Here is a 443,018-nt window from a genome sequence, read left to right on the forward strand (position 1 = left end):
GGTGTCATGCAGCATTGCACCTCGGACAGCACGCTGACCTGGTCGATGCCGCTGGACACCGCCTCGCCTGTGATGCTGCGCGTCGAGCAGATGCTGACATCCGCGCAGACCTTTACTTTCGCCGAAGTGGCGCAGGAATTGCAGGGGTTGGGCGCGCGCGCCCGGATCGCGCGTTCTGGACCCGGGCGCTGTGCCTGTGCGTTTTACGGCCGCTGATCAGCCGACGACGTTGAACCCCGGTCCATAGGGGTAATGGGTGATGTTCTCGTTGCCGTTTTCGTGGATCACCAGAATGTCGTGCTCGCGGTAGCCACCGCCCCCCGGTTGCCCCTCGGGGATGGTCAGCATTGGTTCCATCGAGATCACCATGCCGGGTTCCAGCACCGTGTCGATGTCTTCGCGCAGTTCCAGCCCGGCTTCGCGGCCATAGAAATGGCTGAGCACACCGAAGGAGTGGCCATAGCCGAAGGTGCGGTATTGCAGCAGGTCACGTTCTTCGAAGAACGCGTTGATCTTGGCGGTGATCTGCGCGCAGGTCGCGCCCGGTTGCAACAAGCTGATGCCGTATTCATGGGCGGCGACGTTGGCTTCCCAGATTTTCAGCGAGACGGGATCGACCTCGCGCACAAAAAGCGTGCGCTCCAGAGCCGTGTAATAGGCCGAGATCATCGGGAAGGTGTTGAGCGAGAGGATGTCGCCGACGGCAAGTTTTCGCGAAGTGACGGGGTTATGCGCGCCGTCGGTGTTGATGCCGGATTGGAACCAGACCCAGGTGTCGCGATATTCGGCATCCGGGAATCGGCGGGCGATCTCGCGCTCCATTGCGTCGCGCCCGGCCATGGCGATGTCGATTTCGCGGGCGCCGACGGCGATGGCCTCGCGGATCGCGTAGCCGCCAACGTCGGCGGTGTTGGCGCCAGCCCGGATCAGGGCGATTTCGGCGGGGGATTTGTGCATCCGTTGCAGCATCGTCGCATTGGACATATCGACGCGGCTCGATGGGTTCAGGAAGGCATCAAGCTTGCCCGATTGCAGCAGCGAGATGTGATCGCCCTCGAAGCCGATGACTTTGCCCTCGCCGGTTACCGAGTGGATTGCGCGCCAGTAATTGTCGCGCGCCCAGTCGGTATAGGTGATGTTGTCGCCATGCGAACGGCGCCACGGCTGGCCGGCGTCGATCCCGGCGCTGATGGTCACGCTTTCGGTGGCGGTGACGACCAGACCATAGGGGCGGCCAAAGCTGCAATACAGAAAGCCCGAATAATAGGCGATGTTGTGCATGGACGTGAAAACACAGGCGTCAACGCCGAGATCGGCCATTGTGGCGCGCAGCGTCGAAAGGCGCGCGTCATATTCGGATACGGCGAACGGCAGAACACGCTCGCCTTGGTGGAGACGGTAAAAGCTGGGACGTTGTGTCATCGTGAGACCTCTGAAACGGGGTCACACTGGCCGGACCCCAAAAAAGATCCTGGCGTTCCGGAGAACGGCGGCTTTGGGCCGCGAGCGTCGGGGTTTCCGAGTGGCGACGCCATCGCCACGGGCTCTGCAACGGCTGATAAGGCTTGCGTTGATTCGCTGCAAGAGGTCCGTGGTGAAATCTGACAAGCGCCTTGATCCCGCTTGGGCAGTCAGGCATCAACACCCCTGAACGAGTGAAGGCCTTCCGTCATGAATCGCATCTGTCATATCGAAATCGACGACACCGGGTTGCCGTCGCCGTCACCCGAAATGGAGCAGGAGCGCCGCGTCGCCGTGTTCGATCTGCTCGAGGAGAACAGCTTTGCGCTGCCGGAACGGGACGGCAAGGCGATTCCGCCCGGGCCGTATCGCTTGATGATGACGATTCGCGAACGTCGGCTGGTGGTGGATATCAGTCAGGAGAACGGCGAAAAGGTTGCCGAGTTTCACCTGTCGCTGGGTCCGTTCCGGCAGGTTACCAAGGATTACGACCAGATTTGCACCAGCTATTTCGACGCCGTGAAACGACTGCCGCCCAGCCAGATCGAAGCCATCGACATGGCGCGGCGCGGCATTCACAACGAGGGTGCCAGCATCTTGCAGGAACGGCTGGAGGGGAAGGCCGAGATTGATGTGGATACTGCACGGCGGTTGTTCACGCTGATCAGCGTCCTCAATCGCGGGGAGTAAGCTTGAGCAAGGCGTTACCTCAGTCTGTGCTGTTTTGCTGCGACCATAACTCGGTGCGGTCCCCGATGGCTGAAGGGTTGATGAAAAAGCTGTACGGTCAACACTGCTATGTGCAATCCGCCGGAGTACACAGCGACCTTGATATTGACGGGTTCGCGATTTCGGTCAGTGCCGAAATGGGGGTTGAGCTGTCGCGGCACCGGGCGCGCAGTTTTGGTGAAATGATCGAATGGGGTGATGATCTTGCGAGCTTTGATCTGATCGTCGCGTTGACTCCTGCCAGCCAGCGCGCGGCGCAGGAATTGACGCGCTTTGCCCATATCGACGTGGAATACTGGCCGATCATGGACCCCTCGGGATTGGGTGAAACGCGGGAGACCAAAATGCAGGCCTACCGCCAGACCCGCGATCAGATCGTCAAGCGCATGATCGACCGGTTCGGCCCCCCGCGAACCGAGCCCGACGACTGAGAGCGTTGCTCTTGTCGCGGCGTTTCCTGCATCCAACGAGTTGGAGAAAACCATGAGCAGACACACAGCCCAAGCCGCAATCCGGGCCTATTACGAGGCGTTCAACGCCGGAGATCTGGCGGCGATGCAGGCCACGTTGCACGATGACTTCGCGCATCATGTGAACGAGGGGGCACTGCGGCTGGGCAAGCAGGCCTTTGCCGACTTCTGTCAACACATGAGCGAAACCTATCGCGAGACGCTGACGGATCTGGTGGTGTTTGGCAGTGACGATGGCACGCGCGGCGCGGCGGAGTTCACCGTCAATGGCACCTATCTGAAAACCGATCCCGGGCTGCCCGAGGCGCACGGGCAGAGCTATGTCCTGCCAGCGGGTGGATTTTTCACGTTGAAAGACGGGAAAATCACGCGGGTGACGACCTATTACAACCTGCAAGAATGGATCAGACAGGTTTCCGCATGAGGGTTGAGGCGCTGACCGGGGCGCAACTGGAGGCGGCGCTGGACGACGTGGCGTCGCTGCGGATCGCGGTGTTTCGCGATTGGCCGTATCTCTATGACGGCGATCTGGACTATGAGCGCGCCTATTTGCAGCCCTACCGCAACAACCCGCGCGCCATTGTCGTCGGCGCTTTTGACGGCGCGCGATTGATCGGCGCCGCCACCGGCACCCCGCTGGAGGATCACGCCGAGGAATTCGCGCACGCCTTTGCGCCCACCGGGATGGACCTGTCCGAAATTTTCTACTGCGCCGAGTCGGTGCTGCTGCCCGAGGGGCGCGGGCAGGGCATCGGGCACCGGTTCTTTGACCTGCGCGAGGCGCACGCCAAGGCTTTGGGGTGCCGCTCGGTGGCGTTTTGCGCGGTTCAGCGGCCCGATGATCACCCGGCACGGCCCGCAGCCTATCGCCCGCTCGATGCGTTCTGGCGCGGGCGTGGGTATCAACCCTTGCCGGGCGTGACGGCCCTGCTATCGTGGCGCGATCTGGGCGAGGATCAGGACACGCCCAAACCTTTGCAATTCTGGATGCGAACCCTATGACCGATACCGTGATCATCGCTGCCGCCGCCTATCCGCTGGACTGGTTCGACAGTTTCGAGGCCTATGCCGCCAAGATCACCCGCTGGGTTTGCGATGCGGCAGGGCAGGGGGCCACTCTGCTGGTGTTCCCCGAATACGGCGCGATGGAACTGGCCAGCCTGGGCGGCGCGGCGGTGGCGGCCGATCTGGAGGGGGCCTTGTCCGAGGTCGCGCGTCACCAGCCACGGGTGGATGCGCTGCTATCAGCTCTGGCCGCCGAACATGGCGTTTATATCCTCGGTGCCTCGGGCCCGGTGTTTGTCGGCAATCGCCCGGTGAATCGTGCGATGTTTTATGGCCCTGAGGGCATGATCGGGTTTCAAGATAAAATGATCATGACCCGGTTCGAGCGCGAAGAATGGTTCGTGGTGCCCGGTGCCGAGGGCCTGTGCGTGTTTGACACGCCAATCGGCCGCCTTGGCGTGGTGATCTGCTATGACAGCGAATTTCCGTTGCTGTCGCGCGCCTTGGTCGAGGCCGGGGTCGAAATCCTGCTGGTGCCCAGCACCACCGAAACCGAGGCCGGGTTCACCCGAGTCCGGGTGGGTTCGATGGCGCGGGCGCTGGAAAATCAATGTGTTGTGGTTCATGCACCCTTGGTCGGCGAGGCGAAATGGTGCGTCGGCGTCGAGGAAAACAACGGGCGCGCCTCGATTTACGGGCCGCCGGATCGCGGTTGGCCGGCGAATGGCATTCTCGCGGAGGGGGGCTTCAATCAGCCCGGATGGGTGTTTGCCAGCGTGTCCCGCGCGCAGATTGCCCAGACCCGCGCCGATGGTGTCGTCCTGAACATGACGCATTGGGCCGAGCAGGCGGATCGGCTGTCAACACCTGTGAAGGTCATAGCACAAGTTAAACCTTGATATTTCCCAAGCGAAGGCGCATTTAGTGCTCGCCCGCAGTTTGGCGGGTGAATAACTATTGGAGTGACCATGGCCAAGGAAGAACTGCTCGAATTTCCAGGCGTCGTACGGGAACTCCTGCCGAATGCGACGTTCCGGGTCGAGTTGGAAAATGGCCATGAGATCATCGCCCATACGGCAGGAAAAATGCGCAAGAACCGGATCCGCGTTCTGGCGGGCGACAAAGTGCAAGTTGAAATGACGCCTTACGATCTGACCAAGGGCCGGATCAATTATCGCTTCAAGTGATGCGGTTGATCTTGGGCTCGGCCAGTCCGCGCCGGCTGGAATTGCTGGCGCAGATTGGCATTGTGCCCGATGCGGTGCGCCCCGCTGACATAGACGAAACCCCCTTCAAGGCCGAGTTGCCGCGCCCCTATTGCGCGCGCATGGCGCTGGAAAAGGCGCAGGCGGTCGTGGCCGAGGCGCATGAGCTGGTGCTCTGCGCCGATACCACCGTGGCGCTTGGGCGTCGTATTCTGGGCAAACCCGCGGATGCGACCGAGGCGGCGCAGTTCCTGACCCTGCTGGGCGGTCGCCGTCATTCGGTGATCACCGCCATTGCGCTGAAGCTCGGCGACCGGGTCTGGACGCGCGACGTCGTCACCGCCGTCAAGATGAAGCGTCTGTCGGATGATGAGTTGAACGGCTACCTGCACAGCGATGAGTGGCGGGGCAAGGCGGGCGGCTATGGCATTCAGGGCCGCGCCGGGGCGTTCATTCCGTGGATCTCGGGCTCGTTCAGCGCGGTTGTCGGCCTGCCGTTGGCGGAAACGGCGAATGTGTTGAACGCGGCGGGGTATCGCGCATGAAGGGCAGTGTGATTGCGCTGGGCCATATCAAGGGCCGCGAGGTTGCCGCGTTGCTGCGCGACGGCGTTCTGCAAGATCTGGCGCTGGAGGCCGAGGGGCTGGCACCCGGCTGCCTTTTGCGCGGCACGGTGGGTCGCCCGGTCAAGGGCATGGGCGGCGTGTTCGTCGACCTGCCGGACGGGGAACGTGGTTTCCTGAAGCAACCCAAGGGCCTTGCGCCCGGGCAGAGCATTCTGGTGCAGGTCGCCGGAACCGCCGAGCCGGGCAAGGCGACGCCGCTGACCCTGCGCCTGTTGTTCAAGAGCCGCTATGCGATTGTCACGCCGGGTTCACCGGGCTTGAATGTCTCGCGCGCGATCCGCGACACCGAGACCCGCGCCGAGCTTGAGGCATTGGCCGCGACGGGCATGGCAGGGGCGGGCGATGACATCGGCCTGATCCTGCGCTCGGCCTGCGACGCGGCGGACATCGACGAGATCACCGACGATATCGTCGAGATGCGCGCCCTGGCCGAGGCCGTGCTGGCCGATGTGAGCGGCGCGCCGGAACTGCTGGTCGATGCCCCCGGCCCGCATGAATTGGCGTGGCGCGACTGGGGCGATGTCGATGAGGTGGACACCAGCGACGAGGCTCTGGATCACTCGGGCGCGCTGGACCAGATCGAGGCCCTGGCGCAGCCTCTGGTGTTGCTTGAGGGCGGCGCGTCCATGGTCATCGAGGCCACGCGCGCGTTGATCGCCGTCGATGTGAACACCGGCAACGACACGTCACCGGCGGCGGGCCTCAAGGCCAGTCTGGCCGCCGCCCGCGACCTGCCGCGCCAATTGCGGCTGCGCGGCTTGGGTGGCATCGTGGTGGTCGATCTGGCCCCCTGCCCAAAGCGCGACCGTCATGTGGTCGAGCAGGCCCTTGGTAAAGCGTTCCGCGCCGATCCGGGCGAGGTCAATCTGGCGGGCTGGACGCCCTTGGGCAATTTTGAACTGACGCGCAAACGGGATCGCGTGCCGCTGGCCGCGTGGTTGAGCGCATGAGTGCGGCGAAATGCCCACAATGCGGCAAACCCATGGTGCCCGACTACCGCCCGTTTTGCTCGAAACGCTGTGCGGATGTGGATCTGGCGCGCTGGTTGCGCGGTGATTATGTCATTCCGGGGCCAGACGGCGAGATTGATGATCAAGCACCGCCAAACCCGGATGATGGCCTGAACGGGCACTGACATCCCTTGCGCTGCGGCGCTGGGTCTGATGAGTTGCGGCAACCTCTGACTCTTCGTCCCGACGACGCTGACCCTGCGCCCCGATGGGGTCACGGCGCGGCGCGGCCATGCTCGGAAAGCACGCCATGATACGCCTCGCCGAATTTCTGCGGTTCAACGCGCGCTGGTTGGGAACCGGGACGCTGTTGGTGTTTCTGTCCAGCTTTGGGCAAACCTTTTTCATCTCGATCTTCGCGGGCGCGATCCGCGAGGATTTTGCCCTGTCGCATGGCGAATGGGGCGGGCTTTATGCCTTGGCGACCACCGCCTCGGCCGCCGTCATGGTGTTCGCCGGAGGGTTGACCGACCAGTTGCGGGTGCGCGTGTTGGGGCCTTTGGTGATCCTGGGGTTGGCGGTTGCTGCGTTGATGATGTCGCAGGTCACCGTGGTCTGGGCGCTGGGCGTGACGGTGTTCTTGCTGCGGCTGTTCGGGCAGGGCCTGATGAGCCACACCGCGATGGTGGCCATTGCGCGCTGGTTTACCGCGACGCGTGGCAAGGCGGTTGGCATCACCGGACTGGGGTTTGCCTTGGGCGAGGCCCTTCTGCCGATCACCTTCGTGGCGCTCTTGGGCGTCACGGCATGGCGCAACCTGTGGATCGGCGCGGCTGTCGTGCTGCTCATCCTGGCGCCGGTGGTCTTTGTCCTGATGCGACAGGAGCGCACGCCACAGAGCTTTGCCGCCAGCGAGGGCAACACCGGCATGGGGGGGCGGAACTGGACGCGCGCCAACGTTCTGCGCTCGCCGGTTTTCTGGCTGATGATCCCCGCCGTGATGGGGCCAGCCGCTTGGAATACCTCGTTCTTTTTTCATCAGGTCCACCTGGCTGAGGTCAAGGGCTGGAGTCACGCGGCTCTGGTTGGTATGTTCCCGCTGTTCACCGTCACCGGGGTCGTTTTCCTGCAAATTGCCGGCTGGATGGTCGATAAATTCGGCAGTGCCCGGTTGATGCCATTTTACCTGCTGCCCTCGGCGGCGGGCTTCGTGGTATTCGCCCTGGCCGCGACGCCGCTGCAAGGGGCGCTGGGAATGCTGCTGATGGGGGCCTCGGTGGGGATGAACGCGACCATGAGCTCGACCCTGTGGGCCGAGGCGTTCGGCACGCGCCACATCGGGTCGATCCGTGCGATGATGGCCGCCGTCATGGTGCTGGGCTCGGCGATTGGTCCCGGCCTGACGGGAGCGTTGATTGATGCGGGTCTCGATTATGCCCAACAAGGCTGGGGCGTCGCGGCGTATTTTCTGGGCGCGTCGGTGTTGGCCGGGGTCGCAGCACGGGCGCTGACGCGGGAATAACCCTGCGTCGGCCTTTTTATCCGGTTCAATGATCCCTATTCTCTGAGTGACAGTGATGAAGGATCCCCTCATGCGTATTCTCGTTTTCAATGCAGGCAGTTCCAGCCTGAAATTCGGTGTTTTCGACACGAATGACGACACAACGCGGGTGTTCAAAGGGGGATTCGAGCGGTTTCGGGACGGGGGCTGCGCCTTCAACCTGGAAGCCGGCGCGCGCCACGAGCAGGGCACGGCCCCCTATGCGGACCTCGCCGCTGCGACCGCCGCCGTGCCCGAGGTCCTGGCCGCATGGGGTATCACCGGGCTGGAGGCCATTGGGCACCGGATCGTGCATGGTGGCCCCGAATTTGCCGACCCGACGGTGCTGGATGATGTGACCCTGGCCAAGATCGAGGCGCTGACGCCACTGGCCCCGCTGCACAACCCCGCCAACCTGGAGGCGGTGCGTGTGGCGCGCCAAGTCTGGCCCGATTTGCCACAAATCGGCGTCTTTGACACCGCCTTTCACCTGACCAACCCGACCCGCGTGACCACCTATGCCGTGCCGCAAACCTGGCGCGATGCGGGTCTGCGGCGCTATGGCTTCCACGGCACCTCGCATAAATATGTCGCGGAACGCGGCGCACAAGCCTTGCAGCAACCCTTGGAGGACCTGCGGCTGATCTCGGTTCATCTTGGCAACGGCGCCAGCGTCTGCGCGATCAACCTGGGCCAGAGCCTCGAGTCGTCGATGGGTCTGACGCCGCTGGAGGGGCTGGTGATGGGCACCCGCTCGGGCGATGTGGACCCCGGCGCCTTCGGGTATTTGCAGCGGCAACTGGGCCTGAGCATCGACCAGATCGAACACAGCCTGTACCATGACAGCGGCCTGAAGGGGCTGACCGGCAGTTCCGACATGCGTGATGTCGAAGACCGCGCGGCGGCCGGTGACGCGGCGGCGCAACTGGCGATCAACCTCTATGCCTACCGGGTGCGCAAATATATCGGCGCGTATGCGGCGGCGATGGGGGGGCTGGATGGTGTGATCTTCACGGGCGGCATTGGCGAGAATTCCGCCAGTATGCGACGCCGGATTTGCGATGGCTTGCAGTTCATGGGGCTGCGGCTGGACAATGATCGCAACATGGCGGTGCAGCTGGACAACCACGCGGCACCGCAAATTCAGGCCTATGGGTCGCGCATCGCGGTGATCGTCACGGAAACAGCCGAGCAATTGCAGATCGCGCGCGAGGTTGCGCGGCATCTGGCAAAACCGGCCCCGGCCTTGCGTCCGATCCCGATTGCGGTGTCGGGCCGCCATGTGCATCTGAGCGCCGACAGTCTGGCGGCCCTGTTCGGCCCCGGCTACACGCTTACCGAAGGGCGCGCATTGCGACAGCCGGGCAATTGGGCTGCCAAGGAACGGCTGACGTTGATCGGCCCCAAGGGGTCGATCGAGAATGTTGCAATCCTCGGCCCGCTGCGCTCGCAAACCCAGATCGAGGTTTCGCGCACCGACAGTTTTGAACTGGGCATCGACGTGCCGGTGCGGGACTCTGGCAAGCTGGATGGCACGCCGACGATCAGGCTGGTCGGGCCTGCCGGGCAAATCGACACCGACGGGCTGATCGTCGCCGCCCGGCACATCCATATCAACCCGACCGACGCCGATGCGATGGGGTTGCAGGACCATCAGGTTGTGAGTGTCCGTGTGGGCGAGGGGGAGCGCGCGCTGACCTTTGCGCGGGTTCTGGTCCGGGTGCAGCCGACGGCCTTCACCGAAATGCACATCGACACCGACGAGGCCAATGCCGCCGGAATCGGCCCCGGTTTCGAAGGGCGGATCAGTCATGGTGTCACGGCGCTGGTTGGCACCTGACGGCACGAGGCGCGAACGTCATCCCCCAAGGCGGCGCGCGAACCGCCCGTTGCTCTTGGCGGGTGGGGCTTGTATGGTGCACGGCCTGGAAACAAGATTGGACAGCAGTTATGTCGCTTCGCGCGCGCATTTTGGCAGATATCAAAACGGCGATGAAGGCCAAGGATCAGCTGACGCTGTCCACGTTGCGGCTGATCAATGCCGCGATCAAGGATCGCGATATCGCGATTCGGGGTGATGGCGGCGACCGCGAGATCACGGATGCTGAAATCACGGCGATCCTCTCGAAAATGGTAAAGCAGCGTCAGGAAAGCGCGCGCGCCTACGAGGAGGGCGGGCGGCTGGAACTGGTCGAGCGCGAGATGGCGGAAATCGGCGTTATCGAAGGGTATCTGCCGCGACAGTTGAGCGACGCCGAGGCCGAGGCCGCGATTGCGGCGGTGATCACCGAGCTTGAGGCCGCCTCGATTCGCGATATGGGGCGTGTGATGAACGCTCTGAAGGCGCGCTATACCGGCCAGATGGATTTCGGCGCGGTCGGCCCGATGGTCAAAGCCCGTCTCAGCTGACCGGCGTTAGCCAAACGACTTGATTCGAATCAGCAGCTGGCGGAGATCATCCGCCAGTTTGACGCGCTCGTCCGGCATCAGGAATGCGCCCAGTTCCACCTCGCGCCCCCCACCGGTGAGTGTCAGATACTGTTCGACGGGGCCGCCCTTGGCGGTGATGTTGAGCGCAATCCAATGTGGGTCTGCGTGCCATGTCTGGACAGGCCCGCGAGGGTTGAACCGTTTCAGCGTCACCTGCGCGCGGCTGAGGTCCATTTCCTCCAGGATCCGGCGGTCGCGATAGTTGCGATCCAGCGCGAACCAGAGCCCCCAAAGCGCCAATGCCGCAAAGGGCAGCAAGCCCCAGAGCACCGGCGAGCCCAGCACCGCGATCAAGGGCATGGCCAGCGTCGCGGCGGTCATGCTGATCACCACGACAAAGCCGCGCGGGGCCAGGGCATTATGCGGCCATATGCGCAGTTGCGCGCTGGCCGGGCCGTCTTGGGTCAGGACATACGGCATCAGGTGCGCAAGGTGTCAGAGACGATGACCTGCGCGCGATCCGCGAGGCATCGCGTCAACCGGTCGTCAAAGGCGCTTGATGGGGGCAATGCCGGTCGCTCTGTTGTGAAGTCATAACTGCGATATAGCATATGTCCAAATTCGAATGAGGCAAGGGTTGGCGATTCCCGCGTCAAGAAATCGTGCGCGCCTCGGAAATGCAGGTCTGCACCAGTCTCCTTTGACGGTGGCTATCATTGCGGCGCAGCACCGGGATTCTCTGGTTGGGTTCATCGCGCGGCAGTCCGTGGTGCCAAAAGCATGTTGCCTTCCGTTCGCCGAGTCCGGACACATGACTGCATTCGCTGTGAAGGCGCGGCGGCACCCGGGCACCGGAACACTCCGACCAAAGTGGACGCGACATGCCTGCACAGCAAAAGGCCCCGGAAACCCGGGGCCTTTTGGTTGTCTCAAGCCTTAGTGCGCGTGGCCGTGATCCCAGTCTTCACGCTTGGGAAGCTGCTCGAACGTGTGCTCGGGCGGTGGGCAGGGCAGGGTCCACTCCAGCGTATCGGCATGCTCGTTCCAGTAGTTGTTGACCGTGATCCGCTTGCCGTGACGCAAGGTGTAATAGATCACGCCCAGGAAGAACACGAAGGACGCGAAGGAGATGAAGGCACCGATGGAGCTGAAGTAGTTCCAATAGGCGAAGGCTTCCGGATAGTCGATGTAGCGCCGTGGCATCCCCTGACGACCCAGGAAGTGCTGGGGGAAGAAGGTCAGGTTGGTGCCGATGAACATCATCCAGAAGTGCGTCTTGCCCGCCCATTCCGGGTATTGCCGCCCGGACATCTTGCCCAGCCAGAAATAGATCCCGGCGAACAGCGCAAAAGCAGCCCCCAGCGACATCACATAGTGGAAGTGCGCGATCACATAATAGGTGTCGTGATAGCTGCGATCCAGCGGTGCCTGTGCCAGCACGATCCCGGTGACACCGCCGACGGTGAACAGGAACAGGAAGCCAAGTGCCCAGAGCATCGGCGCCTCGAAGGTGAGCGACCCGCGCCACATGGTCGCGATCCAGCTGAAGATCTTCACCCCGGTCGGCACCGCAATCGTCATCGTCGCCAGCATGAAGTAGGACTGCTGTGTCACCGACATGCCCACCGTATACATGTGGTGCGCCCAGACCAGGAAGCCCAGCACGCCGATCGCGATCATCGCGTAGACCATCGGCAGATAGCCAAAGATCGGCTTGCGCGCGAAGGTGGCGATGACGTGGCTGATGATGCCGAAGCCCGGAACGATGATGATATACACCTCTGGGTGGCCGAAGAACCACAAGATGTGCTGATACAGGATCGGGTCACCACCACCGGCAGGATCAAAGAAGGTCGTGCCAAAGTTGCGGTCGGTCAGCAGCATGGTGATGGCACCCGCCAGAACCGGCAGCGCCAGCAGGATCATCCAGGCCGTGACGAAGATCGACCAGGCGAACAGCGGCACTTTGTGCAGCGTCATGCCGGGGGCGCGCATGTTCAGGAAGGTGGTGATGATGTTGATCGACCCGAGGATTGACGAGGCACCCGACAGGTGAACCGCGAAAATCGCGAAATCCATTGCAAAACCAGCCTCGTAGGTGGTCGAGAGAGGCGGATACAGAACCCAGCCAACACCCGCACCCGTGCCCAGGTCGCCACCGCCGCCGGGGGCGAAGAGCGAGCAGACAGCCAGCGACGAGCCAGCCACATAGAGCCAGTACGACAGGTTGTTCAGGCGCGGAAACGCCATGTCCGGCGCGCCGATATGCAACGGCATGAAGTAGTTGCCAAAACCGCCAAACAGGGCCGGGATGACGACGAAGAACATCATCAACACGCCGTGCGCGGTAACCAGAACGTTCCACAGGTGGCCGTTTGGCGTTTCACAGTTCCCGTCGGCAAGGAAGCGGGCCCCCTCGGCGCACATGTATTGCACACCCGGTTGCATCAGCTCCATGCGCATGTAGACCGTGAAGGCCACCGCGACGAAGCCGACAAGGCCTGACGTGACGAGGTATAGAATACCGATATCTTTGTGGTTTGTGGACATGAACCAGCGGGTGAAGAACCCGCGGTTGTCCTCGTGTCCGTGAGCGGCTGCGTTGGCCATTCGATGCTCCCGTTCTTTTGGCGATCGTTTATTGCGCGTATTACCCTGCAAGAATCTTGGGGATTCAAACAGAAATCTGCCTCTGTTCTAGATCGCTCGGAACGTGGCGGCAATGTCAGAGTTGTCGCAGGGGGCAAATAATTGATGTAGGTCAATGACAGCGCGACTTTTTTGACTCTTGCGATGCGCCCTGACGCAAGCCCGGTGTCAGGGTGCCTGAACCGCGCCCCAGACCCGCAACACGTTGCCACCGAGCACTTTGCGCAACGTCGCGTCACCGACCCCGCGCCGCATCAGCGCGCCAACCAGCAGCGGCATCTTGCGGTAGGTTTCCAGCACCGGGCGGTAATTGGCATCCATATCGGACCCCAGCGCGACATGATCCTCGCCAAGCTGTTCGATCAGCCACAGGACGCGGTCGGCGAATCCATCGAGCGAATCAATGCCGATCCCGGCGGGCCAGGCGCCGATATAACCGCCGGTGTCGGCCACCGCCTGCGCCAACTCTGGCGAAATGAAACGCGGGTGGCTCAGCGCCGGGGCGTTGATATGCGTGTGACTCAGGATGACCGGCTTTTGCGAGATCCCGATCACGTCAAAGGCCGTGGCCTCGGCGGCGTGGGCCAGGTCGATCATCATGCCCCACTCGTTCATTGCCGCGACGATCTCGCGCCCCGCGTCCGGCAGGCCGCCGCCGCCGTCGCCGGTCATGATATGGCCGATTTCATTGTCGCGGTAATGCACCAGCGTCAGCATGCGCACGCCGTCGGCATACATTTGCGCCACGCGTCTGGCGTCGCCGTTCAGCGCATCCGCCCCTTCCATCGCCAGAATGATGCCCAGCCGCCCCTGTGCATGGGCGGCCAGCACGTCGTCGGGGGTCAGGCAGGGACTCACGCCGTTGGACCCGGCGAGCGCCTGAAGATTGGTGATCTGGCGGCGATACGACTCCCAGGCCTCATCGGGCTCGAACCCGCGATAGGAGGTCAGACCCCCGTCGCCCAGCGTGATGACCTGAATATCGCCAACGCCGTTGACCACGGCCGCCGCCATCCCGCCCGCGGCCATATCGGCAAGGCTGTCCTCTTCATAGGTGCCGCCGATAAACCGGTAGAGACGCAGCAGAAAGCTCAGTCCTTCGGCGTCGCGCAAAAAGGTTCGGCCGGGGGTGCGCGTGGGCATCGATCACCGGAAACTGGCGCATCAAGGCGCGTGCGGCGGCGTCTTCTTCGGCCGACAGCGTGAACCCCACCTCGGCGGGTTGTGTCACCGCCAAGGGGCGCAGCCCGAACCAGTAGCCAGCCGCCCCGACAGCCCCCAGCGCAAGGGCACTGCCGCCCAAAAAGCTCCGTCTGCGCATCGCGTATCCCTTTCCCAAATGCCGCCCCAAGAGGCTGGTGTTCACGTCTTCAATCTTGTCCGAAAACCGCCTCGAAACTGCGTTTCAGCGCGACGTCCAGATCATCCATGCTGACCGGCAGACCCAGATCCACCAACGACGTGACGCCATGCTCGCGAATGCCGCAGGGCACGATCCCGTCGAAATGGCTCAGATCCGGCTCCAGATTGATCGAAATCCCATGAAAACTGACCCAGCGCCGCAGTTTCACGCCAATCGCCGCGATCTTGTCCTCGCGCAGGGCGCCATCGGGGTTGCCCGGCTTGTCCGGCCGTGTGACCCAGACGCCGACCCGCCCCGCGCGGCGCTCACCCTTGATGTTGAACTCGGCCAGGGTTTGAATGACCCAGGCCTCCAGCCTGTTGACGAAGCACCGGACATCGCGTCCGCGCGTGTTCAGGTCCAGCAGGACATAGGCCACACGCTGCCCCGGTCCATGATAGGTGTATTGCCCGCCACGCCCCGCCGTGAACACGGGAAAGCGGTCCGGATCGGTCAGATCCTCGGGCTTGGCCGATGTCCCGGCGGTATAGAGGGCAGGGTGCTCCAGCAGCCAAACGGCCTCATCGGCGCGCCCGGCTGCGATCTCGGCCACGCGCTGCTCCATCAAGGCCAGCGTTTCGGCATAGGGCTGAAGCCCCGGCATGACCGTCCATTCCATAGCAGTTTACTTTTCTTTGAACCCTTGGGCGCACCCTAACGACAGTATGCTGTCAGTCAATCACGCGCGCCAATGAGGTGCATCGTGCCTTTCAGGCTTGGACCGAATCACGCAGCAGGTTACGCTGATTCGCAATAGGGTTGTATTTTTTCCTCGGGAGTCTCTCATGAGCCGCAAGATTTTCACCACCACCGCCTTGGCAGCCACGCTGTTGTCGACGTCTGTTGAACGCGCGCAGGCTGATTTTGGCGATGCCTTGGTCGGCGGGATTGTCGGCGGTGTGATCGTTGGCGCTATCCATGATCGCAATCATCGACCCAGCCGCAGCGCGCCGCGCGGTGTCTCGTCCGCATCCCGGCAACTGGCGCGCGACGTGCAGACCGCGCTCAACCACTTCTATTTCAACGTCGGCGCACCGGATGGCGTATTGGGGCGGCAATCGCGCGCCGGAATTTCACAGTATCAGGCTTATCTGGGCTTCCCCAGCACCGGGGATCTGAGCGAATTCGAACGTCAGGTTCTGATCACGGCGTATCAACGGGCGCAGTTCGGCGGCCCTCAGGTGACGCAGGTTGTGGCCAACCATCCGCAGGGGATGCGTGGGCTCCTGACCGTTGTGCGCGACGAAATGCTGGGGGTTTCGCGTCCGCCGGTGGTCGAAGCGGCCGCACCCGTGGCGCCTCAGCCGCAGGCCCCGGCGCCAGCCCCGGTGCAAACAGCAGCACCCGCCGCGCCACCGGCTGCACCCGCCGTGCCGAATTTCTTTAACGGTCAGGCCACGGGCGGCGCGTCCGGCGTTTCGCTGGCCTCGCATTGCAACCGGGTTGCCTTGGTCACGTCATCGAACGGCGGCTACACCGAATTGGGCACCATGACCGACCCGATCTTTGCCCTGAACGAGCAGTTCTGCCTTGCGCGCAGCTATGCCATCGCCGAGGGCGAATCACTGGTCGCGCAGGTCCCCGGTGCCACGCCGCAGAGCATCGCGCAGCAATGTCAGGGGCTTGAGCCGCTGTTGCAGACCCATGTGGCCTCGCTGTCCTTGCAGCCGCGCAATCTTGTTTTGCAAGGCGTGATGCAATTCGTTCTGAATTCCGGGATGACCTCGACCGATCTTGCGGGCACGGCGCGGATCTGTCTGTCGAGCGGCTATCTGACCGACAACATGACCATCGCGATCGGTTCGGCGCTGATTCTGGTGACGCTGGGCGAGGCAAGTTATGGGGAATTGCCGGGGCACCACCTGATGCAGGGGATCGGTACGGCGCAACAACGTGACTTCGCGGCCGAGTGGCTGCGTGCCAGTTTGCCAAGCGCCGGCGCCACAACGACCGAGGTGTCGTTCACGCCGGGTCCCGAGTCGCGCAACGCGCTGATTCTCGCGGCTGTAGATGGCGCAACCGGCGGTGCCGTCAGTGTGACCGCGCCTGCCCCTGCGCCCGCGCCAGTGACCGCCCCGGTGACCAAGTAGTCGCGATCAGAGCCTGGTTTGGCAGCAGACGTTGATCCCCGTTCGCATTGCGGACGGGGATTTCCTTTTCCCCCTTCACATCCCATGTTGAACCCGCTAAGAGCAGCGCACCAATCCCAGTGCGGTCGTGGCGGAATTGGTAGACGCGCAGCGTTGAGGTCGCTGTGGGCTAACCCCCGTGGAAGTTCGAGTCTTCTCGACCGCACCAATTTTCCCTGAAAATCAAGACAACCCCTCTTGGGGCCACGTCCTGTTTCGGCGGCTTCCCAAAAGACAAATCGCCACTATCGAGGCCCGTTGCGGGAAATTGTCCTGAAATATGGCGAAAACGCACGGCATTTGTCGTCTTTCGGTGTCGGACCCGGGCAGAGCTGTGATAGGGTCTTGAAAACGACAAGGCGTCTGGATTTACTTGACGTCAGAAAAACAAAAAAATGCTGATCAGCAGGGGAGTGACTGGTGTCAACAGACCGGACCGACGAGTTCGTCGTTTTTGACCGCGTGCAGAAAAGCTATGACGGCGTGAATCTCGTCGTCAAAGATTTGAATCTCAGTATGCCAAAAGGTGAGTTCCTGACCATGTTGGGGCCATCGGGATCGGGCAAGACAACTTGCCTGATGATGCTGGCAGGTTTTGAAACCGCCACGCATGGAGACATTCGGCTGAACGGAAGGCCGATCAACAACATTCCACCGCACAAGCGCGGCATTGGCATGGTGTTCCAGAATTACGCCTTGTTCCCGCATATGACCATTGGCGAGAACCTCGGGTTCCCGCTGGAAGTGCGTGGCATGGGCAAGTCCGAGCGCGAGGCGAAAATCAAGCGCGCCTTGGGCATGGTGCAGATGGAAGAGTTCGTCAACCGCCGCCCCGCGCAATTGTCTGGGGGCCAGCAACAGCGGGTCGCCTTGGCCCGCGCCCTGGTGTTCGAGCCCGAGTTGGTCTTGATGGACGAACCGCTGGGCGCGCTGGACAAGCAGTTGCGCGAGCATATGCAATTCGAGATCACCCGCCTGGCCCGCGAATTGGGGATCACCACGGTCTACGTCACCCACGACCAGACCGAGGCCTTGACCATGTCGGACCGGGTCGCGGTGTTCAACGATGGCCGCATTCAGCAATTGGCACCGCCCGAGGATCTGTATGAACGCCCCAACAACAGCTTTGTGGCGCAGTTCATCGGCGAGAACAACAAGTTGGACGGGGTCATCCAGACCATAAATGGCGACCGGTGCACCGTGCGTCTGGATGACGGCACGGTGGTTGATGCGGAGCCTGTGAACGTGACCAAGGTCGGTGAACGCACCCGCGTGTCGATCCGGCCCGAGCGCGTCGAATCCAACCCGGATCGCCTGCACAAAGATTTGCATATGATCGACGCCGAAGTGCTGGAGTTCATCTATATGGGTGACACCTTCCGCACGCGGCTTCGTGTTGCCGGGCATGATGATTTTGTGATGAAATATCGCAATGCGCAGGATCAATCCCGTTACAAAAAGGGCGACAAGATCCGCATTGGATGGCGCCCCGAAGATTGTCGCGCGCTCGACGCCTGATAGCGCAGCGCCGCGATGCAGGGCTGCTTGCGTCCGCAAGGCATCCCAAAAAATCAAGACGCGGACAGTTACGACTAGGGAGTATAAAATGAAAATGAAAACCGTTCTGAAAGGTGCCGCCGGCATCGTGGCACTGACCGTTGGCAGTGCAACAGCCGAAAGCCACATGTCCAATGAAATGACCATCGTGTCCTGGGGCGGTGCCTACCAGCAGTCGCAGGTCGATGCCTATCACAACCCCTATATGGCGTTGCATCCTGAAGTGACGATCATCACCGACGAAAGCTCGGGCGATGCGGTCGCGCGGCTGCGTGCCATGCACGAAGCAGGCAACATGACCTGGGATCTGGTCGACGTTGTCGCGTCCGACGCGATGCGTCTGTGCGATGAGGGTCTGGCCGAGGAGATCGACCACGACACCGCATTGGCCGCTGCCCCCGATGGCACCACGGCCAGCGAAGACTTTGGCGAAATGATCGTGTCCGAGTGCTTCATCCCGCAGATCGTCTACTCGACAACCTTCGGCTATCGCACCGACATGGTCCCCGAGGGCGTTGCCCCGCCGACCGATGCCTGCGCCGTGTTCGATCTGGAGACCTATCCTGGCCGCCGCGCGCTGGAGCGTCGTCCGATCGGCAACATGGAGTGGGCGCTGCTGTGTGACGGCGTGCCGATCGACGAAGTCTATGACCTGCTGGAAACCGACGAAGGCATCGAGCGCGCCTTCGCGATGCTCGACACCATCAAGGACGACACCATCTGGTGGACCGCGGGCGCTGAAACGCCGCAGCTGTTGGCCGATGGCGAAGTCTTCATGGGCTCGACCTATAACGGCCGTCTGTTTGCCGCGATCGCCGAGCAAAATCAGCCGATCGGCATGGCCTGGGGCTATCAGATGTTCGACCTTGACGGGTGGATCGTTCCGGTTGGCCTGTCCCCCGAGGCACATGCCCGCGTGATGGACTTCTTGAACTTTGCCACCGACACGCAGCGTCTGGCGGATCAGGCGGCCTATATCTCGTATGGTCCGGCACGCACGTCGTCGGCACCGCTGGTTGGCAATCACGCCACGCTGGGGATTCCGATGGGGCCGCATATGCCGACCGCACCTGAGAACCTGGAAGGCGCGTTCCTGTTCAACTACATCTGGTGGGCAGATTACCGCGATGAGCTGGATGCCCGCTTCCAGGCGTGGCTGGCCCAGTAAGCGACCAAAAGGACCGACCCGGGCATTCCGGGTCGGTCCCCTTCGAATACGATGGTTGCTTGAAACGGCTGCCAACAGTCTCAGGGATAATGCTCCATGACTTCTCAGGCGACTGACCTCGACAGTTTGGATTCGCGCGGCGGAATCCCACTGAAACGAAGCCTCGCAATTGCGCTTCGGCGTCAAAAACTGCGCGCGTTTCTGCTGATCGCGCCGCTGCTTGCCTTCATCATCATCGGTTTCCTGATGCCCATCGGGTCGATGTTGTTCCGCTCGGTCGAGAACTCGGTGGTGAGCGATACCCTGCCGCGCACGGTGCAGGCGATTCAGGCGTGGGATTCCTCGACCAACGACCTGCCCCCCGAGGCGGTCTTTACCGCCCTTGTCGCGGATCTGCAGATTGCGGACGAAAACCGCACCGCGCTGACCGTCGCGCGGCGCATGAATTTTGAAATCGCCGGTTATACCACCATGGTGCGCCGCGCGCTGCGGGCAATCGACGACTGGAATGTGGAAACCGATGGCCCGTTCCGCGAGCGCATGATCGACGTGCACCGCGGATGGGGCGATATCGAGACATGGCGCGCGTTCAAGGCCTATTCGTCCAATCTGACGATTGGCTACTACCTTGCGGCTGTTGACGCGACGATGGTGTCCGGCCAAATCGAGGCGGTCCCCGAAAACCGATCGATCCATTTGATGCTGTTCTGGCGCACGGCCTGGATGAGCGCGTTGATCTGCTTCATGACGCTGTTGCTGGGGTATCCAGTGGCCTTCCTGCTGGCCAACGTCAAAGAACGCTATGCGAACCTGCTGTTGATCATGGTGCTGCTGCCGTTCTGGACATCGCTGCTCGTACGAACCTCATCCTGGAAAGTTTTGCTGCAGGATCAGGGTGTTATAAACCAGTTCCTCGTCTGGATCGGGCTGATCGCCGATGACAACCGGCTGACGATGATCAACAACAAATTCGGCGTGATCGTCGCCATGACGCATATCCTGCTGCCGTTCATGATCCTGCCGCTCTATTCGGTGATGAAAACCATTCCGATCAGCTATGTCCGCGCGGCAAAATCGCTGGGCGCGAACGACTGGACGGCGTTCTGGCGGGTCTATTTCCCGCAATCCGTGCCGGGCATCGGCGCCGGGGCGATCCTCGTGTTCATCATGGCGGTCGGGTACTACATCACGCCGGAACTGGTGGGCGGCCCGTCGGGCATGTTCATCTCGAACCGGATAGCGCATCAGTGGACTGTTTCGGGCAACTGGGGCTTGGTGGGTGCCTTGGGCACAATCCTGCTGGTCGCCGTGCTGACGCTGTATTGGGTCTATGACAAGGTTGTCGGTATCGACAACGTAAAGCTGGGGTAACGGACAATGGCGCTTCCAAGTTATGCTTCGCCGCTGCAACGGACCTGGCACTACGGGTTCCGGGTCCTTTGCGGTTTGATTTTCTTCTTCCTGATGTTCCCGATCATGGTGATTGTACCACTATCGTTCAACGCGCAGGATTACTTTACGTTCACACCAGAGATGCTTTCGCTTGATCCCGACGGATTCTCGCTCAAGCACTATGTGGACTTCTTCACCAACCCGGATTGGCAGCAAGCGATGTGGAACTCGCTGTCGATTGCACCAATGGCAACCCTGGTCTCGGTCGGCTTGGGGACGCTGGCGGCCGTCGGCCTGAGTCAGAGCCATGTGCCGTTCAAACGGGTGATCATGGCGGTGCTGATCTCGCCGATGATCGTGCCGCTGATCATCTCGGCGGCGGGGATGTATTTCTTCTTCTCGGCGATCGGCTTGCAAGGCACCTATTGGGGCGTTGTTCTGGCGCATGCGATCCTGGGCATTCCCTTCGTGATCATCACGGTGACCGCGACGATGGTGGGGTTTGACCGTTCGCTGACCCGCGCTGCGGCATCCATGGGTGCCGGACCGATGCGCACCTTCTTCAAGATTCAGTTGCCGCTGATCCTGCCCGGCGTGATCTCGGGCGCGCTGTTTGCCTTCATCACCTCATTCGACGAGGTTGTGGTGGTGATCTTCGTCGGCTCGGCGGGGCAGAAAACCCTGCCGTGGCAGATGTTCATCGGCCTGCGTGAACAGATCAGCCCGACGATCCTGGCCGTCGCAACCTTGATGGTGGCGCTGTCGATCATGCTGCTGGCAACGCTGGAAATGCTGCGTCGCCGGAACGAGCGGCTGCGCGGTATGTCCCCGGCCTGATGTGATGCACGGAAAACGGAAAACGCGGGGCCCATCAGCCCCGCGTTTTTCTATTTGGTCAATGCCAGTTTCTCGGCCACGAATTGCTCCAGCGCGGCCGCCGGGCGTGCCCCCGCCAACCGCGCCACTTCGCGCCCGCGGTGGAACAGGATGAACGCCGGAATGCCGCGGATGTTGTAGCGCACCGTCGCGTCGGGGTTGGATTGCGTGTCGATCTTGGCCAGCCGCACCTTGGGGGACAGGCTGCGTGCGGCGCGCTCGAACTCGGGCGCCATCGCGCGGCACGGCCCACACCACGGCGCCCAGAAGTCGACCAGCAAGGGCAGGTCGTCGGACTTCGCGGCTTTCTCAAGCGTCTTGAGGTCCAGCTTTGCGACTTTTCCGTCATTCAGCTTGTGGCCACAGATGCCGCACACCGGCGAGGCTTCGGCTTTGTCGGCGGGGAATTGATTGACTTGCCCGCAATCCATGCAGGTCAGGCGGATCTTGGCACTCATCGGCGGCCTCACAGGGTTAAACATTCCGGTATCAGAATGTGATTTGGGCATGACAAGAGCCGCTGTCAAGGTCAGGCGCGGGGCGGGCGTGATTTATACACCGGCAACCGCCAGCCGAACGCCAAGGACCCGCCCCTGAGCAGGAAGGTTACCACCGCGCATGCCAGCAGTCCGAGCGACTGGCTCTCGCAGAAATATAATACGATCAAGGCCGAGGACGCGCCCGCAAACGCCGCACTCAGGTATAACTCGCCTTGCCGCAGCACCAAGGGCACCTCGTTGCACACAACATCGCGCATCAAGCCGCCCATCGCGCCGGTGATCATGCCCATGATCAACACGACCGCCGGACCATGCCCCAGGGACCAGGCCACGGCCACGCCCGCCGGCACGGCAACCGACAGCGCGCCGGCATCCAGCCAATCCAGCGCCGCGCGCCGGGATTCCAGCCTGTGCGCGTTGAAAAACACCAGGATTGCCGCCAGACACGCGGTTGCGATGTACCACGGGTCCACGACCCAGAACACCAGATCGCGGTTCAGCATCATGTCGCGCAGCGTGCCGCCGCCGACCGCTGTCAGGCTGGCGATGAACAGGAACCCCACCAGATCAAGCTGTGCGCGGCTGGCCGCCAAGGCCCCGGTCAGTGCAAACACGAACACCGACAGGTAATCCAACGCCGCGATGAGGCTCATTTGGACACCGCTTTGCTCGCCGGTTTGAACGGAGCCATACCCGCGCGCGCCAATTCATCGGCACGCTCATTCTCGGGGTGCCCCGCGTGGCCCTTGATCCATTTCCACGTCACATCATGGTTGGTCTGCGCTTGATCGAGTCGCACCCAAAGATCGGCGTTCTTGACCGGCTTGCGGTCCGCGGTTTTCCAGCCATTCCGCTTCCAGCCGTGGATCCAGGTGGTGACGCCGTTCTTCACATAGGCCGAGTCGGTGGTGATGGTCAGCTTGGTGTTGCGCGTCAACGCCTCCAGTGCCGAGATCGCGGCCATCAATTCCATGCGGTTGTTGGTGGTATCCGCCTCGCCGCCGCTGAGTTCGCGTTCCTTGAGGACCGTCTCCCCATCCATCGCCCGCATCAGCACGCCCCAGCCGCCGGGGCCGGGGTTGCCCGAGCATGCGCCGTCGGTCCAAGCGTAGAGATCAGGCATGAGGTGGCGTCCTTGTCAGCAGGGAGATTTCGGGCGCCGCGACGCCGCTGACCCACGCCCGCCGGATCGCGGCACGATACCTCGGCTTGGCGGCGCGGGTCTGAAAGATCGGCAGGGGTTCGGGATCGACGCTCATGCGCGCCCGATCGCCAGCCGCGCGCCCAGAGCGGCAAAGGACGCGGCAAACACCCGTCGCAGCCACGCCATCGCGCGCGCCGAACCCAGAACGCGGGTGCGCAGCCATCCGGCGGCAATCGCATACAACAGGAAAACACCCGCCGTCATCGCCACAAACCCCAGGCCCAATTGCACCAGCAGCGCCGTTGCATGTGGATCGCCGACCGGGATGAACTGCGGCAGGAAGGCCACGAAAAACATTGGCAATTTCGGGTTCAGGATGTTTAGCAAGATGCCGCGTCTTACCAAGATCAACGGGGAATGCGGCGTCGCATCAGGCGTGACCTGCAACGCGCCGGTGCCCTGCAACGTGCCCCAAGCCATCCATAGAAGATAGGCCACGCCCAGATATTTGATCGTGGTGAACAACACGGCCGAGGTCTGCAACACGGCGGCCAACCCCGCCAGCGCAAAGCCCAGATGCAAGGCCGTCGCCAGCGTGCAGCCCAGAACCGCCCACAGCGCCGGCGCAATCCGCGCCCCAATGCCGTGGAAAGCGTGTAAATCACGCCGACACCGGGTGCGAGACAGACAATGAACGCTGTCAGCAGGAATTCTGGGCTCATGGTACGCCTCGTCAGGCTTGGGTCCGCAAGACGCGCGGCACTTTGAATTCGACGTTCTCGATGGCTGTTTCGACGATTTCGCGGGTCAGATCATAGCGATCCTCGAAGGCCTCGATAACCTCGTTGATCAGGATTTCGGGCGCACTGGCCCCCGCCGTCAACCCGATCGCGGTTGCCCCCTCCAGCGCACGCCAGTCGATATCCGCGGCGCGCTGGATCAGTTGCGCATATTGGCACCCCTGCGCGCGCCCAACCTCGACCAACCGCTTGGAATTCGACGAATTCGGCGCGCCGATCACCAGCAGCGCCTCGATCCGCCCGGCAATTTCCTTGACGGCGGCCTGTCGGTTGGTGGTCGCGTAGCAGATATCCTCTTTGTGCGGGCCGATGATCGCCGGGAATCGCGCGTGCAGAGCCGCCACGATATCCGCCGTGTCATCGACGCTCAGTGTGGTCTGCGTGATGAAGGCCAGCCGCGTGGGGTCTCGTGGCTCGATTTTGGCCACATCCGCCACGGTCTCGACCAGCAACACCTCGCCATCCGGCAGTTGCCCCATCGTGCCCACGGTTTCGGGGTGGCCCGTGTGGCCGATCATCACCATCTGCAACCCGTTTTCCGAATGCCGCTCGGCCTCGATATGCACCTTGCTGACCAAGGGACAGGTCGCATCGACAAACGTCATCTTGCGGGCTTGCGCGGCCCGGGGCACCGATTTGGGCACGCCATGCGCCGAGAAGATCACCGGCCGGTCATCGGGGCATTCATCGAGTTCCTCGACGAACACGGCGCCTTGCGCGCGCAATGTGTCGACGACGTATTTGTTGTGCACGATCTCATGGCGCACATAAACCGGCGCGCCCCATTTGGCGATGGCGAGTTCAACGATCTTGATCGCGCGGTCCACGCCGGCGCAAAACCCGCGCGGCGCGGCAAGATACAAGGTCAGGGGCTGTTTGGTCATGGCTGTCTCCGTCTGGATCAACAGGTAAGGCCATCTGCGCCGCAGGTCCAGACGCGATCCGGGCTCAGAAGGTCAGGCAGAGGCACGGCGATGTTTGGAATTGCCCGCTAGCCGAAAACCCCGGCCGTAATCGCCGCAAGTCCGACGTAACGCAGGGTTTTGGCGAGGCCAACGATCAGCGCGAAGGGTAAAAGCGGCATCCGCATCGCACCCGCGATAACGGTGGTCAGGTCCAGAACGGGGAGCCAACTGAGCAGCAGGCTCCAAAACCCCCAGCGATCCCACCACCCTTGCGCGCGCGCAAACTGGTCCTCGGAGAGCCGCATCCAGCGATGCGCACCGGCCCCCTCAAGCCTCAGACCCATCCAGTAATTTACGAACGTTCCCAAGGTGTTACCGACAGAGGCCACGGCCACCAACACCCAGATCGGGGCCATGTCCGTGACCTGAAGGCCGACGAACAACACTTCGGAGTTGAACGGAAACAGGGTTGCCGCGATAAACGCCGCGCCAAACAGGCTTGCAAGTGACAGAGCCACGCTCAGTCGTCTTGGTCCGCCGTTTCTGGCGCGGTTTCATCCGTCACGATGCGCGGTTCACGCGGGGGGCGTCCGATCACGTCGCGCAATTCATCAAGCTCGATGAAATTATCCGCCTGACGCCGCAATTCGTCTGCAATCATAGGCGGTTGGCTGCGAATCGTCGAGACGACCGAAACCCGCACACCCTGCCGTTGCAGCGATTCCACCAGTGGACGAAAGTCACCGTCACCCGAAAACAACACCGCGTGATCAATGCGATCGGCCAGCTCCATCGCGTTGACCGCCAGTTCGATGTCCATGTTGCCTTTGACCTTCCGGCGGCCCATCGAATCGGTGTATTCCTTGGCCGCTTTGGTCACCATTGTGTAACCGTTGTAATTGAGCCAATCAATCAGCGGGCGAATGGGGGAATACTCATCATTTTCAAGCAAAGCGGTGTAATAGAACGCCCGCAGCATTTTGCCGCGGCGCATGAATTCTTGCCGCAAGAGCTTGTAATCAATGTCAAATCCAAGGGCTTTTCCGCCAGCAAAAAGATTGGCACCGTCAATGAACAGGGCCAAACGCTCGTCTTTATAAAACATTGCTTATCCTTTCAAAACCGTGCCATAATTCAATATACAGTGCATGATCGGCCAGATTTCGCACCGGAATTCCGGTCGCGACGTGGTCGCTCATGCCTGAAGTATTCCGGTCGCGACGTGGTCGCTCATGCCTGAAGAAAATCCCGCGCACGGTCCGCACGAGACAATAATTGTGAAGCATCTCAGCCACAACAGGTTCTTACTCGCCTTTGGCAGCAATGCAACGGCAGAAGTGCTCTCGAACTGCGCATTACTTAAGGACGCGATTGCGCAGATCAACCTGACCTCGCTGAAAATTGTGGCGGTCAGCCGGTTCTGGCGCACGCCGGCCTTTCCAGCCGGGGCGGGCCCGGAGTTTGCCAACGCGTGCGCCATTGCCGAGGGGTCGGTTTCCGCGCCAGAGGCTCTGGCGATCCTGCATCGGATCGAGGCCGATCTTGGCCGGGTGCGCACGGTGCGGTGGGGGCAACGTGTCATTGATATTGATCTGTTGGCGATGGGCGATACCGTGGCCCCGGATCTGGAAACCTGGCGCCATTGGCATGACCTGCCTGCGGCCGAACAGTTGCGTTTGGCCCCCGATCAGTTGATCCTGCCGCATCCCCGCTTGCAGGATCGCGGTTTTGTGCTGGTTCCGCTGGCCGAGATTGCCGGCGACTGGACGCATCCCGTGCTGCAAAAAACGGTGTCACAGATGCTGGCGGCGCTTGACCTTGCGGAAATCAACGCGATGGCGACAATTTGACGGTGGACTTTGGCCGTTTCGCTTGTCATTCCTGAGGAATACCGTTAGAGGACGTCCCTTGATCCTCCCCTTCGTCTTAAATGGAGTGCTCCATGGCCCGCGTAACGGTCGAAGACTGCGTCGATAAAGTCCCGAATCGCTTTGAGCTGGTAATCTTGGCGGCGCATCGTGCTCGTGAGATTGCCGCTGGTGGCGCGCTGACGATTGATCGCGACAATGACAAGAATCCCGTCGTTGCGCTGCGTGAAATCGCCGAGGAAACGCAAGACGCGGGTGAACTGCGCGAGCGTCTCATCGAAAGCATGCGCACGCAGAACGAAGTCGACATGCCGGAAGAAGACGACATGGCGCTGCGGATGGGGGCGGCTCCGGATCGTCCGGCGCTGGACGACATGAGCGAAGAGCAGATGCTCCGTCAGCTTGTTGCCGCGCAAAGCGACCAGAATTGATGATGACTCGGGCAGGATCGCAAAGTGATCACGCCCGATGACCTCGTTGCGCTCGTTCGCAACTATAACCCGAATTGCGATGAAGCCCTCATCCGCCGCGCCTGGGACTATGGCGAGGCGATGCACAAGGGGCAATTTCGTCATTCCGGCGAGCCCTATTTCACCCACCCGGTCGCGGTCGCCTCGCTGCTGACCGAGATGCGGCTGGATGACGCGACGCTCGTCACCGCGCTGCTGCATGACACGATCGAAGACACCAAATCGACCTATGCCGAGGTCGAAACGCTGTTTGGCCACGAGATCGCCGAACTGGTGGATGGCGTCACGAAGCTGACCAATCTGCAATTGTCCTCGACCGAAGCCAAACAGGCCGAGAATTTCCGCAAACTGCTGATTGCCATGTCGCGCGACTTGCGGGTGATCCTGGTCAAGCTGGCCGACCGTCTGCACAACATGCGCACCATCAAATCCATGCGCGCCGACAAGCAGATGCAAAAGGCCCGCGAAACGATGGATATCTACGCACCGCTGGCCGGGCGCATGGGTATGCAATGGATGCGCGAGGAACTGGAGGATCTGGCCTTTCGGGTGATCAACCCCGAGGCGCGCAATTCGATCCTGCGCCGGTTCATCACGCTGCAACGCGAAGCAGGCGATGTCATCGCCCGCATCACCGCCGACATTCGGCTGGAGATGGACAAGGCCGGCCTGGATGGCACGGTCTATGGTCGCGCGAAAAAGCCCTATTCGATCTGGCGCAAGATGCAGGAAAAGAACCTCGCCTTCTCGCGCCTCTCGGACATCTACGGATTCCGCATCATCGTTGATGATGTGTCGCAATGTTATCAGGTTCTTGGGCTGATACATCAACGCTGGCGCGCGGTGCCGGGGCGGTTCAAGGATTACATCAGCCAACCCAAGAACAACGGCTACCGCTCGATTCACACCACCGTTTCGGGGCGTGACGGCAAGCGGGTCGAGGTGCAGATCCGCACGCGTCAGATGCACGAGGTCGCCGAGGCTGGCGTCGCGGCGCATTGGGCCTATCGCGACGGGACATTGTCGGAAAACCCCTTTGCCGTGGACCCGGCCAAATGGGTTGCGACCTTGACCGAGCGTCTCGACAGCGCCGAAGATCACGACGAATTCCTCGAAAACGTCAAGCTCGAGATGTATTCGGATCAGGTGTTCTGCTTTACGCCCAAGGGCGACGTGATCCAGCTTCCGCGCGGGGCGACGCCGCTGGATTTCGCCTTTGCGATCCACACGCGGATCGGCAACTCGACGGTTTCGGCCAAGATCGACGGTCTGCGCGTGCCGCTGTGGACGCGGCTGCGCAATGGTCAATCGGTCGAGATCATCACCGCGCAGGGCCAGCGTCCGCAAAACAGCTGGATCGAATTGGTCCATACCGGGCGCGCCAAGGCCGCCATCCGGCGCAGTCTGCGCGAGGATGATCGGGACCGCTATATCCGTCTTGGCCGGGAACTGGCCCGCGTCGCCTTCGAGAAAGTCGGCCGCAAGGTGACCGACAAGGCGCTGGCGGCAGCGGCGCAGTCCATGGCGCTCAAGGGTGTGGACAACCTGTTGGCACGGATTGGCGCGGCGGAAATCAGCGCCCGGGCCGTTGTCGAGCAATTGTATCCCGACCTTGCGACCCTGCACGCCGAGGAAATCAGCAGCACGCGCCCGGTGATCGGTCTGGCCCCGGGGCAAGAGTTCCGCCGTGCCAATTGCTGCCAGCCCGTGCCCGGCGAACGTATGGTCGGGATCTCGTATCGCGGCAAAGGGATTGTCGCGCATGCCATTGATTGCGATGTTTTGGCGTCTCTCGAATCGCAACCCGAACGGTGGATCGACTTGCAGTGGCAAGAGGGCAAACACCCGCCGATTCACACGGTTTCGCTCGAGTTGACCATCAGCAACAGTTCCGGCGTCCTCGGCCGCGTCTGCACATTGATCGGCGATCACAAGGCCAATATCTCTGATCTTCGGTTTTTGGACCGAAAGCCTGATTATTTCCGCATTCTTGTCGAGATTGACGTGTCAGATGTGCGTCACCTGCATCAAATTCTGACGATCCTGTCTGCAGAAAGTGATATCGCTCAAGTCATCCGAGTTCGTGACCCGAACCGCCAACCCTGAAAGCGGACCAAGCGCGTGATATTCAAGCGCAGAAACCCAAAGCCTCTGCTTCGTACCGTTGGCGAATTTTTCTGGCCACGCGGCGGCTGGCGTCGTGCCACGACCTATGTGTTGCATCGCATGCGCCGGTTGCCCGACACGCCGGAACGAATCGCCCTCGGGATCGCGGTGGGCAGTTTTGTGTCGTTTCTGCCGCTCTATGGCCTGCATTTTGCGTCAGCCGCGCTGCTGGCCTGGATCTTTCGCGGGAATATCCTGGCCGCTCTTCTGGGCACGTTTTACGGCAATCCCATCACGTTTCCGTTCATGGCCGTTTCCGCGCTGGAGTTGGGCCATTGGCTGCTGGGGTCGGGGCAGCGGATCTCTTTTTCCGCAGCCATGCTGGCCATCGGCCATGCCAGCGGTGAAATCACGCATAACCTGATGGCCATCGTCACCACCGACACGGCGCATTGGTACTTGCTGGCGGATTTCTTCTGGCAGATTTTCCTGCCTTATATGATCGGCGGGACAATCATCGGCTTGCCTTCTGCTTTGGCGATCTATTTCCTACACTTACCCTTGGTGCGGGCCTATCAACGTGGTCGCACGAAACGGTTGAAACAACGCTTTGAGGCGGCGCGTCGGCGTCAACTCAGTCAGGAAGCCGGAGACGAGACATGACCATTCGACCGATCCGATTGGGCGTTAACATCGATCACGTTGCAACGCTGCGAAATGCGCGCGGCTCTGCCTATCCAGATCCGGTGCGCGCCGCCTTGGTCGCGCAAGACTCCGGCGCCGACGGCATCACGGCGCATCTGCGCGAGGATCGCCGCCATATCATCGACTCGGACATTGACAGACTCATGGCCGCCATTGCCGTGCCGCTGAATTTTGAAATGGCGGCGACAACCGAAATGCAGGCGATCGCCCTGCGTCATCGCCCGCATGCGGTGTGTCTGGTGCCCGAAAAGCGCGAGGAACGCACCACCGAGGGCGGTCTGGATGTGGCGTCAGACTGCAATCGGCTGGCAGACTTTGTCGCCTCGCTCTCCGCGGCGGGCAGCCGTGTGTCGTTGTTTATCGGCCATGATCCGCGCCAGATCGACGCCGCCGTGCGTGTCGGCGCCCCGGTGGTCGAATTGCATACCGGGCAGTATTGCGACCTCGTCGCCGAGGGAAAAGCCGAAAAGGCCGCGCTGGAACTGGCAGCCCTGATGCAGGGCGCACGTTTGGCGCATTCCGCGGGGCTCGAAGTTCACGCGGGTCATGGTCTGAGTTTTTCCACGGTCAGTCCCTTTGCGGCGATGCAAGAGATCGCCGAACTCAACATCGGGCATTTTCTGGTCTCCGAGGCGGTGTTCATGGGGCTTGGCCCGGCGATTGCCGAAATGCGCCGCCTGATGGACGCGGCGCGCATTTAGGCCGCCACCGCAAGGCCGCGACCCGGTAGGCGCGCGGATCACAGCCGCGTGCAGCCCATTGCCCGAAAGGCGCAACTGCGGGATGATACCCGGGATCATTGGTGCAGATATCGAGGGCAAAGATGCGTATTTCCACACTGACCCAAGCCTGCGTTCTGGCCGCAGGGTTTCCCGGGCTCGCGATCGCGCAAGCCATCACCGACTGCGAATGGATCGGCAACCCCGCCAATATCGTGGAGCCATGGGATGTCAACTCCCGAACCTTTGCGAATGGCAATATCCGCGTGGCCTGGTTGGATACAGGCGGCGAACCCGTGTGCTGCTCATCGCATCTGCTGATCCTGTCGCCTTCGGGCAATGGCGCTGACGAGCCGATCTACCGCCAGTGCCGCGTGGCCTCGGCGCAGCCGGGGCAGGGATTTTATGCGGTGGATGTACCGGGCATCAGCGCCAGCTACGACCCCAACAAGGGGTTGCTCTTGTCGGTGCCGATCTCGCACTGGCATCAGGGAATGGAGAATGGCGCAGGGCCGATCCCGGACCGGATGGAGATACGCATCAATCAGGCCAATGGTGCGGTGGTGTTCGAATAAATGATCTTGGGTATCGGCACCGACCTCGCCAACATCGAGCGGATCGCGGGCACGCTGGAGCGGTTCGGTGATCGGTTTCGCAACCGCGTCTTCACCGAGACCGAACTGCGCAAGGCCGCACGACGCAAGGATGAAGCCGGAACCCTGGCCAAACGCTGGGCGGCCAAAGAGGCGTGCTCCAAAGCGTTGGGGACCGGATTGGCGATGGGCATTTCGTGGAAAGACATGGGTGTCCTCAATCGTCGCGGCGGGCAGCCGACAATGGTCCTGACGGGCTGGGCCGCCGATCGTCTGGCGGCAATGACCCCCGCCGGACACGAGGCTGTGGTCCATGTCAGCCTGACCGATGATCACCCCTGGGCGCAGGCGTTCGTTGTCATTGAGGCCCGGAGAAACGCGTCGTAGGGTGTGTGCTTGCACGCACCTTCCCTTGATATCGGAACCAAGGTGCGTGCAAGCACACACCCTACCCATCCTCTTCAAACAACGTCGCCTGGGTCGGGGCGCGCGGTGGGTTCAGCCCCAGATGGTGCCATGCCTGCGCGGTCAACATGCGGCCGCGGGGGGTGCGGGCGACGAGGCCTTGTTGCAGCAAGAACGGCTCTATCACCTCTTCGATCGCGTCGCGGCTTTCCGAGAGGGCTGCGGCGATGGTTTCGACGCCCACCGGGCCGCCGCCATAATGATCGGCCAGCAGTTTCAGATAGCGGCGGTCGGCGCTGTCGAGGCCGAGGTGATCGACGCCCAGCCGAGTCAGCGCGCTGTCGGCGAGCTGTTGTGAAACCGTGCCGTTTCCCTCGACCAGCGCGAAATCGACCACCCGGCGCAGGAGGCGGCCGGCAATGCGGGGGGTTCCGCGTGCGCGTCTTGCGATTTCGTGCACGCCGTCTTCGTGTGCTTCGATTCCCAGCAGGCGGGCGCCCCGGGCGACGATCTGGCACAGTTCGGCTTCGGTGTAGAATTGCAGCCGGGTGGGGATGCCGAAGCGATCACGCAGGGGGGTGGTCAGCAGGCCGAGCCGGGTGGTGGCGCCGACCAGGGTGAAGGGTTGCAGCTCGATCCGGACGGTGCGGGCGGCGGGGCCTTCGCCGATCACGAGGTCGAGCTGGAAGTCTTCGAGGGCCGGGTAGAGCACCTCTTCGACGACCGGGTTCAGGCGGTGGATCTCGTCGATGAACAGCACATCGCGGGCTTCGAGGTTGGTGAGGATCGCCGCGAGATCGCCGGCCTTGGCGAGGACCGGGCCGGAGGTCATGCGGAATCCGACCCCGAGTTCGCGGGCCATGATCTGCGCGAGCGTGGTCTTTCCCAGCCCGGGCGGGCCGTAAAACAGGGTGTGGTCCATCGCTTCGCCGCGCATTTTCGCGGACTGGATGAAAACCTTGAGATTGCCGCGGGCTTCCTGCTGGCCGATGAATTCATCGAGCATTTGCGGCCGCAGGGCGCGGTCGGTGTCTTCGGGCTGCGGATCGGGGCGAAGGGTTGGGTCTGGCGTGATCATGGGGTCAGAGTGATCCGGTGTGCGAGGCTTGGCAAGGGGAGATGTCCTGCGAAGTGTCCCCCCGTGGGACAGGGTGCGGGACAAGGAAAATCAAGGGCTTGGCTTGCAGGTTTAACCGCATGTTAACAAATCCCGCACCCGGTGATCAGCCCATCGGCTTGGGCGCGAGCCGCTTGAGCGCCGCGCGGATCAGGCCCGCTGTCTCGGTCTCGGTCTCGGTCTCGGCGGCCTGGGCGATGGCTTGCGCCGCATCCGAAGGGCTGTAGCCAAGGTTGGTCAAGGCCGACAACGCATCGGCCTGCGCCTGCTGGGCCTGGCGGCGGGCGGTGGTGCGGGGCGCTGGCTTGGCGGCTGACTTTGGCGCGGAGGCCGGCGCATCGGCCTCGATCACCGGATCATCGGACAAACGGTCATCCGGGTCGCCCAGATCCGGGGCCGAACCGCCCATTGCCATCACCGTGGGGGCTTTGTCCTTGAGCTCCAAGGTGACGCGCTGCGCCAGTTTCGGGCCGACGCCCGGCGCCTTGCGGATCGCGGCGGCGTCGCCAAGGGTCAGCGCGCGGGCCACGCCGTCTGGCCCCAAAGTGCCCAGAATCGCCATCGCCGCCTTGGCGCCGACCCCCTGAACCGAGGTCAGCAAGCGGTGCCATTCCTTCTCGGCGAGGGTCAGGAAGCCGAAAAGCTGCAACAGATCCTCGCGCACGACCAATTCGGTATAAAGCGCGCAGGCCTCACCGACACCGGGGAGCGCCCGCAAGGTGCGATCCGAGGCATAGACGATATAGCCCACGCCCCGCACATCAATCAGAACATGATCTGACGCGCGATAATCCACGCGCCCGGAAATCTTGCCAATCATCCCGCTGCCTTCACTGCTGCTTGCAACCGCCCCGAGGTTTGCATGTGAAACGCATGACAGATCGCGACGGCCAGAGCATCCGCCGAATCCGGGCTGTCGATGGGAACACCGGGGAGTTGCATCCGCACCATGTGATCGACCTGCACCTTGGCCGCCTTGCCGACCCCGACAACCGCCTTTTTCACCGCATTGGGCGCGTATTCCCCAACCGTCAGCCCGGCTTGTGCCGGGACCAACAGCGCCATCGCCCGCGCATGGCCCAGTTTCAGCGTGGCGACCGCGTCTTTGTTGACAAAGGTCTGTTCGACCGCCGCGCATTCCGGGCGATACTCACGCAGAACGGTGGCCAATTGCGTGTGAAGGCTCAACAGGCGGCTTGCCAGATCCTGCGTCGCGTCCGAGCGCAGCGTGCCGTTGGCGACATGGCGCAACCTGACGCCAAAGACATCAATGATGCCCCAACCCATGTTCCGCAACCCAGGGTCGATGCCCAATACCCGCATGTTGTCGCCCTGCCTGTGGTGTGCGCGTTGTTTTCGCTGTCACGGTTAACCCGGAATTGGTGTTTTTGGTAGCACGAAAAGTGAACATGCGCCAGTGGAAAGCAAAAAACGACGATTCGGCACAAGAAAGGGGTTTGCAGTGGGCGAGAATGACTTTAAAAGCGTCGTATTCGGTCTTCCCCCTGCCATAAGGGGTGATTTCGTGGAGCTATGTGTTCGACACATGGGTGCCATGCGCCGATTGTGGCTACTCGTCCCTGCTGGTTCGGCCTATGTGAGGCTCACAAGCACAAGGCTTGCGCAGTTTGGAACACAGAGGAGCCAGAGATGGCCTTTTTCGCTTATTCACGTCCAGTCGCCGATGGCGTGTTTGGCCGTACGTCGGTCTTTTCGTTTGGCGGCGTTTTCGCACGGATCGCAACCTGGAATGACCAGCGCGTAACCCGGAATGCTCTGATGAAGCTGTCGGACCGCGAATTGAATGACATCGGCTTGTGCCGCGGTGACATTTCGGCACTGGTCGAAACGCTGCGTTGAACCGCAGATGACCCCGCCCTGACGACGCCGCCCGGTTTGACCGAGGCGGCGTTTTGCATTCGGCCGGTTGCTGGCTCAGAGCGCGGCTCTGGCGGGGGGCAGATCCCGGCGTATGGCGGCGGCCAAAGTGGTGGTGATCGGGTCCGCGCCGGCAAACCAGTGATAGATCTGCGCGCTCAGGCCCGCCTCGGCGGCAAGCGGCGCGCCGAGCGGCTGGCCAGAATGGCTGAGGGCGGCGGCTTTGAGCACAAAGAAGAACGCCACCGCCCCGGCCACCGCCCCGAGGATCTGAAGCGGCCGTCGATGGCGCTTGGTTTCCTTGAGTTCGAGTTCCTCAACCTTGGCGTTGAGGAGAGTTTCCAATCGTCGCATATAGTCAGCGCTGGGCATCGGTTTGCCTCCTGCGATCACGGTTGAGGGTGATGCTGCGCGATAACTGGGGCAAAACTTAGGCGCGTTTGAGGACCAAGGTTGTCCAATCGCCGATCTCGTCGCGGGCGACCACGCTGAACCCCTGCGCGGTATAGGCCGCAAGCACATCGTCGGCCTGGGTGTTCAAAAGGCCCGACAGGATCGCCAGACCGCCGGGGGCGGCGAATTTGCCCATATCGGGGGCCAGCGAGATCAGCGGGCCTTTGAGGATATTGGCGAAGATCAGGTCGAAGGGCGCTTTGGCGCGAATCTCGGGGTGTTCAAAGCCCACCGCCTCGAGGCAGTCGATGCGGCCTTTGAGGTTGTTGGCGATGACATTGGCCTCGGCCACGTCAACCGCGACCTGGTCGATGTCGCTGGCCAGCATGGTTTCCGGCCAGAGTTTGGCAGCGGCCATGGCCAGCACGGCGGTGCCGCAGCCCACGTCAATCACGTTCCGGGCGCGAAAACCCTGGGTGGCGAGGGTGTCGAGCGCCCGCAGACAGCCCAGCGTGGTGCCGTGGTGGCCGGTGCCAAAGGCCATCGCGGCCTCGATCAGCAGGCCGATGCGGCCCTGGGGCACGGTGTCGGCGTCATGGCTGCCGTAGACGTAGAAGCGGCCCGCCTCGACGGGTTTCAGCTCACGCCGGACATGGGCGACCCAATCAATTTCCGGCAGTTCCGAGACGGCGAATTCGGCGGCACCAAAGGCGGCGGCCATCAGCGTCAGGCCGATGTCGTCGGGGGTTTCGGTGAAATAGGCGCCGACTTCCCACAGGCCCGAGCCATCCTCGAGTTCAAAGACGCCGACGCCGACCGGGGCGGGGTCGAGGTCTTCGAGCGCTTCGCCCAGGGCCTGGGCGCGGGTCTCGTCGGGCAGGGTGGTCAGGGCGGTGTAGGTGGGCATGGCGGCCTCCGAATGGGTTGAAACCGCCTAACGCGCGGCGGCTGCAAGGGCAAGGGTTTGCGCGTGTCAGCCGTTCAGGCCGGGGTCATCGAGCAGGGTGCCGGCCCGGCGCGATCCTCGACCTCGATCACCCACAGATCGGGGTCGCGGTTGCGCTCGCGGGTGATGCGGGCGTCGATGTCGGATTCGGGGCCCTCGGCCACTTGCACCCAGTCGCGGCGGTCGGCCATCGGGTCGAACAGGCGCTGGTGCAGGGTGGCGGTGCCGTTGAGGGGGGATTGTTTGACCAGCACCGCGCCGGCGGTGGCATCGCCGCGGGAGACGACAAAGGCCGGAATGTCATGCAGGCGCAGGCGGGTCAGATAGGCGTGGACCCAGAAATCGGCGGTGAGGCGTGGGGTCATGGTGAGGCCAAGGATTGAGGGGGAGAAGGGGGCGTTGCCCCCTCGGGCCTGCGGCCCTCACCCCCAGAGTATTTTGGGCAAGATGAAATCGCTCAGGTGTTGCCGTCTTTGAAGTTCAGGCCCATTTCATCGTAGCGTTCGCGGTCTTCGAGCCAGTTTTCGCGCACTTTGACCTGCAGGAACAGGTGCACCGGGCGGTCGAGGAAGGCGGCGATTTCGGCGCGGGCGGCCTGGCTGATGCTTTTGATCGTCTCGCCCTTGTTGCCCAGCACGATGCCTTTGTGGCCGTCGCGCATCACATAGATCATCTGGTCGATGCGCACCGAGCCGTCGGGGCGGTCGTCCCAATGCTCGGTCTCGACGGTGAGCTGATAGGGCAATTCCTGATGCAGGCGCAGGGTGAGTTTCTCGCGGGTCATCTCGGCGGCGATCATGCGCAGCGGCAGGTCGGCGATCTGATCCTCGGGGTAGAGCCAGGGGCCTTGCGGCAGGACCTCGCCCAGCCAGGATTTCAGCCGGTCGGTGCCGTGGCCGCGCTCGGCGGAAATGAGGAAGGTTTCGACGAAGGGATAGGCCTCGTTCATCTGCCGGGTGAGTTCCAGCAACACCTCGGCTTTGACACGGTCGATCTTGTTGATCGCCAGCGCGACCTTTTGCTTTGGCATCACGCGTTCGCGCAGCGTATCGAGGATCGTGCGCACGCCATCGGTGATGCCGCGATGCGCCTCGATCAAGAGGACGATCACCTCGGCATCGGCGGCTCCGCCCCAGGCGGCGGCGACCATCGCCCGATCCAGACGCCGGCGCGGGCGGAACAGGCCGGGGGTGTCGACAAAGACGATCTGCGCGTCGCCCTCGATGGCGATGCCGCGAATGCGGGTGCGCGTGGTCTGCACCTTATGCGTCACAATCGACACTTTGGCCCCGACCATGCGGTTCAAAAGGGTCGATTTGCCCGCGTTGGGCTCTCCGATGAGGGCGACGAAGCCCGCGCGTGTGGTCATGGATGGGTCCTTTGTGTTCGCTTGCGCCTTACACCATCTGCGGCGCCGGGGCCAGCGTGCTATGCGGGCGGGGCGCGGCGTTTGGAGCGGGTGAGCGCGAAAATGCCGCTGGCGACGATCAGCGCTGCCCCGGCCAGCATCATCGGGTCTGGCGTTTCGCCAAACACGACCACGGCAAGGATCAGCGCGAACACAAGGCGGGTGTAGCGAAACGGCGTGACGACCGACACGTCGCCGGTTCGCATCGCTGCGGTGAGGGCGGAATAGGCGGTGACGCCAAACAGCGATGCGGCCACGAGTTTGAGGGCCGCGCCGGGATCGGGCATGGCGAGGGGCGCGTCGGTGGCGAGTTGCACCAGAACCCCGGCCACGATCAGAACGCCGAAACCGAGCACACCAAGCTGCGCATTGGTGACGGCGGGAGGCGCGGCGCGGGTTGCCAGATCGCGCCCGGCAAACCCCACCATGCCGAGCACGGCAAAGATCGCGGTGGGCTGCAATCCTTCCGCGTCGGGGCGCAGCACCAGCAAGACCCCGACGAGACCAAGCGCGATGGCGCTCCAGCGTCGCCAGCCGACCTTTTCGCCGAACACCACCACCGCCCCCGCGACCACCACCAAGGGCGTCGCCTGGAGGATCGCCGACGTGCTGGAGAGGTCGGCAAAGGCCAGCGCAAGGCCAAAAAACAACCGCCCCAAGAGTTCAAAACCCGAGCGGATCATCAGGCCGCGGGTCATGCCGCCGACCGGCAGCGGGCTTTGGCCGCGCGACAGGGCGAGCCCCGCGAAGATCAGCGCGCCGCAGCCGCCAAAGATCAGCAGGCTGAGGCCAACCGGGATGCGCAGCGTGGCGGCCTTGAACAGCGCGTCTTCGCAGGCGAAGGCCGCCATTGCGCCGACCATGAAGGCGGCGCCGCGTTGATTGTCGGTGAGGGTCACGACGAGGGGGCGACGCGGCGGAGCAAAGCGCGGGCGGCGGCCTGTTCGGCAATGCGTTTGGAGCCCGCCTGCGCCGAGGCGTTTTGCCCATCGGCAAGGCTGACCTGGATGGTGAACATCGGCGCGTGGGGCGGACCCTCGCGCGCGATTTCGGTGTAGCTGGGGGGCGGATCGCCGCGGGCCTGCGACCATTCCTGCAGGGCGGTCTTGGGGTCGCGGGCGTCGTGGTCGACGTCGTCGATCAGCGCTTGCCAATGGTGCAGGATCACCGCGCGGGCGGCGTCGATCCCGCCGTCGAGGTATACGGCGGCGATCACCGCTTCCATGGCGTCGCCCAGCAGCGCCTCTTTGCGGCGGCCACCAGACAGCATTTCCGAGCGGCCAAGGCGCAAGACGACCCCGAGCTCGATCCGCCGAGCGACCTCGGCGCAGGTTTCCTTGCGGACCAAGGCATTGAACCGCGGGGCCAATTGACCTTCGGTCGCCTGGCGGTCGGCGGTGAACAGCGCGTCGGCGATCACCAGGCCCAGCACCCGGTCGCCCAGAAACTCCAGCCGTTGATTGTGGGGCCGCGAGGTGGAGCCGGCCGAGGCGTGGGTCAGGGCGCGGATCAGCAGGTCGGGGCGCGCGAAGTCATGGCCGAGGCGGGTGGCAAAACCCGCCATCTCGGTTGACAGGCGCAGGCTCTCCGACCGCCGCGCCATCAGTTGTGCAGCGAGTGGAAGAAACGGTCAGGGCGCCACGTCCAGAAGGCCAGCATCGAGCGGCCCGCCGAGGAAAAGATCACCCGGTCGGCGCGGCCGATCAGGTTCTCGAACGGCACGAAGCCGACGCCGCCCGCATTCTGGCCAAAGCGCGAATCGACCGAGTTGTCGCGGTTGTCGCCCATGAAGAAGTAATGCCCGGCGGGGACGGTGAACACCGGTGTGTTGTCGGCAAAACCGCCGTCCTCGATGTTGAGAACCGGGTAGCTGATACCATTGGGCAGCGTCTCGATGGCGCGGGATTTCAGGCAATCGCCGCCCTGGCCAACGGGTGCGTTTTCGCACCGTGGATACTGGCCGGCGCCGCCCTGACGGTCGTAGAGTTCCGAGAAGTCGGTGGTCGCCTGCTGTGGCACTTCGACGTCATTGATAAACAACACGCCGTCACGCACCTGAATGCGGTCGCCCGGCAAGCCGATCAAACGTTTGATATAATCCGAGCCGGACACGGGGTGACGGAAGACGACGATGTCGCCGCGCTCGGGTTCCGAGGCAAAAATGCGGCCCGAGAAGGGGCAAATGGCGAAGGGGCAGGAGTAGCGCGAATAGCCGTAGGCCATCTTGTTGACGAACAGGAAATCGCCGATCAGCAGCGTCTCTTTCATCGAGCCCGAGGGGATCCAGAACGGTTGGAAGAACAGGGTGCGGAACAGGCCCGCAATCACCAGCGCCCAGAACACGGTTTTCACCGTTTCCCACCAGCCATCCGACGTGCCCGTTGCGTTGCTCATGTCTGCTCCTAGATCTTGTCCGGCGACCCAGGGACAGGGTGCGTTGCGGCGTTTCATGCGGCGCGGGGCGGCGCGTGTCAAGGCGCAGCCCACCGGATTGCGGACCGATCAGACGCGATTGCCGCGCGGTTCAGGTCGAAAAAACGTCGGCCCATTCGGGGTGGCGGCGGCGCATGGCGTTGACGAAGGGGCAAAGGGGCATGATCTTGACACCCTCGGCGCGCGCGTCTTCCACCAGCCGTTTCACCAGCGCCAAGCCCGCGCCGGTGCCGCGAAAGGCATCCGGCACGCCGGTATGATCGGCGATGATCAGCGTCGGCGAGGTGATCGAATAGGTGAGTTCAGCCGCCACGCCATCGCGTTCCATGACGTAGCGGCCCTTGGTGGCCCCGTGTTCGCGGGTGATCACAAGATCAGTCAACGATGGTGGCCTCGGTGGCGGCGCGCAATTCGGCCTCGGTCACGCCATCGGCGCATTCGACGATGCGCAAGCCGCCCTCGACGACATCGAGCACGCCGAAGTTGGTGATGATGCGGTCCACCACGGCCTTGCCGGTCAGCGGCAGGGTGCATTCCTTGAGCACCTTGCTTTCGCCGTGCTTGTTGGCGTGGTCCATGACCACCACAACACGCTTGACACCGGCGACCAGATCCATCGCGCCGCCCATGCCCTTGACCAGCTTTTTCGGGATCATCCAGTTCGCCAGATCGCCGTTTTCAGCCACTTCCATCGCACCCAGAATCGCCATCGCGATCTTGCCGCCGCGGATCATCGCGAACGAGGTCGCTGAGTCGAAAAACGCCGATTCCGGCAGCGCGGTGACGGTCTGCTTGCCGGCGTTGATCAGATCGGCGTCCACCGCGTCGTCAGTCGGGAAGGGGCCGATGCCCAGCATCCCGTTTTCCGATTGCAGCGTGACCTGCACGCCCTCGGGGATGTAATTCGCCACCAGCGTCGGAATACCGATGCCGAGGTTCACATACATGCCGTCTTTCAGTTCCTGCGCCGCACGGGCGGCCATTTGGTTGCGGTCCCAAGCCATAATCTAAGCCCTCCCTTATGCGTTACGCGTCGTGCGCTGTTCGATGCGCTTTTCGTGGTCGCCCTGAATCAAACGGTGCACATAGATGCCCGGCAGGTGGATGTGATCGGGGTCCAGCGAGCCGACCGGCACGATTTCCTCGACCTCCATGATGCAGATCTTGCCGCAGGTCGCGGCGGGCGGGTTGAAGTTGCGCGCCGTCTTGCGGAAGATCGCGTTGCCCGTCTCATCCGCTTTCCACGCCTTGACGATGGCCAGATCCATCACCAGACCGGTTTCCAGGATATAGGTCTCGCCGTTGAAATCCTTGTGATCCTTGCCCTCGGCAATGACCGTGCCGACGCCGGTCTTGGTGTAGAAACCGGGGATGCCGGCCCCCCCGGCGCGCATCCGCTCGGCCAAAGTGCCCTGCGGGTTGAATTCCAGTTCCAGTTCGCCGGACAGATACTGACGCATGAATTCGGCGTTCTCGCCAACATAGGACGAGATCATCTTCTTGATCTGCCGCGATTGCAGCAACACACCCAGACCGAAGTCATCAACGCCCGCGTTATTCGAGGCAACCGTCAGATCCTTGGTGCCGGCTTCGCGAATCGCCGCGATCAACAGCTCGGGAATGCCGCAAAGGCCGAATCCACCGGCGGCGATGGTCATACCGTCGAACAGGACGCCCTCGAGGGCGTCGGCTGCAGAGCTGTAAATTTTCTTCATGGTATCCCCCGAAATTGGCTTGCAGGGTTTGTGGCGTGGCATTCCGGTGAAGTCAATCGCTGCATGGCAACTCGCGTTTCAGGACCTCTTGCGCAGGCGATGCCTCGGACTATTGTGTCGCCCCATGACGTTCACCCGCAAAACCCTGTTTGGCCTCGTTGTAGCGCTGCTCTCTGCCTGCGCGCCACTCCACGGCGAACGGCCTCCCGCATTGCCAAGCGCCACGCCGCACCCGGTCGCGGGGACGCGCCATGCGATGAACACAATGGTGCTGACGCGGACGGGGCCGGCGAGGGGCAGGGGCTGTATTATTTTTCCGGTCGCGAGGCCGGGCGGATCTCGATCCGGTTCATGTCGCATGAACGCGCCTGGATCCGGTTGCGCGCGATTTGCGACGGGCGCGCGCGGTCACGGCCCTTCGCCGATCAGGTGACGACACCGGCGTGGGTTCCGGCAGGGCAGCCAGTGCGGTTTGAACTGGCACCGGGCGAACGCTATGAGACGTTGCTCGACCTCGATCCAAGCGTCACCGAATGCGAAATGACGGTGACACCGGGCCGGCCGCCCGCCCTATGTCATCCGCTTGGGCCGCGAGGAACTGCTGCGGCCCCGGATCGCGCAACTCGACGCGCCGCACGAAGGATGCACCGGCGCAGGGCTGGGCAGCGACCCTTTGGCGCGCGCGTTCTTGCAGGGCGGCGACTTGTCGATGAGCTGCGCGGTGCCGCTGGGGGCAACCCGATTGCTGCCGGACGGGCTGGACGCGCTGAACGCCAAGGTCGAGGCCCTGACCGGCAGCGCGGTGAGCCGCAGCGCGCTGCTGGCCGGCGACCCGATGATGCCGCTGGATTGGTCGAATGCGCCTGACCTGGATCTCATCTATCTCAACTATCTGAATATGAACGCGGATTTTTCCGGGTATCTGGTCGCGCGCATGTTGGCCTGGCATGCGGCGCGCGGGACGATTGTGCGGATACTGGTGTCGGATGTGATGCTGACCGATACCGACCGCAACCTGTTCGAGGGGCTGGCCGCGCAATATCCGACGGTGCAGATCCAGCCGTACCGGTTTCCCGCCTCGGCGGCCGAGGGCCTGGAGGGGCAATTGGGGCGGCTGCATCGGGTGACGCATGTCAAGCTTTTTGCCACGATTTCCCGTCAGGCCGGGCGCTCGCGGGTGATGATCGGGGGGCGCAATATCCACGAAGGGTATTTCTTTGAGGAGCCGCGCGATCTGTCGGCCTATGCCTTCTTGCATCACTATGACCCGTCGCAGACCCGGTTGACGGGCGGTTTCTCGACCTATGAAGATTTCGAGATCGAGCTGCGCAGTGACCCGGCGACGCACGCGATCGCCCGGCATATGGCGGCCCTGTGGCACCGGGATTTCGACACCCAAAGCCTGCGCCCCGCGGTGGAACCCCACGCAGGTTCGGCGCGCACCGAAGGCATGGTCCGGCACTTCATCTCGGTGCCGTTTGCCGATGGCCGGACACAGATTTCGTATTACGCGCAACTGATCGACGCCGCGCAACACAGCATTGAAATCGCGATTCCGTATCTGAACCTGCCGCCCGCCCTGGATGCGGCGCTGCATCGGGCGCGCTTGCGGGGCGTGCGCGTGGATGTGGTCACAACCGTGCGGGTGCGCGAGGCCACGGATTTCATGGTCTCGAACCTGAACCGCACCTTTGCGAATGATTTTGGCGATTGGGTCAGTTTCATCGATTATGACCCCGAACCCCGTCTGCTACATGCCAAACTGATCGTGATTGACGACCGGCTGACGATCATCGCCTCGACCAACCTGAACATGCGCAGTTTCGTGCATGATATGGAAAACGGGTTGCTGATCATGGATCGCGCCATCGCGCGGCAGGTGTCCGCGATCATTCAAGGATACATTGGCGCGGGAGATCGGATGTATCCCGGGCAGGAAATTCCTGGATACATCCGGTTTTTGCAACGGTTGGCGTTGATCATGCGGGCGTTCTGACCCGACCCGCGTGAGGAGGCTCAGGACTCTGGGCCTGAAGCCGGATTTGTCGCCGTATCTGTCGCCGGATCTTTGGCGGGCTTTTTGGCGGCGGGCTTTTTCGGTGCGGCTTTGGTGGCCTTTTTCGCCGCAGGCTTCTTGGCCGTTTTGGTCGCCGTTTTGGCCGCAGGTTTCGCCGCAGGTTTAGCCGCCGCCTTCGCCGCAGGCTTCTTGGCCGCCGCTTTCTTGCCCTTGGTCGCCGCCTTCGCCGCGATCAACTCCAACGCCTGCTCAAGCGTCACCGCCTCAGGCTCGATCTCCTTGGGCAGGGTCGCGTTGACCTTGGCCCATTTCACATAGGGACCATAGCGCCCCGGCATCACCTGAACCGGTCCGCCATCGGGGTGTTCGCCCAACTCCTTGAGCGGTGCCGCCGCCGCACCACGCCCGCCGCGTGCCGCCTTGGCCGCCAGCAATTCCACCGCATGATTCATGCCAATGGTGAAGACTTCGTCAACATCGGGCAGGTTGGCATAGGTTTTGTTGTGCCGCACATAGGGACCAAAGCGGCCAATCGCGGCCTCGATGGGTTCACCGTCTTCCGGATGCGTGCCGATCGGGCGCGGCAGCGACAACAGGCTGAGGGCGCGCTCCAGATCCAGCGTCTCGGTGGGCCAGGTCTTTGGCAGACTGGCGCGCGGCGGTTTCTTGTTGTCCTCAGTCACCGCGCCGCGCTGCACATAGGGGCCGAAGCGGCCGTTGCGCAGATAGATCGGATCGCCGTCGTCATGGCCCAGAAGCTTGCCATCGCCCGACAGTTCCGCGTCGCCCTCATCGCCCGACAAGGGGCGGGTATAGCGGCATTCGGGATAGTTGTTGCAGCCGATGAACGCGCCGCCCGAGCGCGCGGTCTTCAGGTTCAACCGACCGATGCCGCAGGTCGGGCAGGTCTTGGGGTCGCTGCCATCCTCACGCGGTGGATAGAGATGCGGCGAGAGAACTTCGTCAATCTTTTCAAGCACGTCGGTGATGCGAAGCTCGGATGTTTCGGCAATGGCCGCCGAGAAGTCGCGCCAGAAACGATGCAGCACATCCTTGTAATCGCGCTCTCCGGCCGAGATATCGTCAAGCTGCGATTCCAGGTCGGCGGTGAAATCATATTCCAGATATTTGCCGAAATAATTGACCAGGAAGATCGTGACCAAACGGCCCTTGTCCTCGGGGATCAGACGGTTCTTGTCCTTGATGACATAGCCGCGATCCTGAATCGTGGTGACAATCGACGCATAGGTCGAGGGGCGGCCGATGCCCAATTCTTCCATGCGCTTGACCATCGTCGCCTCGGTATAGCGGGGCGGCGGCTGAGTGAAATGTTGCTGACCCAGCACGGCACCATCGGCAGAGAGCAACGCCCCGGCGGCGCGGCGCAGGGTTGCGCTCGGGTCCTCGATCACGTCATCGACAGGTGCGGCCTTGGCGAAACTGGCCACCATGCCGTCTCTGGTCTTCTTCAGCGCGTCGCCCGGCGCCAATTGCGGCAGACGACCGTCATCCTCGCCATCCTCGTCGCGGCCTTCCTCATAGACCTTGAGGAAACCGTCAAACAGCAGCACTTGCCCGTTGGCGCGCAGGCCGACCTGGCCGTCCTTGCTGCCAATCTCGGCCACCGTACGCTCCAGACGTGCGGCTTCCATCTGGCACGCGATGGTGCGCTTCCAGATCAGATCATAGAGGCGGCGCTGGTCGGTATCGGTCAGGCGCAGCTTTTCGGTGTCGGCCGACATATCGGTCGGCCGGATGCATTCATGGGCTTCCTGTGCGTTCTTGGCCTTGTTTTTATAGATCCGCGGCGAGGATGGCACATAAGCCTTACCAAACCGTGACTCAATCTCGGCGCGGGCGGCCTGCACGGCTTCGGGGGCCATGTCGATGCCGTCGGTCCGCATATAGGTGATGTGCCCGGCCTCATAGAGGCGCTGGGCGGCGGACATGGCCTGCTTGGCCCCCATGCCGAATTTGCGGCTGGCTTCCTGTTGCAGCGTCGAGGTCATGAAGGGCGCGGTGGGGTTGCGGCTGGCGGGTTTGGCCTCGACGGATTGCACGAAAAGCTCGCGCGAGGTCAGCGCCTGCACGGCCATTTCCGCAGATTCGGCGGTCGGCAGGTCGAATTTGTCCAACCGCTTGCCCGCGAGGCTGGTCATGCGGGCGGTGAAAGTGGCACCGCGTGGCGTGGTGAGATCGGCGACCACCGACCAGTATTCCTGGGCGCGGAAAGCCTCGATTTCCATTTCGCGCTCGACGATCAGGCGCAGACACACCGATTGCACACGGCCCGCCGATTTCGCACCGGGCAATTTGCGCCACAACACCGGCGACAGGTTGAAACCGACAAGATAATCCAGCGCCCGGCGGGCAAGATAGGCGCGCACGAGGGGCATATCGACCTCACGCGGGTTTTTCATCGCCTCGGTGACGGCCTGTTTGGTGATCGCGTTGAACACCACGCGCTTGACCGGCATGTCCTTCTTGATCGCCTTGGATTTCAGCAAAGCCTCGGTCAGGTGCCAGGAAATCGCCTCACCCTCGCGGTCGGGGTCGGTGGCGAGGATCAGGTCGTTGTCGGTTTTCAAGGCGTCGGTGATGGCGCGCAGATGCTTTTTGCTATCCGTCGCGACCTCCCATTTCATTGCGAAATCATTGTCGGTATCGACCGACCCATCCTTGGGCGGCAGGTCGCGCACATGCCCGAACGAGGCCAGAACCGTATAGTCGGAGCCCAGGTATTTGTTGATCGTTTTGGCTTTCGCGGGGGACTCGACGACGACAACTGCCATGCAAACCTCTGATTGTTAACGCCCTTTTTCACAAATGACGGCTGCGACGGGCGGTGCCGCGCGGCCTAGATGGGGGTGAATGGGGGGTATTGTCAATCTGGCGTGCGGATTCGAGGCAGGGTGACGCGCCTCAGGCGAGGGCCAACATGCCGCCGGGTTGGCGCTGCACGCGGCCGTCCAGTTCGAGGAACAGCAGGGCGGGTGCGACGGCGGCGGGGGGCAGGCGCAGGTCGCGCAGAAGCTGATCCTCGGCGACCGGGGCAGGGCCGAGGGCGGCGAGGATCTTGCGGTGCAGGGTCAGGGTGTCGATCGGTTTCGCGGGGGGCGGCGTGTCGGATTGGGGTGTCGTCGCGGCGGTGGGGGTGGTCGACGGGGTCGCGATGGCGAAACTGCCCTCGAGCGCGTCAATCACGTCGGCCACGTCGCGCACCAGGGTTGCGCCGCCGCGGATCAGGGTGTTGCACCCGGCGGCGCGGGCGTCGAACGGGTGACCGGGCACGGCGAGGACCTCACGGCCCTGATCGAGCGCATCGCGGGCGGTGATCAGACTGCCGGAACCCTCGGCGGCCTCGACCACGATCACGGCGTGGGACAGGCCCGAGATCAGGCGGTTGCGGCGCGGGAAATGGCGGGCCTGGGGTTGCAGGCCGAAGGGTTGTTCGGACAGGCGCAGGCCCTGATCGGCGATGGCGGCGGCCAGAACCGCGTTTTCGGGCGGGTAAATGACGTCAACGCCGCCCGCCATCACGGCTATGGTGCCGGATTTCAGCGCCGCCCCGTGTGCTGCCGTGTCGATGCCGCGCGCGAGGCCCGAGACCACGGTGAACCCGTGATAGCCCAACCCCTCGGCCAGTTTGCGCGCGGTCCGCAGGCCAAGGCTGGAGGCATTGCGCGCGCCGACAATGGCCACGGCGGGTTGGTTGAGGGTGCGCAATTTGCCCATCGCCCAGAGGACGGGTGGCGGGTCGGTGAGGGCCGCGAGGGTGGCCGGATAATCGGGGTCGCCCAGGCACAAGAGATGGCCGCCGCGGGACCGCCCGTGGGAGAGTTCGCGCAGGGCATCGTCGCGGGAGTAGGGGGTGTAGTCGGTGACGCCCGAGGCCCGCGCGATGTCAGGCAGCGCATCGAGAGCGGCGTCGGCGGAGCCGTGTTCGTCCATGAGCCGCAAGAAGGTGGCCGGGCCGACGCGGCGTGAGCGAATGAGACGAAGCCAGGACAGCCGGTCTTCTTCCGTGGTGGGTGGGGTGAAGGGTGTGGGAGAAGAAAATGTGTTCCCGTCCATGCTGACCTCGCCTCATTCAAGTTTGAATTTGCGCGATGAAGGTTAACGGAAGGTGAAGGAATCAGGGGCAAACCAAGATAAACTTGTTTCATCGCCGAATTCTTGCGGCCGGGATGCGATGGCAGGTGCGTGCAAGCACGCACCCTACACCCCGATCAGGCGACACCGCCGATGGTCAGTCCGCCGATCAACAGGCTGGGTTGCCCGACGCCGACCGGCACCCATTGACCCGCCTTGCCGCAATTGCCGATGCCCGGGTCCATCGCCATGTCATTGCCGATGCCGCGCACGTTGCGCAGCGCGGTCGGGCCGTCGCCGATCAGCGTGGCCCCGGTCACCGGCTCGCCGACCTTGCCATCGCGGACGCGGTAGGCCTCGGTGCACGAAAACACGAATTTGCCCGAGGTGATATCGACCTGACCGCCGCCAAACCCGACGGCCCAGATGCCGTCCTTCATGCTGGCGACCAGATCGCCCGGATCATCGGTGCCGCCCAGCATATAGGTGTTGGTCATGCGCGGCATGGGCGCATGGGCGTAGCTTTCGCGCCGCCCGTTGCCGGTGGCCTTGACGCCCATCAGCCGCGCGTTCTGGCGATCCTGCATGTAGCCGACCAGAATCCCGTCCTCGATCAAGGTGTTCTTGCCCGAAGGCGTGCCCTCGTCATCAATGGTGATCGAGCCGCGCCGGTCCGGGATCGTGCCGTCATCGAGCACGGTCACGCCGCGCGAGGCGACTTGCTGACCCATCAGCCCGGCAAAAGCCGAGGTTTTCTTGCGGTTGAAGTCGCCCTCGAGCCCGTGGCCGATGGCTTCGTGCAGCAAGATGCCGGGCCAGCCGGGGCCGAGCACGACATCGAGGCTGCCCGCTGGCGCCGGGCGCGCATCAAGGTTGACCAGGGCGACGCGCAACGCCTCGCGGGCCACGGGTTGCCAGTGGTCGGCCGCCATCAGCCCGGTCAGGCCGATTCGCCCGCCGCCGCCATAATGGCCGGACTCGCGGCGGCCGTCTTTCTCGACGATCACGGCGATGGAAATGCGGGCCATGGGGCGGGTGTCGGTGGCGATGCCGCCCTCGGGGCGCAGGATCACGATCTCCTGCACCGAGGCGGCGAGGCTGGCGGTGACTTGCACCACACGGGCATCAAGCGCGCGCACAAAAGCGTCGATGTCGCGCAGCGTGTCGATCTTGGCGGCAAAGCTGGCCTCGGTGATCGGGTTGAAGGCGCCGTAGAGGTGGCGATTGGTGCCGACAGGCGGTTCTGCCAACGTACCGCCGCCCGCGCCGACCGCCAATCGCGCGGTTTGCGCGGCGCGTTGCAGGGCGGATTCGGTGATTTGCGTCGAATGGGCATAGCCTGCGACATCATCACGCACCGCGCGCAACCCGAATCCCTCACCGGCGTCATAGGCCGCCGAGCGGATACGGGCATCATCGAGGACCAGCGATTCGGAGCGACGGCGTTCCAGGAAAAGCTCGCCATCATCCGCGCCCGACACAGCTTCGCGTAATATGGACAGGGCGCGATCTTGATCGATCATCGTCTCGAACGGGTTGAAAACGTCGTCGGCGACCTGTGTCTGGACTGCTGCTGACATGAAACTCCTTTCGCAATCTGCACCCACGTCTTTGATTCAGGTCAAAAGGTGGCGAACTGACGCATTGGTTTGGCTTGTTCTGGCGCAGCTAATATGAAATTAGAAGAGAGGGAAACCTTCGATTACGATTTGCACCCGGCTTGCGCCGGGAGCACCGGGTTGTGATCGGCGGGATGAATGACGGTTGAAGCGCCGCGTAAAAACGGGAACACACGATGCATCTTTTCAAAGACCTCACGCGTCTGGCTGCCGGATTGGGCGGTATAGCACTGTCGATGGCGGTGGCCGGTCAGGCCCTGGCACAAGAACTGCCCTTCCTGGGCGAACCGCATGATGGCGGCATGAACTTTCAGACTCCGGCCACGTCGATCGCAGAGGAAACACTGTGGATCGACACCGCGGTTCTGTATTTGATCACGGGCATCACGTTGCTCGTCTGTGTGCTGGTGGCATGGGTCATCATTTTCCACAACCGCCGCGCCAACCCGACGCCCGCGCGGTTCACGCACAATTCACCGCTGGAAGTGGTGTGGACGATTGTCCCGATTTTCATCCTGATCGCGATTGGCTCGTTCACCGTTCCGGCGCTGTTCCGCTCGCAGATCATGCCGGAAGCCGATGTGACGATCAAAGTGACCGGCTACCAGTGGTATTGGGGCTATGAATATGTCGATCACGGGGTCGAATTCTCCAGCTACCTGTTGCAGCGCGACGAATTGGCCGAATTTGGCTATGAGCCGCGTCACTATCTGCTGGCGACCGACACGCAAGTTGTTGTGCCTGTTGGGCAAAACGTGGTGATGCAGGTCACGGGCTCTGACGTGATCCACTCCTGGGCGTTGCCTGCGTTTGGTGTCAAGCAAGACGCCGTGCCGGGACGCCTGGCGCAGCTCTGGTTCAACGTCGACCCGCCGGGGATCTATTTCGGCCAGTGTTCCGAGCTTTGCGGCAATGGTCACGCCTATATGCCGATTGTGGTCCGCGCCGTGCCCGAGGCCGATTATATCGCCTGGCTGCAAGAACAAGGGGCGACCAATCTTGCCGCGGCACCGGGGTACGACGCCACGGTACAACTGGCCGCCGCCAGCGAGTGATCTAAGTTACAGGTGCCGCGCCGCCGAAAAAAGGGCAGCGCGGCACAGACAAGTTCCGAGGACCAGATGAGCGACATCCAAGCCGACATCACAGCACAGGGCCGCACGGGCGACGCCGGATTCGGCGATTACGTCCAGCTGCTCAAGCCGCGGGTCATGTCCTTGGTGGTGTTCACGGCGCTGGTCGGTCTGTTGGTCGCGCCCGTACCGTTGCATCCCATCGAGGCGATTGCGGCGATCATTTTCATCGCGCTGGGCGGCGGGGCGTCGGGCGCGCTGAACATGTGGTGGGATGCCGATATCGACCGGGTGATGAAGCGCACCGCCAAGCGCCCGATCCCGGCGGGCACCATCGAACCCGGTGAGGCCTTGGGCCTTGGCCTGACGCTGTCGGTGATCTCGGTCCTGATGCTGGGGCTGGCGACCAATTTTCTGGCGGCGGGCCTGTTGGCCTTCACGATCTTCTTTTACGCCGTGGTCTATACGATCTGGCTGAAACGCTCGACGCCGCAGAACATCGTCATTGGCGGCGCTGCGGGCGCGTTCCCGCCGATGATCGGCTGGGCGGCGGCAACCGGCAGCGTCGGGATCGAATCGGTGCTGATGTTCATGCTGATCTTCATGTGGACGCCGCCGCATTTCTGGGCGCTGGCGCTGTTCATGAACAGCGATTATTCCAAGGCCAAAGTGCCGATGCTGACCGTGACCCATGGTCGCAAGGTGACGCGCGCGCATATTCTGGTCTATACGATTGCGCTGATCCCGTTTGCCCTTGCGGCCGGGTTCACCTCGATCGGGGGGCCGATCTATCTGGCGGTTGCGGTGGTGCTGAACGCGCTGTTCCTGTTCGGCGCCTGGCGTCTCTGGCGTCGCCCCGAGGCCGCGGCCGAGGCGGATAAATACGCGGTCGAGCGGCGCTTTTTCTATTTCTCGCTGATCTATCTGTTCGGCCACTTCCTCGCGCTCCTTGTCGAGGCAACACCAATCGCCGGCGGATTTCGGCCGCGCTGGGCTGGGGGTTCTGAGATGAGCATGCACCGCGACCACGAACTTCACACCCGCCGCTGGGGCCGCAATCTGGGCGTGGCGCTGACGCTGGCGGTGTTCATCGCGCTGGTCTTCGGGCTGACGATTGCCAAGGTGCAGCGTGGAGACTCCATGCAGGCCTCGGATCACACCTATCGCAGCGAACTGGACCCGGCGAACCGCATCCCGCTGCCGGAGGCGTCAGAATGATTCGCTGGTGGCGCTCGCTTGATGGTGTCGGACGCACGGCCACCTCGATGGTCGCCGTGGTGGTGTTCATGGCCAGCATGGCCTGGGCTGCCGTGCCACTGTATGACTTGTTCTGCCGCGTCACCGGCTTTGGCGGCACGACGCAGGTCAGCGACGCGGGCTCGGATCTGATTCTGGATCAAACCATAAAGATCCGCTTTGATGCCTCCATCGAGCGCGGCTTCCCGTGGGAATTCCGCCCGGTTGAGCGCACGATGGATTTGCAGATCGGCCAGACCGGAATCGCGTTTTACGAGGCCTACAACCCCACCGACCATGTCGTTGCGGGCACGGCGAGCTATAATGTGACGCCCTATGCGGCGGGTAGCCATTTCATCAAGATCGCCTGTTTCTGCTTTACCTATCAGGTGTTGCAACCGGGGGAGCGGGTGCAGATGCCGGTAACCTTCTATGTTGATCCGTCGATTGTGGATGACCCGGAAGCACGCGATATTCATACAATTACGCTGTCGTATACCTTCCACAATACGGAAGTGCCCGCCGAGTCCGGGGCGCAGATCGAGACCAACTAATCCGGTTTCCGCATGACGTCGGAGGCCATACGAAAAAGGACCGTAAAAACGGTTTGAAACGGGAAAGTCTGAGGGAACACACCATGGCGCACGAAAAGAACCATGATTACCACATCCTGCCACCGTCGATCTGGCCGTTTATCGGTGCAGTATCGGCCTTTACCATGCTGTTCGGGGCAATCTTGTGGATGCACGACAGCGGGCCGTGGATTTTTGCAATCGGCCTGCTTGGCGTGTTCTACGTCATGTATGCCTGGTGGTCCGATGTCGTTGTCGAAAGCCACAGCGGCGACCACACCCCCGTGGTGTCGATCGGCCTTCGCTACGGTTTCATCTTGTTCATCATCTCCGAGGTGATGTTCTTCGCAGCGTGGTTCTGGAGCTTCTTCAAGCACGCCATGTACCCGATGGGGCCGGACAGCCCGGCCATTGACGGACCATTCCCGCCCGCCGGAATCGAGACCTTCAACCCCTGGCACCTGCCGCTGATGAACACGCTGATTCTGCTGCTGTCGGGCTGTGCGGCGACCTGGGCGCATCATGCGCTGGTGCATGAGAACAACCGCAAGGACATCAAGAATGGCCTGCTGTTGGCGGTCATTCTGGGCATCTTGTTCACGGCATTGCAGGCCTATGAATACAGCCACGCGGCCTTTGGCTTTGCCGGCAACATCTATGGCGCCAACTTCTTCATGGCGACCGGCTTCCATGGTTTCCACGTCATCATCGGCACGATCTTCCTGTTCGTGTGCTACCTGCGCACCCGCGCCGGGCATTTCACGCCCGAGCGTCATGTCGGCTTCGAGGCAGCGGCCTGGTACTGGCACTTCGTGGACGTGGTCTGGCTGTTCCTGTTCGCCGCGATCTATGTCTGGGGTCAGGGCTGACCCTGAATTCCGGCCCCTTCTTCGGGCTTGGCGAGAGTGGTGCGGGGGGCTTTGGCCCCCCGTCGCCGTTGACGGGCAACGCGCAGTTACGCAAAGGCACTTCCTATGCTGAAACGCATGATCGGACCGCTCATTTTCGGGGTCGGCGGCTTGGCCATTTTGCTGTCGCTGGGCTTTTGGCAGCTTGCGCGGTTGGACTGGAAGCTGGGCGTGATCGCCAATATCGAAGCGCGCATTCACGCCGCCCCGGTCCCGGTGCCCGCCGCGCCCGAGGCCGGGTCGGACCGTTACCTGCCGGTCACCGCGACGGGCGAGTATAACGGCGAGGTGGTGCATGTCCTGTCGAGCCAGCGCGAGCAGGGCACCGGCAGCCATGTGATCGCGGTGCTGGAAATGCCCGATGGCCGCCGGATTCTGGTGGACCGCGGGTTCATGTCGGATGCGACGCGGCGTGACGCGGTTCTGACCGCGCGCGGGGTCGAGGTGACGGGAAACCTTCTGTGGCCCCTCGATTCCGATTCCTACACCCCGGCCCCCGACCTGAACCGCAATCTGTGGTTCTCACGCGATATCGAGCCGATCGCCGAATATCTGGGCACCGAGGAGGTGATGATCATCGCCCGCACGGACACGCCGCCAGTGCCGGGTCTGGTGCCGGTGCCGATCAACACCGCCGATATCAAGAACGATCATCTGGGCTATGCGCTGACGTGGTTTTCCCTTGCATTTGTCTGGGCGGTAATGACAGCGATCCTTCTATGGCGTATCAGGCGCAACACGGCCTGAGGAAAGCAGTATGACCTATATTTCAACGCGCGGCGCCTCGCCCGCTCTGAGTTTTGAACAAGCGATGTTGACGGGCCTTGCGCGCGATGGTGGCCTGTATGTGCCGCAGTCGGTGCCGACCCTGTCCGCGGATCAGATCGCGGCGATGGCCGGGCAGAGCTATGAAGACATTGCGTTTCAGGTGATGAAACCGTTTATCGGCGATGCCTTTACCGACGCCGAGTTCCATGGCTTGATCGCCACCGCCTATGCCGGGTTCGGCCACGCGGCACGCGCGCCGCTGAAGCAACTGGCCCCGAATCATTTCCTGCTGGAACTGTTCCACGGCCCGACTCTGGCGTTCAAGGATTTCGCCATGCAGTTGATCGGCCAGATGTTTCAGGCCTCGCTGTCGCGGTCGGGCGAGCGGGTGACGATTGTCGGCGCGACCTCGGGCGATACCGGCTCGGCGGCGATCGAGGCGTTTCGCGGGCTGTCGAATGTCGATGTGTTCATCCTGTTCCCGCATGGCCGGGTGTCTGAGGTGCAGCGCCGCCAGATGACCACCGCACCGGATTCAAACGTGCACGCGCTGGCGGTGGATGGCGATTTCGACACCTGTCAGGGCTTGCTCAAGGACATGTTCAACGACTTCGCGTTCCGCGACCGGGTGCGGTTGGCGGGCGTGAACAGCATCAACTGGGCGCGGGTTCTGGCGCAGGTGGTCTATTATTTCAGCGCCGCCGTGAGCCTTGGTGCACCGCATCGCGCGGTCAATTTCACCGTGCCGACCGGCAATTTCGGCGATGTGTTCGCGGGCTACATCGCCCGCAAGATGGGGCTGCCGATCGAGCGGCTGGTGATTGCCACGAACCAGAACGATATCCTGCATCGCTGCCTGACGACGGGCGTTTACCAGACAGACACCGTACAGCCGTCGATCAGCCCGTCGATGGATATTCAGGTGTCCTCGAATTTCGAGCGCGTGCTGTTCGACGCCTATGGGCAAGACGGGCAGGCCGTAGCACAGGTGATGGATGAGTTGAAAACAACGGGTAAATTCACCGTCAGCCAAGGCGCGTTGCAGGCGTTGCGCGAGGTTTTCGACTCGGGCCGGGTGAGCGAGGAGGAAACCTCGGCCTGTATCACGCGCACACTGGCCGCGTCCGGCGAATTGCTCTGCCCGCATTCGGCGGTGGGCGTCGCTGTGGCGCAAACCCATCTGGGCACGGTGCCGATGATCACGCTGGCCACGGCGCATCCGGCGAAATTCCCCGATGCCGTCGAGGCCGCGAGCGGCATTCGCCCCGATTTGCCGCCGCGCATGGCCGACCTGTTTGACCGGCCAGAGCGCGTGACCCGCATGACCGGCGACCGCGCCGCGTTGCAGGCCTTGATCCTGGATCGGACGGGCGCCTGATGCATCAAATCACCACGCTGGCCAATGGCTTTCGTATCGTGTCCGAACCCATGCCGGGGCTTGCCTCGGCGGCGGTGGGCATCTGGGTAACGGCTGGCGCGCGCCATGAACAGGCCGAGCAGAACGGCATTGCGCATTTCCTGGAGCATATGGCGTTCAAGGGCACGGCCAAGCGCACCTCGTTGCAGATTGCCGAGGAAATCGAGGATGTTGGCGGCTATATCAACGCCTATACCAGCCGCGAGATGACCGCCTATTACGCCCGTGTGCTGGAGGCCGACGTGCCGCTGGCGCTGGATGTGATCGCCGATATCGTGCTGAACCCGGCCTTTGATGCGCGCGAGATCGAGGTCGAGCGGCATGTGATCTTGCAGGAAATCGGTCAGGCGCTGGATACGCCCGATGATGTGATCTTTGACTGGCTGCAAGAGGCGACCTATCCCGATCAACCCTTGGGCCGTCCGATCCTTGGCCCGGCGGACCGCATCGCACATTATGGCGCGGCGGATTTGCGCGGGTTTGTGGCGGGGCATTACGGGCCGGGACAGATGATCCTGGCGGCCTCGGGGGCGGTGCATCACGACCGGTTGGTGCGACTGGCCGAGGCGTTGTTCGGGCACCTGTCGCCGCTGATCATGACCGATGCCGAGCCGGCCGTATATGCCTGCAACGAGCGGCGTGAGGTCAAGGAGCTGGAGCAGGCGCATTTCGCATTATCGCTGGAAGCGCCGGGTTTCCGGGACCCGGACCTGTTCACCTCGCAGGTTTATGCAGGGGTCATGGGCGGGGGCATGTCGTCGCGCCTGTTCCAGAAACTGCGCGAGGAGCGCGGCCTGTGTTACACGATCTTTGCGCAGGCGGGCGCGCATGATGACACGGGTGCGATCACCCTTTACGCTGGCACCGGTGCCGAGGATCTGGCCGATCTGTCACGCCTGACGATTGATGAATTGCGCCGCGCCGCCGAGGACATGACCGAAGCCGAGGTCGCGCGCGCCCGCACGCAGATGAAGGCCGGGCTGTTGATGGGCCTGGAAAGCCCGTCGAGCCGCGCGGAACGTCTGGCCCGATTGATCGCCATTTGGGGCCGGGTGCCCAGTCTGTCGGAAACCATCGAGCGCATCGACGCGGTGGATCTGGCGGCGCTGAAAGCCTTTGCCGAAAAGCTGGTGATTGACGCGCGGGTCAGCATGGCCCTGTATGGGCCGGTGGACAGCGCGCCGTCGCTGGAGGCGCTGCGCGAAAGGTTGGTGGCATAGTGCTGGGGCTCTCGCTGAAATCCAGGCGGCGGTTTCGATTGGAGACCGAGCGCATGGTGCTGCGATTGCCGGAACACGCGGATTATCGCTATTGGGCCTCGTTGCGCGAAGCGAGCGCCAGTTTCCTGACCGCGTGGGAGCCGACCTGGTCCGCCGAGCACCTGACGCGCCGCAGCTTTACCTGCCGCGTGCAATGGGCCGCCCGGATACAGGCGCAGGGCAGCGGGCTGCCCCTGTTTCTGATACGCCGAAGCGATCAGCAACTGTTGGGCGCGATCACCCTGGACAATATCCGCCGTGGTCCGGCACAGGCGGGGACCATCGGCTATTGGATCGGGCAACCCTTTGCGCGGCAAGGGTATATGCGCGAGGCGATCCGCAATCTGGTGCATCATGCCTTCACCGACATGGACCTGAGCCGGATCGAGGCGGCCTGTCTGCCCGAAAACGCCGCCTCGCGCGCGGTGTTGGAGAAATCCGGCTTCAAATACGAAGGTGTCGCGCAAAGTTATTTGCAGATCAACGGGCGCTGGCGCAACCATGTGCTGTACTCCAATCTACGCGGTGACCGGCGAGGGCGCACGGATGCGGGCTGACGGACAGGTCTTGTTTCTGCGGGGCATCCATGAGGGCTGGCCTTGGGTGCCCGTGGTGCCCATGGTGCCCGTGATGAAGGTGACGTGAGCATGGTGAACCCGGCGGATGGGCCGTTTCTGGCGCAGCTTGACGGGCAACTGCCCAAGGGCACGCTGCGCCCCGTCGCGCAACGCTATCTCGAAGAGCCGCGCGGGCGCTATCACGGTCAGGCCGGGGCGGTGGCCTGCCCGGCGACCGTCGATGAGGTCTCGGTGATCCTGCGCGCCGCGAATGCCACCCGCGTCGGGGTAATCCCCTATGGCGGCGGCACCGGATTGGTGGCGGGGCAGGTGTGCCCGGACGGGGCCTTGCCGCTGTTGCTGTCGCTGGAGCGCATGAGCGCGATCCGCGCGGTGGAACCTGCGGGCAACGTGATGGAGGTCGAGGCCGGCTGCATTCTGGCGGAGGTGCAAGCGGCCGCCGACGCGGTGGACCGGCTGTTCCCGCTGTCGCTGGGTTCCGAGGGGACGGCGCGGATCGGTGGATTGCTGGGCACGAACGCGGGTGGCACGGGTGTGCTGCGCTGGGGCAATATGCGCGATCAATGTCTGGGGCTGGAGGTGGTGCTGGCCGATGGGCGGGTGATGCACGGCCTCAAGCGGTTGCGCAAAGACAATATGGGCTATGATGTGCGGCATCTGCTGATCGGCTCCGAGGGCACGTTGGGGGTGATCACGGCGGCCAGTCTGCGGCTGGTGGCGCGCCCGGCGCGGAGCGGCGCGGCGGTGATGGTGGTGCGCGACCCGGCGGCGGCGCTGGCCTTGCTGGGACTGGCGCAGGCGCGGTTGGGCGAGGGGGTCTCGGGGTTCGAGTTGATCAGTGGCGTCGGGCTGAGGTTTCTCGACGAGGTCATGCCGCAGATCCGTCAGCCCTTTGCAGCGCGCCCGGACTGGATGGTTCTGGTGGATCTGGGTCTGGCCGAAGGGTTGGACCCGGCGCAGGAATTGGAGCGGTTGTTCGAGCTCGCGCTGGAACAGGGCTTGGTCGCGGATGGGGTGATCGCCCAGAACGCCGCGCAACGCGCGCAATTCTGGGCTGTGCGTGAAGCAATCCCCGAGGCGAATCGGTTGATCGGCTCCATATCGAGCCATGATGTTTCGGTGCCGCTGGAGTCGGTGCCGGGGTTCATCGAGGCGGCGACGGCGGCGTTGGCGCGGCTGGGCGCGTTTCGGATCAACTGTTTTGGCCATGTCGGCGACGGCAACCTGCATTTCAACGTGTTTCCGCCGCAAGGCCGGGCGCGTTCGGGGTATGAGGCGCTGCACCGGCCGGTGATGGATCTGGTGCATGATATCGTCGCCTCGCTGGGCGGTTCGGTCAGCGCCGAGCACGGGGTCGGGCGTCTGAAAGTCACGGATCTGGAGCGCTATGGGGATCCGGTTGCGGTGGCAATGATGCGGGCGATCAAGGCGGTGCTGGATCCGCACGGCATTCTGAACCCCGGCGCGGTTTTACGCGGCTAGGAGGCGCGCGCGCGGCGCTCCCACCCGCCCCCCCGCTTGCGCGCGCGCCAGCACATCGTCTTGTGACGCATGCGCCTGTGGTGACGGGGGCGTGAGTATTTTTGGCAAGATGAAAGCGGGGCGTTGTGGTGTTTGGGGTGGGCTGGTTGTGGGCCTTGGGCGTTTTGGCGTTTTGGTGCCGGGACAGCCGGCGGTTTTGGCGGATTGCGCAGGGTGGGCGGCGGTTTTCATCTGTGTTCCGGGCAGGTTGCGGCGGAAACGCGGCACGGGGTTTTGTGGCGACACGATTGTGGAATCCGGCCTCTCGTTCGGTTTGAAATTGGTTTTCGCCCATGTTAGGGCCGTGTTCAGCAAGTTCCCGGTCGGAGGCAGGGGTGGATCTGATCCAAGAGAAAGCCGAAGATTGGTGGGAGGTCGAAGCGCTGTATGATTTGTGCTTCGCGCCGGGTCGTTCTGCGTTGTCATCGTACCGGTTGCGCGAAGGCGTGCCGCCCGTGGCGGAGTTGTGTCTGTGTTTGCGCGACAGGACAGGGGCGATGGTGGCGGCCATCCGCCAGTGGCCGGTGCGGGTGGGCGGGGCACCCTGTTTGCTGTTGGGGCCGGTTGCGGTTCACCCGACGCGACAGGGCGAAGGGATGGCGCGTGATCTGATCGCGCGCAGCGTTGCCATTGCGCGGGATCTGGGGTGGGAGCGCGAGTTGCTGGTGGGGGATGAGCCCTATTATCGGCGCTTTGGCTTTCGCAAGGTGCCCGGTGTGATCATGCCGCCGCCAACCAACCCGGACCGGGTGCTGGGGTTGGAACTGGTCGAGGGTGCATGGCAGGGCGTGTCGGGGGCGGTGACCCGGTACACGGATTAAGAGCTTGGCAGGCTTCGGATATATTTGACGACCTCGGGTCGGATATCATCGACGCCGCGGCGCATCGCGTCGCTAATCAAGGCCGCGACGTCGGAAAGATCGGCACGCAGGATCAGGTCCTTGACCGGGCCGATGGAGGCCGGACGCATCGACAAGGACCGAATGCCGGCCCCGGCCAGCGTCAGGGCCTCGACCGGGCGGCCGGCGTCTTCGCCGCAAAAGGACACCATGGTTCCGGCACGGTCGCAACGCGCGACGATTTTCTGGATGAAGGTCAGGAAGCTGATCGACAAGGTGTCGTAACGCCGCCGCACCAGTTCGTTCTCGCGGTCGGCGGCAAAGAAGAATTGCTTGAGATCATTGCCGCCGATCGAGATGAAATCGGCCAGTTCAAAGAACGCATCGGGCGCGAAGGCGAGGCTGGGGGTTTCCAGCATCGCGCCAATCTCCAAGGCGCTGGGGAGGGCGTGGCCCAGATGCGCCTCGCGGTCGATTTCGCGCAGCAAGAGATCGCGCGCGGCGGTGAATTCGGACATTTCCGCCACCAGCGGAAACATCACCGTCAAGGGGCCGCCGGCGGCGGCGCGGATCAGGGCTTGCAACTGCATGCGCATGACCCCCGGTTTGTCGAGGCCCACGCGGATCGCGCGCCAGCCCATCGCGGGATTGGGCTCTTCGGGGCGGTTCATGTAGGGCATGACCTTGTCCGAGCCGATATCCAGCGTGCGGAACGCCACGCGGCGGCCGTCGGCGGCCTTGAGAACGCGGGCGTAAAGCGCCGCCAATTCCGAGCGGCGGGGCATGGAATTGCGCAGCAAGAACTGCAATTCGGTGCGGAACAGGCCAACGCCTTCGGCACCCGATCCTTCGAGCGAGGGCAGGTCGGCCATGATGCCCGCGTTCATGTGCAGCGCGATCTTGCTGCCGCAGCGGGCAACCGCCGGGATTTCGCGCAGGGCGGCAAACCGTGCGGCGGCCTGGGTCTGCATGATGATCTTGTCGCGATAGGCCGAGGCCACGCTGTCATCGGGGCGCAGATGCACCACGCCGTCATCGCCGTCGACAATGATGTGATCGCCGGTCAGTGCCTCGGTGGTGATGCCGGTGCAATGCACGATCAGCGGGATCGCCAGCGCGCGGGCGACGATGGCGGCATGTGAACCGACCGAGCCTTCTTCGAGGACCACGCCCTTGAGCTTTTTGCCGTATTCCAGCAATTCGCCAGGGCCGATATTGCGCGCCACCAGAATGGGGCGGTCGGGCATCACGGCGCCGGTATCCGTGCCCTGACCGGTCAGGATGCGCAGCAGCCGGTTCGAGAGGTCGTCGAGATCGTGCAGGCGGTCGCGCAGATAGGGGTCGGGCACCAGTTGCAGGCGGGCGCGGGCCTGGGATTGCTCTTTTTCGACGGCGGCTTCGCAGGACAGGCCGTTTTCGATGGATTGTTCCATGCGCCGCAGCCAGCCGCGCGAATTGGCGAACATGCGGTAGGCTTCGAGGATTTCGCGGTGTTCGGTATCGGCGTCGATGGTCAGTTTGAGCAAGTCATCGACCGATCCGCGCAGTTCCGACACGGCGGCGCGAATGCGCGCGACCTCGGCGACGGGGTCGTCGTTGACGAAGTTGGTGACCACGACACGCGGCTCATGCAGCCAGACCTGGCCCTCGGCGGTGCCCTCTTGCGCGGCGCCACCGCGCAACATTGCCGCGTGGGTGTGCCGGGACGCGATGGAGCTGTCGTCATTGGTGAATGCGCCGAGTTCGGTCATCTCGGCCAGAACCATCGCCACCACGTCGAGCGCATAGATCTCTTCGTCGGAATACGCGCGGCCATGTTTCGACTGGATGACAAGCACGCCCAGTTTTTCGCCCAGACGCTGAATCGGCAAGCCGAGAAAGCTGGGGAAGGTTTCTTCGCCCGTCTCGGGCATGAAGCGAAAACCGCGTTCGGAGGGGGCGTCGGCGGTGTTGACCACAGAGGCGGTGCGCGCGACGCGGCCGACCAGACCCTCGCCCAGCTTCAGCCGTGTCTTGTGGACGGCGGAGGGGTTCAGGCCGGTGGTGGCGCAGAGTTCCAGTGTCTCGCGGTCGCGAAACAGATAGATCGAGCACACATCGGTAAACATCGACTCGGCGATCAGACCCGTGATGCGATTCAACCGTTCCTGACCCTGGCCAGGCTCGGCCAAGGTGTCGCGCAATCGCCGCAGCAACTTGCGGCTTTCGCTTTCGCTACGATCCTGCATCCGGGCGCGTGTCCTTGCGGTTGTACGGGGGTGAGCCATCTGACAGTAAATCAACTGACGGCAGAAGGGAAACAGCTTTGATGCCGTTGTCCCTCAGGGCCGCCAATCGGCCGGCCTGTTTCGCGACGTCGGGGTCAGGCGCTGCCGATGCCCTCAGACGGCTTCGCCGGCCGTGCCCAGATCGAAGGCGTCATGCAGGGTCTGCACGGCCAGTTCCACATATTTGCGGTCGATCAGCACCGAGATCTTGATCTCGGAGGTTGCGATCACCTTGATGTTCACGCCCTCATTGGCCAGCGATTTGAACATCTTGGCGGCAACCCCCGCGTGGCTGCGCATCCCGATGCCGACCACCGAAACCTTGGACACCTCGGTATCGACGACCAGATCGGTGTAATCGATGGACCCCGAGGCCTTGGCCTGTTCCATCGCCTTGCGGGCTTTGCCGATCTGATCGACGGGGCAGGAAAAGGTCATGTCGGTGACCGCTCCGGGGTGCGCCTCGTCATGGGCTTTTTCGCTGATATTCTGGACGATCATGTCCACATTCACGCCCGCTTCGGCCAGCGGGCCAAAGATCGCGGCGGCAATGCCGGGGCGGTCCTCGACGGTGACAAGCGTGATCTTGGCTTCATCGCGCGAAAAGGCGATGCCTGAAACAACTTTGGATTCCATGATTTCCTCCTCGGCGCAGACCAATGTGCCGGATGTTTCGTCAGTGTCTTCAAAGGATGACAACACGCGCAGCCGAACCTTGTAGCGCATCGCCAGTTCGACGGACCGCGTTTGCAAGACCTTGGCCCCGAGGCTGGAGAGTTCCAGCATCTCCTCGTAGCTGATCTTGTCGAGCTTGCGGGCTTTGGATGTGACGCGCGGATCGGTGGTGTAGACCCCGTCAACGTCGGTGTAGGTGTCACAGCGTTCCGCGCCAAAGGCGGCGGCAAAGGCCACGGCCGTGGTGTCGGACCCGCCGCGGCCCAGCGTGGTGATGCGGCCTTCGGGGCTAAGGCCCTGAAAGCCCGCGACCACGGCAACCTTGAAGCCTTCGGCAAACTTGGCGTCGATGTTGGCGCGCGGAATCGAGACGAAGCGTGCGGCGCTATGGGCCGAGGTGGTGTTGATCGGCACCTGCCAGCCCTGCCAGCTGCGCGCCGAGACGCCCATATCCTGCAAGCGCAGCGCCAACAAGCCGGCGGTGATATTCTCGCCGCTGGAAACCACCGCGTCATATTCACGCGCGTCAAAGAAGTCAGAGGTCTTGTTGACCCAGCCGACCAGTTCGTTGGTCTTGCCGGCCATCGCCGACACGATGACGATCACGTTGTAGCCGCGCTCGACTTCGCGTTGGACCTTGGCGGCCACATTCGCGATCCGATCCAGATCGGCCACCGACGTCCCGCCGAATTTCATCACCAGAATAGGCATTCACGCCCCCGCAGAGTTTCCGTCCCGCATCCCGTGTGCGGCGCGGGTTCTCTTACGCGGGGGCGACGTTGCGTGCAAGGGCTGCGAGGGTCGGGCGCGCAGGCGACAGGTCTTGGCGCGGGCGGCTTGCAGGGCACCCGAGGTCGGGGCCAGGCGGCCTAATTGGTCTTGGTCTTTGGCAGAAACGGCAGCGGCATCACCGACACGCCGTCATCCAGCAGGGCCTTGGCCTCGTCCAGCCGGGCCTCGCCCCAGATCGGGCGGTCCGGGGCATCGCCAAGGTGCATCGCGCGGGCTTCGGCGACAAACCTGTTGCCGACGTAATCCGCGTTCTCTTCGATTTCGCGGCGCAGGGCTGCCAGTTTTTGATTGGTATTGTGCGGGCCGGGGGCCGCGGGCTTGGTGGTTGTCAACGCAACCGCCGGGGCCATCAGAGCCTTTTCGATCCGCACGCTGCCGCATTCCACGCATGCGACATGGCCCCCCTTGAGCAGGCTGTCAAAGGCCGTTGCCGAGGCAAACCAGCTTTCAAAATCATGGCCTTGATCGCATTTGAGCGTGTAGCGGATCATGGGGGTGCCCGTCGTTGATATCCGCTCCAAGATAGGCGGTGACGCCCCCGATGCAAGGGACATTGCCGCCCGCGGCGCCGATCAGCGGCCGCTTTCCTTGACCGATTCCATTGCCACATGCGTCGAGGTCGAGGAAACATGCGGCAAGCTGGAAATGCGTTCGGCCAGAATTTGGCGGTAATTGTGAATGTCGGAGCTGCGCACCTTGAGCAAATAGTCAAAGGCCCCGGCGATCAGGTGGCACTCTTCGATTTCGACGGTCGCGTTCACCGCATCCTTGAAGGCACGCAGCGCGGCTTCGCGGGTGTCGTTGAGCCGGACCTCGACAAAGACCACATGCCCGAGCCCCAGGCGTTGATGATCCAGCAGGGCTTGATATCCGGTGATGAACCCCTCACGCTCGAGGCGCTTCAACCGCGCCTGAGTCGGCGATTTCGACAGGCTGATCCGGCTGGCCAATTCGGTGACGCTGATACGCCCGTCCCGGCGCAGGATGCTTAGAATCGCAAGGTCAAAGCTGTCCAGATCGTTGCGGGTCATTGTGCTGCCTTGGGTCGAAAATATGGTCGTTTGGACCGCAGATCATCTGTAATCGGGAAGCAGATCGGTTTCAATGCGGATATCATCGGGAAAATCGCACAAGGTGTTGATATGCGCGCTGACCCACTGAACCACCCGATCCCGCAATCCGAGGCCGCCGTTGTCGCGGATCTGATAGCCAAAGCGGCGCTGGACGGCCCGGCGCGCGCGCACATCGCGGCGCGCGGTGCCGATCTGGTGCGTGCAATCCGCAGCAGCACGAAACCCGGCCTGATGGAGGTGTTCCTGGCCGAATATGGCCTGTCGACGGATGAGGGCGTCGCGCTGATGTGTCTGGCCGAGGCGCTGTTGCGGGTGCCCGACGCGGGCACGATGGATGCGCTGATCGAGGACAAGATCTCGCCGTCAAATTGGGGGCTGCACCTGGGGCATTCCTCGTCCTCGCTGGTCAATGCCTCGACCTGGGCGCTGATGCTGACGGGTCGTGTGTTGGACGAGGGCGAGCCGGGCGTTGCCGGGCATCTGCGCGCCGCGGTCAAACGTCTGGGCGAGCCGGTGATCCGTGCCGCCGTGGGCCGCGCCATGAAGGAAATGGGCCGCCAGTTCGTGCTGGGCGAGACGATTCAATCGGCGATGAGACGCGGCGCGGGCATGGAGGCGCGCGGCTATACCTATTCCTATGACATGCTGGGCGAAGCGGCGCGCACCGAGCAGGACGCGCTGCGCTATCAGGCGGCCTATGCGACGGCGATCGAGGCCATCGGGCTGGGTTGCAAGGGCGATGATATCCGCGCCAATCCGGGGATTTCGGTGAAACTGAGCGCATTGCATCCGCGCTATGAGGAAGGACAGCGCGAACAGGTGTTGCGCGATCTGGTGCCGCGGGTCAGCAAGCTGGCGCGGCTGGCGGCGCGGCGTGGCATGGGGTTCAACATCGACGCCGAAGAGCAGGACCGTCTGGTGCTGTCGCGCGACGTGATCGAAGCGGTGCTGGCCGACCCGGCGCTGGAGGGATGGGACGGGTTCGGCGTGGTGGTGCAGGCCTACGGGCCGCGCGCGGGCGCGATGATCGACTGGCTGCATGGGGTGGCCACGCGGCTGGATCGCAAGTTGATGGTGCGACTGGTCAAGGGTGCGTATTGGGACACGGAAATCAAGCGCGCGCAGGTTCTGGGGCTGCCGGGCTTTCCGGTGTTCACCGCCAAGACCGCGACCGACATCAGCTATATCGCCAATGCGCGCAAGCTGTTGGGCATGACCGACCGGATCTATCCGCAATTCGCCACGCATAACGCGCATACGGTGGCGGCGGTGCTGGAGATGGCAGAGGGGCTGGATGCGGAGCTTTATGAATTCCAGCGTCTGCATGGCATGGGCGAGCAATTGCACGATCTGGTGCATACGCGCGAGGCCACGCGCTGCCGGATTTATGCGCCGGTGGGGGCGCATCGCGACCTGTTGGCCTATCTGGTGCGGCGACTGTTGGAGAACGGCGCGAACAGCTCGTTCGTCAACCAGATCGTCGATGAAACGGTCCCCGCCGAGGTGGTCGCGGCCTGTCCGATCGCGGCGCATAAACCGCGTGCGATCACCAAGGGGCCGGACCTGTTTGCGCCGGAACGGGTGAACTCGGTTGGCCGTGACCTGACCGCCGCGCCAGACCGCGAGGCGATTTATGCCGCGCGGGCCGGGTTCGAGGAGCGGGTGTTCAAGGGTGGTCCGTTGCTGGCGGTGGCGGCTGCGGGGGGGGGCGGTGCAGGCGGTGTTCAACCCGGCCAGATCCACGGAATTGGTCGGGCAGGTGCAACTGGCAAGCCGCGATGATGTCGAGGCTGCGTTGGCGGCGGCGCGGGTCTGGGAGGCGTCTGCGGATGAGCGCGCGGCGATCCTCAACCGGGCCGCCGATCTCTATGAGGCCAATGTGGGGCAGTTCTTTGCGCTGCTGGCGCGGGAAGCGGGCAAGGGCTTGCCCGATTGCGAGGGCGAGTTGCGCGAGGCGGTGGATTTCCTGCGCTATTATGCCGCGCGGATCGACCCCGGGATGACTCCGCGCGGGCGGCTGGTCTGTATCTCGCCGTGGAATTTCCCGCTGGCGATTTTCACCGGGCAGATCGCCGGGGCCTTGGCGGCGGGCAATGCGGTGCTGGCGAAACCCGCCGAGCAAACGCCGCTGATCGCGCATCTCGCCACCCACCTGATGCTGCAGGCGGGGGTTCCCGCGACCGCGTTGCAACTGTTGCCCGGCGAGGGGGCGACAGTGGGGGCGGCGCTGACCAGCGATGCGCGCGTCGATGGCGTGGTGTTCACCGGCTCGACGGACACCGCGCAGATCATCCGGCGGTCGATGGCCGAACATCTGGACCCCGGCGCGCCGCTGATCGCGGAAACCGGCGGGTTGAACGCGATGATCGTCGATTCGACCGCGCTGCCGGAGCAAGCCGTGCGCGACATCATCGCCAGTGCGTTCCAATCGGCGGGCCAACGGTGCTCGGCGCTGCGGTGTTTGTATCTGCAAGAGGATGTCGCCGATCACATCCTGCAAATGCTGTTCGGGGCGATGGACGCGCTGCACATCGGCGATCCGTGGCATTTGTCGACCGACGTCGGCCCGGTGATCGACGCCGAGGCGGCGCGTGATATCCGGGCCTATGTGTCGCAGGCGCGGCGTGAGCGGCGCGTGATGCATGAGTTGCGCGCGCCCGACGGCGGGCATTTTGTGGCCCCCGTGGCGATCGAGGTCCGTGGCATCGAGGATCTGGAGCGCGAGGTGTTTGGCCCGGTGCTGCATGTCGCGCGGTTCAAGGCCAGCGACCTGCCCAAGGTCATGGCGGCGATCAACGCGCGCGGCTATGGGCTGACCTTTGGACTGCACACCCGGATTGACAACCGGGTGCAAGAGGTGGTCGAGGCGATGCGCTGCGGCAACCTGTACGTCAACCGCAACCAGATTGGCGCGGTGGTGGGCAGCCAGCCGTTCGGCGGCGAGGGGCTGTCGGGGACCGGGCCGAAGGCGGGCGGGCCGGCGTATGTGGCGCGCCTTGCCGCGCCCAAACCAGCGCCCGATGTGAGCGGCGCGGCGACACCCGCCAATCTGAGCGCTTTGTCCGGGGCGGTTGCGGCAGCGCTTGCCGCTGGCGCGGCAAGCGATCCCCTTGCGATTCGGGACATGCCCGGGCCAACCGGCGAGTCGAACCGGTTGAGCGAGCATTCCCGCGCGCCTGTCATGTGCCTCGGCCCCGGCGCGGCTGCCGAAGAGGCCCAGGCCCGGGTGATTCGCGGATTCGGTGGCGTTGCGGTCTGTTCCGGTGGCGCGGTTCCGGCAGCGTGGCTGGCGCAGGCGGACGGCCTGTCCGGTGTGGTGTGGTGGGGCGATGCGGAGACGGCGCGCACCTATGCCAAGGCCTTGGCCTCGCGCTCCGGTCCGATCCTGCCGGTGATCACCGCCATGCCCGATATCGCCCATGCTTTGACCGAGCGGCATCTGTGCGTGGACACAACTGCGTCAGGTGGCAACGCGCAACTGTTGGTTGAAGCGGCGGGTGCTTGACGCAGCGCGCAAGATCGCGGAAATGTCGCGCCATGTTACCAATCCGCGACCGCAACCCCTCCGGGCACACGCCTTTTGTCACCTGGGCCTTGATCGCCCTGAACTTTGTCGTGTTCCTGTCCTACTGGCCGGCGGGCACCGAGGAGAGTGTGAGCGCCGTGTTCCACGCCTGGGGCATGGTGCCTGCACAAATTTCGGCGGGTGAGCGGCTGATCACGCCGCTGACGTCGATTTTCATTCACGGTGGATGGTTTCACATCGGCCTCAACATGCTGTTTTTGCGCATCTTTGGCGACAATCTGGAATTCGAGATGGGGGCCTTGCCGTTTCTGGGCTTTTATCTGGCCTGCGGGTTGATCGCGGCGATGATGCAATATGTCGCAGCGATTGACAGCCCGGTGCCTGTGGCGGGCGCGTCGGGGGCCGTGGCGGGGGTCATGGGGGGCTATTTGCTGATGTTCCCGCGCGCCCGCGTCGAGCTGATGCTCTATCTGGTGGTGACGATGCGGGTGGTCGCGGTGCCGGCGTGGTTTCTGTTGAGCCTGTGGTTCACGCTTCAGGTTTGGGGCGGGTTATCGACGCCGCCGTCCTCGACCTCGGTTGCGTTCTGGGCGCATATCGGTGGATTTCTGGCCGGGGTCGGCATGGCCGCGCGGCTGTGGCGGATGCGTGGCGGCACGATGTTCTGGCGTCGGTTCCACGGGCTTCCGCCGCATCCGTTGGCGCAATTGTCGATGCCTGTCGTGCGCCGTCGCGGGGCCGTTTTGCCGCCGCCCGTGGCGCGCGGTCTGTTTCGGCGCGATGAATAACCCGTGAAAGCCTCGGCTACCACCGCAACCAGCGCGGCCCGATCACGGCGCCGATCGCGACCATGATCAGGATGTTCAGCCCGTAGGCGGGGCCAAAGAACAGCAGCGAATCCTCAGGGCAATGCAGCGAATACACCGCCGTGCCCGCCGCCCCTGCCAGCAACCCGGCGGCCGCCCCTGCCTGACGCAGGTTTGCCGGCGCGCCCGATTTCATGGCCCAGATCACCGCCGCAAGGGGCAGGCTGGACAGGAGCGGGATCGAGACAAAACATGTGATCAGGTTCGGCGTCTGCAGGGCGCTTTTCAACCCGGACCACCCCCCCGAAAGCAGCCCCTGCGCCAGTGCCACGGCAAAGCCGATGGCCACGACGCCGATGGTCGCCCATTGCGCGCGCGCCCGCGCCTCGGGGTGCGAGAGGCCGTGCGCCAGCCACAGCGCGATCAGTGCCAGACCGGCGGGCAGGACGGTCTTGATCAACGCAGGCGAGGCGATGGCGGCCGAGAGATCCGGGCGCACGCTCCACAAGGCAATCAGCGCCAGCAGCGAGACCAGCACCGCCAGCGGCAACGCCTGAAACAACCGTGTGCCGGTGGATTTCTGCGGCGTTGTGTCAGCCACCAGGGCGGCGATCAGGTCTTCGGTTTTCATTCAATCATCCTTTCCCGCAACCGCGCGAGAGATTTCAGCGCCCGATGCAACGCGACACGCACCGCCCCTTCGGTCATGCCCAGACGCGCGCCGGTATCGGCGGCACTCTCGCCGTCGATGCCAATCGCCCGCACGATTTGCGCGGCGCGTGGCTCCAGCCGGTCGATCACGCGGTCCATGTCCTGCGCCTCGAACGGATCGGGGTCGGCGGGGGCGGGCAGCACGTCGATGAAATCCTCGACCGGCAGGTCGATCCGTTTCCCCCCGCGCGCGGAACGCATCCACCACCTTGTGCCGCGTCACGGCATAGAGCCAGGGCCGCAGCGGCGCGTCCTCGCGCCATGTCTGGCGCTTCATATGGATCGTCAGCAAGACCTCCTGCACGACATCCTCGCAACCTTCAGGGCCCAACGCCCCACCGCGTGCGCGCACAATGCCCCGCACAACGGGCGTGATCTCGACCAGGAGCCGCGCATAGGGCTGCTGCTCGCCCCGGTTCGCGGCGCGCATCAGGTCTTCCCAACTGGCATCAGCAGGCAGAGTCACACAGTCTCCATACGGGTGGAACGGACCACTTGTTACACCGCCAGACGGCAAGTCCACGCGAAAGTTTTTCAAGTCACGGGTGCGTGATCCGCGTAACGTTGCTGTCTTTTTCTACGTCTTGTCGAGCAGGTCCGCAACGGATGCGGCCACCAACAGGAGAGAAACCATGAACAAATCGACCCCGATCCTTGCCGCTTCGATCGCCGCCGCCCTGAGCATGGCGGCGGGTGCCGCCAGCGCCGAAAGCCACGCCGCCGCGCAGGAAAAATGCTATGGCGTCTCGCTTGCCGGTGCCAATGATTGCGCGGCCGGTCCGGGCACGACCTGCGCCGGGTCGTCGACGATGGATTATCAGGGCAACGCCTGGGAGATGGTTCCGGCGGGCACCTGCGAGACGATGGAAATCCCGGCTGACGGCATGGGCCACGCGCGTTTGGGCGTGACCGAAGCGACGCTGGCCGAGGGGTCGTATGGCCCCGGCGTGAATCGCGATCTGCCGGCCGGTTTGGATGCGGCGATTGCGGCGACCTACATGCCTGTCACGATGTGATCCGCCCTTTGGCCGCCCCGGCGAGGGCCGGGGTGGCCAATTTCGACCATTCCCGAATCAAGGATCGCGCGATGACCCTGCCAGCGACCCCCGGCCTCGGCTTCAAGCCCGAGCATTTCGATCAGATCATGGCCCGGCCCGGCGCAGTCGGGTTCTATGAGGTTCATGCCGAGAATTACATGGGCGCGGGCGGTGCCCCGCATCACATGCTGGAACGTCTGCATGACGCGCACGCGCTTTCGATCCACGGGGTTGGCCTGTCGATTGGCGGGGCGGGGCCGCTGGACCGCGCGCATCTGGCGCGGCTGCGGGGCCTGATGGATCGCCACAAACCCGAGAGTTTTTCCGAGCATCTGGCGTGGTCCTCGCATGGGGCGGCGTGGCTCAATGACCTGCTGCCGCTGCCCTATACCGACCAGACGCTCACCACGATCTGCGACCATATCGACGAGACCCAAGAGGCGCTGGGCTGCCGGTTGTTGCTGGAGAACCCGGCGACCTATGTGACCTTTGCCGACAGCACCTGGCCCGAGACCGCGTTTCTGGCGCAGATCGCGCGGCGCACCGGCTGCGGGTTGCTTCTGGACGTCAACAACGTCTTTGTCAGCGCCACCAATCACCGCACCGACCCGCGCGCCTATCTGGCGGAGTTCCCGCTGGATCTGGTGGGCGAGATCCACCTGGCGGGTCACGAGGCCGAGGCGCTGCCCGACGGCCCCTTGTTGATCGACAGCCATTCGCGCCCCGTCGCCGACCCGGTCTGGACCCTGTTTTCCGAGGTTCTGGCCCGCACGGGCCCGCTGCCCAGCCTGATCGAATGGGACAACGAGGTGCCCGGTTTCGACGTGCTGCTGGCCGAGGCGGCGCGGGCCGAAACCCGCCTGAAAGGCGCGCGCCATGTCCGGGCCGCGTGACGCCCATGCCATGATGCAGGCGCGGTTTCAGGCCGCGCTCTGGTCGCCCGAGACCCCCGAGGGGTTGGGCGCGGCCTGCGCGAATGACCGCCGCTTTCTGGTCTATCGCAACAACGTGCAGCATGGGCTGTGCAGCGCTCTGCGGCAACGATTCCCGGTGGTTGACCGGCTGGTCGGCACTGAGTTCTTCACCGCCATGGCCCGTGTTTTCGCCGCGCGGCATCCGCCCGAAACCCCGGTTCTGATCGACTGGGGCGGTGAGTTTCCGGCATTTCTGCAAGGGTTTCCGCCGGTCGCCAAGCTGCCCTATCTGCCCGATGTCGCACGGCTGGAACTGGCGCGGGGCCGCGCCTATCACGCCGCCGATGCGCCCACCGCTGACCCCGCCGCCTTGCTTGCGGGCGATCCCTCGGGGTTGCGCCTGACCCTCGCGCCATCGGTCAGCGCCTTTGCCAGCCGATTCCCCGCGGTGACGATCTGGGCCAACAACCAGCCCGGCACCAGCCAGCAGCCGGTTCCCAAAGGCCCCGAATACGCGCTGATCGGGCGCACGCCGCACTTTGACGTGCCGGTCCTTGCGCTGGACGCGGCGCAACACGCGATCCTTGTCGCCCTCCTCGACGGCGCGCCCTTGGGCGAGGCCGCTGCCGACCACGACCCCACCGTTTTACTGGCCTTGTTGCTGCAACACGGGCTGATCACCGCCATCACGGGAGAGACCTCATGACCGACCTCAGCCACACCGTCACCGACCCGCGCAGCAGGGTGCTGCACCTGAACTCCTGGATCGGAGGGTTGGTGCCGCGCGATCTGGTGGCTCTGGCGGCGCGGGTGTTCGTGGCCTGGGTGTTCTGGCTGTCGGGGCAAACCAAGGTCGATGGTTTCGCGATTGCCGACTCGACGTGGTTCCTGTTCGAGCATGAATACGCGCTGCCCCTGATCCCCTTCACCTGGGCGGCGGTCATGGCGACCCTCGCCGAGCATCTCTTTTCCGTGCTGCTGGTCGCGGGTCTGTTCACCCGGTTCGCCGCCGCCGCGCTCCTGGTCATGACCGCCGTGATCCAGATTTTCGTCTATCCGCAGGCCTGGGTGACGCATGGGCTTTGGGCTGCCAGCTTCCTTGCCGTGATGGCGTACGGGCCGGGGCGGATTTCCTTGGACCGCCTGCTGGGGCTGGATCGCTGACCTGCGGCTGAAATCAGCCATTGCCTGACTGTGCCGCAGCACTCTAACCTGCGGCACAAGGTCAATTGGGGGTTTTTCATGACTGACGTGCCGTTGTGGCAGCTTTCTGCCAGCGAACTTTCCGCGCGGATCCACGCCAGAGAGGTCAGCGCCACCGAGGCGGTCAGCGCCTCGATCGACCGGATGCAGGCGGTGAACCCGGACCTGAACGCGGTGGTGGTCGATCTGTCCGAGGCGGCGCTGATCCGCGCGCGGGCGCTGGATGCCCACTCCGGCGACAAAGGCCCGCTGCACGGCGTGCCGATCACCATCAAGATCAACGTCGATCAGGTGGGGCAGGCGACATCGAACGGCTTGCCCGCGCTCAAGGACTGGATCGCGGCCGAGGATGCGCCGCTGGTCAAGAACCTGCTGGATGCGGGCGCGGTGGTGATTGGCCGCACCAACACGCCCGAGTTTTCCTTTCGCATCGACACCGACAACCCGCTGCACGGCCGCACGCATAACCCCTGGGGCAAGCATATCAGCGCGGGGGGCTCATCGGGCGGCGCGGGCTCGGCGGTGATGGCCGGGTGCGGGGCGCTGGCACATGGCAATGACATCGCCGGGTCGCTGCGCTTTCCGGCGGCGGCCAATGGCGCGGTGACGGTCAAGCCGGGGCTGGGGCGCGTGCCGGCGTGGAACCCCTCGCAAGCGGCCGAACGCGGGATGCTGTCGCAATCCATGTCGGTGCAGGGGCTGATCACCCGCAGCGCGCGTGACCTGCATCTGGCGATGCCGGCGATGATCCGCGCCGATCCGCGCGACCCGTTCCATGTGCCGCTGCCGTGGCGCGGCGCGGCGCTGGAGGGGCCGATCAAGGTCGGCTTTACCACCGAGATGCTGGGCAACGCATTGCACCCCGAGGTTGCCGCCTCGCTGAACGATGCGCGCGCAGCACTGGTTGACGCAGGCTACGCGCTGACCGAGATCACCCCGCCGTCCCTCGCCGACCTTGCCGAAATGGGCATTCGCGCCCTGATGACCGAGACGCAGGCCATGTCCGGCCCGGATATCGCGCGCATCGGCTCGGACACGGTGCGGGCGATCTTTGACGAATATTTCCGCCAGTTCCCGCCCTATGCCACCGACGACTACCTGCGCGTGCTGGCTGCGCGCACCGGCTTGGCGCGGCAATGGTCACTGTTGCTGGCCGAATACCCGCTGGTGCTGACCCCCTTCATGCCGCAGCCGTTCTTTGGCCCGGGCCGCGACACGCAAGGGGCCGAGGGTGTGCACGAGGCGCTGGCCTCGGCATTCTGGTGCACGGGGTTCAACTTTCTCGGCCTGCCCGCCGGGAATGTGCCCGCGCGCCTCGCGGCGCTCGACACCGGGCCGCAACCGATCGGCGTGCAGATCGTCGGGCAGCGCTGGCGCGAGGATCTGGTCGTCGATGCGATGATCGCCATCGAGGACCGGATCGGCCCGATGGCCCCGCACCTGTGGTCCCGGATGGGCTGACCCCACGCAGCGCTCTTGCGGCTTCATCTTGCCAAAAATACTCAAACCTGGCTGGCCCGGTGGCGCTGCGGGGTCAGGCCTCGCCGCGCACCTCGACCATGCGCGCCAAGAGCGCGACGCCCAAAGGCAGTGCTGCGTCATCAAAGACATAGCCGGGGTTGTGCAGCGGCACCGCGCCCGCGTGGCCGACCATGCAATAGGCACCCGGCACGACTTGCAGCATATCGGCGAAATCTTCTGACCCCATGACCTGCCGGGTGGAGATCTGCGCCTTCGTGCCAACGAGCCCCTGTGCGACGTCAATCATTGCCTCTGACAAGGTCGGGTCGTTTTCGAGAACGTCGAACACATTGCGCATGTCGAGCGCAATCTGCACGCCGTAAGACTTGGCCATTCCGGCGCAGAGATCCTGCATCCGGGTGCGCACCATGGCCGCCGTGTCGCGGTTGAAATAGCGCATGGTTCCGGCCAGGGTCGCGACTTCGGGCAGAACATTATAGGCGGCTCCGGCGTGGAATTGGGTCACCGAGAGCACGATCTGATCCGAGGGTTCCACATTGCGCGACACGATGGATTGCAATTGCTGCACCAGCGACGAGGCAATGACGATGCTGTCAATGCCGGCATCGGGTGCGGCGGCGTGGCAGCCCTTGGCGGTCAGGGTGATGTCAAAGAAATCCGCCCCGGCCAGCGCCTTGCCGGGGGTGATGTTGATGACGCCGGGGTTGCCCGACGGCCAGTTGTGCAAGCCGTAAATCTCGTCACACGGGAATTTCTTGAACAACCCGTCGGCGATCATGCGCCGCGCGCCGCCCAACCCCTCTTCGGCGGGCTGAAAGATGAACACGACGGTGCCGGCAAAGTCGCGGGTTTCTGACAGATAGCGCGCCGCGCCCAGCAAGATCGTGGTGTGCGCGTCATGGCCGCAGGCGTGCATCACACCGGGGGTTTTCGAGGCATAGGGCAGGTTGGTCAATTCGTGGATCGGCAGCGCATCCATATCGGCGCGCAGGCCGATCGTGCGCCCGGGGCGGTTGCCTTTCAGGACACCAACGACGCCGGTCTTGCCCAGACCCGTGGTGATCTCGATCCCCAGGGATTTGAGGTGCTCCGCGACAATGCCAGAGGTACGGATTTCTTCAAAGCCAAGTTCCGGGTGTTCGTGCAGGTCATGGCGGATGGCGGTGAGCTCTGCGGCAAAATCTTGGATGCGTTGGGGAATGGACATGGGGGCTCCGGCTTGGGGTCCGGGCAGTTTGCGCTTTGGGGGTTGCCGAATGCAACCGGTTTGTTGGCGGTGAGCTGCCGGGTCCGGGGCCACAAGGACCCCGGACCCGGCAGCCCGGAGAGGCGGCCCGGCCCGGCGGGCCGCGCCTGTCGGGGGCTCTGCCCCCGGGGCGCCAATGGTTGCCGGGTCGCTTGGGGTCAAGTTGGCGCGCGACGGGGCCAAGATGCCGTTTTTGCGATGGATGTCCCGTTTCATCGAATTGTTGAAAATCGTCGCGATTTTGTGGCTATTGTTTACGAAACGAGAGGGTCGTCGTGTCATATCTGGAAAGCATCAAGGTGTTCGTGCGGGTGGTTGAGCTGGGGTCGATCACCTCGGGCGGACGCGACTTGCGGTTGACGCCCGCTGTGGCCTCGAAACGGATCAAGCAGTTGGAGGCACGGCTGGGCACCCGTTTGCTGAACCGAACCACCCGCAAGCTGGTTCCGACCGAGGCGGGGCGGGTTTTTTATGAACAGGCGCGGCTGGTGGTTGCGACCCTGGAAGATGCCGAAGCCTCGCTTGCCGGGTTCGCGGGCCGACCGCGCGGCACCATCCGGGTGACCGCGCCTCTGGGGCTGGGGCGGCGGCTGATCGCGCCTTTGGTGCCCCGGTTTTGCGACGCGTTTCCAGAGGTTGATGTCCGTCTGCGGCTTTCGGATCGGCGGGTTGATCTGTTTGAAGAAGAACTGGACGTGGCGTTTTTCCTCGGCGCGCCGATGGATTCCAACCTGAAACTGCGCAAAATCATGGATTGCCCGCGTGTGCTGTGCGCCTCACCGGCGTATCTGGCGCAGCGCGGCACGCCTTTGGTGCCGTTAGACCTGCTGGACCAGAAGCACAATTGCCTGCTGCTGCAATTCCCGCGCTCGCCCGAATATTTCTGGGTCCTGCAAACTCCCGGCGGGCCGCTCAAACTGGACGTCGGCGGACGGTTCGACGCCGATGAGGGCGATGTCTTGTTGCATTGGGCGTTGGATGATCGGGGGATCGTGAACAAGCCACGGATCGAAGTGTCGCGGTTTCTGGAAAGCGGCGCGTTGGTCGAGCTCCTGCCACAGACGCCGCCGGTGCCGTCGGTGTTCGGCTGTCTGTACCCGCACCGCAAGCTGCAAGACCCCAAGGTGCACAGGTTCATTGATTACATGATCCGCCATTGCCGGGCCGGTTTGGATGTCGGCCTCAATCAGGGTTAACAGAAACACGTTGTTTCCAATTGCCCCATAATTGCCCTTATTCGGTCCGAGAAACCCCACAAACCCTGTCTATTCCTGATCCTCGATACCAAAGATCAAGCCCGGTGTCGGCGTGCGGTCCCTGTTGAGGCCGACCCGGTTGCATTCGGGACGTAGACTGGAACAGCCCTATTTGGGTGGCTTATCGAGGACGAGACCATGAGTGACCTATCACCAAATACGATTGTACTGAGTGACGGCGCGGCAACCACCGCCGGCACAACCCTGAATTACAACGGCGCGGGGCGCTTCGGCGGCGGTATCGACGGCGATGGAGGGTCGTACCAGTCGACCACGGCGACGCCGAATGTCCTGACCACCGGCGACACCATCAACGTCGACGGGACAAACTTGCAAGTCACGGATATTGCGGAATATTCGGTCACCGTCACGCATGAGGACGGGGCAAGGTCGGACTCTGGCGTGCCCTTTGCAATCGTCACGCTGTCCGATGGTTCGAAGTTTGGCTTGTTCCTTGACGGAAGCAATACCTATGTCGACGTGCGATCCATCACGCTTGATTCCGCGACGGGTGGGACGGGCCCGATCGACGAGACGGCACTTGCTGCGGTGGATACCGGCGAAGGCCCTGCCGATGGGATCGTGGACGGCACCGACGCCGGCAAATCGATGGGCTCGGGCTATGTCGATGCGCAAGGGGATGGCCTCGACAACAGCGGCTCGAACGTCAAGGCTCATGGTGGTGATGACACCGTTTTCGGCGGTTGGGGCGACGATACCATTGATGGTGGCACCGGCAATGACATGCTGTTCGGCGGGGATGGCAATGACCTGATGTTCGGTGGCGCGGGCCACGACAGCCTCTGGGGCGATGAAGGAAACGATACGCTGTACGGCAAGGACGGCGACGACAAGCTTATTGGTGGCGCGGGCGATGATCTGATCATCGGTGGCGCGGGCGATGACACGTTGATTGGCGACAACAACCCGGGCGACCATGGCGGGATAAATCCGTCCGACCCAGCCGAGCCGGGTTTTGGCAATGATACGCTGGTGCTGGATGGTGGCAATGACAAAGCCTATGGCGGTTCGGGCGATGATGAATTCCGGATCTTTGACGGTTTCGGAAACCATACGATTGTCGGCGGTGAAACCGGCGAAACGGAGGGCGATACGCTCAATGCCGGCGCGCTGAGTGATGATGTTTCGGTGATCTATACCGGTGACGAATCCGGGACGATCACCGACGGCAGCGGGACCGCGAACTTTACCGAGATCGAGCGTTTGGACCTCGGGTCTGGCGATGACCGGGTCGAGATCCTGACCTCGACGTCCGGCACGGTGAATGGCTCGGACGGTTTTGACACGCTGGTTCTGCCCGATCCGCTGCCCGGTGAGACGCCACCGAATGTGACGATCACCAACACGATCGACAATGGTGACGGAACCTTTACCTATTCGGGCTACGTTGATTTCGACGACGGCTCGCGGATGGATTTCGAGAATTTCGAGGAAATCATCTGCTTCACGCCGGGGACCCTGATCGACACGTTGCGCGGCAAGGTGGCGGTGGAAACGCTGGTGCCGGGTGACAAGGTGCTGACCCGCGACCACGGCTATCAGTCGCTGGCCTGGGTCGGGCGGCGTGACCTGACGGCGGCCGAACTGGCGACCTGCCCGGCGGCCAGCACCGGTGCGGATTGCGGCGGGATCGCTGGGGGTGAACCTGCCCGAGCGTGATCTGATCGTCTCGCCCCGCCACCGGATGCTGGTGACGGGTGCCCGCGCGGAACTGATGTTCGGCGAGCGCGAAGTGCTGGTCACGGCGGCCGATCTGCTGGGTCTGCCGGGGGTCTCGCAAGAGGCGGTCGGCGATGTGAGCTATGTCCATGTGATGTGCGACGCGCATCAGATCATCCGCGCCGAAGGGTCCTGGACGGAGAGTTTCCAACCTGCGGCGGCGGTGCTGAATGCGCTGGATGCGGCAACCCGCGCGGAGTTGCTGGGGCTGTTCCCGGACCTGGGCAAGGACGGGTTTGCCCCGGCGCGGCCGGTGCTGAACGGGGCCGAGGCGAAGGTTCTGTTCGCGGCCTGACGGGTCACGCGTTGCAAGGCAAAGGGCCGCCCGGGTTGGGCGGCCCTTTGGCGTTTTGGGTGGCGTTTTGGGTGGCGTTTTGGGTGGCGTTTTGGGTGGCGTTTTGGGTGGCGTTTTGGGTGGCGTTTTGGGTGGCGTTTTGGGTGGCGTTTTGGGGGTGGCGTTGCTGGGGGTGGCGGCGCTTGGGGGGCATCGAGCCCCCCACGCGCCGGCGGTTTTCGGACCGCGGCCGACCGGGAGGGGGTTCACCCCCTCCCGGACCCTCCCGAGGATATTTGGCGGAACAAAGACCGGGTCAGGGCTGGAGGGCGGCAAGCCGTCACTCCGAGATCGTCGGCAACAGGTGGTCCGCAAATTGTTCGCGCAATTTGTTCTTTTGCATTTTGCCGGTTGCGCCCAAGGGGATTGCATCGACGAACACCACATCATCCGGCAGCCACCATTTGGCGATTTTGCCGTCGAAATAGGCAAGAAGGGCGTCTTTGCCGATGGTCGATCCCGGTTTTCGCACGACCACAAGCAGCGGGCGTTCGTCCCATTTCGGGTGATGCACCGCGATGCAGGCGGCCATCGCCACGTCGCGATGGCCCATTGCGATATTCTCGATGTCGATGGAGCTGATCCATTCCCCGCCTGATTTGATCACATCCTTGGTGCGATCGGTGATATGCATGAAGCCGTCGGCATCGATGGTGGCGACATCGCCGGTCGGAAACCAGCCCAGCCCGGCGGAATCGAACCGAAGGGGATCATTGCCCTCGCGGTTGAAATAGCTGCCAAGCACCCAAGGGCCGCGGACCAGCAGTTCACCGGAACTCGTGCCGTCCCAAGGCAGTTCTTTCCCGTCCGGATCGACGATTTTCATATCGACGCCAAAGATGGCGCGGCCCTGTTTGGCCTGGATCGCCAGACGATCCTCAAGGGGCAGGGTTTCGGCGCGGGTTTTCAAGGTGCAGACGGTGCCCAACGGGCTCATCTCGGTCATGCCCCAGGCGTGGAGCACCTGCACGCCATAGTCGATTTCGAAGGCGCGCAGCATCGCGGGGGGGCAGGCCGAGCCGCCGATGACGGTGCGTTTCATCGTCGAGAACTTTACCCCCTGCGAGTCGGTATGTGCCAGAAGCCCTTGCCAGACGGTTGGGACGCCTGCCGAGACGGTGACGCCTTCGGCCTCGAACAACTCGTAGAGCGATTTGCCATCCAGCGCGGGGCCGGGGAACACGACCTTGGCGCCGACCAGGCAGGCAGAATAGGGCAGACCCCAGGCGTTCACATGGAACATCGGCACAACGGGCAAGACCGCATCGCTGGAGCTGAGGTTCAGCGCGTCGGGTGTTACCGCGCCGAAGGAATGCAGCACGGTGGAGCGGTGAGAATACAGCACGCCCTTTGGATTGCCTGTCGTGCCCGATGTATAGCACAGCGAGGAGGCCGCGTTTTCATCCATCTGCGGCCAGTCATAAGCCTCCGAGGCGGCGTCGATCAGCTCCTCGTAGCACAGCAGATTCGGGATTTTCGAATCGCTCGGCATATGCGCGCGGTCCGTCATCAGCACGAAATGCTTGACCGTCGCATAGCGCGCGGCGGTGGCCTCGACCAAGGGCAGGAAGGTGAGGTCGAAACACAGGACCTGATCGCCGGCGTTATCGGCAATCCAGACCAGTTGATCGGGGTGCAAGCGCGGGTTGAGGGTGTGCAGGATCATGCCGGACCCTGACGCCCCGTAATAAAGCTCCATGTGGCGATGGGTGTTCCACGCCAAGGTGCCGACACGTTGCGTCGGGTTGACGCCCAGCGCCGCCAAGGCGTTGGCCAGCTGCCGGGCTCGGCGCGCCAGATCGCGATAGGTATAGCGGTGCAGGTCGCCCTCGACGCGCCGCGTGACGATTTCTCGATCGCCGTGATGGCGCTCTGCGTGTTTCAACAAACCGGAAATCAATAACGGTTGGTTCATCATCTGACCAAGCATTCGGTGTCCTCCCTCAAGGTGCACCATGGGTAACGGAACCAAAGGAGCGGTCAAGACGCTGCCCGCAACCTGCACGACTTGTGACTCGGCGTTACGCGCCCGGTCAAAACCACGCGCGGGGGCTTGAGTGCGCTGTCGTGGCTGATATGACGGGGTGGGGCCGCTTGCTGGAATGGTAGACAGACCGGACTTAAAATCCGTTGCTCGTATGGGCGTGTGGGTTCGAGTCCCACAGCGGCTACCACCCCGACCGCTGCGCGTCTTGTGGCTCAGCCTCTTGGGGCGGTGTGGGCCACGTCGCCGGGCAGGTCCTGACGCCGGGCGTGGCGCAGCAGCCACAGGGCATAGAGCGCATTGGGAAGAACCAGGGCGAACAAGAGCACGACGGTCAAGGGATTGTGCGTGACCACCTCGCGCACGGTTTCCGCAGTGTACTCGGCGTCGGTTTGCACGGCGATCCCGATGCCGAAGACACCCACGTTCCAGGCCATGTGATAGAGGATCGCAGGCCACAATGAGCCGCGCCGCAGTCGGAGCGCAAGCAGCAGGAAGCCGGTCATCGTGGCGGCGATGGTCTGAATGATCGCGCCGACAAGGTCGCCGTCGCCCAGTGCGTTCAACAAATGCACCGCCCCAAAGAGCGCTGACGTCAGGCCGATCGCGGGCCAGAGCGGCATTTGCCGCCGCAACGCGGGGAACAGGAGGCCGCGGAACATGATCTCCTCGGAGATCGAAATCCAGATCATCGAGTAGGTCAGGCTGAGGAGAACATCGAAGGACGGCGCGCCGAAGGCCAGCATGATCCCGGCGAAGGCCAGCAGATAGAGGCTGGGAAACCACATCACCGAGGCCGTGCCGGGTTTGGCCGCGCCGAGGCCCGTGTCGCGCCAGCCGAAAAAGAGGATCGCAACGGTGAGGCCGGCGACGGCGAGGGTTTGCGGGATCGACGATTGTTCGAGAAAGGCCAGGGCGGCTGGCATCTCGAGGAAGCGGGCCGCAAAGCCGGAACCGGAGACGAGAACCCACAGTGCCAGCATCACCAAAGCGCCTTTGATGCTCAGAACCGCGTTGCGACGGCCACGGCTGCCCGCCCAGGCCGAGGGGGGTGCGTCGGCGGCCTTGTCGGAGAGGGGATCACGCGTCATCGGCCACCTTTTGCGCCGCCTTGGTCCGGCGGTAAGATCATCGCGATGGCTTGATCAATCAAGGCCTCGAGCGGCATGGCGGCGGGGGGTGTGTGATCGGGGCGATACCAAAAGCTGGTCCAGGCCAGCGCGCCGTGCAGGAATTGACGCAAGATCGCCGGATCGACCGCGGTGAGGCCGTGGTCGCGCGCCTCGGTCAGCACCTGTTGCCACAGTTGGAAATAGGCATTGCGGCCTTCCAGCAGGATGGCCCGTCGATCCACGGGCAGCGCCCGCCAGTCGTGGAACAAGACCGCGGTCGCGTCGCGGTTCGGCCCGTGGAGATAGGACAGTTCCACCGAGATCAACGCGCGGACCTGGCTGATCAGGTCTGGGGCCGAGTGCAGAGCCGCCGCGAGATCCCGGGTCATGGCATTGATCACCCGGTCCATCACGGCAAACAGGATATCGTCTTTGCTGCGCACATGGTGGAACAGACTGCCCGACAGGATCCCGACCTCGGCACCGATTTCGCGCACGGTGGTCGCGGCAAAACCCTTGCGATGAAACAGCTTTGCCGCCGCCGCCAAGAGGCGGTCGCGGGCGTTTTCCGGGTCGAACAAAGGCTCTGTCATGCGGGGACGGTATGATGTGACGCAAGGAAAAACAACCAAGCGCTTGCTTGGTTTGGGGGGCGTTGCTACGCTGGGACAAATCGGAGGATTTCAATGTCGGACAAAGCCATCCTGACCTGCGCGCTGACCGGTGTCTTGACGGACCCCCGCAGCCATCCGGTGCCGGTCACGCCCGCGGAATTGGCCGCGTCGGCGCGCGACGCCTGGGAGGCGGGGGCGGTGTGCATGCATGTCCATTTTCGCCAACAGGGCGAGGGTCGCGGGCATTTGCCAAGCTGGGATCCCGCGCTGGCGCTGGAAATCGCGGAGGCGATTCGCGCGGAATGCCCCGGGGTTATCCTGAATTTCACCACCGGGGTCGTCGGACCGGATCAAAGCGGGCCAATGGCCTGTTTGCGCGCCGCCAAGCCGGAAATCGCGGCCTGTAACGCCGGGTCGCTGAATTATCTCAAGACCCGGGCGGATGGGCGCTGGGCCTGGCCGCCGATGTTGTTCGACAACCCGGTGGAGAAAATCGAGGCGCTGTTGGCGGTGATGCGCGAGACCGGAACGCGCCCCGAGTTCGAGTGTTTTGATCTGGGGATCGTGCGCTCGGTCGAGATGTTCGCGCAGGTTGGCATGATCGAGCGCCCGCAGATCAATCTGGTGATGGGCGTGGCCTCGGGAATGCCGGCGGATATCGATTTGCTGCCTTTGCTGCTGAAATACCGGCCCAGGGACTGCGCGTGGCAGACGACGGTGATCGGCCGGGCCGAGGTGTGGGATGTTCACCGGCGGGCGGCGGAGTTGGGCGGGCATTTGCGCACGGGCGTCGAGGATACGTTCTATTTGCCGGATGGGGCGCGCACACCGGGGAATGGCGCGCTGATCGAGGCGCTGGCGCGGATCGCGCGGGACGTTGGGCGCGAACCCGCAACGGCGGCGCAGGCGCGCCAGATCTGGGGATTGGCGTGAGCGGTGCTGGTGGGGCGGCGCGCCTCGGGGGCGGGTGCCCCCTCGGCGCACCGGTGGGGCCAGCCCCACACCCCGCCAAAGGGGTTTTCCACCCCTTTGGGAGCCCCGACGCGCCCAGTATGCCAAAACTGAAGGAGCAAGCATGAGCCCATGGACCTCGGACCTTGACACATCTGGCGCGACCTTCGCCCGCAATCGCGCGTTGATGGAGGCGGCGTTGGCCCCGGTAGAGACCGTTCGTGTGACGGTGGAGGCCGCGGCAGAGGCCGGTCGGGCGCGCCATGAAAAGCGCGGCATGATGTTGCCGCGTGACCGGCTTGCCCTGCTGTTGGACCCCGGTGCGCCGTTTCTGGAGCTGTGCCCCTTTGCCGGGTTCATGCGATACGGTGACACGGACGGCACCGGCGCAGGTGCCGGGGCGATCACCGGGATCGGCCAGATCGACGGGCGATCCTGCGTCATCGTGGTGGACAACTACGCGGTCAAGGGTGGCACGGTCACGCCGGATGGTTTGGCCAAGAAGCTGAGGCTTCAGGACATCGCGCGCGAGAACCGTTTGCCCGTGGTGTCGCTCAGCCAGTCGGGCGGGGCGAACCTGTCCTATGCGCATGAGGTGTTCATCCCCGGCGGGCGCGGCTTTGCCAATCAGGCGCGGCTTTCGGCGCTGGGCATTCCGCAGATCACCGTTGTGCATGGTTCGGCGACGGCGGGCGGGGCGTATCAGCCGGGATTGTCGGATTATGTGATCATGGTGCGCGGCCAGGCGACGATGTATCTGGCGGGGCCGCCGCTGCTGAAGGCGGCAACCGGCGAGATCGCGACGGATGAGGAGCTTGGCGGCGCGCAGATGCACACCCAGGTCTCGGGCGTGGGGGATTATCTGGCGGAAAACGACGCCGATGGAATTCGGTTGGCGCGCGAGGTCGTGGCGGCCTTGCCTTGGCCCAAGGACGCGCCGAATACCGGATTCGCGCCGCCTCTCTATCCGGCCGAGGATCTGATGGGGCTTGTCCCCGCCGACCCGAAACAGCCCTATGATTGCCGCGAGATCGTGGCGCGTCTGGCGGATGGGTCGGAATTTCTGGAGTTCAAACCGGAATACGACACGGCGACGGTCTGCGGCCAGATCCGCATCGAGGGTCATGCCTGCGGCGTGATTGGCAACAACGGGCCGATCACCGCCAATGGCGCGGCCAAGGCCGGGCAGTTCATCCAGCTTTGCGATCAGGCACAGATGCCTTTGGTTTTTCTGCACAATACCACGGGGTTCCTTGTGGGCACCGAGCCAGAGCGCGCGGGCATCATCAAGCATGGCTCGAAGATGATTTCAGGCGGTCGCCAATGCGCGGGTGCCCAAGTTTGCCGTGGTTGTCGGCGGATCTTATGGTGCCGGGAATTATGCGATGTGCGGGCGCGGGTTCGATCCGCGGTTCCTCTTTGCCTGGCCCAATGCGCGCACCTCGGTGATGGGGCCGGCGCAGGCCGGGCAGGTGTTGCGCATGGTGACCGAAGCCAAGATGCAGGCGGGCGGCGTGGTGGATACGGCAAAGCTGGATGCGTTGGAGCAGGGCACGGCGGCGATGATGGCCGAGAAAACCACGGCGCTGGCCTCGTCGGCGCGGTTGGAGGATGACGGCATCATTGACCCACGCCACACACGCGACATTCTGGCGATCGTGCTGGGGCTGACGGCAACCGAAGCGCAGCGCGGCGGCAATGCCAGCACTTACGGGGTGGCGCGGTTATGAGATTTGACACCATCTTGATCGCCAACCGGGGTGAGATCGCCCTGCGCGTGATCCGAACCGCGCGCGACATGGGCTATCGCTGCGTCGTCGTCTACACGCAGGCCGACGCCGGGTCGTTGCCCGTGCAGCAGGCTGATCTGGCGGTCCTGGTGCCGTCGTATCTGGACGGCGCGGCGATCCTGAGCGCTGCCCATCACACCGGGGCCGGGGCGATCCATCCGGGCTATGGTTTTCTGTCGGAAAATGCGGAATTCGCGAGCGCCTGTGCCGAGGCTGGCGTGGTGTTCATTGGCCCCTCACCGTCAGCCATGGCGCTGGTCGGTGAAAAGGGCTCGGCGAAACGGGCGGCGGCGGCGGCGGGGGTTCCGTGTTTGCCGGGCTATGCGGGCACGGATCAAACGGATGCGACGCTTTGCGCCGAGGGTTCGCAGATCGGCGTGCCGGTGATGGTCAAGGCGGCGCATGGCGGCGGCGGCAAGGGGATGCGCCTGGTGCGCGATCTGGCCGACTTGCCGGACGCCTTGAGTTCGCGCACGATCCGAGGCCGAGACGTCATTCGGCAACGGCGCGTTGATTCTGGAGCGCGCCTTGCTGGCGCCGCGGCATATCGAAGTGCAGGTGTTCGGCGACACAAAGGGCAATGTGGTGCATCTGGGCGAGCGCGATTGCTCGGTGCAGCGCCGCCATCAGAAGGTCGTCGAGGAGGCTCCGTCGCCGGTGGTGACGCCGCAGATGCGCGCCGAACTTGGGGCGGCAGCGGTCGCCTTGACCAAGGCGGCGGGTTACGTCGGCGCGGGCACGGTCGAATTCCTGTGGGAGGATGGCGCGTTCTGGTTTCTGGAAATGAACGCCCGCTTGCAGGTCGAACACCCGGTGACCGAGGCGGTGACGGGGCTTGATCTGGTGGAATGGCAAATCCGGATTGCGCGCGGCGAGCCGTTGCCGCTGGCGCAAGACCAGATCACCCTGACCGGACACGCCATCGAAGTGCGGCTCTATGCCGAGGACCCGACGCAGGGCTTTTTGCCGCAAACCGGCAGCGTGCTGCGCTGGCGGCCTGCGCCGGGCCTTCGCGTGGATCATGCGCTGGCCGAGGGGCAGGACATCAGCGGCAGTTACGACCCGATGTTGGCCAAGCTGATCGCCCACGGGCCCGACCGCGACACCGCGCGCCGAAAGCTGATTGCCGGGCTCAGTCAGACCCGGTTTCAGGGCTTGAGGAACAACAAGGCGTTTTTGATCAACGTGTTGCGGCATCCGGGGTTTGCCGATGGATTGGCCGATACCGGGTTTCTTGGCGGCGAGTTCAAGGACGACCGCAGCCGGACCACAACACCACCCGATGCGGCGATGCTGGCGCTTGCGGTGCTGATCAACGCCAAGGCGACGGGACACAGATTCGGCTTTTCCACCGCTCCGGCGCTGGCGCTTACCCGGCGGTTCGAGGTCGGCGACCAGAGCCACGCGGTCACGCTGACGCTTGGACCGGGTGCCACGGCACAGGTTCGCGATGGACCGACGGTGGTTCTGGAGGCTCTCGCGACGGGTGTCGCGCGGGCGGTGATAGATGGCGTGGCGGTGTCAATGCCCGTCTCGCAACAGGCAGAAATGCTTTACCTGGACGATCTGATCCTGCGCGACGTGACCCTGGCACCCAGCACCGCCGCGGCGACCGGCAGCGACGGGCAGGTGCGCGCGCCGATGGCGGGCGGCGTGGTCGATGTGCTGGTGACCGAGGGTGATACCGTGGCCGCCGGGCAGGTTCTGGCGGTACTGGAGGCCATGAAAATGGAACACCCGGTGCGCAGCCCGATTGCGGGCCGTGTCATCGACGTCGCGGTAACGGCAAAATCGCAAGTACGCGCCCGACAGCGACTTTTTCAAATAAACTCGGAGGTCACATGATCGAACTTTGGCATTGCAAGGACTCGCGGTCCTTGAGGGCGCTCTGGGCGTTGCAGGAATTGGGGCTGGAGTGCCGCGTGCATCACCTGGGGTTTCCGCCACGCGCAACCGACCCGGGCTTTCTGGAGATCAATCCTCTGGGAACGGTGCCTTACCTCAAGGATGGCGCCACGACGATGACGGAGTTGTCGGCGATCACGCATTATCTGGCGCAGAAATACGGGGCTGGAACGCTGGCGGTCAATCCCGATGAGCCCGCGTACGCGGATTTCCTGAACTGGATGTATCACTCGGATGCGACGCTGACTTTTCCGCAGACCTTGATCCTGCGCTACGGCCGCTTTGAGCCAAAAGAACGCCGCCAGCCGCAGGTCGTGGCGGATTATACGCAATGGTATCTGGCGCGCCTGAAATTGGTCAACGCCCGGTTGGAGCAGGCTGAATACCTGTGCGCGGATCGGTTCACCGCGGCCGATATTGCCGTGGGATATGCCCTGTATCTGGGCGAAGTCCTGGGGCTGGCCGGGCATTACAAGCCGCAGACCCAAGCCTATCTGGCGCGGCTCAAGGCGCGTGAGGCGTTTCAAAAAGCGAATGCCGGAACAGGGGGCGTTGATGCAGTTTGATCTGACGGACGCGCAGCGCGCGATTTATGACGCGGCTTTCAAATACGCCCGGACCGAGTTGCACCCTTTGCTGGCGCGCATGGATGACGAGGATTGGTATCCGGATCATCTGGTGGCGAAGCTGGGCGCGGATGGCTATTGCGGGCTGACCGCGCCGGAGGCGCTGGGTGGGGCCGAGATGGACCTGATGAGCGCCGGACTGGTGGGCGAGGCATTCGGCTATTGGAACACCAACGCGGCGTTCATCTGGGGGCCGCATGAGAACCTGTGCCTCAACAATATCCTGCGCAACGGCACCGAGGCGCAGATCGCGCGGTTTGTCCCGGACCTGTGCGCGGGCAAGACGGTGGGCGCGCTGGGGCTGACGGAACCGGGCGCGGGGTCCGATGCGCTGGGGTCGATGGCGCTGAAGGCGGTGCGCGACGGCGACGATTATGTGCTGACCGGGCGCAAGATGTTCATCTCGAACGGGCCGGTGGCCGATGTGGTGCTGACCTATGCCAAGACCGCGCCCGAGCGCGGGGCGAAGGGGATTTCGGCGTTCATTGTGGAGACGGACACGCCGGGCTTCTCGGTGGCGCAGACCTTGACCAAGATGGGCTGGCGCGGCTGCCCGACCGGCGAGTTGGTGTTCGAGGGGGTGCGGGTGCCCGCGGCGAACCTGCTGGGGGCGGAAAACGCGGGCGTCGCGGTGGTGATGTCGGGGCTGGATATCGAGCGCGCCTTTCTGGGCCTGCCCTATATCGGTGCCGCGCAGCGCTGCCTGGATTTGTCGCTGGAGTATGCCGCGACGCGCAAGCAATTCGGCAAGCCGATCGGTTCGTTCCAGATGATCCAGTCGATGCTGGCCGAGATGTATACGGTGATCGAGGCCGCGCGTACCATGTCCTATCGCGCCTTGGCGGCCTGTGACGCCATGCAGCACGGCGACGGTGGGCGCGGCAGCATCCACAAGCTGTGCGCGGCGACGGTGTTGAACGGGGCCGAGATGATCGCCAAAGTCACGGATATGGCGGTGCAAATTCATGGCGGCTCGGGGTTTGTGTGGGAAACCGAGGTGAACCGACATTATCGCAACGCGCGGATCGCGTCGCTTGGCGGTGGCACGACCGAGGTGCGCAAGTTGATCATTGCCGAGGAGTTGTTTCGCGAGCGCGGTTTGCGGCTGTCGTGAAGGGCGCAGGTCGTGTGGGGCGGCTGTCGTGTGGGGTGGCTGTCGTGTGGGGTGGGGCGGTCCTCGGGGGGCATCGAGCCCCCGCTCGGACCGGCGGTTTTCGGACCGCAGCCGACCGGGCGGGGTTTCCCCCCCTCCCGGACCCACCCGAGGATATTTGAAGAACAAAGAGCGCGGGAGGGGATCAGGTGACGCGCAGGGCGGGGCCTTCGCGCTTTGGCTGAATGGTGCCGATCTGGGCGGCTGTGTAGCCCGCGCTGATGAGGGCGTGCAGCAAGTGATCCGCGAGATCGGGTGGGACGGCGGCGAGCAGGCCGCCGCTGGTTTGAGGGTCGAAGAGCAGGGCGGCTTTGGTTGAGGCTGGGGCGGCGATCCGGCCGATCAAGGCGGCGCGGTTGGCCGGGGCGAGGGTTGAGGCGGTGCCTTGATCGGCGAGTGTTTGGGCGCCGTCGAAGGTTGGGATGGCGTGCAGATGGATCTCTGCGGCGAGAGCGCTCGCGTGCAGGATTTCGTCGAGATGGCCCGCCAGGCCAAAACCGGTGATGTCGGTCATGGCATGGGCGTGAGGCGCCAGCAAGCGCGCGGCCTCGGCCTGGGATTGGGTGAGATAGGGCCAGAGGGCGGCGATGGCGCGGCCCGGGGCCTGCTTTGCCATTTCTGCCGCCAAAAGCGTGCCTGAGCCGATCGGTTTGGTGAGGAGCAAGGCATCGCCCGGTTGCGCGCCCACCTTGGTCAGCAGGCGATCCTGCGCGATGCCGGTGACGGTCAGCCCGATGGTGAGTTCGCTGCCGATGGTGGTATGGCCCCCCACGAGGGCCGACCCGGCCGCCGCCAATTCCTGTGTCACGCCGGCCATGATTTCGGCCAGCGTGCGGGTTTGCAAGGCATCCGACAGGCGCGGCAGGATCAGACTAAGCAGGGCGGCCTGGGGTGTCGCGCCCATTGCCCAGATATCACCCAGGGCATGCACGGTGGCAATGCGCGCCATCAGCCAAGGATCGTCGGTGACCGCGCGCAAGTGGTCGGTTGCGATGACCTGCCGCGTCTGCCCCAACGTGAGAACGGCGGCGTCGTCGCCCGCACCCAGTTCGACGCCGACGGCCGTTCCGAGATCCGCCAGCGCTGACCGCAGCACCTGGGGTCCGACCTTGGCGCCGCAGCCGCCGCACATCGGTTTGTCGCCCAGAACCTCGGCCATGCCCAGGCTATGCGGTGACGGAAGTGATGGCGTGGGCATTGTGGGTAACGCATGGAACATGCGCATGAATTTCCGGTCGATGCGGTTCTTGATCTGCCACAGCCAGCGGCCCGACAGCGGAAGCCCCCATTTGTCGGCAAGCGCCGATTTGCCGCCCAGCGAAACCAGCTTGAGATAATCCGATTGCGGGCGGTAGGGGCGCATGGTCCCGCCTGACAGGGCGGCGCGCAGATTGTGTGTCAGAAACGGTGCTTGACGGACCGCGAACACCCCGGCCTTGGGGCGGGGGCTTTGGGCCATATGCGCGCAATCGCCGACCGCGAAAACGTCGGGATGCGAGAGTGAGCGCAGCATCGGATCAACCGCGATAAACCCGTCGTGGAGGCGCAGTCCTGACTGTTGCAGCCAGTCCTGAGGGCGGCTTCCGGCGGCCCCGAGCACGAAGGTCGCCTCGATCCGCGTGCCGTTGTCCAGATGGACGGCGGTGTCGGTGATCGACGTGGCGCGGGTGTTGATCAAAAGGGTTATGCCCCTGTTTTCGAGCTGGGCCAGCAAGGATTTTCGCGCCGCATGTCCCAGATGGGGCAGGGCGGCTTTATGCTCGATCAGGGTGATCCGACGGTTGGGGATATGGTGCAGGCGGTGGTCCATTGCCATCGCCAGCTCGACGCCTGCGACTCCGGCGCCGAGGATCACGATCTGCGCGGACAGCCGCGAGGCTTCGACCTGCGACACAAAACGCGCCCAGCGTTCCGAGTACCCGCCAAGGGGCTTGGCAGCGATCGCGTGTTCGGAAAAGCCGGGTAGCCGGGGCAGGTCCGAGGTGATGCCGATATCGAACGAGGCGATATCATATCCAAGCGGCGGGCGCCCCGCGACCTGCACCGTGCGCGCCTCGGTGTCGATGCCCTCGGCGCGGCCCGCAATCAGCCGCGCGCCGGCGTGGCGGGCCAAGGCGACCAGGTTCATCTCGAGGTCGGCGCGCGTGTAATGCCCGGCGATATGCCCCGGCAGCATGCCCGTATAGGGGGCGGTTGGGTTGGGGTCGATCACGGTCAGCCGCGCGCCGGGAAGCGGGTTCATGGCCCAGTTCAACAGCAGCAAGGCATGCGCGTGGCCGCCGCCGACAAGAACGAGATCGCGGGTTTGGGGAAGGGTCAACATGGGGCCTCCGATCCCGGCTACTCCTAGCGTGAAGGCAGGGGCAACGCGAGAGGGCAATCCGCCGCGTTTCGGGTCGATTTCCCTCTTGACGAGGCGTGGGTGGTGGCCTAGGTAGCCGCCAGCCTATGGCGGAGTAGCTCAGTTGGTTAGAGCAGCGGAATCATAATCCGCGTGTCGGGGGTTCAAATCCCTCCTCCGCTACCATCACACCCCGGCGTTGTTGCACAACTCTGACTGTCGAGGATTCACAACGTGAATCCATGCGGTTAGACGGGCTGCATGAGCAAGCCATCACCCGCCCGCTACCGCACGACAAACTGGTCCAGCTTCACTGCCTCGCTTTGCAGGCGGGGTTCGCTGTTGATCTGGCTAGACAAGGACATGACCTGGCTCGCGCCGCCTGACGGCAGCCCTGGTCGGCCTGCGGTGTTCTCTGATGCGGCAATCCAGTTCTGCCTGACCATCAAGGTGCTGTTCAAGCTGCCACTCAGGCAAACGACCGGGATGGTGGCCAGCTTGCTGCAGTTGGCGAACCTGAACTGGGCCGTGCCGGATTACACGACCTTGTGTCGGCGGCAGAAAACATTGGCGGTCCAGATCCCCCACCGGCGCGCGGATGGGCCTTTGAACCTCTTGATCGACAGCACCGGGATCAAGTTCCTGGGCGATGGCGAATGGCAGGCGCGTAAGCATGGTGTTCAGGGCCGGCGCCAATGGCGCAAGGTGCATCTGGCCATGGACACCGCCACTTCGGACATCCGCGCCGTGGAATTCACGCCCAGCAGCGATGGCCCCTCTCATGGTTTGCAAGCAAACCACTGCCGGGCAGTGGACAGCCCGGTGCTGCCAGACCTGCTCGACCAGATCCCCGAAGGCGAACAGATCGGCACCGTTACCGCCGACGGCGCCTATGACACGCACCGTTGCCACACCGCCATCATCGACCGCCAGGCCGCCGCGATCATCCCGATCCGCAAGAATGGGTGGTCGTGGAAAGAGGACTGCCCTGGCCGCGATCGCCAGAAATGAAACCCTGCGCGCCACCCGGCACTACGGCAGGGCGTTCTGGAAGCGCTGGACAGGATACCATGCAAGAAGCCGGATCGAGGCCAAGATGCGCTGCCTCAAAGCCTTCGGTGAGCGTATCGCCGCAAGGGACCCCGATCGCCAAACCGCCGAAATCCAGATCCGCGTCGCACTGATGAACCGCTTCAACGCACTCGGCACCGCCGATATCGTTCGCGTGGCCTGACGCTAGCGGGGAAAGGGGCCCTCATACCTCAGGTGCGAGTTGCGCAACAGCGCCGTGCAGGATCCGCGCCCTCCTTCGCAGACGGTGCAGCCACGTGAGCGACGCAAGCCTGATCCGCTGGAGCATATCTTTGCGATCGAGGTCGTGCCGCTACTGAAGGAAGCGCCGGGGCTGCGGCCGGTGGCGATCTTTGACGAGATGCTGCGGTGCCACCCAAGGCTGTCGCCGGGCGTCCGGCGCACTTTGGAGCGCCGGATCCGGTCTTGGCGCGCGTTGCATGGCGCGGAACAGGACGGGCAACATACTATTCTGTACCCAGCCGAAATCCACCCCTGAAATGCAATTAATCTGCGTTAAAGCAGGACCGGCAAGGAAATGCGAGCCTAGTCGAAAGAAGGTCTTGCGCAGGCCGATCGTCACAGGAGGCCATGTTGCAAGGCGAATCAATGTCATACCTACGAACAGTCGGCCCCGCCGTAGCCTTGCTATCGGCCGTATCGCTTGGCGTGACAGCGCCGCAAGCCGCGGCGCAGGATCATTCTCAACCGGGTGCCGCCGTGTCCGAAGCCGCTGGGCAGGTTGAATTGGTGTTTTGGCAAAGCATCATGCACAGCACCAATCCCGCTGAGTTTCAAGCCTATCTTGAGCGATGGCCCGATGGCACATTTGCCCAGCTTGCACGTCTGAATCTGTCTGCGCTGCACGGCGCGGCGGCAAGCGATGAACCCCAAACTGCGAGGCGCGACGCGTTTGTGCTGTATGAAAACGCACGGTTCGGCACCAGAATACGATACCCCGAGGGGCATTTCGTGGCACAGCCACCGCCGGAAAATGGTGACGGACTTCGTTTTCTGACGCCTGATGGCGCAACCGGGTTTGCCGTGTTCGGCCAGCATGATATCCATGAGTTTTCGCCCGAAGAATCCCTCTACGAGGCGTTGGTTGCCGGGCGCTATGACCAGATTCCCATGCAGCGCATATTGCCGTCTGGCTATGAGTTCACCGCCGAGCGTGGTGAGCAGGTGGTCCACCGGCGGCACTTGATCGACGCTCACAATGGAGTGATCCATGTGTTCGAAGGGTTCTATCCGATCAGTCGCGCGGATGGCATTGGCCCGTTGATGGCGCAGATCGCGGGCAGTCTTGAGGGGCCGCAATCCGCAGCAGTTGCGCCGCCGCAGGCCGCGCTTCCCGCGACGCCACCCGCCCAACCCGGAGCCTATACCACGCCGCCGCGCGGGGCGCCGCTGCGGCAAGCGTTGCTCGATACGGCGCGTGTGCCGGTCGAGGCCGCGCTGGGACGGCCGATTTTGTTCATGGTCAGCACGCTGCGCACCGCCGGTGACTGGGCCTTTTTGATGGGCACTCCGCTGGAGGTGGATGGAACCGGTTTCGACTGGCTGACGACGCCTTTGGCGCGTGATTGGCAAGCCGATGCGATGAGCGACGTGGTCATGGTCTTGATGGCACGTCAGGACGGGCAATGGCGGGTGGTTGACCATGTGATCGGCCCGACGGATGTGCATTGGATCGGCTGGATGCAGATTTATGCCCTGCCTGAGGCGTTGTTCTACGCGCCCTGAGCGCTCAATATGGGGGAGATACCATGTTTTTGGGGCGCGCGTTTTTGACCACCATCGCCGCGATCTCGCTGGGCATCGGCGCGGCGGTGGCACAGGGCCTGCGGACGGAGGGCGCGAGCGGCGCGATGTTCGACGATGATGGGCGCTTTCGACCGATCCTCGTGGAGACCATCGGCACTGGTCCCGCCGCAAGGATCACCGCCTTCACGATGAATCCCGATATTCACCAACCAAGCGTGATGCGGGGGCGGTTTGCCTCGGACCGCGTCATGCAGGCGTTCCGCGAAGGGTCTGCGGTGCATCACGATGCCCAGGCCGATGCGCTGTTTCGGGATGCCGCTTGGGGCGAGTTTTCATTCGCCCTTGATGTATCAGGAGAGTTTCTGGGGCAGGCCGAAAACCTGGGTGGCCTGAGTTTGTCCAACATCAACAACGGCCTGACCGAACTGGGGTTGTTCATAACGGTCTGGCGACTGGCCTTGGACCTGAGCGCGGGCGATGCCGAGGCTGCCGGCTTGACGGCATTTCAGGGGCTTTTGAACTATGCACGCGGCAAGCTGGGCTGGCCGGAGCTCAATCTGTTCAACCCGTCGATATTCGTCCTGAATTACGCCGTGACCAGCTTTGGCCAAGAGGCCTGGCTGGTGCGCACCGATGCGTGGCGCATTGCCTATGTTGCCTATTACAACGAGATGAACCGCGCCGCCGAGGCCGCCCAATGGGGCCCGCAGTCCAGCCATTTGCCGCCCACCGACCGCGAGCGGCTGCAAGCCATGCGCGACCGCGTCGAAGGCGGGCGCAGCCGCAACGAATGGGCGCTGTTCCTGTACCACGCGCAACGCCACGCCCGCACGCCCGAGCAGTTCATGGCGATGGTCGAAACCGAGATGCGCAATTACGTGGGCCGCTTCTGGGACAGCCCTCAATTCGAGCTTTACAGCCGGGACGTCGAACACGGCTCGGGCACGTGGGGCTTTGCGCGGGGCGCCAGTCTGACCCAGGAGATTCGCGAAAAACTGGAGCAGGAGCACACAGCCGCCCTGATGCGCATGTTCATTCGCGAGATTTTTCCCCGGATCACCCATCGCAACTGGGTCGAGGCGACGCAGGACGAGGTGGTGCGCCTGAACGCCGTGTTGCGCCCGGCGCTGAACGCGGTGCTGGAAATCGGCATCTCGGCCCTGGATATCGACGCGCCCACCCGATTCGAGATTGTGCTGCCCGATGGTGGCGCGTGGCAGGGTATCCTGCAGCCGGGTCAGGACCGTGTGCTGCGGGTCACGAAATATGCCTGGTTGGCGCATGGTCTGCCCAACCGAATCGTCCTGATGCGCCCCGAAGGGCCCGAAGAACAGCCGATCTTCTTTGCGCAAACCGACCGCGCCGAGGTTCAGTTCGGTCGCCCTCAGGCACGGGTGATCTCGCAATTCCGCATCCGCGAAGGGCTGGGGCGCTGTGATATTGTGCAGGAGGGGCCAATGGCCCTTGCGCCCTACAGCCTGGATCAGCCAGCCCGCGACGATTGGGTGTTGAATTTTGCCGTCACGGACGCGCGCTCGGTGTTGCTGGGCCGTTTCACGCCGGAGGGAGGCTGGCAGCAGGTCTCAACTGGTCGTCTGGACGGTGAGCGGTTGGCGATGGCCGAGCCCCGGTTCGATGACATTCTCAGCCTGTCGGCCTGTAGTGGCGGCTTTCTGAGCGGTCAGCATTTGGCGCAATCCGATTGCACGCTGTCGCGTCAACGCACCGACATTGAAAACGGTCTGGTCAGCCGCACCACCTGTCACGGCCCGGCGCAACTGACCCTGACCGGCGTGCATATGCTGACCGGCGATGAGGCGCAATTTTACGATTTCACCGGCCCAGCTGGCCGTCAGATGCGCGATGCGCTGCTGCAATCGCTCAACCAGATCCAACGCATGGACCAATCCACGGGCATTTCCGGAGGCGGAGTACGATGAAACCATTTCCACTGACCAAACTGGTCGCTTTGTCGCTGACCTTGACGCTGATGGTGCCGCCTGCGGGCATGGCACAAGAGCGCGATGATTTCCTTGATGATTTCCTGCCCGAAGCCCCGTTGCAACCGCTGGATCAGATCGTGAACGACCCCGCTCCCGATGGTTGGATCAACGAGGTGCTGGGCGATCCCGGTGAGGTGCCGTCGGCCCCTCCGGTAGCGGATGCCGCGCAAGCAGATGCCACGCCAGATGCCGCGTCGGGCTTCGCCTTGCCCGAAGGTTGGACATGGCACGAGATCACCATCTCGGAGTCTGTGGAAGAGGTCTCGTATCCCGTGCGGATCGGGTTTCCGGATGAGTTCTTCATGATCGACCCCGAGGTCATGCCCGAGTTTGGGACAGAAGAGGGCGCTGTTTCCTTCACAAACGTCGACCTTACGCAAATGACAGATGCAGTTATGGCGGGCGAGAGTGCCCCTTACGGCGGCTTGGTCGTTGTGGGCTTGTCGCGCCGGTCCGAAATACGCGGTATCGAGCATGATCGCGGTTTCACCGAGACATCTCGCGGCACCGTGATCTTGGAAAATGGCATTGTCATGTCCCGGCTTTCTGGAGCGGTCAACGAGGACGGCGTGGTCATGGTCTTGGATATGCTTGAAAGCCAGGTGCCGATTGACGGAAAAGTTTATCTGTCAGCGCTGTTTGTTTCGTATTTTGCCCCCGGCGAGGAGCGCGAGACTGTCGCTTTTGCCGAAGGCATCGTGCAAAGCCTGTCCATCACGCCGTCGGCCGACACGCCAGAACCCAGTGAACCGGCCGGTCCACTGGGTTTTCTGGATGGCGCGCTGATCATCTCCGAACTGCCCGAAGACTGGAACCTGCTCCGTGAGCGTGACGATGAGGTGACCCTCCGCTCTATCGGCGGCTATCAGGGCTTCATCACCATTGAAACCGGCCCTGACGCGGTGACCGCTGCTGACCTGTCGGTCACCTTCACCGGCGCGGTGACCGAAAGCCGCAGCGACATCATGGGTGTGCCCGCACGCTTGTTTGAGGGGCGCAAGGACCACGACGGCTTCTTGCAGGGTTACTCGATGGTCGGCGGGCCGCGTTTTCTTGCGCTGGCCGATGCGTGCATGCCTGACGGTGCGCCAGTGGCGATCACCTGGGCGGGGTCGCCGCTCTGGTTCGAGCAAGGCGCATTCGACCGGTTCTTTGAGGTCGCGCGTTTTGACGGGCTGGTGCCCTGCGACGCGCAATCCGTAGCCCCAGCCGCCAACTCGCCGCCGCCTGCCAACGTCCCTGCAACCGCGCCCACCGAGCCCGTCGCGACGCAGCCTGATGTGCAATCTAAGCCAGACGCCGCACAGGCTGACGCTGATGTCTCAACCGCCATCGGCAGCGACGTCGCGACACCGCAGCCGGACATGACGTCAACCGTTGCGCCGCCGCCGGTCGCGCAGCGTGATACAGGCGATGCGGATCAACAGGCGGAAATTCTGTTTTGGGAAACTGTGCGCGATATGGATACGCCCGCCGCGTTCGAGGCCTATCTGAACCGTTGGCCCGACGGCCAGTTCGCGCCGCTCGCCCGACTTCGACTTGGCGGCGCAAGCCAGCCGCCGCCCGCCGAGGCAACGCCGTTGGCACCGCCCCCAGACATCAAAGGCGCCGCGCAGAACTGCGAACAACTGACCGGTGACACCATCACCGATGCCTTTGCTGCAATCACAGCATGCCGCGAGGCCCTGACCCATCACCCCTATGCCGCCGATCTACACCTCCGCCTTGCGCGTGCGCTGCAGGCCAGCGGCGCGGATGCCGAGGCGGTGACCCATCTGCAACAAGCCGCCGATAGTGGCCTGCCAGCCGCCATGTCCGCGCTGGGCGTGGCCTATCGCCAGGGGCAGGGTGTTGCGCCCGATGATCGGATGGCAATCCGCTGGTATCGCGCAGCAGCCGACGCAGGCGATGCGCAGGCGATGAACAATCTGGGGTTCATGCTTGGTCAGGGGCTGGGTGGGGCTGATCCCAACCCGGTCGAGGCGGCGCATTGGTATCTGCGCGCAGCCGAGGCCGGGTCGGTTTTCGGGATGAACAACATCGGGCGCTATTATCTGGATGGGCACGGTGTTGCGCAGGACTATGCGCAGGCGCGTTATTGGCTGCAGCAGGGGGCCGAGGCCGGGCATTACCCCGCCATGAACAATCTGGGCACCCTTTATGGACGGGGGTTGGGCGGCCCGGTCGATCACCAACAGGCCATGATGTGGTATCAGCGCGCTGCCGACGCGGGCGAAGCGTCAGCCATGGCCAATGTCGCGCTGGCCTATAGCCATGGCTGGGGCGTCGCCGCCAATCCGGCAGACGCCGCTTATTGGTTCGAGCAATCCATCCGCGGTGGCGCAGGCGTTTCCGTGCTGGGCGTGCTGGATGGCTTGCCGCGTCCAGTGATCCGTGCCTTGCAACTGCGCCTGAGTGGCGCCGGCGTCTATGCTGGTACGGCGGATGGCGTGGCCGGTCCACAGACCCGCAACGCCGTGCAGGCACTCGATGGCCGTGGTCGATAGACGCGATGGACCGGCGCGACGTGCAGCGGTAGCGCACGGGTGCCAAGGCCGGTGTTTGAGCCACGGACAGAAAGCAGGAGTACGGAACACCCCTGAACTGATTCCAAAGATGGCCTGTTGGGCCAGTTGAGCAAGGGTTTTCCACCCTTAAACCAATCGCCGATGCGCGTAACCCTGCAATGCTGCAATGAACGCCAGTCAGGGACACGCAATAAAAAGGAGATCTTCCATGGCCGACTTTCTCTATGAGTATTACATCATAATTCTGTTTGTTGCCCTCGCAACAGTGCTTGTGGCCCCGATTGGCGGGCTGATGCTGAGGCTGACCACATCGTGGGTTACCGGGTTCCGTCCGACCTACTCGCGCTCCGTGCTGGTTGCTCTGGGCATCTACGTCGCGGCGCTGGTTCTCGGCGGGGTGTTCGTCACCGGGGCCTATTATGTCGGCTTCCTGCTTTATGAATGGCTCGACTGGCCGCGCGATGGCATCATGATCGGCGTGAACGTCGCAATCCTCGCCGTTATTGTCGCTCTGGTGGTGTTGTGGGCTCGGATTATCGAGCAATTCATCCCCTTGGCGGATGGGGCTACCATGGGCATGCGCCGGGCGCTGCGGGTCAATCTGATTCATCTGGTGGCAACGAGCGTGGCGGCCGCGGCGATCGTCTTTGCGTCGGTTGCGGTGATGATACTTCTGGGTATCGAGCCATAAACGTCAAGCAGCTTCAGGAGTTGCGCAAAGCGAAGCAGATGACCCGGCAAGAACTGTCGCGACGCCTCAATAAAAAGCAGTCCACCATCGCCCGGATGGAAAAGCGTCGCGACATCATGATCCCAACTCTGCGTGGCGACTTCGAGGGCCTCAGTGACCTGCCCCCCGGAAGTTCCCTCAGTCTGATGTAGAGTCTGCCCAATCTGAAGGAGCAGACGAGATGAGGAAAAGCCGTTTCACCGAAACGCAGATTATCGGGATGATCAAAGAGCAGGGTTCATGCGTAAGCAAATGATCCAGTGGATCATTTGTCGCGCCGAACGGTTTGCCGACGGCGGAGCTGTGCCTGACACAGGGGGCTTCCGAGATCCTCCCAGGGAATGCATCTTCCACAGCGATCGCGGCAGCCAATACTGTTCGCACGACTATCAGAAGGTCCTGCGCCAGAATGGCTTCGAAGTCTCAATGAGCGGCAAAGGTAATTGTTATGACAATGCAGCCGTCGAGACGTTCTTCAAAACCATCAAGGCCGAGTTGATCTGGCGGCGGTCATGGGCAACCAGGCGGCAAGCCGAGATGGCCATCTTCGAATACATCAACGGCTTCTACAATCCGCGCCGCCGACAGCCAGCGTCGGGAGGAAAAAGCCCCTTGGCCTTCGAGCGTAATATGGCTTAAACGAGCACTTGGGGCGGCATGAAAGCGTGACAAGACCAGAAGCGAAGAGGCACATCCCACAGCGTTGCATTGTAGATATCGGGGTGATGAGAATGGTAAAGTTTGAACTTACGAGAGATTTGGCTGAGAAGTTGTGGTCCGATCGCGTGTTCCTCACCTGGGCTACCGAGAGACCAAGCGACACGCACTATGGTCTCTTAAAGATAGGCACAACATTCGCGATCAAAGATTCGGTCAAGATTGAGCAGAATTCCGGAACGTACCGATTCCCTTACGTTCCATCGCTCGGGGGAGAAGGGTTTTCTGGTTTATGCTCTATCGGTATGATGAGCTACACGCACTCGCCGCTTCCTGAACCCATCTCGGTCGGTCGGTATACATCTATTTCCAACGGCCTCATATTCCTGGACTCCCAGCACCCGATAAATACCGTGACTACATCGGTGTTCGCGTTCCGCGCGCAGCACATCCTTTTCGGAGCGCATCCCAATCCTGATACCCTCCGCAAGACTGGTTGGAGCCTGCGAGGAGGGAAGTCATGGCCGTCAATCGGAAACGATGTTTGGATTGGGCGGGACGTTACTGTTAGTATGGGGGTCACGATTGGGGACGGGGCGATCGTTGCAGCAGGAGCAATGGTCACAAAGGATGTGCCACCCTTTGCAATAGTCGGCGGCAACCCATCTCGTTTGATCCGCTATAGGTTCGGGTCGGACGAGCTACAACAACGCCTCTTGGCGCTTAAATGGTGGGAATTTTCACCGAACGATATTGCCAGAATTGGCATTCACGATCCATCTGCGTTTTGTGACCAAATGGAGCGCGAGATCTCGTCAGGAGAGATAAAGCCGTTTGCAGCCGCACGTTACAGCATCGACCAGGGGGGCATTTGGCGCTCCGCCGGAGATGTGCGCGAGAAGGTTGGCGACGTGTAACTGTTCACAATCACATGTCTCACCGTTGGTTTGGGAGTGCCTTTGCGCTTCTCGACATTAAACATGTTGCCGCTTGCCGCTCGATGACAACTTTCGAGCTGTATGTCAGAACGATGAACCTCAGGAACCATCCGATAGGGCACCTGACGCTGGACCACGCGACGAAACGCAAACACCATGCGCCTATGTGGAGTCGCGCGAATTGGCGCTGAGTTCGGTATCAGCCTCTTGGTTAGGTATAGGATTTTGGAATAACCATATCGCTTCGATATGCTAGGTTTCTTCGGCAAAATCATGGACACTCGTGGAAAGCACCGTCGCAAGAGCGGGCGCATTCTTGGCACGACGACGAGAAACAGGCGAAAAGTCGAGACCGCGACGCAGCTGCATCTGTGCTGCCTGCGCGACCATAAAGCGATGTATTTACGAGCCCGATGCCGACAACAATAAAAGAGGCTCAAGGGCCCGGAACAGGTTCTGACAATCCGGACGGAGGAAACACTTATGACATTGACCACACTTATGAAAGCGGCTGTCACGGCGGCGGCATTTGCCATGCCGGGCGCGGCGCTTGCCGATTGGACGCCTGCAGGCCCGATCACCCTGCAAATCGGGTTCGGCGCCGGCGGGTCCACGGATACGCTGGGGCGCGCGATCGCAGCGGCGGTCGAAGAAAATACCGGCTGGGACGTGATCGTCGAAAACCGGCCCGGTGGCGGCGGCATTGCCATGCTGTCAACCTTGATGAACGAAGACCCCGATGGCTTGACGATTGGCATGGGCGTGACGGTCGCGACGGTGATGAACCTGGCAATGCGCGGCGACCAATTGCCGTTCACCATCGAGAGTTTCGACTACCTCGGCACCGTTGTTCTGGCCCCGGTCTCGGTTGTTGCCGTTTCGTCGGCGCCCTATGACACATTTGCGGAATTCATTGACTACAGCATCGAAAACGGTGGTTCGTTGGTCGGATTCGATGGCGGTCCGCAGCGGTTGATCATGCAATCCATCAACAACACGACCGGCAGTCAGGTCGAGCTGGTTTCCCACCAAAGCGGTGCTGAAATCATCACCGGACTGTTGGGCGGGCAACTGGATGCCGGCTTCAGCGCCGGCGAGCATATCCAATATCTGGAATCGGGGGATCTGAAGATGCTTGCGGTCGCCACTCAAGCCCGTCATCCGTATTCGCCCGACACGCAGACGCTGGTCGAGCAGGGCTATCCGTATTCCGTGGAGCCGTATTTCTACCTTGCCGCCCCCGCCGGTCTGGAGCCCGAGGTTCAAGCCGCTTTGGCAGGCGCGATTGCCGATGCGATCCAGTCCGAAGAGCTGGTCGAGCTGATCGAGAATGTCATGCAAACCGAAGCGACCAATCTTGGTCCGGACGGCACCGAGGCCAAATTGACCAGCGGCTTGGGTGATGCGCAGGCCTTGATCGCGGCAGCGGCGGAATAAAACCAGATGCCAGGCCTCAGGGTCTGGCATTTGCCATGGTTGGGAAGAAAATGAGCGCAGAACGTCTCTTTACGGCAATCCTTGTTTTTCTTGGGGCAGGTTTCCTGTTCCTTGTTCTGCCACATCAAGTGGAAACCGTCAGCTATGGGCGGGTGGTTCCGGCGACCGTTCCGACGGTTGCCTTGTGGGTCATCTTTGTCGCGGGCGTCGTGCAGTTTGTCACCAGCCAGGAATTTATCGGACTGCATCTTCTGAACAGCCTGCGCGCCATCGCCGTTGTCGCCATCTTTGTCGCCGCGGTCTGGTTGATGGAGAGGTTCGGCTTCGAGTATTTCGCCCCCGTTTTTGCCCTGGCCATCATGCTCTTCATGGGAGAGCGGCGTTGGTACTGGCTGCTCTTTGCCGGCGTGGCGATGCCTTTGGGGGTCTGGGTTCTCGTCGAAAATGTTCTTAACCGCGTCTTGCCGTAGAGAGACTATCCATGGATTTTGCAACGATCATTGCCGGATTGTCGGACGCGCTGACGCCGCTCAATCTGATGTTCGTTTTCGCGGGCGTGTTCGTCGGTCAATTCGTCGGCGCGATGCCGGGGATCGGGCCGGTCATGGCCATGGCCATCGCAATCCCGTTCACCTTCGCGCTGAACCCGCTGCCCGCCATCGGATTTCTGGTCGGTGTCAACAAAGGCGGCCTGATCGGGGGCGCAATTCCCGCCATTTTGCTCAACACGCCCGGAACCCCGGATGCGGCGGCTACGGCGCTTGACGGCTATCCACTGACCCAAAAGGGCAAGCCCCTCAAAGCCCTGAAAATGGCGCTCTATTCGTCGGTCACGGGCGACACGTTCAGCGATATTGTGCTGATCACCATTGCCGCGCCCTTGGCAATCCTGGCGTTGACACTGGGCCCGGTCGAGATCTTTGCCTTGATGGTCTTTGCGTTTTCGCTGATTTCTGGGTTGATCGGGCGCTCGTTCACCAAAGGGATCATCGCAACGGCGTTTGGCTTGCTGGTCGCCACGGTGGGCCTTGACCCCGAACATTCAACGCCGCGATTCCTGTTCGGCATGTATGAACTTTATGACGGATTTCCTGTCGCCTCTGTCGCCATCGGATCGCTGGCGGTTTCGGAAATCGTGCTGCGCATCGCGCGGATGCGTGGCGACATGCGGCCCGCCGTCAATATCCCGAAGAACCAGACCAAAGACCAAAAATCGGTCAGCTTTGCCGAATATTGGGCCTGTCGCTATGTTCTGTTGCGCGGCTCGCTGATTGGCACCTTTATCGGTGCGGTCCCGGGGATGGGCTCTACCGCCGCCGCCTTCATGAGCTACGCGTCCACCAAACAAGCCGCAAAAGATCCGTCGACCTTTGGCAAGGGCGACTTGCGCGGGGTTGCGGCAACGGAATCATCCAACAGTGCCGTGGCCGGCGCGGATTTCATCCCGCTGCTGACCTTGGGCCTGCCGGGCAGTGCGTCAGCCGCCATCATGATCAGCGCTTTCCTCATTCAGGGCCTCCAGCCGGGGCCCTTGCTGTTCGAGCAGCAGGGGCAATTGGTTTATGGCATTTTCGGCGCGATGATGATGGCGAATGTCTGCAATCTGCTGTGCGGCCTGTTCGGCCTTCGGCTTTGGGCAAAGCTGATCACCGCGCCCGAGTCGGTGATCTTCTCGATCGCCCTCATGCTCTGCGTCACCGGGGTTTATCTGGCGACCGGCGGGGCGTTTGGTGTCTATGTGATGATCCTGTTTGCGGTCATCGGGATCATCATGACGGTGCTGCGCTATCCGCTGGTGGTCTTTATCATCGCGTTCTTCCTTGGGCCGAGGTTCGAGCTGTCACTCGGACAAACCGCGACGATTTTGCGCGGCGACCTGTGGCGCTTGTGGGATCATCCGGTTGCCGTCATTCTGCTGCTGATGTCCGTGTTCTCGGTGTACTGGCTGGGGATCAGAAACCGGGATGCCATGACATGAGACCAGCCGCTGACGTCTAACCCTTCAGGACCAGACATGCCCAAGAAAATTCTGTTCATCATGTGCGATCAACTGCGGTTTGATTACCTGGGGTGTACCGGACATCCCAGCATCAAGACGCCCAACATTGATGCCTTGGCGGCGCGCGGTGTGCGGTTTGACAAGACCTATGTGCAATCGCCGATTTGCGGCCCCAGCCGGATGAGCTTTTACACCGGCCGCTATGTGCACAGCCACGGGTCCTCATGGAACGGCTACCCGTTGCGGGTGGGCGAAATGACGCTGGGCGATCACCTCAGGCCGCTGGGGGTGCGCACGGTTCTGTGCGGCAAGACGCATATGATCGCCGACCTTGCGGGAATGGCGCGGATGGGCATCGACCCCACGTCAGAGACCGGGGCGCTGCTTGCCGAGGGCGGGTTCGAGGTTTGGGACCGCAATGACGGTGTGGTGCCCGATGGCGCGAGGAAACAGCCCAGCCATTATAACCGGTATCTGAATGATCATGGATACGAGGGGCCGAACCCTTGGCACCATGCCGCGAATTCGGGGAAAAGCGACGCGGGCGAGGTGTTGTCAGGGTGGCTGTTGAAACATGCCTCGGAACCGGCGGCGGTCGCCGAGGAGGATTCCGAGACGCCCTATACCACAACCCGCGCCATCGAATTCATGGAGCAGGCCCGCGACGAAAGCTGGTGCCTGCATCTGAGCTATATCAAGCCGCATTGGCCCTATATCGTGCCCGCGCCCTATCACGACATGTACAGCGCGGATGACATCATCCCTGTCAAACGGTCCGACATGGAACGCGACGACCCGCATCCCTTGATGGCGGGGTATTACGGATATCGGTATTCACAGGCCTTCAGCCGCGAGGATGTGCGCCGTGCGGTCATTCCGGCCTATATGGGGCTGATCACGCAGATCGACGACCAGATCGGGCGGCTGATGACCTATTTGTCGGACAGCGGGCAACTGGACGACACGCTGATCGTGTTCACCTCGGATCACGGGGATTATCTGGGCGATCACTGGATGGGCGAAAAGGAGCTGTTCCACGATCAATCGGCGCGCATTCCGTTGATCATCGTCGACCCCAGCGCCAGTGCGGATGCCACGCGCGGGACGGTTGTCACCGACCTGACCGAGGCGATTGACCTTGTGCCGACCTTTGTCGAGTATTTCGGCGGTACGGTGCCGGATCACATTCTGGAGGGGCGCTCATTGCTGCCCGCGGTTCGCGGCGATGCCACCTCGCCGCGCGCCTATGTCATTTCCGAGTATGACTATTCGACGCGCCCGTTCCTGCGCCATCTCAGCCCGAATGCCAAATCCTGCCTGTTGACGATGGTGTTTGACGGGCGCTGGAAAATGATCTGGGTCGAGGGGCACCGCCCGATGCTCTATGATCTGGAGACCGATCCGGACGAGTTTGTTGACCTTGGCACAGATCAGGCATACGCGGCGGAAATCACGCGGCTGTCGGCGGCGATGTTCGCCTGGGCGCGCCGGCAGCACAACCGCGTCACCTTGTCAGACGATAAAATCGACAATGACATGTGCCACGATGACGCCGTTGAGGGTGTGTATCTGGGATTCTGGGACGCGACGGAACTTGACGCTTGGAAGGCGGACAACAAACCTGCAACCGAATGAATGACCACCCTCCAACGCGAATCACACGCGTCGGAGGGTTGCTTTGCGGTATCAGGTGACGGCGCGGCGTTCGTTGAACTCGGGCCGCTTCCATTCAGTGGTTTCCATCACGTCGCGGATATGCGCAACAGCGTCCCAAATATCGACATAGCGGACATAAGGCGCGGCAAAGCCAAAGCGCAGGATGTCCGGCGCGCGGAAATCGCCAACCACACCGCGCGCGATCACCGCCTGCATGATCGCATAGCCGTTTTCATGGGTCAGTGACACCTGACTGCCGCGCGCTTTTGGGTCTTTCGGGCTGGCAAGATTGAACCCCATGCCGCCCAGCTCCTGCTCGGCAAGGGCGATGAACAGATCCCCCAGCGCCATGTTCTTTTGCCGCAAAACGTTCATGTCGACGTCTTCGAACACCTTCAGCGCGGTTTCCAGTGCCAGCGTGGCCAGTTGCGACGCGGTGCCGGTCAGCATCCGGTCGATGCCGGGATGCGGTTTGTAGGTTTGCGTGAAGGCAAAGGGCTCGGCGTGGCCATGCCAACCGGGCAGGGGCTGGTTCATTGCCTCAATGTGACGCTTGGCGACAAACACAAAGGCTGGCGCGCCCGGCCCGCCGTTCAGGTATTTATACCCACAGCCAATCGCGAAATCGGCATTGCAGGCGTTCAGATCGACCGGCAGGGCGCCAGCCGAATGCGCCAGATCCCAGATCGCCAAGCCGCCAAGCTCTTGCACGCGCTTGGTGATGCCCGCCATGTCATAGACGCGGCCGGTCTTGTAATGCACATGCGTCAACTGCACGGCGGCGAGGTTCTCGCCGGCATCCTCAATCGCTTGCTCGACCTCCTCGGGCATGACGCAGCGCAATTCGCAGCCCATGATCTTGGCGGCTTCGGCGTTGATATAGACGTCGGTCGGGAAATTGCCGATTTCCGAGACGATGATCTTGCGATCCTTGCGCATCCGCAGCGCTCCGATCAACACCTTGAACAGGTTCACCGAGGTGGAATCGCACACGATCACCTCATCGGCCCCGGCCCCGATCAAACGGGCAATCGCAGCCGCCGCGCGTTGCGGCGCAGGGTACCAATCGGCATCGTTCCAGCTGCGGATCAGCCCCTGGCCCCATTCCTTGAGAACGGCGCGCTCCAACCGCTCCATCACGCCCAGCGGCAAGGCGCCCAGCGAATTGCCGTCCAGATAAATGTCGCCTTCCGGCAGGGTGAACCGGTCGCGCAGGTGGGCGATGGGATCGGCGCCGTCCATTTTTTCGGTATCGGCGCGGGTGACTTTTTTGAGACTAGCGTTCAATGTTCTGTTCCTGATGCTCAGTGGTTTTGCAAATATTGTCTCGCGCATGTTGCCGTGCCGCTCAAGGCACACAGTCGAAGATTACACGATCTTCGCGGAATGCCACACATGTTTGATGGTCATGTAATTGTCCAAACCCTCGGAGCCACCTTCACGACCATAGCCGCTGGACTTGACGCCGCCAAACGGTGTTTCGGGCATCGAGGCCTCCAGCGTGTTGATCGACAGGTTGCCGACCTCGACCTCGTCAATCATGCGGTCGATATAGTCGGCGCGATTGGTAAAGGCATAACCCGCAAGACCGTAGGGCACGGAATTTGCCGCGGCGATGGCGTCGTCAAGCGTGGCCACGCGGTTGATGACCGCAATCGGGCCAAAGGGCTCTTCTTGCATGATGCGGGCGTCGTCGGGGACGTTCACCAGCACGGTTGGCTGAAAGAAATAACCCTTGTTCCCATGCCGAGCGCCGCCCGTCGCAAGCGTCGCCCCTTTGGCGACTGCGTCCTCGACCAGCGCGGTCAGGGCAGGCACGCGGCGATCATTGGCCAGCGGCCCCATCTCGACACCGGCATCCATGCCATTGCCAACCACGGTTTTCGCCGCCTTCGCGACGAAGGTTTCGGTGAATTCGTCAAAGATCGCGTCATGCACGAAGAACCGCGTCGGCGAGGTGCAAACCTGACCGGCATTGCGCATTTTGCGAATGGCGCCCGAGGTTGCCGCTGCCTGCACGTCGGTATCTTCGCACACGATGACCGGCGCATGGCCGCCCAACTCCATCAGAACCGACGTCATGTTCTCGGAGGCCAGCGTTGTCAGGTGGCGGCCAACAGGCGTCGAGCCGGTAAAGGCCACCAGCCGCACGGCCGGGTGCGGGATCAGGTGAGACGAGATTTCGGCAGGATTGCCAAACACGAGGTTCAGCACACCGGCGGGCAGCCCTGCATCGACAAAGGCGCGCGCGATATGGACGGCCCCGGCAGGCGTTTCTTCGGCAGCCTTCAGGATGATCGAACAACCCGAGGCCAACGCCCCACCGATTTTGCGCGCGGGTTGGCTGACCGGGAAATTCCACGGCGAAAAGGCCGCGACGACGCCGATGGGCAGATGATGGACGGAAAACTTTTGCCCACGCGCGGCAGGAATGACCCGGCCATAGGTGCGCATCGCCTCGCCCGCGTCCCATTCAAAGAACTCGGCACCGCGAATGACCTCCAGACGGGCTTGCTCAAGCGGCTTTCCGTGCTCCAGCGTGATGGATTGGGCGATCTCTTCCTGACGCTCGCGCAACAGGGCCGCAGCCCTCAGGATCGTATCACAGCGCTCTCGCGGCGAGGTCGCACTCCAGACGCGCAGCCCCTGTTCGGCAGCCGCCAACGCATCATCAAGATCGCTGATATCGGCGCATGGCAAGCGGCCAAGTTCTTGTTCTGTCGCTGGGTTGATGACGGCCATGTCACGGCGTGTCGTGCGCCATTCGCCTGCAATAAACAGCTTTAGCTCAGGATACATTGATCTTGCACTCCATAGTTTGTCCGGTCCAGATCATGCAATCTTGGACGTCACTTCAAGTGAATTGAGCGGATACAGATATCATTTTCAAGAATACCAACTGTCAGCGGTCTAGGGCGGCACGGTGCAGCGCGTCCTTGAACGCTTGTCCCGCCGGAGAGAGCGAGTTGTCGCGGCGATACGTCAGGCCAATCGGGCTTTGGCCCAGCGGAACCTCCCAATCCAGCGCCGTGAGATAGCCGTTCTCGACATCTTGCTGCACCACTTCGGCCGGCATCAACCCGATCCAGTCGCTGGTTTGCAACATCGCCCGGTTGGCCAGATACGAGACGGACTCGATCGCGAAAGGGGGCGAATATTGGTCCTGGCTGATAAAGAACTGGTCGATCTGGCGGCGCATGGTGGTTTCAGGCGGCGGCAAGATCCAGCCAAACGGCTTGATCTGATCGAACGGAACCGCCTTGTGTTGTGCCAGGGGGTGTTTGTTGCCAACCACCGCCGTCACGCAGTCGTCAAACAGCTTTTCCTGTTTCAGCTTGTCGCGATGGCGATGTGATGGAAGTCGCCCGACAACCAGGTCGATTTCCCCGGACAGCAGCGCCGGCATCAGGATTTCATTGGTCCCTTCGACGATCTTGATGGCCAGCTTGGGACGCTCGCGCAGCACCATCGCGATTGCCGCGGGCAGGAGTTTTGTCGACGCCGCAAGCAAGGTGCCAACAACCACCCGGCCGCTGTTGCCGTCGTTCAGATCATCCAGCTCTTGCGCGGCGTTCGAGACCTGCGCAAAGATCAATTTGCCATGCCGGATCAGCGTGTCGCCAAAGACCGTGGGAATAACGCCGCGATTGGTGCGGGTGAACAAGGTCACCTCGAAATCAATTTCGAGGTCCTGGATCATCTTGGTCGCGGCGGGTTGCGATATGCCCAATTCACGCGCGGCATTCTGGATGCTGCCATGATTGCCGACCGCAACCAGCAATCGCAGTTGACGCAGTTTCAGCCGCGTCAAGGCACGGTCCACAATCCGTGAGTGTTTGGCGATGATCATGTTTCCCCCTGCTCAGAGCGCACGGCCCCTCGGTTTTTCCCGTTTTCAGGTCTCTATCTTTGGCATGATTCCGATGATACTGAAATTGATAACTTGTTGGTATAAATATTATTGATACCCATTTTGCCCGTTTCAAGTTGGCAAGATCGCCCGAATACGGCCTTCTGAACCGTGAACACACAGGTTTGCCAACACAGGTCCGACCCATGAAATATACCAAACATGACGCCAAAGCCTATGCTCGTGAGAAGTTGACCGGTATTTGGGCTGCGGCCTTGAACCCGTTCAATGATGACTTCTCGCTGAATGAAGCCGGATTGCGGTCGAATATCCGCCACTGGATTGATGATCTGAAGATCAAGGGTCTGTTTGTAGCGGGCAAGCAGGGCGAGTTTTTCTCGATGAGCGTCGAGGAGCGCAAGCGCAGCATTGAAATCTCGGTGGACGAATGCGCGGGCAAGGCGGGGGTCATCGTTTCGGTGTCCGATCAGAACATGGACACGGCGCTGGAGCTGGCCCATTTTGCGCAAGAGGCGGGCGCGGATTTCATCGTGCTTCATGCGCCGGTGTTGAGCTTCGTCCAGAACCGCGGCGAGGTCTTGTATCAATATTACAAGACCTTCTGCGACCAGTTGGATATAGGCATCGCGATGTGGAGCCACCCTGACAGCGGCTATCTGATGGAGCCCGAGGAATGCGCCCGGATCGCCGAATTGCCCAACATCGTCGCGATCAAATACTCGGTCCCGCGTGAGATGTATGTGCGGTTGCACCACATGGTGGGCGACACCATTCAGGTCTCGACCTCCAGCGAAGATGAGTGGCTCGACAACATCGAGGAGCTTGGCTGGCGGCTGTATCTGTGCTCGTCGCCGCCCTACCATCTGCAAACCGCCAAGGATTTGCGGATGCACGAATACACCGAGCTTGCCTTTGCCGGAAAGTTCAAAGAGGCCCGCGAGGTGCGCGATAGCCTCAACCCCGTGCGTGAGGCGATGCGCCTGTCGAAACCGGCTGACAAGCCGACCGCCTTCGGGAAATACTGGCAAGAATTGCTGGGCCAGACGGGGGGGCGCGTGCGCCGTCCGATGCTGGAACTCAGTGACGCGGAAAAAGCGACCATCCGCCACGCGTTCGAAGGATGCGGACTGAAGCTCTGAGCGACAGTGTACGGAATAGCGAAATCGGCTCTGTGATGCCCCGTTTGGTTTTTGCGATGGTGGGTGATGTCACAGAGGGTATCCAAAACAGGAGAGACCCATGTCCAAACTGAAAGCGTTTAACTTCAAAGCCTGGATTGATGAGCATCGTCACCTCTTGAAGCCACCGGTTGGAAACCAGCAGATCTGGGAAGACGCGGATCTGATGGTGACGGTCGTTGGCGGCCCCAACAAGCGTACCGATTACCATGACGATCCGGTCGAGGAATTTTTCTATCAGTTCGAAGGGAACATGGTTCTCAAGATCTACGATGGCGAAGAATTCTACGATGTGCCGATCCGCGAAGGCGAGATTTTCCTGCTGCCGGCCCATGTGCGCCACTCACCGCAGCGCCCCGAAGTGGGGTCGATTGGTCTGGTTGTCGAACCCAAACGCCAAACCGGGGAACTGGACGCAATCGAGTGGTACTGCTTTGAATGCGGGACACGGGTTCACCGCGCCGAAATGCAGCTGACTTCAATCGTGGATGATTTGCCGCCGGTCTATGAGAGGTTCTATAACTCGATTGAGGATAGAACCTGCCCGAACTGCAAGGCGGTTCATCCGGGCAAAGAGCCTCCCGCAGGTTGGGTGAAGATCTAAGACACGCGCGCATGTGATATAAGCCCCAGGTGCCCCGCGCGCCTTGGGGCTGTTCGCCACAGTGGCAGACACGTTCGTGAGGCGGATCACGAGGGCACGCCGGTGGACCAATCGCGCGAGGGCTGAGAGAGCCGACCGGCGGCATTCCTGCGGCGCGGCGATATTTCAGGTGGCGATGCGGGTCGGGGCGGTGCGGGTCGGGGCGGTGCCGGTGGCCCGGCCCCATGCTGTTGAGCGGAGGCGTGGCAAGGGGCTGCCACTTGCGAAAATCGCCGATATCCATCCAAACAACCCCATCCGGCGCGGGTGCGGTTGCGAGAAATGGCAAAATCGACAAGCTGCGGGCTGGCCAGCTTGCGGAGCTACAGGGGATATCTGCGACAGATCTGGCCCAACTTCCGTGCTCTCATTCGGCAAACTGGAGAAGGCCACGTCATGCGACGGGGCCTTCTCCCTCTGCTGTCACGGGAGAGCGTCTTCGCCCCCCCCCTTTTTGCGGTTTCCCAACCCGGCAAAACTTAGAAGCCGATCGGCCAATGGACGATTTCTGACCCGTCGATGAACCGGCTGTGGCGGAACGGTGTGGGGTCGACATGCGGCGTCTCGCCGGTGATCAATTCGGCCATCAACTGCCCCGCCGAGGGCGCGATCCCGAAACCATGCCCCGAAAAGCCCGTGGAGATATAAAAGCCGGGCGTGGCCTCGATCGGCGAGATCGCCGGTATCGCATCGGGGGTGACGTCGATCCACGCGCTCATGCGTTCATTGACCACCATGTCGCGGAACTGCGGAAACAGTTTCTTGATGTTGATCGTCGCCTGATCGAGGATCTTGTGACCCGGCACCGGCCGCATGATGCGATAGGTCTCGAACGGGGTGCGCTGGTCCAGTTTCCAGCCGCCCAGCATCGACGTCTCTTGCCATGTCCGCTTGCCAACCCGGAATTTCATCGCCCGCCATTCGTTTTTCATCGCCGGAAGGTAGTCGCGGAAATAGCGGAAGCTGTCGGGCACGATATCGACCGCGTGCGCCGAGCGCATACCGACGTTATACCCGCCGTCATTGCGCTTGCGATAGCCGAACCCTGCGCCCGAACCACAGCCCTCGGGGCCACCCACGATCGGGCGGGTGCGCATGGTCTGGCTGAGCATTTTCAACTGCGGGATCCTGGCATTCTGGTTGCGTGCAAACAGGCTGGACCAGATGCCGCCCGCCAAAACCACCGACTTGCACTTGATGCGGCCCTTTTCGGTGACCGCCTCGCTGACCCGCCCGCCCTCGGTTTCAAAGCCACGCACGGCGCAGCCCTCGACGATGATCGCGCCCAGTTTGCGCGCGCCTTCGGCGATCTGGCGGGTGGCGAGATGGGGCTCTGCATAGCCGTCTGACGGCGTGTGCAAACCGCCCGCGAAATTGCGCGTATTGCCGGGTGCCAGTTCATTGGCCCGCTGGCGTCCGACAAAATGCGTATCCAGACCAAAGGGTTCCATCGCTTTCAGCCAGGCCTCATACTTGGCCATATCCTGCTCTTTGTCGCAGTAATAGGTGATGCCCCGACGCCGGAAACCCGGATCGGCGCCGATCACGCCCGGCAAGTCATCCCACAATTTCATCGCATGGATCATCATCGGCATTTCGCGCACGTCTCGACCCATCTTGCGCACCCAGCCCCAGTTGCGGCTTGATTGCTCCTCGCCGAGCGAGCCCTTTTCGAACAGGACCACCGGGATGCCGCGCTTGGCCAATTCCAGCGCGGTGCACGCGCCGATGATCCCGCCGCCGACGATGACGACCTCGGTTTCGGTGGGGATGACGTCGAAAAGGGATGCAGTCTGACGGGGGCTGTTCATGGTCTATCCTGATGTTGTCATAGGGGGACGGTCTTGCCGTCGTGTTTGGCGGTGTGACCCTTGGGTCGCGCGTCGAGGCGTTCGACCTCATCAAGGACGAACTGATGAAAAGCGCGGGCAGCGACCGACAGGCAGGCTTCGTCGGCAATCATGCCGATGGTGATCGGGATCGCCGGAAGGAAGGGCCGAAACACCAAGGCCGGATCGCGGCGCAGATGCGGGGAAAACGCGCTGACGATGGACACGCCCAACCCTGCGGCCACCAGATTGCACACCGCTTCGTGTGTCGTGGCCTCGGTCAGTAACTGGCGCTCGATGCCGGCCCGGTCAAACAGTGAGTCGATCTCGAAGCGGAACGGCGTGCCGCGTGGAAAGCTGACAAACGGCTGATCCGCCAGATCCGCCGCCTTGATCAACTCGCGCCCGGCAAACGGATGATCCACCGGGAAAACACAAAGGGCGGGGCGGGTGATCAACGGGCGCACATCGACCGACGCCAGCGCAATCGGCAGGGTCACGACGCCGATATCTGCCCGGCCAGACCCCACCCATTCGGCGATGCGGTCTTGCGAGCGGCCATCAAGGCTGATCGCGATATCCGGATACCGTTGACGAAAGCGCGCGATGACATCGGGCAGCATGCCATTCGCATAGAGGCCCATTGCGGCGATCGAGATCGAACCGCTGGTAACACTGCGAATTGCCTGAACTTCCTGGTTCAGTTCCTCAAGCCCCGTGAACAGTTTTTCGACCTGCTGAAACAGGCGGCGCGCGTCCTCGGTCGGTTCCGCGCCGCCCCGTTGACGGCGAAACAGCTTGAATCCGACGGCATCCTGGAAATCGGCCATGAGTCGGCTGACGGCGGGTTGCGAAACGCCCAGAAGCTCGGCGGCCTTGGTCATGCTGCCCAGCGTGATGACCGCCCGAAATGCCTCTATCTGTCTGATATTAAAGCGTTTCATCACTGTTTTCCTTTGCCGGAATACACTTGGCAGCCTCGATACAGCAAAGCCTGTGTCCCGTCATGAATCGATCTTGATGGGTCAAACCGGTTTGCTCTCATAACTTCAGACATAATATTGGGCGCGTCAATAACTATCTTGACGCGTTAAATGTTATGTTTTAGCGTTCCTGCTATTCGGGTCCAGCAGGTGGGATGATTTCAGATGAAACGACCGCTCAATGCCTCGCACTGGGGTGCATTCCGGGCCGAAGTCGTGGGCGGCGCGGTGCAACGGATTGTTCCGTTCGAGCATGATCCAAGGCCCAGCCCCCTGAATGACGTTTGGCCGGAAATGCTGACAACGGATCTGCGCGTGGCGCGTCCATCAGTCCGCAAAGGGTGGCTGGAGGGCGACAGGGGTGCGGGTCGCGGTCAGGACAGTTACGTTGAAATTGACTGGCCCGAGGCGCTCGATCTGGTCGCCCGCGAGATTGGCCGCATTCGCGCCGCGCATGGCAATCAGGCGTTGTTTGCCGGGTCCTATGGCTGGTCCAGCGCCGGGCGGTTGCATCATGCGCGCACGTTGATCCGCCGGTTCTTCGGGTCGATCGGGGGCTTTGTCGATCAGGAAACCAACTACAGCTACGGCGCGGCAATGGCATTCCTGCCCCGCATTCTGGGCGTGCAGGACGCAATTGGCGCAACGGTGACAAGCCTCGAGACGGTGCGCGAGCACTGCGACGTGTTCCTGGCGTTCGGCGGCATCCCGGCCAAGAATTGGGAAATACAGGCGGGCGGCGTCGGTGAGCACCGGTTCGAGACCTTCATGTCGGGCGTCACCGACAGGGTTCGCACGCTCAATATCTCGCCGTGGCGCAAGGATGTCGAAGACAGCTACGGCGTCGAATGGCTGCCGATCCGGCCGAATACCGACGCGGCGCTGATCATGGCGCTGACGCAACAGATCGTCGCCGAGGGGCAGGCCGATCAGGCGTTTCTGGACCGTTATGTGCATGGCGCGGATCGCTATTTCGACTATCTGATGGGGCGCAGCGACGGCGTGGTGAAGTCGCCCGACTGGGCGGAAAACATCACCGGCATCCCGGCGCAGGCGATCCGCGATCTGGCGGCGGACTTGCCCGGCAAGCGGGTCATGGTCAGCCTGACCTGGAGTCTGCAACGCGCCCGCCATGGCGAGCAGCCCTATTGGGCCGCGATTGCCTTGGCGGCGGCGCTGGGGCAGATCGGCCTGCCGGGTGGCGGGTTTGCCTTTGGCTATGGCTCATCGAATGGCATGGGCAACCCCGATTTCCGCACGCCGTTGTTCGGCCTGCCAATCAGCGAGAATGCGACGGGGCAGGCGATTCCCGTGGCCCGCATCGCCGATATGCTGCTGAACCCCGGCGCGCCCTATCGCTATGACGGTGCGGACCGCACCTATCCGGACATCAAGCTGGTGTATTGGGCGGGCGGCAATCCGTTCCATCATCACCAAGACCTGAACCGGCTGCGCGCGGCGTTCCGCCGCCCTGAGACTGTCATCGTCAACGAATGCTATTGGACCGCCACTGCGCGCCACGCTGATATCGTGTTGCCGGCGACCGTGACCTTGGAGCGGGACGACATCGGCGGGGCCTCGCGCGATCGCTACCTGCTGGCGATGCATAAGCTGGTTGAACCCGCGGGCGAGGCGCGCAACGATTATGCGATTTTTGCCGATCTCGCCGAACGCCTCGGCGACCGTGACGCCTTTACCGAGGGCCGGACCGAGGCAGACTGGCTGCAAGTGGCCTGGCAGGAGATCAGCGCAAGACTGGCGAAACGCGGCATCAATCCGCCCGAATTCAACGAGTTCTGGGATGACGGTTATTTCGAGATGCCGACACCGCAGGATGAATACACGATGTTCGCCGACTACCGCGCCGACCCGCTGGCGCATCGGTTGGGCACGCCATCCGGCAAGATCGAGATTTTCAGCAACGGTGTGGCGGGTGAATTGGGCCAACTCGGCCACCCGGTCTGGCTGGACCCCGAAGAATGGCTGGGTGCCGCACAGACCAAAGTCTGGCCGCTGCACCTGCTGACGCCGCAACCGGACCGCAAGCTGCATGGCCAGATGGACAGTTCCACGTTTGTGCAAGCGGGAAAGATACACGGCCGCGAACGGCTGACCCTGCACCCTGACGACGCCGCCGAACGCGGCATCACCGACGGCCAACCCGTACGCGTTTTCAACAGCCGAGGCGCGTGTTTCGCGGTTGCAAAGCTGGATGACGCCGTGGTGCCGGGCGTGGCATTGCTGCCGACCGGCTCGACCTACGATCCCGATGGCCAGACGGATCGCGGCAGCAATCCCAACGTGTTGACCCGCGATATCGGCACCTCGGATCTGGGCCAGGGGTGTGCCGCGCAATCCTGTCTGGTGCAGGTCGAACGTTTTGACGGGCGTCTGCCCGACCTGCGCGTCAACCAGCCGCCCGTTTTCACCGCAAACCCACTTTGAAGGATTCACCCGTGAGCATTGCCTTTGACCATTTCGTTCTGCTGGTAAACGACCTTGACGCCGCCGCGCGAGACTTTGAGGCGCTGGGCTTCACCGTGCTGGAGCGCGCGGATACCAGCCACGGCACGACGATCTTCAAATTCGTGTCGTTCGCGGATGGGTCGTATATCTTGCTGACCGCGTTCACCAGCGATGAGGGGCGCAAGGGGCACCGTCTGGGCACCGTGCTGGACGCGGGCGAAGGATGGGCGGATTATTCCTTTGTCGTGCCTGACGCCACGGCTGCCGGAACCGCGCTGGTTTCCGCCGGTTTTGCGGCACGGGGGCCGGTTTCGGTGTCGAACGTCTTGGCGGGCGGCGAGAAATGGGGACTCGATCTGTTGATGACCGGGCGCGGCGCAGGGGGAGACGCGGCGCTGCCGTTCCTGATCTCGGATGTCGAGGGGCGCGGCCACCGTATCCCCGGCCCGTCCACACACGCCAACGGCGCCACTGGCATCGCCAGCGTCACGGTGTCCAGCGCCAACCCGCGCCGCGTCGCGGATACGCTGGTGGCGATCGGCGGCAAGGACGTCGCAACCCCGCATGCCATTCGCGTGCATTTCGGTGCCGAATTCGTTGAAATCCTGACACTGGAGGCGGCACCGAATGGCCGCCCCGGCGGTGGGATCGTCAGCGTCACGCTCAAGGGCGGCGCGGCGGGGCAGGCGCTGGATCTGACCCTCGCGCATAACGCGCCAATGGTATTCAGCGAGGGGCAGGCATGATCACCACAGACAAGACCGCCCGGCAGATCTATCACGAATGGCAAGCCGCGCCCCGCGTGCCGCCGCGCGGCATGGGTGATCGCGTGGCCTTGCTCAACGTTGATGTGCAGCGCCGTTACACCGATACGGAGAGCTTCCCCTCGGCCTATGCCGGCCACCCGCGCCAGTTCGAGGCGATCAACGCGCTGGCCACGGCGGTGCGCGCCAACGGGATGCCGGTGATCTGGACCTATGTCGCCTATCTGCCCTCGGGCGTCGATGCGGGCTGGTGGAGCAAGCTGTCCGACAATCCGATGTCGATCCACAAGGTCGGCCACGACTCGCCGCAGGCCGAAATCGACCCGCGTGTGGTGGTCAAAGACAGCGATCTGAAATTGCACAAGCGCATGGCCTCGGCCTTTTTCGAGACGCATCTGCTATCCTATCTCATCTGGCACCACATCGACACGCTGATCGTGACCGGGGGCGCGACCTCGGGCTGCGTACGCGGCACGGTTGTGGACGCGATGTCCCACGGCTACCGGGTGATCGTGCCCGAGGAAACCGTCACCGACCGCGAGGAATCGGCGCATTACGCCAGCCTCTATGACATTGCCTTCAAATACGGCGACGTGAAGCCCGTTGATGACGTGCTGGCCGAACTGTCCAAAAGGGGAACCGCATGACCCGTCTGTCCGATCCGAAAAGCTATGACTACGCGCCGTATCAGAACCGGCCCAAGATCACCTGGCCCGGTGGCGCGCGCGTCGCGTTCTGGGTCGCGCCGAACATCGAGTTTTACGAACTCGCACCGCCGCCCAGCCCGACCCGCACCGTCTGGTATCGGCCCGAGCCCGACGTGATCAACTATTCCATGCGCGATTATGGCAACCGCGTCGGCTTTCACCGCATGGCCGATGTGATGGCGAAATACGGCGTGCGCGGCTCTGTTTCGCTGAACGTCGCGGTCTGCGACCATTTCCCCGAGATCATCGAACGCTGCTGCGAACTGGAATGGGAGCTGTTCAGCCACGGCGTCTACAATACCCGCTATCTCTACAACATGACCGAGGACCAGCAGCGCGAGATCATCCGCGACTGCCGCGAAACGATCCTGCGCGCGTCGGGGCAATCGCTGGACGGCTGGCTCTCGCCGGCCATTTCCAACGGCGAGACCACGCAGGATTTGCTGGCCGAGGAAGGCATCAAATACACGCTGGACCTGTTCCATGACGACCAGCCGATGCCGGTGCGGACTCGGTCCAGCAACCGGCTGGTCAGTGTGCCCTACATGATGGAATGCAACGACGTGCCGGTGCTGAACTTCAAGAACATCTCGCCGCGCAACTATCTGCAGATCATCAAGGATCATTTCGATCAGCTTTACGAGGAAGGCGCCGACAGCGGCACCGTGATGTGCATTCCGCTGCACCCCTATCTGATCGGCCAACCGCACCGGCTGTCGATCCTGGACGAGGCGCTGGCCTATGTCACCAAACATGACGATGTGTGGCTGGCGACGGGCCGCGAGATTGCGGCGCATTTCGAGGCCAATCATTATGACCAGTTCACCGACTGGATGAAGCCCTTCAACGCTGAGGTGGTGGCATGAGCGTGATTACCAAGGACTATTTCGACTATCCACAGCGCGGCAAGGGCTTGGATCACGACCGGTTCGACCGCCGTTATCTGCGGGATCTGCCAAAGGCGAATTGGCCCGATGGTCAGCGCCTGAAGATCTGGGTGACCGTGCATTTCGAGCACTTCCCGATGGACATGCCCGCCAAACCCTTTGTCGCGCCCGGCGGCATGGACCGGCCCTATCCCAGCGTCTGGGACTATTCGACCCGCGATTACGGCAACCGGGTCGGCGCGTTCCGGCTGTTCAAGGTGCTCGACAAACACAGCATTCGCGCCACGGCGGCGATGAATTCCGCAGTTGCGGCGCGCTATCCCTATCTGGTGCAGGAAATCCTGCGCCGGAAGTGGGAGATCGCGGCGGCGGGTGTCGATATGGGCAAGCTGCATCATGGCGATCTGGATCGCGCGACCGAGGAAGCCTTGGTGGCCGAGTCCTTTGGCACCCTGCGCAAACTGACAGGGCAGGACGTGACCGGCTGGCATTCGCCCGCGCATTCGCAATCGGCGGATACGCCTGATTTGGTGGCGGCGCAGGGTGGCAAGTATCTGGCCGACTGGATCAACGACGACATGCCCTATGCCTTCCGTACCGCGGCGGGCGAGGTCACGCAGATGCCGCTGTCCTGGGACCTGTCGGATCACAAGATCCTGTTCACCCAGAACATGCCGATCACCGATTACGAATGGCAGATCAACGCGGCCTTTGATGCGCTTTTGGCCGAAAGCCAGGAGCGCGGCGCGCGGGTGCTGTCGCTGTCGCTGTCGCCGTGGATCATCGCGCAACCCAGCCGGATCAGGGCGTTGGATCGCCTGCTGACCCGGTTCACCAAGACCGAGGGCGTCGGGGCGGCAACCGGTGACGACCTGCGCCGGGCATGGTTGGAGATGCAAGGCTGATGGCGGTTCCGGGGTCAGGGCAGGGGCTGAACTGGCTGTCCGCGTCCGAGGCCGCGCGGCAGATCGCACGCGGCCAGATCACCGCGCGCGATCTGGTTCAGGCGGTTATCGACCGGATCGCGGCGCGTGATGACGTGGTGCGGGCGTGGTCTTGGTTTGACCCCGACCGCGCGCTTGCGCTCGCTGATGCGGCCGACGCCGTACCCATGAACCAGCGCGGCCCGCTGCACGGGGTGCCGGTGGGGATCAAGGATATCCTGTTCACCAAGGACATGCCGACGCAGTTCAACTCGCCGCATTTTCAGGGCCATTTCCCGAACATTGACGCGGCCTGCGTGGCGCTGCTGCGGGATGCCGGGGCGCTGATCCTGGGCAAGAACGACACGGTGGAGTTTGCCGTGAACGGAAAGCGCGCGGCCACCCGAAATCCGCATGATCCCAGCCGCACACCGGGGGGCTCGTCCAGCGGCTCCGCGGCGGCGGTGGCGGATGGTCAGGTGCCGCTGTCAATTGGCACGCAGACCGGTGGCTCGGTCATTCGCCCGGCGTCTTATTGCGGGGTCTGGGCGATCAAGCCAACGTGGAACGCGGTTTCGCATGAGGGCTTCAAGGTTTGCGCCGCCAGTTTTGACACGCTGGGTTGGTACGGACGTACGGCCGACGATCTCGATCTGTTGGCCGATGTTTTTGGTCTTCACGATGATGCCGCACCGATGATCGAGAGCCTCGCGGGGCTGCGCATCGCGGTGTGCCGCACGCCTGCCTGGCCGCAGGCCGAAAACGCGACCCTTGAGGCGATGACCACCACCATCGCCGAACTCAGGGCTGCCGGGGCGCAGGTGAGTGACCTTGAAATGCCCGCTGCCTTTGACGGGCTGCCCGATGCGCACAAGATGATCATGCAAAGCGAGATGCGCAGCGCTTTCCTGCCCGAGCAGCGCCGCTTTGGCGATGCGCTCTATCCTGAACTGGTCGGCATCTTGCGCAATGATGCCGCACAGACGCGCAAGGATCTGGTGGCGGCGCAGAATTTGGCGGCGCAGTGCCGCGCTGTGTTTGATGAATTGGCCGCACCCTTCGATGCGGTCCTGACGCCAAGCACGGCGGGCACCGCCCCACTTGGCCCGGATAACACCGGCGCGGCGACCTTCAATCGCATCTGGACCTTGTTGCATATGCCTTGCGTCAACATCCCCGGACTGGTCGCGAAAGATGGCTTGCCGATCGGCGTCACGCTGACCGGCCCACGGTTCACGGATCGACGTCTGATTGCTGTCGCCGGGCGAATCGGTGCGGCGCTGGAAGGCGCTCGGATGGGCTGACACTTATGGCCCGCAGAACGCTATAAGTGTCCGACATATGCCAGTATGCCTCTAGGGCGAGTTCCGAGGCGCTTTTGTGGAAATGGCAACAAAAATAGGCATAATTGGTCAGTATCTGTCGAAATATCATTGACTGAAGAAGGTTTTCCATGCCTACTATGTCGGACATTAATTCGAGATCAGGTGACGGGTTCTTCCTGTGTCGACGTTCCGAAGCGATAGCTGGAGGCGTTGGGTCTGGTCTCTCGGTACTGGCGTGCGGCGCAAAACCCGTGGCGCGTCAACGTTAAGGCACTGTCAATGCTCACTCGCGCAAGGCGCGCGATCCAACCGGAGGTCGGTTATGATCCAGAAATTCTTCAACGTCGGACGACGCTCATTCCTCGCTGGTCTGGCCGCCAGCACGGCGCTGCCGCTTGTTGCCATGCCGGGCCGCGCATTGGCGCAAGAGCCACGCGCCGGCGGCACGCTGCGCACGCCGGCATGGCCCGCGCCCAGCATCCTGAACTCGGCGATCTCGACCGCCGGCCCCGAAACCTTCATTGGTCCGAAATTCTTCGACGGGTTGCTGGGCTATGACTTTGGCATGGTTCCAAAGCCATCGCTGGCAACCTCCTGGGAGATGTCCGAGGACGGCAAGCGCGTGACCTTCAATCTGCGCGAAGGCGTGAAATGGCATGACGGCGCTGACTTCACCTCGCATGACGTGGCGTTTACCTTCCTGCAGGTGCTCAAGGTGATGCACGGTCGCGGACGCACAACCTTTGGCGGCTTGCTGGATGTCGAAACCCCCGATCCGCTGACCGCAATTTTCGTGCTGGAGCGGGCAGAACCCGGCGATGATGCGCGCCCTCGACAGCCGCGAAAGCCCGATCCTGCCCGCCCATATCTATGAGGGCACCGATATTCAGGCGAACCCGGCCAATACCAACCCGGTTGGCACCGGGCCGTTCAAGCTGGCCGAGTATGAAGTCGGCTCGTATATCGTGATGGAAAAGAACCCCGATTACTGGGACACGGGCTTCCCGCTGCTTGACCAGATCGTGATCCAGTTCGTCCCCGATGCCGCAACCCGCGCCGCGATGCTCGAGTCCGGTCAGGCCGATGCCGTATTCCTGAACATGATTCCGGCGCAGGAAATCGTCCGGCTGAATGCACTGCCCGATTTCGAGATGGATACCCGCGGTTTCGAGGCGATGCCAAGCGCCCAGCAGATGGATTTCAACCTCGACAACCCGATCCTGGCCAATGTGACAGTGCGCCACGCGATTGCGCATGCGATCGACCCCGAGTGGATCACGCAGAACGTCTGGTACGGTCTGGGCACGGCGGGCAAAACGCCACTGCATGTCGATCAGCGCGAATACTACACCACCGAGGGCGTGCCTGAATATCCGTATGATCTGGACCGCGCGAATGCGCTGCTGGACGAAGCCGGGCACCCGCGCGGCGCGGATGGGATGCGTTTCTCGCTGATGCTGGACCCCTCGCCTTGGGGCACGGAATCGATCACCGCGGCCGCCTATGTGCGCGAGCAACTGCGTCAGGTCGGGATTGATGTCACGGTCCGTACGCAGGACTTCGGCGTGTTTGTGACCACCGTCTGGACCGACCGCGCGCATGACCTGGTGCTGTATACCGTGAACCTTGGCGTTGACCCGACCATCGGCACGCAGCGCTTCTATTGGTCGCAAAGCTATCTGCCGGGATCTGCCTTTACCAACGGGGCGCATTACATGAACCCCGAAGTGGACGCCCTGCTGGAAGCCGCGCAAATCGAGACCAATGCCGAGGCACGGCGTGAGCAATACGCCGAATTCCAGCGGATCGTGATGCGCGACTTGCCGGTGATGCCGATCACCAATATCGCCGGTGCGAATATCGCCAATGTGAAGGTGCATGATCACACCGTCGATGCCCTGGGTGTTCTGAGCGGCTTCTCTCGCTTGTGGATTGATGCATGACCAACCCGGCGTCCCCTTTGCCGGAGCGAAAACAGCGGACGGGGCCTCGTTTGGTCCCGTCCCGCGCCGCATTGCGCTATGTTTTGCGGCGGTTGAGCCAAGCGGTCCTGGTGATGCTGCTGGTCGTGATTGGCAGCTTTTTCCTGATCAAGATGGCGCCGGGCGACTTTGTCGATACCCTGGCGGGCACCTCTGATCTGACCGCCGAGCAAATGGCCAGTCTGCGCACACGCTATGGCCTGGACCAGCCGGTGCCCGTGCAACTGTTCTACTACATCACGCGGCTGGCCACGTTGGATCTGGGCTTTTCGCCCTTCAACAATGCGCCGGTGCTGGATGTTCTGATCAAACGCTGGCCGGTGACCGCGATACTGGTGGTGACATCGGTGTCGATTTCAATGGTGCTGGGCACGCTGCTGGGGGTTTTGGCGGCGCGATTTGCGGGCAAACCCGTCGATCTTGGGATTTCGGTCCTGATGCTGGTGTTTTACGCCACGCCCTCTTTCATCATCGCGATGATCCTGATCCTGATTTTCTCGGTCAAGATGAATGTCTTTCCAATCGCAGGCTTTGCGACCATTGCGTCAGGCTATAGCGGTTGGGACTATGTGCGCGATGTCGCCTGGCATCTGGCGATGCCGGTCACCGCGCTCTGCACCTTCTTTATCGCGATTTATGGCCGGATTGGCCGGGCCGCGATGCTCGAGGTGCTGACCCTTGACTACATTCGCACGGCGCGCGGCAAGGGCCTGACCGAGCGGCGGGTGATCTATGTCCACGCCCTGCGCAACGCCTTGTTGCCACTGGTTACGATGGCCGGGCTTCAGGTCAGTGCGCTGGTCGGTGGCGCGGTGCTGATCGAGACGATCTTTGGCCTGAACGGCATGGGGCGGACCGCGTTCGATGCGGTTTTCCAGCGCGACACCAATCTGTTGCTGGGGGTGCTGTTTGTCAGCTCGCTCAGCGTGGTTGTCGTCAATTTCATCATTGACCTGCTGTATATGGTCCTTGACCCGAGAGTGGAAATCAAGTGACGACGTCTGAACTCTCTGTTTTCTCGCGATTGGTGCGGCACCCCAGCGGCATGGTCGGGTTGCTGATCATCGGGCTGGTTGTCGTGATGTCGGCCAGCGCCGGGCTGATTTTTCCGGACGGGCCTTGGGTCCTTGGCGGCGCACCGCGGATGTGGCCGGGGGTCGACCCGGATTTTCCGCTGGGCACGGATGCGCTGGGCCGCGACATGGTGGCGGCGCTGTTCTATGGCGCGCGCGTGTCGCTGGCGGTTGGTGCCTCGGCGGCCTTGGTGTCGCTGATCATCGGCACGCTGGTGGGCGCTATCGCGGGCTATTACGGCGGCTGGGTCGACGACGTTTTGATGCGCCTGACCGACGCCATGCAAACCATCCCGTCGTTTCTGGCGGCAATCGCAATCGTCGGGGTGATCGGCGCGTCGCTGTCGACCATCATCATCGCCATCGCGGTTGTCTCGTGGCCGATGATCGCGCGTCTGGTGCGCGCCGATTTCCTGCGACTGCGCACCTATGATTTCGTGCAGAGCTGCAAGATCATCGGCATGTCGGATCTGCGGATCATCTTTGCCCAGATCCTGCCCAATTGCCTTGCGCCGATCATTGTCTCGTCGTCGGTTCTGGTGGCCACGGCGATCATCACCGAGGCCAGCCTTGCCTTTCTGGGCCTTGGTGACCCCAACGTGATGAGCTGGGGCACGATCCTGAGCGTCGGTCGTCCAGAGTTGCGTTCTGGTTGGTACATGACCGTCTTTCCTGCCGTCGCTCTGGTGCTGACCGTTCTGGCGCTGAACCTGATCGGCGACGCGCTGAACGATGTGCTCAATCCCCGGCTCAAGGAGCGTAGCTCATGACGGCGCCCGCGTTGCTGCAAGTCCAGGGCCTGCAGGTCTCTGTCGGGCGGTCCATGCCCATCGTCGAAGACCTGAGCTTTTCCATCGCGGCGGGCGAAACCGTTGGTCTGGTCGGCGAATCCGGCTGTGGCAAGTCGCTGACGGCCTTGGCGATCATGCGCCTGTTGTCCGGAAACCTGCGCGTCACGGGCGGCACCATTGAACTGGAGGGCGAGGATCTGACCTCGATGTCCGCCGAACGTTTGCGCACATTGCGCGGTGACCGGATGGCGATGATCTATCAAGAGCCCCTGACCGCCTTGAACCCGGTGATGACGGTCGGCGCGCAGCTGGTCGAAGTGTTGCGCACGCATCGCGATATGTCGCGCCGTGACGCCGCCGCGCGCGCCGTTGAATTGCTCGCCCTCGTGCGGATCCCGGACCCGGCCGCCCGGTTCCATGAATATCCGCACCGCATGTCCGGCGGGATGCGTCAACGGGTGGTGATTGCGATGGCGCTGGCCTGCGATCCGGCGCTGCTGATCGCCGACGAGCCGACGACCGCGCTGGATGTCACGGTCCAGGCGCAGGTCTTGCGCCTGATCAAACAGTTGCAACGCAAGGCCAATCTGGGCCTGCTGTTGATCACCCATGACCTTGGCGTGGTGCGCCAGGTCGCGGATCGGATCGTGGTGATGTACGCCGGGTCTGTCGTCGAAACAGGCACCGTCGCCGAAGTCCTCGGCGCGCCGCGTCACCCCTATACGGTTGGTCTGATCGCCGCACGCCCGTCCGGCAGCTACTCTGTCGATCAGCAAAAACTGGCCGAGATTTCCGGGTCGGTTCCAGCGCATGATGCACGGCCAAAGGGCTGCGTGTTCGCGCCGCGGTGTCGCAATGTTCAGGATGATTGCCTCGCCGCGCGGCCCCCACTGGTGGCGGGCGAGGGTAGCCATGCCCTGAGATGCCTTCACCCCATGCCCGCCCCCATGCCCGAAAGCTCACTGTCATGACCCATGTTTTGCGCACGACGGATCTGAAGCTTTATCACAACACGGCGCGCGGACAATTACGGGCCGTCGACGGAATTTCCCTGACGATCAACAAGGGCGAGACCTTGGGGCTGGTCGGTGAATCGGGATGCGGCAAGTCTACCTTGGCGATGTGTGTCGTTGGCATCAACGCGCCGACGGGTGGCCAGCTTGAGGTCGCGGGCGTGACCCCGGGCAAGGGGCGCGCCAACCGGATCGCGCGGGCGCAAGCCGTGCAAATGGTGTTCCAGGATCCCAGTGGCGCGCTCAATCCGCGCCTGTTGGTCGGGCGCATCATCGAGGAGCCGCTGCGCGTTCACGGTCTGGGAACCGCCGCCGAGCGCAAGGCCAAGGTGCAGGAACTGGCGCAGAAAGTGGGCCTCTCGGACTATCACCTCCCCCGGTTTCCCCATGAATTGTCGGGTGGACAGCGCCAGCGGGTCAGCATTGCCCGGGCGCTGGCGCTCAACCCGGCGCTGTTGGTCTGTGACGAGGCAGTGTCCGCGCTGGACGTTTCGGTACAGGCACAGGTTCTCAATCTGTTCATCGACCTGCAAAAAGAACTGGACCTGACCTATTTGTTCATCAGCCATGACCTGTCGGTGGTGCGCTATGTCTCGCATCGCATTGCGGTCATGTATCTGGGGCGCATCGTCGAGATCGGCCCCGCCGAGGAGGTCTGGCATCGGCGCGTTCATCCGTACACGCGTGCGCTTGTGGCGGCGATCCCCGGCGACGAGGCCCTGCAAGACGAGGCGGTTCTGCTGGAAGGCGACGTGCCAAGCCCGGTCAACCCGCCCTCGGGCTGTGCGTTCCGAACTCGCTGCCCCGCGGCCCGTGATCGCTGCGCCGCCGAAGTCCCGGCGCTGCGCGATATGGGGGGCGGGCTGGAGGTTGCGTGTCATTTCGCCGAAGAATTTGCCGCGACGAAGATTTGAACCGACACGCGGCGGCGCCACGGATCTTACAGATAGACCGTCGGCGTCACCACCTGCGATAGCCCGGCATCGCGGAGCCGCGCGGCTGTGGCCTCGATCCCGTCCCGAGTCATTTTCGGCCAGTCGCGCGCTTTGCCTTTGACGCCGTGATGCTGGAACGCATTCAGTTTGACCCGCAGGTCCGCGCCCAATTCCTGCACCAGTCCGATCAACGCCTCGATCTCGTCGTCCTGATCATTCATGCCCGGCACCATCAGAAACCGCAACTCGTAGAGCTTGCCCGCGGCCTGCGCCATGCGGATCGAGGCCAGAACCTTGTCGTTGCCGCGCCCTGTCAGTGCCCGATGCCGCGTGTCGGCGAACGCCTTGATATCCATCATGATGCCGTCGGTGACGGGCAACAGGCGCGCCAGGGCGTAGGTTCCAAGATAGCCGTTTGTATCGACAAAACAGGTCAGTTTTGCCAGATCCGGGCTGGATTTGATCGCGCGGAACAGCGTGATCACGAATTTCAGCTGCAATGTCGCCTCACCACCCGAAACGGTGATCCCGGACAAGAACGCGAGGTTGCTGCGGATCAATGCCAGCACGTCCTCGACCGTCAGATGTTGCACCATGGGGTTGGCGCTGATCGGGCAGACCCGCAAACATTCATCGCAATGGTCGCAGAATGTCGGGTCAAAAACGATGCGCCCGTCCACCAGCGACAAGGCGTCTTGCGGGCAGGCCGGAACGCAGTCGCCGCAATCGTTGCAGACGCCGATAGTGTGCGGGTTGTGGCATCCCGGGCATTCAAAGTTGCACCCTTGCACGAACAGCACCAGGCGATTGCCGGGGCCGTCCACACAAGAAAACGTCAGGACCTTACTGATCCGCGCCAGCGGCAAGCTCATTGGCCATCACCCTCGGTTTGCGCGCCAATATCGCGGTCAGATCCGCCGCTTCGGCCCCCAGCGCCGTGGTGTTGGTGCGCGCGCCCTTGTCAGCGTTGAACCGCGCCACATCCGACAGCCGGATCATGTAGCCCGTCACCCGCACCAGATCATTGCCACCGACATTGGCGGTGAATTCACGCAGGCCACAGGCGAAGGCCCCCTTGCACAGATCGAGCACCGCCGCCGGATTGGCCTTGACGGTTTCGTCCAGCGTCAGGATCTCGGAAATCCCCGAGGCATAATATTGATGATGCGGCGCCAGGGCTTGCACATGGCTGACCGGGTCGGGTTCAGAGCCGTAGGCAATCCGCACCCCCGGCGTCAGCCCGGTATCCGACGACAGCCCGGCCTGAGAATGCAGCATCGCCCGGCCACGCCAGACATTGTGCATCGGCTGCGCCGCGACCAACTGCGCCAGTTTGGCCGAGATCGCATAGCCCAGCTTGTTGGCCTCGGCATCATGCCCATAGCGCGCCGAGCTTCCGGCTTTGACCATCAAATGCTCGACCGCCTCGGCCATGGCGAAAATGCCGAACATGGCGGTGAAACGGTCACGCTCAAGCCAGCCTTCGCTGACCAGAAAGCTCTCGAAGAAGCCGGATTGATCAAACAGATAGTCAACCCGCGCCTGCGTGAGCCGGAAATTCAACGCTACATAGCGCGGCAGGACCGTGTTCAGAAAATCATCCGCATCCCGCGACCGCTTGGCGACTTCCAGCAGATTGACCCGCGTCAAGGTCGAGGCCCCGCCCGCCATCGGCAGTGCATTGTAACAACTGACAATGCCATAGCCGCGCGCGTCAAACACCTCGGCATGCAGCGGATGGTTGGCGATATGCGGCTTGGAGCATTTGGTGATATTGCTGACCGCCTGCGCCAGGATCGCGTCGCTGCTGATCGCCGGATCATAGCGGAACGTCAGGTTCGGCGCGATCTGGCCCAGCTCGGCATCGACGCGCAGAATGGTGCGCGCCACGCGGTTGTCAGAGGGGCCGATATTGGCATGGAGGAACGCATCGGGCAGCACCCGGTCGATATAGCGCCAGAACAGTTTGATCTGCCGATAGAGCGAATCATCGGACACGCCCTCGCAAAACGGCAGCAGCAAGTCATCGAGTTGGCCGATGAACACCGGCATTCCGGTAACCGACGGCACATGATGATAGGCGATCATCAGGGTGTTGATCGCCTCATCCAGTGTTTTCGGCGCCGGCAATTCCAGCCAGTCACTGCCGCGCGTCAGTACGACGGCATAATCCGGCAACACATAGCGCGGTTTGTAGGGCGCGTGGCCTTCATACATGTCGCAGATCACGCGGTCATCCAAGGCCGCCTGCGTGTCTGCGTCCAGCGACGGATAGGGCAGCGAGTTTTCCGCCTCCAGCGACAGAGCCCGGGCCTTTTGTGCCGCGCTCAGCGTTGGATTGTTGACGATACGGCGCAGGATTTCCGGATCACAAGGCATGGCGAGACCTTTCAAAAGCGGGTGAGGGCGGGCGTGACCTCTGTGCTCAACTGCCGCTAGACAAAGGCGCACATCTGATCCTCGCACCGCGGCGTTGCCGACAAGGTACGATAAAATGAGAGCCGCGGACTTGATTCACATCAAGTCACTTCTGGGTGTGGACTGTTATTTTGCTCCGAACTTGCGTCGGCATCGCGGGATCTGGCCGTTTCGGGGTGATGCCTGGTCTTGCAGGCCTCGCGACGGTGCCTGACGCCTTGGTCTTTATACTTCTGAATGCCAAAGGGCGGACCTGTTTTTGGAGCCGGAACACGGGGTGTCGCGGGTCCGGCGGGTCAGGTTATGTTGATCGGCGTGCGTGAGGAATTACGGGTGGCGATGCGCAGGGACGGAGTCAGGTGATGACCACGAAAACAACCACGCCGCCCCTCGTTTCGCGGCTGCTCCACCCGGACGTAGACGGCTTGTCGCCGGCATATTTCGGCATGGTCATGGCGACGGGGATTGTGTCGCTTGCTGCGAACCAGATTGGTCTGCCGATTGTGGCATGGGCCTTGTTCGGGGTTGCCGGGCTTGCCTATCTGGTCCTGTGGTGGCTGACGCTGTTGCGACTGCTGCGTCACCCGCGCCGGATGCTGGCGGATGTGTCCGACCACCTGCGCGGGCCGGGGTTTTTCACCATGGTCGCGGCCTCCAGCATTCTGGGCAGCCAATGCCTGATCCTGCTGGAATTGACCGCGGTTGGCTTTGCCTTTTGGTGCGCAGCCGTGGTTTTGTGGCTTGGCCTGACCTATACGATTTTCACGATTTTCACCGTCAAGGCCGAGAAACCGACACTGGACAAGGGGATCAACGGCGCGTGGTTGCTGGCCGTTGTCGCCACCCAGTCGATCGCCGTCCTTGCGACGCTGCTGGCGGCGCGGCTTGAGCAACCCTACCGGCTCGACCTGAATTTTCTTGCCCTGTCGATGTGGCTCTGGGGCGGGATGCTCTACATCTGGATGATGTCGCTGATCTTTTATCGCTACACGTTCTTTGCCTTCTCGCCGGGCGACCTGTCACCTCCCTATTGGATCAACATGGGGGCGATGGCCATTTCAACGCTGGCGGGCTCATTTCTGATCCAGAACGCTCAGGATGCATGGTTCCTGCATTCGATTCAGCCGTTCATCAAAGGCTTCACCATCTTCTACTGGGCGACCGGAACCTGGTGGATTCCGATGCTGGTCATTCTGGGGATCTGGCGTCACATCTACAAACGCTTTCCCTTGCGCTACGACCCGCTCTATTGGGGAGCGGTGTTCCCGCTGGGCATGTACGCCGTTGCCACGCATCAAATGGATCAGGCGATGGGATTTCACTTTCTGGGCACGGTATCGACCGCGTTTTCCTGGGTTGCGCTGGGCGCCTGGGGGCTGGCCTTTGTTGGCTACCTGCTGACGCTGATCCGACGTCGACCTCAATGACAGTGCCCCGATTGTCGGTCGTTGCCCCGCCGCATCCCTTGTAAACGCCGTGCCGCCGGGTCACTCTGCCCGATCAGGTTTGAACTGGAAAGCGATCATGCAAAGCCTCAGTGGCACACGGATTGCGGTCTTGGGCGCAGGGTTGATCGGCGTTTCATGGGCCGCGCTGTTCACGCATTACGGCGCGGATGTGTGCGTCTATGACCCCGAGGACGCCGCGCGCGCCGCCCTTGAGGCGCGCAGTGAGGCACCCTATGCGCATCTCGCGGAACTTGCCCCAGATCCCGCCCCGCGCGGGCGTTTGCGGGTGACGGATGATCTGTCTCACGCCCTTGATGGGGCCATGTTGATCCAAGAGAACGCACCCGAAAACATTCCGCAGAAACACGCGCTTTTTGCGCAGGTGGAAGCCCTCGCGCCCCCGGATGCGATCGTCGCCTCCTCCACCTCGGCGCTGACCTGGTCCGAGCTTGCCCCCGGTTTCAAGAACCCCCGGCGGCTGATCACCGCGCACCCGTTCAACCCGCCCCATCTGGTGCCTCTGGTTGAGCTTTATGGCCCCGATCCTGCGCGGCTCGACCGTGCCGAGACGTTTTATCGGGCCGCCGGTCGCGTGCCGGTGCGGCTGAACACCGACGCCACCGGGCATATCGCCAACCGCCTCGCCTCGGCCCTGTGGCGCGAGGCGGTGCATATCGTTGCCGAGGGGATCGCCGATGTCGATGCGGTTGACGCGGCGTTGGTCAATGGCCCCGGCCTGCGCTGGTCGGTGATGGGCGCGCATATGGCCTATCATCTGGGCGGTGGCGCCGGGGGCATGGCGGGCTACCTGACCCACCTCGGCCCCAGCCAGCAACGCCGCTGGGCCAGCTTGGGAACCCCGACATTGACGCCTGAGGTCTGTCAGGCCCTGATCGACGGCATCACGCAAGAGGCGGCGGCCGCGATATTCCCTCTTTGGCGGCCGCCCGCGACGCCGCCCTCATCGCCGCCTTGAAAGCCCGCCAGAACGCCGGCCCAGTGTAAACATAAGGCACAAAGGTCTGAAAACCCGGACGGTGTGTCGCAGCCGGGCTGTTCCGCAGGCACGAACGGGTTAGATAGAGCAAAACCAACCGCAAGAGGGTGCCATGTTCCTGTCTGTGTTCGATATGTTCAAGATCGGGATCGGCCCGTCCTCCAGCCACACGATGGGGCCGATGGTCGCCGCCGCGCGCTTTCTTGACCTGCTGCGCGGCCTGCCGTTCAAGGCGCACGGGCTGCGCGCCTCGCTGCATGGCTCGCTGGCCTTTACCGGCGTCGGCCACGCCACCGACCGCGCGGTGATCCTCGGACTGGCGGGGTTCGTGCCCGAAAGCTACGACGCCGCCCGCGCTGAAACTGTGCTGGCCGCGATCCATGCCACCGGCACTGTCACCCCGCCCGATCTGCCGACCCTGCACTTTGCCCCCGCCAAGGACCTGATCTTCGACTACGGCCCCGCCTTGCCCGGCCATGCCAACGGCATGATCCTGATGGCCACCGATGCGCAGGGCGACATCATCGCGCAGGAAACCTATTACTCCATCGGCGGCGGCTTCGTCGTCACCGACGCCGAGCACAAAGCCGGCGAGGCCGGCGTCAACGCCCCCAAAATCCCCTATCCGTTCCAATCAGCGGCGCAAATGCTCGCCATGGCCCGCGACTCTGGTCTGAGCATCGCCGCCATGAAACGCGCCAATGAACTGGTGGTGCGCGACGGCGTGGCGCTGAAATCAGGCACCCAGCGGATCTGGTCGGTGATGAACGCCTGCATCGAGCGCGGCTTGACCACCGACGGCACGCTACCCGGCGGGCTCAAGGTCAAACGCCGCGCCAAGGCCATCCACGAGGCGCTGCTGGCCGAACGCGGCCTGAACCTGACCGCGCCGCATGTGATCAACGACTGGATGATCACCTACGCCATGGCCGCCAACGAGGAAAACGCGGCTGGCGGGCAGGTGGTGACGGCTCCCACCAATGGCGCGGCGGGCGTGATCCCGGCCGTGATCCGCTACTACCTTGACCATGTGCCCGGCTCCAGCATCGACAAGGTCGAGGATTTCCTGCTGACCGCCGCCGCCATCGGCGGGTTGATCAAACACAACGCCAGCATCTCCGGCGCGGAATCCGGTTGTCAGGCCGAGGTCGGCAGCGCCGCCGCCATGGCCGCCGCGGGCCTCTGCGCGGTGCTGGGCGGAAGCCCTGAGCACATCGAGAACGCCGCCGAAATCGCGCTGGAGCACCACCTTGGCATGACCTGCGATCCGGTCAAAGGTCTGGTGCAAGTCCCCTGCATCGAGCGCAACGGCCTCGGCGCGATCAAGGCCGTCTCCGCCGCGTCGCTGGCGCTGCGCGGCGATGGTGAGCATTTCATGCCGCTCGACAATTGCATCGAAGCCATGCGCCAGACCGGCATGGATATGAGCGAAAAATACAAGGAAACCGCGCTCGGCGGGCTGGCCGTCAACATCCCCAATTGTTGACTCCCGACATCATCTTGCCGAAAATACTCTGGGGGGTGAATTCGGCGTAGCCGAAGAGGGGGGCAAAGCCCCCCCAGAATTCGAACATCAGACCGTCAGGATCGTCGATCCCGTCGTCTTGCGGGCTTCCAGCGCGCGATGCGCGTCTTGCACCTGCTCCAGTGGAAAAGTCTGGCCAATGCGGATGGTCACATCGCCCGCCAGCACCTTGTCGAACAGGTGTTTTGCCATCGCCTGACAGGTCGCATGATCGGCGATATGGGTGAACAAGGTGGGCCTTGTGATCTGCAACGAACCCTTTGGTCCCAGAATACCCAGATTGAACGGCGGCACGGGGCCCGAAGCGTTGCCAAAGGACATCAGCATGCCCAAGGGGCGCAGGGAATTCAGCGAGCCCTCGAATGTCGAGGCCCCGACCGAATCCATCACCGCATCGACACCGCGCCCGCCGGTGATCTCGCGCACGCGGGCGGCGAAATCTTCGGTGGTGTAGTTGATCGCATGGGCCGCGCCGTGCTCCAGCGCCATCCGGCATTTGTCCTCCGATCCGGCGGTGGCGATCAGGCTGATCCCCTCGGAGCGCGCCCATTGGCAGGCGATCAACCCGACCCCTCCGGCGGCGGCGTGAAACAGCACCGTGTCGCCGGATGTCAGCGGAAAGGTGCGGTGGAACAGGTATTCCACGGTCATGCCCTTGAGCATCATCGCCGCGCCTTCCTCAAAGGAGATGCCGTCCGGCAGCGGGCAGACCTGGGCTGCGGGCATCACGCGGGCCTCGCAATAGGCACCCGGGGGTTGGGCGGCATAGGCGGCGCGGTCGCCGGGTTTCAGATGGGTCACGCCCGCGCCGACCGCCTCGATGACGCCCGAGGCCTCCATGCCCAAGGCCGCAGGCAGTTGCATGGGGTACAGGCCAGAGCGTTGATAGCAATCAATAAAGTTCAGGCCGACCGCCGCATGACGGATGCGGATCTCGCCGGGGCCGGGCTCGCCGACCGCGCGATCGGTGAGGGTCAGTACCTCGGCACCGCCGTGTTCGTTGATGATGATGGTTTTTGCCATGTGTCGGACTCCCTGTTTGCGGTCAGGATGACGGGTTGGGGCGCGCGTGCCAAGGTCGATTATGCAGACCGCGCCAGCAGATCGCGCACCATCGGCACGACTTGTTCGCCATAAAGCTGCAACCCGTCCATGAGTTGCGCGTGGGGCATCGGGCCGGTGGCGTATTTCAGATCAAAGCGCTGAATGCCGAGGCCGCGAATGGTGCGGGTGATCTTGTGGGCGACGGTTTCGGGCGATCCGACATAGAGCGAGCCTTGCGCCACTTCGGCCAGAAAGCGGTCTTTGGTCGGCGCTGGCCAGCCGCGTTCCGCGCCGATCCGGGCAAACATGGTTTGGTAATGGGGCCAGACCGCCTCGAGCGCCTGCTGGTCGGTGGCGGCCACGAAGCCTGCGGAATGCACGCCGATGGGCCGGGTTTGCTGGCCCAGTTGCGCAACCGTGCGGTGATAGAGATCGACATAGGGCCGAAAGCGCATCGGATCGCCGCCGATGATCGCCAGCATCAGTTGCAGATCATGGCGCGCCACGCGAACCACCGATTCGGGGCTGCCGCCGACGCCGACCCAGGTGGTCATCGGGCGGCCCAACTGTGGGTGAATGATCTCCTCTTGCAACGGCGCGCGGGTCTGGCCCTGCCACGTCACCGGGCCACCGCGCAGCAATTGTGCGAACAGGTCCAGCTTTTCCTCGAACAATTGGTCGTAGTCGCGCAGATCATAGCCAAACAGGCCATAACTCTCGGTAAATGACCCGCGGCCCAGGATCGGCTCGGCGCGGCCGCGCGACAGGGCGTTCAGCGTTGAGAATTGCTGAAAGACGCGCACCGGGTCGTTGGTGGACAGGATCGTCACCGCCGTGCCCAGTTTGATGCGGCTGGTGCGCCCGGCGATGGTGGCCAGCACCATTTCCGGCGCGGCTAGGGCGAAATCGTCGCGGTGATGTTCGCCCAGGCCGATGAAATCGAGGCCCAGTTGATCGGCCAGAACCGCCTGCTCGACCACGTCGCGCAAGACGTGATCCATCGGTTTGAGGTGGCCGTCAGAGCCGAGGGTGACGTCGCCGAATGAGTCGATGCCAAGCGAAATATCGGGCATGGGGGGCCTCCTGTTGTTCCTGTCTGAGCTAGGCGCAGGGCGCGCGCAGGTAAAGGGCTGACGTGCAGGAGCAATGTGCGCCAAAGCACAGTGGATCAAATCGGTCCGGGGCGGCGTTCTTCGCTGAGCAGGACGTTGGCGTCCACCTGGCCGACGCCGGGCAGGGTCATGATGCGGCGGCGCAGGACGCGCTCGAAATCCGACAGGTCGCGGGCGACGACGCGCAGGCGGTAATCATAGAGGCCCAGCACATGCTGCACGGTCTGCACCTCGGGGATGGCGCAGACGGCGCGCTCGAAATCTTCGAGTGACACGCGGCCCTTGATGCCCAGCGTGACACCGAGAAACACCGTGACGCCAAACCCCAGCGCGGCGCGGTCCAGCACCAGCCGTCGCCTGGCCAGCGCACCCGAGTCGGTGAGGCGCTTCAGGCGTCGCCAGGTGGCGGGCTGGCTGAGGCCGAGTTGGCGACCCAGGGCCCCGGCGCTGAGGGTGGCGTCGGTGGTCAGGGCGCGCAGGATCATGCGGTCGGTGTCATCGAGGTCGATCATGCGGGGTGCCTTGCGGTCAGTGTTTTTTGAGTATTTTTGGCAAGATGAAATCGCAAGCGGGTCAGAGGGGCAAAGCCTCGCCGCGTTTGATGTCGGCGATATGCATCAGGGCTTCGATATCGGCGATATGGGGCAGGGTCAGGATGCGGCTGCGGTAGATTTGCTGATAATGGGCCATGTCGCGGGCGATGACCTGCAGGCGCATGTCGACGCGGCCCAGAAAGGACTGGATTTCGATGACTTCAGGGACAAGGCGCGCGGCGGCGGTGAATTCATCGAAGGCGTGGGGGTTGGTTTTGTCCAGCGTGACGCGCAAGGAGACCTCGACCTCCCAGCCCAGCTTGCGCCAGTCGATCACCGCTTGTTGGCCGCGCAGGATGCCGCGGGCGCGCAGGCGTTCCAGGCGGCGCGAGGCGGTGGCCTCGGTCACGGTGGCGCGGCGGGCGAGGGCGGCCATGGATTGCGCAGGGTCGGCCTGCAGGTGGCGCAGGATGCGGCGGTCGGTGTCATCAACGGACATGAAAGCCCCGGTTTTTTGCTATTTCACGCATGAATACCCTGTAGAATGGCGGAATCCCATAGGGTTTTGCAATGGTTTTTGAGGGGATATGCCTATGATGCGCTCATCATCATTCTGAAAGGACCGCCACATGCGCGTTTATTATGATCGCGATTGCGATATCAACCTGATCAAAGACAAGAAAGTCGCCATTCTGGGTTACGGCAGCCAAGGCCACGCACACGCGCTGAACCTGCGCGACTCGGGCGCGAAGAATGTCGTCGTGGCGCTGCGTGAAGGCTCGGCCACCGCGGCGAAATGCGAAAAAGAGGGTCTGAAGGTCATGGGCATCGCCGAAGCGGCGGCCTGGTGCGACCTGATCATGCTGACCATGCCGGATGAGTTGCAGGCGGAAACCTACAAGAAATACGTGCATGACAACCTGCGTGAAGGTGCGGCGATTGCCTTTGCCCACGGGTTGAACGTGCATTTCGGCCTGATCGAGCCAAAGCCCGGCGTCGATGTCATCATGATGGCCCCCAAGGGCCCGGGTCACACGGTGCGCGGCGAATACACCAAGGGCGGCGGCGTGCCCTGTCTGGTGGCGGTGCATCAGGACGCGACCGGCAAGGCGATGGAGCTGGGTCTGTCCTATTGCTCGGCCATTGGTGGCGGGCGTTCGGGCATCATCGAGACCAATTTCCGGCAGGAATGCGAGACTGACCTGTTCGGTGAGCAGGCGGTGCTGTGTGGCGGCTTGGTTGAGCTGATCCGCATGGGATTCGAGACGCTGGTCGAGGCAGGCTACGAGCCGGAAATGGCCTATTTCGAGTGTCTGCACGAGGTGAAGCTGATCGTCGACCTGATCTATGAGGGCGGCATTGCCAACATGAACTACTCGATCTCGAACACCGCCGAGTATGGGGAATATGTGTCCGGCCCGCGGATTCTGCCCTATGCCGAAACCAAGGCGCGCATGAAAGAGGTTCTGACCGATATTCAGACCGGCAAATTCGTGCGTGATTTCATGCAGGAGAACGCGGTCGGTCAGCCGTTCTTCAAGGCGACGCGTCGCATCAACGACGAGCACCAGATCGAGCAGGTCGGCGAGAAGCTGCGCGCGATGATGCCGTGGATCTCGGCCGGCAAGATGGTGAATAAAGCGCGCAACTAAGGCGCTTGTCCTCGCTTGGGTGGCATCCGTGCCACTGAACAATCAGGCGCGTGGCTTTGCAAGGCTGCGCGCCTTTTTGCGTGCTGTTTGGCGGGGCGTTGCCCAGCGCTTGTCAGGTCCGCGGTCATGTCAACAAAGGTTAACAAAAGTTAACGATGCCATATTTGCGCCGAAATGCATCCTATGTTTCGCCGCATATCGGGAGCACACCAGAGGGATGAAAACACCTTTGATCCTTTTCTCGCTCTCGCTTGCTGTGGTTGTCGCGGTGTTTATCCTCGGCAGCCCGCTGGGCGAAATTGCGCTGTACGGCGGCCTTTTGTCGGCGACGGCGGCGTTCCTGCTGCTGCTCTTGGCGGCACTGCGCGAGGAGCCATCGGAATCGGTTCGGCCCGAGCGCCCTGGCCGCTCGGCGCGGCCGGTGTTGGTTGATGGGTCGAATGTCATGCATTGGGCAGGCGGCAAGCCAGATCTGGCAACGGTGAAACTGGTCGTGCAGGATCTCAAGCGGCAGGGGTTTGCGCCGACGGTCTGGTTTGATGCGAATGCCGGGTATCTCACGCATGGGCGCTATCTGGGGCCCAGGGATCTGGCGCGCCCGATTGGCCTGCAATCCGATCGAATCAATCTTGCGCCGCGCGGCACCCCGGCCGACCCGCTGATCTTGCAAAGCGCCCAGAAAATGCGGGCGCGCGTGGTCACCAATGATCGGTTCCGCGATTGGTCAGACACTTATCCCTATCTGACGTCGCCCGGCGTTCTGGTGCAGGGGCAAGTTGCCCGTGGCTTGGTGAGTTTGACGCTCAACTGACCCGTGCGGCTTGGTCGCAGGGTCATCACGCAACCCTGATGCGGGTGTCGTCGCCAAGCGTGTCCAGACCTGCTAGAATCGCCGAAACGTGCAGGGTCGCGGCGCGTGACGCGTTTTCAGGGGGCCAACAATGGATCGCAGAGCATTCACCGCAGGGTTTGGTGCCGTTATGGCAGGTGTCGGGATAGGCCGGGTCGCGCAGGCGGACGCCAAGTTCGCGCAAGGCGATGCGATGCCGCAAGGCACGCCACAGGCGCTCAGGGTGCGGCTGGCCAATGGGCGATTTCAGACCCTGACCGGGTTCCAGATCGCGTCAGGTGCGCAAGCGCTTGGCCTGCAATGGACCCAGATGATTCCGACATTTCAAGAAGATCGGCTGGATTTTTCGGCGGCAAGCCCCGTCATCGGCTCGGTGTTTCGCACGCCGTTCCGGGTCCGCTGGAGCCGCGCCGTGCCGCTTGGGCAGGTCGAGATGATCGGCGGCGTTCTGGTTGGCCGGGTTGCCGATGCGTCGCCCTATGCCGGGGTGCGCGTGACGGTCGGGGCGCAGGATTACAGCTGGGATTTGCCGTCCGCTTTGCGGGCCGTGAGCCCGCTGCGAGGGCAGGGGCCGGCGATTGGGGCGATCCGGCTCGGCGATGACGGGCGTATGCTGGTCCTGTTGAGCGCGCAGCCTGCGTTTTGAAGCGCTGGACAGCGGCACTGCGCTTGGGCTAGGTCGGGCGCATGACACCAGATCAAGATCTCGATGCGCGTGATTTGCTCTGCCCGTTGCCGGTGCTGAAGGCGCGCAAACGCCTGCTGACCATGCAGCCGGGCGAGGTGTTGCGCGTATGGTCCACCGACCCGGCGGCGGTGATCGACATGCCGCATTTTTGCGCGCAGACCGGGCATGAGTATCTGGGGGCGACGCGCGGGGACGGGGCGACCGCGCATCTGATCCGCTGCGTGGCGGCCAATCATTGCTTCATGAAGGACTGAACCGGGCCTCGGCGAGGGTCAGGTCGTCGGGCGTGTTGACGTTGAAAAACGGGTCCGGCTGCGCGGTGAAAACAACGCTTTGCGCGCCGTGCTCTGCGGCCCAGCGACCGACCTTTCGTTCCCCTCGTAAAAGCGCCGCGCGCAGGCTTTCGCGCAGGGTCACGGGCCACAATCCGACCGTTGGATGCTGACGCAGGCGGCCGGTGTCATCGGGGCTGGCGGCAAGGGTGAATTCTGCTTTCGCAAGGCGCGCCACCAGATCCTCGGGCAAGAACGGCGTATCGCCCGCCACGGTAAGCAGATGCGTGTACCCCTGCGCCGCCGCCCACTCCATCCCCGCCAGAACACCCGCCAGCGGGCCGGGCTGGTCGGGCAGGGGGTCAGGCAAGACCGGCAGGCCAAAATCGGCAAACCGCGCCGGGTCGCCATTCGCATTCAAGGCCAGCGCCGTGACCTGAGGGGCCAGCCGCGCGATCACATGCGCCAGCATCGGGCGGCCTGCCACGGGTAGCAACGCCTTGTCGCCGCCGCCCATGCGTGTTGCCCGACCGCCCGCCAGGATCACGCCCGCGATGGTTTTTGTCATGGTTTGCCCTTTTCTGCCCTGTCGGTCCTGAATAGCAGGCCCGAAACGAGCGGCAAGAGGGCCATTTCGCCGGGTCGGGGCGGGTCCGACGCTGGCGTTTGTCCTGATTCCTGCCGGGGTCGCAGGTCTTTGATGCAACGCCCTTGACCTTCCGGTAACTGGAAGGTCCATATCAGAATGGATCGCCGCAACCGGAGCCGCCAAATGTCACATGAAACCCATACCCTGCGTGTCGAAGGCATGACCTGTGCGTCCTGTACGGCGCGGATTGAGCGGACGCTGTCGCGCGAACCCGGCGTGACCGGCGCGCGCGCCAATCTGATGACCGCCAGTGTGACGGTTGACGGCGCGGCGAACCCGGTGGCTCTGGCGCAACGGATCGAGGCGGCGGGGTTCACGGCGGCGACGGAGACCACGCAACTGTCGATCTCGGGCATGACCTGTGCGACCTGCGTGGGGCGTGTCGAGCGGGTTCTGGCCAAGGTTCCCGGCGTGATCGAGGCCACAGTGAACCTTGCCGCCGAAAGTGCCACGATCAAGCATTACGCGGTGGCCGGGTTGGGGCAGACGTTTGTCACGGCGGTCAAAAGCGCGGGCTATGAGGCGCGGATCGTCACCGAGACCAGCCGCGATGATCTGGCGGAACGGCGCGAGGCCGAGCAGGACAAGCTGGCGCGCGCCGTGCTGTTGGCGGCGGTGCTGACCACGCCGGTGTTCATTCTGGAAATGGGCGGCCATGCCGTGCCCGCGTTTCACCATTGGCTGAACCATACTTTTGGGCAATTCCCGATCTGGGTCGTGCAATTCGTGCTGACCACGGCGGTTCTGTTCGGGCCGGGGCTGCGGTTTTTCCGTGCCGGGGTGCCCGCCTTGCTGCATGGCGCGCCGGATATGAACAGCCTTGTGGTGCTGGGATCGTCGGCGGCCTGGGGCTTTTCGACGGTGGCGACCTTTGCGCCCGGGCTGCTGCCCGAAGGCACGCAGGCCGTGTATTTCGAGGCCGCGGCGATCATCGTCACGCTGATCCTGCTGGGCCGCTGGCTGGAATCGCGCGCCAAGGGGCGCACCGGCGCGGCAATTGCGCGGCTGGTGGGTTTGCAGGCGAAATCGGCCTTTGTCACCCGCGATGGTGTGACCTCGGAGGTGCCGATCGCGGAGCTGGTGGTCGGTGATCTGTTGACGCTGAAACCCGGCGAGCGGGTGGCGGTGGATGGCGTGGTGGAAACCGGCACCTCGTGGCTGGATGAAAGCATGATCTCGGGCGAGCCGATCCCGGTCGAGAAATCCCCCGGCGACGAGCTGACCGGCGGCACCGTCAACGGCACCTCGGCGCTGACCTACCGCGCAACGCGGGTGGGGGCCGATACGGTATTGGCGCAGATCATCCGCCTGGTTGAGCAGGCGCAGGGCGCGAAACTGCCAATTCAGGCGCTGGTCGATCAGGTGACGCGGGTGTTTGTGCCGGTGGTGATGGGTGTCGCGCTTCTGACCTTTCTGGTGTGGTTCTTCATCGGCCCCGCGCCGCAACTCTCGCATGCCTTGATCGCCGCCGTGGCGGTGCTGATCATCGCCTGCCCCTGCGCGATGGGTCTGGCGACGCCGACCTCAATCATGGTCGGCACCGGGCGCGCGGCGGAGATGGGCGTTCTGTTCCGCCGCGGCGATGCGTTGCAGGCGTTGCAGGGCGTCTCGGTGGTGGCCTTTGACAAGACCGGCACCCTGACCGAGGGGCGGCCTGACTTGGTCGCGGTTCATCCTGCCGGGGGTTTTGACGCCGACACCGCCCTGGCGCTGGCTGCCGCCGCTGAAACCCAGTCCGAGCATCCGATTGGCGGCGCGATAGTGCGCGCGGCGACCGAGCAGGGCCTGACGATTGCCACGCCCAGCGACGTCAACTCGATCACCGGTTTCGGCTTGCAGGCGATGGTCGAGGGGCAGCGCGTCTTGATCGGCGCGGCACGGCTGATGGACCGCGAGGGGATCGCTTTGGGCGACTTGCCCGAATTGGCCGACAGCCACGCCGCCAAGGGCGAAACACCGTTGTATGTGGCGGTCGACGGCAAGGCGGCGGCGCTGCTGATCGTGGCGGATCGCATCAAGCCGACCACCCCGCCCGCCATCAAGGCGCTGCATGAATTGGGCGTGCAGGTGGCGATGATCACCGGCGACGCACGGGCCACGGCACAGGCCATTGCCGCCGAACTGGGTATCGACCATGTGGTCGCCGAGGTGCTGCCCGACGGCAAGGTCGCGGCGATTGAAAGTCTGCGCGAAGGTGGGCGCAAGGTGGCGTTTGTCGGCGACGGGATCAACGACGCGCCCGCCTTGGCGGCGGCCGATGTCGGCTTGGCGATCGGCACCGGCACCGATGTGGCCGTCGAGGCCGCCGAGGTGGTGCTGATGTCCGGCGATCTGCGCGGCGTGGTCAACGCGCTGCACCTCAGCCGCCGGGTGCTGCGCAATATCAGGCAAAACCTGTTCTGGGCCTTTGCCTATAACGCGGCGTTGATTCCGGTGGCGGCGGGGGTCTTGTACCCGGCGTTCGGCATCACCTTGTCGCCGATTCTGGGGGCGGGGGCGATGGCGCTCAGCAGTATTTTCGTGCTGACCAACGCGCTGCGCTTGAAGGCGCTGCGCCCGGTGATGGAGGGAAGCGCATGAACATCGGCGAGGCGGCAAAAGCCAGCGGCTTGCCCGCGAAAACCATCCGCTATTACGAGGAAATCGGCCTGATCCAACCACAGCGCGACGCCAACAGGTACCGGGCGTTCGATGCCGATGATGTGCACCGCTTGGCGTTTCTGAACCGCGCGCGGGGGCTGGGGTTTACCATCGAGGATTGTCGCGCCCTGCTGGGGCTTTATGCCGATACCGGGCGCGCCAGCGAGGATGTGAAACGCCTGGCCGCCGAGCATCTGGACCGCATCGACGCCCGCATCGCAGAGCTGCAATCGCTGCGTGCCACGGTGGCGGGGCTGGTCTCGGCCTGTGCGGGGGGTAACCGCCCGGATTGCCCGATTCTGAACGATCTGGCCTCAGGCGGTGCCTGTGCGGGCGGGCATCAGCGGGTGACGGAATAACTGCTTGCCGCAAGTGACGCGCCCCGGCATGGTCGCGTCATGTCCCGCTCTGAACGCCTTCTGGATATCCTGCAAATCCTGCGTCGCCACCGCCGCCCGCTGCCAGCGCAGCGCATCGCCGAGGAGGTCGCGGTGTCCTTGCGCACGGTCTACCGCGACATTGAAACACTGCGGGGTCAAGGCGCGGTGATCGAGGGGGAGGCAGGCGTAGGCTTTATTCTGCGCCCCGGTTTCCTGTTGCCGCCCTTGATGTTCAGCGCCGACGAGATCGAGGCTTTGGTGCTGGGCGCGCGCATGGTCTCGGTACGCGCCGACCCCATCGCCATCGCCGCCTTCACCGTCAGCGACCCCGACGGGCACCGCATCCGGCTGTTTGTGCCGCAATGACCCGGTATTGGATCGCCGTGGCCTCGGCGGATCATGTGCGCATTGGGCGGCAGCAGGGGTTCATGCAGGTTTGCCACGGCAAACCCGCGCCCCTGCGGCGTATCAGTCCGGGCGATTGGGTGGCCTATTATTCGCCGCGCGAGATGATGCGTGGCGGGGCGCTGTGTCAGGCGTTTACCGCTCTGGGCCGGGTGAAAGTCGGCGCGCCCTATCAGGTTGAGATGACGCCAGGTTTTGACCCGTTCCGGCGCGATGTGGAGTGGGTTTCCGCCGCCGAAACCCCGATCCGGCCCTTGTTGGAGCACCTGACCTGGGGCGGGCAGAATTGGGGGTATCAACTCAGGTTCGGTTTGTTCGAGACCACGCTGGCCGATATGACCCTGATCGCGCGGGCGATGCATGCTGATTTTCAAGCGGCTGGTTAACGCTTGGGAACCCCTATCAAGCCTCTTGCCACCGAGGCCGCCAGACCTGATGATCCGCCCGAGGAGGACCCGATCCATGAAAACCATTCTGACAACCTTGGCCGCCTTGGCTCTGACCACGACCGCCGCTTTTGCCGATCCCGCCGAAGGTCGCTGGCGCACGCAGCCCGATGACAACGGCAACACCGGCATCATCACGATCACAATGTGCGGCAATATGCTGTGCGGCACCCTGACTGAGTCGCGGCGCGGCAACGGCGAGGTGTTCACCTCGGAAAACGTCGGTCGCCAGATCGTCTGGGATATGGAACCGCGCGGCAATGGGCAGTATCGCTCGGGCCAGATCTGGTCGCCGGACCGCGATCAGACCTATCGCGCCAGCATGGATCTGGCGGGCAACCAGCTGACCGTGTCGGGTTGTTTCCTGGTCATTTGCCGTGATCAGGTCTGGACGCGCGCCAACTGAGTGCTTGCGACCCGGCCATGGATGGCGCAGGGACCCGAAAGCGCAGGAACCGGGTCGCGGGTTCGGTAAAGACCGGGCAGGGTGAACCCTCGGTGGATTGAGGGGAACTCTATGTCTGGTGGTGATTGGCTGCGGCTCATTGTGCTGTCTGTGCTCTGGGGCGGCTCGTTCTTTTTTGTCAGCGTGGCGGTGCCGGTGTTGCCGCCCTTCACCATCGTTCTGGCCCGCGTCGGCTTGGGTGCGATGGTGCTGGCGCTGATGCTCTTGGCCCTGCGCATCCCGTTTCCCAAGGGGCGCGAGGTCTGGATCGCGCTGGCCGTCATGGGGCTGCTGAACAACGTGGTGCCGTTTACACTGTTTGCGCTGGCGCAGGGGCAGATCAGCAGCGGTCTGGCCTCGATCCTGAACGCGACGACGCCCTTGTGGAGCGTCGTCGTCGCGCATCTGGCGACCCGCGATGAGCGTATGACCCCGGCCAAGGCACTGGGCGTTATGATTGGATTTGGCGGCGTTGCGGTGATGATGGGTGCGGGGCTGGGCGATGGCACGGTCTGGGCGCAAATGGCCTGTGTCGCGGCGGCGATCAGCTACGCGCTGTCCAGCGTCTGGGCGCGGCGCTTTCGCATGATGGGGCTGCGGCCCTTGTCCACTGCCTTGGGGCAGGTCACCATGTCCAGCGCGATGCTGTTGCCGCTGGTGATTTTCATCGACCAGCCCTGGACGCTGCCGATGCCCAGTGCCACGGTGCTGGGGGCGCTGGTGGGTTTGGCGGTGCTGTCAACGGCGCTGGCGTATGGCTTGTATTTCGGCCTCTTGTCCAGCGCCGGGGCGGTCAACGCGTCGCTGGTCACGTTTCTGATCCCGGTGTCGGCGATTGCGCTGGGGGTGCTGGTGCTGGGCGAGGTTTTGCTGCCGCGTCACATTGCGGGAATGGTGCTGATTGCCGTTGGATTGGCGGTGCTGGATGGGCGGCTTTGGCGCAAGATGCGTGCAGCGCGATCAGGCGTCGATGTGTAGATACACGCGCCGGTTCTGCTTGCCTTTCTTCTCGATCTTGCCAAGCCGCACCGGTCCGATTTCCGCCGTGGAGCGCACATGCGTGCCGCCGCAGGGTTGCAGATCGACCTGATCCGCGCCCTGCCCGATGCGCACCAGACGCACGCGGCCCTGACCCGTCGGCGGACGCACGGACATGGTTTTCACCAGGCCGGGATTGGCGTCGAGTTCGGCGTCGGTGATCCAGTCCTCGGAGATCGGCAGGTCGCGGGCGATCAGCGCGTTCAGCGCATCCTCGATTGCCAGCTTGTCCTCGGGTGCCTCACTCATATCGAAATCGAGCCGCCCTTTGCCCTCGCCAATCGCGCCACCGCTGACCGGTAGCGGAATCACGACGGATAACAGATGCAGTGCCGTGTGAACCCGCATCAATCCATAACGGCGCGTCCAATCCAGCGTCAGGGTGACAGGGCTGCCAACCGGGGGCAGGGGGCAACCGTCGGCGGAGATCAACGCAATGTCGTTGCCGTCCTTGATGGTGTCGATGATGGCCACCTCGCCGCCGTCCCACGCCAGAGCGCCACTGTCACCCGGTTGCCCGCCACCCGTGGCATAGAACACCGATGCCGCAACAACGATCCCGCCCGTCTCGCTGTGCCGCGTCACGGTGGTCGTGCAGGATTGCGCATAGGCGTCATCACGGAACAGGGGCTGTGTCATCGGGTTGACTCGCGGAAGTCGTCGTCGTTCTGATCGGGGCTTTCCGACGCCGTGTCGGTGTCGCGATCCGGGCGCGGCGTCGGCAACTTGGGCGGTTCCTCTTTCGGCGCGGCCGGTTTCGCGACACCGGCCAGTGCCTCGGGGTTGCGCAGCCAGATGTCGCGCTGACCAAAGGGAATCTCGATTTTTTCCTCGGCGAAACGCTGCGCGATCTTGTGGTTCATCTCGGACTTGACGCTCATGATGAAATTCACGTCGCGCAGGATCGCACGGATCTGGAAGTCCATCGAATCCGCGCCGAAGCCAATGAAGATCACCGAGGGTTTCGGGTCGATAACGACCAAAGGTTCGCTTTCGGCGATCTCTTGCAAGATCTCGGCGATCCGCCGGGTATCGCTGCCGTATGCCACGCCCACCGGCACGATCACCCGGCCGGTTTTTGACGACTTGGTGTAGTTTGTCACCGCGCCCGAGATCAGGTCGGCGTTGGGGACGATCACCTTGGAGCGGTCAAAAGTCTGGATCACCGTCGACCGTACCGAGATGCGTTCGATCGTGCCCGACGTTGTTCCGACTTCGATCCAGTCGCCCTCGGAGACCGGGCGCTCGATCAGCAGGATGATGCCTGAAACAAAGTTCGAGACGATGTTTTGCAAGCCGAAACCGATACCGACCGACAGGGCACCCGCGACGATGGCGAGGCCCGACAAGTCGATGCCCGCCCAGGAAAAGGCCGCCAGGGCAGCGGCCGTCAGGCCGACATACCCAACGCCCGAGATGACGGCCTTTTGCGCGCCCTTTTCCATCGAGGTTTTCGGCAAGACCGATGTTCCCAAGGCACCCTGCAAGGCGCGGGTCATCAGGTAGCCGGTCGCGAAAACGACAAAGAACAAGATGATATTGGTCGGCGAAATCCGTGTCTCGCCAAGGCTGACGCCCTCGCTGAATTGGGCCCAGATCTCCCACAGGTCGGTTTGCCGCGCGCCCCAGATCAGCGCCAGCGGCACCAACGAGATCGTCGCCAGGGCCAAGCCCATGAGCGCGGGAAACAGCCCATCGGCCGCGGCTTCCTCGTCACCAAAGAACGCCGAGTAGATCGAGGTGATCAGCCGGTGCAGGACAATCAGGAACCCGAACAACGCCAGCGAGTCGATTGCCGGAAAGACGATGTGACGCGCGGCGGCCATATAGCCCGCAGCCCCCAACAGGGGTGCCAAGACGGCCATCGCCATGAGGACCTGACCGCCCAGCCGCAGGGCGCGGTCAAAGAATGCCGAGGTGTCGGTCGTGACGCCATCGACGGTGATCTGGCGCGGCTGGTGTCGGCGCAGAACGCGTGCGAAGCGAAACAACGCCAACGAGGTCAGGACGATGACGGGGAACATCAACACCGATTGCGCCGTCGGCGGCAGGGATTCGGGATCAATAAACGGCTCGTAGAGCACGATGAACCCGGACAGAACCCCCAAAACCAAGGCCTGTGTTCGCGCGCGGCGTCGGTCGTCTCTGGTCAGGTTCAGCGCCACGCGCTGCGTGTCGATCAGCGGGAACAACTGCAACGATAGCCACCGAGCAATGAAGATCGACATGCCCGCCGGGACCAATGCCGCCGTCAACGCCTCGATGGTGGGGCCGCTGATCCGGGTGAGCGAAATTGCCGTGGACAAAAGAAACAGTCCGGCAAGTGGCACCAGAAGCTGCGATAGTGACAGGAAAAACGCAACAATCGAGCGCCCGCGCAAGATCTTTGTGCTTTGCAGCAAACGCAGGGTCAGTTGCTCCATCCAGCGTCGACCGCGCAGCAACAACAAAAGCGCCAACAGCAGCGTGCCCAGGGTCAACGGCAGATCCGAAACCATTTCCGAGTAACGCGCCGGATCCAGCCAGGCGTTATAGGCCTCGCCATTGATGGTGAGCGCCGAAGAGACCAGCGCATCAACACCATCGAGCCAGTTCGCGGGATTGATGGGTATTGGCCCCAGTTGCAGCAGCGCATCGGCCTGCCGGCTGCGCAATTCGCGGTCGATGCCGCGGACGATACCCTCGGCCCGGGTAAAGGCCTCGTCTGCGGCCAACAACGGCGCTTCGCGGGCGGTGAGGAGCCCGGTCAACTCGGCACGGCGCTCGGTGATCTCCGCGGCCTCGGCGACGCCCTCTTCGGGCACCGGACCCAGCGCCGCGATCTGTTCGCGCAACGCGGTGATCCGGCCCAGTTGTGCCTCTTTGGCGACAAGAAATTCCGCCCTCATTGCGACAACCTGAGCGCGGATCGTGTTCAGCACCTCGTCTGTTGTATCAGGGTCGTCCAACGTATCCTCGGCCAGCGCGGCCAGCGCGCTCCAGACGGTGTAATTCGGCCCCGTCGCTTCGGTGGTCTGGGTCTGCGCCAAGGTCTGCGCCGGCAGGACGACGGTCATCACGCCAGCCAGCGTCAGCGCGATCAATGTCGCGGTCAGGAAACGCCACAGTTCGTTGGTTATTCTGAGCATCTGACGTCTTTATTCCTCGCGCGGGTCGGGCAAATCGCGCGCCGCACGGACCATCCACCCGGGAACCGGCAGGTTCTTTTCGGTCAGGAAGGTCGGGTTGAACAGTTTGGATTGATACCGCGTGCCGTAATCGCACAGGACGGTGACAATGGTATGCCCCGGCCCCATCGCGCGGGCCATGTGAATGGCCCCGGCGACGTTGACGCCGGACGATCCGCCAAGGCACAGGCCCTCGAATTCCAGCAAGTCAAAGGTGATGGGCAGGGCCTCAGCATCGGCGATACGGAATGCCATGTCGGGGGTGAACCCTTCAAGGTTGGCGGTGATGCGCCCCTGGCCGATACCCTCGGTGATCGAGTTGCCGGGGTTTTCATTGCCGGTGTAGATCTTGAACAGGCCCGCGCCCTCGGGGTCCGCAAGGCCGATTTTTACGCCCTTCGACTGCAACGCCATGCCGACGCCCGCCAATGTGCCGCCCGAGCCAACCGCACAGATGAAGCCATCCACCTTGCCGCCGGTCTGCGACCAGATCTCGGGACCGGTGGTTTCGACATGCGCCTGACGGTTCGCCACATTGTCGAACTGATTGGCCCAGATCGCGCCGTTAGGTTCGGTTTTTGCAAGTTCTGCCGCCAGACGCCCGGAATACCGCACATAATTGTTGGGATTTGAATAGGGCGCGGCGGGCACCTCGACCAGTTCCGCCCCGGCAAGCCGCAGCATGTCCTTCTTTTCCTGGCTCTGCGTCTCGGGGATCACGATCACGGTCTTGAACCCCATCGACGCGCCGACCAGCGCCAGCCCGATGCCGGTATTGCCCGCCGTCCCCTCGACAATCGTGCCGCCGGGTTTCAATTCGCCGCGCGCAATCGCGTCGCGGATGATGAACAGCGCGGCGCGGTCCTTGACCGATTGGCCCGGGTTGAGAAACTCGGCCTTGCCAAGAATCTCGCAGCCGGTTTCTTCGCTGGCTTTGCGCAAGCGGATCAGAGGGGTGTTGCCGATCGCTTCGGCCAAGTTGCGGCGGATCATGCGGGCATTCCTTTTGACAGCAAGCCGCGCGAGGTGTGAGCGCGGCAATTGGTGGGCTTAGTGCAAAGCACCATTGCGATTGAGGGCGCGGGCATAGATCCAGGCCAAGCCGGGAACGATGATCATCGCGCCCAACAAGCCGGGCAGCGGCACGATCAGGCCGGGTGCGGGCGTGGCATACAGCGCCGCCGCCAGGGCGATCCCGCAGACGGTGGTGGCAAAGAACAACAGCACCGACGCATTGTCGCGGATCAGCAAGAAAAACGCCGCCGCAACGCCCAACCAAACGGCCATCGCCCAGACCACCTTGAGCCAGAGTGCCTCAAGCGGCAGAAAGCGCATCACGCTCGGCCAATGCTCGGCCCCCAGCTGGAAGCGCGTAATGACATAATCCGCCCCCAAGAGCGCGTGGAGCACAAACAGGATCAGCGCGATGGGCACAAGTCCGGAGGGGGTCGGGGGCGGGGCTAGGTTACGGGCCATGATCTCTGCCTTCGTGATTTGGGTTCAAACTGACCTGTGGGGCGTCCAGTGTCCAGCCCCGCAGGGTGCGCCTATTGGGTGGCGGCGGTAAACTCTTCGCTGGTAGCCAACGTGGTGGCGAGGGCGGGGGGGACGCCTCGGGTGATCATCCGGCGAAATACGGTGTCGGCGCGGGTCCCAGGGGTGATGCCGACGGGCAGGGGTGCCGCGTTGGCGGCACGCAGCGAGGCGGTTTGCTGGGAAAGGGGGCGCGTGTCGCGGGCGGCGACGCCGGGGCAACCCTCGAGCAGCCCGTCATGGGCGGCGGCGCCCATTGCCGCTGTCGCGCGGCTCAGCAGCGCGCATTCTGCGGCGATCCGGTCAACAGGGGGTGTTTCGCGCTGCATCGTGGGCAGCGCGCAGGCGGCAAGCAGGATCATCGGGGCGAGGCGCAAAACTGTCATGTCCCAGACTTACCCCCGCTGGACCCGGCAATCAATCGCCGCCTCACGGGCATGTGCGTTTGCCTGAGCGGACGATCCGCCGACACTGTGTTGATTCGGTTGTGGGAAAGGAAGCAAATGCGCTGGGCTTGGATCTTGGCATTCGTGCTGATGGCGGTTGGGCTGGCCCCGGTCGCAAGCATGGCGCTGGCCAAAGCGCTTGCGGCGCTGAGTGGGTGCACCATCAGCGAGACTTTCCCGCAGCCCTGCGTGATCTGGGGGGGCGATTGGGGCGGCCTGTTGAACCGGCTGTTCACGACCGGCTGGCTGATGTTTCTGACGGCCCCCGCAGCGCTGACCGGCTTTGCGCTGGCGATCGGGTTGGCGGCGGCCAGTTTGATCCGGCGCACGCGGGAGTGATGGAGCGGCGCATAGGTCAGGCCGCGAGGCCCCTTTTCGCCGCCAGCGACACAGGTTAGGAAAGGAGCAAGGAGCCTGCCCATGCTGAAAACGCGCATCATCCCCTGTCTCGACGTGGCCGATGGCCGTGTGGTCAAAGGTGTCAATTTCGTCGATCTGATCGACGCGGGCGATCCGGTCGAAGCCGCCAAGGCTTATGACGCGGCGGGGGCGGATGAACTGTGCTTCCTCGATATTCACGCCACGCATGAAAATCGCGGCACGATGTTCGATCTGGTGACCCGCACGGCGGAACATTGCTTCATGCCGCTGACGGTGGGCGGAGGGGTGCGCACGCATCACGATGTGCGCGCGTTGTTGCTGGCAGGGGCGGACAAGGTTTCGTTCAATTCGGCGGCGGTGGCCAATCCCGATGTCGTGGCCGAAGCCGCCGATCGGTTCGGCTCGCAATGCATCGTCGTGGCGATTGACGCGAAAACCGTGGCACCCGGCAAATGGGAGATTTTCACCCACGGCGGGCGCAAATCGACCGGCATCGACGCGGTAGAATTCGCAAGAACCGTGGCCGCAAAGGGCGCTGGCGAGATCCTGCTGACCTCGATGGACCGGGACGGCACGAAAGCCGGGTTCAACCTGCCGCTGACCCGGGCTGTTGCGGATGCGGTGGGCATTCCGGTGATTGCCTCAGGTGGGGTGGGGACGCTGGATCATCTGGTCGAGGGGGTGAACGAAGGCCATGCCTCGGCGGTTCTGGCCGCGTCGATCTTCCATTTCGGCACCTTCACCATTGGGGAGGCCAAGGCGCATATGGCGGCGGCTGGCATCCCGGTGCGGTTGACATGAGCGCGCTGGATCGGCTGGCCGCCACCATCGAGGCACGCAAGGGGGCTGACCCCGACACCTCCTGGACCGCCAGACTGCTGGCCAAAGGCCCGGAGAAATGCGCCGAGAAATTCGGCGAAGAGTCGATCGAGGCGGTGATCGAAGCGGTCAAGGGGGATCGGGCGCGGCTGACGTCCGAGGCGGCCGATGTGCTGTTTCATCTGCTGGTCATGTGCGCCGCGCGGGATGTGTCGCTGGCGGATATCGAGCAGGAGTTGGTGCGTCGCGAGGGTCAATCAGGGATCGCGGAGAAGGCAAGTCGGGGGTAGGGTGTGTGCTTGCACGCACCTTCCTTGAGGTTTGGTGCGTGCAAGCACACACCCTACGGTGCCGCACCCGTCAGAGATCAATATCGTAGGTTTTCCATGTCGTCGCCGTCGCCAGCTTGTCATAGAGTGCCCGCGCCCGCGCGTTATCCTCGGCGGTGATCCAGCGGACCTTGGTCCAGCCCAACCGGCGCCCTTCCTCGGCAACGGCCTCGATCAACGCCCGTGCGGCACCAGAGCCGCGTGCCGCTGGATCCACGAACAAATCGTCCAGAAATCCGCCAACCGCTGCGGCCAACGGTCGAAAATACGGCCGAAAATGCGTGAGCCCCACCAGGGCACCCCCGGTATCCTCAGCGACGAATGCACTCACCTCATGCGCCGGGTCCTGGATCCATCCCCACACCCGGTCGCGCATCAGAGGCGTTTGTTCGACCTCGTAGAACGCAGCATAGTCGGCATAGAGCCGCTCCCATGCGGCGCGGTCTTGTTCAACGGGGCGTCTGATCTGCATCCTTGGGGCTCCTCGGTTATTTCTCATCCTAGACTTGGGAAAAATTTCCGGCAATGGCGTGTTCTCTGATCCTTGCCCTTTCCTTTCGCGGCCCTTTCCCGTATGGCCGCATCTGTTCAAAATGGAGCCGCAGAAATGCAAGGTAGCGCCAATCTCAACCTGATGATCAAGGCCGCGCGCAAAGCGGGGCGCTCGCTGGTCAAGGACTTCCGCGAGGTCGAGAACCTTCAGGTGTCCTCGAAGGGTCCGGGCGATTTTGTCACCCGCGCCGACCGCGAAGCCGAGCGGATCCTGAAAGACGACCTGTTGGCAGCGCGTCCGAACTATGGCTGGCTGGGCGAAGAAACCGGCGAGACCGAGGGCACCGACCCGACCCGGCGCTGGATCGTCGATCCCTTGGACGGCACCACCAATTTCCTGCACGGTCTGCCGCATTGGGCGGTGTCGATCGCGTTGGAGCACAAGGGCGAGATCATCGCCGGCGTGGTCTTTGACGCGGCAAAAAGCGAGCTGTTCTACGCCGAAAAAGGCCTTGGTGCCTATATGAACGACACACGATTGCGGGTGTCGGGTCGGTCGCGGATGATTGATTGTATTTTTGCCACCGGCGTCCCGTTTGCCGGGCGTCCCGCCTTGCCCGCGACGTTGCAAGACCTTGCGCGGCTGATGCCGGTTTGCGCCGGGGTGCGCCGTTGGGGTGCCGCCGCGCTGGATCTCGCCTATGTTGCCGCCGGCCGCTATGATGGCTTCTGGGAACGCGGGTTGCAGCCCTGGGATACGGCCGCCGGGTCCTTGCTGGTGCGGGAGGCCGGTGGATTTATTGCGCCGATCCGCGACGGGCAAAATGCCATCGAATCTGGCGACATGATTGCCGCGAATGGCGAGATTTTTGAAGGTTTCACGCGCATCATCCGCAATCAGGATTGATCTGCCGTCGTCAGACTATGGAACGCCCGCCATTTCTGGCGGGCGTTTTGCGTCTTTAGCCCAGCACCTCGGTGATCGCCTCGGCGGTGACACGGGCGATCTGATCGGCTTCCGGCTTGGTCAGGCACAAAGGCGGGGCGAAACCCAGCAGATCCGCCTGCGGCATCGCGCGGGCAATCACGCCACGCTTGAGCATCGCCGCCACGACCTTTGGTCCGACGCTGCCCATCGGCGCAAAGGAGGCCCGGGTCGCCCGGTCGCTGGTCAGCTCAACGCCGCACAGCATGCCCTCGCCGCGAATATCGCCGACATTGGCGTGGCCGCCGATAGCATCCACCATCGCGCCGCGCAGATAAGCGCCCACAGTCGCGGCATTCTCGACCAGGCCCAAGTCGTCGATCAGCTTGAGGTTGGCAACACCCGCCGCCGCGCCAATCGGGTGCGCCGAATAGGTCCAGCCGTGCCCGAACACGCCGTTTGCGTCGGTTCCCTGACACAGGACATCCCACATGCGCTGGCTGACAATAGACCCGGAGAGCGGCGCATAGGCCGAGGTCAGACCCTTGGCGATGGTGATCAGATCAGGCCGCATCCCGTAGTGATCCGAGCCGAACATGCTGCCGAGGCGACCAAAGGCGGTGATCACCTCGTCGGCAATCAGCAAGATATCGTGACGGTCCAGAACCTTTTGCACGGCCTGCCAATACCCGGCCGGAGGCGGCACGATGCCGCCAGTGCCCAACACGGGTTCGCCGATAAAGGCGGCGATGGTGTCGGCGCCCTCGCGCTCGATGATCGCCTCAAGGTCGGCGATCAGATAGGCGGTGAAATCGGCCTCGGTCATGTCGGCTTCAGGGCGGTGGTAGTAGTGTGGCGCTTTGGCGTGAACGACGCCTGCGAGTGGCAGATCAAACGTCTTGTGGAACAGTTCCAACCCGGTCAGCGAGCCGCTCATCAAGCCAGAGCCGTGATAGCCACGCCACCGGCTGATGATCTTCTTCTTTTTTGGCAGGCCGCGGGTGTTGTTGTAATTCCAGACCAATTTGATGTTTGTCTCATTGGCATCCGAGCCGCCGAGGCCGAAAAACACGCGGGCCATATGATCGGGCGCGCGGTCCATGACCATCTTGGCCAAGGTGATCGACACCTCGGACCCGTGGCCGGCATAGGAATGATAATAGGCCAGTTCATGTGCCTGTTTGGCGATGGCATCGGCGATTTGCGTGCGCCCGTATCCGACATTGACGCAGTACAATCCGGCAAACCCGTCCAGCAGACAATTCCCGTCGCGGTCGATGATATGACTGCCCTCACCGCCGGTGATGATGCGCTGCGGGGCCTCGCCGCGCGCGAATTGCGACAGATGGGTCGACGGATGAAAGAAATTCTCGCGGTCCCATTGGGCGAGCTCGTCATTGGTCAGCATATCGGGCGTCCTTATGATTTTGACGCGAGACTGGGCGAAACCGCGCGAGGGAGCAACCAAATCCGCGAGAGAAGCCAGAGACTTTGACTGCCATTCGACGTTTTTGCAGGTGAAATCACTGCCCGAGCAGCGCCTCGAAAGGTGGGGCGGAGGGGCCTTTGACGGATTTCGTCACGATATAGCTGAAATACCGGGTCAACCCCAGGCGCGCCTCTAGCATCGTGTCGATAAGCTCTTGATACGCCTCGATATCCTTGGTCACCACTTGCAGCAGATAGTCATATCCGCCGCCCAAGGCCCAACAGGCCTGCACCTCGTCGAAATGCTGCATCGCGGCCTCGAAAGCGCGGAAACTGGCGGCGGTATGGTCGGCCAATTCCACGACGACGAAAACCGTCATGCTGGGGCCGAGTTTGCGCAGGTTGAACCGCGCGCCATAGCCGTCGATCAGGCCCGCCTTTTCCAGTTTCGCCAAGCGTTCCCAACACGGCGTGGGCGTCAAGCCGACACGCGCCGCGAGGGCGGTTTTGGTGATCCGCCCGTCCTGAGCCAGCACCCGAAGGATGGCGATATCGCGGGCATCGAGTTTCAGCATGGTCTTTCTGATCAATCGCGCGTCGTTTTCCTTCTATCGTGGCCGGTGCCGGTCTGCCATCCTCGATCTGAGGCAACCGGATCTGCGACATGACGACACTCCTGCAAACCCAGTCCATTTTACAGGACTTGATTTCATACCCGACGATTTCGGCCGACAGCAACCTGGCCTGCATCGGCTATCTGGCCGACCGGTTGGAACGGGCAGGCGCGCGGGTCGAGGTGATTGCCGATGATACCGGCGCGAAAGCAAATCTGTGGGCAACAATCGGGCCGGAGGGGGATGGTGGGATTGTCTTGTCCGGCCATTCCGATGTCGTGCCGGTGGCCGATCAGGATTGGTCCAGCGATCCCTTTGCCCTGACCGAGCGTGACGGCGCGCTGTTCGGGCGTGGCGCGTGCGACATGAAGGGGTTTATCGCGGCCGCGGTGGCGATGGCGCCGGAGTTTGCGGCGCGCAAGCTGTCGCGCCCGGTACATTTTGCCTTTACCTATGACGAAGAAACCGGGTGTCTGGGAGGGCAGGCGCTGGTCGCCTTGCTGCGTGCGCGCGGGCTTCGTCCGGCCATGGCGCTGATCGGCGAGCCGACCGAGATGCGCATTATCGAGGGTCACAAGGGGTGTTGCGAGTATTCGACCCATTTCACCGGGCTGGAGGGGCATGGCTCCACGCCTGACAACGGCGTGAATGCCGTTGAATTTGCGGTGCGCTATGTCGCGCGGTTGCTGATGCTCAAGGATGAATTGCGCCGCCGATGCCCACCGGAAAGCCGGTTCGAGCCGCCCTGGTCCACCATCAACACCGGCGCTCTGATCGGCGGCGTCGCGCATAACGTCATCCCGGGCAAGGCGCGGATTGACTGGGAAATGCGCCCGGTGCAGGCGTCGGATGCGGCATTCGTCCAAGCGGATCTGGAGCGATACTGCGCCGAAACGCTTCTACCGGCGATGCGCGGGATCTACCCGCAAGCCAGTATCCGGACCGAGGTGATCGGCGATGTGGTCGGTCTGGAGCCCATGGCGCAGAACGCGATTCGCGATCTGGTGGCGGAATTGACCGGCGCGAATGAGAGCGACCTCGTACCCTTTGGTACCGAGGCAGGTCTGTTCCAGCAGCTTGGCATGGATGTGATCGTCTGCGGGCCGGGGTCGATTGCGCAAGCGCACAAACCCGATGAATTCGTTACCCTGCGCCAGTTGGATCAATGCCTGAACCTGCTGCGACAACTCGGCGCGCGCGTGGCAGCGACTGGCTAGACGCCAACCCCAGGCCCAAGGCAGGCCATCGGCGCGTTGTTCTGCTCGACTTCGTACAACTCCGTCGACGGCCCATCGAGGCCCTGGAAAATGGCGCGAAGCCCGGTTTCGGTGCGATAGAACTCCCAGCATTGTTCGTTCGCCGGCTCATTCTCGTACAGGAAGCAGATGTTTCCGTTGCGCTCATACCAGACACCATCTTGGCACTGGTCGCCAATGAAGGTCCAACGCACGCGACGATTGGGCAGGTATTGCTCTACACCATACGGGGTTCCGTCAACGTTGTAACTGAGGGTTCTACCCTGCGTGTATTCATCAAAGGATTGCGCATTCATCGGCGTTTCGCTGGCCTCTTGCGCCAAGGCGGGCAGGGCGGTTGCCAGAAGGAACACGGCAAGCGACAGGGACGGCATGGAAACAAGGGCGCGCATGAGAACCTCCGGCAATTTCTGGTGACACCTTGCCAGAGTGCCCGGCGAAGGGCCAGTGCCTAGCCGTCACGATGCCGCGAGACGGCTTCTACCTGCGCCAGACGCGGGTCCATCACACGACGCCAAAGCGGTGGGAACAGCGCCAGAATCGCCATCGCCGGCAGCGGCAATGGCAGCAAAGGGGCTTGCGGCGGCAGGATCAGCTGGGGGTAGGGGCGTGACGGGTGCGCGTGGTGGTCGGAATGCCGGGGTGCGTTCAACATCATTGCCGAGGAATACCACCCGGTTGCATTCCAGCTATGTTGCGGGCCAACCGGCTCGAGGCGGCCATCCGCCAAAACCCTGCGTCTGAGCCCATAGTGTTGGACATAATCCGACACCAGCAATTGCGACTGCGTGTGCGCGGCGAGGATGAGGTAAACCAAGAGCCCGGCCGCGCCAAAGACCAAACCAACCGCAACCAGACAAAGCGCCTCGCCAGCCAGATACCAGCGATAGGGGTTGGTGTAGGTGCCCTTTGAGCGCGCCGACATCGCGCGCTCGGCGGCATAGCCCGCGCGAAAGCTGCCGATCCACGCCCGCGACAAGAAGCGCCAGAACCCTTGGCCGCGCCGCGCGGAATTGGGGTCATCAGGCGTCGCAACATGGATATGGTGCACCAAGCGATGCGCAGAGGTGTGATGCCCAAAAAGAAAGGCAACATACAGGACCTGACCCAGCCGCATGAGGCGTCGGTCGGCACGATGGATCAATTCATGCGCGGCCGGATTGCCGATCTGACCGAAAAACAGGCCAAAGGCGACCAACCCGGCGACCCATTCCACGCCGTGCAACCGCCCTGTCAGCGCCCACAACGCCAGCAATAGATGGCTGATCTGCAAGACCCCCAGAAGCGCCAACAATCCGTCGCCTGCCGGAAACTCACCCTCGGACGGGGCCAGGGCCGCAAGCGCGTCCATGAACAGCCAGAGAAAGGCGATGGAAGCCAGCGCCGCCCATATCCAGACCCCACCCCAAAGCGCCCCGCAAATCAGCAATCCGGCGGGTGTCAACGTGGCAAGGGCGAAGGCAGCAAGGCGCATAGACTCAATCATACAACAGGGAATATCGGACAGAAATGGGCGGTTTGCCGCGCCCCTCTTCCATAAGGCGCCCTCATAGGCTAGCTGCAAGACGTAACTATTCACCTAACTGGCGCAGGAGGTCGGCGTGTCCTTCTTCAACAAACTCAAGGAACGCATGTTCCGCTCGTCCGCGAAACTGGATGAGGGTCTGGATGCCCTGGTAACATCCGCGCCCGTCGCGCCCGAAGACGCGCCCTCCCCCGTACCCGCGCCGACGGTCAAAGAGGCCACGACACCCGCCGCGCCACAGCCCGCGAAATCTGGAATTCTGGCGCGCTTGACCGGGCGCACCGAGGCTCCGCGGCGCGTATTGGACGACGCCATGATCGAGGACCTCGAGGATTTGCTGGTGCAAGCCGACCTTGGGGTTGAAACGGCGCTGAAAGTCACCGCCAATATTGCCGCCTCGCGGTTCGGTCGCAAAGTGACCACCGCCGAGATCAAATCCGCGTTGAACGGCGAAATCACCCGGATCATGACGCCTGTTGCCCGCCCGATGCCGATTTACCCCAAACGCCCGCAGGTTGTTCTGGTGGTCGGGGTCAATGGTGCCGGGAAAACCACGACGATCGGCAAGCTTGCGTCGCAATTTCGTCAGGCGGGGAAAACCGTGATCATCGCGGCGGGCGACACCTTCCGCGCGGCGGCCGTTGAGCAATTGCAGGTCTGGGGTGACCGCGCCGGGGTGCCGGTCATGACTGCCCCCGAAGGCTCGGACCCGGCGTCTCTGGCCTTTGACGCGTTGACCCGTGCGCAAGCCGAAGGCGCGGATTTGTTGCTGATCGACACCGCAGGACGTCTGCAAAACCGCACCGATCTGATGGAGGAACTGGCCAAGATCGTGCGTGTGATCCGCAAGAAAGATCCGACCGCGCCACACAATACCCTGCTGGTCCTCGACGCGACGACGGGTCAAAACGCGCTGACACAGGTCGAGGTCTTCCGGCAGATCGCCGATGTGAGCGGCCTGATCATGACCAAGCTCGATGGAACCGCGCGCGGCGGGGTTCTGGTCGCCTTGGCCGACAAGTTCGGCTTGCCAATTCATGCAATCGGCGTGGGCGAGCAAATCGATGATCTCGCCCCATTTGATCCAGCCGAATTCGCCGCGGCCCTAACCGGAAGCGATATCGCCTAGCCCCGCCGATCACGGCGCCCCATCAGTCCGGGGATGAGGAATACTCAGGCACATCCGGATCAAGCGGTTCCGAGGACCCAAAGGCCAAGTTAATACGATCTGACCGTCGGTAGATCGCCGCAAGACGCACTCGGAGATCGACTTCAGAGTTTTCAGGCCTGAAACCTTGTCAGAACACGCGCCCGTCCTGTCACCCACCGCTTGCCATGTCCTTGGTCTCCGCTCCGAGTTTTCCGGCTCTCAAGAATTGAGAAACGCCGACCGGACCACCGACATGGACAATCAAAGTGTCGGTCTTTGTTCCGAAAAATATCCTGGGGAGTGAATTGGCGAAGCCAAGAGAGGGGCAACGCCCCTTTCCTCTTTTTTCTTAGCGCATGCCAATGCCCAATTGCATGAGCCCCCGCCGAACCGGGGCCAGCGAGTAGAGGGCATGCAGGGTTCCCGCGCGTGCATCGCGCAGGGCGCGGTTTTCGATCATCGACGCTCGATTGAGCGCGCCGACCCCAGCCAGTCGCAGCTTGGCTTCGGGCCAGCGGCGACGATGATACGTATCGAGCATTGGCCGCGTGCCAATCGTGTCGGGTGTTGACAGGTCGAGCAGCGCGGTCAGGTCGCCAAGGCTCATGTTCAGCCCCTGCGCGCCGATTGGCGGCACGACATGCGCGGCCTCGGCCATCAATGCGGTGCGTTGTGCTGTGTAGCGGTCCGCCAGTTGGGTAATGATCGGCCAGACGGTGAGGGGGGTTGCCTGTTTCAGCGCGCCATAGAGGCCGCACGACCGGGTGTTCATCGCGCTTTCAAACTCGGCGTGCGAGAGGGCACGCAGGCGCTCGATCTCTGGCCCCTTGTCCATCCACACCACCGCCGAGCAGGGCTGGCCTTGATGATCTGGCAAGGGCACCAGGGTAAATGGCCCGCCGGTGCGGTGTACCTCGGTCGAGACGTTGTCATGTGGGTCAGGATGCGTGACCGCAAAGGCCAAGGCCTTTTGTCCGTAGCGGGTGGTTTTCACGCCGATTCCCACAGACTTGCGCACGGCGGAATTACGGCCGTCTGCGGCAATCAGGAGTTTTGCGGAAATCTGTGCACCGTCTGAGAGGGTGATCAACGCCTCGGAGTCGCGGGTGAAAACTGCGTGTGTGGCGATGCCCGGCCGGAAATCGACGTTCGGCAACTCGGCGATCCGGGCCACAAATTCACGGCGCAGCAGCCAGTTGGGCAGGTTCCAGCCAAAGGGCTGGCTCGAGACATCGGCGGCGTTGAAATCGTGGCGGATGCGCGCAACGGGTTCTGCGCCGCCCGCGTCAACGATTCGCATGACTTGCAGCGGCATCGCGAAGGGTTCGAGCCTTTGCCACAAGCCAGCGTCGGTCAGGATCGGGATCGAGGGTTGCAAGAACGCCGTGGTGCGAAGATCAGCGCCCGGGGCGGTGCCGTCTGTCACCGGAGGAGCTGGATCAACAATGATCACCGAATACCCGGCCGTCCCGAAGGCGGCGGCGGCGGCGAGCCCGGCCACGCCGCCGCCGGAGATCAGGATATCAACAGATTCGCGCATCAGTCACTCCGATTTTGGTCAACGCTGTTTAGCCCAGCCTTGCGCAAAGTGCGAGACGACAGCGCGCCGCGGTCAGCCCCTTGTGATGGCAACCAGCAATCCCAGAAACAGGATCGAGAAAACCGCGGCCGGGAGGTAAAGCGCGGGCAGGCCCCAAACAACCACGGCGCCCGCCCAAACCAAAAGCAGCACCAGAATGACATAAAGCGGACGATCCGCCCGAGCCCGTTCATTGTCATGGGCTATTGCCGCAAAAAGGCGCGCGCGAATGGTGCGGGTGTTGACGGGGGCAATGATGTCGGCGCTGGCCATGTCGATCTCCGGATTTGAAGTTGTCTCGGAGATATAGATTTTATAGGCGCGCCTCGCCATCGGGCAGAATGCCGCGCCCTGGCATCGTGGCACTTGCGCCCGGGTTCCGAGAGGTCACAAACTGTTCAGGAAACCCGCGAGATCCGTGGTGTGATGATCCACATGCGCAAAGGCGGCGTGTTCCGGGGTGACAAGCACGGTTCGCATCCCCAACGAATGCGGGATTTTCAGATTGCGCATGTCGTCTTCGAACATGGCGGCTCTCTTCGGCGTCAGCCCGTCGCGGGCAAAGACTTTGGCAAAGGCCTCGGCTTGCGGTTTGGGGTGAAAGTCGGCGTCTTCAACACCGTAAACCGCGTCAAACAATCCGTCGAGACCGCGCGCCGAGATAACCCGACGCGCATAGGGGGCCGAACCATTGGTATACACGATGCGCCGTCCCGGCAGACGCTGTAGCGCCTCACGCAATGTGACATCAGGTGACAACACTGAAAAATCAATGTCATGCACCTCGACAAGATAGGGAACCGGATCGACGTCATGATGCTTCATGAGCCCGGCAAGCGTGGTGCCATAGTCGAGCCAGTAGGTCTTGCGCAGGTGATCAGCCTGGCCACTGTCGGCCCCGGTCACACGCATGACAAAATCCGTCATTTTGCGATCAATTTGATCGAAAAGACGCATCTGTGGTGGATACAGCGTATTGTCGAGGTCAAAGACCCACGTCTCGACATGCAGGAAATCGGTGTTTGGCATGTGGATCAGCTATCGCGCCGGCCGATTCGGCGCAAGCGTCGTGATGCTGGACTTTTCGGGGGTGTGTTGTGTTAAGACGGTCCGACGTTCCAGAACAGGCGATAAATCCCTATGAATGAGCCCCGCCAGACCTCGGCCGATGCGTATTCGCTGATTCTTCAGGCGATAGATGATGGCATCTATAGGCCAGGGGATCGTTTGGTGGAATCCGAACTGGCCGAGCGATTCGGGGTATCGCGCACGCCCATTCGAGAGGCGTTGCAGCGACTTGAGACGCAATCTTTGTTGACGCGCGACGGACGGTCGCTGATCGTCGCATCGCTGGATCACAACCAACTGGCCGAACTGTACACCGTGCGCGCCGAGTTGGAGGGGTTGGCTGCCCGGTTGGCGGCCAAACATGCCACCATCGAAGAAGTGCGAGTCTTGCGCGATATGGTCGCGGATGACCTGGCGTTGGTCAACAATCCCAAGGCGTTGAGCCGCGCCAACAAACGATTCCACAAGCAGATTCATCTGGCATCGCACAACCGGTTCCTGGTGCAACAATTGGACCTGGTGCATCGGTCCATGGCGCTGCTGGCGACCACATCTCTGGAGGCGGAAGGTCGTGGGCAAGAGGCGTTGGACGAACACGCGGCGATGGTTGATGCGATTGCGCGCGGCGACGGTGAAGCGGCGGACAACGCCTTGCGCAACCATATCTCGCATGCGTTCGAGACTCGGCTGAAATTGGAATCCGGCGACCGTACGCGCAAGTGAGCACGCGTTTTTACGGGTCGGCGACCGTGTCATGGATCCCGTGGGTCGTCTTGTCCCAGTAAAACGGGCTTGAGATCATTTCCCAGCACCCTTTGTAGGCGGCGACCGCGGCGAGCGGGAAGTAGGCGTGCAGGGTGATTGCCCAGCCCCGCAGGAACCGGTGCTCGGGTGCGCTGAGGGCGATGATGTTGATTGCGAGGCCCGAGACCTCGGCAAGCAGGAAAACACTGGCGATGGCGGGCAGAAACCAGGTGGGCAGGGCCTCGATCAGCGGATGACCAAAGCCAAACAACATGATCCAGAAGCTCCACAAGATCGGCGCCAGGAGAAACTGAATCAAAGTGCCGAGAAATAGCACTTGAATGCCCAGGAAACGCCATGCCCCAAGCTGCATCCACAGCGCTTTTGGGTCCCGCATATGCACCGCGTAGGTCATCGCGTAGCCCTTGAGCCAGCGTGAGCGTTGCTTGATCCAAGGCCAGACCCGACAATTGGCCTCTTCCATGGTCACGGTGTGCAAGAGCTCGGTGCGATAGCCGTGACGCGCCAGCCGGATGCCCAGATCGGCGTCTTCGGTGACGTTATGCGCGTCCCAGCCGCCCAGTTTTTCCAGTAATTCCGTACGGAAAAACAGCGTGGTGCCGCCGAGAGGGACAACCAACCCCAGCTTTTCCAGACCCGGCAGCATGAGCCTGAACCACGCGGCATATTCGATGGTAAAGCAGCGGCTGAGCCAGTTGGTGCGCGGGTTGTAGTAGTCGAGAACGCCCTGAATGCAGGCGAGGTCAGGGCCGGCCTGCGCGAAATGATCCACCACGCGATGAATTTGATCCGCCGCGGGCGCGTCTTCGGCATCGTAGACGCCAACAATCGAACCGCGTGCGAAATTGAGTGCGTAGTTCAAGGCGCGTGGCTTGGTGCGCAGGTCCGAATCAGGCACCGGTATGACGCGCATCCAGTGCGGCAGGGCGCTTCGGGCCAAGGCGTCGCGGGTGAGATAATCGTCCTCTTCGACGACCAGCATCACATCGAGCAACTCGCGTGGGTAATCCAGCGCGCCCAACCGTTTCACCAACCGGGGGGCAATGTTGGGTTCCCGAAACATGGGTACCATGATCGACACCACCGGTTTGCGAACCGGAAAGCGCAGCGTCGTGTCGGGCGGCTGGCGTTCGGCACGAGACTTGGACCGCAATTGCGTTACCGCAGAGGCGATCTTCATGGCGGAGCCGAGGAGCAGGGCCACCACGACAACCCCGAACAACGCCAGAAACGAGGCCAGCGGGGCGATCAGAATTGCGGTGACGAGCATGACAAAAAGCCCCGCCATGATGCGGCTGAACCGTGGGCCATCCCAATCCCGGCAGCTTTCCGAGGCTTTGACACAGGTTTCAGCCATCAACCGCAAGGTGCTTTGGCGCGAATTGATCAAGGCTTGGTGAAGGTTTGTTTCGCTGATAATTCCATAGGTTACCGGCCCAAGAACCGCCTCGAGTTCGGCCCGGTGATCTGCGAATCGATCTGGCGCGGAACAGGCGACCAAGGTGCACGACCCGGCGCGCGCCCACGGTAGGCAACCCATTTGCAAGCATCGCCGGGGGCCGACAAGATCAATCAGGCGCGGGTCCGGGCGGGTATCGTGGGTGTCGATCACGGTGGTGCCGAATTGTTCGGCCAGTGCCGCGATGACCGCACCCTCGGATGCAAGACCATGCGCACGCAGGATATCCCCAAGCCGCGCCTGTTGATGGGTCTGGATTTCAAGGGCGCGCATCAGATCGGGCGCGGTCATCTCCCCATGCCGGAGCAAGATTGCCCCCAGTGGCGCGCGTTTCATCTTTGGCGTCGACGGCATGGCCTGCAGGGGGATAGGCGCCGCATGCCCCTCGCGGAGCGCATCATTGACGCGAAACTGCCTGAGGCTCATGTCCATCCCAATCCATGCCCGTATTATCCGGGCTTGGGATCACTTTGGCGCAAGAATCGTTAACCGATGGTTAACAGGGCCCAGTCACGCGGCTTTTCGTGCCGCCATCGCCGCCGTGAACCGCTCGAACAAATAATAGCTGTCCTGCGGGCCGGGGCTGGCCTCGGGGTGATATTGCACGCTGAACACCGGGCGGTCGGTCATGCGGATCCCGCAATTCGAGCCGTCAAAGAGCGAGACATGGGTTTCCAGAACGCCTTGGGGCAATGTCTGGCTATCCACCGTAAAGCCATGATTCATGGACGTGATTTCGACTTTACCGGTCTCGAGGTCTTTCACCGGGTGGTTCGCACCGTGGTGGCCGTGGTTCATCTTGACGGTCTTGGCCCCCAAAGCCAAAGCCAACATCTGATGTCCCAGACAGATACCGAACACCGGAACTTCGGCGGCCAGCACGCCTTGAATCATCGGCACGGCATAATCACCGGTGGCCGCCGGGTCTCCGGGGCCGTTTGACAGGAACACGCCGTCTGGATTGAGCGCCAGGACATCCTCGGCGGTGGCTGACGCGGGCAGCACGGTCACGTCGCACCCGGCCGAGGCCAGGCAGCGCAGGATGTTGCGTTTCGCGCCGAAATCAATGGCAACGACCTTGTGGACCGGCGCGGTTTGCGGCGCGTAGCCATCGGGCCAGGCCCAACGCATCTGATCCCACCGGTAGCTTTGCGCGCAGGTCACCTCCTTGGCCAGATCGAGCCCCTCAAGGCCGCTCCAGGCGCGGGCGCTGGCAAGCAGAGCGTCGATGTCAAAATTGCCGTCGGGGTCGTGGGCAAGGGCGGCATGTGGTGCGCCCTGCTGGCGAATCGCACGCGTCAGGCGGCGGGTGTCGATGCCGCCGATTCCGATCCGGCCTTGGCGCGACAGCCAGACATGCAGGTCTTCGGTTGCGCGCCAGTTCGAGGGCTCGGTCGGGTCCCATTTCACCACCATCCCCGAGGAGACCGCCTGATCGGCCTCATCATCCTCGGTGTTTACGCCGGTGTTGCCGATATGCGGAAAGGTGAAGGTGACGATCTGCCCGGCATAGGAGGGATCGGTCATGATCTCCTGATAGCCGGTCATGGCGGTGTTAAAGCACAATTCGGCGACGGTCTGGCCAGTCGCCCCAAAGCCGAACCCATAAAAGATGGTCCCATCGGCAAGAACGAGGCAAGCGGTCGGGCGCGGCGACTGTTGGGCTGCGGGCATCGGACGGCTCCTGTCTGAATTTTTCTGTCTCTACGAGGGAAGGCGCGGGGAATCAAGGGTAGGCGTTTGCTTTGGCTATGGTGACGCGTGCAGAAAAAGGCAGCGCAAAAAGCTCAACACGCGTGCGCGAACATGCGATACGGAGGGTGACGCTGTCAGTTGCGGCTGGCATAGACAATATAATAGCAGCGAAAAGCGAGACCAGACCCATGACTCAAACATTCCTTGATTGCCTGTTGATCGGCGCGCCCGTTGATAGTGGCCAAAAAGTACCCGGGTGCTTGATGGGTCCCGCCGCCTATCGCACGGCTGGCATCGCGCGGGTGTTGGAGTCGCTCGGGCATCGGGTCGAGGATCTGGGCGACGTGACACTGCGGATCGGCGCCGAGCCCGCGTGCGACAACCCGGCGATTCACCATCTGGCCGAGACACTGGGTTGGACCGAGGCCTTGGCCAAGGCGGGCCAAGAGGCATCCGCGCGCGGCTTGCCGATCTTCATGGGCGGCGATCACAGTCTGTCTTTGGGGTCGGTGGCCGGGATTGCGGCGTATGCGAAATCGGTCGATCGCCCGCTGTTTGTGTTGTGGCTGGACGCGCATAGCGATTTCCACACGCCGGACACGACGGGTTCAGGCAGCCTGCACGGAACGCCGGTCGCCTATCTGGCCGGGCGGCCTTTTGCGCCGTTTCCGCCCTTCCCGGCGCCGGTGCCGCCACAGAATATCTGCCTGTTCGGCATCCGGTCCGTGGACCCCGCCGAGCACGCGGCGTTGCAGGCCCATGACATTGCCATCAACGATATGCGCGTGTTGGATGAGCAGGGCATCGTCGCCCCGCTACAAGCCTTCCTTGATCGGGTCGAAGAGGCCAATGGCTTGCTGCATGTCTCACTGGATGTGGATTTCATGGACCCGATGGTGGCCCCGGCGGTCGGCACGACGGTGCCCGGTGGCGCGACCTTCCGCGAGGCGCATCTGGTGATGGAGTTGCTGCACGAATCCGGGCTGGTGACCTCGATTGACCTTGTAGAGCTGAACCCGTTTCTCGACGAACGCGGGCGCACGGCGCATCTGATGGTGGACCTGTTGGCCTCGTTGATGGGGCGCAAGGTGTTTGACCGCCCGACGCGCAGTTATCGCGCGCGGTCTTGACGCGTTTTGAGTTCGGCTCAGGCTGAAAAGGACTGGTGATGCGCGCGACGCTTTTGGCAGGTTTGGTGTGTCTGGTGGGCAGCGCCGGGTGGGCGCAAGCGCCCCCGGAAACCGACTGCGACCGGCGGGCCGGGTTGTGGATGATGCCGCGCCTCGACGGAGGCGCGCAGGTCTATGACATTCCGGTGTCTCAGGCTCCGGCAGCGATCGCGGCGTGCGAAGCCGCCGTGGCCGCGTATCCCGAGACCGCCTATTTCGCGGTGCTTTTGGCGCGCGCGCTGATCGTCGCGAACCCTGGCGATCCACGGGCCCTCCGCTTGCTTCGGGCGGCGTCCGAGAGTTTGCCTGCGGTGAGCGCGGCGCAAATTGGTGCGTTGTATGAGCTTGGCCAAGGCGGTCTTGGGGTCTCGGATCGGTCGGCTCGCAGCTTCTATGAACAGGCCTGCCAGCTATGGCCGGACCCCAGCGCACGGCCAGGATGCGCGGCGCATGCGTTGATGGTCATCGAGGGGCGCGGCGGCCCGGCGGATGAGGCGGCCGGCTTTGCGACGCTGTCAGAGTTGTGCCGGTCTGGCTGGCCCATGGCCTGCACCGACATGGCACAGCAGCAGGAATTGCGTGGCTCGGAATCCGAGACGGAAATCGCGGCAACCTTGGGATTTGCGTGTGAGGGTGGCGATTTGCTGGGATGCAGCCTTTTGGGCTTTCGCTATGAAATCGAATTGGGTGTGCCCCGCGACATGGCGCGCGCGCGCTCGCTCTATGCGCTGGCCTGTGACGGCGGCGAGGTTCACGGCTGCGCCAATCTTGGCGAGGTGTATCGCGCAGGCCTTGGTGTGGTGCAGGATATTCCCGAGGCGGCCCGGCTGTTCGGGCTGGCTTGCGACGGCAATGACCCCTTCGCCTGTGTGACCTTGGGTGGAATGCTGGCGGATGGACGGGGCGTTTCGGTGGATATCCCGCGCGCCATCGAGTTGCTCGATCGGGCTTGCTGGCAGGGCGACCCCGAGGCCTGCGACATGGCGGACGGGTTGCGCTGAACGGGTGTGCAGGGGTTGCGGTGCGCCGTGGCAAGGGCTAGGCCCCGCGCCGGATTGATCAAAGGACAGGACATGGCGCGCAAGAAAAAGGGACGTCCGATCTCGGGTTGGCTGGTGGTCGACAAGCCTGCGGGTATCAAATCGACGTCGGTGGTCGGCAAGGTGCGCTGGGCGCTGGACGCGCAAAAGGCGGGCCATGCGGGCACGCTGGACCCGGCGGCGACCGGGGTTCTGGCAATTGCGTTGGGTGAGGCGACCAAGACCGTGCCTTTTGTCACCGACGCCATGAAAGGCTACCGGTTTCTCGTGACATTCGGCGCGGCCACAGACACTGACGACGCCGAGGGCACAGTGATAGAGACTTCGGATATGCGGCCTGGCGACGCGGAAATCGAGGCGGCTCTGGGCGCGTTTCGCGGTCATATCGAACAAGTGCCGCCGCAGTATTCCGCCGTGAAGATCGAGGGCGAGCGCGCCTATGACATCGCGCGCGGTGGCGAGGCGATGGATCTTGCCGCGCGCCCCCTGTTCGTCGAGTCGCTGGAGATGATCGCACGGCCCGATGCCGATCACGCCGAGTTCGAGATGGTTTGCGGCAAGGGCGGTTATGTGCGCTCGATTGCGCGTGACCTGGGGCTGGCGCTGGGCTGTCTAGGCCATGTGGCGTGGTTGCGCCGGGAATGGTCCGGGCCGTTTGTCGCCGCCGAAGGCCTGACGTTGGAACAGATCGAGGCAATGGCCCGCACGCCCGAATTGGAGGCGCATCTGCTGCCGTTGCAGGTGGCACTGGCGGACCTGCCCGAGATGATCCTGGCCCCGGACGGTGCAGTGCGGCTGAAAAACGGCAATCCGGGCCGGGTTTTGGCAGGGGATGCCGCACCCGGCGATCAGGCCTGGGGCAGCTATGAGGGGCAACCCGTGGCGGTGGGCACCTACATTGGCGGCGAATTGCACCCCAACCGGGTGTTCAACCTGTGACGTGACATGCGGTCGCTCTGGACGCTGGGCGCGGGCGGTGATTAACTCGCGCAACAGTTTACGGAGGGGCTCATGGCAATCGCAACAAACATCCGCACATGGTTCAATGGCCAGTGGCACAACGGCGACGTGCCGGTGATGCGCGCCGCCGATCATGGCGCATGGCTGGGCACGACGGTGTTTGACGGCGCACGCCTGTTCAACGGCAAAACGCCCGATCTGGACAAGCATTGCGCCCGAATCAACAATTCGGCGCGCGCGTTGATGATCAATCCCACGGTCGAGGCCGCCAAGATGGTCGAGATCGTGCGCGAGGGGTTGGAGGGCTTCGCCGACGAAGTTTACATTCGCCCGATGTATTGGGGGATTGACGCGGGGCCTCTGGGCGTCGTGCCAACCCAGGACGCGACCGGATTCTGCATTTGCCTCGAAGAAATCCCGATGGCCCCGGCCGATGCCAGCACAACCCTGACCACCACGCGTTTTCGCCGCCCGACGTTGGAAGTGGCGGTGGTCAATGCCAAAGCCGGGTGCCTGTATCCGAACAACGCGCGGATGTTGGCCGAGGCCAATGCCAAGGGCTTTGGCAACGCGCTGGTCTGTGACAGTCAGGGCAACGTGGCGGAAACCGCCAGTGCCAACGTGTTCATGGTCAAGGATGGCGAGGTGTTCACCCCGATCGCCAACGGCACCTTTCTGGCGGGGATCACCCGCGCGCGGCATATGGAGAATATGTCCGGCGACGGGATGAAGGTCCATGAAACGGTGCTGACGCTGGATGATTTCCGCGATGCCGATGAGGTGTTCCTGTCGGGCAATATGTCCAAGGTGACGCCGGTGACGGCGTTCGATGATCGCCAATATCAGGTCGGCCCGGTCACCCGCCGCGTGCGCGAGATGTATTGGGATTGGGCGGCGAGTACCGTGTGATCGCCGAGTCTGACCCTGATCCGAAACCGGAATCGGCGCTGCGACGCGAGATTCGGTTGCTCTATGAGGGCCGGAGCAAACGCGCGAAACGGTTTCGCTATGCGTTGATCGCGTTCGATGCACTCAGCATCGGATTTTTCGTGATCGCCGCAGCCTTGCCGGAAACAAGCCGGTTGACGATTGTCAGTTCGGTGCTGGGGATCCTGATCCTGTGCGATTTTCTGGCACGGCTCTGGATCGCGACAAATCGCATGGCGATGCTGCGCCGGGTGCACACCCTGGCCGACATCGTCGTGCTTGTGGCGCTGCTGATTGGCCCGCTGGTCACACAAGATATCGCATTCTTAAGAATTCTCAGGGGCTTACGCCTTCTCCATTCGTATCACCTGATCCGCGATCTGCGCCGGGACAGCAAATTCTTCCGCAAATACGAAGACATGGTTTTGGCAGCCGTCAACCTGTTTGTGTTCATTTTCGTGACCACGTCGCTGGCCTTTGCGCTGTTCTTTGATCCGCATACCGGCCCGGCGGCCTATGTCGATGCGCTTTATTTCACCGTCGCGACCCTGACCACCACGGGTTATGGCGACATCACTTTGGTCAGTCCGGGGGGCAAGATATTCTCGGTGCTGGTGATGGTGATCGGCGTCGCCCTGTTCGTGCAACTGGCGCGGGCGATGTTTCAGCCCAGCAAGGTGAAATATGACTGCCCGGAATGCGGGTTGAGCCGCCATGACCCCGATGCCGTGCATTGCAAGCATTGCGGCGGGCCGGTGAAGATTCCGACGGATGGGTTTGGCGACTGAACGGCCGCGTGTTTGCTAGACAGGCTGGCGACCTTGCGCCATTATGCCGACCGAATTGGAGAGAATAATGCGCAAATTTCTAGTGGTTCTGGATGACAGCCGCGAATGTCTCAATGCGATTCGCTTTGCCGCGCTGCGGGCGTCGGCGACGGGAGGGGGCGTTCAAATCCTGTCGATCATCCCGCCCGAGGAGTTTCAGCACTGGATGGGCGTCGCGGATCTGATGCGCGAAGAGGCGCGCGAGCGGATCGAGGCGCATTTCGAGGTGTTTGCCAAATGGATGCGCGACAAGCACGCGATCGAGCCCGAGCTGGTGATCCGTGAGGGGCAGCCGGTCGATGAAATCCTTGGCCAGATCGAGGATGATCCGGATATCGGCATTCTGGTGTTGGGCGCGGGGGATGATCGGACCGGGCCGGGGCCGTTGGTCAGTCAGTTGACGAAATCCTCAGGCGCGCTGTCGGTGCCGATTACCATCGTGCCCGGTGCCTTGTCGAAAGAACGCATGGAGTCGATTGCCTGACGGGCAATCCACTCTGATCCAGCGGTCATTCGCTGGCGCGGTGGCTTTCAAACCGCAGGCCAACGGCGGTGCCCTGCTGGAACCCGGCCCATGCGGTGTGATCGGCGGTTTGTTGGCCGTTCTCAACGGCCCATTGCCCCTCATTGGCGTTTTCGATCACGTCAAGAAAGCGCGCGCGATCCGTCATGCCACGCAGTCGCAGATCGAGGAAGGCCAGGACAAAATGCTGCGCGATCTCGTTCATGCGCAGGGTGTCCCAGACCGGATCGGCGTAATGGGCAAAGGGCGCCCAGCCCAGGGTTTCAGATATGGCGTAACTCTCTGCCGGGGCCGGAATCGGGGCGGCGGCGTTGTGGCCCGCGTTCTCATAGGTCAACAGATGGCGGTCGGTGTTCACCGCGCCGTCAAAGATCGTGCGGATCGCATCGTAACCAGAGATCGTATCCATGCTGCCGGCGATCAACAGGGTGGGCACGCGCAGCCCCGCCAGTCCGGCCGCATCCCACAAACCACTGTTCATACCCCAGGGGCCAATCGCGACAGTGGCGCGGACGCGGGGATCGGGCAAGGCTTCGTGGGTGTCGGAGCCAGCAACATGGGCGGCCAGCAGGCCTTGTGGCGGCGCAAAGGGAGAATCGACCATGCTTGCGACCAAGCCAGCACCTGAGAAAACCAACGCGCCATAGCCACCCATCGAATAGCCGATCACGCCGACGGCCTCGGTACTGACCAGATCGGCAAGGCTGGCATCCGCTTCCATCGCGTTGAGTGCGAAGGCCTGATCCAGCGGGCGGTTGTACAAGGTCGAACCGAATGCCGCCTGATCCGCATAGGTACTGTCGGTGTGGTCCAGTGCCAGAACGGCATAGCCATGCGTGGCCAGATGTTCGGCGAGATGCGCCATCAACACGCGGTTGCCGGGATAGCCATGGCTGATCACGACCAAGGGAAACGGGCCCGAGTCCGACGGGGTAGCGTTGCGCGCGGCCTGTCCGTGCAGGGCGGTTGGTGTCACACCATCGCGCAACACCGTCTCATAGGTGCCACCGGGCGTGGTATCTGCCGCCGCCGGATACCAGAATTCGGCCAACATGGTCCGTGGGCCCCTGACAAGCGCGTCGGTCGAGGCCAGAACATCCGGGCGATCCGGGTCGGTCAGGGTCAGGGTGCGCACACCGATGACATGCGCACCATTGGCCGCAAGCTCTGGGGCATCTGGACGCGAGGCATCCACGCGGTTCTCGGCCATAAGGGGTCCTGTTGTCAGCGTCAAAGCCAAAGCCCATGCCATCATGGATCGAGTGTGCATGTTTGGTCCTCCTGATTGTCAGCGGCAAGCGTATTGTGCTTTTACGCCGAAACAACCCTGCCTGATGGTTGCCGTGGCGGTGAACGCTGGGTAAACGCTGTTGCGACCCCATCCGAGGACGCCATGACCCAAACATCCCACAACCGACCCGCCGATGATCGCCTGATTGTTGCCCTCGATGTGCCGGACGTGTTGCAAGCGCTCGCCATCGCGCAGCAACTCGGCGACAGCGTGAGTTTCTACAAGATCGGCCTGGGCATGTTGACCGGTGGCGGCTTGGCACTGGCCAATGAACTCAAGGGCGAATTGGGCAAGCGCATTTTTCTGGACATGAAGTTCTTTGATATCCCGGCCACCGTCGAGGCGGCGGTGCGCGGTGTGTCGCGGTTCGATCTGGACTTCCTGACGGTGCATGGCGATCCGCATGTGGTGCGCGCCGCGCGTGAGGGGGCGGCGGGCTCTGACCTGAAAATTCTGGCGGTGACGATTTTGACCGCGCTGGACCGGGCCGATCTGGATACCGCGATGATTGTGCCGGGCGATATGGCTGATATCGTCGTTGAACGTGCAGCACGGGCGTTCGAAGCCGGAGCCGACGGGGTGATCGCCAGCCCGCATGAGGCTGCCCGCATCCGTGCATTGCCGCAAGCCAAGGGCAAGTTGATCGTGACGCCGGGCGTGCCGCCGCTTGGCAGCGCGTCGAACGATCAAAAGCGTATCGCGACGCCGGGGGATGCCGTGCGACATGGCGCGGATCACATCGTGGTCGGGCGACCGATCTGGGCGGCAACGGACCCTTTTGCGGCGGTTCAGGCGGTTTTGGCGGAACTGGCACGGGTATGAGACGCATGACGGACGCGTGCAAGGCCTCCGACTGAACGAGGGGCAGCGCCGCGTGGCAGAGCGATGCGCCGGAAATGACTATCGGAACTACGGATCGGCAAACACAGTGTGACGATGGGCAGCGGACGCCAATTTCTTCCGCGACCGCAAGACTGTCGTACGACTGCCTGAGGACAGGGTGTCCATGGGCGGCAGGGAAAACGCCTTGGCGACGCCGTGGTCGTAATCTTCTCCTAAACCATCGCGGCCGAGATGGTCTGGCGCCGACCATGGGAAACCCGCCGCAGGTTGAGGTGGCGATTCTTGAAGACATCAATGATCCTTGCAATCGAGGCAGCCGCCATCCAAATCGGATTGCAAAAGCCCGGTCGCTTTTGAACGCCGAGTCGCATAGTCGGGACTCCGAGGCGGTACGAAGTCGCGATAGGTCCGGTTTGATTGGCGGGGGTCAGGCTTGGGATTTGCGAATCAGATCGGCGGCACGCTCGGCGATCATGATGGTGGGGGCGTTGGTGTTGCCGCTGATCAGCGTGGGCATGACGCTGGCATCGACCACGCGCAATCCCTTGAGACCTTGCACACAGAGCGCCGGATCGGTCACGGCGTCGTCATCCTGCCCCATGCGACAGGTGCCAACCGGGTGATAGATCGTATCGGCGCGGGCGCGAATATCAGCCTCGAGCGCGCGGTCGCTGCCGTCGGTCGGATAGAGTTTCCGGGCGCGCCAGGGTTGGAGTTCCGGGCTGTTGAGGATGCTGTCCATCAGCCGCGCGCCCTTCATCAGGATCGGCAGATCGCGCGGGTCCGCAAGGAACGCCGGATCAATGCGCGGCGGCTGTGCGGGATGGGCCGAATTCAGGCCCACGCAGCCGCGCGACTGCGGCCGCAAGACGCAGACGTGGCACGAGAACCCGTCGGAAACATGCAGTTTGCGCATATGGTTGTCGACAATGCCAATCACGAAATGCAGTTGCAGATCAGGACGTTCCACCGCCGGGCTGGACTTGAGAAACGCGCCACCCTCGGCCATCGGCGAGGCAAAAAGCCCCTCTCCGGTCTTGCGCCACTCAAGCCCGGCTTTGAGCAAGCGCAGCAACCCAGAGGGCCCCAGCCCCACCACGTCGTTGCGTTTCGAGGTCCAACTGACCACATAGTCCAGATGATCCTGCAGGTTTTGACCGACACCGGGGAGTTCATGCACAATCTTGATGCCCTGAGCGCGCAACTCATCCGCCGGGCCGATCCCTGACAGCATCAGAATCTGCGCGGAACCAAATGTGCCCGCCGAAAGAATCACTTCTCGCCGGGCCTTGATCGTCTGGCGCACGCCACCCTTGCGAATCGTCAGCCCGGTGGCGCGGCCGTCGTTGATCTCGACGCGCTCGGCCAGACGTTTGGTCAAAACCGTCAGGTTGGGGCGATCCATCACAGGATGCAAATAGGCGGCGGCGGCGGAACAGCGTTCACCGTTGTGGGGGCCGTCAAAGAACTGCGTTGTTTGATAGAGGCCCGCACCCTCTTGCGCATGGCCGTTGAAATCGGGGTTGGGCGGGATCTGATGCGCCTCGCAAGCGTCGAGAAAGGCCTGCGTGATGGCGCGCGGCTGGCGTTGATCGGCGACATTGAGCGGCCCGCCCGTCGCGTGCAGCCCCGAGGCCCCGCGCACGTTGTTTTCGGCGCGCAAGAAATAGGGCAGGCAGGAGGCCCAATCCCAACCCTCGGCCCCCTGATCTGCCCAATGGTCGTAATCAGCACGTTGGCCGCGCACATAAAGCATGGCGTTGATCGCAGAAGAGCCGCCCAGCGCCTTGCCGCGCGGCTGGTATCCGCGGCGTCCGTTCAGGCCCGGCTGCGGCACGGTGTGAAACGCCCAGTTGTGGATCTTGGGACGGCCCGAGACCATCGCGGCGACCATCGCCGGGGCGCGGATCAGGACATCGCGCCCCCCGCCACCAGCCTCGACTACGCAGACCGAGACGGTTGGATCCTCTGACAGGCGCGCGGCCAACACGCAGCCCGCAGAGCCGCCGCCCGCGATGACATAGTCGAATTCCATCCGCATTCCTCACCAGACCAGGATCAAGGCGCAGACTGCGCGCGACATCGTGGCATGGCAAGGTTTCGGTCGCGTAAATGTTGCTCTGGTTTACGCGAAGCCTGCTGACAGGCGCATTTCACCCCAGACGCGTCCCCCGCAGTTCTTTTGTGGCGCGCCAAGGCGCTTTTGCGCGTCGGGATGGGCCGGATCCAAGACGCCAGCGCGCGCCAGCAGCGCGACAATCGCGGCTTCCGAGGCGCGCGTGCCGCCATCCAGGATTTTCAACGCGATCCCCAGTTTTTGCGCGGGCAAGATGGCGACGAACACGGCCTCGGCCCCGGTTTTGATCATGGCCCTGCCGCCCATCGCGCGCATCAACTCGGTACAGGCACGGGTTTCACCCGCCACAAGGTCAGGGTGCCTGGCCATGGCGTTGCGCAATTTGACCATCGCGGTGCTGCGGGTGTCAGAGCCATCCGCGGCCGCAAATTTCGACATGGCGCGCGCAAGGCCGGTAAGCGAGGTCGCGAAATTCGGGGCCGAGCAACCGTCGATGCCATAGCCGGGGCTGTCCTCGCCGGTGACGTCCTCGAACGCCTGGCGCACGCTGCGCTGCACGATGTGGTCGGGTTCAATATAGTCCGGCCCGCCGCCAAGGTGCTTGTTGAGGGTCAGGAAACCGGCGTGTTTGCCCGAACAGTTGTTGTGCAACTGGCACGCCGAATCACCAGAGCAAATCAAGCGGTTGCGTTCGGGAATGTCATAGGGCTCATGCGCGCCGCAGCGAAGGTCGGACTCGGACAGGTCCAGATCGGCAAGCCAGGACGACACCGCGTTGGTGTGAAGGGATGCCCCTTGATGCGAGGCACAGGCCAGTGCCAGGTGCCGATCCGACAGCCCGTTCCCTGCCCCTGATTCGAGCAATGGCAGGGCTTGGACCATCTTGCAGCTCGAGCGCGGATAGATCATCGCCTCAGGGTTTCCCCATGCGTCAACGATTTGCCCGGCGGCGTCGCAGATCACCGCGTGACCGTGATGAAGGCTTTCCAGACGGCCTCCGCGCCACAATTCCACCATCGGCACTGCACCGATTCCAACGTCTGCCATGCTCTGCCCCATCACAGTTGCGCAATTTTCCGCCAACAGGGGTTTCTAAGCCCCCGAAAAACGCGGTATGAGGCAATCTATCGGGCAAACCCCTGTTGCGCCAGATCAAAGCCTTGCTACACAAGGTCGGTGCGGGGGTGCGTGTAATTGGCTGGAGGCTTTGAGGCAGATGGCAGCATCGTTCAAATTCGGCGCCGCAGGGTTGGCCTTGGCGCTTGTCGCAAGTGGACTGACCGGCGGAGTTGCCGTCGCACAGGAATCGACCAACCGGGTCGCAGTTGAAACCGCGTGGAGCGTGTTCGTCGATGGCAACCCACGGGAATGCTGGGCCGTTTCGGCACCCAGCGAAACCGTGAACACACGCGATGGTCGTGCGGTCTCGGTGCGTCGCGGCGACATCTTGATGTTCGCAACCTATCGCCAGGGGCAGGGTGCGGCAGCAGAAATTTCGTTCACGGGCGGCTATCCGTTCGCGGAAGGATCGACCATCGAGATGACGATCGGCACAGACACCTATCAATTGTTCACCGATGGTGAGTGGGGTTGGGCCGCGTCGCCAGCCGAGGATGCGCGGATCTTGGCGGCAATGCGCCGGGGGCAAAACGCGGTTCTCGTCGCGCGGTCGTCGCGCGGAACGCAGACGCAAGATACCTTCTCCCTGTTCGGATTGACCGCCGCCACCGAAGAGGCGCAGCGGCGCTGCGCGCAGTAAGCCGCCGAGCAGACGGACGAACCCAGGCATTCAAGCCGCCGGACTGTTCAGCCCGGTGGCTTTTTCCTATATACCCATCAAATCTTGTCGACCCCTTAACGATTTCTGGTGAACCCCATGACCGCAACGGCCCCCATTACTCAGGACGTGATGACGATCCCGCGCAAGGCGCCCGAGGGGCTAATGCCCAACCTGATCGGCATGACGCGGGAACAGTTGCGCGCGGCGCTGGTCGCGCAGGGCACCCCTGAAAAACAGGCGAAGATGCGCGAAGGCCAGCTTTGGCAGTGGCTGTATCACTGGGGTGTGCGCGATTTTGCGGCCATGACCAATCTTGCCAAAGAGTACCGCGCCATGCTGGCTGAGAAATTCGTGATCCGCTTGCCGGAGATCGTGACCAAGCAGGTCTCGGCGGATGGCACGCGTAAATACCTGCTGCGTATCGACGGCGGGCACGAAGTCGAGGCGGTCTATATCCCCGAGGAGGGGCGTGGAACTTTGTGCATCAGCAGTCAGGTCGGCTGCACGCTGACCTGCTCCTTTTGTCACACCGGCACACAAAAGCTGGTGCGCAATCTGACCGTGGCCGAGATCGTCGGTCAGGTGATGATCGCGCGTGATGACTTGCAGGAATGGAACATTCCAGGCGAAACCAAGCGCGAAGATCGCTTGATTTCAAACGTTGTCTTGATGGGCATGGGCGAGCCCTTGTACAATTTCGACAATGTGCGCGATGCGATGCAAATCGTCATGGACAACGAGGGGATCTCGTTGTCGCGGCGTCGGATTACCTTGTCGACCAGCGGGGTCGTGCCGGAAATCGCCCGCACGGCTGATGAAATCGGCTGTCTCCTGGCGATCAGTTTCCACGCGACCACCGACGCGGTGCGCGATCAGTTGGTTCCGATCAACAAGAAATGGAATATCGAGGCGCTGCTGGCCGTGCTGCGCGACTACCCGCGCCTGTCGAATTCCGAGCGGATCACGTTTGAATACGTGATGCTCAAAGGCGTGAATGACAGCGACGATGACGCGCGCCGTTTGGTGAAGCTGATCAAGGGCATTCCGGCCAAGATCAACCTGATCCCGTTCAACGAATGGCCCGGCGCGCCGTATCAGCGTTCCGACTGGGCGCGGATCGAGGCGTTCTCGGACATCATTTTCAAGGCCGGCTACGCCAGCCCGATTCGCACACCGCGTGGCGAGGACATCATGGCCGCCTGTGGCCAGCTGAAATCCGCGACGGAACGTGGCCGGAAATCGGCCAAGGCCATTGCCGCCGAAACCGAAAGGGGCTGAGACATGTTGCCCGGACTCCTCCTGCTGGTGGTGATCGGCGCCGCGGCCGGATTGCTGGCAACGCGGTTGATGAAGGTGAACGTGGATCTGCCTTCGGCGATGGGGATCGGCGTGCTGGGCGCGCTGTTCGGCGGCCTGGTGCTGCGCCTGATCCTGACGGCGGGCGGCTGGATGGTGACCTTCGTGCTGGCGGTGATGGGCGCGATGGCCCTGATCTGGCTCTGGCAACGATTCAAGCCCTGACCCGACGACCCGCTGCGCGCCCTATCCTTCATCTTGCCCGAAATACTCACCTTCGGGGAGGTCCGGAGGGCGTGCTTGCACCCCTCCGGGCGGGTGCGGGTGGCAACCCGCCGACGCGAGACCCCTCAATGGGGTCGAGCGTCGGTTTCCCTCATGTCTCGTTTGGCCGCACGCGGGCCGCGGATTTATCGGCAAAGGCCGCCAGGCGCCCCCGGCTGGCGGGTTGGGTGTTGACGATCCCCGCGACCACGGCCTCCGCATAGGCGGCATCCAGGCCGGACATGTTTTGCAGATGGCTGATCGCGGAACAGATCGCAAAATTCGACAGGGGCGGATTCGAGGCCGCCGCGCGGGCCAGTTCATAGGCTTTCGCCTCGGAATCCTCGACCAGATACTGCGCCAGACCCAGCGAAATCGCCTCTTGCCCTTGATACACGCGGCCCGTCAGCATCATGTCGATCATGCGCGCCTTGCCGACCAGATCCGCCACGCGAATTGTCGCGCCCCCGCCCGTGAACAACCCGCGTTGGCCCTCGGGCAGGGCGAAATAGGTGCTGGCATCCGCCACGCGGATATGCGCTGACGAGGCCAGTTCCAAACCGCCCCCGACCACCGCGCCCTTCAGCGCTGCAATGACTGGCACGCCGCCATATTCCATCTTGTTGAACGCCTCGTGCCAGCGCAGGCAGACATGCATGAATTCCTCGGGGCGGCGATCTTCCTGGTGATGTTCCACCAGATCGAGGCCGGCGCAGAAATGCGTCCCCTCGGCGCGCAGCACGACCGCGCGAACCCCGGCGCGCGGGATCACGGTGAAAATGTCGATCAACTCGTCCACGGTGTCCGCATTCAGCGCATTGCGCTTGTCGGCGCGGTTCAGCGATAAGGTCGCGATGCCGTCGTCATCGACCGACAGTGTGGTGAAGGTCAGGTCAAGATCGTCAAGATGTTTCATGGAGCCCCTCCGGTTTTAAAGTCGAACTTGCGGGGCAGGCCGTGTTTTGTCCAGTCCAGACGCCGCGTCGCGGCAAGGTTGTCGCGCGCAGTCAGGCCTGAGGCGGTGGCGCGTCAACCACGTTGCCATTTGCATCGGTCCATGTCGTCACCGGGGGTTCGTTGCCGGTGGTGACGACGACCTTCTTGTAGACCGATCCATCAGACATCAGGTATTCCCGCGTGACGGTCCGGCTTCCGGGGCGGCAGACCTGGGTGGGGCCGCTTCCCGTGCATCCACCATGAAGAATCATCGCGTAGGCGCGGATCTGCGAGCCGATCAACGGTCCGGAATAGCATTCAAACCCGGATGCGCCTGGCCCGTCGCCCATGCAGCCCAGAGCGGCAACCTGGGCATTGGTCAGAGTGGTGTTCACATCGGTTGCCAAAGTTGTTGTTCCGCTGCGCACGGCCAGGGCCGCGGCAAGGCCCAGGCCGACGATGGCCGCCGTCAGGACCACCCAGTCAACGGTGACAGCCCCGGACTCATGGCGAAGGAACGTGCGAAATGTGCGGGAAGAACGCGTGAAGACGATCATGGCAAGACTCTCTTTCGCCTGTGACGCAGGCGCACATGGCGCGATTTGCGGTGGGAAAAGCGCGAATTCGAGACCGAATTCCGGCAGAATTATGGCAAGTGGATTCGGTCCGTCTTTTCCTTCAGCGGTAACCTGCTATGACAGGGTCAGAACCCGAAATGCGGACCTGACATGCCCCAACGTTTTCGCCTGACCCTTGCCCAGTTGAACCCGGTTGTGGGGGCTTTGACGGCCAATTCTGAACAGGTGCTTGATGCGTGGCGCGTCGCCAAGGCGGCAGGCGCGGATATGCTGGCGCTGCCCGAGATGTTCCTCACCGGGTATCAGACCCAGGATCTGGTGATGAAACCGGCTTTTGCCCGTGATGCGATGGCGGCGGTTCAGGCCTTGGCCGTTGCCTGTGCCGAGGGTCCGGCAGTGGGGATTGGCGCGCCGTATCTGGAGGGCGGGGCGCTCTTTAACGCGTATTACATCCTTGAACGCGGGCGTGTGTCGGCGGTGGTGAAAAAGCACCATCTGCCCAATGACTCGGTGTTTGACGAGAAACGTCTGTTCACGCCCGCCGATATTTCCGGCCCCTACCGGGTGGGACCTTTGGTGATTGGCACGCCGATTTGCGAGGATGCGTGGTACGAGGACGTTGCCGAGGCTCAGGCGGAGTCGGGCGCGCAGATCCTGTTGGTCCCCAACGGGTCGCCGCATTCGCGCGGCCGCCACGATACGCGCATGGCGATGATGGTGGCGCGGGTGATCGAGACCGGGTTGCCGTTGGTTTATCTGAATTTCGTCGGCGGACAGGATGATCAGGTGTTTGATGGCGCCAGTTTTGTGCTGAACCCCGGCGGGCGGTTGACCCATCTGTTGCCCGGTTTCACCGACGCGATCCGCCACGTTGATTTCACCGAAACCGCTGACGGCTGGCGCGCCGAACCCGGCGAGTTGGCCGCAATGCCCGATGACTATGAACGCGATTACCACGCGATGGTGGTCGGCACGCGGGATTATCTGCGTAAATCCGGGTTCAAACGGGTGTTGCTGGGGCTGTCCGGCGGGATCGACTCGGCGATTGTGGCGGCAATCGCATCCGATGCACTGGGCCCACAGAACGTGCACTGCGTGATGCTGCCGTCGGAATACACCTCGACGCATTCGTTGGAAGATGCCGCCGAGGTTGCCACCTTGTTGGGGTGCAGACTGGACACCGTGTCGATTGCCGGGCCACGCGCCGCGGTGACCGAGGCGCTGGCACCGCTGTTCCAAGGCCTGCCCGAGGATGTGACCGAGGAAAACATCCAGTCGCGGATGCGCGGCCTGTTGTTGATGGCGCTGTCCAACAAGACCGGCGCGATGCTGTTGACCACGGGCAACAAATCCGAGGTGGCGGTGGGGTACGCGACGATTTACGGCGACATGAACGGCGGGTTCAACCCGATCAAGGACCTCTATAAAACCCGCGTGTTCGAGACCTGTCGCTGGCGCAACGCCAACCATCGCGACTGGATGCAGGGGCCTGCGGGCACGGTCATTCCGCCCCGCGTGATCGACAAGCCGCCCTCGGCGGAGCTGCGTCAGGACCAGCGCGACGATGATAGCCTGCCACCTTATCCCGAACTGGATGCGATCCTCGAGGGGTTGGTGGAGCGCGATCTGTCGGTCGAGGATCTGGTCGCCGCGGGTCAGGACCGCGCCACGGTCAAGCGCATCGAGCATCTGATCTATATCTCGGAATGGAAGCGTTTTCAGTCGGCACCGGGCGTCCGGCTGACGACGCGCGCGTTCTGGTTGGATCGGCGCTATCCGATGGTCAATCGCTGGCGCGACCCCTCCTGACGAAAAATATTCGGCAAGTTGATGCCCGTCGGGGCGGCGGTGCGCGTCTGCGGGCTTTTCTTGCGTGCCGCTTGACGTTATGCTGCCAAAAAACAACACCCGTTGAACGGGTGGTTCAAAGCCGTGCGCGCCAAGGCGACGCACCAGGCACGAGGGCAGTATGGTACGAGCAGGCCGCAGAGTTTATCCGCGTTTCGCCCCTTTTCTTGTCTGCGCCGTGGCGCTGGGCGGGTGCGTTTCGACCACAGGGACGGGCACTGGTCCGGCGATGGGCGATGCAGCGCAGGCCGTCAGCGGGCCGGGCCAACGGGTTATCGAGCGTGATGTCGAGGCTCCGAATGTGTTTCAGGTCGCAGAGGCCGGTCTGTGGGATGGGCGTCCGTCGCTGGGCGGCGTCTGGATCGCACATCCGGATGTGACCGACCCCGAACGCGCGATGATCCGCAACACCGCGACTGGGGCGACGGTGATCGGCGCGCTGTTCCGGCGTGAGCGCGAGAATCCGGGCCCACGGTTCCAGATTTCGTCAGAGGCGGCCAATGCGTTGGGCATTCTGCCGGGCGCACCGACGGAGGTGTCGGTCACGGCGCTGCGCTTGCAACGCGTCGAAATGGAGATCGACCCCGCGCCTGAACCAACCACGGCGGCGGCGGAAACGCTGGCGATCGCGCCGGTTGAAACTGCTGCGGCACCGGCCGTTTCATCAGCTGTGGTGCCGTCTGGGGCACCCGTGGATCAGGTTGCAATCACGGCAATCACGGACGAGGAACCGCCACGCAGGGGGCTGCGCGGCCTGTTTGGACGCCGTGACCGTACGCCTGAACCCGCGGCCATTGCCGAGACCACATTGGCACCTGCTGCCGGGGCCGCCACGGTTGCGACCGCGACTGCCGCCGCGGTGCCCGCTGTGGCCGAGCCTCCGCGCCAACGCCGAAGCCTGCGCGACTTGTTCCGCCGCCGTGACCCAGAGCCTGACACCACGATGATTGCCTTGCCCGGTGTGACTCCGGACGCTGTGCAACCGGCCAGCCAGCCCACGCCGCCACCCGCGACGGCAGCCGCCCCGCAACCGCAGCCCTCGCGGCTTGATCGGCCTTTCGTGCAGATCGGCATTTTCAGCGTCGAGCAAAACGCCCAGAACGCACGCAGTCAGATGCAGCGCGCTGGGTTGAGCGCCGAGATCCGGCGCGGTCGCGTCGGGGAAAACTTGTTCTGGCGTGTTGTTGTTGGCCCAGCCGGGACAACCTCGGAGCGCGCCGAAAACCTGCGCCGGGTGCAAGGGCTTGGATTCGCCGATGCTTACGCAGTTGTGCGCTGAGCGGGTTTGAATCCCGGTCCCAAAAGGCGCTAGACTGGCCCTCAATTCGGGTGGTCGGCCTTTCGCGGGCCGCGCCCGCCGCTGTCTTGAGAAGGAGAAGCTCATGCCGCTTGGCTTTTTGCGCGTGTTGTTGACCAGCCTGCTGGTTGTGGTCGTGGCCAGCGTGGCGTCGGCGCAATCGCCATACGGGGGGCGTGCGCCCAATTTCTATGTGCTTGATGTCGGAACCGGGCAGGTTCTGGCCGAGCAAAACGCGGATATCCCGCTGCCACCCGCGTCAATGTCGAAGCTGGTGACCTTGGCGATGCTGTTTGACGCCCTGCGCGACGGGCGGGTGCAGATGTCAACGACGTGGTCGGTTACCCAGCGCGCGCATGAAATGGGGGGCTCCAGCATGTTTCTGGAAACCCGGCACCGGCCCACGACCGAGGAATTGATCCGCGGTATCGCGATCGTGTCGGGCAATGACGCCGCCGTCGCGGTTGCCGAGGGGCTTGCGGGCACCGAAGAGGCCTTTGCAGTAATGGCGCAGCGTCGTGTCGAGGAATTGGGCATGACACAGACCAGCATCGCCAATGCTTCGGGCTGGCCGAACCCGCACCACCGCATGAGTCTGCATGACCTGGGCACTCTGGCGCGGTATCTGGTGGTCGAACATGCGCCGTATTTCCACTATTTTGCCGAAACCGAATTCGAATGGAACGGTATCACGCAGCCCAACCGCGTGCCTTTGTTGGGGGCGGGGCTGGGGATTGATGGCTTGAAAACGGGCCATACCGAAGAGGCGGGCTATTCGCTGGTTGGCTCGGCACGGCAAGGCAATCGGCGCATCATCTTTGTGTTTTCAGGTCTGAACAGTGCCACCGAACGATCCGAAGAAGCCGAGCGCATCGTCGGCTGGGCCTTCCGCCAATTCGCGCAGCAGGATGTATTTTCGCAAGGCGCCACCGTCGCCACGGCCGAGGTGTGGATGGGTGCGCAAGACACCGTGTCGATGGTTGCCGCGTCGCCGGTCTCGATCCTTGTGCCGATGATGGCGCAGAATACCGTCGCGGCACGGGTCGAATACGATGGCCCGATTGCCGCACCCATTGCCGAGGGCCAGGAGCTGGGCCGTCTGGTGGTTGAGGTGGAGGGATTGACGCCGATGACCACGCCGCTGATCGCCGGCCATGCGGTTGCGCAGGGTGGGTTCATGCCGCGCGTTCGGACTGCGGCGGCCCTGATTGGCCAGCAATTGGGGTTGGGTCAACCGTGACGGAGCACGCGCGTCGGGGTGTGTTCATCTCCTTCGAGGGCATCGACGGTTCCGGAAAATCGACCCAGGCGCGGGCGCTTGCCGCGGCCCTGCCGGCGCAGTTGACGCGCGAGCCGGGTGGCTCGGAAGGTGCCGAAGAAATCCGACGCTTGCTGGTCGAGGGGGCCGCGTCGCGCTGGTCCGCCGAGACCGAGATCTTGCTTTTCACCGCCGCACGCCGGGATCATCTGGAAAAGACCATTGCGCCGGCGCTCAAGGCCGGGTCGGTCATCGTATCCGACCGTTTTGCCGATTCAACGCGGGTGTATCAGGGGGCGGCACGCGCTGCCTTGCGCGCCAAAGTGGATCAGTTGCACGAGGCGATGATTGGCCTCGAACCCGATTTGACCTTTGTGATCGACATGGACCCCGAGATAGCGCTGCGCCGCGGATTGGCGCGGGACTCGGGCGAGGATCGGTTCGAATCGCTCGGCCTTGATTTTCAACACAAATTGCGCGCCGGTTTTCTGGCCTTGGCGCAGGAATACCCGGACCGTGTGCGCGTGATTGACGGCAGTCGCGCCGTCGATGCCGTGGCCGCCGACGTCCAGGAGCAGGCCCGCAGGTTTCTCTCGGGTGGCTCGCATGTCTGAACTGCCCGAACCCGATCGGATCGAGGGCGCGCCCCATCCGCGTGATACCGCGCGGTTGTTTGGCCAAGAGACCGCAGAGCGCGGCTTTTTGCAGGCCCACGCGCAGGACCGATTGCATCACGGCTGGCTGCTGACCGGCCCACGCGGGATCGGCAAGGCGACCTTGGCCTATCGTCTGGCGCGCTTCCTTTTGGCCGAAGAACCGGGCGGCGGGCTGTTCGGCCCACCTCAGACGCTGGATGTTTCGGCCGACCACCCGGTTTCGCACCGCATTGCCGCCGGGTCAGAGCCGGGATTGCTGACGATCCGGCGCACCGCGGACGAAAAGACCGGCCGTATGCGCACGCAGATCGTGGTCGATGATGTGCGCAAATTGCGGGATTTCTTTGGTCTCAGCGCGACCGATGGCGGGCGGCGCATCGTGATCGTCGATGCCGCGGACGAGATGAACGCCAACGCGGCGAATGCCCTGCTGAAGCTGCTCGAAGAGCCGCCCCAGGGGGCGATGCTGTTTTTGGTGTCGCATCAACCGTCAAAGCTGTTGCCGACGATCCGCTCGCGGTGCCGCGAGCTCAAGCTGCATCCTTTGGGCGCCGAGGATATGGCCCTTGCGCTGGAACAAGCCACCGGGCAGGCCGATGACAGCATTGCCCTGGCGCAATTGTCCGGCGGCTCCGTCGGCGAGGCGATCCGCGTGATGTCGGGCGGTGGTCTGGCGCTTTACAGCGAAATCCTGGGCCTGCTGGGCCAGTTGCCGCGCCTTCCGCGCCCGGAATTGCGCCGGCTGTGCGACTCGGTTGGCGGCAAACAGGCGGAACCTCGGTTCGATTTGGTGGTGCGGCTGTTCGATCTGGCCTTGTCGCGCATGGCGCGCATGGGGGCGACCGGCGTGGCTCTGCCCGAGGCCGCCAAGGGCGAGGCGCAGGTCATGGCGCGCCTGTCGCCCGATGCCCGGACCGCGCGGCTTTGGGCCGAACAAGCCGCTGACATCGGCGCGCGGGCGCGGGCGGCGCGGGCGGTCAACCTTGACCCCGGCGCGCTGGTGCTTGATATGTTCCTACGTCTGGAAGCTGCGCTGCAAAAGGCGGCTGTCTGACCGCCGATGACGGCCCCTCAATGCCCGGAACACCACATGACCATTCAGATTGTTGATAGCCACACGCATCTCGATTTCCCGGATTTCGAGCATGAGCTTGACGCCGTGGTCGCCCGCGCCACCGAGGCCGGCGTCACGCGCATGGTGACGATCTGCACCAAACTGGTGCATGAGCCGCGCGTGCGGGCCTTGGCGGATCGGTTTGACAGCGTGTTCTATGCGGCGGGCACCCACCCCATGAGCGCCGCGTCGGAACCCTTGGCCTCGGTCGAGGCGTTGGTGGCGCTGGCGGCGCATCCAAAATTCGTGGGCATCGGCGAGACGGGTTTGGACTATCATTACACCGCCGACAGCGCCGCGATTCAGCAGGAAAGCTTGCGGATTCACATCGAAGCCGCGCGCCAGACCGGCTTGCCCCTGATCATCCATGCGCGCGACGCCGATGACGATATGGCACGCATCTTGACCGAGGAGCACCGCGCCGGGGCCTATGGTTGCGTGATGCACTGTTTCACCAGCGGCGCGGACCTGGCAGCCGTCGCGTTGGATCTTGGCTTTTACCTGTCGGTGTCGGGCATCGCGGCCTTTCCCAAAAGCACCGCGTTGCGCGATATCTTCGCCAGCGCCCCGGTGGATCGGATCCTGGTGGAAACCGACGCGCCCTATCTGGCGCCGCCGCCCCATCGTGGCCGACGCAATGAACCTGCCTATACCGCGCATACCGCCCGGGCCGTCGCCCCGGTCTGGGACTTGAGCTATGCGGAATTCGCGCGGCAAACCAGCGAAAATTTTGACCGTTTGTTCACCAAAGCCGCGCAATATGAGGCACAGGGCTGATGGATAAGCTGCGCGCAACAATTCTGGGATGCGGCTCGTCGGGCGGTGTGCCACGGCTGGGCGGGTATTGGGGTGCTTGTGATCCGACCAACCCGCGCAACCGGCGTCGGCGGTGCTCTTTGCTGCTGGAGCGGATCGGTGTCGGCGGCACGACCCGCGTGTTGATCGACACCTCGCCGGATATGCGCGAGCAGTTGCTGAATGCGGGCGTCGGCACGCTGGATGCCGTGGTCTACACGCATAGCCACGCCGATCATGTGCATGGCATTGATGACCTGCGGATGATCGTGTTCAACACCCGAAAACGCCTGCAGGTCTGGGCGGATGGTGCCACCCAAGACGCGCTGTTGTCGCGGTTTGGCTATGCGTTTGTGCAGCCTGCGGGTTCGCCATATCCGCCGATCCTGGATCTGAACACGATCAAGGGCACGGTCTCGATTGCCGGCGCGGGCGGGACCCTTGACCTGCAACCGTTCGATGCCGATCACGGCAGTATGGATGCGCTGGGGTTCCGGATCGGAGGGCTGGCGTATTTGCCGGATGCGGTGGACATCCCGGAGAAAAGTTGGCCGGTCCTGGCCGATCTGGATTGTTTTATCGTCGATGCGCTTCGCCGCAAGCCGCATCCGACCCATGCGCATCTGCAAATGACGCTGGAATGGATCGCGCGTGCTGCCCCCAAACGCGCCGTGCTGACCAATATGCATGTCGATATGGATTACGCCGAGGTCGAGGCCGAGACGCCCGATCATATCACGCCGGCCTATGACGGTATGGTGCTGGAATTCGCGCTGTGACCGCGCTTGGGGGCGGCTGACATGCAGGCTCTGATCGACGTTATCTTGCCGGTTTTCATGGTGGTCGCCGCCGGATATGCCGTTGTCTGGCGGGGCTGGATGAGCAACGAGGGCGTCGAGGCGCTGATGAAATTCGCGCAGAATTTCGCCATCCCGACGATGCTGTTTCTGGCTCTGGCGCGTCTCGATCTGGGCAATATTTTCGAGTGGCGGTTGCTGGTCAGCTTTTATGCGGGCGCGGTCGCGGGCTTTGTGGCCGGGCTCTTGGGCGCACGATTCCTGTTCGGGCGCGAGTGGGAAGACTCCGTGGCGGTGGGGTTTGTATGCCTGTTTTCAAACTCCGTGCTGCTGGGATTGCCGATTTCAGAGCGTGCCTATGGAGCCGCGTCCCTGTCCGCAAATTATGCGATCATCGCGTTGCATGGCCCGTTTTGCTATGCGGTCGGCATCATGGCGATGGAGGGTGTGCGGGCGCGTGGTGGGGGGCTGTTGAAGACGCTGGGCCGAGTGGTCAAAGGGTTATCGGCCAACCCGCTGGTCATCGGCATTGGGTTGGGGGTGCTGGTCAATCTGACTGGGCTGCCCTTGCCGCAGGTGTTCATGGATGGGGCGGATTTGCTGGCGCGCGCCGGCTTGCCGACGGCGCTGTTCGGCCTGGGCGGGGTCTTGTACCGCTACCGACCCGAGGGTGATTTGAAGTTGATCGCCTATGCGGTGGTGATGTCGCTGCTGCTGCACCCGATGGTGACCTGGGGCATGGGGCGCGCCCTGGCGGTTGAGCCCTCGGCGTTTCGTTCGGCGGTTGTCACGGCGTCGATGGCGCCCGGGGTGAACGCCTATCTTTTCGCCAATATGTACGGCCGCGCCAAACGGGTGGCGGCATCAACGGTGTTGATGGCCACCTTGTTGTGTATTTTGACTGCCTGGGGCTGGATGACGGCTCTGGGGTGAGTGCGGGGGGGGGGGGGCGGCACTCGGGCCCCATCGAGGGGCCGCTCGTGCCGGCGGTTTGCGGACCGCAGCCGACTGGAAGGGTTTTCCACCCTTCCAGACCAACCCGGAGGATTTTTTCAGAACAAAGATGTCAGGTGCGGGCGGGTACGCGGGTGATCTTGGCACCCATCGCGTTGAGGCGCTCGTCGATGCGTTCGTAGCCGCGTTCGATTTGCTGGGCGTTGTTGATCGTGCTGGTGCCTTCGGCGCACATGGCGGCGATCAGCATCGCCATGCCGGCGCGGATATCGGGGCTTTCCAGCCGCGCGCCACGCATTTTCGAGGGGCCGGCAACGATTGCGCGGTGTGGGTCACACAGGACAATGCGCGCGCCCATGGCGATCAGCTTGTCGACAAAGAACATCCGGCTTTCGAACATTTTCTCGAACATCATCACCACGCCTTCGCATTGCGTGGCGGTGACGATGGCGATGGACATGGTATCGGCCGGGAAGGCGGGCCAGGGTTGGTCCGAGATCGTCGGGATATGGCCGCCGAAATCGTCCTGTACCCGCATTTTCTGATCGGAGGCGATAAACAGATCGTTGCCGCGCACCTCGCAGTGAATGCCGAGGCGCTCGAAGTTCATCAGGGTCGAACGCAGATGCTCGACCCCGGCGTTCTGGATGGTGATCTCGGATTTCGTGACCGCCGCGAGGCCGATCAGCGAGCCAACCTCGATATGGTCGGGGCCGATGCGGTGGGTTGCGGCACCCAGCGGGCCGCCGCCGTGGATGGTCATCGTGTTGGTGCCGATGCCCTCGATCGTGGCACCCATCGCGATCAGGAAATGCGCCAGATCCTGCACATGGGGTTCCGAGGCGCAGTTGCGCAGAATGGTTGTGCCCTCGGCATAGACCGCGGCGCAGAGCGCGTTTTCGGTTGCCGTAACCGACGGTTCGTCGAGGAAAACATCGGCGCCGATCAGCTTTTCCGCTTTGAAATGATACGCGCCGTTTACCGTGATCTTGGCGCCCAACTGCTCCAGCGCGAGGAAATGCGTGTCGATGCGGCGGCGACCGATCACGTCGCCGCCGGGTGGCGGCAGACGCACCTCGCCACAGCGCGCCAACATCGGCCCTGCCAGCAGGATCGAGGCACGAACGCGGGCGCAGAGCTCCGGGTCCAGGTCGGCCGGGCGCAGGGTGGCCGCGTGAATTTCAAGCGAGTTGCGGTCGAGCCAGCGGGCTTCGGCCCCGACGGACTGGATCAGTTCGACCAGGACCTCGATATCGCGGATGCGTGGCACGTTGCGCAGTTCAACGCGTTGATCGGTCAGCAGGGCAGCGGCCACGATGGGCAGGGCCGCGTTCTTGTTGCCCGACGGTTCGATCGTGCCGGTCAGGCGATGTCCGCCCTCGACGATATATTGAATACGCTCGTGCGGCTGTGCCTGTGCCATGCGTCGCTCCCCAAGTGTCACTGCTTTTGTCGTTGGCGCCATCAGTAGCAAATCGGCGGCAGCAACAAAACCGACAATTCTGTGTGTTTTAAGGTTTCCAGCGCAAGAAATTGCCGATCAGGCGCAGTCCGGTGGCTTGGCTTTTTTCGGGATGGAATTGCATACCCAAAATGGTGTCTCGCCCGACAATTGCCGCGACCGGGCCGCCGTAATCGACATGCGCCAGGAGGTGCGCAGGGTCGGCAACCTCAAAGCGGTAGGAGTGGACGAAATAAGCGTGATCGCCGGAATTCAGCCCGGCCAGAACCGGATGCGGACGGTCGAGGATCAGATCGTTCCAGCCCATATGCGGGACCTTCAGGGCGGGGTCTGCGGGGGTGATGCGCAGGACATCGCCGCCGATCCAGTCGAGGCCGGAGGTTTCGGCGTATTCATGGCCCCTGGTTGCCAAAAGTTGCATGCCGACGCAGATGCCCAGAAACGGGCGGCCTCGGGTCAGGACGGCCTCGTGCAGGGCCTCGGTCATGCCGGTGACGGCGTCGAGTTCGCGGCGGCAGGAGGGAAACGCGCCGTCGCCGGGCAACACGATGCGGTCGGCGCGCAGCACGTCTTCGGGCCGCGCGGAGATCAGGACCTGGCCGCCATCGACCTCGGCCGCCATCAGCTCGAACGCTTTTTGCGCGGAATGCAGATTGCCGCTTTCGTAATCAACGAGGACTGTAAGCATTTGGGGACTCCGTGTGCTGCGACACCCCTAACGCAGGTGCAGCATCTCGTCCAGCACCTCAGGCTCAGGCGGCATGCTGTCAGCGGTTGCGCATTGGCAAGCACCGACCGGTACTGGGAAAGGCGCGGCGGTGACTCATTGCGTAGAGCGCTGCGAAGGCGGCCGTTTTGACGGACGGATTTCGCACCCAAGCAAGAGCGCGCGCATACCACCGATCAGGCGATCACAAGACACCCTTGGTCGAGGGGACGGCGTCGGCCTTGCGGGGGTCGATCTCGCAGGCGTCGCGAAGCGCACGGGCGACGGATTTGAAGGCCGCCTCGGCGATGTGGTGGCTGTTGAAGCCGTGGACCTGATCCAGATGCAGGGTGATGCCGCCGTGCGTGCTGAGGGCCTGAAAGAACTCGCGCACCAATTCGGTATCGAAAGTGCCGATTTTCTGGGTCGGCAGATCGAGGTTCCAGATCAGAAACGGACGCCCGGACAGATCGAGCGCACAGCGCACTTGTGCGTCATCCATGGGCAATGCGCATTCACCGTAGCGCCGGATTCCACGTTTGTCGCCAAGCGCTTGGGTCAGGGCCTGGCCGATGGCGATGCCGGTATCCTCGACGGTGTGGTGGTCGTCGATATGCAAATCACCCTCGGCCCGGATCGTCAGGTCGAACAGCGCGTGGCGCGCCAATTGGTCGAGCATATGGTCGAAGAACCCGACGCCGGTCTGGTTGTCATAACGGCCTGAGCCGTCGACATCCAATGTGATCTGGATTTCGGTTTCCGAGGTCTTGCGGGTAATCGTGGCGCGGCGCATGGCAAATTTCCGTCGTTCGTGCGGCGTCGGTATAGGTCGCGGCGGTGCTTTTGGCTAGCCCTCATACCCTTCGATGATCACCGTATCTGCGGACGAGATCGGGTCACGAATGGCCTTGGCGGCCTGATACTCGGGCGAGTGGAAACAGTCAGTCGCTGCCTGAAGGTCGGGGAATTCGATGACCACCGTCCGGCTGCGGGTCTGCCCCTCGATTTGCTGCTGTGGCGCGCCACGGATCAGGAACCGCGCCCCATATTTGGCAAATGCCACGGCATTGGCTGCGCGGTATTTGGCGTAGATGTCGGGGTCATGCACGTCGACATGGGCGACCCAATAGGCTTTTGGCATGGGGGAAACTCCGGTTGCTTTGGTCAAGGATGACCCGTGACAGGCGGCAGCGCAAGGGTCACAGGCGCAGGACGAAGCGGGGCGCGTCGGAGGGCCGCAGTTGAAACCCGAGATGCGCGTAGAACGCCTGCGCGGCGTGATTGTCCGGGTGCGTGCTGACCGTGACATAGGCGCAGTTCAGGGCCCGCGCATGGGTGAGGGTTGCTTGGAGGAGCGCGGCGCCAATGCCGGTGCCACGATGCGCGGGACTGACATACAGATGATGCATGTCCAACCCGCGCACACCCCATTGCAATTGCGCGCTATGGGTGAGGGCAGCGTAGCCGATCAGAGTTTCGGCGTGTGCGACAAGGAGATCGAGGACCGGGCGCGCACCGAATACATCCCGTTCAAGGGATGCGGCGGTGCAGTTGGGCGGGTCGTCATGGTGGGCTGCAAGTGCGTAAATCAGCGGCAAGAGTGCCGGTATGTCGTGGGCCTTGGCTGGTCTTATTCGAGGCATGGGCTTGGGGCTCCGAGTGGGGCCGCCGTGTCATTGCCCTTGGCCGCACGGCGGCGGGGCAAAGGGTCAGAAAGACATGACACAGCCCGCGCTCAGTTGGCGCGGCAATACAGCGAGCAAAGGCGTGTCGGCTTGGTCATGGGAAAACTGTGCCGCTCGAGGCGATTGGTGTCAAGCGGCAGAGCTTGCACTTAATCAACCAGATGCCCCCAAAGATCATAGTCAGAAGCCTCATCCACTGTCACATTTACGATTTGTCCGATTGTCAGACTTTCGAAATCTTCGTCGATGAACAGGTTCCCGTCAATTTCTGGCGCGTCGGCTTGGGTGCGGCAGGTCGCGCCTTCATCGTCGATCTCGTCGATGATCACCGGCAAAACGCGACCCACTTTGGCCTGAAGCTTGGCCGCCGAAATGGCTTGCGCCTTTTCCATGAACCGGTCCCAGCGGTCTTGCTTGATGTCGTCGGGAACGTGGTTCTCCAAGTCATTGGAGCGCGCGCCCTTGACGTTTTCATACTGGAAACAGCCAACACGATCCAGTTGCGCCTCGTCCAGCCAGTCCAGAAGCGTCTGGAATTCCTCCTCGGTTTCACCTGGGAAGCCGACGATGAAGGTGCTGCGGAGCGTGATATCAGGGCAATCTGCGCGCCAGCGGGCGATCTCGTCCAGTGTCTTGGCCGCCGCTGCCGGGCGTGCCATGCGGCGCAGGGTTTCAGGATGGGCGTGCTGGAACGGAATGTCGAGATAGGGCAGTACCAGCCCCTCGGCCATCAGGGGGATCAGGTCGCGCACATGCGGGTAGGGATAGACGTAATGCAGTCGAACCCAAGCGCCCAGTGACCCAAGATCGCGCGCGAGATCGGTGATATGTGCGCGGTGCCCGCGTTCCGTTGCGTGTTTCAGGTCCAGACCATAGGCCGAGGTGTCCTGACTGATCACCAAAAGCTCCTGAACGCCTGCCGCAACCAGTTTTTCGGCCTCACGAAGGATGGCATGGGCCGGGCGGCTGACCAGGCGGCCGCGCATATCCGGGATGATGCAGAATTTGCACTTGTGGTTACAGCCCTCGGAAATCTTGAGGTAGCTGTAATGCCGAGGTGTCAGCTTGACACCCGTCGCGGGCAACAGGTCGATGAATGGATCGGGCGAAGCCGGAACGGCAGCGTGCACCGCATCAAGGACCTGTTCGTATTGATGTGGGCCGGTCACCGCCATCACCTTGGGGTGGGTGCCGGTGATAAACTCGGGTTCGGCGCCCAGACACCCTGTCACAATCACCCGTCCGTTTTCGCGCAAGGCCTCGCCGATGGCGTCGAGCGATTCCGCTTTGGCGCTGTCCAGAAAGCCGCAGGTATTCACGATCACCGCATCCGCGCCCTGGTAATCCGGCGAGATGGCGTAGCCTTCGGCCCGCAGGCGCGTCAGGATGCGTTCGCTGTCGACCAGGGCTTTGGGGCAGCCGAGGCTGACCATGCCGATCGTCGGCTGGCCGTCGCGGCTGGGCGGCGTGCTCAGGCGCGCGTGGGGGGCAAGGTCAGGGCGGAGGTTCGGTGGGTTCTGGCTCATGGCGCGGCTATACGCCGGATCGGCGCGCACGAAAAGGGGCGCCGTGCGACAGGGCGGTCAAGAGACTGCGCGCGCAATCACGATAGATACGCGTTGCCTGGCCGTAGCCGCCAGGTCTGGTGTGCCCCGGTCTTGGCGACCAGGGCACGAAGGTTTGCGCCCAAAGGAGGCTATCAGACGCCGTCGTCAAAAGGCTCAAAGCTTTCAGCGCTCGAGCGGCGCCACCGCTTCATGTAGCCGAATCGTTCATCGTCTTCGCGCAGCAGGAAACCGATGGGCATGTAGGGGTAAACATCTTCGCCGGTGACCATATCGCGGTCGTTTTCGCGCATCATCAAGTGCCAGGGCAAGAACCCGGAAGGATGGCTCAGACCCGCCGCGCCGGACATTTCACCCAAGGCTTTCAGGGTGTTGCGATGGAAATTGGCAACACGAACGGCTTTGTCAGGCACGACCAGTGCGCGCTGACGTCTTTTGTCCTGCGTGGCGACACCCGTCGGGCAGAGATTGGTGTGACAGACCTGAGCCTGGATACAGCCGATGGAAAACATGAAGCCGCGCGCCGAATTCGCCCAATCGGCGCCCAAAGCCAGGGCCTTGGCAATGTCGAAGGCGTGAATCAGTTTTCCTGATGCCCCGATCTTGATTTTCTCGCGCAGATCCGCGCCGCGCAGGGCGTTATGGGCAAAGGTCAACCCTTCGACCAGGGGCATGCCCATGTGGTTGGCGAATTCCAGCGGTGCGGCCCCGGTGCCGCCTTCTTTGCCGTCGATGACGATGAAATCCGGCGTGATCCCGGTTTTCAGCATCGCCTTGACCAAGCACATGAATTCGCGCCTATGGCCAAGGCACATCTTGAAGCCGATGGGCTTTCCTTCGGACAGGTCCCGCAACCGGGCAATGAACTCCATCAATTCGATTGGCGTCGAAAAGGCGTTGTGAGCGTCGGGCGAGTGGCAATCGACCCCCACTGGCACGCCGCGCGCCTCGGCAATCTCGGGCGTGACCTTGGCACCTGGCAGGATTCCGCCTTTGCCCGGCTTGGCCCCCTGCGAGAGCTTGATTTCGATCATTTTGACCTGATCAAGCGCCGCTACCTCCCGAAATTTTTCGGGATCGAAACGGCCGTCAGGGGTGCGGCAGCCGAAATAGCCGGTGCCGATCTCATAAATCAGATCGCCGCCGCCTTCGCGGTGATAGCGACTGATGCCGCCTTCGCCGGTGTCATGCGCAAAGCCGCCCGCCTTGGCGCCCTTGCTCAGCGCCAGGATCGCGTTGGCGGACAGCGCGCCAAAGCTCATCGCCGAGATGTTGTACATCGACAGGTTATAGGGTTTGCGGCAGTCCGGGCCGCCAACCATGACCCTGAAATCGGTATCCAGGATTTTCTTGGGACGAATCGAATGGGTCAGCCATTGATAGCCCGAAGCGTTCACCGCGATTTTCGTGCCGAAGGGGCGTTTGTCTTCAACGTTTTTCGCGCGTTGATAGACGATGCCGCGCGCCTCACGGGAAAACGGTTCTTCGTCGTGGTCGCTTTCCAGCAGATATTGCCGGATTTCTGGCCGAATCATCTCAAACAGAAAGCGCAAATGGCCAAGTACGGGATAGTTGCGCAAGATTGCATGGTTGGTCTGCCGCAAATCGCGGACTCCCAACACGCTGAGCCCCCCGAACACGAGCGCTGGCATCCAAAGCCATGGCCAAACCGGGATCAACACGAGGCAAACGAGCGTCATCCAGACGCAAATTGCAAATGTTGAGTAGCGAATCAAACCGAAGAACATCATGGTTTCCCTGTTGAGCACCCCGCGCTGCGGACCGAATCGTCACAGGGTTGCAGACAGGTCTTTCGATTTCCTGAAAGCATGTGCCTCGACGCGGTGCCTTGATGGGGCATTGCGCCGAGACTAGCAGAGAGGCTTTGCGGAAACACCCCTGAATTGCAGGAAAAAATCGCGCGGATTGATCAGCGTTTATCATAGCCCATGCGCGACAACAGGCGGTCTTTGCGCACGCCCTGATGCCAAATCGCCGCCACGATATGCAGCCCGATGGTGATCATCAGCAAGGTCGCGATGATGCCGTGTGCCGCGCGCGCGGCGATACCTTCGAAATTGGCGGGCATCTCGCCGCCAAAGAACACCGCATTGCCAAGCCCGGAATTGAGCGACAAGGCCACACCAGAGCCGACCATGGCAAGGATCAGCGCATAGAGCGCCCAATGCGCCAACGGAGCCGCGCGATCGGCGAGGGCGATTCCGGTCGTGGCCGGTGCCGGGTGTGCGGTTTTGGCGCGGACAGCAAGGCGGATCAGCGTCAGAATGCCGATCACGAAGCCCAGACCCATGTGCAACCGGAACGACAACAGCTTTGACGGGTCACTGTTGGGCACCGGGGCCAGCACCAAGGTTCCGGCGACCAGCGCCACGATGAGCAGCAAGGCCGAGACCCAATGCAAGGTGACGAGGGCAGGGTGATAGCGGCTGGGCATGTCGATGTTCCTGGATATTGCGGCGTCCATGCAACATATTCACAATGCAATATGTTTTGCAAGGCGAATGCGTGCGCGTCAGGTGAACCGGGGCTCGCGTTTCTGCATTCCGGCCATGACCGCCTCGATCTGATTGGGGCTGCCGATGATTTCGGATTGCAGATGTGCCTCAAGGGCCAGCACGCTGTCGTCGCCCGGCCACGCGGCGCGCACCAGGGATTTGGCGCCACGCACGGCCTCGGGGCTGCGGCTGGCGATGGCTTTGGCGGTGTCGCGCGCGGCTTGCAGCGGGTCGTCCGAGAGCCGCGTCACGAGGCCCAGCGTTTGCGCCTCGGGGCCGTCGACGACCCGCGCCGAGAGGATCAGTTCCAGCGCCTGATCTGCGCGCATGACGCCGGGCAGCAGTTTGGTCAGGCCCATATCCGGCACCAGGCCCCAGCGCGATTCCATGATCGACAGTTTGGTTTCGGGATGCGCGATGCGGATGTCTGCCCCCAAGGCCAATTGCATCCCGGCCCCGTAGGTCACGCCATGCAGCGCGGCGATCACCGGAACCGGCAGGTCGGCCCAGACGGTGCAGGGGTGTTGAAAGGCGTTGTCGGCGCGGCCCGGCAGGGGGGTGTTGATCTCGACCTTGAGATCATCGAGCCGCGTTGCAAAGAGCATCAAAAGGGCGGTGTCGATGCCCGCGCAGAACCCGCGGCCTGCGCCGGTCAAGATTACCGCGCGCAGCCCAGGCTCGGTCATCAGCCGGTCGCCGGCGGCGGCGACGGCCTCGAACATTGGCTGGTCAAAGGCGTTCAGCTTGTCGGGCCGGTTCAGGGTAACCTCGGCAATGCCGTTATCTATGGAAATGGTCACGCGATCTTCGGACATGCTGGCCCCCTTGTTGTGTTGTGCGCAGGCTGGCGCAGGCGCGCGCGCAGGACAAGGGGGAACGTGGCGTCGGCTCAGGTGGCCATCCACCAAAGCCGGGTCAGGTGAAAGAACGCGGGCGCGGCAAAGATCACGCTGTCGAGTTGGTCGAGGAACCCGCCTTGGCCGGGGATCAGATGCGACCAGTCGCGCAGCCCCCGGTCCCGCTTGATGGCGCGCAAGATCAGGTGCCCGGCTTGCCCGAAAACCGATCCCAGCGCCGCCATGCCCGCCGCCGCCAAGGGGCCAAAGGGGGTGATCCAGCTCAGCAGCAGACCCAGGCTTGCCGCCGCCGCCACGCCCCAGGCGGCGCCCTCCCAGGTTTTCGGCGACAGATCAGGCACGATGCGTTTGCGACCGACCCGGCGGCCCATGTAGAAATCCACCAGATCGCCGGTTTGAACCACCAGAACCAGAAACGCGATCAGCAACATGCTGCGGCCCGAGGGTTGAGCGATCATCTGCCCATCCGCCCCCAAGCGTGGCAGGTCCAGCCACATCAAGGCGGGGATATGGCTGAGGCAGAACACGCAGATCATCAGGCCCCATTGCGTCTCGGAGACGCGGTTGAGGAATTTGTCGGTCGAGCCTCTGAGAACCGAAACAAAGGGCAGCAGCAAGAAGATGTACACCGGGATGAACACGGCAAACAGGCGGGGGAGATCAAAGACCACGAACAGGAATTGCGCGGGCAGGATGATGTAGAACGCCAAGGCCAGCGACAGATGATCCGCCCGCGAATGTGCGGAATAGGTATAGAATTCGCGCAAGGCCGCGAAACTGGCAATGGCGAACAACAGCGCCACGGCCCAGGGGCCGACCAGCAGTGCCAGGGTGAACAGGATCACCATGGCCCACCAGCTGTCGATCCGGGTCATGAAGACCTCAAGCGCCGGGTCCGGTGTGGTGCGCCGCGCGCGCAGGCGTTCGCCGAAGACCGTCAGCGCCAGCAGGACGGTGGCGACCCCCAAGGCCAGAAAGCCGATGTCGCGCAGCATCGGGCTCATGTCTGATCCTCGGGTTTCAGGGTGAGCAAGGCCTCGGCGGCGCGGGTCAGGAAATCGGCGCGGGTCTCGGCGTCGCCCAAGGCCACGGGCGCGCCAAATATCACGCGCACCATGAGCGGCAGGGGGATCACCTCGCCCTTGGGCATGACGGAGGACAGGTTGGCGATCCAGGTTGGCACCAGTTCCACGTCAGGCCGCGCCTTGGCGATGTTGTAAAGCCCCGCTTTGAACGGCTGTAGCGGCTCGGGCCCCTGATTGCGCAACCCCTCGGGGAAGATGATCAAGGACGCGCCCTCATCCAGCGCCTCGAGGATCGCCTGCATCGGGTCTTCGGTGCGGGCGTCCGGGCGGCGGTCCACCAGCACGGCGCGAAACACCTCGCCGCCGGCAAAGGCCCTGAAACCATTCTTCAGCCAGTAATCCGCCGCCGCAACCGGGCGCGTGCGCATCCGCAAATGATGCGGCAGAACGGACCAGATCATCGGCATGTCGCCGTTCGAGACATGATTGGCGAAATAGACGCGCTGTCTGGCCGAGGGACCGACGCCGCGCCATTCGGCATGAACCGCGGTGATCGCACGCGCGAACAGGACAATCGCCTGCCCGACGATCCGGGCAGCAAGGCGGCGTAACGCCGAGGGGCGAGGGCGCGGGTTGGTCATCGTCGCATCATGCGACGCCCGGTGCAAAGCGCAACGCAAAACTTGCGCGGGGTGACGCCGGGCACAGGTCTGTGAAACCGCAGTGGCTTGTGTGCGAGTCTCGCAGTGCTATCATGACACCAACGCAAAGAGCCGGAGGACGCGATGCGCTGGATTTTCAGGCTGATAGGGCTGATCGTGATATTGGTGGTGGTGGCAGTGGCGGCCATTTTCCTGGTCCCTGCCGAACGGATCGCCAATCTGGCCGCGCGCCAGTTCGAAGCCTCGACCGGGCGCGCGCTGACGATCTCGGGGTCGGTCAGCCCGACGATCTGGCCCAACATCGGCGCACGGATCGAGGGCGTGACACTGGCGAATGTCGAAGGCTCGACGGCGGGCCCGATGCTGGTCGCCGAGTTCGGTGGACTTGGGTGTTGACCTGTCGGCCCTGATTGGCGGCAACATCGCGGTGCAGCGGTTCGAAGTGAACCAGCCGCAGATCATCCTTGAGATGGATCGCTCGGGTCGCGGCAACTGGGTGTTCGAGGGGATGGGCGGCGCTGACGCTGCACCTACAGAGGCATCCTCGGGGGGGATGCCCGCGATTTCGTTGGCGCGGGCGCTGATCACCGGGGCCAGCCTGCGCTATATCGACCATGCCGCGGGAACCGATATCACCATCGAGGGCGTCGATATTGATCTGGCGATGCTCGACGCCGCGGGGCCCGCCGATCTGCGATTGTCCGCGCGGCGCGGCGGGCAGACCGGACGCATCGAGGCACAGATCGGCTCGGTGTCAAGTTTGCTGGCCGGAAATGTGGTGCCGATTTCGGCCACTTTGTCTGCCGATGGCTCGCAAATGTCCTTCGAGGGGCGCGCCGGGTTGGAACCTTTGGCCGCCGAGGGACGGATCAGCCTTGAAAGCAGCCGCCTTGCCCCGGCGCTGGCGCTGGCCGGGATCACCGGGGCGGAACCCTTGGCGGAAGGCGCGCGGCCCTTGACCCTGGGCGGGCAGATCACTCTGGCACCGGCGGGCAGCGTGCATGTGCGCGACGGCGTGATTGGCGTCGGCGCAAACAGGATTCGCACGGCGCTGGACCTGACGCTGAGTGGCGAGCGTCCCAATCTGACCGGAGAAATCAGCGCTGACACGCTGGATCTGCGGCCCTTCCTGGCGGGTGGCGCCAGTGCACCGTCCTCCTCGGGGGGCGCAGGTTGGCCAACCAGCCGGATCGACGCCTCGGCGCTGGGCCTGCTGGATGCGCGGATTGGCCTGACGCTGGGACCGGTGCAAACCGGGTTCGCCAACCTCGATTCCGTGCGCGGCACCTTGGTCATCGACCGCGCCCGCGGTGTGCTGGAACTTGCCGAAGTCCGCGCGTTCGAGGGGGCCCTGAGTGGTGAGGTCGTGGCCAACAACCGCTCAGGTCTGTCGGTCGGCGGCAACATGCGGCTGCGTGGTGTGCGGCTGCTACCACTCCTGCAACAGGCGGCTGATTTTGAACGTTTGACAGGCCTCGCGTCGATGGATGTGCGGTTCCTGGGGTCCGGCGCATCGGTTGACGCCATCATGCGCAGCCTTTCGGGCGAGGGACGGCTGGATTTCACCGCTGGTGAGATCATCGGATTTGACCTTGCGGGAATGCTGCGCAATCTTGATTTGTCGTATGTCGGCGAAGGCAACCGGACGATTTTCGAGAGCCTGACAGGCAGTTTCACCATTCAAAACGGAGTGTTGAACAATCCTGACCTCGCGTTGGCGGCAAGCCGTGTGACGGTTTCGGGGCGCGGCGATGTCAACCTGGGCGAGCAGATTCTGGAGTATCGCATCACGCCGCAAGCCATGCGAAACGCCGAGACCGGCGCGACGCTGAGTGTGCCGTTGCTGATCACCGGGCCTTGGTCTGCACCTCGTTTCCGGTTGGACCTGGAGGGGCTCGCCGAGCAGCGCCTGGGCGAGGAGCGAGAGCGTCTGGAAGCCGCCGCGCGTGCCGAAGCCGCAAGGCTTGAAGCCGAAGCGCGTGCGCGTCTGGAACAACGGGTGCAGGAAGAGTTGGGCATCACCCGCGAAGAAGGGCAATCAACCGAAGAAGCGCTGCGCTCCGGGGTCGAGGAGGCGGCGCGCGACGGGTTGTTGCGGTTGTTGGGCGGGGGCGGTGCGACCCCGGATGCTCCGGCTGGCAACTGACCCGTCAGGTCCGCATGAAGTGAAGCTTGGTGAACCGCGCGCGTAGGGCTTGCGTGCGCGGAGCCACGGATGCCGGATCATTGGAGCGCAGCGCCTCGACCACAAGCGCGGCAATCTGCGGGATGTCGGCAACCGTGACTCCCCAGCGCACCAACTCGGGCGTGCCGATCCGCAAGCCATTCATGTCGCCTGCAACGGGGGCAAGGGGAAGGCCGATGCCACAGGCCAGAAACCCGGCTTTCTCAAGCGTTTTCGAGGCCGCCTGACCGCCCCCGAATCCGGCCGCCTCGATGGCGAACTGGTGCGATGTGGTAAAGCCCCGCGCCGCGCAGAATACCGGCAATCCGGCATCATGCAGGGCCTTGGCAAAAGCCTGGGCGGTGTCGATCATGGCTGTGGCATAGGCCGCGCCATGCTCGCGCCAATCGAGCAGACTGATCGCCAGCGCCGCCGATTTGGCCGCGTCGAAATTGGCGGTCATGCCGGGAAACGCAATCGCATCAAGGCGCTGCGCGATGTCGGCATCCCTGGTCACGATCAAGCCGCCCGCAGGCCCGCCCAGTGATTTATAGGTGCTCATGGTCATCAGATGCGCCCCCTGCGCCAAGGGGTTGGGCCAGGCTTTGCCCGCGATGATCCCGCATTGGTGCGCGGCGTCGAACAGCACCTTGGCGCCGACCTCATCAGCAATCGCCCGGACCTCGGCCACCGGATGCGCAAACAGATTGAGGCTGCCACCGATGGTGATGATTTTCGGCTGCACCCGATGCGCGAGTGTGCGCAGCGCGTCCAGATCGACCGTATAGCCATCGGCATTCACCGGGGCCGGGTGCGTGTGCAGGCCGTGGAGCCCCGCGCAGCCATCGGCGTGGTGCGTCACATGGCCGCCAATCGCCGCCGGGGGGGCGATGATGGTATCCCCCGGTTTTGCCAGTGCCATGAAGCCGTAAAGATTGGCGATCGCGCCCGAGGGCACGCGGATTTCGGCGTGGGTCGCGTCAAAGATCTCGGCGGCGAGTTCGGCGGCGATGACCTCGATTTCCTCGATCGCTTGCAGGCCCATCTCGTATTTGTCGCCGGGATAACCCAGCGACGGGCGCGACCCCAGACCGCGCGCCAAAGCCGCCTCGGCACGCGGGTTCATCACGTTGGTGGCGGGGTTCAGGTTGAAACAGTCGCGCTCATGGATTTGTGCGTTTTGCTGGATCAGCGCCTCGATGCGGGCATCGACTTGCGCGCTGGTGGCGTCTGCGGTCGCGGTGGCGATGGATTGCACGCGGGTTTCGCAAGCGGCGGGCACCCAGGGTCGGGAAGCGAGGTGTGTCATCGGCGTCTCCTTGTTCAAGACAGAGTGCCGATGCGCGCCGTCGGGTGCAATTTGAATTTTCGGGTGCGCTATTCCAGCGGCGGCGCACCACCCGCCGCCGTTTTTGCCGCAATATATCCGGCCAGACGGTCGGCGACGCCCTCCGCCGTCGCGGGGGGCTGAAAATCGCGCAGGTTGGCTTGCCAGATTGCCGTGGCGCGCTGGGCCGAAGATTGCGCACCGGCCGCCTCCCATGTGCCGAAATTGGCCAAATCCGCAACCAAGGGCGCATAAAAGGCAGTCGAGTAGCGGTCCATCGTATGCGCGGCGGCAAAGAAATGCCCGCTGGGGGCGACCTCGGCGATGGCGTCAAAGCCGATTTCTGCCGTCGCCCCTGAGGGTTTCACGCAAAGCTCGGCGATGGTTTGCAGCGCCTCGACATCGTTGATGAATTTCTCATAGCCGAACGAAAGCCCGCCCTCCAGCCAGCCCGCCGCGTGGATGTTCATCGTCGCGTTCGCCATCAAACCGCCCCACAGCCCCATGCCGTTCTCGGTTGCGGCCTGCATATCGGCACAGTTCGAGGCCGATCCCGCCGCCGAACGCCACGGCAAGCCGATGTGGCGCGCCAGTTGCCCGGCGCCGATCTGCATCTTGACGTGCTCGGGCGTGCCAAAGGCGGGCGCGCCCGATTTCATATCGACGTTCGACGAGAAGCCACCATAGCTGATCGGTGCGCCGGCCTTGGTCATTTGCACCAGGACAATCCCCGCCAAAGCCTCGGCATGTTGCAAGGTCAGTGCACCCGCCACCGTGACCGGCGCCATAGCCCCCGCCAGACAGAAGGGCGTAATGACAGACATTTGGCCGGCGCGGGCGAAGTCGATCAACCCTTGCGCCATGGGGTTGTCCAGAACACGCGGCGAATTCGAGTTGATGACGGTGATCGCCCAGACGCCAGTGTTGAAATTGTCCTCGGATAACGCCAATCCGAGGCGGATCATCTCAAGGCTTTGTTCGATTTGTCCTCGTCCGCGCGCGTAGATGAACATCGGTTTGTCACACAGCGTCATCTGCGCCTGCATCATTGCATAGTGTCGCAACGGTGGGGCGACGTCTTGCGGTTCCGCCGAGGGGCCGAGGATATGGATCACGTCGTAACTCTGATGAAGCTTCAACGTCTCGTGGTAGCTGGCCAGGGATCCGGGCCTGCGTCCTCGCTCCAGGTCGGTGACATTGGGGCAGCCAGAGCCGGGCGTGAACAGCAGCGCACCCTCTTCGTAGATCTGTTCGCGCAGCGGGTTGGCGGCGCGCAAGCGGATCGAGCGGGGGGCCGTGTCGAGGGCTGCCGCGACCAGATCTCGGCCGATATAAACCATCTCGTCGTGCACGCGCGCACCCGCCGCCTTCAGGATGTCGCGTGCTTCGGGTAGCAAGATCTTCATGCCCAAGTCCTCGAGCACCCGAAGCGCGGTCTCGTGGAGTGCGGCCACCTCGTCGGCGCTGAATACCGCTTGCGGAGTGAACGGGTGGCGCAATTGGCGGTAATTCATCACCCGTTTGGGCGTGGTTTCCGAGGCGCGCCTGCGACCGCCAGTGCGACGAGGGGTGTCCATATCAGCCTTTCACGCGCGCTTGTCCCCGCCACAGGGATCATAGCGGGAGGGGCGATCACGGTTTCCGGGCGATCCTCGCCCACCACGTCAACATGCCGCGCCGTCCCGAATGTGACAAGGGTCTGGTTTTGGGTCGCATGGGGGGCGCAAGCCTCTCGCGGGCAGGAGGTCAGGCCAAAGCGCCCAAGGGCAAGCCAAGCCGCCGACCCGAAGGCAGACAAGTGCCGTCCTGACCATTCAAACGAGAGGAGATGGTACCGACGCCCCGGCTCGAACGGGGGACCCCTAGATCCACAATCTAGTGCTCTAACCAACTGAGCTACGTCGGCACTTGCGGGCCGTTTAGCCGCCCGTGATCGCAATTGCAAGGGGGCAATCGGCGAGAATTCCTGTCACCCGTGCACATCCGTTTTTGCGCGTTCTTGTCGGCTTGCCACCGTCGGTCCATGCCATGCAGCTTGCACCACTGCCTCCGGCGCGCTAGGCACGCGCAGTATCACAAGGGGGCTGATATGAGCATCAACAAGCAAAGCGACATTGCGGCGGATCTTCAGATCGGTCCGACCGATCAGGGGATGGTCCGGCTGTATATCGAAGCCGATGGAATCGAATTGCCGTTGGATTTTGATCCCGAAGAGGCCGAGGAAATCGCCGAAGAGCTGCGCGTTGCCGCCGAAGCCGCGCGCGCCATTGCCAGCGGCGGCAACAAGGGCAAGCCGCGTCGTTGACAAACCAAGGGTAGGATGGGTGAGAGACCGGACACGACCCAAGCGGAAATCGTTGCGGCTGCTTCCTTCCGGACCTGACCGGGTTGGCGAAACGCCTGCCCGCGCCAGCCTCTCGACGCTCATCTAGTCAACACGCGCCCGCATTGCAAGAGCCTAGCGCCGTTTGGGTGATTGCGATGGAGGGCTTATATGCGGTAGTCCCTGACATCGTATGACCATCGGAGACCAAGCCAGCAGGCCATGAGCAAACGCGGCTATCATCACGGCAATCTGAAACAGGCGCTCGTTGAAGGGGCGTTGAAACTGATTGCCGACAAGGGGCCGACCGGCTTCACGATGGCCGAGGCCGCAAAGCAGGCCGGTGTGTCGGCGGCCGCCCCCTATCGCCATTTTGCCGGCCGCGATGATCTGATTGCCGAGGTCGCGCGGCAGGGCTACGATCTGTTCGGCGATGTGCTGGAATATGCCTATGACGACGGCAAACCGACGCCATTGGCCGCGTTTGAGGCCGTCGGGCGCGCCTATCTGGCGTTCGCGCGCAAATATCCCGGTCACTATATGGCGATGTTCGAATCAGGGGTCGCGCCGGGGCAAACCCCGGATCTGATGAAGGCTGCAGATCGCGCGAACCGGGTCTTGACCCGCGCCGCGGATGTCTTGTCCGCGCGCATTCCGATTGATCGTCGCCCCCCTGGTGCGATGTTCTCGGCGCATATCTCGGCGCTCAGTCATGGGATTATCGAGTTGTATGCACGCGGAAAACCGGGTGCCCGCGCGCCGTTTACCCCCGAAGAACTGCTGGAATCGGGGATTGGTATCTACTTGCGCGGCCTGGGGCTGATTGCGCCCGACTGATAATTTTTCGAAAAAATCGACGCCGATCCTTGAAGAAATGCTTGCCATAGCCATCTATGTGAATGTAAATAACATTAACACAGCAGCAGAAAGGGTCGAAAACAATGAACGCCACCGCAACCGCCACAGGAATCACCACCTGGCCCGGCCGCGCCGAATTCTGGCTTGATGCCAAGGGCAAAGGCGCGTGGATCGCCGCCATGGTTTTGGGTTTCATCTTCTTCTGGCCCGTGGGCCTCGCACTCCTTGCTTACATGATATGGGGAAAGAAAATGTTCGGTAGAAACTGCAGCGCTCGCAAATCTCACCAACGCGCCGCTTGGGCGATGCACCAGCCGTCGGGCAACACCGCCTTTGATGCCTACAAGACCGAAACCTTGAAGCGTCTGGAAGACGAGCAGGCGGCGTTCTCGGACTTTTTGCACCGGTTGCGTGAGGCCAAGGACAAGTCGGAATTCGACCAGTTCATGACCGACCGCGAGCGCCAGCGCGCCGCGGAGGCCCGGACGGTCGAGCCGTCGGCCTGATCCTGACAAAAGCGGGGGGCAATATGCCCCCCAACCTCTTTGTGTTTGCGCCAATGGCCACGCCGATGATCGGGGTGGCCATTTTTCATGCGCCGGTGTGTCGTGTCTCGCGGGGCCGACGTCGCGCCCGGCGCAGGGCTTTCGATTAGCCTGATGGGAGACAATTTCGACAGCGCTTACATAGATTGTTTTTCGCGTGGAAACCCGGCGTCAATGCGCTAGGTATCGCGCTATGGAAACCGCGGCGGCCAAGGGTGAAACGTGACGGAAGACGCGATCTCAGGGCTTTTGCAGCGTGTCGCCGGGCAAGACCGGGTGGCCTTTCGCGTGCTCTATTCTGAAGCCGCGCCGAAACTTACCGGTGTTTTGACTCGTATCCTTGGGAACCGAACCGAGGTCGAGGATGCTTTGCAAGACGTTTTCATACGAGTTTGGCAGCGCGCTGCCCAGTATCAACCCGACAAAGGTCGCGGTATGAGCTGGATGGTGGCCGTCGCCCGAAATCACGCTTTGGACCGCTTGCGTCGTCGCCCGGAAGCGGCGGGCATGCGACAGGCGCAAGCCCGCGATGCCGAGGGGCAAGACCCCCTCGAGCGGATCGCCAACTCGCAGCCCGGCGTCGAGGCAAGCTTGATGGCGCAGGGCGAAGCGCGCCGCGTGATGGATTGTTTTGGCGAATTGGAGGAGGACCGCGCCTCTGCGGTCAAAGGGGCCTATCTTGAGGGCGTGTCCTACCAGGATCTGGCGGCGCGTCACGGCGTGCCGATCAACACGATGCGCACTTGGCTGCGCCGCGGATTGCAACGGCTCAAGGAGTGTCTGGACCAATGACCGACGCCGACCGCCACCCTGAGGACCAAGACGATCTGCTGGCCGCAGAATACGTTCTGGGCGTGTTGTCGCGCGATGACTGGCGCGCCGCACGGGATCGGGCGCAGGTTGATGGAGGATTCGCAGCGCGGGTTCAGGAATGGGAAAACCGGTTGTCTGGGCTGAATGACGCGTTCCCGGTGCTGCCAGCGCCAGATCTATTGCCGCAAATCGAGGCGCGTCTCTTTCCGGTGCAACCCGTGAGGCGCCGCCGCTTTGCCTGGCCATGGCTGGCGGGCGCGGCCGTGGCGGCCAGTGTGACCCTGGCGGTGCTGGTCTGGCCCATCGCGCCGACGCCGATGCCGGTGCAATTGGTCGGCGAGACCGTGGCCTTCAATGCCAATTATGACGGCGCGGTGCTGGAGTTTGCCCTTGATGTTGCGGCGGCAGGGCAGGGCCGGGACTATCAGCTTTGGGCGATTGGTGACGATGGTGTGCCTCGCTCGCTGGGGCTGTTGCGCGGACCTGTCACACGCGTGGCAACCGACTTGGCGCCGGGCGTGACCTTGGCCGTAAGTCTAGAGCCAGAAGGCGGCGCACCGGGGGCTTTGCCAACGGGCCCGGTTCTGGCGACGGGCGTCTTGCCGGTGGTGAACTGACGCGACCCGTTCACGGGCAGCGCAAAAACAACGCCGGCCGTGCCGCGACATTTTCAATCACCAGCGTTTCGGGGTTGGGCATGCGCAAGATGGCGTAGCCGTGCAGCATCGGTGCCGAGATCATTGCACCCAGCATGTTTGGCGACACCTCGCGCAGATCGCCGACTCCAAACAATTGCTGCGCCAAACCGTCTAGGTTTGCGGTGCGCGTAAAGGTCGAGGCCGCGACAAGAGAATAGGTCACGACATTGCCGGTGGATGCCCCCCGGCTCAGCTGCGTCATCGTGAAGCTGGCAGCACTGGTTGGTGCGATGATCACTCCGCTCGCAGCGCAGTATCGCGGCCAAAGCGCCGCGTCAAAGGTGCCATCGGGGAACATCTGATCTGCCGCGCCCCATGCGCCCGCAATGTGAGGGATAAGCGCAAGTCCTTGGCCCATCGTCTGCGCGGGGTCGGCAGTGCCATTGGGGAAGACCTGCGCAAAGGCCTCGGAAAATCCCCGTTCGAGGGTGCTTGTGTCTTGGGCGTTGCCGCTGATCGGCAGGGCCAGCAAAAGGATCGCAAAATGGATGGGTTTCATAAAAAAGCCTTAGGATCAGAGCGAGTATTTCCGGTTTATATGCCCTGAGTAATAAGCGTGTTGCCCAAGTTTCAAAGAAATTTCGCAAGTTTCGAAACTTTTTTCACCAGTTCTGAAACTTCCACTGATTCCTCCCGTTTCTAAGATATGGGCCGACAAACACAGGCCCCGAAACAACCAAACGGGAGACTACACAATGAAAATGGTTCTTATCGCTGCCGCTGCTGCTACGGCTCTGGGTTCGTTCTCGGCTTATGCGGCCGGACATTCGGAAAACCCGATGGTCGGTGGCGCGCCAATGCTGGCAGAGCGCAACATCATCGAGAATGCCGTGAACTCGGCGGATCACACGACGCTGGTTGCCGCAGTTCAGGCGGCTGGTCTGGTCGACACGCTGCAAGGCGACGGCCCGTTCACCGTGTTCGCCCCGACCAATGACGCGTTTGCGGCCCTGCCCGAGGGCACCGTTGAAACGCTGCTGATGCCGGAAAATCTGGAAACGCTGCAAAAGATCCTGACCTGCCATGTGGTTGCGACCAATGCGATGTCAGATGCGATCTCGACGATGATTGCCGATGATAACGGCAGCCATCCGTTCACCACGGTCGGTGGCTGCGAATTCACCCTGACGCAGGGCGAAGATGGCACGATCATGATTGAAGACGGTCAGGGCCGGATCGCCAACGTCACCATTGCCGACGTCGTACAGTCGAACGGCGTGATCCATGTGATCGACAGCGTTCTCTTGCCTGCCATGTAAGGGTTCGCTTTTGTCAGAGCCGGGTTTCACCTTGTAACCTTGGCAGATTGCGGCCTCGGCACTTCGGTGCCGGGGTCGTTTTCCATAGGCAAGGGGAATGGTGGGTGATGACGGGCTCGAACCGCCGACATTCTCGGTGTAAACGAGATGCTCTACCAACTGAGCTAATCACCCGCGCGGCCCTGATACTCCGAACCGATCAAATCTTGCAAGGGCGGTTCGGGCGAAATTCGACGGTTTTCAATGTTGCTTAACCAAGTGTTAAGGCTTTTGCGCTTCCCTTGGCGGATGATGCAGCGCCTTTTCCTCATATTGATCCTGTCCACTGTGGGTTTCATCGCCGGCTGTGCCTCGCCGGGGCGTGAGTATTGGGGGGCGACCCATCGCACCGTAGAGATCGACGGGCGACGGTACGAGGTTTACGCCAATCTCGACGAGGCGCGTCCGCGGGTGCAGGTGATCCGCATGGGCTATGCGCGCCGACCAGAGCATGTCGCGATCTTGCCGGCGATGGTTCAAGCGGCCGAGCAGGCGACGGGGTGTCGCGTGGTGGACCGAAGTGCGGCTGGTGATAGCGGTGTGATGACTGCGCGATTGACATGCCCGGCATGAAACGGTGTTTCAGTGACTCACCATTCTGTCTAATACTTGCGCAAGATCAAGGAATCACACGTCCGTCACCGTATGGTGCCCCGGACATGACATATGAGGCGCAAGATGCTGAGACTGACATCCATTCTTTATGCCGTGGTCGGGACCACGCTGGCCGGGATCGCCATTGTGGTGGCGCTGACGATGAATATGTACGACGTTCAGTCGATCGTCTGGGCTGCTGTCATCGGCAGCATCGTGGCGCTGCCCGTAAGTTGGCTGATCGCGAAAAAGCTGAAAGAACTGTAAACGACGGACTTACGGCGTCAGGAAGACTCGCACCGTGGCCTCGAACTCGCGCGGTTTCTCGGCGTGCAGCCAATGGCCTGCGCCGGGGATTCTTGACAGGTGCGCTTTGGGAAACAAGGCGCGAATTGCCGGGCGCGCGTCCGGGCGAACGTAATCCGAATTCGCGCCGGACAAGAACAACGTCGGCCCGGCAAAGGGTGGCAGATCCGCCGCGATCTCTGACGGCCACCCGGTGATTCCGTCCATGTGATGCTCCAGCGCGTCCAGATTCAGACGCCAGTGCACAGGCTGCGTTTTCAAGTCGAGCGATTGCAGCAAGAACGCGCGCACTTGGCTGTCGTCAATCTGTGTCGCGAGCCTGCGGTCTGCCTCGGAACGGCTCTTGAGATCGGTCAGATCCAGCCCGCGCATCGCGTCGATCAACGGGGTCTGGCTGTGCTGATAGGCAACCGGCGCGATGTCCGCGACAAGGAGGCGGTTCACAAGCTCCGGATGCGTCAACGCCAAAAGCATGGCCGCCTTGCCCCCCATGGAATGCCCCAGCACGTCCATCGGTTGCCCTTCCGCGTCGATGACCTGCGCCAGATCTGCGGCCATCGACGGATAATCATGTTGATCGTCCCAGAAACTGCCCGCGTGGTTGCGCATATCGACCGCGACAACCTCGCGACTGTCGGAAAGGCGCTTGGCGATGGCCCCCCAATTGCGGCCTGACCCAAACAACCCGTGCGCAATCAACAGCGGCGGGAGTGAGGTCGGCGTGCCGTGGCGGATGAGGGTCAGCATGGTAAAGCTTTCAGTGTGTTGCGCGTGGTTTACGGGTCGACCTGGCGCGTTGAGTGGCGTCGGGCAAGACCAGCAAGGCAACGATCAGCGCCACGCACAGGAACAGATACCACGACCCCAGCGTCGCGAAACTGACCAGCTCTCCTTGCTCTTGTCCACTATACAGCCAAGTCCCGGTAAGTGTGCCAAGGTTTTCAGCAAGCCACACCCCGAGGGCCGACAGGAACAGTGACAAAAGCATCGGCATCCACAGGTCACGCCCGCCGCTGCGGAATCGAATGCGCGTGCGGCCAAACATCAGCACTGTGGCGATAAACAGCGCGATGCGAATGTCGATCCACAAATGCTGCGTGAAGAAATTCGCGTAGATCAGAGCGACCAGTCCCAAGGCCATCCAATAGGGCGGGAAGGGGACAAATCGCATCTCGAAGATACGGATCATCCTGAGAATACAGATGCCCACGGCGGCATACTGGAAGCCGACGAACAGGGGAACATGTGCGATTGTGAACAATCCACCCTCGGGATACGCCCAATTTCCTTGTGCCGTGTTGAAAAACTCCATGCCAAGACCCAGCGCGCTAAAGACCGCCAAGGCCACGCCCTCGTCCGAGGACTCAAGGTGGAATGTGAAAAACAGGACCTGTGTGATCACCGCGACGACCAGCAAGGCGTCGTACCGGGTCACCAGCCAATCGTCAGGCCAGATCGCGGCAGAGACCGCCATGGCGATCATCAGGATGCCGCCAAACAACCCGGCCCACAGATGTTTGAGCACAAACATTGCCGGTTCTTCGATGACATCAGGAAGGCGCGCGCGGATGAAATCACCGAGCGCGCGCTCATGTTTCCGGGTGGCAGCAGACCGGGTCAGGGTTCAAAGCCCGGGATAGAGCGGAAAGCGGGCGCAAAGAGCCTGCACCTTTTCGCGAACCGCTGCCTCGACGGCTTCGTTGCCGTCGTCGCCATTGGCCGCCAAACCATCGACGACCTCGACAATCCAGTCGGCGATCTGGCGGAATTCAGCCTCGCCAAAGCCGCGTGTCGTGCCCGCCGGAGTGCCCAGCCGAACCCCCGACGTCACCGTCGGCTTTTCCGGATCAAACGGAATGCCGTTCTTGTTGCAGGTGATATGCGCGCGGCCCAAGGCCTTCTCGGTCGCGTTGCCCTTGACGCCTTTGGGGCGCAGGTCGACCAGCATGACATGGGTGTCCGTGCCGCCGGTGACGATATCGAGGCCGCCTTTCATCAACTGATCGGCCAAGGCCTGCGCGTTCTTGACGACCTTGGCGGTGTACTCCTTGAAATCGGGGCGCAGGGCCTCGCCGAAGGCCACGGCCTTGGCGGCGATCACATGCATCAAGGGGCCGCCCTGGATGCCCGGGAAGATCGCCGAATTGATTTTCTTGGCCAGCGCTTCGTCGTTGGTCAGAATCATGCCGCCACGCGGCCCACGCAGGGTTTTATGCGTCGTGGTGGTGGCCACATGCGCATGTGGGAAGGGCGATGGGTGCTGCCCACCGGCCACGAGGCCCGCGAAATGCGCCATATCGACCAGCAGATATGCGCCCACCTTGTCGGCAATCGCGCGGAATTTGGCGAAGTCGATGACGCGGGGGATGGCCGAACCACCGGCGATGATCAGCTTGGGCTGGTGTTCGATGGCAAGGGCTTCGACCTGATCGTAGTCGATCAGGTTATCCTGCTGGCGCACGCCATATTGCACCGCGTTGAACCATTTGCCCGACTGGTTGGGGGCCGCGCCATGCGTCAGGTGACCGCCCGAGGCCAGGTTCATGCCCAGAATGGTATCGCCCGGCTTGACCAGCGCGGTGAACACGCCCTGATTGGCCTGGCTGCCGGAATTGGGCTGGACGTTGGCAAAGCTGCATCCGAACAGCTCGCAGGCCCGCTCGATTGCCAGATTTTCAGCAATATCCACAAATTGGCACCCGCCATAGTACCGGCGACCCGGATAGCCCTCGGCGTATTTGTTGGTCATCACCGAGCCCTGGGCTTCCATCACCGCTTGCGAAACGATGTTTTCCGAAGCGATCAACTCGATCTCGTCGCGCTGGCGACCCAGTTCGAGGCCGATCGCCTTGGCGATCTCGGGATCGCGGGTGGCAAGGGATTCCGTGAAAAAGCCGGTTGAGGTGGTCATGCGCGTCTCCCGCCGTTGGGTGGCTGATGTTTGAGCCGGTGTATAACGCCGCTTGTCCGGATCGGAAAGCAACGAAAACGCCCGTTCGTAATACAGATGCGAAATACCCTTTCCGATTGCTTGCAGGGCGCGCATTTGCGAAACCTGCCGGGAACCCCGTCTCGAGGAGAAAACCTGTGCCAGAAACCGGACTTCAGGCCGCGCGCAAGAAACGGATGCCGATCGTGTTTCTTGCCAGTCAGGCGCCTGTCGCCCAAGAGGCGCGTGCCGCGTTGGTGTCGCGCTACGGTGATGCGCCTCTGAGCCAGGCCGGTGTGATCGTCGCATTGGGGGGTGACGGGTTCATGCTGGAAACGCTGCACGCCACGCAATCTCGCGATGTGCCGGTCTATGGCATGAACCGCGGGACCGTCGGGTTCTTGATGAACAGTTTCGACCTTGAGGATCTGCCGGCCCGGCTGGAGGCGGCGCAGGAAACAACGTTGAATCCGCTTGCGCTGAGCGCCACTGACGCGGCGGGGATGGTGCATGAGCTTTTGGCGATCAACGAGGTGTCGTTGCTGCGCGAAGGCCCGCAAGCCGCACGGCTGCGCATCTCGGTGGATGGTTTGGTGCGCATGGAGGAACTGGTGTGCGACGGTGCGTTGGTGGCAACACCTGCCGGGTCGACGGCGTATAACTATTCCGCGCACGGCCCGATCTTGCCGATTGGCGCGGATGTTCTGGCCTTGACCGCCGTTGCCGCCTTTCGGCCCCGCCGTTGGCGCGGCGCGTTGCTGCCCAAATCGGCGGTCGTGCGATTTGACGTGCTGGAGGCCGCCAAACGCCCGGTGATGGCAGAAGGCGATGGGCAAAGCGTACGCGACGTGGTTTGCGTGGAGATCCGATCCGAGACCACGGTGCGGCACCGGTTGCTGTTCGATCCGGGGCATGGGTTGGAAGAGCGGCTCATTCGCGAGCAGTTTTTCTAACCGGCGCGCTACTGTGGGAAATGGGGTGCCTCACGCAACCGTTTCTTGAGTATTTTTGGCAAGATGAGGTCAGGGAGTCAGTTTTCGGGCCGCCAGCGCATCGTAAGCGGGCATGGCCGCCTCGGCGAGGGCTTGGTGCGCTGCGGACAAGTCTGGCAACGGGCCTTCGGCCGCGTCAAAGCCCGAGGATTGGTGAACCGCGCCATACCAGACCGGAGCCCAGGCGCCGTCGTAGGGTTTTGGGCCAACCGGCCACGTCAGCATTTTGGGTGTAAACGGAATGGCGAGCGCGGCACAAAGCGCGGCCAGCATCGGGCCGGGGTTGGCACGGATATCGGTGGAATCGACCACGGGCGGCGGCGAGCCGGTCACGCGGCGGATCGTATCGAACATCTGCAATTGTTGCACCATGCCCAGATCATCCAGCGTTGGTGATTCCCGTTTGCGCGCATAGGAGGCGATGACGCGCGCCGGGTGACGGATCAGGATTGCATGACGGCACTCTGCCATCCAGGCGGTTGGCATCTCGGGCAGCATGTGATGAAACATGTGCTTTTGGTACCAGAGTGGCGTCGGTTGCTCATGGGTCAGTGAGATCTTCGACGGATCCGTTTCATGGCGGGCGAGGATCTCGGTCTGCATCGGGTGGGGCAGGCCACTCAGGGCAAGGTAGGCGGCATAAAACGGCTCATCCGTGACCGTGCAATCCCCCCGCGCGGCGAAGGCGTACATCATCGCCGTCGAGAGATTGCGCGGGCCGGACCACATGGCGATCTTGATGGTCATGCGCGTGCCTTTTCCGTGGCTTTGGCGGCGTTCCAGAACGCATCCATTTCCGTGAGCGTCGAGTCTTCGGGGCGGCGCCCCTGCGCGGCCAGTGCCGATTCGATAAAGGCAAACCTGCGGGTGAATTTGTCATTGGCGGCGCGCAGGGCGGCTTCGGGGTCGATCTTGAGGTGGCGCGCGAGGTTTGCCATGACAAACAGCAAGTCGCCAAATTCCTCGAACTGATCCTGAGGGTCGGCGTCGATCAATTCCTGTGCCTCTTCGGCGATCTTGGCAACAACCTGGCCGATCTCGGGCCAGTCAAAACCCACGCGCGCTGCCCTTTTCTGCAGTTTGACGGCGCGGGTCAGGCCGGGGTGCCCGACGGGCACGTCATCGAGCACGCCGCCTTGTGCCTTTGACGCCCGCTCGGCGGCCTTGAGATCCTCCCACGCCACGGTTTGTGCGGCGGCATCGTCAATTCTTGTGTCGCCGAACACATGCGGATGGCGCGCAACCATTTTGTCAGCAATTCCGCGCAACACGTCATCCAGCGTGAAATGCCCGGCCTCTTGGGCCATTTGCGCGTGATAGACCGACTGGAACATCAGATCTCCCAATTCGCCTTTCAGCCCGTCCCAATCGCGGCGGGCAATGGCGTCGGCGACTTCATAGGCTTCTTCGATGGTGCAAGGGGCAATCGTGTCAAAGGTCTGCTCCAGATCCCAGGGGCAACCACCTTGAGGAGCGCGCAGTCGCGCCATGATCGCCGCCAAGCGCGCCATGCCGCCATCGGGATCATGGATCAAAGGATCGTCTGCCATTGCAAGTGCCTGTGTTTTTGCTCACTCTGTCCCTCTATCCCAAAGCTCAACGCTGGAGTTTACCATGCCTGTCATCAACCGCATTGCAGATTATGCTGACGACCTGACCGCGTGGCGGCAGCATTTGCACCAAAACCCCGAAACCCGGTTCGATTGCCATGAGACGGCTGCTTTCGTCGTGGCACGTCTGCGCGAGTTTGGCATCACGGAAATCCACGAAGGAATTGCACAAACCGGTGTGGTGGCGATCATTGAGGGGCAAGGCGACGGGCCAACAATCGGGCTACGGGCCGATATGGATGCCTTGCCGATCACTGAAGAAACGGGCGCGGCTTATGCTTCGGTTGTGCCGGGGAAAATGCACGCGTGCGGACATGACGGGCACACAACCATGCTGCTGGGGGCGGCGCGATATTTGGCGGAAACCAGGAACTTCTCGGGCCGTGTCGCGTTGATCTTCCAACCCGCCGAGGAGTGGGGCGGGGGCGCAAAGGTGATGCTGGATGAAGGGATCATGGACCGTTTCGGCATTGGCCAAGTCTACGGGATTCACAATGCGCCAGGGTTGCCGTTTGGCGAGTTTCACGGCCGGGCGGGGCCTTTGATGGCGGCGGCGGACACGATGACGGTGACCGTGACGGGGCGCGGAGGCCATGGCGCGCGGCCTGAAGAGTGTGTCGATCCGGTCACGGCGATTGTGGCGATGGTGGGCGCGCTGCAAACAATCGCCAGCCGCAACCGAAAGGGCACGGACTCGCTGGTGTTGAGCGTGACGCAAATGCACACTGGCAGCGCCGACAATATCATTCCCGAAACCGGCTGGTTCAGCGCCACCATCCGAACTTTTGACAAGGCCGTGCAAGACATGGTCGAAGCGCGATGCCATGAAATTCTGAACGGGATCGCGGCGGCCATGGGGGTGCGCGTCGAGGTCAACTATGAGCGCGGTTATCCGGCGACGGTAAACCACCCCGACGAAACCGACTTTGCCATGCGTGTGGCGCAAGAGGTCGGAAGCGGCGCGGTCGAATGTGCAATCGAAATGGGCGCCGAGGATTTCTCGTATATGCTCGAGGAACGGCCAGGGGCCTATCTCTTCCTCGGACAGGGCGAGGGGGCCGGGCTGCATCACCCCAAATATGATTTCAACGATGCTGTGGCCCCGATCGGCGCGAGCTTTTTCGTCCGGCTGGTCGAGAAGGCGCAAGCCCGGGTCTGATGCCTGAACAGCGGCGTGCGACCGTGCGGATTGTCAGGGCAGGCAAGCGCGCGCCGCCCTGACAACGAATAGGCCGCGCATCGAGTCGCGTCCGTGGTCTTTTGGCAACGGTGGGGGGATTGATGGCAGGTTGGCGGCGGAGTCCGTTGCAGTCGTGGCCGCCTCTGCTTACCGTAACGTCAAGTCAAGACGTATCTGTGCCTTGCACAGCAGTGGTTACATGGAGAACGCGAATGAAGAAGGTATTTCTGGCGACAATCATGTCGTTCACCGCGAGCGCATCTTTTGCCAGCGGTCCCGTCGTTGTTTCCGAGCCACCGATGGTTCAGGTCCCGGTCTATGCTGCGGCACCAGACTGGTCGGGCGTTTATGGCGGTGTTTATCACGGGCGCGCCTCGGGTGAGATGTTTGATATCGGCGGGCCCTATGATCTTGATAGCGGCAGCAATTTTACGGGGTTGTTCCTGGGTTACCGGCATGACATGGGCGATTATGTGGTCGGCGGCGAGATTTCGTCGACGGTTGCGATGAACATGCAGCAGGCTGCGTTTCCCACCTGGGAATTCGAGCGGATGACCGATATTCGCGCCACTGTCGGGCGTGATTTCGGCCGGACTTTGGTGTATGTCGCGGGTGGCTATACCACCAGTACGTTCTCGCCCGGCGGCGGCAGCACGACCTATAACGGGTGGAATCTTGGTATTGGTTTGGATTACCGGGTGACCGACAGGTTCTTTGTCGGTGTCGAGTATGTCCATCGGGACCTCTCGCGTTCCGACTTGGCGACCTGGACCGGAGAGTTCGGCACCGTTCAGATCCGCGCAGGTTTCCAGTTTTAACCGGCATTCTGTGCGGTAGACATCAAAATAAGTCGCACGAGCCGCGGGGTTCATGGTGCTGACGCTATACGAAAAATGCCGCCCCTGTGGGGCAGCCGTTTAAGGTTTATGTGCCTCCGATGCAAAATCGGGGGCACAGTTTTTTCCGGCATCGACGGCCTTGGCGTATCCATGTGGTGATCGGATTCGCGTTGCGAATGTCGACGCCGCGTTGCGAGTTGGGCTTCCACGCTCGACCGGGTTCGAAAAATGTCGAAACCAGAATTGCGGGTATGACCAGACACGTCGATGGTATTGTCCGTGTCCGTGTCCGTGTCCGTGTCCGTTTTGGAACTCGGAGGGTGCGACGGGCGAATTTCCGGAGGCACCGTATGTCGGCTTTGTGACGGATGATCCCTCTGCGGTGCCCGGTACGATCGTTCCCACCGATGGTCCTCCTTCTGCCAGCGCGATAATCCGCGGGCCAACACGATGCGCCCCGTTCCTTGCGTCTGGATCACGCCCCTCGGTTGCATGTCTTTACGGCCGTGCATACTGCCCAGGGCGCGGCATCAATCCGCGACAGGTCCGGTTCTTTGCCCTTCGCCGTCTGCTGGGATTTCCGCAGCGCTATATGAAGACGGGCAGGATGCTGACATCCTGCCCGTATCGGAAAAATCCGTGGCCCGTTCCCCTGGCAAGCGCAAGACGGGTGAGCGCTTGGCCTTGGTGCGGCGCGATTTACTGGCGTTCTTCGACTTCTGCGTAATCGCGACGCGGTGCTCCGGTGTAGAGCTGGCGCGGGCGGCCGATTTTCAGTTCCGGATCCGAGATCATCTCTTTCCATTGAGAAATCCAGCCCACGGTGCGGCTGAGCGCAAAGATCGGTGTGAACATCGAGGTCGGGAAGCCCATCGCCTCGAGGATGATGCCGGAATAGAAATCGACGTTCGGATAGAGTTTTTTGGAGACAAAATACTCGTCTTCGAGGGCGATTCGTTCCAGTTCCTTGGCGACTTTGAGGGTTTCGTTGTCATTGATTCCCAAGAGGCTCAGAACCTCATCCGCCGATTCCTTCATGACCTTGGCGCGTGGATCAAAGTTCTTGTAGACCCGGTGGCCAAAGCCCATCAAGCGGAACGGATCGTCCTTGTCTTTCGCCCGTTTGATGAATTCCGGGATCCGATCAACGGTGCCGATTTCGCGCAGCATTTCCAGGCAAGCCTGGTTTGCACCGCCATGTGCCGGGCCCCAAAGACAGGCGATGCCCGCCGCGATACAGGCAAAAGGGTTGGCCCCTGACGATCCCGCCAGACGCACGGTCGAGGTCGAGGCGTTCTGCTCGTGATCCGCGTGGAGCATCATGATGCGGTCCATCGCTTTGGCGAGGATCGGATCGACGACATAGTCCTCGACGGGGACCGCAAAACACATGTGCAGGAAGTTCCCAGCGTAATCGAGCGAGTTCTTCGGGTACACGAAGGGTTGTCCGATCGAGTATTTATACGCCATTGCGGCAATCGTCGGCAGTTTCGCGATCATGCGGATCGAGGCGACTTCACGTTGCCAAGGGTCGTTGACGTCCGTCGAGTCGTGATAGAACGCAGACATCGCCCCGACCACGCCGACCATCGTGGCCATCGGATGCGCATCGCGGCGGAAGCCCCGGAAGAAATACTGCATCTGCTCGTGAACCATCGTGTGCTTAGTGACACGGGATTCAAAATCCAGCATTTCCTGTGCATTCGGCAGTTCACCGTAAAGCAGCAAATAGCACACTTCGAGATGGTGCGATTTGTCGGCCAATTGTTCGATCGGATAGCCGCGATAGAGCAGTTCACCTTTGTCGCCATCAATATAGGTGATGGTCGACGAACACGATGCCGTCGACGTGAAGCCGGGGTCATAGGTAAAGACATCGGCCTGTCCGTAGAGCTTTCGGATGTCGAGCACGTCTGGCCCGACTGTGGGCGAATAGATCGGCAGATCAATTGCGGTGTTGCCAATCGTAAGTGTTGCATTCCCTTTGGATTCTGCCATCGCTTCCCTCGCTCATTCCCTATTGAACATTGATCCGCATCGCGGACCTCGGTCTTTTTTCTTACCCTTTTGCGGCCTCAAACAGTCGCGCGAGGGTCTCGTCTCGTCCCAGAACGATCATCATGTCGAAGACACTGGGCGACACCATACGCCCAGCAAGCGCCGCGCGCAGTGGTTGTGCAAGTTTGCCAAGACCCATGTCGTGCTGCGCCGCACATTCGCTTACAATGGCTTCAAGTGTTTCGCGGTTCCAGCTAGCATTTTGCAACTGCGGCGTCAATTCCAACAGTATACGACGGGATACATCATCCAGTGATTTTGCCGCTTTTGGGTCCAGATCAAGCGGCCGCTGAGTCAACACAAAATGCCCTCTTTCAAGGATTTGGCCGAAGTTTCGCGCCTTGTCCTTGAGTTGGGGCATGGCGCGCAAAATCCCCTCGCGCTGCGCGGGCGTGAGCGAAGGCGCATCGGTTGCGGCCAGATATTCCTCGAGTTCGTGCAGCACTGCGGCATCCTCCATGATCGTCAGGTGCTGCGCCGTCAAATGGTCCAGTTTCTTGAGGTCGAGTCGCGCTGGTGCCTTGCCGATTCCCGTGGTGTCGAACCATTCACGCGCCTGAGAATCAGAAAAAAACTCATCGTCCCCATGGCTCCAGCCCAGCCGTGCCAGATAGTTGCGGATCGCAGCGGCAGGATACCCCATGCGTTGATAGTCCTCAACGCCCAGTGCGCCATGGCGTTTCGACAGTTTCTTGCCGTCTTCCCCATGAATCAGCGGGATATGCGCGAAAATCGGGACCGGCCACGCCATGGCATGATAAATCTGGACCTGGCGCGCAGCATTGTTCAAATGATCGTCCCCCCGGATCACATGCGTGACGCCCATGTCGTGATCGTCGACCACAACGGCCAACATATACGTCGGCGTACCATCAGAGCGTAAACAAACCATGTCATCAAGCTGGTCATTGCGAAAAACCACGCGGCCTTGAACGGCGTCTTCAATCACGGTTTCGCCGTCACGCGGGGCCTTGAGGCGCACGACATAGGGGGCATCGGGATGCGTCGCCGGGTCGGCATCGCGCCAGGGTGATTGATAAAGCGTACTTTTCCCGGTGGCGCGGGCGGCCTCGCGGAACGCCTCAATTTCGTCCTGCGACGCGAAGCATTTATATGCATGCCCCTTGGCCAACATGTCCCGTGCGACCTCGGCATGTCGGTCGGCACGTTCGAATTGGCTGATCGCGTCGCCGTCCCAATCCAGTCCGAGCCAGGTCAAGCCGGACAAAATCGCCGCTGTGGCTTCGGGTGTCGAGCGGGCCCGATCGGTGTCCTCGATGCGCAACAGGAATTTTCCGCCGCGCCCACGGGCATATAGCCAATTGAACAGCGCCGTGCGTGCGCCGCCAATATGCAAAAACCCTGTGGGCGAGGGGGCGAAGCGGGTCACAACGGGCGTATTCATCGGGCGTTAACCTTTCGGAAACCAGAAAAGAAGTAAGTTGTGCAAAGCTCTAGGCAATGATGCAGGCGATCTCAAGTGTCGAGCACGACCACTCATCGCGCGACCCTCACGTCTCTGGGCGCCACGACGTTGCGATTGCTGGGTTTTCACGCCTTGCGGCCGGTTGCGGCCCTGGCCAGCGCACGCGGACATTTGTTCCCCTTGGCGCCTGTTGCCGTGGGGATCGGTGCCGGCGGCTATTTCGCCTTGCTGTTCGAGCCATCGGGGCAGGCACTTGCGGGTGTCTGGGTGACGGCTACGTTTCTTTTGATCCTGGCTCTGCGGGGGCCAGAACTCGCGCGGCCATCATTCTGGGCCCTCACCTTGCTGTGCATCGGCTTTGCCATGGCCGGGATGCGCACGCAATCCGTTTCGGCACCGGTCTTGGGGTGGCATCGCTATGGTGCCATTGAGGGGCGGATCATTCAGGTGGATCGTTCGGCGTCGGACGCAGTGCGATTGACCCTCGATCACATGGTGTTGCCGGGCCTCAACCCGCAAGAGACGCCGTTTCGTGTGCGCGTCTCGTTGCACGGGGATGCTCTGGACGTGGATCCGATTGCCGGGATGCGCGTAATGCTGACCGGCCATCTGGGGCCACCGCCACCACCCACCGAGCCGGGTGGCTTCGATTTTCGCCGTCTTGCATGGTTCGATCAGTTGGGGGCCGTCGGATATTCGCGCAGCCCGGTGCTGGCGTTGGACGCGCCAAAAGCGGGGTTGGGATTGTCGCTCACGCGGCTCAGGCAACGGATCAGTGCGGGCATCCAGGCGCGGTTGCCGGGGGAGACCGGCGGTTTTGTCGCGGCGATCCTGACCGGAGATCGTTCGGGCGTCGGGTTGGACACAACCGAGGATTTGCGACGCTCGAACCTGTCGCATTTGCTGGCGATATCGGGTCTGCATATGGGCTTGCTGACAGGTGTGGTGTTTGGCGCATTGCGGGCGGCGATGGCCTTGCTGCCAAGCATGGCGTTGCGGTTTCCGATCCGAAAAATTGCCGCCGTCGGCGCGCTCTTGGCGGCGGCGGCCTATTTGGCCCTGTCGGGCGGCAATATCGCAACCCAGCGGGCGTTTGTCATGGCGGCTGCCATGCTTTTGGCGGTGATTGTCGAGCGTCGCGCGATCTCCTTGCGGTCGGTCGGGTTGGCGGCGCTGATATTGCTGCTCTGGCGGCCCGAGGCGATCTTGTCCGCAGGGTTCCAGATGTCTTTCGCGGCGACCGTCGCCCTTGTCGCGGTGTTCTCGGCGCTCAGGGACCGACAACGCGGCAAACCGCGCACGCGGGCCGGTCCGTTGAGGCGGCTGTTGCGTCCGATTGTGACGGCGGCACTGTGTTCCCTCGTGGCAGGGCTTGCCACCGCGCCTATTGCCGCAGCGCATTTTCATCGGCTTACCGACTATGGGCTGTTGGCAAATCTGGTGAGCGTGCCGCTCATGGGCCTGTTGGTGATGCCCTCGGCGGTTCTGGCCGCGGTTCTGTGGCCGATTGGCGGCGAAGCAATCGGGCTATGGTTGATGGCCGCCGGGACGCGATGGATTCTGGGTGTTGCGAATGCTTTCGGCAATCTGGAGGGGGCGATCCGGTTGGTTCCCTCGCCGCCGTGGTGGGTCGTCCCGGTGATCGGCTTGGGGGGCTTGTGGGTGGCGCTCTGGCCGGGCCGGGCGCGGTTTGCCGGGGTTTTTCTGGCCGGAGTTGCGGTCGTGGGTTGGACGCTGGCCGAGCGACCTGCCTTGCTGATTGATCGCGACGGGGCGCTGGTCGGCCTGGCGACGCCCACAGGTCGCGCCTTGAGCCGCGAGCGCGGCGCGAGTTTTGTCGCCAGCCGCTGGCTGGAGTTGGATGGTGACCCGGCGACGCAGCAGGATGCCGCAGCTCGGGCCGGGTTTGTGCCGGTTCAAGGTGGCGTAACGTTCCGCTTTGCGGATCAAGACTGGGTTCATCTGACAGGGCGGGGCGGAGAGGCGGCGTTGACGCAGCATTGTCGGAGGGGCGTGACGGTGATCATCAACACTCGTCTCGGTGCCAACCCGGGGTCGTGTCGTCTCTTTGATGCGCGCGCGTTGTCGCGCATTGGGGCAATCTCGGTGTCGCAGAGCGGGCGCATCACCACGGCGCAAGAGGTTTCAGGGCAGCGGCCTTGGAGCGTGCCATAAATCAAAAGCACCGCGACGAGCAACTGTGCAATGACTCCGTGCCGAAATGCAGCGGGCCGGTTTTTCGGTCCATGCGAATCAGAAAATTCTAGCCAGAGTCCGCCTCGTTTGTTACCAATATGGAAAACAAACAGGCAAAAAATGAGCAGTGTTTCCGGGTTCAACGGCGTTTATGCCGTGGACTGGGCGCAAACGGCGCCTGGCGATGAGTGGGGCTTGGACCCAGAATTCCTGACGGTCGGCATGACCTGGCGCAGGCGCGGCGATGCGCGACGGTTGGATGCGACACGCGACACCCTTTGGCTGGACGCACCTGTAAACCGGGGTGACCCGCGAGAACGCGCCCGCGCCCGGATGCGCCGCCTGTCGCTGGCGGCGATGCCGGATGCGTTGCAGGCCCTGCCCAATTCTGCCGCAGACCTGTTGCCCGATACCTTCCTTTTGACCGACGGGCGCCGCGAATACGCGGCGCGATTGGTGCGGTTGGACGGGCGGCTATTGGCGGTATTTGACCCGCTGTTGCCGCCTTCGGACCATGAGTTGTGGATTTCGGCCCTGAACATCGCTCCGGCGGCCCAATCCCGGCGCATGGGTGTCATCTGCTTTTTGCCGGGCACGTTGATCGCGACACCGGACGGACCGCGCCCTGTCGAGACGTTGGCGCCCGGTGATACGTTGGAAACGCGCGACAATGGGGCGCGGCCCTTGATTTGGCGCGGCGAGACGAAACTGTCAGGCGCTGAATTGTATCTGTATCCGCATTTGCGACCGGTGCGCATTTGTGCGGGTGCCCTGAACACCACAGGCGATGCGCGGCGACCTGATGCCGACCTTCTGGTGTCGCCGGGTCATCGTCTGTTGGTGCGCGCGCCACAAGCCGCCTGGAGTGACCGCGAGGTTCTGATTGCGGCCGAGGATCTGGAAGACGGCCGTTTGATCCGTCGCGACTTTGCCACGGGCGCGGTGCGGTATGTGCATCTGATGCTGGAACAGCACGAGATCATCACCGCGAATGGTCAGCCGTGCGAAAGCTTCCACCCCGGACTGGCGGACCCGCGCGTTCTGTCATGGCATGCGCGCACCCTGGAGCAGGCAACCCCCGGTCTGGTGGCGGACCCGTCGCGATTTGGCGAGACTGCCCGCCGCTGCCTCGACCGCGGTGAAGCGGCAATCCTGCGGCCCCTGCTGGCGTAAGGCAGGGGGGTGGCCCTCAGCCCTGCGCCGCCCATAGATAAACAGCGTATCCCAGCAAGAAAACCAGACCAACGCTGCGCCCGATCCTTGGCAGGCGCAAGGCCAGCAGCATCGCCACGGTCGCGGCCAGCATTACCGGCAGATCAAAGGTCAGAAACCGGCTGGTCACCGGGATCGGCGTGACGACGGCTGTCACGCCCAGAATGCCCAGAATGTTGAAGATGTTCGAGCCCACAACATTGCCCACGGCGATGCCCGGCTGCCGACGCAGGGCCGCCACCAGCGACGTTGCGAGTTCGGGCAGCGAGGTGCCGACCGCGACGATGGTCAACCCGATATACGCCTCGGACAGCCCCCAAAGGCGCGCCAACGCGGTCGCGCCACTGACCAGCGCGTTGGCCCCGACCATCAAACCGACCAACCCGCCGAGGATCAGACCGGTGCTGATCCAAATGTTCAGCGGGGCGATGCCGGCATCCGCGCCCTCGAGTTCGGTGGTTTCGCGAAACGCCAAGACCAGATAGAGGGTCAACACCCCAAGGAACGCCACGCCAAAGCCCAATCCGATCGACCCCATCGCAAAGGGGACGATGAGTGCGAGGGTCGCGACCATCACCAGCCAAAGCGCCCGGCCAAGCGACAGGGTCGCGGTCTGGATGGGCCAGATCAGCGCGGTCACGCCAAGGATCAGCAGGATATTCGCGATGTTGGAGCCGACGACATTGCCCAGCGCGATGTCGGGGCTGCCGCCCAGGGCGGCGTCAAGCGAGACCATCAGTTCGGGCATCGACGTGCCAAAGCCCACGACGGTCAGGCCGATCAGAACCGGCGACAGTCCAAGCTTGCTGGCCAAAGAGGATGCCCCGCGCACCACGGCTTCGCCGCCAGCGATGAGCAGTGCGAGGCCGGCCAGGATAAAAAGATAGTCCATGTTTGCTGTGTGCTTTCAAAAACGAAGGTTCCAGCGCCGCACCATTGCGCGCAATCGAACGATCAATGCCCCCAGAGGGGCGCGCAGAATTCGCAGGTCGGTCGCCAACAAGAGCGCGCCCAGGGGCAGCATCCAGAACCCCAGGATCGGCAAAAAGCCCAGAACCCCGCATATGATCAGGAGCAGCGCCACGGGGAGGCGAAGCCACCGTCGGCCCGGCAAGGTGAGCGCCCGCAGGGTTCCCCCAAGAACCGGAACCCGGTGCCCCAGTCGCGCGAGTTGTCGCTCATAGCGTCGATTTCGACGTGTCATCTCGGGGCCCTGCATCAGATAGCGCTCACTTGGTGAGGGCGCGTGGCGAAACAAGTGACAATGGCGCGTCTGGTTAAAAAAGAATCGTGACTGTCGGTCATTGACTCCACCCTGACGGCTTGTATAAGCGCGTCGTTCCGGGTGCCCGTCTGCAATGGCGGGCCCCGGATTTTCATTGGTGTTGGTGGACCTTGCAAAAGGGACCCTGTCGCTCTGATCACGGACCCGCACGGGTGTGAGATGAGAAAGGACAACGCCCTTCGACCTGTAAAGAAGGAGATCAGCCGTGACCAAACGCACGACTGCCAAGTACAAAATCGACCGCCGTATGGGCGAGAACATCTGGGGCCGCGCCAAATCGCCAGTCAACAAGCGCGAATATGGTCCGGGCCAGCACGGCCAGCGCCGCAAAGGCAAACTGTCCGATTTCGGGACTCAGCTGCGCGCCAAGCAGAAGCTCAAGGGCTACTATGGCGACCTGACCGAGAAGCAATTCAAGCGCATCTTCAGCGATGCGACCCGCATCAAGGGCGACACTGGTGAAAACCTGATCGGCCTGCTCGAGCGTCGTCTCGACGCGGTGATCTATCGCGCGAAATTTGTGCCGACCATTTTTGCCGCACGTCAGTTCGTGAACCACGGCCACATCACCGTGAACGGCAAGCGCGTGAACATCGCGTCGTACCGCGTCAAGGAAGGCGACGAGATCGCCGTTCGCGAGCGCTCGCGTCAGTTGGCCATCGTCATCGAATCGACCCAGTTGGTCGAGCGCGACGTGCCCGATTACATTCAGGCCGACCACTCCAAGATGACCGCGACCTATGTGCGCACGCCAACGCTGGCGGATGTGCCCTATGCGGTTCAGATGGAGCCGAACCTGGTCGTCGAATATTACGCAAAGAACTGATCCGGCCTTGGTGCCGACTGTTGGCGCCTAAGGGTCTTGTGCCAGAATTGGAAGGCCGCGCCGGGGAACCGTCGCGGCCTTTCTTCGGTTTGTTCACCACGTCGGCGGCTTCCGGCCACGGTTGCGGATTTTCCCGCGACCCATGCTGGTCCGCACACGTTGATCGCGCTAAAACGCCCGCAGGGGCTTTGTAATCGGAGAAACAGGATGAGCGATGCCATCCGTCCGCAGCCAGGGATCATGGAAATCGCGCTGTATGTCAGCGGCGAAAGCCATGTCGAGGGCAAGGCCGAGGTTTTGAAACTCTCGTCCAACGAAAACCCGTACGGCCCCAGCGAGAACGCCACGCAGGCCTATCTCGCGGCGGCCGCGAACATGCATCGGTATCCCAACACCGACCACCGCGCGCTGCGCCAGGCCATCGCCGAGGTCCATGGTCTGGACGCGGATCGGATCATCTGCGGCGTGGGCTCGGATGAGATCCTGCAATTCATCACACAGTGTTATGTGGGGCAGGGCGAGGAGGTGATCACCACCGAGCATGGCTTTTCCATGTACCCGATTCTGGCGCAAGCCGCGGGCGCGACCCCGGTCGAGGTGCCCGAATTCGAGCGCCGCGTCGATGTCGACGCGATCCTGGAAGCAGTCACCGAATTCACGCGCATCGTGTTTATCGCCAACCCGGCCAACCCGACCGGCACGATGCTGGATGAGGCCGAATTGCGCCGGCTGATCGAGAACCTGCCATCCTATGTGCTGTTCGTGCATGACGGTGCGTATACCGAATTCGCCGAGGGGTTCGATGGCGGCGTCTCGCTGGTCAACGACTATCCCAACGTGGTGATGACGCGCACCTTCTCCAAAATTCACGGTCTGGGCGGGCTGCGGGTCGGCTGGGGGTATGCGCACCGCGAGGTGATCGACGTGTTGAACCGCGTGCGCCAGCCCTTCAACCTGTCCGAAGGCCAAATGGCGGCGGCGGCGGCGGCGATCCGGGATGTGGCCTTTACCGAGAAATGCAGGTCCGAGAATGCGCGGTTGCGTACATGGCTTCGGGATGCATTGCTGCAACTGGGCCTTGGCTGCGACGAAAGTTTTGCCAATTTCGTTTTGGCGCGATTTGACACCGCCGCCGAGGCCGAGGCCTGCGATGCGGCGTTAAAGGCCGAGGGGATCATCGTCCGGCGCACCAAGGGGTATCAGCTGCCTGATTGTCTGCGCATTACCGTCGGCGATGAGGCGGGCTGTCAACGTGTGATCGACGTGATTGCACGCTTCAAGGGTGTGCGCTGATGGCTGTCCTTTACAACCGCGTGGCACTGATCGGGCTGGGTTTGATTGCGTCGTCAATGGCCCACGCGATGCGTCGGCATGGGTTGGCTGCGCATATCACCGGCTACGCCCGCAGCCGCGAGACCCGCGACGCCGCCGCCAAGATCGGCTTTGTCGACAGTATCCACGACAATATCCCCGAGGCTGTCAAGGAGGCCGATCTGATCGTGCTGGCGGTTCCGGTGGGGGCAATGGGCGCGGTGGCCGCCGAACTTGCGCCGCATCTGAAACCGGGGGCCACGGTGACGGATGTGGGCTCGGTCAAGCAGTCGGTGATCGACGCGGTTGGCCCGTTCATGCCGCAGGGCGTGCATTTCATCCCCAGTCACCCGCTGGCGGGTACGGAACATTCCGGCCCCTATTCCGGCTTTGCGACCTTGTTTGAAAATCGCTGGTGGTTGCTGACTCCGCTTGATGGGTCCGATCCTGCTGCGGTCGCACGGTTGCGCCACCTGTACGAGGCGATGGGCGCGCATGTTGACGAGATGGACGCAACGCACCATGATCTTGTGTTGGCGGTGGTGTCGCATACGCCGCACCTGATCGCCTATACGATGGTCGGGGTCGCGGACCATGTGCGCCGGGTGTCGAAATCCGAGGTGATCAAATACTCGGCTACCGGGTTTCGCGATTTCACGCGGATCGCCGCGTCGGATCCGACGATGTGGCGCGACGTGTTCTTGCACAACAAGGAGGCCACGCTCGACGTTCTGGGCCGCTTCACCGAGGAATTGTTCGTCTTGCAACGTGCCATTCGCATGGGGGACGGCGATCACTTGCACGCGTATTTCACGCGGACCCGCGACATTCGGCGGGGCATTATCGAGGCTGGACAGGACACCGACGCGCCTGACTTCGCCGGATCAAGAGGGACTGAGTTATTGGCGTGGTTGCGGGTTTTGCTGGCAGGCGTGGTGTTGCTCGGGATGAGTGGCGCCGCAATGGCGCAGGTCCCGTGGCATTCGCCGTTCCCGCGTCCGCGCCCGGTACAACCCACAACCGATCCGTTGCCCCTGCCGTTGCCGATGACGCCCGCGCCGCGCCCTGAAACGGATGCGGCTGTGGCGCAGGCGCTTGGTATTGCACGACAATTAACGCCAATGTCGCAACGTCCCGGTGTCGCCCGAAGCCTGTTGCCGCGCGCACGCTCCGCCGCCGCCGCCGCCCGGTTTGCCGCCGCGCCATCGCAACCATCCCGTGTGGCGGCAACCCGATCGCGCGCACCGGCCACGGCGGGCCCGACCGAGCGTGGTCTGTGCGGCGTGCGTGCCCTCGAGGGGCGTCGCCTGCCGCCGATCACGTCATCGACGCGCGGTTGCGGCGTAGCCGAGCCGGTCAGCATCTCATCGGTTCACGGCATTCCCTTGTCGCGCCCCGCGCGTGTGGATTGCGCTCTGGCGCGCGCTTTTGCCGAGTGGGTCGATGACTCCTTGGTGCCAGCGGTGGGTCGTCGTGGCGGCGGCGTGGCGCAAATCCGGGTGATCGGTGACTATTCCTGCCGCACCCGCAACAGCCAGCGCGGCGCACGGATTTCCGAACATGGGCGCGGTATGGCGATTGATGTTGCCGGCTATCAACTGTCCAACGGCGATGTCGTGACCGTCGAGAACCATTGGCGCCGCCGCCCGCACAGACGAGACCTGCACGAGATGTACGAAGAGGCCTGCGACATCTTCCGCACGACACTCAGCCCCGATGCCGACCGCTTTCACCAAGACCATTTTCACTTTGACCTTGCGCGACACCGGGGCGGTGGCAGTTACTGCCGTTAACCACGGCTCAGGGCCGGATCATCACCTTGCCCTGACCCGTCGCGAGCATTGGCAGGATGTTTTCCAGCGCCTCCTCCAGGGATAGTTCGGCGGCGACCCGCGTGGACCATTGGCCCGAGGCGAAGCGTTTTTGCACTTGGCCGACCACCGCCGCGCGGCGCTCTGGCGGGGCCGATGGCAGCCAGCGGCTGAGCCAAAACCCCTCGATCTGTTTGTCCATGAAAATGAACTGGCCCATTTGCGTCAGTGTCGGGGCCTCGTCGCTCATCTTGCCGTAACTGACCCAGCGCGCCCCGGTCGGCATGGCGAAAAACAGGTCCGCGGTGGCCTGATCGCCAACGGCATCCAATAAAACGCGGGGTTTGTGGGCCTTCAGGGCGGCGCGCGACGCCTTGCTGTAATCCTTGTCGCAGCTGATCAGCACCTCGGTTGCCCCTGGCCGCGCGCAAGTCGTCCTCGACGCCTGACCTGCGAAGGACGGCAATCGCTGGCAGGCCTTCGTCACGCGCCAACCCCAAGATCAGCCGCCCCAACTGCGATCCGGCGGCATTCAGCACGAAGGACGGGGATTTCGCGGTTTTCACGCGGTCCACCAAGGCCACGGCGGTCAGCGGATTGACGATCAAGGCCGCGCCATCAGCATCCGAGACCGACTCGTGCAGTGGAATGCACAGCGCTGCATCCGACAGCGCATGTTTGGCCCAAGTGCCGGTCACGGTGCCGAGGAAGGCGACGCGCTGTCCGATCAGTTTTTCGGCCAGCGCCCCATTGCCCGCGACAACCCGGCCCACCCCCTCGAACCCGGCGGCCTGGCCTTTGACCCTTGGTTGTCCATAGCCGCCCTGAACGAAGAACAAGTCTGACGGATTCACCGGGGACAGGATCACCTCGATCACCACTTGACCGGCGGCGGGCGCGGGCAGGGCGACTTCGGCGAGTTCCAGAAAGGGGGTCAGATCGTCCGGGGTTTGTGGTGTCGGGGCGCTGGCAAATCCGCCCTCGCGAAGGCTCAGAGCGAGGGTTGAGGCGAGGTGGGGCATAGGGTTCTCTCCAGTTGGGTTGGCGAGGGTAGCGCGTCAGGGTGTCCGGGTGAATCCCCAGAATATCACCCGACGCTACGTCAAGGATGGTCATTATTGCGCAAAATCCAGCGGCGCTGCACAGTAAAAGTCGCGAAAGTCAAAAGGCAGGTCAATGGCGCGTTTCATTTTGGTTCATGGGGCTTGGGGAAATGCGGCTGGCTGGTCGCGGCTCGAGCGCCGTTTGACAGCGGCCGGACACCGGGTCGAGGCGCTCGATCTTCCGGGGCATGGGCAAAGCCCGGTTCCGCCGCAAACTGTGGGCCAGCCAGAGTATGTGGCGGCGGTTGAAGCGGTGCTTCTGGCCGGGCCGCCCGCCATTTTGGTGGGGCATTCGATGGGCGGGATCGTGATCGCGCAGGTTGCCTCGCGCCAGCCGAAACACACGGTGTCATGCGTGTTCGTTGCCGCCCTGTTGCCGCGTGATGGCGATAGCCTATTGTCCTTGATCCGCCAACAGGATGCGCCCGGCATTCAGGGCGCGGTCAGGCCGGGGCCGGTCGCCGGGACCACGGTGCTGGACCCGGATGTCGCGGGCGCAACACTGATGCAGGATGCCTCGCCAACGCTGGCGGCAAGCGCCTTGGCGGTGATGAGCCCGCAATCGAACAAAGCGCAGAAAGACCCGGCGATCCTTGGCCCCGGTTTCGCCAAAGTGCCCCGAGCTTATGTGTTTTGCACGCAGGATCAGGTGGTTACCCCGGCTTTGCAACGAAAAATGGTTGCGGACTCTCCCTGCGAAGCGGTGTTCACGCTGGACTGCGGGCATGTACCGCAACTCACTCAACCGCAGGCCTTGGCCGAGATCCTGAAGGGATTGGCCTCGGTCTGAGGCTAGTTGTGCTGGGTCAGGATGTCTGACAGGGCGGCTCGGTCGGTCTGCGCGGCGTTTGCCGGATGGGCTGTGTCCTCATAGCCAAACGAGATGCCGCACATCAGTTGCGGCCCCGCTGGCAGGCCAAGGTGTTTGCGGATCACCTCGGGATACAGTGACAGCGCGCCTTGCGCACAACTGCCCAACCCCTGCGCGGTCATCGCCAGAAGCAGCGTTTGCACGAACCCCCCAAGGTCGGCGGCCTCGCGGGTGCCAAACCCTTCGGGCAGGTAGACAAAGGCGGCATGGGGCGCGCCAAACGCATCGAGGTTCCGGGTGAAGGCCGCTTGCCGCCCGGCGTGATCGTCGCGGGTGATCCCCATCGCGCCGTACAGTGCCTTGGCCGAGCCGATCTGCCGCGCGCGATACGTGTCGCGATAGGCGGTATCCATCGGCACATCCGGCGCGGGCGACCCGGTTTTGGCGTGCGTGATCATCGCCTGACCCAAGGCGCGCAAACCGTCGCCGGACACCAGATGCACGCTCCACGGCTGCACGTTGCAATTCGACGGAGCCCAGAGCGCCGTGGCAAAGATCTGCTCGATGATCTCGGGCGCGACGGGATCAGCACGGTAGCCCCGCACAGAGCGGCGGGCGCGGGTCAGGGCGTCGAAATCTTGGGGTGTCATTGCAGTCCTCCGATGGGCTAGACTTAGCGTGCGGGCGATGATGGGGCAACGGGGTAGGGCGGAAATGGCGGTCACACGGAGGCACATGATTGCGGGCGGGACCTTGGCGCTGCTGGCGGGCCAAAGCTGGGCGCAAGAAGGGGCGTTGCACGCGCGTGTGGTGATGTCGGGTCATAGCCTGACCGACCCGCTCCTGGACCCGTTGCAGGCGATGGTGCGCGCGGCGGGGGGGCCACGCGACAGTGTTTTCCTGTCGACAATCCCGGGCAGCCCCTTGGAATGGCGGTGGAATAATCCGCCGGGGCTGGACCTGCGCGCACGGATTTCCGAGTTTGACGTGGTTGTGCTGACCGAGCGTGTGGCGCTGTCGAACACCGCGCCCTATCACCACTCGGCCGACTATGCCCTGCGATTCGCGCAGCTGGGATGGAGCGCGGGCGCCGAGGTGTTGCTTTTCGCCAGTTGGGTGGGGCTGGACACGGGGCCGGAGTTTGCCGGGCAGGGGTCGGACCCGGATGCCCGGCTTGCCGTGGCGCGAGCGTCTGGACCGAGAACTCGCCGCGTGGGAGGAGATCCGCGCGCATGTAAACGCCCATCGACCGTCAGACGCGCCGCTGATGCGGCTGATCCCGGCGATATCGGTGATGGCCGAGATCCATGACCAGATCGAGGCCGGGCGCGCCCCGATTTCGGACATTCGTGCGTTGTTTCGCGATGATATTCACCCGTCCGAGTTGGGCGCCTGGATCACGGCGCTGACGCATTTCGCAGTGATCTATCGGCGCAATCCCGCGGGTTTGACACGTCCTGATGGCATGTCGGCGGCGGTGGGGCGCTGGTATGAGGAACTGGTCTGGCGCGTTGTGTCCGCGCATCCGGGAGCCGGATTGTGACGCACTCTTAGCGCCACCGCCGCGCCACCGCCGCGATGGTTCGCATCAGCGGCAGTCGATCGTACCAATGCGCCCCGGCGATATCGCTGCGCGAGGCGCGCTGCTGGGCGATTTGCGGGGAAATGCCCAGCGCCAACAAACCCGGATGCGCGCGGCGCACCCAGTTCAGCGCGCCATCCACATGCATGGGGCCACCCTCGGGGCTGCCCTCGGGCCGTGTCATCATGGCGCGCAGCATCGGCACGGCGGCTTCGGCGAACGCGCGGGTCAGGCCGAAGAAATGCAGCTGAATCAACCCTAAATCAGCGGGCAGCGTGATCAGGCCATTGGCGTCGGGGGCCGGGGTCTGGGCTGGCCTGTCGCCGGGGTGGCCATAGATCATGGCCCAGTCGTACCCCTTCAAGGCCTCGGCCAGGGCGGGCAAGCGCCGCTCGAACCCGCGCGAGAAATCCATGTCATCCTCGAGGATCAAGGCGCGATCCCACCCGTGTGAGAGCAAGTGCTCCATCACCGCCAGATGGCTTTGATAGGCCCCGTGCGCACCGATCGAGGGAAACCCGGCCGCCACGGTGGGGCGCTCGGCGGCAAACACGTCGACCGCCGGGTGATCCAGCGATAACCCGGCCCGGCGCAACTGCGCGTCGATTTCGCGGCGCCGGTCCGCCCGTTCCGGCAAGTTGATCACGACGATGCGGCCAAACGTGTCCAGAAGGGCTTTGGCGGCAGGGGTTTCGGGCATGACATGCTCCAAGCAAGGCAGGTCTCTGTCTTGCCGCGCCTGTGCGCGGGTTTCAACCGCTGTTGCACAATTGGGCGTGCGCGCCAAACCCGTGGGATTCCCCGAAGCCCGGTGCTAGGTTATGGCCTTGACGCCTTGGCACCGGGTTGAGACGCTGATTTTATAGGTGATGAGCACCGACGACGGCCAAAGCGCCTCGGGTGCGTTTTTTTGAGTACGACGCATGATTTTGAACCTTTTTCGCGGCAAGCTGGTTTGCGCGGTGTTTTGCGCCTGTGCCAGCATGACCGCAGCCACGCACGCCGCAACCCTGGAGTGTCGCAGGCCCGACAGTCTGGGGATGCTGCGGCAAGAAATCGTGCAGCATATCGTCAACGCCGAAGCCAGCCGTGACGACGACGGGCGTATCGTGGTTTATCAATTGCCGGGTGATGATGGCGGTGGCCGTTTCGAGATTGCCGGCATCAATGAGCGCTATCATCCTGAAATGGCCGCCCATTTGCGCGGTTTGATCGACGCGGGTGCGCACGCGCAAGCCGAGGCCGAAGCGGTCGCCTATATCGCCGACTATACGGATCGCTACGCCTTGCGCGCCAAAACCGGCGCGATCCGCTATCTTCTGCGCGACCTGACCTGGAACCGGGGCTGGACCGGGGCCGTGCGCATTCTGCAAATCGCGCTGCAGGTGCCCGAAGACGGGGTGTTCGGCCCACAAACCTTTGTCGCCCTGCGCCAGCATGAAAGGCAACCGCTCAAGCTGATCGGCGCGTTGCGGGTTGCGCGCGAGATTTATGAGCGCCGACGCCGCGATGAGAACAGCCGCTTTTGGAACGGACTGGTGAACCGCTGGGATGCCGCAAGCCGTCGCGCGCGGTGTTTCTTTCGCGATGGGGTCGGCGTGTCGCCTCAGCCGGGCAAAGTGCCGCGCTGAACATAGGTCAGCATCTGGACGACCTGCAATGGCGTTTCGGCAACCGCAAGGGCAGCAGCATCGACCTCTTTGAGGGCGTGCTGATGGTCCGGGCCGTGCAGGACGATCAGCGACTTGTTCAGCGCCGCCGCCATACCGGCATCAAACGCGGCATTCCATTGTTTGTATTTCTCGCCAAATCGCACGACCACAACATCAGCATCCATGATCCCCTTGCGTGTGCGGATCGCGTTCAGCTTGGCGCTTTTGTGATCGTGCCAGAATTTGGTTGGCTCGGTCCCAAGGATTGCCACACCGCAATCGTCCGAGGCATCGTGATCGGTGACCGGCGCGCTGAACGCCACATCCAGCCCTGCATCTGCGCAACCCGCCATGATCTCGTCGCGCCAATTGGTGTGGATTTCGCCGGAAAGATACACTGAAAGGGTCATGGAAGGCTCCGATGGGGTCGGGTCAGGGGGGTGTGCGACCTTTTTGGCCGCCGCGCGCGGGAAACACAAGTCTTGGTCTCTGGCCGGGCTAATGGGGTTGCGTTGTGCGGCGGAAACCGGGCAGATGAGGCACCGATTGCCCGGAGGTTCCATGACGACGCCCGACCCTGACCACGAACCCGCGCCGCAGCCAGGCCCTCAACCCGAGAAACAGGCCTCGCCGCTGATCAAGCAAGTGTTGGAGCTTGGGCCGCTGCTGGCCTTTCTGGTGGCCTATCTATGGCTGCGCGACGGCAGCGTGACGATTGGCGGCACCGACTACGGTGGGTTTGTCGTGGCAATCGTGTTGTTCGTACCCTTGCAAATCGCGTCGGCGGTGGCGTTGCGGCTGATCACCGGGCGGCTGTCGCGAATGCAACTGGCGACGCTGATCCTGGTGATTGTGCTGGGGCTTGGCACAGTTCTGTTCAACGACGAACGCGTGTTCAAGATGAAAAGCACCTTCGTTTTCGGTCTGTTCGGGGTCTTGTTGTTCATCGGCCTGTGGCGCGGACAATCCTGGCTGGCCTTCGTGCTGGATCAGGCGCTGCCGATCAGCCGCGAAGGCTGGATGATCCTGACCCGGCGCATGGCCTGGTTTTTCCTGGCCTTTGCGGCCATGAACGAGGTGATCTGGCGGAATTTTTCGACCGATGTCTTCGTGATGTGGGACACGTTCGGGCAGATGGGTGTGATGTTCGTGTTTCTGATGGGGAATTACAAGCTGATCGATACGCATTGGACCGGGCCACGCTGAACGCGACGGGTCGAGGGAGAGCGTGCCTCGGGGGCATCGAGCCCCCTCGGCCCGCCGGGGGTTTTGCACCCCCGTCAGGCCGTCGGCCTTTCCCCCGCAGGATATTTGAAGAACAAAGACGGTCAGGGGGCCGGTCAGCTTGCGAGAGGCGCGATGCGTTTGATGAGGTGCGACCAGCGTGGTTCCGGTGCGGTGGTGAGGGCAGCGCGCAAGAGCGGCAGGGACAAGCGCTGGCGATCGTGCAGAAGCGCGCGGTAGAAGCGGAACACGCCCGGGCGCAGATAGACCGACCAGTGGCAGATCCGCGCTTGCGATGCGGCGAGCGGCAGGCCCATGGTGCGCAGGGCGGCGCTGGTGGCGGGATTGTCGAGTTGAATGTCGAGCCAGTTTTCGCGCATGCCAACCCCGTTTCCCAGCGCATTTTGCCCGCCGAATGGCGCGAAGGCGCGTTCGAACAGGAAATCATAGAGGTCGTTTTCCCGCGTGGTGATGTTGAGAAATTCCGCGGATAGCCCGGCGGGGCTGCGGCGTGCGGCCTCGGCTCGATGGGTGAAATCGGCGCCTGCCAGCAAGATCACGCGGTCGATGGTGTTGGCGGCCAGCAGGGGCATGGCACCGAGAATCACACGAGCCCCCAGCGAATGCCCGATCAGGTCAACGCGGCGTTCCTGGTCGATGCGGCGGATGAGTTGCACCAGGCGGGCGAGCATCAGGGCGGTGGCATCCGCCGATTCCGTGGCGCGCCACAAGGCCCCGGCCGAGTGCCAGCCAAAGCCGAAACACAGCCCCAGCGGTTTGCGCGGGCCGGGCAGGGCGAAGCCGAGGCGGCGGGGCCAGGAGACGAAGCGGCTACGGCCAAACCCGGGGCGAGGTGCAAAGATCAGGCGATGGGGATCGCGGTCGGGGTCCGAGGGGCGATAGCCTTTGCCGTGGACCATGATCACCACCGGCGCGGTTTGCGGGACATCGGCCAAGGCCAACGCGATGGTCCTTTCGGGTGTGCCACCCTCAGAGGAGCCCAAGACCAGGCCAGTCTGCGTTGCGGTGATCGGGATCAAGGTCATCGGTTTGGCTTTCGGTGCGATAAATTCTAAGGCGTCGTCCTTGTTGTTGTCCGCTGAACCGGGTTTCTGCCGGGTGAACGGAGCGTTCTTCATGAGAACGGGCATCCTGTGCCTCAGGTTCATATTTACAGCCCACCGTGTCGAAAATGTGAAAACCGCGTGTCGAGAGCGCGACACGCGGTTTCAGATCTTGCAGGTTGGTTGGGCGGGCTACAGCACCAGTTGATAGGTCATCAGCATGTCCTGGGCGCTGTCTGTTCCCGGCGGGCGCAGAATGCCGCGTGTGAAAAGCTCGGCTTCGGCCAGAGAGGCGTAGTCGATCAAGGCGCGGGCGACGGACAGGTCATCCTCGCCGATATAACTGCGAAAGGTGCTGTGGATGCGCGCATAGGTCAGACTGAGATCGGCATTGTCCATTGAGCTCAGCGCGCGCTGCACTTCGGCACGGGCTTCGTTGGTCATTTGCAGCTCTGCAATCGGCAGAGTCAGCGAGATGTCCGTCTGGAGCGCGGTCTGGGCACGCGCCTGTTCGACAAATCGCCCCATGCCGAGCAGCCCGGCCCCAAAGACCGAGGCGGTCAAGGCGAGGGTATTGAGGGGAACGCCGCCGAACTCGTTGCACACAAAGTTATGAATCTTCTGTTTCATGGAATCAGGTCCCGGTTAGGCTTGGTTTACTTGGGGAGTTGTGACCCTGAAACGGGGCGAGACCGGGGCAAGTGCTGGGCGATTGCGGGGCGATGTCGCGGCTCTGCGATGGCTCGCTGTCCGTGCGCCTTGCCAGAATGTCGCACCGGATCCTTGACGCAGCAGGCTTGAGTGTCGTAACTGGCGCAAACGTGGGGCTTTGTGCCGGCTTGCGGCCCACGCTAAAGAATCCGCTAAAGAGGCTGGTGTCGCGTGTTCGCGGGGCTGCGCCTGTGCCGGTAACGGTTAAAGCGGTTGCGACCGCAGGAGGCAGCGATGGCCAAGACGATTGATCCTCAGTGGAGTGCGCGTACCGTTGCGGTGCATGGCGGCACACGGCGCAGCCAGTATGGCGAAGTGTCCGAGGCGATGTTTCTGACGCAAGGTTTCGTCTATGAAACCGCCGAAGCCGCCGAGGCGCGGTTCGTCAAGGCGGGTGAGGATGAGTTCATCTACGCCCGTTACGGCAACCCCACCAACCGCATGTTTGAGGACCGGATCGCTGCCCTCGAGGGCACCGAGGATGCGTTCGCCTGCACCTCGGGCATGGCGGCGGTCAGCGGCGCGATGCTGGCGCTGACCAAGGCGGGCGATCATATTGTCGCCTCGCGGGCGCTGTTCGGGTCGTGCCTTTATATTCTTGAGGATGTTCTGGGCCGGTTCGGCTGCGAGATCACCTTGGTTGATGGCACGGATAATGCCGCGTGGGAGGCGGCAATTCGTCCCGATACGCGGGTCGTGTTCCTCGAAGCCATCTCGAATCCGACGTTGGAGGTCATCGACCTCGCGCATGTGGTGCGTGTGGCGCATGCCAATGGCGCGCTGGTGGTGGTGGATAACGTGATGGCGACGCCGACTTTTTCCTATGCCGCGCGGCTGGGCGCTGACCTGATCGTCTATTCGACGACCAAACATGTGGACGGGCAGGGGCGTATGCTGGGCGGCGCGATCTGCGGGTCGCGCGAGTTGATCCGCGGCCCGATCGAGGCCTATCTCAAGCACACGGGCGGTGCGATCAACCCGTTTGCCGCCTGGACCCATCTCAAGGGGTTGGAGACCATGGACCTGCGTGTCCGCGCGCAGGCCGCCGCTGCGATGCAGGTGGCCGAGGCGCTGGAGGGGCATGAAAAACTGGCTGCGGTGCGCTATCCGCAACTTCTCAGCCATCCGCAACACGCGGTGGCAATGGCGCAGTCGGCGTCGGGTGGGACGGTTTTGGCGATTGAGGTCAAGGGCGGCAAGGCGGGCGCGTTCCGGTTCCTGAATGCCTTGCGGATCGTCATCATCTCGAACAATTTCGCCGATGCAAAATCCATTGTCACGCATCCGGCGACGACCACCCATCAGCGACTGCCTCAGGCGCAAAAGGATGTGTTGGGCATCTCGGACGGTCTGATTCGCTTGTCGATCGGGCTGGAAGACCCTGCGGACCTGATCGCGGATCTGCAGCAGGCGCTCGCGACGGTTTAAGGTCACTACTGGGTGATCTGATCGCCAGCCCAAGGCGTAGAACCGTTGTAAAAGGCGCGTGAAGGATTACGTTTATTCCCAGCGCGCCAGACGTGATATGCGTCGTATCCAAGGGGGCGAGTGATGAATGTCCAGAAACCGGTGACGAAAAAAGAGCCAGATCTGTTGCAAGCCGAAGCGGCGATGTCCGTTTTGAGGGCTTGGGCCGCGCGGGCGACCGACGCGGAAATTGCCGCGCTTGACCCCGCGTTAACGCGGCTTCTGCCGGGCGTAGCCGATCCGGCCTATCCGGTGTTTCAGCAGACTTATCCGGCTGATTTCAAACCGGACGCGGCCTATAAACGCACCATGCCCGACTTGCAGAATGGTCCGGCCAGCCTGATCAAGGGCGCAAATACGGCGATTCAGCATGTCGGGATCTCGAATTTCCGCGTGCCGATCCGGTTTCGCACGCGCAATGGCGATGCCAGCGGGCATGACGATGTGACGTTGCAAGCCTCGGTGACGGGAACGGTGAGCCTTGATGCCAACAAGAAAGGCATCAACATGTCGCGGATCATGCGCAGCTTTTACCAGCACGCGGAGAAGCGGTTCAGTGTGGGTGTGATCGCGGCGGCACTGGATGACTACAAGACCGATCTTGAAAGCTTCGACGCCCGGATTCAGATGCGCTTTTCCTTTCCGATGAAAGTTGAAAGCCTGCGCTCGGGGCTGTGGGGCTGGCAGTATTACGATATTGCACTGGAATTGGTGGACGTCGGCGGCGTGCGCCGACAGTTCATGCATCTGGATTACGTTTATTCTTCGACCTGCCCGTGTTCTCTGGAATTGAGCGAACACGCGCGGTCCGGTCGCGGACAACTGGCGACACCCCATTCGCAACGCTCCGTGGCGCGGATTTCGGTCGAGGTTCTGCCCGGCGAAGTGCTGTGGTTCGAGGATCTGATCGACGCTTGCAGGCGCGCGGTGCCAACCGAAACACAAGTGATGGTCAAGCGTGAGGACGAGCAAGCCTTTGCCGAACTCAACGCCGCCAATCCGATTTTCGTCGAGGATGCCGCGAGGCTCTATTGCGAAGCGTTGGAAAGCGACCCGAGGATCGGAGATTTCCGTGTGGTGGCCAGCCATCAGGAAAGCCTGCACAGTCATGACGCCGTCAGTGTCCTGACCCGCGGGGCGGCCTTTGAGGCGCAAAGCCTTGACCCGCAGTTGTTCGCGAGCTTGATCCACAAGGGGTAAGTGTCGCAGGTCAAGGACGTGGCTTTGCGGCGGATAGCGCGGTTGCTATGATGCGCCTTCGGCCATAGCGCGAGGCGGTGATGTTTGATCTGATGACCGTTACCCTGAACCCGGCACTGGATCTGAGCGCCGACTCTGGCCTCGTTGTGCCGGGCCCGAAATTGCGGTTGGGCGCGCCGACGGTTGAACCCGGCGGCGGCGGGGTCAACGTGGCGCGCGCGGCGACAAATCTGGGTGGCCGCGTTCTGGCGGTGGCCGCGCTGGGCGGCGTGACGGGCGCGCGCATGGCCGAGTTGCTTGGCGATTCGGGTGTGACCGTTGCGGCGTTTCAACTGGATGGAGAAACCCGGCAAAGCCTGTCCGTGACCGAGCGCGAAACGGGCAAGCAGTTCCGGTTCATCCTGCCTGGACCGAACTGGACGCCCGCACAGGTCGAGGCGGTTTTTTCGCGCCTGAGCGAGGAAACGCGGCACTTGGTCCCGGGCGCGATTGTCGTGCTGTCGGGCAGTCAACCGCCCGGCGTGCCTGACGATTTCCCGAAGGAGCTGGTGCGCCGATTGCCACAAGCCCGGATCATCGTGGATACCTCCGGGGCCGCGCTGCGGCAGATGGTTGACCACCCGGAGGCGGGGGCCAAACCCCATGTCCTGCGCATGGATCAACGCGAATCCGAAGAAAGTGCCGGGCGCCAACTGGAAACCGCCGCTGAAAGCCTCGATTACGCGCAGGCGCTGGTAGGCGCGGGCGTGGCCGGCGTGGTGATACTTGCACGAGGGCGGGACGGGTCGGTTCTGGCGACGGCAACCGAGCGTCTGCACTGCGTGCCCCCCGAGGTGCCGGTGGTCAGCACGACCGGCGCCGGCGACAGTTTTACGGCGGGATTCGCCCTGACGGTGGCGCGGGGCGAGGGGGTGGCAGCGGCCCTCCGGATGGGCACCGCCGCCGCCGCCGCCGCCGTGATGACGCCGGGAAGTGCCTTGTGCCGCGCTGACGATGTCCAGCGATTGGTCAAAGACTGTCAGTTCCGCGCCACACCCTGATCCGCGTTTCGAGCAGCGCTTGACATGGCGCTGCGCCGCCGCCAAGGGTTTCGCATGATCGACATCAGACCCGTTGCCAATATCATCGGCTGGCTCTTGATGACGCTGGGCGTCATCATGCTGGGACCCTTGATCGTGGATTTGGCCAACGACAGCCCTGACTGGCGGGTCTTCTTGCTGTCGTCTTTTGTCACGGTGATTTCGGGCGGCGTTCTGGTGCTGGCGACCTCGAACAGTCTCAAGCAAGGTCTGACGCTGCGCCAATCCTTCCTGATGACCACGCTGACCTGGTGCGTCTTGCCGCTGTTCGGGGCGATCCCGCTGGAAATGGGGTTGGACCACGTCAGCTGGACAGATGCCGTGTTCGAATCCATGTCCGGCATGACGACAACGGGCGCCACCATCCTTTACGGGTTGGACGATATGCCGCCCGGGATGCTCCTGTGGCGCTCGATCCTGCAATGGCTGGGCGGCTTGGGCATTGTCATTGTGGCGCTGATCTTCTTGCCGGTGATGAAAGTCGGCGGGATGCAGCACTTCCGCTCCGAGGGCTTTGACACGATGGGCAAGGTCTTGCCGCGGGCGGCCGATATCAGTTTGATGCTGCTGCAAATCTACGCCGGGCTGACCATCCTGTGCGCCTTGGCCTATCTGATCGCGGGAATGAACGCCTTTGATGCGATCAATCACGCGCTGACGACGCTGTCGACGGGCGGATTCTCGACACGGGATGCCTCGTTCGGGGCCTATGGTGCGGCCTCGCACTGGATTGCCACGTTCTTCATGTGGGCGGCAGGTTTGCCGTTCATTCGCTATGTGCAGGTGATCAACGGATCGGTCTCGCCGTTGTTTCGGGACATTCAGGTGCGCGCCTATTTCCGCTGGTCGATTTATGCGGTCGGGCTGGTGGTGATCTACCGGGCGATGACCAGCGACGAAGCTCTGGAGCCGATCATCCGGGAGGCCGCGTTCAACGTCGTGTCGCTGTTTTCGGGGACCGGCTATGGCAGCGCGGAAGTCACAGCCTGGGGCGATTTTCCGCTTCTGGTGTTTATCGTGGCCGGGTTCATCGGGGCTTGCACGGCCTCGACCGGGTGCTCGATCAAGGTTTTCCGGTTTCTGGTGCTGTTCGAAGCCATCAAGGCGCAGCTACGCCAACTCGTCTCGCCCAATCGCGTGATTCCACTGCTGCTCGATGGCCGACGGCTTGATGACGATGTGGTCGTCTCGGTGGTTGTGATGTTCACGGCGTTTGTGCTGGGGTTTGGCGTGCTGACGATCCTGTTGTCGCTGACCGGCCTGGAAATGCGCACCGCCTTCACGGCGGCTTGGACATCGATCTGCAATATCGGCCCGGCCTTTGGCACCGAGGTCGGGCCAACCGGGGCCATGAACATGTTCCCGACCGAGGCCAAATGGCTGATGATCGTGGCGATGTTGATGGGCCGGTTGGAGATGATCGCCGTGGTGGTGATCGTGCTGCCCCGGTTCTGGCGCGTCTGATTGCGCAGCCTTCGGGGCGAATGACGGGGTGCGTCGGGGTTTTCAACGTCGGAGCTAACCCCGAAAAGACACCCCATACATCCCGTTGCATCCTGCGCGTCATCGGGTGCCGACGAGGCGACGCAAACGAGCGCGACTGCGCCACAAAAAACGGACGGTCCTCGCGGGCCGCCCGTTTTCCACTGGTTCAGATGCTGATCAGTTCCAGCACGACACCAGAACGGTGAGATCGGCGGATACGCGGGTCAGGATTTCTGCCGACATCGGGATGCTGACGCGGCTTTGCGTGCCGGTCAGGCCCGCTTGACTCAGCGCTGCCAGGATGGACTCGGATGACGCGGCAAAGTTCACGTCCTCGGGCATCATCCGTCCCGGCGTTTCCATGCGCGGCAGCAGCATGCCAATCACGGTGCCGTTGCTGTCAAAGACCGGACCACCCACATCGCCTTCCTGTGCGGTGACCGTCAGGCGGCGCAGGTTTTGCTCGCCGTTCAACCCTTGCACATCGGCCAGCTGGCCAAAGGTGATGATCGGACGCGTCAGTGTGTCCTGATAGCTGAAGCCCGAAACCCGGATATCCGAGCCGACCCGCGGCGCAGAATTCGAGAATTGCGCAAACGCCAGCGGAACAAGCGGGTCTTGTGGTGACAAGATCGCAATGCCCGTTTCGGCATCCACGGCGCGAACGGTGGCGGTGTAGGCCTCGTCGATGGTCACGCGGTCACAGCTTTGAACGGCCTCGGCAGAGGTTACCACCGTGCCGACGGCATCGACGAAGAAGCCGGTACGCGAGCGTTCCGGGCGGCGTACTTCGAGGCCGGCAATCAGGTCGCGGCGCGCGACGGTGGACGAGGTCGCCCCCATGCTGGACGGCAACACTCCGTTGATCGAGCGGAAGCTGTCGCGCATCGTGGCGATGATCAATTCGGCATCACCGTCAGCCGACGGGTCCCACAACAGCGCCCAGCCCTTGATCTCGCCGTTTTGCAGGCGGGCTTCGACATGGGCGCGTTGCGTGGCGCTCTGACCGGTGATGATGAAGCGATCCCGACCGCGATCGCGCTCACCGTCGAGGGGAATGATTTCCAGCGTTTGCAGGATTTCATACAGGCCATAAAACGTGGTTTGCGAGCCTTCCTGGCTGAGCAGCAACGCGCGCATGCCCGAGTTGTTGATCTCGTTGAAATGCGCGAACGGCGCCTCGTGGCGGTCAAATGCCATCATGCCCAACGGCAACGTCAGTTCGATGCCGGCGGCTTCGTCACGGAACGGACCAAAGCTGTAGCGGGCGACGGCTTGATCGTAGTCATGCAACAACTGCTGACGCTGCGCGGCGCTGAGGAAACCCCAGCCCTCATAGCCCTGTGCTTCTTGCCAGTTGCGGATCGAGGCGCGGGTGCCGGGGCCGAATTGCGCGTCGATGCCCGACCGATAAAAGCCGAACCACTGCAAAGCGGTCTGGATGGCCATGAGGTCTTCGCGGGTCAAGGCGCGTTCATCGGCTTGCGCGTCATTGATCGTGGCCGGGGCTGGCGCTGGTTCTGGTTCTGGCTCGGCGACGACAGGTTCGGGATCCGCGACAACCTCCACGACGGGTTCGACCGGCGCGTCAACCACGTCTGCAACGGTCGTGATCGCGTTCCCGGTATCCGTTGACGCCACTGGCGCTTCTGACACGACTGGCGCCTCGACCGGCGCAATGGTCACCGCGGGTGCCGCGGCGGCTTGTCCGCCGACGGGCCAGAATTGCTGGCCGTATATGCTGTTGTCGGTGACATAGGCATCGTTGCGGATTTCGCGCGCTGCCAAAAGCTGACCCCGACGAATTTCGGCCTCTTCGGGTGTTGCAAATGGCCCGACGGCCAGAGCATACCAACCACCCGCAATGCGGAACCCGGCAATATTGCCGATCCGCTGGTCATAACGGGTGGCGAATTCCTCGGCGGTGCGCAGGGTGGCGTGCGCTTCAACCTGAACCCAATGCGACACTTGTGCAAATGCGGCAATCGGGGCCAGAGCAACCATCAGAAGTGCGGCGAATACGGCTTTAAATATACGATCAGTCACGGTCGTCCCACAAATTGTTGAGTTCTTGATTCTTGGAGCGACCCTAGCAGGGTCACAAGGGCTTTGCTGGTTAAATAACGGCAACGTGAGGCGTTCAACCATGTTCCGCGTGTTTTTTCCCCGGTCTGTGTCTTTCCGGGCTTGGAGGTGACGTTGACCGCACCCTTTGGCTTGCCTATTGAGGCGCAAACCTCGATATCGATGCAGACCCAACCCCGCAAACATCTTTGCGGCAGATTCAGAGCCACAGACCGAGGCCCAGATGCCACAGACCGCCACAAAGCCCCGCAGTTTTCAGGAAATCATCCTGCGCCTTCAGTCCTACTGGGCGTCCAAAGGCTGCGCGATCTTGCAACCCTATGACCTCGAAGTCGGTGCGGGCACGTTTCACCCGGCGACCACGCTGCGCTCGCTGGGCAGCCAACCGTGGTCGGCGGCCTATGTGCAACCCTCGCGCCGTCCGACGGATGGGCGATACGGCGAAAACCCGAACCGCTTGCAGCACTATTATCAATATCAAGTGCTGATCAAACCCTCGCCGCCCAACCTGCAAGACCTGTATCTGGGCAGCCTGCGCGCCATCGGTATCGACGACACGCTGCACGATATCCGCTTTGTCGAGGATGATTGGGAATCCCCCACCCTGGGCGCCTGGGGGCTGGGCTGGGAAATCTGGTGCGACGGCATGGAAGTCAGCCAGTTCACCTATTTCCAGCAGGTCGGTGGGCATGATTGCCACCCGGTCTCGGGCGAGTTAACCTATGGGTTGGAGCGTCTGGCCATGTATGTGCTGGGTGTCGATCACGTCATGGACATGCCGTTCAATGACCCCGATGCGCCGATCGCCCTGACCTATGGCGATGTGTTTCGCCAGACCGAACAGGAATACAGCCGCCACAATTTCGACGGCGCCACCACCGACATGCTGCTGCGCCATTTTGAGGACGCCGAGCGTGAGTGCCAGCACCTGCTGGGCTTTGATCCGCAAGACCCCAACACCGGCAAGCGCATCATCATGGCGCACCCGGCCTATGACCAATGCATCAAGGCCAGCCATCTGTTCAACCTGCTCGATGCGCGCGGGGTGATCTCGGTCACGGAACGCCAAGCCTATATCGGCCGGGTCCGCGCTTTGGCCAAGCAATGCGCCGATGCGTTTGTGCAGACTGAAGCCGGGGGATATGCCGCGTGATTGGCCGGGGCGGCGCTCCAGGTCGGGGACGCATATGCTGAGCTTTGAACGCGTAAAGCAAGGTCTCGACCGGGCTTGGCGACGCCTGAGCGGCGAAAAATCCCGCGTGCGTGGCCGTGCGCAGCAACAATTCGACGCCGCCGTGGCTGATCTTGGCCCCGACGATATCGCGATCGACCTTGGCGCCAATATTGGCCTCTTTACCCAAAAAATGGCCGCGCGCGGTTGCACGGTCTATGCCTTCGAACCTGACCCCTATGCCTTTGCACGCCTTCGGGCCAATGTGGCTGGCTTTCCCAACGTCACACTGATCGCCGCCGCCGCGGGCGGGCAGGCAGGAGAGTTCAAGCTGTTTCGTCACCGCGATTTTGCGGCGGCTCCAGAGCGGCGCACCACGGCATCGTCAATCATCGCCGGAAAGAAGGACATGGATGAAGCGGATTTCATCCTCGTCGAGGTCAAGGATTTCGTCATGTTCCTGCGAGAGCTTGATCGCCCTGTGAAGTTGATCAAAATGGATATTGAAGGGGCTGAAGTGGACCTCTTGGAACGGCTGTTGTCCGAACCAGATTGTGCCCTGATCGACCGGATTTTCGTCGAAACACACGAACGCGTCCTGAGTCAGCTGGCAGCCAGAACCCGCGCGCTCAAGGAAAAAGCCGCCGGGATGACGAAGCCCGAAATAAACTGGGATTGGCATTGATGAACGGTAAGTTTGCGGCAGGATTGATCGTCGGCGTCGCCTTGGTTGGTGGCGCGGGGATGTATTACCTCCAAGTCTATGGCTATTATGAGACGCTGGAGCCGCAAATCGGCTATCAGGTCGCGCACGACGACGGCACGGCGCGCCTCGATATCGCGGATTTTGAGGGCATCGATTCCTTTTCATCGCCGCTTCGCTATCGCGCGTGCTTTACCGTGGTGGGGGATGTGCCGCCGCTGATCGCCTATGAGGGCGCGGACCCGCTGAATGCGCCGGGCTGGTTCTCCTGTTTCGACGCCGCGCAGATCGGCGGGGCACTGGTATCGGGGGCGGCGCGCGCCGTTCTGGTCGAGGCCAACGCCCCCTACGGTTTTGATCGCATCATGGCGCTTTACCCCGATGGCCGCGCCTATGTCTGGCCGCAGATCAACGCTTGCGGTGCCGCTCATTTCGATGGCGATCCGGTGCCTGCGGGTTGCCCACCCCCGCCGCAGTCGCAGTCGCAGTAAAACACCTCGTCCTATTCAGCCCGCCCAGACTTGTCCTGAAAGCCGTACCCATGCCCGATGTCCTGATCGAACTTTTCTCCGAAGAAATCCCCGCACGGATGCAACGCCGCGCCGCCGAGGATCTGCGAAAACTGGTCACCGATGGGCTGGTCGAAGGCGGCCTCAGCTATGCCCATGCCCGCGCTTACTCGACGCCCCGCCGCCTGACCCTGGCCATCGAAGGCCTGTCCGCCGAGAGCCCCTTGCAGCGCGAGGAGCGTAAAGGCCCCAAGGTTGGTGCGCCCGAAAAGGCCTTGGATGGGTTCCTGCGCTCGACTGGCTTGACGCTGGAGCAGCTGGAGACGCGCGACGACAAGAAGGGCGCGTTCTATCTGGCGGTGATTGAGCGTCCGGGGCGTTTGGCGGCAGATATTCTGGCCGAGGTTCTGGAGCAATCCATCCGCAATTTCCCCTGGCCCAAGGCGATGCGCTGGGGGGGCGGGGCGTTGCGCTGGGTGCGTCCGCTGCATTCGATCCTGTGCCTGATGACCACCGAGGCCGGGGCCGAAGTTGTGCCCTTGACGGTGGACGGGATTGTTGCCGGCAACACCACACGCGGCCACCGGTTCATGGCGCCCGATGCGTTTTCCGTGACCGGGTTCGAGGATTACGCCGCCAAGCTGAAGCGCGCGTATGTGGTGCTCGACCCCGAGGACCGCGCCGAGACGATCGCCCATGACACCCGGAACCGCGCCTTTGCCTTGGGGCTGGAATTGGCTGAGGACGAGGGCCTGCTGGCCGAGGTTGCGGGCCTCGTGGAATGGCCGGTGGTGCTGGTCGGGGAGATCGGCGCAGACTTCCTCGATTTGCCGCCCGAGGTGCTGCAAACCTCGATGCGCGAGCACCAGAAATTCTTTTCGCTGCGTGATCCCAAGGATGGGCGAATTGTTCGATTTGTGACAGTCGCCAACCGCGAGACCGCCGACAACGGCGCGACCATCCTGGCCGGAAACCAGAAGGTTCTGGCCGCTCGCCTGTCGGACGCAAAGTTCTTTTGGCAGAACGACTTGCGCACGATTTCAAATGTCGGACTTTTGGGCATGGCCGAAGGTCTGGCCAATGTCACCTTCCACAACAAGCTGGGCAGTCAGAAAGCACGGATAGATCGGATTTCTGCCCTTGCGCGCGAGATCGCGCCGCTGGTGGGGGCCGATCCTGAGCTTGCGGAACAGGCCGCCCGGATCGCCAAGGCCGACCTGCAATCGGCGATGGTCGGCGAGTTCCCAGAACTGCAAGGCACGATGGGCGTCTACTATGCCAAGCAGGCGGGCCTGCCAGATGCCGTGGCGAATGCCTGCAAGGCGCATTACCAACCGCTTGGCCCTTCGGATGATGTGCCGACCGACCCCGTGTCCGTTGCCGTCGCCCTGGCCGACAAGATCGACACCCTGACCGGCTTCTGGGCCATCGACGAAAAACCCACCGGCTCCAAAGACCCTTTTGCTCTGCGCCGCGCCGCGCTGGGGGTGATTAGGTTGGTGCTGGGGAATGGGGTGCGGGCAGATCTGCGTCGTGTATTTGCTGCAGCGTTGACAAGCGCCACGGTCGATGCGGCGAAGAATAGCGAACAACTTGCCCGCTTGACAAAGGAAGAGCGTGAAGGGATTTCAGACCTGATTGCTACGACAGAGCTTCCTTCCTTCTTCCACGACCGCCTCAAGGTCTACCTGCGCGACCAAGGCATCCGCCACGACGTCATCGACGCCTGCCTCGCCATGCCCGGCGACGACGACCTCACCCTTCTGGTCAACCGGGCAGAGGCCCTCGCCGCCTTCCTCAAATCCGAGGATGGCCCGAACCTGCTGCAAGGTTTCAAGCGCGCCAACACCATCCTGACCCAGGCCGAGGACAAGGACGGCGTTGAATACTCCTTTGGCGCGGACCTCAAATTCGCGGAAACCGACGAAGAGCGCGCCCTCTTCAAAGCCCTCGACACCGCCGAAAAGGCGATCACCCCCGCCATGCAATCGGAAGATTTTGCCACCGCCATGACCGCGATGGCCGCTCTGCGCGCGCCGATTGATGCGTTCTTCGAGACGGTGCAGATCAACACCGACAGCCAGGTCATCCGCCGCAACCGCCTGAACCTCCTCAACCGCATCCGCACCATTTGCGGCGGCGTGGCGGACCTGACCAAACTGGACGGCTGACCGGCATCATCTTGCCCAAAATACTCCGGGGGTGAGGCCGCAGGCCGAGGGGGCAGCGCCCCCAAACGCCATGAATTTCTGCGCTTGCACGGTGGGCGGATAAGCCTATCCTGCGCGCGTCAGGAGACATGCATGCCGACCAAGAACCTCAGCCTCGTCGATTACACCGAAATCACCAGTTCCGCGCCCGTCGCAACCCGGTCGCATGGCTGGCGCGCGAAATGCCTGCAACGGCTGTTGCGGCTGGATATGCCGGTGCCAAAGACGGTGGCGCTGTCGTTCAATGCGGTGCGCGCTATCGCCGCGGGGGCGATGCCAGAGCTGGGCTCGTTGATCGGGCGCTTCCCGAAGGGTCAGTTGATGTCGGTGCGCCCCTCGGCCGAGAACCCCGATTGGGGCGGACCGGGCGCGATCCTGAACATCGGCATGAATGACGAACGTCACGCGGAAATCGCGCAGGAATACGGCGAGAGCGCCGCGACCGCGCTGTATCTGGCCTTCGTGCAGTCCTACGCCCAGCATGTTGCGCGGCTGGACCCGGATATGTTTTCGGGCGTCGAGCCGTGTTTGCCAGCGTTGCAGGCTGCGTTGCGCGATTACGAATCCGAAATGGAAGAGCCCTTCCCGCAAGACCCGAAGCGGCAGCTGGCCGAAGTGCTGCGCTCGATGGCGCGGGCGTGGGAGGGCACCTCGGCGCGCTTGTTGCGCCAAGCCAAGGGCGCCCCTGCCGAGGCGGGCCTGGGCTTGGTTGTGCAGGCGATGGCGGGCGGCTTTGGCACGATCGAAGCCGGTGCCGGCGTGATCCAGTTCATCGACCCGGCCACCGGCGCCGCACAGATCACCGGGCGCTATGCCGTGCGCGGGCAGGGGCGCGATGCGCTGTCGAACAATCCGCAGGCGCTGTTCCTGACGCATGATCCGCGCGGCCCGTCGCTGGAAGACGAGCACCCCGAAGCCTTTGCGCAACTGGTGGCGCATGGTGCGATCTGCCGGGCCAAGCTGCGCGAGGAAATGCAGATTGAGTTCACGGTGGTCAACGGTGTGGTCTGGGTGCTGGACGCGTTGAAGGTTCCGCGCTCTAGCCGGGCCACGGTGCGGGTCGCGGTTGATCTGGCGACTGACGGGGTGATCAGCAAAAAAGAGGCGCTGATGCGAGTCACGCCGGGCGCGTTGTCGGAGATGCTGCACTGGCAGGTCGATCCACGCGGCAAGCGTGATGCGATCGTGCGGGGGATTGCCGCCAGCCCGGGGGCGGCGACGGGCAAACTGGTGTTTACCTCGACCGCCGCGCAGGCCAGTGCGGCGCGCGGGGAACGTTGCATTCTGGTGCGACGCGAAACCTCGCCCGAGGATATTCGGGGAATGCACGCGGCGCATGGTGTGGTGACCGAGCGGGGCGGGATGACCAGTCACGCGGCGGTGATCGGGCGCGGGCTTGGCTTGCCGTGTATCGTCGGCGCGACCGGGATGCGGATTGACCTGAAAGCGCGGACCCTGAGCACCGGGCGACACAAACTGTCCGAGGGTGATGTCATCACCATTGACGGCACCACCGGAGAGGTCTTGCTGGGCGCGGTGGACCTGCTGGAACCGGCGCTGGATGACGGGTTCAATACGTTGCTGGACTGGGCGGATGAGTTGCGCGACATTGGTGTGCGCGCGAATGCCGACACTCCGGCCGATGCGCGGATTGCGCGCTCGTTCAAGGCCGAGGGTATCGGCCTGTGCCGCACCGAACATATGTTCTTCGAGGACGACCGCCTGACGGTGATGCGCGAGATGATCTTTGCCGATACCTCGCAGGATCGCGCGGCGGCCCTGTCACGGCTTTTACCGATGCAACGCTCTGATTTCACCGAGCTTTTCTCGATCATGCAGGGCTTGCCGGTCTGCATTCGCCTGTTCGATCCTCCCTTGCATGAATTCTTGCCGCACACCCGCGACGGGATGCGCGAGTTGGCCGATGCGCTGGACAAGCCGCTGTCGGAAATCACCCGACGTGCCGAGGAATTGGCCGAATTCAACCCGATGTTGGGCCTTCGCGGTGTGCGGCTGGGTGTGACGCTGCCGGAAATCTACGAGATGCAGGCGCGGGCGATTTTTGAGGCGACGATTGAAACCGGGCGTCGCGGTGACAAGGTCGTGCCCGAGATCATGATCCCGCTGGTGTCGGCCAGCCGCGAGGTCGAGTTGGTCAAGGCGCGCATTGATGCCGTGGCAGCGTCGGTGCGCATCGAGCAAGGGACCGCGTTTGAATATCGGTTGGGCGTGATGGTGGAGACGCCGCGTGCGGCGTTGCGCGCGCATGATATCGCGCAACATGCGGATTTCTTTTCGTTCGGAACCAACGACCTGACACAGATGACCTATGGCCTGTCGCGCGACGATGCGGGGCGGTTCATGTCCTATTATGTGCAGTCGGGTGTGTTTCCCGAAGACCCGTTTCATGTGCTGGACATCGACGGCGTCGGCGAATTGCTTTTGATCGCTGCCGAGCGTGGCCGGAAGGTTCACAAAGGTCTGACATTATCAATTTGCGGTGAGCATGGCGGTAGCCCCAAATCGATAGCCTTCTGTCGCAACGCCGGGTTCAATTATGTCTCGTGCTCGTCGTTCCGGGTGCCTATCGCGCGGCTCGCTGCAGCGCAGCTGACCATTGACGTCAACGACGCCGCCGAGCCTATGCCGGTGTTCCGTTGAGGTGCAGGTCGGCACCTGCTGACGCTTAAATCCTTGTGTGAATCTGCCGAATTTGCGCAGCGCGGCGCTGCCGGTCGCGGCGGCGCTGCGGCGTTGCGGCAATTGGTGCCGGACCCCGGACTCGGCCTGCGTGGCAGAAATGTAGACTTTGCGCGGAATTTGAGGTATCTCACAGGCAGTTCAAGTGGTCCCCGGGGGGAGGCCGAGCTGCTCGGAACGGATAATAAAGCAAGAAATTGACCGTCGATGTGACGGTCAGCCAGACACTGATGGCGGACGCTTGGCGTTGCCACCGGTCGACAGAGGATTGACGATATGAGATTTGCGAACCGGATTGCGCCCCTTGGGGTTGCGATGGCTCTTGCACTCTCTTCGGCGCTGCCAGCTGCCGCGGAATTGGCTGTAGAACAAGGCTTGGCCATTGCGCTGAGCGCCGAACGTGCCGCGATGCGCAGCGTGCCCGAGGCCTTGATCAGCCGGGTTACTGCGCCGCAGGCGGAAACGACGGCCTTGCGCCGTTATGACACCAGTTTCTTGATGACCATGCCCCAGGCGGCCAGCGAACAGGTGCAGTGCTTGCAAGAAGCGATCTATCACGAATCGCGCGGTGAAGATGTCTATGGCCAGTTTGCCGTGGCCGAAGTGATCCTGAACCGCGTCGATCTGCCGAATTACCCCAGCACCGTCTGCGGCGTCGTGCATCAGAATGCGGATCGCTTGAATGCCTGCCAGTTCAGCTATGCGTGCAACGGCCGCTCACGCGCGATGGTCGAGCCGCGCGCCCGGCGATTGGCGGGGGCGATTGCGCAGATCATGGTGTCCGGCGCACCGCGTGAGCTGACTTCGGGTGCCACGCATTTCCACACCACCGGGGTGCGCCCGCGCTGGGCGACTGCGTTCCAACGCACCGGGCAATTCGGCTCGCATCTGTTTTACCGCGAGCCCGTGCGCCTTTCGAGCAACTGACGCGACCGGAATCGCGTCGCGAAGCGTCGATTTCTGGCCGCTCGGGACTGTGCATCATGTCGTGAGCGCGGTAAGACGCTTTTGGTGCCGCCGGGGCACTCTCGGCCAATGAGGCGCGCATGAGCACCGATTCCCATCTTGCGTTCGCGCATCCCGAAGAGCGCGCCGAAGCCACCGCCTCGGCTGACCCGCGCGACCGGATTTCCCTGCGCGATTATCAGGTCGAGGCCGAAATCGGGGCCTTTCAGACCGAACGCGGCCTGACCCAACGTCTGATGTTCAATGTGGTGGTCGAGGTTGTGCCGCAGACCGGTCCGGTGGATGATGATGTTGACCGGATCATGTCGTATGACCGCATCACCGAGGCGATTTCGGATGAATTGGCGCTGGGCCGCCTGAACCTGCTGGAAACGCTGGCCGAACATGTCGCCGAACGCATTCTGGCCGCGCCGCAAGCCATGCGGGTCTTTGTGCGGATCGAAAAGCTGGATCGTGGTCCGTTCAAGCTGGGCGTGGATATTGTCCGCACGCGCGCCGCGCAGCCGGTGCAGGCACAGACCGCCGAGGGTGGTGCGTTGCATCCGTTGGTGGTGTTCGTCGACAACCAAACCATGGCCGCGCCTGACCTGAACGCGCGGATTGCCGCGCTTGAGGCGCGTGGGTTGCCGGTGGTTCTGTGCGTTGGCTTGCCGGTGTCCAAGGTCGAGCAAGTCGGCATTGCCGCCGTGCAGCGGCGCATCGACCTGTTGGCGATCGAGACAAATGCCTGGGTTCTGGCCTCACGCGACCGGGATTGGCTGGTTGTCGAGTTCGCGCACCGAAATCGACTGGGCGATCCGGCAGGGCAACACGATTGTCTGGGCGCCGTCAAAGCTGGTGCTGGATGCCTCGGATGGCCCGATAGACCGCGCGGGAAATGGCCCGGCGCTGGCGCTCTGGCTGGCGGAGTCATTGGCCGCCACCGCGCTGATCATGCCCGAGGGCGCACCGGTATCGGCTGGAAGCCGCGTGCCGGTTGAAACATTCCCCACCTAGCCCGCAGCCGGGGCTTGCCAAAGCGCGCGTGCTTGGCTTACGCGACTGGCATGACCTATCGCCATGCTCGCCCCCGCACCGATCTGCCCCGTCCCCCGCAAGCGCAGGCTTTGGCCGGGTCGGCGCATGTCTGGTTCGACACGGTCGAGCGCGTCGACGGCACGCAGCGAACCCTTGATGCGGCGGCAAGTTGGCCCGATCTGGCACGGCCTCGCGCGATCCTGCCAAACCTGCCCAACGACCGCCCATTGGTGATGGGCATCGTCAATGTCACGCCCGACAGCTTTTCCGACGGCGGCACGGCGTTCACGCTGGAGGCGGCTTTGGCGCGCGCGTGTGCGATGGTGGCGGCCGGCGCGGATATTCTGGATATCGGCGGCGAGAGCACGCGGCCCGGCGCGCAGGACGTGCCCGTGGTCGATGAGATCGCCCGCACCGTGCCCGTGATCATGGCGATCCGCGCCTCGGGGATCACCACGCCGATCTCGATTGATACGCGCAAGGCACGGGTGGCCGAGGCGGCCCTGGGCGCGGGTGCCGATATGATCAACGATGTCTCGGCGCTGGGCTATGACCCGGATCTGGCGGCGGTGGCCGTGGCGTCGCGCGTGCCAATCTGTCTGATGCATGCGCAGGGCACGCCACAGACCATGCAGAGCGATCCGCGCTATGACGACGTGCTGACCGAGGTCTATGACTATCTGGCGCAGCGCATCGACTTGGCGGTGTCGCTGGGGGTGGATGCGGCACAGGTGATCACCGACCCCGGCATCGGGTTCGGCAAAACCAAGCTGCATAATTTGACGCTTTTACGCGGGCTGTCGATGTTTCATTCTCTGGGCGCTCCGATTCTCTTGGGGGCCTCGCGCAAGCGATTCATCGGCACGATTTCCGGGGTGGAGGACGCAAGCCTTCGGATGCCCGGTTCGGTGGCTGTGGCGCTGATGGCGGCGGGGCAGGGCGCGCAGATCCTGCGGGTTCACGATGTGGCGGAAACGGTGCAGGCCTTGGCACTCTGGCGTGCCCTGACAGGTGAAGGAGCGACGACATGACCCGGAAATTCTTTGGTACCGACGGTGTACGCGGGCAGGCGAACTCCTGGCCCATGACCGCCGAGATGGCGTTGAAACTGGGGGCTGCGGCGGGTCGATATTTTCAGCTGGACGGCAAGAACTCGCATCGTGTGGTAATCGGCAAGGATACGCGCCTGTCGTGCTACATGCTGGAGAATGCACTCACGGCGGGGCTGACCTCGACGGGCATGAACGTGCTGCTGCTTGGCCCGGTGCCGACCCCGGCGGTGGGGCTGCTGACGCGCTCGATGCGGGCCGATCTGGGCATCATGATCTCGGCCAGCCACAACACAGCCACGGATAACGGGATCAAGTTTTTCGGCCCGGACGGGTTCAAATTGTCCGATGGTGTCGAGGCCGAGATCGAGACGCTGTTGGCCGGTGACGTGGAACTGGCGGCGCCGTTGGACATTGGCCGTGCCAAACGCATCGACGATGGTTTGGGCCGCTATGTCGAATATGCCAAGACCACATTGCCGCGCGGCGTGCGGCTGGACGGGTTGAAGGTGGTCATTGATTGCGCGAACGGGGCCGCCTACAAGGCCGCCCCCGAAGTGTTGTGGGAGTTGGGGGCCGAGGTGATCCCGGTGGGTGTCAGCCCCAACGGGTTCAACATCAATCAGGACGTCGGCTCGACGAAACCACGGGCGGCGGCCGAGACGGTGGTGTCGCACGGCGCCGATCTGGGGATTTGCCTCGATGGTGATGCGGACCGTGTGTTGATCCTCGATGAACATGGGCGCGTGGCCGACGGCGATCAGATCATGGCGCTGTTCGCGCGCCGCTGGGCCGAGGCCGAGCGGCTGAACGACGGCACCTTGGTTGCCACGGTGATGTCCAACCTGGGGCTGGAGCGGTATCTGCAGGGGCACGGCCTGAAGCTGGAGCGCACGGCGGTAGGCGACCGCTATGTCGTGGAGCGGATGCGCGAACGGGGGTTGAACCTTGGTGGCGAACAATCCGGTCATATCGTGATGACCGATTACGCCACAACCGGCGATGGCTTGATCGCGGGTCTGCAGTTTCTGTTGGCGATGGCGGAAACCGGCCAGGCAGCCAGCGCCCTGACCCGTCAATTCGAGCCGGTGCCGCAAAAGCTGCACAATGTGCGCTATGCGCCCGGTCAAACGCCGATGGACGCTGCCTGTGTCAAGGCCGCAATCACCGACGCCGAGGCGCGTTTGCAGGGCTGCGGGCGTTTGTTGATCCGCAAATCCGGCACAGAGCCGTTGGTGCGGGTCATGGTCGAATGCGAGGACGCGGGCCTGATGGATCAGATCGTCGCGGGCCTTGTCCACGAGATCGAAGGCGCGCTGTGAGCGGACGCTGATCAGCGGATCATTGCGCTGCTGGCATGGATGCGCTTCAGGCCGATCCGGCTGATCAGCAGGCCCAACAAGATCAACCCCAAGGCAATCAGGAACTGCGGTGGCAGCGGCTCCGCCAGGATCACGGTGCCGAAAATCACCGACCAGACCGGCACATGGTAGTTGGTCATGGTCAGGAACGTCGGACCGGCCGTGCGGATCACATGCACCAGAACCAGCGTGGCAAACGCAGTGGGCAGCAACCCCAGATACGCCAGAGCCGCCAAAGCGCTGACGGGCGGCATGGTGTGCGGCAACCCCTCGACCAGCAGGGCGACGGGCAGGATCATGGCGCTGGCCACCAGCAATGCGGTGGTGCTGAACGCGATCGGATCGACTGGCGGGCAGCGCCGGGTGATGATCGAGCCGATGGCATAGGATAGCGTCGCGCCGATGCACACCAACCGCGCGACGGGTTCAAGCTCGGTGCCGACGGTGTCCAATGCGTCGGTGCCAATCAAGATCACCACCCCGACCAAGCCAATCGCAAACCCGGTGACCTTGTAGCGCGACAGGCGTTCACCCGGTAGGAAAAGATGGGCGAGACTGACGGTGAACAGCGGCACCATGGCCATCGTGATTCCGGCAAAGCCCGAGGTCACATGCTGCTGCGCCCAGGACAAAAGCGTAAAGGGCAACACATTGCTGAAAAACGCCATGCCGGTCGCGTGCAGCCATATTTTCGGCGTCTTGCGCAGCGACGGCAGCGGCAACCGGCGTACAAGGCACAACAGCGACAGCGTGACGGCGGCAAAGACAATCCGTCCGGTCGCAATGCCAAACGGTCCGATTCCATCGAGTGCCAGATGCACCGCCAGAAAGGATGCACCCCAGATCATGCCGAGACCAAAGATCTCGACCCAGTTTATCAGCGTTGGGCGACTCGGGGCGGCGATTGCAGACATGCGGGCTCCTGCGCGGTTCGGATTTGGGTCGCATGAATGCTACACATGTACAAGGGTTTCTCCACTCGTCAGCGCGCGTGGCCTGTGCCACAGTATGACATACAGTCAGAAGGGGGGCCGGGTGCCCAGAACCGCAATGTCGAAACTTGCGCATTCCGAGAACGAGCAATCCCAGCCGGAGTTGCGGGTCGAACAGATTGTTCAGGCGATGCCACTGCGTGCAGCCGGGTTTATCGTGACACTCTACGGTGATGCGGTGGTGCCGCGCGGCGGCGAGGTTTGGATGGGAACGATCATCGAGATTTGCGCGGCGGTCGGAATCAGCGAAACCTTGGTGCGCACGGCGGTCTCACGGCTGGTCACGGCGGGGCAGCTTGCGGGCGTCCGGCATGGGCGGCACAGTTTTTATCGGCTGTCCGAGAGCGTTCAGGCGGAATATGCCGACGCGGCGGCTCTGATCTACGGTCCGCCCGATCCAGTTGCCTGGCGCTTTGTCTACATCCCCGAAGGCGGTGCCGAGCCCCGCCTTTCGCAGCTTGAACGACAGGGTTATGCCCGCCTTCGGCCGCATCTGGCGGTTGGTCCGGCGCGTGGCCCGGTGCCCGCTGGTGTCTTGGCATTTGACGGCGAAGCGGTTGGCGACACCGACCTTTTACCGGAGTTCGTGGCGCAGACCTGGGACCTGGCCACGCATGCGCAGGGGTATGTCGACCTTCTGGCACAGTTTTCCCCGATCATGCGTCAGGTGCCGACTCTCTCGCCGGGGGATGCGCTCACGTTGCGGCTGCTCTTGGTTCACGCGTGGCGACTCGTCTTGCAGCCGGACCCGAGGCTGCCAGACGCAGCCTTGCCGCCGGACTGGCCGGGGCACCCGGCGCGCGCGCTCTTCAAGACATTGTACCTTGCGCTGTCGCCCGGGGCCGAGTTGCATCTTTCCAAGATATTCGAGGGTGTTGAGGGTCACAGAGTTCGGCAAGCCCGAGGCCATGGCTGAACGGCTGGCGGTCCTGGCTTCGACCCCTGACAAAAAGGAGAGGCTTTGACGGCAGCCGTTCGCCTCAAAGTGTCACGTTATGACTGCACAAATTCATTGATTTGTGACGTATTTTAATTTATACAGTGACCGTGCGGTCAGGGAATGAGGAGACCACAACAATGACCGAGGCTTTCATTTGTGATGCTGTTCGCACACCAATTGGCCGCTATGGCGGCGCGCTCTCGTCGGTTCGTGCCGACGACCTGGCCGCTGCGCCGCTCAAGGCCTTGATGGCCCGCAATGGCAGCGTGGATTGGTCTTTGGTCGATGACGTAATCTATGGCTGCGCCAATCAGGCGGGCGAAGACAATCGCAACGTGGCCCGCATGGCGGTTCTGCTGGCGGGGCTGCCGGTGAACGTGCCCGGCACGACGATCAACCGCTTGTGTGCCTCGGGGATGGACGCGGTCGGCGCCGCCGCGCGCGCAATCAAGGCGGGCGATTGCGATCTGATGATCGCCGGTGGCGTCGAAAGCATGAGCCGCGCGCCGTTCGTGATGCCCAAGGCGACAACGGCATTCTCGCGGGCGGCAGAGGTATTTGACACCACCATCGGCTGGCGGTTCGTGAACCCGGCGATGCACAAGGCGTTCGGCACGCATTCCATGCCCGAAACCGCCGATAACGTCGCCGCCGATTGGGGTGTCTCCCGCGCGGATCAAGACGCGATGGCGCTGCGCAGCCAGCAAAACTGGGCCGCGGCGCATGAGGCGGGCTTGTTTGCGGATGAAATCGCCCCTGTGTCGATCCCGCAGCGCAAGGGCGATCCGAAGATCATCGACACTGACGAACATCCACGCCCGCAAACCGACGCGGCGGCGCTGGCCAAGCTGCGGGGGATCAACGGCGTCGATCTGACTGTCACGGCGGGCAATGCCAGTGGCGTGAACGATGGCGCGGCGGCGCTGGTCATCGCATCCGAGGGGGCGGCGCGGGCGCAGGGCTTGACGCCACGCGCGCGGGTCGTCGGCATGGCGGCCGCGGGGATCGAACCTCGGGTCATGGGGGCCGGCCCGATCCCGGCGGTGAAAAAACTGCTGGCGCGCACCGGGCTGAGCATCGCGCAGATGGATGTGATCGAATTGAACGAAGCGTTCGCCGCGCAGGGCCTTGCCGTGCTGCGCGATCTGGGCGTCGCCGATGACGACCCTCGTGTGAACCCGATGGGCGGTGCGATTGCGCTGGGTCATCCGTTGGGGATGTCGGGCGCGCGTCTGGTCGGCACGGCGATGTGGCAATTGCAACGCACGGGCGGGCGCTATGCGCTGTGCACCATGTGCGTGGGCGTGGGTCAGGGTGTCGCCCTGATCATGGAACGGGTCTGAACGGGGAGATCAGAACAATGTATGCACAGATGGTAAAGTCCGAGGCGACCAATGACGACCCTGAAAAGCTGGCCGCGTTTCAGGCGCGCATCGACGCGGGCGAGCGGATCGAGCCCAAGGAGTGGATGCCCGAAGGCTATCGCAAGACGCTGATCCGGCAAATCGGCCAGCACGCGCACTCGGAGATCGTCGGTCAGTTGCCCGAGGGCAACTGGATCACCCGCGCGCCCACGCTGGAGCGCAAGGCGATCCTGCTGGCCAAGGTGCAGGATGAAGCGGGGCACGGGTTGTACCTGTATTGCGCCGCCGAAACGCTGGGCGTGTCGCGCGACGACCTGACCGAGCAATTGCTGTCGGGCCGGATGAAATATTCGTCGATCTTCAATTATCCGACGCTGACCTGGGCCGATATCGGCGCGGTTGGCTGGCTGGTCGATGGCGCGGCGATCATGAATCAGGTGCCGTTGCAGCGCACGTCTTTCGGGCCGTATGCCCGGGCGATGGTGCGGATCTGCAAGGAGGAAAGCTTTCACCAGCGGCAGGGCTACGATCTGATCCGGGTGATGGCGCAGGGCACCGCCGAGCAGAAGGCAATGGCGCAAGATGCACTGAACCGGTTCTGGTATCCGTCGCTGATGATGTTCGGGCCGAGCGACAAGGACTCGGTGCATTCGACGCAATCCATGGCGTGGAAGATCAAGATCAACACCAACGATGAATTGCGCCAGAAATTCGTCGACCAGACCGTGCCGCAGGCGCATTATCTGGGGCTGACGATCCCCGACGAGACACTGACGTGGAACGATGACAAGAACGGCTGGGACTTTGCCGAGCCTGACTGGAACGAGTTCTACGACGTCCTCAAGGGGAATGGTCCGTGCAACGTCGAGCGGATCGAGGCGCGTCAGAACGCCTGGAATGACGGTGCATGGTTCCGCGATGGTTTGATGGCACATGCCAAGAAAGCCGATGCCCGGCGCAAGGCGGCCAAGGTCGCTGCAGAATAAGGCGGAGTGGGGGCTTTGCCCCCTCTTCGGCGGTGCCGAATTCACCCCCAGAGTATTTGGGGCAAGATGAAAGGGATAAGCCATGTCGAATGAATGGCCACTTTGGGAAGTGTTTATCCGGGGCCAGCATGGCCTCAACCATCGGCATGTGGGCAGCTTGCACGCGCCCGATGCGGAATTGGCGATGCGTCACGCGCGCGACGTCTACACCCGGCGCAATGAGGGGGTGAGTATCTGGGTGGTGCCGTCGGCCGAGATTACCGCGTCGGCCCCGTCCGACAAGGGCCCATTGTTTGATCCGGCAAATGCCAAGGTCTATCGCCACCCGACATTTTACGACATTCCCGATGAAGTGGGGCACATGTAATGCCAGCACAAGGTGATATGATGACCCCCGACGCCGAAGCTTTGGCCAAGGCGCAAAGTGGAACCGGGCGCGCGCCACTTGTGGCGAATGATGCGGCGACGGATTTGTTCACAGGTCTGACAAGGCTGGGTGATAACACCTTGATTCTAGGGCATCGTGTGTCGGAGTGGTGCGGCCATTCCCCGGTGCTTGAGGAAGACATCGCGCTGGCCAACATCGCGCTGGACCTCATTGGCCAGACGCAATTCTGGCTGGGTCTGGCGGGCGAGGTTGAAGGCGCTGGGCGCGATGCGGATGCGCTGGCCTTTCGTCGCGACTCGGGGGACTTTCGCAACATTTTGCTGGTCGAGCGTCCGAACGGCGATTTCGGGCACACCCTCATGCGTCAGTTCCTGTTTGACGCGTGGCATGCGCCGATGTTGGCGGCTCTGACCAAATCCAGCGATTCGCGGATTGCCGAGATCGCGGCCAAAGCCAGCAAGGAAGTGGCCTATCATATCGAGCGCTCGGCGGATCTGGTGATCCGGTTGGGTGACGGCACCGAGGAGAGCCATGCGCGGATGCAAAAGGCGCTGGATCGGCTGTGGAGCTATACCGGCGAGATGTTCCTCGGTGACGACACCGATGCACGGCTGGCCGCGCCGGGATCATGCCTGCGCCTGAATCGCTGCGTGCCGGCTGGGATGAGACGGTCAATCATGTCTTGGCCGAGGCCACGCTGACCCGTCCGACAAGCACGTTTGCGCATCAAGGCGGCAAGCAGGGGCGCCATTCCGAGCATATGGGGCATCTGTTGGCGCCGATGCAGTGGTTGCAGCGCGCCTATCCGGACGCCACCTGGTGACACCATGAGCGCCGCCATCGAGCAGGTCTGGACCTGGTTGGGCGAAGTGCCCGACCCCGAGATTCCGGTCATCAGCCTGACCGATCTGGGGATCATCCGCGACGTGGCCTATGAGGGCGAGACACTGGTGGTCACCGTCACGCCGACTTATTCGGGCTGCCCGGCCACCAGCGTGATCAACTTCGAGATCGAGAAAAAACTGCGCGACAAGGGGGTGGCCGATGTGCGCCTCAAACGCCAGCTTTCGCCGCCCTGGACGACGGACTGGATCAACCCTGCGGCGCGGCAGGCGCTGAAAGACTATGGGATTGCGCCGCCCATTGACGGCACCGCTGCCGATGGTGTGATCGCCGGGCGCATAGCGCGCATGAGCGGTGACAACCGAGCGGTGGAATGCCCGCGCTGCGGCTCGACATCGACCGAAAAGGTCAGCCAATTCGGCTCGACCCCGTGCAAAGCGAGTTACCGCTGCACGGATTGCCTTGAACCCTTCGACTATTTCAAATGTATTTGAGGTGCCCGCATGGCCCGTTTCCTGCCCCTTGAAGTGACCAACGTGCAGAAAGACACCCGTGATGCGGTTGTCGTGACGCTGCGCCCGCGCCCCGAAGACGCGGATCGTTTTGCCTTTACCCAAGGTCAATATCTGACGTTCCGACGTGAGTTTGAAGGGGAGGAATTGCGCCGCTCGTATTCGATCTGCGCGGGGCTTGACGAGGGGCTGCTGAAGGTCGGCATCAAGCGCGTTGACGGCGGTGCGTTCAGCACTTGGGCGAATGAGAACCTGTCGCCGGGAATCGTGCTGGAGGCGATGCCGCCAATGGGCAATTTCCATGTGCCGTTGCAGGCCGACAAGGGCCGCAGCTATCTCGGCTTTGCCGGCGGGTCCGGGATCACGCCAGTGCTGTCGATCCTGAAAACTGTGCTGACCCGCGAGCCACAGTCACGGTTCACGCTGGTCTATGCCAACCGTCAGATGTCTTCGATCATGTTCCGCGAGGAGCTGGAGGATCTGAAGAATATCTATCTGGGCCGCCTGTCGGTGATCCATGTCCTCGAGGCGGAAGGGCAGGAAATTGATCTGTTCACCGGCCGCGTCGATGACGAGAAAATGACGGCCCTGTTCACCAATTGGGTTGATCCGAAGACGGTTGATGTGGCCTTTATCTGTGGGCCAGAGCCGATGATGCTGACGATTGCGCGCAGCCTCAAGGACAATGGTTTGGGCGATGACCAGATCAAGTTCGAGCTGTTTGCCAGCGGCCAGCCCGGGCGTGCCAAACACAAGGCCGTCAGCAAGGTCGCGGATAGCGGCGAGGCCTGTGAGGCCACGGTCACGCTGGACGGGGCGACCCGCTCATTCCGGATGCCGAAATCCGGCGAGAGCCTGTTGGACGCGGCCTTGAGCAACAATCTGGATGCGCCCTATGCGTGCAAGGCAGGGGTTTGTTCGACTTGCCGCGCCAAGGTGTTGGAGGGTGACGTCGAGATGCACACCAACCACGCGCTTGAGGATTACGAGGTCAAGCAAGGCTATGTGTTGACCTGCCAATGTTACCCGCTCAGCGACAAAGTTGTCGTCAGCTACGATCAATAAAGGGGCCGCAACCATGACCGATATGCCGATCGAAGACTACCTGGCGCACGGTGGGAAACTGACCTCGCCGGGCAATGTGCCCGCGCGCTACCGGGGTGAATTGCTGCGCTTGATGGCGTCGTTTGTCGATAGCGAATTGGCGGCCTCGGCCGGGTTTGCCGATACGATCAATGACGCGCCGGGGATCAAGAGCCGGATTGCTGCCCGGATTGTGCTGGAAAAAGCCGATCACGCGGAAAAAGTCCTGTCGATCATGGCCGAGTTCGGCGTCGACACCGGGCGCTATGAGGGGGTCCACCCCTGGGCGGCGCGGGTTGCGCGTGAGGCGGATATCGGCGCGACGCGGCAGGGCGGTGACATGCGGCTTTCGGTGTTCCACTACCCGTTGCAGGGTTGGGTCGATGCCGTGGTGATGAACGTGCTGCAAGGTTTGGCGGCCAAGGTTCAGATCGGGGAAATGGCGCGGGTCAGCTATCAACCGCTGGCCGAGGTGTTCCGCGCGGTGGCGCCGATCGAGGCGCGTCATGCGGAGCTGGGGCTTGAGGGGTTGTCGCAGATCGCGGCGACCGAAGCGGGCCGAGCCGAGGCCGAGGCCAGTCTTGCGTATTGGCGCCCTCGGGTCGCGGCAGGGTTCGGTGCCGCCAATTCGGCCCGGTTCGAGCGGCTGTCGCGCATGGGTTTGCGGCACCGTACCAACGAGGTTTTGCTGGCCGAATGGTCTGCGACTGTGGACGCGCATCTGTCCGACATGACACTGATTTGAAAGGACCGGCCATGACACAACAGGCTCCCTATACGCTGAAAAGCTACATCTGCGGCGAATGGAAAGCGGGCTCTCGGGATGGGGCTGAACTGCTCGACGCGGGAACGGGTGCCGTTGTGGCGACGATCGACGCGACCGGCCTCGATATGGCCGAGGCGTTGGATTATGGTCGCCGCTCGGGCCATGCGTTGCGGTCGATGACCTTTCATGAACGCGCCGAGATGTTGAAATCCTTGGGAAAATTCCTGACCGAGCGCAAGGCTGAGTTCCATGCGCTCTCGCTGGCCACCGGGGCCACGCCGCGCGACGGGATGGTGGATATCGAAGGCGGTTTGCACACGCTGTTTGCGTACTCGGGCATGGGGCGGCGCGAATTGCCGAACGCGCGCACCTTGGTCGAGGGGGATTTGCAGGCCCTGTCGAAAGACGGCAGCTTTTTCGCGCATCACGTCCTGACCTCGTTGCAGGGCGTCGCGGTGCATATCAACGCCTATAATTTTCCCTGCTGGGGGATGTTGGAAAAACTGGCGCCGACGCTGTTGGCAGGCGTTCCTGCGGTGATCAAACCGGCCTCGCAGACGGCCTATCTGACGGAATTGATGGTGCGCCGGATCATCGACAGCGGCCTCTTGCCCGGGGGCGCGTTGCAGCTCATTTCAGGCTCGGTTGGCGATCTGCTGGATCATGTGACCGGGCAGGATGTGGTGACGTTTACTGGCTCGGCCAGCACCGGGCGGATGCTGAAGGCGCATCCTAAAATCATCGCGGAATCAACGCGCTTCACGATGGAGGCGGACAGTCTGAACGCGGCGGTGCTGGGCCCGGATGCGGTGTCGGGTACGCCGGAGTTTGACCTGTTCGTCAAAGAGGTTGCCCGCGAAATGACGGTGAAGGCGGGGCAGAAATGCACCGCGATCCGCCGGATCATGGTGCCGCGCGCACAATCTCAGGCCGTGATCGCGGCCTTGGGCGCAGAATTGGCCAAGGCCAGCGTCGGCCTGCCGGGCGACGCGGCGACACGGATGGGCGCGCTGGCCAGCCATGCGCAGCGCGACGAGGTTCGCGCGCGGATCCGCGATCTGTCGTTGGATGCCGAGATTGTCGTCGGCAACCCGGATGACGTCCGCGTTGTCTCGGGCGATCCCGAGGCAGGTGCGTTTCTGAACCCGGTGGTGATGTATTGTGACACCCCCGGCACGGCGCGCGCGGTGCATGACACCGAGGCCTTTGGCCCGGTCAGCACGGTGATGCCCTATGACGACCTCGACGAGGCCGTGTCCCTGACCCATCGTGGCAAAGGCTCGCTGGTCGCGTCGGTGTTTACCAACGATCCCGGCGTGGCCGAAGCGGCCGTGATCGGTATGGCGCCGTTCCACGGGCGTATCCTGTTGGGCAACCGGGTCAGCGCGAAATCCTCGACGGGTCACGGCGCACCGCTGCCAAATCTTGTGCATGGCGGCCCCGGTCGCGCGGGCGGCGGCGAGGAAATGGGCGGTATCCGTGGTGTGAAACACTTCATGCAGCGCACGGCGGTGCAGGGGGCTCCAGCGTTGTTGTCGGCGGTGACGGGGCAGTGGATTGACGGAGCGCCAACCCGCGCCGATGTGCATCCGTTCCGCAAGTCTTTGGCCGAGTTGCGCATTGGCGATCAACTGGTGACGCAAAAGCGCGAAATCACGCTTGCGGATATCGAGCATTTTGCGGCGTTTACCGGCGACACGTTCTATGCCCATATGGATGAAGACGCCGCCAAGGCCAATCCGTTCTTTGACGGTCGCGTGGCGCATGGATATCTGATCGTCAGCTTTGCGGCGGGCCTGTTCGTGCAGCCTGATCCCGGCCCGGTTCTGGCCAATTACGGCGTGGATAACCTGCGGTTTCTGACGCCGGTTTATCCCGGTGATGTTCTGGGCGTGCGGTTGACCTGCAAGGATATCAATCCGCGCACCAATACCGAGCATGGTGAGGTGCGTTGGGATTGTCAGGTGACCAATCAGGCGGGTGAGGTCGTGGCGCAGTACGATGTGTTGACGATGGTTGCCAAGACTTGGCCGAATTGACGGGCGCGGCGCGTTTCAGGGTCGAATGACCCCTCAACGCGCCGGTGGGGCCTGCCCCACACGCCGCCATTGCATCAGGATGCGCAAGCCGATTCCACAACTGGCCAACCCCTATCATGTGTCGCATATCGAGACCTTGATCGAGTATTGGGCGCCGCTGTGGGTCGCTATGAACGCGGTGACATAGTCGTTGGGCAGCTGTGACTACTATCCTTTTGTTTCAACGACCAAAATTACACAAAAGCTGAAGCTCACCCGTGATCTGATCGAGGGGCAATAACAGCGGCTAGCCCTCGCTATGAATGGGCAGGTTCAGCGCCCGGGCAGCGCTTTCAGCCGCTGACACGAGGTTGCGGTTGTACTCGAACTCTTTGGCTGGCGGCATGAACACGCACAACCGGCCAGCACGACATTCGTGACGACAATCGCACCGGCTGTAGATTTCCACGCAGAAGTGAGCCGGATAGACGGATAATTTCCACTGAGATTTGAGCCATGTGACCCTTCCCCCAGCGCGATGCGCAACGGGGAGCAGCGGAGTGATACACATGGGACTTTTGAACATTATTCGACGGATGTCTTTGCGGGAGAAGCTATCGATCCGTGAGATTGCGCGTCGCACTGGATTGTCGCGCAATACGATTACAAAATATCTGAATGCGGGCACGATCGAGCCGCAGTTCGCGACACCGGAGCGGCAAAGCAAGCTCGATCCGTTCGCCGAGAAGCTTGCCGGTTGGCTGAAGACGGAGGCGGCCAAGTCGCGCAAGCAGCGGCGAACGCTGAAGCAGCTGCATGCCGATCTGGTGGTGCTTGGCTTTGATGGGTCTTACGGTCGGGTCGCGGCTTTTGCGCGTGACTGGCGGGCAGATCGGCAGCGAGAGCAGCAGGCAACAGGGCGCGGCATCTTCGTGCCGCTGTCGTTTCGTCCGGGCGAGGCATTCCAGTTTGACTGGAGCGAGGATTTTGCCGTTTTGGGCGGCGAGCGCGTCAAGCTACAAGTCGCCCATATCAAGCTGTCGTATAGCCGGGCCTTTCTGGTTCGGGCGTATCTGCTGCAAACGCACGAGATGCTGTTCGACGCTCACTGCCACGGGTTCCGGGTCTTCGGCGGCGTTCCAGGGCGTGGAATTTACGACAATATGCGCACCGCTGTTGACCGCGTCGGTCGTGGGAAGGAGCGGCAGGTCAACATGCGCTTCCTCGCAATGGCCAACCATTACGTGTTCGAGCCAGCGTTCTGCAATCCTGCCGCCGGCTGGGAGAAGGGGCAGATCGAGAAGAATGTGCAGGATGCCAGGCACCGTCTGTGGCAACCCATGCCGGACTTCCCCGATCTCGCGGCCCTGAATGATTGGCTGGAACAGCGCTGTGTGGCGTTGTGGAATGAGATTCCTCATGCAGCACTGCCGGGGAATGTTGCTGACGTCTGGGCCGCAGAACACCCCGTGCTGATGCCATTGCCGCCCGCCTTCGATGGCTTTGTCGAGCATAGCAAACGGGTGTCCCCGACCTGCCTAATCAGCTTCGAGCGCAACCGCTACAGTGTTCCAGCGTCGTTTGCGAACCGGCCTGTGAGCTTGCGGGTTTATCCAGAGCGTTTGGTGGTCGCTGCCGAGGGTCAGATCCTGTGCGAGCATGTGCGGGTGATTGAGCGCAGCCACCAACTCCCGCCACGCACGATTTACGATTGGCGCCATTATCTGGCCGTCCTTCAGCGTAAGCCGGGTGCGCTCAGGAACGGCGCGCCCTTCGTGGAATTCCCTCCGGCCTTCAAGCGGCTGCAAGACCTTATGTTGCGCAAGCCTGGCGGTGACAGAGAGATGGTTGATATCTTGGCGCTGGTTCTGCATCACGACGAACAGGCCGTGCTCGTCGCCGTGGAAATGGCCTTGGCTGAGGGCGTGGCAACCAAAACTCACGTTCTGAACCTTCTGCACCGTCTTATTGACGGAAAGACGATTGGTGGGCCGGACATCGAAACACCACAGGCACTGGCTTTGCGCAGTGAGCCAAAGGCGAATGTCGAACGCTATGACGGCCTGCGGGCCCGGACCGCCGGAGGCCGCCATGCGTCATGATCCCGCCAGCGGTGCCATCATCATCATGCTGCGCAGTTTGAAGATGCATGGCATGGCCCAAGCCGTCACCGACCTCATGGAACAAGGCGCACCAGCCTTTGATGCTGCGGTGCCGATGCTCGCTCAATTGCTGAAGGCCGAAGTGGCCGAGCGGGAGGTCCGGTCCATTGCCTATCACATGAAGGCCGCTCGCTTCCCGGCTTACAAGGATCTGACCGCCTTCGACTTCGCGGCCAGTGAGATCAATGAGGCCACGGTGCGCCAACTTCATCGGGGCGAGTTCATGGACGGTGCCCAGAACGTTGTGCTGATCGGGGGCCCTGGGACTGGCAAAACGCATGTCGCGACAGCCCTTGGCGTGCAGGCTGTCGAGCATCACCGCCGCAAGGTTCGCTTCTTCTCGACCATCGAGCTCGTCAATACGCTCGAACAGGAGAAGGCCAAAGGCAAAGCCGGACAGCTTGCCGAAAGCCTCGTCCGCCTGGATCTCGTGATCCTCGACGAGCTCGGCTACCTGCCGTTCAGTGCATCAGGCGGTGCGCTGCTCTTCCATCTGCTCAGCAAACTTTACGAACGCACCAGCGTCGTCATCACCACAAACCTGAGCTTCAGCGAATGGGCCACCGTCTTCGGCGATCCCAAGATGACGACCGCACTCCTCGACCGCCTGACCCATCGTTGCCACATCCTCGAGACCGGCAACGACAGCTTCCGCTTCAAAACCAGTGCAGCCACCGCGGCGCAGAAAAAGAGGGAGGACAATCACGTATTGACCAAAGCCTGAAACCCGAAACATAACCTAGAGGTGGCTCACTTCTCGATGGAAAACCCGGCTCACTTCCGCGTGGAAATCTACACACCGGCGTTGAAGACCGGATTCCGCGGTGCGATTTGTTCATGTTCAAGCGGCACAATGGGATTGAACGCCGTGCCCGAGGGTTCGCGGCCAACCCGATCTCAGAGGCGGCCACTCTGTTTGGCCAGTTCCGGGATGTAATCGGCGGCGCGGCCACGGTCGGTCTGGGTTGAAAGTGTCGGGTCGATGTCGGTCAGCCGCGTTTGCAGATCGAGCTTGGCGCGGAGCCTTCTCAAGGGGCGGAGCGAACCGAATGATGCCGACGTCGCAGAGTCGAGCTGCGCATCGGCGCTGGAGTTGCGGATCCCGCGTCAGCCCGCGGGCAGCAGGGCAACCGCGATCCTGCGACCTTCAGACAGCAGGACATTGTAGGTTCGGCAGGCCGTTGCCGAGGCCATGATCTCGACACCCATGCCGGCCTCTTCCAACCTTGTCCGCAGTTTCGCGGGGATCGGGGCGATGCTGGGACCGGTGCCGATGAACACGACGTCAATCTGTCCGGCCAAGCGCAACAGGGGGTCAAGATCGTCGTAGCCTTGCCAGGCTTCGGCGTGGCCGGGCGCAAACAGGACCGGGGCCGGATAGACTATGGTATCCACCCGGTAATAATCGGCGCCATAGCCCTCGATGGGTTTGGCGGCGCCGAAATTGACTTCGGTCATTTGCATTGTCTCAATCCGTCGTCGCGAATTGGGTGCCGGCCTTGTCGCCACCCGTGCCGATGTCCCGGCGCACGCCAAGGCGTTTGACGATCACGGCGGCCACATAGACCGACGACCAGGTTCCAACAAAGATACCCCAGATCATCGCAAAGACAAAGCCCCGGATCACGTCGCCGCCCAGGATAAACAAGGACACCAGCGCAATGAGCGTGGTCAACGAGGTCATCAAGGTGCGTGACAAGGTCTCGTTCAAGGACAGGTTCATCACATCAATCAGGTCACGTTTCTTGAACTTGATCAGATTTTCGCGCATCCGGTCAAAGACCACCACCGTGTCGTTCAGCGAATAGCCGACAATGGTGAGCAAGGCCGCAATGATCGACAAGTCAAAGCGCAGTTGCAAGACCGCGAACACGCCAATTGTCAGGATGATATCGTGGACCAGCGCGCCGACTGCACCCAAGGCAAATTGCCATTCAAAGCGCAGCCAGATGTAGACCAAGACCGCCGCCAGAGCCGCCACAACCGCGATGATCGCTTCATAAATCAATTCGCCTGACACTTTGGGGCCGACGGATTCAACGGAGGAAAAGGACAGCGTTGGATCAACGTTGCGCAGCGAGGCTTCGACCTGGCTGAGGATCTCGGGTGTGACGGCTTCCGAGTCGTCCTGCGCCTGAATGCGGATGGTTGCGACGTGACGGTCGGGGCCATAAGTCGGGTCGAAAACCTCGGAAATCGAGATATCACCCAAGCCAAGCGGTGTGATGGCATCGCGATAGGCGCCAATGTCCAGCGGTTGCGTGGCCTCGGTGCGGATCGAGGTGCCGCCCCGAAAGTCGATGCCGAAGTTCAGCCCAAAGGTGAAGAATGCCACGAATGACAACACCATCAAGACGCAAGACAGACCAAATGTCAGCCGCCAGGGGCCCATGAAGTTGATGTTGGTATTGTCGGGTACGAGTTTGAGCAGCATGGGTCAATCCTCAGAGCGAAAGCGTTTTGGGGCGGCGGCGTTCAAACCACCAGACAATGATCAGACGCGTGATGAAGATTGCCGAAAAGACCGACGTGATGATCCCGAGACCCAAGGTGATGGCGAAGCCACGCACCGGGCCAGAGCCAAGCGCGAACAGGATGGCGGCGGTAATGAAGGTGGTGATATTGGCGTCAAGGATCGAGGACATCGCCTTCTCATAGCCCAGTTCAATCGCCCGTGCCGGTCCGCGCGCGGTGCGCAGTTCCTCGCGAATACGCTCGAAAATCAGTACGTTGGCATCAACGGCCATCCCGATGGTCAACACGATTCCGGCGATACCGGGCAGGGTCAGCGTGCCGCCGATCATCGACAGGATCGCAAAGATCATCGCCACGTTGACCAGCAGGGCGGTATTGGCGATGATGCCAAACAGACCGTAGCTGAGTGTCATGTAGATCAGAACCGCGCTCATCGCGACGACGGCGGCGATCTTGCCGGCATCAACGCTGTCCTGGCCGAGTTCCGGGCCAATGGTGCGTTCCTCGAGGAAATCCATCTGCGCAGGCAGCGCACCAGCACGCAGCAGGATGGCCAGTTGCGTGCTTTCCTCGACCGAGAAGCTGCCGGTGATGATACCCGAGCCACCGGCGATATGCGCCTGAATGGTGGGCGCCGAGATCACCTCGTCGTCGAGGACAATGGCAAACGGGCTGCCGATATTTTCGGCGGTATAGAGCCCAAAGGCCCGCGCGCCAGCGGGATTGAAGCGAAAGCTGACCGCGGGGCGGCCGTTCTGGTCAAAATCGGGTTGCGCATCAACCAGTTGCTCGCCCGAGACAACCGGCGTTTGTTCGAGGACGTAGAACAGACCCTCATCGTTCATCGACGGATAGAGCACCTGGCGCGGTGCCATGACCTCGTCACCGTCGCGTGTGGAGCGAATGACCGGATGGAAGGTCAGCCGCGCGGTTGTGCCGATCAGGTCCTTGAGTTCGGTGGCAGAGCCAATGCCGGGCACCTGAATCAGGATGCGATCCGCCCCCTGGCGCAGGATCGTGGGTTCCCGCGTGCCAACCTCGTCAACCCGGCGACGAATGATTTCCAGCGACTGATTCATGGTCCGGTCATCCGTGGCGATGCGTTCGGCCTCGGACAGGGTGATCACAATCTCGCCATTGTCGAGCGAGATATCGAGATCGCTTTGTCCGATGCCCGTCAAGGTTTGCATCGGGCGCGCAAGGGTCTGTGCGATTTCGAACGCGTGTTGCAGACCGTCTGGATTTGACACCGCGACCCGCAATTCGCCCGCGTCCTCGCTTGCCATGCGGCGTACACCGCCGACAATCGCGCGTTCCGTCCGCAGCAAATCGCGGATTTCGGGCCACAAAGCGTCGATGCGGTCGGCATAGACATCGGTGACGCGAACCTCGGCCAGAAGATGTGCGCCGCCGCGCAGGTCAAGGCCGAGATTGACGAGGTAAGAGGGCGCCCAATCGGGCCACAGCGCGCGCTCTGCCTGGAGTTCGGGCGTATCCAGACCGGTTTCCATGAGGGCAACAGCATCATTATGGCGCTCGACGCGGTCGTAGAACAGGTTGGGAACCGCATAGCTGATGGCTGCCAAACAGAGCAGAATGATCAGAGCGCGTTTCCACAAAGAAATTTGCAGCATGAAGAGACCTTGCGTACGAGATTGGTCGACCGAAGGGCGCGGGAGGCCGCCCCTATGGGCTAGGGGCGGAGTCCGTTATTCTGGCGTCGCGGGAACGGTTTTCGACAGAACGGTGGTGATGGTCGAGCGCACGACACGGATTTTCACGCCTTCTGCGATCTCGAGATCGACTTCGCCGTCGTCCTTGACCTTGGCGACCTTGCCAATGATGCCGCCTGCGGTGATGACCTGATCACCCCGGCGCAGGTTTTCGATCATGGCGCGATGCTCTTTGGCTTTCTTCTGCTGAGGGCGGATCAGCAGGAACCACATGATCCCGAAAATCAGGACAAAGGGGATCAGGGACGAGGCAAGGCTGGCGGCGCCGCCCGCGGCTTGGGCATAGGCAGGGGTGATAAACATAAGGCTCCTAAGGATTGGCAAGGGTGACAGGCGCTAACAGTCCCGCGGGTTTGGCGCGCACCCTATATGCGGGTTCGGGTGAGTTCAAGCGAGAGAGAACGCTGTGTTTATGCCGCAGCGTCACGTTCTGGTGGGGTGGTTCGGGTAAGCCGGAGCGGTGGGGCATCGAACCCCACCGCTCCGGCGCGCCTTGGGCGCGCGGCGGGGTGTCTGGCGGTGGTGCCTGTGTCTGGCGGAGGAAGGGGGGCGGCTGCCCCCATCGCCTGCGGCGATTCCCCCGCGGATATTTGGAAGAACAAAGACGGGGTGCGGAACTCAAAAGGCCCCGCTGGGAAGCAGGGCCTTTGAGGTTTTGCGAAGACGCCGATCAGGACTTGGCGAGATCGCGCAGCACATAGTGCAGCACGCCGCCGTGTTTGACGTAGTCAACTTCGATTTCCGTGTCGATCCGGCATTTGATCTGGATCGTTTTGGTTGTGCCATCAGCATAAGTGATGTGACAGGGCACGGTCGACAGCGGTTTGATGTCGTCATTGAGGCCATCAATGGTGACGGTCTCGTTGCCGATCAGCTTCAGCGTCTTGCGGGTGTCGCCGTTGGTGAACTCGAATGGAATGACGCCCATGCCCACGAGGTTCGAGCGGTGGATGCGCTCGAAGCTTTCGGCGATCACCGCCTTGACGCCCAATAGCGCGGTGCCCTTGGCGGCCCAGTCGCGAGACGAGCCCGCGCCGTATTCGATGCCGCCGAAGATCACCAGCGGTGTGCCAGCCTCCTGGTGCGCCATCGCCGCGTCATAGATCGAGGTCTGCTCGCCGTTCGGGCCTTTGGTATAGCCGCCTTCAACGCCGTCCAGCATCTCGTTCTTGATGCGGATGTTGGCGAAGGTGCCGCGCATCATGACTTCGTGGTTGCCGCGGCGTGAGCCGTAGCTGTTGAAGTCCTTTTGCGCGACTTGACGGTCGATCAGGTATTGACCGGCCGGGGGTGGTTGATTTGAACGACCCGGCGGGCGAGATGTGGTCGGTGGTGATCATGTCACCCAGAAGTGCCAGGATTTTTGCGCCGTTGATCGGGTTGATGTGACCCTTTTCAGCCGACATGCCGCGGAAATAGGGCGGGTTCTGGATATAGGTCGAGGCCGCGGGCCAGTCGTAGGTCTCGGAATCCGGTGTTTGCACCGCTTGCCATTTTTCGTCGCCTTTGAAGACGTCGGCGTATTTCGACTGGAAAGCCTCACGGGTGACGGTTTTCTCGACCAGGGCGTTGATCTCGGCGCTGGTGGGCCAGATGTCTTTCAGGAAGACGTCCTTGCCATTCTGGTCCTTGCCGAGCGAGGCCTTGGTGATGTCGATATTCATGTCACCAATCAACGCGTAAGCCACCACCAGCGGCGGGCTGGCGAGGTAGTTGGCGCGCACGTCGGGCGAGATGCGGCCTTCGAAGTTGCGGTTGCCCGAGAGCACCGAGACGCCGATCAGATCGTTGTCGGCGATGGTCTTGGAAATCGCCGGGTCCAGCGGGCCGGAGTTGCCGATACAGGTGGTGCAGCCGTAGCCGACGAGATCGAAACCGATGGCGTCGAGGTCCTCTTGCAGGCCAGCGGCCTCAAGATATTCGCTGACCACTTGCGATCCCGGTGCCAGCGAGGTTTTCACCCAAGGCTTCCGGGTCAGGCCAAGTGCACGCGCCTTGCGGGCCACGAGGCCGGCGCCGATCATCACATAGGGGTTCGAGGTGTTGGTACAGGAGGTGATCGACGCGATCACGATCGAGCCGTCGTGCAATTGATAGGAGCCGTCGGCGGCGGTGACGTAACCACGCTGATGGTGGCCGGTGTCTCCAGGGATTGCGGTGGGTGCAGGCTGTCCGCCTTCGCTTTCCCAGCGATCTTTCTGCTTTTCGTTGACTTTCTTGCCTTCGCGCTGGCCTTTGACATAGGCGCAGAAGCTGGACGCGGCGTCATCGAGTGCGATGAAATCCTGTGGCCGTTTTGGGCCCGAGATCGCCGGAACAACGGTCGACATGTCCAGTGACAAGGTGTCGGTGTAGATCGGCGCGTAATTGGCATCGCGCCACAGGCCGTTTTCCTTGGCGTAGGCTTCGACCAGGGCAATGCGGGCTTCGTCGCGGCCCGTGTTGCGCAGGTAGCGCAGCGTCTCACCGTCGATCGGGAAGAAGCCGCAGGTGGCGCCATATTCGGGCGCCATGTTGGCGATGGTGGCGCGGTCCGCGAGAGGCAGAACGTCGAGGCCCTTGCCGTAGAATTCGACGAACTTGCCGACCACACCCTTGGCGCGGAGCATCTGCACGACCTTGAGCACGAGGTCGGTGCCGGTGGTGCCCTCGACCATCTGGCCGGTCAGCTCGAAGCCCACGACCTCGGGGATCAGCATCGAGATCGGCTGACCGAGCATCGCGGCCTCGGCCTCGATGCCGCCGACGCCCCAGCCCAGAACGGCGAGGCCGTTGACCATCGTGGTGTGGCTGTCGGTGCCGACGAGGGTGTCCGGATACGCAACCTCTTGGCCGTTCTGATCCTTGTCGGTCCAGACGGTCTGCGCGAGATACTCTAGGTTCACCTGGTGGCAAATGCCGGTGCCGGGCGGCACAACGCGGAAGTTGTTGAACGCGTTCTGACCCCATTTCAGGAACGTATACCGCTCCATGTTGCGTTCATATTCGCGGTCGACGTTGAACTGGAACGCGCGCGGGTTGCCGAATTCGTCGATCATCACCGAGTGGTCGATGACCAGATCAACCGGGTTCAGCGGGTTGATTTTCTGCGCGTCACCGCCCAGCGCCTTGATGCCGTCGCGCATCGCGGCAAGGTCCACAACGGCGGGAACGCCGGTGAAATCCTGCATCAGCACGCGGGCCGGGCGATAGGCGATCTCACGCGGGTTCTGGCCGCCTTTGGTGGCCCATTCGGCGAAGGCTTTGATGTCGTCGGTGGTGACGGTCTTGCCGTCCTCGAACCGCAGCATGTTTTCCAACACCACCTTGAGGGCGGCGGGCAGGCGGCTGAAGTCGCCGAGCCCGGCAGCTTGCGCGGCAGGGATCGAGTAGTATGCGATGGAGTGATCGCCTACAGTCAGGGTTTTGCGCGCTTTGGCGCTGTCGTGGCCGACGATGATGGTCATGAGAGGAGGCTCCCGTCAGGTTAAGAGGGGTTTGGCTGGCATGCTATTGCCCCAATTCGAGCCACCAATCAAGGGGTGGCATCGCGAATGTATACCATTGTGCACAAAAAACTTGCCCTTGAGAGGGCTCAAGACGTGGCGATGCTGTCACAAGGCGGTGTAACCGGCGGTCTCGGGCCTTGCCCTCCCTTGCGGAGCGGCGCATTTGACGGTTCATTGGCACCACACGGCAGGAGCAAGCGTATGACGCTGATCGCACAACAGCGAGCACAAGGGATGTTTCGGGTCGGGACTTGGCCTGCACCGTTCTTGAGGCGCGCACTGCAAGGCGCGGGATTCGCGCTGGCGCTGGGGATCGTGCTGCCGATGTCTGGCGTGGCGCAGCAAGTGCCCGCGACGGCCGTCGACCACCCCGTCGTGCTGGAACTCTATACGGCGCAGGGCTGCGCTTCGTGCCCGCCAGCCGATGAGATGATGCTGGACCTTGCGCAGCGCGACGATGTGATCGCTTTGGCGCTGCATGTGGATTACTGGGATTATATCGGCTGGGCCGATTCCTTTGCCGACCCTGAGAACGGTCAGCGGCAGCAACGCTATGCGCGGCGTCACGGCCAATCGACGATCTATACGCCGCAAGTCATCATCAACGGGATCGACGTGGTCGAAGGGTTCCGGGTGATGCAGGTGATGAATACCATTGCCGCGCACCGCACCAGGCCAGCAGAAATTCGGATCACCTTGATGCGCGCTGAAAATGGCGGTCTTGAAATCCGGGCCGAGCCTTTGGCGCAAATGGCCCCGGTTGTGGCGATGGCGTCACGACGTTCGGCAATGCCGAATGCCGTGGTCGGAACGCTCAGCATGGGCGAGGAGGCCGCCGAGTCCGCGACGGATGCCGAACCGTCGATGCGGGCAGAGATGGTGGCCCCGGGATCATATTCGATCGAACTTGTGCGGTACCGTTTGAGTGATGAAGTCGAAATCCAAGGCGGAGAAAACGCCGGTCGGATCGCGCGATTCGCGAATATCGTCACCAGTTGGGAAACGGTCGGAACCTGGAATCCGGCCGGACCGTTGGAAATGACCGTGCCGATTTCCGGGACTGATCCGGTTGTGGTCATCGTGCAGGAAATGGGGCAGGGCGAAATCCTGGCGGCAGCGCGGTTGCGCTGATTACTCGGACTTGGGAACGTATTTCCACCGACGGTGAATCCAGAACCACTGCCCCATATGTCCGCGAACGCGCGCGGCCGTGCTGTCGTTGAGGGCTTGGGTCATGGTGATTGCATCGGTGTGCGGAATCGGGGTTTCGACCTCGATGGTAAAACTCAGGCCATCGGGGTTTCGCGTCGCATAGACCGGCACCATCAGCGCGTTGTACTTCAGCGCCATTTTTGCCGCCGAAATTGCGGTCAGCGCCGGTTTGCCAAGAAAATCCAGCACTTCGCCCGAATTGAAGTTCTGATCCCCCAGGATCCCCAGCATACCGCCGGCACGCACGAAGCGGATCATGTCGGCCAGCCCCTCGGACCCGCGCGGGAACAGGGGTTTTGCGACACTTTCAATCGTTGCGACATAGCGTCGGTTTGCGGCGGGGTTTGTCAGCGGTTTATACAGCCCGCCAACGTTGAACCCCCGCGCCGAAAGCCCCGCGCGCCATGCGTCATAATTGCCGAAATGTGCGGAAACCAGGATCACCGGTCGGCCACTGGAATGGGCCTCGTCCAGGGCTGGCAGGCCCGGGCCGCTGATTGGTTGCGTTGCGGCAAAGCGCGCGAATTCCGCACCGGAATGGATCTCGATCATCAAGCAGGCGAAATTGTCGGCAACCTCGCGGCAAATGCGCCGGACCTCGGCAGGGGGTAACTCGGGGAAGATGTGGTGGAGATTGTTGCGAATGCGCTTGTTCATCGCCAAGGGGCCCAGAACGGTGCGGCTGAACCAGCCCATCGCCGGAATGCGCCACCGGTAGGGGATCAGGCGCATGACTCCTATGACTGCGCCGGTCGCGCGATCTTCGAGCCAGTGCCGAAAGCGCCGGGCCAGGGGTGTGGGTGGTGTGGTCAAGCGGGCCAATCCGTTGAAGTCGAGGTCACAGGTGTCTTGTGGGTCTGGCTGTCGAGGCCGCGGCGGGCAAGAACATGGTGTTCAGTCTAAGGGGTATCGTCAGCCGTGTCACTGTCAGGGTGGTCTTGCTTGCGGCGGTTGTGCCAGTAGACCCATTGCTCAGGATGGGCGCGAACCTGCGCCCCAAGGCTGTCATTCAGCGCCTGCGTCATCACCATCGGATCGCCGTGCGGCACGGCGGCATCAATCCAGATACGAAACCCGGGCTGCTCTTTTGTGCGGATGCCGTAGATCGGCACCAGGGCGGCATCATATTTCAAAGCCATCTCGGCCATCGACAAGACGGTGCGTGTCGGCTGCCCGAGAAAATCGAGCAAGACACCGCTTGTGCGGTCCAGATCAACGCCAATGCCCAGCATTCCGCCAGAACGCAGGAAACGGATCATCGACTTTCTGCCGTCGCTCGTATTGGGGAACATATGCGCACCGGGGGTCGAGACCGCGCGCAGATACATGTCGTTAAAGCCCGGGCTGCCGAGCTGATTGAAATATCCACCGACCTTGAAGCCCCGCGCGATGAGCGCCAGACGCCAAACATCATAATTGCCCAGATGCGCCGAGGCGAGAATCACGGCGCGGCCCTGCGCATGAGCCTCATCCAGCGCGGCAAGGCCCGGCCCCTCCAGGGTGAGGGTCGCGGCGATTTTGGCGAGTTCGTCAGCCGAAAGGATTTCGATGATCATCCTGGCAAAATTGCCCGGGACTTCGGCGCCGATCCGCTTGGCCTCGGATGCGGGCAGTTCCGGCAGGAAATGTTGTACGGCGGTTTGAACCCGCTCTGGCATTCGGGAAAACCGGGCAACGATGGTATCCCCGACCCAACCGGCCACCGCGACGCGCCACCGGAATGGCAGACGCAGCAACCCGCGCAGCATTCCAAGCGCCAGTTTCTCGGCCACTTTTTCAATCGGACTCAAGGGGCGGGATAAAGGGCGGATTGTCGTGATATCTCAAGGGGGGATTTTGCGCCGACCTTATCGCCGCAGGTGATACGGGGTCAATGTGAAAGCACGGCCGTCCCGGTTGGGAGGGCCGTGCTGACGATGCCCGTGTGATCCAGGGATGCCCGCAGGCACCGCGTGGAATCAGACGACTTTGGTGATGAAGCTGACTGCGTCGCCGAACGACTGAATATTCTCTGCCGCGTCATCGGGAATTTCGATGCCGAATTCTTCCTCGAAGGCCATAACCAGCTCAACGGTGTCAAGGCTGTCTGCGCCCAGATCGTCGATGAACGAGGCGTTCTCGGTGATCTTGTCTTCTTCGACGCCGAGATGCTCGACGACAATTTTCTTAACGCGATCCGCGATGTCGCTCATGGTCTATCCTCGTATTCGTTCGGCGGAAACCGCCCTGATTCTGAATTGCTCTCGCAAGCGGTGACGGCTGTTGTACCCGGTGAAGATACAGAGCCGGACCGGCACGGGCAAGCCCCGGCTCAATCGACGCCGCCTATAACACACGCGCAGCCATTGGCAAACGCTTTCGCGCTGTGCACGCGCCCTGATCGTGTCGTCCAGCGGCGGTTGGTCCGGCGGATTGGAACCAAGGACGTGTTGTTCAGCCGCTGGAACGTTGGATGGGCTGGCGATTCGGGGCGTGAGCCGCCAACCGGACGGCTCAGAGCATCGCCATGCCGCCGTTCACATGCAGCGTCGTTCCCGTGACATAGGCCGCCTCGGGCGACGCAAGATACAGCACGGCGGCGGCGATTTCCTCGGGTGTGCCCATACGACCGGCGGGAATCTGGGCGTTGATCTTGTCCTTTTGGTCATCGGTCAGCTTGTCGGTCATTGCCGTGGCGATAAACCCGGGGGCCACGGCATTGGCGGTGATGCCACGGGTCGCGACCTCGGCGGCGATGGATTTGGTCATGCCGATCAACCCCGCCTTGGAGGCCGCGTAGTTGACCTGCCCGGGGTTGCCCGTGGCGCCGACTATCGACGAGATGTTGACGATCCGGCCCCACCGGGCCTTCATCATCGGGCGCATGACGGCGCGGCACAGGCGCATCGAGGCGGTCAGGTTCACATCAAGGACCGAGGCCCAGTCATCATCGGACATGCGCATGAAAATCTGGTCGCGCGTGATCCCGGCGTTGTTCACAAGGATATCCAACCCACCCATCGCGGCAATCGCGGCTTTGGGCAACGCCTCGACAGAGGCGGGATCGGACAGGTTGCACGGCAAGACATGCGCGCGCTCACCGAGCTCGGCGGCCAGGGCATTCAGCGGCTCTTCGCGGGTGCCGGACAGGCCGACGGTTGCGCCTGATGCATGAAGTGTGCGGGCGATGGCGGCGCCGATGCCACCCGAAGCCCCGGTAATCAAAGCGCGTTTGCCGCTGAGGTCGAACATGGGGGTATCCTTTGTGTCGTTTCGTATGGTGGTTGGCCGTGTCAGGGGGCCAGCCCCCTCTGGCCTGCGGCCATTCACCCCCGGAGTATTTTCCGGCAAGATGAAGGGGGTATGGCGTCGAGATCGTACGCGGCGTGAGTTTATCAGGGTCGAACCCCGGACACCAGAGAGGGGCGCTGCGGGGGGCTGATGCGCGCGCAACCGCCGATCATGGATGCAGGGCGGGCTTTTCCCGCGTGGAAACAATGTGTATCAGGCAAGGAAAGCCTAGTCGGAGGAATGCAGATGCGCCGAGTCGTTGTGACGGGTCTGGGGATGGTGACACCGCTTGCCTGCGGTGTCGAAGAAACATGGAAACGACTGATCGCCGGGCAATCCGGGGCGGGTCCGATCACGGGATTCGACGCCAGTCATCTTGCGACGACCTATGCTTGCGAAATTCCCCTCGGTGACGGAAGCGACGGCACGTTCAATCCGGACGACTGGATGGCGCCAAAAGAGCAGCGCAAGGTGGATAAGTTCATCCTGTATGGCATTGCGGCGGCGCAACAAGCGGTCGAGGATTCGGGCTGGATGCCGGAGGGCGAGGAGGATCGTCTGCGCACGGGTGTGATGATCGGTGCGGGTATTGGCGGGTTGAGCACTATTGCCGAAACGGCAATCCTGCTGAAAGAGCGTGGCCCGCGGCGGGTGTCGCCGTTCTTTATTCCGGGGTGTCTGATCAACCTGATTTCGGGGCAAGTGAGCATTCGGTATGGGTTCAAGGGGCCGAACCATGCGGTGGTCACGGCGTGCTCGACGGGTGCCCACGCGATCGGCGATGCCGCGCGGTTGATCCAGTGGGGTGATGCCGAGGTGATGATCGCCGGAGGCGCGGAAGCTCCGATCAGCGAGCTGGGCATTGCCGGGTTCAATGCCTGCAAAGCATTGTCCACCAAGCGGGGCGACAGCCCGCAAACCGCCAGCCGCCCCTATGACGCCGACCGCGACGGGTTCGTGATGGGTGAAGGCGCGGGAGTGGTGGTGCTGGAAGAATATGAGCACGCCAAGGCGCGCGGCGCAAAGATTTACTGCGAAATCGTGGGGTATGGTCTGTCGGGCGATGCCTATCACATCACCGCCCCGGCCGAGGATGGCGATGGTGGCTACCGGGCGATGGAGGCGGCGTTGAAGCGCGCCGGGCTGGCGCCGAGTGCGGTGGATTACATCAACGCACATGGCACCTCGACGATGGCGGACACCATCGAATTGGGGGCGGTCGAACGCTTGCTGGGGGACGCGGCGTCAAAGGCGACGATGTCCTCGACCAAGTCGTCGATCGGGCATTTGCTGGGCGCGGCTGGCGCGGTCGAGGCGATCTTCTGTGTGCTGGCGTTGCGCGATCAGGTTGCGCCACCGACGATCAACCTGGATAACCCGGCGGTGACTCCGAAATTGGACCTTGCGGCAAACCAGGCCCGACACCGCAAGATCGACGTTGCCCTTTCCAACTCCTTCGGCTTTGGCGGCACCAATGCCAGCCTGGTCATGAGGAAGGTCACTGACTGATGTGGAAGCATTTTGCGGCCAACGTGCTGACGCTGATGATCGTCGGCCTTGTGGTCTTGGCCGGGCTTGCGGCGATGGCGCAGCGGGCGTTTGTGGCCGAAGGACCGCTTGAGCAGGCGATCTGCCTGCGCGTTGAGCAAGGTGCAAACCTGCGTGGCGTGACGGCATCGTTGGAGGCGCAGAATGCCATTTCCAATGGCATGCTGTTCCGCGTCGGTGCGCAATATGACGGGCGCGACAGCCAGTTGCGGTTCGGCTCGTATCTGGTGCCCGAAGGCGCGTCGATGACCGAGATTCTGGATATCGTGACGCGCGGCGGGGCCTCGACCTGCGGCACCGAAGTGGTGCTGCGGATCGGCGTGACGCAATCGGAATATCTGGTGCGCGAGTTGGACCCGGCGACCAACCGGTTCGAGGAAGTCCTGGAGTTGCCACTGGAGGCGACGGAGTTTCCCGAGGAATATCAGCGCATTATCGAACAGCCAGACACACGGTATCGCATCGCGGTTGCCGAAGGAACGACCAGCTGGCAGGTCTGGAATGCGATCAATACTGCGGAATTCCTGAGCGGTACGGTCGCAGACGTGCCAGCGGAAGGTACGCTATCGCCGGACAGCTATGAAATGCGCCGCGACGCGGATCGTACAGCGCTGATTACTGACATGCAGGCCCGTCAGGCGGCCATTCTGGCAGAGGCCTGGGCGCAGCGCGTCGACGGACTGCCGTTCGCGACGCCCGAAGAAGCCCTGATCATGGCATCGATCGTCGAGAAGGAAACCGGCGTCGCCGAGGAGCGCCGCGTGGTGGCCAGTGTGTTCATCAACCGCCTGCGCGTGCCGATGCGGTTGCAGACCGATCCCACTGTGATCTACGGAATCACTTTGGGTCAGCGGGTTCTGGGGCGCGGATTGCGGCGGTCCGAATTGGACGCCGTGACGCCCTATAATACCTATCGAATCGATGGTTTGCCACCAACGCCGATTGCCAACCCCGGGCGGGCCAGCATCGAGGCGGTGATGAACCCGGAGGACACGGAGTACGTCTTCTTCGTCGCTGATGGCACGGGTGGCCACGTCTTTGCAACGACATTGGCCGAGCATAATCAGAACGTTGCGCGGTGGCGGCAGATCGAAGTGGAGCGAAATCAATAAGGTTTTAGCCAAATTTGACTTTCATCCTAAGTGTGTGAAAATTGACTTGGCGCGCGCTCTGGTGTAGTGATTTTGGCAAGCTGGAAGAATTGGGCAAGCGGCACAGGGGTACTCCCCCGGTGCCGCTTTTCCTGTTCCCTCGCACGGAGCGGCGAAACAGCGGGTTACACGCATGGACAAAAACGACCCCCGAGAGGGGGAGGGTGAGCTGCGCCATTTGCTGGTGCAGGCAGAGCGTCAATTCTGGGCTTCGGGCGATGCACTCGATGCCGTAATCGCAGACATCAAAGACGGAAAATTCGGGGCGACGAAAGATCTTTCGGCCGTCATCGCGAGTTTACGCAAAGGGTTGGAGGCCGTTTTCAGTGAACGCGCAAAGCTTGAAAAATACGAATCCGATGTCGGACCCCGAGACGGAGAGTTGGATCTCGGGGCCGCACGCACCGAGGTCCGACGCCGAATGGATCGCCTGCGCACCACATTCAGTCCGCGAGAGATTTCTGGCGGATCTGACGGATAAAGCCTTGTTGGCGCTGCCCTGGCTGTTCGAGTTCTGGGCGATGCCGCACCAATTGCCGCCCGAAGGCGCGTGGCGGTCGTGGGTCTGTATGGGGGGACGTGGTGCGGGAAAAACCCGCGCCGGAGCCGAATGGGTGCGCGCACAAGTCGAGGGCGCGGGGCCGCGTGATCCCGGCCGCGCGCAACGGATCGCCCTGATTGGCGAAACTCATGATCAAGTGCGCGAAGTGATGATCTTTGGCGACAGCGGCATTCTGGCCTGCTCGCCGCCCGATCGTCGCCCGAAATGGGAGGCCACACGCCGTCGTCTGGTCTGGCCCAACGGCGCCGTGGCGCAGTGTTTTTCGGCGCACGAGCCCGAAGCCCTGCGCGGGCCGCAATTCGATGCGGCCTGGGCGGATGAATTGGGCAAGTGGAAAAAGGCCGATGAGGTCTGGGACATGCTGCAATTTGCGCTGCGCCTGGGCGATCAGCCGCAATGCGTGGTGACAACGACGCCGCGCGCGCAGGCGACCCTGAAAGGGTTGCTCAAGAACCCCTCGACCGTTCTGACGCAAGCGCCGACCCAAGCCAATCGCGCCTGGTTGGCCGACAGTTTCCTGACCGAGATCGAGACGCGCTATGGCGGCACACGCTTGGGACGGCAGGAACTGGAAGGCGTGCTGTTGGATGACACCGAGGGCACGCTGTTCCCGCAGGCCTTGTTGGACGGGTGCCGCATCGACAAGGCTCCGGCGGTTGATCGCGTGGTCGTCGCGCTTGACCCGGCGGTGACCGGGCACGCAGGCTCGGATCTCTGCGGAATCGTGGTCGTCGGCGCGGTCACACAGGGGCCGGTGGCGGATTGGCGCGCCTATGTACTGGAGGACGCCAGCATTCGGGCCTCTAGTCCGACAGACTGGGCAAATGCGGCGATTGAGGCGATGCAACGCCACGGTGCCGAGAAACTGGTGGCCGAGGTCAATCAGGGCGGCGATCTGGTGGCCAGCGTCCTGCAACAAGTGGACCCGCTGATCCCCTATCGGGGCGTGCACGCGACGCGCGGCAAGTCGGCGCGGGCGGAACCCGTGGCGGCGCTATATGAGCAAGGCCGGGTAAAGCATCTGCGCGGGCTCGGCCCGTTGGAAGAGCAAATGGCGCAAATGACCGCCCAAGGCTTTCGCGGCACCGGCAGCCCGGATCGGCTGGATGCCTTGGTCTGGGCCTTGCACGAGCTGATGCTGGAGCCAGCCGCCAAATGGCGCCGCCCGCGCGTGCGTTCGCTCTGATCGTCATCATCTTGCCAAAAATACTCTGGGGGGTGAGCCGCGCAGCGGCGAGGGGGGCAACGCCCCCTTTTTTCCTGTGTTGCGCTCCAGCACGGACCACCGCGCGGTGCCCTTCCGGAATGGCAAGCTTTTGACGCGATAACTCCATTCAAGGCCGAGGCACCAGGCAATCACGGGTGCCACGCGACAAGGAGGCAATGCATGTTCGATTTCTTACGCAAGCCGGTGGCAGCTCCCGAGGCCAAGGCGTCGGCTGTTGGGCCGTTGACGGCCGGAGCAGTCGGGCGGATGGCAGCGATTCAGGCGGCAACACAGCCACGCTGGACGGCGCGCGATACCGTCTCGCTGACCCGCGCCGGGTTTCAGGGCAATCCGGTCGGCTTCCGCGCGGTTCGTCTGATTTCCGAGGCAGCAGCCGCGCTGCCAATGGTCTTGCAAGACTGCGATCGCCGCTATGACCAGCACCCGTTGCTGGGCTTGCTGCGACGCCCGAATCCGGCGCAAGGCCGCGCCGAGTTTCTTGAGGCGGTCTATGCACAGATCCTGCTTTCTGGCAGCGCCTATATCGAGGCGGTCGCCGGGTCCGAGACCGGACTGCCCGCCGAACTGCATGTGCTGCGCTCTGACCGCATGAGCGTCATTCCGGGCACCGACGGCTGGCCTGCGGGCTATGAATACGCGGTAGGGGGTCGCAAGCATCGCTTTGTGGCCGGTGATGGCCCGTCGCCGATTTGCCATGTGCGCTCTTATCATCCGCTGGACGATCACTATGGGCTGTCGCCCATCGAGGCCGCCGCGACCGCGTTGGATGTGCACACCAGTGCCAGCCGCTGGTCGAAGGCGTTGCTGGACAATGCCGCGCGGCCGTCGGGGGCGATTGTTTTCCGCGGTTCGGACGGTCAGACCTCGATGTCGCCCGAGCAATTCGAGCGGTTGCAGGAAGAAATGGAGATGCATCATCAGGGCGCGCGCAATGCGGGTCGGCCGATGTTGCTGGAGGGCGGCCTGGACTGGAAGCCCATGGGCTTCAGCCCCTCGGATATGGAATTCCACAAGACCAAAGAGGCCGCCGGGCGCGAGATTGCCCTCGCCTTTGGGGTGCCGCCGATGCTGCTGGGGATCACCGGTGATGCGACCTACGCCAATTACCAAGAGGCCAATCGCGGGTTCTATCGTCTGACGGTGCTGCCCTTGGCGGCCAAGGTCACGGATTCGCTGTCGCATTGGCTGTCGGGTTACGTCGGCGAGGCTTTGGAGCTGAAACCTGACCTCGATCAAGTGCCCGCCTTGGCGATCGAGCGCGATCAACATTGGCGCCGGGTGGCCGAGGCCGAGTTCTTGTCTGACGCCGAAAAGCGCGCGCTTCTGGGGCTTTCGCCACGGTCGGAGGGTGCATGACGGCGCAGAAACGCTCAGTCGGCGGGTCTCGGTTTCTCTATGACAGCTTTGACCTCGCACAGGCCCGGATTGATGCCCAGGAGCGCGTCGACATCGAGCGCCGCGCCGGCATGGAGTATCGGCTGGGCCGCATCGAAGAGGGTCTGGAGCGTATCGAGCGGCGCTTGTGGCTGGTGGTTTACGGGGTGGCGTCGGGCGTGCTGGTGCACGGGGCGCTGGCTCTTTTGGTGGCACGGATCTGAGGAGAGACGATGACAGGGCTGGAAACAAAATTCACCCAACCGGGTGTGGCATTGTCCGACGGATCGCTGATCCGGGGCTATGCGTCGGTGTTTGGCGTCAAGGATCGCGGCGGTGATATCGTCATGCCCGGTGCCTATAGCGCCAGCCTGAAACGGCTGACCGAGGCCGGCGGCGGGGTGCGGATGCTGTGGCAACACGATCAGGGCCAACCGATTGGCGTCTGGGATGAAGTTGTCGAGGATACGCACGGATTGCGGGTCCGGGGCCGTCTGCTGACCGATGTGGCCAAGGGCCGCGAGGCGGCGGCGCTGATGGCGGCGGGTGCGGTCGACGGATTGTCGATTGGCTACCGCACGCTTCGGGCGGAAAAACAGACTGGCGGCGGGCGGCGGCTCTATGAATTGGAGCTTTGGGAGGTGTCGTTGGTGACCTTCCCGATGCTGCCGGTGGCGCGGGTCTCGGCCAAGGAAGACACCCGTGGCGAAAGCCTGATGGCGGTGTTTGCCAAGGGCTTGGACGAGGCGCGAGGCGCGCTGAAACGCTGAACCCCATGCGTTTCACAACAGACAGCGCACGGGCTTTCGGCCTGTGCGGTGGAGGCGGGTGCCGTGGTGCGGCCTGCCGTACCAGGACAACCCAGAAAGGATGGACATGAACAGCAGCGATTTTCCCGGCTCCGATATCCAATTCGGCCAGGGCAATGACGAGGCGCAAGAGCCGGTCGGCGAGGCGGCGCAACTGAAGACTGCGATGGAGGGGTTTGTGAACGAAATCAAATCTTTCCGCGCAGATGTAACGGGCAATTTGAAAAAACAGGACGAGCGACTGACCATGCTGGACCGTAAATTTACCACCAAGACCGCGCGCCCCGTGCTGGCGCAATCCGACGCTGGCCAAGGCCTGCACCTGAAGGCGTTCGACGCCTATCTGCGCAGCGGCGACGACGACGCGCTGCGGGGCATCGTGCTGGAAGGCAAGGGCATGAACACCGCCGTAAACTCGGAGGGTGGCTATCTTGTGGATCCGCAAACCTCCGAGCGGATTCAGGGCGTGCTTTATGCCTCGGCCTCGATCCGGGCAATTGCAAGCGTTGTGCAGGTCGAAGCCGGCTCGTTTGATGTGCTGGTCGACCACGGCGATGTCGGGTCCGGTTGGGCGACCGAAGCAGGCCCGATCGCCGAAACCGGCAGCGCCGCGATTGATCGCATCTCGATCAAGCTGCACGAGCTGTCAGCGATGCCAAAGGCCAGCCAGCGGTTGCTGGAAGACAGCGCCTTTGACGTCGAGGGCTGGCTGGCCGACCGCATCGCGCAGAAGTTTGCACGCGCCGAGGCTGCGTCCTTTATCGCCGGTGACGGCGTGGACAAGCCGCGCGGCATCCTGAACCACACGATTGCCGCCAATGACACGGCGGTCTGGGGGCAGTTGGGTTATGTTGCAACGGGCGCCGCTGGCGATTTTGACGGCACCAACCCAGCCGATGCCATCGTCGATCTGGTTTATGCCTTGGAGGCGGGTTACCGCGCCAATGCGGCTTTCGTGATGAATTCGAAAACCGCCGGTGCGGTGCGCAAGATGAAGGACGCCGATGGTCGCTTCTTGTGGTCGGACGGCCTGGCCGCAGGCGAGCCCGCGCGCTTGATGGGCTACCCGGTGCTGATCGCCGAGGATATGCCCGACATTGCCGCCGATGCCCACGGCATCGCCTTTGGTGACTTCCGCGCGGGTTATACCGTCGCCGAGCGCCCTGATCTGCGCGTGCTGCGCGACCCGTTCAGCGCCAAGCCACACGTCCTGTTCTATGCCACCAAGCGGGTCGGCGGCGATGTGACGGACTTCAACGCGATCAAATTGCTGAAGTTCTCGGTCTCGTAACGCCCTGAGACTGCACAAGATTGGGCCGACCCCAAGGGCGGGGTCGGTTCGATGGCGGCGCAGGCGTGAACGGCGGGCCCTCTGGGCTTTTCGCCTCGTATCGTCCGGCTGCTCCCTATCCGTGCGAGCGGTACGGGGACGCGCCTGCGCCGGTTTTCAGCCCCAAAGATCTAGCCACCCAGTGGCGCCAAGGAGGCAAGCATGGATTTGATTGAAACCAGTTTGGTAGATGACGGCGACCTGCCCGTTGCAGCGTTTCGCGCGCATCTGCGTCTGGGCGCAGGCTTTGCCGACGAGGCGACCGCAGACACGCTGCTGATCCAGTATCTGCGCGCAGCCATTGCGGTGATCGAGGCGCGCACCGGCAAGGCCCTGATGACACGCGGCTTTCGGCTGACCCTGCCGCGGTGGCGCTGGGCCGATGCACAGGCCCTGCCGGTGGCCCCGGTCTCGGCGATCACGGCCCTGACCCTGCGCGATGTGGCGGGAACGCCCAACGTGGTCGAGGCGTCGCGTTATCGCCTGGTGACCGAGCGGCACCGCCCGCAGGTCGCGGCGACAGGTGCGGTTCTGCCAATGGTGCCCACCAAGGGTTCCGCCGAGGTTGATTTCACCGCCGGCTTTTGGCGCGATCTGGGACGCAGTTCCGGATGACTTGCGCCAGGCGGTGATGCTGCTGGCCGCGCAGTTTTATGAAAACCGCGCCGAGGGTGACGCAGCGTTGCCGGGTGCCGTCGAGGCGCTGATCGCGCGTTGGGTGCCTGTTCGGATCACCGCAGGGGGGCATCGCTGATGGCCTATGCCCTGAACCGACCGATGGTGCTGGAGGAGGTCGCAACGACCCCCGATGGCGCGGGCGGCTACACGACCAGCTGGACCGCGCTGGGCACGCTCTGGGCCGAGTTGCGCGCCGGGTCCGGCACGCAACAACGCGGCGCGATTGCCCCCGAGGGGCGCATGAGTTTCCGCATCTATCTGCGCGCCGCGCCGCAAGGCAGCCCACAGCGCCCGCGCCCCGATCAACGCCTGCGCGAGGGGAGCCGTGTGTTCACCATTCTGGCGGTCTCCGAGGCCGATCCCCAAGGCGCCTATCTGTTGTGCCACGCCCGCGAGGAGGTGCCCGCATGAGCTATCAATCAGCCGCCGCCCTGCAGCAGGCGTTGTACGACATGCTGACCAATGATCCCACGTTGACCGGGTTGTTGCCGGGGGGCGTGCATGACGCGCCGCTGCCGGGAACGCCGCAGGGCACCTATGGCGTGCTTGGCGTCGAGGATGCCATCGACCGCTCCGATATCACCGGGCCGGGCGCAGAGCACCGGGTGGGGATAGCGGTGGTCAGTGACGCCTCGGGGTTCCTGGTTGCCAAAAGTGCCGCGGCACGAATTTCGCAGATTCTGCCCGACATGCAGCCAGCCCTGAGCACGGGGCGTGTCGTGGCGATCTGGTTTCATCAAGCGCGTGCGCGGCAGGTCGAGGGCGGCAGTATCCGCCGGATCGACCTGACATTCCGCGTGCGTATCGAAGGCTAATTCATAGACATAAGGAGTGCCTGCCATGGCGGTGCAAAGCGGCAAGGATCTGTTGATCAAAATGGACATGACCGGAGCGGGTCAGTTCGAAACCATCGCGGGGCTGCGCGCATCGCGCATCAGCTTCAACGCCGAGACGGTCGATGTGACCAGTCTCGACAGCCTGGGCGGCTGGCGCGAGTTGCTGGCGGGCGCGGGTGTCAAGGCGGCGTCGATCTCGGGCTCGGGCGTGTTCCGCGATGCGGCGACGGATGAACGGGCGCGCGCCGTGTTCTTCAACGGCGAAATTCCGGATTTTCAGGTGATCATCCCGGATTTCGGCACCGTCGAGGGCGCGTTCCAGATCACCAGCATCGAATACGCCGGCTCGTATAACGGCGAGGCGACGTATGAGTTGTCCTTGGCCTCGGCCGGGGCGTTGGAATTCGTTGCCGCAACCGCCGGGGCCGCCGCGCCGCTGGATTACATGGGCGACGGTGGTGATCAGCCTCCGGCGGAGCCTGAGGCATGAGCAACCCTTATGCGGGCGAGGTGGCGCTGGTCATCAATGGCGAGCGGCGGGTGTTGAAACTCACGCTGGGGGCCTTGGCCGAACTCGAAGGCGCGCTCGGGGCTCAAAGCCTCGTCGCGCTGGTCGAGAAATTCGAGGGCGGTGCGTTCTCGGCGCGTGATGTGATGGCGTTGATCCTGGCCGGGCTGCATGGCGCGGGCCAGAGCACCAACGCCGACGATCTGCTGCACGCCGATATCGAGGGCGGCGCGGTGGCGGCGGCGCGCGCGGCGGCGCGGTTGCTGGCCTTGGCCTTTGCCTTGCCAGAGGCCCGCGCGTGACACGACCAAGCGGATTGGACTGGCCGGGTTTGCTGAGCGCGGGGCTGCATGGCCTCGGGCTGAAGCCCGCCGAATTCTGGGCGCTGACGCCCATCGAACTGATGCTGATGCTGGGACGGGATCAAACCGCCGAGGGAAGCTTTACGCGGGATCGCCTGGAGGCCCTGCTGCGGCAGTTTCCGGACCAGACAGCACCGCAGAAAACGGAGACGGATGATGGCGGCAATGGACGAACTGGCCGTGCAACTGGCAGAGCTGGAAGCACGGATGGCGGCGACCTCGGATATGGTGTCGAGCCTCGATTCCGGTCTTGCAGACATGGGGCGCAGCCTGATCGAGACAAACCGTGAAATGACCGGTCTGTCGCGGTCGCTGGGCAGCGGCTTGCGCAAGGCTTTTGATGGCGTGGTGTTTGACGGGATGCGCCTGTCGGATGCGATGCGCTCGCTGGGGCGTTCGATCTCGGATGCGATCTATTCGGCAACCATGCGGCCGGTGCAATCGGCGCTGGGCGGGGCGATGTCCTCGATGATCAGCAGCATGATGGGCGGTGCCTTGCCCTTTGCCAATGGCGCGTCGTTCAGTCAGGGCCGGGTGATGCCCTTTGCCCAAGGCGGCGTGGTGTCGTCGCCGGTTGCCTTTCCGATGCGGGGCGGCACAGGCCTGATGGGCGAGGCCGGGCCTGAGGCGATCATGCCGCTGACCCGTGGGGCTGATGGCCGCCTGGGCGTGCGCGCGGCAGGCGGCGGTGGGCGGGCGATGAATGTGGTGATCAACGTCTCAACGCCCGACGTTTCGGGCTTTCAGCGTAGCCAGTCGCAAATCGCGGCGCAAATGCAGCGTCTCTTGACGCAAGGCCAAAGGAACTACTGAACAATGAGCTTTCATGAAATCAGATTTCCCGCGAACCTGAGTTTTGGGTCTCTCGGCGGGCCGGAGCGGCGCACCGAGATTGTCACGCTGGCCAACGGGTTCGAGGAACGCAACACGCCCTGGGCGCAGGCGCGGCGTCGCTATGATGCCGGGCTTGGCCTACGCTCGCTCGATGATGTCGAGCGGTTGATCGCGTTTTTCGAGGCGCGTCAGGCGATGCTGCATGGCTTTCGCTGGAAGGATTGGGCGGATTTCAAATCCTGCCGCGCCTCGCGCAGCGTCACGGCGCTCGATCAGTCTTTGGGGTATGGTGACGGTGCCCGCAAGACCTTCCAACTGACGAAAACCTATCGTTCGGGCGACTGGGAAACGGTGCGTACAATCACCAAACCCGTCGCCGGAACCGTGCTGGCGGCAATCGCCGGGACCGAGGTTGGCGAAAGCCTGGCGTGGTCGGTTGATCTGGCAACCGGGCTCATCACCTTCGACTCGCCGCCTGCAGTTGGTGCCGAGATCACTGTCGGCTATGAATTCGACGTGCCGGTGCGTTTTGACACCGACCTGATCCAGGTTTCGGTCGCCAGTTTTCAGGCGGGCGATGTGCCCAAGGTTCCCGTGGTTGAGGTGCGCCAATGACCGATCTGACCACGACACGCGCCCGGGCCTGGGCGCTGGAACGGCGGGATGGCACCGTCATGGGCTTCACCGACCATGACCGCGATCTGACGTTTGACAGCTTGGTATTCCGTGCGGGCACCGGCATGAGCGCCAGCGCCGTGGTGCAGGCCACTGGTCTTGCGGTGGATAACACCGAAGCGGCGGGCGCGCTCAGTCATTCGGGTTTACGCGAAGAAGATATCCTGGCCGGGCGCTATGATGGCGCGGCCCTGACCATCTGGGAAGTGGATTGGGCCGATGTGTCCGCCCGTCGCATGCTGTTTCGCGGCTCTTTGGGGGAAATCACCCGCGCGGGCGGCGCATTTCGCGCGGAACTGCGCGGCCTCACCGAGGCCCTGTCGCAATCGGGCGGGCGCGTTTTTGGCACGATGTGCCCCGCAGTTCTGGGCGATGGCGCTTGCGGATTCGACGTGGGGCAGACCGGATTTTCGGCGGAGGTGGCGGTGTCAGAAATTGCTGAGGACGGTGCGATCCTGACCGTGCCGGAGCTGCCCGAATTCGCGGCCGGTTGGTTTGTGGATGGCCAGGTGCGGTTTGTCACCGGCGCCGCCCATGGCTTGCGGGCTTCGGTGCGCCGCGAAGAGAAACTGGACGGCGCGCGCCGCTTGCATTTATGGGCGGCCCCGGGTGCGACCCCAGCGGTTGGCGATACGATCCGGATCGAAGCGGGTTGCGACAAACGCTTTGAGACCTGTCGGTTGAAATTCCTCAACCAGTTGAACTTTCAGGGCTTTCCGCATGTCCCCAGTGATGATTGGTTGATGGCGACCCCGCATGCGGGCGACTCGGATGACTGAACGGACACGCGACGATCTGCGCCGCGCCGCTGTGCAAGCGGCGCGGGCGTGGATCGGTACGCCGTATCAGCACCAGGCCTCGGTTCTGGGGGCGGGGTGCGATTGTCTGGGGTTGGTGCGCGGTATCTGGCGCGCGCTGCATGGCCCCGAGGTGCGCGCCATTCCCGCCTATGGTCCGGACTGGTCGGAAACCAGCGGCGACGAGGCCCTGTGGGCGGCTTTGGCGCAGCATCTGACGCCGACCCCGGACGCGATGCAGCCGGGGCAGGTGCTGCTGTTTCGGATGCGCGCCGGCAGTGTCGCCAAGCACCTGGGGATCCTCAGTGATGCGGGTGCCAGCCCGAAATTCATCCACGCTTATAGCGGGCATGGCGTGGTTGAAAGCCCGCTCAGCCCGCCTTGGGCGCGCCGCGTTGTGGCGCGGTTTGACCTGTCTTGATGTGAAGGAGCCTGCAAATGGCGACGTTGCTTTTGTCCGCCGCCGGAGCGGCACTTGGTGCCAACATCGGTGGCGCGGTTCTCGGGCTGTCCGGGATGGTGATCGGCCGTGCGGTGGGGGCAACCCTGGGCCGCTTGATCGACCAACGTTTGTTGGGCGGATCCGGTGCGGTTGAAACGGGCCGTATCCAACGCTTGCAGGTTACTGGTGCCGGCGAGGGTGTTGCCCTGCCAGTGCTTTGGGGGCGGATGCGGGTCGCCGGGCATGTGATCTGGGCCTCTGACTTTGAAGAAGTACAGGGCCGTTCGCGCCGCACCAAAGGCGGCCTTGGCCCGCGCGTCACCGAAGAGTCGCGCTATATCGTCAGCCTCGCCATTGCGCTGTGTGAGGGCGAGATCGCCGGGGTTGGCCGGATGTGGGCGTATGGCGATGAGATCGCGCCCAAAGATCTGAACATGCGCGTTTATACCGGCGCTGCGGATCAAATGCCGGACCCGAAGATCTCGGCGGTTCTCGGTCCGGATAAAACGCCGGCCTATCGTGGCACGGCTTATGTCGTGATCGAAGACCTCGACCTTGGGCCCTATGGCAACCGACTGCCCAGCTTTGCGTTCGAGGTTATTCGCCCCGCGCAAGCCGAAGGGCAGACGACGCTGCAACAGGCCATTCAGGGTGTGGCCTGGATGCCCGGTTCCGGCGAATACACCTTGGCGACCGAGCCTGTTCTGGTAACGGAAAGCAGCGGTTCATCCGATATTCTTGGGTTCTTGCAAACCTCGAGTCGGCAAGCAAACGTGAACTCTCCATCAGGCGAGCCCGATTTCCCGACGGCGCTGTCGGCGCTGCAAACGGAACTGCCCGCCGTCAAATCCGGGTTGCTGATTTCGTCGTGGTTCGGCGATGATCTGCGGTGTTCAAGCTGCGTGATCAAGCCGAAAGTGGAATACAACTCGGCCAATGGCAAAGAGCAACCCTGGTCGGTCAGCGGCGTTGATCGTGCGACCGCAGACGAAGTGGCGCGTTCGGCCGGCAACCCGGTTTACGGCGGCACACCCTCGGATGCGTCGGTGTTGCAGGCGATCAAGGCGATGAACGACGCGGGGCAGGCGGTGGTGTTCTACCCGTTCCTGCTGATGGAGCAACTGGCGGCCAATGGTCTGCCGGATCCGTGGTCCGATGCGGAGGATCAGCCGGTTCTGCCGTGGCGCGGCGGATCACCTTGAGCAAGGCGCCGGGACAGGTCGGCACGCCTGATCGCAGCGCAGCCGCCGATGCCGAGGTCGCCGCGTTCTTTGGCACCGTGCAGGCAACTGATTTCACCATTAGCCCCGGTTCGGTGCAATATTCCGGCCCGGAGGAATGGTCGTATCGCCGTTTCATCCTGCATTATGCAGCGCTCTGTGCGGCCTCTGATGGCGTCGAGGCGTTCTGCATCGGCTCTGAAATGCGTGCGCTTACCCAAATTCGCGGCGATGCCGACAGCTTTCCGGCGGTTGCGCAGATGATCAATCTGCTGCACGACGTCCGCACCATTCTGGGTTCGGGTGTCAAGCTGACCTATGCCGCCGACTGGAGCGAGTATTTCGGCTATAACGCAGGCGAGGGGAACCGCTATTTCCACCTCGATGCTCTGTGGTCCGATCCCGAGCTGGATGTGATCGGCATCGACAATTACATGCCCGCCGCCGATTGGCGCGACGGCGAGTCGCATCTTGATGCGCAAGCCGGTTGGAAATCGCCCTATGACCCTGCCTATCTGCACGCCAATATCGCGGGCGGCGAGGGGTTCGATTGGTATTACCCCGATGCCAAAGCCCGTGACGGCCAGCACCGCGAGGACATCACCGATGGCGAGGGCGAGCCGTGGATCTGGCGCTACAAGGACCTGCGCGCCTGGTGGGAAAACCGCCACACCGAGCGCCTGAACGGGGTGCGCGCCGAGGATCCGACGGATTGGGAGCCACGCTCGAAACCGATCTGGTTCACCGAATACGGTTGTGCCGCGATCGACAAAGGGGCCAATCAGCCGAACGTGTTCCTCGATGCGAAATCCTCGGAATCGGCGGCACCGTATTTCTCGACCGGGCAGCGGGATGATCTGATGCAGATGCAATATCTGCTCTCGCAGCACGCATACTGGACGGACCCGGCCAACAATCCGGCGTCTGACGTCTACGCGGGCGCAATGGTGGATTGGTCGCGCAGCCACGCCTGGGCGTGGGACGCGCGGCCCTGGCCGTGGTTTCCGGGCAATGTCGATCTGTGGTCCGACGGTGAAAACTGGCTGCGAGGGCATTGGTTGACCGGGCGCGCAACCAATCAGCCGCTTGCGGCGGTGATCGCTGAACTGTGCCAGCGTGCCGGCGTGACCGCCTATGATGTCAGCGGCCTCTATGGCGTGGTGCGCGGCTATGCCGTGGCCTCGACCGCCACCGGACGCTCGGCCTTGCAGCCTTTGATGATGGCGCATGGCGTCGAGGCGGTCGAGCGCGATGGAAAACTGATCTTTCGGATGCGCGACGGTCGCGATCCGGTGGCGTTGGAGCAGGGCAATCTTGCCGCGCGCGACGGCGGCGATTTGTCCGTAACCCGTGGGCCAGAGGCCGAAAAAACCGGCCGCCTGCGCCTGACCTATATCGAGGCCGAGGGGCAATTCGAGACCCGCAGCGCCGAGGCGGTGATGCCCGACGAGGTCAGCGGCGATGTCGCCAATAGCGAATTGGCGGTGACCTTGACGCGGGGCGAGGCCCGAACCGCGGTCAAACGCTGGCTTTCCGAGGCGCGCGTGGCGCGCGATGTCGCGCGCTTCAGCCTGCCGCCGTCCTCGACCTTGGGCGCGGGCGATGTCGTGTCACTCAAACACGACGGTGCGCGGCGGCTGTATCGCATCGACCGCATGGAATTGACCGGCACGCGCGACGTCGAAGCGGTTCGGATCGAGCCGGGGCTGTACCGTCATACCGAAGGGTCGGATGACTTGCCGCAGGCGGGTGCGTTCCAAGCTGCGGTGCCGGTGCTGCCCTTGTTCCTCGATCTGCCGTTGATGCGCGGCGACGAGGTGCCGCACGCGCCGCATCTGGCGGTGACCGGGCGGCCTTGGCCGGGGTCCGTGGCGGTCTATGATGCGCCGATGGATGGCGGCGCGTTTTCGCTGAACACCACCAAGGGGTTGCGCGCGACCATTGGTGTCACGCGGACGCCTTTGTTCACCGCGACCCATGCCCTTTGGCAACGCGGGCCGGGGGTCGAGGTGATCTTTCCGCAAAGCACCGCGCTGGCCTCGGCCGAAGTCGGAGAATTGCTCGGTGGTGCGAATCTGGCGGCAATCGGTACGGGCGCGGATTGGGAATTGTTCCAGTTCACCCAAGCCACGCTGCTGGAACCGGGTGTCTGGCGTTTGTCGGGGCTGTTGCGCGGGCAATTCGGCACTGACCCGTTGATCCCGTCGGCCTGGGCGCCCGAGTCGCTGGTGGTTCTGCTGGATAGCGCCGTGACTCAGGTTGATCTTGCGCAATCCATGCGCGGCGTCGCTCGGCGCTGGCGCATCGGCTCTGCGGCCTTGGCCTATGATGATCCAAGCTATGTGGAAAGCGTCGAGGCGTTTCAGGGCATCGGATTGCGACCCTACGCACCGGCCCATCTGCGGGCCTCGCGGGTCACGCCGGGGGCCGATCTGTCGGTGGCGTGGACCCGGCGCACCCGGTTGGGTGGTGACAGTTGGGAAGGCTATGACGTGCCGATTTCCGAGGAATCCGAGGCCTATTTGGTGCGCGTCCTGTACAATGGAACCGTCGTGCGCGAAGTCCCGGTATCGGTGCCGCACTATGTTTACTCCAACGCGGATCAAGCCGCGGATGGGGTGGCGGGCGCGTTTACCCTGTCGGTGGCGCAACTGTCCGGCACCTTTGGGCCGGGGTTGTTTGCCAGCCTCTCGGTGCCCGGTTGACGGGTATGCGACCCGTCACACAAACCGATCTCATGGCGGCGGCGCGGGTGCTCATGGCGGCACCCGCAGCGTCACGACCCCATGAGGCGCAAACCATGATCGCGCAGGCGCGGCTCGCGGATCGCTTTCGGCAGAACACCGGTCGTCCGCACCCGCGATTCGGCAATGGCACCTTGCTGTCGGTGGCGCTGAACAGACCCGGTGCCGACCCGATTTCCCCCGGTGATCCCGAGTATCTCGCCTGTTTTGCGTTGATGATTGACGTGGTTTTGGCGCGATATTCGCCGCCTGACCCCGGAAAACCACGGTAGCCCACTGGAAAATCGCGCGTTTTTCTCTATCTTCGAGAGTCTGAACGCACGGAGGCTCCAATGCCAGAACTCAAGTCGAACGTCGCGCCGCTGGACCCTGTCTGGCAGCGTATCCGCAGCGAGGCGCTTGACGTCGTCCGTGACGAGCCGTTGATGGGCGGTGTGATGCACAACAACCTGTTGCACCATTCGACCATGGAATGCGCGCTGGCGTTCCGCTTTGCGCTCAAGTTGAAATCACCGGAAATCAGCGAGCAGATCCTGCGTGAAATCGCCGATGAGGCCTATGCCAACAACGCCTGGCTCGGTCAGGCGGCGCGCGCGGATATGTTGGCAGTCTATGACCGCGACCCGGCGTGCCACCGCTATTTGCAGCCCTTGATGTATTTCAAGGGATATCAAGCGGTTCAAGCCTACCGTATCGGGCATTGGCTGTGGAACAGCGGGCGCGTTGACATGGCGTCCTTTGTGCAAATGCGCATTTCCGAGATGTTCGGCGTCGATATTCACCCCGCCGCCCGGATCGGCAAGGGTATCATGATCGACCACGCCCATTCGATCGTGATCGGCGAAACCGCAGTCGTGGGCGATGACGTCTCGATGCTGCATTCGGTCACATTGGGCGGCACTGGCAAGGAAGATGGCGACCGGCACCCGAAAATCGGCAATGGTGTGCTGATCGGTGCGGGGGCCAAGGTTTTGGGCAACATCAAAGTGGGGTGCTGCTCGCGGATCGCCGCCGGCTCGGTGGTTCTGGCCGATGTACCGCCCTCTGCCACGGTTGCCGGGGTGCCCGCGCGGATAATCGGTGAGGCGGGCTGTCCGCAGCCGTCCATCTCGATGAACCACCAGTTTGACGACCAATCCCCGCTTTAGCGCCAATCGAGACGCGCCACGGGCCGGGCGTCTCTTTTCGGCGCTAGTCTGACGCTTGCGCGGCAACCCGCTCTCGCCACACAATATAGGTGCCGCTGGCGATGATCACCGCTGCACCCAGATAAGTGGCCAAGGCCGGCACCTCACCCCAAAAGATCCAGCCCAGCAACGTTGCCCAGATCAGCGCCGTATAGTCAAAAGGTGCGACCACAGACGCCGGTGCAAAGCGGAAGGCCTGGGTCATCATTGTCATGCCCGCCGTTCCGAAAAACGCGATGCCGACGAACAGCCACAGGTCTTGCACAAGCACCGGAACCCAGACGAAGGGCATCAAAAACGCCGCCAGGACCGCCCCGGCACCGACCAGATAGAGCATCAAGGTCCAGACGCTTTCGCGCGGATCGACCCAGCGCGCGCTGATCATCAAGATCGCATAAAACAGCGCCGTGGCGACGGGCAAAAGCGATGCCATCTGAAACGTCGAGCCACCCGGTTGCACAACGATCAACACGCCCGCAAAACCCAGCAAAACCGCCGACCAGCGCCGCCAGCCGACGACCTCTTTCAGCACCAGCGCCGACAGGGCGGTGATGAACACCGGGGCCACGAAGATCAGCGCCGTGGCCTCGGCCAAGGCCAGATATTTGAGGCTGGTGAAAAACAGCAAAGCTGCGCAGAGCCAGATCAACCCGCGCAACAAATGGGCGGCGGGCCGATAGGATTTCAACGCCTTGCGCCCGCCGAACCTGAGTACGACCAGAATGGCAAAGGGCAGGGCGATGATATTGCGGATGAAAAGCACCTGCGCGGGGGAGTATCCGGCGGTCAACGTCTTGGCGATCGCGTCATTCACGCACAGCATGGCAACGCCGACACACATCAAGAGGATGCCGACGCTTGCCGTTGAGCGTCCTTGGCGGAGTGTTGCCTGCATGCGCGATCCGTTCAATTGTTCACAGGTGAATGAACCACAACCGGCAACGCCTGCCAATGAAAAACCCGCGTCACACCGGGGTGACGCGGGTTCGCATTGTGTCAGGCTTGGCCTCTCAGGCCAGCATTGCCATCGGGTTCTCAAGATTCTCGATCACCGCGGCCAGAAATTCCGCCCCCAGCGCGCCGTCGATCACCCGGTGATCCACCGACAAGGTCATCGACATCACGGTTGCCACGGTCAGCGCACCATCCTTGCCGACCACCGGTTGCTTGATCCCCGCACCCACGGCCAGGATCGAGCCATGCGGCGGGTTGATCACGGCGTCGAAATTCTCGATGCCCATCATGCCAAGATTGGAGATCGCAAAGCTGCCGCCGGTGTATTCGGCGGGGGACAATTTGCGATTGCGGGCGCGGGTGGCCAGATCCTTCATCTCGGCCGATATGGCCGACAGCGATTTCAGATGCGCGTCCTTGATCACCGGGGTGAACAGGCCGCCCTCGATCGCCACGGCCACCGCCACATCCGACGGCTTCAACCGCAGCATCCGGTCGCCGGCCCAGACCGTGTTGCACTCGGGCACTTTTTGCAGCGCCATGGCGCAGGCTTTGATGATGAAATCATTGACGCTCAACTTGACGCCGCGTGATTCCAGCTGTCCGTTCAACTGGCTGCGGAATTTCATCAGCGCGTCCAACTGCACCGAGCGGCGCAGATAGAAATGCGGGATGGTCTGCTTGGCTTCGGTCAGGCGGGCGGCCACGGTCTTGCGCATCCCGTCCAGCTTGACCTCTTCAAACGCGCGGCCCTCGAACATCTTCATCACGGTTTCGGCGCTCGCACCGGTCGCCATGCCAGCCTTCGCAACGGGGGCCGCAGCGGGCGCTGCCGCCGCCGCCGGAGCCGCCTTGGGTGCCGCGCTGGCCCGCTCGACATCGGCTTTGACGATGCGACCATGCGGCCCGGAGCCCTTGAGCGACGCCAGATCAAGCCCCTTGTCCGCCGCAATCCGGCGCGCGAGGGGCGACGCAAAGATCCGCTTGCCATCCGCAACCGGGGCGGCGGGTGCCGCCTTGGCCGGGGTGGCCGCGCTTGCCTTCGGGGCTTCGACTTTGGCAGCCTCGACTTTGGCAGCCTCGGCCTTGGCGGGTGCCGTCTTGGCGGGGGCAGCCGCGATGTCGTCGGCGCTTTCGCCATCCTCCAACAGCACGGCGATGAGGGTGTTCACTTTCACCCCCTCGGTGCCCTCGGCAACCGCCAGTTTGCCGATCACCCCATCGTCAACGGCTTCGAATTCCATCGTTGCCTTGTCGGTCTCGATTTCGGCGATGATCTGGCCCGAGGTGACTGTGTCGCCCTCTTTGACCAACCATTTTGCCAGCGTGCCCTCCTCCATGGTGGGCGACAGCGCGGGCATCAGAATTTCCACGGGCATGGCGCGCTCCTCAGCGGTAGGTGACTTTTTTCGCGGCCTGGACAACCTCATCGGTCGTCACAAGTGCCAGTTTTTCAAGATTGGCGGCATAGGGCATCGGCACGTCCTTGCCGCACAGGTTTATCACGGGTGCATCAAGGTAATCAAAGGCTTGCTCCATCACCACACTGGTGATGAAATTGCCAACCGAGCCCTGCGGGAAGCCCTCTTCGACGGTGATCAGACGGTTGGTCTTGCGCACCGAGGTCAGGATCGCCTCGGTATCCATCGGGCGGATGGTGCGCAGGTCGATGACCTCGGCGCTGATCCCGTCCTTGGCCAGACGCTCGGCGGCTTCCAGCGCATAGGTCATGCCGATGCCAAAGCTGACGATGGTCAGATCCGTGCCTTCGCGGGCGGTGCGGGCCTTGCCGATGGGCACGGTGAAATCCGCCAGATCCGGCACGTCGAACGACCGACCATAGAGGATCTCGTTCTCAAGGAACACCACCGGGTTGTTGTCGCGGATCGCGGATTTCAGCAGGCCCTTGGCGTCGGCGGCGGTGTAAGGCATCACCACTTTCAGCCCCGGAATCTGCGCATACCACGCGGCATAACACTGGCTATGCTGCGCTGCGACGCGGGCGGCTGCCCCGTTGGCCCCGCGGAACACGATCGGGCAGGGCATCTGACCGCCCGACATGTACAATGTCTTGGCCGCTGAGTTGACGATATGGTCAATCGCCTGCATCGAAAAGTTGAAGGTCATGAACTCAAGGATCGGGCGCGTGCCCCCCCAGGCCGCACCCACCGCAAGGCCGGTAAAGCCCGCCTCGGTGATCGGCGTATCGACCACCCGGCGCGCGCCGAATTCATCCAGCAAGCCCTGAGAAATCTTGTAAGCGCCCTGATACTCGCCCACTTCTTCGCCCATCAGGAACACGGAGTCGTCGGCGCGCATTTCTTCGGCCATCGCCTCACGCAAGGCTTCGCGCACGGTCATCGACTTCATGGCAGTGCCCTCGGGCCAATCCGGTGCCACCGGGGCCGCAGCCTTTGCCGGGGCCGCAGGGGCGGGCTTTTCCGCCGTGGGGGCCTCGGTCTTGGCGTCAGGCTTGGGGGCCGGGGCCGCGTCGCCGGTTGCATCGGCGCTGTCGCCGTCTTCCAGCAGCACCGCGATGGCATCGTTGACCTTCACACCCTCGGTGCCCTCGGCAACCAACAGCTTGCCCATGGTGCCTTCGTCCACCGCTTCGAATTCCATCGTCGCCTTGTCGGTTTCGATCTCGGCGATGATCATGCCGGCGGTGATCGTATCCCCCTCTTTGACCAGCCATTTGGCCAGCGTGCCTTCTTCCATCGTGGGCGAAAGGGCGGGCATCAGTATTTGGATCGCCATGTCTGGACCTCCCTTAAACGTACACGTCAGTCCACAGCTCGGACAGATCCGGCTCGGGGCTTTCCTTGCTGAAATCAGCGGCGGCGTTGACGATGGCTTTGATTTCCTTGTCGATGGCCTTGAGGTCATCGTCGGTTGCCAATTCGCCGGTCATCAGCAAGTCGCGCACATGCTCGATGGCATCGCGGGTCTCGCGCATTTTCTGCACTTCTTCGCGGGTGCGATATTTCGCCGGGTCCGACATCGAGTGCCCGCGATAGCGATAGGTCATCACTTCCAGAATATAGGGGCCGTCACCCGCGCGACAGGCGGCAATTGCCTTTTCGGCGGCGGCCTTGACGGCCAGGACATCCATCCCGTCCACCGCTTCGCCCTTGATGCCGTACGCCGCGCCCCGTTCCCAAAGGCTGGGCGACTTGGTCGAGCGCTTCATCGAGGTTCCCATCGCATATTGATTGTTTTCAATCACATAGACGACCGGCAGGTTCCACAACTCGGCCATGTTATAGGCCTCATAGACCTGCCCCTGATTCGCCGCGCCATCGCCGAAATAGGTGAAGGTGACGTTGTCGTTGCCCTTGTATTTATCGGCAAAGGCCAAGCCCGTTCCCAGCGGCACCTGCGCGCCGACGATGCCGTGGCCGCCGTAGAAATGCTTCTCCTTGGAGAACATGTGCATCGAGCCGCCCTTGCCCTTCGAGTAGCCTCCCTCGCGGCCCGTCAGCTCGGCCATGACGCCCTTGGGGTCCATGCCCGCGACCAGCATATGCCCGTGATCCCGGTAGCTGGTGATGCGTTTGTCGCCCTCTTTGGCGGCGGCTTCGATGCCGACAACAACGGCCTCCTGCCCGATATAGAGGTGACAGAACCCTCCGATCAAACCCATGCCATAAAGTTGGCCTTTTCCTCGAATCGACGTATCAACAGCATCTCGCGATAGTATTTCAGCAATTCCTCGCCGGATACGTTTGATTTCTGAGCGGTTTTGCGCGTGGCCACTGGTGCCTCCCCTTGGTCGTGCAGGCGATAGTTTAGCGTTAAACCATCTTTTACACCACGAAGGGTCAAATTGCGAGACTCAATTGGAGCGGGCAATGCGAGACCGCCATGCCGCACCATGCGCCTGATAAATCAGCGCAAGACGATTTCGTCGGCCCGCACATAGCCCAGAATATCGCGCGCTTGCTGGTCCAGAAGGTCGAGATCGAGATATCCGTCCGACAGGCGGCGGGTGCGGTTCTCGATTTCGGCAAGCTCCAGCGCAAGGCGGTCACGCTCAACGCGCAGGATCTCGGCGTCGGCTTCCACTTGAATGCGGTTGAACAGGCCAAACTCCCCCTGCACGGCGGCAAAGGTCAGATAAACGCCGAATGTTCCTGCAATGGCATAGAACAAGGCCGGCCCGAAATTGGCACGTTTGCGCTGCATGGTTCTGCTCATGGACCTCTGAATGGGCCTTTCAAACAGGATGCCACAGTCTGCGCGCAAAGGAAATCCCTGTGTTGGCGCGTGTCACCGGGTCGCGACGTCGGGTCAGACTTGCCCGACTCAACGGTCGGGCGCAGTCTGACCGCAAAGCACAGGAGCGCCCCATGACCCATGCAGCCCCCCGCAGTGATCTTGGCACCCACGAGGTTTTCAACCAGCCCGACACGCTGCTGCGTGATCCGTGGGCCGATGATGTCGCCCTGAAAAGCATCCTTGGCGCGGATCCCGGTCTTGCCGCCCTGGGCGCGGCGCTGGGCACGCGCGAGATGCGCGAAGCTGCCCGCGATGCACAAACCTGCCTGCCGCAATTGCGCGCCTTTGACCGGCACGGACGACGGCTGGACGAGGTGCATTTTCACCCCGGGTATCACCAGTTGATGACGCTCGGGCTTGAGGCAGGCTATGCCGCGACGGCCTGGGACGGGACCGGTAGCCACCTGCGCCACGCGGCGATCAACTACATGCTCAGTCAGGTGGAACCCGGCGTCTGCTGCCCGATGACGATGACCTACGCGGGCTTTCCCGCGCTGTCGGCCGACCCGGTGCTGGCGGCGGTTTGGCAACCCAGATTGACCGCCCGCGCCTATGATCCCTCGCGCCGCTCGGTGGATCAGAAACAGGCCGTGACGCTGGGCATGGCGATGACCGAAAAGCAGGGCGGATCGGATGTGCGCGCCAATTCCACCCGTGCGGTGCGCGATGGCGAGGGCTACCGGCTGCATGGCCACAAGTGGTTCTGCTCGGCGCCGATGTGCGACGGCTTCCTGACCTTGGCGCAGACTGAGGCCGGGATCACCTGTTTCCTCGTGCCACGCTGGCTGCCCGACGGCACGCGCAACGCCTTCAACATCCTGCGGCTCAAGGACAAACTGGGCAACAAGGCCAACGCCTCGTCGGAAATCGAATACGACGGCACCTATGCGCAGCGATTGGGCGAGGAGGGGCGCGGGGTGCAAACCATCATCGAAATGGTCCATCACACGCGGCTTGATACCGCCATGGCCCCCGCCGGGTTGATGCGCGCGGCACTGGCCGAGGCCGTGCATTGGGCGCGCGGGCGCACCACCTTTCAGCGCAAACTGATCGACCAGCCGATGATGCGCGCCGTGCTGGCCGATCTGGTGCTGGAGTCGGAATCGGCGCTGTTGCTGGCGCTGGATGTGGCGCGCGCCTTTGACGATCCCGACAAGCGCCCCTATGCGCGGCTGTCGGTCGCCTTGGCGAAATTCCTGTCGAACAAACGTGCGCCGGGGATGATTTACGAATGCATGGAGTGTCTGGGCGGCATGGGTTACGTCGAGGATACGCCGCTGCCGATGTTGTATCGCGAAGCACCGCTCAATTCGATCTGGGAGGGGTCGGGCAACGTCATTTGCCTCGACATCCTGCGTACCCTGAACCGCGAACCCGAAGCCGCGGCGCAACTGAACGCTCGGCTGGATGCGGCGCGCGGGCTGGACCCGAGGTTCGACGCGGCACTGGCCACCCACCGTGACCGCTGGCCAGGTCTGCCGCCCGAGGGTGAGGCGCGCTGGTTCGCGGAGTCACTGGCGACGTTGCTATCCGGGGCTGTGATGTTGGCCGACAGCCCGATTGCCGGCGAGTTCATCGACGCCCGCATGGGCTCTGCGCGGGGCAGTGTGATGGGGGCGACGGGCGTTTACGACACCGCGCAAGTCTTGGCGCGGGTTTGATCGCCGGAACCACGGTGCGTGCAAGCACACACCCTACGACGCGTCGCGTGGGTGTCAGAAATGCGCCTTGGGTTCATCGGGTTTGCCTGCCGCCAGTGCCAGCAGCCCGCCGATCAGGCAAAAGCCGATCGGGAACATGGTGAATACGCCAAAGCCGAAGGCCAGGTACATCAGCCCACCGGCCGCCAGCATCAACACCCCGCCCCACATCGCCCGAACGCGTGCCATCGCGCCCCCGGCAATCGCCAGCAACGGCGCGAGGAAGCTGGCGATGCGGATCATCTGCACATTATCGACTTGCGCAAACACCGTCGCCACATCGGCGTGCGTCTCGACAACGACGGTATAGCCATAGCCGAAGAACCCGACCACCATCGCGATCAACCCGCCGATTATTCCCAGCATCAAGGCTGCGTTGCGCATAGGGTGTTCCCTTTCCAAGTGACAAAACCCGGACGAATGGGGCGGGGCGGATCGTCCTGTTGACGTTGAGATAAAGTGTCTGCCCCTTGAAGTTCAAGGCCAATGGCGCTCATTGCGGTGCGATGCCGGCCTGTGGCAGCAGTGTTGCCACCTTGTACAGCAATGTGCGGGCGGCGCGTGCCCGGGGGTGGGTCGGGTCCTCGGCGATACTGCGCAGCGCCTCGCCCAGCACCTCGGCCTCATCCTGGGTCAACGCGGTGGGCGGCAAGACCAGCGGTGTGCGCAGGATATATCCAAGCCCGCGCTCACCCTCGACGGGGATGCCCGTCGCCGCCATGATCGCCATATCGCGCCAGATCGTGCGCGTGGAAACCCCCATGCGCAGCGACAGCTCGGCCGCGGTATGCAACCGTCCGTCGCGCAAGATCTGTACGAGATCATACAATCTCTGGTCGCGGTTCATCGTCTGCCTCCGGTGCCCGGTCAGGGGGCAACTGACAAAATACTGTCAGGAGACCGGCGCTACCACCCCCAATCCGACCGGATTCGGTCTATGTTTTGGCGGCACGGGGCCCTAAATACAAACTCAACCGGTTTCGGCACACCCGTGTGCGAACCACGTCTTCAAGGAGGTCATCATGGCTACCGCACAACTTATCTCTCCGCTGTTCATCAACAACATCGGCCCCTGGGGCTTGCTGCTGATCGGGATCGTCGTTCTGGTGATGTTTGGTCGTGGCAAGGTTGCCGGGCTGATGGGCGAATTCGGCAAGGGCATCACGGCTTTCAAGCGCGGCGTTCGCGATGGCAGCGAAGAGATTGAAAACCAGGCCGACGAGACAACCCGGACCGTCCGCGACGTGACGCCTGAAAACAATCGCGACAACGCTTGAAATGCCTGACTTGGGCCCTCGGGCCTCGGTCTTTGACGCAAGGAGCGGGTGATGTTGGATATCGGCTGGTCCGAAATGCTGATCGTGGGCGTCGTGGCGCTGATTGTGGTGGGTCCGAAAGACCTGCCAAAGATGTTTCACGCGATTGGTGAAATTACGGGCAAAGCGCGCGGCATGGCGCGTGAGTTTCAGCGCGCGATGGATGTTGCCGCCAAAGAGGCGGGTGTCGATGGCATCGCCAAGGATCTGCGCAAGGTGACCTCGGGCCGCGCTTTGAAAGAGGCCGTGGGCTTTGACGACATCGAAAAGGAATTTCGCGACATCGGACGCGACCTGTCCGATGACCGCAAAAGCCCCAAGGCCAAGGCCATGCCAAAAGCCGGCGATGCGAAAGCCGGGGGTGCGAAAACCGGGGGTGCGAAAGCTCTGGAGCCGGAGGAGTCGGAATTTGAGGGTGACGAACTGGACGCCCTCGATCACGATGCGGATCTTGCAGAGCGCAATGCCAATTTGTCAGCGGTCGAAGAACTCCGCCTGATCCGCGCGCAAAAAATCGCGAACGCCCGTCAGAAAGCCGCCGACGCGCGCGCCCGCAAAGAGGCCGAGGCCGAGCCCGAAGCCTGGCGTCCGGCCGCCGCGGCAGCGCCTGCGACCGGGCCGACATTGGCCAAAACAACGGCCCCCACACCGAGTTCGTCGGCGGTTCAGTCCGACGAAGATCCTCAAGGTTAGAACACTGATGACCGCCAAGACCCGTGCCACCGACCGGATCGACGACAGCTCTGCGCCGCTGATCGAGCATCTCGCCGAATTGCGCAACCGGATCATCAAGTCGCTCTTGGCGTTTGTGCTCGCCATGATGCTGTGTTTCACCGTGTGGAACCCGATTTTCAACTTTCTGACCAACCCGCTGTGTGATGCGCTGATGGCGCGCGGTCAGGGATGCAATCTGGTGCTGATCCAGTTGCAAGAGGGCTTCTTTGTTGCGGTCAACATCGCGATGCTGGGCGGCTTTGTCCTGGCCTTCCCGGTGATCGCCTTCCAGATGTGGCGCTTTGTGGCGCCCGGTCTGTATCGCTCTGAAAAAGGGGCGTTTTTGCCGTTTCTGGTTGCGTCGCCCTTCATGTTCTTTGTCGGCGCGGCCTTTGCGTTCTACATCGTCACGCCGATGGCCTATACATTCTTCCTGAATTTCCAACAGTTTGGCAGCGAAGCGACCGATGCGGCGACCGCAACCGGCGCGGTGACCCCCGAAGCCGGAAGCGCCGTCGAGGCCCTGCAGAATGCGGGTATCGCCTTTCAGGGTTCGGTCAATGAATACTTGCGTCTGACGACGAAATTCATCATTGCCTTTGGCCTGTGTTTCCAATTGCCGGTCTTGCTGACGCTGATGGGCAAGGCCGGGTTGGTGTCGGCCAAAGGGCTGCGCGCGGGTCGCAAATGGGCGGTTGTCGGCATTCTGACGCTGGCCGCGGTGGTCACGCCCCCCGATGTCGTGTCGCAAATCGTGCTGTTTATCGCGGTTTACGGGCTCTACGAGGTCTCGGTGATCCTCGTGGCGCGGGTCGAGAAAAAGCGCATCGCCCAATTGCGCGCCGACGGGTATTATGACGACGAAGACGAAGAAGACCTATGACCGATGCCCTCTTGACGCGGATTGCCGAAGCCCTGGAGCGGATCAGCCCAGCCCCGATACCGGCCCCTGATTTTGCAACCGCCGATGCGTTTGTCTGGCACACCGCGCCGGATCGGCTGGAGCCCGTGACCCAAGTGAACCGCGTGCCGCTGGCGCTGTTGCACGGCATCGACCGGGTGCGCGACATTCTTCTGGACAACACGGTGCAATTTGCGCGCGGCCACGCGGCGAACAATGCGCTGCTGTGGGGCGCGCGCGGCATGGGCAAGTCGTCGCTGGTCAAAGCCATTCACGCCGAGGTTCTGTCCCGCGGTCTGCCCTGTACCCTGGTCGAAATTCAGCGCGAGGATCTGCCGACGGTGGGCCGCCTGCTGGGGCATTTGCGCGACGCACCGGCGCAGCGGTTCGTGCTCTATTGCGATGACCTCAGCTTCAGCCACGACGATCAGCACTACAAGTCGCTCAAGGCGCTTCTGGATGGCGGCATCGAGGGGCGGCCGGCGAATGTGGTGCTCTACGCCACCTCGAACCGCCGCCACTTGATGCCGCGCGACATGATCGAGAACGAACGCTCCTCGGCGATCAGCCCCTCCGAGGCCGTGGAAGAGAAAGTGTCGCTGTCGGATCGGTTCGGGCTGTGGCTTGGGTTCCATCCGTGCTCGCAAGACGAGTATCTGGCGATGATCGACGGCTATGTGCAGGCTTGGGGGCTGCGTGTTGACCCCGCAACCCTGCGCGCCGAGGCACTCGAATGGCAAGCGACACGCGGGTCACGCTCGGGCCGTGTGGCGTGGCAGTTTTTCAGCGATCTCGCGGGCCGACAGGGGCGCGCGCTTTAGATCTGCCTGTAGGGTGTGTGCTTGCACGCACCTGACCTTGGGGACGGTGCGTGCAAGCACGCACCCTACGATCCGGCATCACTCAGGCATCGACCCGGTCCAGCGCCGCAAGCGCGCAGAATTGACGCCCATATCGCTGTGCCCGAAGCGTGAGCGCGAGAAGGCGATGACCCGCGTGCCGCTGCCTTCGGGTATCAGCCGAAGGCTGATGAAATCTGGATAGCCCATCACCCGCGTGCGCGCGATCCAGGTGCCGAACTGGTCGTCGCCCGCGATCCGCGTGGCGCCCTCGCGTTGTGCCTGTGCCGCAATCGCTGCGGCCGCCTGCTCCGGTGCGAGGCTGGTCACGCGATCAACCCGCGCGAAGTTTGGCGAGGTCGGATCGGGCGCCGTTGCCGGGTCGACGTGCCAATACGCGGCATCATTCGGCGCAACCCTCACCCAGATCCCGAAGATCACGAAAGCCAAAACCAGCGCGACGACCACAATCAAGACAATATTCACGGCATACCTCATAAAATCTCCTTGCCGGGCACCCTAAGGCATCTCGGCGCGTCTGACAAAGCGGAACCGTGGGTCACCCTTTGCGTCGGGTCCAGCCATAAAGGCACAGGAGTTCCATCGCCACATGCGCGCCCGCCACCGCCGTGATCGCGGTCGGGTCATAGGGCGGCGAGACCTCGACCACGTCGCCCCCCGTCAAGTTGATCCCCGCCAGCCCGCGCAAGATCGCCGCCACCTGCCAGCTTGCCAGCCCGCCCCAGACCGGTGTCCCGGTGCCGGGCGCAAAGGCCGGGTCCAGCGCGTCGATATCGAATGTCAGGTAACAGGGTGCCGCGCCGATGATCTCCTTGACCCGCGCCGCCACGGCCTCTGGCCCCAGCCGATGCACCGAGGGCGCGTCAATGACGGTGAATCCATGATACGCCTCGCATTCCGTCCTGATCCCGATCTGCACCGAGTTCTTTGCGTCCACAAACCCCTGTTTCACTGCCTTGTACATCATCGTGCCGTGGTCGATCCGGCTCAGATCATCGTCGGGCCACAGGTCAGAATGCGCGTCGAACTGGATCACCCGCAGCGGCCCGAATTTTTCGGCATGGGCCTGCAGGATCGGCAGGGTGATGTAATGATCGCCGCCCAGCACCAGACTCCCGGCGCCTGCCTCCAGAATCCCCTTGATATGCGCGTGCAGCGCCGCCGGAAACTCCGACACTTTGGCATAGTCGAACGCCACGTCGCCGTAATCGACCACCGACAGCTCGGACAGCGGGTCATAGCCCCAGCCAAAGGGCGGATCATAGGGCTGCAAGGTCGAGGCTTCGCGGATCGCGCGCGGGCCGAACCGGGTGCCCGCCCGATGTGTGACCGCCTGGTCAAAGGGTACACCCGTGACCGCCAGATCAACGCCGCTCAGGTCCTTGGTGTAGGTCCGGCGCAGGAAGCTGACCGCACCGCCAAAGGCGTTCTCATAGGCCAGCCCCCGACGCTCTGGGCGGGTGAAGGCCGTATCAACCTGTGTTTTCGCGTCTTCCAGTGCCATCGCCAAGCCTCCGTCGTGCCGCCTTGGTTTGATCAAAGTTCGAGCCGCCTCGCAAGCCATTGGTGTGCCATGCGTTGCGCGGCCTTCTGCCGGTGTTTCAGCCTGTCATGTTGTGTGATCGGCCGCTGCCTTGCAATGCAGTGGGGTTGCGGTAAAACGGGCGAAAATCTGAGCAGGAACCCCCTATGCCCGTATCCATCGTCATTCTTGCTGCCGGGATGGGCAGCCGGATGAATTCCGAACGGCCCAAGGTGCTGCATCCTTTGGGTGGCGCGCCGTTGCTGGTCCATGCGATGCGCGCCAGCGCGGTTCTGGAACCAGAGCGCGTGGTGGTTGTGACCGGGCACGGGGCCGAGGCAGTGGCCAAAACGGCCAAGGCCGAGAACCCCGATGCGCTGATCGCGCACCAAGCCGCGCAGAACGGCACCGCCCATGCCGTCGCACAGGCGCGTGAGGCGCTGGCGGGCGTTCGGGGCGATGTTTTGGTCCTGTATGGCGATACACCTTTCGTGCGGCCGGAAACGCTTGAGGCGATGCGCGACGCGCGCGCCAAACACGCCGTCGTCGTTCTGGGCTTCGAGGCCGCCGATCCGGGCCGCTATGGGCGGCTTGTGATGCAGGATGAGACGCTGGAAAAGATCGTCGAATTCAAGGACGCGAGTGCGGCAGAGCGCGCCATCACGCTGTGCAATTCGGGTGTGATCTGCGCTGACGCACTGTTACTTTTTCAACTTATTGATGCCGTGGGCAACCAGAATGCCGCTGGGGAATTCTACTTAACCGACATTGTGGCAATTGCCAGACAATTGGGGAAATCGGTCGGCGTGGTGCGCTGCGATGAGGCGGAAACGCTGGGCATCAACACCCGCGCCGAACTGGCCGCGGCCGAAGCCGCGCTGCAAGCGCGGATGCGCGCCGAGGCTCTGGAGGACGGCGTCACCCTGATCGCGCCGGATACCATCCATTTCGCGTTCGATACCGTGATCGGCCGTGATGCCGTGGTCGGTCCGAATGTGGTGTTCGGCCCCGGTGTGACCATCGAATCCGAGGCGACGATCCGCGCCTTTTGTCACCTCGAAGGCTGCCATGTCAGCCGCGGCGCTCAGATCGGCCCGTTTGCGCGGCTGCGTCCGGGGGCCGAATTGGCCGAGGATGTGCATGTCGGCAATTTCGTCGAAATCAAGAACGCGATCCTCGATGAAGGCGCGAAGGTGAACCATCTGTCCTATATCGGCGACGCCGATGTCGGCGAGCGTAGCAACATCGGCGCGGGCACCATCACCTGCAATTATGACGGCGTGTTCAAACATCGCACGACCATCGGCAAACGGGTGTTCATCGGCTCCGACACCATGCTGGTCGCGCCGGTCACGGTTGGCGATGATGCGATGACCGGATCGGGATCGGTGATCACCCAGGATATTCCGCCCGGGGCCTTGGCCCTTGAGCGGTCGGAACAAGTGACGAAACCTGGCCTGGCCTTGCGGTTGATGACCCGGCTGCGCGCCCTCAAAGCAAAACAAACGAAAGAAACCTGAGCATGTGTGGCATTGTCGGTATCCTGGGCAGCAATCAGGTGGCTCCAATGATCCTGGAGGCGCTCAAGCGGTTGGAATACCGCGGCTATGACAGCGCCGGGATCGCCACGGTAAACGATGGCGTTCTTGACCGTCGCCGCGCGGTGGGCAAGCTGGTGAACCTGTCCGACACGCTGGTGCTTGACCCGCTGGCGGGGAAATCCGGCATTGGCCATACCCGCTGGGCGACCCATGGCGCGCCGACGGTGGTCAACGCGCATCCGCATCATTCGGGCGGCGTTGGCGTCGTTCACAATGGCATCATCGAGAATTTCCGGGCGCTGCGCGAGGAATTGGCCGGGGCCGGGCTGATGGCGCAAACCGAGACGGATACCGAAACCGTCGCCCATCTGACGCGCCTCCATCTGGATCGCGGCATGACCCCGGTCGAGGCCGTCGCCGCGACGCTGAAACGGTTGCACGGGGCCTTTGCCCTGGCGTTCCTGTTCGAGGGCGAGGACGACCTGATGATCGGCGCGCGCAAGGGTTCGCCCTTGGCGGTGGGGTATGGCAAGGGCGAGATGTATCTGGGCTCGGACGCCATCGCGCTGGCACCGATGACCGACCGCGTCACCTATCTCGAAGAGGGGGACTGGGTCGTGCTGACCCGCGCGGGCGCGACGATCTTTGATGAAGCTGGCCAATTGGCGAACCGCCCCATCACTCATATCCGGCTGGAACAGACCCGCGTCGACAAGGCCGGGCACAAGCATTTCATGGCCAAAGAGATCGCCGAACAACCCTCGGTGCTTCAGGCCTCGCTGGCGTTTCACACCAGCCCGGACAAAACGGAACTGGCGCTGCCCGACACGGTGGATTTCAGCACCTGCGACCGGGTGACGATGGTCGCCTGCGGCACCGGGCATTATGCCACACAGGTTGCGAAATACTGGTTCGAGCAACTCGCGCATCTGTCGGTCGAGACCGACGTTGCCTCGGAGTTCCGCTATCGCCAGCCGGTACTCAGCGAGACCGGGATCGGGATTTTTGTCAGCCAATCGGGTGAAACCGCTGACACGCTGGCCGCGCTGCGCCACGTCCAGGGCAAGGTCGCCAAAACCATCGGCGTGATCAACGTCGCAACCTCGTCCATCGCGCGCGAGACGGATGTCGCGGTGTCCATCCATGCGGGGCCCGAAATCAGCGTGGCCTCGACCAAAGGGTTCACGGCGCAGCTTCTGGTGCTGTTGTTGTTGGCGCTGAAGGCCGGGCAGGACCGCGGGCGGTTGTCAAAAGCACAGGTGGCCGAGCATCTGGCCGATCTGCGCAGGTTGCCCGCGTTGGTCTCGGCGGCGATGGACCATGAGCCCGAGATCGAGAGCCTGGCGGTCAAGCTGGCCGAGTCCCGCGACGCGCTGTTTCTGGGGCGCGGCACGATGTATCCGCTGGCTCTGGAGGCGGCGCTGAAACTCAAGGAACTCAGCTACATGCATGCCGAAGGCTATGCCTCGGGCGAGTTGAAACACGGACCGATCGCGCTGATCGACAAGACCATGCCGGTGATCGTTCTGGCACCGCGCGACGCGCTCTACGACAAGACCGTCTCGAATATGCAAGAGGTGATGGCGCGGCAGGGCAAAGTGATCCTGATCTCGGACAAGGCCGGGTTGGCCGAGGCGGGCGAGACATGGGCGCAACTGGTGATGCCGACCGTGCCTGACCTTCTGGCGCCGATTGTCTACGCGATCCCCGCGCAGCTTTTGTCCTATCACACGGCACTGGCGCTGGGCACCGATGTCGATCAACCGCGCAATCTGGCGAAATCCGTTACCGTGGAGTGAACGGACCCCACACTGGGGCCGCCGCGCAAGCGAACACATATCTCTGGGCGCGGGGCCCGGGCCAGAACGCAGCTTCAGAACAGGATGACTCGCGGATGACCGAAATCACACTCGAAGCCGCGTTGGAGGCTCTGACCGCCCTGGCTGACCCGGTGCGCGCCGCTGAGATGGCGCAATACCACAAGATCGAGCGCCCCTATCTGGGCCTCGGCAATCCACAGATTGACGCGTTGGTGCGCGATTGGCGCGCGGCCTGTTCGCTTGACGGACGGATCACCTTGGCGGATGGGCTGTGGCAAAACGGCAGTCACGAGTCGATGATCGCCGCCGCCAAACTGCTGACCCAAGCCCGGATGCGCCCCGATGACACGACCGCCTGGCAGGTGATCGCGGGCTGGGCCGAAGGGTTCGAGGGCTGGGCCACCGCCGATCATGCCTGTTCTGCGGGTGGGCGTCGGTTGATCGCCGACCCCTCGCGTCTGGATCATGTCGAGGGTTGGACCACGCATCCCAACATGTGGACCCGCCGCGCCGCGCTGGTGATGACGCTGCCCTGGGCGCGGCTGTCAAACCCCAAACCCGCCGATGTCGAGGCGCGTCAACGGGTGTTGCGCTGGGCCGAGGGGTATCTTGAGGAGACCGACTGGTTCATGCACAAGGCGATCGGCTGGTGGCTGCGCGATCTGTCGCGCCATGATCCTCAGATGACAATCGCCTGGGTCGAGGCGCATGGCGACCGGCTCAAGGCCTTCGCGCGCCGCGAGGCGATGCGCCATATCAACGACAAACGCCCGTCGCGCTGATCTTCGGCCGACGATTGCGAAACACGGAAACTCAGCGGGATTCCGGCGGAATCGAGCATTTTCCGGCTCTGACACGGCAGAATGGCGAAATCCCGCAAAAACCTGTGCCTGTGTGCGCTAACGTCCAGACTGCGCCATTGTCGGAACACATTTGCGCGGGTATCCGTTAGGCAGCAGTCAAACAGAGGGGATCCGCCATGCGCGCGACAAAAATCGTTCAGAAAATCCTGGCCAATTACGAGGGCGAAACCCCCGGCGTGAAGGCCAACCTGTGCCGCATGTTGATGAACGGCAAATTGGGCGGCACCGGCAAGATGATCATCCTGCCCGTCGATCAGGGGTTCGAACACGGCCCGGCCCGCAGCTTTGCCCCCAACCCCGCCGGCTATGACCCGCATTATCATTATCAACTGGCAATTGATGCCGGGTTGAACGCCTACGCGGCCCCGCTTGGTCCGTTGGAGGCCGGGGCGGATACCTTTGCCGGGCAGATTCCGACGATCCTGAAGGTCAACAGCGCCAACTCGCTGATGAGCGACGGGGCGGGCAAGAACCAGGCCGTGACGGCCTCGGTGGATGACGCGCTGCGGATCGGGGCGGGGGCGATTGGCTTCACGATCTACCCGGGCTCGGACATGGCGCTCGATATGTTCGAAGAGATCGTCGAGATGCGCCGCGAAGCCGCGTCCAAGGGGATCGCGACGGTGATCTGGTCCTATCCGCGCGGCGAGGCCGTGACCAAGGACGGCGAAACCGCGATTGATGTGGCAGCCTATGCGGCGCATATCGCGGCGCTGTTGGGGGCGCATATCATCAAGATCAAGCTGGGCACCGACCATCTGATGCTGCCCGAGGCGAAAAAGGTCTATGAGGCGCAAAAGATCGACATCGCCAGCCAGGCGGCGCGGGTGAAACATTGCGTGCAATCGTCGTTCAATGGTCGTCGGTTGATCGTGTTCTCGGGTGGTGCGGCCAAGGGCGCCGATGCGGTGTTTGATGATGCCCGCGCGATCCGCGATGGCGGCGGGAACGGCTCGATCATCGGGCGTAACAGTTTCCAGCGCTCGCGCGAGGATGCGTTGGAAATGCTGGCCACGCTGGTTGATATCTATCGCGGCAAGGCCTGAGCTAACGCGGGAAGGGTCGCGAGAGATAGCGCGACCCTTTCAACCCGAAGCGACGCGGCCAGTCGGCGGCCTTGGTGATGCCGATCCGGGGGCCGGTGACAAGGTCAACCGGCGCGCCATCCGTGATCCGGAACTCGGGCGGTCCAAAGGGCCGCCCGTAGTCATTCAGGGTGATCCCCAAAGCCTGCGCGACATTTCCCGGCCCCAGCGCGAGACGTTTGGCGGTGCCGCGCCGGTCGGCCATCAGGTCGAGCCCGGCGATGGGCTGCAGGGCGCGGATCAAGACGGCATGACCGGGCTGGCCGACGATACTCAGGCACCAATGCAGCCCATAGGATCGGTAAACATAGGCGTGGCCAGAGGGGCCGAAAATCGCGGCGTTGCGTTTGGTGGGGCCGGGGTAGGAATGGGCGGCGGGATCGTCGGGGGAGTAGGCCTCGGTCTCGGTGATGATCCCGGCGCAGCCCCGGACGGTCAGGGTCGCGCCGATCAGGGCGGGGGCAAGCTCGGGGGCGGGGCGGTCGAAATCCATCACGACAGGATAAATCGGTTCTCGGGACTTGAACAGGGCGATGTCCCCCCGAGGGACAATGTGTGAGACAGGGGATATCAAGGGGTTAGCGTGTTGGGTTTACCCGGTGTTAACCGATTGGCGTAGGGTGTGTGCTTGCACGCACCGTTGGCGAAGGTGCGTGCAAGCACGCACCCTACGGGCCTTCAAAAAAGGCGCCCCGAAGGGCGCCCTTAATTCACTGATCCAGGAAGCTCCTCAGCTTCCTGCTCCTGCTCGGGTGTTTCAGCTTCCGCAGGGCCTTGGCCTCGATTTGCCGGATGCGTTCGCGGGTCACGCTGAACTGTTGGCCGACTTCCTCAAGGGTGTGATCGGTGTTCATGCCGATGCCAAACCGCATGCGCAACACGCGTTCTTCGCGCGGGGTCAGGGACGACAGCACGCGGGTTGTCGTCTCGCGCAGGTTCTCTTGAATCGCCGAATCCAGGGGCAGAACCGCGTTCTTGTCCTCGATGAAGTCGCCCAGTTGCGAATCTTCCTCGTCGCCAATCGGCGTTTCCAGGGAAATCGGCTCTTTGGCGATTTTCAGGACCTTGCGGACCTTGTCGAGCGGCATTTGCAGCTTTTCGGCCAGTTCCTCGGGTGAGGGTTCGCGGCCGATTTCGTGCAGGATCTGGCGCGAGGTGCGCACCAGCTTGTTCATCGTCTCGATCATATGCACCGGAATGCGGATGGTGCGCGCCTGATCGGCGATGCTTCGGGTGATCGCCTGCCGGATCCACCACGTCGCGTAAGTGCTGAATTTATAGCCGCGACGGTATTCGAATTTGTCGACGGCCTTCATCAGACCGATGTTGCCTTCCTGAATGAGATCAAGGAATTGCAACCCGCGGTTGGTGTATTTCTTGGCAATCGAGATCACCAGACGCAGGTTGGCCTCGACCATTTCCTTCTTGGCCTGACGGGCTTCTTTCTCGCCCTTCTGGACCTGCTGCACGATGCGGCGGAATTCGGAAATATCGACGCCGACGTAATGACCGACCTCGGCCATTTCGTCGCGCAATTCCAAGACCTTGGGGCCGGTGCGTTCAAACAGCGCCTGCCAGCCGCGCCCCTTGGCGGCGGCCATGCGGTCGCACCATGTGGGGTCGAGCTCATAACCGCGGTATTCGTCGATGAATTCGCGCCGGTTGATGCGGGCCTGATCGGCCAGACGGACCATCGACGAGTCAATCGTCATGATCTTCTTGTTGATGCCGTACAACTGGTCGATCAACGCTTCGATACGGTTGTTGTGCAGGTGCAGCGAGTTCACCAGCTCGACGATTTCCGAGCGCAGCTTCTGATAGGCGGTTTCCTCGACCGTCGAGAAACGCGCATCCTCATTGAGCGTGGCTTCCATGCGCAGCTTTTGCATTTCGACCAGTTTCTCATGGTCCTTGGCAATCAGGCCGAGGGTTTCCAGAACCCGCGGCTTGAGCGATTCCTCCATCGCGGCCAGTGACATGCTGGTCTGGTCGTATTCGTCGTCGTCGTCGTCGGCCCCGTTCAGCGGATTGCCGTCGGCGTCGAGTTCGGGCTCGGCCTTTGCGGTGGGCGGCGGTGCGTGGCGGGCCGCGGCGGCGGCGGCGGTGGCCGACCCGGTGCTGGCGGTGTCCACCAGCGGCGCCTCGTCGTCATCCTCCAGCGAGTTGCCGAAGGTCGCGTCAAGGTCGATGACCTCGCGCAGCAACACATCCTCGGAGAGCAATTCGTCGCGCCAGATGATGATCGCCTGGAAGGTCAGCGGGCTTTCGCACAGCCCGGCGATCATCGTGTTGCGGCCGGCCTCGATGCGCTTGGCGATGGCGATTTCGCCCTCGCGCGACAAGAGTTCGACCGAGCCCATTTCGCGCAGGTACATGCGCACCGGATCATCGGTGCGGTCCAGCACTTCGGCGGTCGAGGTGGAGACCACGACATCCGTCGAGCCGGAGCCATCGCCGGTGGTCGCGGGCACAGAGGCTTCGGTTTCCTCGGCCTCTTCCTCTTCGACGACGTTGATGCCCATTTCCGAGAGCATCGACATGACGTCTTCGATTTGCTCGGAGGCAACCTGATCGGGTGGCATCACCTGATTGAGTTGCTCATAGGTGATGAACCCGCGTTCTTTGGCAGCGGCGATCATACGCCTGACGGAGGCCTGACTCATGTCGAGCGTGAATTCGCTGTCCTGGTCTTCGGTCTTCGCGTCGTCGTTGTCTTTGGCGACCATGATTCCTCCGGCAGGGCGATACGTGATTCGGCTTGGTCGAGAGATAACTCTTGGTTTGGCCGAATCACAGGGGCTAGGTGAAAATATAGGTGATTCGCAGGGTGTTCGTAGGGCTACTTGGGTCTGGAACGGTCTTTTTTGACCCAAACTTCTTGTGTGATCATCTGATCCAGCAGTGATTTGCCGTCTTTGGGCGCGGTTTCCGAATCATCTGTGGTGTCGGGGAAGGCGATTCGCACGGCGCGCTCGCGTTCGGCCTTGGCCTGCTCCAGCCGCCAGGTCAGCCCTTCATCGGCGAGATGGGCGATTTGTTCCATGGCTTCCATCGTTTCGCGCTGGCCGCCCTGGGTGGCGCGCAGCACGCCGAACTCATGGTCGAGAAACCGGATGGCCTCGGCGGCCTCGGCGCGGGCGCGGCGCAGGGGCAAGGTTTGCAGATAGGGCAGCGACAGGTGGCGGGTCAGCGTGTCGCCGAGGGTTTGCGCCAGGGTGGCGGCATCGGGGGGCGTTGCGCTATGGCTGACCCGCAGCAGGGCGCGTTGCAGGTCTTGCAGGTCGGGGCGGCGGGTTTCCAGGTGCAGCAGGCGGTCGTCAAAGCGCAGCAGCAGGCTGGGTTGGGCGGCGAGCGTGGTCAGGATGCTGATGGCGCGCAGATCCTCGTCGGCCGGCCCGGTGCCCGCGGCCAGCAGCGAGCCCCGGGTGCCGGGCAGCGAGGGTTCGGGCGCGGGTTTGCGCCAGGTGCCCTTGCCGCCGCCGGATTGCCCGTCGTTGTATCTTTTGCCAGCGCGAAACGGCTCTTTGCGGTCGCTGAACAGCGCGCGGCGCTGCTGGCGAAAATCCTCGGTGTAATGTTCGCGCAGGCTGGGGTCTTGCAGACGGCCCAGCAACGCGTTGAGGCGCTGGTCGAGGGCGGCGCGGCGCTCGGGGCTGTCGAACACCTGCCCGGCGATCTCACGCTCCCACAACAGCTTTGCCATCGGCACGGCGCGGTCGATCAGCGCGCGCATCGCCGCCGCCCCCGAGGCGCGCAGCACGTCATCGGGGTCTTGGCCGCCGGGCAGCAGAACAAAGCGCAGGCTGTGCCCGGCGGTGATCAGCGGCAGCGCCAGATCGGCCAGCCGATGCCCGGCGCGCAGCCCCGCCGTGTCGCCGTCCAGCGCGACCATCGGCTCATCGCTCATGCGCCACATCAGACGCAACTGATCCTCGGTGATGGCGGTGCCAAGGGGGGCCACGGCCCCCTCGAACCCGGCGTTCACGAGGGCGATGACGTCCATATAGCCCTCGGCGACGATCAGCGGCGTGCCCTTGCCCATCGCGGCGCGGGCCGGGCCGATGTTGTAGAGCGTGCGCCCCTTGTCGAACAGCGGCGTTTCCGGAGAGTTCAAGTATTTGGCGCGCGCATCCTCGGCCATGGCGCGGCCGCCGAAGGCGATGCAGCGGTCGCGGGCGTCGCGGATCGGGAACATGATGCGGCCGCGAAACCGGTCATAGGGCTGCCCGCCATCATCGGGCCTGGCGCAAAGCCCGGCCTCGATGATCAGGTCGGGAGCGATGCCGGCCTGGGTCAAATGCTGCCACAACCCGTGGCGCGTGTCAGGGGCGAACCCGATGCCCCAATGCTCGCGCTGCGCCTGCGTCAGGCCGCGACGGTCGAGATAGGCGCGCGCCTCGGCGGCTTGCCCACCCATCAGTTGCATCCGGTAATAGCGCACCGCTTGCTCCATCACCTCGGTCAAGGTGGTGCGGCGGTCCGCGCGCTGGCGGTCACCCGGCTCGCGTTCGGGCATGGTCATGCCAGCTTCGCGCGCCAGCGTTTCGACCGCCTCCATGAACGGCATGTTCTGGGTTTCCTGCAAGAATTTCAGCGTATCGCCTTTGGCCTGACAGCCGAAGCAATAGTAAAACCCCTTGCGATCATCGACATGGAACGACGCGGTTTTTTCCTGGTGGAACGGGCAGGGTGCCCAGAAATCACCCTTGCCCTGATTCGACTTGCGCAGATCCCACGTCACCGCCCGGCCAACCACCTGAGCGATCGACACGCGGGTACGCAGTTCATCAAGGAAACCGGGTGGGAGCGACATAAGACCCTGTGAGTCGGTGTGGCAGAGCTACAGATATAGGCATGAATGCGGCGCGGGCAAAGACCCGGACGTGGGAATGGGCTTACCGCGGCTTGGTTAACCAAGGGTTGTCGCAGCGCACGGCTATGGCCGGCGGTGGAATGGCAAACGGGGGCGCGTGGCCCCCGTTGGTCGTTCGGTTACGGGGCAACCCGCAAAGACCGCCTTGTCACTCTGTCACCGGATCGGTGACGGGTGCCGGGTCGCGCGGAGTGGGCGACGAGTTGGCGGCGTTTGCAGGCGGCTCGGTGGTGACCCGTGGGGCCCTTGGCTTGCGGGCGCGCTTGGGCTTTTCCTCGGCGCTGGCGTCAGGGGTCTCTGCTGGGGCTGCTGGCGCCTTGCCGGTGCGTGCCGGGCGCTGCTGCGCGGCTTTTGATTCCGGCGTCTCCACCAGCATTGAGCCGTCGTCGTTGTTCGACGCGGTGTCTTGCGGGCGACTGCGGCGCTGGGTGTTTTCAGACGGCGCATTGTCTGGCTGCGTGTTGTCTGGCTGCGTGTTGTCAGACTGTTGCGTGTCGGACTGCGATTTGTCGTCGCGCGGATCGGTGTCTCGGCGATTGATGCGCCGGTTGCCCCGACGATCTTTCCACTCGGGCCGATCACCACGCGTGTCCTGCCGGGGCTCGTGCCCGCCAGAGTGCGCCCCACCACCATTGCCGCCACCATTGGTGTCGGCGCCGCTGGTATTGGGGTTGCTGCTCGTGTCACCGTCGCTGTCGTCGCGCCGGGAGGGGTTGCTTTGCTGCTGGTCGCGGCGCTGTTCGGCCTCGCGGGCCTGTTCGGCCTGCGCTTCGTTCATCATGCGGGTGTAATGCTCGGCGTGCTGCTGAAAATTCTCAGCCGCCACGCGGTCACCCGAAAGCTGCGCATCGCGCGCCAGAACGAGGTATTTTTCAATGATCTGCTGCGGCGTACCGCGCACTTTGCCCTCTGGTCCTGAACTGTCAAACACACGGTTGACAACATTACCCATGGAGCGTGGGCGATTCTGCTTCGAGCGCGAACGCTTGTTCGTTGGTCTCATACGGAGTGTTTCCGGCCTTGGTCGGGACGTTTGCCCCCAGAGCGGCGCAGGATGCGGGCGAGGGGTTCAAGTCTGGCTAGATTGCTGTGCCGCGTGCAAGGGCGGAACCCAAAAGACGAGACGAGGCACAGGGGCGTATAATCATGCCGGTGGTAAGCAGACAAGCCTGTAAACGACAAAAAACCATGAATTTTGGGGTTTTTCGCGCCGTCGTGATCGAAAAAGCATAAAATCCGGCCTTTAGCCGCGCCAGACTGCCGAAACGACCCGGTCACGCCCGTCCAGATCGGGCAGGCAAACACGGTCCGCGAATCCGGCCTGGCGCAGCATTTCGGTGATCGCCGGGCCTTGGGTCGGGCCGATTTCCAGCAAGATCCGCGCGTCGGGGGTCAGGAATGCGCCGGCCTGCGCGCAGATCCGGCGATAGGCGTCAAGCCCGTCGCCACCGGGGCTGAGCGCCATCGCAGGCTCATGCAGGCGCACCTCGGGCGACAAATGCGCCATCTCATCGGCGGCGATATAGGGCGGATTCGAGACGATCAGGTCAAAGGCCCCGGTGATCCCGGCAAACCAATCGCCGCAGTGCCAGGTCACACGGGTCTCGACGCCCAGCGCCTCGGCATTGGCGCGGGCGACGGCGAGGGCCTTGGCGGACAGATCCACCGCCAGGCCGGTCGCGGTGGGGCGCTCGGCCAACAGCGTCAGCAGGATCGCGCCAGACCCGGTGCCCAGATCGAGCACGCGGGTAAACGGGGCCTCCAGTGCGGCGGCGATCAGCGTCTCGGTCTCGGGGCGCGGGTCCAGAACATCGGGCGTGACGCGGAAATCCCGGCCCCAGAACGCCCGGCGCCCGATGATCTGGCTGATCGGCTTGCGGGCCTCACGGGCGGCCAGCGCGGTGTCAAACCGTATCGCGGCGTCCATGGAAAGCGGATCATGCAGGTGCAGCGTCAACCGGTCTGGCGCCACGCCCAAGGCATAGGCCAGCAACAGCCGCGCGTCGCGGGCGGGGTCGGGGATGCCCGCCGCCCTCAACCGCGCGACGGCCTCGCGCAGAGCCAGCGTCGCTGTCATCCGTCCAACTCGGCCAGCTTTTGCGCCTGATCATGGGAAATCAGCGGGTCGATCACCGGGTCCAGATCGCCCCCCAGAATATTGGCCAGCGCATACAGCGTCAGGTTGATACGGTGATCCGTCACGCGACCCTGCGGCACGTTATAGGTGCGAATGCGCTCGGAACGATCGCCCGAGCCGACCTGCGCGCGCCGATCCGCCGCGCGGGCGTCGTCTTGCTTGCGCCGCTCCAGATCGAACAGCCGCGCGCGCAACACATCCATCGCCAGAACCCGGTTGCGATGCTGCGATTTCTCGGCGCTCACCACGATCATGCCGGTGGGAATATGGGTGATGCGCACCGCGGAATCGGTGGTGTTGACATGCTGCCCGCCCGCCCCCGAGGCGCGCATGGTGTCGATGCGCAGATCACTGTCGGGGATCTGCAGGTCGACCTCGGCGGCCTCGGGCAGAACCGCGACCGTCGCCGCCGACGTATGCACCCGCCCGCTCGATTCGGTGACCGGCACGCGCTGCACCCGGTGCACCCCCGATTCAAACTTGAGCCGTGCGAACACCCCGTCGCCCTGAATGCGCATCACCGCCTCGCGCAACCCGCCGACCTCGGTGTCGGTCAATGAGATCATCTCGCAGCGCCAACCCCGCGCATCGGCATAGCGCTGATACATGCGCAACAGATCGGCGGCGAACAACGAGGCCTCCTCGCCACCGGTGCCGGGCCGGATCTCGACAATCGCGGGCCGGTCATCCGCCGTATCACGCGGGATCAGCGCCAGTTTCAACCGGGCTTCAAGCGCCGGGATGGTCTCGTCGAGCTGCGCCATCTCATCGCGGGCCAGCGCGCGCATCTCGGGATCCTCCAGCAGCGCCTCGGCGTCAACCCGTTGCGCCAGCGCGACCTGATAGGCCGCGATCGCCTCGACCACAGGTTTCAACTGGTCGTATTCGCGGGCGATATCGGCCAGCCGTGCGGGGTCCGCCCCTTCGGAGAGCTGCGCCTCGAGGAAACCAAAACGTTGGGTGATCTGTTCAAGCGTATCGTGCGGAAGCATGGCGCGGGTTTGCCGGGCGCGGTCGCGCGCGTCAAGGGCCTCGCGCACCGGCGTGCCCCGCCCGGACGGTCACGCCGCCACCCCATCGCCAAAGCTGCTTCACCGAACCCAGCGAACGCCCGCCCCCTCCCGGGCGCGACATCCTGCAAAATTGCGCGTCTTTGTTCTTCAAATATCCTGGGGGTGAGGCGCGCAGCGCCGAGGGGGCAACGCCCCCTCTCGACGCCTGATCATTGCAGATACGGCATCGGATCGACGCTCTCGAACCCTTCGCGCACTTCAAAATGCAGGAAGGATGGATCGCCGCGCCGCACGGTGGCGATGGTCTGACCACGGGTGATCGTGTCGCCGCGCGCCACGCGGATATCGTCGATATTCGCGTAGACGGTCAGCAGGTTGTTCTGATGGCGAATCACCAGGATCGGCACCTGATCGGTGTCGCGGGTGATCGCGGCAACGGTGCCCCCGGCGGCGGCGGTGACCGGCGTTCCCGCCGGCGCGCCAATGCCGATGCCGTCATTGCGACCGCGCGAATAGGCCCGGATGATCCGCCCCTGCACCGGCATAGCCAATTGCGGCCCGCTGGTGCGTTCGCTGCCGAGGTCCGCGACGGGTGCCGGCGCGGGTGTTGCGGCCGAGGCGCCCTGACCCGCGGGCGCTGGCGTGGTGGCGGGCAGGGGTTGCGAGGCGGAGGGCGGGACCGGTGTGGCCGAGCCTTCCCCCGGCAGCGTCGTGGTCGCGGCCGGCGGTGTCACGGCGGAAAGCGGTGCATCGGTGGTGGCAAGCGGGGCGCTGGCTTCGGCGGTCTGCTGTTGCGCGACGGGGATCATCAGGATCTGGCCCTCGCGCACGCTCATCGAGCCGTCAAGCCCGTTCCATTCCGAGAGCGATCGCGGCGACACGTCATAGAGGCGCGCGATCGAGAACGCCGTTTCGCCGCGCCGCACGGTATGTTGCACCGGCTCCGGCCCGGCACTGGGCATCGGGGTCAGCGGCGTTGCGGTGATGGCACCCGGTGCGGCGGCGGCGCCGTCGATCCGGTTCGGCAGCACCAGCAATTCGCCGCCACGCAGCACGGTGGTGGGTTCGATGGCATTATGCGCGGCCAGTTCGCGCGGCGAAATCCCCAGGCGCTGCGCGATATCTTCAACCCGATCACCGCGCCTTGCGACCGCCACTTGATAGCCCGGATACGAGATGATGCCGCGGGCGTCAGGTTGTGGCCGCGAGCCGGAGACGTCGCGCGCCGCGGAGGAGGTGGAGAACCGCTCGGAGGGGCGCAGATCCCAATCGAGGCCCTGCCCATCGCCACAACCGCTCAGGGCAAGGGCCACCCCGGTCAAAACGGCCACCATTGTCATCCGACCCCCGGTAGAGGTCGTGCCTAATCCGCGCACTTGCATATCGAGCCTGCTCATCGTGTCCCGTATCCCCATGACCGCTTTTTGCTGCAGAGGTTCCTGCACGGCGGTGTTTCCCCATTTATAGACGATTCTCGGGGGTAATACACCCCATCACCACAACGTGTTGTGGATTTCCGCGCATCCTTGTGCCGCGCGGCCAAAGCTCAGTCCCGGGCCATGCCTTCGAGCAGCGGCACAAAGCGCACCGGGCGCAGTTCTTCATAGTCATAGCCCTTTTCCAGCCGCCGCACCTTGATCAGGCTTTGCACATGATCCGACTGGCCGACCGGCACCACCATGATGCCGCCCACGCGCAATTGTTGCATCAGCGGGCCGGGCGGGTCCTCGGCGGCGGCAGTGACCAGAATGCGGTCAAAGGGTGCCTGATCGGGCAGGCCGAAGGACCCGTCGGCGGCCAGGCAGGTGATGTTCGACAGATCCAGCTTGGCAAAGGCGGCGCGCGCCTCGGCGACCAGCGTGCGGTGACGTTCCACGGTATAGACCCGGCGCGCCAACTGGCTGAGGATCGCCGCCTGATAGCCCGAGCCGGTGCCCACTTCCAGAACCTTGGCGCGCGGCGTGACCTCCAGCGCCTCGGTCATCAGCGCCACCACCGAGGGCTGGCTGATCGTCTGGCCGCAGGCAATCGGCAGCGGCGTGTCCTCATAGGCGCGTTCGGCAAACACGCCGCGCATGAACACCGCTCGGTCGATGCGCTCCATCGCGCGCAGCACATTGGCGTCTGTCACCCCCTTGGAGCGCAGCGCGTAGATGAAGCGCATGATGTTCTCGGCGCGCTCGGCGTCTGTCATTCGAGGCGGTCTCGCAGGGTGGCCAGGGTGTCATGTGCCGTCATATCACAGCGCAGCGGCGTGATCGAGATATAGCCGTCAAGGTTGGCGGCGGCATCGGTGCCGGGCAGGGTGGGCACGTCTTGCGGCCCGCCCTTGATCCACAGGAAATTACGGCCCGAGGGCGACAGATGCGGCTCGACACCGAAGGTGGTGTTGCGGCGGAACCCCTGCGCGGTGACGCGGGTGCCCTTGACCTCATTGGCCAGGACCGGCGGGAAATTCACGTTGTAGAACAGGCGGTAGTCTTCCTCGGTCCACAGCCCGTTGTCCAGGATGTTGCGCACCACGGCGGTGCCATGGGCGATGGCGGGTTCGAACTGGTCGGTCATGTCATGGGTGCGCGGCCCCATGTATTGCGACAGGGCAATCGCGCGCATCCCCTGCAGGGCGGCTTCCATCGCCCCCCCAACGGTGCCGGAATAGAGCGTATTTTCGGCCGCGTTATTGCCCCGGTTCACCCCCGACAGCACCAGATCGGGCTTTTCGCCGTCGAGGATCTCATACAGCCCCGCAATCACGCAATCGGCCGGGCTGCCCTCGGTCGCGTAGCGGCGGTTGCCCATCTTGGCGATCAGCATCGGATGCGTATAGCTGATCTTGTGACCCACGCCCGATTGCTCGAACGCGGGGGCCACGACCCAGACCTCGCCGCCCGGACCGGCGATTTGATGGGCGATGGTTTCAACCACCTTGAGGCCGGGGGCGTTGATGCCGTCGTCATTGGTGATCAGAATGCGCATGGCGTGGCCTTTCATCGGGTTGCGCCCATGCTTAGTGCAGCAAGCCGCACGCGGCAAGATGGGCGTGGCGTTCGGTCTTCACGCGGTTTTGCGTCGATTGCGGGCGCGTTTGTGCAAGACTGTCGCCACACAACAGGAGTACCCCCATGCGCATCGCCATTCTGGCGACGGCTCTGGCCGTTGCAATCACCCCGGCCATGGCCGACGAAACCTGGATCACCGACAGGGGCACGCTGGTCTGGCAGGACACGCTGGGCGACACCGCCGTGCTGGAGATGAACACCGACGCCGGCTTGCGGCTGGTCGCCTATGTGCCGGGTTTGGGACGCGATATGTTGGGCGGGCGCAGCACCTATCACGGCTATTGGCTGGCCAATCAGGGCGACGCGGCCTGCGAGGCGCAGTTGACCGGACCGGATGGCGAGAAATCTCATTATTGGGGCACTTTCACCATGAGCTTCGTGCGCGATGGCTTCCCGTCGGATTGGGCCGGAACCTCGGGCAGCTGTTTCGACCCGCAAGAGACGACGATCTCGGGGCAGGTGCCCGGGTAAGGGCTGGCCTCGACCCGCACAGAACGGCGTTTTCCGGCTATTCCGACAGAACGCGACGTGCCAGCATGGCGCGAACAGCGCTTGGGAGGGCGGGATGGAGTATGCGTTTATCGGGTTGGGCAATCTGGGCGGGCATCTGGCGGCCTCATGCGCGCGGGCGGGGTTCCCGCTGAGGGTGCATGACCGCGATCCGGCCCAGCGCGCGCGGCTTGAGGGGCTGGGTGCGGTGTGGGCCGACAGCCCGGCGCAGGCGGTGGCGGGCGCGGATGCGGTGATCACCTGCCTGCCGTCGCCCGCCGTCTCCGAGGCGGTGCTGGAGCAGATCCTGCCCGCCATGCGCCAAGGGGCCGACTGGATCGAGATGTCCACGCTGGGCCGCGACGATATCCTGCGCCTGTCCGAACGTGTACAGGCGGCGGGCATGGGCGCTTTGGAATGCCCGGTGACGGGCGGCGTGCATCTGGCAGCGCAGGGCAAGATCACCGTGCTGGTCGGCGGCGAGGCCGAGATCTTTGCGCGTCACCGCCCGGCGCTGGCGGTGATGGGCGACCGGATTTTCCACATGGGGCCGCTGGGCTCGGCGGCGTTGATCAAGGTGATCACCAACATGCTGGCCTTCATCCATCTGGTCGCCGACGGCGAGGCCCTGATGCTGGCCAAGCGCGGCGGGTTGGACCTGAAAACCGCGTGGCAGGCGATCGCCGCCTCGTCGGGCAGCAGTTTCGTCCATGAGACCGAGGGGCAGTTGATCCTGAACGGCAGCTATGACGTGGCCTTCACCATGGATCTGGCGCTCAAGGATCTGGGCTTTGCCATGGCGTTCGGGCGCGAATACGGGGTGCCGATGGATCTGGCGGGGCTGACCAACCAGACCTTTGTCAAAGGCCGCGCGGCCTATGGCGGGGCGGCGCAATCGACGCAGATCGTGAAACTGCTGGAGGATGTGCTGGGCACCGATCTGCGCGCCGAGGGGTTTCCGGCGCGTCTGGAGTGATCCGGCTTAACGGGCGCGCCCGGTGCCCAGATGTTCCTCGACCGTGGCGCGCAAACCCCGGCTGACCGGAATGCGCGCGCCGGTGGACAGGATCAGATCGGTCGCGCCCTGACGGCTTTCGGTATGCGACACCATCGTCAGATTGACCCACCACGAGCGATGCACCCGCATCCCCGGCAGGGTCGCCAGATCGGCCTCGGCATCGGCCAGACGCATCAACACCCGGGCATGGCCGCGCGTCGTGGTGACCTCGATATGATGATTGGCGGCGCGCACGCAGATCACGTCGCGGCCAAGATCGGGCGGCAGTCGATCAAAGAACGGCGAGGCGTCACCCGCGGAAAGGGCGAGAGAGGTCAGCGCCGGGCGCTTTGTCGCGCTGGTCCGGCGAAACCCCCAGAGCGGCTGAAGCGTCGGCATGAAGGCATTGACCAACACGGTGATCGGCACCACCAGACCAAACACCGCGGCAGCCGTTTGTCCGTCATTGAAATTGTGAACATTCTCGACCAGTGCCGCATTGACGCCCAGCACCCAGAGCAGGATCACACCGCCGCCGACGCATCCGGCAAACAGCGCCGCCCAGCCCCAGGCGTGGCCCGTGCGCCGCGCCAATTCCCGGACGGTCATCGACAGATAAAACTGCAACAGGATCGCCGGGGTCAACACCGCGGTCCAATACAGGAAACGCAGCGGTACGGTCAGGCTCGCCAGCGTGTGAAACGGGCCGGCAATCGCGGTCACGATGACACAGGCGGCAACAACCATCCAGAACCGGACAGAACGCAAATACTGGTCAAGCCGGTTGAGCGCCCACAGGTGGCAGTCGCGGATTATCGCGACAGGTGTCTTGGGTGTGGGTTTTTCCGATATTCCGGGCATAAGTATTGATGCCGTCAACGGGTTTTCAGCGCAAGGGGTTCGCGCGCAAAGAGAGCACCGACGCGAAATATTATTGCGCCGGGCGCGCCGCCAGGATCCGTTGCACCGCCTCACGCACCGCCGCCCGCTGGGCGCGCGCGACGGGCACGGTCTGGCCGGTGGTCATCCGCAACTCGGGCCCGCTGGCGCCTTTCTCGATGCGCTCCACATGCGGCAGGCTCACCCACCACGAGCGATGCACCCGCATCCCGTCCAGGGCCGCCAGATCCTGCTCGGCATCGCTGAGCCGCATCAGGATCAGCGCCTCGCCTTTCGTGGTGGTGACCTCGATGTAATGGTCCTTGGCCTGCAGGGCGACAACCTCGCGGCCAAGCGTCGCCGGCAGTTTCGAGAACAGCAGCGACGGCAGAGTCTCGGGGCCCGGCGGGGGTGTTTGCGCGGCCTCGGGCTTTGTGTCTGGCATCGTTTCGTTCGGCATCATGGCGTTGATCAGCACGGTGATCAGCACCACCGGCACCGACACAAACGGGAACAGCGCCCAGAACTCCAAAGTCGCGCCCGGCGTCGAGAGATGGTTGGCGATATGGACCAGCATCATGACGGGCAGCACACCGATTGCGCCGGCGATCAGCGAACCGGGCAACCAATGCCACCCTTTGCGCCGGCCAATGCGACGCAAGAGCATCGACAGAAAGGTCATCAAGACCCCCGAGGCAACCGCCGTGAACCCCCAGTAAATCAGCCGCGCCGGAAAGCTCAGACGCTCAAGGGTATAGAACGGCCCGGCCAAGGCGGCGAGGACGCTGGCCCCGCCCAGGATCAACCAGAACTTTGATCGCAGGACAAACCGGCGCATTTCGCGAAGCGCTAAATGCACGACAGGGCCATCCGCGTGGCTTTTGGTGTCATTGGCGTCAGGGGGCGTTGTCGATTTCATGTGCCTTGAATACGCATCATCGCGCGAAACTCAAGGGTATGGATGCTGATGAAAACGCAACAACAGGCAATCACGGCACGGGGGCTGGTGAAAAGCTTTGGCGCGGTCAAGGCGGTGGCGGGTGTCGATCTGGACCTGGCCGAAGGCGAGGCCGTCGGGCTGCTGGGGCCGAATGGGGCCGGTAAATCGACCGCGCTGTCGATGCTGATGGGGCTGCGCAAGCCCGATGCGGGCAGCGTGTCGATCTTTGGCCACGCCGCCGGGTCTCGCGCCGCGCGCCGCGTGACCGGCGTCACGCCGCAGGCCGCCGGCTTTCCCGTGCAACTGACCCCGCGCGAAGTGCTGGCCTATGCCGCCGCCCACCACGCCAACCCGCGCCAATCCCGGGATCTGGCCGAGGCCTTTGGCGTGGGCGCGTTGATGGATCGGCGCATGGTCGGGTTCTCGGGCGGCGAGGTGCGCCGGGTGGCCTTGGCGCTGGCTTTTGTCGGTGCGCCGAAACTGGTGTTCCTCGATGAACCCACCACCGGGCTGGACACCGCCGCGCAAGAGGGCTTTTGCAGCGTCGCGCGCGCCTTTGTGCAGCAGGGCGGGGCGCTGGTGCTGACCTCGCATCACTGGGACGAGATCGAGGCCATCTGCGACCGGATCACGATGATCGACAAGGGCGAGCGCGTGCTGGACGGCAGCCTCGACGAAATCCGCGCCCGTACCCGCGTCAACCGCCTGAGCTTTGCCCTGCCCGACGGCGTGATGCCCCCCGACTGGCTGGGCGCAACGCACAGCCTCGAGGGCTGGCACGTTGAAACCCGCGACAGCGACGGCGTGCTGCGGCGCATGGTCGCCGAGGGCGTGCCCTTTGCCGCGCTCTCCATCCAACCGCTGGCGCTGAAAGACGTCATCGCCCGTATCCGCATGGAGGCCACCCAATGAGCCATCTTCTTGTGTCCGAGTTGCGCCTGACGCTGCGCATCTTGTTCCGTCAACCCGGCTTCTGGGTGCCGACCGTCCTGTTCCCGGCGATGCTGTATGCGTTCTTTGGCGCGAATATGGCTGCCGCCGGAGGGATGGGGGCCTATGCGATGGCGTCCTTTGCCATCTATGCCGTGGTCGGCGTGGGGTTCTACCAGTTCGGCGTGTCCGTGGCGCAAGACCGCGAGAGCCCGTTCACCGTCTGGCAGCGCAGCTTGCCGGGCCATGCGATGATGCCGTGGGTCGCGCGGATCGCCGCCTCGCTGCTGTTCGTGCTGATCGCGGTGGGGCTGGTGTTGCTGGCCGGCTGGCAGATCGGCGGCATCACCTTGACGGCACCCGCCTATGCCCGACTTGCGCTTGCCTGTGCGGTGTCGGCGGTGCCGGCAACCTTGTTGGGCACGGCGCTGGGCTCGGTCGCCTCGTCGCGCGCCGCCGTCCCCTTGGCCAACCTGATCTTTTTGCCGCTATCGTACCTCGGCGGGCTGTGGGTGCCACCCGTCGCCTTGCCCGCCGCGATCAACGCGATCTCGGTCTGGACGCCGACCCGCGCGATGGGCGAGATCGCCTGGGCGGCACTGGATGGCCGCGCGCTTTCTGGCCAGTATGCGACCGTGTTGCTGGGGTGGGCGCTGCTGGCCGGGGCGGTCACCTGGGTGGCGCAGCGCCGTCACGCGCGGGCCTTGTTCGGCTAGGGTTGCGCCGCGCGCCACTGCGCCAGAATGTAGCGCGCGGCCATCAGATCCAGATGCGCGCCGCCGCCGTTCTTATAGAGCGTGATGTCATTGTCTGACATTCGACCGGGCGCTCCAGATGTCAGATCATGCAGGTCGCCAAGAATGTCAGACAATTTGATAACCTCCTCTTTCAAAGGGGTTTTCAGCTCGCCGATATGGTCTAACGTGGTCGCCCGGCTATCCACGAAAATGCGTGAGCGCCGCAGGGCCTCGTCATCGGCCTCGCGCATGTCCGGGGTGAAAGCACCGATCAGATCGACATGCTGCCCCGGCTGCAACCACGCGCCCAAAAGGACCGGCTGCTTGGCCATCGTGCAGGTCGAGATGATATCCGCCGCGCGCACGGCCTGCTCCAGATCACCCGCGACCTTGGTGCCGGGGTATTGCGCGGCCAGCGCCTGCGCGGCCTCGGGGCGGCGTGCCCAAACGGTCGCCTCAAGGGTGGGGATAAGGGTCGAATAGGCCTCGATCAACGAGGCGGCAACCGTGCCCGCGCCGATGATCAGCAGCTTGCGCGCGTCCTTGCGCGCCAACAGGCGCGCGCCCAAAAGCGAGTCGCCCGCCGTTTTCCACCGGGTCACCAAACCATTGTCGATCACCGCCTCGATCTCGCCGGTCGTGTCGCTGAACACCTGCATGGCGCCTTGCACGCTGGGCAGGCCACGCGCCGCATTCCCGGCAAAGATCGTCACCGATTTCACCCCCAGACCCAGCCCGTCGATCCATGCCGCGCGCGACAACAACCTGTCGTCGCCCCGGCTCATCAACACATCTTCGATCTGCGCGGGGGGCAGGCGGTGGCCGTCGGCCAGAGCGTCGGCAAGGTCCAGCCAGTTCAACAGCGGTTCGACGGCGTCGCGGGTCAAGACGGGGATCATAAGGCCTCCTGTGGTCATTGCGCGTACAGTGGTTGCGCGATCCGCGCGGCGCAAGGGGGAAAAGTTTGCTCGACAGACGCGCCAGCGCCGCTAGATCACGCGAAAACAGGAGGGATCTCATGCGCATTCTGGTGATCGGGGCAAGTGGCGGGATCGGCGCGGCTTTGGCCGAGGCGGCGCGGGTGCGGGGCGATCAGGTCACGGCGTTGGCGCGCACGACGGATGGGTTGGACCTGCGGGACGAGGCCTCGGTCGCGGCGACATTGGGCGCGCTGGAGGGGGTGTTTGACCGAATACTGGTTGCAACCGGGGCGTTGGAGATCGACGGCCGGGGGCCGGAGAAATCGCTGCGCGGGTTGTCGGCCTTGGCATTGACCCAACAGTTTGCGCTGAACGCCGTGGGGCCGGCTTTGGTGTTGAAACACGCGGTCGGATTGCTGCCGCGCGATCGGCCGGCGGTGTTTGCAGCGCTGTCCGCACGCGTCGGCTCCATCGGCGACAATCGCGCGGGCGGCTGGTACAGCTATCGCGCGGCCAAGGCGGCGCTGAACCAGTTGATCCACACCGGCGCGATCGAATTGGCGCGAACTCATCCGCATCTGGCCTGTGTGACGCTGCATCCCGGAACGGTCCTGACACCGCTGACCGCCGCCTATGCCGGGCGTCATCCAACGGTGACGGCCGATGCGGCGGCGGCAAACCTTTGGCGGGTTATCGAGGGGTTGACCGCGACGGAAACCGGGGGATTTTTCGATTGGACAGGCGCGCGGGTGCCGTGGTGACGGCTGGTCGAAAATGTTGGGTAAGTGCCAGCAAAACGAGCGCGGCGCGCGCACCTAATGTCTGACATTAAACCGGGAAAAATTCAGCGGCACTTTGGATCAGTTGTCAGACAATAGGAATTGGTTGATTATTAATCAAGAAAATGGGTAGTCGGCGCAGGAGTCCCGCTGTGCCAGCTTTGTAGCGCGACATCGTAGACGGCCTTTGCCGGCGGCATTGCTGCCAGACAAAACGCGAAATTGTTGATTTTGTGATAGGTCAGGGCATCCGAGGCGCGGCGGCGAAGTCGACGCAGAGCGAGGTCATCTCGCCTTCGGAGAGAATGGAATGGGTGCAGCGGCAATAGGTTCCGCCCGCATTCGTCGTGTCACAATGGCCGCAATCGCCGCAGTTGCCAAAGGTCGGGGCGGCGCGCATTTGCGCCAGGGCATCGCTGACTTTCGCCAGGGTTGCGGCAAAAACCTTGCGCTGATCGTCGGGCAGCGCGGCGATGCATCGGCTGAGGTCGGCCAACGGATCATGCGCAAGCTTTTGCTGGCCCGCCGCCGTCACCTCGATCAGCGCGCTGCGGGCATCGGCCTTGTTGACGTGCCGCTCCAGCAGACCCATGCCGATCAGGGATTTCACGGTCTGCGATGCGGTGCCGCGTGTGGTTGCGTGGAATTGCGAGAAGGCCGAGGGCGTGCGCGAGAACCGATTGGCGCTGTTGAAATAGCGCAGCGCGGTCCATTGCGCAGGGGTCAGGCTGGGGTCGGTGGACGTGCCGTGAACCAGACGTGCGACGTGCAACAATTGGTCTGCCACATGGGTCAGGCCATCGCAGGTTGACTTGGAGTTGGGCGACTGGGCTTGGGTCATGCGATGCAGGTAGTCCGCAGGGTTTGCTTTGACAAGGCTCTTGACAAATAGTAGCGAAACGAAACAATATAGCAGCGAAGCAAAACCAAGTACGGCGAAAGCCAAGAGGGTATCATGGGATTTCAGGACCAACATATCCGCCGCTATGTGCGGGCGTCGATGGCAGAGGAGATGCTGGACGCTGAAACCGAGACCGCGCTGGCCATTGCCTGGCGCGATCATCGCGATGAGGCGGCGTTGCATCGGTTGATCACCGCCTATGCCCGGTTGGCGGTGTCGTTTGCCAGCCGGTTCCGGCGCTATGATGCGTCCTATGATGACCTCATTCAGCAGGGCAATCTGGGGCTGATGCGGGCCGCAGAAAAATTCGACCCGAGCAATGGCGCGCGGTTCTCGACCTATGCGTCGTGGTGGATCCGGGCGTCGATGCAGGATTATGTGATGCGCAACTGGTCAATGGTGCGCACCGGCACCAACGCCAACCAGAAAAAGCTGTTCTTCCATCTGCGCCGCGCGATGGCCAGGCACAAGGATGACGAGACCCGGACCGAGCCGCTGTCCGCCGTGATTGCGCGCGAGTTGCAGGTGCCGGAAAACCAGGTCGAGGCGATGATGGGCCGGATGTCGGGGCCTGACCTGTCGTTGGACGCGCCGCAATCCTCGGATGATGAGGGGCGCGCTTGGGTGGAAACCATCGAGGATGACAGCGTTCACACCGAGGCGGATGTTGCCGAGCGGCTGGATGGGGCACGCCAGCGCGCGGCGCTGCATTCGGCGGTCGAGCAACTGCCCGAGCGCGAGCGGCACATCGTGGCGGCCCGGCACCTGTCCGACGCACCGACGACCCTGAGCGATCTTGGCGCGGTCATGGGGATCTCGAAAGAGCGTGTGCGCCAGTTGGAAGAACGCGCGCTGCAACGGTTGACCGAGCTTGTCCGGGCGTCGGCGGTGATGAACGCCGGTTGACACAATTCCACCCTGCGCGCGTCACACAGATGCCGCAATTGTCTGCGCAGGGTAGAGAGTGTAAACTCACGACGACCGTCAGGACCGGTGATGAGTGATATGGATCGGATAGAAGAACGCCTGAAGGCGATCCGCGGCGCCCCAAACGGGGCGTCCGTGGGCGTTCGCGCGTTCATCGCCGGGCAGGAATGGGCATGGCGCAAACTTGGCGTGGTGCTGTCGGCGGTGATCGCCCTGGTGATCGCGGCGCTGACCCTGTCGCCGATGCCGCCCGGGGTTTTCGCCGTCAACGGGATCGACAAAGCCTATCACTTTGCCGCCTTTGCCTGCCTGATTTTTCCGCTGATCGTCACCGACTCGCGCCGCTGGTTCTGGGCGGTTCCGTTGATGGTGTTGTATGGCGGGATGATCGAGCTGATCCAGCCGACAGTGGGGCGCTCTGGCGAATGGCTGGATTTTGGCGCCAATGTCACCGGCGTTCTGGCGGGTGCGGCGCTGGCGGAAATCCTGCATGACCGGATCCGGCGCTCGGTTTTCGATGCCGACAGCCAGTTGGTTCCGCCCGACCAGACCGAGGCCGAGGACAAGCGGATCGAGAAAATGCGCGCCGAGTTGATGGCCGAATTGCGCGTTGTTCTGCGCGAGGAATTGGCCGCGGTGCCGCATCTTGCGACGGACCCTCGCGGCGTTGCACCGGATGACGCCGCCCCTGCGGACCCGCGCGCCCGGTTGCGGTCGGTGCAATAGGCGCTAGAACAGCGCCGGAATGCGCCCGATCACGATCGGCCCCATCGACACAACCCCGTCGACAACCGCAAACCCGGCCTCAAGCCGGTTGGGGTCGTCGGCGTTGACGAGCCCCTGCATGGCCATGGTGATCAGCGTGTCATGCTCGGCGGGCATCAACCCCGCGTCGCGCAGCGACTGCATCAAGGCGCGCCAGCCGGTTACCGTCAGGTCCAGATCGCCGGATAGCGTCCCCAGCGCCCCCACCGTCAAACGACCCGAGGCGACAATATCCGTCCCCTCCCATGCGATCCGCGCGCCGGTGAAGGTGAGGCGTTGAACGCGCGGGGGCGGGCCGCCGACCAGCGTGCGATCCAGCGGGCGGTCGACCTCGACCTCGGCCGCAAGCCGCAGCACATCGAAGCGGCGCGGCCAGATCGCCTGCGGGTCGAGCCGGTCCATCAGCGCAGGGTCGGGGAAGGTGTTCTCCAGCACCAGCGCCAGATCATGCTCGCGCTCCGACAAGCGGCGACTGGCGGCGCGCAACCCCTCGATACGATGCGTTTCGCCTGCCGCGGACAGCGCCAGCGACTGCCCGACCAGCGACATCCGATCCAGCGGCAGGCTCAACCCGGCCTCCAGCACGACACTGGCGCGCAGATCCTCGCTGTGAATCGCAACATCCAGCCCCGGCCCGATGATCCGCTGATCGTGGGCAAAGACGGCAATCAGATGGTTGAGCCGGTAGGACAGTGCGAAAAGCTGCACAAAGGGCGCAGACCATTGCACGCCATGCGCCGCGACCCGTGGCTCGGTCAGAGTGACGTCGAACCGGTTGGGAAAGCCCTGAATGGCGTGATCGGCGACGTCGATCTCCGGAATGCCATCAATCGCCGTGACAATCGCATGATCCAGCGCCCGCGCGCCGACGAACCAATAGCCGCACCAGCCCAACACCGCCACAATCGCCAAAACCGCCAGAGTTCGCATTTTCGCCACCGTTGTGTTTCTCTTGTGTGGTGTTTACATGCGCTTCATCGGCCCGGCCAGTCTTCATCGGCACGGCCAGTCTTCATCGGCCCGGCCAGTCCTGCCGCGCGTAAAGAGAACACGGTCTTATGCAGTCACTTTGGGTTTTCGGATACGGATCGCTGGTGTGGAACCCCGGTTTCGCCTGGTCCTCGCGCCAGATTGCCCGGCTGGACGGCTATCATCGCTCGTTCTGTATGCGCTCCATCCACCATCGCGGCACGGTCGAGGACCCCGGTCTGGTGCTGGCGCTGGATGCTGCGGACAGGGCCTGTTGTCACGGCGTTGCCTTTGAAATCGCACCACAAATTGCCGAGGAAACGCTGGAATACCTGCGTGCGCGTGAGTTGATTTCGGCGGCCTATCTGGAGATCGAGAAAGACCTGACGCTGGAGGATGGCCGCATCGTGCGCGCCGTGACCTATGTGATCGACAAGGATCATGTGCAATATTGCGGCGGGTTGGACCTGGAAGAACAGGCGCGCATCATCGCCCGGGCGGTCGGCGGGCGCGGGCCCAATACCGAATACCTGTACCAGACCGCCGCGCATCTGGCCGAGTTGGGCCTGCCCGATCAGGAATTGTCGTGGTTATCGGATCGCGTGAAGATGTTAGCAGGCGCATAGTTCCGAGTTGGCAAATCGCGTCATACCTACTAGATTTTGTGTCAAAAGAAGCGAGTGGGGCGAATGGCGAGAGAGTTGAAAGCAGGGATGCTGGGGCCGATTGGCGCAGTCCAGTTCACCAAGCCTTTGCGCCAACTCACGCTGATGCTGATCTCGATGGCGCTGGTCGCCACCGGCGTCAGCTTTGCCTATCCGCGCATCTCCGGGATTTTTCTGGCCAATATCTGGCTGAACGGCTTCATTCTGATGGTGTTCGTGATCGGCCTTCTGGCGACCGTCTGGCAGGTGGTGCAACTGTTCAGTTCGGTGCGCTGGATCGGTGGATTCGTCGCCGAAACGCCGGGCCACCAGATCACCATCGCGCCGCGCCTGTTGGCGCCGCTGGCGTCGATGCTGCGCTCACGCGGATCAAGCAGTCATATCAGCTCGACCTCGGCGCGCTCGATCCTGGAGTCGGTGGGCACCCGCATCGAAGAAGAGCGCGACATGACGCGCTACCTTGTCAACTTCTTGATTTTCCTTGGCCTTTTGGGAACGTTCTACGGTTTGGCAACCTCGGTCCCGGCGGTGGTGGAAACCATCCGCTCGCTGGCCCCGCATGAGGGCGAATCGGCAATGGGCGGGTTTGGCCGCTTGATGACGGGGCTCGAGCAGCAAATGGGCGGCATGGGCACGGCGTTTTCCAGCTCGCTTCTGGGCCTCGCCGGGTCGCTGGTGGTCGGGCTTCTGGAGCTGTTCGCGAGCCAGGCGCAGAACCAGTTCTACCGCGAATTGGAGGAATGGCTGTCGTCGATCACCCGGCTGGGCACCGCCTCGGATGGCGAGGGCAGTTCAGACGGGTTGCACGCGGTGGCCGAAATCCTCGACAGTCTGGCCGAGCAAATGGACGGCATGCGATCACTGCAAGCCGAAAGCGAAGCGGGGCGCGCGCAACTCGATCAGGGGTTGGCGACATTGGCCGAGGCCGTGGACCGCCTGTCGCTGCGATTCGAGATGGAGAGCAGTTCGGCGAATGCCTTGATGCGTCTGGCCGAGGGTCAGGACCGGCTGATCGCGCTGATGGAAAGCCAGCAAAGCACCGAGTCCGAGCCGCATATCGAGGCCGAAACCCGCCTGCGCTTGCGGTCGATGGATGTGCAACTGGTGCGTATTCTTGAGGAGTTGTCGGCTGGGCGGCAGGAATTGATGGCCGATATGCGCAGCGATCTGGCGGTTCTGACGCAGGCCGTGCGGCAACTCAACCGGCAGCCGCCGCCCTCGGTCGAGCCGGAAGGGCACGGCTGATGGGACTGTCGCGCCGGGGAAATCAACGGTTTTCGGCGGCGATCTGGCCGGGCTTCGTCGATGCGATGACGGCGCTTTTGCTGATCCTGATGTTTGTCCTGTCGATCTTCATGATCGTGCAAAACGTGATGAACGAAACCATCACCTCGCAAGACAGCGAACTCGAAGGGCTGACCGCGCAGGTCTCGACGCTGACCAATGCGCTGGGCCTGTCGCGCGCGCGGGTCGATGCGCTGTCGGGGCAGGTGGCCGGGCTGAATGACGATCTGGACAATTTGCGCGAAGCGTCACGCCAGCAAGAGGCGACGATCGCCGCATTGGGCCGCGATCTGGCGGCGCGCGGTGCGGAATTGGGCGCGGCGCGCACGCAGATCACCGCCTTCGAGGCGCAGGTCGCGGCGCTGATCGCCGAGCGCACGGAATTGGGTGCGCAACTGGCGGCAACCGAGGCGGCGCGCGACACGGCAATCTCGGAAACCGAGGCCTTGACTCTGGCGCTGGCGCAAGCCCGCGATGAGATCGACAGCGGCGTTGAAGCGGCGCGCCGTGCCGCCGCCGAACGCGAGGCGATCGAGGCCGCGCTGGCCGAAATGCGCGCCCGCGCGGACGAGGGCGAGGCGTCCTTGGCCAGCCTGTTGCAGCGCCTGACCGAGACCGAAACGGCGCGTGACACGGCGCTGGCGTCGCTGTTGGAAACCCGCGAAACCTTGGGTCGGACCGTGGCCGGGCAGGCCAACACCTTGACCCGGTTGTCGGATACGCTCACGCGTTTGCAAGACACCGAAGCGGCACGACAGGCGGCGCTGGAACTTCAGGCGCAGACCGCGGCCACGCTGGCGTTGCGCGAAACGGCGCTGGCGACGGCTTCGGCCACGGCCGAGGCGCAACGCGCGCAGATTTCGGATTTGACCGCAGATCTGACCGACGCGCAACGGGCGCGCGAACAGGCCTTGGCGGACCTGGCGTTGCTGGATGACGAAACGCAGGCGCGGATTGCCACGTTGGAGGGGGCGTTGAGCGACGCGGAGATCGCGCGGCAACAGGCCTTGGCGGAGTTGGCAAGCTTGGACACGGCGACACAGGCGCGGATTGCCGCGTTGGAGGGGGCGTTGAGCGACGCGGAGATCGCGCGGCAACAGGCTTTGGCGGAGTTGGCAAGTCTGGACACGGCGACACAGGCGCGGATTGCCACGTTGGAGGGGGCGTTGAGCGACGCCGAGATCGCGCGGCAACAGGCTTTGGCGGAGTTGGCAAGCTTGGACACGGCGACACAGGCGCGGATTGCCACGTTGGAGGGGGCGTTGAGCGACGCGGAGATCGCGCGGCAGCAGGCCTTGGCGGAGTTGGCAAGCTTGCGGGATCAGGCGACGGCGGAGATGTCCGAGGCCGAGCGCGCGCGTCTTGCCGAGGCGGCTGCGGCGCAGGCGTTGCGCGACCGTTTGGCAAATGTCGAGGCCGAACTCTCTGTGCAAGAGCGCGAACGTTTGGCACAAGTCGCGGCGGCCGAGGCGTTGCGCGAGCGGCTGCGCACGGCGGATACCGAACTGACCGCCATGACCTTGGCGCTGGAGGCGCAACGGCGCGCGGCGGAAGAAACCTTGACGTTGCTGGCGGCGGCGCAGGCGGCGCGGGACGACGCGCAAGGGCAACTGGCGCGGCAATTGACCGAAAGCGAGACGCGCGCGGCACTGTTGGCGATGGCCTCGCAGGAATTGTCCGACGCCGAATCCCTGGCTGCCGAGGATCAGCGGCGTTTGGCGTTGTTGAACGGGCGGGTCGCGCAGTTGCAGCGACAGGTCGCGGGATTGCAGGAATTGCTGGGTGAATCGCGCGTGCGCGAAGCCGATGCGAGCACGCAGATTGAAACCCTGGGGTCGGATTTGAACGCAGCCTTGGCCCGGGTTGCCGCCGAAGAGCGTCGCCGCGCCGAATTGGAAGAGGCCGAACGGCGCCGTCTGGAAGAGGAAACGCGCCAATTGGAGCGCTATCGCTCGGAGTTTTTCGGGCAAATGCGGACCATCCTGGCCGGGCGAGACGGTGTGCGGATCGTTGGTGACCGCTTTGTCTTTTCGTCCGAAGTGCTGTTTGAACCGGGCTCCGCGGATCTGGCCCGCGAAGGGCGCGCGCAGATCGCCAATGTCGTGTCGATCCTGACAGAGGTCGCGCGCGACATACCCGACTCAATTGATTGGATTTGCGGGTGGATGGTCACACCGACAACGTACCGATCCCGGCGGGCGGGGCCTATGCGTCAAACTGGGAGTTGAGCCAGGCGCGGGCGCTGTCGGTTGTGCTTTATATGATCGAGGATCTCGGCTTCCCACCCGAGCGGCTGGCGGCGGCGGGGTTCGGCGAATTCCGTCCGGTCGACCCGGGAAACTCGGCTGAAGCGCGGGCTCAGAACCGACGTATCGAGTTGAAGCTGACCGAACGCTAGAGCCAGCGGGCGGGGCGGCGCTTGGGCCCCATCGAGGGGCCACGCGCGCCGGCGGTTTTCGGACCGCAGCCGACTGGAAGGGTTTTCCACCCTTCCAGACCAACCCGAGGATATTTCAGGAACAAAGACGGCAAGACGAAACACCCCGCCGGGTTTGGCGGGGTGTCAAGGGGTTCATTCGGCGGTCAGCAGCGGGGGCTTTGACCCCGAGATCCGAGGTTTCTCGACTTCCTCGACCTCGAGTTCGATTGCGCCGTCGCGGACCACGACGCGCACCAGTCCACCTTTGGTCAGGCGTCCGAAGAGGAGTTCCTCGGCCAGGGGTTTCTTGACGTGCTCTTGAATCACCCGGCCCAGGGGGCGGGCGCCCATCTTGTCGTCGTAGCCCTTTTCGCCCAGCCAGGCCGCGGCCTCCTCCGAGAGTTCGAAGGTGACATTGCGATCCATCAATTGCGCTTCGAGTTGCAGGACGAATTTCTCGACCACTTTCATGATCGTCGCCTTGCCCAGCGGCGCGAAGCTGATCACCGCATCCAGACGGTTGCGGAATTCCGGCGTGAACATCCGCTCGATGGCGGCGGTATCTTCGCCCTCGCGCCGGTCGCGGCCAAAGCCGATTGCGGCCTTGGCCATATCGGCGGCACCGGCATTCGAGGTCATGATCAGGATCACATTGCGGAAATCCACCGCCCGGCCATTGTGGTCGGTCAGTTTGCCGTGGTCCATCACCTGCAGCAGGATGTTGAACACATCGGGGTGCGCTTTTTCGATCTCATCGAGCAGCAGCACGCAATGCGGGTGCTGATCGACGCCATCGGTCAACATGCCGCCCTGATCGAAGCCGACATAGCCCGGAGGCGCGCCGATCAAGCGGGAAACTGCGTGTTTCTCCATGTATTCCGACATGTCAAAGCGCAGCAGCTCCACGCCCAGCGTTGCCGCCAGTTGTTTGGCAACCTCGGTTTTGCCGACGCCCGTCGGCCCGGCAAACAGGTAGTTGCCAATCGGTTTTTCCGGCTCGCGCAGACCCGCGCGTGCCAGTTTGATCGCCGAGGACAGGGCGTTGATCGCGTCATCCTGGCCGAACACCACACGCTTGAGGCTTGCATCCAGATCGCGCAGCAGTTCCGCGTCGCTTTTGGTGACGTTTTTCGGCGGGATGCGGGCAATCTTGGCCACCACAGCCTCGATTTCCTTGGGCGTGATGGTTTTGCGGCGCTTTGTGGTGCTGAGCAAATGCTGCGCGGCACCCGCTTCGTCGATCACGTCGATCGCCTTGTCCGGCAATTTGCGGTCGTTGATATAGCGCGCTGCCAGTTCGACGGCGACCTTGATTGCGTCATTGGTATAGCGCAGATCGTGGTGCTTTTCGAAATACGGCTTCAGGCCCATCAGGATCTTGACCGAATCCTCGACACTGGGTTCGTTCACGTCGATTTTCTGGAACCGGCGCGACAGGGCGCGGTCCTTTTCGAAATGCTGACGGAATTCCTTGTAGGTGGTCGAGCCCATGCAGCGCAGTTTGCCGCCCTGCAACGCGGGTTTCAGCAGGTTCGAGGCATCCATTGCCCCGCCCGAGGTTGCGCCCGCGCCGATCACCGTGTGGATTTCGTCGATGAACAGAATGGCGTCGCGGTGGTCTTCGATTTCCTTGACCACGGCTTTCAGACGTTCCTCGAAATCGCCGCGATAGCGCGTGCCGGCCAGCAGCGCGCCCATGTCCAGCGAATAGATCGTCGCTTTCGACAGGATTTCCGGGGTTTCCCCCTCGACGATCTTCTTGGCCAGACCTTCGGCAATTGCGGTTTTGCCCACGCCGGGGTCGCCCACCAACAGCGGGTTGTTCTTGCGGCGGCGGCAGAGCACCTGAATGCAGCGCTCCACTTCGGCATGGCGGCCGATCAGCGGGTCGACATCGCCCTCGCGCGCCTTGGCGTTCAGATCGACGCAGTATTTGGCCAGCGCCGAATCCTTGGCATCGACCTTGGCATCTTGCGCCTCGGATTGTTCTTCGTCCGAGCCGGTGACGGGTCGCGCCTCGGAGAAGCCCGGGTTCTTGGCGACGCCGTGGGCGATGAAATTCACCGCATCATAGCGCGTCATGTCCTGTTCCTGCAGGAAATAGGCGGCGTTTGATTCCCGCTCGGCAAAGATCGCGACCAGAACATTGGCGCCGGTCACTTCGTTGCGGCCGGAGCTTTGGACATGGATCGCGGCGCGCTGGATCACGCGTTGGAACGCGGCGGTGGGCACCGCTTCGGAGCCTTCGATATTGGTGATCAGTGTCGAAAGATCGTCATCAATGAACGCATTCAGGGTTTTGCGCAGATCGCCGACGTCGACATTGCAGGCCTGCAGGACGCGCGCGGCTTCGGGCTCATCCATCAAGGCGAGCAACAGGTGTTCCAGCGTGGCAAGTTCGTGCTGACGCGCGTTGGCAAGGGCCAGGGCGCCGTGGATCGCCTGTTCGAGGGTGTTGGAAAACGAGGGCACGGCATTGCTCCTTCCATATGTGCGGGGGTTTCCCGCGAAAGTTTACCGGCGGTGACCGGCGATTGCCCCGAGTGTAGGGCCATGGTCTTAAACTTTGGTGTTCCGAGCGCAGCTTCAAGTCCTTTTCGCCCGATTTGCCTCACGATTCAGTTTGTCACTCTTTTTTGTGGTATTAAAGCGGGCGTTTTGCTCAGGCGGCGTCTTTTTGGCGGCGGATCTCAGCCAGAACCGCGCGTGGCGTGGCACCGGGCAGGCCAGCCGCCTTGGCGACGGCGGGAATATGGCCTCTCAAGTAAGGGTTCAGTAACCTCTCTGAACCTAGTGTGGTGCCGGTTGTCGGCAAGCCTTTGACGGCCAATTCCGCCAGCGCTGCCTGCCGCGCGGTCAGCGCCGCTGCGTCAGGGGCGAACCGAGCGGCAAACCGCAGGTTGGCGGCGGCGTAGTCATGGCCTGAATATATATGCGTCTCATCGGGGAGGGCGGCAAATGACATGAGTGTGTCATACATCTGATCGGGCGTGCCCTCGAACAGGCGACCGCAGCCGTGGGTCATCAGGCTGTCGGCGCTGAACAAGGCGCTGCGCGCGGCATAATGGAACGCCACATGGCCAATCGTATGGCCCGGCGCATCCATCACCAGCGCGCCGCCGGGCAGGGTGTCGCCGGGGGCAAAGGCGTGGTCGAGGCTTGGCAGGCGTTCAGCGTCTGCGGCATTGCCCCAGACGGTTGCCGGATGTTCCGCGAGGATCCCCGGCAGGCCATCGACATGATCATAGTGGTGATGGGTGATGAAAACATGGTCCAGCCGCCAGCCGCGCGCCTTGAGAACGGCCAGGATCGGTGCGGCCTCGGGGGCGTCGATCAGCGTGGTCTCACCGGTTGCGGCATCATGGAGCAGATACGCGTAGTTGTCGGACAGGCAGCGGATGATCTCGAGGGTCATGGGGTCTCCTGCGGTGTTTGCGGCCTTTGCAAAGCGGACCTGAATGGGGCAGGGTGCAGTTTGTCTCAGGTGGCCCGCAGGTTCAATGCATCTCGACGTACAGATTTTGCGCGACTTCTATTACCGCAGCCAATTGGGGCGCGCGGCGCAAAAGGGCGTGCGGGATCGCGTGGTTGACCGTTGGGGCAATGTCAAAGGTCTGTCGCTGGCGGGATACGGGTTTGCGGTGCCGCTGTTGCGCCCGTTTCTGGAGGATGCCGAACGCGTGGTCGGGCTGATGCCCGCGCCGCAGGGGGTGATTCCCTGGCCCAATGACGGGGCCAATCACTCGGTGCTGTGCGACGAGGCCCGCTGGCCGCTGGCCAATGACAGCATAGATCGCCTTGTGATGATGCACGGGCTGGAAACCTGCAACCTGCCGCAGGCGCTGTTGGACGAGGCGCATCGGGTCTTGGCGCCGCAGGGCCGCGCCCTGATCGTCGTGCCCAGCCGGGGCGGGCTGTGGGCGCGCTCGGACGCGACGCCCTTTGGCTATGGGCGGCCCTATTCGCGCAGCCAGATCGAACGGCTGCTGGCCGAGAGCGGCTTCATCTGCACCGGCCATGCCTCGGCCCTGTTCTTTCCGCCCTCCGAGCGGCGCTTCTGGTTGCGTTCGGCGCGCAGTATCGAACGGCTTGGCCAGCGCTGGGGCCTGGCGCGCATGGGCGGCGTGCTGATGATCGAGGCGATGCGGCGCGATACCGCCAGACCGCGCGGCTTGCCGGTCACCAAGAGCCGCCCGCTGCGGGTGCTCGAGGGCATTCCGCAAAGCGGCGCGCAACCGGCGTGGCGCGATCACGACCCATCATCGGGGCGATGACCACCCGTCCTGCCATACCCGCCCTGCCATACCCGTCCTGTGCGAATCCCCGGGGCGAATCTGTGCCCGCGCGGCCGGACAACCCCGACGGCGCGCGCTCCGATCCGGGGCATGGGGCCAGAATCCCCAACCTCGCACGCGCCCGAACCACCCCCGGAACCCTTTCGGCCATGTTTTTCTGCACCGCCCTCGGCGTGTGATTCTGCCCTGCAGCATCAAACTTGCACTGCAAATCGGGACCACGACGCCAATCTGGCTGATCTGCGCCCGAATAAGCGCTAACAAGCGGTCACTTCACGACGGCTTGATGGTTGCGGGGCCGGGATTGCTCTGTTAAAAACACGCCGATTTCGGGTGCCGCGTACGTCTTAAGCACTCTGACCATTGCCCGGACCTTGCGCGAGGTCGGAGGCCGCTCAAACTCGAAAGGGTGGACGTGTCCGAACCTGCTTCGATCTCTTCCGGCATAGCCAAGCGCTATGCCACCGCCGTCTTTGATCTGGCCAAAGAGAGTGGCGCTCTTGCCGCCCTCGAGGCTGACGTCGACAAGATGGAATCGGCCCTGAACACCAGCCCGGACTTGCGGGCGGTCCTGACTTCGCCGGTTCACACCCGCGACGATATGGGCAAGGCGATCATCGCCTTGGCCGACAAGATGAAGCTGTCGCCGAATACGCGCGGCGTGTTGGGCATGATGGCGCAAAATCGCCGTTTGTTCGCGCTGCCGCACTTGTGCGCGACGCTGCGGTCGATGATCGCGGATGAGAAAGGCGAAGTGACAGCCGAAGTCACTTCGGCGTCGGTTCTGACCAAGGCTCAGGCCGATGCGCTTGCCGCGAGCCTGAAAGCGCGGATCGGCAAGACCGTGAAACTGAATGTCGCTGTCGATGAAAAACTCATCGGTGGCTTGATTGTCAAAGTGGGCTCGAAAATGATCGACACGTCGATCCGCTCGAGGCTCGCGGCCCTCCAGAACACTATGAAAGAGGTCGGATAATGGGTATCCAAGCAGCTGAGATCTCTGCGATCCTGAAGGAACAGATCAAAAACTTCGGCCAAGAGGTTGAAGTGGCCGAGGTTGGCCGCGTGTTGTCCGTCGGTGACGGTATTGCGCGCGTGCATGGCCTCGACAACGTCCAGGCGGGCGAAATGGTCGAGTTTCCGGGCGGCATCCGCGGGATGGCACTGAACCTTGAGGCCGACAACGTCGGTATCGTGATTTTCGGCGACGACCGCTCGATCAAAGAGGGCGACGTCGTCAAGCGCACGAAGGCCATCGTGGACGTACCGGCCGGCAACGGCCTGTTGGGTCGCGTGGTTGACGGTCTGGGCAACCCGATCGACGGCAAAGGCCCGATCGAGGCCTCCGAGCGTCGCATCGCCGACGTCAAGGCGCCCGGCATCATCCCGCGCAAATCGGTGCACGAGCCGATGGCAACCGGCCTCAAGTCGGTGGACGCAATGATCCCGGTTGGCCGTGGCCAGCGCGAGCTGATCATTGGTGACCGTCAGACCGGCAAGACCGCGATTGCGCTCGACACGATCCTGAACCAGAAGTCGTATAACGACGCGGCGGGCGACGACGAAAGCAAGAAGCTGTATTGCGTCTATGTCGCAATCGGCCAGAAGCGCTCGACCGTGGCGCAGTTGGTGAAAAAGCTCGAAGAGAGCGGCGCGATGGCCTATACCATCGTCGTGGCCTCGACCGCCTCCGATCCGGCCCCGATGCAGTTTCTGGCACCTTATGCCGCGACCGCAATGGCGGAATTCTTCCGCGACAACGGCCGCCATGCCCTGATCATCTATGATGACCTCAGCAAGCAGGCCGTGTCCTATCGTCAGATGTCGCTGTTGCTGCGTCGCCCGCCGGGCCGCGAAGCCTACCCGGGCGACGTGTTCTATCTTCACTCGCGCCTGTTGGAGCGTTCGTCGAAGCTGAACGAGGACAACGGCTCGGGCTCGCTGACGGCGCTGCCGATCATCGAAACCCAGGGCGGCGACGTGTCGGCCTTCATTCCGACCAACGTGATCTCGATCACCGACGGTCAGATCTTCCTTGAGACCGAACTGTTCTACCAGGGCATCCGCCCGGCGGTGAACACCGGTCTGTCGGTGTCGCGTGTGGGCTCCTCCGCGCAGACCAACGCCATGAAATCCGTGGCGGGTCCGGTGAAGCTGGAGCTGGCGCAGTACCGCGAGATGGCGGCCTTTGCGCAGTTCGGCTCGGACCTTGACGCCGCAACGCAGAAACTGCTGAACCGGGGTGCCCGCCTGACCGAGTTGATGAAGCAGCCGCAGTATTCGCCACTGTCGAACGCCGAGATCGTCTGCGTCATCTTTGCCGGGACGCAGGGGTATCTGGACACGGTTCCGGTCAACAGCGTCGGCCGCTTTGAGCGGGGTCTGTTGACCCATCTTCGCAGCAACCACGCCGATCTTCTGGCCGACATCACCAACAATGACCGCAAGGTCAAAGGTGAGCTGGAAGCAAAGATCCGCGCCGCGCTTGACGGCTTCGCCAAAGACTTCGCCTGAGGGCGGGAACGAGAGGATACGCTAAATGGCCAACCTCAAGGTCCTGAAAAATCGGATCGCTTCGGTCAAATCGACCCGGAAGATCACCAAGGCGATGCAAATGGTCGCGGCCGCAAAACTGCGCCGCGCCCAGGAAGCCGCCGAGGCCGCCCGGCCCTATGCCGCGCGGATGGAGAGCGTCGTGAACGGCCTCGCCGCCTCGGTCGCCGGATCTGGCAGCGCGCCGCGTCTGCTGGCCGGGACGGGCTCCGACACCGTTCACCTGCTGGTCGTCATGACCGCCGAGCGGGGCCTCTGCGGGGGTTTCAACTCGTCGATCGTGAAACTGGCGCGGGCGCACGCGCAAAAACTGCTGGCCGCGGGCAAGACGGTGAAAATTCTCACCGTCGGCAAAAAAGGCCGCGAGCAGCTTCGGCGTGATCTCGGGGCCCATATGATCGGCCATGTGGACCTGAGCGACGTGAAACGCATCGGATACGAGAATGCGCGTGCTATCGCGCAGGACGTTCTGGCGCGCTTTGACGCGGGCGAATTCGATGTCGCCACACTGTTCTTCAACCGCTTCGAGTCGGTGATCAGCCAGATTCCGACCCCCTTGCAGGTGATCCCGGCCCCCGTGGCCGAGGGCGCAGGCGAGGTCACGCAAAGCGGTGCGGCTTACGACTATGAGCCGTCCGAAGAACTAATCCTTGCTGACTTGTTGCCGCGCTCCATCGCGACGCAGATCTTTACGGCGCTGCTGGAGAACAGCGCGTCCGAGCAAGGGGCGCGGATGTCCGCCATGGACAACGCGACGCGCAACGCCGGAGACATGATCGACCGCCTGTCCATCGAGTACAACCGCTCGCGTCAGGCCGCGATCACCACCGAGCTTATTGAGATTATTTCGGGCGCCGAGGCGCTCTGAGGAACCGGAGAGACACAATGGCCAAAGCGAAAGCTACCGGCAAGATCACGCAGGTGATTGGCGCCGTCGTCGACGTACAGTTCGAAGGCGATCTGCCCGCCATTCTGAACGCGCTGGAAACGGACAACAACGGCAAGCGGCTGGTGTTGGAAGTGGCGCAGCACCTGGGCGAAAGCACCGTCCGCACCATCGCCATGGACGCGACCGAAGGTCTGGTCCGTGGCCAAGGCGTCAGCGATACCGGCGCCACCATTCAGGTGCCGGTCGGCAAGGCCACGCTGGGCCGCATCCTGAACGTCGTCGGCGAGCCGGTTGACGAAAAGGGCCCGGTGACCTCGTCGGAAACCCGCGGTATCCACCAGCCCGCCCCCGGCTTTGAAGAGCAGTCGACGGAATCGCAGATCCTCGTCACCGGCATCAAGGTGATCGACCTGCTGGCCCCCTATACCAAGGGCGGCAAGATCGGCCTGTTCGGCGGCGCCGGCGTGGGCAAGACCGTGTTGATCATGGAATTGATCAACAACATCGCCAAGGTGCACTCGGGCGTGTCCGTGTTCGCCGGTGTCGGTGAGCGGACCCGTGAGGGCAACGACCTGTATCACGAGATGATCGAATCCGGCGTTATCAACATTGATAACCTCGAGGAGTTGAAAATCGCGCTGGTCTATGGTCAGATGAACGAACCACCCGGAGCGCGTATGCGCGTTGCCCTGTCGGGTCTGACCCTGGCCGAGCAGTTCCGCGATGACACCGGTTCGGACGTTTTGTTCTTCGTGGACAACATCTTCCGCTTCACGCAAGCCGGTTCCGAGGTGTCCGCACTTCTGGGTCGTATCCCGTCCGCCGTGGGCTACCAGCCGACGCTGGCCACCGACATGGGCGCGATGCAGGAACGCATCACCTCGACCAAGAACGGCTCGATCACCTCGGTGCAGGCCGTCTATGTGCCTGCCGACGACTTGACCGACCCGGCACCGGCGACCTCGTTTGCGCACCTTGACGCAACCACCGTTCTGGACCGGGCGATCTCGGAAAAGGGGATCTACCCGGCCGTGGATCCGCTGGGTTCGACCTCGCGTCTGCTGGACCCGCAGATCATCGGCGAAGAGCATTACGAGGTCGCGACCTCGGTGCAGCGTGTGTTGCAGCGTTACAAGTCTTTGCAGGACATCATCGCCATTCTGGGCATGGACGAACTGTCGGAAGAAGACAAACTGGCCGTGGCCCGGGCGCGCAAGCTCGAGCGTTTCCTCTCGCAACCGTTCGACGTTGCCAAGGTCTTTACCGGTTCGGACGGGGTTCAGGTTCCGCTGGAAAAAACCATCGCCTCGTTCAAGGCGGTTGTGGCAGGTGAATACGACCACCTGCCCGAAGGCGCGTTCTACATGGTCGGTGACATCGACGAAGTTGTCGCCAAGGCAGCACGCCTCGCGGCAGCGGCTTGATCTGATAACAGGAGGCCCTGATGGCCGATACGATGCAGTTCGACCTCGTCTCGCCTGAGCGGATGCTGGTATCCACCCAGGCCTCTGAGGTCCAGATCCCGGCAGCCGAGGGCGACCTCACGGCGATGGCAGGCCACACGCCTGTCATCACCACGCTGCGGCCGGGCATTCTCAAGGTCACGGCCAATGGTCAGACCACGGAATACGCGGTCACCGGCGGTTTCGCCGAGGTCTCGCCCGAGGGTGTGACGGTGATGGCCGAACGCGCTTTGCCGCGCGGCGAAGTGACGGCCGACATCATGACCGACTGGGTCGCCGAGGCGCGCGAAGTGCACGCCAACGCCCACCCATCCGTCGCCGATGATGCCGCCAAGCTTCTGTCCGACATGGTCGCCATGGGCGGGCATATCGGTCACTGACCGCAGAGCTGACGGTTTGAAAATCAAAACGCGCCTCGGGCAACCGGGGCGCGTTTTGCATTCGACGGCGGGCGCTGCTTTGCGGTGCCGCGTTGCAAAATTGGCGTTGCTGTGCGTTGTGAGCATTCCAGAAGCGCCCGGCTTCTGATACGATGGCGTGGGCCGCGGCCTTGGGTGCAGGAGCCAGAAAATGACAATTCCACGCAGCAGAATTTGTCTGATGCTCAACAAAGACGCCGAGGCAGCGGCGACCTTTTACGCCCAGACCTTCCCCGACAGCGCCATCGAAAGCGTGCAGCGGGCGCCGGCCGACAATCCGTCTGGCCGTGCCGGCGAGGTGTTGATTGTCGAGTTTACGGTGCTTGGAATTCCGTGCATCGGTGTCAACGGGGGGCCGTATTTTCAGCACAGCGAGGCGTTTTCGTTTCAGATCGCGACGGAGACCCAAGAAGAAACCGATGCATACTGGAACGCGATCGTCAGCAACGGCGGCCAGGAAAGCCAGTGTGGCTGGTGCAAGGATAAATGGGGCGTCTCATGGCAGATCACGCCGCGCACGCTGACCGAGGCGATGGCCGCTGGCGGTGCACAGGCCAAACGGGCGTTTGCCGCGATGATGCAGATGAAGAAAATTGACGTTGCCGCCATTGATGCGGCGCGAAAAGGCGGGGCGGCGTCCTCGTGAGGGTGCGGGTTCGGGCCTGCGTCCTGCGCTCGCGGTGGCGGTGTTTCGCCCCCTGACATGGCCTCAGGGGACGCCTCCAAAGCGTGTTCAAACCGTTACCAAATCCCTAATCCTGCACGCCAAGCGCTTGATATCACGCAACTTGCACCCTGTCTCACGGTGGGACACCTCGCACCGGATCCCTCACAATTCCCGCCACACGCGCAGGGTCGGCAAAATCGGTTGCCCCCCCCAATTTGCGCGCTCCAGGATCGCCTGACCTATTTGTGCGGGTAGAGCCCTTCATAGATCGGCGTCAGTGTTTCCATATCAAACAGCGAGGACACCGACGTCCCATTCCAGGTGTTCAGGATCGCCTGCGCGAACATTGGCGCGGTCGGCACGATGCGGATATTCGTGGCCGCTTTGACGGCGTCGGTCGCCTCGATGGAATCGGTGATCACCAGCGATTTCATCACCGAGTTCTTGATCCGGTCAACCGCCGGGCCGGACAAGACGCCGTGGGTGATATACGAATGCACCTCGGTCGCGCCCGCCTCGGTCAACACTTCGGCCGCCTTGCACAGCGTTCCCGCCGTGTCGCAAATATCATCGACGATGATACAGGTCTTGCCGCGCACGTCGCCGATCACCGTCATTTCCGCGACGTCTCCGGCCTTCTCGCGCCGCTTGTCCACGATCGACAACGGCGCGCCGATGCGCTTGGCCAATTCCCGCGCGCGCGCCACGCCGCCGACGTCGGGCGAGACAACCATCAGATCGCTCAAGCAGTCCTTGAACATATGCAGCACGTCCAGCGAAAAAATCGGCGCCGCATAGAGGTTGTCGACGGGGATATCGAAGAACCCCTGGATCTGCGTCGCGTGCAGGTCCAGCGTCAACACCCGGTCGATTCCGGCTTCGGTGATCAGATTCGCCACCAATTTGGCCGAAATCGGGGTGCGGGCCTTGGCGCGGCGGTCTTGGCGGGCGTAGCCGAAATAGGGGATCACGGCGGTGATGCGCGCCGCCGACGAGCGTTTCAACGCGTCGGCAATAATCAGCAATTCCATCAGATTGTCGTTCGCCGGATTCGAGGTCGGCTGGATGATGAACATGTCTTCACCGCGCACATTCTCATAGACCTCGACAAAGATCTCCTGGTCGTTGAACCGCTCGACGCGCGCCTCGACGAGCTTGACCATGCTGCCCCGGTGCAGCGTCATGCGGCGGGCTATGGCCTGCGCCAAGGGTTTGTTGGCGTTTCCGGCGATCAGTTTGGGTTCGGTCATGGCTGATATCTCTGGCGTTGGCTGGGTCGCTGGCGAGGATTCGCGGAGTTGACACCGCTTATCACCCCGCTAGGGTCTTGCAAACCCAGCACTCCCAACGAGAGCATCCGATGCGACAGATTGACTATTACATGAGTGTGATCTCGCCATGGACCTACCTGTGCGGCGCGCGCCCGGCTGAGCTTGCCGCCAAGCATGGTGTGGAACTGGTTTACCGGCCCGTCGACCCGATGGCGATTTTCGCGCGCACCGGTGGGCTGCCGCTGGGCGAGCGCCATCAAAGCCGGCAGGACTATCGCTTGCAGGACCTGCGCCGCCAAGCCGCCAAACTGGGCATGCCGCTGACCCTCAAGCCGGCGTATTTCCCGACCAATCCCGCCCCGGCTGCCTATGCCATCACCGCCGCGCAAGACGCAGGCGGCGGCGATCTGCACGGGCTGGTGCAGGCACTGTGTGCCGCCTGCTGGGCGCAGGAGCGCAACGTGGCCGAGGACGAGGTGATTCAGGCGTGCCTGACAGCAAACGGCTTCAGCGCCAATCTGACCATGACCGGCCTGATGAGCGGGGCCGATGCCTACGCCCGCAATCTGGAGCAGGCGGGGCTGGCGGGTGTGTTTGGCGTGCCGTTTTTTGTCATTGGCGATGAAAAATTCTGGGGACAGGATCGACTCGACGATCTGGACCGGCATTTGTCAGGCGAGTTCTGACGCCATGATTCATACACGACGATTTGGCGCGCCCGGCGGGGTGCCCACGGTCATGGCGCATTGTTTCATGGGGCATTCTGGCCCTTGGGGGCCGATGGCCGAGGCCATCACGCCGACTCTCGATGCGCTGGCCTTTGACATGCCGGGACACGGCCGCAGCCCGATGCCGGATCGGGTTGAGGATCTGCAAACACAGGTGGTCAGTCTGATCGACGGCATGGTGGCAAAGCCGTCGCTGTTGATCGGGCACAGCTTTGGTGGCGTGGCGATGTTGCGCTTTGCCTTGCACAATCCGGCGCGTGTGCTGGGCTTGGTGATGATCGAGCCGGTGTTTATCGCAGCTGCATCGCTGGATCCGGCCTATACCCCGGAAGAGGGCGAAAGCCGCTATCTCGATCTGGCCGGGGAGGGTCGATTTGAAGACGCTGCGCGCGAATTTTTCACCTATAACAACCCCACGCGCGACTGGATGTCCTTGCCCGAGGCGGCGCGCACCATGATGGCCAACCAAATGCGTCTGCTGCCCGCAAACCAGCCGGGTGCGGCATCCGATCCCGGGCAATTGCTGGTGCCGGGGCTGATGGAGGGGTTCGCGCCGCCGGTGCTGCTGATTGGTGGGGCGCGCTCGCCTGCGCTGTTTCCGGCGATCATTCGCACCTTGTCGAAACGTTTGCCGACCGCCGAAAGCGTGATGATTGAAGGCGCGGGGCATATGGTGCCAATGACCCACGCCACACAAACTGCGGATCACATCAGCCGATGGATGCGGAAAAACCGGGTGCCACCGGTCGCCTGAACGAAAAGACCCCGCGCGTTTGGCGCGGGGTCTTTTTCATCGCGACACCCTCCCGGAGGCCGGGGAGCAGGGTGGCTCTCAGGCTGCTTCGGCCTGAGACGCGGCCATGCGGCGTTCGCTTTCTTCGCGCGACAGGGCAACCGAGGTCCGGACGCCATTGCCGACGAACTGCATCAGACCCGAGACAACACGTTCGTTGGGGTCGATGCCAGCGCAGGTCAACACTTCGCGCCCATCGCGCGAGCGGGCCCAGCGGGCGATCTGCTCAGGGCCGTTGCCGTATTTCTTGTCATCGGCAATGGCATCATCCAAAGCAGCCAGAACTACGGCTGCAAACAGCTTACGAGCGCGCTGACCCTGCTCGTGGTTGTATGCCGTACTATCAACCGAGTCGAACATGTATACCGTCCTTATTCTTGCTCTTGCATTCTCTGGCGTCAGCCTCTCTAGCGGGAAAGGCATGTGATTCGCTACCGATATCACGCATGGCCGTCATGCATGGGGTGCATAACTCAAAATCCACACCGCATCATCTGGTAAGCTTGCACCTTGACACCCCGCAATATATAGGCTGCGGCAGGACTTTCTCAACGTTTTATCAAGAGTTTTCTCATGGCCAAGATCAACGGCAACGAAATTCGTCCCGGCAATGTGCTGGAACACGACAACGGCCTGTGGGTCGCCGTCAAGACCAGCCACGTAAAGCCCGGAAAAGGCGGCGCTTTTGCGCAAGTGGAGCTGAAAAACCTGCGCGATGGCCGCAAATTGAACGAGCGCTTTCGGTCGGCGGACAAAGTCGAGCAGGTGCGTCTGGATCAGAAAGACCAGCAGTTTCTTTATGAAACCGACGGGATGCTGACCTTCATGGACGCCGAAACCTTTGAACAAATTGAACTACCGGCAGACCTTCTGGGCGACCGCCGCCCGTTCCTGCAAGACGGTATGACGGTCACAATCGAGTATTATGGTGAAGAAGCCCTGAACGTCAGCCTGCCGCAAAAGGTGACCTGCAAGATTGTCGAGACCGAACCGGTTGTCAAAGGTCAGACCGCGGCGAACTGGTTCAAGCCGGCGATCCTGGACAATGGCGTCAAGATCATGGTGCCGCCGTTCGTGGGGCAGGACGAAGACATCATCGTCAACACCGAAACCTTTGAATACCAAGAGCGGGCCTGATCACATGCGGCTCGGCCTTGCCTTGGGTATGCTGTTGCTGGCGGGCGCGTCGTGCACCGCCCAGAGCAGCCCTGAGGGCGCATGGCAGGTGGTGTCGCTTGGCACGACCGCCATCGAGGCGGCCGATGATGTGACCCTGACCCTGGCTAACGGGCAAGCGTCTGGCCGGTCGGGCTGCAACCGGTTTACGGGTGCCTATTCGGTCGATGGCGACGGCTTCAGCTTTGGCCCTTTGGCGGCGACACGCATGGCCTGTCCGGGGCGCGCCAGCCAGATCGAGGCGCAGTTCAACGACGTCGTGCAAAGCGTGACCGGGTGGCAAATCGACGGCGAGGGTCTGGTGCTGACCGATGGTGCGCTGCCGGTCTTGCGCGCGGTTCCGCAGGTGACGCCGTAATGGTTCGGCCTGCGCATCCGTAGGGACAGGCGGAGGCCCCATGCTCGATCGTTACCTGCGCCCGATCCTTGACCCACCGCTGAACCATGTCGGACGCCACCTGGCCAAGGCCGGGATCTCGGCCAATGCGGTGACGCTGATCGGGCTGGCGCTGGGGCTCGCGGGGGCGCTGGCGATTGCGTCGGGGCTTTTTGGCTGGGCGCTGGCGTTGATGTTGGCGTCGCGCCTGGCGGATGGTCTTGACGGGGCGGTGGCGCGCGCAACCCGGCTGACAGATTTCGGCGGCTACCTTGATATCGTGGCAGATTTCCTGTTTTACGCGGCCTTTCCGCTGGCCTTTGTCGCCGTCGACCCGGCGCAGAACGGCACGGCAGGTGCCGCGCTGCTGGCGGCATTCTATGTGAACGGCGCGTCGTTCCTGGGGTTCGCGATCTTGGCCGAGAAACACAAGTTGACCACCACGGCGCGCGGCGCGAAATCATGGTATCACGCGGGTGGATTGCTGGAAGGCACGGAAACCATTGTGTTTTTCGCGTTACTCTGCCTTTTCCCTGCGGCCTTCGTGCCTTTGGCCTGGGGGTTCGCGGGGCTGTGCCTGCTCACCGCCATCGCGCGGGTGGTGATGGCCTTTGATGTGTTTCGCCATCGCGTATGAGACCTGTCCGACCGCTGCCGGCCCCCCCGTTCGCCGCGCCGCTGGGCCATTTATGACGGCGCAAAAAGAACCGCGTTTGGCACCGGGCTTGGTCTTTGGCTTGGCGGATTGATCCCAAAACCCGCCGCCGACGATGTCAGCTTGCCGCCCAGAGGGTGATGCACACGGGATTTCACCGCCGCATTGCCCGCACTGTCGACACAGACCGAGGGCACGGAAACGCCTGTTTCGATATCGTGCCGTCGGGGCGCGTCTTGATCGGCGTTGGACATCGTGGTTGATTGCCGCATCCGTCGCGCGGTTGTCGGATCCCTGAGCGGATGCGCCGCGCGACCCTTCTTTGCGTCAAGAAAGCGTGAACGTCATGTCCCTGAATGCCACCGCGCCCCGCACTCTCGACGCGACGCCGCAGACCTCGGCTGCCTCGGATTGGGAAAATTGGTCCGGTTCGGTCAAGGCCAGACCGCGGCACATATGGCATCCGGAAAGCGAGGCGGCGTTGCGTCAGGGCATCGCCGGGTCGACGGGCGCGGTGCGGGTTTGCGGCGCGGGGCATTCGTTTACCAGCCTGTGTGCAACCGATGAGACGTTGATTTCGCTGGTCAATATGCCGGGCGATTTGTTGGAGGTGCGACAGTTGGGCGGCGAGACCCTGGCCCGTCTGCAAGCGGGTGCATCGCTGAACAGGGTATCCCGGGCGCTGCTGTCGCAAGGATTGGCGTTCAAGAACCTCGGCGATATCGACGTGCAATCGCTGGCCGGCGCGATGATGACGGCCACCCACGGCACCGGCCAAAGCCTTCCGTGCGTGTCCGCCGAACTGCGCAGCTTGCGCCTGATCACCGCCAGCGGAGAGGTGATCGTGGCCGATGGCGCCACCGATCCTGATTTGCTGGAACGCGGCGCGCGTGTCCCTGGGGGCGCTGGGGGTTGTGACGCAGGCTGAAGTGTCCGTCAGGCCCGCCTTCAAGCTGCACCGCAAAAGCAAGGCCCGAAAGCTGGTTGATATCATGGCGGATGCAGAGGATCTGTGGGCCATGCATCGCAATTTTGAATTCTTCGTGCTTCCGTTTTGCGATTATGCCCTGCAACTGACCCATGACGAGACGACCGCGCCGAATCTGCATATCGGGTCCAGCGATGATGAAAAATCACTGCGCGACCTGCGGCTGATGCGCAGCATGACCAAACGGCTGCCGGGGCTGCGGCGGCGCGTGCTGAATGCGTTCCTGGGCGGCACCAAGGACGAGGAGGAAATCGGCACCAGTTTCGAATTGCTGGCCAGTGTGCGCAAGACGCGGTTTCACGAAATGGAATATCACCTGCCGGTCGCGGGGGCGATGGATGTGCTGGCCGAGGTCGTTCAGACCATCGAGCGCGAAAGGCCCGATGTGTTCTTCCCGCTCGAGGTGCGCAAGACTGCCGCCGACACCGGCTGGCTCAGTCCGTTCGAGGGTGCGCCGCGTGTCTCCATCGCGGTCCATGCGCATCAACCCGATGATTATGCATGGTTTTTCGACAGGATCGAGCCGATCTTCCGGCGCAAGGGCGGGCGTCCGCATTGGGGCAAGTTGCATTCCCTCGGGGCGCGTGATCTGGGTGATCTTTACCCGCGCTTTGGCGATTTTCAACGACTGCGCCGCGAGATGGACCCGCAAGGTCGTCTGATCAATCCGCATCTTGCGGCGTTGTTTGATGTCGCGCCCGCCTGACCTGTCATTTCTTGCAAGACGAAGGCCCCCGGATGCAGTTTTTTCGTGACAACAGCGGGCCGCGTGATGGGTATTTCTTGCGGATGCAGGCGGCGCTGAAGGCTGCGGGGATCACGCAGCCAACGCTCGTTCTGGACCGGGCGCGGCTGGATCAGAACATTGGCCAGTTGCAACGGGATCTGGCGCCGGGCATGGGTTTGCGGCTGGTTGCCAAGTCCCTGCCGTCGATCCCCTTGCTCAAGGCGGTGTCCGGGGCGCTGAAAACCGACCGGTTCATGACATTCAACGCGCCCATGTTGCAGGCGTTGACCGAGGCCTTTCCCGGGGCCGATCAACTGCTTGGAAAGCCCTTTCCGGTGCAGGCGGCGGCGCATTTCTATTCCAACCATCGCAGCAATGCGCAGGGCCGAATCGCCTGGCTCATAGATACCAACGCGCGGCTGGCCGAATACGCCGCGCTTGCCATGGCGCGCAGCCTGACGCTGGAAATTTCGCTGGAGCTGGATGTGGGGCTGCACCGTGGCGGGTTTGTCCCCGGTGCCGATTTGCGTGACGCCCTGAGGTTGATCCACGACAGCCCGCATCTGACTCTGCATGGGGTCATGGGCTATGAGGCGCATGTCGCGAAACTGCCCGAAGGTTTGGGGTTGCGCAACAGGGCGCGCCAGAAGGCCTGGGCAACCTATGATGCGGCGCTTTCGCAAGCGCGTGAGGTTTTCGGCGCAGACCATGTTGCCCGCATGACCCGCAACGCCGCGGGCAGCCCCACGTTCCGGCTCTACCGCGATACGGCAATCGCCAATGAGGTTGCAGTTGGCTCGGCGCTTGTGCGGCCCACGGATTTCGACACGGATTTGTTGCGCCACTATGCCCCGGCCCTGTTCATCGCCACGCCGGCGCTGAAGGTCTTGGGACCGATGCAAACGCCGGTGCTCGAGCGGCTGGACCGGATCCTCAATGCGCTGAACCCAAATCGCAGGACGCGCGTTTTTATCCACGGTGGCGCTTGGAAAGCGCATCCGGTTGATCCGCCCGGCTTGCGCCCGAATGCGACCTATGGCCGGTCGTCCAATCAGGAATTGCTGACGGGTGGGGCGCGACTTGACCTTGCGCCCGATGATTTCGTTTTTCTGCGGCCGACGCAGGCTGAGGCTGTCCTGTTGCAGTTTGGCGATATCGCCGTGTTCGAGGAGGGCGCGATCATCGATCAATGGGCGCCAATGGCGATCTCGGCCTGAGACCGGGGTCTCGGCGCAGGACTCCGCCTTTGCCCAGGGCCGAACCGTCGCAAAAAACTTCGGGCAAAGCCGCGCGCCGCAGGCCTTGTCCCGCAACGCTGGTGTGAGGTCCGTGCATCTGCGCTGCCCGTCGTCTGCTGCCGGTTTGGAAAAAGGGAAAGGCGGGCCGGATTGTCCGGCCCGCCAAACGGTGTTTCGCGGTTTATCGAACTGCGTCCGAGGCGTTTTCCATGAGGAATTCCATCACCATCGCGGCCTCGTCTTCGTCAAAGCCTGCACGCGGGAACATCGACGGCGTGATACCGCGCCACTGTTGCTGCGTGAAATGCGTGACTTCGCGCGGGGCGTGACACACGGTGCAACGCTCGTAGTAAAGACGCTCGGCCGGGCCCATGTCAGCCATCAGACTGTCGGTGATGTCATACACGCGGTCCAGACCCAGCAGCGACTCGTCGATCGCCGCAAGTTCCATATCCTCGATGATGGACGGTTTTTCATAAGCCATGTTCGGGCCATCCGGGTCCAGGCATTTGCGCATCGAGCACAGCACGGTGTTGGCGGTTGTCGCCTCGGTCAAACCCGAGGAACGCTGTGTCGAGGTCAGGAAGTTGACCAGACCCGAGTTGCAGCGACCCTTGCTGTCAAGCGACGGCCATGCGCCTTCGTAGATCGAGACCACGCCCGGCATGATGTCATCCGACACCACGGCCCCGGCAATCACCGTGCCCCGGTCGTTGTACAACTCCACCAGATCACCGTCTTCGATGCCACGGTCTGCCGCGTCCTGAGTGTTGATCCGCACGGGTTCACGGCCCTGCACCTTATAGAGGGCGCGCAGCGTTTCCGACTGGTCCATCTGGCTGTGCAGGCGGAACCACGGGTGGGGCGAGACGACGTGCAACTGGCCCTCGGCGGCGTTGCCGAGATATTCGTGCTTTTCCATCCACATCGGCATACCGGGGCAGTCGTCGATCCCCATGTTGGCGATGTCCTCGCAGAACATCTCGATCTTGCCCGAGGCAGTGTGCAGCGGGTTGGCATCCGGATCGGTGTAGAAATCACCGTGCCGCACCCACTGGCGGGCCTCTTGAGGCACCTCTTGGCGCGCATAGCCTTTTTCCCAGAATTCCTCGAAGGAAGTGTGCTGTGCCGCGCCCGAACGGCTATAGGCCTGTTCGATGTGATACATCAGGTCTTCGCCTTCGGTGAACTGCACCCACTGACCCAGTTTGTCGGCCAGACCCTCGAAGATCTCATAGTCGGACAGGCTCTCGCCAACCGGTTCGATGACCTTCTTCATCGCATAGACGCGGTCGTTCGAATAGGTGCCGCCAACGCTGATATCGTCGCGCTCCAATGTCGAGGACGCCGGCATCACGATGTCGGCCCAACGGGTTGCCGCGGTCCACCAGACGTCAACGCTGACGATGGTTTCCACCTTTTCCAGCGCCCGGATCAACCGGTTGGTATCCTGCTGGTGCGACATGAAGTTGTTGCCGGCGTTGACGATCATCTTCACGTCCGGATAGGTGTTCGTATTGCCGTTATAGGTGAACTCCTTGCCGGGGTTTTCCAGCATTTCGGTGATCCGGCTGGCCGGGCAGACCTTGGTCACCCAGTTGCGCCCCTGGCTGAGGCCGGTTGGCGTGGCTTTGCCCGATTGCGGCATGCCGCCGTTGCCATAGTGCCATGAGAAGCCGACACCCTGACCGGGTTTGCCGATCTGACCGCACAGCGCCGAGAAGTTGATGATCGCCCAGTGGGTCATCTCGCCATGCTGGGCGCGTTGCAGCGACCATGCACCGGCGATTTCGGTTTTCGAGGTGGCCAGCAGTTCGGCCAGTTCCTTGATCTTGGCCTCGTCCATGCCGGTGATTTCCGCGGCCCAAGCCGGCGTTTTCGGGATGCCATCGGTTTCGCCCTGAACATAGGCGATCCAGCGGTCGGAACCGACGGTGTATTTGTCGAGATACGCGCGATCCTCAAGACCGTTTTCCAGCACATGATACGCCATTGCGTTGAACAGGGCGACGTCGGTGTTCGGGATGATCTTGAGCCACTCGGCGTTCAGGTATTCGTCCGACGCCGTGCGCTGCGGGTTGATCGAAATGAACCTGGTGCCGTTGTCGCGGATCTGCGCCCAAGGGCCATCCATACCGTGATCGGCCACCGTGTATTCGATACGGTTGTTCTTGATCGGGTCGCAACCGACCAGAACGAACACTTCGGTGTTGTCGCGGATGACTTCCCAGGCGGTCTGCGCCGAGTACACTTCCATGTCGCCGATAATGCGCGGCAAGCTGATCTGGCTGGCCCCGGCCGACCAGTCACCGGCCGTATTGGTGCAACCACCGATGAGGTTCATCAGGCGGCCCTGCATGACGTTCGGGCGGAAGTTGCCGGCGTTGGCCCAGCCGCCGTAGGACGAACTGAAGATCGCCTCGTTGCCGTGGTTGGTGGCGGTGTCGAGCAGCGCCTTGGCGGTCAGGCTCCAGACCGTATCCCAATCAACGCGCACATATTCTTCCTTGCCGCGCAATTCGGGCTTGGTGTCGCCGGATTCCCAACCTGCGAGATAGGATTTGCGCACCATCGGATAGTTGATGCGCGACTTGTCATAGGTACGATCAAGAATTCCGAAGTTCAGCATCTCGGTCGGGCGCGCATCGAGTTCCATGACGTTGTTGATCCCGACCAACACACCGTCGCGGACCACGCCATTGAACGGACCAAAGTGCGTCGCGTGGAAGATGCGGTCACGGAACGAGTTCGGGTCAAGATTGGCCATCGCCGTAGAGCCCATCAAACTGGCGACGCCAAACGCAGCGCCGCCCTGCAAGAATCCGCGGCGGGTTGGTTGGGTGAATGACATGAATGCCTCCTTTGGTTGAAACCGTTGGGATCACCCTAGGGGCGGGCCGCATCGCGATCCTTGCGCGGGCGCAAATGGGCTTGTGAGAAAATGTAAAGATTTGTAATACGGTGGCATGGCACAGCATATTCTGATCGTCGAGGATGACCGAACCACCCGTATGCGGCTGGCGGCCTATTTGCGCGAGCAGGGGCACCGGGTCAGCGAGGCGGAGAATGCCGAGGATATGGAGCAGGTCATCGCCGCCGATCCGCCGGAATTGTTGCTGATCGACATCAATCTGGACGGCAAGGACGGGCTGACGATCACCCGCGAACAGCGGGCGGCCTCGCGGGTCGGGATCATCCTGCTGACGGCGCGCGACGATCTGGTGGACAAGATTGTCGGGCTGGAAATGGGCGCCGATGATTATGTGACCAAGCCGTTCGACAAGCGCGAGTTGTCGGCGCGGGTCAAGAACCTGCTGGCGCGGATTGCCGATATCGGTCAGGCACCGCAGGGCCCGCCGCCAGTCGAGGTGTTCGGCCCGTGGTGCTTTGATCGCATCCGGCGCCGGCTGGTTTCAACGGCGCGCACGGAATCGCTGACCACGCAGGAATTCGATGTGATGGCGGCGCTGGCCGATCATCCGGGCCAGACGCTGGGCCGGGCGCGGATTTCAGAAATGATCGGCCGCGACGGGAGCCGCGCGAATGACCGGATGATTGATGTGATTGTCGGACGCTTGCGCAAGAAGCTGGAGAAAGACCCGGCAAACCCCGAGTGGATTCTGACGGAACACGGGCAGGGGTATCATTTCGTGGACCCGGCCTCGGTCTGAAGCCCCAGTGTTTCGGCCACCGCGTGCAGGGTCGCGACGGCCGCCTCGGCGGTTTGGGTGACGGTTTGCAAAGCCGCCGCATCGGGGTCTCCCGCCTGTGTTTCCAGCTGTGCCAAAGCCGCACAAAACGTGACCAACTGGAAGTTCGACGCCGCCCCCTTGAGCCGATGCGCGGTCTTGCGCCGCTGGTCGGCGGGCGCGGTGCGGATCGTTTCAAGCGCCTCGGGCAGGCCCGCCAGAAACTCGCGCAGGATCGTGGCGGTGGTCTCCACGCCCAGATCGGCGATATCCTCGCGCAGGCTGGCAAGGATGGCGGCGTGATCTTTCAGGGCGGTTGCGGCGGGCTGGGGTGCAAGAACCGCCGCAAGTGCGCGCGGTGAGATCGGCTTCGACAAGATCCGCGCCACGCCCAGCCGCGCCCGATTGGCCGGGCTGTCGTCCATCAGGGTCGCGGTCAGCGCGACCAGCAGCGGGGCGTCGGGCCGTGTGGCCAGTTGTGCCGCGACCTCCTCGCCCTGCATTTCCGGCAGATTCAGGTCGATCAGCACCACGTCGAACTGTTCGGTATGCGCGGCCTGCAACCCCGCCTCGCCGGTCACGGCCTCGGTGACGGTGCATCCCATCCGCTCCAGATAGCCGCGCGCCACCATGCGGTTGACGGCGTGGTCGTCGATCACCAGCACGCGGCGCGGCGTGGTGCTTTGGGTCAGCGTGGCCTCGTCGGGGGCCATCATCGTCGGGTCACCGTGCAGCAATGGCACGGTCAGGGTGAAACGGCTGCCGACACCCGGCTCGCTTTCCACGCTGAGCGCACCGCCCAGTGCCTCGGTCAGGGTGCGCGAAATGGCCAGCCCCAACCCCAGCCCCTCGATGCCGGCGCGACGGGCCTCGGCGGTGCGGGTATAGGCGTCAAAGGCGAGGGCGATGGTCGGCTGCGACATGCCTTTGCCGGTATCGGTGACCGCAAAGCTGAGCACCGGCTGCCCGGTCGCCGGGTCCTGCGCGTGATCGACGCTCAACATCACCGTGCCGCGTTCGGTGTATTTCACCGCATTCGAGAGCAGGTTGCCAAGGATCTGGCGGATTTTCACGACATCGCCGAACAGCACCAGCGGCGCCGAGTCGGCGAGATCGACGACCACCTCCAGCCCCTTGGGCGCGGCCAGAGAGTGCAACTGATGCGCCGATTGCCCGACCAGTTCGCGCAGGGAGAAATGCACCGGATTGCCGCGATTGCCACGGTCTTCGCCGGCGGCAAAGTTCAGAATGTCGTTGGTGATGTGCAAAAGCTCGGTGGCCGAGGTGCGGGCGATTTTGACGCGCGCGCGGCAGGTGTCGCTGACCTCGTCGGTTTCCAGCAGCCGCAACATGCCGATGATGCCATTGAGCGGCGTGCGGATTTCGTGGCTCATACGGGCGAGAAACTCGGTCTTGCTCTGGTTCAGGGCCTCGGCCCGGGCGCGGGCGGCATCCGAGGCTTTCATCTCGGCGACGACATCGCCGGTGCGGGCGATCACCGCCTCCTCGAGGTGCTCGCGCAGACGTTTGCTTTCGATGGCGCGCAGGCGCAGGACATTCAGCGCCTGTTCCAGATGGCCGATCTCATCGGGGCCGCTGATCAGCGCCGGTGCGCCGAAATCATCGTCGGCCACCTCGAGGATGCGCCGCGACAGGGTGCCCAGACGCGACACCAGTCTGCGCCGCGCATATAGCCACAGAACCCCGCCGATCATCGCCGCCGCCGCGACGATCAGCAAAAGCGCGGTGGTCATCACCGAGGCGCGGCGTTGCGCGGCGGCGATCTGCGCCAGCCCTTCGGTCTGCAATTGGGTGCGGACCTGCCGCGCTTGCTCGGAGAGATCGGTGATGCTTTGTTGCAAAAGGGCGCTGTCGGCGGTGATGTCTTGCAACACGTCGATCTGTTGGCGCTGAAGGTCAACCAGACCGCCCGGCGCGACCACCCCGGCGAAGTGCTGCATAAGGGTCTGCGCCGCATCATGGGTGGTTGGCGACGAGGACATGTAGCGCAGGCCGCGCGTTGCCTCGCCGAGTCGCGCCAACAGGCTGTTGCGCACATTGCCAAGGTTTTGCTGGTCGGTCAGGAACGGCACCCGCCGCGAGAGCAGCCGCATGGCGTCGACGTTGCGCGCCAGTTCGGAAAGCCGCTCGAAGGTAAAGAAATAGCGATCGGCGAGCAGATCCAGTTGCGGGCGGGGATCGGTGCGCCACGTCGTATAGAGCGCGGCGATTCCGGCGGTGATGCGCAACCGCGCCAGATCGGTTTCCGCTTCGATCAAAGTTTCGATCTGCAGGCCATACTGGGCGATATCGGCGGAAACCGCCTGCACGGCCTCGGACAGGCGCAGGGCTTCGTGGCCGGTGGCGGTCATCCGCGCGACGATCTCGCTGGCTTGCGCATTGTGCAGAAGGGGCGAAAAATCAGCGGTGTCGATGGTCTCGAGGGTGCGGGCCTCGGTTTCGATGCGGGCGACGGTCTGGCGCAGGGCCTCGGCGATGCGATCCAGGTCGGCGCTGGTATCGGCCTGCACGAAGGCGGTGGCGAGGGTGCCCACGACTTCGGTGGCGGCACCAATGCGGCTGACCAGTTCGATCACCGGCAGCGTGGTCTGGATCAGGTCGGTCTGGCTGCGCACCAGATAGCGGTTGACGCCAATCGCCGCGACACCCACCATGAGGGCCAGCGCGCCCATGGCGGTCAGGATCTGGATCAATCGCGTGTCAAAACTTGTGCGTCTCATGCGGCGACAGTACGGGGCCGGAGGGCCCGGTTCAATCGTGGCGTTCGCGCTGTGGCTGGTGGTGGTCACCCCGTCGATTGCCGCCGGTTCCGAGCGGCTGATCTGCGCGCTGGTGCCGCATTTCAAGGATGAATACTGGCTCAGCGTCGGCTATGGTCTGGAGCAGGAGGCGGCGCGGCAGGGGTTTGCGCTGGAGCTGTTCGAGGCAGGGGGCTATGGCGGGCGCGCCCAGCAGATCGCGCAGTTGTCGCAATGCGTGCAGGGCGGGGCGGATGCCATCGTGATCGCGGCGGTGACCTCGGATCACCCGGACCTTCTGGAGGCCATCGGGCAGGTCGCGCGGCAGGTGCCTGTTTATGGGGTTGTCAATGCACTGCGCGCCGAGGGTTTGCGCGGCTGGGTCGGGGTGGATTGGGCCGAGATGGGCGGCACGGTGGGTCGGTATCTGGCCCGCCTGCATCCGGCGGGTTCGGCACCGCAAACGGCGGTGCTGATTTCTGGCCCGGCGGGGGCCGGATGGACCGCGCAACTGGAAGGCGGGTTTCGCGCGGGGCTTGCGGGCAGTGCGGTCACCATTGTCGCGGTGTTCGGGGCGGACACCGGGTTGCGCCAACAACTGGCGCTGGTGGAAACCGCGTTGGAGCAATTTCCAGACGTTGACTATCTGATTGGCAGCGCCCCGGCGGTCGAGGCGGCGATCGGGGTTTTTGCCACCCTGCCGCGCGCCAATGCGCCGCGCTTGCTGTCGACCTATATCAGCCATACGGTCTTGCGCGGGCTGATGAATGGCGGGATCGAGGCCGCGGCGTTTGATGATCCGGTGGCGCAGGGGCGCGGGGTGATCGACATGGCGGCGCGCGGGTTCACGCAGGCAACCTCCGGCGGGCGCGAGGGGCCGCAAATCGTGCTGTTGACGCCACAATCCGAGGGGTTGGCGGCGATCCAGCTGTCTCCGGCGGAGTATTTCCCGAGCATGGAATAGACGCCGCGCGGTCGATCGGTGTTTCTTGCGCGATTTCCGAAGATTATCGACAATGACGGTTGGTCACGCATGCGGATTGCAGCCCCAGCCAGGTGTTTGATCCCGTGGTTTGACGGCGCGCTTCTTTCGCCGGAATGGAAGGAAGCATTCTGGGGCAAGTTCGTCACAGGAGCGCCGCGTACCGTCACCCGGCAGTTGATGGCGACATTCCCTGCGAGGGACGCCACACCGCCGGAGCATCACTCCAGAGATCGCCAGTTTCGGGCCCGCAATTGAAGTGGGAGCGTGGCATCAACCCCAGAGCCGTCGCGAAGTGGCGCAAGCGGACGACGCTCGAGGATCTGAAGACGGGGCCGACGGACCCGCGACCCACGGCGTTGACTGAGGCCAAGGGCGCAATAATCGTCGCGTTTCGACTCTGATGGTGCTCTCTGTGTCTATCCCGTTTGCGCGAGTTTCCAGGCGTGAGGTGATGTGAAACCCAACACGCCCTCGCGACCAACGTAATGTTTTGTGAATGAAACAGGAAAATGTCCTGACCCAAAATTGAGTTTGGCGACTCCGGTAGGGCTCGAACCCACAACCTAGCGCTTAGAAGGCGCTTGCTCTATCCTGTTGAGCTACGGAGCCACAAAGTGGACTACAAAGCAGTTTGCAAGTGTTTCCTACTTGGAAAACGCCTTGGTTTCAAAGCCAAAATGGTCCTTGAATTTACGATTGGAAGTCAGGTGCTCTCTCCGGTCGAGCTGCGGGACCGTGGGCGCTGTTCATGCGCGTGTGACGCAGTGCCGTCACATCACTGATCGGCCAACCACGTCAGGCTTCGGTCAACCACCCAATCGGTGGTCGAGGGCGACAGGATGTCTCCGGCTAACACATGTTGGCTGGGGTTGTCCGCGCCGTCGACCACATAGGAGTCGACGCGCGATCCCCATTGCTGGATGACGCGGGCGGTGGCGGCTGGCAGGACGACCTGATCACCAGAGGCATAGAACACCAACATCGGCACGGTGGCGGTGGCGAAATCGGCGGCGGCGGCGGCGGATTGCACCGTGCGCATGGGGAATACGGCAACCGACGGGTAACGGGTGGTCCAGAACCGCGCTTGTTCGGCGTTGTGCGGCGTCCATTCGCGGGTTTCCCCGGACACGCGCGGCACCCAATCGCGGGCAAAGGGCAAGTCGAGCAGCCAGGCCTGATCGCTGTTGATTTCGAAATTCGGCGAAATGGTGATCAACGCCCAGATGTCGGGTGCATAGTCGGGGTCGAGTGCTGCCAGCGTGGCGATCGAGCCGCCGGTCGAGGTGCCGATCAGGATGATGCGGTTGCCCAACCGGCGCGCAATGGCCATCGCTTCGGCCAGATCATAAGCCCAATCGGCCGCCGAGGCTTCGGCCAGCGCGTCACCGCTGCGGCCATGCCCGGCAAAGCGGGTCGCAAAGAGGTTTGCGCCCAGAGACTCGGCGATGCGTTCGGCCACCGGGCTGATTTCGGCGCGCGTCGCCGAGAAGCCATGCAGATAGACCACCGCAAACTCGGTGCGTTCATGGGCGTCGTTTGCCCAGAAGATGTGCTTTTCCGCGCCCTCGGTGATGTCGTCGAACACGCTTTCGCGTTGTGCCAGCCAGGCGTCAAGATCGGTGCCGATGTCCACCGGGCCGACCTGCGCGGCGGATGGCCATGTCTCGCGCGGTGACAGAACCCAAAGCGCGGCCCCGGCAAGGAAAAACACCGCCGCGACGATGGCGAGGGATTTCAGAAAGCGCATTGCTAGATCTCCAGAGTTTCGAGAGTTTGCGCCAGCAAGGCAAGGTTTTCGGGCTCGGAAAAGCGGTGATCCGCGCCCTTGACCAGCGTCAGCCGCAGGTCGGGGCTGTCGGCGTGGTCGAACAGTTGCAGCGCGACCGAGGGCGGCACATCGACATCGGCCGAGCCTTGCAGCAGGCGCACCGGAAAGGGCAGGGGCAGGGGCGCGCGCAGCACGAGGTTCTCGCGACCCTCGACGATCAGGCGGCGGGTGATGATATAGGGCCCGTCGTCATAGTCCGAGGGCAGCGCGATCTGCCCGTCCTCCATCAGGGCGGCGCGTTGGTCGGCATCGAATCCGTCCCACATGCTGTCCTCGGTAAAGTCGGGCGCGGCGGCAATGCCGATCAGCGCTGCGACCCGTTCGGGGATTGCCCGGCAAACCAAAAGCGCGATCCAGCCGCCCATGCTGGAGCCGATCAGGATCTGCGGTCCCTCGGTCAAGGCGGTGATCGCGGCAAGCGCATCCTTGGCCCAGTCGCCGATCGACCCGTCCAGAAAATCGCCCGAGCTTTGGCCGTGGCCCGAATAATCGAAGCGCAAGAAGGCCCGGCCTTGCTGCTTGGCCCAATCCTCGAGGAATTGCGCCTTGGTGCCGGTCATGTCCGACTTGAAACCACCGAGGAACACGACACCCGGCGCGGCGCCTTCGGTTTTCACATAGGCGATCTTGCGGCCCTCGGCCGTCTTGAGAAACTTGGTCATATGGCCCCCGACGCGTGTTTGCGCGCAACCTAGCGTGATCCGTTTGCGTGGGCCAGTGCCCGCAAGAGCCTGACGGCGCGTTCACGCGTCGCGGAAGGGCACCCCCTTGGTGCCCGCGCCGCGCTTGTCACCGGGTTTGGCCCAGGTTTCCGGATCGAGGATCAGCGCCGCCAGCGCCTCGGCCCCGGCTTCCAGCATCGCCTCACCCTTGGCGGGCGTCGCGCGCGCCGGGTTTCCGGCCATGCCGTTGCCGGTGACATGCGCGAAAGGCCGCCAGCGATACGACGCCTTGCCCGCCGCCAGAAACCGCTTGGCGGCCATGCCGTCGGCAATCGTCGCCAGTTCAGAGGTGTCCACCAGATCCGGCTCGATCGCCATCATCATCGAGGTTTCGGCCTCGCCGGCGTGCATCACCCCGGCTTGATCCTCGAGATGTCTGGACAACGACTCACCGGCCTCGGTGACATAGGTCGTGGCGACCAGCGTCGCGGCCGAGGTCGGGGCGAGTTCATCGCAGATCTGCTGCATGGCGATGTGATTGCCGCCGTGGCTGTTGGAGATCAGGATATCGCGGAACCCGTGCCGGACCAGCGCGTCCACCAGGTCGCGGATCACCGCGCGGAACGTCGCGTGGCTGAGGGTCAGCGTGCCGCCAAACGGCATGTGATGTTCGGACAGGCCAGACCAGACCACCGGGGCCACCACCACCGGGCGCGTCGCAGAGGCCTTGCGCGCGGCGCGGATGTTGACCTCAAAGCCCAGCCTTGTGTCGGTCATCGTGGGCAGGTGCGGGCCGTGTTGCTCGATCGAGGCAATCGGCAGAATCACCACCGCATTTTGCGCCGCCAAGGCGCGCAATTCATGGGCCTTGAGGCATGACCAATCGGTTTCCGGGGCGTGGGGCATGGGGTGTCCTCCTGTTTGCGCGTTGATTTGGCCATGTCGCCAAGGAATTGACAAGCCCGGCGTGCGGGCGCACATAGCGCCAGACATAACCCGCAACCGGGCGCTCCGTGGGCGCCAAAACGACGAGGAGTATGGCCGATGAGCCAGATTTCCCTAACTTTCCCCGACGGCCATATCCGCAGCTACGCCCCCGGCGTCACCGCCGCCGAAGTCGCCAAATCCATCGCCCCCTCGCTGGCCAAGGCGGCGATCTCGGCGCAGGTCAATGGTGCGCATTATGATCTGGCCTGGCCGATCAAGGGCGACGCCCAAATCTCGATCAACACGATGAAAGACGATGGTCCGGCGCTGGAACTGGTCCGCCACGATCTGGCCCACATCATGGCGCGCGCGGTGCAGGAACTGTGGCCTGACGTCAAAGTCACCATCGGCCCGGTGATCAAGGACGGCTGGTATTACGATTTCGACCGCGCCGAGCCCTTCACGCCCGAGGATCTGGGCGCGATCGAGGCCAAGATGAAAGAGATCATCCACCGCCGCGACCCGGTGACGACCGAAATCTGGGACCGCGCGCGGGCCGTGGCGTTCTACGAGGCCAATAACGAGCCCTACAAGGTCGAGCTGATCAATGCGATCCCCGGCGACGAGCCGCTGCGCATGTATTGGCATGGGCACTGGCAAGACCTGTGCCGGGGGCCACATCTGCAACACACGGGCCAGGTGCCCTCGGACGCGTTCAAGCTGATGAGTGTCGCCGGGGCCTATTGGCGCGGCGACAGCAACCGGGCGATGCTGCAACGCATCTACGGCGTGGCGTTCAAGAATCGCGAGGATCTGAAGGCGCATTTGCACATGCTGGAGGAAGCCGCCAAGCGCGATCACCGCAAGCTGGGCCGCGAGATGGACCTGTTCCACATGCAAGAAGAAGCGCCGGGGCAGATTTTCTGGCACCCGAATGGCTGGACGATCTACACGCAGTTGCAGGACTACATGCGCCGCCAGCAGCGCCGCGATGGCTATGTCGAGGTGAACACCCCGCAAGTGGTCAGCCGCGTGTTGTGGGAAAAATCGGGCCACTGGGAAAACTATCAAGACCATATGTTCATCGTCGAAGTCGACGAGGAGCACGCCCGCGAAAAGACCGTCAACGCGCTCAAGCCGATGAACTGCCCGTGCCATGTGCAGATCTACAACGTCGGTCTGAAAAGCTACCGCGACCTGCCGTTGCGCATGGCTGAATTCGGCTCGTGCAACCGCTATGAGCCCTCGGGCGCGTTGCATGGCATCATGCGGGTGCGTGGATTCACGCAGGACGACGCGCATATCTTCTGCACCGAAGATCAGATCGAGGCCGAGAGCCAGAAGTTCATCGACTTCCTGCGCACGGTTTATGCTGACCTTGGGTTTGAAAGCTTCAAGATCAAATTCTCGGACCGGCCGGAACAGCGCGCCGGGTCGGATGAGGTCTGGGACCGCGCGGAATCGGCGCTGGCCAATGCGACCAAGGCGGCAGGCTGCGATTTTACGCTGAACCCCGGCGAGGGTGCGTTCTATGGTCCGAAACTGGAATTCGTGCTGACCGACGCGATTGGCCGCGACTGGCAATGCGGCACCTTGCAGGTCGATTTCGTGCTGCCCGAGCGGCTGGATGCGACTTACATCGGTTCGGACGGCGCCAAGCATCGGCCCGTCATGCTGCATCGCGCGACCTTGGGATCCTTCGAGCGCTTCATCGGCATCCTGATCGAGAACCACGCGGGCAAACTGCCGCTGTGGCTGGCACCGCAACAGGTGGTGGTGGCCTCGATCGTCTCGGACGCGGACGCGTATGTGCTGGAGGTCGTGTCGGCCCTGCGCGCGGCAGGCCTGCGCGCCGAGGCCGATCTGCGGAACGAGAAGATCAACTACAAGGTCCGCGAGCATTCGCTGGCCAAGGTGCCGGTGATCCTGGCGGTGGGGGCGCGCGAAGTGGCGGAACGCTCGGTGTCGGTGCGGCGTCTGGGCGATACCCGCACGCAGACGCAGGAACTGGAGGCGTTGATCGCGGAACTTGTGGCAGAAGCGACACCGCCCGATTTGCGGTAACGAATAGGGGGGCGTTGCCCCCCTCGGCCTGCGGCCTCACCCCCCAGAGTATTTTCGGCAAGATGATGTCGATCAGGGGTGGGGTGGGCGACGTGTTCGGGGCAAGGATTGTTGGATGCGATTACTGTTTTTAGGCGATGTGATGGGGCGTTCGGGGCGGGCGGCGGTGGCGGATCGCCTGCCGGCCATGCGGCGCGCGTGGGGGTTGGATTTTGTCGTGGTGAACGGCGAAAATGCGACCTCGGGTATGGGGTTGTCGCCGGAGCATGCGGCGGGGATTCTGGCGGCGGGGGCAGATTGTGTGACGCTGGGCGACCACGCGTTCGACCAGAAGACCATGATCGGCCATATTGATGGCGAGCCGCGTATTCTGCGGCCGTTGAATTTCTCCAAGGTGGCGCCGGGGCAAGGCGCGCGGGTGTTCAGTCTGGCGGACGGGCGCAAGGTGTTGGTGGCGCAGGTGTTGGGGCAAGTGTTCATGAAACGCCCGTTTGATGACCCGTTCAGCGCGATCGAGCCGGTGTTGCGCGCCAATCCTCTGGGCGCGCGGGTGCAGGCGGCGATTGTCGATGTGCATTGCGAGGCGACCAGCGAGAAGATGGCGCTGGGCCATTGGTGTGATGGCCGCGCCAGTCTGGTGGTGGGCACGCATACCCATGTGCCAACCGGGGATTCGATGATCCTGAATGGTGGCACGGCCTATTTGACCGACGCCGGCATGTGTGGCGATTACGACAGTGTGATCGGCATGGACAAGGACGAGCCCTTGCGGCGGTTCATCACCGGCATGCCCAAGGCGCGGTTCGAGCCGGCGCGGGGCGCGGCGACGCTCTCGGGCGTGTATGTGGAAACCGATGACAAGACCGGCAAGGCCCTGCGGATTGAGATGGTGCGGCATGGGGGGCGGCTGTCGCCCTCTGGCCCCGCCCTATGAAACGGCTGTTCCTCGCGTATGCCGCGCTTTTTGCGATCGGCACGGCGTGGGGCAGCAGCATGCCTCTGGTCAAGATCGCGGTCGGAGGCGGGCATGTCCCGACCGGGATCATGGCGGTTCAACTCGGTCTGACGGTGGTGGTGGTCGGCGCGATACTCGGGCTGTCGGGGCGTTGGCGCCAGATCCCGCTGGATGCGGCGCATCTGCGGCTTTACGGGGTCGTCGGGATGATCGGCATGGCGATTCCACATTTCGCGTCGCTGACCGGGACCGCGCATCTGCCTGCCGGTGTCATGTCGATCATCATGTCGCTGGTGCCGCTGTTCGTGCTGCCGCTGTCGCTTGTGCTGGGGCTTGAAGGGTTCCGGCCACGGCGCTTGATCGGGGTTCTGCTGGGCGGCGTGGCCATCATTCTTCTGACCGCGCCCGAGGCGAGCTTGCCTGCGCCGGGCCTGTGGGTCTGGGTGCTGGTGGGCGCGGTGGCACCTTTGTTCTATGCGCTTGAGGGGATGTATGTGTCGCAAACCCCGGCGCGTCAGGCGGGGCCATTTGTCGTGCTGTGGATGGGGTCGGCGCTGGCCCTGATGATCGCGCTACCGCTGGCGATTGTCACCGGTGCGCTGCACTGGCCCGAGGATGGCCTTGGCGTGCCGGAACTGGCGATTGCCGGATCGGGCGCGGTCAGCGTGTTCGGCTATGCCGGATATATCGCGTTGCTGCGTCACACAGGCCCTGTCTTTGGGGCGCAGGTTTCGTATATCGTCACCGGAATGGGCGTTGTCTGGGCGATGCTTTTGCTGGGCGAGCGCTATTCCAACTGGGTTTGGGGTGCGCTGGCGGTTCTGTTCGTGGGCCTGTTTCTGGTGCAACCGCGCCGCAATCCGTTGGATGAACTCAGAGTGGAGACCGGCGACGATGGGGTTTGATCTGCTGGGAGACTGGGCGCCAATTGCGGCCATGGTGATCGTGGCCGGCATGTTGATTGCCTTCGTTGCCGAACGCTACCCGGTCGAGGTCGTGGCGCTGTCCGGTGCGGCGCTGATGCTGGCGCTGGGCATTGTCCCCGAGGCCCCGGCGATGGCGGTTTTCGCCAACCCGGCCCCGTGGACCATCGCTGCCATGTTCCTGATCGTCGGCGGTCTGGTGCGGACCGGCGCGCTGGATTTCCTGTCGCAATTGGCGGTCAGTCACGCCAGCGCCCGGCCCATGACCACGTTGATCACCCTGACGCTGACGGTTCTGGCCATGTCGGCCTTTGTCAACAACACGCCCATCGTGGTGGTGATGATCCCGATTTTCATGCAGCTTGCGCGCGCGATGAAGGTGTCGCCGTCCAAGCTGTTGATCCCGCTCAGCTATTTCTCGATCTTTGGCGGCACGATTACGCTGGTGGGGACCTCGACCAACCTGCTGGTGGATGGTGTCGCGCGGTCGGCGGGATTGCAGGGCTTCGGCATCTTCGAGATCACGCTGGTCGGGCTTGCGGTCTCGGTTGTGGGCGTCCTGTATCTGGCGTTGATCGGGCGCTGGTTGCTGCCGGATCGCGATTCGATGGCGGCGCTTCTGGGCGACCGCTCGCCGATGAAATTCTTTACCGAGGTCGTCCTGCCCGAGGAATCCGGGCTGATCGGCAAGCAATTGAACGAGGTCGATGAATTCCGCCGCAGCGGCGCGCGGGTGGTCGATGTCTTGCGCGGCGATGCCTCGCTGCGCCGGGCGCTGGGCGACGTGGTGCTGCAAGCCGGGGACCGGGTGGTGTTGCGCACGCAGATGTCCGAGATCCTGGGGTTGCAGTCGAACCCCGAGGTGCGCTGGGTCGAGCAAGTCTCGTCGGTGCGGACCTCGACCGTCGAGGTGCTGATCACGCCGGGCTGCCGGATGATTGGCCGCTCGCTGGGCCAGATGCGTCTGCGGCGGCGCTATGGTGTCTATCCGCTGGCCGTGCATCGGCGCAGTCAGAATATCGGCCGCAAACTGGATGACCTGGTGGTGCAGGTCGGCGATACGCTGCTGCTCGAGGGGGCGATGGCGGACATTCGCCGTCTGGCCGCCGACATGGATATGGTCGATGTGTCACAACCCTCCGAGCGCGCGTATCGCCGCAACCACGCCCCCATCGTCATCGCGGTGCTGGCGTCTATCGTGGGCCTGTCGGCGCTGGGCGTGGGCTCGATTCATGTGTTGGCGCTGATCGGTGTCGTGGTGGTCCTGCTGACCCGCTGCATCGACGCGGATGAGGCCTTTGGCTTCATCGACGGGCAGCTTATGGCGTTGATCTTCGGGATGCTGATCGTCGGCGCGGGGCTGCAATCCTCGGGTGCGGTCGAGATGTTGGTGGGCTGGGTCACACCGTGGCTGCAAGACTTGCCGACCTGGGCACTGATCCTGGCGGTTTATGTGATCGCGGGCACGTTGACGGAACTGGTCTCGAACAATGCGGTGGCGGTGATCATGACCCCGGTGGCCATCGGCCTGGCGCAATCCATGGGCGTCGATCCGCGGCCTCTGGTGGTGACGGTGATGTTTGCCGCCTCGGCCGCTTTTGCCACGCCCATCGGCTATCAGACCAACACGCTGGTCTATGGTCCCGGTGGCTACCGGTTCAGCGATTTCCTGCGGGTTGGTGTGCCTCTGAACATTCTGATGGCCATCACCGTGACCACCGTCGTGCCGCTGATCTGGCCTCTGTAGGGGCAATTGAGGCGGTTTTGACTTGCATTGCTGCGCAAGGCTGGGCATTGCTGAATTCATGAACGCGTTAAATACTTCTCCCGTTGTCGATGATCAACGCCCCCTGGTCGGGGTGATGTGGATGCTGCTCGCCGGATTTTGCTTCGTCGCGCTGACGGCGGGTGTCAAACATCTGGGGACAGCGATCCCCGCCGCTCAATCCGCGTTCTTGCGCTATTTTCTGGGGCTGATCTTTGTGGTGCCGATGCTCTATGTCGTGCGCCATGAGCGGCCGGACCGCGCGGCGCTGCGCGCCTTTGCCTGGCGCGGCGTGGCACATACCGGGGCGGTGATCCTGTGGTTCTATGCGATGACCCGAATTCCCTTGGCCGAGGTCTCTGCAATTGGCTACATGAGTCCGATCTATGTCAGCATTGGTGCGGCGCTGTTTCTGGGGGAACGGCTGCGTTTGCGCCGGGTCGCGGCCATCGCCGCGGCGATCGTCGGCGCACTGATCATTCTGCGACCCGGCCTGCGCGACCTGAACGCGGGCCACCTTGCGATGATGTTCACCGCGATGGGGTTTGCGGTGTCCTATCTGCTGGCCAAACGCGTTTCAGCCACGTCGTCGCCGACGATGGTCGTGACCATGCTGTCGGTGACGGTGACGATCGGGCTTGCGCCCTTTGCCTATGCCGTTTGGCAGCCGGTCAGCTGGTACGAAATCGGATGGCTGTTTGCCATCGCCAGCGTGGCGACGATGGGGCATTTTTGCATGACATTGGCGTTTGCCGCCGCCCCGATCACGGTGACGCAACCGGTGGGCGCCTTGCAACTGGTCTGGGCGATCCTGCTGGGCGCGCTGGTTTTTGGCGAGGGCGTCGATTTTTGGGTTGTGGTTGGCGGGCTGCTGATCGTGTCCGCCGTGGTGTTCATCGCGCTGCGCGAGCACCAGTTGAAACGCGCCGAGAAACGTCTGGTGCTGCAATGATCCGGGCGCTGATGGTCCTGGGCGCGCTGCTTGGCGCTCCGGCAATTGCCTGTGAAACGCCCGCCAGCCTGATTGCGTTGCGCGCGGAATTGCTGGCGCTGAGCAATGTGGAACGTGCCGAGGCCGGTCTGTCGGCCCTGACACGGGATGCAAGACTCGAGGCAGCGGCGCAAGCGCAAGCGTGCCGGACCGCAGACCGCCAACGCCTGAACCATCGCGGCAGCTGGTTCGCGGGGCTTGGCCGCAGGTTGCGACGCGAGGGATATCCCTATGCCATGGCCGCCGAGAACCTTGCCGAGGGCCAGCACAGCGCGACGGTTGTCACCGCCGGTTGGATGGCCTCGCCGGAGCACCGGCGCAATTTGCTGGATCCGCGCGCGCGGAATGCCGGATTTGGCGTGGCGGTGGCCGAGAATGGCCGCCTGCACTGGTCGATGGTGTTGGCCTCGTTGCGGTAGGGTGTGTGCTTGCACGCACCGTCCGCCAACGCGACAAAGGGTGCGTGCAAGCACACACCCTACCACCGGCTTTCTCAGGCCTCACCCGGGTCCGCGATCGTGTCATCACGCCCGCGTTTCGCGGTCAGCGCGGCAACGGCGGAGGCATCGGTCAGCATCCCCACGACATGCCCGCCCTCGGTCAGCATCAGCCGCCCCTTGGCCTCGGCCAGTTGTTGCATGGCCTCGCTGAGCAGCGTTTTCGCTGGCAGCGTCACGCCGGTCGGTGCGGGCCGCGGTGCCGGCACCATCGCGTCACGCGCCCGCAACACGCCCAAGGGGTTCATATGCGCCACGAAATCCGCAACATAGGCGTTGGCGGGCTTGGTATAAATCTCGGACGGGGTGCCGCACTGGATGATGCGCCCGCCTTCCATGATGGCAATCCGGTTGCCGATCTTGAACGCCTCGTCCAGATCGTGGCTCACAAAAATGATCGTGCGTTGCAGGCGTGATTGCAGATCCAGCAGCTCGTCTTGCAACCGGGTGCGGATCAGCGGGTCGAGCGCGCTGAACGGCTCGTCCATCAGCAGGATCGGCGCATTCGTGGCAAAGGCCCGGGCCAGGCCCACACGCTGTTGCATCCCGCCGGACAATTCTCCGACCTTGCGCGTCGCCCATTGTGACAGACCGACCAGTTCCAGCTGCTCATCAACCCGGCGCGTGCGCTCGGCGCGACTGACGCCTGCCAATTCCAGCCCCAGCCCGACATTCTCGCGCACGGTACGCCAGGGCAGCAGGCCGAATTGCTGGAACACCATCGCCACATGGTTCATGCGCAGCTGGCGCAATTGTTTGCCGCTGGCTTTGGGGACGCTGAGCATTTGCGAGCCGTCATCGACCAGCACATCGCCTTGCACCACCGGGTTCAGCCCGTTCACCGCCCGCAACAGCGTCGATTTGCCCGAGCCGGACAGCCCCATCAGCACCAGGATTTCGCCCTCGGCGACATCCAGCGAGCAATCGTGCACGCCCAGGATCTGCCCGGTTTCCTTCTGGATATCGCTGCGTGACTGGCCGGTTTCCATCAGCGGAATGGCTTTATAGGGGTTGTCGCCAAAGACAATCGAGACATGCTGGAACGACACCGCAATCTTCGGTGCGTCATCCGAAACGCTGTCTGATGCCTGGGATTCCAGTTCTACCATTGGATCGCTCATGACTTGGCCTCCACGCGCAACATGCGGTCCAGCATGATGGCGACGGCGACAATCACCGCGCCCGATTCAAAGCCCAGCGTCGCATTGACCGAATTGAGCGCCCGCACCACCGGCACCCCAAGGCCCGGCGCACCGACCAGCCCGGCGATGACGACCATCGACAGCGACAGCATGATGGTCTGGTTCAGCCCGGCCATGATCTGCGGCAAGGCAAAGGGCAGCTCCACCTTCCAGATGCGCTGCATATTCGTTGCGCCAAAGGCGGTTGCGGCTTCGGTCAGATCGCTGGGCGTGCTGCGAATGCCCAGTTCGGTCAGGCGGATCGCGGCCGGCATGGCAAAGATCACCGTCGCCACCAGACCCGGCACCATGCCGAGCCCGAACAACACCAGCACCGGGATCAGGTAGACAAAGGTTGGCAGGGTCTGCATCAGGTCGAGAACCGGCGTCAACATGCGGTAGAACCGGGGATGGTGCGCGGCGAAAATCCCCACCGGCACGCCGATCGCCATGCAGACGAAACAGGCCCCCAGGACCAGCGTCAGGGTCTGCATGGTCAAATCCCAATACCCTTGATTCAACGCGAACAGGGCGCAGCCCGTGACAATCGCAACCGAGACCCAGCGGCGTTGCAATGCCCAGGTGATGGCCGCAAAAATCGCGATCAGAACCAGTGGATGCGGGAAACTCAGGGCGGCCGCCAGCCCGTCTATCGCCGCGCTGATGCCGGTTTCCAGCGAGTCGAAGAAGCGCCAGAAGTTGTCTTCAACCCAGGCAAAGCGGTCGGCAATGACGCGACCTAAAGGGATTTTGGCACCGGTGATGGCGTCAAGAATGGGATCGCTCATGCGTGTTCCGCTCGTCATTATGGCCTCGGCCCGCGCGGGGCGGCCCGAGGCGGGAGGGTGGTGGTGATCAGTTCAAAGCCGCTGTGACAGCCGCCAAACCGTCTTCACCGCCCGCCGTGGTGACGCCGTCCAGCCACGGGCCCAGAACGTCCGGATGGGCCGCCAGCCAGGCCGCCGCGGCCGCATCAGGCGCGACGCCGTCGTTCAGGATCGCGCCCATGATCTCGTTTTCCATCGCAAGGCTGAATTCGAGATTGGTCAGAAACGCGCCGACGTTCGGGCATTCCTCGACATAGCCCGCGCGGGTGTTGGTGCGCACTTCAGCGCCGCCATAATTCGGGCCGAAATACTCATCGCCACCATCCAGATAGGTCAGCTCGAAATTCGCGTTCATCGGGTGCGGGGCCCAGCCCAGAAACACCACCGGCTGCTCGCGCCGTTCCGAGCGCTGAACCTGCGCCAACATGCCCTGCTCAGAGCTTTCGACAACCCGGAATCCGCTCATGCCGAAGGCATCGGCCTCGATCATGTCCAGAATCAGGCGGTTGCCGTCATTGCCCGGCTCGATCCCGTAAATCTCGCCGTCCAGCGCCTCGCGGTGGGTTGCGATATCGGCAAAGCTGGTGATGCCCAGCGCGGCACCGGCAGCATTGGTGGCCAGCGTGTATTTCGCGCCGGTCAGGTTCACGCGCACGGTGTCCACGGTGCCCGCCTCGCGATAAGGCGCGATATCGGCCTCCATCGTCGGCATCCAGTTGCCCAGGAACACGTCGATATCCCCCTCGGCCAGCGAGGTGTAAGTCACGGGAACCGACAGCAGCAACACCTCGGTCTGATAGCCAAGCGCGCTCAAGACGGTGCTGGCGACGGCGGTGGTGGCGGTGATGTCGGTCCAGCCCACATCCGAGAAGCGCACCGTGCCGCAATCGGCAAAGGCCGGGGCGCAGGTCAGGGCAAGCGCGGCGGTGGCGGTGGAAAGGCGTTTGATGGTCATGGTCGTCTCCTGTTGGTCTTTTTGTTGATTGACGAGTCAATAAACGATCGTCTAGCAGGGAATCAACTGGTTTATCGGGTGAGCACCACATGCCCCTTCCACAAAAGGAGAGCCACACATGCCCAAGATCGGCATGGAGCCTATACGACGTGCCTCGCTGATCAAGGCCACAATCGCCGAAATCGGTGACGTGGGCAGCCTTGAGGTGACGGTCAGCCGGATCGCCAAGCGCGCGGGCATGTCCTCGGCGCTGGCGCATCATTATTTCGGCTCGAAACACGCGATTTTTCTGGCGGCGATGCGGCATGTCCTGACCGTGTTCGGCGCCGAAGTGCGCGGCGCCTTGACCGCCGCCGAGACGCCCGAACTGCGGGTGCGCGCGGTGATCCGGGCGTCGTTCTCGGGCGCGAATTTCCGCCGCGAGGTGATCTCGGCGTGGCTGAATTTCTACGTTCTTGCCCAGACCCAGCCCGAGGCCCGGCGGCTTTTGCGCGTCTACCAACGGCGCTTGATCTCGAACCTGACCCACGGCTTGCGCCCCATCGCCAAGGGTCGGCACCAGACCATCGCCCGCACCATCGCCGCGATGATCGACGGCGCCTATCTGCACGCCGCCCTTGGCCCCGAAACCCCCGATGCGCTCTCTGCCGAGGCGCTGGTGGAAGCCTATTTATCCCTTGCCCTGAAGGAGTGCTGAGATGCGCGCCCAACCCGTTGCCAGCCATTTCATTGACGGCGCTTACGTCGAGGACACCTCCGGCGCGCCCATCGACTGCGTCTATGCCGCCACCGGCGAGGTGATCGCGCGCCTGCACGAGGCCACGCCGGCCCTGATCGACCAAGCCCTTGCCGCCGCCGCCCGCGCGCAGGTCGCCTGGGCTGCGCTGCGCCCCGTCGAGCGGGGCCGCGTCTTGCATAAAGCCGCCGAGATCATCCGCGCCCGCAACCGGGAATTGTCAGAGCTGGAATCCCTCGATACCGGCAAACCGTTGCAGGAAACGCTGGTCGCCGACGCCTCCTCGGGGGCCGATGCGCTGGAATATTTCGCCGGTTTCGCCGCAACCGTCACCGGCCAGACAGTCCCCGTCGGCGGCGGTGATTTCGTCTACACCTTGCGCGAACCCCTGGGCGTCTGCGTCGGCATCGGTGCGTGGAATTACCCCACGCAGATCGCCTGCTGGAAGGCCGCGCCCGCCTTGGCCTTTGGCAACGCGATGGTGTTCAAACCCTCCGAGGTGACGCCGCTTTGCGCCCTGAAAGTGGCCGAGATATTCATCGACGCGGGCGCGCCGGCAGGCTTGTTCAACGTCATTCAGGGGCGCGGCGCGGTGGGGGCTTCCCTCATCACCGACAGCCGCGTCGCCAAAGTCAGCCTGACCGGCTCGGTGCCCACCGGTCGCAAGGTCTATGCCGCGGCCGCCGATGGCATCCGCCATGTCACCATGGAACTGGGCGGCAAATCCCCGATCCTCGTGTTCGACGACGCCAGCCTCGAGGACGCGGTCGGCGCGGCGATGCTGGGCAACTTCTATTCCTCGGGCCAGATCTGTTCCAACGGCACGCGGGTGTTCGTGCAAAAGGGCATCAAGGCCCGGTTCCTGGAGCGCCTCAAAGCCCGGACCGAGGCGATCATCATCGGTGAACCCCTTGACGAGGCAACACAATTCGGCCCGCTGATCACCGCCGAGCACCTCGACAAGGTCATGGGCTACGTTGATCTCGGCCTCAAGGAAGGGGCTACACTGCTGACCGGCGGCGCGCGTCTGAACCGCCCCGGCCACTACATGCAGCCCACGGTGTTCACCGATGTCACCGACACCATGACCATCGCCCGCGAGGAAATCTTTGGCCCGGTCATGGCGGTCCTCGACTTCGACACTGAATCCGAGGCCATCACCCGCGCCAATGCCACCGACTTCGGCCTCGCCGCCGGGGTGTTCACCGCTGATCTGGCCCGCGCCCACCGTGTCGCCGCCCGGTTTCAGGCCGGCACCTGCTGGATCAACGCCTATAACCTCACCCCGGTCGAGGCCCCGTTCGGGGGCTCGAAACTGTCGGGCGTGGGCCGCGAGAATGGTCACGGCGCGCTGGAATACTACACCCAAGTCAAATCGGTCTATGTGGGCACCGGCCCCGTCGACGCACCCTATTGAGGTCCTGACATGAACGCGGAATATGTGATTGTTGGCGCGGGCTCTGGTGGCTCCGCCGTGGCGTATCGGCTGGCCGAAGCCGGGCATTCGGTGGTGGTCATCGAATTTGGCGGCACCGACGCCGGGCCCTTCATCCAGATGCCCGGCGCGCTCTCCTACCCGATGAACATGGCGCGCTACGATTGGGGGCTGCGCACGGAACCCGAGCCTCATTTGGGCGGACGGACCCTGGCGACGCCGCGTGGAAAAGTGATCGGCGGATCGTCCAGCATCAACGGCATGGTCTATGTGCGCGGTCATGCGCAGGATTATGATCATTGGGCCGAACAAGGGGCAGATGGCTGGTCCTACGCCGATGTTTTGCCGTATTTCAAACGCATGGAGCAATGGCACGGCGCCGAGGATGCGGGCACCGGCACCGATTGGCGCGGCACCGACGGCCCGTTGCACATCAGCCGTGGCAAGCGCGCAAACCCGCTGATTGACGCCTTCATCGCGGCGGGCAAGGAGGCGGGTTACCCCGTCACCCCCGATTACAACGGCCAACAACAAGAGGGATTTGGCGCGATGGAGGCCACGATCTATCGTGGTGAGCGTTGGTCGGCGGCCAAGGCCTATCTGAAACCGGCGCTGAAAACCGGCCGCGTGAGGCTGAAACGCGGGCTGGCGGCGCGGGTGATCCTTGAGGATGGGCGTGCAACCGGCGTTGAACTGGCCAACGGCCAGCGGGTGGTGGCGACGCGCGAGGTGATCCTCGCCGCCTCGTCGATCAACACGCCCAAGCTGCTGCTGCTGTCGGGCATCGGCCCCGCCGCGCATCTTGCCGAGCATGGTATCGAAGTGATCGCCGACCGCCCCGGTGTGGGTGCGAACCTGCAAGATCACCTTGAGCTCTATCTGCAATTTGCCACCAAGGACCCGATATCCCTTTATAAATATTGGAACTTCTGGGGCAAAGCCTATACCGGCGCGATGTGGCTTCTGTTCGGCAAAGGGCCGGGCGCGTCGAATCAATTTGAAAGCTGCGGCTTCATTCGGTCGGCGGCCGGCATCCCCTATCCCGATCTGCAATATCATTTTCTGCCCATCGCCGTGCGCTATGACGGGCAGGCCGCCGCCGAGGGGCACGGGTTTCAGGCCCATGTCGGCCCGATGCGCTCTAAATCGCGCGGCACGGTGCGCTTGCGCTCGACCGATCCCGCCGAAGCCCCGGCCATCAAGTTCAACTACATGTCCCATCCCGACGACTGGACCGAATTCCGCGCCGCGATTCGCCTCACCCGCGAGATCATGGCCCAACCCGCCATTGCCCAATACATCAAACACGAGATCCAGCCCGGCGTGGACCTGCAAGACGATGCCGCCCTCGATGCGTTCATCACCGAGCACGCCGAAAGCGCCTTTCATCCCTGCGGGACGACGCGGATGGGGCGTGCGGATGATCCCGAGGCGGTGGTTGATGCGCATGGTCGGGTGATCGGTGTCGAGGGCTTGCGGGTTGCCGACAGTTCCGTCTTTCCGCGCATCACGAATGGCAACCTGAACGGCCCGTCGATCATGGTCGGCGAGAAGATGGCGGACCATATCCTGGGCCGCAATCCCTTGCCCGCCTCCAATCAGGAGCCGTGGATCAACCCGCATTGGCAGACCCGCCAACGTTAGGGCAAGGCGCCCCGGTGATTTGGTGCCGGCAGCGTGGATTTGTCGCTGACAGTTTGAAAAGGCTACATCATTTGCGCGACCTCTGATTCAGATCAAGGCACGTCCTTGAGCAGTTGATAGCCTGAAGATCGAACCTGAAGATGGAGTTAACAGATGTCGCACACGCCACATGAACTGGCCGACGAATTCCCGGCTGATGTCGAAAAGATGCAGGCGCTCAAGCAACAGGACGCGCATTTCGCCAAGCTTTTTGATGAGTATCACATTCTGAACGGGCAGATCCATCGGGCGGAAACCGACGTCGAACCGATGTCGGACGCGCATCAGATTGAGCTTCGCAAGAAGCGTATGGCGGCCAAGGATGCGATCGCGAAGATGCTCAAAGAGGCACAATAACGCGCGAATTCGGGCCGCCTTGGCGGCCCGAATTGTCGCTCAGGGGCTCTGATTGTCGATGGAATAGGGCAGGACGCCGCGCCGGTCATGATCAATGCGCAGCCCTTGTTCCAGCGGCGGAACCGAGCGCTGATGGCAGTTCGGCCTTGCGCAGATTCGGCAGGATATGCCAATCGGCTCAAAGGCTTGTGGGTTGGTCAGGTCCATGTCATCGGCGTAGGTCAAGGCCTCGGCGTGGCGGATTTCACACCCCAGCCCGATGGCATACCGCCGGACCGGCGCGCGAAACGATCCGCCGCGTTTCGACACGTCCCGCGCAAGGCAGATATACCGGACCCCGTCCGGCGTTTCCGCCAATTGCCGCAGGAAGCGACCGGGTGTTTCGAACGCCTGATGCACATTCCACAGCGGGCACGCGCCCCCATAGCGCGCGAATTGCAACCGCGTCGCCGAGTGGCGTTTGGTGATCGTTCCGGCCTGATCCACGCGCACAAAGAAAAAGGGCACGCCCTTCGCGCCGGGCCGCTGCAAGGTCGACAGGCGATGGGCGATTTGCTCGATCGAGGCACCAAAGCGATCCGACAGCATTTCCAGATCATGGCGGGTTTCCTGCGCGGCGCTCAGGAACGCGCGATAGGGCAGCAGCGCCGCCCCGGCGAAATAATTGGCCAGGCCGATCTTGGCGATGGCGCGCGCCTCGGATGTCTGGAACCGCGCGAGGTCCAGGGTCGCCTCGAGCAGGTCGTTTTGGGTCAGCAGCGCCACCTGATGCAGCAGTTGAAAGCGCCGTGTCGCGGCCGAGGCATTTGTCGATAAAGTGAGAATTTTACGCTGCGGCTCAAAGCGCCTCAGCATGGAATTATCGGAAAATTGCAAGCTGATGCCGCGGCGCTCCAGCACCGATGCGGCCCGGGCGTCGATGCTGTCGGGGCCTTGGGCAAAATGCTCCGCCGCGCGATCCACGGCGTCGATATAGTTGTCGCAATAGTGGAAGAAGTCGCGCACATCTTCCCACGGTGAGGCGCGCAGCACCTGATCATCACGCCCCAATGCTTCATCAAGAGAGGCCAACCGTTCATGCGTTTCGCGGTACGCACGGTGCAGGGCCAGCAAGGCCCGTGCCACGCCGGGCGCATTCGATGCCACCAGCCGCAGGTCGGCCGGCGAGGGGGCAGGGGCGGGGAATACCGGGTCGGCCAGGGCCTCGCGCAGGTCCGATACCATGCGCTCGCTGTCGCCCGTGGACAGCTCGGTCACATCGGTGCCAAATTCGCGCGCCAACGCCAGAACCACCGCCGTCGAGACGGGCCGGTTGTTGTTCTCCATCTGGTTCAGATAGGGCAGCGAAACACCCAGCCGCGCCGCGAATTCCTTTTGCGTCAATTGCAGACGCGTGCGGATTTCCCGCAATTTCGCGCCGGCATAGAGTTTTTGAATGGCCATTGTCGTTCCGGGGTTTGCAACTATGCCACGCTAGCTTTGCAAACCCGGTTTGCCAAGGCCTGTGGTCAGACGCCCAGCGTCCGGTTGCGCAGGATCACCATGGTGATGGCCAGGATCGAGCCGACCATGCACGCCGCCATCAGGCCCAGCAGCGGCCAGGCCCCGGTCTCGGCGGTCAGGACGGCCCCGGCGAGGGCGGAGATCGCCGCACCACCGCCAATCATGAACGCGCCGCCAAGCCCGGATGCGGTGCCCGCCAGATGCGGCGCACCGAGAGCATTCCAGCGCTGGAGTTCGGCAGCACCATGCCATTGCCGATGCCGACGATCAGGAACGGCAGGAAAAAGCCCAGCGCGCCGCCAAGCCCTGTGTAAACGGCGATGATTTGCACCACGAGGCCGATCGACATGGTGACATTGCCCCAGACGATCATGCGGATCGTGCCCATGCGCGTGGAGTAGCGGCCCGACAGGAAATTCCCGGTGCCATAGCCGATGCCGACCGCGCCGAAATACAGACCCAATTCGCTGGGCGTTAACCCATAGAGCACGGTCCCCACGAACGGCGCGCCACCAAGATAGGCAAAGAACACCCCCGAGGCGAAGGCGGAGCTGAGCACATAGCCCCAAAACCGGGGTGAGAGCAGCAGCTCTGGATATTCGCGCACCTGTGCCTTGAAACTGGTGGGGCGGTTGACCGATGTCTCGCCCAAATCCGCCCAGGTCAGCGCCGTGACCAACAAGCCCAGCACCAGCAGCACGGTGAAGCTGGCCTGCCAGCCGTATAACTCGTCCAACATACCGCCGACGACCGGCCCCAACATCGGCACGACAGACATGCCCAGCGTGATATAGCCGATCATCGAGGCGGCGCGTGCTTCGTCGACCATGTCGCGCACAATCGCCCGGCTCAACGTCATCGACGTGGCAATCGAGGCCTGAAGCATGCGGAAAACGAGGAAGGTTTCGGCGTTCGGGGCAAGCAAGGTGCCAACGCTGGCAACGGCAAAGACTCCCATGGAAATCAACAAGATGCGCCGACGGCCAAAGCGGTCCGAAATTGGCCCGATGATCAATTGCAGCAACGCGCTGAAGCCCAGATAGACCGAAATCGACAGTTGCATCAGGCCATAATCGGCCTGGAAATACTCGGCCATATTCGGCAGCGACGGCACGAAAATATTCATCGACAGCGCCGCCACCCCCGCGATCAAGATCAGCGTGAGGATATGCGGTGGCGTGGTTCGATCAAGGAACCGGGGGATGGCGGTATTCATTACACAAGTGTATTGACGCTCCGGTTCGCTGTCCAGCAAGATTGCGCCTTATAATGGTCGCAGGAAAATCACCCCGGCACCAACCGCGATCAAGGTAAACCCAAGCCCGTGGTTCCAGGTGATGGGTTCGCGCAGGTAGAACACCGAGAAAATCGCGAAAACGCTGAGTGTGATCACCTCCTGCAGTGTTTTCAGTTCCGCCGCGGACAGCACCGAATGGCCGATGCGATTCGCGGGCACTTGCAGGAGATACTCGAAAAACGCGATGCCCCAGCTGATCATGATCACCGCCATCAGCGGCGCATTGCGGTAATTCAGGTGGCCATACCACGCGAAGGTCATGAAAACATTGGAGGCAATGAGCAGCAGGACCGTGATCAGAGGGACAGGCAGGGACATGGTTTCTCCGGGTGGTTTGCCATGGGTTTAGGCCCGAGTGTGCCGCAGAGGAAGATCGGAATTGCGTTGAAAGCTTTGCAGGTTTGCAATTAGCAGAGGGGCCCTGACAACTGCTTTGCAAATATCCTCTATTTCGCTTCCCCTTGGCGCGTTCCGGCCCTAAATTGGGCCCAAATCCGAGGAGGGGCCCCGATGAAGGATATTCAGAGCGAGTTGGAAACCCGGCGCGAAACCGCCCGCATGGGCGGCGGTCAGCGTCGCATCGACGCGCAACACGCAAAGGGCAAGCTGACCGCCCGTGAGCGTATCGAATTGCTGCTGGACGAAGACTCGTTTGAAGAGTTCGACATGTTTGTCGCGCACCGCTGCACCGATTTTGGCATGGAGCAGGATCGCCCGGCGGGGGATGGCGTGGTCACGGGCTGGGGCACGGTCAACGGCCGCATGGTCTATGTTTTCAGCCAGGATTTCACGGTGTTCGGCGGCTCGCTGTCCGAAACCCATGCGCAGAAAATCTGCAAGATCATGGACATGGCGATCCAGAACGGCGCGCCGGTCATTGGCCTCAACGATTCGGGTGGCGCGCGCATCCAGGAGGGCGTCGCCAGCCTCGCGGGCTATGCCGACGTGTTCCAGCGCAACATCATGGCCTCGGGCGTGGTGCCGCAGATCAGCGTGATCATGGGGCCTTGCGCCGGTGGTGCCGTGTATTCGCCGGCGATGACCGACTTCATCTTCATGGTGCGCGATTCGTCCTATATGTTCGTGACCGGCCCGGATGTGGTGAAAACCGTCACCAACGAAATCGTCACCGCCGAGGAATTGGGCGGGGCCAGCACGCACACCAAGAAATCCTCGGTTGCCGATGGCGCGTTCGAGAATGACGTCGAAGCCCTGATCGAGGTGCGCCGCCTGATCGACTATCTGCCGTTGAACAACCGCCAAAAGCCGCCGGTGCGGCCTTTCTTTGACGCGCCGAACCGGATTGACATGAGCCTCGACACGCTGATTCCGGACAACGCAAACACGCCCTACGACATGAAAGAGCTGATCCACAAGATCGGCGATGAGGGTGATTTTTACGAAATTCAGGCCGATTTTGCCAAGAATATCATCACCGGGTTCATTCGCCTCGAGGGGCGCTCGATTGGCGTCGTGGCGAACCAGCCGATGGTGCTGGCCGGGTGTCTCGATATCGACAGCAGCCGCAAGGCCGCCCAATTCGTGCGCTTTTGCGATGCGTTCGAAATCCCGATCCTGACGCTGGTGGATGTTCCGGGCTTTCTGCCGGGCACCGGCCAGGAATTTGGCGGCGTCATCAAGCACGGCGCCAAACTGCTCTTTGCCTATGGCGAGGCCACGGTGCCCAAAGTGACCGTGATCACCCGCAAGGCCTACGGCGGCGCTTATGACGTGATGGCCTCGAAGCATCTGCGCGGTGATTTCAACTATGCCTGGCCGACCGCCGAAATCGCGGTGATGGGGGCCAAGGGCGCGGTCGAGATCCTGTATCGCAGCGAGTTGGGCGACAAGGACAAGATCGCCGCGCGCACCAAGGATTACGAGGACCGTTTTGCCAATCCATTCGTCGCCGCCGAAAAGGGCTTCATCGACGAGGTGATCTCGCCACACTCGACCCGGCGCCGCGTGTGTCGGGCCTTTGCCAGCCTGCGGAACAAGAAACTGACAAATCCGTGGAAAAAACACGACAACATCCCGCTGTAAAACCATCTGGCCGCCCTCAATCCACAGAGGGTCGGCCAGTCAAAACCGCAAAATGTTGATTTTTGAACCCTCGGGAAAGCACCGATTGGTGCGAACCAGCAACAGAACGGCCCGCAAGCCCCCATGTTAGAACAGAAAAACTGGCATATGCCCCTTGAATGCGATAACGTCGCTCTTGGCGTAAGCATCAACGCTTGCGCAGAAAATAGCATCCGGGGACTTGGGGTGACCCAGCGAACGGGGCGTGAAGAGCGCAGGAGATACGCATGTCAAAGACCACACTCGCGGCCGTTGCGGCTGTTTTTGGCCTGTCAGTTTTGGCAGGTTGCAACCAAAGCCGTCAGGAAGAATTCACCATGGTCGAGCCCGCACCACAGCCGATTTACGTCGAGCCGGTGTCGCCCAAGTACCGCTGATTTTGCACCGTTTGGTGTGACGCGTCGGGCGGGGCCGGTTGCGGCCTCGCCCGTACGCATGTCCGCGATTCCGGCACCACGTCAACTCCAAGGAGGCGTGTCATGCTGAAGCATCGCGGCTTTCCCGGGCGTTTGCCCAGTTCCGATTTCCAATTCGTCATCCGCCGCGCTAACAAGGACGGGGCCACACCCCTGATTGAACGCAAGCGCTATGCCGATCGCCGCCCCGCCGACAAACGCGCGGATGCCGGCTTCATGGCTGCCCTTTGGAACCATTTTGGCGAAGAGCCCTTCGAGCGCGGCAACCTCGACGCTGGCCGCCTGTCCTGGCTTTTCGCCGCGAGGTTATCCCGGCCCAAACCCCCTTTGACCCCAAAGATTACGAGGCTTTGCTGCGCATCAATGTCGGTGTCGCGCAGGTCAGTTTTCCCGAAGTGTTCGCCGCAGATGGCGAGGCGTTCGAGTGGGATGAAGGCGACGATTCATGATCTGCCACAGCCGGTGGCGCACCGTACCAACTGTTGACTGCAAGGCCCTGACCGGGCTGGGGGAGTGAGAATGTTCAAGAAAATTCTGATCGCCAATCGTGGTGAGATCGCCTGCCGGGTCATCAAATCCGCGCGCAAGATGGGCATCCGGACCGTCGCGATTTATTCGGATGCAGACCGCAACGCGTTGCATGTCAAGATGGCTGACGAGGCGTTTCACATTGGTCCATCGCCTGCCAATCAATCCTATATCGTCATCGACAAGGTGATGGAGGCGGTCCGCGCCTCGGGCGCCGAGGCGGTGCATCCGGGCTACGGGTTCCTGTCCGAGAACATGAAATTCGCCGAGGCACTCGAAGCCCAAGGCGTTGCCTTCGTCGGCCCGCCAAGCCCGGCAATCGAGTCGATGGGGGACAAGATCACCTCCAAGAAGATCGCACAGAAAGCCGGGGTCAGCACGGTTCCGGGCTATATGGGCCTGATTGCCGACGCCGATGAAGCGGTCAAGATTTCCGGCGAGATCGGCTATCCGGTGATGATCAAGGCCTCCGCCGGCGGCGGTGGCAAGGGGATGCGCATCGCGTGGAATGATGATGAGGCCCGCGAAGGCTTTCAATCCTCCAGGAACGAGGCGGCCAGCAGCTTTGGCGACGACCGCATTTTCATCGAGAAATTCGTCACCCAACCGCGCCACATCGAAATCCAGGTGCTCGCTGACCAGCACGGCAACTGCGTCTATCTGCACGAGCGCGAATGCTCGATCCAGCGCCGCAACCAGAAGGTCATCGAGGAAGCGCCGTCCCCGTTCCTTGACGCCGCCACCCGCAAGGCGATGGGGGAACAGGCCGTCGCCCTGGCCAAGGCCGTGGGCTACACCAGCGCGGGCACCGTCGAATTCATCGTCGATGGCGAGCGCAATTTCTTCTTCCTCGAGATGAACACGCGGCTGCAGGTCGAACACCCGGTGACCGAATTGATCACCGGCGTCGATCTTGTCGAGATGATGATCCGCGTCGCCAATGGCGAACCGCTGCCCTTCAAGCAGGAGGACCTGAAGATCAACGGCTGGGCCATGGAAAGCCGCCTCTATGCCGAGGATCCCTATCGCAACTTCCTGCCCTCGATCGGCCGATTGACCCGCTACCGCCCGCCCGTCGAAGGCACGACCCACGCCGGCGGCATCGTGCGCAATGATACCGGCGTCTATGAGGGCGGCGAGATCAGCATGTATTACGACCCGATGATTGCCAAACTCTGCACCTGGGCCCCGACCCGCGGCGCCGCAATCGAGGAAATGCGCGTCGCCTTGGACACGTTCGAAGTCGAGGGGATCGGCCATAATCTGCCGTTCTGTTCGGCGGTGATGGACCACCCGAAATTCGTCGCGGGCACGATCACGACGGCCTTCATCGAAGAGGAATTCCCCGACGGATTCCATGGCGTTACGCTGTCCGACGCCATGCTCAAGCGGGTCGCCGCCGCCGCCGCCGCGATGAACCGCGTCGCGGAAATCCGCCGCACACGGGTGTCGGGCACGATGGACAACCACGAGCGCAAGGTCGGCGACGATTGGGTCGTCTCGCTCCAGGGCACCGAATTCGCGCTGCTCGTGCGCGCGGATCGCGGCGGCGCGACGGTCGATTTCAAGGACGGCTCCACCATGCGCGTCGAATCCGATTGGGTGCCCGGCCAACCCCTTGCGCGGCTCCTGATCGACGCCGAGCCGCTGGTCCTCAAGGTCGGGCGCATCACCGGCGGCTACCGCCTTCGGGTGCGCGGCGCGGACCTCAAAACCCATATCCGCACGCCGCGACAGGCCGAACTGGCGCGGCTGATGCCGGAAAAACTGCCGCCGGATACCTCGAAACTGCTGCTCTGCCCGATGCCGGGCCTGGTGGTCAAGATCATGGTTGCCGAGGGCGACGAAGTGTTCGAGGGCCAAGCGCTGTGCACCATTGAAGCGATGAAGATGGAAAACATCTTGCGCGCCGAGAAAAAAGGCATCGTCGCCAAGATCAACGGTACGGTTGGCGGCTCGATGGCCGTGGACGACGTGATCATGGAGTTTGAATAAGATGGGCTGCGCGACGCATGAGAACTTGCGCCGCGCCCCGGCTTCATCTTGCCCAAAATACTCGCGGGGGCGAAGGGCGCAGCCCTTCGGGGGCGGCAGCCCCCTCTACCGACCCGCGGGCATCCGCTCCAGAATTTCCTGGCGCCGCAGCGGGAAATGGTCAATCGCCGAGGCGATTTCGCGCACACTGCGCGGTGCCGGGCGGCGCTGCTTGATCTGCCCATCCTTGCCGATGATCGCCAGCATGAACCCCCGTGGGCGCAACATGCGGCGCAGCGGGCTGTCCGAATTACGGTCGCTGTCGATGATCACCACGACATCGCGCTCGAACAACTCACCCGGCCGCTCCGCGATATCGCGCATCTGCCGCTGGAACGCCGGATCATTGGGGGAATCCGCCAGAACGGCGACGATCCGGTACTCCCACAGGAAATCCGCCGGGTCGATCTGCGCCGCGTCCAGGATTTGCAGCCCCGCAACTGGCGTTTCGACCACAGTCTCCACGGGTGCGGTGCCCGCAGCAGGGTTTGCAACCTCTTGCGCCGTGGCGGATACCATCGCGACCGCACCCACGATCAACGCAATCAACATGAATTTCATCGGCATCGGATCTCCTTCACCCCCTGATATAGGCTTTCGCGCCGGAAAAACACCAGTGATCCCGACGATTTCGCCTGATCCCTTGCGATCACCGCCACAGCAGACAAGGACCTCGTCATGACCGACAAATCCGACCAAACCGCCGCCTGGGAAGCTCTGGCCAGCAAGGAATTGCGCGGCCGCTCGCTCGACGATCTGACGTGGAACACGCTCGAAGGGATCCCGGTCAAGCCGCTCTATACGCAGGCTGATACCGAAGGGTTGGCGCATCTCAATTCCATGCCCGGTCTGGCCCCCTTTACCCGCGGCCCGCGCGCGACGATGTATGCGGGCCGCCCCTGGACCATCCGCCAATACGCCGGATTTTCCACCGCCGAGGAATCCAACGCCTTCTACCGCAAAGCCCTCGCGGCGGGTCAGCAGGGCGTCTCGGTGGCCTTCGATCTGGCGACCCACCGGGGCTATGACAGCGATCACCCCCGCGTCGAGGGCGATGTCGGCAAGGCCGGCGTGGCGATTGACAGCGTCGAGGACATGAAAATTCTCTTTGACGGCATCCCGCTGGAAAAAGTCAGCGTTTCCATGACGATGAACGGCGCGGTTATCCCGATTCTGGCGAATTTCATCGTCGCCGGTGAGGAACAGGGCGTCGATCGCTCGCTGTTGTCAGGCACCATTCAGAACGACATTCTCAAGGAATTCATGGTCCGCAACACCTATGTCTACCCGCCCGAACCCTCGATGCGGATCATTGCGGATATCATCGAATACACCTCGGCCGAGATGCCCAAATTCAACTCGATCTCGATTTCGGGCTATCACATGCAAGAGGCCGGTGCGAACCTGGTGCAGGAGCTCGCCTATACCCTGGCCGATGGGCGTGAATATGTGCGCGCCGCCATTGCGCGCGGCATGGATGTTGATGCCTTCGCCGGGCGGCTCAGCTTTTTCTTCGCCATCGGCATGAATTTCTTCATGGAGGCGGCCAAATTGCGCGCTGCGCGCCTGTTGTGGCACCGCATCATGTCGGAATTCAACCCCAAGAAACCCGGCTCCTTGATGCTGCGCACCCATTGCCAGACCTCAGGCGTTTCGTTGCAGGAGCAGGACCCCTATAACAACGTCGTGCGCACCGCCTATGAGGCGATGGCGGCGGCCCTTGGCGGCACGCAATCGCTGCACACCAATGCCTTGGACGAAGCCATCGCTCTGCCCACCGAATTCAGCGCCCGCATTGCCCGCAACACGCAGTTGATCCTGCAAGAGGAGACCGGCGTGACCAAGGTCGTCGATCCTCTGGCCGGATCGTATTATGTTGAAAAACTGACAGCGGACCTCGCGGATGAGGCGTGGAAACTGATCTGCGAGGTTGAAGAACTGGGAGGCATGACCAAGGCCGTCGCCACCGGAATGCCGAAATTGCGCATCGAGGAATCGGCCGCCCGGCGGCAGGCCGCCATCGACCGCGGCGAGGATGTGATCGTTGGCGTCAACAAATACCGGCTTTCCCAAGAGGATCCGATCGACATTCTGGACATCGACAACGTCAAGGTGCGCGACGGCCAGATCGCGCGCCTGAAGACAATCCGCGAAACGCGCGATGAGGCCGCTTGCACGGCGGCGTTGAAAGACTTGGAACGTCGCGCGCGCGACGGTGGAAACTTGCTGGAAGGGGCCATTGTCGCGGCACGCGCCCGCGCCAGCGTCGGGGAGATCAGCACCGCCATGGAAAACGTTTTTGGCCGTCACCGTGCCGAAGTCAAAACCCTGGCCGGGGTTTATGGTGCCGCCTATGAGGGCGACGATGACTTCGCGGCGATCCAGAAAGATGTCGAGAACTTCGCCGAAGAGGAGGGCCGCCGCCCGCGCATGTTGGTGGTGAAAATGGGTCAGGACGGCCATGATCGCGGCGCCAAAGTCATCGCCACGGCCTTTGCCGATATCGGGTTTGACGTCGATGTCGGCCCCTTGTTCCAGACCCCCGAAGAGGCGGCGCAGGATGCGGTGGATAACGATGTGCATGTGATCGGGATTTCCTCGCAGGCGGCGGGTCACAAGACGCTGGCCCCGAAACTGGTGCAGGCGCTCAAGGATGCCGGGGCCGGGGATATCCTGGTGATTTGTGGCGGCGTGATCCCGCAGCAGGATTACCAGTTCCTGTATGACAGCGGCGTCAAGGCGATCTTCGGGCCGGGCACCAACATCCCGAACGCCGCGCGCGATATCCTGCGTCTGATCCGCGCCGCGCGCAGCTGAGGTCGGCACGGGCGCCGTTGCGGGTCTGGGGAGAACGCGCAACAGCCGACCAACCGTTTCCGCTTTCGCGTCGCACCGGCTCTGTCGGTGCGACCCTGCGCGCCCCTTGACCCGGCGGCGTGCACAGGCTCTTCTGACGGCGATGCGCGTGATGACTGCGCGGCGAGAAAGTAGGGAAACCATGCTCGGCAAACGACCCGTGATCGCCGCCTCGATGGCGCTGTCAATGGTCTATGCCATTTGGCTCGTCTGGTGGGGGCAGGGGCCGGGCGATCCTGATCGCGCGTTGATCCTGGGGGTTGCGCCCGGCGGTCTGGTGCTTGCGGCCATGATCGGGCGGTTGGCGCAGCGCCGGTTCTTTGACGATCAGATCATCGACGGCGCGCCCTTTCTCCCCGGATCGCCCGCCGAGATCGACCAGCGCGTGCTGGGCAACACCACCGAGCAAATGCTTCTGGCGCTGTGTCTGTGGCCTTTCGCAGGTTGGGTGCTGGGCTGGGGGTTGGTGCCGGTTCTGGGGGTGTCTTTTGCGGTGGCGCGGCTGCTGTTCTGGATCGGCTATCACCTGTCACCACCGTTGCGCGGCCTGGGGTTCGCGGCCAGTTTTTATCCAACATTGATCGCCGCGCTCTGGGCGCTGGCGGCAAGCCTTTGAAGGGGCAAACATGGGCGAAATCGACCATCTGGCAATTGCGGCGCGAACCCTTTCCGAGGGGGTGGCCCTTGTCGAATCCTTGCTGGGCGTGCCGTTGGAACCGGGCGGCAAACACCCGTTGATGGGAACGCATAATCAACTCCTGTCGTTGGGGCCGGACGCCTATCTCGAGGTCATTGCCATCGACCCCGACGCGCCGGCGCCCGCGCATCCGCGCTGGTTCGCCTTGGATGATTTCCGTGGCCCGCCCGCGCTGCAAGCGTGGATCGTGCGCGTCGAGGATCTCGACGCCGCCCTGCACCTTGCGCCCGACGGCACAGGGGCTGCCACCGATCTGGCGCGTGGCGATTTGCGCTGGCGCATGGCGATCCCCGCCGACGGACGGTTGCCCTTTGGCGGGCAGTCGCCGGCGCTGATCGCCTGGCAGGGCGCTGCCCATCCTGCGGCACGGCTGCCTGATCGTGGTATTCGGCTGTCGTCCTTGCACCTCGCCCATCCGGACCCTGCCGCGTTGCGCACCGCGACCCGAACGCTCTGCGCCGACCCCCGGATTCAGGTCACGCAGGCACCGCACCCCGTCATGAGCGCGGTTTTCGAGACCCAGAATGGCCGCAAAACCTTTCCATAATGTGACCGCGCGACGGGCTGGGCAAATCCACCGCCGCAGCGTAAACTGACCCCATGTCAGTCTGGTCACGGATCAAGGATGCTTTGGAGGCCCTGCGCGCGGGCGAACCGCTGTTGGCGGTGTTCGACCGGCTGCGCACCGCGCCAGAGCGCAGCGTCGCCTTTACCATTGGCGTGATCGCGCTGGGGGCAAAGCTGGCCAAGGCCGATGGCACCGTGACCCGCGACGAGGTGTCGATGTTCCGCTCGGTTTTCACGCTGGCCCCGGCCGATGAAAAACACGCCGCGCGCCTTTTCAACATGGCGCGCCAGGACGTCGCCGGGTTCGATTCCTACGCCCGCAAGATCGCCAGCCTGTTCCCGCCGCGCGACCCGGTGTTGCGCGACTTGATGGAGGGGCTGTTTCACATCGCCATGGCGGACGGCAATTTCCACCCCGCCGAAGAGGCCTATCTGCGCGCCGTCGCCGAGATCTTCGGATTGCAGGATGCCTGTTTCCGCTCGATGATGGCGCAGTTCGTGCCGGGCGCGCTGGCTGACCCCTATGACATGCTCGAATTGCCGCGCGACGCGACCTTGGAGCAAGCCCGCGCTGCCTTTCGCCGGATGGTGCGCGAGACCCACCCCGATGCGCTGCGCGCGCGCGGCGTGCCCGAAGAGGCCGTGCGCCTGGCCGAAGATCGCCTCAAGGCGCTCAACCTCGCCTGGGATGAGGTGCAACAGCGCGCCGCTGCCTGATGACGGAGGAAACCGATGCGAAACCCGCTTTTTGCCGCGCTTGTTGGAATGCTTCTTGCGGCGCCGCTTGCCGCGCAAACGCCCGATCCCGCGCCGCGTGACCTTGGGGGGCTGTTGCGCGACATGGTCGGCCTGCTGGACCCCTATCTGGGAGAACTGGCCGAGATGCTGGGCGATTTATCGGGCTGGCACGCGCCGGAATTCCTGGAAAACGGCGATATCCTGATCCGCCGCCGTCAGTCCGAGGCAGACTCGGAAACCGCGCCGGAAACCGCGCCCTCTGACGAGGATGAGGCCCCGATCCTCGAACCCTTGGAGCTTTGAGCCCGCAAGATCCTGAGCTTGGTCGTTACGCCCATGGTCTTGGCCAGTGCCTCGAACCGTTGCGCCGCGACCTCGCCAAACAACGCCTGCCGCGAGGGTTGCAGGATCAGTTCCAGCACTTTTTTCTTGGGGAAATAGCGCAATTCCCCGGCGGAATCCGGCCCATCCAATGAGAACATGGACCCGAACCGCATCGCGCGGCCCAGCATGATCGCCTGGCGGATGTCCTCCTCGGAGAGCAGCGACAAAACCGGGGTCAGGCGGCTGTTGGTGCCGTTGTTCTTGTAGCGATTCATCAACGCCAGCCCCAGATAGACCCGGCCCTGATGGTCCAATGCCCCCAGATTGGCGCGGGTGGCCGTGTCAAAGCAGCTTTCCGAGCGATAATCGGGGTGCGCACGCCAATTCACATCGTGCAACAGACAGGCCGCACGGATCAGACGCAGCCGCTCATGCGATGCATTGCGAAACAGCGGCATCAGGAAATCATAGAGCTTGCGGCCGAATCCCGGCACCCGGGCGCTGGCTTTCTCGGCGTGGCGCGAGGCTTCGATCAGCGGATCGGCGGCGCGCAGATCGTCGGGCATTTGCTCGAACAGGATGCCCTCGCGGATGCCAAAGCTGGAAATGTAGATGTGTTTGGGGCCGAACACATGCAGCAGTTTGCGCAACACCTCGATCGCCGTCGGGATCAACGAAAGGCGATCCGCCGAAATACCCGTCAGATCGCGCAGGGTCTTGAGGTCGCGATCCTGAATCCAGTCGATCGTCTTGCGGATGGATTTCGGCGTCAGCGCGTATTCATGCAACACGGTCAGGGGGTAGCCGCGTCGCTCCATGTCGAGCCGGGCAAAGGCGCGCCACGAGCCGCCGACCAGATAGAGCACTGCGTGCTCGCCGCCCACCTCGGCCTTCAGGTCCTTGAGCGTTGCCAGAATATGCTCGCGCAGACCCTTTTTGCCGCCCTTGATCTGTTGCAACCGAAACGGGCCCAGCTTTGAACTGACCCGCCGACCGACCTTGTTGTCGCCCACCTCGGCCAATTCCATCGACGAGCCGCCAATGTCGCACATCAAGCCACGCGCACCCGGCCAGCCCAGCAAGACACCTTGCGCCGACAGGCGCGCTTCCTCGGTGCCCTCGATGATCTGCATTTCAAGCCCGGTGTAGACCTCGACCTCGGTGCGAAATTCCTCGCCGTCGGTGGCCTCGCGCACCGCAGCCGTCGCCACCATCGTCAGGCTGGTCAGCTTCATGTCGTCGGCCAAAAGTGCGAATCGCTTGATGGCGGCAAGCGCGCGCGCGCGCCCTTCGGGATGCAGTTTCCCGGTGTGCGCCAGATCGCGCCCCAGACCACACATGATCTTTTCGTTGAAATAATAGGCTGGTGACCGCGCGGCGCCGTCGAAAACCACCATCCGAACCGAGTTCGACCCGACGTCAACCACGCCCACGCGCTGCAACCCCCGGATGGCCTCGGCGTCAAAGACCGGGCGCTTGAAATATCCCCGGATCGGCGTTTCGCTGCTTTGGGGCTCAGTCGGTAGGTCCACGTTCGGCCTCTCGGGTTTGCGCTGGTTCGGGCTCATCTAGGCGGCGTTGGTTTGCCGCGTCAACAGCCGACGTTGCCGCAACGCGCCCGTCATTGCCGTGGTGGTGGCCTCAATCCGTGGCATGGGCCAGCTTTGGCACATCGCGCGCGCCCGCCGATCCGCGCCCGGACAGCGACGGGTTCTCCATGAAAAAGCGGTGACAACTGAACAGTTTGCCGTCGTCGGGTGACCCGGGTTCGGGCAGGTGGCGCACATACTGCCCGGTGCCATCCAAGACCCAGCTTTGCGCCGTGTCATAGAGATTGGCCGCCATGATTTGCTGCACGATCTGCGCCTTGACGGTGGGGTTGTTGATCTCGACCAGCGTTTCCACGCGGCGCATAAGATTGCGCCCCATCCAGTCGGCCGAGGACATGAACACCCGCGACTCGTCTGACGGCAGCCCGTGACCCGAGCCGAAACACACGATTCTGGAGTGTTCCAGAAACCGTCCGACCACTGATTTCACGCGGATATTCTCGGACAGGCCCTTGATGCCGGGCCGCAGTCCGCAGATGCCCCGGATCACCATGCTGATCTGCACCCCGGCCTGCGACGCGGCATAGAGCGCGTCGATCACGTCGGGTTCGACCACCGAATTCAGCTTGGCCCAGATCACCGCCGGGCGCCCGGCGCGGGCATGATCGGCCTCGGCGGCAATCAGATCCAGGAGTTTGCTTTTCAGCGTCAGGGGCGAAATCGCGAGGTTTTCCAGCCCGTCGGGCTCGGCGTAGCCCGACAGATAGTTGAACACCCGCTGCGCATCGCGCCCTTCGGCGGGTTTGCAGGTGAAAAAGCTCAGATCGGTGTAAATCCGCGCGGTGATCGGATGGTAATTCCCGGTGCCGAAATGCGTGTAGGTCACCAGCTTGTCGCCTTCGCGGCGCACTACTGCCGAGATTTTCGCATGGGTCTTGTAGTGGATGAACCCGTAGACCACATGCGCGCCCGCCCGCTCCAGGCGTCGCGACTGACGGATATTGGCGGCCTCGTCAAAGCGGGCCTTGAGTTCGACAAACGCGGTGACCGACTTGCCCGCCTCGGCCGCTTCGCACAGCGCATCGACAATCGGGCTGTCGCGGGATGTGCGATAGAGCGTTTGCTTGATCGCCAGGACATCTGGGTCGCGCGCCGCTTGTTCCAGAAATCTCACAACCATATCAAAGGTTTCGTAGGGGTGGTGCAGCAGCATGTCCTTTTGCCGGATGGCCGCGAACATGTCGCCGTCATGGTCTTGCACGCGTTCGGGAATCCGCGGCGTGAAGGGCGGCCATTGCAGGTCACGGCGGGCATCGACCACCAGTTCCTTGAGGTCGGACATGCCCAGCAGACCCGCGACCTCGATCACCTCGTCCTCGGTGACTTCGAGGTTTTGCATGATCAGCGAGCGCAATTCGGGCTTGGCGTCGTTGGTCAGTTTCAGCCGGATCACCTCGCCGCGGCGGCGACGTTTCAGCGCGACCTCGAATTCGCGCACCAGGTCTTCGGCCTCCTCCTCGACCTCCATATCCGAGTCGCGCAGGACCCGGAACGCGCAGGAGTTGCGCATGGAATAGCCGGGAAACAGCGCCTGCAACTGGTCGAGCAGCAGTTCTTCCAGCGGCAGCACCCGCAGCGCCCCGCCATCGGCGGGCAGTGCGATGAACCGATCAATCTGCTGCGGCACCGGCAGCAGCGCGTTGCGGCGCAAGCCATCGGCGCGCCGCTCAATTTGCAGCGCCAGCGAGAAACCCGCGTTTGGGATGAACGGGAACGGATGCGCCGGGTCGATTGCCAGCGGCGAGAGCATCGGAAACACGTTGAGCAGGAAGTATTCGTTCAGGAACAGCTTGTCCTCAACGGTCAGCGCGTGACGGTCGAGGATGAAGATCTGCTCTTGCTCCAGCGCGGTGCGCAGGGCGATGAACGTGGTTTGCTGCTCGGCCATCAATCGGCGCGCGTCTTCGTTGATCCGGGTCAGTTGCTCCAACGGGCTTTTGCCATCGAACGAGGGGGTCGTGTTCCCCGAACGATGCAATTCGCGCAATCCTGCCACGCGAACCGTGTAGAATTCGTCAAGATTGGTGGCCGAAATCGACAAGAACCGCACGCGCTCGAGCAACGGCACGCGCGGGTTCGACGCCTCATCCAGCACCCGCCAGTTGAACGCGATCCACGACAATTCCCGGTTGAAAAACCGGTCGGCCGAGGTCGGATCGAATCCCTCGGGGGGATCAATCGGGGTGGGCATCGGATCATGTAGAAAATCAGCTGTCATGGCAGGACTTTAGCACAAAGTTCAGTCAGTTCCATGATGCGTTATCTGGGTCGGTGTTGTCGAGATCCTCTGCCAGGACTTCCTGCGCCAAGGCACGGGTGACGGGGCGGCCGCGTTTCAGCGCCGTCTCATCCAGCCGCGCCACCATCGCGCCGGCCGCCGCCAAAGAGCGCTCCATCCGGGTCAGCAGATAGTCGATCAAAGCCGGTTGGACACGCAGTTGCCGGTCGTTGAACAGCTTGACCAGAACCGCGCCCAACAGGGCCTCGTCCGGCTCCTGCAGCGCGACATGCGCCGCCGCCGTCAGGCGCGAGACCAGATCCGGCAGCGTCAGCCCCCAATCGCGCACCGGGCGGCGTGCGGTCAGCAGCAATTGCCCCCGTCCGCGCAGATGGTTGATCAGGTGAAACAGCGCCTCTTCGCCCTCGGACCCGGCGACCTGATCGGCATCGTCAATCGCCAACACCAGCGTTTCGGGCGGCGACAGGCGTTCGGGCAAATCGGCGGGCAGGGTGGCGGCGCGCTGCCAAACGGCGTCATGGCCCTGCGCCCAGACCTGCGCCAGATGCGTCTTGCCAGAGCCTTCCGGCCCGACCAGCACCATGATTCCGGCCGGCAGACCCGTGGGCGATTGTACCGCCGCCAGGGCCAGGGCATTCGACGGTGCCTCCAGGAAATCGTCGCGGCCCATCGCCGGCGTGCTCGGCAAATCGAGGGGGATCTGTTCAGCTTTCGTCCGGTCGGCCATGGCTTGATTCCGCGTCGGCCGCTGTCGGGCCATGATAAAGCGCGCTGTCCAGATAGACGCGGATTGCGCGGCGGATGATTACGCCAAACGCCGCCGAGATCGGCACCGCGACCAGCATTCCGACGAACCCGAACAGCGCGCCGAACACTGACAATGCCAGCAGCAACCACACCGGGTGCAGCCCCACCGAGCGGCCCACCAATCGCGGGGTCAGCACGTTGCCTTCCAGCATTTGGCCGGTCACGAACACCGCCGCCACCAGCCCGATCGAGACCCAGTCGCCCCAGAATTGGAACAACGCCAGCCCGATCGCCAGAGCGCCGCCCAGCAGTGCGCCGACATAGGGGATGAACGTGACCAACCCGGCAAACGCGCCAACCACCAGCCCGAATTGCAGGCCGACCAGCATCAGCGTGATCGCGTAAAACAGGCCCATCGTCAGGCAGACGCCGCCCATGCCGCGGATGAACGAGGCCACGGTGCGGTCTATGTCATGGGCGACTTCGCGGATGACCGGGGCGTGTTCGCGCGGCAAAAGCTGGTTGATTCGGGCGATCATCGGGTCCCAGTCCAGCAGCATGTAGAACGCCACGACCGGCACGATGACGATGATCATCACGATGTTGATCACCGATGCGGCGGATCCCAATACCGCATTCACCAGCTCGCCGCCGCGAGAGCTGATCGCCTGTCCAAGCTGGTTCAACGACTGCCGGACCGTTGATTCGGCATCCATCAGCGAGGGGAACCGCTCTGTCAGGACGTGCACGGTGCGTTCGGTGAATTCGGGCGCTGTGGCGATCAGCATCTGTGTTTGCTGGATCAACAGCGGCACGACCAGCAGCATCGCCAACGCAAACAGCAACAACGCTGCCACGCTGATGGTGACGGTCGCCCAGACCCGGCTCATGCCCCATTGCTCCAGCCGATCGGCGACCGGGTCGAGGAAATAGGCCGTCGCCATGCCCAGAACAAAGGGCAGGATCACATTGCCCAGTTGCCACAGCGTCAAGATCAGGAGCAGCGCAACCGCGCCCCAGATCTGTAGCTGGCGGCCAACCGGAACCTTCATGGTTCAGATTTGCCGTTCAGGCATACGCACGACCAGACCGTCGAGTTCCGGCGTGACTTTGAGTTGGCAGGTCAGGCGCGATTTGGTGGCGTCTGGCTCATAGGCGAAATCCAGCATATCCTCTTCCATCGGGTCTTTGGCCGGCAGCTTTTCGACCCAGCTTTCGTCGACATAGACGTGGCAGGTCGAGCACGCGCAGGCGCCGCCGCAGTCGGCTTCGATGCCCTTGATGCCGTTGTCGCGCGCGCCTTCCATGACGGTCAGGCCGGGTGCCACGTCAACCACGTGCTCGGTGCCGTTGAATTCGATGTAGGTGATCTTGACCATGTTCGCCTCGTGCTAAGCCGGATTTTCGACTTTGCTCATAAGCGATGGGCAAGACTTTGACCAGTGCTTCGCATTGGGCTTGGTTCATTGTCTGAAGTTTTGCCGCGAAATGGATCGGCCTTTGCCGCGTGCGGGTCGCGGTGTTGCCCGCAAATGGCCCTGATTGGGGGCGACAACGGGTCAAGACGCACAACCATCCGCCGATTCGGCAGTCGAGGCCCCTATGATCCGTCGTTTTTCCCTGTTGCTCGTTGTTGCCCTGCTTGCCGGGTGCCAGACCGCGACGCCAGAGCCCGAAGTGCGCCGCGCCGAGGCCGCGCCCACGCCATTCCGCGCCGCCCCGTCGGATGCCTGCTGGGCGACGGACCGTGTTCCGGCGGTGACCGAAACGCAATTTGTCGCCGTCGATGCCAATGGCGCGCGCGAACCCCGCGAGATGATCATTCACCCTGCCGAGGACCGTTTGTTTGCCGTGCCATGCCCGTCGCAGATGACACCGGATTTCCACGCCACGTTGCAGCGTGCCTTGATGGCGCGGGGCCTCTATTCCGGCGCGGTGACCGACATCTATGACGCCGAAACCGCCGAGGCCGTGCGTCTGTTTCAAGCGCCGCTGGGCTTGAACAGTGCGATCTTGTCCCTGGACGCGGCACAGCAGTTGGGGTTGGTCGCGGTTCAGCGTGACCTCCTGTGACAGGGGTGTTGAGGCGGGCGCGGGCAAAGCCTCGTTTCGGGAAGTGTGGCGCAGAGGGATTACCAAAGGGTAAAAGCTGCACGCCAATTCCTTGAATTTACGCGATTGTCATTCTGTCCCCCCGTGGGACGCCAGCGCTCAGCGACGCCAGATCCACGCATATCCGGCCAAAATCCCTTGCGCCTTGGCAAGCAACCGCAACCCGATCGAACGCATCAGAACCCGCCCCGAACCCAGCCGTTCGACAATCAATTCCGGCGGGCAGGGCGATTTTGTCAGCGGATCGAGATATCGCGGATAGGCAATCAGAACCGCATGAACCAGCCGGTCCAGATCCGGGCGCGGCACCGCGTTTCGCCGCCGCTCCGGGATGGTTCCGCGATCCTCGGTCAGCCCCCATCCGGCATAAAACGGCGCGCCCAGACAGGTCACCGGAATCCCGCGCATCAAGGCCTCGAAGCCGATCCCCGAAGTCATGGTCCAGACCTGATCCACCAGCGCCAAAGCCCGCGCCGCGTCTGTGTTCGTCAGGATCAGATCGGCAAGTTTCCCCGCATCCTCGACCCGGCCCGGCCGCAAGCCGGCCTCGACATCGGGGTGCGGTTTATAGACGATCACCGCCTCGGGCCGCGCGCGGCGAACCGCCTCTAGAAGGGCGCGATTGGTGGTGATCTTGTCGGTTCCCAGCCGGATCGAGGCGTCATCCTCGACTTGACCGGGGACCAGGATCACGGGTGCGCCGGGGCGGCTGGCCCGAACCCCCGCAAGCGCCGCCTCGGCCGCCGCGTCGCCGGAAGCGAGATTATATTTCGTGACACCCGCCGACAGGATTGCCGCGCGCAATCGTTCAGCCCGGTCTGCGCCACCGGGGGGGAGCTTTCCGGCGATCAACCGTTCAAGCTGACTTTCCGTGCCGGGGTCGTAATAGATCCCCCGATCATCGAGCACCAGCGACAGCGGCGGCACCAGATCAGCCCCCAGACCGCGCGAGCGCAGAAACCCGTCCTCGACCCGCAGTCCCCTGAACTCCTCGTCCACGCCCGAGGCCCAGCCGATAACCCGCCGGTGTTTCTGCCGCGCCGTGACCAGAGCCTGCGCGGTGTCGCGGGCAAAAATCACTGGTTTATGCTGGCCAAAGAATGCCTGGATCGCGGGTCGTTTCCACAGCCGCATCCCGACGGCGACATGCCCCGTGCGGTCCTCGCGATAGGCGCGCAGCCGGGCTTCGAACTGATCCAGAATCTCCTCCAGCGCGCATAATCGGTCGCACAGCGGATCGTACCACAAGGGATACAGCATCATCGCGCCCACGAATAATTGCGTGCGGGTCAGGTTGCGACGGCGGCGGGGCAGGGGGTATTCGTCTTGGGACAGGCCCCAACCGGCGTAAAACGGCTGTCCAAAAACGCGCGGTTTATGCCCGGCGAGGATGGCCTCGAACCCCAGTTGCGACGAGACGGTATAGACCGCCACGGCCCCCTCCATCAGGGTCCAGGGCGAATGTGGACCATCGACAAAGGCAACCCTTCCGCCAGTCTCGATATTGGCAACGGTGCGGGAATAATGGCCGGTCCGATGGCCGGATGTGGTCTCGGGGTGTGAGCGGATGAGAATGCGTGCGCCGGGGTGTTCCTCTTGTGCGAAAACCAGCATTTCGCGAAACAGCCGGTCGGCGGGCAGGGATCCGTCGGTTTTGCCGTGCAGGAGCGAGGCATCGCCCTTGACCTGATCGATGACCAGAACGTAGCCCGGATCGGGGGGCGGAAAATCGGGGTCATGCGCGTTGTATTTGGACAGGTGCAGGTGGCGCATCCGGTCGATATTGACCCGCGCCCGGGCCATCAGGGATCCATCATCGAGCGGATGTGTGGCCAGCAGGTTCTCAAGGTCCGACGGCGCGCTGGGGTCATAATGTATGCCCGCGCGATCCAGCAAGAGGCCGATGGGCGGCTCGTGGGCTTCCCGGCCCGGTCGCAACGAGCGCAGAAAGGCATCCTCGACACGCCAAAGCGCGGCACCGGTGCGCCGGGCCAAGGCCTCGGCCCGATAGGCGCGAGGGCTGTGACCCCAGGCGACGACGGCATCCTCGGCACCGGGCCAGCCCAGATGTGGTTTATGCCCGGCCAGCTCCAGAATGCGCCGAATGCGCCGGGCCTGTGCCGTTGGGCCCAAAAAACCGCCACTGGTGGCATAAATCCGGGGGTGGGGCGGCGGCTTGGGCATCAGGCGTGCCAAAAACAGGCCGCGCACCTTGAGTGAGGCGCGCGGCGCATGGTTTACGGAGTCGCCGCAGTGGCATCGTTGACCGCCGAAATCGCGGCACCCGTGGCGCCCAGCGTGCCGGTCAAGGTTGCGATCGTGCGGTTCCAGGTGACGGACGAGGCTTCGGTGACGTAGATCGTATCGCCGTCGCGGATCTGGAAATCACGGGCCATGAACATGCCATTCGGCGCGGTCAGGTCCAATACATAGACAAAACGCTGGTCGCCGACCACGTCCTGACGGCCCAGCACGTTGCGGGCAATCTCGACGGGTTCATTGCGAAAGACGAAAACGCCGGTCGGGTCTGCGCGCGTCGCGTCAAGGCCGCCGACCTGGGCCAAAGCCTCGATCGCGGTCAAGACTTCTGAATCGAAGGTGATCAGGGCCTGCGTGCCGGTTGCGCCAAGCACCGTGAAGCGGCGTTGGTCTTGCTCGACATAGATCCGGTCGCCGCCGCGCATGGCGATATCCAGTTCCGGGTGGTCAAAGAGGTCATCCAGCCAGACCCGGTCGCTGATCGAACCGCGCGTCACGGTGACCATTGCGGTTTGCGTCGGAATGCGCACGCCGCCGGCTTCGGCCAGCATGGCGGTCAGACGCCGGGTCGGGCGGTCGATCGGATAGTTGCCCTGGCTTGTGACGGCCCCCACGACCGAAACCGTTGCGCCATCGCCACCGGTGCGGCTGACGTAGACCTGCGGATCGGGGGTCTGTTCATCCAATTGGCGCGCAATGGTGCCGCGCAGGCCTTCGGGCGTCTGGCCCGCGGCCCGGACACGACCGGCGAAGGGCACATAAATGAAGCCGGCGCTGTCGACTTGCAATTCTTCAAGCCGCGCACCGCGGCTGTCGGCACTGGCCAACAACCCTTCGGGGACGTTTTCGAAGACGGTCACCGCGACGGTGTCGCCAACGCGAATCGTATCGCCGCCCAAAAGCTGCGCGTTGCGAAGGGACGCTGAAAATCCAAGGCCAAGCGGAACATTGGCGGCGCGATTCACACGGTCACCGACCGCGACGACAAACGCATCGCCTTCGCGCAGAACGGAGCCTGCGAAGATTTCATTCATGGATGGCCCGGGACGCGGTATGGTGCAGGCACTGATGCCTGCAACAATCACGCCGAGCGCCAGTACACTGGCGCGGCGGAAGGGGAATACGAACACTGCTCGGGCTCCTGTATGGATTGCCTCTGATTTTTTTCTAGAACTATAGACAGAACCGAGATTATTTCCAAGTCCGGATGTCGCATCGCGTCAACGAACAACGCGCAGGTGTTGCCGTGGTGCCGATCGGCCGGCGATCAGGGCGCTGTAGGGGTCATCTGGCGCGAGCAGCAGATCCACAACCTGGCGCAGCAATTGCCGCCGTCCGGCGGAGGAATAAAAGCCACCGGGGATCTGGGAGGTTTCGAGCAGGAACCGCCGATAATCGCGGTAGGCGCGCAGATCAGGGCGGCTGGGGGCGGCGAAAAACTCGGGCAGGGGTTGGGTCGAGACAAACTCGGGCTTGTCATAGACTGCCGCGCCAAACACCCGCAGGGGCATCCCGCGCCACAAGACCTGCTGCGCGGCGGTCGAGTTGACGGTCACCGCCGAGCGCGCGTCATTCAGCAACCCGGCCAATTTTCCGCCGCGGATGAAATGCACCCGTTCCAGCACACCGTATTGGCGCGCCAGCCGTCGAATATCCGCCTTGAGCGTGGTGCGCCCGTCTTCCAACGGATGGGCCTTGAACACGAGGTGGTGGTGACGGGGCGCCCCCTTGGCAAACCCCTTGATCGCGCAGTCGAGAAATTCGGTCATCGTGGTGAACGGGCTGTGCATCTGAAAGCTGCTGTCATGCTCCAGTTGCAGCAGCGCCAGATGATACGGAAACCCGCCGGTCCGCACCCGCCAGGTCGCGATGCGCCGTTCTATGGCCACGAAGGGCATGGACAAGAGGCGCTTGAGATACAGCCCGGCCTCGGCGCGGACATCGAGCGCACGATGCGGGCGAAACCCGCGATAGGCCCCGTTCGCCAGCATGATCCGCGCGTGATAGGCGAAACCGTAGAACACATGCTGGCGCATGTCGCCCCAATGTGCGGGCGCATCGACCAGATCAATCTCGGAATGCTCCAGCGCCTTTTGCATCTCGGCAATGCTGAGGCCCATCAGCCGCGAGTGGCCATTGGCCCCGCCCCGCTCATAGGTGACCCACCAGGGGCGCAAATACCCTTCTTCGAAGACATGCACGGTGATACCGCGGGCCCGGGCGTGTTTGGTCGCCTCACTGTGGATGAATCGCGTATCGCCATAAAGCACCAGATCGGTGATTTCGAGGCGCTCAAACAGGCGGTTGATTTCCTGTGGCCAGTCGGCCTGTGTGCCCTGGAACGGGATATAGCCTTGCGCGCGCCAATAGGCCTGATCGCCCCGATTGAAACCGACCCGCCAGACCTGCGCGCCCGCGCGGCGCAGCATATCGCCAAGTTGGCGAAAAAAGGGCCCGTGGGGTCCTTGCAGGAAAAGAAAGCGACGGCTGTCGCCCGATATGCTGATCGTGCCTGTCACTGTCGATATGCCTTGGGGGTGTTCCCCTTTTGGTAAAAGAATGCCAGAGAATGAGTCGCTAATAAACCCCACAGATGGTTAAAACGTAACCATAACAGGGCCTGACCAGACGGGAGTGCGAAAAAAAACCATGTTTACCGGCATTATCACCGACATTGGACGCATCCTTGCGTTGGAAGACCGTGGCGATCTGCGGGCGCGCATTGGCACGGCCTATGACGTTGACGGCATCGACATCGGCGCCTCGATCGCCTGCGATGGGGTCTGCCTGACGGTTGTGGCCCTGGGGAAATCGCCGTCGAATTGGTTCGACGTGGATATTTCGGCCGAGACCGTGTCGAAAACCGCGATCGGCCGCAGTGGCTGGCAGGTCGGCAAACGGCTGAATCTGGAGCGCGCGCTGAAGGTTGGCGACGAGTTGGGAGGGCATATCGTGTCGGGCCATGTGGATGGCGTGGCCGAAGTGATCGCGATGGCCAAGGAGGGCGACAGCACGCGGGTGACGTTTCGGGTGCCCGAGGAATTGGCGCGGTTCATTGCCCCCAAGGGCTCGGTGGCGCTGAACGGGACGTCTTTGACGGTCAATGAGGTTGAAGGCCGCGCGTTTGGCATCAACCTGATCCCGCACACGCAAATGGTGACGACCTGGGGCGATGTGGCGGTGGGCGACGCGGTGAATCTGGAGATCGACACCCTGGCGCGCTATGTGGCGCGGATGCGCGACTGGGATGCGCGCGCCGAGTGATTTGTGAAACGGAAAGCGCTGCGCGCTTGTGGTCTTTGGTGAGGGGGCAGGGAGGCGTTGCCTCCCTCTTTGCTGCGCAAATTCACCCTCCAGGATATTTGAAGAACAAAGAGCGGGGCGGGGTGGGGCGTTGTTGACGTGACGGGTGCGCGCGCCTATGTGAAGGGGGCGCGGATGGCCGGACGGCCGCGGGCAGCAATGTTCGAGGAAAGTCCGGACTCCATGAGGCAACGGTGCCGGGTAACGCCCGGCCGGGGTAACCCGAGGGAAAGCGCCACAGAGAAGAAACCGCCTTTGGTTTTCGGACCATCGGTAAGGGTGAAACGGTGGGGTAAGAGCCCACCGCGGGACGGGCAACCGGACCGGCAAGGCAAGCCCCACCGGGAGCAATGCCGAATAGGGACCTCGCGCGGGTTGATCGGCTTTCGGGCCGATATCGCCGCAGGGACATCTCAGCCCAGAGGTCCGGGTTGGCAGCTTGAACCCTCCGGTAACGGATGGGTCAGAGGAATGGTCGTCGACGGGGGCAACCCCTGAACAAAATCCGGCTTACAGGCCATCCGCGCATATCACCGCAGTCTTTGATAATTTTAGTCGAACGCCATATTTGCGCCCGATCCTGCGCGTAGCGTCAAGCGCAAGAGGTCGGCCCGTTGATTCGGGCGGACCCGGATTCTGTTGAGAGACGGTGCGCGAAGGCATGGTGTGACGATGAACGATATTTCAATACGCAAGCGTTTGTTCGGCGAGACCCACCGGCGACGCCCGCATACCGGGGCCCCGCGCCCACGGTTGCTGGGGGGGCAGGCCTTGGCGCAGGCGCAGCGCCTGAGCGAGCCAAGCCTGCGGCCGACCGTGTTTTCCCTGTCGCTGTTCATGCTGGATGTGTTGATCGTTGCGGTGGCCGGGCAGGTGTCATTCGCCTATGGACCGGCGCAACCCTTGACCCTGATTCAGGCCAGCGGGGTGGTCTGGCTGGGGGCGCTGATCCTTGCGGTCACGGTGCGCCTGATCGGGGGGTATCGTTTCCGCGCCATGCGTCAATTGCCACGGAGCATTGCCCTGGGGGTCGTGGCGATGGCGATTGGCGCTCTGGTGTTGCATGGGTTTCTGATGGTCTCGGGGTTGGATGCGGGGCCGGTGGATGGCTGGCTGGGGGGTTGGGCGCTGGCCGCTGCGGTGCCGTTGCTGGCGGTGCGGGTGGGGTTGTGGCTGCGGATTCGCGGGTTGATGCGGATCGGGCGGTTGGAGCACCGGATCGTTCTGGTTGGCGGTGGCGCGTCCTTGGCGCCGATGATCATGGAAATCGACAAGGAGCGCGGCAAGGGGCGGCGCTTGTGTGGGTTTTTCGACGAGCGTCATGACCTGCGCTCGCCCTCGGTGATCGAGGGGTATCACAAGATGGGCGATGTCGATGATCTGGTCGAATTTGCCCGGCTGGCCAAGATCGACACAGTGATCGTGGCAATCCCGCACGCGTCGCAACAACGTGTTCAGGATCTGTTGGCGCGTCTGTTTGTCTTGCCCGTCGATATCCGGGTGCTCGAGGGTGCCGAGGTGCCGGAGTACTCGCGCAAGCGGCGGTCCAGGATTGGGCCCTTCACGCTGATCGAGATCTACAAGCGGCCCGTGGACGGGAAACGCGCGGTGCAAAAGCGCATTTTCGACGTGGTTTTTGCAACCGTGGCGTTGGTCTTGTTGTTGCCGCTCATGGCGATCATCGCGCTGTTGATTCGGCTGGAGTCGCCGGGGCCGGTGTTGTTCCGCCAGCGGCGTCACGGGTTCAACAACAAGCCGATTCAGGTGTTGAAGTTCCGCTCGATGTATATCGACCAATGCGATCCGACGGCGGTGAAGGCGGTGCGCCGGGTTGATACGCGGGTGACAAAAATCGGGCGGTTCATCCGTCGCGCCTCGATTGATGAGCTGCCGCAGTTTTTCAACGTGCTGCGCGGTGAGTTGTCACTGGTCGGGCCGCGCCCCCATGCGATGGCGGCGCGCACCGGGGATATCATCTATGATCAGGTGACCGAGGCCTATTCGGCACGCCACAAGGTCAAGCCGGGGGTTACCGGTTGGGCGCAGATCAACGGGTGGCGCGGCGAGATGAACTCGTCCGAGAAAATCAGGGCGCGTGTCGAGCATGACCTCTATTACATCGAGAATTGGTCGCTTTGGCTGGACTTCAAGATCATGGTCATGACCCCTTGGAGCCTGGTGACGACGAAAAACGCATACTAGGTGTCTTCGGGCAGTTGACTCTGGCGGGGGGATGCGTAAAAGGCGGGCTTCATAGGAATTTATCGGTGGCAATGCTGCCGCCGAGCGCAGGAGATACCCATGGCGAAACCGACGACGATCAAGATCCGTCTGAACTCGACGGCGGGCACCGGCCACTTCTACGTGACCAAGAAAAACGCTCGCACAATGACTGAAAAGATGGTGATCCGGAAGTTCGATCCGGTTGTCCGTCAGCACGTTGAATACAAAGAAGGCAAGATCAAGTAATTTGATCTGACCTTTCTTGCTGTTCAAAACGGGCCGCGCTGATTTCTCAGCTGCGGCCTTTTTGCGTATCCCAAAGGAAATCCGGTGTATTCATCCGTTCAGACCCGGCCCTTGCCAGAGGCCGCGCTGTTGGCACCCTATGCGATGATCGAGGGCGGGTTCACCGATTGTTATGCGGTGGATGTTCCGGTCGTGGTTTCGCTGGCGGACTATGTCGCCGCCTTTTACACCACGCCGCTTTTTCGCATGGAGCGCGGGCTTCTGGCGATTGCGCTCCGCGAACCCTCGCAGGATGCGCAGGCCGTGGAACTGGCGGCAGGCGCGCGCGACAGCTATTCTGCCTGGCGCGTTGAGGCGCGTACAGAGGCGCAGCTGCTGATGTGCCCGCTGGGTGAGCGCACGCGGTCCTGGCTCATGGTCGAGCCGCAGGGCCACTCTACGCGGCTGTTCTTTGGGTCTGCGGTGGTGCCGCAGGGGGGTGGTGCGGGGCGTGGCCCGCTGTTCCGTTTGCTGCTGGGCGTGCATGGGGTCTATTCCAAAGCCCTCCTGGCATCGGCTGCGCGGCGGCTTGGCGCATAGAAAAAGGGCCGGTCGCAATGGACCGGCCCTTTGATAACGTCCTTGTAACGCTGTTATTCTTGGCTGCCCATGAACATCAGCAGGAACTGGAACAAGTTCAGGAAGCTGATGTAGAGGCTGAGTGCCCCGTCAATCGCGGCTTTTTCCAGCCATTCCTGATCCCCTTGCGACGCATGTGCAACATAGGTGTTCTTGATCTCTTGCGTGTGCCATGCCGTCAGGCCCGCAAACACCAGGATGCCGATGGCCGAGATGGCGAACATCATGGCCGGCGACTGCAAGAAGATGTTGACCACCATCGCGACGATCAGACCAATCACGCCCATCATCAGGAACGTGCCCATGCCCGACAGGCTGCGCTTGGTGGTGTAGCCATACAGGCTGAGACCGGCAAAGGCGATGGCCGTCACGAGGAAGGTCTGCACGATCGAGTAATCGGTGTAGATCAGGAAGATCGAGCTCAACGACACGCCAATTGCGGCGGCGAAGACGAAGAAGCCCATCTGCACGACGGCCAGCGCTGCCGCGACGCATCAACGAGCCCCAACCGAACAGGATGAAGGCCAGCGGGGCAAACATCACGACATAGCGCAGCGGCGTGGTATAGATCAGCGCGCCAAGCCCGCTGAGGTATTCCCCTTGACGGATCATCATTGCCTGACCGTCGGCATTGGTTGCCGCAGATGTCAGATCGCCCGTGACCGCGAGCCCGGCGATGGCCCAGGCGGCCAGAGCGGTGATCAGCATGCCTACGGACATCGTGCCGTAGACCTTGTTCATATGCGCGCGCAGGCCGGCGTCGATCTGGGCGCTGACTGCGCCCGTGGCGGTGCCGCGCATCGACTGATAATTGGCCATTAAACCCTCCGTTGGAAACTATGGATCCGCCAATCCAAGCAGAAAAGCGGTTCCCGTCAATATCGGGGTCAATGGCCCGTAGTTCAAGGATTTCCGAGCGGAAAATTGGAAACAGTTGCGCCGCCTCGAAAATGGCGGGCGCGGGATGCTAGGCGCGCCACGTTTGCGGTGCATCCCAAAACGGGCGATTTGCCTCGATCCGGGCCTGTTCCGGGCTGATCCCGAGATCCGCAAGGCGCGTGGCGTCGAGCTGTGCCAACCGATTGCGCTGATTGGCCAGCCGGGCCAGTCCGAGCCATGACGTGATCTTGAACGCGCGGGCGCCAAAAACAGAAAGCCCCAGCGGGGTGGTGATGGTGGGATTGCTCTGCGACATCGTCGGCTCCTGTCTTGACGTATTGAAATGCGATGATTCGAGGGTGACTCATCAGTGTTGTTGATTTGATACGCGATCTCGGATTATAATGACAATGAATGTTAGTCATGGGACTCATCAGGGAGTGTGATGTGAAGCGCAATCTGGATTTGGCCGCGCTGCGGGCCTTGGCGGCGATCGCGGATTTCGGCAGTGTGACGCGGGCGGCGCATGTGCTCAATCTGACGCAATCCGCCGTGTCGATGCAGATCAAGCGGCTGGAGGACGGATTGGACCTTGTGCTGCTGGATCGCTCGGGGCGCGGCGTTGCGCTGGCCGCGTCAGGCGAGCAATTGCTGGCCTATGCGCGCCGGATTCTTGCGCTCAACGATGAAGCGGTCGCGCGTCTGACCGACAGCACCTATGAAGGCGAGATCGTCATCATCGTTCCCCATGACATCGTCTATCCGCATATTCCGCAAGTGCTGCGGCATTTCAATGCGGCGTATCCTCGGATGCGGGTCAAGCTGCAGGCGCTTCATACCAAGATCGCCAAAACCCGGCTGCGCGAAGGCGAATGCGATCTGATCCTGACCACCGAAAGCCATTGCGAACCCGATGGTGAAACCCTGACCCGGTTGCCTCTGGTCTGGATCGGTGCGCCGGGCGGAGTGGCGTGGCGGCAGCGACCGCTGCAACTGGCGCTGGGTCGATATTGCGCGTTCAGGCCGGGGATCGTGGCGGCCCTGGATCGCGAGAATATCCCGTGGGAAGCAGCGGTCGAATCCGAATCCGACCGCACATTGGAGGCGACGGTCAGTTGCGATCTGGCGGTTCATGCCCTGCTGGCGGGCACCGAGCCCCCCTTTGCCGAGCGGATCAACCACGGCGGCACGCTGCCCGAGCTCACCAGCCATCTGGTGAACCTCTATATCAACCGGTCGAGCAGCAAGCCCGGCGTGCTGGCACTGGCGGATTTGTTGCGCCGGGCCTGGGACGGACGCGAGCCAGACGCCCGCCCCAACGTGGCCGCAGAATAGCCCGCGGCGTTCAGCCGTGCATGGTGATCACAACCTTGCCCGTGGATTTGCGCGTGCGCATCAGCTCCATGCCTTCGGCGGTCTGCGTGAGCGGCAGCGCGTGACTGATATGCGGCGACAGACGACCTTGGGCGTAGAGCGCCATCAAATCCATCAACGACTTGGTCAGCACCTGCGGTTTGAACGCGGCATAAGCACCCCAGTAAAACCCGATGATATCAATATTCTTGACCAGCAGGATATTGGCCGGGAAGTTCGGCACCTCGCCCCCGGCAAAGCCGATGACGATAAAACGTCCCTCGGGGCGCAGGGCGCGAAGTGCGGCCGTGGATGCCGGATCGCCCACCGCGTCATAGACGACATCGACGCCGCCCAGCGCCTTGAGTTCGGCTTTCAGATCGGCGCTCTCGCTGTCGATCAGCACGCTTGCCCCGGCTGCCTTGGCGACGGCGAGCTTGTCGGCACCGCGTGCGACGGCGACAACCTTGGCACCCAGCTGCGCGCCGATCTCAACCGCCGTCAGCCCGACGCCCCCGGCCCGCGCCCAGAACCAACAGCGTTTCACCTTTGGCCAGCCGCGCGCGATGCGTCAGCGCCAGATGTGACGTGCCATAGGCGATCATGAAGCCCGCGGCGTGTTCAAACGGCATCGCATCGGGGATCGGCATGCAGCGGATGGCTGGAAAACAACCGTATTCGGCCAAACCTCCTTGCCCGGCGAATGCGGCAACGCGCTGGCCGACCGTCAGATGCGTCACCCCCTCGCCAACCGCATCGACGGTTCCGGCGACCTCCATCCCCATGACAAAGGGCAGGGCCGGGCGCTCTTGATACTGGCCGCGCGCCATCAGAAGATCCGCAAAATTCAACCCGCACGCACCGATTTTCAGCCGTACCTCGCCCGCGGCGGGTTCGGGCATCGGAAGGTCGACAAGGGCCGGGGGGGTATCCGTGCTGGACAGGACAAAAGCGCGCATGGGGGTCTCCAGGAATTTCGGTGGCTCGCAAGATGTCGCGCTATCCCGCCAAGGTAAAGCCCAGGACGCAGCGCGGGCAAAATCACTGCAAAATGCGAATGCACGCGCAGGTTGATCTCATTGTGCGTTGCATTTTGCAAAACACGTCTTGATGGAAGATCAATGTCATGTTTACATCCCACGGTAGGGTTACACGGATCGCCCAAGGTTCCGTAAGGGAAGCTTGAGAGGGCCTCTGAAAAACAATTCTGACACGACCAGATAGGTGCCAATACACGGCGCCGCAGATTAACGCTCGGACCGCATTCTCGGTTTTTTGGGTTTCTTCAAAAAAGTTGGCACGAAACGTGCTTGTTACCCTCTGAGAGAGATATGTAAACGCGCCTTGCCAAGATGTCTCATGGTGCTGAAAACAAAAAAGAGGAACAGAATTGTGAAACACCCGGTAGATGTTCATGTCGGCAAACGTATTCGCCATCGTCGTTGGATGGTCGGAATGACCCAGCAGCAATTGGCTGATTCGGTGGGGATCAAATTCCAGCAGATCCAGAAATACGAGACAGGCATGAACCGGGTCAGTGCGTCGCGGCTTTGGGATATCGCGCGCACCCTGGGTGTGTCGATCGGGTTCTTCTTTGAGGGGCTGAGTGGTGAAAGCTCTGACATCGCCGTTGAGGCCGATATCCTGGCCAACAAGGAAGCAATGGACCTGGTGCGCGCCTATTACGCCATCCCCGAGGCGCAGCGTCGGCGCCTGTTTGATCTGGCCCGCGTGTTGTCCGAGGCCGCGTGAAAGCCTGAGGAGTGAGCGCGCCCCCTTGCCGGGCCGCGCGCGTGTCCCTAGACAGTCGAGGCTCACACGGTGGTGTGGGCCTTTTTTCTGAACCCGGAGCCTTGGTCATGGTGCGCGCGCCCATATCCCCTGCAACCGCCGCCGACCTGTGGCGCACGGCCCATGCTTTGGCGGATGTCGCGCGCCCGGTCACGCTGGCATCCTTTCGCCAGCCGGATTTGCAAGCCGACAACAAGGATGCCAACGGGTTTGACCCGGTCACCGTGGCGGATCGCGCGGCCGAGGCGGCAATGCGCGACACCCTGGCGCGGCTGCGCCCGCAAGACGCGGTGCTGGGCGAAGAAGCGGGTGCCACACCCGGAACCAGCGGGCTGACCTGGGTGCTTGACCCGATTGACGGAACCCGCGCCTATCTGTCAGGGACGCCGACCTGGGGCGTCCTGATCGGGTTGGCGGATGCGCAGGGGCCGATCCTGGGGATCGTGGATCAACCCTTTATCGGCGAGCGATTTTGCGGTGGCCTTGGAACCGCGCATGTCACCGGTCCGCAGGGCAAACAGAGGCTGGCGACCCGGCCCGCCCGCGCCCTGTCGCAATCTGTGGTTTTCACAACCTTTCCCGAGATTGGCACCCACGCCGAGCGGCAGGCTTTCGAGCGCGTTTCCGCACAGGCGCGGCTGACGCGGTATGGTATGGATTGTTATGCCTACGCGCTTTTGGCGTCAGGGCAAATTGATCTGGTGATCGAGGCCGGGTTGCACAGTTACGATGTCATGGCGCCGATTGCGGTCATCGAGGCGGCGGGGGGGATTGTGACCAACTGGCAGGGCGGCCCGGCGCATCATGGCGGTCAAGTGATCGCGGCGGCAAACGCCTCGGTTCACGCCGAAGCGCTGGCGTTTTTGGCGCGGTGAGGGGGGGAGCGTCGCGCGGGGCCATCGAGGCCCCTTGCGCCGCCGGGGGTTTTGCACCCCCGTCAGGCCGTTGGCCTTCCCCCCGCAGAGTATTTTCGGCAAGTTGAAGTTGGCAGGGACCGGCGCGGGTTCAGGCGTGGTTGATCGGGGTGCCGTTGACCCATGTGGTGCGGATTGCGCGGTCGTCGCCCATCATGATGGTGGGAAACAGCGCCTCCCAAAAGTCGGTGGCGCGGGCGGCGCGCTGGGCAATCGCCGGGGTTGAGGCGAGGTCCACGATGATCACATCGGCCTCATGGCCGGGGGTCAGGGCGCCGATCCTGGTCTGGAGGCCGAGGGCTTGCGCCGATCCGGTGGTGGCCAGCCACCATAGCTGGGTGGCATGCAGGGGATTGCCGCGCAACTGACCGATCTCATAGGCTGCCGCCATCGTGCGCAGCATTGAAAAGGAGGATCCGCCGCCGATATCCGTGGCCAGGCCCACGCGGATACCCTGCGCCTTGAGGCCGCCGGTATCAAAGAGCCCCGAGCCGATGAAGCTGTTGGAGGTCGGGCAGTGGATCAGGGCGGCGTTCACCTCGCGCAGCCGCGCGCGTTCGCGGTCGGTCAGGTGGATGGCGTGGCCATAGAGGCCCTTTTCGCCCAACAAGCCGAACTGTTCGTAGACATCGAGATAGTCGCGCGCCTTGGGGAACAGGTCAGCGACCCAGGCGATTTCTTCGCGCTGTTCGCTCAGGTGGGTCTGCATCGGGCAATCGGGGTGTTCGGCCCAGAGTGCGCCCAGGGCGGCCAGTTGATCCGGGGTCGAGGTGGGGGCAAAGCGCGGTGTGATGGCGTAGGTCAGCCGGTCGACGCCGTGCCAGCGGTTGAGCAGCGTCTTGGAGTCGTCATAGGCCGATTGCGCCGTGTCGCGCAATCCATCGGGGGCGTTGCGGTCCATGCAGGTCTTGCCGGCGAGGGCGCGCATCCCGCGCGATTGCGCGGCGGTGAAGAAAGCGTCAACGCTTTCGGGGTGGATTGTGGCATAGCTGCACACGGTCGTCGTGCCGTGTGACAGCATCAGATCCAGGCAGGTCCCGGCGGTGTGTTGGGCAAAGGCGGGGTCGCCAAAGCGGGTTTCCTCGGGGAACGTATAGGTGTTGAGCCAGTCGATCAGCCGTTTGCCCCAGCTGGCGATGATGGCGGTCTGCGGATAATGGGCGTGCGCATCGACAAAACCCGGCGAGATCAGCGCCTCGCCATAGTCGTGGATTGTCGCCTGAGGGTGCGCGGCGCGCAGGGCCTCGGCGGTGCCGACGGCGGCGATTTTGCCTTGGTCGATCAACACGGCACCGCGCCGTTCATGGTGGGCGCAGTCCGGGCCGTGGGTAAACGGATCGTCAGAAAAGGTCAGTGTCTGTCCCAGCAGCAAGGCTGTCATCATGCGTTCCCCTCGTCAAACCGCATCCCAGAGGTACAGGTCGGATTTGCGATGAACAATCCCTTTATTGCGCGACCGTTTGCGCTTAACACCCACAAGCGCGCGCCGATTCGCAGGCGCGATGCAGGCTTGGGAGGTCACGATGGCAGAACCGGAAAACCGCGTGTTGAACGAAGATCTGCCATCCGACTTTGAAGAGACCACGGTTGATGGTCTGGATGGCGACCGTATCGAGATCATCCTCGATGCGGTAGAGGCGGAAGACGCCGCCGCCGTCGCCGCGGCGGTCGAGCCGCTGCACGCGGCCGATATCGCCGACCTTCTGGAGCAGATCAGCGGCAGCCAGCGCCGCGCGCTGTTGGCGCTGTATGGCGAGATGATCGACGGCGACGTGCTGTCCGAGCTTGAAGAAGGCGTGCGCGAAGAGGTCATCGAGGCCCTGCCACGCGAAGCCTTCGCCGAGGCCGTGCGCGAACTTGATACCGATGATGTCGTTGACATCATTGAGGATCTTGAGGATGCGGAAAAGGCGTATATCCTTGAATCGCTGGAGGTCGAGGACCGGGCGGCGGTGGAAAGCTCGCTGGCGTGGCCGGAGCATTCTGCCGGTCGTCTGATGCAATCCGAGACGGTGGCGGTGCCGCAAGACTGGACGGTTGGTCGGGCGATTGATCAGATGCGCTCGGCGGAATGGCTGCCCGATCAGTTTTATCACGTCATCCTGGTCGATGCGCGCCACCGTCCCACGGGTTACGCGACGTTGGGCCGGGTGTTGGCCTCGCGCCGGGATGTGGCGCTTGCCGATATCGCCGAGGACAGTTTCCGCTCGGTCGAGGCGACGCAGGAAGAAGAAGAAGTCGCGCGGCAGTTCAACAAGTACCACCTGATTTCGATGCCGGTCACCGATGAGGCCGGACGTCTGGTCGGGGTCATCACGATTGATGACGCGATGACCGTGTTGGACGATGAACACGAAGAGGACATGCTGCGCATGGCCGGTGTGCACGAGGAAAGCTCGCTGTCGGACCGGATCTGGGATACGGCGCGGGGGCGGTTCCTGTGGCTGTTCGTGAACCTGATCACGGCGATCATGGCCTCGCTGGTGATTTCGCAATTCGAGGATGAAATCAAGGCGTTGGTCGCTTTGGCGGTGTTGATGCCGATTGTCGCCTCGATGGGGGGCAACGCGGGTACGCAGTCGATGACGGTGGCGGTGCGCGCCTTGGCGACGCATGAATTGACCGGACAGAACACCAGGCGGGTGATCTGGCGCGAGTTGGTCGTTGGGGTGATCAACGGCATGGCCTTTGGCATCATCATGGCGATCGTGGCGGGCTTCTGGTTCGGCATGCCGATGCTGGCCTTGGTCATTGCCATGGCGATGCTGGCGACGCTGGCCTCGGCGGCGCTGTCGGGGATTGTGCTGCCGGTCATCCTGGACAAGCTCAAAATTGATCCGGCCTTGGCCTCGGGGCCGTTCGTGACGACCGTGACCGATGTTGTCGGTTTCTTCGCCTTCCTTGGGTTGGCGTCGCTCATGTTGCTTTGAGGCGTGGCAATGGGTGGGATCGACGAGCGAAAAGCTGCCGCGCGCAAACAGGCGTTTGCGGGTCGCAAGTCGGCGTTCGGGACCGGACTGGATGCGGTGGCGCAGGGCCATTTGCGCGCGGCGCTCGCCGGGTATGATGCGCGTCCCGTGGCGGGGTATCTGCCAATCCGAACCGAAATAAACCCGGTGCCGGCGATGGCCACGCATCCCGGCCCGGTCGGGGTGCCGGTGATCCGGGCGGCGGGTCAGCCGCTGGAGTTCCACCTCTGGACCCCGGAAACCACGCTGGTCGAGGGGCCGTTTGGCGCGAAAATCCCCGCCCATGGTCAGGCGATCACGCCGCGTGTGGTGATTGTGCCCTTGGTCGGTTTTGATGCCCGCGGCTATCGGCTGGGGTATGGCGGCGGCTTCTATGATCGCACATTGGCCGGTTTGCGCGCCGCCGGGCCGGTGCTGGCGCTGGGCTATGCCTATGATGCACAGGAATTGCCCGAGGTGCCAATCGACGCCTATGATCAGCGTCTTGACGGCATCGTCACGCAGGCCGGCTTGCGGTGGTTTGCCTGACGGTCAGACGCCGCCACGCGGCGGGCGGCGGCGCCTTGGGTCGGTCAATCCGTGCAGACGGTTTCGCGACGTCCGGGCGAGGTGAATACCTCTTGGCAGCCGAACAGCGGCTGCATCGGGGCGCAGGTGCGCGAGCGCGCCAGACAGGCCCCCTCGCAATCACTGGCCTCGTCGCATTGCCGGCCGGCGTCCTGGGTCTGGAAAACGCAGGCAAAGAAGCCGGTGCCGCGCGGCATGAAATTCCCGCCCGAGCGCGTGCAGGCGGCGCGCTGTTGTTCCAGCATGGCCCCCTCGGGCGGGCGCTCTTCGGCCACGACCGGCGATGGCGTGACCGTCACATTGGAATAGCTGGTGTCAATATCCGGCGCAGTCCCATAGGTCGCGTCGAACTCGGGGCTATAGGCCTCGACTTCAGGCGCGGGGGCGACGGGCGTCGGCGGCGCATAGGTCAGGGTCGCGTTGTTTGTGGGCGGTGCGTAAACACAGGCTGACAGCGTGAGCAGCAGTGCGAAAACGGTCAGGATACGATACATCATGGACCTCAAAACGGCATGGGGTGGGAGCGGTGGACGTCATCAATCGCCGCGATCAGATCGGGATCGAGGGTCAGGTTCACGGTGGGAAGCAGATGTTCCAACTGCGCGGTGGTGGTTGCGCCGATGATCGGGATCGACACGAAGGGTCGGCTGCGATGCCAGGCGATGGCCATGTGGCTGGGGTCGATACTCCAGTCGCGCGCCAGTCCGAGATAGGCGGCAACGGCATCGAACACGCGCGGCGTGATGCGCCCGCCAAGAGTGGCGTTCAGCGAGCGGCGCGAGCCCTCGGGCACCACATCGCCCGCGTATTTTCCGGTCAAAAGCCCGGTTGCGAGGGGGGAAAAGGCCAACAGCGGCACGTTCTCCATGACGCTGGCCTCGGCCATGTCGGTGTCGAACAGGCGGCACAGCAACGAATATTCGTTTTGTATGGTGGCGATGCGCGGCAGGCCGTGGCTGTCGGCGGCATGGATCCATTGCGCCAGCCCCCAGGCGGATTCGTTTGACAGGGCGATCTGGCCGATCTTGCCCTCGGCGATCAAGGCGGCGGCTTCGGTCAGGATCTCGAGGATATGCGCCTGAAAACCCGCGCGATCCCGTGGCGGTTTGTACGTCCAGTTCGCGCGAAACTGATACGAGCCGCGGTTCGGCCAGTGAAGCTGGTAAATGTCGATCCGGTCGGTCTGAAGGCGTTTGAGCGCGGCCTCGACGGCGCTGCGCAGGCGGGGCGCGTCAATCATCGGCGCGCCGCCTTCGATCACCTCGCAGCCTTCGCCCGACACTTTGCTGGCGATCACCAGCTTGTCGCGCCCGCCCTTGGCATTCCACGCGCCGATCACCTCTTCGGTGCCGCCAAGCGTTTCGGGGCTGAACGGGTTCACCGGGTACATCTCGGCGGTGTCGAGATAGGTCAGGCCGTGCTCCAGCGCCATATCAATCTGGCGGTGGGCATCGGCCATCGGTGTCTGGCGACCCCAGGTCATGGTGCCAAGGCAGATATTCGGAACGGTGGGGCCGTTGGGCCCAAGCTTGTGTGTCTTCATTGTCTACTTTTCTTGTTTTCCCAAGACTAGCGGGTTCAGAGTGAAAAACAAGTCATGCGGAATTGAGAACATAACGGGAACATGATAGGGTGTGGCATGGATGATGCCGCCGATTCCCTCTCTGTTGTCGCCAAGCCCGATCTGGCCACCGCCGCGCGGCTTCTGGCCGATCTGACCGCGTCGCATCATCGCGATGCGGGGCCTGTCGCGGTGCCGTTGCAACCGCTGCCGCAGATGGCGCTGGCGCGCGGGCGGGTGCATGAGATCGCCGGGCCTGCGCGGCGCACGCTGGCGGCGGTGATCGCCGGGGCGGCGCAGGCTGAAGGGCCGGTCCTGTGGCTGCGGCCCGGCTGGCGGCGCGAGGGGTTGTGCCCGCAGGGGCTGGCCCGCTTGCTGCCCGATCCCGGCGCGCTGATCATGGTCAACTGCGCCCGCCCGGTCGATATAGTCTGGAGCATGGAGGAAGCCCTGCGTGCCGGCTGCGTGGCGCTGGTGGTGGCCGAGATCGCCGAGGTGCCCGACCTGCGTCAGGTCCGGCGGTTGCATCTGGCGGCGGGCGACGGGCTGGCGCGCAACCGCGCGGCGGGGCGGCTGACCCCGGCGCCTTTGGGGGTCATGCTGGGCTATGAGGTGGCTAATGGCCGCGTGGCCGGGGTCGAAAGCCGCTGGGCGCTGCATCCGCTGCCGCCAGTGGATGCTGGCCCGCCGCGCTGGCGGCTGGATCGCCAATTGGCGCGCGGCTTGCCGCCCAAGGATTGGGAGGTGCAGATGCTGACGGGCAGGGGCGACGCCTCGGCGCCGTTGCTGAGCGAAAACGCATGACGGCGCAAAACAGGGTTTGATCGCCCGATCGCCGTGCCGGGCAAACCGCGCTCGCGACCGACGTCAGGCCGAAAACGCCTCGGGTTTGGCTTCACGCGCCATGTGGTCGAGCACCGCGTTGACGAATTTCGACTCGCGGCCTTCGGGGAAAAACGCTTGTGTGATCTGCACATATTCGGTGATCACCACGCGCGGCGGGGTGTCGGTTTCGACAAATTCGGCCCCGGCGGCGCGAAACAGCGCACGCAGGGTCGGGTCGATCCGTGCAATCGGCCATTTGGCGACCAGCGCGCGGTCGGTCATCTGGTCGATGCGCGCCTGATCATCCACCGCCAGATCCACCAGCTTGCGGAAATAGTCGATGTCGGCATCGACCCAGGCCTCATCCTCGGTTTCCACGCCGATCCGGTGGGTTTCAAACTCCACGCGCACCTGTTCGACGGTCTGCCCCGAGACCTCCATCTGGAACAAGGCTTGCACGGCATAAAACCGCGCGGCCGATTTCAACGCGCGTTTCTCGTTGACCCGCTTGTTATCGGCCTTGCTCATACTGTGTCGCCCCCTTTGGCCAACTGGACCGGGTCCACTGGCCGAAAGCCGACGCCGCCCTTGGGCGCGCCCCAGCGACGGGCCAAGGCCAGCAGATGCAACGCCGCCGCCGCCGCCCCGCCGCCCTTGTTCTGATCCTTGGGATCGGCGCGCACGATTGCCTGTTCCATGTTCTCAACGGTCAGAATGCCATTGCCCAGACACACGCCTTGCAGGCCCAGCAAGGTCAACCCGCGCGAGCTGTCGTTGCAGACCGTGTCATAATGCGTGGTCTCGCCCCGGATCACGCAGCCCAAGGCCACGAACACGTCGAAATCGGCCATGCGAAAGGCCTGACCGATGGCGGCGGGCACTTCCAACGCGCCGGGCACTTCGATCAGCTCATGCGTGGCGCCGGCGGCTTCCAGCGTGGCGCGCGCGCCCTCGATCATCATGTCGGCGATGTCGCGGTAATAGGGGGCGACGACGATCAGCGCCTTGACGGGCTTGTCAAAGCGGGGCAGCGGCAGGGTATAGTGGCTGGCTCCGGCCATGACTCACTCCTTGGGGATGGGGCGGGTGCCCGCGATGTTGAGGCCATACGCCTCGAGCCCAACCACGCGCGGGGTGGGCGAGTTGGTGACCAGGGTCAGACTGTGCAGGCCCAGGGCGGCAAGAATTTGCGCCCCCAACCCATATTGGCGCAGGGTTTGCGGGCTGGCCGCGTCATCCAGGGACAGCTTGACCTCGATGTCGCGCAGCAACACGACCACGCCGCGCCCCTCGGTGGCGATGACCTTCATCGCGCCGCGCAGGTCGCCGGAATGGCCGTCGCCAATGCCCAACACATCCTCGAGCGGGTTCATCGCGTGCATGCGCACCAAGACCGGCTCATCGGTCGCCAGATCGCCCATGGTCAGCACGATATGTTCGGTGCCGTGGGTCTGGTCGGTGAAGATCCGCATGTCCCAGGTGCCACCATGCGCCGAGGTGACGGTGCGTTTTGCGGTTTCGCGCACAAGATTGTCGTGGCGGCGGCGATAGGCGATCAGGTCGGCGATGGTGCCGATCTTGATGTTGTGCTTTTGCGCGAAGCCGATCAGATCGGGCAGGCGCGCCATTTCGCCGTCGTCTTTCATGATCTCGCAGATCACGCCCGAGGGGTTCAACCCGGCCAGCCGCGAGATATCCACCGCGGCCTCGGTATGACCCGCGCGGACCAGCACACCGCCATCGCGGGCGCGTAGCGGGAAAATATGCCCCGGCGTGGCGATATCGGCGCTGTTTTTCGACGGGTCAATGGCCACTGCAACGGTGCGCGCGCGGTCATAGGCCGAAATCCCGGTGGTCACGCCTTCGCGCGCCTCGATGGAAATCGTGAACGCGGTTTCATGGCGCGAGGCGTTGTTGGTGGACATCAGCGACAGGCCCAGCGCGTCGATCCGCTCGCCCGGCAGGGTCAGGCAGATCAGCCCGCGCCCGTGGGTGGCCATGAAGTTGATCGCTTCCGGCGTGGCCATCTGCGCGGGGATCACCAGATCGCCCTCGTTCTCGCGGTCCTCATGGTCCACGAGGATGAACATCCGCCCATTGCGCGCATCGTCGATGATCTCTTCGATCGACGAAATCGCGTCACGCCAGTTCTGTTCCACCGGGCCGGGCTTTTCGAAATCCCCAGGCTGTTCTCTCTGCATTGTCCACTCCTGTCGCCTTATGGGGTCAGATAGCGCAAGGGGCGGGCGGGTGAAAGGGGGCGAGGCGCAAGACGTGACGGCGAAACCGTGTCAATTGCCGCTTTTGGTCAACGCTTGTCGGCGCGGATCGGATCGGCGAGTAGCCGCAACCCATTCAGCACAACCAGAACGGTGCCGCCTTCGTGGCCAACGACCGCCAAAGGCAGCGGCATGTCAAAGAACAACCCGCCCGTCACCAACACCAGCATCGCACCAATCGCAAAGATCAGATTTTGCCGCACGATGCGGGCGGTGCGCCGCGCGAGGCGATGCGCCTCGGCCAGACGGGTCATGTCCTCGGACAACAGGGCCACGTCAGCGGCCTGCAGCGCGACCTCGGACCCGGCGGCCCCCATCGCGATGCCGACATCGGCGCGGGCCAGGGCGGCGGCGTCGTTCACGCCGTCGCCGACAAAGGCCACCTTGCCGCGTTTGGTCATCGCCGCAACCAGATCCACCTTGTCGGCGGGCAGCAATTCGGCGTGGATCTCATCGGGGGTCAGCCCCAGTTCGGCACCGATGCGCAGCGCCACGGGGCGCCGGTCGCCGGTCATCATGGCGATTTCGGTGACAGTGCCGGCGCGCAACGCCGCGATCCCGCGTTTTGACGTTGCGCGCGGAATATCGGCCACGGTGACCGCCCCCAGCAACGTTGCGCCCCGGCCCGCGAACACCACGGTTTGCGCGCCATCGTCAAACCGGGCAAGCGCGGGCAGGGCGGTTTCGGCCCCCATGCGCTGCGCAATCCGCGCGTTTCCGGCCCAGATCGGCCCCTCGGCATCGACGCCCTCGATCCCTTCGCTGGGGCTGGAGCGCACGTCTTGCACGGCATGTTGCGGCAGGCCGCGGGTCTCGGCCTCAAGACGGATTGCGGCGGCGATGGGGTGCTCGGAATGCGCCTCGAGTCCGGCAAGGCGGGTCAGAAACCCGGCCTCGTCGCCGTCGGCAGCCCAGATATCCGTCACCGTGGCCTTGCCGGTGGTCAGTGTGCCGGTCTTGTCAAAGGCAAAGCTGCGCACCTCGGCCAGGGTTTCCAACGCGGCACCGCCCTTGAACAACACGCCCCCACGCGCGGCGGCGGACAGGCCGGACAAGATCGCGGCGGGCACCGAAATCACCACCGCGCAAGGGCTGGCCGCGACCAGAAGCGTGGCCGCACGGTAAAGCGCGTCATCCCAGCCGCGCCCGGCCAGCAGGAAGCCGATCAGCGCCACAACGGATCCGACCAGAACCGCAATCGTGTACCGCTGGCCGAACCAGGCGCTGAACCGCTCCGAGGGGGCTTTGGCGGCCTGTGCCTCGGTCACCAGCGTGATCATGCGGGCGACGGTGCTGTCTGCCGTGCCGCGCGTCACCCGCACTTCCATCACGCTATCAAGGTTCACCGTGGCCTCGAACACCTTCTGACCCTGTGCCTTGTGCACGGGCATGGATTCGCCGGTGATGGTGGATTCGTCCAGCGATCCGCGGCCCACGACGATCTCGCCATCCACCGGAACCCGCGCGCCGGGGCGCAGAACGACAATATCACCGGGCAGCAACGAGCCGACGGACACCTCTCGGGTGCCGTTGCTGGTTTGCAGCAGGGCGGTTTCCGGCCTGAGCGCCATCAGCGCCTCGACCGCGCGCCGGGCGCGGCCCAAGGCGCGGGTCTCCAGGGTGCCCGAGATGGAGAACAGGGTCAGCAACACCGCCCCTTCCATCGCCGCACCGACCGCCAGCGCCGCTGCCGCCGCCACCACCATCAACAGATCAATGTCGAGCACCCGGTTTCTGCGCATTTCCGACAGCGCGCGCAACGTCGCCGGAATGCCGCCCGCTGCATAGACCAGCGACAGCCCGATGATCTCCAACTCTGGCAAGCCAAACGCCCAGCGACCCAAGGCGGCCAGCAGGATGCCCAGAACGGTGATCCCCGACAGGATCAATTCGGCTTCCTGCTTCATCCTGTCGTACATCGTTCAGCCCTCATGATTTTCGCCATCAAACCATTGGATCGGGCGGGGAAATATGATCTGGCACAAAGGGGCTGTGCGTTGACAAATATATCTGCAGTAATGCGGGATAAGGTGAGAATAGGCGGTGGCAAGTGATAAAAGGTAATCACAACAAGGCGTTAAAGAGCATTCGAGGCCGCGAAAGATGCCATGAGATGCGCTTCGCCAAACTTGCAGAGATGCGCATGTTCAGCGCAATTGCCGCAAGCCAAGCCTACTTTGATGTGAGGTGAAAGAGGCCTTAAAGCCTGATTTTATTGGGATTTTATCCGTCCCTGACCGAATCGGATGAGGTCGGAACATACACGCGGACGTGTAAGTTCGGTGGAACGCGTGTATGTTCCGACTAACTCATTGGAAAGAAAGGATATGGAAGGATAAGTGACGCCGCGGCGGCGTGCTCCAACATACACGCGATTTTATTTGTATCCGTGGTCTCAGGTATGGTCACGCAAACGAACTGCTGTTCCCGACGCAACCAAGAACAGCATGCTTTTCCCTCCGCCGCTGATCTCTGAATAGTTAAGATGAACGCCAACAACTGCATCGGCCCCTACGGCAGCGGCTTCTCGGCGGAGCTCGTAAAGCGCCATCTTCCGGGCATCGCGGAGCCCGGTTTGCATCGCCTTGCTCCTCCCGCCGAACACGTCGCGAAAAGATGATGCAATATCCTTGAAGAGATGCAGGCCGATAACGACCTCGGAAGTTAGAATTTCAAGCCGTTCTACGACCGGCAAATCGTGCGCTGTTTCGGTGGTCAGCAGAATACCGTCATAGCTTTCATCATCGTCTCGCTGCTCACCTTGTGAGAATTCAGCCTCGCACTCAGCACATAGGCCGGAATCGGGTGCGATCACCAAGACAGAACCTTTACAAGCCGCGCAGATTGCCATCGTTACAGTTCCTTCATTCTACCAATTATGACCGCTCCAGACGATGCGGCCAAGGACTTTGAGGCGTTCGGCGTCGATGCCGTTGCGGATTTCCGGGGAATGGTCGGGGTTATCGGAAACCAGGGCCAGCGTGCGTGTGCCCAGGCGGTGGAGGCGTTTGATGCGGGTTTCGCCATCGGCGTCGTTGAAAAGATAGAGCTGGCCGTTGTCGATGGCGGTTGGGATCAAACCCCTATCTTCTTTCGCAGTTCGCGCCTTATCTCGGGCAGAAGCTGTTCGAGTTCGTCGCCGTCCGCTGGGTTCTTCATGCGTGAGATCAGGGTGTCATAGATCCAGACGGCCTGATTGAAATGATCGTCCGGGGTCAGTTTCAACTTGGCCGATGAATATTCCGCGCTGACCGCCCCGCCGCAAATCATCAAGAGCAAAGGGTCTGGCCGGGCGCGGTTCGCGGGTTGTGCCGCGGGATCGGCGCTGGCGGCGACAGGTGACCCTTCGCCGTAGAGGATGTAATCCGCACGGACCCCGAACTTTTCCTGCAAACTTATCAGGAAGTTGCGCGAAGGTTCGCTGCGGCCAGCTTCGATGTCACCGATGTATCCACGGCTCACACTCAACTCTGCACTTAACTCTCGCTGAGATAGTTTCTGGGCCTGTCGCCACGTTTTGAGACGCTCACCATATTTTTCATCTCGCATCGGTACAACCCTGTTGACTTGGACGTAAATAGCGTCCATCAATACACAATGACGTAAATTGCGTCCAGACTGTGGCCGCTTGTGGGGAAAGAATATGACAGAGAATCACACCAACATCCAGCCGGGGCCTGTCTTCTACGATGTGTTCCTTGGCTACCTGCGGGTGATGGGCACCAATCTGACGGATTGGTGCGTGCCGCACGCAGTCAGGGCAACCAATGCGAAGCTTGCCGCGACTGGCGGCTGGAACGGCGTGAAAGCCCGCGCGCTGCGCCAGAAGATGATCGACGAGGTCGGCGAAGAAACTTTTGCCCGGCTCTACGCCGAACGGATGCGGCGCGAGGTCGCATGATGGACGCCGCGACGCGCCTTTCAGATGTGCTTGCGATTGCCGATGCATTCCAGCGTCTCGCCGGTGGCGGAAACTTGCTGATGCAGATGCGGGATGCCGAATGCCCGCGTAGCCCCTGGTCTGGCAGCGAAATTTGGCGGCGTTCGATCCTGCGGACACAGATTGCACCAGTTTATCGCGCGATTATCGCCGCGCGCGTTCATCAGCGCGCGCCCAGTGAGGCCATGCATGCAGCCGTGTTGCTTTGGTTCCGGGCTGCATGGGCGACTGATCCGCAAGCCCCCGAAAAGTTCGGCGGGTGGCCGCGCCCGGTTTTGGAACCCCTGACCGGATGGCGCGGAGCCCCGCGCCCGAAATCCCCAAACAAGAAGGAGGTCGCGTGATGCTGAGGCACGAACGCACGCCAATGGAGACGGCTCGGGATATTCAACGTCTGATCGCAGATAACGCGCGCAAACCGTCGAAGCGTCAGTCGACGGTTTCAGTCAAACGGATCCCAATCAGATTGCAAGGGGACGGTGACCGCGCCGCTTCGACCGTCAGACTTGGGGAAGCACCCGTTGCACCGATTGCAGCTCAGCGCATTGAAACGCGCTTGGGATGGCTGGAGAACCGACTTTACCTGATCCTCGAAACACTGGGGGCAAAGATAGTGGACCGGTTGTCCGCCCGCCTTCTCCGGCAAAAGAGCGTAGATCAGGGCACCCATGTCCGTCGTCGTCAGGGCATACCGCTCCGCCTCCGCCGCAAAGCGTTGCTGCTTCATCTCGTCTTTCTGAAGCTCCATGAGCGTATCATGTATCGTCATCTGCGCCTCCTTCGCGGCGATCAGCTTGTCGTAGACCTCGGCAATCAATTTCTTGACCTCGATCATGTCGGGTTTGGGCGAAGAGAGCAGCTCTTTCACGGTTCCGACGAACTCGGCGGATGTCTTGAGGCCCCCGGCGCTCATGCCGGCGATGCCGACGAGGTTTCCAATGGTCGCTAAGTCCATTTTTATCGTCTCCTTTTGGGCAAGTCTTCAGGGGATGAGAGGTGCCAAGGGGCGCGCCAACGCCCTTTGGCATCGACACGCTAGCACGCCAGCCCGGTTGAGAAAATCTCGGAGGGCCGCGGGATGACAAACCCAAAACCCGTTGGCCCCTATCAGACACTACGCGAGGCGATTTGTGCGGGGCTGGACGCCGGGCAACCCGTTAGGGTTGTCGCAGCATCGCTGAACGAAGCCCTTGGCCGTCCGGCCACTGACAGGCGGCTCCTCAATTATGCCAGCGGCATCAAGCATCGGGGCGGTCGTGCCGGGCCGGTCTCCGTCAGCTTGACCCTGCCCGCCAAGATTTTCGGAGGCCTGACGGTGCGTGCCGTGGATCGAGGCCTAACGCCAGCCGCGCTGGCGACACGGCTGATCGAGATCGCCGTGCGAGACGACATGATTGACGCAATTTTGGATGATGGAGGTGAGGCATGACACGGATCCTGCGAGCGTTGCGGACGCTTGAAAACCACTGGCTGGGCGACCTGATCGGCGCGCTATGCCTTGGTGGCCTTCTGTGGGGCGGTTTGTTCGCCGGGGCGGTGCTGCAATGAAGGATTGTAACCTGCCAGCCCCGAACTCCAAATTTCGCGTTGCCCATGTGGACGGGGACTACGTCGTCCTGAACGGTGATGGGGTGTGTGTCTTCGGCCCGAATAACAAGGATATCGCTGACGCGAAATGTGACGCGTTGCAAGCCGCCGCCGATAGCCAGAGCAAGCGTGGCCTGCGGGCCTGCCTGTGCTGCCGCGCAGAGTTCCTGTCCGAGGGCATTCATAACCGGATGTGCAACGCGTGCCGCCGGATTTCGGACCCGTTGGGCAGCACCGGGTTCGCGGGTGGCCAAGACGGCCGCAAGCCGCGCCGCGCGGCGAGGGTTTGAGCATGAGCGATATCCGCAAATTTGAACTGGCAGACATGGTGCGCCAGAAGAGCTTGGAGTTGGCTGGCCGAGCGATGAGGTTGGCGAGCGAAGCGAAGACCGAGGGCGAGATCGACTTCGCCATTGCGATTATCGAGGAGAGCGAAAGCGCCATCACCTTCTGGACCGAACAGCTCAAGGCCGAGGTCCGCTCATGAAATTCCTGAATGGCGGCAATGTGGTGCGCTTGCCTGTTGGCGAGATCGTTGTCGAGGAGCGGCTGCGTGCGGTACGTGAGGACAATATCTCGACCCTGATCCTGATGGCCGAGGATACGGGGATCACGACGCCGATCCATGTGCGCAAGGTCAAGGACAGGCTGGTGCTGATCGACGGCGCGCACCGCTTGGAAGCCACCAAACGCATGGGCTCGCCGGATATCGCAGCGCTTCTGGTGGAATGCCGCGCGGACGAGGCGCGGGCGATGGAGGCCAGCAACAATCTGGGTGCTGCTCGCATGACGCCGCTGGAGACCGCGGTGTTCGTCGCATCCTGGAAGCGCGACTATTACGCCCTGCATCCTGAGCGTGAACAAGGCGTGTTCAAGGGCAACCAATACACTGGAAAAGTGGTGGGGATCAATTTGAGCCTCACCAAAATCATCGCTGACGCCTTTGGAGTTTCGGAGCCAACAATCAAGCGCGCCTTGCAGGCGGGTGACAGCTTGTCGCTAGAAGAAGCAGCGCAACTTGACGCCGCGCCGTGCCGAATCACGATGGAAGACCTCAAGCATCTGTCAAAGATCAGCGACCCTGACGAGCGCGCGCAGGTGATCCTGAAACTGTCCGGCGGGAATGCCAAGAATGCCGCCACCGCACGGCGTCAGTGGAAGGTCGAACAGGGCCTTGCCGCGCCGGTCCAAGACCCCGTTGAAGCGGGTTTGAAGGCGCTCAAAACGGCGTGGTCACGCGCGCCCAAAGAAGCGCGGCGCCGGTTCATTCGTGATCACGGGGCGGACATTGAGGCCATTCTTTATGAGGGATCGCTGGAATGAGCGAACTCGCCCCCACGCACCTCTGGTGGACTGCCAATGAGCTGGCCGACGCCAAACTGCCGGACATGCCAGGCACACAGCAGAGCATCGAGCGCTGGGTCAAGCGCATCAATCTGCGCGCTAACCCGTCGCTGGCACGTCGCCGCGAAGGCCGTGGGGGCGGCTGGGAATATCATTGGACGGCACTGCCATTGGCGGCGCGCAAGGCGCTGCTGGCGGTTGCCAGCGCGCCAGTGCAAGCGCCCAATCGTGGAGAGATGTGGGAATGGTTCGAGGGGCTGCCCCTTGCGGTGCAATGCCGCACGCGGATCCGCCTGCGCTGCGTCCAGTCAGTCGAGGCGTTGGAAAATCATTTGTCGCGCGATCTGGCTGTGCGCGAAGTCGCGGCCACCGAGGGCGTCTCGCCGCGCACGCTGTGGACCTGGTTGGGTCTGATTGAGGGCGTGCGGAGTGATGATCGCTTGCCCTATCTGGCACCCCGTCACCGGGCGGTGGAGCGCAAGGTCACCAAGCGCGATTTCGACGAAGAGTTCTTTGACTGGTTGAAGGCCGATTTTCTGCGCCTTGCCGGTCCGTCGTTTTCCAGCTGCTATCGTCGCGCCGTGATGGTGGCGCGTGACAAGCGTTGGGAAACGGCCCCCGAGCGCACTCTGCGGCGGCGGCTCGATGAGCGGGTCAGCCAGCCGGTGCAAGTCTTGGCGCGCAAGGGCATCGAGGCGCTCAAGCGGATGTATCCGCCGCAGACCCGCGACAAGACTGCGCTGCATGCGCTGGAAGTGGTGAACGGTGACTATCACCGTTTTGATGTGTTCGTGAAATGGCCGGAAATCGACACGCCCGTGCGCCCGCAGATGGTGGCGTTTCAGGACGTCTATTCCGGTCGCATTCTGTCCTGGCGTCTGGACCTGACCGCCAATTCGCACAGCGTCAAGCTGGCGGCTGGCGACATGGTCGAAGCGTGGGGCATTCCCGAGCATGTGTTGCTGGACAACGGGCGCGAGTTTGCCGCCAAGCTGATTACCGGCGGCGCAAAGACGCGGTTCCGGTTCAAGGTTCGCGAAGACGATCTGCCGGGGCTGTTCGTGTCGCTTGGCTGCGAGATCCATTGGGCCACGCCCTATGCCGGTCAATCGAAGCCGATCGAGCGGTCGTTCCGCGACATGTGTGACGCGATCGCCAAGGATCCGCGCTTTGATGGCGCGTGGACCGGCAACCGGCCCGACGCCAAGCCCGAAGACTATGGCAGCCGCGCCATTCCTTATGACACCTTCCTGCGGGTCGTCGGCGAGGGCATCGAAGAGCACAACTTGCGCCAGGGGCGGCGGTCCGAGGTGGCGTGGGGGCGGTCCTTTGCCGAGGTCTTTGCCGAGAGCTACGAGGCCGCTCCAATCCGCAAGGCCACCGAGGCGCAGCGCCGCCTTTGGTTGATGGGCAGTGAGCTTCTACGCGCGCATTCATCGTCTGGATTGGTTAAATTCGCGGGCAACGAATACTGGTCGGACTGGATGCACGACATCGCCGGTGAGCGTGTCATTGCGCGGTTCGATCCGGCAGACCTGCAAGCCGGAGTCCACATCTACAGCGCGGATAATCGCTATCTGGGCGAGGCCGCGTGCAAGAGCGCCGCTGGCTTCCTGTCGATCGAGGATGCGCGGGCCCATGCCAAGGCGCGCGGTGATTGGATGAAGGCCGAGCGCAAGGCGCTGGCGGCGCATCGCACGTTGACCGCCCGCGAATTGGGCGTCGATCTGGATACGGTTGCCGGGTTGGAACCCGCGCCAAAGCCGCAATCAAAAGTGGTCAGGCTGGTGACGCCTGCCAAACCGGCCGCGATCGCGCCGAACCCGGTTATCGACGCGGCACAAGCGGCGCTGGTGACAGATATCGCGAGCCACCGTGCCACACCCAAGACCACCGAGGCCCCGCGCGAACGGTTCAAGCGGGCGCTCGATTTGGAGGGCCGTGTGACGGCTGGCGAGACCATCACGGCCGAGCAGACAAAATGGCTGACCGGCTATCAAACAACTGCTGAATACCGCGCAGAGCGCACGCTCTGGTCGGATTTCGGGCCTGCGTATTTCGGATGAGGAAACCGCCGGGGGCGGTGAGACGCCCACCGGCGGCAAGAGCGGTAAGGAGAGACCAAAAATGACAGATGAGACGAGGCTTTACAATAGTGTGGCCCCTCTGCGCAACGTTGCTGCACTGACCGCGCTGATCGACCGGGTGCAGAACCGCGCGATTGGTCTGCCGGGCATGGCCTGCTTTTATGGCTGGTCAGGGTTCGGCAAATCGACCGCCGCAATCTACGCCGCCAACAAGTTCCAAGCGGTGCTGGTGCAGTGCAAATCCAGCTGGACGAAAAAGAACCTGTGCAAGGCCGTGTTGGCCGAATTGGGACTGCCAGCCAAAGGCAACACGGCCGATCTGGTGGATCAGATTTCTGCGCAGCTGGCGGTGCACGGCATGCCGCTGATCATCGATGAGGCCGATCATCTGATCGCGCGCAAAATGGTCGAAATCGTGCGCGACATCTACGAGGGTTCGCAAGCACCGGTGATCTTGATTGGCGAAGAGTTGCTGCCGCAAAAACTCAAGGAATGGGAGCGAGTTCACGGGCGCATGTTGGACTGGGTCGCGGCAGAACCCGCGGACCTGGCCGATCTGAACCACCTCGCGCCGATCTATGCACCGGGTATTGCCATTACGGCGGACCTCAGGGTCGAGTTGCTGCGCATGTCGCATGGCTCGACGCGCCGGGTCTGCGTCAATCTCGCAAAGCTGGGTGAACAAGCCCAGGTGCTTGGCGTCGACGAAATGAGCCGCGCCAACTTCGATCCTCGGGAGTTTTTTACCGGGACTGCACCCAAGCCTCGCCGCTCTGAAATCGTGGGAGCCGCGTGATGGGCTCGCATGAAGAGCGCTTGGCCTCGGATCAATCGGCGTGGAACGCCGCGGTCCGGCTGGGTACGTTCAGCTATCGTGCGCTGGCCGCCGAAGCCTCGATCCCGATCGAGCGCGCGACCCGATTGACGCGCGGCTGGGTGCGGTTGGGCTCGGTTGCCGGGTTGGGAAAAGGTGGCGGAAAAAAGCTGATGTTTCGCGTCACTGCAGAGAGTTTCCCGGCATCTTCGATTTCACGCCGCCAGTCACCAGACGGCAACATGTGGTTGGCCATGCGCAAGCTTGGCGGCGCATTCACCCCCACCGATATTGCTGCGCACGCGACGACCGAGGCTGTTTCTGTGTCGCGTGAGGATGCGCAGGCGTTCTGTCAGATGTTGGTGCGCGCGGGATATCTCAGGGTGCAGCGCAAGGCCGCACCACCGCGCCGCGAAGCCGTCTACCGGCTGATCAAGAATACCGGGCCGATGCCGCCGCGCGAGCGCCGCGTGCGGGCAATCTGGGATCCGAACCTCGCTGAATTCACTCACATGCCGGAGGCAAGTCTATGACCCCGCCTGATTTCGTCGAAATCGCCCGCGCGCATTGGGGTGCGGCCCTGCCTGACTGGATCAAGGCTCTGGCCGAGGCCTGCACCAAGAGCAGCCAGACCAAGGTTGCGGCCCAATTGGGTCGCTCAGGCGCGCTCGTCAGTTCTGTGCTGCGCAACAAATACGCGGGCGACATGGGCGCGGTCGAGGAGTTGGTGCGCGGACATTTGCTGTCTGAAACCGTGGCCTGCCCGTCGCTGGGCGTTTTGCCCCTGCACGAGTGCCGCGCCTGGCGGGCCAAAGCCACCCGGTTCGAGAACACCAACGCGTTGCGCGTGCAGATGTACCGCGCCTGCCAGCGTTGCCCCCGGTTTCGAAAGGACGAGGAATGACCGCCCCGACCCGCTGGGCCTTGCGCACCATGATGGACCTCGCCGCGCGCGGGATGGGCAAGATCGACCTGTATGGCTCGCGCGGCGCGACGCTGGTCAGCCAAGACGAGATCGAGGCCATGGCGGGGGCACTCGCGGTCCTTGGCCTGCGCGCGATCCACCCGGCTGTCGCTGAATTTTCTGTCCCTGACACTCGCACAAACACCTTGAAAGGACCCACCGATGTCTGAACACCAATCCCTCCCCATTCCTGACGGCCGCGTCGAGGTTGCCGGAAAATCCTACATGCCCGACGCCAAGGGCAATCTCGTGCCCGTTGAACTGATCGCGCCTGAGGCGCTGCTCGAGGACGAGGTGGTGCGCAAGATCGCGGGCTACGGCCTGCCGTTGTCGGACCAGGTGTCCCGGTTCAAACAACACACATTCGATGATCTGGGATCGTTCGAGGCGCTGCTTGCCCAGGAATACGGCGCGAAGAAAGGCGGCGCCAAGGGCAACAAGACGCTGATGACCCACGACGGGCTTTGGAAGGTGCAGGTGCAGGTCGCCGATCACATCGACTTTGGCCCGCAGTTGCAGATCGCCAAAGAGCTGGTCGATGAGTGCCTGAATGAATGGTCCGCCGACAGTCGCCCGGAAATTCGCGGCCTCATCACCAAGGCTTTCAACACCGACAAGGCCGGCCAGATCAACCGCTCCGAGGTGTTCATGCTGTTGCGCCTCGAGATTGACGATCCCCGCTGGCTGGAAGCCATGCGCGCCATCCGCGACGCCATGCGGATCGTTGGCTCGAAGACCTACGTCCGCCTCTACCGCCGCGTCGCCCATGACGCCGCATGGGAAGCCATCACCATTGACCTGTCAAAAGCTTGAGGGAGACATCAAATGCCGGAACAAATCGCCTTAATTGAAACTCCAGTCTTTGAAACCACCGGCGAGCCCGGCCCGCGTGTCTTGCACGATCTGTGCAAGTTCGAGTTACTGGGAACGCTGTGCCGCGTGCACGTCAGCGCCGACGGTGACACGCTGGACCTGTCAATCGGCAAGCGACGTTTTGCCGTGTCGGTCTTGGATATTGCGGCAACGGCGGCGCTGTCTGTCGAGGCCCATCTGCGCGGCGAAATCCGCGCCCGGATCATTGCCAGTCGTGATGTGCCAAAGGCGAATATCAATGCTGACGCCGACGACGCGCTATTTGTACATCACTTCGGCTCTCATCCAAGGACCCACTGACATGAGTGCCGCATTGATCCGCAAAGTGCATGTCGGTTGCAAACAGTTGGGCCTCGACACCGAAACCCGGCATGATCTGCAGGCGCAAGTGACCGGCAAGGCCAGTCTGTCGGCGATGACCGAGCCCGAGTTGAAAGCCATGTTAAAGGCCCTTGAAAACCGGGGTTTCAAACCGACAGCGACGGGCCGCAAGCCCGCAGCACCCCGTGCCGATCTGCGGTTCGTGCACAAGCTCTGGTCGATGCTGGGCGAAGCCGGGGCGCTGCGCGAACCGGGGCGGCGCGGGCTCAACGCCTTCGTGCGTGCCCGTTTCGGCGCGTCATGGGGCAGCGTGCCGGCCGATATCGACATGCTGACCGAATGGGCACAGATTGCCGATGTGATCGACGCGCTCAAGGCGATGTGCAAGCGCGCCGGTGTCGACGTGGAAAAGCCATGAAACACCCGCGAACCCACGTCACCGATCACGCGGTGCTGCGCTATCTGGAGCGGGTATTGCGCCTCGACATCGAGGCGCATCGTCGCGAGATCGGTCGGCTGGTTGATCGTGCTGTGCAAGAGGGGGCCAGCGGCGTCGTGATCGACGGGATGGCCTATCGGATGGTCCGAGACGCAGGTGTTCCGGTCGTCGTGACCATCCGGCCCGCCCGTTTCCCAGATAGTCGACGGGGTCGCAAGCCCCGGCGGCGGGGCGGGACCCCGTGACCAACCTGCCGCGCCCGCCAGCCCATTTGGAAGCCTATGTTCGCATCCTCGGTGTCGAGGGTGCGATCACGTTTTTACTGAACTACGGCGGTGGCGAGCTTTACATCCCGCGCAACGCCGTGGCCGGATCGCCGCTGGCCGAACTGCTTGGCCTTGACGCCGCACGCGCCCTGGGTGCCGCCGCCGACCGCCTGCCCAAGCGCGTGCCGACAGGCAAGCCCTGGATCGCACAGATCCGCGCGGCTCAGGGCTTGTCAGCAACACAAATTGCCCGCACATTGCACGCCAGCGACGTGAGCGTTCGCAAGTGGCTCAAGGCTGCCAAACGCCCCGCTGATCCCCGCCAATTCCCCCTGATCTGACGACCCCACAGACCGTTGTGCCTATAAGCAAACCGCTGTCTGGCTGATCTTGGCCCGAGATCAACCGGAGCGAGATATGCAAACCAGCGAGCGCGGCATTCAATTCAACGAGCGCCTGGAGGGCGTGGTTCTGCGCGCGTACCGGGACGTAGTTGGCGTCTGGACGATCGGCGCGGGTCTGACCGCGGCGTCTGGCGTGGTCGATCCCGGTCCTGGCATGGAAATCACCGCCGCCGAAGCCTCGCGCTTGATGGCGCTGGCGCTCCGGCAGAAGTACGAGCCCGCCGTGGCCCGAGCCATGCCCGGTGCAAAACAGCACGAATTCGATGGCGGCGTGTCGTTCCACTGGAACACCGGCGCGATTGCACGCGCCAGCTGGGTCCCCGCCTGGGCCTCGGGCAACATGGCCGGCATGCGCGAGCGGCTGATGCGTTGGAACAAAGGCGGCGGGAAAGTCTTACCTGGCCTGACCCGCCGCCGTGTGCTTGAAGCCAACCTGATCCAGTTTCGCGACTACGGCGTGCCGGTGCCTGCGCAGACCCCGCGCGGCCTGGCCCGGGTCACGCTGGATCTGTCACCTCAGGAAGTTGCCGCCGCCCGCGCGGCCTTGACGGCGCGCGGATATGCGGTCGGTCCGGATGCGCGCGGTATTGCCGTCGAAGCCGTGCGGAGCTTTCAGCGCGCTCATGACCTGACACCGGACGGCATTCTGGGCCGTGCCACATTGTCCACGTTGCAACGTTCAATTGACGCTCGTGGGCAGTCGCTGCTGGGTGGCACCGTCGCAATGGGTGGTGGCGCGGAAACCGCCACAAACGCCCTGCCCGCCGAGCTGCCGCTCTCGTGGACCGGACCCTTGGCGCTGGCCGCTGGCCTGTCGCTCCTTCTCTATCTCGGTTGGACCTATCGCGACATTCTCGCGGCCCGCCTTCACCGCCTCTCGCCGCGCTTTGCGGCCTATCTTCGGAGACTCAAATGAGCAGTGCCCTGACGGCCCTTGCCCTGCAGATCGGCGTGCCGCTGATCGGTCAGGTTCTCACCCGCCGGATCGGCGCAACGAATGCACAACTGGCAACCGATGTGGTGGGCGCGCTCGCGCGTCGCTTGGGCGTCACCGTTTCTGAAGTCGAAGCTCTCGCCGAGGAAAACCCGCCCCGCGTGATCGACGCAATGCGCGAAACCGAGCGTGCCATGCCCGAGATGATCGCCTTGCACGCGACGGCTCTTGAGGGGCAATTCGCCCTGCTCAAGGCCGAGCAGGACGGCCCGTGGTGGGGCTGGGCGTGGCGTCCGCTGACCATGTGGTTGTTGGCGTTCCTATGGCTCTGGTCGATTGTCATCCTGCACGTTGCCAATGCGGTCTGGCGCATCGCCTT

432 protein-coding genes, 6 tRNA genes, 2 other RNA genes, 24 pseudogenes and 1 riboswitch (2 of these 465 running past the window's edge) are annotated in these 443,018 nt (G+C 63.0%); of the genes and pseudogenes, 281 read left to right on the forward strand and 183 right to left on the reverse strand.

Annotated elements, in window-relative coordinates; translation table 11 throughout:
- Window positions 1-216: the end of a hypothetical protein gene (locus tag VDQ28_RS10100; RefSeq protein WP_323035823.1), read on the forward strand. The gene continues 231 nt to the left of window position 1, outside the view; only the last 216 of its 447 coding nucleotides appear in the window; its start codon lies off the left edge, out of view; the stop codon is at window positions 214-216.
- On the opposite strand, the gene VDQ28_RS10105 is transcribed toward VDQ28_RS10100, so the two are convergent.
- Entirely contained in the window at window positions 217-1,422 is a 1,206-nt protein-coding gene (locus tag VDQ28_RS10105; protein WP_323035824.1) for an aminopeptidase P family protein, read from the reverse strand.
- Window positions 1,423-1,671: 249 nt separating this feature from the next.
- Between VDQ28_RS10105 and VDQ28_RS10110 the strand changes: the two genes are divergently transcribed.
- The 12 genes from VDQ28_RS10110 to VDQ28_RS10165 all read left to right on the forward strand — a co-directional run bounded on the left by VDQ28_RS10110 (window position 1,672) and on the right by VDQ28_RS10165 (window position 10,395).
- A complete protein-coding gene (locus VDQ28_RS10110) occupies window positions 1,672-2,151 on the forward strand; it encodes a UPF0262 family protein (protein WP_323035825.1) in 480 nt (159 codons plus the stop codon).
- A 65-nt stretch (window positions 2,152-2,216) separates the two neighbouring features.
- Entirely contained in the window at window positions 2,217-2,621 is a 405-nt protein-coding gene (locus VDQ28_RS10115; RefSeq protein WP_416349364.1) for a low molecular weight phosphatase family protein, read from the forward strand.
- Window positions 2,622-2,673: 52 nt separating this feature from the next.
- Complete coding sequence (locus VDQ28_RS10120; protein ID WP_323035827.1) at window positions 2,674-3,084, forward strand: ketosteroid isomerase-related protein; 411 nt, start codon at window positions 2,674-2,676, stop codon at window positions 3,082-3,084.
- Complete coding sequence (locus tag VDQ28_RS10125; RefSeq protein WP_323035828.1) at window positions 3,081-3,662, forward strand: GNAT family N-acetyltransferase; 582 nt, start codon at window positions 3,081-3,083, stop codon at window positions 3,660-3,662. Before VDQ28_RS10120 ends, VDQ28_RS10125 begins: the two co-directional genes overlap by 4 nt.
- On the forward strand, window positions 3,659-4,564 hold the full coding sequence (locus VDQ28_RS10130; protein WP_416349365.1) for a carbon-nitrogen hydrolase family protein: 906 nt from the start codon (window positions 3,659-3,661) through the stop codon (window positions 4,562-4,564). Before VDQ28_RS10125 ends, VDQ28_RS10130 begins: the two co-directional genes overlap by 4 nt.
- 69 nt (window positions 4,565-4,633) lie before the next feature.
- Window positions 4,634-4,852, forward strand: a complete 219-nt coding sequence (gene infA / locus VDQ28_RS10135; protein WP_089270552.1) for a translation initiation factor IF-1 — start codon at window positions 4,634-4,636, stop codon at window positions 4,850-4,852.
- The gene (locus VDQ28_RS10140) at window positions 4,852-5,415 is read left to right on the forward strand and encodes a nucleoside triphosphate pyrophosphatase (protein WP_323035829.1); all 564 of its coding nucleotides are present in this window, start codon (window positions 4,852-4,854) and stop codon (window positions 5,413-5,415) included. The genes infA and VDQ28_RS10140 overlap by 1 nt, the downstream gene beginning before the upstream one ends.
- A complete protein-coding gene (locus tag VDQ28_RS10145) occupies window positions 5,412-6,446 on the forward strand; it encodes a ribonuclease E/G (protein ID WP_323035830.1) in 1,035 nt (344 codons plus the stop codon). Before VDQ28_RS10140 ends, VDQ28_RS10145 begins: the two co-directional genes overlap by 4 nt.
- Entirely contained in the window at window positions 6,443-6,631 is a 189-nt protein-coding gene (locus VDQ28_RS10150; protein WP_323035831.1) for a DNA gyrase inhibitor YacG, read from the forward strand. Before VDQ28_RS10145 ends, VDQ28_RS10150 begins: the two co-directional genes overlap by 4 nt.
- 125 nt (window positions 6,632-6,756) lie before the next feature.
- Window positions 6,757-7,968 (forward strand): MFS transporter, encoded by a 1,212-nt coding sequence (locus tag VDQ28_RS10155; protein WP_323035832.1) that lies wholly within the window; start codon window positions 6,757-6,759, stop codon window positions 7,966-7,968.
- Window positions 7,969-8,038: 70 nt separating this feature from the next.
- Window positions 8,039-9,826, forward strand: a complete 1,788-nt coding sequence (locus VDQ28_RS10160) for an acetate/propionate family kinase (protein WP_323035833.1) — start codon at window positions 8,039-8,041, stop codon at window positions 9,824-9,826.
- Between the two features lie 110 nt (window positions 9,827-9,936).
- Window positions 9,937-10,395: a GatB/YqeY domain-containing protein gene (locus tag VDQ28_RS10165; protein ID WP_323035834.1), complete on the forward strand. Its 459-nt coding sequence runs from the start codon at window positions 9,937-9,939 to the stop codon at window positions 10,393-10,395.
- 6 nt (window positions 10,396-10,401) lie between these two features.
- On the opposite strand, the gene VDQ28_RS10170 is transcribed toward VDQ28_RS10165, so the two are convergent.
- The 5 genes from VDQ28_RS10170 to lipB all read right to left on the reverse strand — a co-directional run bounded on the left by VDQ28_RS10170 (window position 10,402) and on the right by lipB (window position 15,086).
- Window positions 10,402-10,896 (reverse strand): DUF2244 domain-containing protein, encoded by a 495-nt coding sequence (locus VDQ28_RS10170; protein WP_323035835.1) that lies wholly within the window; start codon window positions 10,894-10,896, stop codon window positions 10,402-10,404.
- A 456-nt stretch (window positions 10,897-11,352) separates the two neighbouring features.
- Window positions 11,353-13,026, reverse strand: coding sequence for a cytochrome c oxidase subunit I (gene ctaD / locus VDQ28_RS10175; RefSeq protein ID WP_323035836.1), 1,674 nt, complete (start codon window positions 13,024-13,026; stop codon window positions 11,353-11,355).
- A 207-nt stretch (window positions 13,027-13,233) separates the two neighbouring features.
- On the reverse strand, window positions 13,234-14,208 hold the full coding sequence (locus VDQ28_RS10180) for a dipeptidase (protein ID WP_323035837.1): 975 nt from the start codon (window positions 14,206-14,208) through the stop codon (window positions 13,234-13,236).
- Window positions 14,114-14,386, reverse strand: a complete 273-nt coding sequence (locus VDQ28_RS22580; protein ID WP_416349366.1) for a twin-arginine translocation signal domain-containing protein — start codon at window positions 14,384-14,386, stop codon at window positions 14,114-14,116. The genes VDQ28_RS10180 and VDQ28_RS22580 overlap by 95 nt, the downstream gene beginning before the upstream one ends.
- A 49-nt stretch (window positions 14,387-14,435) precedes the next feature.
- Window positions 14,436-15,086 (reverse strand): lipoyl(octanoyl) transferase LipB, encoded by a 651-nt coding sequence (gene lipB / locus VDQ28_RS10185; protein ID WP_323035838.1) that lies wholly within the window; start codon window positions 15,084-15,086, stop codon window positions 14,436-14,438.
- A 166-nt stretch (window positions 15,087-15,252) separates the two neighbouring features.
- Here lipB and VDQ28_RS10190 point away from each other — a divergent pair, with 166 nt between their 5' ends.
- The 6 genes from VDQ28_RS10190 (at window position 15,253) to VDQ28_RS10215 (ending at window position 21,550) form a co-directional block, all read left to right on the forward strand.
- Entirely contained in the window at window positions 15,253-16,557 is a 1,305-nt protein-coding gene (locus VDQ28_RS10190; protein ID WP_323035839.1) for a peptidoglycan-binding domain-containing protein, read from the forward strand.
- 121 nt (window positions 16,558-16,678) lie between these two features.
- A tRNA-Leu gene (locus tag VDQ28_RS10195) sits at window positions 16,679-16,765 on the forward strand.
- Between the two features lie 251 nt (window positions 16,766-17,016).
- Entirely contained in the window at window positions 17,017-18,114 is a 1,098-nt protein-coding gene (locus tag VDQ28_RS10200) for an ABC transporter ATP-binding protein (protein ID WP_323035840.1), read from the forward strand.
- 88 nt (window positions 18,115-18,202) lie between these two features.
- Entirely contained in the window at window positions 18,203-19,321 is a 1,119-nt protein-coding gene (locus tag VDQ28_RS10205; RefSeq protein WP_323035841.1) for an extracellular solute-binding protein, read from the forward strand.
- Window positions 19,322-19,417: 96 nt separating this feature from the next.
- Entirely contained in the window at window positions 19,418-20,692 is a 1,275-nt protein-coding gene (locus tag VDQ28_RS10210) for an ABC transporter permease (RefSeq protein WP_323035842.1), read from the forward strand.
- A gap of 6 nt (window positions 20,693-20,698) precedes the next feature.
- On the forward strand, window positions 20,699-21,550 hold the full coding sequence (locus VDQ28_RS10215; protein WP_323035843.1) for an ABC transporter permease: 852 nt from the start codon (window positions 20,699-20,701) through the stop codon (window positions 21,548-21,550).
- 50 nt (window positions 21,551-21,600) lie between these two features.
- Here VDQ28_RS10215 and trxC read toward each other — a convergent pair whose 3' ends face one another.
- From trxC to VDQ28_RS10255, 8 genes and pseudogenes are all read right to left on the reverse strand, one after another.
- On the reverse strand, window positions 21,601-22,047 hold the full coding sequence (trxC, locus tag VDQ28_RS10220) for a thioredoxin TrxC (protein WP_323035844.1): 447 nt from the start codon (window positions 22,045-22,047) through the stop codon (window positions 21,601-21,603).
- 71 nt (window positions 22,048-22,118) lie between these two features.
- Window positions 22,119-22,742, reverse strand: coding sequence for a trimeric intracellular cation channel family protein (locus VDQ28_RS10225; protein WP_323035845.1), 624 nt, complete (start codon window positions 22,740-22,742; stop codon window positions 22,119-22,121).
- Window positions 22,739-23,212: a ribonuclease HI gene (gene rnhA, locus VDQ28_RS10230; RefSeq protein ID WP_323035846.1), complete on the reverse strand. Its 474-nt coding sequence runs from the start codon at window positions 23,210-23,212 to the stop codon at window positions 22,739-22,741. The genes VDQ28_RS10225 and rnhA overlap by 4 nt, the downstream gene beginning before the upstream one ends.
- Complete coding sequence (locus tag VDQ28_RS10235) at window positions 23,205-23,348, reverse strand: hypothetical protein (protein WP_323035847.1); 144 nt, start codon at window positions 23,346-23,348, stop codon at window positions 23,205-23,207. Before VDQ28_RS10235 ends, rnhA begins: the two co-directional genes overlap by 8 nt.
- A pseudogene (locus VDQ28_RS10240) lies at window positions 23,345-23,955 on the reverse strand (LysE family translocator). The gene VDQ28_RS10235 and the pseudogene VDQ28_RS10240 overlap by 4 nt, the downstream one beginning before the upstream one ends.
- Window positions 23,956-23,966: 11 nt before the next feature.
- Window positions 23,967-24,917: a 4-hydroxy-3-methylbut-2-enyl diphosphate reductase gene (gene ispH / locus VDQ28_RS10245; RefSeq protein WP_323035848.1), complete on the reverse strand. Its 951-nt coding sequence runs from the start codon at window positions 24,915-24,917 to the stop codon at window positions 23,967-23,969.
- A gap of 107 nt (window positions 24,918-25,024) precedes the next feature.
- The gene (locus VDQ28_RS10250) at window positions 25,025-25,456 is read right to left on the reverse strand and encodes a YqaA family protein (protein WP_323035849.1); all 432 of its coding nucleotides are present in this window, start codon (window positions 25,454-25,456) and stop codon (window positions 25,025-25,027) included.
- 2 nt (window positions 25,457-25,458) lie between these two features.
- Window positions 25,459-26,043 (reverse strand): NYN domain-containing protein, encoded by a 585-nt coding sequence (locus tag VDQ28_RS10255; protein ID WP_323035850.1) that lies wholly within the window; start codon window positions 26,041-26,043, stop codon window positions 25,459-25,461.
- A gap of 172 nt (window positions 26,044-26,215) precedes the next feature.
- On the opposite strand from VDQ28_RS10255, the gene folK reads away from it, so the two are divergent.
- The 7 genes from folK (at window position 26,216) to acpS (ending at window position 31,786) form a co-directional block, all read left to right on the forward strand.
- Complete coding sequence (gene folK / locus VDQ28_RS10260) at window positions 26,216-26,788, forward strand: 2-amino-4-hydroxy-6-hydroxymethyldihydropteridine diphosphokinase (protein ID WP_323035851.1); 573 nt, start codon at window positions 26,216-26,218, stop codon at window positions 26,786-26,788.
- A gap of 92 nt (window positions 26,789-26,880) precedes the next feature.
- Window positions 26,881-27,237, forward strand: a complete 357-nt coding sequence (gene rpoZ / locus VDQ28_RS10265) for a DNA-directed RNA polymerase subunit omega (RefSeq protein WP_323035852.1) — start codon at window positions 26,881-26,883, stop codon at window positions 27,235-27,237.
- A gap of 24 nt (window positions 27,238-27,261) precedes the next feature.
- The gene (locus tag VDQ28_RS10270; RefSeq protein ID WP_323035853.1) at window positions 27,262-29,382 is read left to right on the forward strand and encodes a bifunctional (p)ppGpp synthetase/guanosine-3',5'-bis(diphosphate) 3'-pyrophosphohydrolase; all 2,121 of its coding nucleotides are present in this window, start codon (window positions 27,262-27,264) and stop codon (window positions 29,380-29,382) included.
- Between the two features lie 15 nt (window positions 29,383-29,397).
- A complete protein-coding gene (locus VDQ28_RS10275; protein ID WP_323035854.1) occupies window positions 29,398-30,045 on the forward strand; it encodes a DUF2062 domain-containing protein in 648 nt (215 codons plus the stop codon).
- Window positions 30,042-30,788 (forward strand): pyridoxine 5'-phosphate synthase, encoded by a 747-nt coding sequence (locus tag VDQ28_RS10280; protein ID WP_416349367.1) that lies wholly within the window; start codon window positions 30,042-30,044, stop codon window positions 30,786-30,788. The genes VDQ28_RS10275 and VDQ28_RS10280 overlap by 4 nt, the downstream gene beginning before the upstream one ends.
- A gap of 122 nt (window positions 30,789-30,910) precedes the next feature.
- The gene (locus VDQ28_RS10285; RefSeq protein ID WP_323035855.1) at window positions 30,911-31,381 is read left to right on the forward strand and encodes a hypothetical protein; all 471 of its coding nucleotides are present in this window, start codon (window positions 30,911-30,913) and stop codon (window positions 31,379-31,381) included.
- Entirely contained in the window at window positions 31,382-31,786 is a 405-nt protein-coding gene (gene acpS / locus VDQ28_RS10290) for a holo-ACP synthase (RefSeq protein ID WP_323035856.1), read from the forward strand. It abuts the gene before it with no gap.
- A gap of 61 nt (window positions 31,787-31,847) precedes the next feature.
- Here acpS and ruvB read toward each other — a convergent pair whose 3' ends face one another.
- The 3 genes from ruvB to ruvC all read right to left on the reverse strand — a co-directional run bounded on the left by ruvB (window position 31,848) and on the right by ruvC (window position 34,244).
- Window positions 31,848-32,882, reverse strand: coding sequence for a Holliday junction branch migration DNA helicase RuvB (ruvB, locus tag VDQ28_RS10295; protein WP_323035857.1), 1,035 nt, complete (start codon window positions 32,880-32,882; stop codon window positions 31,848-31,850).
- Window positions 32,883-33,027: 145 nt separating this feature from the next.
- Window positions 33,028-33,741 carry a Holliday junction branch migration protein RuvA gene (ruvA, locus tag VDQ28_RS10300; protein WP_323035858.1) on the reverse strand — a complete coding sequence of 238 codons (714 nt, stop codon included), beginning with the start codon at window positions 33,739-33,741 and terminating at the stop codon, window positions 33,028-33,030.
- Window positions 33,738-34,244, reverse strand: a complete 507-nt coding sequence (gene ruvC / locus VDQ28_RS10305) for a crossover junction endodeoxyribonuclease RuvC (RefSeq protein ID WP_323035859.1) — start codon at window positions 34,242-34,244, stop codon at window positions 33,738-33,740. The genes ruvA and ruvC overlap by 4 nt, the downstream gene beginning before the upstream one ends.
- A gap of 327 nt (window positions 34,245-34,571) precedes the next feature.
- On the opposite strand from ruvC, the gene VDQ28_RS10310 reads away from it, so the two are divergent.
- Entirely contained in the window at window positions 34,572-34,781 is a 210-nt protein-coding gene (locus tag VDQ28_RS10310; RefSeq protein WP_323035860.1) for a DUF1127 domain-containing protein, read from the forward strand.
- A 75-nt stretch (window positions 34,782-34,856) separates the two neighbouring features.
- Here VDQ28_RS10310 and VDQ28_RS10315 read toward each other — a convergent pair whose 3' ends face one another.
- The 10 genes and pseudogenes from VDQ28_RS10315 to VDQ28_RS10360 form a co-directional block, all read right to left on the reverse strand.
- Window positions 34,857-35,171, reverse strand: coding sequence for a hypothetical protein (locus VDQ28_RS10315; protein WP_323035861.1), 315 nt, complete (start codon window positions 35,169-35,171; stop codon window positions 34,857-34,859).
- 58 nt (window positions 35,172-35,229) lie between these two features.
- Window positions 35,230-36,102 (reverse strand): annotated as a pseudogene (locus VDQ28_RS10320) (50S ribosomal protein L11 methyltransferase); the annotation flags it as partial.
- A 63-nt stretch (window positions 36,103-36,165) separates the two neighbouring features.
- Window positions 36,166-36,503 (reverse strand): annotated as a pseudogene (locus VDQ28_RS10325) (DUF1491 family protein).
- A gap of 92 nt (window positions 36,504-36,595) precedes the next feature.
- Entirely contained in the window at window positions 36,596-37,507 is a 912-nt protein-coding gene (gene era, locus VDQ28_RS10330) for a GTPase Era (RefSeq protein ID WP_323035862.1), read from the reverse strand.
- Between the two features lie 59 nt (window positions 37,508-37,566).
- Window positions 37,567-38,397, reverse strand: coding sequence for a DMT family transporter (locus tag VDQ28_RS10335; RefSeq protein WP_323038104.1), 831 nt, complete (start codon window positions 38,395-38,397; stop codon window positions 37,567-37,569).
- A 44-nt stretch (window positions 38,398-38,441) separates the two neighbouring features.
- Window positions 38,442-39,128, reverse strand: a complete 687-nt coding sequence (gene rnc, locus VDQ28_RS10340; RefSeq protein ID WP_323038105.1) for a ribonuclease III — start codon at window positions 39,126-39,128, stop codon at window positions 38,442-38,444.
- 20 nt (window positions 39,129-39,148) lie between these two features.
- Window positions 39,149-39,940: a signal peptidase I gene (gene lepB / locus VDQ28_RS10345; RefSeq protein ID WP_323035863.1), complete on the reverse strand. Its 792-nt coding sequence runs from the start codon at window positions 39,938-39,940 to the stop codon at window positions 39,149-39,151.
- A 130-nt stretch (window positions 39,941-40,070) separates the two neighbouring features.
- Window positions 40,071-40,361 (reverse strand): GNAT family N-acetyltransferase, encoded by a 291-nt coding sequence (locus VDQ28_RS10350; protein ID WP_323035864.1) that lies wholly within the window; start codon window positions 40,359-40,361, stop codon window positions 40,071-40,073.
- Window positions 40,354-40,983 (reverse strand): 3-oxoacid CoA-transferase subunit B, encoded by a 630-nt coding sequence (locus VDQ28_RS10355; RefSeq protein WP_323035865.1) that lies wholly within the window; start codon window positions 40,981-40,983, stop codon window positions 40,354-40,356. The genes VDQ28_RS10350 and VDQ28_RS10355 overlap by 8 nt, the downstream gene beginning before the upstream one ends.
- 15 nt (window positions 40,984-40,998) lie before the next feature.
- Complete coding sequence (locus VDQ28_RS10360; protein ID WP_323035866.1) at window positions 40,999-41,694, reverse strand: CoA transferase subunit A; 696 nt, start codon at window positions 41,692-41,694, stop codon at window positions 40,999-41,001.
- A gap of 583 nt (window positions 41,695-42,277) precedes the next feature.
- Between VDQ28_RS10360 and VDQ28_RS10365 the strand changes: the two genes are divergently transcribed.
- Window positions 42,278-43,690 (forward strand): phosphatidylserine/phosphatidylglycerophosphate/cardiolipin synthase family protein, encoded by a 1,413-nt coding sequence (locus VDQ28_RS10365; RefSeq protein ID WP_323035867.1) that lies wholly within the window; start codon window positions 42,278-42,280, stop codon window positions 43,688-43,690.
- 20 nt (window positions 43,691-43,710) lie between these two features.
- Here the strand turns inward: VDQ28_RS10365 and topA are convergent, their stop codons facing one another.
- The 3 genes from topA to tldD form a co-directional block, all read right to left on the reverse strand.
- On the reverse strand, window positions 43,711-46,503 hold the full coding sequence (gene topA / locus VDQ28_RS10370) for a type I DNA topoisomerase (protein WP_323035868.1): 2,793 nt from the start codon (window positions 46,501-46,503) through the stop codon (window positions 43,711-43,713).
- Between the two features lie 130 nt (window positions 46,504-46,633).
- On the reverse strand, window positions 46,634-47,785 hold the full coding sequence (gene dprA / locus VDQ28_RS10375) for a DNA-processing protein DprA (protein WP_323035869.1): 1,152 nt from the start codon (window positions 47,783-47,785) through the stop codon (window positions 46,634-46,636).
- Between the two features lie 155 nt (window positions 47,786-47,940).
- Window positions 47,941-49,383 carry a metalloprotease TldD gene (gene tldD / locus VDQ28_RS10380; protein WP_323035870.1) on the reverse strand — a complete coding sequence of 481 codons (1,443 nt, stop codon included), beginning with the start codon at window positions 49,381-49,383 and terminating at the stop codon, window positions 47,941-47,943.
- Between the two features lie 215 nt (window positions 49,384-49,598).
- On the opposite strand from tldD, the gene coxB reads away from it, so the two are divergent.
- The 10 genes and pseudogenes from coxB (at window position 49,599) to VDQ28_RS10430 (ending at window position 59,575) form a co-directional block, all read left to right on the forward strand.
- Window positions 49,599-50,477, forward strand: coding sequence for a cytochrome c oxidase subunit II (coxB, locus tag VDQ28_RS10385; protein ID WP_323035871.1), 879 nt, complete (start codon window positions 49,599-49,601; stop codon window positions 50,475-50,477).
- A gap of 66 nt (window positions 50,478-50,543) precedes the next feature.
- Window positions 50,544-51,455, forward strand: a pseudogene (gene cyoE, locus VDQ28_RS10390) (heme o synthase); the annotation flags it as partial.
- 254 nt (window positions 51,456-51,709) lie between these two features.
- The gene (locus tag VDQ28_RS10395; RefSeq protein WP_323035872.1) at window positions 51,710-52,285 is read left to right on the forward strand and encodes a cytochrome c oxidase assembly protein; all 576 of its coding nucleotides are present in this window, start codon (window positions 51,710-51,712) and stop codon (window positions 52,283-52,285) included.
- 83 nt (window positions 52,286-52,368) lie between these two features.
- Complete coding sequence (locus VDQ28_RS10400; protein ID WP_323035873.1) at window positions 52,369-53,172, forward strand: cytochrome c oxidase subunit 3; 804 nt, start codon at window positions 52,369-52,371, stop codon at window positions 53,170-53,172.
- 105 nt (window positions 53,173-53,277) lie between these two features.
- On the forward strand, window positions 53,278-53,958 hold the full coding sequence (locus VDQ28_RS10405; protein WP_323035874.1) for an SURF1 family protein: 681 nt from the start codon (window positions 53,278-53,280) through the stop codon (window positions 53,956-53,958).
- 10 nt (window positions 53,959-53,968) lie between these two features.
- Window positions 53,969-55,357, forward strand: a complete 1,389-nt coding sequence (gene thrC / locus VDQ28_RS10410; protein ID WP_323035875.1) for a threonine synthase — start codon at window positions 53,969-53,971, stop codon at window positions 55,355-55,357.
- Window positions 55,357-56,616 carry a M16 family metallopeptidase gene (locus VDQ28_RS10415; protein ID WP_416349368.1) on the forward strand — a complete coding sequence of 420 codons (1,260 nt, stop codon included), beginning with the start codon at window positions 55,357-55,359 and terminating at the stop codon, window positions 56,614-56,616. The genes thrC and VDQ28_RS10415 overlap by 1 nt, the downstream gene beginning before the upstream one ends.
- A gap of 53 nt (window positions 56,617-56,669) precedes the next feature.
- Window positions 56,670-57,212, forward strand: coding sequence for a GNAT family N-acetyltransferase (locus tag VDQ28_RS10420; protein WP_416349369.1), 543 nt, complete (start codon window positions 56,670-56,672; stop codon window positions 57,210-57,212).
- 90 nt (window positions 57,213-57,302) lie between these two features.
- Window positions 57,303-58,715 (forward strand): FAD-binding oxidoreductase, encoded by a 1,413-nt coding sequence (locus VDQ28_RS10425; RefSeq protein WP_323038107.1) that lies wholly within the window; start codon window positions 57,303-57,305, stop codon window positions 58,713-58,715.
- A 332-nt stretch (window positions 58,716-59,047) separates the two neighbouring features.
- Entirely contained in the window at window positions 59,048-59,575 is a 528-nt protein-coding gene (locus VDQ28_RS10430) for an N-acetyltransferase (RefSeq protein ID WP_323035877.1), read from the forward strand.
- Here VDQ28_RS10430 and ptsP read toward each other — a convergent pair.
- From ptsP to VDQ28_RS10450, 4 genes are all read right to left on the reverse strand, one after another.
- Complete coding sequence (gene ptsP, locus VDQ28_RS10435) at window positions 59,572-61,821, reverse strand: phosphoenolpyruvate--protein phosphotransferase (protein ID WP_323035878.1); 2,250 nt, start codon at window positions 61,819-61,821, stop codon at window positions 59,572-59,574. The two genes, VDQ28_RS10430 and ptsP, sit on opposite strands and share 4 nt — an antisense overlap.
- A 153-nt stretch (window positions 61,822-61,974) precedes the next feature.
- Window positions 61,975-63,246, reverse strand: coding sequence for an aspartate kinase (locus tag VDQ28_RS10440; RefSeq protein WP_323035879.1), 1,272 nt, complete (start codon window positions 63,244-63,246; stop codon window positions 61,975-61,977).
- Window positions 63,247-63,404: 158 nt separating this feature from the next.
- Window positions 63,405-63,818: a DUF1178 family protein gene (locus VDQ28_RS10445; RefSeq protein WP_323035880.1), complete on the reverse strand. Its 414-nt coding sequence runs from the start codon at window positions 63,816-63,818 to the stop codon at window positions 63,405-63,407.
- Window positions 63,819-63,899: 81 nt separating this feature from the next.
- Window positions 63,900-64,358, reverse strand: a complete 459-nt coding sequence (locus tag VDQ28_RS10450) for an Lrp/AsnC family transcriptional regulator (RefSeq protein ID WP_323035881.1) — start codon at window positions 64,356-64,358, stop codon at window positions 63,900-63,902.
- Window positions 64,359-64,469: 111 nt separating this feature from the next.
- On the opposite strand from VDQ28_RS10450, the pseudogene putA reads away from it, so the two are divergent.
- Together putA and VDQ28_RS10460 are read left to right on the forward strand one after the other, a co-directional pair.
- A pseudogene (putA, locus tag VDQ28_RS10455) lies at window positions 64,470-67,905 on the forward strand (bifunctional proline dehydrogenase/L-glutamate gamma-semialdehyde dehydrogenase PutA).
- Between the two features lie 32 nt (window positions 67,906-67,937).
- Entirely contained in the window at window positions 67,938-68,714 is a 777-nt protein-coding gene (locus VDQ28_RS10460) for a rhomboid family intramembrane serine protease (protein ID WP_323035882.1), read from the forward strand.
- Between the two features lie 16 nt (window positions 68,715-68,730).
- On the opposite strand, the gene VDQ28_RS10465 is transcribed toward VDQ28_RS10460, so the two are convergent.
- The 3 genes and pseudogenes from VDQ28_RS10465 to VDQ28_RS10475 form a co-directional block, all read right to left on the reverse strand.
- A complete protein-coding gene (locus VDQ28_RS10465; RefSeq protein WP_323035883.1) occupies window positions 68,731-69,363 on the reverse strand; it encodes a DUF1109 domain-containing protein in 633 nt (210 codons plus the stop codon).
- Window positions 69,360-69,644, reverse strand: a complete 285-nt coding sequence (locus VDQ28_RS10470; protein ID WP_323035884.1) for a sigma factor-like helix-turn-helix DNA-binding protein — start codon at window positions 69,642-69,644, stop codon at window positions 69,360-69,362. Before VDQ28_RS10470 ends, VDQ28_RS10465 begins: the two co-directional genes overlap by 4 nt.
- A 40-nt stretch (window positions 69,645-69,684) precedes the next feature.
- Window positions 69,685-69,873, reverse strand: a pseudogene (locus VDQ28_RS10475) (sigD protein); the annotation flags it as partial.
- Window positions 69,874-70,075: 202 nt separating this feature from the next.
- Between VDQ28_RS10475 and VDQ28_RS10480 the strand changes: the two are divergent.
- The 5 genes from VDQ28_RS10480 to VDQ28_RS10500 all read left to right on the forward strand — a co-directional run bounded on the left by VDQ28_RS10480 (window position 70,076) and on the right by VDQ28_RS10500 (window position 74,058).
- Window positions 70,076-70,459 (forward strand): DUF2282 domain-containing protein, encoded by a 384-nt coding sequence (locus VDQ28_RS10480; RefSeq protein WP_323035885.1) that lies wholly within the window; start codon window positions 70,076-70,078, stop codon window positions 70,457-70,459.
- A 71-nt stretch (window positions 70,460-70,530) separates the two neighbouring features.
- A complete protein-coding gene (locus VDQ28_RS10485; RefSeq protein WP_323035886.1) occupies window positions 70,531-71,373 on the forward strand; it encodes a DUF692 domain-containing protein in 843 nt (280 codons plus the stop codon).
- Complete coding sequence (locus tag VDQ28_RS10490) at window positions 71,357-72,100, forward strand: DNA-binding domain-containing protein (protein WP_323035887.1); 744 nt, start codon at window positions 71,357-71,359, stop codon at window positions 72,098-72,100. Before VDQ28_RS10485 ends, VDQ28_RS10490 begins: the two co-directional genes overlap by 17 nt.
- Window positions 72,097-72,558: a DoxX family protein gene (locus VDQ28_RS10495; RefSeq protein ID WP_323035888.1), complete on the forward strand. Its 462-nt coding sequence runs from the start codon at window positions 72,097-72,099 to the stop codon at window positions 72,556-72,558. The genes VDQ28_RS10490 and VDQ28_RS10495 overlap by 4 nt, the downstream gene beginning before the upstream one ends.
- A 78-nt stretch (window positions 72,559-72,636) precedes the next feature.
- Window positions 72,637-74,058 (forward strand): amidase family protein, encoded by a 1,422-nt coding sequence (locus tag VDQ28_RS10500; protein WP_323035889.1) that lies wholly within the window; start codon window positions 72,637-72,639, stop codon window positions 74,056-74,058.
- A gap of 73 nt (window positions 74,059-74,131) precedes the next feature.
- On the opposite strand, the gene VDQ28_RS10505 is transcribed toward VDQ28_RS10500, so the two are convergent.
- Entirely contained in the window at window positions 74,132-75,286 is a 1,155-nt protein-coding gene (locus tag VDQ28_RS10505; protein ID WP_323035890.1) for a M20 aminoacylase family protein, read from the reverse strand.
- Window positions 75,287-75,600: 314 nt separating this feature from the next.
- Between VDQ28_RS10505 and VDQ28_RS10510 the strand changes: the two genes are divergently transcribed.
- From VDQ28_RS10510 to VDQ28_RS10520, 3 genes are all read left to right on the forward strand, one after another.
- Window positions 75,601-76,521, forward strand: coding sequence for a LysR family transcriptional regulator (locus VDQ28_RS10510; RefSeq protein WP_323035891.1), 921 nt, complete (start codon window positions 75,601-75,603; stop codon window positions 76,519-76,521).
- Between the two features lie 198 nt (window positions 76,522-76,719).
- On the forward strand, window positions 76,720-78,261 hold the full coding sequence (locus VDQ28_RS10515; RefSeq protein ID WP_323035892.1) for a Hint domain-containing protein: 1,542 nt from the start codon (window positions 76,720-76,722) through the stop codon (window positions 78,259-78,261).
- Window positions 78,242-78,616, forward strand: a complete 375-nt coding sequence (locus VDQ28_RS10520; protein WP_323035893.1) for a Hint domain-containing protein — start codon at window positions 78,242-78,244, stop codon at window positions 78,614-78,616. The genes VDQ28_RS10515 and VDQ28_RS10520 overlap by 20 nt, the downstream gene beginning before the upstream one ends.
- A 319-nt stretch (window positions 78,617-78,935) precedes the next feature.
- Here VDQ28_RS10520 and VDQ28_RS10525 read toward each other — a convergent pair whose 3' ends face one another.
- Complete coding sequence (locus tag VDQ28_RS10525) at window positions 78,936-80,585, reverse strand: 3-(methylthio)propionyl-CoA ligase (protein ID WP_323035894.1); 1,650 nt, start codon at window positions 80,583-80,585, stop codon at window positions 78,936-78,938.
- 158 nt (window positions 80,586-80,743) lie between these two features.
- Between VDQ28_RS10525 and VDQ28_RS10530 the strand changes: the two genes are divergently transcribed.
- Window positions 80,744-80,829, forward strand: a tRNA-Leu gene (locus VDQ28_RS10530).
- 25 nt (window positions 80,830-80,854) lie between these two features.
- On the opposite strand, the gene VDQ28_RS10535 is transcribed toward VDQ28_RS10530, so the two are convergent.
- Together VDQ28_RS10535 and VDQ28_RS10540 are read right to left on the reverse strand one after the other, a co-directional pair.
- Window positions 80,855-81,730 (reverse strand): CPBP family intramembrane glutamic endopeptidase, encoded by an 876-nt coding sequence (locus tag VDQ28_RS10535; protein WP_323035895.1) that lies wholly within the window; start codon window positions 81,728-81,730, stop codon window positions 80,855-80,857.
- On the reverse strand, window positions 81,727-82,344 hold the full coding sequence (locus VDQ28_RS10540; RefSeq protein WP_323035896.1) for a TetR/AcrR family transcriptional regulator: 618 nt from the start codon (window positions 82,342-82,344) through the stop codon (window positions 81,727-81,729). Before VDQ28_RS10540 ends, VDQ28_RS10535 begins: the two co-directional genes overlap by 4 nt.
- A gap of 93 nt (window positions 82,345-82,437) precedes the next feature.
- Here VDQ28_RS10540 and VDQ28_RS10545 point away from each other — a divergent pair, with 93 nt between their 5' ends.
- The 7 genes and pseudogenes from VDQ28_RS10545 to VDQ28_RS10575 all read left to right on the forward strand — a co-directional run bounded on the left by VDQ28_RS10545 (window position 82,438) and on the right by VDQ28_RS10575 (window position 88,751).
- Window positions 82,438-83,298 carry a 3-keto-5-aminohexanoate cleavage protein gene (locus VDQ28_RS10545; RefSeq protein ID WP_323035897.1) on the forward strand — a complete coding sequence of 287 codons (861 nt, stop codon included), beginning with the start codon at window positions 82,438-82,440 and terminating at the stop codon, window positions 83,296-83,298.
- Between the two features lie 298 nt (window positions 83,299-83,596).
- Window positions 83,597-84,565, forward strand: a pseudogene (locus VDQ28_RS10550) (acyl-CoA carboxylase subunit beta); the annotation flags it as partial.
- A gap of 97 nt (window positions 84,566-84,662) precedes the next feature.
- Window positions 84,663-85,046, forward strand: a complete 384-nt coding sequence (locus VDQ28_RS10555; RefSeq protein WP_323035898.1) for a carboxyl transferase domain-containing protein — start codon at window positions 84,663-84,665, stop codon at window positions 85,044-85,046.
- Window positions 85,043-85,513, forward strand: a pseudogene (locus tag VDQ28_RS10560) (biotin carboxylase N-terminal domain-containing protein); the annotation flags it as partial. The gene VDQ28_RS10555 and the pseudogene VDQ28_RS10560, both read left to right, overlap by 4 nt.
- 121 nt (window positions 85,514-85,634) lie before the next feature.
- On the forward strand, window positions 85,635-86,951 hold the full coding sequence (locus tag VDQ28_RS10565) for a biotin/lipoyl-containing protein (RefSeq protein ID WP_323035899.1): 1,317 nt from the start codon (window positions 85,635-85,637) through the stop codon (window positions 86,949-86,951).
- Window positions 86,948-87,577, forward strand: coding sequence for a glutathione S-transferase family protein (locus VDQ28_RS10570; RefSeq protein ID WP_323035900.1), 630 nt, complete (start codon window positions 86,948-86,950; stop codon window positions 87,575-87,577). The genes VDQ28_RS10565 and VDQ28_RS10570 overlap by 4 nt, the downstream gene beginning before the upstream one ends.
- Complete coding sequence (locus VDQ28_RS10575; RefSeq protein ID WP_323035901.1) at window positions 87,567-88,751, forward strand: acyl-CoA dehydrogenase family protein; 1,185 nt, start codon at window positions 87,567-87,569, stop codon at window positions 88,749-88,751. The genes VDQ28_RS10570 and VDQ28_RS10575 overlap by 11 nt, the downstream gene beginning before the upstream one ends.
- Before the next feature lie 184 nt (window positions 88,752-88,935).
- Here VDQ28_RS10575 and selD read toward each other — a convergent pair whose 3' ends face one another.
- Window positions 88,936-91,113, reverse strand: a complete 2,178-nt coding sequence (gene selD / locus VDQ28_RS10580; protein WP_323035902.1) for a selenide, water dikinase SelD — start codon at window positions 91,111-91,113, stop codon at window positions 88,936-88,938.
- A 127-nt stretch (window positions 91,114-91,240) separates the two neighbouring features.
- Between selD and VDQ28_RS10585 the strand changes: the two genes are divergently transcribed.
- The 14 genes and pseudogenes from VDQ28_RS10585 to VDQ28_RS10650 all read left to right on the forward strand — a co-directional run bounded on the left by VDQ28_RS10585 (window position 91,241) and on the right by VDQ28_RS10650 (window position 105,896).
- Window positions 91,241-91,317 (forward strand) — tRNA-Met (locus tag VDQ28_RS10585).
- Window positions 91,318-91,392: 75 nt separating this feature from the next.
- Window positions 91,393-92,365, forward strand: a pseudogene (locus VDQ28_RS10590) (IS5 family transposase).
- Between the two features lie 60 nt (window positions 92,366-92,425).
- Window positions 92,426-92,659 (forward strand): annotated as a pseudogene (locus tag VDQ28_RS10595) (IS21 family transposase); the annotation flags it as partial.
- Between the two features lie 152 nt (window positions 92,660-92,811).
- Complete coding sequence (locus VDQ28_RS10600; protein ID WP_323035903.1) at window positions 92,812-93,948, forward strand: hypothetical protein; 1,137 nt, start codon at window positions 92,812-92,814, stop codon at window positions 93,946-93,948.
- 23 nt (window positions 93,949-93,971) lie between these two features.
- Window positions 93,972-95,909 (forward strand): hypothetical protein, encoded by a 1,938-nt coding sequence (locus VDQ28_RS10605; protein WP_323035904.1) that lies wholly within the window; start codon window positions 93,972-93,974, stop codon window positions 95,907-95,909.
- Window positions 95,906-98,479: a peptidoglycan-binding protein gene (locus tag VDQ28_RS10610; RefSeq protein WP_323035905.1), complete on the forward strand. Its 2,574-nt coding sequence runs from the start codon at window positions 95,906-95,908 to the stop codon at window positions 98,477-98,479. The genes VDQ28_RS10605 and VDQ28_RS10610 overlap by 4 nt, the downstream gene beginning before the upstream one ends.
- 229 nt (window positions 98,480-98,708) lie before the next feature.
- Entirely contained in the window at window positions 98,709-99,191 is a 483-nt protein-coding gene (locus tag VDQ28_RS10615) for a hypothetical protein (protein WP_323035906.1), read from the forward strand.
- A gap of 20 nt (window positions 99,192-99,211) precedes the next feature.
- A complete protein-coding gene (locus VDQ28_RS10620) occupies window positions 99,212-99,382 on the forward strand; it encodes a helix-turn-helix transcriptional regulator (RefSeq protein ID WP_323035907.1) in 171 nt (56 codons plus the stop codon).
- A gap of 169 nt (window positions 99,383-99,551) precedes the next feature.
- Window positions 99,552-99,869 (forward strand): annotated as a pseudogene (locus VDQ28_RS10625) (IS3 family transposase); the annotation flags it as partial.
- A 92-nt stretch (window positions 99,870-99,961) separates the two neighbouring features.
- A complete protein-coding gene (locus VDQ28_RS10630) occupies window positions 99,962-100,804 on the forward strand; it encodes a CatB-related O-acetyltransferase (RefSeq protein ID WP_323035908.1) in 843 nt (280 codons plus the stop codon).
- 504 nt (window positions 100,805-101,308) lie between these two features.
- Window positions 101,309-102,262 (forward strand): tripartite tricarboxylate transporter substrate binding protein, encoded by a 954-nt coding sequence (locus tag VDQ28_RS10635; protein WP_323035909.1) that lies wholly within the window; start codon window positions 101,309-101,311, stop codon window positions 102,260-102,262.
- Between the two features lie 50 nt (window positions 102,263-102,312).
- Window positions 102,313-102,732, forward strand: coding sequence for a tripartite tricarboxylate transporter TctB family protein (locus VDQ28_RS10640; RefSeq protein ID WP_323035910.1), 420 nt, complete (start codon window positions 102,313-102,315; stop codon window positions 102,730-102,732).
- Window positions 102,733-102,743: 11 nt separating this feature from the next.
- Entirely contained in the window at window positions 102,744-104,240 is a 1,497-nt protein-coding gene (locus VDQ28_RS10645) for a tripartite tricarboxylate transporter permease (RefSeq protein ID WP_323035911.1), read from the forward strand.
- A 36-nt stretch (window positions 104,241-104,276) separates the two neighbouring features.
- Complete coding sequence (locus tag VDQ28_RS10650) at window positions 104,277-105,896, forward strand: alkaline phosphatase family protein (protein ID WP_323035912.1); 1,620 nt, start codon at window positions 104,277-104,279, stop codon at window positions 105,894-105,896.
- A 51-nt stretch (window positions 105,897-105,947) separates the two neighbouring features.
- Here the strand turns inward: VDQ28_RS10650 and kynU are convergent, their stop codons facing one another.
- From kynU to VDQ28_RS10665, 3 genes are all read right to left on the reverse strand, one after another.
- Window positions 105,948-107,204, reverse strand: a complete 1,257-nt coding sequence (kynU, locus tag VDQ28_RS10655) for a kynureninase (protein WP_323035913.1) — start codon at window positions 107,202-107,204, stop codon at window positions 105,948-105,950.
- 81 nt (window positions 107,205-107,285) lie between these two features.
- Window positions 107,286-108,716, reverse strand: a complete 1,431-nt coding sequence (locus tag VDQ28_RS10660) for an NAD-dependent succinate-semialdehyde dehydrogenase (RefSeq protein ID WP_323035914.1) — start codon at window positions 108,714-108,716, stop codon at window positions 107,286-107,288.
- Window positions 108,717-108,819: 103 nt separating this feature from the next.
- Complete coding sequence (locus VDQ28_RS10665) at window positions 108,820-109,767, reverse strand: LysR substrate-binding domain-containing protein (protein WP_323035915.1); 948 nt, start codon at window positions 109,765-109,767, stop codon at window positions 108,820-108,822.
- A 206-nt stretch (window positions 109,768-109,973) separates the two neighbouring features.
- On the opposite strand from VDQ28_RS10665, the gene VDQ28_RS10670 reads away from it, so the two are divergent.
- Together VDQ28_RS10670 and VDQ28_RS10675 are read left to right on the forward strand one after the other, a co-directional pair.
- On the forward strand, window positions 109,974-110,927 hold the full coding sequence (locus VDQ28_RS10670; RefSeq protein ID WP_323035916.1) for a dihydrodipicolinate synthase family protein: 954 nt from the start codon (window positions 109,974-109,976) through the stop codon (window positions 110,925-110,927).
- A 100-nt stretch (window positions 110,928-111,027) separates the two neighbouring features.
- Window positions 111,028-111,570: a 3-hydroxyanthranilate 3,4-dioxygenase gene (locus VDQ28_RS10675; protein WP_323035917.1), complete on the forward strand. Its 543-nt coding sequence runs from the start codon at window positions 111,028-111,030 to the stop codon at window positions 111,568-111,570.
- Between the two features lie 518 nt (window positions 111,571-112,088).
- Here the strand turns inward: VDQ28_RS10675 and VDQ28_RS10680 are convergent.
- Window positions 112,089-113,420, reverse strand: a complete 1,332-nt coding sequence (locus tag VDQ28_RS10680; RefSeq protein ID WP_323035918.1) for an FAD-binding oxidoreductase — start codon at window positions 113,418-113,420, stop codon at window positions 112,089-112,091.
- A gap of 17 nt (window positions 113,421-113,437) precedes the next feature.
- Window positions 113,438-114,382 carry a LysR substrate-binding domain-containing protein gene (locus VDQ28_RS10685; protein ID WP_323035919.1) on the reverse strand — a complete coding sequence of 315 codons (945 nt, stop codon included), beginning with the start codon at window positions 114,380-114,382 and terminating at the stop codon, window positions 113,438-113,440.
- Between the two features lie 204 nt (window positions 114,383-114,586).
- Here VDQ28_RS10685 and VDQ28_RS10690 point away from each other — a divergent pair, with 204 nt between their 5' ends.
- The 12 genes from VDQ28_RS10690 (at window position 114,587) to VDQ28_RS10745 (ending at window position 127,266) form a co-directional block, all read left to right on the forward strand.
- A complete protein-coding gene (locus VDQ28_RS10690) occupies window positions 114,587-116,866 on the forward strand; it encodes a molybdopterin-dependent oxidoreductase (protein WP_323035920.1) in 2,280 nt (759 codons plus the stop codon).
- An 11-nt stretch (window positions 116,867-116,877) separates the two neighbouring features.
- Entirely contained in the window at window positions 116,878-117,633 is a 756-nt protein-coding gene (locus VDQ28_RS10695) for a VOC family protein (protein ID WP_323035921.1), read from the forward strand.
- The gene (locus VDQ28_RS10700) at window positions 117,630-118,298 is read left to right on the forward strand and encodes an isochorismatase family protein (protein WP_323035922.1); all 669 of its coding nucleotides are present in this window, start codon (window positions 117,630-117,632) and stop codon (window positions 118,296-118,298) included. The genes VDQ28_RS10695 and VDQ28_RS10700 overlap by 4 nt, the downstream gene beginning before the upstream one ends.
- The gene (locus tag VDQ28_RS10705; protein ID WP_323035923.1) at window positions 118,295-119,224 is read left to right on the forward strand and encodes a polysaccharide deacetylase family protein; all 930 of its coding nucleotides are present in this window, start codon (window positions 118,295-118,297) and stop codon (window positions 119,222-119,224) included. The genes VDQ28_RS10700 and VDQ28_RS10705 overlap by 4 nt, the downstream gene beginning before the upstream one ends.
- Window positions 119,221-120,150 (forward strand): polysaccharide deacetylase family protein, encoded by a 930-nt coding sequence (locus VDQ28_RS10710; RefSeq protein WP_323035924.1) that lies wholly within the window; start codon window positions 119,221-119,223, stop codon window positions 120,148-120,150. Before VDQ28_RS10705 ends, VDQ28_RS10710 begins: the two co-directional genes overlap by 4 nt.
- The gene (locus VDQ28_RS10715; RefSeq protein ID WP_323035925.1) at window positions 120,129-121,472 is read left to right on the forward strand and encodes an amidase; all 1,344 of its coding nucleotides are present in this window, start codon (window positions 120,129-120,131) and stop codon (window positions 121,470-121,472) included. The genes VDQ28_RS10710 and VDQ28_RS10715 overlap by 22 nt, the downstream gene beginning before the upstream one ends.
- A gap of 343 nt (window positions 121,473-121,815) precedes the next feature.
- The gene (locus VDQ28_RS10720) at window positions 121,816-122,367 is read left to right on the forward strand and encodes an ABC transporter substrate-binding protein (protein ID WP_323035926.1); all 552 of its coding nucleotides are present in this window, start codon (window positions 121,816-121,818) and stop codon (window positions 122,365-122,367) included.
- Window positions 122,312-123,436, forward strand: a complete 1,125-nt coding sequence (locus VDQ28_RS10725; protein WP_323035927.1) for an ABC transporter substrate-binding protein — start codon at window positions 122,312-122,314, stop codon at window positions 123,434-123,436. The genes VDQ28_RS10720 and VDQ28_RS10725 overlap by 56 nt, the downstream gene beginning before the upstream one ends.
- A 50-nt stretch (window positions 123,437-123,486) precedes the next feature.
- Window positions 123,487-124,470: an ABC transporter permease gene (locus VDQ28_RS10730; protein ID WP_323035928.1), complete on the forward strand. Its 984-nt coding sequence runs from the start codon at window positions 123,487-123,489 to the stop codon at window positions 124,468-124,470.
- The gene (locus VDQ28_RS10735) at window positions 124,467-125,318 is read left to right on the forward strand and encodes an ABC transporter permease (protein ID WP_323035929.1); all 852 of its coding nucleotides are present in this window, start codon (window positions 124,467-124,469) and stop codon (window positions 125,316-125,318) included. The genes VDQ28_RS10730 and VDQ28_RS10735 overlap by 4 nt, the downstream gene beginning before the upstream one ends.
- Window positions 125,315-126,310, forward strand: coding sequence for an ABC transporter ATP-binding protein (locus tag VDQ28_RS10740; RefSeq protein ID WP_323035930.1), 996 nt, complete (start codon window positions 125,315-125,317; stop codon window positions 126,308-126,310). The genes VDQ28_RS10735 and VDQ28_RS10740 overlap by 4 nt, the downstream gene beginning before the upstream one ends.
- The gene (locus VDQ28_RS10745; protein ID WP_323035931.1) at window positions 126,307-127,266 is read left to right on the forward strand and encodes an oligopeptide/dipeptide ABC transporter ATP-binding protein; all 960 of its coding nucleotides are present in this window, start codon (window positions 126,307-126,309) and stop codon (window positions 127,264-127,266) included. The genes VDQ28_RS10740 and VDQ28_RS10745 overlap by 4 nt, the downstream gene beginning before the upstream one ends.
- Before the next feature lie 26 nt (window positions 127,267-127,292).
- On the opposite strand, the gene VDQ28_RS10750 is transcribed toward VDQ28_RS10745, so the two are convergent.
- Both VDQ28_RS10750 and VDQ28_RS10755 read right to left on the reverse strand, forming a co-directional pair.
- Window positions 127,293-128,159: a YjjW family glycine radical enzyme activase gene (locus VDQ28_RS10750; protein WP_323035932.1), complete on the reverse strand. Its 867-nt coding sequence runs from the start codon at window positions 128,157-128,159 to the stop codon at window positions 127,293-127,295.
- Complete coding sequence (locus tag VDQ28_RS10755) at window positions 128,131-129,666, reverse strand: YjjI family glycine radical enzyme (RefSeq protein WP_323035933.1); 1,536 nt, start codon at window positions 129,664-129,666, stop codon at window positions 128,131-128,133. The genes VDQ28_RS10750 and VDQ28_RS10755 overlap by 29 nt, the downstream gene beginning before the upstream one ends.
- A gap of 401 nt (window positions 129,667-130,067) precedes the next feature.
- Between VDQ28_RS10755 and VDQ28_RS10760 the strand changes: the two genes are divergently transcribed.
- The 3 genes from VDQ28_RS10760 to VDQ28_RS10770 all read left to right on the forward strand — a co-directional run bounded on the left by VDQ28_RS10760 (window position 130,068) and on the right by VDQ28_RS10770 (window position 133,636).
- Entirely contained in the window at window positions 130,068-131,132 is a 1,065-nt protein-coding gene (locus VDQ28_RS10760; protein WP_323035934.1) for a tellurite resistance/C4-dicarboxylate transporter family protein, read from the forward strand.
- A 97-nt stretch (window positions 131,133-131,229) separates the two neighbouring features.
- Window positions 131,230-132,129, forward strand: coding sequence for a 3-hydroxyacyl-CoA dehydrogenase NAD-binding domain-containing protein (locus VDQ28_RS10765; RefSeq protein WP_323035935.1), 900 nt, complete (start codon window positions 131,230-131,232; stop codon window positions 132,127-132,129).
- A gap of 133 nt (window positions 132,130-132,262) precedes the next feature.
- The gene (locus tag VDQ28_RS10770; protein ID WP_323035936.1) at window positions 132,263-133,636 is read left to right on the forward strand and encodes an L-serine ammonia-lyase; all 1,374 of its coding nucleotides are present in this window, start codon (window positions 132,263-132,265) and stop codon (window positions 133,634-133,636) included.
- 87 nt (window positions 133,637-133,723) lie between these two features.
- Here the strand turns inward: VDQ28_RS10770 and VDQ28_RS10775 are convergent, their stop codons facing one another.
- From VDQ28_RS10775 to VDQ28_RS10790, 4 genes are all read right to left on the reverse strand, one after another.
- Window positions 133,724-134,698 (reverse strand): quinone oxidoreductase, encoded by a 975-nt coding sequence (locus VDQ28_RS10775; protein WP_323035937.1) that lies wholly within the window; start codon window positions 134,696-134,698, stop codon window positions 133,724-133,726.
- 59 nt (window positions 134,699-134,757) lie between these two features.
- Window positions 134,758-135,792 (reverse strand): Atu2307/SP_0267 family LLM class monooxygenase, encoded by a 1,035-nt coding sequence (locus VDQ28_RS10780; RefSeq protein WP_323035938.1) that lies wholly within the window; start codon window positions 135,790-135,792, stop codon window positions 134,758-134,760.
- 95 nt (window positions 135,793-135,887) lie between these two features.
- Entirely contained in the window at window positions 135,888-136,343 is a 456-nt protein-coding gene (locus VDQ28_RS10785) for an Lrp/AsnC family transcriptional regulator (protein WP_323035939.1), read from the reverse strand.
- 61 nt (window positions 136,344-136,404) lie between these two features.
- On the reverse strand, window positions 136,405-136,863 hold the full coding sequence (locus VDQ28_RS10790; protein ID WP_323035940.1) for an Lrp/AsnC family transcriptional regulator: 459 nt from the start codon (window positions 136,861-136,863) through the stop codon (window positions 136,405-136,407).
- A 130-nt stretch (window positions 136,864-136,993) separates the two neighbouring features.
- Here VDQ28_RS10790 and ilvC point away from each other — a divergent pair, with 130 nt between their 5' ends.
- From ilvC to VDQ28_RS10810, 4 genes are all read left to right on the forward strand, one after another.
- Complete coding sequence (gene ilvC, locus VDQ28_RS10795) at window positions 136,994-138,016, forward strand: ketol-acid reductoisomerase (RefSeq protein ID WP_323035941.1); 1,023 nt, start codon at window positions 136,994-136,996, stop codon at window positions 138,014-138,016.
- 217 nt (window positions 138,017-138,233) lie between these two features.
- Complete coding sequence (locus VDQ28_RS10800; protein ID WP_323035942.1) at window positions 138,234-138,827, forward strand: NYN domain-containing protein; 594 nt, start codon at window positions 138,234-138,236, stop codon at window positions 138,825-138,827.
- Between the two features lie 130 nt (window positions 138,828-138,957).
- Complete coding sequence (locus VDQ28_RS10805; RefSeq protein WP_323035943.1) at window positions 138,958-139,512, forward strand: hypothetical protein; 555 nt, start codon at window positions 138,958-138,960, stop codon at window positions 139,510-139,512.
- Window positions 139,513-139,553: 41 nt separating this feature from the next.
- The gene (locus VDQ28_RS10810; RefSeq protein WP_323035944.1) at window positions 139,554-139,808 is read left to right on the forward strand and encodes a sulfurtransferase TusA family protein; all 255 of its coding nucleotides are present in this window, start codon (window positions 139,554-139,556) and stop codon (window positions 139,806-139,808) included.
- Here VDQ28_RS10810 and mobA read toward each other — a convergent pair.
- Window positions 139,795-140,394, reverse strand: a complete 600-nt coding sequence (gene mobA, locus VDQ28_RS10815; RefSeq protein ID WP_323035945.1) for a molybdenum cofactor guanylyltransferase MobA — start codon at window positions 140,392-140,394, stop codon at window positions 139,795-139,797. The two genes, VDQ28_RS10810 and mobA, sit on opposite strands and share 14 nt — an antisense overlap.
- Window positions 140,395-140,598: 204 nt before the next feature.
- On the opposite strand from mobA, the gene VDQ28_RS10820 reads away from it, so the two are divergent.
- From VDQ28_RS10820 to VDQ28_RS10845, 6 genes are all read left to right on the forward strand, one after another.
- A complete protein-coding gene (locus tag VDQ28_RS10820) occupies window positions 140,599-143,055 on the forward strand; it encodes a heavy metal translocating P-type ATPase (protein ID WP_323035946.1) in 2,457 nt (818 codons plus the stop codon).
- The gene (locus VDQ28_RS10825; protein ID WP_323035947.1) at window positions 143,052-143,474 is read left to right on the forward strand and encodes a Cu(I)-responsive transcriptional regulator; all 423 of its coding nucleotides are present in this window, start codon (window positions 143,052-143,054) and stop codon (window positions 143,472-143,474) included. The genes VDQ28_RS10820 and VDQ28_RS10825 overlap by 4 nt, the downstream gene beginning before the upstream one ends.
- A gap of 39 nt (window positions 143,475-143,513) precedes the next feature.
- Window positions 143,514-143,861 carry a helix-turn-helix transcriptional regulator gene (locus tag VDQ28_RS10830; RefSeq protein ID WP_323035948.1) on the forward strand — a complete coding sequence of 116 codons (348 nt, stop codon included), beginning with the start codon at window positions 143,514-143,516 and terminating at the stop codon, window positions 143,859-143,861.
- Window positions 143,858-144,286: an EVE domain-containing protein gene (locus tag VDQ28_RS10835; protein ID WP_323035949.1), complete on the forward strand. Its 429-nt coding sequence runs from the start codon at window positions 143,858-143,860 to the stop codon at window positions 144,284-144,286. Before VDQ28_RS10830 ends, VDQ28_RS10835 begins: the two co-directional genes overlap by 4 nt.
- 76 nt (window positions 144,287-144,362) lie before the next feature.
- Window positions 144,363-144,752 (forward strand): DUF2147 domain-containing protein, encoded by a 390-nt coding sequence (locus VDQ28_RS10840; protein ID WP_323035950.1) that lies wholly within the window; start codon window positions 144,363-144,365, stop codon window positions 144,750-144,752.
- 111 nt (window positions 144,753-144,863) lie between these two features.
- Window positions 144,864-145,769 (forward strand): DMT family transporter, encoded by a 906-nt coding sequence (locus VDQ28_RS10845; RefSeq protein ID WP_323035951.1) that lies wholly within the window; start codon window positions 144,864-144,866, stop codon window positions 145,767-145,769.
- On the opposite strand, the gene VDQ28_RS10850 is transcribed toward VDQ28_RS10845, so the two are convergent.
- The 5 genes from VDQ28_RS10850 to VDQ28_RS10870 form a co-directional block, all read right to left on the reverse strand.
- Window positions 145,752-146,468, reverse strand: a complete 717-nt coding sequence (locus tag VDQ28_RS10850; RefSeq protein WP_323035952.1) for an alanyl-tRNA editing protein — start codon at window positions 146,466-146,468, stop codon at window positions 145,752-145,754. The genes VDQ28_RS10845 and VDQ28_RS10850 overlap by 18 nt on opposite strands.
- A complete protein-coding gene (locus VDQ28_RS10855; protein WP_323035953.1) occupies window positions 146,465-148,957 on the reverse strand; it encodes a DUF3772 domain-containing protein in 2,493 nt (830 codons plus the stop codon). The genes VDQ28_RS10850 and VDQ28_RS10855 overlap by 4 nt, the downstream gene beginning before the upstream one ends.
- A 9-nt stretch (window positions 148,958-148,966) precedes the next feature.
- A complete protein-coding gene (locus VDQ28_RS10860) occupies window positions 148,967-149,989 on the reverse strand; it encodes a cysteine synthase A (protein WP_323035954.1) in 1,023 nt (340 codons plus the stop codon).
- A 57-nt stretch (window positions 149,990-150,046) separates the two neighbouring features.
- Window positions 150,047-150,472, reverse strand: a complete 426-nt coding sequence (locus VDQ28_RS10865; RefSeq protein ID WP_323035955.1) for a hypothetical protein — start codon at window positions 150,470-150,472, stop codon at window positions 150,047-150,049.
- Between the two features lie 71 nt (window positions 150,473-150,543).
- Complete coding sequence (locus VDQ28_RS10870) at window positions 150,544-150,915, reverse strand: hypothetical protein (RefSeq protein WP_323035956.1); 372 nt, start codon at window positions 150,913-150,915, stop codon at window positions 150,544-150,546.
- Between the two features lie 117 nt (window positions 150,916-151,032).
- On the opposite strand from VDQ28_RS10870, the gene VDQ28_RS10875 reads away from it, so the two are divergent.
- From VDQ28_RS10875 to VDQ28_RS10885, 3 genes are all read left to right on the forward strand, one after another.
- A complete protein-coding gene (locus VDQ28_RS10875) occupies window positions 151,033-151,314 on the forward strand; it encodes a hypothetical protein (protein ID WP_323035957.1) in 282 nt (93 codons plus the stop codon).
- Between the two features lie 81 nt (window positions 151,315-151,395).
- The gene (gene hisF, locus VDQ28_RS10880; protein WP_323035958.1) at window positions 151,396-152,157 is read left to right on the forward strand and encodes an imidazole glycerol phosphate synthase subunit HisF; all 762 of its coding nucleotides are present in this window, start codon (window positions 151,396-151,398) and stop codon (window positions 152,155-152,157) included.
- Window positions 152,154-152,465 (forward strand): phosphoribosyl-ATP diphosphatase, encoded by a 312-nt coding sequence (locus VDQ28_RS10885; protein ID WP_323035959.1) that lies wholly within the window; start codon window positions 152,154-152,156, stop codon window positions 152,463-152,465. The genes hisF and VDQ28_RS10885 overlap by 4 nt, the downstream gene beginning before the upstream one ends.
- 70 nt (window positions 152,466-152,535) lie before the next feature.
- Here VDQ28_RS10885 and VDQ28_RS10890 read toward each other — a convergent pair whose 3' ends face one another.
- Window positions 152,536-152,976, reverse strand: coding sequence for a GNAT family N-acetyltransferase (locus VDQ28_RS10890; protein WP_323035960.1), 441 nt, complete (start codon window positions 152,974-152,976; stop codon window positions 152,536-152,538).
- Window positions 152,977-153,111: 135 nt separating this feature from the next.
- On the opposite strand from VDQ28_RS10890, the gene VDQ28_RS10895 reads away from it, so the two are divergent.
- Window positions 153,112-153,903 carry an inositol monophosphatase family protein gene (locus tag VDQ28_RS10895; protein WP_323035961.1) on the forward strand — a complete coding sequence of 264 codons (792 nt, stop codon included), beginning with the start codon at window positions 153,112-153,114 and terminating at the stop codon, window positions 153,901-153,903.
- 55 nt (window positions 153,904-153,958) lie between these two features.
- Here the strand turns inward: VDQ28_RS10895 and VDQ28_RS10900 are convergent, their stop codons facing one another.
- Entirely contained in the window at window positions 153,959-155,329 is a 1,371-nt protein-coding gene (locus VDQ28_RS10900; protein ID WP_323035962.1) for an aminotransferase class III-fold pyridoxal phosphate-dependent enzyme, read from the reverse strand.
- A gap of 115 nt (window positions 155,330-155,444) precedes the next feature.
- Entirely contained in the window at window positions 155,445-155,921 is a 477-nt protein-coding gene (locus VDQ28_RS10905) for an Lrp/AsnC family transcriptional regulator (RefSeq protein WP_323038108.1), read from the reverse strand.
- Window positions 155,922-156,013: 92 nt separating this feature from the next.
- Between VDQ28_RS10905 and argE the strand changes: the two genes are divergently transcribed.
- Window positions 156,014-157,180 carry an acetylornithine deacetylase gene (gene argE, locus VDQ28_RS10910; RefSeq protein ID WP_323035963.1) on the forward strand — a complete coding sequence of 389 codons (1,167 nt, stop codon included), beginning with the start codon at window positions 156,014-156,016 and terminating at the stop codon, window positions 157,178-157,180.
- On the opposite strand, the gene VDQ28_RS10915 is transcribed toward argE, so the two are convergent.
- Both VDQ28_RS10915 and VDQ28_RS10920 read right to left on the reverse strand, forming a co-directional pair.
- Window positions 157,177-157,611: a hypothetical protein gene (locus VDQ28_RS10915; protein WP_323035964.1), complete on the reverse strand. Its 435-nt coding sequence runs from the start codon at window positions 157,609-157,611 to the stop codon at window positions 157,177-157,179. The genes argE and VDQ28_RS10915 overlap by 4 nt on opposite strands.
- A 59-nt stretch (window positions 157,612-157,670) precedes the next feature.
- Window positions 157,671-158,693: an alkane 1-monooxygenase gene (locus VDQ28_RS10920; protein WP_323035965.1), complete on the reverse strand. Its 1,023-nt coding sequence runs from the start codon at window positions 158,691-158,693 to the stop codon at window positions 157,671-157,673.
- A gap of 127 nt (window positions 158,694-158,820) precedes the next feature.
- Between VDQ28_RS10920 and ftsY the strand changes: the two genes are divergently transcribed.
- Window positions 158,821-159,873: a signal recognition particle-docking protein FtsY gene (gene ftsY / locus VDQ28_RS10925; RefSeq protein ID WP_323035966.1), complete on the forward strand. Its 1,053-nt coding sequence runs from the start codon at window positions 158,821-158,823 to the stop codon at window positions 159,871-159,873.
- Between the two features lie 370 nt (window positions 159,874-160,243).
- On the opposite strand, the gene VDQ28_RS10930 is transcribed toward ftsY, so the two are convergent.
- The 3 genes from VDQ28_RS10930 to VDQ28_RS10940 form a co-directional block, all read right to left on the reverse strand.
- The gene (locus VDQ28_RS10930; RefSeq protein ID WP_323035967.1) at window positions 160,244-161,434 is read right to left on the reverse strand and encodes a UbiH/UbiF family hydroxylase; all 1,191 of its coding nucleotides are present in this window, start codon (window positions 161,432-161,434) and stop codon (window positions 160,244-160,246) included.
- A gap of 72 nt (window positions 161,435-161,506) precedes the next feature.
- Complete coding sequence (locus tag VDQ28_RS10935) at window positions 161,507-161,746, reverse strand: hypothetical protein (RefSeq protein ID WP_323035968.1); 240 nt, start codon at window positions 161,744-161,746, stop codon at window positions 161,507-161,509.
- A 114-nt stretch (window positions 161,747-161,860) separates the two neighbouring features.
- The gene (locus VDQ28_RS10940) at window positions 161,861-162,502 is read right to left on the reverse strand and encodes a pyrimidine 5'-nucleotidase (protein WP_323035969.1); all 642 of its coding nucleotides are present in this window, start codon (window positions 162,500-162,502) and stop codon (window positions 161,861-161,863) included.
- A 111-nt stretch (window positions 162,503-162,613) separates the two neighbouring features.
- Between VDQ28_RS10940 and VDQ28_RS10945 the strand changes: the two genes are divergently transcribed.
- Window positions 162,614-163,264 (forward strand): GntR family transcriptional regulator, encoded by a 651-nt coding sequence (locus tag VDQ28_RS10945; protein ID WP_323035970.1) that lies wholly within the window; start codon window positions 162,614-162,616, stop codon window positions 163,262-163,264.
- Between the two features lie 10 nt (window positions 163,265-163,274).
- Here the strand turns inward: VDQ28_RS10945 and VDQ28_RS10950 are convergent, their stop codons facing one another.
- Together VDQ28_RS10950 and carA are read right to left on the reverse strand one after the other, a co-directional pair.
- Window positions 163,275-165,056 (reverse strand): glycosyltransferase family 2 protein, encoded by a 1,782-nt coding sequence (locus VDQ28_RS10950; protein ID WP_323035971.1) that lies wholly within the window; start codon window positions 165,054-165,056, stop codon window positions 163,275-163,277.
- A gap of 219 nt (window positions 165,057-165,275) precedes the next feature.
- Window positions 165,276-166,439 carry a glutamine-hydrolyzing carbamoyl-phosphate synthase small subunit gene (carA, locus tag VDQ28_RS10955; RefSeq protein ID WP_323035972.1) on the reverse strand — a complete coding sequence of 388 codons (1,164 nt, stop codon included), beginning with the start codon at window positions 166,437-166,439 and terminating at the stop codon, window positions 165,276-165,278.
- 209 nt (window positions 166,440-166,648) lie between these two features.
- On the opposite strand from carA, the gene rocF reads away from it, so the two are divergent.
- From rocF to VDQ28_RS10985, 6 genes are all read left to right on the forward strand, one after another.
- A complete protein-coding gene (gene rocF, locus VDQ28_RS10960) occupies window positions 166,649-167,590 on the forward strand; it encodes an arginase (protein ID WP_323035973.1) in 942 nt (313 codons plus the stop codon).
- Between the two features lie 38 nt (window positions 167,591-167,628).
- Entirely contained in the window at window positions 167,629-168,630 is a 1,002-nt protein-coding gene (locus tag VDQ28_RS10965) for a tetratricopeptide repeat protein (RefSeq protein WP_323035974.1), read from the forward strand.
- A gap of 72 nt (window positions 168,631-168,702) precedes the next feature.
- The gene (truB, locus tag VDQ28_RS10970) at window positions 168,703-169,608 is read left to right on the forward strand and encodes a tRNA pseudouridine(55) synthase TruB (RefSeq protein ID WP_323035975.1); all 906 of its coding nucleotides are present in this window, start codon (window positions 168,703-168,705) and stop codon (window positions 169,606-169,608) included.
- A 72-nt stretch (window positions 169,609-169,680) separates the two neighbouring features.
- Window positions 169,681-170,538 carry a branched-chain amino acid aminotransferase gene (locus tag VDQ28_RS10975; RefSeq protein WP_323035976.1) on the forward strand — a complete coding sequence of 286 codons (858 nt, stop codon included), beginning with the start codon at window positions 169,681-169,683 and terminating at the stop codon, window positions 170,536-170,538.
- Window positions 170,535-171,344 (forward strand): potassium channel family protein, encoded by an 810-nt coding sequence (locus tag VDQ28_RS10980; RefSeq protein ID WP_323035977.1) that lies wholly within the window; start codon window positions 170,535-170,537, stop codon window positions 171,342-171,344. Before VDQ28_RS10975 ends, VDQ28_RS10980 begins: the two co-directional genes overlap by 4 nt.
- Window positions 171,345-171,411: 67 nt before the next feature.
- Window positions 171,412-171,867 (forward strand): universal stress protein, encoded by a 456-nt coding sequence (locus tag VDQ28_RS10985; RefSeq protein ID WP_323035978.1) that lies wholly within the window; start codon window positions 171,412-171,414, stop codon window positions 171,865-171,867.
- A gap of 25 nt (window positions 171,868-171,892) precedes the next feature.
- Here the strand turns inward: VDQ28_RS10985 and VDQ28_RS10990 are convergent, their stop codons facing one another.
- Window positions 171,893-173,176, reverse strand: coding sequence for an alpha/beta hydrolase family protein (locus VDQ28_RS10990; protein WP_323035979.1), 1,284 nt, complete (start codon window positions 173,174-173,176; stop codon window positions 171,893-171,895).
- A gap of 123 nt (window positions 173,177-173,299) precedes the next feature.
- On the opposite strand from VDQ28_RS10990, the gene pyrF reads away from it, so the two are divergent.
- Window positions 173,300-174,019 carry an orotidine-5'-phosphate decarboxylase gene (gene pyrF, locus VDQ28_RS10995; protein ID WP_323035980.1) on the forward strand — a complete coding sequence of 240 codons (720 nt, stop codon included), beginning with the start codon at window positions 173,300-173,302 and terminating at the stop codon, window positions 174,017-174,019.
- Window positions 174,020-174,467: 448 nt separating this feature from the next.
- Here pyrF and VDQ28_RS11000 read toward each other — a convergent pair whose 3' ends face one another.
- Together VDQ28_RS11000 and VDQ28_RS11005 are read right to left on the reverse strand one after the other, a co-directional pair.
- Window positions 174,468-176,075, reverse strand: coding sequence for a GMC family oxidoreductase (locus tag VDQ28_RS11000; RefSeq protein WP_323035981.1), 1,608 nt, complete (start codon window positions 176,073-176,075; stop codon window positions 174,468-174,470).
- A gap of 90 nt (window positions 176,076-176,165) precedes the next feature.
- The gene (locus VDQ28_RS11005) at window positions 176,166-177,164 is read right to left on the reverse strand and encodes an asparaginase (RefSeq protein WP_323035982.1); all 999 of its coding nucleotides are present in this window, start codon (window positions 177,162-177,164) and stop codon (window positions 176,166-176,168) included.
- Window positions 177,165-177,333: 169 nt separating this feature from the next.
- Between VDQ28_RS11005 and VDQ28_RS11010 the strand changes: the two genes are divergently transcribed.
- The 3 genes from VDQ28_RS11010 (at window position 177,334) to VDQ28_RS11020 (ending at window position 179,418) form a co-directional block, all read left to right on the forward strand.
- Window positions 177,334-177,876 (forward strand): invasion associated locus B family protein, encoded by a 543-nt coding sequence (locus VDQ28_RS11010; RefSeq protein WP_323035983.1) that lies wholly within the window; start codon window positions 177,334-177,336, stop codon window positions 177,874-177,876.
- 117 nt (window positions 177,877-177,993) lie between these two features.
- The gene (gene rlmN, locus VDQ28_RS11015) at window positions 177,994-179,175 is read left to right on the forward strand and encodes a 23S rRNA (adenine(2503)-C(2))-methyltransferase RlmN (RefSeq protein WP_323035984.1); all 1,182 of its coding nucleotides are present in this window, start codon (window positions 177,994-177,996) and stop codon (window positions 179,173-179,175) included.
- Window positions 179,176-179,178: 3 nt separating this feature from the next.
- Window positions 179,179-179,418 (forward strand): GlsB/YeaQ/YmgE family stress response membrane protein, encoded by a 240-nt coding sequence (locus VDQ28_RS11020; RefSeq protein ID WP_323035985.1) that lies wholly within the window; start codon window positions 179,179-179,181, stop codon window positions 179,416-179,418.
- A 151-nt stretch (window positions 179,419-179,569) separates the two neighbouring features.
- On the opposite strand, the gene VDQ28_RS11025 is transcribed toward VDQ28_RS11020, so the two are convergent.
- Together VDQ28_RS11025 and VDQ28_RS11030 are read right to left on the reverse strand one after the other, a co-directional pair.
- Window positions 179,570-180,373 (reverse strand): crotonase/enoyl-CoA hydratase family protein, encoded by an 804-nt coding sequence (locus tag VDQ28_RS11025; RefSeq protein ID WP_323035986.1) that lies wholly within the window; start codon window positions 180,371-180,373, stop codon window positions 179,570-179,572.
- Between the two features lie 91 nt (window positions 180,374-180,464).
- Window positions 180,465-180,950, reverse strand: coding sequence for a hypothetical protein (locus VDQ28_RS11030; RefSeq protein ID WP_323035987.1), 486 nt, complete (start codon window positions 180,948-180,950; stop codon window positions 180,465-180,467).
- A 171-nt stretch (window positions 180,951-181,121) separates the two neighbouring features.
- Between VDQ28_RS11030 and VDQ28_RS11035 the strand changes: the two genes are divergently transcribed.
- The 8 genes from VDQ28_RS11035 to VDQ28_RS11070 all read left to right on the forward strand — a co-directional run bounded on the left by VDQ28_RS11035 (window position 181,122) and on the right by VDQ28_RS11070 (window position 189,669).
- On the forward strand, window positions 181,122-182,780 hold the full coding sequence (locus VDQ28_RS11035; RefSeq protein WP_323035988.1) for an NAD+ synthase: 1,659 nt from the start codon (window positions 181,122-181,124) through the stop codon (window positions 182,778-182,780).
- 160 nt (window positions 182,781-182,940) lie between these two features.
- Window positions 182,941-184,098, forward strand: a complete 1,158-nt coding sequence (locus VDQ28_RS11040) for an SPOR domain-containing protein (RefSeq protein WP_323035989.1) — start codon at window positions 182,941-182,943, stop codon at window positions 184,096-184,098.
- 103 nt (window positions 184,099-184,201) lie between these two features.
- Window positions 184,202-185,356: a D-alanyl-D-alanine carboxypeptidase family protein gene (locus VDQ28_RS11045; protein ID WP_323035990.1), complete on the forward strand. Its 1,155-nt coding sequence runs from the start codon at window positions 184,202-184,204 to the stop codon at window positions 185,354-185,356.
- Window positions 185,353-185,988, forward strand: a complete 636-nt coding sequence (gene tmk / locus VDQ28_RS11050; RefSeq protein WP_323035991.1) for a dTMP kinase — start codon at window positions 185,353-185,355, stop codon at window positions 185,986-185,988. Before VDQ28_RS11045 ends, tmk begins: the two co-directional genes overlap by 4 nt.
- Window positions 185,981-187,084, forward strand: a complete 1,104-nt coding sequence (locus VDQ28_RS11055; RefSeq protein ID WP_323035992.1) for a DNA polymerase III subunit delta' — start codon at window positions 185,981-185,983, stop codon at window positions 187,082-187,084. Before tmk ends, VDQ28_RS11055 begins: the two co-directional genes overlap by 8 nt.
- Window positions 187,085-187,120: 36 nt before the next feature.
- Window positions 187,121-187,921 (forward strand): TatD family hydrolase, encoded by an 801-nt coding sequence (locus VDQ28_RS11060; protein ID WP_323035993.1) that lies wholly within the window; start codon window positions 187,121-187,123, stop codon window positions 187,919-187,921.
- Window positions 187,921-188,718, forward strand: coding sequence for an MBL fold metallo-hydrolase (locus VDQ28_RS11065; protein WP_323035994.1), 798 nt, complete (start codon window positions 187,921-187,923; stop codon window positions 188,716-188,718). Before VDQ28_RS11060 ends, VDQ28_RS11065 begins: the two co-directional genes overlap by 1 nt.
- Window positions 188,719-188,739: 21 nt before the next feature.
- A complete protein-coding gene (locus VDQ28_RS11070) occupies window positions 188,740-189,669 on the forward strand; it encodes an AEC family transporter (protein ID WP_323035995.1) in 930 nt (309 codons plus the stop codon).
- Between the two features lie 133 nt (window positions 189,670-189,802).
- Here VDQ28_RS11070 and murA read toward each other — a convergent pair whose 3' ends face one another.
- The 11 genes from murA to VDQ28_RS11125 all read right to left on the reverse strand — a co-directional run bounded on the left by murA (window position 189,803) and on the right by VDQ28_RS11125 (window position 200,147).
- Window positions 189,803-191,113 carry a UDP-N-acetylglucosamine 1-carboxyvinyltransferase gene (gene murA / locus VDQ28_RS11075; RefSeq protein WP_323035996.1) on the reverse strand — a complete coding sequence of 437 codons (1,311 nt, stop codon included), beginning with the start codon at window positions 191,111-191,113 and terminating at the stop codon, window positions 189,803-189,805.
- An 88-nt stretch (window positions 191,114-191,201) separates the two neighbouring features.
- Window positions 191,202-191,840, reverse strand: coding sequence for an imidazole glycerol phosphate synthase subunit HisH (gene hisH / locus VDQ28_RS11080; RefSeq protein ID WP_323035997.1), 639 nt, complete (start codon window positions 191,838-191,840; stop codon window positions 191,202-191,204).
- Between the two features lie 223 nt (window positions 191,841-192,063).
- Window positions 192,064-192,651: an imidazoleglycerol-phosphate dehydratase HisB gene (gene hisB, locus VDQ28_RS11085; RefSeq protein WP_323035998.1), complete on the reverse strand. Its 588-nt coding sequence runs from the start codon at window positions 192,649-192,651 to the stop codon at window positions 192,064-192,066.
- Between the two features lie 54 nt (window positions 192,652-192,705).
- Window positions 192,706-192,999 carry a DUF1330 domain-containing protein gene (locus VDQ28_RS11090; protein ID WP_323035999.1) on the reverse strand — a complete coding sequence of 98 codons (294 nt, stop codon included), beginning with the start codon at window positions 192,997-192,999 and terminating at the stop codon, window positions 192,706-192,708.
- A gap of 58 nt (window positions 193,000-193,057) precedes the next feature.
- Entirely contained in the window at window positions 193,058-193,501 is a 444-nt protein-coding gene (locus tag VDQ28_RS11095) for a GNAT family N-acetyltransferase (RefSeq protein WP_323036000.1), read from the reverse strand.
- Window positions 193,502-193,692: 191 nt separating this feature from the next.
- Entirely contained in the window at window positions 193,693-195,069 is a 1,377-nt protein-coding gene (gene rimO / locus VDQ28_RS11100; RefSeq protein ID WP_323038109.1) for a 30S ribosomal protein S12 methylthiotransferase RimO, read from the reverse strand.
- 173 nt (window positions 195,070-195,242) lie between these two features.
- The gene (locus tag VDQ28_RS11105; protein ID WP_416349370.1) at window positions 195,243-196,859 is read right to left on the reverse strand and encodes an FMN-binding glutamate synthase family protein; all 1,617 of its coding nucleotides are present in this window, start codon (window positions 196,857-196,859) and stop codon (window positions 195,243-195,245) included.
- 179 nt (window positions 196,860-197,038) lie between these two features.
- Window positions 197,039-197,563 (reverse strand): cytochrome b, encoded by a 525-nt coding sequence (locus VDQ28_RS11110; protein ID WP_323036002.1) that lies wholly within the window; start codon window positions 197,561-197,563, stop codon window positions 197,039-197,041.
- Window positions 197,564-197,641: 78 nt separating this feature from the next.
- Window positions 197,642-198,439, reverse strand: coding sequence for a crotonase/enoyl-CoA hydratase family protein (locus VDQ28_RS11115; protein WP_323036003.1), 798 nt, complete (start codon window positions 198,437-198,439; stop codon window positions 197,642-197,644).
- Window positions 198,440-198,513: 74 nt separating this feature from the next.
- Window positions 198,514-199,485 (reverse strand): phosphatidate cytidylyltransferase, encoded by a 972-nt coding sequence (locus VDQ28_RS11120; protein WP_323036004.1) that lies wholly within the window; start codon window positions 199,483-199,485, stop codon window positions 198,514-198,516.
- Window positions 199,482-200,147, reverse strand: a complete 666-nt coding sequence (locus VDQ28_RS11125) for a lysophospholipid acyltransferase family protein (RefSeq protein ID WP_323036005.1) — start codon at window positions 200,145-200,147, stop codon at window positions 199,482-199,484. Before VDQ28_RS11125 ends, VDQ28_RS11120 begins: the two co-directional genes overlap by 4 nt.
- A 144-nt stretch (window positions 200,148-200,291) precedes the next feature.
- Between VDQ28_RS11125 and VDQ28_RS11130 the strand changes: the two genes are divergently transcribed.
- The gene (locus VDQ28_RS11130; RefSeq protein ID WP_323036006.1) at window positions 200,292-200,564 is read left to right on the forward strand and encodes a hypothetical protein; all 273 of its coding nucleotides are present in this window, start codon (window positions 200,292-200,294) and stop codon (window positions 200,562-200,564) included.
- Window positions 200,548-202,314: an AsmA-like C-terminal region-containing protein gene (locus VDQ28_RS11135; RefSeq protein ID WP_323036007.1), complete on the forward strand. Its 1,767-nt coding sequence runs from the start codon at window positions 200,548-200,550 to the stop codon at window positions 202,312-202,314. The genes VDQ28_RS11130 and VDQ28_RS11135 overlap by 17 nt, the downstream gene beginning before the upstream one ends.
- Before the next feature lie 4 nt (window positions 202,315-202,318).
- On the opposite strand, the gene glyA (VDQ28_RS11140) is transcribed toward VDQ28_RS11135, so the two are convergent.
- The 3 genes from glyA (VDQ28_RS11140) to VDQ28_RS11150 form a co-directional block, all read right to left on the reverse strand.
- Window positions 202,319-203,641: a serine hydroxymethyltransferase gene (glyA, locus tag VDQ28_RS11140; RefSeq protein WP_323036008.1), complete on the reverse strand. Its 1,323-nt coding sequence runs from the start codon at window positions 203,639-203,641 to the stop codon at window positions 202,319-202,321.
- A 68-nt stretch (window positions 203,642-203,709) separates the two neighbouring features.
- Window positions 203,710-205,236, reverse strand: a complete 1,527-nt coding sequence (locus tag VDQ28_RS11145) for a trimethylamine methyltransferase family protein (protein WP_323036009.1) — start codon at window positions 205,234-205,236, stop codon at window positions 203,710-203,712.
- A 252-nt stretch (window positions 205,237-205,488) separates the two neighbouring features.
- A tRNA-His gene (locus VDQ28_RS11150) sits at window positions 205,489-205,565 on the reverse strand.
- A gap of 183 nt (window positions 205,566-205,748) precedes the next feature.
- On the opposite strand from VDQ28_RS11150, the gene VDQ28_RS11155 reads away from it, so the two are divergent.
- Entirely contained in the window at window positions 205,749-205,964 is a 216-nt protein-coding gene (locus VDQ28_RS11155; protein WP_323036010.1) for a DUF6324 family protein, read from the forward strand.
- A gap of 17 nt (window positions 205,965-205,981) precedes the next feature.
- On the opposite strand, the gene ffs is transcribed toward VDQ28_RS11155, so the two are convergent.
- Window positions 205,982-206,079: signal recognition particle sRNA small type (gene ffs / locus VDQ28_RS11160), an RNA gene on the reverse strand.
- 125 nt (window positions 206,080-206,204) lie between these two features.
- Between ffs and VDQ28_RS11165 the strand changes: the two genes are divergently transcribed.
- The 4 genes from VDQ28_RS11165 to VDQ28_RS11180 all read left to right on the forward strand — a co-directional run bounded on the left by VDQ28_RS11165 (window position 206,205) and on the right by VDQ28_RS11180 (window position 208,815).
- Entirely contained in the window at window positions 206,205-206,819 is a 615-nt protein-coding gene (locus VDQ28_RS11165) for a TetR/AcrR family transcriptional regulator (protein WP_323036011.1), read from the forward strand.
- Between the two features lie 104 nt (window positions 206,820-206,923).
- Window positions 206,924-207,346, forward strand: a complete 423-nt coding sequence (locus tag VDQ28_RS11170; protein ID WP_323036012.1) for a DUF2852 domain-containing protein — start codon at window positions 206,924-206,926, stop codon at window positions 207,344-207,346.
- Window positions 207,347-207,607: 261 nt separating this feature from the next.
- Window positions 207,608-208,177 carry a sigma-70 family RNA polymerase sigma factor gene (locus tag VDQ28_RS11175; protein WP_323036013.1) on the forward strand — a complete coding sequence of 190 codons (570 nt, stop codon included), beginning with the start codon at window positions 207,608-207,610 and terminating at the stop codon, window positions 208,175-208,177.
- Window positions 208,174-208,815: an anti-sigma factor domain-containing protein gene (locus VDQ28_RS11180; RefSeq protein WP_323036014.1), complete on the forward strand. Its 642-nt coding sequence runs from the start codon at window positions 208,174-208,176 to the stop codon at window positions 208,813-208,815. The genes VDQ28_RS11175 and VDQ28_RS11180 overlap by 4 nt, the downstream gene beginning before the upstream one ends.
- Window positions 208,816-208,825: 10 nt before the next feature.
- Here the strand turns inward: VDQ28_RS11180 and VDQ28_RS11185 are convergent, their stop codons facing one another.
- Window positions 208,826-209,395: a hypothetical protein gene (locus VDQ28_RS11185; protein ID WP_323036015.1), complete on the reverse strand. Its 570-nt coding sequence runs from the start codon at window positions 209,393-209,395 to the stop codon at window positions 208,826-208,828.
- Window positions 209,396-209,591: 196 nt separating this feature from the next.
- Between VDQ28_RS11185 and VDQ28_RS11190 the strand changes: the two genes are divergently transcribed.
- Window positions 209,592-210,155, forward strand: coding sequence for a fasciclin domain-containing protein (locus VDQ28_RS11190; RefSeq protein ID WP_323036016.1), 564 nt, complete (start codon window positions 209,592-209,594; stop codon window positions 210,153-210,155).
- A gap of 98 nt (window positions 210,156-210,253) precedes the next feature.
- Here the strand turns inward: VDQ28_RS11190 and VDQ28_RS11195 are convergent.
- Window positions 210,254-210,329, reverse strand: a tRNA-Val gene (locus VDQ28_RS11195).
- 117 nt (window positions 210,330-210,446) lie between these two features.
- Here VDQ28_RS11195 and VDQ28_RS11200 point away from each other — a divergent pair.
- A complete protein-coding gene (locus VDQ28_RS11200; RefSeq protein ID WP_323036017.1) occupies window positions 210,447-210,767 on the forward strand; it encodes a hypothetical protein in 321 nt (106 codons plus the stop codon).
- Window positions 210,768-210,872: 105 nt separating this feature from the next.
- A complete protein-coding gene (locus VDQ28_RS11205; protein ID WP_323036018.1) occupies window positions 210,873-211,055 on the forward strand; it encodes a CTP synthetase in 183 nt (60 codons plus the stop codon).
- 9 nt (window positions 211,056-211,064) lie between these two features.
- On the opposite strand, the gene VDQ28_RS11210 is transcribed toward VDQ28_RS11205, so the two are convergent.
- The 3 genes from VDQ28_RS11210 to glyA (VDQ28_RS11220) all read right to left on the reverse strand — a co-directional run bounded on the left by VDQ28_RS11210 (window position 211,065) and on the right by glyA (VDQ28_RS11220) (window position 214,005).
- Entirely contained in the window at window positions 211,065-211,841 is a 777-nt protein-coding gene (locus VDQ28_RS11210) for an alpha/beta fold hydrolase (protein ID WP_323036019.1), read from the reverse strand.
- Window positions 211,842-211,851: 10 nt separating this feature from the next.
- The gene (locus VDQ28_RS11215) at window positions 211,852-212,625 is read right to left on the reverse strand and encodes a DUF817 family protein (protein WP_323036020.1); all 774 of its coding nucleotides are present in this window, start codon (window positions 212,623-212,625) and stop codon (window positions 211,852-211,854) included.
- A 93-nt stretch (window positions 212,626-212,718) separates the two neighbouring features.
- Window positions 212,719-214,005, reverse strand: coding sequence for a serine hydroxymethyltransferase (gene glyA / locus VDQ28_RS11220; protein ID WP_323036021.1), 1,287 nt, complete (start codon window positions 214,003-214,005; stop codon window positions 212,719-212,721).
- 215 nt (window positions 214,006-214,220) lie between these two features.
- On the opposite strand from glyA (VDQ28_RS11220), the gene VDQ28_RS11225 reads away from it, so the two are divergent.
- Entirely contained in the window at window positions 214,221-214,976 is a 756-nt protein-coding gene (locus VDQ28_RS11225) for an NAD kinase (RefSeq protein WP_323038110.1), read from the forward strand.
- A gap of 69 nt (window positions 214,977-215,045) precedes the next feature.
- Here VDQ28_RS11225 and VDQ28_RS11230 read toward each other — a convergent pair whose 3' ends face one another.
- Both VDQ28_RS11230 and mazG read right to left on the reverse strand, forming a co-directional pair.
- Complete coding sequence (locus tag VDQ28_RS11230) at window positions 215,046-215,762, reverse strand: HAD family hydrolase (protein ID WP_323036022.1); 717 nt, start codon at window positions 215,760-215,762, stop codon at window positions 215,046-215,048.
- Window positions 215,759-216,565, reverse strand: a complete 807-nt coding sequence (gene mazG, locus VDQ28_RS11235) for a nucleoside triphosphate pyrophosphohydrolase (protein ID WP_323036023.1) — start codon at window positions 216,563-216,565, stop codon at window positions 215,759-215,761. Before mazG ends, VDQ28_RS11230 begins: the two co-directional genes overlap by 4 nt.
- A 64-nt stretch (window positions 216,566-216,629) precedes the next feature.
- On the opposite strand from mazG, the gene VDQ28_RS11240 reads away from it, so the two are divergent.
- Window positions 216,630-217,784, forward strand: a complete 1,155-nt coding sequence (locus VDQ28_RS11240) for a M20 aminoacylase family protein (protein WP_323036024.1) — start codon at window positions 216,630-216,632, stop codon at window positions 217,782-217,784.
- A gap of 233 nt (window positions 217,785-218,017) precedes the next feature.
- Complete coding sequence (locus VDQ28_RS11245; protein WP_323036025.1) at window positions 218,018-218,623, forward strand: outer membrane protein; 606 nt, start codon at window positions 218,018-218,020, stop codon at window positions 218,621-218,623.
- 720 nt (window positions 218,624-219,343) lie between these two features.
- Here the strand turns inward: VDQ28_RS11245 and gltA are convergent.
- Entirely contained in the window at window positions 219,344-220,642 is a 1,299-nt protein-coding gene (gene gltA, locus VDQ28_RS11250) for a citrate synthase (protein WP_323036026.1), read from the reverse strand.
- Window positions 220,643-220,703: 61 nt separating this feature from the next.
- Complete coding sequence (gltX, locus tag VDQ28_RS11255) at window positions 220,704-222,107, reverse strand: glutamate--tRNA ligase (protein WP_323036027.1); 1,404 nt, start codon at window positions 222,105-222,107, stop codon at window positions 220,704-220,706.
- A 75-nt stretch (window positions 222,108-222,182) separates the two neighbouring features.
- Here gltX and VDQ28_RS11260 point away from each other — a divergent pair, with 75 nt between their 5' ends.
- Both VDQ28_RS11260 and VDQ28_RS11265 read left to right on the forward strand, forming a co-directional pair.
- Window positions 222,183-224,303 (forward strand): ComEC/Rec2 family competence protein, encoded by a 2,121-nt coding sequence (locus tag VDQ28_RS11260; protein ID WP_323036028.1) that lies wholly within the window; start codon window positions 222,183-222,185, stop codon window positions 224,301-224,303.
- Window positions 224,304-224,444: 141 nt separating this feature from the next.
- Complete coding sequence (locus tag VDQ28_RS11265; RefSeq protein WP_323036029.1) at window positions 224,445-225,497, forward strand: Hint domain-containing protein; 1,053 nt, start codon at window positions 224,445-224,447, stop codon at window positions 225,495-225,497.
- A 16-nt stretch (window positions 225,498-225,513) separates the two neighbouring features.
- Here VDQ28_RS11265 and VDQ28_RS11270 read toward each other — a convergent pair whose 3' ends face one another.
- Both VDQ28_RS11270 and VDQ28_RS11275 read right to left on the reverse strand, forming a co-directional pair.
- On the reverse strand, window positions 225,514-226,428 hold the full coding sequence (locus tag VDQ28_RS11270; RefSeq protein WP_323036030.1) for a calcium/sodium antiporter: 915 nt from the start codon (window positions 226,426-226,428) through the stop codon (window positions 225,514-225,516).
- Between the two features lie 15 nt (window positions 226,429-226,443).
- Window positions 226,444-226,740 carry a tryptophan synthase subunit beta gene (locus VDQ28_RS11275; protein ID WP_323036031.1) on the reverse strand — a complete coding sequence of 99 codons (297 nt, stop codon included), beginning with the start codon at window positions 226,738-226,740 and terminating at the stop codon, window positions 226,444-226,446.
- 286 nt (window positions 226,741-227,026) lie between these two features.
- On the opposite strand from VDQ28_RS11275, the gene rpsD reads away from it, so the two are divergent.
- From rpsD to VDQ28_RS11295, 4 genes and pseudogenes are all read left to right on the forward strand, one after another.
- Window positions 227,027-227,647 carry a 30S ribosomal protein S4 gene (rpsD, locus tag VDQ28_RS11280; RefSeq protein ID WP_323036032.1) on the forward strand — a complete coding sequence of 207 codons (621 nt, stop codon included), beginning with the start codon at window positions 227,027-227,029 and terminating at the stop codon, window positions 227,645-227,647.
- A gap of 207 nt (window positions 227,648-227,854) precedes the next feature.
- Entirely contained in the window at window positions 227,855-228,940 is a 1,086-nt protein-coding gene (gene hisC / locus VDQ28_RS11285) for a histidinol-phosphate transaminase (RefSeq protein ID WP_323036033.1), read from the forward strand.
- A pseudogene (locus VDQ28_RS11290) lies at window positions 228,940-229,848 on the forward strand (prephenate/arogenate dehydrogenase family protein); the annotation flags it as partial. The gene hisC and the pseudogene VDQ28_RS11290, both read left to right, overlap by 1 nt.
- A 231-nt stretch (window positions 229,849-230,079) precedes the next feature.
- On the forward strand, window positions 230,080-230,751 hold the full coding sequence (locus VDQ28_RS11295; protein WP_323038111.1) for an extensin family protein: 672 nt from the start codon (window positions 230,080-230,082) through the stop codon (window positions 230,749-230,751).
- A gap of 7 nt (window positions 230,752-230,758) precedes the next feature.
- On the opposite strand, the gene VDQ28_RS11300 is transcribed toward VDQ28_RS11295, so the two are convergent.
- The gene (locus VDQ28_RS11300) at window positions 230,759-231,175 is read right to left on the reverse strand and encodes a hypothetical protein (RefSeq protein ID WP_323036034.1); all 417 of its coding nucleotides are present in this window, start codon (window positions 231,173-231,175) and stop codon (window positions 230,759-230,761) included.
- A 292-nt stretch (window positions 231,176-231,467) separates the two neighbouring features.
- A pseudogene (locus tag VDQ28_RS22585) lies at window positions 231,468-231,791 on the reverse strand (alcohol dehydrogenase catalytic domain-containing protein); the annotation flags it as partial.
- 154 nt (window positions 231,792-231,945) lie between these two features.
- Here VDQ28_RS22585 and VDQ28_RS11310 point away from each other — a divergent pair.
- Window positions 231,946-232,662: an alpha/beta hydrolase gene (locus VDQ28_RS11310; RefSeq protein WP_323036036.1), complete on the forward strand. Its 717-nt coding sequence runs from the start codon at window positions 231,946-231,948 to the stop codon at window positions 232,660-232,662.
- Window positions 232,663-232,664: 2 nt separating this feature from the next.
- Here VDQ28_RS11310 and VDQ28_RS11315 read toward each other — a convergent pair whose 3' ends face one another.
- A complete protein-coding gene (locus VDQ28_RS11315) occupies window positions 232,665-233,333 on the reverse strand; it encodes a nitroreductase (protein WP_323036037.1) in 669 nt (222 codons plus the stop codon).
- A gap of 85 nt (window positions 233,334-233,418) precedes the next feature.
- Between VDQ28_RS11315 and VDQ28_RS11320 the strand changes: the two genes are divergently transcribed.
- A complete protein-coding gene (locus tag VDQ28_RS11320; protein WP_323036038.1) occupies window positions 233,419-233,994 on the forward strand; it encodes a hypothetical protein in 576 nt (191 codons plus the stop codon).
- Window positions 233,978-234,226, forward strand: coding sequence for a hypothetical protein (locus VDQ28_RS11325; RefSeq protein WP_323036039.1), 249 nt, complete (start codon window positions 233,978-233,980; stop codon window positions 234,224-234,226). Before VDQ28_RS11320 ends, VDQ28_RS11325 begins: the two co-directional genes overlap by 17 nt.
- Window positions 234,227-234,233: 7 nt before the next feature.
- Here VDQ28_RS11325 and VDQ28_RS11330 read toward each other — a convergent pair whose 3' ends face one another.
- Window positions 234,234-234,965, reverse strand: coding sequence for a glycosyltransferase family 25 protein (locus VDQ28_RS11330; protein WP_323036040.1), 732 nt, complete (start codon window positions 234,963-234,965; stop codon window positions 234,234-234,236).
- A gap of 223 nt (window positions 234,966-235,188) precedes the next feature.
- On the opposite strand from VDQ28_RS11330, the gene VDQ28_RS11335 reads away from it, so the two are divergent.
- Window positions 235,189-235,896 carry a hypothetical protein gene (locus VDQ28_RS11335; protein ID WP_323036041.1) on the forward strand — a complete coding sequence of 236 codons (708 nt, stop codon included), beginning with the start codon at window positions 235,189-235,191 and terminating at the stop codon, window positions 235,894-235,896.
- On the opposite strand, the gene VDQ28_RS11340 is transcribed toward VDQ28_RS11335, so the two are convergent.
- Complete coding sequence (locus VDQ28_RS11340) at window positions 235,872-236,327, reverse strand: YtoQ family protein (protein WP_323036042.1); 456 nt, start codon at window positions 236,325-236,327, stop codon at window positions 235,872-235,874. The genes VDQ28_RS11335 and VDQ28_RS11340 overlap by 25 nt on opposite strands.
- Window positions 236,328-236,478: 151 nt before the next feature.
- On the opposite strand from VDQ28_RS11340, the gene VDQ28_RS11345 reads away from it, so the two are divergent.
- Entirely contained in the window at window positions 236,479-237,123 is a 645-nt protein-coding gene (locus VDQ28_RS11345; RefSeq protein WP_323036043.1) for an inner membrane-spanning protein YciB, read from the forward strand.
- Window positions 237,124-237,257: 134 nt separating this feature from the next.
- Here the strand turns inward: VDQ28_RS11345 and VDQ28_RS11350 are convergent, their stop codons facing one another.
- Window positions 237,258-238,280 carry an alpha/beta hydrolase family protein gene (locus tag VDQ28_RS11350; protein WP_323036044.1) on the reverse strand — a complete coding sequence of 341 codons (1,023 nt, stop codon included), beginning with the start codon at window positions 238,278-238,280 and terminating at the stop codon, window positions 237,258-237,260.
- 117 nt (window positions 238,281-238,397) lie between these two features.
- The gene (locus tag VDQ28_RS11355; RefSeq protein WP_323036045.1) at window positions 238,398-238,835 is read right to left on the reverse strand and encodes a hypothetical protein; all 438 of its coding nucleotides are present in this window, start codon (window positions 238,833-238,835) and stop codon (window positions 238,398-238,400) included.
- A gap of 181 nt (window positions 238,836-239,016) precedes the next feature.
- A riboswitch (SAM riboswitch) is annotated at window positions 239,017-239,093 on the forward strand.
- Between the two features lie 57 nt (window positions 239,094-239,150).
- On the opposite strand from VDQ28_RS11355, the gene VDQ28_RS11360 reads away from it, so the two are divergent.
- The 4 genes from VDQ28_RS11360 to VDQ28_RS11375 all read left to right on the forward strand — a co-directional run bounded on the left by VDQ28_RS11360 (window position 239,151) and on the right by VDQ28_RS11375 (window position 244,126).
- The gene (locus tag VDQ28_RS11360) at window positions 239,151-240,344 is read left to right on the forward strand and encodes an aminotransferase class V-fold PLP-dependent enzyme (RefSeq protein WP_323036046.1); all 1,194 of its coding nucleotides are present in this window, start codon (window positions 239,151-239,153) and stop codon (window positions 240,342-240,344) included.
- A gap of 123 nt (window positions 240,345-240,467) precedes the next feature.
- The gene (gene folE2, locus VDQ28_RS11365; RefSeq protein WP_323036047.1) at window positions 240,468-241,583 is read left to right on the forward strand and encodes a GTP cyclohydrolase FolE2; all 1,116 of its coding nucleotides are present in this window, start codon (window positions 240,468-240,470) and stop codon (window positions 241,581-241,583) included.
- A gap of 80 nt (window positions 241,584-241,663) precedes the next feature.
- Window positions 241,664-242,623, forward strand: a complete 960-nt coding sequence (locus VDQ28_RS11370) for a 1-phosphofructokinase family hexose kinase (RefSeq protein ID WP_323036048.1) — start codon at window positions 241,664-241,666, stop codon at window positions 242,621-242,623.
- A 54-nt stretch (window positions 242,624-242,677) separates the two neighbouring features.
- A complete protein-coding gene (locus VDQ28_RS11375; protein WP_323038112.1) occupies window positions 242,678-244,126 on the forward strand; it encodes a TrkH family potassium uptake protein in 1,449 nt (482 codons plus the stop codon).
- 198 nt (window positions 244,127-244,324) lie between these two features.
- On the opposite strand, the gene VDQ28_RS11380 is transcribed toward VDQ28_RS11375, so the two are convergent.
- A complete protein-coding gene (locus VDQ28_RS11380; protein WP_323036049.1) occupies window positions 244,325-246,193 on the reverse strand; it encodes a trypsin-like peptidase domain-containing protein in 1,869 nt (622 codons plus the stop codon).
- Between the two features lie 262 nt (window positions 246,194-246,455).
- Here VDQ28_RS11380 and VDQ28_RS11385 point away from each other — a divergent pair, with 262 nt between their 5' ends.
- The 9 genes and pseudogenes from VDQ28_RS11385 (at window position 246,456) to glmM (ending at window position 257,879) form a co-directional block, all read left to right on the forward strand.
- Window positions 246,456-247,385, forward strand: a complete 930-nt coding sequence (locus VDQ28_RS11385; RefSeq protein ID WP_323036050.1) for a glycine--tRNA ligase subunit alpha — start codon at window positions 246,456-246,458, stop codon at window positions 247,383-247,385.
- Window positions 247,386-247,419: 34 nt separating this feature from the next.
- Window positions 247,420-248,088, forward strand: a complete 669-nt coding sequence (locus tag VDQ28_RS11390) for an FkbM family methyltransferase (protein ID WP_323036051.1) — start codon at window positions 247,420-247,422, stop codon at window positions 248,086-248,088.
- Window positions 248,088-248,597 (forward strand): DUF6446 family protein, encoded by a 510-nt coding sequence (locus tag VDQ28_RS11395; protein WP_323036052.1) that lies wholly within the window; start codon window positions 248,088-248,090, stop codon window positions 248,595-248,597. Before VDQ28_RS11390 ends, VDQ28_RS11395 begins: the two co-directional genes overlap by 1 nt.
- Window positions 248,598-248,647: 50 nt before the next feature.
- Window positions 248,648-250,786: a glycine--tRNA ligase subunit beta gene (glyS, locus tag VDQ28_RS11400; RefSeq protein WP_323036053.1), complete on the forward strand. Its 2,139-nt coding sequence runs from the start codon at window positions 248,648-248,650 to the stop codon at window positions 250,784-250,786.
- Window positions 250,787-250,918: 132 nt separating this feature from the next.
- The gene (locus VDQ28_RS11405) at window positions 250,919-253,486 is read left to right on the forward strand and encodes a putative PEP-binding protein (protein ID WP_323036054.1); all 2,568 of its coding nucleotides are present in this window, start codon (window positions 250,919-250,921) and stop codon (window positions 253,484-253,486) included.
- 315 nt (window positions 253,487-253,801) lie between these two features.
- Window positions 253,802-254,452, forward strand: coding sequence for a cell wall hydrolase (locus tag VDQ28_RS11410; RefSeq protein WP_323036055.1), 651 nt, complete (start codon window positions 253,802-253,804; stop codon window positions 254,450-254,452).
- 119 nt (window positions 254,453-254,571) lie between these two features.
- A pseudogene (locus VDQ28_RS11415) lies at window positions 254,572-255,487 on the forward strand (dihydroneopterin aldolase).
- A 50-nt stretch (window positions 255,488-255,537) separates the two neighbouring features.
- Complete coding sequence (gene folP, locus VDQ28_RS11420) at window positions 255,538-256,539, forward strand: dihydropteroate synthase (RefSeq protein ID WP_323036056.1); 1,002 nt, start codon at window positions 255,538-255,540, stop codon at window positions 256,537-256,539.
- Entirely contained in the window at window positions 256,536-257,879 is a 1,344-nt protein-coding gene (glmM, locus tag VDQ28_RS11425) for a phosphoglucosamine mutase (protein ID WP_323036057.1), read from the forward strand. The genes folP and glmM overlap by 4 nt, the downstream gene beginning before the upstream one ends.
- Window positions 257,880-257,890: 11 nt before the next feature.
- Here the strand turns inward: glmM and VDQ28_RS11430 are convergent, their stop codons facing one another.
- Window positions 257,891-258,832: a DMT family transporter gene (locus VDQ28_RS11430; RefSeq protein WP_323036058.1), complete on the reverse strand. Its 942-nt coding sequence runs from the start codon at window positions 258,830-258,832 to the stop codon at window positions 257,891-257,893.
- A gap of 121 nt (window positions 258,833-258,953) precedes the next feature.
- On the opposite strand from VDQ28_RS11430, the gene VDQ28_RS11435 reads away from it, so the two are divergent.
- From VDQ28_RS11435 to istB, 12 genes and pseudogenes are all read left to right on the forward strand, one after another.
- Window positions 258,954-259,826, forward strand: coding sequence for a PaaX family transcriptional regulator C-terminal domain-containing protein (locus tag VDQ28_RS11435; protein WP_323036059.1), 873 nt, complete (start codon window positions 258,954-258,956; stop codon window positions 259,824-259,826).
- Window positions 259,827-259,987: 161 nt separating this feature from the next.
- Window positions 259,988-261,193: a 3-oxoadipyl-CoA thiolase gene (gene pcaF / locus VDQ28_RS11440; protein ID WP_323036060.1), complete on the forward strand. Its 1,206-nt coding sequence runs from the start codon at window positions 259,988-259,990 to the stop codon at window positions 261,191-261,193.
- 17 nt (window positions 261,194-261,210) lie between these two features.
- On the forward strand, window positions 261,211-262,200 hold the full coding sequence (gene paaA / locus VDQ28_RS11445) for a 1,2-phenylacetyl-CoA epoxidase subunit PaaA (protein WP_323036061.1): 990 nt from the start codon (window positions 261,211-261,213) through the stop codon (window positions 262,198-262,200).
- Window positions 262,201-262,282: 82 nt separating this feature from the next.
- Window positions 262,283-262,567: a 1,2-phenylacetyl-CoA epoxidase subunit PaaB gene (paaB, locus tag VDQ28_RS11450; protein ID WP_323036062.1), complete on the forward strand. Its 285-nt coding sequence runs from the start codon at window positions 262,283-262,285 to the stop codon at window positions 262,565-262,567.
- A gap of 125 nt (window positions 262,568-262,692) precedes the next feature.
- Window positions 262,693-263,411 (forward strand): annotated as a pseudogene (gene paaC / locus VDQ28_RS11455) (1,2-phenylacetyl-CoA epoxidase subunit PaaC).
- Window positions 263,412-263,415: 4 nt separating this feature from the next.
- Window positions 263,416-263,925 (forward strand): 1,2-phenylacetyl-CoA epoxidase subunit PaaD, encoded by a 510-nt coding sequence (paaD, locus tag VDQ28_RS11460; protein WP_323036063.1) that lies wholly within the window; start codon window positions 263,416-263,418, stop codon window positions 263,923-263,925.
- A 9-nt stretch (window positions 263,926-263,934) separates the two neighbouring features.
- On the forward strand, window positions 263,935-265,008 hold the full coding sequence (locus tag VDQ28_RS11465) for a 2Fe-2S iron-sulfur cluster-binding protein (RefSeq protein ID WP_323036064.1): 1,074 nt from the start codon (window positions 263,935-263,937) through the stop codon (window positions 265,006-265,008).
- Window positions 265,009-265,030: 22 nt separating this feature from the next.
- Window positions 265,031-265,771, forward strand: a complete 741-nt coding sequence (locus VDQ28_RS11470; RefSeq protein WP_416349424.1) for a Phenylacetic acid catabolic protein — start codon at window positions 265,031-265,033, stop codon at window positions 265,769-265,771.
- Between the two features lie 11 nt (window positions 265,772-265,782).
- Window positions 265,783-267,831 (forward strand): phenylacetic acid degradation bifunctional protein PaaZ, encoded by a 2,049-nt coding sequence (gene paaZ, locus VDQ28_RS11475; protein ID WP_323036066.1) that lies wholly within the window; start codon window positions 265,783-265,785, stop codon window positions 267,829-267,831.
- 25 nt (window positions 267,832-267,856) lie between these two features.
- Window positions 267,857-268,018 (forward strand): hypothetical protein, encoded by a 162-nt coding sequence (locus VDQ28_RS11480; RefSeq protein WP_323036067.1) that lies wholly within the window; start codon window positions 267,857-267,859, stop codon window positions 268,016-268,018.
- Window positions 268,019-268,379: 361 nt separating this feature from the next.
- On the forward strand, window positions 268,380-269,912 hold the full coding sequence (gene istA, locus VDQ28_RS11485) for an IS21 family transposase (RefSeq protein ID WP_323034837.1): 1,533 nt from the start codon (window positions 268,380-268,382) through the stop codon (window positions 269,910-269,912).
- The gene (gene istB, locus VDQ28_RS11490; protein WP_323034836.1) at window positions 269,902-270,696 is read left to right on the forward strand and encodes an IS21-like element helper ATPase IstB; all 795 of its coding nucleotides are present in this window, start codon (window positions 269,902-269,904) and stop codon (window positions 270,694-270,696) included. The genes istA and istB overlap by 11 nt, the downstream gene beginning before the upstream one ends.
- A gap of 68 nt (window positions 270,697-270,764) precedes the next feature.
- Here the strand turns inward: istB and VDQ28_RS11495 are convergent.
- The 8 genes and pseudogenes from VDQ28_RS11495 to acnA form a co-directional block, all read right to left on the reverse strand.
- Window positions 270,765-270,854, reverse strand: a pseudogene (locus VDQ28_RS11495) (hypothetical protein); the annotation flags it as partial.
- Between the two features lie 15 nt (window positions 270,855-270,869).
- Entirely contained in the window at window positions 270,870-271,004 is a 135-nt protein-coding gene (locus VDQ28_RS11500) for a hypothetical protein (protein ID WP_323036068.1), read from the reverse strand.
- A gap of 75 nt (window positions 271,005-271,079) precedes the next feature.
- Window positions 271,080-271,436 (reverse strand): Mth938-like domain-containing protein, encoded by a 357-nt coding sequence (locus tag VDQ28_RS11505; protein ID WP_323036069.1) that lies wholly within the window; start codon window positions 271,434-271,436, stop codon window positions 271,080-271,082.
- Window positions 271,437-271,440: 4 nt separating this feature from the next.
- The gene (gene secF, locus VDQ28_RS11510) at window positions 271,441-272,406 is read right to left on the reverse strand and encodes a protein translocase subunit SecF (protein WP_323036070.1); all 966 of its coding nucleotides are present in this window, start codon (window positions 272,404-272,406) and stop codon (window positions 271,441-271,443) included.
- A 10-nt stretch (window positions 272,407-272,416) separates the two neighbouring features.
- Window positions 272,417-274,081 (reverse strand): protein translocase subunit SecD, encoded by a 1,665-nt coding sequence (secD, locus tag VDQ28_RS11515; RefSeq protein ID WP_323036071.1) that lies wholly within the window; start codon window positions 274,079-274,081, stop codon window positions 272,417-272,419.
- A gap of 75 nt (window positions 274,082-274,156) precedes the next feature.
- Window positions 274,157-274,483 carry a preprotein translocase subunit YajC gene (yajC, locus tag VDQ28_RS11520; protein WP_323036072.1) on the reverse strand — a complete coding sequence of 109 codons (327 nt, stop codon included), beginning with the start codon at window positions 274,481-274,483 and terminating at the stop codon, window positions 274,157-274,159.
- A 367-nt stretch (window positions 274,484-274,850) separates the two neighbouring features.
- Window positions 274,851-275,399, reverse strand: a pseudogene (locus tag VDQ28_RS22590) (aconitate hydratase); the annotation flags it as partial.
- Window positions 275,326-277,626 carry an aconitate hydratase AcnA gene (gene acnA, locus VDQ28_RS11525; RefSeq protein ID WP_416349371.1) on the reverse strand — a complete coding sequence of 767 codons (2,301 nt, stop codon included), beginning with the start codon at window positions 277,624-277,626 and terminating at the stop codon, window positions 275,326-275,328. The pseudogene VDQ28_RS22590 and the gene acnA, both read right to left, overlap by 74 nt.
- Before the next feature lie 243 nt (window positions 277,627-277,869).
- Here acnA and VDQ28_RS11530 point away from each other — a divergent pair, with 243 nt between their 5' ends.
- On the forward strand, window positions 277,870-278,799 hold the full coding sequence (locus VDQ28_RS11530; RefSeq protein WP_323036073.1) for a DUF1223 domain-containing protein: 930 nt from the start codon (window positions 277,870-277,872) through the stop codon (window positions 278,797-278,799).
- On the opposite strand, the gene VDQ28_RS11535 is transcribed toward VDQ28_RS11530, so the two are convergent.
- The 4 genes from VDQ28_RS11535 to fabG all read right to left on the reverse strand — a co-directional run bounded on the left by VDQ28_RS11535 (window position 278,800) and on the right by fabG (window position 282,111).
- Window positions 278,800-279,693 (reverse strand): lauroyl acyltransferase, encoded by an 894-nt coding sequence (locus tag VDQ28_RS11535; protein ID WP_323036074.1) that lies wholly within the window; start codon window positions 279,691-279,693, stop codon window positions 278,800-278,802.
- 86 nt (window positions 279,694-279,779) lie between these two features.
- Window positions 279,780-280,652, reverse strand: a complete 873-nt coding sequence (locus tag VDQ28_RS11540; RefSeq protein ID WP_323036075.1) for a lysophospholipid acyltransferase family protein — start codon at window positions 280,650-280,652, stop codon at window positions 279,780-279,782.
- 186 nt (window positions 280,653-280,838) lie between these two features.
- Entirely contained in the window at window positions 280,839-281,072 is a 234-nt protein-coding gene (locus tag VDQ28_RS11545; protein WP_323036076.1) for an acyl carrier protein, read from the reverse strand.
- A 301-nt stretch (window positions 281,073-281,373) separates the two neighbouring features.
- Window positions 281,374-282,111: a 3-oxoacyl-[acyl-carrier-protein] reductase gene (fabG, locus tag VDQ28_RS11550; protein ID WP_323036077.1), complete on the reverse strand. Its 738-nt coding sequence runs from the start codon at window positions 282,109-282,111 to the stop codon at window positions 281,374-281,376.
- A 285-nt stretch (window positions 282,112-282,396) separates the two neighbouring features.
- On the opposite strand from fabG, the gene fabF reads away from it, so the two are divergent.
- From fabF to cysE, 22 genes and pseudogenes are all read left to right on the forward strand, one after another.
- On the forward strand, window positions 282,397-283,659 hold the full coding sequence (gene fabF / locus VDQ28_RS11555; protein ID WP_323036078.1) for a beta-ketoacyl-ACP synthase II: 1,263 nt from the start codon (window positions 282,397-282,399) through the stop codon (window positions 283,657-283,659).
- Window positions 283,659-284,810 carry an endolytic transglycosylase MltG gene (gene mltG, locus VDQ28_RS11560; RefSeq protein WP_323036079.1) on the forward strand — a complete coding sequence of 384 codons (1,152 nt, stop codon included), beginning with the start codon at window positions 283,659-283,661 and terminating at the stop codon, window positions 284,808-284,810. The genes fabF and mltG overlap by 1 nt, the downstream gene beginning before the upstream one ends.
- Before the next feature lie 172 nt (window positions 284,811-284,982).
- Window positions 284,983-285,330, forward strand: a complete 348-nt coding sequence (locus VDQ28_RS11565) for a hypothetical protein (protein ID WP_323036080.1) — start codon at window positions 284,983-284,985, stop codon at window positions 285,328-285,330.
- Between the two features lie 4 nt (window positions 285,331-285,334).
- Window positions 285,335-286,597, forward strand: a complete 1,263-nt coding sequence (locus tag VDQ28_RS11570; protein ID WP_416349372.1) for a DNA-packaging protein — start codon at window positions 285,335-285,337, stop codon at window positions 286,595-286,597.
- 201 nt (window positions 286,598-286,798) lie between these two features.
- Window positions 286,799-287,995, forward strand: a complete 1,197-nt coding sequence (locus VDQ28_RS11575) for a phage portal protein (protein WP_323036081.1) — start codon at window positions 286,799-286,801, stop codon at window positions 287,993-287,995.
- The gene (locus VDQ28_RS11580) at window positions 287,992-288,237 is read left to right on the forward strand and encodes a GTA head formation protein, RCAP_rcc01685 family (RefSeq protein WP_323036082.1); all 246 of its coding nucleotides are present in this window, start codon (window positions 287,992-287,994) and stop codon (window positions 288,235-288,237) included. Before VDQ28_RS11575 ends, VDQ28_RS11580 begins: the two co-directional genes overlap by 4 nt.
- 9 nt (window positions 288,238-288,246) lie before the next feature.
- Window positions 288,247-288,783, forward strand: a complete 537-nt coding sequence (locus VDQ28_RS11585) for an HK97 family phage prohead protease (protein WP_323036083.1) — start codon at window positions 288,247-288,249, stop codon at window positions 288,781-288,783.
- A gap of 106 nt (window positions 288,784-288,889) precedes the next feature.
- Window positions 288,890-290,113, forward strand: coding sequence for a phage major capsid protein (locus tag VDQ28_RS11590; protein ID WP_323036084.1), 1,224 nt, complete (start codon window positions 288,890-288,892; stop codon window positions 290,111-290,113).
- 201 nt (window positions 290,114-290,314) lie between these two features.
- Window positions 290,315-290,767, forward strand: a complete 453-nt coding sequence (locus VDQ28_RS11595) for a head-tail connector protein (protein ID WP_323036085.1) — start codon at window positions 290,315-290,317, stop codon at window positions 290,765-290,767.
- Between the two features lies 1 nt (window position 290,768).
- Window positions 290,769-290,906, forward strand: a complete 138-nt coding sequence (locus VDQ28_RS11600; RefSeq protein WP_323036086.1) for a hypothetical protein — start codon at window positions 290,769-290,771, stop codon at window positions 290,904-290,906.
- Window positions 290,906-291,241 (forward strand): head-tail adaptor protein, encoded by a 336-nt coding sequence (locus VDQ28_RS11605; RefSeq protein WP_323036087.1) that lies wholly within the window; start codon window positions 290,906-290,908, stop codon window positions 291,239-291,241. The genes VDQ28_RS11600 and VDQ28_RS11605 overlap by 1 nt, the downstream gene beginning before the upstream one ends.
- A complete protein-coding gene (locus tag VDQ28_RS11610; RefSeq protein ID WP_323036088.1) occupies window positions 291,238-291,645 on the forward strand; it encodes a DUF3168 domain-containing protein in 408 nt (135 codons plus the stop codon). The genes VDQ28_RS11605 and VDQ28_RS11610 overlap by 4 nt, the downstream gene beginning before the upstream one ends.
- A 25-nt stretch (window positions 291,646-291,670) precedes the next feature.
- Window positions 291,671-292,078: pseudogene (locus VDQ28_RS11615) on the forward strand (phage major tail protein, TP901-1 family); the annotation flags it as partial.
- A 74-nt stretch (window positions 292,079-292,152) separates the two neighbouring features.
- A complete protein-coding gene (locus VDQ28_RS11620) occupies window positions 292,153-292,476 on the forward strand; it encodes a gene transfer agent family protein (RefSeq protein WP_323036089.1) in 324 nt (107 codons plus the stop codon).
- Window positions 292,473-292,826 carry a phage tail assembly chaperone gene (locus VDQ28_RS22595; protein WP_416349373.1) on the forward strand — a complete coding sequence of 118 codons (354 nt, stop codon included), beginning with the start codon at window positions 292,473-292,475 and terminating at the stop codon, window positions 292,824-292,826. Before VDQ28_RS11620 ends, VDQ28_RS22595 begins: the two co-directional genes overlap by 4 nt.
- Window positions 292,744-293,349 (forward strand): phage tail tape measure protein, encoded by a 606-nt coding sequence (locus VDQ28_RS11630; RefSeq protein WP_416349425.1) that lies wholly within the window; start codon window positions 292,744-292,746, stop codon window positions 293,347-293,349. The genes VDQ28_RS22595 and VDQ28_RS11630 overlap by 83 nt, the downstream gene beginning before the upstream one ends.
- Before the next feature lie 3 nt (window positions 293,350-293,352).
- Entirely contained in the window at window positions 293,353-293,985 is a 633-nt protein-coding gene (locus VDQ28_RS11635) for a DUF2460 domain-containing protein (RefSeq protein WP_323036091.1), read from the forward strand.
- Window positions 293,982-294,824, forward strand: coding sequence for a DUF2163 domain-containing protein (locus VDQ28_RS11640; RefSeq protein ID WP_323036092.1), 843 nt, complete (start codon window positions 293,982-293,984; stop codon window positions 294,822-294,824). Before VDQ28_RS11635 ends, VDQ28_RS11640 begins: the two co-directional genes overlap by 4 nt.
- Entirely contained in the window at window positions 294,817-295,263 is a 447-nt protein-coding gene (locus VDQ28_RS11645; protein ID WP_323036093.1) for an NlpC/P60 family protein, read from the forward strand. The genes VDQ28_RS11640 and VDQ28_RS11645 overlap by 8 nt, the downstream gene beginning before the upstream one ends.
- A gap of 17 nt (window positions 295,264-295,280) precedes the next feature.
- Window positions 295,281-299,209, forward strand: a pseudogene (locus VDQ28_RS11655) (baseplate multidomain protein megatron).
- 5 nt (window positions 299,210-299,214) lie between these two features.
- Complete coding sequence (locus VDQ28_RS11660) at window positions 299,215-299,520, forward strand: hypothetical protein (protein ID WP_323036096.1); 306 nt, start codon at window positions 299,215-299,217, stop codon at window positions 299,518-299,520.
- 60 nt (window positions 299,521-299,580) lie between these two features.
- On the forward strand, window positions 299,581-300,396 hold the full coding sequence (gene cysE, locus VDQ28_RS11665) for a serine O-acetyltransferase (protein WP_323036097.1): 816 nt from the start codon (window positions 299,581-299,583) through the stop codon (window positions 300,394-300,396).
- 43 nt (window positions 300,397-300,439) lie between these two features.
- Here the strand turns inward: cysE and VDQ28_RS11670 are convergent, their stop codons facing one another.
- From VDQ28_RS11670 to VDQ28_RS11690, 5 genes and pseudogenes are all read right to left on the reverse strand, one after another.
- Window positions 300,440-301,330, reverse strand: coding sequence for a DMT family transporter (locus VDQ28_RS11670; protein WP_323036098.1), 891 nt, complete (start codon window positions 301,328-301,330; stop codon window positions 300,440-300,442).
- Between the two features lie 115 nt (window positions 301,331-301,445).
- Window positions 301,446-302,768, reverse strand: coding sequence for a pyruvate dehydrogenase complex dihydrolipoamide acetyltransferase (locus tag VDQ28_RS11675; protein WP_323036099.1), 1,323 nt, complete (start codon window positions 302,766-302,768; stop codon window positions 301,446-301,448).
- 10 nt (window positions 302,769-302,778) lie between these two features.
- On the reverse strand, window positions 302,779-304,146 hold the full coding sequence (locus VDQ28_RS11680) for a pyruvate dehydrogenase complex E1 component subunit beta (RefSeq protein WP_323036100.1): 1,368 nt from the start codon (window positions 304,144-304,146) through the stop codon (window positions 302,779-302,781).
- 13 nt (window positions 304,147-304,159) lie between these two features.
- Window positions 304,160-305,145: pseudogene (pdhA, locus tag VDQ28_RS11685) on the reverse strand (pyruvate dehydrogenase (acetyl-transferring) E1 component subunit alpha).
- 132 nt (window positions 305,146-305,277) lie between these two features.
- The gene (locus VDQ28_RS11690; RefSeq protein ID WP_323036101.1) at window positions 305,278-305,574 is read right to left on the reverse strand and encodes an FtsB family cell division protein; all 297 of its coding nucleotides are present in this window, start codon (window positions 305,572-305,574) and stop codon (window positions 305,278-305,280) included.
- A gap of 164 nt (window positions 305,575-305,738) precedes the next feature.
- On the opposite strand from VDQ28_RS11690, the gene VDQ28_RS11695 reads away from it, so the two are divergent.
- Window positions 305,739-307,328 (forward strand): acyl-CoA dehydrogenase family protein, encoded by a 1,590-nt coding sequence (locus VDQ28_RS11695; RefSeq protein WP_323036102.1) that lies wholly within the window; start codon window positions 305,739-305,741, stop codon window positions 307,326-307,328.
- 54 nt (window positions 307,329-307,382) lie between these two features.
- On the opposite strand, the gene VDQ28_RS11700 is transcribed toward VDQ28_RS11695, so the two are convergent.
- The gene (locus VDQ28_RS11700; RefSeq protein WP_323036103.1) at window positions 307,383-307,751 is read right to left on the reverse strand and encodes a hypothetical protein; all 369 of its coding nucleotides are present in this window, start codon (window positions 307,749-307,751) and stop codon (window positions 307,383-307,385) included.
- A gap of 109 nt (window positions 307,752-307,860) precedes the next feature.
- On the reverse strand, window positions 307,861-308,214 hold the full coding sequence (locus VDQ28_RS11705; RefSeq protein ID WP_323036104.1) for a helix-turn-helix transcriptional regulator: 354 nt from the start codon (window positions 308,212-308,214) through the stop codon (window positions 307,861-307,863).
- 175 nt (window positions 308,215-308,389) lie between these two features.
- Here VDQ28_RS11705 and VDQ28_RS11710 point away from each other — a divergent pair, with 175 nt between their 5' ends.
- Genes VDQ28_RS11710 through VDQ28_RS11725 form a run of 4 tightly spaced genes read left to right on the forward strand, consistent with a single transcriptional unit; the run spans window position 308,390 to window position 311,119 of the window.
- Window positions 308,390-308,644: a twin-arginine translocase TatA/TatE family subunit gene (locus tag VDQ28_RS11710; protein WP_323036105.1), complete on the forward strand. Its 255-nt coding sequence runs from the start codon at window positions 308,390-308,392 to the stop codon at window positions 308,642-308,644.
- Window positions 308,645-308,695: 51 nt separating this feature from the next.
- Window positions 308,696-309,376, forward strand: a complete 681-nt coding sequence (tatB, locus tag VDQ28_RS11715) for a Sec-independent protein translocase protein TatB (protein ID WP_323036106.1) — start codon at window positions 308,696-308,698, stop codon at window positions 309,374-309,376.
- A 7-nt stretch (window positions 309,377-309,383) separates the two neighbouring features.
- Window positions 309,384-310,280, forward strand: a complete 897-nt coding sequence (gene tatC / locus VDQ28_RS11720) for a twin-arginine translocase subunit TatC (RefSeq protein ID WP_323036107.1) — start codon at window positions 309,384-309,386, stop codon at window positions 310,278-310,280.
- On the forward strand, window positions 310,277-311,119 hold the full coding sequence (locus tag VDQ28_RS11725) for an ATP-binding protein (RefSeq protein ID WP_323036108.1): 843 nt from the start codon (window positions 310,277-310,279) through the stop codon (window positions 311,117-311,119). The genes tatC and VDQ28_RS11725 overlap by 4 nt, the downstream gene beginning before the upstream one ends.
- A 78-nt stretch (window positions 311,120-311,197) precedes the next feature.
- Here the strand turns inward: VDQ28_RS11725 and VDQ28_RS11730 are convergent, their stop codons facing one another.
- Together VDQ28_RS11730 and speB are read right to left on the reverse strand one after the other, a co-directional pair.
- A complete protein-coding gene (locus VDQ28_RS11730; protein WP_323036109.1) occupies window positions 311,198-311,635 on the reverse strand; it encodes a DUF1499 domain-containing protein in 438 nt (145 codons plus the stop codon).
- A gap of 61 nt (window positions 311,636-311,696) precedes the next feature.
- Window positions 311,697-312,662, reverse strand: coding sequence for an agmatinase (speB, locus tag VDQ28_RS11735; RefSeq protein WP_323036110.1), 966 nt, complete (start codon window positions 312,660-312,662; stop codon window positions 311,697-311,699).
- Window positions 312,663-312,847: 185 nt separating this feature from the next.
- Between speB and glmU the strand changes: the two genes are divergently transcribed.
- The 4 genes from glmU to VDQ28_RS11755 all read left to right on the forward strand — a co-directional run bounded on the left by glmU (window position 312,848) and on the right by VDQ28_RS11755 (window position 317,950).
- The gene (gene glmU / locus VDQ28_RS11740; protein WP_323036111.1) at window positions 312,848-314,200 is read left to right on the forward strand and encodes a bifunctional UDP-N-acetylglucosamine diphosphorylase/glucosamine-1-phosphate N-acetyltransferase GlmU; all 1,353 of its coding nucleotides are present in this window, start codon (window positions 312,848-312,850) and stop codon (window positions 314,198-314,200) included.
- Between the two features lie 2 nt (window positions 314,201-314,202).
- Window positions 314,203-316,020, forward strand: coding sequence for a glutamine--fructose-6-phosphate transaminase (isomerizing) (gene glmS, locus VDQ28_RS11745; RefSeq protein ID WP_323036112.1), 1,818 nt, complete (start codon window positions 314,203-314,205; stop codon window positions 316,018-316,020).
- A 95-nt stretch (window positions 316,021-316,115) separates the two neighbouring features.
- On the forward strand, window positions 316,116-316,823 hold the full coding sequence (locus tag VDQ28_RS11750; protein ID WP_323036113.1) for a DNA alkylation repair protein: 708 nt from the start codon (window positions 316,116-316,118) through the stop codon (window positions 316,821-316,823).
- Window positions 316,824-317,020: 197 nt separating this feature from the next.
- Window positions 317,021-317,950, forward strand: coding sequence for a class I fructose-bisphosphate aldolase (locus tag VDQ28_RS11755; RefSeq protein WP_323036114.1), 930 nt, complete (start codon window positions 317,021-317,023; stop codon window positions 317,948-317,950).
- 1 nt (window position 317,951) lies between these two features.
- Here VDQ28_RS11755 and VDQ28_RS11760 read toward each other — a convergent pair whose 3' ends face one another.
- From VDQ28_RS11760 to surE, 9 genes are all read right to left on the reverse strand, one after another.
- Window positions 317,952-318,482 carry a DNA-3-methyladenine glycosylase gene (locus VDQ28_RS11760; protein WP_323036115.1) on the reverse strand — a complete coding sequence of 177 codons (531 nt, stop codon included), beginning with the start codon at window positions 318,480-318,482 and terminating at the stop codon, window positions 317,952-317,954.
- 217 nt (window positions 318,483-318,699) lie between these two features.
- A complete protein-coding gene (gene rpoD / locus VDQ28_RS11765) occupies window positions 318,700-320,715 on the reverse strand; it encodes an RNA polymerase sigma factor RpoD (protein ID WP_323036116.1) in 2,016 nt (671 codons plus the stop codon).
- Between the two features lie 113 nt (window positions 320,716-320,828).
- A complete protein-coding gene (dnaG, locus tag VDQ28_RS11770) occupies window positions 320,829-322,802 on the reverse strand; it encodes a DNA primase (RefSeq protein WP_323036117.1) in 1,974 nt (657 codons plus the stop codon).
- 208 nt (window positions 322,803-323,010) lie between these two features.
- Window positions 323,011-323,814 carry a DUF4167 domain-containing protein gene (locus VDQ28_RS11775; protein ID WP_416349374.1) on the reverse strand — a complete coding sequence of 268 codons (804 nt, stop codon included), beginning with the start codon at window positions 323,812-323,814 and terminating at the stop codon, window positions 323,011-323,013.
- A 291-nt stretch (window positions 323,815-324,105) separates the two neighbouring features.
- Window positions 324,106-324,939 carry a peptide chain release factor N(5)-glutamine methyltransferase gene (gene prmC, locus VDQ28_RS11780; protein ID WP_323036119.1) on the reverse strand — a complete coding sequence of 278 codons (834 nt, stop codon included), beginning with the start codon at window positions 324,937-324,939 and terminating at the stop codon, window positions 324,106-324,108.
- On the reverse strand, window positions 324,936-325,991 hold the full coding sequence (gene prfA, locus VDQ28_RS11785; RefSeq protein ID WP_323038114.1) for a peptide chain release factor 1: 1,056 nt from the start codon (window positions 325,989-325,991) through the stop codon (window positions 324,936-324,938). Before prfA ends, prmC begins: the two co-directional genes overlap by 4 nt.
- A gap of 230 nt (window positions 325,992-326,221) precedes the next feature.
- Window positions 326,222-327,352, reverse strand: coding sequence for a peptidoglycan DD-metalloendopeptidase family protein (locus VDQ28_RS11790; RefSeq protein ID WP_323036120.1), 1,131 nt, complete (start codon window positions 327,350-327,352; stop codon window positions 326,222-326,224).
- Between the two features lie 206 nt (window positions 327,353-327,558).
- Complete coding sequence (locus tag VDQ28_RS11795) at window positions 327,559-328,206, reverse strand: protein-L-isoaspartate(D-aspartate) O-methyltransferase (protein ID WP_323036121.1); 648 nt, start codon at window positions 328,204-328,206, stop codon at window positions 327,559-327,561.
- Window positions 328,203-328,988, reverse strand: coding sequence for a 5'/3'-nucleotidase SurE (surE, locus tag VDQ28_RS11800; protein ID WP_323036122.1), 786 nt, complete (start codon window positions 328,986-328,988; stop codon window positions 328,203-328,205). The genes VDQ28_RS11795 and surE overlap by 4 nt, the downstream gene beginning before the upstream one ends.
- 146 nt (window positions 328,989-329,134) lie before the next feature.
- Here surE and VDQ28_RS11805 point away from each other — a divergent pair, with 146 nt between their 5' ends.
- Complete coding sequence (locus tag VDQ28_RS11805; protein ID WP_323036123.1) at window positions 329,135-329,542, forward strand: hypothetical protein; 408 nt, start codon at window positions 329,135-329,137, stop codon at window positions 329,540-329,542.
- A 94-nt stretch (window positions 329,543-329,636) separates the two neighbouring features.
- Complete coding sequence (locus VDQ28_RS11810) at window positions 329,637-330,536, forward strand: NAD(P)-dependent oxidoreductase (protein WP_323036124.1); 900 nt, start codon at window positions 329,637-329,639, stop codon at window positions 330,534-330,536.
- A 6-nt stretch (window positions 330,537-330,542) separates the two neighbouring features.
- Here the strand turns inward: VDQ28_RS11810 and VDQ28_RS11815 are convergent, their stop codons facing one another.
- Window positions 330,543-331,418: a LytTR family DNA-binding domain-containing protein gene (locus VDQ28_RS11815; protein WP_323036125.1), complete on the reverse strand. Its 876-nt coding sequence runs from the start codon at window positions 331,416-331,418 to the stop codon at window positions 330,543-330,545.
- A 70-nt stretch (window positions 331,419-331,488) separates the two neighbouring features.
- Window positions 331,489-332,355, reverse strand: coding sequence for a LytTR family transcriptional regulator DNA-binding domain-containing protein (locus VDQ28_RS11820; RefSeq protein WP_323036126.1), 867 nt, complete (start codon window positions 332,353-332,355; stop codon window positions 331,489-331,491).
- Between the two features lie 48 nt (window positions 332,356-332,403).
- Between VDQ28_RS11820 and VDQ28_RS11825 the strand changes: the two genes are divergently transcribed.
- Both VDQ28_RS11825 and VDQ28_RS11830 read left to right on the forward strand, forming a co-directional pair.
- Window positions 332,404-333,288, forward strand: a complete 885-nt coding sequence (locus VDQ28_RS11825; protein WP_323036127.1) for an ABC transporter ATP-binding protein — start codon at window positions 332,404-332,406, stop codon at window positions 333,286-333,288.
- On the forward strand, window positions 333,285-334,022 hold the full coding sequence (locus VDQ28_RS11830; protein ID WP_323036128.1) for an ABC transporter permease: 738 nt from the start codon (window positions 333,285-333,287) through the stop codon (window positions 334,020-334,022). The genes VDQ28_RS11825 and VDQ28_RS11830 overlap by 4 nt, the downstream gene beginning before the upstream one ends.
- Here VDQ28_RS11830 and VDQ28_RS11835 read toward each other — a convergent pair.
- Window positions 334,019-334,942 carry an ornithine cyclodeaminase gene (locus VDQ28_RS11835; RefSeq protein ID WP_323036129.1) on the reverse strand — a complete coding sequence of 308 codons (924 nt, stop codon included), beginning with the start codon at window positions 334,940-334,942 and terminating at the stop codon, window positions 334,019-334,021. The two genes, VDQ28_RS11830 and VDQ28_RS11835, sit on opposite strands and share 4 nt — an antisense overlap.
- A gap of 119 nt (window positions 334,943-335,061) precedes the next feature.
- Here VDQ28_RS11835 and VDQ28_RS11840 point away from each other — a divergent pair, with 119 nt between their 5' ends.
- Window positions 335,062-335,724, forward strand: a complete 663-nt coding sequence (locus VDQ28_RS11840) for an SDR family NAD(P)-dependent oxidoreductase (protein ID WP_323036130.1) — start codon at window positions 335,062-335,064, stop codon at window positions 335,722-335,724.
- A gap of 259 nt (window positions 335,725-335,983) precedes the next feature.
- Here VDQ28_RS11840 and VDQ28_RS11845 read toward each other — a convergent pair whose 3' ends face one another.
- On the reverse strand, window positions 335,984-336,583 hold the full coding sequence (locus VDQ28_RS11845) for a MarR family winged helix-turn-helix transcriptional regulator (protein ID WP_323036131.1): 600 nt from the start codon (window positions 336,581-336,583) through the stop codon (window positions 335,984-335,986).
- Window positions 336,584-336,697: 114 nt separating this feature from the next.
- Here VDQ28_RS11845 and VDQ28_RS11850 point away from each other — a divergent pair, with 114 nt between their 5' ends.
- Window positions 336,698-337,549 (forward strand): RNA polymerase factor sigma-32, encoded by an 852-nt coding sequence (locus tag VDQ28_RS11850; RefSeq protein ID WP_323036132.1) that lies wholly within the window; start codon window positions 336,698-336,700, stop codon window positions 337,547-337,549.
- A 90-nt stretch (window positions 337,550-337,639) separates the two neighbouring features.
- A complete protein-coding gene (locus tag VDQ28_RS11855) occupies window positions 337,640-338,296 on the forward strand; it encodes a VanZ family protein (protein WP_323036133.1) in 657 nt (218 codons plus the stop codon).
- Between the two features lie 3 nt (window positions 338,297-338,299).
- Here the strand turns inward: VDQ28_RS11855 and VDQ28_RS11860 are convergent, their stop codons facing one another.
- The gene (locus tag VDQ28_RS11860; RefSeq protein ID WP_323038115.1) at window positions 338,300-339,265 is read right to left on the reverse strand and encodes a DUF2125 domain-containing protein; all 966 of its coding nucleotides are present in this window, start codon (window positions 339,263-339,265) and stop codon (window positions 338,300-338,302) included.
- A gap of 128 nt (window positions 339,266-339,393) precedes the next feature.
- On the opposite strand from VDQ28_RS11860, the gene VDQ28_RS11865 reads away from it, so the two are divergent.
- The 4 genes from VDQ28_RS11865 (at window position 339,394) to VDQ28_RS11880 (ending at window position 343,651) form a co-directional block, all read left to right on the forward strand.
- Window positions 339,394-339,930 (forward strand): gamma-glutamylcyclotransferase, encoded by a 537-nt coding sequence (locus VDQ28_RS11865; protein ID WP_323036134.1) that lies wholly within the window; start codon window positions 339,394-339,396, stop codon window positions 339,928-339,930.
- 63 nt (window positions 339,931-339,993) lie between these two features.
- Window positions 339,994-341,214 (forward strand): biopolymer transporter ExbB, encoded by a 1,221-nt coding sequence (locus VDQ28_RS11870; RefSeq protein WP_323036135.1) that lies wholly within the window; start codon window positions 339,994-339,996, stop codon window positions 341,212-341,214.
- A complete protein-coding gene (locus VDQ28_RS11875) occupies window positions 341,214-343,481 on the forward strand; it encodes a peptidoglycan -binding protein (RefSeq protein ID WP_323036136.1) in 2,268 nt (755 codons plus the stop codon). The genes VDQ28_RS11870 and VDQ28_RS11875 overlap by 1 nt, the downstream gene beginning before the upstream one ends.
- Entirely contained in the window at window positions 343,415-343,651 is a 237-nt protein-coding gene (locus VDQ28_RS11880; protein ID WP_323036137.1) for an OmpA family protein, read from the forward strand. The genes VDQ28_RS11875 and VDQ28_RS11880 overlap by 67 nt, the downstream gene beginning before the upstream one ends.
- 174 nt (window positions 343,652-343,825) lie before the next feature.
- Here the strand turns inward: VDQ28_RS11880 and clpA are convergent, their stop codons facing one another.
- Both clpA and gloB read right to left on the reverse strand, forming a co-directional pair.
- Complete coding sequence (gene clpA / locus VDQ28_RS11885) at window positions 343,826-346,144, reverse strand: ATP-dependent Clp protease ATP-binding subunit ClpA (RefSeq protein ID WP_323036138.1); 2,319 nt, start codon at window positions 346,142-346,144, stop codon at window positions 343,826-343,828.
- Window positions 346,145-346,334: 190 nt separating this feature from the next.
- On the reverse strand, window positions 346,335-347,087 hold the full coding sequence (gloB, locus tag VDQ28_RS11890) for a hydroxyacylglutathione hydrolase (RefSeq protein WP_323036139.1): 753 nt from the start codon (window positions 347,085-347,087) through the stop codon (window positions 346,335-346,337).
- 85 nt (window positions 347,088-347,172) lie between these two features.
- Between gloB and VDQ28_RS11895 the strand changes: the two genes are divergently transcribed.
- The 7 genes from VDQ28_RS11895 (at window position 347,173) to VDQ28_RS11925 (ending at window position 353,937) form a co-directional block, all read left to right on the forward strand.
- Window positions 347,173-347,946: a class I SAM-dependent methyltransferase gene (locus VDQ28_RS11895; RefSeq protein ID WP_323036140.1), complete on the forward strand. Its 774-nt coding sequence runs from the start codon at window positions 347,173-347,175 to the stop codon at window positions 347,944-347,946.
- Window positions 347,947-348,382: 436 nt separating this feature from the next.
- Window positions 348,383-348,943, forward strand: coding sequence for a F0F1 ATP synthase subunit delta (locus VDQ28_RS11900; RefSeq protein ID WP_323036141.1), 561 nt, complete (start codon window positions 348,383-348,385; stop codon window positions 348,941-348,943).
- Entirely contained in the window at window positions 348,943-350,481 is a 1,539-nt protein-coding gene (gene atpA, locus VDQ28_RS11905) for a F0F1 ATP synthase subunit alpha (RefSeq protein WP_323036142.1), read from the forward strand. Before VDQ28_RS11900 ends, atpA begins: the two co-directional genes overlap by 1 nt.
- 25 nt (window positions 350,482-350,506) lie before the next feature.
- A complete protein-coding gene (locus VDQ28_RS11910; RefSeq protein WP_323036143.1) occupies window positions 350,507-351,388 on the forward strand; it encodes a F0F1 ATP synthase subunit gamma in 882 nt (293 codons plus the stop codon).
- 17 nt (window positions 351,389-351,405) lie between these two features.
- Window positions 351,406-352,833, forward strand: a complete 1,428-nt coding sequence (gene atpD, locus VDQ28_RS11915) for a F0F1 ATP synthase subunit beta (RefSeq protein WP_323036144.1) — start codon at window positions 351,406-351,408, stop codon at window positions 352,831-352,833.
- A 20-nt stretch (window positions 352,834-352,853) separates the two neighbouring features.
- Window positions 352,854-353,252, forward strand: coding sequence for a F0F1 ATP synthase subunit epsilon (locus VDQ28_RS11920; RefSeq protein WP_323036145.1), 399 nt, complete (start codon window positions 352,854-352,856; stop codon window positions 353,250-353,252).
- A gap of 190 nt (window positions 353,253-353,442) precedes the next feature.
- The gene (locus VDQ28_RS11925; protein WP_323036146.1) at window positions 353,443-353,937 is read left to right on the forward strand and encodes a VOC family protein; all 495 of its coding nucleotides are present in this window, start codon (window positions 353,443-353,445) and stop codon (window positions 353,935-353,937) included.
- 260 nt (window positions 353,938-354,197) lie between these two features.
- Here VDQ28_RS11925 and VDQ28_RS11930 read toward each other — a convergent pair whose 3' ends face one another.
- Window positions 354,198-355,217 carry a ribose-phosphate pyrophosphokinase gene (locus tag VDQ28_RS11930; protein ID WP_323038116.1) on the reverse strand — a complete coding sequence of 340 codons (1,020 nt, stop codon included), beginning with the start codon at window positions 355,215-355,217 and terminating at the stop codon, window positions 354,198-354,200.
- 101 nt (window positions 355,218-355,318) lie between these two features.
- Here VDQ28_RS11930 and VDQ28_RS11935 point away from each other — a divergent pair, with 101 nt between their 5' ends.
- Both VDQ28_RS11935 and VDQ28_RS11940 read left to right on the forward strand, forming a co-directional pair.
- Window positions 355,319-355,915 (forward strand): 2-hydroxychromene-2-carboxylate isomerase, encoded by a 597-nt coding sequence (locus tag VDQ28_RS11935; RefSeq protein ID WP_323036147.1) that lies wholly within the window; start codon window positions 355,319-355,321, stop codon window positions 355,913-355,915.
- 4 nt (window positions 355,916-355,919) lie between these two features.
- Complete coding sequence (locus VDQ28_RS11940) at window positions 355,920-356,711, forward strand: alpha/beta hydrolase (protein WP_323036148.1); 792 nt, start codon at window positions 355,920-355,922, stop codon at window positions 356,709-356,711.
- Window positions 356,712-356,789: 78 nt separating this feature from the next.
- On the opposite strand, the gene VDQ28_RS11945 is transcribed toward VDQ28_RS11940, so the two are convergent.
- Window positions 356,790-357,110, reverse strand: coding sequence for a DUF6280 family protein (locus tag VDQ28_RS11945; protein WP_323036149.1), 321 nt, complete (start codon window positions 357,108-357,110; stop codon window positions 356,790-356,792).
- Between the two features lie 213 nt (window positions 357,111-357,323).
- Between VDQ28_RS11945 and efp the strand changes: the two genes are divergently transcribed.
- From efp to VDQ28_RS11975, 6 genes are all read left to right on the forward strand, one after another.
- A complete protein-coding gene (gene efp / locus VDQ28_RS11950) occupies window positions 357,324-357,887 on the forward strand; it encodes an elongation factor P (protein ID WP_323036150.1) in 564 nt (187 codons plus the stop codon).
- A gap of 4 nt (window positions 357,888-357,891) precedes the next feature.
- Window positions 357,892-358,284 carry an META domain-containing protein gene (locus VDQ28_RS11955; protein WP_323036151.1) on the forward strand — a complete coding sequence of 131 codons (393 nt, stop codon included), beginning with the start codon at window positions 357,892-357,894 and terminating at the stop codon, window positions 358,282-358,284.
- Window positions 358,285-358,324: 40 nt separating this feature from the next.
- Entirely contained in the window at window positions 358,325-358,939 is a 615-nt protein-coding gene (locus VDQ28_RS11960; protein ID WP_323036152.1) for a CDP-alcohol phosphatidyltransferase family protein, read from the forward strand.
- 364 nt (window positions 358,940-359,303) lie between these two features.
- The gene (locus VDQ28_RS11965) at window positions 359,304-359,885 is read left to right on the forward strand and encodes an FAD-binding protein (RefSeq protein ID WP_323036153.1); all 582 of its coding nucleotides are present in this window, start codon (window positions 359,304-359,306) and stop codon (window positions 359,883-359,885) included.
- Complete coding sequence (locus VDQ28_RS11970) at window positions 359,809-360,651, forward strand: D-arabinono-1,4-lactone oxidase (protein WP_323036154.1); 843 nt, start codon at window positions 359,809-359,811, stop codon at window positions 360,649-360,651. Before VDQ28_RS11965 ends, VDQ28_RS11970 begins: the two co-directional genes overlap by 77 nt.
- 32 nt (window positions 360,652-360,683) lie before the next feature.
- Window positions 360,684-361,889, forward strand: a complete 1,206-nt coding sequence (locus VDQ28_RS11975; RefSeq protein ID WP_323036155.1) for an alanine racemase — start codon at window positions 360,684-360,686, stop codon at window positions 361,887-361,889.
- 202 nt (window positions 361,890-362,091) lie between these two features.
- Here VDQ28_RS11975 and VDQ28_RS11980 read toward each other — a convergent pair whose 3' ends face one another.
- Entirely contained in the window at window positions 362,092-364,761 is a 2,670-nt protein-coding gene (locus tag VDQ28_RS11980; RefSeq protein ID WP_323036156.1) for a molybdopterin-dependent oxidoreductase, read from the reverse strand.
- A gap of 115 nt (window positions 364,762-364,876) precedes the next feature.
- On the opposite strand from VDQ28_RS11980, the gene VDQ28_RS11985 reads away from it, so the two are divergent.
- Window positions 364,877-365,581, forward strand: coding sequence for a response regulator (locus tag VDQ28_RS11985; RefSeq protein WP_323036157.1), 705 nt, complete (start codon window positions 364,877-364,879; stop codon window positions 365,579-365,581).
- Here the strand turns inward: VDQ28_RS11985 and VDQ28_RS11990 are convergent.
- Window positions 365,554-368,340, reverse strand: coding sequence for an ATP-binding protein (locus tag VDQ28_RS11990; RefSeq protein ID WP_323036158.1), 2,787 nt, complete (start codon window positions 368,338-368,340; stop codon window positions 365,554-365,556). The genes VDQ28_RS11985 and VDQ28_RS11990 overlap by 28 nt on opposite strands.
- A 37-nt stretch (window positions 368,341-368,377) precedes the next feature.
- Between VDQ28_RS11990 and torT the strand changes: the two genes are divergently transcribed.
- Window positions 368,378-369,322 (forward strand): TMAO reductase system periplasmic protein TorT, encoded by a 945-nt coding sequence (gene torT / locus VDQ28_RS11995; protein ID WP_323036159.1) that lies wholly within the window; start codon window positions 368,378-368,380, stop codon window positions 369,320-369,322.
- A 553-nt stretch (window positions 369,323-369,875) separates the two neighbouring features.
- On the opposite strand, the gene VDQ28_RS12005 is transcribed toward torT, so the two are convergent.
- From VDQ28_RS12005 to VDQ28_RS12020, 4 genes are all read right to left on the reverse strand, one after another.
- Window positions 369,876-369,952 (reverse strand) — tRNA-Arg (locus VDQ28_RS12005).
- Between the two features lie 166 nt (window positions 369,953-370,118).
- Window positions 370,119-371,090, reverse strand: coding sequence for an alpha/beta hydrolase (locus VDQ28_RS12010; protein ID WP_323036160.1), 972 nt, complete (start codon window positions 371,088-371,090; stop codon window positions 370,119-370,121).
- 2 nt (window positions 371,091-371,092) lie between these two features.
- Complete coding sequence (locus tag VDQ28_RS12015; protein ID WP_323036161.1) at window positions 371,093-371,833, reverse strand: alpha/beta hydrolase; 741 nt, start codon at window positions 371,831-371,833, stop codon at window positions 371,093-371,095.
- An 81-nt stretch (window positions 371,834-371,914) separates the two neighbouring features.
- Window positions 371,915-372,739: a creatininase family protein gene (locus VDQ28_RS12020; RefSeq protein WP_323036162.1), complete on the reverse strand. Its 825-nt coding sequence runs from the start codon at window positions 372,737-372,739 to the stop codon at window positions 371,915-371,917.
- A gap of 138 nt (window positions 372,740-372,877) precedes the next feature.
- Between VDQ28_RS12020 and thrS the strand changes: the two genes are divergently transcribed.
- From thrS to VDQ28_RS12050, 6 genes are all read left to right on the forward strand, one after another.
- Window positions 372,878-374,824 carry a threonine--tRNA ligase gene (gene thrS, locus VDQ28_RS12025; protein WP_323036163.1) on the forward strand — a complete coding sequence of 649 codons (1,947 nt, stop codon included), beginning with the start codon at window positions 372,878-372,880 and terminating at the stop codon, window positions 374,822-374,824.
- Between the two features lie 115 nt (window positions 374,825-374,939).
- Window positions 374,940-375,758, forward strand: coding sequence for a TIGR00282 family metallophosphoesterase (locus VDQ28_RS12030; RefSeq protein ID WP_323036164.1), 819 nt, complete (start codon window positions 374,940-374,942; stop codon window positions 375,756-375,758).
- Window positions 375,755-376,684, forward strand: a complete 930-nt coding sequence (locus VDQ28_RS12035; protein ID WP_323036165.1) for a DMT family transporter — start codon at window positions 375,755-375,757, stop codon at window positions 376,682-376,684. Before VDQ28_RS12030 ends, VDQ28_RS12035 begins: the two co-directional genes overlap by 4 nt.
- The gene (locus VDQ28_RS12040) at window positions 376,674-378,449 is read left to right on the forward strand and encodes an SLC13 family permease (RefSeq protein WP_323036166.1); all 1,776 of its coding nucleotides are present in this window, start codon (window positions 376,674-376,676) and stop codon (window positions 378,447-378,449) included. The genes VDQ28_RS12035 and VDQ28_RS12040 overlap by 11 nt, the downstream gene beginning before the upstream one ends.
- A gap of 58 nt (window positions 378,450-378,507) precedes the next feature.
- Window positions 378,508-379,419, forward strand: coding sequence for a DMT family transporter (locus tag VDQ28_RS12045; protein WP_323036167.1), 912 nt, complete (start codon window positions 378,508-378,510; stop codon window positions 379,417-379,419).
- Entirely contained in the window at window positions 379,416-379,877 is a 462-nt protein-coding gene (locus VDQ28_RS12050; protein ID WP_323036168.1) for a CAP domain-containing protein, read from the forward strand. Before VDQ28_RS12045 ends, VDQ28_RS12050 begins: the two co-directional genes overlap by 4 nt.
- A gap of 74 nt (window positions 379,878-379,951) precedes the next feature.
- Here the strand turns inward: VDQ28_RS12050 and choV are convergent, their stop codons facing one another.
- The 3 genes from choV to choX form a co-directional block, all read right to left on the reverse strand.
- A complete protein-coding gene (choV, locus tag VDQ28_RS12055; protein ID WP_323038117.1) occupies window positions 379,952-381,064 on the reverse strand; it encodes a choline ABC transporter ATP-binding protein in 1,113 nt (370 codons plus the stop codon).
- An 8-nt stretch (window positions 381,065-381,072) separates the two neighbouring features.
- Window positions 381,073-381,924, reverse strand: a complete 852-nt coding sequence (gene choW, locus VDQ28_RS12060; RefSeq protein WP_323036169.1) for a choline ABC transporter permease subunit — start codon at window positions 381,922-381,924, stop codon at window positions 381,073-381,075.
- 67 nt (window positions 381,925-381,991) lie between these two features.
- Window positions 381,992-382,918: a choline ABC transporter substrate-binding protein gene (gene choX / locus VDQ28_RS12065; protein WP_323036170.1), complete on the reverse strand. Its 927-nt coding sequence runs from the start codon at window positions 382,916-382,918 to the stop codon at window positions 381,992-381,994.
- 118 nt (window positions 382,919-383,036) lie between these two features.
- On the opposite strand from choX, the gene betI reads away from it, so the two are divergent.
- From betI to VDQ28_RS12085, 4 genes are all read left to right on the forward strand, one after another.
- Window positions 383,037-383,615, forward strand: coding sequence for a choline-responsive transcriptional repressor BetI (gene betI, locus VDQ28_RS12070; RefSeq protein WP_323036171.1), 579 nt, complete (start codon window positions 383,037-383,039; stop codon window positions 383,613-383,615).
- Between the two features lies 1 nt (window position 383,616).
- Entirely contained in the window at window positions 383,617-385,071 is a 1,455-nt protein-coding gene (gene betB / locus VDQ28_RS12075; RefSeq protein WP_323036172.1) for a betaine-aldehyde dehydrogenase, read from the forward strand.
- A 9-nt stretch (window positions 385,072-385,080) separates the two neighbouring features.
- Window positions 385,081-386,733 (forward strand): choline dehydrogenase, encoded by a 1,653-nt coding sequence (betA, locus tag VDQ28_RS12080; RefSeq protein ID WP_323036173.1) that lies wholly within the window; start codon window positions 385,081-385,083, stop codon window positions 386,731-386,733.
- 153 nt (window positions 386,734-386,886) lie between these two features.
- Window positions 386,887-387,129 carry a YdcH family protein gene (locus VDQ28_RS12085; protein WP_323036174.1) on the forward strand — a complete coding sequence of 81 codons (243 nt, stop codon included), beginning with the start codon at window positions 386,887-386,889 and terminating at the stop codon, window positions 387,127-387,129.
- Between the two features lie 39 nt (window positions 387,130-387,168).
- On the opposite strand, the gene VDQ28_RS12090 is transcribed toward VDQ28_RS12085, so the two are convergent.
- The 3 genes and pseudogenes from VDQ28_RS12090 to VDQ28_RS12100 all read right to left on the reverse strand — a co-directional run bounded on the left by VDQ28_RS12090 (window position 387,169) and on the right by VDQ28_RS12100 (window position 390,247).
- Window positions 387,169-388,572, reverse strand: coding sequence for a helix-turn-helix domain-containing protein (locus VDQ28_RS12090; protein WP_323036175.1), 1,404 nt, complete (start codon window positions 388,570-388,572; stop codon window positions 387,169-387,171).
- A 65-nt stretch (window positions 388,573-388,637) separates the two neighbouring features.
- Window positions 388,638-389,848, reverse strand: a pseudogene (locus VDQ28_RS12095) (multidrug effflux MFS transporter).
- Between the two features lie 48 nt (window positions 389,849-389,896).
- Window positions 389,897-390,247 (reverse strand): DMT family protein, encoded by a 351-nt coding sequence (locus tag VDQ28_RS12100; protein WP_323036176.1) that lies wholly within the window; start codon window positions 390,245-390,247, stop codon window positions 389,897-389,899.
- A gap of 192 nt (window positions 390,248-390,439) precedes the next feature.
- Between VDQ28_RS12100 and VDQ28_RS12105 the strand changes: the two genes are divergently transcribed.
- From VDQ28_RS12105 to VDQ28_RS12120, 4 genes and pseudogenes are all read left to right on the forward strand, one after another.
- On the forward strand, window positions 390,440-391,972 hold the full coding sequence (locus VDQ28_RS12105; protein ID WP_323036177.1) for an acyl-CoA carboxylase subunit beta: 1,533 nt from the start codon (window positions 390,440-390,442) through the stop codon (window positions 391,970-391,972).
- A gap of 266 nt (window positions 391,973-392,238) precedes the next feature.
- Complete coding sequence (locus VDQ28_RS12110; protein WP_323036178.1) at window positions 392,239-392,388, forward strand: hypothetical protein; 150 nt, start codon at window positions 392,239-392,241, stop codon at window positions 392,386-392,388.
- 102 nt (window positions 392,389-392,490) lie between these two features.
- Window positions 392,491-392,876: pseudogene (locus tag VDQ28_RS12115) on the forward strand (hypothetical protein).
- A gap of 70 nt (window positions 392,877-392,946) precedes the next feature.
- Entirely contained in the window at window positions 392,947-394,950 is a 2,004-nt protein-coding gene (locus VDQ28_RS12120) for an acetyl/propionyl/methylcrotonyl-CoA carboxylase subunit alpha (RefSeq protein WP_323036179.1), read from the forward strand.
- 105 nt (window positions 394,951-395,055) lie between these two features.
- Here the strand turns inward: VDQ28_RS12120 and VDQ28_RS12125 are convergent, their stop codons facing one another.
- A complete protein-coding gene (locus VDQ28_RS12125; protein WP_323036180.1) occupies window positions 395,056-395,556 on the reverse strand; it encodes a DUF4174 domain-containing protein in 501 nt (166 codons plus the stop codon).
- A gap of 111 nt (window positions 395,557-395,667) precedes the next feature.
- Here VDQ28_RS12125 and scpA point away from each other — a divergent pair, with 111 nt between their 5' ends.
- The 5 genes from scpA to VDQ28_RS12150 all read left to right on the forward strand — a co-directional run bounded on the left by scpA (window position 395,668) and on the right by VDQ28_RS12150 (window position 400,150).
- Complete coding sequence (gene scpA, locus VDQ28_RS12130) at window positions 395,668-397,806, forward strand: methylmalonyl-CoA mutase (RefSeq protein WP_323036181.1); 2,139 nt, start codon at window positions 395,668-395,670, stop codon at window positions 397,804-397,806.
- A gap of 181 nt (window positions 397,807-397,987) precedes the next feature.
- Window positions 397,988-398,461, forward strand: a complete 474-nt coding sequence (locus VDQ28_RS12135) for an MAPEG family protein (RefSeq protein WP_323036182.1) — start codon at window positions 397,988-397,990, stop codon at window positions 398,459-398,461.
- A 10-nt stretch (window positions 398,462-398,471) separates the two neighbouring features.
- On the forward strand, window positions 398,472-399,089 hold the full coding sequence (locus VDQ28_RS12140) for a VOC family protein (RefSeq protein WP_323036183.1): 618 nt from the start codon (window positions 398,472-398,474) through the stop codon (window positions 399,087-399,089).
- Between the two features lie 53 nt (window positions 399,090-399,142).
- Entirely contained in the window at window positions 399,143-399,826 is a 684-nt protein-coding gene (locus VDQ28_RS12145) for a molecular chaperone DjiA (RefSeq protein ID WP_323036184.1), read from the forward strand.
- Between the two features lie 15 nt (window positions 399,827-399,841).
- A complete protein-coding gene (locus VDQ28_RS12150; RefSeq protein ID WP_323036185.1) occupies window positions 399,842-400,150 on the forward strand; it encodes a hypothetical protein in 309 nt (102 codons plus the stop codon).
- On the opposite strand, the gene VDQ28_RS12155 is transcribed toward VDQ28_RS12150, so the two are convergent.
- The 5 genes from VDQ28_RS12155 to VDQ28_RS12175 all read right to left on the reverse strand — a co-directional run bounded on the left by VDQ28_RS12155 (window position 400,063) and on the right by VDQ28_RS12175 (window position 406,146).
- Window positions 400,063-401,739, reverse strand: coding sequence for a Ppx/GppA family phosphatase (locus VDQ28_RS12155; protein ID WP_323036186.1), 1,677 nt, complete (start codon window positions 401,737-401,739; stop codon window positions 400,063-400,065). The genes VDQ28_RS12150 and VDQ28_RS12155 overlap by 88 nt on opposite strands.
- A gap of 73 nt (window positions 401,740-401,812) precedes the next feature.
- Entirely contained in the window at window positions 401,813-403,999 is a 2,187-nt protein-coding gene (locus VDQ28_RS12160; protein ID WP_323036187.1) for an RNA degradosome polyphosphate kinase, read from the reverse strand.
- A 25-nt stretch (window positions 404,000-404,024) separates the two neighbouring features.
- Window positions 404,025-404,747, reverse strand: coding sequence for a DnaA ATPase domain-containing protein (locus VDQ28_RS12165; RefSeq protein ID WP_323036188.1), 723 nt, complete (start codon window positions 404,745-404,747; stop codon window positions 404,025-404,027).
- On the reverse strand, window positions 404,725-405,819 hold the full coding sequence (locus VDQ28_RS12170; protein ID WP_323036189.1) for an AI-2E family transporter: 1,095 nt from the start codon (window positions 405,817-405,819) through the stop codon (window positions 404,725-404,727). Before VDQ28_RS12170 ends, VDQ28_RS12165 begins: the two co-directional genes overlap by 23 nt.
- A 3-nt stretch (window positions 405,820-405,822) precedes the next feature.
- On the reverse strand, window positions 405,823-406,146 hold the full coding sequence (locus VDQ28_RS12175; RefSeq protein ID WP_323036190.1) for a 2Fe-2S iron-sulfur cluster-binding protein: 324 nt from the start codon (window positions 406,144-406,146) through the stop codon (window positions 405,823-405,825).
- 223 nt (window positions 406,147-406,369) lie between these two features.
- Here VDQ28_RS12175 and VDQ28_RS12180 point away from each other — a divergent pair, with 223 nt between their 5' ends.
- Window positions 406,370-406,840 carry a peptidoglycan-binding domain-containing protein gene (locus VDQ28_RS12180; protein ID WP_323036191.1) on the forward strand — a complete coding sequence of 157 codons (471 nt, stop codon included), beginning with the start codon at window positions 406,370-406,372 and terminating at the stop codon, window positions 406,838-406,840.
- 138 nt (window positions 406,841-406,978) lie between these two features.
- Here the strand turns inward: VDQ28_RS12180 and VDQ28_RS12185 are convergent, their stop codons facing one another.
- The 3 genes from VDQ28_RS12185 to VDQ28_RS12195 form a co-directional block, all read right to left on the reverse strand.
- Window positions 406,979-409,063 (reverse strand): capsular polysaccharide biosynthesis protein, encoded by a 2,085-nt coding sequence (locus tag VDQ28_RS12185; RefSeq protein ID WP_323036192.1) that lies wholly within the window; start codon window positions 409,061-409,063, stop codon window positions 406,979-406,981.
- Between the two features lie 53 nt (window positions 409,064-409,116).
- Complete coding sequence (locus tag VDQ28_RS12190) at window positions 409,117-410,172, reverse strand: polysaccharide biosynthesis/export family protein (protein WP_323036193.1); 1,056 nt, start codon at window positions 410,170-410,172, stop codon at window positions 409,117-409,119.
- 186 nt (window positions 410,173-410,358) lie between these two features.
- Window positions 410,359-411,567 (reverse strand): capsule biosynthesis protein CapA, encoded by a 1,209-nt coding sequence (locus tag VDQ28_RS12195; RefSeq protein ID WP_323036194.1) that lies wholly within the window; start codon window positions 411,565-411,567, stop codon window positions 410,359-410,361.
- A 220-nt stretch (window positions 411,568-411,787) separates the two neighbouring features.
- Here VDQ28_RS12195 and VDQ28_RS12200 point away from each other — a divergent pair, with 220 nt between their 5' ends.
- The 5 genes from VDQ28_RS12200 to VDQ28_RS12220 all read left to right on the forward strand — a co-directional run bounded on the left by VDQ28_RS12200 (window position 411,788) and on the right by VDQ28_RS12220 (window position 415,489).
- Complete coding sequence (locus tag VDQ28_RS12200; protein ID WP_323036195.1) at window positions 411,788-412,402, forward strand: riboflavin synthase; 615 nt, start codon at window positions 411,788-411,790, stop codon at window positions 412,400-412,402.
- A gap of 170 nt (window positions 412,403-412,572) precedes the next feature.
- An RNA gene (gene rnpB / locus VDQ28_RS12205) (RNase P RNA component class A) lies at window positions 412,573-412,970 on the forward strand.
- A 143-nt stretch (window positions 412,971-413,113) separates the two neighbouring features.
- Complete coding sequence (locus tag VDQ28_RS12210; protein ID WP_323036196.1) at window positions 413,114-414,643, forward strand: undecaprenyl-phosphate glucose phosphotransferase; 1,530 nt, start codon at window positions 413,114-413,116, stop codon at window positions 414,641-414,643.
- Window positions 414,644-414,742: 99 nt separating this feature from the next.
- Window positions 414,743-414,910: a 50S ribosomal protein L33 gene (gene rpmG / locus VDQ28_RS12215; protein ID WP_228664156.1), complete on the forward strand. Its 168-nt coding sequence runs from the start codon at window positions 414,743-414,745 to the stop codon at window positions 414,908-414,910.
- Between the two features lie 84 nt (window positions 414,911-414,994).
- Entirely contained in the window at window positions 414,995-415,489 is a 495-nt protein-coding gene (locus VDQ28_RS12220) for a hypothetical protein (protein WP_323036197.1), read from the forward strand.
- A 53-nt stretch (window positions 415,490-415,542) separates the two neighbouring features.
- Here VDQ28_RS12220 and VDQ28_RS12225 read toward each other — a convergent pair.
- A pseudogene (locus VDQ28_RS12225) lies at window positions 415,543-416,347 on the reverse strand (Bax inhibitor-1 family protein).
- 148 nt (window positions 416,348-416,495) lie between these two features.
- Complete coding sequence (locus VDQ28_RS12230) at window positions 416,496-416,723, reverse strand: DUF1127 domain-containing protein (protein ID WP_323036198.1); 228 nt, start codon at window positions 416,721-416,723, stop codon at window positions 416,496-416,498.
- Window positions 416,724-416,854: 131 nt separating this feature from the next.
- On the opposite strand from VDQ28_RS12230, the gene VDQ28_RS12235 reads away from it, so the two are divergent.
- A complete protein-coding gene (locus VDQ28_RS12235; RefSeq protein WP_323036199.1) occupies window positions 416,855-417,742 on the forward strand; it encodes a LysR family transcriptional regulator in 888 nt (295 codons plus the stop codon).
- Window positions 417,743-417,752: 10 nt separating this feature from the next.
- Here VDQ28_RS12235 and VDQ28_RS12240 read toward each other — a convergent pair.
- Window positions 417,753-418,719, reverse strand: a pseudogene (locus VDQ28_RS12240) (NADPH:quinone oxidoreductase family protein).
- Window positions 418,720-419,152: 433 nt separating this feature from the next.
- On the opposite strand from VDQ28_RS12240, the gene VDQ28_RS12245 reads away from it, so the two are divergent.
- Window positions 419,153-419,512 (forward strand): helix-turn-helix transcriptional regulator, encoded by a 360-nt coding sequence (locus VDQ28_RS12245; protein ID WP_323036200.1) that lies wholly within the window; start codon window positions 419,153-419,155, stop codon window positions 419,510-419,512.
- 107 nt (window positions 419,513-419,619) lie between these two features.
- Window positions 419,620-420,426, forward strand: coding sequence for a histidinol-phosphatase (hisN, locus tag VDQ28_RS12250; RefSeq protein WP_323036201.1), 807 nt, complete (start codon window positions 419,620-419,622; stop codon window positions 420,424-420,426).
- Window positions 420,427-420,556: 130 nt separating this feature from the next.
- Here hisN and guaD read toward each other — a convergent pair whose 3' ends face one another.
- Window positions 420,557-421,846 (reverse strand): guanine deaminase, encoded by a 1,290-nt coding sequence (gene guaD / locus VDQ28_RS12255; protein ID WP_323038118.1) that lies wholly within the window; start codon window positions 421,844-421,846, stop codon window positions 420,557-420,559.
- 142 nt (window positions 421,847-421,988) lie between these two features.
- Here guaD and mgtE point away from each other — a divergent pair, with 142 nt between their 5' ends.
- Window positions 421,989-423,395, forward strand: coding sequence for a magnesium transporter (gene mgtE, locus VDQ28_RS12260; RefSeq protein ID WP_323036202.1), 1,407 nt, complete (start codon window positions 421,989-421,991; stop codon window positions 423,393-423,395).
- 9 nt (window positions 423,396-423,404) lie between these two features.
- Window positions 423,405-423,962, forward strand: a complete 558-nt coding sequence (locus tag VDQ28_RS12265) for a 5-formyltetrahydrofolate cyclo-ligase (protein WP_323036203.1) — start codon at window positions 423,405-423,407, stop codon at window positions 423,960-423,962.
- Between the two features lie 44 nt (window positions 423,963-424,006).
- On the opposite strand, the gene VDQ28_RS12270 is transcribed toward VDQ28_RS12265, so the two are convergent.
- Both VDQ28_RS12270 and VDQ28_RS12275 read right to left on the reverse strand, forming a co-directional pair.
- A complete protein-coding gene (locus VDQ28_RS12270; RefSeq protein WP_323036204.1) occupies window positions 424,007-424,498 on the reverse strand; it encodes a hypothetical protein in 492 nt (163 codons plus the stop codon).
- Between the two features lie 5 nt (window positions 424,499-424,503).
- Window positions 424,504-425,544, reverse strand: a complete 1,041-nt coding sequence (locus tag VDQ28_RS12275; RefSeq protein ID WP_323036205.1) for an aldo/keto reductase — start codon at window positions 425,542-425,544, stop codon at window positions 424,504-424,506.
- A gap of 96 nt (window positions 425,545-425,640) precedes the next feature.
- Between VDQ28_RS12275 and VDQ28_RS12280 the strand changes: the two genes are divergently transcribed.
- Entirely contained in the window at window positions 425,641-426,366 is a 726-nt protein-coding gene (locus tag VDQ28_RS12280; protein ID WP_323036206.1) for a hypothetical protein, read from the forward strand.
- 63 nt (window positions 426,367-426,429) lie between these two features.
- Here VDQ28_RS12280 and nusB read toward each other — a convergent pair whose 3' ends face one another.
- The 7 genes from nusB to VDQ28_RS12315 all read right to left on the reverse strand — a co-directional run bounded on the left by nusB (window position 426,430) and on the right by VDQ28_RS12315 (window position 432,215).
- Window positions 426,430-426,915 carry a transcription antitermination factor NusB gene (nusB, locus tag VDQ28_RS12285; protein WP_323036207.1) on the reverse strand — a complete coding sequence of 162 codons (486 nt, stop codon included), beginning with the start codon at window positions 426,913-426,915 and terminating at the stop codon, window positions 426,430-426,432.
- Window positions 426,912-427,448 (reverse strand): 6,7-dimethyl-8-ribityllumazine synthase, encoded by a 537-nt coding sequence (locus tag VDQ28_RS12290; protein WP_323036208.1) that lies wholly within the window; start codon window positions 427,446-427,448, stop codon window positions 426,912-426,914. The genes nusB and VDQ28_RS12290 overlap by 4 nt, the downstream gene beginning before the upstream one ends.
- Before the next feature lie 3 nt (window positions 427,449-427,451).
- Window positions 427,452-428,588: a 3,4-dihydroxy-2-butanone-4-phosphate synthase gene (gene ribB, locus VDQ28_RS12295; RefSeq protein ID WP_323036209.1), complete on the reverse strand. Its 1,137-nt coding sequence runs from the start codon at window positions 428,586-428,588 to the stop codon at window positions 427,452-427,454.
- A 107-nt stretch (window positions 428,589-428,695) separates the two neighbouring features.
- Window positions 428,696-430,585, reverse strand: a complete 1,890-nt coding sequence (locus VDQ28_RS12300; protein WP_323036210.1) for a cation-translocating P-type ATPase — start codon at window positions 430,583-430,585, stop codon at window positions 428,696-428,698.
- Between the two features lie 476 nt (window positions 430,586-431,061).
- Complete coding sequence (locus VDQ28_RS12305; protein ID WP_323036211.1) at window positions 431,062-431,517, reverse strand: YbjQ family protein; 456 nt, start codon at window positions 431,515-431,517, stop codon at window positions 431,062-431,064.
- Window positions 431,518-431,535: 18 nt separating this feature from the next.
- Entirely contained in the window at window positions 431,536-431,745 is a 210-nt protein-coding gene (locus tag VDQ28_RS12310; RefSeq protein ID WP_323036212.1) for a S24 family peptidase, read from the reverse strand.
- On the reverse strand, window positions 431,742-432,215 hold the full coding sequence (locus tag VDQ28_RS12315) for a helix-turn-helix transcriptional regulator (RefSeq protein ID WP_323036213.1): 474 nt from the start codon (window positions 432,213-432,215) through the stop codon (window positions 431,742-431,744). The genes VDQ28_RS12310 and VDQ28_RS12315 overlap by 4 nt, the downstream gene beginning before the upstream one ends.
- 94 nt (window positions 432,216-432,309) lie before the next feature.
- Between VDQ28_RS12315 and VDQ28_RS12320 the strand changes: the two genes are divergently transcribed.
- Entirely contained in the window at window positions 432,310-432,567 is a 258-nt protein-coding gene (locus tag VDQ28_RS12320; RefSeq protein ID WP_323036214.1) for a hypothetical protein, read from the forward strand.
- Window positions 432,564-432,950, forward strand: coding sequence for a hypothetical protein (locus tag VDQ28_RS12325; RefSeq protein ID WP_323036215.1), 387 nt, complete (start codon window positions 432,564-432,566; stop codon window positions 432,948-432,950). The genes VDQ28_RS12320 and VDQ28_RS12325 overlap by 4 nt, the downstream gene beginning before the upstream one ends.
- Window positions 432,951-433,048: 98 nt before the next feature.
- On the opposite strand, the gene VDQ28_RS12330 is transcribed toward VDQ28_RS12325, so the two are convergent.
- Entirely contained in the window at window positions 433,049-433,561 is a 513-nt protein-coding gene (locus VDQ28_RS12330) for a hypothetical protein (protein ID WP_323036216.1), read from the reverse strand.
- Between the two features lie 123 nt (window positions 433,562-433,684).
- Between VDQ28_RS12330 and VDQ28_RS12335 the strand changes: the two genes are divergently transcribed.
- The 17 genes from VDQ28_RS12335 to VDQ28_RS12415 all read left to right on the forward strand — a co-directional run.
- On the forward strand, window positions 433,685-434,035 hold the full coding sequence (locus VDQ28_RS12335) for a hypothetical protein (RefSeq protein WP_323036217.1): 351 nt from the start codon (window positions 433,685-433,687) through the stop codon (window positions 434,033-434,035).
- A complete protein-coding gene (locus VDQ28_RS12340; RefSeq protein ID WP_323036218.1) occupies window positions 434,032-434,154 on the forward strand; it encodes a hypothetical protein in 123 nt (40 codons plus the stop codon). Before VDQ28_RS12335 ends, VDQ28_RS12340 begins: the two co-directional genes overlap by 4 nt.
- On the forward strand, window positions 434,151-434,483 hold the full coding sequence (locus VDQ28_RS12345) for a hypothetical protein (protein ID WP_323036219.1): 333 nt from the start codon (window positions 434,151-434,153) through the stop codon (window positions 434,481-434,483). The genes VDQ28_RS12340 and VDQ28_RS12345 overlap by 4 nt, the downstream gene beginning before the upstream one ends.
- Before the next feature lie 2 nt (window positions 434,484-434,485).
- Window positions 434,486-434,680, forward strand: a complete 195-nt coding sequence (locus VDQ28_RS12350) for a hypothetical protein (protein WP_323036220.1) — start codon at window positions 434,486-434,488, stop codon at window positions 434,678-434,680.
- Complete coding sequence (locus VDQ28_RS12355; protein ID WP_323036221.1) at window positions 434,677-435,516, forward strand: ParB/RepB/Spo0J family partition protein; 840 nt, start codon at window positions 434,677-434,679, stop codon at window positions 435,514-435,516. The genes VDQ28_RS12350 and VDQ28_RS12355 overlap by 4 nt, the downstream gene beginning before the upstream one ends.
- Window positions 435,513-437,603, forward strand: coding sequence for a transposase domain-containing protein (locus VDQ28_RS12360; RefSeq protein WP_323036222.1), 2,091 nt, complete (start codon window positions 435,513-435,515; stop codon window positions 437,601-437,603). The genes VDQ28_RS12355 and VDQ28_RS12360 overlap by 4 nt, the downstream gene beginning before the upstream one ends.
- A 61-nt stretch (window positions 437,604-437,664) precedes the next feature.
- Window positions 437,665-438,420, forward strand: coding sequence for an ATP-binding protein (locus VDQ28_RS12365; protein ID WP_323036223.1), 756 nt, complete (start codon window positions 437,665-437,667; stop codon window positions 438,418-438,420).
- Window positions 438,420-438,971 (forward strand): hypothetical protein, encoded by a 552-nt coding sequence (locus VDQ28_RS12370; RefSeq protein ID WP_323036224.1) that lies wholly within the window; start codon window positions 438,420-438,422, stop codon window positions 438,969-438,971. The genes VDQ28_RS12365 and VDQ28_RS12370 overlap by 1 nt, the downstream gene beginning before the upstream one ends.
- Window positions 438,968-439,342: a hypothetical protein gene (locus VDQ28_RS12375; RefSeq protein WP_323036225.1), complete on the forward strand. Its 375-nt coding sequence runs from the start codon at window positions 438,968-438,970 to the stop codon at window positions 439,340-439,342. The genes VDQ28_RS12370 and VDQ28_RS12375 overlap by 4 nt, the downstream gene beginning before the upstream one ends.
- Window positions 439,339-439,572 carry a hypothetical protein gene (locus tag VDQ28_RS12380; RefSeq protein ID WP_323036226.1) on the forward strand — a complete coding sequence of 78 codons (234 nt, stop codon included), beginning with the start codon at window positions 439,339-439,341 and terminating at the stop codon, window positions 439,570-439,572. The genes VDQ28_RS12375 and VDQ28_RS12380 overlap by 4 nt, the downstream gene beginning before the upstream one ends.
- A complete protein-coding gene (locus VDQ28_RS12385; protein ID WP_323036227.1) occupies window positions 439,565-440,215 on the forward strand; it encodes a DUF3164 family protein in 651 nt (216 codons plus the stop codon). Before VDQ28_RS12380 ends, VDQ28_RS12385 begins: the two co-directional genes overlap by 8 nt.
- Before the next feature lie 12 nt (window positions 440,216-440,227).
- Window positions 440,228-440,575 (forward strand): hypothetical protein, encoded by a 348-nt coding sequence (locus tag VDQ28_RS12390; protein ID WP_323036228.1) that lies wholly within the window; start codon window positions 440,228-440,230, stop codon window positions 440,573-440,575.
- A gap of 1 nt (window position 440,576) precedes the next feature.
- Window positions 440,577-441,014 carry a regulatory protein GemA gene (locus VDQ28_RS12395; RefSeq protein ID WP_323036229.1) on the forward strand — a complete coding sequence of 146 codons (438 nt, stop codon included), beginning with the start codon at window positions 440,577-440,579 and terminating at the stop codon, window positions 441,012-441,014.
- Window positions 441,011-441,280 (forward strand): hypothetical protein, encoded by a 270-nt coding sequence (locus tag VDQ28_RS12400; protein WP_323036230.1) that lies wholly within the window; start codon window positions 441,011-441,013, stop codon window positions 441,278-441,280. The genes VDQ28_RS12395 and VDQ28_RS12400 overlap by 4 nt, the downstream gene beginning before the upstream one ends.
- On the forward strand, window positions 441,277-441,642 hold the full coding sequence (locus VDQ28_RS12405; protein WP_323036231.1) for a helix-turn-helix domain-containing protein: 366 nt from the start codon (window positions 441,277-441,279) through the stop codon (window positions 441,640-441,642). The genes VDQ28_RS12400 and VDQ28_RS12405 overlap by 4 nt, the downstream gene beginning before the upstream one ends.
- Before the next feature lie 76 nt (window positions 441,643-441,718).
- Window positions 441,719-442,621 carry a lysozyme gene (locus VDQ28_RS12410; RefSeq protein ID WP_323036232.1) on the forward strand — a complete coding sequence of 301 codons (903 nt, stop codon included), beginning with the start codon at window positions 441,719-441,721 and terminating at the stop codon, window positions 442,619-442,621.
- Window positions 442,618-443,018, forward strand: partial view of a hypothetical protein gene (locus VDQ28_RS12415; protein ID WP_323036233.1) — the 5' portion only. 115 nt of this gene lie beyond the right edge of the window; the window shows 401 of its 516 coding nt (coding positions 1-401); it begins with the start codon at window positions 442,618-442,620; its stop codon lies off the right edge, out of view. The genes VDQ28_RS12410 and VDQ28_RS12415 overlap by 4 nt, the downstream gene beginning before the upstream one ends.

It is taken from the genome of Pararhodobacter sp. (genome assembly GCF_034676545.1).
Lineage (GTDB): Bacteria > Pseudomonadota > Alphaproteobacteria > Rhodobacterales > Rhodobacteraceae > Pararhodobacter.

Excerpts from the sequence above, each read along its gene's own strand:
- VDQ28_RS12365 (WP_323036223.1), top strand. The coding sequence starts at position 437,665 with ATGACAGATGAGACGAGGCTTTACAATAGTGTGGCCCCTCTGCGCAAC.
- VDQ28_RS11835 (WP_323036129.1), bottom strand. The coding sequence starts at position 334,942 with ATGATCCCCGTCTTGACCCGCGACGCCGTCGAACCGCTGTTGAACTGG.
- ptsP (WP_323035878.1), bottom strand. The coding sequence starts at position 61,821 with ATGCAGGATCGTAGCGAAAGCGAAAGCCGCAAGTTGCTGCGGCGATTG.
- VDQ28_RS11410 (WP_323036055.1), top strand. The coding sequence starts at position 253,802 with ATGAGATTTGCGAACCGGATTGCGCCCCTTGGGGTTGCGATGGCTCTT.
- atpA (WP_323036142.1), top strand. The coding sequence starts at position 348,943 with ATGGGTATCCAAGCAGCTGAGATCTCTGCGATCCTGAAGGAACAGATC.
- VDQ28_RS10785 (WP_323035939.1), bottom strand. The coding sequence starts at position 136,343 with ATGATCGACCTCGATGACACCGACCGCATGATCCTGCGCGCCCTGACC.
- VDQ28_RS11345 (WP_323036043.1), top strand. The coding sequence starts at position 236,479 with ATGACGACGCCCGACCCTGACCACGAACCCGCGCCGCAGCCAGGCCCT.
- ruvA (WP_323035858.1), bottom strand. The coding sequence starts at position 33,741 with ATGATTGGCAAGATTTCCGGGCGCGTGGATTATCGCGCGTCAGATCAT.
- VDQ28_RS12140 (WP_323036183.1), top strand. The coding sequence starts at position 398,472 with ATGGGCGAAATCGACCATCTGGCAATTGCGGCGCGAACCCTTTCCGAG.
- VDQ28_RS11180 (WP_323036014.1), top strand. The coding sequence starts at position 208,174 with ATGACCGACGCCGACCGCCACCCTGAGGACCAAGACGATCTGCTGGCC.
- VDQ28_RS12320 (WP_323036214.1), top strand. The coding sequence starts at position 432,310 with ATGACAGAGAATCACACCAACATCCAGCCGGGGCCTGTCTTCTACGAT.
- VDQ28_RS12325 (WP_323036215.1), top strand. The coding sequence starts at position 432,564 with ATGATGGACGCCGCGACGCGCCTTTCAGATGTGCTTGCGATTGCCGAT.
- VDQ28_RS10115 (WP_416349364.1), top strand. The coding sequence starts at position 2,217 with ATGGCTGAAGGGTTGATGAAAAAGCTGTACGGTCAACACTGCTATGTG.
- VDQ28_RS10920 (WP_323035965.1), bottom strand. The coding sequence starts at position 158,693 with ATGCGCCTTGCTGCCTTCGCCCTTGCCACGTTGACACCCGCCGGATTG.
- acnA (WP_416349371.1), bottom strand. The coding sequence starts at position 277,626 with ATGACCATCATCGTCGGCCACGACAGCGCCAAAGCGCGCAAAACCCTG.
- VDQ28_RS10945 (WP_323035970.1), top strand. The coding sequence starts at position 162,614 with ATGAATGAGCCCCGCCAGACCTCGGCCGATGCGTATTCGCTGATTCTT.
- VDQ28_RS11815 (WP_323036125.1), bottom strand. The coding sequence starts at position 331,418 with ATGCCCGGAATATCGGAAAAACCCACACCCAAGACACCTGTCGCGATA.
- VDQ28_RS11975 (WP_323036155.1), top strand. The coding sequence starts at position 360,684 with ATGCAGTTTTTTCGTGACAACAGCGGGCCGCGTGATGGGTATTTCTTG.
- VDQ28_RS11225 (WP_323038110.1), top strand. The coding sequence starts at position 214,221 with ATGCCGATCGTGTTTCTTGCCAGTCAGGCGCCTGTCGCCCAAGAGGCG.
- VDQ28_RS10780 (WP_323035938.1), bottom strand. The coding sequence starts at position 135,792 with ATGCCCGATATTTCGCTTGGCATCGACTCATTCGGCGACGTCACCCTC.
- istA (WP_323034837.1), top strand. The coding sequence starts at position 268,380 with ATGGGACTTTTGAACATTATTCGACGGATGTCTTTGCGGGAGAAGCTA.
- VDQ28_RS11465 (WP_323036064.1), top strand. The coding sequence starts at position 263,935 with ATGGCCCGTTTCCTGCCCCTTGAAGTGACCAACGTGCAGAAAGACACC.
- VDQ28_RS11130 (WP_323036006.1), top strand. The coding sequence starts at position 200,292 with ATGCGCTGGATTTTCAGGCTGATAGGGCTGATCGTGATATTGGTGGTG.
- VDQ28_RS11620 (WP_323036089.1), top strand. The coding sequence starts at position 292,153 with ATGAGCAACCCTTATGCGGGCGAGGTGGCGCTGGTCATCAATGGCGAG.
- yajC (WP_323036072.1), bottom strand. The coding sequence starts at position 274,483 with ATGTTTATCACCCCTGCCTATGCCCAAGCCGCGGGCGGCGCCGCCAGC.
- VDQ28_RS10150 (WP_323035831.1), top strand. The coding sequence starts at position 6,443 with ATGAGTGCGGCGAAATGCCCACAATGCGGCAAACCCATGGTGCCCGAC.
- VDQ28_RS11105 (WP_416349370.1), bottom strand. The coding sequence starts at position 196,859 with ATGATGTTCTTCGGTTTGATTCGCTACTCAACATTTGCAATTTGCGTC.
- tatC (WP_323036107.1), top strand. The coding sequence starts at position 309,384 with ATGACCGCCAAGACCCGTGCCACCGACCGGATCGACGACAGCTCTGCG.
- argE (WP_323035963.1), top strand. The coding sequence starts at position 156,014 with ATGACGACACTCCTGCAAACCCAGTCCATTTTACAGGACTTGATTTCA.
- mobA (WP_323035945.1), bottom strand. The coding sequence starts at position 140,394 with ATGACAAAAACCATCGCGGGCGTGATCCTGGCGGGCGGTCGGGCAACA.
- VDQ28_RS10440 (WP_323035879.1), bottom strand. The coding sequence starts at position 63,246 with ATGCCTATTCTGGTGATGAAATTCGGCGGGACGTCGGTGGCCGATCTG.
- VDQ28_RS12210 (WP_323036196.1), top strand. The coding sequence starts at position 413,114 with ATGAACGATATTTCAATACGCAAGCGTTTGTTCGGCGAGACCCACCGG.
- thrC (WP_323035875.1), top strand. The coding sequence starts at position 53,969 with ATGACCTATATTTCAACGCGCGGCGCCTCGCCCGCTCTGAGTTTTGAA.
- VDQ28_RS11545 (WP_323036076.1), bottom strand. The coding sequence starts at position 281,072 with ATGAGCGACATCGCGGATCGCGTTAAGAAAATTGTCGTCGAGCATCTC.
- VDQ28_RS10650 (WP_323035912.1), top strand. The coding sequence starts at position 104,277 with ATGCCCAAGAAAATTCTGTTCATCATGTGCGATCAACTGCGGTTTGAT.
- VDQ28_RS10940 (WP_323035969.1), bottom strand. The coding sequence starts at position 162,502 with ATGCCAAACACCGATTTCCTGCATGTCGAGACGTGGGTCTTTGACCTC.
- VDQ28_RS12150 (WP_323036185.1), top strand. The coding sequence starts at position 399,842 with ATGCGAAACCCGCTTTTTGCCGCGCTTGTTGGAATGCTTCTTGCGGCG.
- VDQ28_RS10465 (WP_323035883.1), bottom strand. The coding sequence starts at position 69,363 with ATGAAAACCGAAGACCTGATCGCCGCCCTGGTGGCTGACACAACGCCG.
- VDQ28_RS11610 (WP_323036088.1), top strand. The coding sequence starts at position 291,238 with ATGAGCTATCAATCAGCCGCCGCCCTGCAGCAGGCGTTGTACGACATG.
- VDQ28_RS10870 (WP_323035956.1), bottom strand. The coding sequence starts at position 150,915 with ATGACAGTTTTGCGCCTCGCCCCGATGATCCTGCTTGCCGCCTGCGCG.
- VDQ28_RS11710 (WP_323036105.1), top strand. The coding sequence starts at position 308,390 with ATGGCTACCGCACAACTTATCTCTCCGCTGTTCATCAACAACATCGGC.
- VDQ28_RS10160 (WP_323035833.1), top strand. The coding sequence starts at position 8,039 with ATGCGTATTCTCGTTTTCAATGCAGGCAGTTCCAGCCTGAAATTCGGT.
- VDQ28_RS11430 (WP_323036058.1), bottom strand. The coding sequence starts at position 258,832 with ATGTCTGCAATCGCCGCCCCGAGTCGCCCAACGCTGATAAACTGGGTC.
- VDQ28_RS11170 (WP_323036012.1), top strand. The coding sequence starts at position 206,924 with ATGAACGCCACCGCAACCGCCACAGGAATCACCACCTGGCCCGGCCGC.
- VDQ28_RS12145 (WP_323036184.1), top strand. The coding sequence starts at position 399,143 with ATGTCAGTCTGGTCACGGATCAAGGATGCTTTGGAGGCCCTGCGCGCG.
- VDQ28_RS10935 (WP_323035968.1), bottom strand. The coding sequence starts at position 161,746 with ATGGCCAGCGCCGACATCATTGCCCCCGTCAACACCCGCACCATTCGC.
- VDQ28_RS11115 (WP_323036003.1), bottom strand. The coding sequence starts at position 198,439 with ATGTCCGAAGATCGCGTGACCATTTCCATAGATAACGGCATTGCCGAG.
- VDQ28_RS10810 (WP_323035944.1), top strand. The coding sequence starts at position 139,554 with ATGACACCAGATCAAGATCTCGATGCGCGTGATTTGCTCTGCCCGTTG.
- VDQ28_RS10205 (WP_323035841.1), top strand. The coding sequence starts at position 18,203 with ATGAAAATGAAAACCGTTCTGAAAGGTGCCGCCGGCATCGTGGCACTG.
- hisF (WP_323035958.1), top strand. The coding sequence starts at position 151,396 with ATGCTGAAAACGCGCATCATCCCCTGTCTCGACGTGGCCGATGGCCGT.
- VDQ28_RS12280 (WP_323036206.1), top strand. The coding sequence starts at position 425,641 with ATGGATGATGCCGCCGATTCCCTCTCTGTTGTCGCCAAGCCCGATCTG.
- VDQ28_RS11000 (WP_323035981.1), bottom strand. The coding sequence starts at position 176,075 with ATGGAATTCGACTATGTCATCGCGGGCGGCGGCTCTGCGGGCTGCGTG.
- VDQ28_RS10885 (WP_323035959.1), top strand. The coding sequence starts at position 152,154 with ATGAGCGCGCTGGATCGGCTGGCCGCCACCATCGAGGCACGCAAGGGG.
- VDQ28_RS10445 (WP_323035880.1), bottom strand. The coding sequence starts at position 63,818 with ATGATCCGCTACACGCTCAAATGCGATCAAGGCCATGATTTTGAAAGC.
- selD (WP_323035902.1), bottom strand. The coding sequence starts at position 91,113 with ATGTTGACCCTTCCCCAAACCCGCGATCTCGTTCTTGTCGGCGGCGGC.
- VDQ28_RS12180 (WP_323036191.1), top strand. The coding sequence starts at position 406,370 with ATGATCCGTCGTTTTTCCCTGTTGCTCGTTGTTGCCCTGCTTGCCGGG.
- VDQ28_RS10915 (WP_323035964.1), bottom strand. The coding sequence starts at position 157,611 with ATGCGCGCCCTTGTTTCCATGCCGTCCCTGTCGCTTGCCGTGTTCCTT.
- VDQ28_RS12135 (WP_323036182.1), top strand. The coding sequence starts at position 397,988 with ATGCTCGGCAAACGACCCGTGATCGCCGCCTCGATGGCGCTGTCAATG.
- glmS (WP_323036112.1), top strand. The coding sequence starts at position 314,203 with ATGTGTGGCATTGTCGGTATCCTGGGCAGCAATCAGGTGGCTCCAATG.
- VDQ28_RS10875 (WP_323035957.1), top strand. The coding sequence starts at position 151,033 with ATGCGCTGGGCTTGGATCTTGGCATTCGTGCTGATGGCGGTTGGGCTG.
- VDQ28_RS11030 (WP_323035987.1), bottom strand. The coding sequence starts at position 180,950 with ATGATCGTCTTCACGCGTTCTTCCCGCACATTTCGCACGTTCCTTCGC.
- VDQ28_RS10315 (WP_323035861.1), bottom strand. The coding sequence starts at position 35,171 with ATGCCCAGCGCTGACTATATGCGACGATTGGAAACTCTCCTCAACGCC.
- VDQ28_RS11830 (WP_323036128.1), top strand. The coding sequence starts at position 333,285 with ATGAGCCATCTTCTTGTGTCCGAGTTGCGCCTGACGCTGCGCATCTTG.
- VDQ28_RS12375 (WP_323036225.1), top strand. The coding sequence starts at position 438,968 with ATGACCCCGCCTGATTTCGTCGAAATCGCCCGCGCGCATTGGGGTGCG.
- VDQ28_RS10225 (WP_323035845.1), bottom strand. The coding sequence starts at position 22,742 with ATGAGCCTCATCGCGGCGTTGGATTACCTGTCGGTGTTCGTGTTTGCA.
- VDQ28_RS11970 (WP_323036154.1), top strand. The coding sequence starts at position 359,809 with ATGGCGCCACCGATCCTGATTTGCTGGAACGCGGCGCGCGTGTCCCTG.
- VDQ28_RS11940 (WP_323036148.1), top strand. The coding sequence starts at position 355,920 with ATGATTCATACACGACGATTTGGCGCGCCCGGCGGGGTGCCCACGGTC.
- pcaF (WP_323036060.1), top strand. The coding sequence starts at position 259,988 with ATGACCGAGGCTTTCATTTGTGATGCTGTTCGCACACCAATTGGCCGC.
- VDQ28_RS10235 (WP_323035847.1), bottom strand. The coding sequence starts at position 23,348 with ATGAGCGTCGATCCCGAACCCCTGCCGATCTTTCAGACCCGCGCCGCC.
- VDQ28_RS10575 (WP_323035901.1), top strand. The coding sequence starts at position 87,567 with ATGCAGTTTGATCTGACGGACGCGCAGCGCGCGATTTATGACGCGGCT.
- VDQ28_RS10570 (WP_323035900.1), top strand. The coding sequence starts at position 86,948 with ATGATCGAACTTTGGCATTGCAAGGACTCGCGGTCCTTGAGGGCGCTC.
- VDQ28_RS10430 (WP_323035877.1), top strand. The coding sequence starts at position 59,048 with ATGTTAGGGCCGTGTTCAGCAAGTTCCCGGTCGGAGGCAGGGGTGGAT.
- VDQ28_RS12350 (WP_323036220.1), top strand. The coding sequence starts at position 434,486 with ATGAGCGATATCCGCAAATTTGAACTGGCAGACATGGTGCGCCAGAAG.
- VDQ28_RS11760 (WP_323036115.1), bottom strand. The coding sequence starts at position 318,482 with ATGGATTTCGACCGCCCCGCCCCCGAGCTTGCCCCCGCCCTGATCGGC.
- VDQ28_RS10610 (WP_323035905.1), top strand. The coding sequence starts at position 95,906 with ATGAAACCATTTCCACTGACCAAACTGGTCGCTTTGTCGCTGACCTTG.
- secD (WP_323036071.1), bottom strand. The coding sequence starts at position 274,081 with ATGCTGCAAATTTCTTTGTGGAAACGCGCTCTGATCATTCTGCTCTGT.
- VDQ28_RS12275 (WP_323036205.1), bottom strand. The coding sequence starts at position 425,544 with ATGAAGACACACAAGCTTGGGCCCAACGGCCCCACCGTTCCGAATATC.
- VDQ28_RS11010 (WP_323035983.1), top strand. The coding sequence starts at position 177,334 with ATGGCAGCATCGTTCAAATTCGGCGCCGCAGGGTTGGCCTTGGCGCTT.
- lipB (WP_323035838.1), bottom strand. The coding sequence starts at position 15,086 with ATGGAATGGACGGTCATGCCGGGGCTTCAGCCCTATGCCGAAACGCTG.
- VDQ28_RS10285 (WP_323035855.1), top strand. The coding sequence starts at position 30,911 with ATGCGTATTTCCACACTGACCCAAGCCTGCGTTCTGGCCGCAGGGTTT.
- VDQ28_RS10525 (WP_323035894.1), bottom strand. The coding sequence starts at position 80,585 with ATGCTTGGTCAGATGATGAACCAACCGTTATTGATTTCCGGTTTGTTG.
- VDQ28_RS11755 (WP_323036114.1), top strand. The coding sequence starts at position 317,021 with ATGCGCGCGACAAAAATCGTTCAGAAAATCCTGGCCAATTACGAGGGC.
- ruvB (WP_323035857.1), bottom strand. The coding sequence starts at position 32,882 with ATGATCACGCCAGACCCAACCCTTCGCCCCGATCCGCAGCCCGAAGAC.
- rnhA (WP_323035846.1), bottom strand. The coding sequence starts at position 23,212 with ATGCCTGATCTCTACGCTTGGACCGACGGCGCATGCTCGGGCAACCCC.
- VDQ28_RS10725 (WP_323035927.1), top strand. The coding sequence starts at position 122,312 with ATGATGCGCGCCCTCGACAGCCGCGAAAGCCCGATCCTGCCCGCCCAT.
- VDQ28_RS11945 (WP_323036149.1), bottom strand. The coding sequence starts at position 357,110 with ATGTTCGACTCGGTTGATAGTACGGCATACAACCACGAGCAGGGTCAG.
- VDQ28_RS11190 (WP_323036016.1), top strand. The coding sequence starts at position 209,592 with ATGAAAATGGTTCTTATCGCTGCCGCTGCTGCTACGGCTCTGGGTTCG.
- VDQ28_RS10685 (WP_323035919.1), bottom strand. The coding sequence starts at position 114,382 with ATGAAACGCTTTAATATCAGACAGATAGAGGCATTTCGGGCGGTCATC.
- VDQ28_RS12155 (WP_323036186.1), bottom strand. The coding sequence starts at position 401,739 with ATGAGCCCGAACCAGCGCAAACCCGAGAGGCCGAACGTGGACCTACCG.
- VDQ28_RS10860 (WP_323035954.1), bottom strand. The coding sequence starts at position 149,989 with ATGATCCGCCGCAACTTGGCCGAAGCGATCGGCAACACCCCTCTGATC.
- VDQ28_RS11275 (WP_323036031.1), bottom strand. The coding sequence starts at position 226,740 with ATGACACGTCGAAATCGACGCTATGAGCGACAACTCGCGCGACTGGGG.
- VDQ28_RS11590 (WP_323036084.1), top strand. The coding sequence starts at position 288,890 with ATGAACAGCAGCGATTTTCCCGGCTCCGATATCCAATTCGGCCAGGGC.
- VDQ28_RS11790 (WP_323036120.1), bottom strand. The coding sequence starts at position 327,352 with ATGACAATGGTGGCCGTTTTGACCGGGGTGGCCCTTGCCCTGAGCGGT.
- rimO (WP_323038109.1), bottom strand. The coding sequence starts at position 195,069 with ATGAGCCAGAACCCACCGAACCTCCGCCCTGACCTTGCCCCCCACGCG.
- VDQ28_RS12125 (WP_323036180.1), bottom strand. The coding sequence starts at position 395,556 with ATGCCGATGAAATTCATGTTGATTGCGTTGATCGTGGGTGCGGTCGCG.
- VDQ28_RS10675 (WP_323035917.1), top strand. The coding sequence starts at position 111,028 with ATGTCCAAACTGAAAGCGTTTAACTTCAAAGCCTGGATTGATGAGCAT.
- VDQ28_RS11965 (WP_323036153.1), top strand. The coding sequence starts at position 359,304 with ATGTCCCTGAATGCCACCGCGCCCCGCACTCTCGACGCGACGCCGCAG.
- VDQ28_RS10145 (WP_323035830.1), top strand. The coding sequence starts at position 5,412 with ATGAAGGGCAGTGTGATTGCGCTGGGCCATATCAAGGGCCGCGAGGTT.
- VDQ28_RS11020 (WP_323035985.1), top strand. The coding sequence starts at position 179,179 with ATGTTGCCCGGACTCCTCCTGCTGGTGGTGATCGGCGCCGCGGCCGGA.
- VDQ28_RS12370 (WP_323036224.1), top strand. The coding sequence starts at position 438,420 with ATGGGCTCGCATGAAGAGCGCTTGGCCTCGGATCAATCGGCGTGGAAC.
- guaD (WP_323038118.1), bottom strand. The coding sequence starts at position 421,846 with ATGACAGCCTTGCTGCTGGGACAGACACTGACCTTTTCTGACGATCCG.
- VDQ28_RS12090 (WP_323036175.1), bottom strand. The coding sequence starts at position 388,572 with ATGGCCATTCAAAAACTCTATGCCGGCGCGAAATTGCGGGAAATCCGC.
- VDQ28_RS11295 (WP_323038111.1), top strand. The coding sequence starts at position 230,080 with ATGTCGCAACGTCCCGGTGTCGCCCGAAGCCTGTTGCCGCGCGCACGC.
- VDQ28_RS10820 (WP_323035946.1), top strand. The coding sequence starts at position 140,599 with ATGTCACATGAAACCCATACCCTGCGTGTCGAAGGCATGACCTGTGCG.
- VDQ28_RS10895 (WP_323035961.1), top strand. The coding sequence starts at position 153,112 with ATGCAAGGTAGCGCCAATCTCAACCTGATGATCAAGGCCGCGCGCAAA.
- VDQ28_RS12345 (WP_323036219.1), top strand. The coding sequence starts at position 434,151 with ATGAAGGATTGTAACCTGCCAGCCCCGAACTCCAAATTTCGCGTTGCC.
- VDQ28_RS11120 (WP_323036004.1), bottom strand. The coding sequence starts at position 199,485 with ATGAGCCCGATGCTGCGCGACATCGGCTTTCTGGCCTTGGGGGTCGCC.
- VDQ28_RS12385 (WP_323036227.1), top strand. The coding sequence starts at position 439,565 with ATGTCTGAACACCAATCCCTCCCCATTCCTGACGGCCGCGTCGAGGTT.
- VDQ28_RS12315 (WP_323036213.1), bottom strand. The coding sequence starts at position 432,215 with ATGCGAGATGAAAAATATGGTGAGCGTCTCAAAACGTGGCGACAGGCC.
- VDQ28_RS10890 (WP_323035960.1), bottom strand. The coding sequence starts at position 152,976 with ATGCAGATCAGACGCCCCGTTGAACAAGACCGCGCCGCATGGGAGCGG.
- prmC (WP_323036119.1), bottom strand. The coding sequence starts at position 324,939 with ATGACAGCGACGCTGGCTCTGCGCGAGGCCGTCGCGCGGTTGAGGGCG.
- istB (WP_323034836.1), top strand. The coding sequence starts at position 269,902 with ATGCGTCATGATCCCGCCAGCGGTGCCATCATCATCATGCTGCGCAGT.
- VDQ28_RS12185 (WP_323036192.1), bottom strand. The coding sequence starts at position 409,063 with ATGCCCAAGCCGCCGCCCCACCCCCGGATTTATGCCACCAGTGGCGGT.
- VDQ28_RS10985 (WP_323035978.1), top strand. The coding sequence starts at position 171,412 with ATGCGCAAATTTCTAGTGGTTCTGGATGACAGCCGCGAATGTCTCAAT.
- VDQ28_RS11360 (WP_323036046.1), top strand. The coding sequence starts at position 239,151 with ATGGCCAAGACGATTGATCCTCAGTGGAGTGCGCGTACCGTTGCGGTG.
- glyS (WP_323036053.1), top strand. The coding sequence starts at position 248,648 with ATGCCCGATGTCCTGATCGAACTTTTCTCCGAAGAAATCCCCGCACGG.
- VDQ28_RS12050 (WP_323036168.1), top strand. The coding sequence starts at position 379,416 with ATGATCCGGGCGCTGATGGTCCTGGGCGCGCTGCTTGGCGCTCCGGCA.
- VDQ28_RS10840 (WP_323035950.1), top strand. The coding sequence starts at position 144,363 with ATGAAAACCATTCTGACAACCTTGGCCGCCTTGGCTCTGACCACGACC.
- VDQ28_RS11635 (WP_323036091.1), top strand. The coding sequence starts at position 293,353 with ATGAGCTTTCATGAAATCAGATTTCCCGCGAACCTGAGTTTTGGGTCT.
- VDQ28_RS11370 (WP_323036048.1), top strand. The coding sequence starts at position 241,664 with ATGTTTGATCTGATGACCGTTACCCTGAACCCGGCACTGGATCTGAGC.
- rpmG (WP_228664156.1), top strand. The coding sequence starts at position 414,743 with ATGGCGAAACCGACGACGATCAAGATCCGTCTGAACTCGACGGCGGGC.
- VDQ28_RS10900 (WP_323035962.1), bottom strand. The coding sequence starts at position 155,329 with ATGCTGACCAATGACGAGCTCGCCCAATGGGACCGCGAGAATTTCTTT.
- VDQ28_RS11315 (WP_323036037.1), bottom strand. The coding sequence starts at position 233,333 with ATGACACCCCAAGATTTCGACGCCCTGACCCGCGCCCGCCGCTCTGTG.
- VDQ28_RS11505 (WP_323036069.1), bottom strand. The coding sequence starts at position 271,436 with ATGCAAATGACCGAAGTCAATTTCGGCGCCGCCAAACCCATCGAGGGC.
- VDQ28_RS10990 (WP_323035979.1), bottom strand. The coding sequence starts at position 173,176 with ATGCACACTCGATCCATGATGGCATGGGCTTTGGCTTTGACGCTGACA.
- VDQ28_RS11700 (WP_323036103.1), bottom strand. The coding sequence starts at position 307,751 with ATGCGCAACGCAGCCTTGATGCTGGGAATAATCGGCGGGTTGATCGCG.
- prfA (WP_323038114.1), bottom strand. The coding sequence starts at position 325,991 with ATGCTTCCGCACGATACGCTTGAACAGATCACCCAACGTTTTGGTTTC.
- VDQ28_RS12175 (WP_323036190.1), bottom strand. The coding sequence starts at position 406,146 with ATGGTCAAGATCACCTACATCGAATTCAACGGCACCGAGCACGTGGTT.
- betB (WP_323036172.1), top strand. The coding sequence starts at position 383,617 with ATGCGCGCCCAACCCGTTGCCAGCCATTTCATTGACGGCGCTTACGTC.
- VDQ28_RS10105 (WP_323035824.1), bottom strand. The coding sequence starts at position 1,422 with ATGACACAACGTCCCAGCTTTTACCGTCTCCACCAAGGCGAGCGTGTT.
- VDQ28_RS10155 (WP_323035832.1), top strand. The coding sequence starts at position 6,757 with ATGATACGCCTCGCCGAATTTCTGCGGTTCAACGCGCGCTGGTTGGGA.
- VDQ28_RS10210 (WP_323035842.1), top strand. The coding sequence starts at position 19,418 with ATGACTTCTCAGGCGACTGACCTCGACAGTTTGGATTCGCGCGGCGGA.
- VDQ28_RS11035 (WP_323035988.1), top strand. The coding sequence starts at position 181,122 with ATGCCCCAACGTTTTCGCCTGACCCTTGCCCAGTTGAACCCGGTTGTG.
- carA (WP_323035972.1), bottom strand. The coding sequence starts at position 166,439 with ATGCCCGCAGCCCAACAGTCGCCGCGCCCGACCGCTTGCCTCGTTCTT.
- VDQ28_RS22580 (WP_416349366.1), bottom strand. The coding sequence starts at position 14,386 with ATGCGCAGACGGAGCTTTTTGGGCGGCAGTGCCCTTGCGCTGGGGGCT.
- VDQ28_RS12160 (WP_323036187.1), bottom strand. The coding sequence starts at position 403,999 with ATGACAGCTGATTTTCTACATGATCCGATGCCCACCCCGATTGATCCC.
- VDQ28_RS12190 (WP_323036193.1), bottom strand. The coding sequence starts at position 410,172 with ATGAATGAAATCTTCGCAGGCTCCGTTCTGCGCGAAGGCGATGCGTTT.
- mltG (WP_323036079.1), top strand. The coding sequence starts at position 283,659 with ATGTGGAAGCATTTTGCGGCCAACGTGCTGACGCTGATGATCGTCGGC.
- VDQ28_RS11565 (WP_323036080.1), top strand. The coding sequence starts at position 284,983 with ATGGACAAAAACGACCCCCGAGAGGGGGAGGGTGAGCTGCGCCATTTG.
- betI (WP_323036171.1), top strand. The coding sequence starts at position 383,037 with ATGCCCAAGATCGGCATGGAGCCTATACGACGTGCCTCGCTGATCAAG.
- VDQ28_RS11985 (WP_323036157.1), top strand. The coding sequence starts at position 364,877 with ATGGCACAGCATATTCTGATCGTCGAGGATGACCGAACCACCCGTATG.
- VDQ28_RS12335 (WP_323036217.1), top strand. The coding sequence starts at position 433,685 with ATGACAAACCCAAAACCCGTTGGCCCCTATCAGACACTACGCGAGGCG.
- VDQ28_RS11335 (WP_323036041.1), top strand. The coding sequence starts at position 235,189 with ATGATTTTGAACCTTTTTCGCGGCAAGCTGGTTTGCGCGGTGTTTTGC.
- VDQ28_RS12305 (WP_323036211.1), bottom strand. The coding sequence starts at position 431,517 with ATGGCAATCTGCGCGGCTTGTAAAGGTTCTGTCTTGGTGATCGCACCC.
- trxC (WP_323035844.1), bottom strand. The coding sequence starts at position 22,047 with ATGAGTGCCAAGATCCGCCTGACCTGCATGGATTGCGGGCAAGTCAAT.
- VDQ28_RS12110 (WP_323036178.1), top strand. The coding sequence starts at position 392,239 with ATGTCAAAGACCACACTCGCGGCCGTTGCGGCTGTTTTTGGCCTGTCA.
- paaZ (WP_323036066.1), top strand. The coding sequence starts at position 265,783 with ATGACACAACAGGCTCCCTATACGCTGAAAAGCTACATCTGCGGCGAA.
- VDQ28_RS11960 (WP_323036152.1), top strand. The coding sequence starts at position 358,325 with ATGCTCGATCGTTACCTGCGCCCGATCCTTGACCCACCGCTGAACCAT.
- VDQ28_RS10865 (WP_323035955.1), bottom strand. The coding sequence starts at position 150,472 with ATGGCCCGTAACCTAGCCCCGCCCCCGACCCCCTCCGGACTTGTGCCC.
- nusB (WP_323036207.1), bottom strand. The coding sequence starts at position 426,915 with ATGAGCAAGGCCGATAACAAGCGGGTCAACGAGAAACGCGCGTTGAAA.
- tatB (WP_323036106.1), top strand. The coding sequence starts at position 308,696 with ATGTTGGATATCGGCTGGTCCGAAATGCTGATCGTGGGCGTCGTGGCG.
- VDQ28_RS10825 (WP_323035947.1), top strand. The coding sequence starts at position 143,052 with ATGAACATCGGCGAGGCGGCAAAAGCCAGCGGCTTGCCCGCGAAAACC.
- VDQ28_RS11025 (WP_323035986.1), bottom strand. The coding sequence starts at position 180,373 with ATGAAACATCTTGACGATCTTGACCTGACCTTCACCACACTGTCGGTC.
- VDQ28_RS11070 (WP_323035995.1), top strand. The coding sequence starts at position 188,740 with ATGCAGGCTCTGATCGACGTTATCTTGCCGGTTTTCATGGTGGTCGCC.
- VDQ28_RS11040 (WP_323035989.1), top strand. The coding sequence starts at position 182,941 with ATGGTACGAGCAGGCCGCAGAGTTTATCCGCGTTTCGCCCCTTTTCTT.
- VDQ28_RS10405 (WP_323035874.1), top strand. The coding sequence starts at position 53,278 with ATGCTGAAACGCATGATCGGACCGCTCATTTTCGGGGTCGGCGGCTTG.
- surE (WP_323036122.1), bottom strand. The coding sequence starts at position 328,988 with ATGCGCATTCTGATCACCAATGACGACGGCATCAACGCCCCCGGCCTC.
- VDQ28_RS10485 (WP_323035886.1), top strand. The coding sequence starts at position 70,531 with ATGACCCTGCCAGCGACCCCCGGCCTCGGCTTCAAGCCCGAGCATTTC.
- VDQ28_RS10255 (WP_323035850.1), bottom strand. The coding sequence starts at position 26,043 with ATGTTTTATAAAGACGAGCGTTTGGCCCTGTTCATTGACGGTGCCAAT.
- VDQ28_RS11870 (WP_323036135.1), top strand. The coding sequence starts at position 339,994 with ATGGCGAGAGAGTTGAAAGCAGGGATGCTGGGGCCGATTGGCGCAGTC.
- VDQ28_RS11990 (WP_323036158.1), bottom strand. The coding sequence starts at position 368,340 with ATGAGACGCACAAGTTTTGACACGCGATTGATCCAGATCCTGACCGCC.
- ilvC (WP_323035941.1), top strand. The coding sequence starts at position 136,994 with ATGCGCGTTTATTATGATCGCGATTGCGATATCAACCTGATCAAAGAC.
- VDQ28_RS11320 (WP_323036038.1), top strand. The coding sequence starts at position 233,419 with ATGATTGCGGGCGGGACCTTGGCGCTGCTGGCGGGCCAAAGCTGGGCG.
- VDQ28_RS12355 (WP_323036221.1), top strand. The coding sequence starts at position 434,677 with ATGAAATTCCTGAATGGCGGCAATGTGGTGCGCTTGCCTGTTGGCGAG.
- VDQ28_RS10605 (WP_323035904.1), top strand. The coding sequence starts at position 93,972 with ATGTTTTTGGGGCGCGCGTTTTTGACCACCATCGCCGCGATCTCGCTG.
- VDQ28_RS12330 (WP_323036216.1), bottom strand. The coding sequence starts at position 433,561 with ATGGACTTAGCGACCATTGGAAACCTCGTCGGCATCGCCGGCATGAGC.
- VDQ28_RS11670 (WP_323036098.1), bottom strand. The coding sequence starts at position 301,330 with ATGCAGGCAACACTCCGCCAAGGACGCTCAACGGCAAGCGTCGGCATC.
- VDQ28_RS11055 (WP_323035992.1), top strand. The coding sequence starts at position 185,981 with ATGTCTGAACTGCCCGAACCCGATCGGATCGAGGGCGCGCCCCATCCG.
- VDQ28_RS11690 (WP_323036101.1), bottom strand. The coding sequence starts at position 305,574 with ATGCAGCGCAAACGTGCCAATTTCGGGCCGGCCTTGTTCTATGCCATT.
- scpA (WP_323036181.1), top strand. The coding sequence starts at position 395,668 with ATGACCGACAAATCCGACCAAACCGCCGCCTGGGAAGCTCTGGCCAGC.
- VDQ28_RS12120 (WP_323036179.1), top strand. The coding sequence starts at position 392,947 with ATGTTCAAGAAAATTCTGATCGCCAATCGTGGTGAGATCGCCTGCCGG.
- VDQ28_RS10830 (WP_323035948.1), top strand. The coding sequence starts at position 143,514 with ATGTCCCGCTCTGAACGCCTTCTGGATATCCTGCAAATCCTGCGTCGC.
- glyA (WP_323036021.1), bottom strand. The coding sequence starts at position 214,005 with ATGACCACCTCAACCGGCTTTTTCACGGAATCCCTTGCCACCCGCGAT.
- VDQ28_RS12300 (WP_323036210.1), bottom strand. The coding sequence starts at position 430,585 with ATGTACGACAGGATGAAGCAGGAAGCCGAATTGATCCTGTCGGGGATC.
- VDQ28_RS10470 (WP_323035884.1), bottom strand. The coding sequence starts at position 69,644 with ATGCGTTCCGCGCGCGGGGGGAAACGGATCGACCTGCCGGTCGAGGAT.
- VDQ28_RS11340 (WP_323036042.1), bottom strand. The coding sequence starts at position 236,327 with ATGACCCTTTCAGTGTATCTTTCCGGCGAAATCCACACCAATTGGCGC.
- topA (WP_323035868.1), bottom strand. The coding sequence starts at position 46,503 with ATGGCAGTTGTCGTCGTCGAGTCCCCCGCGAAAGCCAAAACGATCAAC.
- VDQ28_RS10630 (WP_323035908.1), top strand. The coding sequence starts at position 99,962 with ATGGTAAAGTTTGAACTTACGAGAGATTTGGCTGAGAAGTTGTGGTCC.
- VDQ28_RS10965 (WP_323035974.1), top strand. The coding sequence starts at position 167,629 with ATGCGCGCGACGCTTTTGGCAGGTTTGGTGTGTCTGGTGGGCAGCGCC.
- VDQ28_RS11875 (WP_323036136.1), top strand. The coding sequence starts at position 341,214 with ATGGGACTGTCGCGCCGGGGAAATCAACGGTTTTCGGCGGCGATCTGG.
- paaB (WP_323036062.1), top strand. The coding sequence starts at position 262,283 with ATGTCGAATGAATGGCCACTTTGGGAAGTGTTTATCCGGGGCCAGCAT.
- VDQ28_RS11845 (WP_323036131.1), bottom strand. The coding sequence starts at position 336,583 with ATGACCCAAGCCCAGTCGCCCAACTCCAAGTCAACCTGCGATGGCCTG.
- VDQ28_RS11805 (WP_323036123.1), top strand. The coding sequence starts at position 329,135 with ATGCGCATCGCCATTCTGGCGACGGCTCTGGCCGTTGCAATCACCCCG.
- VDQ28_RS11705 (WP_323036104.1), bottom strand. The coding sequence starts at position 308,214 with ATGAACCGCGACCAGAGATTGTATGATCTCGTACAGATCTTGCGCGAC.
- VDQ28_RS12105 (WP_323036177.1), top strand. The coding sequence starts at position 390,440 with ATGAAGGATATTCAGAGCGAGTTGGAAACCCGGCGCGAAACCGCCCGC.
- folE2 (WP_323036047.1), top strand. The coding sequence starts at position 240,468 with ATGAATGTCCAGAAACCGGTGACGAAAAAAGAGCCAGATCTGTTGCAA.
- VDQ28_RS12035 (WP_323036165.1), top strand. The coding sequence starts at position 375,755 with ATGAAACGGCTGTTCCTCGCGTATGCCGCGCTTTTTGCGATCGGCACG.
- VDQ28_RS11580 (WP_323036082.1), top strand. The coding sequence starts at position 287,992 with ATGACGGCGCAGAAACGCTCAGTCGGCGGGTCTCGGTTTCTCTATGAC.
- VDQ28_RS12010 (WP_323036160.1), bottom strand. The coding sequence starts at position 371,090 with ATGCGCTTTCTGAAATCCCTCGCCATCGTCGCGGCGGTGTTTTTCCTT.
- VDQ28_RS10705 (WP_323035923.1), top strand. The coding sequence starts at position 118,295 with ATGACCCGTCTGTCCGATCCGAAAAGCTATGACTACGCGCCGTATCAG.
- VDQ28_RS11575 (WP_323036081.1), top strand. The coding sequence starts at position 286,799 with ATGTTCGATTTCTTACGCAAGCCGGTGGCAGCTCCCGAGGCCAAGGCG.
- hisB (WP_323035998.1), bottom strand. The coding sequence starts at position 192,651 with ATGCGCCGCGCCACGATTACCCGCAAGACCTCGGAAACCGAAATCCAG.
- VDQ28_RS11145 (WP_323036009.1), bottom strand. The coding sequence starts at position 205,236 with ATGGACACCCCTCGTCGCACTGGCGGTCGCAGGCGCGCCTCGGAAACC.
- VDQ28_RS11045 (WP_323035990.1), top strand. The coding sequence starts at position 184,202 with ATGCCGCTTGGCTTTTTGCGCGTGTTGTTGACCAGCCTGCTGGTTGTG.
- VDQ28_RS10645 (WP_323035911.1), top strand. The coding sequence starts at position 102,744 with ATGGATTTTGCAACGATCATTGCCGGATTGTCGGACGCGCTGACGCCG.
- VDQ28_RS11850 (WP_323036132.1), top strand. The coding sequence starts at position 336,698 with ATGGGATTTCAGGACCAACATATCCGCCGCTATGTGCGGGCGTCGATG.
- atpD (WP_323036144.1), top strand. The coding sequence starts at position 351,406 with ATGGCCAAAGCGAAAGCTACCGGCAAGATCACGCAGGTGATTGGCGCC.
- VDQ28_RS10310 (WP_323035860.1), top strand. The coding sequence starts at position 34,572 with ATGGCCTTTTTCGCTTATTCACGTCCAGTCGCCGATGGCGTGTTTGGC.
- VDQ28_RS10130 (WP_416349365.1), top strand. The coding sequence starts at position 3,659 with ATGACCGATACCGTGATCATCGCTGCCGCCGCCTATCCGCTGGACTGG.
- VDQ28_RS11395 (WP_323036052.1), top strand. The coding sequence starts at position 248,088 with ATGAACGGTAAGTTTGCGGCAGGATTGATCGTCGGCGTCGCCTTGGTT.
- VDQ28_RS12165 (WP_323036188.1), bottom strand. The coding sequence starts at position 404,747 with ATGGCCGACCGGACGAAAGCTGAACAGATCCCCCTCGATTTGCCGAGC.
- VDQ28_RS10180 (WP_323035837.1), bottom strand. The coding sequence starts at position 14,208 with ATGCCCACGCGCACCCCCGGCCGAACCTTTTTGCGCGACGCCGAAGGA.
- dnaG (WP_323036117.1), bottom strand. The coding sequence starts at position 322,802 with ATGTCGCTCCCACCCGGTTTCCTTGATGAACTGCGTACCCGCGTGTCG.
- betA (WP_323036173.1), top strand. The coding sequence starts at position 385,081 with ATGAACGCGGAATATGTGATTGTTGGCGCGGGCTCTGGTGGCTCCGCC.
- VDQ28_RS10190 (WP_323035839.1), top strand. The coding sequence starts at position 15,253 with ATGAGCCGCAAGATTTTCACCACCACCGCCTTGGCAGCCACGCTGTTG.
- VDQ28_RS11355 (WP_323036045.1), bottom strand. The coding sequence starts at position 238,835 with ATGAAACAGAAGATTCATAACTTTGTGTGCAACGAGTTCGGCGGCGTT.
- VDQ28_RS11920 (WP_323036145.1), top strand. The coding sequence starts at position 352,854 with ATGGCCGATACGATGCAGTTCGACCTCGTCTCGCCTGAGCGGATGCTG.
- VDQ28_RS12265 (WP_323036203.1), top strand. The coding sequence starts at position 423,405 with ATGGGTGGGATCGACGAGCGAAAAGCTGCCGCGCGCAAACAGGCGTTT.
- VDQ28_RS11185 (WP_323036015.1), bottom strand. The coding sequence starts at position 209,395 with ATGAAACCCATCCATTTTGCGATCCTTTTGCTGGCCCTGCCGATCAGC.
- VDQ28_RS11935 (WP_323036147.1), top strand. The coding sequence starts at position 355,319 with ATGCGACAGATTGACTATTACATGAGTGTGATCTCGCCATGGACCTAC.
- VDQ28_RS11065 (WP_323035994.1), top strand. The coding sequence starts at position 187,921 with ATGGATAAGCTGCGCGCAACAATTCTGGGATGCGGCTCGTCGGGCGGT.
- VDQ28_RS10335 (WP_323038104.1), bottom strand. The coding sequence starts at position 38,397 with ATGGCGGCCTTCGCCTGCGAAGACGCGCTGTTCAAGGCCGCCACGCTG.
- VDQ28_RS11725 (WP_323036108.1), top strand. The coding sequence starts at position 310,277 with ATGACCGATGCCCTCTTGACGCGGATTGCCGAAGCCCTGGAGCGGATC.
- VDQ28_RS10400 (WP_323035873.1), top strand. The coding sequence starts at position 52,369 with ATGGCGCACGAAAAGAACCATGATTACCACATCCTGCCACCGTCGATC.
- VDQ28_RS11155 (WP_323036010.1), top strand. The coding sequence starts at position 205,749 with ATGAGCATCAACAAGCAAAGCGACATTGCGGCGGATCTTCAGATCGGT.
- VDQ28_RS12230 (WP_323036198.1), bottom strand. The coding sequence starts at position 416,723 with ATGTCGCAGAGCAATCCCACCATCACCACCCCGCTGGGGCTTTCTGTT.
- VDQ28_RS11005 (WP_323035982.1), bottom strand. The coding sequence starts at position 177,164 with ATGGCAGACGTTGGAATCGGTGCAGTGCCGATGGTGGAATTGTGGCGC.
- hisN (WP_323036201.1), top strand. The coding sequence starts at position 419,620 with ATGGTGCGCGCGCCCATATCCCCTGCAACCGCCGCCGACCTGTGGCGC.
- VDQ28_RS12395 (WP_323036229.1), top strand. The coding sequence starts at position 440,577 with ATGAGTGCCGCATTGATCCGCAAAGTGCATGTCGGTTGCAAACAGTTG.
- VDQ28_RS10280 (WP_416349367.1), top strand. The coding sequence starts at position 30,042 with ATGACCATTCGACCGATCCGATTGGGCGTTAACATCGATCACGTTGCA.
- VDQ28_RS10640 (WP_323035910.1), top strand. The coding sequence starts at position 102,313 with ATGAGCGCAGAACGTCTCTTTACGGCAATCCTTGTTTTTCTTGGGGCA.
- VDQ28_RS10775 (WP_323035937.1), bottom strand. The coding sequence starts at position 134,698 with ATGGCAAAAACCATCATCATCAACGAACACGGCGGTGCCGAGGTACTG.
- VDQ28_RS10480 (WP_323035885.1), top strand. The coding sequence starts at position 70,076 with ATGAACAAATCGACCCCGATCCTTGCCGCTTCGATCGCCGCCGCCCTG.
- coxB (WP_323035871.1), top strand. The coding sequence starts at position 49,599 with ATGCATCTTTTCAAAGACCTCACGCGTCTGGCTGCCGGATTGGGCGGT.
- VDQ28_RS11390 (WP_323036051.1), top strand. The coding sequence starts at position 247,420 with ATGCTGAGCTTTGAACGCGTAAAGCAAGGTCTCGACCGGGCTTGGCGA.
- gloB (WP_323036139.1), bottom strand. The coding sequence starts at position 347,087 with ATGACCCTCGAGATCATCCGCTGCCTGTCCGACAACTACGCGTATCTG.
- VDQ28_RS10850 (WP_323035952.1), bottom strand. The coding sequence starts at position 146,468 with ATGACACAGCCCCTGTTCCGTGATGACGCCTATGCGCAATCCTGCACG.
- VDQ28_RS11675 (WP_323036099.1), bottom strand. The coding sequence starts at position 302,768 with ATGCCCGTGGAAATTCTGATGCCCGCGCTGTCGCCCACCATGGAGGAG.
- VDQ28_RS11810 (WP_323036124.1), top strand. The coding sequence starts at position 329,637 with ATGGAGTATGCGTTTATCGGGTTGGGCAATCTGGGCGGGCATCTGGCG.
- folP (WP_323036056.1), top strand. The coding sequence starts at position 255,538 with ATGACCTATCGCCATGCTCGCCCCCGCACCGATCTGCCCCGTCCCCCG.
- VDQ28_RS10700 (WP_323035922.1), top strand. The coding sequence starts at position 117,630 with ATGATCACCACAGACAAGACCGCCCGGCAGATCTATCACGAATGGCAA.
- VDQ28_RS10425 (WP_323038107.1), top strand. The coding sequence starts at position 57,303 with ATGGTGAACCCGGCGGATGGGCCGTTTCTGGCGCAGCTTGACGGGCAA.
- VDQ28_RS10670 (WP_323035916.1), top strand. The coding sequence starts at position 109,974 with ATGAAATATACCAAACATGACGCCAAAGCCTATGCTCGTGAGAAGTTG.
- VDQ28_RS10665 (WP_323035915.1), bottom strand. The coding sequence starts at position 109,767 with ATGATCATCGCCAAACACTCACGGATTGTGGACCGTGCCTTGACGCGG.
- VDQ28_RS10805 (WP_323035943.1), top strand. The coding sequence starts at position 138,958 with ATGGATCGCAGAGCATTCACCGCAGGGTTTGGTGCCGTTATGGCAGGT.
- VDQ28_RS11230 (WP_323036022.1), bottom strand. The coding sequence starts at position 215,762 with ATGACCATCAAGATCGCCATGTGGTCCGGCCCGCGCAATCTCTCGACG.
- VDQ28_RS11980 (WP_323036156.1), bottom strand. The coding sequence starts at position 364,761 with ATGTCATTCACCCAACCAACCCGCCGCGGATTCTTGCAGGGCGGCGCT.
- VDQ28_RS11350 (WP_323036044.1), bottom strand. The coding sequence starts at position 238,280 with ATGAAGAACGCTCCGTTCACCCGGCAGAAACCCGGTTCAGCGGACAAC.
- VDQ28_RS11640 (WP_323036092.1), top strand. The coding sequence starts at position 293,982 with ATGACCGATCTGACCACGACACGCGCCCGGGCCTGGGCGCTGGAACGG.
- lepB (WP_323035863.1), bottom strand. The coding sequence starts at position 39,940 with ATGAGCAACGCAACGGGCACGTCGGATGGCTGGTGGGAAACGGTGAAA.
- fabF (WP_323036078.1), top strand. The coding sequence starts at position 282,397 with ATGCGCCGAGTCGTTGTGACGGGTCTGGGGATGGTGACACCGCTTGCC.
- paaD (WP_323036063.1), top strand. The coding sequence starts at position 263,416 with ATGAGCGCCGCCATCGAGCAGGTCTGGACCTGGTTGGGCGAAGTGCCC.
- VDQ28_RS11820 (WP_323036126.1), bottom strand. The coding sequence starts at position 332,355 with ATGAAATCGACAACGCCCCCTGACGCCAATGACACCAAAAGCCACGCG.
- secF (WP_323036070.1), bottom strand. The coding sequence starts at position 272,406 with ATGCTGCTCAAACTCGTACCCGACAATACCAACATCAACTTCATGGGC.
- VDQ28_RS12195 (WP_323036194.1), bottom strand. The coding sequence starts at position 411,567 with ATGCTGCGCCGCGCGGGCGCGCAGGTCTGGCGGGTCGGTTTCAATCGG.
- VDQ28_RS11090 (WP_323035999.1), bottom strand. The coding sequence starts at position 192,999 with ATGCCAAAAGCCTATTGGGTCGCCCATGTCGACGTGCATGACCCCGAC.
- tldD (WP_323035870.1), bottom strand. The coding sequence starts at position 49,383 with ATGTCAGCAGCAGTCCAGACACAGGTCGCCGACGACGTTTTCAACCCG.
- VDQ28_RS12400 (WP_323036230.1), top strand. The coding sequence starts at position 441,011 with ATGAAACACCCGCGAACCCACGTCACCGATCACGCGGTGCTGCGCTAT.
- dprA (WP_323035869.1), bottom strand. The coding sequence starts at position 47,785 with ATGGACGGGAACACATTTTCTTCTCCCACACCCTTCACCCCACCCACC.
- VDQ28_RS12045 (WP_323036167.1), top strand. The coding sequence starts at position 378,508 with ATGAACGCGTTAAATACTTCTCCCGTTGTCGATGATCAACGCCCCCTG.
- VDQ28_RS11630 (WP_416349425.1), top strand. The coding sequence starts at position 292,744 with ATGGCGGCGACCTCGGATATGGTGTCGAGCCTCGATTCCGGTCTTGCA.
- VDQ28_RS11855 (WP_323036133.1), top strand. The coding sequence starts at position 337,640 with ATGAGTGATATGGATCGGATAGAAGAACGCCTGAAGGCGATCCGCGGC.
- VDQ28_RS10950 (WP_323035971.1), bottom strand. The coding sequence starts at position 165,056 with ATGACCGCGCCCGATCTGATGCGCGCCCTTGAAATCCAGACCCATCAA.
- VDQ28_RS11750 (WP_323036113.1), top strand. The coding sequence starts at position 316,116 with ATGACCGAAATCACACTCGAAGCCGCGTTGGAGGCTCTGACCGCCCTG.
- VDQ28_RS11605 (WP_323036087.1), top strand. The coding sequence starts at position 290,906 with ATGGCCTATGCCCTGAACCGACCGATGGTGCTGGAGGAGGTCGCAACG.
- glmU (WP_323036111.1), top strand. The coding sequence starts at position 312,848 with ATGCCCGTATCCATCGTCATTCTTGCTGCCGGGATGGGCAGCCGGATG.
- VDQ28_RS10690 (WP_323035920.1), top strand. The coding sequence starts at position 114,587 with ATGAAACGACCGCTCAATGCCTCGCACTGGGGTGCATTCCGGGCCGAA.
- VDQ28_RS12200 (WP_323036195.1), top strand. The coding sequence starts at position 411,788 with ATGTTTACCGGCATTATCACCGACATTGGACGCATCCTTGCGTTGGAA.
- choX (WP_323036170.1), bottom strand. The coding sequence starts at position 382,918 with ATGACCATCAAACGCCTTTCCACCGCCACCGCCGCGCTTGCCCTGACC.
- VDQ28_RS12015 (WP_323036161.1), bottom strand. The coding sequence starts at position 371,833 with ATGACCAAGTTTCTCAAGACGGCCGAGGGCCGCAAGATCGCCTATGTG.
- rpoD (WP_323036116.1), bottom strand. The coding sequence starts at position 320,715 with ATGGTCGCCAAAGACAACGACGACGCGAAGACCGAAGACCAGGACAGC.
- VDQ28_RS10755 (WP_323035933.1), bottom strand. The coding sequence starts at position 129,666 with ATGCCTTGTGATCCGGAAATCCTGCGCCGTATCGTCAACAATCCAACG.
- VDQ28_RS11910 (WP_323036143.1), top strand. The coding sequence starts at position 350,507 with ATGGCCAACCTCAAGGTCCTGAAAAATCGGATCGCTTCGGTCAAATCG.
- VDQ28_RS10120 (WP_323035827.1), top strand. The coding sequence starts at position 2,674 with ATGAGCAGACACACAGCCCAAGCCGCAATCCGGGCCTATTACGAGGCG.
- hisH (WP_323035997.1), bottom strand. The coding sequence starts at position 191,840 with ATGCTTACAGTCCTCGTTGATTACGAAAGCGGCAATCTGCATTCCGCG.
- VDQ28_RS10500 (WP_323035889.1), top strand. The coding sequence starts at position 72,637 with ATGACTGACGTGCCGTTGTGGCAGCTTTCTGCCAGCGAACTTTCCGCG.
- VDQ28_RS12270 (WP_323036204.1), bottom strand. The coding sequence starts at position 424,498 with ATGATGTATCGTATCCTGACCGTTTTCGCACTGCTGCTCACGCTGTCA.
- VDQ28_RS12020 (WP_323036162.1), bottom strand. The coding sequence starts at position 372,739 with ATGCCCCACGCCCCGGAAACCGATTGGTCATGCCTCAAGGCCCATGAA.
- VDQ28_RS10165 (WP_323035834.1), top strand. The coding sequence starts at position 9,937 with ATGTCGCTTCGCGCGCGCATTTTGGCAGATATCAAAACGGCGATGAAG.
- VDQ28_RS10600 (WP_323035903.1), top strand. The coding sequence starts at position 92,812 with ATGTCATACCTACGAACAGTCGGCCCCGCCGTAGCCTTGCTATCGGCC.
- VDQ28_RS12360 (WP_323036222.1), top strand. The coding sequence starts at position 435,513 with ATGAGCGAACTCGCCCCCACGCACCTCTGGTGGACTGCCAATGAGCTG.
- VDQ28_RS11060 (WP_323035993.1), top strand. The coding sequence starts at position 187,121 with ATGACCATTCAGATTGTTGATAGCCACACGCATCTCGATTTCCCGGAT.
- choV (WP_323038117.1), bottom strand. The coding sequence starts at position 381,064 with ATGGTAGAACTGGAATCCCAGGCATCAGACAGCGTTTCGGATGACGCA.
- rocF (WP_323035973.1), top strand. The coding sequence starts at position 166,649 with ATGACTCAAACATTCCTTGATTGCCTGTTGATCGGCGCGCCCGTTGAT.
- choW (WP_323036169.1), bottom strand. The coding sequence starts at position 381,924 with ATGAGCGATCCCATTCTTGACGCCATCACCGGTGCCAAAATCCCTTTA.
- VDQ28_RS10505 (WP_323035890.1), bottom strand. The coding sequence starts at position 75,286 with ATGTCCATTCCCCAACGCATCCAAGATTTTGCCGCAGAGCTCACCGCC.
- VDQ28_RS10715 (WP_323035925.1), top strand. The coding sequence starts at position 120,129 with ATGGTTGGAGATGCAAGGCTGATGGCGGTTCCGGGGTCAGGGCAGGGG.
- VDQ28_RS11330 (WP_323036040.1), bottom strand. The coding sequence starts at position 234,965 with ATGCCCGAAACCCCTGCCGCCAAAGCCCTTCTGGACACGTTTGGCCGC.
- VDQ28_RS10360 (WP_323035866.1), bottom strand. The coding sequence starts at position 41,694 with ATGAAGAAAATTTACAGCTCTGCAGCCGACGCCCTCGAGGGCGTCCTG.
- VDQ28_RS11695 (WP_323036102.1), top strand. The coding sequence starts at position 305,739 with ATGACCCATGCAGCCCCCCGCAGTGATCTTGGCACCCACGAGGTTTTC.
- VDQ28_RS12085 (WP_323036174.1), top strand. The coding sequence starts at position 386,887 with ATGTCGCACACGCCACATGAACTGGCCGACGAATTCCCGGCTGATGTC.
- VDQ28_RS10720 (WP_323035926.1), top strand. The coding sequence starts at position 121,816 with ATGATCCAGAAATTCTTCAACGTCGGACGACGCTCATTCCTCGCTGGT.
- VDQ28_RS10975 (WP_323035976.1), top strand. The coding sequence starts at position 169,681 with ATGGCAATCGCAACAAACATCCGCACATGGTTCAATGGCCAGTGGCAC.
- pyrF (WP_323035980.1), top strand. The coding sequence starts at position 173,300 with ATGACCCAAACATCCCACAACCGACCCGCCGATGATCGCCTGATTGTT.
- VDQ28_RS10125 (WP_323035828.1), top strand. The coding sequence starts at position 3,081 with ATGAGGGTTGAGGCGCTGACCGGGGCGCAACTGGAGGCGGCGCTGGAC.
- truB (WP_323035975.1), top strand. The coding sequence starts at position 168,703 with ATGGCGCGCAAGAAAAAGGGACGTCCGATCTCGGGTTGGCTGGTGGTC.
- ispH (WP_323035848.1), bottom strand. The coding sequence starts at position 24,917 with ATGACCAAACAGCCCCTGACCTTGTATCTTGCCGCGCCGCGCGGGTTT.
- ruvC (WP_323035859.1), bottom strand. The coding sequence starts at position 34,244 with ATGCGGGTATTGGGCATCGACCCTGGGTTGCGGAACATGGGTTGGGGC.
- fabG (WP_323036077.1), bottom strand. The coding sequence starts at position 282,111 with ATGTTCGACCTCAGCGGCAAACGCGCTTTGATTACCGGGGCTTCGGGT.
- VDQ28_RS11375 (WP_323038112.1), top strand. The coding sequence starts at position 242,678 with ATGATCGACATCAGACCCGTTGCCAATATCATCGGCTGGCTCTTGATG.
- VDQ28_RS12290 (WP_323036208.1), bottom strand. The coding sequence starts at position 427,448 with ATGGCCGGAGCCAGCCACTATACCCTGCCGCTGCCCCGCTTTGACAAG.
- speB (WP_323036110.1), bottom strand. The coding sequence starts at position 312,662 with ATGGCACTGGAAGACGCGAAAACACAGGTTGATACGGCCTTCACCCGC.
- VDQ28_RS10660 (WP_323035914.1), bottom strand. The coding sequence starts at position 108,716 with ATGTATCCTGAGCTAAAGCTGTTTATTGCAGGCGAATGGCGCACGACA.
- VDQ28_RS10765 (WP_323035935.1), top strand. The coding sequence starts at position 131,230 with ATGCAAAGCCTCAGTGGCACACGGATTGCGGTCTTGGGCGCAGGGTTG.
- VDQ28_RS11265 (WP_323036029.1), top strand. The coding sequence starts at position 224,445 with ATGAGCAGTGTTTCCGGGTTCAACGGCGTTTATGCCGTGGACTGGGCG.
- VDQ28_RS10740 (WP_323035930.1), top strand. The coding sequence starts at position 125,315 with ATGACGGCGCCCGCGTTGCTGCAAGTCCAGGGCCTGCAGGTCTCTGTC.
- VDQ28_RS12100 (WP_323036176.1), bottom strand. The coding sequence starts at position 390,247 with ATGTCCCTGCCTGTCCCTCTGATCACGGTCCTGCTGCTCATTGCCTCC.
- VDQ28_RS11245 (WP_323036025.1), top strand. The coding sequence starts at position 218,018 with ATGAAGAAGGTATTTCTGGCGACAATCATGTCGTTCACCGCGAGCGCA.
- VDQ28_RS11110 (WP_323036002.1), bottom strand. The coding sequence starts at position 197,563 with ATGCCCAGCCGCTATCACCCTGCCCTCGTCACCTTGCATTGGGTCTCG.
- VDQ28_RS10420 (WP_416349369.1), top strand. The coding sequence starts at position 56,670 with ATGGTGCTGCGATTGCCGGAACACGCGGATTATCGCTATTGGGCCTCG.
- VDQ28_RS10110 (WP_323035825.1), top strand. The coding sequence starts at position 1,672 with ATGAATCGCATCTGTCATATCGAAATCGACGACACCGGGTTGCCGTCG.
- ribB (WP_323036209.1), bottom strand. The coding sequence starts at position 428,588 with ATGCAGAGAGAACAGCCTGGGGATTTCGAAAAGCCCGGCCCGGTGGAA.
- thrS (WP_323036163.1), top strand. The coding sequence starts at position 372,878 with ATGAGCCAGATTTCCCTAACTTTCCCCGACGGCCATATCCGCAGCTAC.
- VDQ28_RS11595 (WP_323036085.1), top strand. The coding sequence starts at position 290,315 with ATGGATTTGATTGAAACCAGTTTGGTAGATGACGGCGACCTGCCCGTT.
- era (WP_323035862.1), bottom strand. The coding sequence starts at position 37,507 with ATGACCACACGCGCGGGCTTCGTCGCCCTCATCGGAGAGCCCAACGCG.
- VDQ28_RS10535 (WP_323035895.1), bottom strand. The coding sequence starts at position 81,730 with ATGACGCGTGATCCCCTCTCCGACAAGGCCGCCGACGCACCCCCCTCG.
- VDQ28_RS10750 (WP_323035932.1), bottom strand. The coding sequence starts at position 128,159 with ATGAGCTTGCCGCTGGCGCGGATCAGTAAGGTCCTGACGTTTTCTTGT.
- VDQ28_RS11825 (WP_323036127.1), top strand. The coding sequence starts at position 332,404 with ATGAAAACGCAACAACAGGCAATCACGGCACGGGGGCTGGTGAAAAGC.
- VDQ28_RS10545 (WP_323035897.1), top strand. The coding sequence starts at position 82,438 with ATGTCGGACAAAGCCATCCTGACCTGCGCGCTGACCGGTGTCTTGACG.
- acpS (WP_323035856.1), top strand. The coding sequence starts at position 31,382 with ATGATCTTGGGTATCGGCACCGACCTCGCCAACATCGAGCGGATCGCG.
- VDQ28_RS12170 (WP_323036189.1), bottom strand. The coding sequence starts at position 405,819 with ATGAAGGTTCCGGTTGGCCGCCAGCTACAGATCTGGGGCGCGGTTGCG.
- VDQ28_RS10845 (WP_323035951.1), top strand. The coding sequence starts at position 144,864 with ATGTCTGGTGGTGATTGGCTGCGGCTCATTGTGCTGTCTGTGCTCTGG.
- VDQ28_RS11860 (WP_323038115.1), bottom strand. The coding sequence starts at position 339,265 with ATGCGAACTCTGGCGGTTTTGGCGATTGTGGCGGTGTTGGGCTGGTGC.
- VDQ28_RS10460 (WP_323035882.1), top strand. The coding sequence starts at position 67,938 with ATGTTACCAATCCGCGACCGCAACCCCTCCGGGCACACGCCTTTTGTC.
- ctaD (WP_323035836.1), bottom strand. The coding sequence starts at position 13,026 with ATGGCCAACGCAGCCGCTCACGGACACGAGGACAACCGCGGGTTCTTC.
- VDQ28_RS10490 (WP_323035887.1), top strand. The coding sequence starts at position 71,357 with ATGTCCGGGCCGCGTGACGCCCATGCCATGATGCAGGCGCGGTTTCAG.
- VDQ28_RS10770 (WP_323035936.1), top strand. The coding sequence starts at position 132,263 with ATGTTCCTGTCTGTGTTCGATATGTTCAAGATCGGGATCGGCCCGTCC.
- VDQ28_RS11585 (WP_323036083.1), top strand. The coding sequence starts at position 288,247 with ATGACAGGGCTGGAAACAAAATTCACCCAACCGGGTGTGGCATTGTCC.
- VDQ28_RS11310 (WP_323036036.1), top strand. The coding sequence starts at position 231,946 with ATGGCGCGTTTCATTTTGGTTCATGGGGCTTGGGGAAATGCGGCTGGC.
- VDQ28_RS10450 (WP_323035881.1), bottom strand. The coding sequence starts at position 64,358 with ATGACCCGCAACGATCTGGACAGCTTTGACCTTGCGATTCTAAGCATC.
- rlmN (WP_323035984.1), top strand. The coding sequence starts at position 177,994 with ATGACCGCAACGGCCCCCATTACTCAGGACGTGATGACGATCCCGCGC.
- VDQ28_RS10800 (WP_323035942.1), top strand. The coding sequence starts at position 138,234 with ATGAAAACACCTTTGATCCTTTTCTCGCTCTCGCTTGCTGTGGTTGTC.
- VDQ28_RS12390 (WP_323036228.1), top strand. The coding sequence starts at position 440,228 with ATGCCGGAACAAATCGCCTTAATTGAAACTCCAGTCTTTGAAACCACC.
- VDQ28_RS10680 (WP_323035918.1), bottom strand. The coding sequence starts at position 113,420 with ATGAACAGCCCCCGTCAGACTGCATCCCTTTTCGACGTCATCCCCACC.
- VDQ28_RS10215 (WP_323035843.1), top strand. The coding sequence starts at position 20,699 with ATGGCGCTTCCAAGTTATGCTTCGCCGCTGCAACGGACCTGGCACTAC.
- VDQ28_RS10745 (WP_323035931.1), top strand. The coding sequence starts at position 126,307 with ATGACCCATGTTTTGCGCACGACGGATCTGAAGCTTTATCACAACACG.
- infA (WP_089270552.1), top strand. The coding sequence starts at position 4,634 with ATGGCCAAGGAAGAACTGCTCGAATTTCCAGGCGTCGTACGGGAACTC.
- VDQ28_RS11680 (WP_323036100.1), bottom strand. The coding sequence starts at position 304,146 with ATGGCGATCCAAATACTGATGCCCGCCCTTTCGCCCACGATGGAAGAA.
- VDQ28_RS10355 (WP_323035865.1), bottom strand. The coding sequence starts at position 40,983 with ATGGCTTGGGACCGCAACCAAATGGCCGCCCGTGCGGCGCAGGAACTG.
- VDQ28_RS11405 (WP_323036054.1), top strand. The coding sequence starts at position 250,919 with ATGCCGACCAAGAACCTCAGCCTCGTCGATTACACCGAAATCACCAGT.
- gltA (WP_323036026.1), bottom strand. The coding sequence starts at position 220,642 with ATGGCAGAATCCAAAGGGAATGCAACACTTACGATTGGCAACACCGCA.
- murA (WP_323035996.1), bottom strand. The coding sequence starts at position 191,113 with ATGGCACAGGCACAGCCGCACGAGCGTATTCAATATATCGTCGAGGGC.
- VDQ28_RS11385 (WP_323036050.1), top strand. The coding sequence starts at position 246,456 with ATGCCACAGACCGCCACAAAGCCCCGCAGTTTTCAGGAAATCATCCTG.
- VDQ28_RS11325 (WP_323036039.1), top strand. The coding sequence starts at position 233,978 with ATGGCCGAGATCCATGACCAGATCGAGGCCGGGCGCGCCCCGATTTCG.
- hisC (WP_323036033.1), top strand. The coding sequence starts at position 227,855 with ATGAGCGATGCCATCCGTCCGCAGCCAGGGATCATGGAAATCGCGCTG.
- VDQ28_RS10930 (WP_323035967.1), bottom strand. The coding sequence starts at position 161,434 with ATGCGCGAATCTGTTGATATCCTGATCTCCGGCGGCGGCGTGGCCGGG.
- VDQ28_RS11165 (WP_323036011.1), top strand. The coding sequence starts at position 206,205 with ATGAGCAAACGCGGCTATCATCACGGCAATCTGAAACAGGCGCTCGTT.
- VDQ28_RS10395 (WP_323035872.1), top strand. The coding sequence starts at position 51,710 with ATGATTCGCTGGTGGCGCTCGCTTGATGGTGTCGGACGCACGGCCACC.
- VDQ28_RS11200 (WP_323036017.1), top strand. The coding sequence starts at position 210,447 with ATGCAGCGCCTTTTCCTCATATTGATCCTGTCCACTGTGGGTTTCATC.
- VDQ28_RS11840 (WP_323036130.1), top strand. The coding sequence starts at position 335,062 with ATGCGCATTCTGGTGATCGGGGCAAGTGGCGGGATCGGCGCGGCTTTG.
- VDQ28_RS10140 (WP_323035829.1), top strand. The coding sequence starts at position 4,852 with ATGCGGTTGATCTTGGGCTCGGCCAGTCCGCGCCGGCTGGAATTGCTG.
- VDQ28_RS11270 (WP_323036030.1), bottom strand. The coding sequence starts at position 226,428 with ATGGACTATCTTTTTATCCTGGCCGGCCTCGCACTGCTCATCGCTGGC.
- VDQ28_RS11895 (WP_323036140.1), top strand. The coding sequence starts at position 347,173 with ATGCATCTCGACGTACAGATTTTGCGCGACTTCTATTACCGCAGCCAA.
- VDQ28_RS12340 (WP_323036218.1), top strand. The coding sequence starts at position 434,032 with ATGACACGGATCCTGCGAGCGTTGCGGACGCTTGAAAACCACTGGCTG.
- VDQ28_RS11210 (WP_323036019.1), bottom strand. The coding sequence starts at position 211,841 with ATGCTGACCCTCATCCGCCACGGCACGCCGACCTCACTCCCGCCGCTG.
- VDQ28_RS11215 (WP_323036020.1), bottom strand. The coding sequence starts at position 212,625 with ATGTTTGTGCTCAAACATCTGTGGGCCGGGTTGTTTGGCGGCATCCTG.
- VDQ28_RS11865 (WP_323036134.1), top strand. The coding sequence starts at position 339,394 with ATGCAGTCACTTTGGGTTTTCGGATACGGATCGCTGGTGTGGAACCCC.
- gltX (WP_323036027.1), bottom strand. The coding sequence starts at position 222,107 with ATGAATACGCCCGTTGTGACCCGCTTCGCCCCCTCGCCCACAGGGTTT.
- VDQ28_RS11240 (WP_323036024.1), top strand. The coding sequence starts at position 216,630 with ATGCCTGTCATCAACCGCATTGCAGATTATGCTGACGACCTGACCGCG.
- VDQ28_RS10540 (WP_323035896.1), bottom strand. The coding sequence starts at position 82,344 with ATGACAGAGCCTTTGTTCGACCCGGAAAACGCCCGCGACCGCCTCTTG.
- VDQ28_RS11480 (WP_323036067.1), top strand. The coding sequence starts at position 267,857 with ATGACCCCTCAACGCGCCGGTGGGGCCTGCCCCACACGCCGCCATTGC.
- VDQ28_RS11095 (WP_323036000.1), bottom strand. The coding sequence starts at position 193,501 with ATGCCTCGAATAAGACCAGCCAAGGCCCACGACATACCGGCACTCTTG.
- VDQ28_RS11795 (WP_323036121.1), bottom strand. The coding sequence starts at position 328,206 with ATGACAGACGCCGAGCGCGCCGAGAACATCATGCGCTTCATCTACGCG.
- VDQ28_RS10170 (WP_323035835.1), bottom strand. The coding sequence starts at position 10,896 with ATGCCGTATGTCCTGACCCAAGACGGCCCGGCCAGCGCGCAACTGCGC.
- glmM (WP_323036057.1), top strand. The coding sequence starts at position 256,536 with ATGACCCGGAAATTCTTTGGTACCGACGGTGTACGCGGGCAGGCGAAC.
- mgtE (WP_323036202.1), top strand. The coding sequence starts at position 421,989 with ATGGCAGAACCGGAAAACCGCGTGTTGAACGAAGATCTGCCATCCGAC.
- VDQ28_RS11125 (WP_323036005.1), bottom strand. The coding sequence starts at position 200,147 with ATGACCAACCCGCGCCCTCGCCCCTCGGCGTTACGCCGCCTTGCTGCC.
- VDQ28_RS11530 (WP_323036073.1), top strand. The coding sequence starts at position 277,870 with ATGACGCTGATCGCACAACAGCGAGCACAAGGGATGTTTCGGGTCGGG.
- VDQ28_RS11925 (WP_323036146.1), top strand. The coding sequence starts at position 353,443 with ATGACAATTCCACGCAGCAGAATTTGTCTGATGCTCAACAAAGACGCC.
- VDQ28_RS12030 (WP_323036164.1), top strand. The coding sequence starts at position 374,940 with ATGCGATTACTGTTTTTAGGCGATGTGATGGGGCGTTCGGGGCGGGCG.
- VDQ28_RS10515 (WP_323035892.1), top strand. The coding sequence starts at position 76,720 with ATGAGTGACCTATCACCAAATACGATTGTACTGAGTGACGGCGCGGCA.
- VDQ28_RS10635 (WP_323035909.1), top strand. The coding sequence starts at position 101,309 with ATGACATTGACCACACTTATGAAAGCGGCTGTCACGGCGGCGGCATTT.
- VDQ28_RS10855 (WP_323035953.1), bottom strand. The coding sequence starts at position 148,957 with ATGCTCAGAATAACCAACGAACTGTGGCGTTTCCTGACCGCGACATTG.
- VDQ28_RS11470 (WP_416349424.1), top strand. The coding sequence starts at position 265,031 with ATGCCGATCGAAGACTACCTGGCGCACGGTGGGAAACTGACCTCGCCG.
- VDQ28_RS11660 (WP_323036096.1), top strand. The coding sequence starts at position 299,215 with ATGCGACCCGTCACACAAACCGATCTCATGGCGGCGGCGCGGGTGCTC.
- paaA (WP_323036061.1), top strand. The coding sequence starts at position 261,211 with ATGTATGCACAGATGGTAAAGTCCGAGGCGACCAATGACGACCCTGAA.
- efp (WP_323036150.1), top strand. The coding sequence starts at position 357,324 with ATGGCCAAGATCAACGGCAACGAAATTCGTCCCGGCAATGTGCTGGAA.
- VDQ28_RS11955 (WP_323036151.1), top strand. The coding sequence starts at position 357,892 with ATGCGGCTCGGCCTTGCCTTGGGTATGCTGTTGCTGGCGGGCGCGTCG.
- VDQ28_RS10710 (WP_323035924.1), top strand. The coding sequence starts at position 119,221 with ATGAGCGTGATTACCAAGGACTATTTCGACTATCCACAGCGCGGCAAG.
- VDQ28_RS11645 (WP_323036093.1), top strand. The coding sequence starts at position 294,817 with ATGACTGAACGGACACGCGACGATCTGCGCCGCGCCGCTGTGCAAGCG.
- VDQ28_RS10415 (WP_416349368.1), top strand. The coding sequence starts at position 55,357 with ATGCATCAAATCACCACGCTGGCCAATGGCTTTCGTATCGTGTCCGAA.
- VDQ28_RS10615 (WP_323035906.1), top strand. The coding sequence starts at position 98,709 with ATGGCCGACTTTCTCTATGAGTATTACATCATAATTCTGTTTGTTGCC.
- VDQ28_RS12040 (WP_323036166.1), top strand. The coding sequence starts at position 376,674 with ATGGGGTTTGATCTGCTGGGAGACTGGGCGCCAATTGCGGCCATGGTG.
- VDQ28_RS12410 (WP_323036232.1), top strand. The coding sequence starts at position 441,719 with ATGCAAACCAGCGAGCGCGGCATTCAATTCAACGAGCGCCTGGAGGGC.
- glyA (WP_323036008.1), bottom strand. The coding sequence starts at position 203,641 with ATGACACACCTCGCTTCCCGACCCTGGGTGCCCGCCGCTTGCGAAACC.
- VDQ28_RS10790 (WP_323035940.1), bottom strand. The coding sequence starts at position 136,863 with ATGTCCGTTGATGACACCGACCGCCGCATCCTGCGCCACCTGCAGGCC.
- mazG (WP_323036023.1), bottom strand. The coding sequence starts at position 216,565 with ATGGCAGACGATCCTTTGATCCATGATCCCGATGGCGGCATGGCGCGC.
- VDQ28_RS10835 (WP_323035949.1), top strand. The coding sequence starts at position 143,858 with ATGACCCGGTATTGGATCGCCGTGGCCTCGGCGGATCATGTGCGCATT.
- rpoZ (WP_323035852.1), top strand. The coding sequence starts at position 26,881 with ATGGCCCGCGTAACGGTCGAAGACTGCGTCGATAAAGTCCCGAATCGC.
- cysE (WP_323036097.1), top strand. The coding sequence starts at position 299,581 with ATGCCAGAACTCAAGTCGAACGTCGCGCCGCTGGACCCTGTCTGGCAG.
- VDQ28_RS12380 (WP_323036226.1), top strand. The coding sequence starts at position 439,339 with ATGACCGCCCCGACCCGCTGGGCCTTGCGCACCATGATGGACCTCGCC.
- VDQ28_RS10495 (WP_323035888.1), top strand. The coding sequence starts at position 72,097 with ATGACCGACCTCAGCCACACCGTCACCGACCCGCGCAGCAGGGTGCTG.
- VDQ28_RS11205 (WP_323036018.1), top strand. The coding sequence starts at position 210,873 with ATGCTGAGACTGACATCCATTCTTTATGCCGTGGTCGGGACCACGCTG.
- VDQ28_RS11730 (WP_323036109.1), bottom strand. The coding sequence starts at position 311,635 with ATGAGGTATGCCGTGAATATTGTCTTGATTGTGGTCGTCGCGCTGGTT.
- VDQ28_RS11775 (WP_416349374.1), bottom strand. The coding sequence starts at position 323,814 with ATGGGTAATGTTGTCAACCGTGTGTTTGACAGTTCAGGACCAGAGGGC.
- VDQ28_RS10760 (WP_323035934.1), top strand. The coding sequence starts at position 130,068 with ATGACCACGAAAACAACCACGCCGCCCCTCGTTTCGCGGCTGCTCCAC.